Below are 461,373 nucleotides of genomic sequence, written 5' to 3'. Positions count from 1 at the left end.
CAGCAAGTCCAAACTTACCCTGCCGCTCGCCCTGATGCAATTCCGCGGGGAGTATGTGACAAATTATCCGATGATGCTGACAGGCGTTCTTGTGACGGCCATTCCAATGATTGTGCTGTTCCTGCTGCTTCAGCGTTATTTTGTTGCAGGTCTTACGGCAGGTTCCCTTAAAGGTTGAGGGCGAGAAGAAGGCTGAAAGATCCTTCACATAATCGAGTTCGTTTTATATTTGTTTGTAAATTGGCTTCACGTCGTATTTTGCATTGATTTCTCGTTCATTCTGCATAATAATGGTTTAGTGTCAGGATGACTACATAGAGATCAAGGGAGCTATTAATCTGATGAGCAAATTGGAAGTGTTGCGGAATCCCAAGCAGCGCAAGCTGCTGTTCAGTGCCGGCATGAGCTGGCTGTTCGATGCGATGGAGGTCGGCATGATTTCCTTTATCGTGGCTGCACTTGCGAAGGAATGGAGCCTCAGTCCCGGACAGGTGGGAGTGCTGACGAGTATCAACTCCATCGGTATGGCACTGGGTGCCCTGCTTGCGGGTGCACTCGCAGACCGTTTTGGGCGAAAAGCCATTCTGATGTGGACGCTGTTAATTTTCACGATTGCAAGCGGTCTATCTGCACTCGCTACCGGGTTTGCGGTATTGTGTGCATTGCGTCTCGTTGCAGGTATTGGTCTTGGCGGCGAGCTGCCGGTGGCATCTACGCTGGTATCGGAATCGATGCCTACAGCGGAGCGTGGACGTGCGGTTGTGTTATTGGAAAGCTTCTGGGCAGGGGGCTGGATTGTATCGGCGCTCATTGCCAATTTTGTTATCCCGGAGTATGGGTGGAGAATTGCGTTTGCGATTGGTGCACTTCCGGCGTTCTACGCGCTGTATCTGCGCCGTGCCATCCAAGATCCGCCGCGGTACAAGAATCATACAAAATTGCATAAAATCACGTTTCGCGAGAAGGTTGCGACGGTCTGGTCTGCACCGCACCGCCGGACCACGTTGATGTTGTGGATTTTGTGGTTTACCGTTATTTTCTCGTATTATGGCATGTTTTTATGGCTTCCTTCGGTTGTGATGGCGAAAGGTTTTACATTGGTCAAAAGTTTCCAATATGTGCTGATCATGACGATCGCACAGCTGCCAGGGTACTTCACCGCAGCGTATTTCATTGAACGTTATGGCCGTAAATTCGTGCTTGTCGTATATCTGACGCTGACTGCAGTTAGCGCGATTGCCTTTGGACTAGCCACGACGGAAGCGACGATTTTGGCCGCCGGAATCTGTTTGTCATTCTTCAACCTGGGCGCTTGGGGCGGACTCTACGCGTACAGCCCGGAATTGTATCCCACTTCGGTGCGTTCCACAGGCGTTGGACTGGCTACATCGGTAGGTCGGGTTGGAGGTGTGCTCGCACCGCTGATGGTTGGGATGCTGGTTCAGCGAGCAGTTCCAATCAGCCTAATTTTCACTATTTTCTTCGTAACAATCCTGATCGGGGCGGCTGCCGTGCTGTTCTGGGGCCGGGAAACGAAGGGACAAGAACTCACAGAGTAATTGTCAACATATTCAAACGCAACTTTTGTGCGGGTCCGTTTGCCTACGAAGATAGGGGCTGGACAAGTGTCAGAACGTTGATACATGAAGAGGTGTGACCCTGATATGACCATGGGCTCATACCTCTTTTTGTTCTGTACAGGACTCATTTTTTCATGCTCCATCGGTCCGATAGACGTACTATTTTCGATATCCTATAATGACACTCGGGATGTCCATCCGAGAGGATTCAGGGGGAAGCAGTACATCTGGATTCAGAAAAAATGGAGGGTTAATGAGATGACGAATAAGAATAGATTTGAGATGGATCAGACGTTTGATATGAATCTAGGATTGAATGAAAAGAATGAAATCGAAGCGAAGAACAGGATAGATCACAATATTGGAACGAATGAAGAGCATAACGTGCATGCATTTGTACAAATGATTGAGCATGCCGGGATGGAAGTGATATACAGCTGCGATGGCATGAATATGAAAAATGAGACACAGGGGAGTTTTGACGTAATTGACCTTACACCTATGAACTACAGGATCGAAACGAGGCTGGATCTACAGCATTTGCACACTGCTATAGATTCTATGGAACCTATCACTGTGAGTCGTAAAGTCACCCATCGCAGAAGAAGAAAGACTGGCAAGAGAGCAGGCAGAGTCAGTATGCTTCTTGGTGCATGTGCATTGACCTTAGGGTTGACCGCTGCTGCGCCTTCCGCAGGCGCACAGAAGCTGGAACAGGGCATTCGCAGTGAACATGTGGTGCAGCTGCAGGAGCAGCTGAGTGAGCTGGGATATTTTGACGCTGGAATCACAGGTTATTACGGTTCCATTACCAAGAGCGCGGTCCGCGATTTTCAGCAAGCGCAGGGACTGAGCGCCGATGGTGTGGCAGGACCGATTACTTTGGAGAAGCTGAACAAGAAGGTCAAAGCCGAAGGAGAAACGCTGCGGCAGCTGGCGAAGCTGATCCATGGGGAAGCACGCGGGGAATCTTTTGAAGGCCAGGTTGCTGTAGGAGCAGTTGTCTTAAACCGGGTGCAGTCGGGAGAGTTCCCGTCATCCATCTCCGAAGTTATTTTCCAGAAAGGTCAGTTCACCGCTGTGGACGATGGACAGTTTAATTTGAAGCCAACCGCGACTTCGTTTAAAGCTGCACGTCAAGCTCTCAATGGCGTTGATCCGACGAATGGTGCACTGTATTATTATAATCCGAAGATTGCCACGTCCGAGTGGAGCAAGAGCAGACCGACACTGCTGACCATTGGCCAGCATGATTTTACGAGATGATTTTGGAAAAGTAAAAAATCAATACCACTAATAACCTTGGCTGCACTCTATACCTGAGCTGTAAACCAAGGTTATTTGTTCATCGCTTTTTTCTAGAAAATTGTTGTTTTGAAGGATAAGGATTATATTGAACGAATACATTAACGAAGAATTTTTGAAAGGGAATGATTATGAAAATAATAACTTTATGCGGCTCTACAAAGTTCAAAGAACAATTCGAACAGGCTAATGCCTTCCTTACACTTCAAGGAAATATTGTAATCAGCCTTGCCTTCTTTGAGCAAAGTGAAGGGTTAGAAATAACTGAGAAACAAGCTGAACTGCTTGGAAATCTCCATTTTAGAAAGATCGATATTTCTGATGAAATATTTGTGATTGATGTGAATGGTTACATTGGAAGCAGCACAAAAAGAGAGATTGAATATGCCAAAGAGAAAGGAAAGGCAGTTCGTTACTACTCGAGTGGCGAAATTTCTTCAAATGTATCCAACTAAATGTGAAGCGTATCCCTTTCAACAAAATTAGCCCTTAAAGGAGTTTTGAATGGAACTACTTAATGAGTTGAATAAGATTAGAACTGAAAAACATTCGACCAATTCACAAAGAGCATATTCTTTGGTATGTGCGGCTGTACTTGGAGGGATTCTGGGTCTAGCAGCCAAACTTGTAGATACTCAGGGGATTAATCCCCTATTTGATGATATTGGTGGACGTTTAGGTATTTGGATTTTTACTGCAGTACTTGTATCCGTGTTTAGTTATTCTCCTAAATTAGCGGCAGTTAAGATATTCTTCTTTTTCTCTTCACTGCTCATTGTTTATTATGTGTACACCGTGTTTTTCTTACATTTCTTTTCAGTGAAGGAGACGGTGTTTTGGGGAATTTGCGCAGTCTTATCTCCCATATGTGCTTATGTGATGTGGTATGCACGTGGTAATGGATATGCAGCCAGTATAATTTTGTCCCTTCCCGCAGCCGTTTTAGTGTCCGAAGGTTATGAATTAAGGAACGCTTACCTGCCTGAACACGAGCATTATTATTTAGTTCCAATCCTTATGGGGATTTATTTCATTATGGTGTTGACTTTACTACTGGTTGTTCCTGAAAAAAAGATAAAATCTCTCATTGTATTTCCCATAGCCATACTATTGTCTTGTATCATGATCTACTTGAATATTCTAGGGAAGGTTTTTGGCGGATTAAACGGGGTACTGTAACTCGTAATCTATTATTATTCATTCATACATACCATGAAATCAATGTTTAAATGAATAAACCCTGGATCGCTGTGAGCTGCCAGGGTTTATAACGAATGCTTGCTTACGCAGAACTGCTTATTTACAAAAGACTTATACACGATTATGGCTACTTTTGCGCATTGAACGGAATAGTGAATGAAGTTGGCTCTACAATAGTTTCTCCAGTGTCATAGTCATAGATTTTATTGAAAACCAGTTCGAGGGATACCAGCTCATCGGGATCATCCGTGTATACAAATCCATTTTCAAAATTATCGATAACTACACCGTCATATTGATGATATACATAGCTATCCCTTAAGAAATTACGATCGGATGAGATCGCATTGCCCATGTTTGGATGGACAGAATTTAAACCGTAAAATCCGACATTTCGATCCGTTGTATTTTCAACGCTGTAGAGAACTCTAATAAACGTTATAGTCGAACCAATTTTCTCTTGATTCAAAGTGGAAATGTCCTTTTGGGTATCCTTTGGAATTTCACTCGCCTCTAGTAATTGAACATTATACAGATAAACTTCCAGTGGACCAAAAGAAATAGTCTGATCCAGAGGGAGTGTTCTTAACAGTTTCACTTGTCCGCCATAAGGAAATGGTCCAGTATCCCCGACTTTGGATGGGGTCGGTGATGAATTATTGTAACTGTTATACAGCTTTTCCCTAAGATTTTTTGCTGCTTGCTCGAATGGATCGAGATTTTTGAAATCCCGTTCAGCTCGGAATGGCTTTAAACCAGACTCCATTATAAGTTCTGAAGAAGCTGTTTGAGGCTGCAAAGACTTGATTTCCATTTGTGTAGATGTGGCATAACTGGAACTTCCTGAACCGCTTAACATTGCAAGAACAACAAGTAATTGAATAATAAACATAAGAAGCGGCACCCTTCCTCTCTAGACATCGATTATTTATGTATATGCTCCAATAATCATAACAAATTGGGTAAGCATGACCATGAGAATATCGACCTAAATTCTGATAATAACATATTGACGAGTGTATTATACCCAATAGTAGCAAAGACCCATGATATAAGATAGGCGCCCGCAAGTGTTGATTTCGAGATCCAAGTTAGTTTACTACAAATATTTTTAATATCCATTGCAGAAATTGAAACAGGTCAACAGCCCGATATGTGAAAATAATCCATTCTGGTAACATAGATTTAATGAAAAAAAGTTAGGGTGAGTAGAAATGAAGCCGCTAAAGACCTTATTGGCTGCAGTCGCATTACTAATTATTGCTTCTTTGGCCTGGTACGGCTCTTATCAGAGTGATATGAAGAAACTTGAGGATGAGCTGAGGACGTATCTAACGGTTGAAAAAGGAATCGAGGAGCATACGATTATAAGCATCACAGCTCGTCGCAGTAAAATGCCGATGTATCCTGTTGTTGTCCAATTTAAGGATAATCCAGAGGAATATATTTACTACTATAGAGAAGATGAATGGATTCAGCTGGCACCTGATCCGAATTCGTAATAATATGCCTCACGATTGGATTCATCTGCCTAATCCTGTACAATGAATAACGACATAACAACGGTAGAGTAAGGATGGATTAGAACGATGAGGATTATTATATCACCAGCCAAAAAGATGAAGGTCGACACCGATCTGATGGCGAGCGCGCAGATGCCGCAATTTATTAACGAGTCAGAACAACTTCTGAGTCTGCTTCAAACGTTATCGTATGACGACCTCAAAACGCTGTGGAAGTGCAATGATACAATCGCAGAGCTGAATATGGAGCGGATTCGGAGCATGAATCTGAAGGCAAATCTTACGCCTGCTATCTATGCCTATGAGGGCATTCAGTATCAATATATGGCACCGGGTGTTTTTCAGCATGAGGAACTGACATATCTGGAGCAGCACTTACGTATATTATCCGGATTTTATGGCATGTTACGCCCTTTGGACGGGGTTACCCCGTATCGGTTGGAGATGCAGGGCAAGCTGCAGGGTCCCGGGTTTAAATCTCTTTACCAGTTCTGGGACAGCAAGCTGGCTGATCAGCTTCAAGCGGAAAGCAGCTGCATTCTGAACTTGGCTTCCAAAGAATACAGCAAGAACATCACCCCTTTTCTGAACCAGGAAACCCGGTTTATTACGTGTGTCTTCGGGCAAATGGTGAATGGAAAGCTGGTTGAAAAGGCCACGCGCGCTAAGATGGCGAGAGGCGAAATGGTACGTTACATGGCAGAGCGGAAGATTACGGATGTACAGGAGATCAAAGGCTTTGATCGATTAGAGTTTGTTTTCTCGGAAGAACAATCGGATGAGCGTACTTATGTGTTTATTTATTCAGAGAAGAAGTAAGTCTGATATAAATACTGGATTAATTACTAATGTAATATCTAAAGTAAAATCAAATGATTCTAATGACCAAAAGTCGCCGCTGTGCGGCTTTTTTTTATCTCTTGAAATAATCGTGTATGAAAGGAAAATAGTCCCTATTGTAGAGGTCTAAAAGACTATTACCAAAATTAAGGGAAATGACGATACTTATACTTCCAGACATTTTGTCCCTTTTAGGAATGAACTTTAGCATACTAGCGCCGTATTTTCATTCTAAACTTCATGAACACTAGGAGGTATTGAAGTGGAAGGATTTGATTTTGAAAAATTAAATAAAAGAAATTCAAGGAAAGCCGCAGAGGTGTTACGCTCCTTTATCGAAATTGAGGTTAACGAATACAGTAAGAGTGATATTATTCAGTTTCTCAAACACTCTTCCGTAGGAGAGGAACTCGAATTGACGGATCACTTTATCATCCGAAAAAATGAAGATGAAGTGCTTGTATTTAACGAAACGACTGAAATGTTTGTCATAAATCCTGAAGATTACAGAGTATATGTCGAGGTCAGCTCTTTAATATACCTAATAAATAAACCATGGAGATTGAATAAATGGACATTACGAATATTAAGATGTTACCCGATCGAGTAGAAGCAGGAACGTTATTGTTATTGTTTAGAGGTGTTCTGGAAGAGTTTGAACATGGAAAGCTTAATAAAAAAGAATTTCTGATATGTTTATCCGACTTAACCGATCGACAGATTTGGACGTATGGGCTTTTGGAACAAGACACAAGGAACGATGTGGACAAGGTTGTAAGGGCATTATGGAACTTGGATTCGTATGACGATGTAGACATTATACTTTCTATTGTCGTTAACCTTGGTTTAAGTCAATCCTTTATGAAGATTAAAAAGTCTTTACATACCAAACAAGATATCGATCCAAGGATTCGAAAAGAAATTGAAGAAACAGTTGTCGAGGTGGGGGAGCATATTTCTAATCCTTATCATGACTTGGAAAGGTTTAAATAAGTTGAAGCTCATAAGTAGGCGAACCAGCAAAGGGCACAACAGAACTTAGATAGAATCATTTGAAGGTCCATCTTGCGGCGGCAAATTAAAAAAGGGAATGAGATAACCTATCGGTATCTTAACGAGGGAGGTTGTATCCAATACAGACGACTATCAAGGAATTATTAGCTGAAGAGAGGTTCGAAGAAGCGATGACTCTGATTGCTGAGCTGGGAGACAAAGGAGATCGTTCTTCAGTTGAGTTCCTCATTGGAATTTTGACCGGAACCCAGAATACTCTTGTCAGAAATGAAGTGGCGATTGCACTAAAAGATATTGGAGACAATAGAGCGGTTTATCCGCTAATTAAGGCTCTGTCCAACGCAGAGATGAGAAGGAGCAGGGGCACTTTGCTGTACGCGATGGAAGAAATGCATTATGAGCCTTATATTAAGATCATTGCAGCATTGATTGGTGACGCCAGTCTGGAAGTAAGGATGCAGTCTTTTCTATTATTTGAAAAGGTAGCGGGAAAATTAAGCACGCAGCAAAAGCAGATTTGCAAAGAGGCTTTATTGAAGTGCAAAGTTGAACGTACTAATGACATGTTGGATGAGGCATTAGCGTTGTTGAGAAACTAGTCAATCCGACTCTTTCAAATGATCAATCATCTACAAGATTGTAAGCTGTACTGAGTAGACTTTATACAGCCCGATGTCTCACAAGAGATATTGGGTTATTTTATTGCTTACAGATATATGCAGGAATAACGAGATGAAAAAAGTTTAACAGTATGTATTTTCTGTAATATGTTTGACCGATGGTAAATTAAGTTATATAATGTTATTAAATGGGATTTCGTGAAGGGGGTCAAGCATGTCTAGTAAATTATACGATCATGGCGAACTAGACTCTGCTGTCAAACTGCTCAGAATGGCATACGGATTCGAAAACTGGTTTGAGGTTTTAAGGTTATCTGAGGATTTATATGAAGATTCGCTGCAAGCTTATAATTTGCAAATGATATCCACAGATACTATCTTACATACAAAACGAACTATAATTTACTATGTAGGTTACGCACTGCTGATGCAGGGCATTGGGCATCAAAAACTTTCAGATTTTGATAAAGCAAAGGAGTGTGTTCTTAAATATGGTGATTTTGGCTGGGTGAACAATCCTGATGATGAAGCCAAATCAGAGATTGAATTTTATGCTAATACATCAAAACTCAATCTCATAGTATTGGAGCTATTGCAAGGAAATAGTGACAATATAAGGGGATACATCTCTTTTATACAAGAGAATCAGGAAGAAACCAATGCCGGTTTACTTACTCTTTTAGAAGCTAACCGCATCAACGGTTTACAAGTTAGCGACTACCAGCATTTGTTTGAAGAACATGCTAATACAAGAGAATCTATAAAACCTGCAGACATGCCATCATATTTAAAGTATCTTTACGAGTACTCACTTTACATGATTAGAACATCGGATCAAGAGACTGCAATTAATAATATACTTTATTGTTTGGCAATATCATCTAAAGTTAGTGCTGATAAGACATCAATTAAGTATGTTAATTTGTTTGAAAAACTAAGAGACCATGCTTCCAATAAACAAATAGATAAATATAAATCTATATTAGAGGGGATGCGCTGATTATGAAGGGAAGAGTGACGAATCTATTGATTTTATCTATTACTTTTTTAGAGCCAATTATACAATTGTTTAACCATGGTACAGGGCATTGATTTATAGAAAATGAATCAACTCTCGGAGGGCTGGACCTAATAGGCTGGGAGCAGACTGGTACGAGTGAAACATACTCAAAGAAATGTGAACCTACGGATACAGCCAACTTTAAAGTCAATGGTTACTTTTTGGTTGGAGCAGAAATAGGTGGAGTTCCAATTGGGACAAAACATAATGCTACATTCGAAGGATCATTAACACTTCAATCATCAGTATCGCGGTGTTTTTTTAAAATAAACACAATAAAAGGTGTCTACTTGAAAATAAGTAGACACCTTTTCATTATAAATTGGCTGTCAAACCTGCTGGTTCTGGGGTACGGGCTATCAGGAATCACTTGATATTAATCATCATTTAAATGAGGTACTGAATACGAGTTGAATGCAGCGTTTGATTTGAATTTATATATTTTCTAGATAATATTAACGATGGGGTGGAAGGCAGTTTGCTGAATTTGGAGGTGAGTGTGTGTCGAGTTGGATCAAATGGATTTGGAGTGCTGCGGTTCTCGTTAATCTAGCTGTGTTTATTTGGTTTTTAGTTGAGACTACATCTAATTTTCAAAGATCACTCGATTTGGTCGGTATGCCGATCATGCTTCTCTGCGGTATACCTTCGCTTATGATTCATATGATTTCAATAGTCGTTTTAATAAGGAAATGGAATTCTCAGTTAAGTATAAGTAACATGATCTACGGAGTCGTCTTCATCTTTATATTAATGTTCTGTACTCCAGCTTTTATAAACGCATTAGAACATACGGTGAAACCAGAGCGAGTAGAAAGTGATCCTGTCAGCCGCACATCGGATGAGAAGTACGAGTACAATCTGGAGATAATCAACATGTCCCAGCGAAATAATCAGGTGAATTTAATTGTGAAAGAGGTATCTAATCAAGCTGATCAATTAACGATCTCGCTAGCTCTGGATGCGAAAGAGATTGCAGCCATCACGACGGGGCCAGGATCTGATTGGCAGTGGACTGTCCTAGAACCTACGGAAAAACCTGGAATATACAAACTTATTACTACCGAAAGATTAGGCATGCATAAGGTCTATAGGATTGATATTGCAGAGGGCATATCCCAAGAAATGAAGTGAGTGTGAGACAGAAGTGTACGATCCGTATGAGATTTGATTGGAGAGTAAAGCAGCATGAATAACTATATAAATTCGTTTATAAAAAAGTTTGATTATTATTTTGAGCAAAAAGAAATCTCACATATTATTTATGTACATGATCAGGACGATCATGAGAGATTAGATCAAGTCCTGTTTCTAGAGAAAGATGATGGTCATGTCATAGGCTTGTATATAAGAGGCATGAATCCGTTAATCTCAGTGAATAGAATCGACGATTTGGATGATTTTAATTTATTTGCGAGTTATGAACGATTGGTTGAATCAAAGGAAAATATTAAACTCCGAATAGAGAATATACGTTTGTTTTTTAGCTCTAAATATAACGAATTATTAGGTTTTTATTTATCGAATAAAGATGAATCCAGTTCTCTATTTGTATTGTTTCTACAAGATGAGATGGATGTAAAGAAGAATGAGAGTAAGTCAGACGCCAGCAAGATACTGAAGAGTAGGTATTCAACTGAAGGATTGTTCACTTACGAGAAAAACAGTCAGGGTGACTGGGAAGAAATCGAAATGGAATATTAATCGGAAGAATAATATCAGAATCTCGAATGATGGGGTGAAGTAAACTGTACCCTGTAAAGTAGACGTTTTACAATGTCTCTTTACGTGGTACAGCTTTTTTCATTTGATGATGCTTTGTGCTGCGTAATCTGTGAGAGCTTCTTCAAAACTTATTTTAAAGATAATGTCCTAATTCAATTGTTAAAAGAAGAAACAGACGCAACATCACCGTGCTTAGGCGTAGTTACATAAAAAAGAATATCAAGCCTTTGTAGGTTGGGCTTTAGAACTTAACGAACATTAATCCAACCGGTCCACTGTGTTGGAATATTAATGGAGTAAACGGTTCCTACGAACTGCCCACCCGTACTAGGTGCCTCATATAGCCAAGAATAAGCAAAGGCATCTATAACACGATCACCGTCCAGATCTATAGGTTCAGACCAATTGTTTGTCATTTTATTTCCTGCGAGTGTGCCGAAGTGAGAGCTGTCATAACCGATCTGGAAAGTAACACACTGTATCCAGTCCCCCCCATGATCATGGGCAGTGGAGAACGGGTTGCTATTGAAGCCGTAAATTTCTTGACCACCATTAGGGGAAGCGACAGCGTATACATTAATGTGAGATACCTTTGGCGCAGGTGCATGCAGCACGGGGCCGCCATTGTCTTTTTGTGCTTTCAATTCCGCTCTGGCTGCCTCTACAGCTTCACGGAATGCTTTTGAATTCACCACTTCTTCTTTCGTTAAAGGTTTGGGTTGAGCCGTCTGAGCCTCGGCAAAAACAGCTGCATTAAACGAGAAGACTAAAACAAGAATAAGAGCCAAGCTAAACAACTTTTTCATAGAGATCAATTCCACCTTTCTTGTAATGGATGAGCCGCAGATAAAGATACACATACTTACTTAACAAAGATGAACTTGCAGATGGAAACCTACGTATCCTCCTTTCGTTGTGAGAATGATCCTTCCCATAATATCTGTTTCTGTTTCTATTGATAGCACGAAGAGGGAAGAAAGCTGCAGGCTGGAGCGCTCTGGCAGGTTCAGAATGATATAATAAGTAAAGCCTGATAATCGGTTTTAAATTACAAAATTATTGTTTAAATTGAAATATATTCCATATGTATAATCGTATAGTACTTCTTGTTGTTGAAGGAAGTCAAGCATATTCACAAATTACACAAAATGTTAGAAGGATTGTTTTCATACTAAAAAGAAAAATGTATAAGACTTGAGCACGATTGTAGTTAAATCTGGTACAGGATAATGTATCAAAATCAGGAAGTTAGCCGGATGAAATTGCCATCAAACTTCTGCTAACATAGTTTTATTCTACATAAAATAAGCGGTGAAAACGGATGAGTACAATCAAAGTAACACCTGAGCAGTTACATCACGTATCAAGTCAGGTGGATCAGGCGAGGCAGCAATTGGAGCATATCCAAGATAATCTCTCCAGGCAGATGATGTTCCTTCAAGCCATGTGGATGGGTGTGACACAGGAGCGCTTTTATGATGATTTTGCGCGGTCGCGTCCCGTACTACAGAAAGCACTTGAGAGTATGGTGTATACTTCGAAAGAGTTAAAGGATATCGCGATCCGGTTTGAGAATGCAGATGCGGAGAAAGGGAGTCTGGGCGGTGTTATTGGTGCTGTTGGTGCGGCAGCAATGATGAAGAGCACAGGGAGTGATACGGGTTCGGAGGACAAAGGCTACCGGATGGCACAAGTCGATGTCCTTGGTAGGCTGATGTGGATGCCTGTAAACGAAAAGGGTTTTCCCGATCAGGCATCTCTGCAAGCTTATGAGAAGGATCAGGGGCATTTGGATATCAATCGGATGCAAGCAGCAGGTTATGTGGAAGAGCCGGAGGAAGATATTCATGCGTTGCAGATTAAAGCTTTTGAAAATCGAATCCATCCCTTCACGGGCGAGCCTGTATCCGATAAGTATGCTCAGATCATGCTGACTTCTCTGAAGTTCAGCCAGATCGTTATGGCTTTTCAGATGGTTCGCGGAAGTATGCCTGGTCGCAAAGGTCCGTTTCGCTTGCCTGCTTCTGATCCGGCGGTGGCGAAGATTAAAAAGAATTTGGAAGCGGCTGAAGTGAGGAAAACTAGCAGTACTGAGCGTACTAGTAACGTTAGGACGTTTATTTCAACCGATAAATATGTAGGTGAAACTGCTAATGCTATTGAAGCAAGATATCCTGGTAAAGTGGTAGATGTAAACAAGAAAGTATATAGAGATGATGGAACACCATTGACAGATTATGATATTGAGCTTGATAACGCAATAATTCAAGTTAAACAAGGTGGTGGAAAAGGTGCGACGCGACAAGCAATAAATACTGCCTCAAGTACAAATAAAGAAGTTATTGTATATTTACCTAATCAAATTTCAAATTCTGCTGTTGTAAAAGGGCTTCAAAAAGAAGGGTTCCAAGTGTTTACAAGTGAAGCGGACTTAATTAATTATGTTGGTAGGTAATAAAAAGGGGAGAATGCTGCATGCAATGGATAATTCTTATTGGCAATGAAAGTTTTAATCTTAACCTTATTCGTAATCTGAAACATTACGGTGAAAATAAATCTACTAATCTTACTGAGAATAGATTTGTTGTAGATTACGGTTACGATCATGTTTTTTATGAAAGTGCAGCAGATATCATTAATGATTATGAAGAAAATGATATAAAACGAATTCCTTTTTCAAACCCTCAATTTATAATGATGACGTATACGAATGAAAAATTGATGAAACAAATATTGTCCCAAGAGAATTTTCCGCGTGACATTTATATTGATGATGATAATGGGAATATAGTTCCAATAGAAGATTTCATTGTGTCTTAATTATTATTTGGAGTTGACCTTGAAGGGGGGCATCCCTCAAGGTTTTTTTACTTTAGAAAAAGCATTAATAAACTAAAAGAAGAGTTTCCAGACTACAAATTTAGTGCTGCTTTTGGAGGCGAATAAATGCATGTCAATTAGTGCTGTAATATATGAACCACAAAATGATTTTGAACAGAGTTTCTTTGTCCCAATTGCTACGGAATCGTTTTTTAAAGAATGTTGGCAACCTGCGATTGAGGAACTAGGGTTACAATGGATGGACCTCTTTTCATCAGGTGTTGATGTAGAGGAGGAAGATGTACCGTCAATTATTGAGGAACTAATTCAAATCAAAGATTGGGCCGTAAAAAATTTAGCAGAGGAACAAAGGGATAAAATGATCGAAAGAATAACGAGTCTACAAAATAAATTGCCACTAGCATTTCAGCGCAAAGATGCTGTTTTTTTTATAGGATAGATCGAATATTAGTCATGTTAAAATTTGATGGATTTACCCTTTGCAGAGTGAATCCATCATTCAATCAATACATAAGATTCGTATAAAGATTTCTTCAATGGGGTGAAACAGGAGGAGATACGTTGACTGCTCAAATGAATAAAAATTTTTTCGACGAATTTATCTAAAGCCCTTGCTTCTGAGGATTTTAATAAACATTTTGATAAAGATATCGAATACGAATGAGGTGAAAGAAATGTATCTTGAGAATGCAAAATTAAAAATAAATAATATACATTGGGATAAGATAGGAACAACTGTGACTGATGAAGATTCTAAATTGGGTTATGAGTTTTTAAGAAGATTAGCTATTTTTTTTAAAGAGGAACAGCTAAAACCCCTACCACCAGCTTTTACGAATATAGCAAAATTGCTGGGTGACGTTGAGGATGAAATAGAGATTTCAATGTTTTGTAGTCCAGAAGCAGTAAAATTTTTAAACAAAAATTTGTATGTACAAAGAATATTTGAGTATTATTTACAGCTGGCTAAGTATGCAGATAAATCACCAGTTGCCCATAAATACTTGAATATTTATGAACTTTTAATAAGAGTTTTTGAAAGAGGAGGCTCATTTTCAATTAAACCGCTTGCATTAGATATAACAAATGTTGCTCATTTCCCTTTGAATGAATGGTATACTAGGTTTTTGGAAAAAGAACCGATTGACATTAAAGACCTGTAGTCTTGGATAACGAAAATTTCAAATAATATGCAATGAAGCAAATTTAAATTTACCACGTACTGGACAAGTTCCAATGAATGATTTAAATATTTCAACGCTCCAGCAAGACAGCGGCAAGTTGTGGGGAGTCTATAGCACACATATGGCTGACTAATCAACGCATTGATTATGAAAATTTATCAAACCAGGAGTTACAGTGATTGAAGCGTTGTCTGTGATTAAAGCAAACCGTCCTGATTGGTATAAGACGTATTCAGAATTGTATTATCAATCATAGGTTAAAGACAGCCCTAAAGACCATCCTTTAGGGTTTCTTTGTTGTGAAGCTAACCGATGGTGTCTCAGTTTTTTTTAAAATGTAGGAGTTCAACCTGGTAGTTTCAAAGATTAGGAAGGAGTACTTACTGTGTTGAATATAAAAAATGTAAAGCAGTCAGATGCAGGATTTTATACGGAATCTACTTATACCCCATCTGTACAAACATATAATATATTGACAGAACATATGTCAGGTGATTGTATTCCAATTCAAATTGAATGTGGTGGATGTATTTGGTTGGATACTGAAGGGGCTCTTGGGGAAATTGAATTTATTTATCCCAAGACAGTTCAGAGTCCTTTACTTCACAATGTGGGACGAAATATTATGGGAACTCCGCATTTTGAAGTAACAGACTCCATATATGAAAGTCCATTCGTTCAGGTTTTTGAAGGTGGTTTTGTAATTTGGCTAAAAGAAGTAACCCATATTGAATTGGGTATATCAGATGGAGAAATTATCTATTTTATTTCTAACGACGAACTATGTGGAATATTAGCAACGAAGACAGTAATAAATGAGTGAAATTTCAACCCTTACAGGCATAGATTGAGACGTCAAAAGTTTTCAAATCCAAGTGGGCCTGAGCATATTGAACAACTGAAGAAAATCAATGGATGAAGCGGCAATAGAAGTTGGAATACTGTGGTATCCGTATGGAGTGAGAAAATGGAAGAAATAAATGTTTTTAATATGTTTAATTTGCATAAAAAGTGGGTTGAGACAATTGGTGATGAAGGTGAGCAGTTAAAGTTAGATGAAGTTGATTTAAGAGTTTTTGACTTATCCGAAGTATTACTTGAACAATCCTATTTAATAGATTGCACTTTTGATGATCTCAAACTGGAAAATGTTGATTTTCATTCATCATTATTAGCCTCATCAACGTTTATCAATGCATCTTTAGATAAATGTGACTTTTATAAATCAGATCTCAGGTATACGGATTTTTCCAACTGCATCATTAAAAATAGTAGATTTAGTAAAGCTGATTGTTGGGAAGCAGCATTTAATAACGCATGTTTAGTCGATTGTAATCTGATTAATATATCTTTCCATTTAACAGATTTTAGAAATGAAAGACTAGAAAATGTAGATATAAGTGTATCAACATTTAAAGATGCGTTGTTAAATGAAGTAAAACTAAAGAGTATTAAAGGGATAGAAGAAGCTTTTTTTCAGAGTATAAATATTGGCACACCGGAAAAACCAGTGTTGTTAGAAAAAGAAGAAGCTAGGAAATGGTTTTTAGAAAAGTGTGAACCCTAATATTTTTTCACTACATCAGACAGGTTGATCTTAGTTGGGTACTACAATGATTGACCTGTTTGGGTTATCTTCGTTTTCTGCCTGCCAGGTTTGCAGATAACAAAGAAGGGGATGCTGCAATACAATATTACAGTGAGAACAATTTGCTAACTTCTCTGAGAATAAAATTGTCTGGCGTGTGAACCTAGAGGACTTGCAAAAAAATAGTTGAGGAAGATTTTATAATGAAAATGAATGATTCAGTTTTCGGAGAGCTTGAACATGATTATGTGTGGACTAAGGACATGACTATTCAATTTTTTGAAAATGAAAACAAAATATCACTCATAATTGAAGGAGATGAAGATGGTATATTTGATGAAGGACAGTACCTGGCATATCAGGCATTAATGAAAAATTGGAATGATTTGCAACAAATTTTCTTACAATCACTCCTAGAGTATTATCAACAAAGGCGATATGAACTGGGTTATGATATTGCTTTTAATGAGAACTATCCCTTAGTTGAAACAACCGACCAAATTCTAGAGATGATTGAGTTAGATGGAATTGTTGTTCCCTATGGAGATATAAGGGACGGCCGAGATATTGGAGTACTATTTAATTGCTCATGGGACAAGGAAAATGGAGTGGGACTTCGTTTATTGGATGAAGAAGTGATTGAGGTAGGATACCAGGATATCGTAATTTAATTTTGCTCAAGCTTGCAAACAACTACAAAAGATCAGGTCGTCCGTGGAACATAATCAGGAGGGGATTACAATCTCATGGGCACTTCAGCTGTTATTTTAACGCAAAAAGATAAATATTCTCCAGACCAGCTCCTGGCTGATACTATTGTTGCCGCTTTTCATTCAGATTCTGCTCTTTATTTCTATAACAACAAAACATATACAAATGAAGGAGAGTTTTTGTATACAACGCTTAACATTAAACGTAAGTCATTTACTGGAGACATTGAATCCTCATTTATTTTCCATATTCACAGCATAAGCAGCCCGAGTACTGAATTTTATTATCACGAAGATTTAGGTTTAGACACTAATGAATCGCTATGTCAGGTCGGTCATATTGAAGATATCTATGGTAATCAGGAGTTAATACTTCATTTTATTTATGAATATCTCAAACTGAATCCTGATGATTATTTCTGGATAACAGACAATGATTGGCTATACAACTGGGGGGACATTCAAAAAATGAAGTCCGTACCATATGATCCAGACTGGTGCTATCAGAATCCTAGAGACTAATGAGAAAAAGGATGAAGGCTTTGACTTTACAAAAAACAGTGGAAACACTGCATCAGTGGATTGACCAGAATTGGTCGACATTAGATCAGACAGAGTTAAAAACAACGAGAGAGACGGTAGACTCTTTATACCATCAATTGATATCTGAAATAGATCATACGGACAACTCGGATCATTTATTGAAAGCAATCAATTACGAACTTACTCATTTCTTTCTGCCGATTCCTTGTGTAATGAAGATGTATCAAAGATTGATTTGGTTAAATCCATCCAACCGTTCCTACTATGCAGGGTTTACAGATTACCTTTTACAATATGGTCCCGATTGGGAAGAAGAGGCAAATGTTTTAATCGAACTTTACATGAAAGAAGATTTTCGAAAGGCTTGCGATTTTTCACAAAAGATTGAGCAAGTTAAAGATTTTGAGAATAAGTAATCCATGTCCAGGTATCATCCCAAATGGTGATCCTATAAAAGACTTTATCAAGGTTCGAAGTTCGAATAGGAGGAGATATGTTGATTACTCAAATGAATAAAGAAATTTTTTCGACTAATTTATCTAAAGCAGTTGATACGATAAGAAAGACTACAAACATTTCGAGCGATATCGTTAAGTTTGTCATCGAGCCCGTTGAGGAAGAGGGGAAAATGTTAGATGTTAGCGATGAAATGATGAGACGCCTTGTGTTATCCACAGAGAATGTTGGCGGTAAGAAACTATGGTTAAAAGATGTTGTTGGGGTTTTAGGAGGGCTTTTCCCGAAAGCTCCGATATGGATTAATGTATCTTTTGTAGAAATGGACGGAGATAACGCGATCTTCAAGCTGGAAACCAGTTTGCGCTTTAGAAAATCGAGTTTATTAAGGAATACTGAAACAGGTCATGCTCCTTTTAAAGCCATGGTATAGACGGAGACTCTTTGAAATAAGAAGATGATGGGATTGGGAATATCCAGGACGAAATAATGAATTCATACTTATAGGAGATACGAACATGTTTAAATACAGGTATGCCATTGAATATAAAGCAGATTTCAACGAAGTTATCCTGGACTTAGGCATTGATTCATCATTAAAGAATGGTTATCTGATAACTAATTCTTTGGGATCAGATATTTTTGGAGATTCCGCCACGATCCAGGAAGAGGTTGGAAAACTAATTGAATTACTGAAAGGAAAAATAAAGCTATACGAAGGTGGAGGGAACGTCAATTTAATAAGATCAGACAAGTTTTTTACAAATTTTGAAGATATCTTTGCTGAAGATGATGAAGAAAACAGAACATGTGAAATTGAGAAGGTAGAATATGTAAAGATCTTATTGTTATGGGCAAAAGAGAATTTCAAATATAAAAGCCAGCGAGGTGTTATTATGAAAGAAGAAGCGGAAGGAGCATTAGACTGGATCAAAAAAATCCATATCGAGATATGTGAGATTGAGAGACAACAAGTTGAATGGTAGATCTAATTATGTAAAAAGAACATGAATCTTGAATGTGCAAAGACACTAAGGACATTAAATCAATGATAAAGCAGAATTTCACGGAACGAAATGGATATAACAGTCGTTCTATAGGAATGGAGTTTAATAAATGAATAATTCACTTTTAGATGCTGCGGAGCGATTAAAAATAGGTTTGCTTGCCAAAGCTACAGATGGAGAGTATCCCGATCCGGACTATAAAGAAGATTTAAGAATTCTATCAACTGATAATGAATTAAATATGATGTTACCAGCTTTTATTCGATTGAATCGCTCTAGCTCAGATTTTAGAAGAGCTATGCAAACTAAATTTAAAGGCTACGCGGAACGTAGAAACTTTATTGATCAAGAATTAGAACCAATCTTTAAATACTTAGAAAAATATCCTAGTGACAAATTTGAAATTAATATTGATGCTTATGAATTAGGTGAACAGCTTGGTAATGGAGGATTTGGAGTAGTATATAAATACCACCACAAATTGTTAGAAGTTGATTTTGCTGTTAAAATATTCGAACCCGTATTTGTTTCTAACGATGACCATATAGAAGGTGAAAGACGTTTTTTTAGAGAAGCAAAGATGTTATTTCAATTAAACAGTGATTATATTGTTCGAGTGTACGACATAGGTCGCATAGATGGAAAACCATTTATTCGAATGGAGCTAGTGGAAGGGGATACATTACTTGATTTCATATCGCAGAATGGTTCAGTTTCTTTTACACGATCTATAAAACCTATTACTGCAATATTAAAGGGGTTGAATTATGCTCACAAAATGGGCGTAATTCACCGAGACTTAAAGCCCAGCAATATTATGGTCACAAAGGATGGAAAGTTCAAAATTATAGATTTTGGTATCAGTGCCTTCTTGGAGAATGAAAATCATACAAAACTAACGAAAACTGGAGAACGTGTAGCCGGTGGAGCATATACCGATCCTGCGTTGATAAATGATCCTAGATTACGTGATATAAGAAGCGATTTATATTCTGTAGGTGCAATTTGGTATTATCTATTAGTGGGACGATCTCCTGTTGGAGGAGATGCCCGGAGAGTTTTATTACAGTCTGGTAACGCCACAGAACTTCAAAGTGATATCATCTTTAAATGTTTGACTAGTGATCCTGTTGATCGTTATCAATCATGTGAAGAGATATTAGCCATGTTATATCCGAAGGAAATCGTATCCAGTTTACCTTCTGCTATTACAATGCCTAACAGAATTACAGAGATAACAAGAGAAGCGGTTTTTGATTACTTAACTGAACGTTATTATGATGATTGCAATACTTACGTATTTTCACAATCAGGTGCATATCAGGAGCCAGAACGTGTTTTTCACTATTATGGTAAAAGAAATTGTGTTACATTTCTCAATCGGTTATATGACTTGGAGAATATGCCAAGTAGAGATTCTCGTTTAAAAACATTCAAAGAGGAAATACAACGACACACTGTGGCGAATGAAGACTATCAGTATGATTGGATTTTTCACGATGAGAGCTTGGGATTAGTAGCTGGTAACGATGAAGTATTGCTTAAGTTTCTATGTGAAATGTTTCATCCATTAGTACGTTCAGAGAAAAGTGATTGGCAAAGTGTCAAAGAGAGTATCAATGAGCTAATAAAAATAGATGGATACGAAATATACGAAAGCGAAAAAATATCTGGGCGCTCTGTTTTCTCTTATCAATATTGTATTTGAAGAGAATGTTTCTCTCGGAAATGGAGGTCAGGTCAAATATAATTCTGATGGAAATCTCACAATCTTCACCTCGGAGTTTAATGTTTTTTCCAGTATATTATCTACAAAACAAAAGCCGTGATTCGGTGCAGTATGGCCACCAAGCTGGTAAATTCTCAGTCAGTTCTTAGGCAGAAGTCAATTATATTTTCATTTTGAGAGTACCACCTAAAGTGATGCCCCATGATAACTAAAAAGTACCCAATAAATTAGCCAAGAAAAAGTCACCATACTTGTGCAGCACGCACGTAATTCAGTGAACTGATTCCCTAGGTCGAAAAAAGATTTTCACAAATTTAATATGATAATAAACTTATTTTCTATTTTAGCTAGTTGTTGATTCACAAGTGCCTCTAACCTAATGGGGGAGCGTGAAAATGAAATTCAAAGAAGCTTCTGTTGATTTTTTGACAGGAGTTTTTTTGTTATAAGTATAAGTCAACATAAGTCGTCATATTCTTCCATTTTATAGTATAATATGACTGTATTAAAAGACCTACTGCAAACAAATGAATTATAATACCAAATGGATTGGCAGGTGGACACGTGAACATTTTTGACACAATTCCTGAAAATTTTTTCTCTGTGCTGTCATCGGGGAACAAAGAAATATATGTTGATGCGCTCATGCTGCTACATCAGATGTTCAAGTATGAACTTAATATACGGGTAGACGATTATATCTCGTCTTTGATAGCCCAAATTGAGGATAAATCCTTTATGCTCGAAGAAGATGACGAAGTAACCGAAGTCAACTTGACATCTAATGTTAAGGCGCGTTTGATATTGAACCGCCTGGTTAAAACGGGATGGGTAGATAAGGAGTTTCTGGATGGATCATTTATTGAAATTATTACTCCACGTGATTACGCCATTAAAGTAATGAAGCTTTTGAGTGAACTAAGTGATCAGACCCTGCACGATTATAACTCCCTCGTATTCGCGACTTATTCTGGTCTCAAGCAAGCTAAAAATGAACATCAAGGGCAAATGTATGAGGCAGTCTTGTCCGCAAAGACAAACACCGAGCAACTTACTTACGAGCTAAAAAGGCTTTATCATGGAATTCGCAGTTATTTGCGGAGAATACAGGAGCAGAGCGAAGTGAATGTGCTGCTGAAAAACCATTTTGAAGAATACAAAAGGATGTCCGACAGTATTTATCATCCGATTAAAACAATGGATTCTATTCATCGTTACATGGCACCAATTCAGGAGATACTGTCAGATATTCTTGCGGATGAAGAACTCATGGATGGAATGCGATCAAGAGCCATGACGATCCGAAAATATGAGAATGATGATGAGGCGGGGCAGGAGATCATATCTTCAATTGATTATGTTTTGGATGTATACCAGTCAATTGGAGGAATTGTGAATGAAATTGATAGAAAGCACAACGCATACACAAAAAGCTCTATTGAAAAAATCCAATACCTGATGACTGCAGACCAAAGTATCAAGGGAAAACTGGTTGAGCTGTTGAAAGAATACTCAAAATCCTCAGATACCAAGCGCACGGTAATCGTTGAAATGCTTGAAAAGAATATAAGAGTCAATCGACAAGAATTTATTGATGGAAAATCTCTCTATCATAAAAATGTACGTAGTAGGCGTGTCAATTCTGAACCGCTGGAAATCACAGAGGATAATACGTTTTCTAATGCGGCTATGACTGGAATGCTGCAACAAATTAAAAATGGATACCCCGTGGAAAGAATTCGAAAATATGTAAACAGTCTTTTCAAAGAAAATGAATCGTCTATTAATAGTGAGACAATATCGATTAATAACGATGAGGACTTTGTACTTCTGATACTGGCTATGGTTCGTGCTAATGAACGAGGCATGAATTACAAGGTGCAAATGAACAATGGTAGACTTGATAGAAATGGTTACATAATTCCTAATATGACGTTCTGCAAAAGAGAGGTGGACCACCATGTGGAATGAGAAGTACATAGGACTTACTACTTATGAGAAAGGCGAGTTCAAACGTTTGGCGAATTACCTATTATCTCATACATATATGGTGCGATATGAATATCAGTCTTCACAGCAGATGACCTTGCCAAACTACGACTATCAGATCGCTTCACGTCTATTTGAAATTTTGCAAGATTATTTTGCGGTCACTGGCTGGAGGCTTGAAAAAGATGATAATTATGGAATCATGTCCTTAATAAATATATTTGACCATAATCGCCTGAGGATTGATCGATTCACTACATTGTTTTTATATACATGCCGTCTTATATACGAAGAAGAGCGAGAACAAGTAAATAGCTTCCATACGGTTAAAACAGATACTCAAGCAGTTGTTGAAAAAATGCGTATACTTGGTCTTCTTGATAAGGGGAAAACAACACAAAAAGAACGTATTGAGGCTCAAAGAACGCTTGCACATCATAATATTATTCAGAAAATGGAATCTTCTGCATGGAACAATGAAGGCAATCAAATTCTCATTCTTCCATCCATCTTATCTATTATTTCCAATCAAGGCATCAACGATATGATAACAGAATTAGATGAGCTTCGAGTAGATGACGACACTAGTACAACTGGAGAACAGGAGGAATAGAAATGAAACGGATGACAAAACTCTTACTGATTCATTGGCACTACTTTGTCCATGAAGTTATTGAGTTAGATAAAGTGAATTTTCTGACCGGAAAAAATGCCTCCGGGAAGTCGACGGTTATGGATGCTTTGCAGTTGTTACTTCTTGCCGATACTAGTGGTAGTTTCTTCAACAAGGCTGCCAGTGGCCGTGGTAATCGAAACTTAAGTGGATATTTACGCGGTGAATTAGGTGACGATGAGGATTCTGGTTTTAAATATCTACGTAATGGACGTTTTACAAGCTATATCGCTTTAGAGTTCTTTGATGAGGAAAAGAAAAAATATTTTACCGCAGGGTGTTGCTTTGATACTTATTCGGAAAACGATATGCAAAAACTATTTTTTCGATTTGACGGAGTTATGCCGTCAAATGAGTTTGTCATTAATAGGAAGCCGATGGATATTACAACTTTGAGGGCACATATCAAGGAACACTATTCGATAGGACGTAGTTATACTACCGATGTAAATCGGGATTTTAGGCAGGATTTATATGGGAAACTTGGAGGCTTGCGTGATCGCTTCGGCCAGTTGTTGAGGAAAGCTGTTTCGTTTAATCCCGATGTTGACATACAAAAATTTATCTCAGAATTCGTCTGCGATACGCAACAAACAGTTGATGTCAGCCGTATGCAGGAAAATATTAGAAGCTATAAAAGCCTGGAGCAAGAGGCTGAGGTGCTTAAGGATCGAATCACGTTGCTTGAACACATTGTTACGGATCATCAAACCTTTGAAACCCACAGACAAAATGAAATTCTATATTCCTATCTGATTGACCGCGCGCAAGTAGATATCAAATTGACTACTAGTGCAGGCGAGAAAGAAAAAGTAACCGCTTATTCTGCCCAGCTAACTGTATTGAAGGATACGTTAGCTAAGGAAACTGAGCGACAGAGCAAACTGCAGGGTGACCGTAATATCATGCAAGCCAACCTGCTCAGTAATAAGGAAGCGCAAGTTTTAGCGAATCTTCAATCTCAAATCTCAGAGAAAGAGCAACTAATATCTACGCTTCATGGGGATTTCGGTAGGACTTCTGCATTACTTTCAAAAAGCATTGCTTCATGGAGGATGAACATTAATGGGTTCATTAAGAAAATTCAAGGGACAGATACTAGCTCCCTCGATCCGATATTGACGACTCGTGTTCATGACCTTGTTGACGAAGGACAACAGTTTTATGCCAAGCTTGAAATACTCGGAAATAGTGATGCAGCAGCCATTTTAACAGTTGGGGAGAAAGGGCTCATTCACTATGCAGCCAGAGCGGATGCTATACGTATGCAGTGCAACGGCCTCGTTTCACGATTCTCCGAAGAAATACAGAAGGTTGCAGATAATCGTAAAGGATTACAGACGGAGCAGCAGTCCCTTGAAAAGGGTATCTACCGCTTTCCACAGGATGTACTTGATCTCAAGGAAGCTGTTATAGGGCGTTTGCATACCCAAACTGGTTCATCAGTTAAGGTAGTAGTAGTGGCGGAAGCAGCTGAACTTAGGAATAAACGCTGGCGTAATGTTATTGAAGGATATCTTAATACACAAAAATTCTATCTGATTGTTCCCCCGGAGCACTTTGACACTGCACTTCGTGTTTATGATGAAATTAAGAGACAACGAAACATCTATAACACTGGTATTGTGGATATTGAAAAGCTGCAGAGAATAAATCCCATAGCAGAACCTGGAAGCCTTGCTGAAGAACTTGAAACGGATGATCGCAATGTGCGCTTATTTTTAGATTTTACACTTGGTCGTGTGAAAAAATGTGACCGCGTCAGTGATTTACGCCGGCATCGAACAGCGATTACAGACGATGGAATGTTATACCAGAATTTTGTTGTAAGAGCGATGAATCCAGACAGATGGGCTAAACCTGCCATTGGCCAAGGTGCGATTCAGCAACGCTTGGAAGATGTGAAAAGAGAGATTAAAGAGTTAACTGATAAAATAGCTGTTTGTGCATCTGTAAAGATTGCCTTTCAATCGGGAAATGCTCTAATGATTTTAAGCGAATCGGACGCCAAACAAACTGTTACGGCAGCAGTAAATGTTGGACAGATTCCAGAGATAGAACAAGAAGTCATTTTGCTGAATAAAAGTATGGAGTCTATTGATAAAAGTGCTGTTGAAGCAATGCAGGAACGCATCGAGTCATTGGATCAACAACTGGGGGCTCTTTATAAACAGATTGACGTATATAAGCACGAATCCAGCACCATCGAAGAACGCTTGCGTGTATGCATAGAGGAAACAATTCCAAGACTTTCTAAAGAGTTGGAAACAATGCAGTTAGAACTTTCTAGAAAATACGAAGCAGAATGGCTCCAGAGCACAGGAAATACAAGATATCAACGAGAGCTCTTAAGTAGAGGTAATGCAGTTGATATTGAACGGGCATTTCCGAGAGAACTTAGTCGCTCCGTAAACGCTAAAAACGCTTTGTGGGACGGGTTGCGAACTTTGCGCCGCCAATATAATGATAAGTATAAAATGGGGTATGATATTGACGTCGTGAGTAATGACGCTTACGATAATGCGTGGATTGAGCTCAGCGATATTAAACTTCCGGAATATTTGACTCGTATCGCCGATGCCCGAAATAAAGCTTTTGAGCAGTTTCAGGAGGATTTTTTAAGCCGTCTACAATATAACATTAAGGATGCAAGGCGGCAGATTGATGGACTAAACAGTGCATTAAGCGGAAGTTCCTTTGGGGAGGATACATATCGTTTTCTGATTATTCCAAAACAGGAATATAAACGATATTATGATATGATTGTAGATCCAATGCTGCTGGAAGGCGGGTATAATCTTTTGTCTGATCAGTTTAATGCAAAATACAAGGATGAGATTGCAGAACTGTTTGCAATTATTACGAATGAAGGAACCGGATCGAAAGCGCAGGAACGCGATGATTATGAAAAACGAGTACAAGCTTTTACGGATTATCGTACTTACCTTTCTTTCGATTTAGAGGTCATTAACCGCGAGGGAGAATCACAAAGACTCTCTAAAACACTTGGGAAAAAATCTGGTGGAGAAACTCAGACGCCATTTTATATTGCAGTGTTAGCATCGTTTGCGCAATTGTATCGCATTGGCCGGGACAAGACAGCTAATACATCTCGTATCATTCTGTTTGATGAAGCATTTTCCAAGATGGATGGCGAGCGAATTGTGCGTAGTGTTGAATTGTTACGTGAGTTTAACTTTCAAGTGGTACTTTCAGCACCACCTGATAAAATTGGGGATATTGCCACTCTTGTAGATAGGAATTTATGCGTTTTACGTGTAGGAAAGCAGGCATGCGTGCGTAGTTTCGACCCTAGGAAGTTGGAGGAGCTTGAATATGAGTGAAGGATTTAAGCGCCAATTAGTTTCAGCTTTACTTGATAAATATGAGCGTAGTAGTTTTTTTTACGCGGAAAAACGTCCGACACGTCGAATTATGCTGAAATTATATGATGGAGGACAAACAGAGTTCCCACAGTATGATATAGAGCAATATGAAAAGCGCAGTATGATAAATTTTGCAGTACAGGCCTTGTATGAGGCGCAGCTCTTATCATATCGATGGATGAAGGGTGAAGAAAGTCATATCATAGCAGAGGTATGGCTGAATTTTGAGAATATCTCATCTGCGTACTCCTTGATTGGGCGGCAACCAAAGGGCGATGTGGTGGATGAGGTTTGTTTAGAACTGTTGAATTCAATAGATAAAGTTCGTAGCGGATGGGCAAAACAGTTTCTGAGCGATGCATATGACATCATTTCTAGAAAACGCTCTATTGGAAATAGATTACCAGTAGATAGAAGCGAGCGTAGTGATCTCCTTCGTGCAATATGTTTTATTGATCAAATGGGTGAGTTAGAAATGCTTGAACGTGTATTTTCGCTTCAATGTTTCGGGGATTCAAAGAGATTCGAGAAGGCGATAAGAGCACGGCTGCTTGGCATATTGTACAAATATCTAGATTATCAAGATGATAATACTGATGAGGAAATTCTTAGACAAGTAGGTATTACGAAGTATCCAGAACAATTGGAGTTTTGTGGGCAAGTAACCATGTCATTTGATAGCGGAACCATTGACTTTTCACATTTGATTTTTGGGGGCGTTGTGAACTCGAAAGATTTCCAACGAGGTCAGTTAAGATTATCTCCAACAATAGAACGTGTGATCTCAATAGAAAATAGGGCAAACTATATTGAGTATATCTATAAGCAAAAAAAGGACCATGAATTAGTTGTGTTCCACGGAGGGCAATTTAGCCCTGCTAAGCGGAAATTTTTAATGGCTGTTGCTGCATCCATACCTACGAATAGCCATTGGTATCATTGGGGGGATATCGACTTTGGTGGATTTTCTATGCTGGCAAGACTAAGACGGGAAATTAAGAACGATGTTATTCCGTACCGCATGGAAAAATCGGAATTGATAAGATATTCTTTGTTAACAGCATCACTACAGCCGAAATATATTGAAAAGCTATGTGGCTTGAAGCGGCATAGCGAGCTTGTCGATTGTTTACCCTGCATTGACCATATGATAGAAAATCGTGTCAAACTGGAACAGGAAGCTATGTTGACCGATCTTATTTAATAATTCAATTACCCGGTTTCGGAAGTTAATCTCTACTGGTCTGAATAATCAGCCAGCTTTATAAATAAAGCCGTTGGAATAATCAGAATTGCCACGTTCGTAGCTTCATAAACACGTTTACCACAGCAAGATGAGCGGACATTTGGTGTTTGAGGCATGGTTTAACTTTAATTTCGACTCAATTTCACCAAAAACGAAAAAATACTAGCGCATTTCCCGCTAAATCCTCATCCTACCTCATCCCTTGAGTTACAATCTTTCTGAGGTGACCTTATCATGAGGGATAATATGTCAAACTTGATCGAAGATTTGTTTCACGGAAACCTAAGATTGGACGAGTCGATTCATCCTGATCAAGCTGAGTATCGAGAGATTAATAGTCAAATATCGGACCTCATGCAAGGCTACAAAACAAAGCTTACCAAGAGCGAATACGATGATTTGGAACAACTGGTAGACCTGATCGAACAGTCCACGTCCATGTATGTGGAAGCAGCGTTTGAGCAAGGTTTTCGTACAGGCGGTAAACTCATCATTGAGGTTTTATGCAAACCGTAATTATCTATTCAATCTATCCATCCATAAGTTAGCAGGGTATGCCCAGCAACTCAAAAATCCCCTTCACCAACACCAGCATCCAGCTGGCATGGAGAAGGGATTTTACGTTTATCCGTTTCTTTTATTTCACATGTGCACTCAACACACATGTTTAACTCTAACTCCAAACTACGCTACATCCTACCGCGCTCCAATATTTTTCCCCGCTGGCGTACCTGACCCAATCAGATCACTGCCACCTGCAAGCTTTAGGAAATTACCCAGTACCGGCGTTCCATCTGCGGCGCGGGTTACCGAAGGTACGAGGGAGACAAAGTCGGCTGCGCTGGCGAGCAGGCCTTTGTCGTTGACGCTTTTTTTGTTTTTCCACCAGACGTTGGTGCTGCTGACATCGGTCCCGCTGGTTTTGTCGCTGGCGCCGCCTTGGAAGGACAGGTTGTTGGTGAAGATGTGGGTACCTTTGTCAAAAGCAAAGTTGCTTTGCCCATTGTTCCATGAGGTGTTGTTAGTCATCTGTATCGAACCCGGATTGCTGTTATAGGTAAAGCCATGTTTTTTGTTATTAAACGCAATGTTGTTCTCGACAATATGATTTACGGCAATTTTCTCGCCGCCCAGCTTAAAGCCGTTACCATCACTGTTCGAAGTGGATGTTCCGTCTGCGGTGGCGCCGTTACCGTATGCGATACTGTTGCGGATCGTCACTGCACCGATAGCGCCTGTGTCTGTTTTGCTATAGAGATCCCAGCCATCGTCTACGTTATAAGCGGCAATACAGCCGTCAAAGACGTTCCCCGGACCGACCGTCAGCTTGGCGGCAAAACCGTCCGCATCCTCGCCGTCATCCGGGTCGTAGTTGTTGTGGGAGTAAGAACGAATGACTTCGTTATACGAAGGCCATTCACTCTTGGCAGCCGTTGAAGCATAACGCCCGATCTGAATACCTGTATCCCGGTTATGATGGGCTTCGATCTGCTCCAGACGGTTGTAGCTGCCACCGATGAAGATGCCGTTATCGCCAGCACCTTTGACTTCGAGTCCTTTTACGAACCAGTAATCTCCGAACATTTGCAATCCCCGATTCGTGGAAGCAAAGGTTTGAGCCGAGAAATCGAAAACAGGTTTTTCCGATCCGTAGGCAACCAGATTTTTACGTTGTGAAGAGGTGCCGCTGTTGCCGCGTTCAATGGTAATCGTTTGCGAGAAGCTGTAGGTTCCGCCGCGTAGATAGATCGTTTTGCCAGGGGCGATCTGGGTCAGAGCGTTAGCGAGTGACGTTGGACTATTGATCGTTCCCGGATTGCTGGCAGAACCGTTAGGAGACACATACAAATCGCCCGCAGCCAGCGTAAGATTGGAACTGTTCACCACTGACTCTGATTCTGAGGTATTAGGCAATCCACCTTCCAAAAGTTCTGCGGCACCCACCGAACCACCGCTTAGCAGTAATAGAGGGAACGCAGCACTGAGACAGATGTTAGTCATTTTGGATTTCAGGGAACGCTGGGATCGTGCAGATGCATGAGTAGATGTGGAAGGGAATAATTTCATGATGCAAGCCTCCTTGGTTAATTGGGATAAAATATCGAGCTGGCGGGTAACCGGGTATGGACTGAACAGAGCAGAACAGAACAAGCAGAACAAAGCAGAACAGAACAGAGAGTACCTTCAATGAAATCACAATATGATACGTCACTTGCTTCGTCCTACCTGGCTCACTGCCTAAAAGGTATCCACCCGGACACAGCTTCATGGTAAATGTTGTAAACGCTCTCATCAATAATCATTTGATCAGGTCGCGTTCAAGACTGGCAGGACAGGCATAACTGCTCCGAATCCCATCCCATCCACAGGTAAAATGTAATCCGATCATTGGCTGATCGCCTTTTTTTAACGAACCATCGTCTGAAATGAACGTAAATATGCCTGTTTTTCCCGAGCTGATCACACGAGACTTATCCCGAATCTACCGCTTTGAACTTCATTTTTCTCCAATATCAACAGCTTTCTCCAAACAAAAAGCCCCATAAGCGGCTGCCAACACTGGCACCCAGACTCACGGGGCGATAATTCATCTGACTTTTTATGCAATAATACTCATCTAATTATGGACAATACTCGTCCAGCTCATCTAGCGCCAATTAATACCCATCCGTTTCCCGACTGCGCTTTTCGGTCTCTTCAACGCTCGGATCATGTTTCGGCTGCACTGTTTCACTATCGTCTGTGGATACAGCAGCCAGTCCTTCTGCCACACGTCGCCCGTAATCCGCATCCGCTTGGGTAAAATAAGAAATCATGCGCTCCCGGATATCCGGTTTGCATTGGGCCAATGCGCCGACCATGTTGATGATTAACTCATTCCGCTCCCAATCCTCGAACGCCCGGTACGTATCCCCGGCTTGTCCAAAATCATTCGTACGCTCAATTTTCTCCCGCACCAGATGGCCTTCCACCAGCGGTTCATGCTCCTTGCCGCGCGGCTGAGCTTCCGTTAATCCCCCGAGCGAAGAAGGCTCGTAATTCACATGTGGATTTTGACCTGGTGCCCGGTCCACTTTGTACTGCATTTGCCCGCCGCTTTGATTAGTAGCTACCCGGTTCTTCGGCGCATTCACGGGCAATTGCAGATAGTTTGCACCCACCCGGTGACGCTGGGTATCCGAATAGGAGAAGGTACGTCCCTGCAGCAGCTTGTCATCCGAGAAATCAAGCCCGTCCACCAGCACACCCGTCCCGAATGCAGCTTGTTCCACTTCATTAAAATAATCCTCGGGATTGCGATTCAGCGTCATTTTGCCTACAGGCAGAAACGGAAACTGATCCTGCGGCCACAGCTTGGTCGGGTCCAGCGGGTCAAAGTCCAGCTCCGGATGCTCACCGTCCTCCATCACCTGAACGCATAGCTCCCATTCCGGATAGTCACCCTGTTCAATGGCATGATAGAGATCGAGCGTGGCGTGGTTGAAGTTCTGACCCTGAATTTCACTGGCGTCCTTTTGCAGCAGGTTGCGAATGCCTTGTTTCAACGGTTCCCAGTGGTATTTGATGAGCACCCCTTTGCCGTCCTGGTTCACCCATTTGTATGTATTTACGCCCGACCCCTGCATCTGCCGATAATTCGCCGGAATGCCCCATGGAGAGAAGAGAAAGGTCACCATATGTGTCGCTTCGGGACTGAGGGAGACAAAATCGAAAAAACGCTCCATATCCTGTGCATTGGTCAGCGGGTCGGGTTTGAACGCATGCACCATATCCGGGAATTTCAGCGGGTCACGGATGAAGAAGATTTTCAGATTGTTGCCGACCAGATCCCAGTTGCCGTCTTCGGTATAAAATTTAACGGCAAATCCGCGCGGGTCCCGCAGCGTCTCCGGGGAATGCCCGCCATGAATGACGGTCGAGAAGCGCACGAACACGGGCGTTTGTTTGCCTTTTTCCTGAAAAAGACGTGCTCTGGTGTACTTCGATACGGGTTCATTCCCAGCCGTTCCATACGCTTCAAATACGCCATGAGCGCCAGCCCCGCGGGCATGCACGACCCGTTCCGGGATACGTTCGCGGTCGAAGTGTGTAATTTTTTCGAAAAAGTGATAGTTCTCCAGCGTAGTTGGTCCACGGCTGCCCACGGTTCGTACGTTCTGATTGTCGGTAATCGGATGGCCCTGCCGATCTGTCAGCGTTTCGTTGGATGGGTCTGAGGAATGCCCGGATGGTGAAGAATGTTTATCCATAGAGCGGTATACCACCTTTCCTGAAGTTGGATTCCTGTATATATTTTCCCTGTGCTCAACATCTATACATAGCCCTATCCAAGCTTCTCCGTTAACCAAGTAAAAAAAGCTTGTCTCCTGATCCATCACATGCGATAATTAACTTTTGCCCTGCGGCCTTTTTTGAACGGAAAATGAATGAAAGAGGACCGCATCTAAGAATGGAGGCTGACCCAGGATTGTCTACACAACGTTACCCTTTTGCATATGATCCGGCTGAACCTTTTGTATCCCGTCTGGGAGAGTGGGTTGCCGATGTGTTTTATGATATTTTGCCAGAGTCCGGCTTCGAGGTACGGGACGAACAGATTTTTATGGCGTACCAGCTCGAACGGGCCTATGGAGATAAAAAAACGATTATGGCCGAGGCCGGCGTAGGAACAGGTAAAACACTCGTTTATCTGCTCTACGCGGTTTGTTATGCACGTTATACGGGCAAACCGGCGGTAATCGCCTGTGCCGACGAGTCTTTGATTGAACAGCTGGTGAAGCCGGGCGGAGATATTGCGAAGCTCGCTGAACATCTGGATTTGCAAGTGGATGCACGTCTGGGCAAGTCGCCAGATCAATACGTCTGTCTGAACAAGCTGAGTGCCGTCCGATTCGCCGATGAGGATGCGCCAGTGATTGAAGAGGTATACGAAAGCCTGCCCGAATTCGTGAACACGCCGGGAACACTTCAGGCGTTTCATCCGTATGGTGACCGCAAACAGTATCCGCATCTGAATGACCGTCAGTGGAACAAGATTAACTGGGACCCGTTCCAGGATTGTTTTGTGTGTCCGAAAAGACAACGTTGCGGCCTGACGCTGTCGCGTGATCATTACCGTCGTTCCAAAGACATCATCATCTGTTCCCATGATTACTACATGGAGCATGTGTGGACCTATGAAGCGCGCAAACGTGAAGGACAACTGCCTTTATTACCAGATCACAGTTCGGTTGTATTTGATGAAGGCCATCTGCTGGAAGAAGCGGCATTGAACGCCCTGAGTTACAAGTTGAAACACCGCATCTTCGAAGAACTGGTTACACGTCTGCTCGAAGGCGAGATTCGTGAATCCCTTGCGGAGCGAGTAGATGAGGCGATTGAAAGCAGTGAGCGTTTGTTCCGTCTTCTGGATACGTATACGGTGGCCATTCCCGGATCGGAACGGAAAGAAGTCCGGGTGGAAGCACCGCTGCTGCGTGAGATTGAACGTTTGACGAATGTACTGGATGCCATCGGCGAAGAGTTGGTATTCGAAAGCGGATTGTTCTCGCTGGACGGGTATCAGATGCGTGTTGTAGAAGAACATTTAGACATGATTCAGACGGCCTTGGCCCTGTTCCGCAAGGAGGATGGTTACATCTGCTGGGCGGAAGAGAGCGAGGACGAGACGACATTGTCGATCATGCCGCGTACGGTAAAAGAAATCCTGAATGAGCGTGTGTTCAATACCGGCATTCCGATTGTCTTTTCATCGGCTACGCTGTCTGTGGACAACTCATTCCGCTACGTGGCGGATAGTCTGGGGATTGACGATTTTGTATCGTTCTCCGTCGCTTCTCCGTATGATTACGCAGATAAAATGCAGATGAAAATTGCCGAACAAGCTGTTCCAGGCCATGCAGCGAACGAGAACCGTCTGCGTGATGCGGCGGCTTTGCTCCAGGAGAGCGGCGGTCGGGCACTGATTCTGTTCCGTACGATGGAGGAACTGCGCGCGTTCAAGCAGGATATCGTTCATGTGCCGGAGGCGCAGGGATTGCGCTTTATGTATGAAGGGGATCGGGAGATCAGTGATCTGATCGCGGCGTTCCAGCAGGATGAGGAGAGTGTGCTCTGCTCCGTCAATCTGTGGGAAGGACTCGACGTGCCGGGGCCTTCGCTGTCCAACGTGATGATCTGGTCACTTCCGTACCCACCGCAGGACCCGGTATTCAATGCCAAACGGAATGCGTCGGCTTCGCCATATGAAGAGATCGATTTGCCGTATATGCTGCTGCGGGTGAAGCAGGGTCTTGGACGTTTGATTCGGACAAGCAGTGACTCCGGTTCGGCCGCGATTCTGGATGAGTCACTCTATACCCAGAAGGAAGCCAAAGACCGCATTGCGGCGCTGCTCCCGGAAGGTGTGGAATGGACAACCTTGGCCCATTAATCGGTAACCACCGTTTCTAAGCGTTAAACGAACATGTAGTCGCAGTATGGATGTAGCACGGGGCGAGGGATTTCATGTTTGTGACTGATGCTTGTCATTTATGTATGTAACTTATGCTTGTATTTCATGTTTCCGCTGCATGCCTCATGTCTGATACCTGCGCTCTGCGTGATTACTTTTGTGTTGCGAAAATAAAAATAAGCTCCTGTTCTCTTGGATACATGATCCGAGGTGAGCAGGGGCTTATTTGTTTTGATTATCTATTCGGTTAGGTTATTCATTTGGTTCTCGATTTTGTTATGCGATATGAACGTAGAGCTTGTTGTGTAGAGATTGTCGTGTTATGGACCGCTGCCTTTGGCTTTGTTAAAAAATACCCATGCTCAGATACCGTTCCCCGGTATCCGGCGCAATGCAGAGCACCCGGTGCCCCGGCCCCAGTTCCTTCGCAATGCGAAGGGCGGCCCACACCGAAGCGCCAGAGGAAGGGCCCAGCAGCAGCCCTTCCCGGGCAGCAAGCTGCCGCATCGTATCCAGTGCGTCCTCATCGGACACCTGGATGATGGCGTCCCATACGTCGGTATTCAAGATGTCCGGGATGAAGCCCGGACTTGTACCGACGAGCTTGTGCGGTCCGGGCTCGCCGCCGGACAGCACCGGGGAACCCTGCGGCTCCACCGCATAGATGCGGAGGGCGGGAAGCTGCTTGCGCAGCTCTTCGCCCGTTCCCGTGATCGTGCCGCCGGTTCCGGCTGTAGCGATGAAGGCGTCCAGCCTGCCATCCATCTGCTCCAAAATCTCGGGCGCTGTCGTGATCCGGTGAATATCCGGATTCGCCTGATTCTCAAACTGCTGCGGAATGAAGCTGCCCGGCAGATCAGCGTGGAGTTCCTTCGCCTTGCGAATCGCTCCAGGCATCCGCTCCGCAGCGGGCGTAAGTACAACCTCTGCGCCATAAGCCTTCAAAATGTTGATGCGTTCCTTGGACATGTTATCCGGCATGATCAGGATCGCTTTGTATCCTTTGGCCGCGGCATTCATCGCGAGGCCAATCCCGGTGTTGCCGCTGGTCGGTTCGATAATGGTTGCCCCAGGCTGCAGCAATCCGTCTCGTTCAGCCTGAGCGATCAGGTTGTAGGCGGCACGGTCCTTGACGCTGCCGCTTGGGTTGAAATACTCCAGCTTGACGAACACGTCAGCGGAGTCAATGGCTGTGAGCCTGCTGAGCCGAACCGCAGGGGTCTGGCCGATGAGTTCGGTCACATTCGCGGCGACGAGCGGATGTTGGTGTGTATTTTTTTGTGAATGGGAATTTGAATGTATATTCATTGAGTACAGCTCCTTGGTTGAACAGACGTTGAACGCATATCCGATTCCCGGATTGGAATGGTTGGATATGTCTGTCTCCATCTTAATGAACAAAGCCGATTATGGTCAAGCTGTGCAAAAATCACACCTCGAAATCCAATCGTACTCAGGTTTGCGCCAGATCCATCCGCAGATGGCAGCTCAGCTCTTTTTTGACCTCATTACGCGCAAAAGTCCAGAGCATATAGAACCGCTGCTTGTATCCCCTGCACAAATAAACGGTTTCAATGCCATCCTTTCCCCGTGTTTCCTCCAGAACTTTAACTCCGCGGGTTCTCATCTGTTTGCGCAGTCCCAGCATCTCTTTAAGTATGTCATTCTGGATGCGGGTGAGCGACAGGATGTAGACCTCGGGCATTTTCAGAAGCAGTGTATCCAGAGTACGAATATCCCGTTCCAATACATCCAGCAAAAGCGTGCGTACAACCAGGCCTTTAATCAGACGATGATCTTCATCCGTAGGCGATGGGGCGGAAGTAGAGGATGTCATACGTTCACTTCCTTAACCTATAATTGGAATTAAATGTTTACAGAACATGTGTTCCTATATTATAATCAATATATGCAAAAGAGATACATTGTACAACAGATAAATAATGGAAGGCGGCTTTAAAGGTTATTATGGCGGTCATCTTTCGTATCCTACTTCATAAGCATTTAGCAAAAACGGACAAGCCGGCTCCAAAATTAGGTATAATTTATGGGTTTTGCAGGAAACCTAAGGTCAGAATCAAGATAGCAGTGGTGATCCGACTTAGATCAAAAGGGGAGTTCTTCGGAAATCTGTGTATATGAATTTGGTATATTGAATTACAGCTGTTCTTAACCATCCGCAGTCTGCAGGTTTAGAATGAAATGAGGTATTTGAGTGCAGGTGCTGCAGCGGAACTGTGGCTGACGGGGTGGCTTATTCAAAAAGCATACAAAAAAAGCCCGGCCATAGGCGGCAGGGCCTGGTAACAAACTGCCGTTACAGCGGCAGCAGAATTGAAGGTTTGTGTGCTGAAAAATTTCATGCTGGAGTTCAGTAATAATCAAGTACAACAATCTCACTAAGTCATCATAACTCAATACAAATTGTGTCAGAGATTAAGCCAGATATTGAGGTTTCTCATAGTACGCCTCTTTTTCCAAAATGACCTTGTATGGCCGCTCCTTGCCTTTCAGTGAAGGGCCGATCGTAATGAGCGGTACAGCCGGTTTGTGGAAACGATCCTCTTCCTTGGGTTCCGGAACCGGTCGTGATGAATCAGGCGCAGAACTAAGGCGAACTTTCTTCTCGCTGCCCCAGCGCTTGCTTATTTTTTTCATTTCCGGTCTCATTCCGGTTCGCCTCCTAACAGATCGTTGATGGCGTTAAACAATTGACGGTTTTGCAAGTCAATGTTCTGAAATACCGCCTCATCCGCTTCAACATGACCAATAATGTGAACGGTAATTACGTACCTCTTGGCTACAGGATAGCATAGCAGATACTCTTTCTCAAGGTAATCGTCGTACAGATTTACTTTGATTTTGTTTTCTTGATACGAATCGACAACGAGAATACGCTTCGGATCATCGGGCGGTTTGTCATCATTCGCGGACAATTCGTATTTTCTGCCCGGTTCTCCCACATTACCACATAACTGCTCAATATAACCTTTACCATCTGTACGATAGATTGCAGTGCCGCGAACAGTAAACGGCGGGTGGGAGACAAAGGCACTTCGCAGTGCATCGCTCATGCGTTCGAGCATCTGGGGGTCTGCTTTGCGTGTACGCAGCAATTCACGGAAGAAACGAAGCAGTTTAAACAGCTGCAGGCGTGCTTGGTCTTCAGACCGTTTATGCATCTCAATGATACGCTCGGCTTCGGGATCACTCCATCGTCCTTGTTCTTCAATACTATCTGCGATTTTGGAACAGGCTACGGATACGGCTGGAGCCCACTTTCCGTCAGAACGAATCTCATATACCAGCGGATTTAAGCCCAGCAGATCGGTAGGCATCCGCAGTCCTTCGACTTTGGCAGCATCCTTGATGTCCGTAATATCCTCAGGAAGAATGAAAAAAATACGCTTTCGTCCCAGACGGCCCATGAATAGGCCCATTTCAAGCATTGTATTATCCCGAACCGATGCGTAGTACTTTCCGCGAATTTTGGATATGTCATCCGGATGGAAGATAAAAATGGCAAAGTCCGTTGTGCGTACCTCGGCTTCCAGATCGTCCATGGTATAACTGCTTGGATTAAATACCCCCGAATACCACGGGGTGACTTCGGCAGAAAAACGCAAGTTTTCGTGTACAGCGGCTGCAATCGGCTTCGCTTCCAGCGAGCAGCCAATAAAGACTCTCGGCTTTAACGTTTTCATCAATCCGCCTCGCTTAAACGGTAATGGGATTCAATTGTTATATTATACCATAAACAGCAGAGTAAGTCTGGAAACGTTCGAATCGATTTGCAGTTACCGTCTGCTATAGTGTATGTGCAGAAGGAAGAGGATTCCTTTACTAAAGGCCAGAAAATAAAAAAAGGCCCGTAATTGTCACAGTTGGGTGACCGCACTGTTATATTTACATGCTTCGGTCATAGAATAAAGGAGCAGGCAGCACCATTCGCAAGCTTTGCTTATCCTGGTGTGCCTGTATGACGACTGGAGCAGTCCAGAGCATGCTTTATGCGTGTTTTTGCTGGATTGCTTGTTTAGACCCGGTCACATCGGTGTTATATAATAGAAGTACAAGCAAGTTAGCTTTGGTGTTTAAATTGAATTACATTTAAATGCTGTAAGTTGGATCTCCATTTTACACGTTAACGAAGAGTGCAGAACCCATCTGTAGAAGCGAAGCGCTCGCGTTTATCACAGGATTTTTCTTTTGAAAAAAGGAATCAAAAAAATCCGGGGATAACAGCGATCGAAAGAGGGTACTGCAATCGAAGCGGTAAGTGTAAAGTGACCTGTTCAATCTTCTGCATCATTTATTTTTCAATTTAACCAAGCACAGCTAACCACAACACACAGAAAGGATCAGGATACCATGAGTCCCCGAAGGACAATCTCCCCAAGGACAATCTGGAAACGTTACGATCTCTCATACACATAGCGCCCCTTGTAGAGTAAACCAACCGTATTTCAAAAAACGGCTGACTCTGCGAAAGAGGGGATTGGAATGAATATTCGAAGGACGTACACGATGATTTCTTCCAGGCTTACCTTTAGCAGGGTACGGTCGGTCTAACAAACCAATCTACAAACTGCGAGGGAACCTGTATGAAGAGAACATCGTTAATCGTACAACACGTAAAGACAGAAGCAATCAAGTTTGCAATTATGCTGCTTGGTACATTTATTTTGGCATTTGCTTATTATCACATTAACTTTCAGAATCATTTATCGGAGGGCGGATTTGTTGGTCTGGCCCTGCTCGGAAAATATGCAACGGGTTTATCGCCAGCGATCGGCATGCTGCTGCTCGACATTCCTGTCATGATCCTGGCCTGGTTCCTTAAAGGCTGGAAATTCATGATTCAGGCACTGCTGGGTGTAGGTGCATTTTCACTGTTCTATGACGGCTTTGAACGATACTCGACACTAGTGATGAATTTCAACGGAAACCTGTGGATTCCTGCAGTACTGTCTGGTGTATTGACCGGAATCGGTGCGGGAATTGTGCTTCGTTTTGGTGGAGCCACAGGCGGAGACGATATTCTCGCTGTACTCGTCAGCCGCTGGAAAGGATGGAAGCTGGGGACCGTTTTCTTTGTTAGTGATGCATTCGTATTAGGATTGTCACTTTTCTTTCTTCCGGTAAAAGAAACTTTATATACAATTTTGGCTGTATGGATTGCCAGCAAAATGATTACGTATGTGGTCAGCATTCCGGCACGCGGCACGGTTGTTACGACTTCGGCTGTGAAACTGCCGATCCCGACGGCTGCTGCTAAAGCGGTCAATGCTGCTGCAGCACGGACTTCCGTGGCACAAGGCGTAACACATTGAGCATGCAGTTCAGAACGACCCATGGCTTATATGGCATTAAAAGTATTCGGGCTTTATTCAGCTTTTTGAAGTTTGAAGCAAGCTTTGATTTGGAGAGGAAATCCCTTTTGTCTGCAGACTGCGCAGCAAGAGGGATTTTTTTGGTTATACATCCTGAAAGCGAATGAAGAAGAGAACAGTCTTATTTATGAATGAGTGGAAATTAAGACTTAAGAGAACGAGCAATTTGTCCATCCTGATTATGAATAATGGCTCGAATATGCTGCTTGCTGCTCCATTCTTGGGCCGCATCCACAGCTTCTGCTTTGGTGTCATAGGTGGAATGATAGTCCGACGTACCTTCTTGTTTAATGGCCCAACCCGAATCCGTAGGCACGACATGGATGTTATGATGACTTTTGGAAGAAGAGACCGGTTCGGAGTGGCGGCGCTCCTTGGAGGAAGATCCCGAACGGGCTGACACTTTATCGTTTTCACTGGAAGCTGAATGAGAAGATGCATTTGAGCTTGCCGCCGCTTGGCCATCGGGATGATTTTCATCCCATTCCTCGGCTTTGGCCGTTGCAATGGCAATCGCGCGTCCTTCTTCATACCCTTCATCCAACAAAGCGTTGGCAATTTCGATGGCTTTGTGCCGGACGCGCGGCTTCAGGTTTTTCATGGATACCGGGTAATCCTGTTTATTCCATGGCATAGGTTTTCCCTCCTGTATAGGTATAGGTTAGTAGTATATTACCCTGAGGGGAGAGGGATAAACGAAACCATTCTCATGAGCTGACGAATGATATTTAACAAAGGCGCGCCATTAGCCCAACCATAATTCGCAAACAGCCGAAGTCATGCTCCTGAATGTGGCATTGGACTGCTTTTCTATACTTTCGAGCATGTAAGACGTATAATACGTTAATACAGAATTGGATAAAATCAATCATTAGAACTAATATAAAGGAGAACATACATATGTTTAGTTTGAGTCTTGCTCTTCCTATGCTGTTTACCATGCTGATTCACGCGGCGGACAGCTTATCGTATGCGCTCCGCCTTGGCGGCCTGCGTACGCGTAGAATTGCCCTGGCCATATCACTGGCAGGCATTCTGCTGCTCGTTTCCCGCACTTCCAATATGGCACAGGGCCCGATGATCGGGAGTTTGGTAAATGCGGCGACCCGAGGAAACAACCCGCACTTTGCAGCACAGCTCCATTGGTTAATGGGGGCGGCAGCTGCTGAATCGGAGCAAGATCCGCAATGCAGCGTATTACATTACCCCGCCATCCTGGAAAATGGCCAAACGTTTGGTACAGCACGGTATGCCAAGACGGCTAATGCTTCTCAATGCAGCAGTGACGGCAATTTATACCACAGGTGTGTTATCCAGTTTATACGCAGCGTATTTGTATCCGGGACAAGCTGTTGCTGCCTCTCAATCGACCGGAATGATTAATGGGATGGCAACGATTTTACTTACGATTCTGGTCGACCCGCGCATATCGCTGCTCAGTGATCGATCCTTACGCGGCGAGATTCGGTTGGACCGCATGAACCAGATTTATGGCTGCATGCTCGTATCTCGACTTTTTGGCACCCTTGTGGCCCAGCTGCTGCTCATTCCTCTCGCATATTGGATTGGCTGGATTGTAAATGTGATGTAACCATTCTAATCTCTTGAGTGCATGCATGCTCCGCTTAGGCAGACAAACACACTTCGGCATCCTTTACTCGTTCCGGCACGGGGGAGGGATGCCTGTTTTGTATGAATTGACAGGAAATATAGGCCGTGCTAATATTAGACCGAATAGTCGGTTTTTTAAAAAAGGGGGGAAAGGTTATCGAAGTCAAACGGAGAAAAGACACTGCCCAGATTAAGAAAGATATCGCGCGGAATACGAAGGAACTTTTTGCCCAGAAGGGGTACGGGGCTACTTCGATGGAAGACATATGTACCATTAACAATCGGAGCAAAGGCAGCATCTATTATCATTTCAAAAGCAAAGAAGAACTGTTTATGTATCTGATCAAGCTTAATAACGAGGATTGGATGAATGAATGGCTGGAGAAAGAGTCTCGCTACAAGACAGCTGTAGAGAAGCTGTACGGGCTGGCCGACCACTATGTAGATGACATGGCGAATCCGCTGAATCACGCCATTAACGAATTTGTATCTGGTCAGGTTGTCAGCAAGGAGATGATGGACGATATGCTTTCGCTGATCCGAATCCCCTATGCAACATATGAGTGCATTATCTCCGAGGGTATCCGGGACGGGGAATTGAAAGACGAAAGTCCGCAGGACCTGATGCATATTATTTACGGTCTTTTTAACGGACTTAGTACGCTGTATTTTGAGAAAGATCTGGATGAAATCCGACGGCTGTACCATATCGGAATCAGCAGTGTGCTGACGGGTATAAAGCAGCGTTAACCAAGAAAAAGCTGATGAAATATCAGTTTTTCTTTTTGAACATTAGTGGACCGGACAGTCGGTTTAAAAAAGGAGATGGAATATGAATACATTAATCAGAAACAGGGCTTTTCTTATCATCACCGGGTCCGACCTGCTGCAAAACCTCGCGATATGGATACGAAATATGGCCATCCTCTATTATATTATGGAGCAGACACAGGGGAATCCGGTTGCAATCTCCTTTATTACCGTACTCGAGTACGCTCCAATCTTTGTATTTTCCGTCATTGGCGGTGCGCTCGCAGATCGCTGGAATCCCAAACGGACGATGATTACGGGGGATATCCTTAGCGCTTTGTCGATTGTAATCATAATAGGTATTCTAAGTTCGGGCTATTGGCAGGTGCTCTACGCTGCAGCGCTGATTTCCTCCATTGTCAGTCAGTTCTCTCAGCCCTCGTCTGTCAAAATTGTCAGGCGTAACGTTAAAAGGGAACATGTGCAGACGGCGATCGCCGTAACGCAAAGTGCGAGCTCCCTTTTTCTTATTTTAGGGCCAGTCGTGGGTACCTTTATTTATACGACCATGGGTATTCAAACATCCATGATTGTACTTCTCATATTATTTATGGTGTCCGCAGTGCTTCTGACGTTCCTGCCCAAGGATGAAGTCAAGCGGGAGACGAGCGATTCTTTACTAGCTGATATCAAAGAGGGATGGCATTATGTCCAGCAGTCACGTTCTCTTAAAATGCTGAGTCTGGTGTTTGCCTGTGTTGGGCTTTCCGCCGGGCTCATCAATCCATTGACCATATTTCTGGTTACCGAACGGTTAGGACTGGAACAGACCGCGCTGCAGTTTCTGTCGGGGGCTTCCGGGCTCGGTCTGCTTATCGGCGGTGGAATCGCTGCAGCTCTCAGCAGCAAGTTGAATCAAACGAAGACATTAATCATCGGCCTGCTCTGCCTTGCAGTAACTATGCTGGGTGAAGTTTTGTCCAGCTGGCTCTGGCTGACGATGGGTCTGACCTTCCTCAGTTCAATAAGTCTCGCTTTTATTAACGTCATCATCTCTTCTTATATGGTCAGCCGGATTGATGAGCATCTGATCGGCAGGGTAAATGGAACAATTACCCCTCTGTTTATGGGAACTATGCTGCTTGGTTCCTCGCTCGCAGGTGTGATTATGAACCATACTTCACTGCTTATCGTATATGTGATCTCGGTGATTATCATGCTCATAAGTATGATTCCGGGGCTGAAAGTTCAGTTTAACGAAGCAGAGATTACAGCAGAAGAGATTAAACATGCAAATACAGAGGAGATAACGCGCCCGACAGAGACCACGATGTAGTTTGAATTTTGCGAAGAGGTGAGAAGGAACAGCGGTGAAGGGAACGACTGCGGCGTCATGGTGATAATCATAAAGTGCCTAAGCTAAGTGAATCTCAAATGAAGCAGACTTATGGAAATTGCGGCAGAGATACAAGAGGAAGGTTACAGTCATGGGTATGAACAGCTAGGTTTGGAAAATCGGCGGGACAAATCGATTAAAAGCATAACGACGATACAGTATGAAAATGCAGCACGCAAGTTTAACCCGGTCCAAAAACGTCAAAAGAGCAAGCGGGATCAACCCGATGCTCTTTTGCCATTTATCCTTGGGACGCTTTTTCTACAGCCGTTCACATCTGCAGGTTATTCGAACAGAACGCGATATTCGCCATAGCCTTCTTTTTCTAGATCCTCTTTCGGTACAAAACGAAGAGCAGCAGAATTGATGCAGTAACGCAAACCACCTGCTTCTGTAGGACCATCCGTAAATACATGTCCGAGGTGGGAATCGCCTTCACGGCTGCGGACTTCGGTACGAATCATAAAGTGGCTGAGATCCGTTTTTTCCTTCACATTGTAGTCCCGAAGCGGACGTGTGAAGCTTGGCCAGCCGCAGCCGGAATCGTATTTGTCGGTAGAACTGAACAGGGGTTCACCGGATACGATATCCACATAGATGCCGTCCCCGTGATGATCCCAGAATTCGTTATGAAATGCGGGTTCCGTAGCGCTGTTCTGAGTCACCTCATATTGAAGCGGGGTCAGGCGATCTTTCAGCCCGCTTTTGTCTACCTTACCCGACCAGCTGCGTTCAATGAAGTCCTGGCGGCCTGAGCCCTTGCTGTAACGTTTGTAGTGAGCCGGGTTTTTACGGTGATAATTCTGGTGATGCTCCTCAGCCTCATAGAACGTTTTTGCGGGCAGGACCGGTGTGAAGATGGGCTTGTCAAAACGTCCGCTGTTCTCCAGCGCGGCTTTGGAAGCTTCGGCAATTTTGCGCTGTTCCTCACTGTGATAAAAGATAGCCGTCTGATAAGATGATCCGCGGTCATGGAACTGACCGCCTGCATCTGTCGGATCAATCTGCTGCCAGAAGAGTTCGACCAGTTTCTCGTACGGGAATATGGAGGGATCAAACGTAATCTGAACGGCCTCAACATGCCCCGTCGTTTCCGAGCAGACCTCCTCATAGGTTGGGTTTTCGGTATGTCCGCCTGTATAGCCCGAAACGATTTTATGAATACCGGGCAGTTCCTCAAAAGGGGATACCATACACCAGAAGCATCCGCCTGCAAATGTTGCTTTCTCTAATGACTGTTGTTCCATTCTGAATTCACTCCATTTCTGATGAAGATCCAGCATTCCGTACCGGAGCATGAAGCCAATCGGCTCTGTTTTGATCTCTCGCTCCAGCAATCTGCTGTTTAATCTATTTGGTTACTCTACATATTGGGCTTACCCTACTATTATATCCCGAATGGTCAAGTCAACCAAGCGGCATCGCGTGAGCAAGCTTGAATGAGAGTTGAGGCTGCGTGGTATTACTTACGCTTTCTTGCGTGACCGGCGGCGGAACAATAAAAAGACGAACGTCATAAGGACCATATAACCAGCGAGTATCGCCAAACTCAGCCAGATTGATGAGCCTGCCTGGGCACCTGCGTATGCAAATACAAAGATGGCAGGCATTTTACCAATCGCCGTTGCTGCCATGAACACCCAGAAGGGTATATATGTGATGCCTGCATAGATGTTAACGGCCATCTGAGGCACAACAGGCAGCAGACGCATCGTCATCACACCCATGAATGGATGTGCCTCCATCCATGTGGTAAAACGGTTCAAGCCGCGAATACGTTCAAGATAGACCCGAGCCTGCTGCCTGAAAATAGTTCTTGCTCCAGCATAAACAAGTATCGCCGCAATCGTTGTGCCGAGCCAGCAAATCCATGCTGCCATGGTCATGCCGTAGCTGTAACCAAACGCAATAATAATAACTTTGTATGGGATGACAGGTACGAGAGCAAACAGCGTCGCCATGGAAAGTAAAAGCGGGATGGACTGATGGCCATCGGCCCATGCCAGCAGTTCATATCTGTAAATAAACGTGACTCCGGCAAGTAAAACATAAACGAGGAGCCATAACCATTTTCGCAAAAGTCAAAACGCTCCTTTCAGTTCAGAACCTTGTGTAATGCTCAGCATAAGCCGGTTCTGCTGTCTTATATAAGTTTACCACGGCAGACCATCTTGTGAACAATGCAGCCTCTGCTGCTGCGGTATACTGGCAAGTTGGAAGCTGAGAGGTTACACTATAGGACGTAGAAAGTCATAGGCCGGGTTATTCAGAAGGCTGACGAATGAATTCAAATGAAGGTGGAATGCTCATCATGGAAACAATCAAGCGTACCCGAATTGCCATCATCGGACTCGGAGGAATCGCACGTAAAGTATATTTGCCGCTTTTATCGGCTCATCCGCATGCCCAGATCGTTGGCATCATGAACCGTTCACCAGAACCGGTGAAGGAGATGCAGCATGCATATCGGATTGAGCGGGGCACAACGGATCTGAAAGAGCTGCTGACCTGGGAACTGGATGCGGTGTTTGTACATACAGCCACGGAAGCGCATTTTGAAATTGTGATGGCTTGTCTCGAGCGTGGATTGGCCGTTTATGTAGACAAGCCATTATCCTATACAATTCGCGAATCTGAAGAAATGACTGCATTCGCAGAAGCACAGGGTCTGCTGCTCGCAGTGGGATTCAACCGCAGATTTGCACCGATGTATCAAAAGGCAAAAGAGTGGATGCAGGCAGGAAGAGGTTATCAATCGCTCACCCTCACAAAGCACCGTACAGAAATTCAGGAGCGCCCGGCCGCCGAGACGATCTATGATGATCTCATTCATATGCTTGATCTGATGTTATGGTACGCAGATAACGATGTGCAGCTGCTGGACCAGTGGCTTCGTCAAGATGATCAGGGTCATTTGCTGCATGCGGCTGGAACAGCGGGGCAGGGAAAGACTGCACTCGCCCGATTTGAAATGATTCGTGCCGCAGGGGCTGACCTAGAGAAAGTGGAGCTGCACGGCGGAGGAAGATCGGTAGAAGTTGTGAATATGGATACCGCCCACTATGCAGAACAGGAGAAACTGGAGACGAAAGAGACCTTTGGAAGCTGGGATATGGTGCTGACACGCAGAGGTTTTGCCGGAGCTGTAGATCATTTCCTTGCTTGCTTGGACACCCCCGATGACTGTCAGATCAGTGCGAGTTATGTTATGGACAGCCATGAGCTTGCGGAGCTGCTGATCAAGAAGATGAATTGAATTAAGAATTACACATAAAGGGGTGCAGATCCATCATGGATGAATATCAAAGGGAACGCAGCAAACAGATTGAGGAAGCCGTTATTGAGTCCTATAAGCAGGAAGAAGAGATGATGATCCTGGTGTTTGCTCAGTGGTGTGTGAATAACGGGCTAGACCCGGAGGAGCTGTACCGCCAGGCATATCCGGAGCAGCAGAGTAATGAGCGTTTACAGCAGGTGCAGAAGCTGATTATATCCAAGGAGGAAGCCGGAGATATTCCCGACGACACCGTCCTTGGCGTCCTTTCCATGTTTGGCAACGAGGACCTCGCTATGGTGGTGTCCGAGGCCATCGCCGCGCGCAAATAAGTTTATTGGACGTATACTGCTCCATATCCCAAAATTCAACTGAACAGTGAATAACAAAAAAATACAGCATGATGTGAACGAAACGACGGCATCGTTACATCTGTTCCCGGTGAATCAGGCGAAATTCTTTCGGTGACATACCGAACCGGGAACGGAATACACGGTGGAAGTATGTATAGTTGTTAAAGCCCGAGGATTCAGCGACCTGCTCCAGCGTCATTGGACTAAATATGATTCGCTCTCTTGCCATGTTAAGCCGCACATCGAGTGTATACTGCATGATGCTTTTGCCAAACGTTTCTTTAAACAAATGCACGCCCCTGGATACGCTGATGCCCAGATGTGCTGCCACATCGTTCAGTTTGAACAGAGAGGAGGCATTCTCCTCGATGTAATTTTTAATTTCGTAAGCGACAAAATTGGTTTTGGTATTCGTCGGATGCTCCGAGAGCAGCCGGTCCACCTCTAGACACAGGATACGCATATAATAACTTGAAATTTCGGGATAAGGATTGGAGAGGCGGCGCTGCTCCAGAATCAGCTGTCTGAACAGGGTTAACAGGCTCTCCGACAATTCAACCTTGATTCGAGTCGGTCGTTTATGGCGTTTCCACCAATCGTCCACCCACGAACCGTTGAAGAAAATATGATAATCTCCGCTCTCCACAAGCCGCTCTCCCATAGGATTGTACTCATTATCAATTCGCAGCTCATAAGGCTCGTCCGGGTCAAAAAGAAGCAGATCCCCTGCGTCAACCATGGACATGGAGCCGTCAATGCGAGCACGACAGCGTCCATCGGTCTGCAGCCGCATCAAATAGTTTTTAACTCCGTCGAGCTGCACCATGGAATAGGGTTTGCGATGGAATGAAAAGCCTGCTGTAAGAACTTGGCAGGTATGATCTGTTGGCATATGTGCACTCCTTAAAATTCGAAAAATTATGACCAGATAGTTCATGTTTTAATCATATTATTCATTTTAATTGAAGCGCAAACAGAATACCATAGACTTAGAGTTGAGCAGTATAAACGATCTAAAGTGATAACAAGCATATTAAACAGAAGAACATAGCTCTTACAGGTACGTAAGGAGATGAACATCATCGTGGAGAAAATGAAAGCAGGCATCATCGGGTGCGGTAACATCAGTGCCATCTACCTGGAGAATCTCAAAACAAACCCTCATATCGAGGTTGTGGCGGTCGCTGACCTGATCCGTGAGCGTGCCCAGGAACGGGCAGATGAATTTAATATCGCAAACGTTTACAATGTAGATGAGTTGTTACAAAATGATGAGATTGAACTTGTGCTGAACCTTACGGTTCCTGGCAGTCATGCCATGACCGATGTGGCTGCTTTGGAAGCTGGCAAACATGTGTATGCGGAGAAACCGCTGGCCATTTCACTGGAAGATGGACGCAAAGTGGTCGAGCTTGCCGAGGAAAAAGGGCTGTATGTTGGCTCCGCACCGGATACATTCCTTGGCTCAGGCATCCAGACTGCGCGTAAAGCGATTGAAGAGGGCTTAATTGGCAAGCCGATCGCAGCAACGTCCTTTTTCATGGGTGGTGGACCGGAGGCATGGCACCCTGATCCCGAGTTTTTCTATGCTGCAGGGGGCGGGCCGATGTTTGACATGGGGCCTTACTATTTGACAGCTCTGATCACGCTGCTGGGTCCGATTCGCCGGATCAGTGCATCCGCAGGCATCCAAATCACGGATCGCAAAATTGGTTCAGGCCCGAAGGAAGGGACGGCACTTCGCATCCAGACGCCAACCCACTTGGCTGGGACGATTGATTTTGCTGAAGGTGCGATCGTAACGATGATTACAAGTTTTGATATCCGCGGAGCTTCAGATCTGCCCCGTATCGAAATCTATGGCACGGAAGGCACACTCAGTGTACCTGATCCCAACTTCTTTAATGGTGAAGTCAAGCTTCGCCGGTATGGTCAAGACACGTGGGAGACGGTTCAGCCCGCATTCGAAAGCGGCCATAACGAGAGAGGGATTGGTGTGGCCGAGATGGTGGAATCCATTCGGGCCGGACGCGAGCATAAGGCAAGCGGCAAACTTGCATATCATGTGTTAGAAGCCATGCATGCTTTTCAGCGTTCTTCTCTTGAAGGCAAGCACATTCATCTGGAGAGCACCTACGACAGCGTTGTAACAACGAATGAAGGTCAATCCGAGAACGAGACAGTTGAATCTCACTAATGGATGATAAAGTCTCCACGAATGTGTGATGAAGTCTCACGTTTGGAGATCCATGAGTGGATACGTTTAATTTTCGGGATAGAATCATGCTTGTTTTTCCACAATAACTAAACAAGCATGAGAACGGAACAGCAAAATACAGCAATCATACACTATTTAATCCAAGGAGGAATTGCACTTGAAACTCGGCGTATTTTTGGTACTATTCGGTGGACGTAAATTAGAGGATGCACTTGATTATGTAGCTTCCAAGGGACTCAAAGCAGTAGAAATCGGAACGGGTGGACACCCGGGGAACGCTCACTGTAAGCCAGATGAACTGTTGAGCAATCCTGCAGCACTCAAAAACTTCAAGAACGCAGTGGAATCACGCGGTCTGACGATCAGCGCTCTGAGCTGTCACGGCAACCCGCTGCATCCGCAAAAAGATATTGCGAAGGGATTTCACGATGATTTCGTAAAATCCGTAGAGCTGGCGGAAAAGCTGGAAGTGCCTGTTGTGAATACATTTTCCGGCTGTCCTGGAGATCACGAAGATGCGAAATATCCAAACTGGCCTGTTGCGCCTTGGCCGAATGATTTTCAGGAAATTTTGAAATGGCAGTGGGAAAACAAAGTGATTCCTTACTGGACCGAGTGGGGTAAATTTGCTGCAGATCGCAACGTAAAAGTAGGTCTGGAGCTGCACGGTGGATTCTCCGTTCATACGCCAGCAACCCTGCTCAGACTGCGTGAAGCAGCAGGCGAAGTGATTGGAGCCAACCTCGACCCGAGTCATATGTGGTGGCAGGGTATTGATCCGGTACAGGCGATCCACATTTTGGGTCGGGAAAACGCGATTCATCACTTCCATGCCAAAGATACAACGATCGATCCGGTAAACGTGAACAAACACGGGGTAACGGATATGCAGGATTATACAAACATGCTGGATCGGGCTTGGCAGTTCCGCTCCGTGGGTTACGGACATGATAACAAAACATGGGCGGACATTATGAGTGCCCTGCGTCTGGTTGGCTATGACTATGTTGTAAGTATCGAACACGAAGACGGTCTGATGTCGGTTGAAGAAGGATTCTCTAAAGCCGTACAAAATCTCCAGCAAGTATTGATCGAGGAACCGCTGGGCGATATGTGGTGGGTTTAGAGCTATACTAGGGGGAAATTAATTATGATTAACGTCACCATTTGGAATGAGTTTGTCCATGAGAGAATACATGATGAAGTAAAGGAAGTTTACCCTGACGGCCTGCACCGTGCGCTTGCTGACGGACTTGGCGGCGAGGGATTTGCGATTCGTACAGCTACACTCGATCAGCCTGAACATGGTTTGAGTGATGAAGTGCTGCACTCTACAGATGTGCTTATATGGTGGGGACATATGGCACATGATCGCGTTAGCGACGAGATTGTACAGAAGGTCACGCAGCGTGTATTGAACGGCATGGGCATGATTGTGCTGCATTCCGGTCATTTTTCAAAGCCTTTCAAGGCGCTGATGGGAACGAGCTGTGATCTCAAGTGGCGTGTAGCAGATGAGCAGGAGATCGTATGGTGTGTCAACCCTTCCCACCCGATTGCGGAAGGCATCGATGCTAAGATTGTACTGGAAAAAGAAGAGATGTACGGCGAATTCTTCGATATTCCAGTACCGGATGAGCTGGTGTTTGTGAGTAACTTCCAAGGCGGTGAAGTATTCCGGAGTGGGTGTACATTCCGCCGCGGAGAAGGTAAAATCTTTTATTTCCGGCCTGGACACGAGACGTATCCGACCTACTATAACCCGGAAATATTGAAAGTGATCAGCAATGCTGTAAAATGGGCGTACCCTGCACACAGCTCCAAGCCGCAATATGGCAAAAGCGAACCTGTAAGACCAATTGGTGGCGTGCTGGTCTGAGCCGCAGCAGCTTTATTCATGGATAAACATCATAATGTAATAAGGTCATACCGGGAACTCTTCTCCAAGTCATCTGACTGTGGTAGAAGGGTTCTTTTTGGGTAATATATGGATATGGGTTGTTACACGATATTTCCCATGGTGACCTGCCATAACGTGTTGTATACTGAAGGTATCTGATTTAGCTGCAAGTTCTGCTTCTCAAATTTGAAGTTTTTTGCGGCAGGCGTTTTCTTTACAGCTCAAATGTGTTATTATGAAATATACTAACAAAACGTAAGTTGAGTGATCTCTAAAGAGGTGATGAAAGTGGAAGACCAAGATCTGCGGATGTGTCCGCGTTTTGAAACGGCGTTTTCTTTTTTAGGCAAGCGCTGGAACGGGTTAATTATCCAAACATTGATGAGTGGGTCAAAACGATTTAAAGACATCTCTAATTTGATTCCGTCCATGAGTGACAAAATGTTATCTGAACGGATGAAAGACTTGGAGAGCGAAGGCATTCTGGTACGTCATGTCTACCCGGAAACACCGGTTCGAATCGAATATGAATTGACCGAGAAGGGCAAGGCACTGCAGCCTGTTATGAATCAGATCCAGGATTGGGCTGAACATTGGGTAGAATAAACCCGGCAGATGCGGTTACCAGGTATAACATAAACTCTTGATTTCCAGTGAAATCAAGAGTTTTTTGTCTTACGGGATCGTTTACGTGATGCTTTTTCCTGCTTCCTGTGCACATGTTGTCATGAGATGTAGTATAATCTATAGAAAATGGCCGCAAACGGCCGGAGCGAAGGAGGCCACTTGTCATGAGAGAAGAAAGCTTATCCCGTGAAATACGCTACGGCAAGCAAGATATTGCAGAACTTGAGAGCGCATCCATTCAGGTTCATCTGATTTATCAGAAAACAGCAGAACTGTTCAAACGCTCGGCAAATTCACATTCGGGTAGTGATAACCCTGCTCAAGCAGAGGATTATTTTGTGAACAGCGCTGGCTCAGAATCGTCTCCGGCGGTGCTGCAGAAGTGGATTCAAGCGCCCAGCGGCTGGAAATGTATCGGCTGTGAGCTGCGGCTGCCAGATCGTGTGTCTCATGTGAAAAAAGAGCTTCACAACGACCGACTGTGCCTTAAAGCCGGTAACGGGAAGCTGGTTCAGATTGAAATGCTGATTCAGGCTGTCGTCTGGTCACAATATGAAAAGATTCGTATGTTCGCACCGTGGCTTGGTGATGAGCCCTTCTATACAGCGGATGAACTGGACGTCATTGCACGATATATTGTGCCAACGTATTTCTCCGATCGCCCGCTGCATGAGCAGGGCAAGCTGTTCAAGGTCCATCAGCCATACGGGCATATTCCTTTGTATCAGGAATACGTGGATGCTCCGTCCTGCTGCGTGCAGGTTGACGGTGCCCTACTTGAAGGGCGTTTGCTTACTGGCGTTTTTGTATCAGACAACCAAACGTTCGGACTCAATCCATATCTGAAGGATGGTGACGGAGGCCGCACCTATATGCAGGCTTTCATTCAATAACGGCCTGGTTAACAGCACGGTTATGCAGCACAGGAGGGTCTGCTTGCAGACTCTCCTTTTTGAATAGGATAAGTTCAAGCTGCAGCAGTACAAAAGTAACGGCTTTGACACTGTTTTTTACTGCAGAATGTGCCATAATAAAGGGTATGGACAACAGGGTGAATGATTTTACGCAGGGTGGTGTTACCTACATGATGAAGAAAATTCCCGGTTACATAGGTCTATGCTTGCTTATTCTCGCCATTTTGACGGGGTGTACCAGAGAGACGCAGCCTTCCGAGCAGCCGGTTGTCTCAGAGAAAGATTCAGCCAATACAATTACTGTTGCCATTGATGGCAGTACTTTTTTACCTGATGCGACGAAGTCCATCAAACGTGATTTCAGTGAAGGGTTAACGCTCAAAAAAGCTTTGCTGAACAGTGGACTGGTTGATTTTACGGCTGATGGCAGCCGCATCCAATCCGTGGGTGAGGTTTCGCTAGACTCCTCTCTAACCTGGGCAGTCAAGCTGAATGGCAAGGATGTTGAACTAGAGAATTGGGATACGGAGCTTCATGCCAAAGATGAAGTGATTATATACGTCAAAGCCGCTGACGGCGGGGGCAGCGGTGCCGCTTATCAGACAACCCTGCTGAAAGTAAGTGGCGGCCCGGATAACCCGAATCTGAATCGGCAGTATGCCGGTATTTATGTACAGGAGTGCACGGTTCGTGACGTATTGAAGTCCAGTGGGGTTGTGCGGTTGTCGGAAAACAACAAATTTGTTGTAGCCGTGGAGAATATTACACCTAGGATGAACCAGCGCTGGGTGATTAAGGTGAATGAGAAGGAGTTAATGGAGAACGGATTGGATATGAAATTAAGTCCGCGTGATGCGGTAAAACTTGAACTTGTCAACACGTCCAATGCGTCCTGAAAAATAATAGGAAGCACGAAAAGCCCAATGATGGTTCATTTTATTGGGCTCTTTACGTATCATGAATTCTTTTACAAGTCATATCTTTAAGCGGCCTGAACAGCTCGGCTCGACTCAGCAAAAGGCAGACTGCAGATTTTAGATGCGGCAGATTTCATTCGGACACAGTTCGCAGTGACAGATGCCCTGCAGCATTTTCAGATCTTTGATAACAATCATGCCGTTGTCATATTCAATCGCGTCTTTCTTGCGAAGATCACTAAGCATGCGGTTCACACTTTCACGTGTAGCTCCAATCATATTGGACAGGTCAGTGTGTGTAATTTTTTTATGAATCATCACATGATCCCCATGGGGTTCGCCATAGGAATTAGACAGCCGAATCAAGGTAGAACAGAGCGCCCCTGGTTTGCCGTACAGCATCAAATCCCGAAACTTGGTTTGGGTGAGACGATGGTGAATGCCCATCCACTTCATGAAATCAATCGCAAAGTCACAATGCTGACAAATCAGCATCTCCAGATCCTTATGTTCAAGTACGCCAATCTCGCTGTCCTCCAGGACTTCCGCCGAAAAGCTGTGTCTGGAGCCGAAGAACGGATCAGCCTGACCAATCATGTCTCCCGTCTGGTACATATACATAATCAGTTCCTTGCCCTCGTCCGTTGATTTGGTAATTTGGGCACGTCCCCGTTTCATATAATAAAGTTTGTCAGAGACGTCACCTTCCCAGTACAGATGTGTTCCTTCCGGGTAAGTACGGTCTTTCATCGTGACGAGCAGATGGTTAAAATTTACTTCCGAGAAACAGTTGGTATTTCCGCGCTTTTCCAGTACATTTGTTAGTTCTCCCATACGTTGATCTCCCCTTTGTCTCCCCGGTCAGCTGATCATTACCTGCTTGATGCTTCCGAGGTTCGCCGCAAACTGTGCCATCCTGATCTGGGCATCTCGGCCGTGTGGAGGTACGGTACAAATTGCGGTGGTTCAATTTTTAAGTTCAGTATATACCTAATCTTACCGTTTGAGGGGCATGGAAAGCGTTTAAAAATGGCGAAATTTCAAACATTGTGATTAAATTCACTTTTGGAGGGGAAGCATGAGGCTAAAGGGCTGCTATTTTAAATAGAAAGGGAAATGTCCCTTTCGCGGGGCTCTTAAAAACTTAACTAAAATTTGTCATACTTTGTGAAAAAAATCACATAATATATCTTTTCCCCATGATACGATGTGGATGTAAAGAAGAGAGACAAACCAATACGAACCTTTAGGAGGATGAGGGAGATGGCTGTAAAGAATGAAGTCGCCCCAACAAAAGAACCGACAGCAGGTCAGTATATTCAAACGTTAATTGACAAAGCAAACAAAGCACATGCAGCATTCATGTCCATGGATCAGGAACAAATTGACCGGATTGTGCAGGCTATGGCGCTTGCGGGACTGGATAAACATATGATGCTCGCCAAGATGGCCGTAGAAGAAACAGGACGCGGTGTGTATGAAGATAAAATTATTAAAAATATATTCGCTACAGAGTATGTTTATAACAGCATTAAATACGAAAAAACAGTAGGCGTTATTGAAGACAATGAGTACGACAGCTTCCAGAAAATTGCGGAGCCGGTTGGTATTATCATGGGGATCACGCCTGTAACCAACCCGACATCCACCACGATGTTTAAAGCACTGATTGCGATTAAAACACGTAACCCGATTATCTTTGGTTTCCACCCTTCAGCACAGAAATGCAGCCGCGAGGCAGCCAGAATTCTGCTTGAAGCTGCTGTGAAAAACGGCGCTCCAGCCGACTGTATCCAATGGATTGATGATCCGTCCATGGATCGTACCAACGCACTGATGAATCACAATGACGTGGCTCTCATCCTTGCGACAGGCGGATCAGCCATGGTGCGTGCAGCATACAGCTGTGGTAAACCGGCGCTGGGCGTAGGACCGGGTAACGTACCTTGCTTTATTGAAAAAAGTGCAGATATCAACCAGGCGGTAACGGATTTGATTCTGTCGAAGTCTTTTGACAATGGTATGATCTGTGCTTCCGAACAAGCGGTTATTATTGAAGAACCGATCTTCGATCAAGTGAAAAAGAAAATGATTACGAATGGCTGTTACTTTGTAAACAAAGACGAAGCCGCCAAATTGACGGCAGGTGCGATCAACGCAGAGAAATGTGCAGTTAACCCGACCATTGTAGGTCAGTCCGCTGTGAACATTGCCAAAATGTGCGGCATTGAAGTACCGGCAGGCACTAAAATTCTGGTAGCCGAGATTGAAGGTGTGGGCACCAAATTCCCATTGTCCGCAGAGAAACTGAGTCCGGTGCTGGCATGTTACAAAGTAAAAACCGCAAAAGATGGTATTGAGCGTGCAGCAGAAGTGGTTGCTTTTGGCGGAATGGGTCACTCCTCCGTGATTCACTCGAACAATGAAGAAGTGATCAACCAGTTTGCGGATCGCCTGCAAACCGGACGGATTATCGTGAACTCACCTTCAACACATGGTGCAATCGGAGATATCTACAATACGAATATGCCATCACTGACTCTGGGTTGTGGATCGTACGGACGTAACTCAACATCTTCTAACGTAACGGCTGTAAACTTAATCAACGTGAAAAGGGTGGCTCGTCGTACCGTGAATATGCAGTGGTTCAAAGTGCCGAACAAAGTATACTTCGAAAAAGGGGCAACCCAATACCTTGCCAAAATGCCGGACATTACCCGTGTAGCGATTATTACAGATGCGATGATGGTCAAACTCGGATATGTGGAAAAAGTAGAGCATTATCTGCGTCAACGTCAGACACCGGTTGCGATTGAAGTTTTCTCTGAAGTTGAGCCTGACCCGTCAACAACAACAGTAGATCGCGGTAAAGCAATGATGGAACGCTTCCAGCCGGACTGCATTATCGCGCTCGGCGGCGGATCACCGATGGATGCTGCCAAAGCGATGTGGTTGTTCTATGAGTACCCAGATACCGACTTTAACAACCTGAAACAAAAATTCATGGATATTCGTAAACGGATCTACAAATATCCAAGACTCGGATCGAAAGCAAAATTTGTAGCTATTCCAACAACATCAGGTACAGGTTCTGAAGTTACATCGTTTGCGGTAATTACGGATAAAGAGCACGGCAATACCAAGTATCCGCTGGCTGACTATGAATTGACACCAGACGTAGCGATTGTTGACCCAGAATTCGTATACAGCTTGCCAAGAACCGCAGTAGCCGATACCGGCATGGACGTACTGACTCACGCGATTGAAGCATACGTATCCGTCATGGCGAATGACTATACAGATGGTCTGGCGATTAAAGCGATCCAGCTGGTGTTCCAATACCTGGAACAATCGTCGCTGCAGGGTGATAAACTGGCACGCGAGAAAATGCATAATGCTTCGACGATTGCCGGTATGGCCTTTGCCAACGCGTTCCTGGGCATTAACCACAGTTTGGCGCACAAATGGGGCGGTCAGTACCATACTGCACATGGACGCACCAATGCGATCTTATTGCCGCACGTTATTCGTTACAATGCGAAAAAACCAACGAAATTTGCATCGTTCCCGAAATATTCGCACTTTGTAGCTGATGAACGTTACGCCGAAATTGCACGTATTCTCGGATTGCCGGCACGTACAACCGAAGAAGGCGTAAACAGCTTGATCAAAGCGATTCGCGATCTGAACAAAAAACTGGGCATCGAAGAATCGTTCCAGGAAATCGGATTTGACGCCAAAGACTTCGAATCGCGTGTAGATTACTTGGCTGACCGTGCCTTCGAAGACCAATGTACAACAGCGAATCCAAAACTGCCGCTGGTCACTGAGCTGGCTGATGTATACCGCAACGCTTTCTACGGCAAATTTGAATAAGACGCATAGAGTTGAGGCAATTGATTCAGGGTTCCCCGTATTGGGGAGCCCCCATTGCCGTATCCATGTGGAAAGAGCTAATAAAGAAAAAGGAAAGGGGGTGAGAAAGGAGAGGTGGGCAAGCGGAAATGGCAGAAAAACGGAGGAGCAAAGCGTCCGTTTTTCAGGAACTTCATTCAAGCCCTTAGTTGCTCCAAGCATAGCGGAGCAATGGTTCCCCAAATGGTAGGAACGGAAGAGGGGGTGGCTGTTTGCACAATAGAGGTTCACACGATAACGGAGCGGGCAGAAGAAACGGAAGAAGCAGAGCGTTCGCTTGAAAGCTTTCTGAAAGAAAGCTGCATCGGAAGCATACGCTTATCACCGGATTTTCACTTTGGAAAAGTGAATGGAAAAAATCCGGGGATAACAGCGATCTGAAGTTGTTCTGCCCGCGGAGTGGTTAAGTGTGAACAGCCCTCGTGTCGTGCAATAAGACACCCCCAACTGGAGTGACATACATTGCTTGCTTTGTGACAAAAATCACAGATGATGAAACCAACAGGACGTATACTGAAAATGTAAGAAAAACATTCATTCCGCGGTTCCGGTTCCCCAGTAGAGAGAACGTGTTCCGGCTCATGTGAAACAATTCACATAAATCGCGGCTCTGGACTCACGATGATTTGTTTTTGCAATGATGTGAAGTGTCCAGAAATCCAAATTAGCGGAGGGATTACGATGTCGGTGATCGAAAAAGATGTTAAACAACAAACAGGCTGGAGAAACTTTACCAAAGGAACATGGACAAAAACTGTAGATGTGAATGATTTTCTGGGACATAACCTGTCTCCATACTACGGGGATGAATCTTTCCTCGCAGGTGCTACTCAAAACACAAAAGAACTGTGGGATATTGTATCGGATCTGACCAAAAAAGAACGCGATAATGGTGGCGTGCTTGATGTGGATGTGAATACACCTTCTACAATTACATCCCACCAGCCGGGTTACCTGGATCAGTCCAAAGAGCAGATCGTTGGTGTTCAGACAGACGCTCCATTCAAACGTTCCATTCAGCCATTCGGCGGAATTCGCATGATGATTGATGCATGTGAAGCATACGGCTTCGAAATGCCTCAAGGTGTCATTGATATATTTACAAACATTCGTAAAACGCATAACCAAGGTGTATTTGATGCTTACACTGCCGAGATGCGTGCAGCACGTAAAGCGGGTATTATCACAGGTTTGCCGGATGCTTACGGCCGTGGCCGGATTATCGGTGATTATCGCCGGGTTGCTTTGTACGGTGTAGATTTCCTCATTCGTAACAAAAAAGGCGAACTCAACGCGCTGGAAGTAGACGTCATTGATGAAGATGTCATTCGTCTGCGGGAAGAATTGTCCGAACAGATTCGTGCACTGCAGGAACTGAAACAACTGGGCGAGATGCATGGCTTCGATATTTCTTTGCCAGCAACAACGGCTAAAGAAGCGTTTCAGTGGCTGTACTTCGGTTACCTTGCAGCAATTAAAGAGCAAAACGGTGCAGCGATGTCTCTTGGACGCGTATCTTCTTTCTTGGATATCTACATTGAACGTGACTTGCAAGAAGGCATTCTGACTGAAGAACAGGCTCAAGAACTGGTTGACCACTTTGTGATGAAACTGCGGATTGTTAAATTCCTGCGCACGCCGGATTACAATGAATTGTTCAGCGGTGACCCAACTTGGGTGACCGAGTCCATCGGCGGGATGTCTATGAACGGTGAAACACGCGTAACCAAAAACAGCTTCCGCTTCCTGCACACGCTGCATAACCTGGGACCTGCTCCAGAGCCAAACTTGACTGTACTGTGGTCCACGAAGCTGCCTGAAGCCTTCAAAGATTACTGCAGTAAAGTATCTATTGAAACCAGCTCCATCCAGTATGAGAATGATGATCTGATGCGTCCAATCTATGGCGATGATTACGGTATTGCCTGCTGTGTATCCGCAATGAAAATCGGTAAACAAATGCAGTTCTTCGGAGCGCGTGCCAACTTGGCGAAAGCACTGCTGTATGCGATCAACGGTGGACGTGACGAAAAATCTGGAGCACAGGTTGGACCGGAGTATCCTGCCATCACAAGTGAAGTACTCGATTACAATGAAGTCATGAAACGTTTCAAACCGATGATGGAGTGGCTGGCAAAACTGTACATGAATACTCTTAACGTTATTCACTACATGCATGATAAATACAGCTACGAACGGATTGAAATGGCGCTTCATGATCGTGATATTCTGCGTACAATGGCCTGCGGTATCGCTGGACTCTCGGTCGCAGCTGACTCACTCAGTGCAATTAAATATGCCAAAGTTAAACCGATCCGCAACGAACAGGGCATTGCCGTTGATTTTGAAATCGAAGGTGAATTCCCTTGTTACGGCAACAACGATGACAGTGTTGACAGCATTGCTGTAGAATTGGTAGAAAGCTTCATGGGCATGATTCGCAAGCACAAAGCATACCGCAATGCGATGCCAACACAATCCGTACTGACGATTACTTCCAACGTAGTTTATGGTAAGAAAACAGGAACCACACCAGATGGACGTAAAGCAGGCGAGCCGTTTGCACCAGGGGCAAACCCAATGCATGGTCGGGACAAAAAAGGTGCACTGGCATCCCTCGGATCTGTAGCTAAACTGCCGTATGAACACAGCCTTGACGGTATTTCCAACACCTTCTCCATCGTGCCTAAAGCACTGGGTAAAGAAGATGCAGTTCGGAAATCCAATCTGACAGCGATGATGGATGGATATTTCGGTCAAAATGCGCATCACTTAAACGTAAACGTATTTGATCGTCAGCAGCTGATCGATGCGATGGACCACCCGGAACAATATCCGCAATTAACTATACGGGTGTCGGGTTACGCAGTTAACTTTATTAAACTGACACGTGAGCAGCAGCTGGATGTCATTAACCGTACATTCCACGGTTCAATGTAACTCACTTTTCTGTAATCCAGAGAGGGATTTCGAATCATCATAAAAAGCAGGCGCATAGCGGATGCGAATAGAAAGGAAGAGGCAGCATGGTTAACGGACATATTCATTCACTCGAAACTTTCGGGACGGTTGACGGCCCCGGCATCCGCTTCGTGCTTTTTATGCAAGGATGCCTGCTCAAATGTCAGTACTGTCACAACCCTGACACTTGGGCACTGGACGGCGGTAAAGAGATGACACTGGAGGAGGTACTGGCTGAAATCCAGCCGTACCTGTCTTACTACCGAAGCTCTGGTGGCGGACTCACTATCTCTGGCGGTGAGCCTACGCTGCAGGCCCATTTTGTCGCAGAAGTATTCAAGGAAGTAAAACGCCGCTGGGGACTTCACACTACGCTGGACAGCAACGGCTTCAATGAACCGGATCGCATTCATGACTTACTTGATCATACAGACTTAGTATTACTCGATCTAAAGCATATTGATGACGAGAAACACATCAAGCTGACGGGGAAATCCAATGAACGTACGTTAAAGACAGCAAGATGGTTATCTGACAATGGGCGAAAAATGTGGATCAGACATGTCTATGTACCTGGTATTCATGATCAGGAAGAAGATTTGTTGAATCTTGGCCGCTTTATCGGTACGCTGAACGGGGTGGAGAAATTTGAAATTCTTCCTTATCATCAAATGGGAATTTACAAATGGGAGGCGCTGGGTAAAGTTTATCCGCTGGATGGTGTTCCTTCACCAACCGAAGAAGAAGTTGAACGAGCATATCGCTTGATTGAGCAGGGGCGTACGGATACAGCAGACTTGACTTGTTCAGGAAAATAAATATATCTATTGTAACCAAGCAGCTTTTACGAACTTGTTTCGTGAGGGCTGCTTTTAACTTTTAACCTGCTGTACCTCTGTAAAACCATGCAGCATGTTCATATTAACAGATAACTATTTTCATAGTTTTTCACTTCTATTAAAAGTTTACAATTCTGTTTCATTTTTTTTAGCAACTTTTCCCGTTTCTTAGCGTCTAATCATATGACTTTTAGAGGGGATATTAATAATGGGAGCAGAAGGAGCCAAAGACTAAGAATGAATTTGAAGAAGAAATTATCCATACTTACCGCTTTTGCTGTGTTTCAAGCCTTTGCAGTAATTCCTGCAAACGCTCAAGCAGCCGAATCAAGCGAACAAACGCCAGTGAATACTGCAAAAGTAAAATCGGTTGAGGTTGTGAAGAAAGAACAGCCGATCGCCGAGTCGGAAGTAAAATCAGGAACGGCGAGCGAGTCAGCTAACACTTCATCCAGCAGCACACAACCCGTCAATAATGAAAACACGATAGAGACGAAGCCTGAAACAACAGCTCCTTCTGGAACAGAAGCTGTACCGGTTGACCCAGAGGCTGGTACAGACGAAGAACAGGGAACAGGTGAAGCGACAACACCACCGGTACCTGTTGAAGTGGAGCAGCCAGCAGCAGGCGCTGCATCCGCAGGAGGAAAATCGGGCGGAGACCTGACACTGTACATGAACAGCAATAAAATGGTTCAGGATGGAAAAACGTATTTGGCTGGACAGCCTATGGCAGTAAAAAATGGTGTGTCTAATGTAGCTATCCGTGCTCTGGTAGACCGGGTTGGCTACACTGTAAAATATGATAATACGACGAAAGAAACCATTATCATCAGCGGTTCGGATGAACTTCGCTTCAAAACCAACAGCAAGGTGTACACCGTCAATGGGGAATCAAGAACGATGAAAGGTCCTGCATACCAGGAAAAAAATACGTTCATGATTCCACTGACTTCCATCACACAAGCGTTGAACATCACGTATACTGTCAATCAGTCTGCCAAAACAGTTGTGCTGAAGCTCAATACGAAGCCGGTAGCCAGCTTCACCGTGCAAAAAGAAGTTTTTGCAGGGGACCCGGTAACCTACACAACAAAGAGCAGCTCACCTAGCGGCCTCCCGATTGTGGATGAGCGCTGGACAGGACGTGAGGATGCCTTTGAACAACCAGGCGTTTATACAGTAACCTATTCCGTTCAGGATTCGAGCGGTCAGTGGAGTGACCCATATACGCTCACCATCAAAGTAGAGCAGCCTAACCTTCCACCGGTAGCGATGTTTACAACGGACAAAGAAGAATACAAAATGGGTGAAAAAATCACTTATATTGATCAGAGTACAGATGATGAGAATGCGATTGAAAAAAGAGAGTGGGATAATAATGCCCTGGCATTCTTCGTACCAGGACCAAAGACTGTATCCCTTACTGTTACAGATAAACATGGTTTGAGTAATACGATCACCAAAACCATTATAATTACAAATGAGACGTTATACACGCAGTCCGATTTCAATCAATTGTTTACACCTGTAGGCGACAAGTTTGTGTTTAACGGCGGTGAAGTGCCTGCTATGGAGAAATTGGCATTTACGTATTCAGACGAGCCAAGCTTGCTCATCCGCAGCAACAGCCCTGAAACCGTTAACCAGGAAGGTATCGTTTATAAGGAATCATCCATTGGACAGACACGTTTCATGATTCACCATGTCAACAATACGGGAAAAAGAGTGAAAATGTATGTAATTGCAACAAATAACAATGAATATACAGCTGTATTCGAACAGCAAAATATGGGCTTTGCTGGACCAACGCCATTTGCTACCGTAGCAGGTAAATTGTCCATTGATAAATGGTTCAAATCCATGCAGATTGGAGCAGATCAGAAGAAAGTATACATCCAGCCTGGAGAAAGCAAACTGATTTTGACGGAACTGAACGCTACTCCGATGAAAGAAGGACAGGTTATCTCTCTGTACTCGGACGCTTTCAGTGACTACACCCTTGACTATAACATTGTCATGATTGAAGAAAACAAGGACCCGATGGCGGTATTGTCCACACTTCCTGTTCTGGATCGTGACGGAGTTCATAACCGTGGTACGTATCCTAATGCCACTCGTATCATCACGTACGATCAGGAAGTTGGTAAGAAGCCTGCACGTCTTCCATTAGGAGATAATGGAAGTGATCCGAATCTCGACGGTACTGATCCGATGGCCTTCACAATTGCTTCTAATGCGGGCAACTTCGGTGTACTATACAAAATTACCCTGAACAACGTTGCTCCGCGGACGCTGATTTCGTTTAATCCTCGTGGAGGTAAATATTATGGTTCAGCACTGGTGAATGGTCAACTGGTACAGCTCTCCAATGACAGCAGATCCCTGAGTGCACCGAATGAACAAGGTGTTCTATACCGTACAGGCACTTACGGTGAGAGTGTGACGATTGTTTTCTCTGCTGCACCAGGAAGCAACTTGCCGGTTAACCTTCTGTTTACACCGCTTCCGGCTGAGAAGTAATACTTTAACGAATCAAACATGTACGGTTTGGAGTGAAAGCTTATATTATATATACCCGTTCACCCCAAAAGTCACCTGAAAGACACCATCTTCTGAACCGTCAAGAGAGGACTCCATGAAAATGGGGTCCTTTCTCATTTAAATACAATGTGTAAACGCTTGGGCTGAGTAAGCCTGCGTTGACTCTGATCTTCATTTCATGCATTATTAGAGGTATACCAATAGCGCGGAAGCACCAGCTTTTGCCGAAAGATGGTCGCATGATGAACAATGCAAAAGGCTTGTATGACAGGAGGTGCTTTAAATCATGCTGTCAACGGAAGAAATTATAACTACCATGTCCTCACAGGGGCTTCGTATAACCGATCAGCGCAAAACACTTGCGCGGTTATTTGCCGAATCTCCAGGGTATCTTACACCTAAGGACGTCTACGAATATATGGGTAAGACTTACAGCGGATTAAGCTTTGATACGGTATACCGCAACTTGCGGGTAATGCAGGAATTGGGCGTACTGGAGCAGGTTATCTTTGAAGATGGTGTTAAATTCAAAGCTCACTGCAGCGAAGACCATCATCATCATCACATGATCTGCCTGAAGTGCCAGAAGACATACCCCATCGTTTTTTGTCCGATGCAGCTTGCTGATGCTCCTGAGCAGTTTCAGGTCGTGGATCACAAGTTTGAGGTGTTCGGATACTGTAAAGATTGTGCTGAACATGCTCCAGCCAAGAAGGCTGCTGCACATCATGCGCACAGTCACGGGAAGAACTGAAGATGAAGCTTTCGCGAAAAATCATGCAGGCTCCTATTCGGGTGTACCGCAATTACATTTCGCCGTTGAAGCCGCCAACATGCCGTTTTTATCCTACATGCTCGGCGTATGCGATGGAGGCTATTGAAGTCCATGGTGCACTTAAAGGCTCTTATCTGGCTGCCAAACGCATTGCGAAATGCCATCCGTTTCATCCAGGCGGTGTAGATCTGGTGCCGCCCAAGTCTGAAAATAATATGGTCGTTCCGGAACAGTAACGGAACGGGACGAGCTGGAAGTTATGCAGCTGCTCTATAAGGTACAGGTAACCCGGAGTAAAGAAGCGAGGCTCTGTTCGGCACTGTACTTGACAACAAGGGCAGTATTTCAGTATATTTTTGGTATATGATTTTCCAGTGAAGGGATAAGTACAGACACACCCCCAGTGCAGAGAGCCGGATTAGCTGAGAACCGGTCTGGGAGGAGGATGGAAGATGGTCCCGGAGGAACCTCTTTCGAGCGTGCATACAGCATCTAGTCGCTGTTGTCGTAAGACTGAGGCGTGATCCAGCGTTAATGGGCGGTCGAAGGACCGGAAGAGCCTGTGTTTTGCGAAAAATGCGGGGAATTTGGGTGGTAACACGTGAGAGATACTCTCGTCCCATAGGGGCGGGGGTTTTTTTGTGTTCATTTGCAGAAGAAGAACATGTACCCATTCGCACATTTTAAGCCATTTCACACCATTTGAAGGAGGAGAAGTCATTCATGACGGATCAAAAAACATTTTATTTGACGACACCGATTTATTATCCAAGCGACAAGCTGCATATCGGGCACGCGTATACAACGGTAGCGGGAGATGCCATGTCTCGTTACAAACGTCTGCGCGGATATGAGGTACGTTATCTGACAGGGACTGACGAACATGGTCAGAAGATTGAACGCAAAGCTCAGGAGAAAGGTTTGTCTCCACAAGCCTTTGTTGACGAGATTGTTGCAGGGATCAAAGACCTGTGGAACAAGCTGGACATCTCCAATGATGATTTCATTCGGACAACCGACGAGCGTCACAAAACAGTTGTACAGGAAATCTTTGATCGTTTGCTGAAGCAGGGGGATATTTACAAGGGCGAGTACGAAGGCTGGTACAGCATCCCGGATGAAACCTATTACACTGAAACACAGCTGGTGGATGTAGAAAAGAATGAACAAGGCGAGATTATCGCGGCTAAAAGCCCAGATAGCGGCCATCCGGTGGAACTGGTCAAAGAAGAATCATACTTCCTGCGCATGAGTAAATACGCTGACCGTCTGCTGCAGTACTATGAAGAGAATCCAGGTTTTATTCAGCCGGAATCTCGCAAAAACGAAATGATTAACAACTTTATCAAGCCAGGTCTTGAAGATTTGGCGGTATCGCGAACTACATTCGAATGGGGTGTCAAGGTTAAAGGCGACCCAAAACATGTCGTGTACGTGTGGATTGATGCACTGTCCAACTACATTACAGCACTTGGCTACGGTTCTTCCGATGCTTCACTGTACGACAAGTTCTGGCCGGCGGATGTTCATCTAGTAGGAAAAGAGATTGTTCGTTTCCATACGATCTACTGGCCAATCATGCTGATGGCACTCAATCTTCCGCTGCCGAAAAAAGTGTTCGCACACGGCTGGCTGCTCATGAAAGACGGCAAAATGTCCAAGTCCAAGGGAAACGTAGTGGACCCGGTAACTCTGATCGATCGTTATGGTCTGGATTCTCTCCGGTATTATTTACTGCGTGAAGTACCGTTTGGTTCGGACGGGACATTCACACCGGAAAGCTTTGTAGAGCGTGTAAATTCCGATCTGGCTAACGACCTGGGCAATCTGCTGAACCGTACTGTGGCAATGGTGGATAAATACTTCGAAGGTAAAGCTCCTGCTTTTGCTGCCAATGTGACGGAGTTTGATGCTTCGCTTGAAGAAGCGGGCCATGCAACGGTGGAAAAAGTGGAGCAGGCGATGGAAAACTTGCAGTTCTCTGTAGCGCTTACGGCCATTAGCCAATTTGTCAGCCGCAGCAACAAATATATCGACGAGACTCAACCATGGGCTCTGGCTCGCGATGAAGCCAAGCGTGATGAGCTGGCATCTGTGATGTCCCACTTGATCGAAAGTCTGCGCATTGCTTCTATTCTGCTGCAGCCGTTCTTGACTCGTGCGCCGCGCAAAATCTGGGAGCAGCTGGGTATTCAGGAAGGGGAACTTACGGCTTGGGATGCAGCGAAGCAGTGGGGAATGATTCCTGAGGGAAATGCGCTGCATAAAGGCGATCCGATCTTCCCGCGTCTCGATGTGGAGCAGGAAATCGCTTATATCTCTGAAGCGATGACAGGTGGGCAAAAGGCGGCACAGTCTGATGCGGGCCAGACAGAAGCAGTGTCCGCAGCTCCTGCAGCAGCTGAACCTGTAAGTGCACCTGAAGGCACAGAAGAGATCGGTATTGACGATTTTGCCAAAGTTGAACTGCGCGTTGCTCAAGTCATCGCTTGTGAGCCGGTGAAAAAGGCAGATAAGCTGCTCAAGCTGCAGCTGGATCTTGGTTATGAGCAGCGTCAGGTGGTATCAGGGATCGCGAAGTTTTATACGCCAGAAGAGATGGTTGGACGTAAAGTCATCTGTGTGACAAATCTCAAGCCCGTGAAGCTGCGCGGTGAACTGTCCCAAGGTATGATTTTGGCCGCCTCTCACGGAGATCAGCTTACACTTGCATCTGTACCGGACGCAATGCCGAACGGCGCACAGGTGAAATAAACAATGTAATGCACAAGAAGACAAATGAACAAAGGTGATCAATCGTACGGAGATTGTCACAAATTCGATACAAGGGTGGTCCGAAGTGATTCGGACTGCTTTTTTATGCTCCAAAACAGGATTACTGTCAAGAGAACAAGCATATACTGTTATGAACTCCAGTCATCAGGAAAGAATAGTAGAGTATGAGTCTTGACAAGTCAGAACATGTTACCTATAATTCTTTCAGTAATGATTACGATTAAGTGATGTGGAGTGAATTATATATGACATTCATTAAAAAGGAAAGACAGGTCCGATTGGATCGATCCGGCCAACCTGGCAAACGAAATACAATGAAGCTGCTTTGGAGCAGTCTGCTTATACTTAGTTTGCTGGTATTATCCGCATGTGGACAGAACAGCGACAATGCAGCCAAAATTGTGGAAGGCAAAGTTAATGTGGTAACGACATTTTACCCGGTATACGCATTCACTGCGGCGATTGGCGGAGAAGATGCCAATGTTATCAATCTACTGCCTACAGGAGTAGAACCGCATGACTGGACGCCGAAGAGTCAAGACATTGTGAATACATCCAAGGCACAGCTTTTCCTGTACAATGGGGCAGGTCTGGAAGGATGGGTACCGAACTTTCTGAAGTCGCTGAACAGTGATTCAAAGGTGAAATCAGTGGCAGTCAGTGAGGGCGTCAAGCTGCTCACAGCAGAAGGGGACGATGGCCATGGGCATGGAGAAGAGCATGCGGATGAACATGCCGACGATCATGCAGACGAGAGCGGCAGTGATGCGCAGGCAGCTGACCATCATATTGATCCTCATACATGGGTTAGCCCCAAATCAGCGATGATTATGGCGGAGAATATCAAGAAGAGCCTGGTGGAAGTCGATCCTGCACACAAAGCAGGTTATGAGCAGCGTTACGAAGAGCTTCGCACCAAGCTCGAGGCACTTGATCAGCGTTTCACGAGTGAATTGGCATCCGTACCCAACAAAGAAATTGTGGTGTCACACCAAGCGTTCGGGTACCTTGCACGTGACTATGGTTTGAAGCAGCATTCCATCATGGGGCTTTCCCCAGATGCAGAACCGACAGGGCAGGACATTGTTAAACTGTCTAAACTGGTAAAAGATGAAGGCATCAAGTACATTTTCTTCGAAGAGCTTGTGTCGGATAAATTAGCCAAGACCCTTGCCAGTGAAGCAGGAGTTGAAACGATGGTGTTAAACCCGGTGGAGGGTTTGACACAGGAACAGGTGAACAATAAAGATGATTATTTCACCCTGATGCAGAAAAATTTGCAAAATCTGCTGATCGCATTAAAATAAGAAGAATGAAGGTTAACCTCCAGAAGTCTTTGCTGTTCCGTCAGCGAAGACTTTTGGAATGTTAAGCAGGATGTTTACGTATTTTTATTTATTATGAAGGGCGGCTTTGCCATGCAGCAAATCATGCCATTATGTCATGATCCGATTATCGAGATCGAGAATTTGTCTTTTTCCTACGGGGACCAGCGGGTGATTGAAAATCTCAATTTTATGGTTCAGCAGCGGGATTTTGTAGGTATTATCGGTTCAAACGGAGCGGGAAAAACTACACTGCTTCGTATGCTGGTAGGACTGCTGCCTCCTGCACAGGGAGACATCAAGCTGTTTGGACAGTCGATTCGCAAATTCAAGGATTGGAACCGGATCGGGTACGTACCGCAAAAAAACGCATTTAACCCGCTGTTTCCAGCGACCGTTCGTGAAGTTGTCATGTCCGGATTATATAACAACAAAAATATGTTTCGCCGGATTTCACGTCAAGGGCAGCAGCAGTGCATCGATGCGATGCAGGTGATGCGGATTGAGGATATTGCGAACAAACGCATTGGACAACTGTCCGGTGGCCAGCAGCAGCGTGTTTTTTTGGCTCGTGCCCTGATTAATCACCCGGATCTATTGATTCTTGATGAACCCACCGTTGGAATTGACGCGGAGTCACAAGCCAGTTTTTTTGAACTGATCACCCACATGCATGAACATCATCGCATGACATTCCTGATGGTGTCTCATGATATGGATCGTATGGAGAGTTATTTGGGCGCTGAAGCTGCCCTCACGAATGGCAAGATTCATTTCCATGTGCGTCATTCACATGAGATAGAGGATTGTGCAGAGACTAACCTGCAGCATACTACCGCGCAGGTACGCTAGTTATGTTTGTGGGCCATTAGATTAACCAGGCCGAAGGAGTCGTGTTTGTTTTGGAAATATTATGGAGTGATTTTTTTCAGCGTGCACTTGCAGGTGGGCTGCTCATCGGCATTACCGCTCCGCTGATCGGACTTTTTCTTGTGCTGCGGAGATTGTCGATGATCGGAGATACCTTGTCCCATGTAACAATCGCAGGAGTAGCGCTTGGTTTTCTGATTGAAGTGTACCCGATCGGTGTAGGTTTGATTTTTGCGGTACTCGCGTCTTTTGCCATTGAAAAGCTTCGTAAGGCATATAAAAGCTATGCGGAATTGTCCATTGCTATTATTATGTCCGGTGGTGTAGCGCTAGCTTCCCTGTTTTTTACGTTGGGGAAAGGATATAACGCGGATGTTATGAGTTATTTGTTCGGCAGCATCTACACGCTGGACGCAGCGGATCTGAAACTGGTCGGAATCGTGACATTAATTGTTGTGATTGTAGTTGCCTTTTTACATAAGGAGTTTTTCCTGCTCAGTTTTGAGGAAGATGCAGCTGCGGTGACCGGACTGCCTGTAAAAATGCTGAACATGTTAATCACGGTGATGACAGCACTGGTAATCAGTACGGCAATCAAGATCGTGGGTGCTCTGCTCGTATCCGCATTACTAACCATTCCTGTAGCTGTCAGCCTGCTTATGGCTCGAAGCTTCAAATCGGCCATTATCCTGTCCGTCGTGATTGGAGAGATTGCCGTCGTGCTTGGATTGGTTACAGCAGGAATTTGGAATTTGGCGCCGGGAGCGACGATTGTACTGCTGCTGATCACGATGCTGATTCTAACGATGATTGCCAAAAAAGGGTTCCGAGCCTGATGTTCTAACGATTAACGAGCAAGTGAGCACAAGGAAGGGAGACATTGCTTCATGCCTGATGTTAATGTATGGCTGGCTTTCGCTGCCGGCCTCGCTTCTTTTATATCACCATGCTGTCTTCCGCTGTATCCTTCATACCTTTCATATATCACGGGAATGACCGTGCAGCAGTTGAAGGATGATCGTAATCAGCGCGAAGTACGCTTCAAGACGTTAACGCATACACTGGCGTTTATTCTCGGCTTCTCTGCTGTATTCTATTCGCTTGGTCTTGGTGCCGGGTTATTCGGACAGTTTTTCAATGATAATCGTGATTTGATACGTCAGTTATCGGCGATTTTGATTATGCTTATGGGCTTGTTTTTGCTTGGTATTTTCAAACCGCAGTTTTTGATGAGAGAGCGAAAGCTGGACATGAAATGGAAACCAGCCGGGTATCTAGGTTCTTTTATATTTGGAATTGGCTTCTCGGCAGGCTGGTCGCCTTGTATCGGACCTATTCTGACTGCCATTATTGCAATGGCGGCCAGCGAGCCCGCAGCATGGCTGACATTGATCACGGGTTACACGGTAGGATTTGCTTTGCCTTTCTTCGTGCTGGCCTTCTTCATTGGTTCCACACGCTGGATTTTGCGATATTCTAATATCATGATGAAGATTGGTGGAGCCTTAATGCTGCTAATGGGCATCCTGCTGTTCACCGATCAGATGACCAAAATCACCATTTGGCTGCAGCAAATTACACCGCAGTGGATGATCATCTAACGTATATCATGCCTTTATAACTATCAGTTTTCCACGATGAATGACCAATCAAATGAAAAGCAGGCTGCATAAACCAGAATAATTCTGGAATATGCGACCTGCTTTTTAATCTGGACGTGCAGCGAGTCAAGTATGGAGACAATCATAACTTTGGGTTACTTTTTAAACAATGGCTGAAGCGCTTATGGATTTTAAGTGAAATAATCAATATTGGCTAATGGGAAATGCTCAAAAATACGTTCTGTAATAAATTCGCGCAGGGCGTCCTGCTGATCGTCTTTGTATACATATTTGTATTGACCCCAACGGCCCCATTTCATCTTTCGTTTTTCAATATCCATCTCCAGCTTTGTTTTGGGATATCGCTTCTCAATGGTGGCTTTCGCCGTTTTGGTGAAACGGTGCTGGATCATTTCAAATGTCAGGTCTTTAACTGCTTCTTCAGGGAGTGTATCCGCGAGTTTTTGCAGCAGTTCTGCATAGCCTTCCTGCCAGCCATCGTACCAGATAATCGGGGCGATAATGAAACCAAGCGGGTAGCCAGCATGGGCGATTTTGCCTGCAGCCTCGATTCGCTCCTCAAAGCGGGAAGTCGCAGGTTCGAAGTTTTTGATAACATAATCCGCGTTTACACTAAATCTGATGCGGGTATGACCGTTATGCTTCAGCTTCAGCAGTGGGTCAACATGATGATATTTGGTCACGAAGCGAAGACGTCCATACTCTTCATCAGCCATGAATCGGATGAGGTCGCTGAGATTTTCAGTGATATGCTCCAGACCGACAGGATCAGACGTACAAGCTGCTTCAAAACGGGTGATTTCAGGTTTGCGTTCTTCAATGTATCCTTTCGCAGCCTCGATGATCTCTTCCGTATTTACGTATACCCTAACATAAGGCTTGGCGCCCAGTGTTGTTTGAAGATAGCAATAATGGCAGTGTCCCATACATCCGGTCGAGATTGGAATGGCGTATTCGGCGGAAGGTTTGGACTGGTCAAATTTAAGTGTTTTGCGCACGCCGACAACCAAGGTTCGCTTGGCCATTCGATATTTCTCCTGCTCCGTCTCCCCGGGCAGGTTCGTAATCCGATTGTGAGAAGTGGTCATCTGATAAGGAATGTTTTGAGAAGTCACCCATTCCATAATTCGTTTGCCTTTTTCATACTCCAATGCACCGGGTTCAAAATAGACCAAATCGGGAATAAAGGGTTTAGTACACTTTGCCTTTCGAACAGGGGGCTGGGCCACGCTTGTGCTCACAGAATCACTCCTTTCAATACGAAACTAAAGCTTAGTTTGCCTCGGCGGAAGCAAAGTCACGCCTGCCAATTACTTGCGGAATGACTCCGCCTGTGAGTGGGTAGGACTTGCCAATGCGTATTGATAACATGTATCATTAGAAGATAGGGACCAGGTGCGCAGCACCGGTCAGAGAGAAGAGAGGGAAGCAGATGCCAACGCCCAGTATGGAAGACTATTTGGAGCGTATATACAAATTGATTGATGAAAAGGGCTATGCTCGTGTGTCTGATATAGCTGAAGGACTGGAAGTACATCCTTCATCCGTGACGAAGATGATCCAAAAGCTGGACAAGGACGAGTACCTGATTTATGAAAAGTACCGCGGGCTGGTACTTACACCTAAAGGCAAAAAGATGGGTAAACGGTTGATGGAGCGCCATCATCTGCTCGAACAGTTTCTGACTACCATCGGTGTGCAGGAAGAAAATATTTACAATGATGTGGAAGGGATCGAACATCATTTAAGCTGGGATTCCATCACTTGCATTGAATCCTTGGTGGAATATTTCCGTCAGGATGAAAGTCGTCTGCAGGATCTCAAAAACATTCAGGAAATCATGAGTAACACGGACTCTTGAGCGTTGAATTTATAAGGTTTCATAAGGTTAACAATAGAGAGATGCTTCTTGCCGATGGATGGCGAGAGGCATTTTTGTTTTGAATTCACTCAACATTTTGGCCATTTTCGCAACTAAACGGGCTCAATGCGCGTCTATTAAACTAGTAGAATTTACCGCTAATTTTAAAGATGCTGGAGGGCTGTATTGATGAAGTTTCGTAAAGGATTATTGTTTCTACTCATTTTTGTACTTGCTTTTCAAGCAGCGGGTTTGACTGCACAGGCAGCCGCTAAGAAAGAAATTGCTATTTTTCTGGATGGTCAGCGTCTGGAATCCGATGTATCACCTTACATCCTGCCGAAGGTGAACGTAACGATGGTACCGCTGCGAGTTATCAGTGAAGGGCTGGGGGCTTCTGTGTTATGGTCTCAGGCAGACCGAACGGTGACGATTCAGAAATCAGACTCGGTTATTACAATGACGAGTGGACGCCAGCAAGCGTCGGTGGATAACAACTTGGTTAATCTGGACGCATCTGTACAATTAAAGCAGGGCCGTGTAATGGTCCCGATTCGTTTCGTAAGTGAAAACTTAGGGCTTCAAGTAAACTGGAACCAGGCCGCCCAGACCATTGATCTGTATACTGGGAATGAAACAACGCCAACACCAGAACCAGCACCAGCGACTCCTGCAGAACCAGGAGGGTCTGCAAAGCCTGCAGCGGATGAGATGCGCGGAGCATGGATATCAACCGTTAACGGTGACTGGCCATCTTCTGGAGCGAAAGGCAATGTCGAAAGACAGAAGCAGGAGTATACGAGCCAACTGGATCAATTAAAAGACATGGGCATCAATGCAGTTTTTGTGCAGGTCAGAGCAAATGCAGATGCAATCTATCCTTCAGGTCTCGTTCCGTGGAACAGTGTTCTGACAGGAACGCAGGGCAGAGACCCGGGATACGATCCGCTTGCTTTTATGATTGAGGAAGCACATAAGCGTGGGCTTGAATTTCATGCCTGGTTTAATCCGTTCCGCGGAACAAACTCGGCAGCAGCATCCAATCTGGCTGCAAACCATGTTTCCAAGCTTCATTCTGACTGGATGGTCAATGCATCGGGCAAATTATACATTAATCCGGGTATCCCGGAAGCCAGACAGCATATTATCGATACCATTATGGAAGTTGTGAATAATTACAAAGTGGATGGTGTACATTTGGACGACTACTTCTATCCATCCAACGTCACTTTCAATGATGATGCAGCATTTAAAACATACAACACGTTAAACACAACAGACCGTGCGGCATGGCGTCGTGATAATATCAATCAGTTTGTGCAGCAGCTTGGACAGAGCATTCACCAAGTAAAAGCAAATGTAGAGTATGGTATCAGTCCATTTGGTGTCTGGAGGAACAAAGCCAATGATCTGACCGGTTCGGATACCAAAGCAGGTGTCACAGCATACGACAGTATGAATGCTGACGTTAGGACTTGGATCAAACAGGGATGGATCGACTATGTTGCCCCTCAAGTATACTGGAGCATGACTTTGAACGCTGCGAGATACGACAAAGTTGTGGATTGGTGGGTCAATGAGGTAGCGAATACCAATGTAAAACTATACATCGGCCATGCTCCTTATAAACTGGGAACGCCGGAGATTGGATGGCAGACTTCTCAGGAAATTATTGACCAGCTAACCTATAACGAGAAATACCCATCAATCGGTGGAGACATCTATTTCAGTTCACAATATCTTACGAAAAATCCGCTGGGTATCGTTGAACGACTAAAAGCATATTACGGGCAGTAGGAGACAAAGCCGCCTTTTTCATTTTGCATGAACCTGCTGTTCCGCATTTATAGTTATATGACCAACCCCTGTTCTCATAAAGTGGCAGTAGAACGCAAGGCTGCCTGGAGAACGGGGGTTTTTTGTTGTGTTAATTAACGGAGTGTTTGAGGGTGGAGGCGTTAAAGGGATTTCACTTGCCGGTGCTGTTCAGGGAGCACAGAATTGCGGTGTTCAATTCAATCGGGTCGCAGGCACATCTTCTGGTTCAATTGTGGCAGCACTTCTTGCTGCGGGGTACCTTGCAGAAGAGATGAAAGAGATCATTGAAAGGACGCCTTTTGTTTCGCTGCTGCAGCGGTCACCTATATTTAACACACGCTGGATTGGTCCAGCGGCAAGACTTTTCTTGAAAAAGGGGCTTTATTCGGGAGAAGCTCTGGAGTCGTGGATCAGCAGCATGCTGGCACAAAAAGGGATTCGAACGTTTGCCGATTTACCGCCAGGCAAGCTGCTTATTACAGCGTCTGATATATCGAACGGAAATATTCTTGTACTGCCTGACGATATCCGGAGATTTGGTATCGAACCTACGAAACTGGAGGTTGCCAAGGCCGTACGTATGAGCTGCAGCATACCGTATTTTTTTGACCCGGTTATCATCCGTAAATCACCAGTCATGTCCAAAGGATTACCGTTTCAGGATCAGTTTGTCTACGTCGTGGACGGAGGGCTGCTGAGTAATTTCCCACTCTGGTTGTTTGATGGAGAGCGCTCGGAGTCAGGCAGAGAGAGTATACCCGTGGTCGGGTTCAAGATGGTCGGTAAAACAGAAGTGGAGCCTACGCGAATCAAAGGGCCGCTAACCATGCTGCAGGCACTTGTCGAGACGATGCTGACTGCTCATGATGAACGTTACATTGAGCAGATCAACCGGTTTCGTACGGTCAAAATTCCTACGCTTGGCATTAAACCGACACAATTTAATCTTTCCGTTCAGGACAGTACAAACTTATATCGATCGGGCGTCGTTTCAGGTATGGATTTTTTCAGTACGTGGAATACGAAGACGTATAATGAGCAGCTGGAGAAACAGCGAAAAGAACATCGCAAGAAACAGGCGGAAGCACCGCCGCTGGTTCACATGTAAGACTTAAAAAAGCAATCCTCCTTCGTTAAGGAGAATTGCTTTTTGGGTTTTACTTTTAGCATAAAATAGATACATCAACAACGAAAGGGCAAATTAATGATACTTGGGAATGTCCTCTTCGCTGTTTTTCCCTTTTTGGCCTTGAATGACCTGGAACGGATAATCTTTGCGTTTTTTGGATGAACTGCTTTTTCTGGCGGTGACATTATTCTGCGCATTCACTTTAGCCATCGTTTTCGCCGAAGGTTTGATCCTTGGTGTGTTGGCTTTTCGTGACCAGCGGGCAGGCGGGTATTTGTACAGCAGGAACACAACTCCGAACACAATCAGGGGGATGAGGATACTGGATAATGAGGCTCTACCCAATAAACCGATAACCCCAAGAGCAGCCAGTACAATGAATGCCCAAAATACAATTGCCTGCTTATTCATATCATTCACCCTTTCACAGGATCAAGTGTTACTGCAGGAACTTCGGTTGTGGCCGAAACGTTGGCAAGCTTGGCGTCCAGTTCACGCATGCGGTTAAATGATGCAATGGATACTTCAACCTGGGCATTGGTCGGTTCTTTGGTTGTGAGCAGCTGCAGCCAGAGACCCGGATATCCCAGATAACGCAGCACAGGAATATCGCGAAGCGAGTTCGTAATCTTAAGCAGCTCAAAAGAGATGCCCAGCACGACTGGCAGCAGGAGCAGACGCTGACCCATCCGTTCCCACAGGTTATCATAAGTGAAGACGGAATACAGGAAGATACCGATAATAACGGTCAGCATGATAAAGCTGCTTCCACAACGGTAGTGCAGTCTGCTGTATTTCTGTACATTTTCAGGCGTCAATTCTTCTCCAGCCTCGTATGCACTAATGACCTTATGCTCTGCTCCATGATATTGAAACAAACGTTTAATCATGGGTGTCTGCGAGATTAACCACAGATAAGCGAGTAACAGAATCAGTTTGATGCCGCCTTCCAATAAATTATGCAGAAATTGATTGTCGAATACATTTTTAAATAAGAAGTCTTCGATCACGACTGGAAGCAGTGTCAGCACAATTTTTCCAAAAAGAAAGGACAGAATCGCTACAGCCGTTACGCCAATGATCATGCTAAGGCTCCAGCCGGACCCTTGTTTCTCTTGTTGTTTAGCTTTTTCTTCCGGTTCCAATTCATCATCAGCATAAGCATCAGCAGAATAATTGAGATGTTTGCTGCCTTTGACACTCGAATCTATAATGCTGACAATTCCGCGCAGTAAAGGAATCCGCCGCAATTTCATGACCCAGGTCTTGTCTTGCTTGGGAACTTCCAGATACGTAATTTCGCCGTCTTTTCTACGAACAGCAGTAACGTTGACGTGTTTTCCGCCAAACATTACGCCTTCGATGACAGCTTGCCCCCCGTAGCTGACAGGCTTGGATTGTTGAGGCAAATTATTCACCTTCCTATTCTGTTCTAAGCCTTTACAGTGAAAGGCAGTTTAATATCCTTATTGTATCGAATTTTGAGAGCAATTTCTAGTTTATGAGCCAATCCGCGGGAGAAGCTGTTAAGATTGTCCTGTTTTGAACATACTACGCCCTAGAACTGTGAAAAAAATGTTTAATATTGTGTTTGCAATCTTGCGAAAAAGGAGACATCAATGATGGCAGATCATAATCAAGAAGAAACATTAACTAATCATCACCATGGAGAACATGAAGAAAAAATAGATCAGCGGGAGCAGCGGCAGCGTCCGCAAAAACGCGATAATAACCTGATGCAGCGTCGTTCCGTACCTAAACAGGGGGATGCACACTATTATACGAATCCTTTTTCATTTGCATTGGAGCTGGGATTCTTTGCTGGTTTGATCTGGGGAGGCATTCACTGGCTGTTCCATGTGCTGCATTTTACCGTGGTCCCGATTGGTTTTCTGGCGGAGCCGTTTTTCAAACATGCATATATTTATACTGCCGCAGGTCACTTGACAGGGTGGCTGTGTTTTATCGTATTTTCTATCTTTGCTTCGCTTTTATATACCTTTACGATTCGAAAGTTAAAAGGTCCGTTTCCTGGCATGGTCTATGGCCTGGTCTGGTGGTTAATCCTTTTTATTCTGCTTGGTCCTAAACTCGGAATGATGAAGCCGATAAATCGTTTAACTTGGGATTCGATCTTTACGGAAATCTGTTTCTTTTTGCTCTGGGGGTTGTTTATTGGTTACACCGTTGCGATGGAGTACACGGACGAACGGAAACGGGAGCCGGAGCACGCTGGAGCCTAGACGCAAAAAAGCTTCTCAATCTGGTAACGGCTGTGTTAAAATAGCAGATGGTTATTTGCAGAGAGGGTGGAGCAGCGATGAAACGAATTATTGTGATCAATGGCCCGAACCTGAACATGCTTGGTGTTCGTGAACCAGGCATTTATGGAACGCTTAGTCTGAAGGATATTGAAGACAAAATTCGCAGACAGGCTGAAGAACTGGGAGTCTCCATCGCTTTTTATCAATCCAACCATGAAGGGGACATTATTGACCGCATTCATGCCGCAATGGGTGAGGCAGATGGTATCATGCTGAATGCCGGGGCGTTTACCCATTACAGTTATGCGATAAGGGATGCAATCAATGCCGTGAAAGTTCCTACCGTGGAAGTTCATCTATCCAACATTCATGCACGCGAAGCGTTCAGACATCATTCAGTGCTTGCAGCAGAAACGATCGGGCAGATTGCCGGATTTGGCGAAGTGAGCTATGAACTGGGATTGCTGGCTCTTGTGCGTCATCTGGACAAACAAACCTGAGCCGGGAACCCGGGAATGTGAAGAAAGAAGGGTTACCGATGGAAAACAAACGAGTACACAAGTTACGTGAGGCAATGGCTGCGCGTGGACTAAAAGCAATGCTGATTACAAATCCGATTAACCGTCGTTATATGACGGGCTTTACCGGTTCTGCGGGATATGTGCTTATCACGGAGCAGGAAGCTTATCTGCTGACTGATTTCCGTTATATGACGCAGGCGCCTCAGCAGGCAAAAGGATTTAACGTTGTGGAACATGGCGCCAAACCGATGGATTCCGTACGCGAACTGCTCGTATCCGCGAGTATCAGCGAAGTGGGTTTTGAACAAGACTCAGTCACTTTTGGGACGCATGCTGCTTATGCAGAAGCGCTGCAATCCGTTAAACTAAAAGCTGTATCCGGCCTTGTCGAAGAGCTTCGTATGTTTAAGGATGCAGAAGAAATTGCTGTAATGCAGCGGGCTGCGGATTTGGCAGATGCCACATTCAGCCACGTTTTGCAATTTGCGAAACCGGGCATGACTGAACGTGAAGTCGATTTGGAAATGGAATTTTTCATGCGTAAACATGGGGCAGCCAGTTCTTCGTTTGACACGATTGTCGCATCAGGTGAACGTTCTGCGATGCCTCACGGCGTTGCAAGCAGCAAAGTGATCGGCCAGGACGAATTGATTACATTTGACTTTGGCGCGCTGCTCGATGGATACTGTTCAGATCTGACACGTACGATTGCAACGGGGAATCCAGTACCTGAACTGCGTAAGATCTACGATATCGTACTGGAAGCACAATTACATACGCTGGAGAACCTGAAACCAGGTATGACCGGACGGGAAGCGGATGCACTTGCTCGGGATATCATTGCAGGTTATGGATATGGAGAACAGTTTGGACACAGCACAGGCCACGGCCTGGGGATGGAAGTCCATGAATCTCCTCGTTTGTCCAAGCTTAGCGATGATGTATTGAAACCGGGAATGGTAGTTACCGTTGAGCCGGGAATTTACATCGATGGTCTTGGCGGCGTACGAATTGAAGATGACGTTGTGATTACCGAAACAGGTATCCATATTCTTACGAAATCGGACAAAAAGTTCACCGTTATTGGCTAACATACCCAAACACTTTTTACTTATATCAGGAGGGATTTTTTGTGATTTCAGTTAACGATTTTAAAACAGGCTTGACCGTACAAGTAGACAATGATATCTATACCGTACTTGACTTCCAACACGTAAAACCAGGTAAAGGCGCAGCTTTTGTACGTTCCAAGTTAAAAAACCTTCGTAATGGTAACACGGTTGAAAAAACGTTCCGTGCAGGTGAAACGATCGGTCGTGCGATCATTGAAAACCGCGGCGTATCGTATCTGTATGCAAGTGGTTCCGAGCACACGTTTATGGACAACGAAACATACGATCAATTCACGTTGACAAGCGATCAATTGGAATGGGAACTGAACTTCCTCAAAGAAAACATGAACGTGAAAATCATTAGTTACCAAGGTGAAATCCTGGGTATCGACCTGCCTACAAGCGTTGAGCTGAAAGTTATTGAAACAGAGCCAGGCGTTAAAGGTAACACAGCACAAGGCGCTACGAAAAACGCGAAAGTGGAAACAGGTCTGAATGTACAAGTTCCTTTGTTCATCAATGAAGGCGACGTGCTTCTGATTGATACACGCGAAGGGAAATACTCTTCCCGTGCGTAACTTTCACTTGCTGTAAGCTTGAATTCACGAATCAAAACCCTTTGCCATGCATATGGCAGAGGGTTTTTTTGAAAAAAGATTAGCCTATCAGGCGCTTTCGTAATATACTGGGTTAAAGTCATTTCTCGTAGAGAATAATGACGAAAGATATCAATTGATGCATACTGCACAAGGTAGGGAGTGGATTTGCGTTGTCATTGTACGTCATGAAATTTGGGGGCAGCTCGGTCGGAGATACAGAACGCATGAAGCGTGTAGCCGGACGTGTTGTAGAAAAAGCGGATGAAGGACACCAATGTGTCGTCGTGGTTTCGGCCATGGGGGATACTACAGATGATTTGATTGATCAGGCGAAGCTGCTGAATAGTGATTTGCCTGCTCGTGAAATGGATATGCTGCTGACGACAGGGGAACAAATTTCAATCTCCTTATTATCCATGGCCATTCAGGCACTTGGACGCAAGGCCGTATCTTTTACAGGATGGCAGGCAGGGTTCCGAACAGAACCGGTTCACGGTAAAGCTCGGATTCAGGATATCCGTCCTGAGCGTGTCAAAGCTGCACTCGCTGAAGGAAATATCGTTATTGTTGCCGGTTTCCAAGGCATGACGGAAGACGGCGAGATCACCACACTGGGCCGCGGGGGATCGGATACTACAGCTGTTGCACTTGCAGCGGCCATTCAAGCAGATGCTTGTGAGATCTATACGGATGTGGATGGTATCTATTCTACAGACCCGAGGATCGTCAAAGTGGCACGCAAACTGAAAGAAATTTCCTACGACGAAATGCTGGAGCTTGCAAATTTGGGAGCGGCGGTACTGCACCCGCGTGCGGTTGAGTACGCGAAGCATTCCGGTGTACCTTTAATTGTAAGATCAAGCTTTAATCATAATGAAGGAACGGTTGTGAAGGAGGAAGCGGCAATGGAACAAGGCGTGGTGGTAAGTGGAATTGCTTATGATAAGAATGTAGCTCGTATCAGCATTTTGGGAGTACCGGATGTTCCAGGTGTTCTCGCTGAAGTATTTGGCGAACTGGCATCTGCTCAGCTGGATGTGGACATTATCGTGCAGAGCGGAGTCCAGGATGGTAAAGCAGACTTTTCATTCTCGGTCGCACTGTCTGATCGTGAGAAGGCGCTGCATGTCATTGAAGGGCTGCACAGCCGGCTGCCTTACCGTGAAGTAACTTCCGAAGAGAATCTGGTGAAAATTTCAATTGTTGGCGCAGGTATGGTGAGTCATCCAGGCGTGGCAGCCAAAATGTTCAAAGTGATCTCCGGTGAAGGCGTGAGCATCAAAATGGTCAGCACGTCTGAGATCAAAGTATCCTGTGTTATTGACGGGGAAAAACTTCATGATGTGATTAAAGCGCTGCATACAGCGTATGATCTTGATACTGCAGAGCAAGCAGTTATCGGCGGACCGCAAGTTCGCAGATAATCGATAAGAACAGATATAATATGAAAAGGTGTACCGCTGCCAATCCGGCAGCAGTACACCTTTTTTTGTTGAATTACAGACGACTGCATATGCGGCCCCCACGTGATTTACGGTAAGGCATTAACTGATTTCCTTCTCTCATCTCCGGTACACAATCCAGCAGATTTAATTGGGAACAGTAAGCGACATCGTGCATCTCTCCCAGCTGATCCAGTTTTCGTGCACTGGATGATGTTCGAACCAAGTCGCTAATTCTATCCTGACATTGGGATACGGCTTGATGAAGTATGATACCAAGATCATTCAGCTGCAGTGGAGAACGGGTCTGACGATATAATTCTTCAATAATGCATCCAGCACATAAACCATCCTCTAATGCAAAATCATCCTGCTCTCCTGCGCATAATAAGAGAATGTCCCGCTGCAATTCGATAAGAGCAGCGGCAACAGCTTTTACATTTAAGAAGGAACCCGCGAGAACATGCCTTGCTTTGGTCGCTTTGATCAAAGCTCTCGTGCCGTCTGTTGTAGTCAGGATAATCATTTTATGTGCGATGTCGCTGCTCATATATTCATAGGGGGAATTACCCGCATCGAATCCGGTTATTTTTTTGTCAAAACGTTCACCACCCCGAATGCTGTTGCGAACCATCATCTGTTTCGCTTGCGGAACCGTCTCTGCAGCGATAACGCCTGCGGCCTGATGGGCAAGGGCGGTTACAATCGTACTTGTTGTCCGCAAAACATCAATAACTACCACACTTCGCCCCTCAATATCTATGGTACGCACTTCATTTACACTGCCTACAACGTCGACGCGCACAACCCACAACTCCTCTCAACTTCCAGGTCATGCTGCACCTGCTTCATAACCCGAACGGTAAAACATTCTGCAAGCACTATATGCATGCATGCCTAGACAGGTGCCTAGAACAAGGCTCTATGATTTCGGCTCTCATTCATAATCGTGAAGAAATGATAGATTTCAGCGTCATAAAATGAATGTACAGGCATAAACTTGAGATATGAACAAGCATCAGAAGTGAAATCCATATGAAATATAAAGTTGGAGGAGCCTACTCATGAAAGTGAAATGGAGGGATCTTTTTCCGGAACCCATCCGAACGATTCTTGGCAGAATGCCGCCCGCTCTATTGGAACAAGTGGAAGAAGTCCGCATTCGAGAAGGCAGGCCTTTGGAAATTAATGCGGGAAACAACTATCACTTCCTTACACCAGAAGGCGAACCGACGGGAAAACCCGAGGAGGCCTATGTTCCTCAAAAAGAAGTAACCCACAGACTGCTGGATCTGATAAGTAATCATTCTCTGTACACCTTGGAGGAAGAACTGCGAAAAGGATTCATCACGATCCCGGGAGGGCATCGAATCGGGCTTGCTGGCCGGACGGTGCTTAGCGGAGGGCGTGTAGAATATTTACGGGATATCAACGGGTTTAATGTCCGTGTTGCCCGGGAAGTGCAGGGCATTGCTGACCCCATCCTTCCATATCTGCTCGATATGAAAAGTGGACTGGTGATGCATACGCTGATTCTTTCGCCGCCGCAGCAGGGCAAAACCACATTACTGCGAGATTTGGCTAGACAGATCAGCAGCGGCACGAAGCTGACGGCAGGCAGTGAACTGAGACAGGGGATATACCCTCGTCTGAAAGTTGGCATTGTGGATGAACGTTCCGAAATTGCTGGTAGTTACAAAGGGGTTCCCGGTTTCGATGTAGGTCCACGTACAGATGTCATGGATGGGTGTCCAAAGGCGGAAGGAATGATGATGATGCTTCGCTCCATGTCACCCGATGTCTTGATTGTGGACGAAATTGGACGGGCAGAGGACGCCGAAGCGGTTATGGAAGCTCTGCATGCAGGAGTTTCCGTCATTGCAACTGCCCACGGGCGGGATCTCTCCGAGCTGTCTGCGAGACCTGCCTTGAGAACATTGATTGCAGAGCAGATGTTTCAGCGATATGTACAGCTGCAGCGGACGAGCAGAGGCACAAGCTTCCGACTGGCGGACGGCAAAATGCGTGGACTGCAGCAGGCCGGCGCAGGAGGTGAAGCCTATGGTTAATACCTTTGGCGCAGTGCTTATTCTATTGGCCAGCACACTCGCCGGATTTTACAAGGCCAGGCAGTATGCTTTGCGGCCAAGGCAGCTGCGTGAGCTGATCGCTGCGCTGCAGCGGCTGATGACAGAGATTAATTATGGCTTAACGCCGCTCCCTGACGCGATGACCAAGATGGGGGCTCAGACGAAAGAACCGATAAGAACCCTTTTTTTGCACGCAGCTGCACAGATGGAACCCCCTCATGGGCTCACAGCCCGGGAAAGTCTTCAGGCCGGTGTAGAACAAACATGGGGAAGATCTGCGATGAAGTCAGACGAACGGGAAGTCATGCTGCAGTTAAGTTTCAGCCTTGGCACCAGTGATCGTCAGGATCAGACCAAACATATTTCGTTAGCCATTCAGCAACTCATGCATGAGGAATCCCGCGCACAGGCCGATCAAGTAAAGTACGAACGAATGAGCCGCAGCCTGGGGATGCTTGTCGGAGCGTTAATCGTCATTCTGATCTTCTGAAATAGCCGGGATAGCGAGGTGCCAAGGTCATGAATTTAGAAGTGAACGCAATCTTTCAAATTGCGGGCATTGGGATCATTATAGCAATGATTCATACCGTACTGAAACAAATGGGAAAGGAAGATATGGCTCACTGGGTGACCGTAATCGGATTTGTCGTTGTACTGTTCATGGTTGTCCGAATGCTGGACAGCCTGCTGCAGGAGATTAAATCCATATTTCTTTTTCAATGAAAACGGTCATAAAGCCGGATGGTGGTGACCCGTGGAGATTATTCAAGTTGTCGGTCTGGCACTCATTGCAACCGTATTGATTCTGGTCATTAAAGAACAAAAGCCGATGTTTGCCTTTCTGATTGCAGCAGCGACGGGTGTTGTCATCTTTATGCTGCTGATTGGCAAGATCGGTGCAGTCATTGAGGTGCTGAAACGTCTTGCTGAAAACTCAGGTATGGAGAGCATTTATCTGAAAACTGTATTGAAGATTATAGGCATTGCCTACATTGCTGAATTCGGAGCGCAGATTGTCAGGGACGCGGGACAGGAAAGCATTGCATCCAAGATTGAACTGGCTGGCAAAGTGTTGATACTTGTTCTCGCGATTCCGATCATCAGCATTATTATCGAAACTGTCATGAAATTAATGCCGGTGTAGAAAGGGCGTGCGGACAACGGATGAAATGGCTGCATAACAAGCCGCACTGGCGCCTCATGATTGTGCTGATGGTCTGTCTGATGTTTGGTGCGATCGGACAGGTTGCGGCCAGCACACCCTCTAACGAGTGGATGCAGCAGCAGGCCGATCAGCTTCCGAAGGATCAGGTGGAGAAGTATTGGGACCAGTTGATGAAGCAGTATGGCGGATTTTTTCCCGAAGGGAAAACACCATCTTTTATGGATATGCTGATTCCAGGTAATGAAGGGTTCAGTCTGAAATCGGTATTTACGGCAGTAGGCACGTTTATGCTGCACGAGGTTTTGTATAACGGCAAACTTCTGGTCACCATCGTCATGTTAACGGTACTAAGCATGATCTTGGAGACGTTACAGACAGCGTTTGAGAAAAACAATATCAGCAAAATTGCCTATGCGATCTGTTATTTGGTCATTATTATCATTGCAATCAACAGCTTCAGCGTAGCCATTGGTTATGCAAAAGAAGCTATATCCAGCATGATCAACTTTATGATGGCGATGGTCCCGCTTTTATTCACACTGCTGGCTTCGATGGGGAATGTCGTCACCGTTTCGGTGACTCACCCACTGATCATATTCATGATCCATCTTGTAAGTACACTGATTCATCTGCTGGTGTTCCCGCTGCTCTTTTTCTCAGCTGTACTCCACCTGGTAAGTTCGCTCTCTGACAAATACAAGTTAACACAGATGGCTGATCTGCTGCGAAACATCAGTGTTGCCCTGCTCGGCATTCTGCTGACGATGTTCCTGGGTGTTATTTCAGTACAGGGAGCCTCGGGATCCGTTGCGGATGGTGTGAGTCTAAAGGCAGCGAAATACATTGCAGGAAACTTTGTACCTGTTGTCGGCAGGACATTTGCAGATGCCACAGACACGGTAATTACAGCATCTCTGCTGGTCAAAAACGCAATTGGATTGACCGGTGTCATTATTATTTTGTTTCTGTGTGCGTTTCCGGCCATCAAAATTCTGGTACTCGCCTTGATTTACAACGTAACCGGGGCAATTATGCAGCCGCTGGGAGACACACCGATTGTAGAGTGCCTGCAGGCGATTGGTAAAAGCATGATTTATGTATTTGCCGCGCTGGCCGCGGTGGGACTAATGTTTTTCCTCGCTATTACGATTTTGCTGACCGCAGGTAACTTGACTGTCATGATGCGCTGACCGGCTGCATGTGCAGAGAAAGGGGATAGAGAGGATGGGGTGGCTGAGCAGCTGGCTGCAGGATCTGATCATGATCGTTTTGCTGGCGACGTTTGTGGATATGCTGCTTCCGAATCGTTCCATGGAAAGGTACGTCAAGCTTGTGCTGAGCCTTCTCATCCTGCTGACCCTGTTATCACCTATAACCAAACTGCTGCGGAGTGATCCGGTAGGCGAGTTGAAACGAGCGATGACAGCAATGGATGCTCCGAAAGATGATCATACCTCTTTGGAGCAGATTCTGGCTCAGGGGAAGCGGATGCAGGCAAGTGAACAGCAGCAGTCACTAAAGTGGACGGCCAAGGAACTCGCTAACGTCATGAAAGAGCAGATCGAAGAAACTACTGGCGCCAAAGTTCAGTCTGTCGAGGTACGGCTGGCGATGAAAAAACAGGAATCCGATACAGAATCAGCTTCCTCAGTTGAACTGCCTGTTATTCAACATGTTGTGGTTGAGCTGGCTGGGGAGTTGGAAAATTCGGAGGTGGATTCGGGAAGGGCAGAGCCTGTGAATAGTTCTCCGATGTCAGAAACGAAAGATCGGGCAAAGCAGAATGAAATGCAGCCCGGCAATCCACCGATCCGGATTGATTCGATTGAAGTTGCGAAGGTGCAGATTGATACGGATGTAGAGGAATTAAACAGCCCTCAAGCATCTTCTGGTCCTAATCCCGCCTCACCTGTTACCCGCAGCTCTGGTGAAGGTTCCGACGCACAGCAAACAAGTACTGCAAGCTCTGAGCATGCTGTACAGATTATTTCACTGCTCAAAGAGAATTGGAAGATTGACGCCACTCAAGTCCAAGTGACCGAGACCAAAACTGCAGCGGTGCTCTGAGAAGGAGGGAATCCGATGAAACAATGGTTCAAAAAGCTGGAAACCTGGATGGGTGGTGGTGAGGGAGGGGCTAAGCGAAGCCAAACGTTGCGATGGCTGATCGTTCTGGGACTGATCGGTGTAGGCATTATGCTGTTTAATTCCTTTGTTAACGTCAAAAAAATTGATTCCGAGAACATCGGCAGAGAACCGCCTGAGCAGGTGACTTCAATGTCAGCCGTTCAGAATGATTTGCTGGAGGAGAATCCTTTTCAAGCGATTGAAATGGCATTTGAAGACAAGGTCAAAGGGGTACTGGAGAACATTGTCGGCGTAGGTACGGTTGATGTGATGGTTACGGTGGATTCCACGGAAGAATTGGTCGTGCAGCGGAACGTAAAAGATTCACAGCAGCTGACCGAAGAGACGGATGCTAACGGCGGCAAAAGGCATATGACGCAGTACACGCGTGACGGTGAAATTATTACGTATGAAATATCAGGGGATCAGACGCCGATTGTTACGAAAAAGTTGAAACCACAGATTCGTGGTGTGCTGGTCGTAGCGAAAGGTGCAGAGAACAAGGTTGTGAAAGACCTGATTACAGATGCTGTTGAAAAAGGTTTAAATGTCGCGGCGTACCGGATTTCGGTTGTTCCGCGCAAGCAGGATTAAACAATCCGTGTAACCCCATTTAGAGGAGGATATTCTAATGAATAACAAACGTCAAACGATATGGCTTGTCTCCATGCTGAGCCTGATGGTTATTTTATCCGCATACTATCTTTTTACGGAAGATTCAGGCCCTGTTAATCCCCCTGTCGCTGACAGTCAGCAGGTGGACGGTATGAAACAGGGTGAAGCCAAGGAAACAGCTGGCCTCCTGGACCCGACGGATGGCCTGGTGATCAATGAAGTCGTGGATAGCGGCAAGGTTACGGATGATGCAAGTGCAGCAGACCCCGCTGGAAATGCCGCGGGCACAGAGGGACAGGAAGCGGGTAATACGGAGAAAACACCGGCTGCTGAGCAGGGTGTTAAAGAAGGCGAAAGCGATAAAAAGACAGATGGAGCCGCTGAACAGGGCACAACAGCTGTACCTGAAACAGGAAATAAAACAGATGGCAAAACGGAGGGCGGCACAGCCAAATCAGACGAGGAAGTGCTCAAGGAGATGGAGCAGCAAAACACGGCTGTATCAGCCAGCAGTCAGTTCCAGAACTATCAGTGGCAGCGTGAGGAAAACAACAATCGCAAGTATGAGGAACTGATGACCGTGGCAGGTGACCTGAGCAAAACTCCGGAAGAAAATGCAAAAGCGACAGAGCAGCTGCGTGCACTGGAAGACAAGGAAGCTAAAATTACAGGTATCGAAGAAACGCTCTCCCAGCAGTATGCCAATGCAATCGTTCAGGAGGAAGCTGACAAGTATAAAGTGGTGGTCCTGAGTGATAAACTGGATGTTAAACAGGCGGTTTCCATTGTGGATCTCGTTATGAAAGAATTGTCCGTGTCTCAAAACAAAATTAGTGTGCAGTATGTCACAGAACAGTAATCTGAAATGTGATATGGAAGCCCGGGGAGCTTGTTCGACTCTCGGGCTCTTTCCATTTTTAACGATTATGATATAATACTAAAAGCCATATGACCGTCCTAGTGAGACTGGCATGATGCCGAAGGAGTGAATAATGGAAATGTTTAAATTGAGTGAAATTAAAGAACTGATTAAATTGGTTGATGAAAGTTCCGTTCAGGAATTGGAAATTGAAAATGAAGGATCGCGTTTGTCGATTCGCAAACCGGGTAAAACGGAGTATGTGCAGGCTGCTGCTGTACAACCGCAAGTCATTGCTGCACCTCAGGTACAGCCTACTGCTGCTGTTGTGAGCGAGGCTGCTCCGCAAGCCGATACAACAAGTCATTTACATAAAATTGTATCTCCGATGGTGGGTACATTTTACAGAGCTTCCTCACCGGAAGCGGGTCCTTTCGTGAGTGTGGGTGATAAAGTTGTTGAGAAAACAACGGTATGCATCATCGAAGCCATGAAGCTGATGAACGAGCTTGATGCCGACATCAAAGGAGAAATCGTTGAAGTACTGGTTGAAAATGGACAGCTTGTCGAATATGGACAACCACTGTTCCTGGTGAAACCGGAATAACGGTTATAACGGCTTTATATCAGCCGCATGAGCTTCGAAGGAGGACAATAACGAAATGAAATTTCATAAAATATTGATTGCCAATCGCGGCGAGATTGCAGTACGCATCATTCGTGCTTGCCGTGAGCTTGGCATATCGACAGTGGCTGTGTACTCGGAAGCGGACAAGGATTCGCTTCATGTCCGTCTTGCAGACGAAGCATACTGTATCGGACCAACACTGTCCAAAGACAGTTATCTTAACTTTACGAACCTGATGAGTGCAGCTACGCTGACGGAATGTGATGCCATTCACCCGGGATACGGCTTTTTGGCCGAAAATGCTGATTTTGCGGAAATCTGTGATTCCTGCAACATTACATTCATTGGTCCTTCACCGGAAGCGATCACTAAAATGGGTGACAAGGCCGTAGCCAAACAAACCATGAAAGATGCAGGCGTGCCTGTCATTCCTGGATCAGACGGCCTTGTAGAAACAACGGAAGAAGCGATTATGATTGGCCGTGATATCGGTTATCCTGTCATTATCAAAGCTACAGCTGGTGGCGGTGGTAAAGGGATTCGGATCGCTGAGGACGAGGAGCAGTTGGTAAAACAGATTACGGCTGCGCAGCAGGAGGCCCAGAAAGCATTCGGTAATGCTGGCGTTTATCTGGAAAAATTCCTGACAGGCATGAAACACGTTGAAATTCAAATTATGGCAGACAAGCATGGCAATGCCGTGCACCTTGGCGAGCGTGACTGCTCGGTTCAACGTCGTCGTCAGAAGCTCGTTGAGGAAGCACCTTGTCCCGTTCTGAACGAGGAAGTGCGTTCCCTCATGGGAGAAGCTGCCGTTCGTGCTGCACTTGCGGTAAATTACTCTGGAGCGGGTACTCTAGAATTTCTGCTCAGTCCCAATGGCGAGTTCTACTTTATGGAGATGAATACGCGTATTCAGGTCGAGCATCCGGTCACCGAAATGGTAACAGGTGTAGACCTGATTCGGGAAATGATCTCTGTTGCTGAAGGGAATCCGCTCTCTTTCCGTCAGGAAGACGTAGTCATTAACGGATGGTCAATTGAATGCCGGATTAACGCTGAAGATCCTGCCCGGAACTTCATGCCTGCACCTGGCAAGATCGGTTTTTACCTTGCACCAGGCGGTCCTGGAGTACGTGTGGACAGTGCGGCATATCCTGGTTACACGATCTCACCTTTTTACGATTCCATGATCGCGAAACTGATCGTTTGGGGTGCGACACGGGATGAGGCCATTGCCAAAATGAAGCGTGCCCTCGCAGAGTTTGCTATTGAAGGCATCTCGACAACCATTCCTTTTCATCAGAAGCTTCTGGAGCATCCTACGTTTATTCGCGGAGATTTCGATATTAAATTTCTTGAGGAAAACGAGATTTAACAGTCATATTGGGCTTGTTTGTCATAATGCAGCCCAAATGATATAGTATGTAATAATAAGAGCGCATGTCTCCTGCACAGGATAAGCCGCACATCAGTGGATGGCTGCAGGAGTTCCGGTAAAGCCGGACCGGAAGGGTTCTGAGCCTGATGTTAAGAACCAGCGCCCTGACGGATGGCCGCAAACTTATCTCGCGAAAGGTGTGTTAAACATTTATGAGTACACTACCGACAGAATTTGAACGTACGGATATCGGTGAAATCCAGATCGCACCTGAAGTTATCGAAGTGATTGCTGGACTTGCAACTGTAGAGGTTAAGGGAGTAGCAGGGATGAGCGGTGGATTTGCAGGTGGGTTCGCAGAGCTGCTGGGCCGCAAGAACCTTTCTAAAGGGGTTAAGGTTGAAGTAGGTCAACGCGAAGCTGCTGTGGATGTTTCCGTCATTATCGAATATGGATACCGTCTGCCGCAGGTTGCCACTGAAATTCAGCAAAACGTGAAACGCTCCATCGAGAACATGACAGGACTTAACGTGAACGAAGTGAATGTGCACATCCATGACGTGCAGTTCAAAAGTGCTGAAAAAGTGGAAGAGATCGACCTGAACACGCAGCGCGTAAAATAAAAAAGGCAGATTTCCCCCGGCACTTCTGTCGGGGGTTATCCCGTCTTGGACATGTCTCAGGTGGTCCTCCTGCATTGGACAAGGATAGATATGTTATGCTATTCAGCAGGTTAAGCAATGTGAGTGAGCAAGGGAGGCTGTGCAGTTCGTGGCTAAAATACTGGATCGGCTTCTGTTGTTTATATACAGCATAAGCGTAGGCGCAATATCGGCAGCGGTTATCTTACTGATTAGCGGCGTGCTGCCATACGAATTGAATTACCAGCAGGAACAAAACGTTATTGTGGCTTCCATTGTCGCAGCAGCGGTTTTGTTTGTCCTGAGTTTACGTTTTTTCTACATCTCGATTCGGCGTGAGCGCGGTTCGCTGCCGTCTGTGAATCAGCGTACCGAGTTTGGAGATGTACAGATATCAATGGAGACGATTGAAAATCTCTGTATGAAAGCCACTTCCCGCTTTCGCGGAGTACGTGATGTCAAAGCACGCATTCGCGTGGTTGAGTCAGGACTGGAGATCAAGATTCGTGCTGTTGTGGATGGGGAGACTCCTATTCCGGCGCTGACGACGGATCTTCAGAAGGCGATACATGATCATGTGCAGGAGATTACGGGAATTCCGGTTTCTTTTGTAACTGTGTATATCGCTAATGTGACCCAGGCGCCTAACTACAAGAGCCGCGTGGAATGAGGTGAGTTTCACTGATGTTGTGGAAAGAGATTTGGGATAACTATAAGGGACGGATTCTCGGCATTGCCTTTGGTATCCTATTAGGGTTTCTTTATGTATGGATCGGTTTTTGGGATATGTTGTTCTTTGCACTCTTGGTGTTCATCGGTTATACGTTTGGCAGACGAAGCGATGCGAAGCTGGGCTCGTTTATTCCCTGGGGGGAGTTGCGGCAGTGGCTTGGGGATCGCTGGCGTCCGTTCAAATAAACCTATCAGAACCCTGCAATATGTTTCTTCCGAAAATAGAACTGTAGTTTGAGCTGCCCGATTTTCGGAGGAAACGTTTTGCAGGTTTTTTTGTGAAAAGAGATCGCAATATCAGAGAGGTCCCATGGGTATCCTGAATAGGTAACGAAGTGGTTCCTCGAATTTAAAATAAGCATGATGACGCTCGAGAAATGAGCGCTGCAGGAGGCAGGACATGAAAAGACGTTTGGCAAGGGAAATTGCAGTACAAAGTCTGTATCAGATGGAAATGAACGAAGTAGGTGCAGCTGAAGCGGTTAATATGCTGATCAATGAAGCGGCTGAGGAAAATGAGACCGATGTGGTTATCCGCGACGCCGATGTGATGCGCAGCTACGTTACCGAATTGGTGCATGGAGCATGGAGCCACAAAGAAGCGATTGACGGATTGCTTGTAGATTATTTAAAAGGCTGGCAGCTGAGTCGTTTATCACGTGTAGATCGTCAAATTTTACGTTTGTCTACGTATGAAATGGTATTCCGTGATGACGTTCCGGCTAAAGTTTCTGTCAATGAAGCGATTGAACTGTCGAAGTATTTCGGTACAGATGAATCAGGCAAGTTCGTCAACGGTGTTCTTGGCCGCATGATTCAGGAAGTAGACAGCATCAAGCAAAAATTGTCCTAAGGAACAAGTTTGAATGACACGATAGGCAGCTTATCATGTGAGGTTACATCCAGATCGTTTTATCTAATATATGTTCATATAAGGGAGAGAGAGTCCAATGACAGCATCTATTATTAACGGTAAAGAAGTATCCCAAGAGCTCCGCGCAAGCATGACCGCAGAAGTAAAACAGCTTGGCGAACAGGGCGTAACACCTGGTCTGGCTGTTGTGCTCGTCGGCGAGGACCCGGCTTCTCAAGTTTATGTGCGTAATAAGGAAAAAGCATGTCATGACCTCGGTTTCTATTCCGAAGTGCATCGTTTGGATGCGGATACGTCTCAGGCTGATCTGCTTGCTTTGGTGGACAAGCTGAACAATCAAAAATCCATTCATGGTATTCTGGTGCAGCTTCCGCTCCCAAGTCACATTGAAGAGAAAGCGGTCATTGATGCGATTGCTGTTGAGAAAGATGTGGATGGATTTCATCCTGTTAATGTAGGAAACCTTGTAATTGGAGATGACAGCCTGCTGCCTTGTACTCCTGCGGGTGTCATTGAATTGATCAAACGCACGGGGCTGGAGATGTCCGGTAAACATGCGGTAGTTATCGGTCGCAGTAACATTGTGGGCAAACCGGTATCCCTGCTGCTTCAGCGTGAAAATGCAACGGTGACCATGTGCCATTCTCGTACAGCTAATATGAAAGAAATTACGCGTCAGGCAGATATTCTAGTTGTGGCAATCGGGCGTGCCAACTTTGTGGATGCTTCATACGTAAAACCGGGTGCGGTTGTCATTGATGTCGGGATGAATCGTCTGGATAACGGTAAACTCGCAGGTGATGTGGATTTTGAAAGTGTAAAAGAGGTCTCCGGACCAATTACACCTGTTCCCGGCGGCGTAGGCCCGATGACGATTACCATGCTGATGCAGAACACTCTGATCGCGGCTAAGCGCGCTCACGGATTGGCCTAGGGTTTTGTCTGTGGCAGATCAGAAAATATACTCTATTAAAGACCTGAATCGATATATCCGAATGAAGCTGGAATCGGATCAGGTTCTGTCGGACGTCTGGCTGCGCGGAGAGATTTCCAATTTCACGCATCACTCCAGCGGACACATGTATTTTACGTTAAAGGATAAAGACAGCCGAATCAAATCCATCATGTTTGCGTCCCATAATCAGCGTTTGCCCTTTGTACCGAAAGAGGGTGCGAGGGTTATCGCGCGTGGGAATGTGTCGGTGTATGAGCGGGACGGGCAGTATCAATTTTATGCGACACATATGCAGCCGGATGGGATAGGCAGTCTGTATCTCGCTTATGAACAGCTGAAAAAGAAACTGGAGGACGAAGGGTTGTTCTCCCCAGCGCGTAAGAGACCTATTCCGCGATATCCACATACGATCGGTGTTGTCACTTCTCCTACCGGAGCTGCCGTTCGTGACATTATGATTACGCTGCAGCGGAGGTATCCGTCGGCCAGAGTTGTGTTATATCCGGTACTTGTTCAGGGGAAAGGGGCAGCTCCCTCCATTGTGAAAGCGATAGGGAACCTGAACGCTATGGGTGAAGCAGATGTGATGATTGTAGGCCGGGGCGGCGGGTCATTGGAAGAGCTTTGGGCTTTTAATGAAGAGATCGTAGCCCGTGCCATTGCGGCTTCGACCATTCCGGTGATCTCTGCGGTCGGACATGAAACAGATTTTACCATTGCAGACTTTGCTGCGGATTTACGTGCTGCCACGCCGACGGCGGCTGCGGAACTTGCTGTACCGAATCGTGCTGAATTATTGGAACAGATCGGGCAAAGACAGCGTCAGCTGCAGAACAGCCTGCGGCAGCGTGCAGTCTATCATCGTGAACGGCTGGCTCGTCTGCAGCGCTCTCCAGTCCTTGTGCATCCACGCAGAACGCTGATGCAGCATACAGAGCGCCTGGATATGCTCCAGCAGCGCCTGCAGCGAAGTGTGGATACGCGGATGAAATGGACGGGGGAAAAGCAGGAAAGGCTCCGTGCCGCCCTGCAGCGCTTTAACCCTCGTGACCAGGTGAATACCGCTCACCGGGACAATGCAGCAGCTCGCAGACAGCTTGAACTCGCAATCCGTTCGATTACACGCAGCAAGCAGCAGCAGTGGAAGTCACTTGTGCGGCACCTTGATGCGCTTAGTCCGCTAAAGGTGATGTCTCGTGGTTATAGTCTTGTGTATGACGAGCAGGAGCAGCGTTTGATCAAATCGTTAAAAGATGTGCAGCCAGGAGATTCAGTCAAGATCAAATTAGCGGACGGACAGCTCGACTGTCAGGTCTGGGGAATGAAGGAGGATAACAACATCCATGGCGAATGAACCGGAACTGAATTTTGAAGAGGCAATGGCGGCATTGGAAGACATCGTAGGACAGCTTGAGCATGGAGATGTACCTCTGGAGCAGGCGATTGATTTGTTTCAGCGCGGCATGAAGCTCTCCCAGTTATGCGGCCTGAAGCTGGAACAAGTGGAACGCAAGATCGAGATGATCGTAGAAGAAGATGGAGAGCTTCGCAAGAAGCCTTTTGGCACGGCAGAGGAAGAGAGCGGTGAGATTCATGAGTAACCGTCCTTCGTTCGAAGCCTATCTTCAGGAGATTACAGGTGAAATTACTGAAGCGTTGAAGCACATTCTGCCAGAGCACTGGGATGTGCCTCGTTCACTGACGGAAGCGATGCAGTATTCTTTAATGGCCGGAGGCAAGCGCCTTCGTCCGCTTCTGGTCGTTGCTGCGGCGGAAGCCTTCGGTGCGGAGCGTAAAGCTGCGATGCCGGCAGCCTGCGCCGTGGAGATGGTTCATACATACTCCTTGATCCACGACGACCTGCCTGCTATGGATAATGATGATTATCGCAGGGGAAAATTAACGAATCACAAAGTTTATGGTGAAGCGACAGCCATCCTTGCGGGTGATGCGCTGCTGACCCATGCTTTTTACAGCATCGTGCAAGCGGGACGTCAAAACGGAATACGCGCTGAAGCGTTGTTAGCTATTGTTGAAGATTTGGCTGAGCTTGCGGGAGCAAGAGGCATGGTAGGTGGTCAGGTTGCCGATATGGAAGGCGAGCAGGGCATGACCGATTTATCTCAGCTCCAATACATTCATCTGCATAAAACAGGTGATTTGATTGTCTTCTCCCTGCTTGCAGGGGCACGTATCGGCGGAGCGTCAGAAGGACAGCTGGAGGCGCTTCGGGTATTTGGGCGTGATCTGGGACTGGCGTTCCAGATTCAGGATGATATCTTGGACCTGACGGGCGACGAGCAGAAGATGGGCAAAAAAACGCAAAGTGATGTGAATCAGCAGAAGGTAACTTACCCTTACTTTATCGGCATGGAAGCTTCGGCTGCCGAGGTGAAGACACTCACGCAATCCGCTAAAGATGCGCTTGAACGAGCACAACTGCCAGATGCTTCCCGGTTATTGGAGATTGCAGATTACCTGATGAGTCGTGATCATTAACATCTACCGGGTGATTCAAAGTGAAACTGACAGTGTAATGAATGTAATGGCCTTCTGATGCCCATTAACAAAGACTTATGCAATAATTCAGGAATACATAATACAGAGTCGTTGGAATATATACTTGAAGCGAATCATTCGTAATCAGGTTCGGCAGGCTGTAAATTATGATTCTTGTTGATTTATGGTATAATGGTTCAATGTTATTCCATCAATTACGCATACTAAATGATAAATGTTCAATAAACAAACATTCTAGGAAAGCGGGGAGATTCTCGTGCTGCTTCCACAAATTAAACAACCCAGTGATCTAAAGGTGATGTCCCAGGATGATCTTGTCCTTTTGTCGGCAGAAATCCGGCAGTTTCTCATTGAGAAGCTGTCCGTTACGGGCGGACATCTTGCACCAAACTTAGGAGTGGTTGAGCTCACGGTGGCCCTGCACTACTGCTACAATAGTCCAACAGATAAAATGATTTTTGATGTAGGGCATCAGGCATATGTGCATAAAGTTTTGACAGGGCGCATGGATCGTTTTGATACGCTGCGTCAACAGAACGGATTATGCGGATTTGTCAAACGGAACGAAAGTGAACATGACGTATGGGAAGCCGGACACAGCAGCACTTCATTGTCAGCTGCCATGGGAATGGCTCTGGCTCGTGACCTTAAAGGGGAAGAGAACCAAGTCATTGCCATTATTGGTGATGGAGCACTTACAGGTGGTATGGCATTTGAGGCACTTAACCATATCGGTCATGAGCAGCGCAAACTGATGGTTATTTTGAATGACAATGAAATGTCCATCGCTCCCAATGTGGGAGCCATGCACAAATATTTGAGTAAAATTCGTTCAGATCGTCATTATCTGAAAGCAAAAGATGATGTAGAAGGGATTCTCAAAAAAATTCCGGCTATTGGCGACCGTCTGGCGAAGTCGGCGAGCTGGATTAAGGACAGCGTCAAATATATGATGGTTCCAGGAGTGCTTTTTGAAGAACTGGGCTTCACGTACTTGGGTCCTATTGATGGGCATGATATACCACAGCTGATTGAAGCGTTCAAACAGGCTGACAATGTAGATGGACCTGTAATGGTTCACGTGCTTACAACGAAGGGCAAAGGTTACCAACCTGCTGAAGCCGATTCCCATAAGTGGCATGGCATTTCACCCTATAAAATTGAATCAGGTCAGGTGCTGAAAGCCGTCGGAAAACCGATGTACACGGAAGTGTTTGGTCAGACACTCATTGAACTCGCCAAAGAGGACCAGCGCATCGTTGCTGTAACACCTGCGATGCCTACGGGCTCGGGGCTTATTCCCTTCAGCAAGGAGTTTCCGGACCGTATGATTGATGTAGGTATTGCTGAACAGCATGCAGCCACCATGTGTGCCGCGCTGGCAATGGAGGGGCTGAAACCGGTCTACGCTGTATACTCCACGTTTATGCAGCGTGCATATGACCAAATCGTTCATGACATCTGTCGTCATAATGCAAATGTGATATTTGCAATCGATCGTGCAGGGTTCGTTGGCCCCGACGGAGAGACTCATCAAGGGGTATACGATGTCGCGTTTATGCGTCACATTCCGAATATTGTACTGATGATGCCAAAAGATGAGAATGAACTGCGTCATATGATGAAAACGGCGCTTGATTATAACGAAGGGCCTATTGCCTACCGTTACCCGCGTAACAATGTGGTTGGTGTGCCTTTGGATGATGTACTGGTCCCTATTCCGATCGGCTCTTGGGAACAACTGCGACCAGCAGAGGGTTATGCCATTATTGCCTCAGGGTCAATGGTGCAGTTGGCTGAGGAAGCTGCAGATACGGTGAAACGAGAAGGAATGAATGCTGGTGTAATCAATGCGCGTTTCCTCAAACCGCTGGATGAACAAATGCTGCGTGATCTGGCAGTTCGGGGCACGAAGCTGATTGTGCTGGAGGAGACATCCCAAGCAGGCAGTATGGGAAGTGCGGTATTGGAATTTTATGCTGAACAGGGAATGCATGATGTTCAAGTGCATCTGATGGGCATTCCGGATCGCTTTATCGAGCATGGCAGCATCAAGGAACAGCGTGAGGAAGTTGGACTTACGGTGGAGAATGTATGTGCTGAACTGCGCAAAATGGCCGTTCAATCTTCATACGGAATGTCCAAAACACGTTTCCCTTCCTAATAGAGGAATCAACGTAATGAATTATCAGCGGATAGGAGAAAGACATGTCACTCCCGAAAGAACGAATTGATGTGCTGCTGGTGGAACAGGGCTACTACGAGAGCCGTGAGAAGGCAAAGGCCGCAATCATGGCTGGACTGGTGTATGCCAACAATGAGCCTATTGAAAAAGCAGGCATGAAAATTCCCAGGGACGCCGAACTGAAAGTGAAAGGTTCGGTTCATCCTTATGTAGGCCGAGGCGGACTAAAGCTCGAAAAAGCGATTCGTCACTTCGGACTCGATATGAATAAACTTGTCATGCTGGATATAGGATCATCCACTGGCGGTTTTACAGACTGTGCTCTACAGCATGGTGCATCCCACGTGTACGCCATTGACGTCGGATATAACCAGTTGGACTGGTCATTGCGTAATGATGAGCGGGTCACCGTTATGGAACGCACAAATTTCCGATACGTCACACCTGAGGATCTGAGCGGTCCTGTGCCTAACTTTGCGAGTATTGACGTCTCCTTTATTTCGCTGCGAATTATTCTACCGCCGCTGTTAGCTCTGCTGCAGCAGCCTGCAGATATTGTGGCTTTAATCAAACCGCAATTCGAAGCTGGTCGGGATAAAGTGGGTAAATCAGGCGTCGTCCGTGATCCAAAGGTGCACAAGGATGTGCTGCAGATGATGCTTCACTTCGGGTGTCAGCTTGGTTTGAACCTGAAAGGTTTGACATTCTCACCGATTACAGGTGGAGAGGGTAACATTGAATTTCTTGCACACTGGCGTCTGGAAGCACCAGAGGCCGCACAACCAGAGCAGGACAAGTCTTCACTTGATGCACTTGCAGAGCAGGTGGCGAAGGAAGCTTCACATACGTTTACCGGAAACTCATCATAGGATGGGTTTCTTTTCGCTTGAAAGATGATGTTTTGGGATAAAGGAAAACGGTTGTTCGATCTCGAATATGTCATCGAGGTGAGCAGTGATGAATGGTCAATATGACACCATTGTAATTGGTGTATTTGCTGTCTGTTTGATCGTATGGTTGTTTATCGGACTGCGAAACTGGTTGAATCGCCCCATCCCCGTAAGTCTGGCAGAACTGCAGCTCAATGAGAATATACAAGATTCGCCTGCCTTGATTTTACTTGAAGCGAATGGATATGACGTGATCGGTGGTAAAATGAAAGTACCTCTTGCCTTTGAGGCGAATGAGTCCGTATTATACAGCAGGTTATTTATTGATTATGTTGCGGAGCGTGAGGAAGCCAGATATTTAGTCAAAACATCGCGTCGCAGACAGCCGCTCGAACTGAGTGGACCTGCCGTGAGAGATCGTCTGCTCCCTTACCTTTTATTGTATCCAGGATGTGAAGGGCTGCTGTATGTAGACATTGAACATTCCGATATTATTGTAATCAGACTCATGGATTATCAGGAAGAAGTGTATGATGGAGAGGATCTGGACTAATATATATTAAGCATGAGACAGGTGTGGGACAGCATTGCGGTGAAAATCCCGCTTAATTGCAATAACATTTTATTGGAGGCATGTATGAAAGGACAACGACATATTAAGATTCGTGAAATTATAAGCCAAAACGAAATTGAAACTCAGGATGATCTGGTGGAAGCGCTGCGTCAATCGGGTTTTCAGGTGACACAGGCCACGGTATCTCGTGATATTAAAGAGCTCCTGTTAATCAAGATTCCGATGGATGATGGGCGATATAAATATTCGCTGCCGACAGACCAGCGCTACAATCCGATTCAAAAACTCAAGCGTGCCTTGGTGGACAATTTTCTGCACATTGATCATACAAACAATCTCGTGGTTATGAAATGTTTGCCGGGAACAGCAAACTCCATTGCAGCACTGCTTGATAATATTGAATGGACCGAAGTGATGGGTACGATCTGTGGGGATGATACCATCCTTATTATCTGCCGCACAGAAGATAACAGCGTTACTGTCATCGAGCGGATCATGGGATACATTGCTTAAATCAGCCGGAGGTGTTTTTGCAGATGTTAGTTACATTATCGATTCGCAATCTGGCCGTGGTGGAGGAAGTGGATGTTGTCTTTCATCCGGGATTTCATGTTTTATCCGGGGAAACCGGTGCAGGTAAATCCATTATTATAGATGCTCTTGGTTTGATTGCGGGTGGCCGGAGTTCAGCCGATCTGATCAGATATGGATGCGACAAGGCAGAGATGGAAGCGCTGTTTGAGATGGAACCCAGTCATCCGGTATGGAGCACACTGGAACAGCTCGGTATTCATTGTGAGCCCGAGGAGCATCTTGTCATCCGGCGCGAATTGAACATACAGGGAAAAAGTACGTCCCGTATTAACGGGCAGCTTGTTAATTTGACGATGCTGCGTGAAGTTGGGGAGAAGCTGATCAATATTCATGGTCAGCATGAGCACCAGAGTCTGCTGCGTGCAGAAAGCCATCTCGGGCTGCTGGATACGTACGGCTCTGAATTTATCGGCCCGGTTAAAGCGAGATATCAAGAGCGTTACAGCAAATTTATCGCTGCCGAGAAAGAATTGCGAGCGCTCCAAGAGTCAAGCCAGCGGGCTTACCAGCTGCTGGATATGTATCGCTTTCAGCTTGAGGAAATCGCTGCGGCCAGTCTTGCCCGCGGTGAAGATGAATTACTCGGCGAAGAACGGGTCAAACTATCCCATAGTGAGAAAATGATGGACAGCGTTGCTGGTGCTTATGAACTGCTGAATGGACAGCGAGGATTGGAAGCGGTTAGCATAGCTCTATCCCGAATTGAAGATATTTCTGGTTATGACAGCAAAGGATTACAGCCGATTGTAGAGCAGCTGCAGTCTGCCTTTTATCAATTGGAGGATGCAGCGTTTCAGCTTCGAGACTACCGGGAACGGATCGAATTTAATCCGGGCCGGCTGGAGGAAGTGGAACAGCGATTGAACTTGATCTCTGGACTGAAACGCAAATACGGAGACAGTGTTGAACACATTTTAAATTACTACGAACAGATCAGTCACGAAACGGACCAGCTCGAAAACAAGGATGAACGTTTGGAAAAGCTTCGTTCGGAACGTGATAAACTGCTGCTGCTCGTGATGGAGTCAGCTGAGGAACTGAGCAGAGTGCGCAAGCAGTGCGCCGAAGAGCTGGCTGCTCAGGTGGAGAGTGAACTTAAGGATCTGCAGATGGAACGGACTTCACTCCGTGTTCAGATTGTACCTGCTGAAGATCCGAAGGGCATTGAATGGAATGGACGCCGCATTCGATTCAGCCGTCAGGGGGCTGACAATGCAGAATTCCTGATTTCACCGAATCCTGGAGAACCTCTTCGTCCACTGGGCAAAATCGCTTCCGGTGGTGAATTGTCTAGAATTATGCTGGCAATGAAGAGCATTTTTGCTCGTCATGACCGAATTCCGGTATTGATTTTTGACGAGGTGGATACAGGGGTCAGCGGCCGGGCAGCCCAATCCATTGCGGAGAAGCTTCATCGTTTGTCTTCAACATGCCAGGTTTTCTCCATAACACATCTTCCTCAAGTGGCCTGCATGGCAGATCATCAGTACCTGATTGAAAAGCATGTTTATGACGGGCGTACGATGACTCAAGTTGAATCGCTGTCTGAGCAAGGGCGAGTGAAAGAATTGGCACGTATGCTCGGTGGTGTGGAAATTACAGAAAAAACACTGCATCATGCGCAGGAAATGCTGAATCTGGCGGAAGCCAAAAAAGGGTGAAACGAACGACTGGCGTAATGTTTGACAGTAATAAAAGCCTGGGGGCAGGGTTATCTTATAGGTACGCAATTGGCGACCACCTTTCGTCAAGCGAAAGAAGCAAAGGGAGTGTGACAGCCATTGAATTCCCCCCTCAGGAAAAAAATGCTAGGTCTTTTATTTGCCTTCTTTCTATGTGTACTCAGTCAGGTCATTCAGCCGATGCAAAGTTATGCTTCCCTGCCTGATGAAGTTCAGGTGTTTGCGGGCAGGCAGGCAGACGTAAGGCTGGCAGTACCTGCAGCTTCAAGTGCAGTTGTTGATAGACCCGATATCGTTGGATTGGATCATCAATCCGCGTTGAAGGTTACTCGGCAGCAGCCTCTGCATCTTCATCCTCAGCAGACAGGACATGCCAAACTGACCTTGAAATTATGGGGTAAGATCCCTGTTAAAACGGTCAATGTGAACGTAATTCCTGATCTGCGTGTTGTTCCCGGGGGTCAAACGATTGGCGTCAAAGTTAAATCTGCAGGCATCCTCGTTGTCGGACATCATCTCGTGCGCTCCAATCCGGATGAGCGAAAATCACCAGGCGAAGCCGCGGGTATCAAACTAGGTGACTTGATTACTCATATGGATGGCAAACGTCTGGATGGTGTAGCTGGCGTGGCTGAAGCCGTTGAACTTGCTGGTAAACGTAATCAAAGTATTCATGTTGTGTTGAAGCGCGGCAGCGAAACGATCAAGACCAAGCTGACTCCAGCGTATGATGCGGAAGACAAAGCCTGGAGACTTGGTCTTTACATTCGTGATTCAGCAGCGGGTGTAGGCACTCTCACCTTCTATGCACCTGATCAAGGGGTATATGGGGCGTTAGGACATGTTATTACGGATATGAATACACAAACGTCTATCGTTGTGGGCAGCGGACAGATCGTGCAGTCTAACGTGACCTCCATTTCAAAAAGTGAAACGGGTGATCCCGGTGAAAAAAGAGCTCATTTTCTTAAAGAAAGCAAAATTCTAGGTAATATCGAACGTAATACAGCATTCGGCATCTTCGGTAAAATGTCTCAAAATCCCGAACACAGTCTGTATTCACAGGGCATCCCCGTCGCTTTTTCACACGAGGTGAAGGAAGGTCCCGCTGAAATTCTGACTGTGGTGGATGGGCAGCAGGTAGAACGTTTCTCCATTGATATTGTACATGTTGCCGATCAATCGGAGCCAGCAACGAAAGGACTCGTACTACGTATTACTGATCCCAAGCTGATCGATAAAACGGGCGGCATTGTCCAAGGCATGAGCGGCAGCCCTATCGTCCAAGATGGCAAGTTAATTGGAGCGGTAACACATGTGTTTGTAAATGATCCGAAATCCGGTTATGGATGCTTTATTGAGTGGATGCTTCAGGATGCCGGTGTTATGATGAGAAAAAACCAAGCGAAAAACCTTAAGGCTGGATAAACAGCTTTAAGGTTTTTTTGTCGAAAGTAAACATATTATATCGGTTGTTGAAATAAAATATTTATTATAAAGGATCAAGAAAAAAAAATAAAGAAAAATAATTTTCGACAGAAGGAATTTCACTTGGCGTGTCGAAAATTTAACGTGTAAGGAAATGTACGAAATTGTAAAAGACGAGGTTCAAATAAAAGGAGGATACCGTTTTGCAAAAAATTGAGGTACTGCTGGCCGATGATAACCGTGAATTTACGAATTTGCTTGCCGAATATATATCCGAGCAGGAAGATATGGAAGTAACCGGTATTGCATACAATGGTGAAGAAGTACTGCAGCTGCTGGAACAAACTCGGGATGTACCGGATGTGCTCATTCTGGACATTATCATGCCTCATCTGGATGGACTCGGTGTGCTGGAGCGCCTGCGCAGCCTGAATCTGTCTCCGCAGCCGAAAGTGATTATGCTCACCGCTTTCGGTCAGGAAAACATCACACAGCGTGCCGTGCAGCTCGGAGCTTCCTACTACATTTTGAAGCCGTTTGACATGGAAGTTCTGGCGAACCGCGTACGTCAGCTTGTGGGCACGCAAACGACAATGTCAACAAGCAGCGGCTCGTCCTCTTCCTCGATGTTTATGAACAAATCCAATGTCGTACCGATGGGTAAACACAAAAATCTGGATGCCAGCATCACGTCAATCATACATGAAATCGGAGTTCCTGCGCATATTAAAGGATATCAGTATTTGCGTGAAGCGATTACGATGGTCTACAACAATATCGAAATTTTGGGAGCGATCACCAAAACGCTGTATCCGGCCATTGCCGAAAAATTCAAAACGACGCCGTCCCGCGTCGAACGTGCCATCCGTCACGCGATTGAAGTGGCATGGACACGCGGCAACATCGACAGCATCAGCCACCTGTTTGGCTACACGATCAACATCAGCAAGTCCAAGCCGACAAATAGCGAATTCATCGCGATGGTCGCTGACAAGCTCAGAATTGAGCATAAGGTGAGCTGAAAGGATCAGGAATAAAGTATAAAAAGCGCACTTCTCCATTCATTCGTCTATAGACGATCAAGGAGGGGTGCGTTTTGATTTTAATTAGCAAAAATGCAATATATGTACACCGACCATAATCGGATAACATCAAAGTCGTTTTTAGATATCGTGACTATTTACATGGAATTGTGCAAGTTCGAGTGTGGTATTGGTATTCTTTTATAAAAATTTACCTAACGTTAACGCTTTTTTAGGTAGAAAGTGGTACGATGTGTCCACAGATAGATCAAAAGTGACAGGGTTGATGATGAGGCGAGGAGTTGATGGTTGTGTTTACTCAAATAGGTGAAATTGCTGAACCGATTCCAGTCGTACTGCCTGAAACCAAGTGTGATGCCTTATATCAGCTGTTTACATCAAATCCGAATCTGGAAGGTGCAGCGGTTACAGGAAAAAAAGGCATATCATTAATGATGCGAACCCGGTTCTTTCAACAGATCGGTACACAATACGGTTACAACCTGTATATGGGGCGCCCTGTAAAGCTGCTTATGAACGTGAATGCTCTGGTCGTGGATTACTCGGAACAGATTACAGATGTAAGTGTCGCAGCGATGAAGCGCGAGGAGGCTGACCTGTATGATCTGGTTCTGGTAACATCTGGGGAACGATTCCACGGAGCGGTAAGTATCCGGCGGCTGCTTCTGGCAGTTGCAGATGTTCGAGCTGAAATGGCCAGCTTTATGAATCCGCTAACTGGACTTCCCGGTAATCGAATTATTGATGATCGATTAGTTCAGGTACTTCAGCAGGACCAGTTCAGTGTTCTCTACATTGACCTGGATCAGTTCAAATCATATAACGATAGTTACGGATTCAAAATGGGAGACGACCTTATACAGGCCACAGCCGGTTTACTGCGTGAGCATTTTGGTGTATCGGAAGGTTTTCTAGGCCATATTGGTGGCGATGATTTTATCGTGATTTTGAACCATCACCAGTACAAACAGGTCTGTGAAGAGGTGATTTCCCGGTTTGAGAAGTTGAAGCAGAGCTTCTACAACGAACAGGACTGGAGCAACCAGTATGTGATAGGCGAAGGTCGATCTGGATTGAACAGACCTATTCCTTTGGTATCTGTATCAATTGCTGTAGTGACCAATCTCTATCAACGGTATGGTAACATCAATCAAATTGTACATGAAGCTGCAGGTGTGAAAAAAAGCTGTAAATCCATCAACGGCAGCATTATCTGTTCGAATGACATGAAAGTTCAAAAAGTTACCTAGTTATTATGAAACTTACGCTATAAACCGCTAAGCTAAGATTGGCGGAGAGGATATAAGTATACATACAAGACAGGATCATCTCTGTGTAGGTATATAAGATGATGTTTATCTGTTTCTTACTGTTGGAGCTTAAGTGTTTTTTAGTGTTCAAGGAACTAATATCCAATGAGACATCTCGAAATCACTCCCCCGTCACCTTATCCAATTACAAATCGATTTTGAGTACTCAATTACAACAACAGTTTCTATTGCACAAATTAACATATTAATTGATAATGATTATTAATGATTATCAAAAAAAGAAGGGAAGCAAAGATATAATCTATATAAAAGGAGTAGGGTTAGTATCATGTGGAATGAATATTATATACTCTGGAATTATGCCGCAGTGAATATAGCAGATATTCGTTATGTGGAATTTAGAGCGTATGAAGAGATGAAATATAAATTTCCATCACATACCTTTATTCTCACTTTTCAGGGTAATGCTGGAGTGATAATTGATAATGTGAATTATGAAGTGAATCGGATTTATGTTCTCCATGGGGGAAAGGGGAGTGAATTGGTTATTCAAGCAGGAGAAGCCGGCTTACGATTGTATTACTTGATGTATAGGGCCGAACTGCCTAGAGCGGGAAGAGATTATCTGCAAAAGATAATGGATCGTACCAATCCGTTTCAGATGAATTTTGGCCTTTCACCAGACAAGCCAACCATGTTATATGAGCAGTTGAAACAGATGCATATTTTGTGGAATTCAAAAAAAATGGATCAACATTTTCAGGCCAAAAGTTTGTTCTTTTCCTTTGTGGAGCAGATATTATCACAGATTTCTTCTGGATCAAAACACAATCGGAGTGCTAAGGAACAGGCCAACAAAATCATGAAAATTATAGAATCTTCTTACACACAGCCACTCACGCTTCATGCTTTGGCAGAAATGGTAAACACCAGTCCAAGAAGTTTGTCACGCAAGTTTAAGCAGTCGGTTGGTACCAGTCCCATCGATTACCTTATCCAGTTTCGTTTATTCAAAGCCAAAGAGATGCTGCTGGAAACCGACGCCACACTGGATGAAATTGCGGCAGGGATTGGTTATCCGGATGGTTATTATTTAGGACGTATGTTCAAGAAACATACAGGGCTTTCTCCTATGCAATTCAAGAAAAAATCCTCCATTCCTCTGCATTGGCCAGATTTGACATCAACCTTGTCTGGAAATGATATTTCCAAAGGTACAGGTAGGAAGTATGTTTATGGTGATGATGATAATCATTATCAATATAAACATGGAGGATTCATTCATATGAACAGACAAACAAGAACCGGAATGTTGCTTAGTATGCTTCTAATTCTTACTTTATTGGTCAGTGCCTGCTCAGCAAGTGGCGCCAATAGTATCGGGGGAGAACCATCAGGAAGCAATGGTTCCCAGACCAAAGTAACAGCGGAGAACCAAAGCAAGACATCTAAAGTACGCACGGTTTCAACGATGAAGGGGAGTATCACCATCCCAGATGAACCTAAACGGATTGTGGTTGATCTGTATTTGGGAAGCCTTATTGCTTTGGGAATCAAGCCAGTGGGTACACCCGAATTAAATCTCAAGAATCCTTATTTTATTGATTCGCTTGAAGGTGTTCAAAATATTGGGGAATATGAAACGATTTCTCTTGAAAAAGTGTTAGAACTTGAACCCGATTTGATTGTGACAGGCAATCCTGAATTATATGACTCGTTTAGCAAAATAGCACCTACCCTTGTTATTCCTTATGGAGAATTCAAAAACACTCACGAAGAAATCACCTATTTCGGTGAAGTGCTGAATAAAAAAGAAGAATCCAAAGCCTGGTTAGCTAATTATGATGCTAGAATTGCAGATGCCAAGAAGCGTGTCAGTGAAGCAATCGATGCATCTGCCGAAGTGTCGGTGATGCAGTTCAATGAAAAAGCTCCATTAGCCTTTGGTGATAATTTTGGTCGCGGAGGTCAGGCCGTTTATAGCGCACTTGGTTTGAATCCCCCTCCTGATAAAAAAGAGATTTTAATGAAGGAGCAACTGGTAGAAGTTTCAGCAGAAGCGATCCCGGAATTTGCTGGAGACTACATTATTCTAACGGCAGATGACCTAACGCTGGAAGATTTAAAAAACAAAGCAGTCTGGAGTTCTCTGGATGCAGTTAAGAACGATCGTGTATTTATATGGAGCCAGGATCGTTCATGGTATTTTGACCCGATTGCAACATTAGATCAAACAGAGGAGCTGGCTGCTTGGTTTACAGAGATTTCGGGAAAAGAATAAACGATATAAAATGCGGATAAGATTAAATATCCGATTGCTTATTTTTACAATAGAGTGTATACCCTGGGTAATCTCCCCGTTCATTTTGAGTGCGGCTGTTTCAGCATCGTTATCGAATACGATTCAATCAAATTTTGTCTTTCCCTCTAGGTAGAATCAATTCCACTCTAAATTTCAGTTGATAATGAAAATTATTATCACTTATAATTGGTATACTGTAGTGAACCGTTATTACTCACATTTTTTATCAATTTGGGAGAATGATGAGCTTGTAAACTCTATAGAGTGAGATAGGATTGGAGAGTATTTGATGCAATTAGACGAACAGATGAAATGCTGGAATCAAGCCGCAGTTAAGGTTCTGGATATCCGTCGAATCGTTATGGAGAGAGGAGCACAACTGAGTTCCTATTTACTTCCGGCAAATGGATTTATATATACGATTCGGGGATCCGCTCAACTTCAATTAGATGGACAAGCATACCAGGCGGAGCCATTTTACATGCTTCATGGAGCGAAAGGATCTTCACTGGATATCCAAGCGAATGCAGATTTTGAATATATTCTGCTTTATTACAGAGCATTCCTTGCCTTTCCTCGTTTTCGAAAAAAAATGTTATTGGCACAGCCCCAGGCTGCACCGTTCTCCTTGCAGTATGGATTTACACCGAGTAATCCACTGGGGCTGTTACGATATCTTAGTGAGATGGAGAAAGCATGGGCGCAGTCAAGCCATTTAAATCTGCTTCATACTAAAAGTTTGTTTTATCAGTTCATTCATGAGTTGATGGTTCAACTGTCTGCACAGGAGGTTCAAACAGAACTTGCGGACCCTGTAAAACAAACCATTCGTTACATCCAGAATCATTACAGAGAGCAGGTTACACTTGATTTGCTAGCAGAGCAATTTAATTACAGCTCTCGTCATTTATCCATGCGATTTAAAAGAAAGACGGGTTATAGTCCCATCGATTACTTAATTCAGACACGAATCGGAAGGGCTAGGGAATTACTCGTGCGCTCTGATGCAAAGCTCGCTTCTATCGCAGCAGAGGTTGGTTATTCGGACGTGTACTACTTCAGCCGTATTTTCAAGAAATATGTAGGCATGTCTCCAAGTCTATATCAAAAGAAGATGAGGGAAGAAGGACGAGCTGAAGATCGTCCATTGCATTTATCCGAATCGTCCATTGGCTGGAACTTGAAGTCGAGCTATATTGATTATGATAATCATTATCAATATAAAGACGGAGGGTTTACATCGATGAAAAGAAAAAAAACAAGTTCCAGCATGATCATGATTGCATTGTTAAGTTTAACGATGCTTCTTGCGGCCTGTTCTTCGGGGACGGCAGCTAATCAATCTGCCGGTGCAGGAACGAGTACGAATTCCAATAACAGTAATCAGGCAGTAACTTCAGAGACGGGAAGTCAAGTAAACAAAGATAATGAAACACGTACTATCTCAACAATAAAAGGTGATGTGATTGTTCCAGCTAATCCGGAACGGGTTGTTGTGCTGTATCTCCAGGGGGATGTGGTTGCACTCGGGGTTAAGCCAATCGCTACATCAGATGTATATGATGGGGCTGCTTACAAGGGTGAGCTTGAAGGTGTGGATTCACTCGGAACCTGGTTCGAACCAAACCCTGAAGCGATCATTGACCTTAATCCAGACCTGATTATTGTTCCGTCGGAAGAAACATATGACACTTTGAAAAATATCGCACCTACGGTGTATATTCCATATGAGAAAATGACAACAGAAGAACGGCTTCACAGCATAGCCAGCATCTTTGGCAAAGAAAAGGAAGCTGAAATCTTGATTAACAACCTGAACAGCAAGGTGGAAGATGGGAAGAAAAAACTTGCAGACGCAGGTATATTGGATAAAACCATTTCTATTATCGAAGGTGGTTTGAAGAGCATGGTCGTTGTGGAAAGTAAGCAGTTTGGCCGTGGTTCTCAGGTAGTATATGAGTATCTGGAAATGAAAGCTCCTGAGGTGGTACAAGATAAAATTGATGTAATTTCAGAAGCGGCAGGTTCTACGATTTCTATGGAAGTACTTCCTGAATATATAGGTGACTATGTGTTTCGCTCAGTTTATAAAGGGGCAGACAATCTGACGAACAACCCTATATGGCGCAGCATCCCGGCAGTAAAAGAAGGTCGGCTGATCGAGATTGATTTTGATTTTTTCTATTATTCAGATGTATATTCAATCAATAAACAACTCGATTTTGTTGTAGATAAACTGTTAGCTGCTCCAAAAGTCCACTAATTCATGAAAGAATGTCATTAAAAGAGTATTTATGAACGTTTATAAATATGCATTGTAATTTCAACAGATTTCCATTAAACTTAAACGATAATGAGAATCAATATCACAAAAATCAACATTTTGATTCGAATGGATGGAGGTCCTGTAGAGATGAAACCAGAATTGGAGCTTTATGATGTAACGATAATCGGAGGCGGCCCTGCGGGCATGTACTCTGCTTTTTATAGCGGTATGCGGGATATGAAAACCAAATTGATTGAGGCACGCGACAGACTAGGAGGACGAATGCTGTTTTATCCAGAGAAAATGATCTGGGATGTCGGTGGCGTGACTCCAATCCTCTGTGAAGATCTGATTAAGCAGCTTGAACAGCAGGCTCGCACGTTCGATCCCACGCTGGTGTTCGGGCAGCAAATCGAAGGGTTCGAGCGTCAAGCTGACGGAACGATTCTGTTAACAGCTGCTGGCGGTGAACAGCACTGGACTCGAACGGTTATTATGGCTATCGGATACGGTATTTATAAGATGGCCAAGCTGGAGCTTGATGGAGCAGATCGTTATGAAGTGTCGAATTTGCACTACACGGTGCAGGAGCTGGAGCCTTTCCGGGGCAAACGAGTTCTGATTTCTGGTGGAGGAGATTCAGCTGTAGACTGGGCAAACGAACTGGAGAGTCTGGCCCAGCAGGTAACGGTAGTGCATCGACGGGATCACTTCGGCGGGCTGGAGCGGAACGTGCTGCGTATGAAGGAATCTTCGGTCGACGTACGAACTCCTTATGCAATTGAGAAGCTGCACAGTTTGAGCGGTGATATGATCGAACAGGTAACCATCACACACATGGAGACTGGAGAGACCAAGATGCTTGAAGTCGACGCAGTTATCGTTAATCATGGCATGAAGAGTGATTTTGGTCCGATCCGTGATTGGGGACTAGATCTGGGTGAATGGCATGTCAGCACAACGGATAGGCTGCAGACCAATATTCCAGGTGTTTTTGCTGCAGGTGATTTTGTGGATTATGGAAGTAAGCTGTATCTGATCGCAGGTACGTTTACAGATGCTGCACTTGCTGTTAATAGTGCCAAGCTGTATATGGACCCGGAGGCCGAGAAAGTGGCATATGTATCTTCTCATAACAGCCGCTTCAAAGAGAAAAACAAAGCGCTTGGCGTTGTGGAGGAGTAATGATTATAGAGCAGGATAACTTCGGAATTTTTCCGAGGTTATTTTTTTGCATTTTACGGGTATGAAGATGGTAGAACTGCACAAGATAGAACAGGCTCTGAATTGAAGGGCAGCTGTAAACCGATTATAATCAAGATCTATAACAAGCATCCGTGATCTAAAACAGCTTTCACTGCTGAGCGGTATGGCAGTCAGACGACTCTCGAACCGGATTACAATAGGACAAGAGTGGAGTGCGGTATTATGAAAAAAAGTTCACCACCCCGGCCGCAAAAGGTTATGTTGGTGCAGCACTGGTTTAAAAAAGTAAATAAAAAACGTATTAAATGGTCCGCGGTGTATCTTGCCACTGCTGGAGCACTGCACCGTCTATTGGTGGAAGGGCGTCGCCAGCGGGCAGCAGTGAAAAGACAGCAGCAGGACATGCCTCTCAGCACATTAAAGTCAATGAAGCTTGAACCAGGGGACATTTTATATACACCAAGTTCGGAATCCACGTATTATGCCGGGCATATGGGCATTGTCGGTCTGGATGGCAAAGTGTATCATGTGCACCCTTACGGACCGGTTTTTGCCGATACGCTCGACTGGTATCTTACGCGTTTTTATGAGGGAGACCGCTTTATCGTATTTCGCACCAAACTCCGTCAGGTCGGAACTCGGGCAGCGGAGTGGGTTCAGGAGAATTACGAACAGGTGAGGTTTTATCGTTTGCAAACGAATCTTCTTAGTATAGAACAAAACTATTGTTCCAAATTTATTTATCAAGCGTATAAGTTTACATCCGGATTAGACCTTTGGGAGCGAAAGTTTGCCAAAATGAAGCAGGGATTCATTTACCCGTTTCGCATCGAACGTTCATCTAACTTGGACGTACTGGGTACATTTTATAAATAAGTTCCGTAGAAAAACCGACGCAGCAGCTGTTTCTCTTGTGAAGAGAAGGCGGGCACTGTCGGTTTTTTTTAATATGTACTGAGATTATAACAGGAAAAACACTCAAAACGTCGAATAAAAATATGAGATGCACACGCACAACTTGGAATCGTATACATAACAGGTGGCACAATGGTTCAAGCCAAGGATTAAAAAACGACGACAAGGCAGGCGAACAGGAAACAGTGAAGCTAACATGAAATGACAGGGCTTCTTACGACGATTTTGACAGCAGTAAAGCGTAGTGAAGCTATCGGACTACACTCCTAATGAGGAGAGGAGGTACTACTGACCCATTTACAATAAGATGTATGAAGCATATTGCACGAGGCGACTTCAGAGGGAAATGTTACAGATGTATGCAGTTCTTGTAAGTCTTCGACAGCCAATAGAGGCATGTTCCCCATTTAATAAGAAGAAATGCGCTCAGAAACAACATTATTTTGATTTATGCGCGTTTTTGTAGTACATTAGCAAATGTATTCGAAGGAGGATTCTAATGTACTCAGGAAGACAAGACGATACTTTATACATCATGACCTACACCTTAAATAGCGGTATCAAGGGTACGGTTCCACTGTCTAATAAGCAGATTGTTGAGTGGCTCGATTGTTATAGAAATGAGAAGCGCTTTGTAACTGAAATCGGCAAAGAGTTTTTTGGATTAAACGCAGGCCTGGTTGCCGACTTTAAGGTTCAAAATCATCTGTCTGATTATCAGCAGACGATTATGCCTACACAGCAGCAGGATAACCTGGAACGTTTGTCCAGTGCTTATAAATCCACCGAGCTATTGATGAAGATTGATTGTAAATGCGGCACAGCTTACGTCACGGAATCTCCTTATAAACGTACCAAATGGTACTGCACGAAATGTAAAGAGATCGTATTCCTGGATGCAAAAAAAGGAATGGTAGAAACGTCACGTGGCGACGCATATTACATGACCAACAAATATTTTGTTTCCCGTGACTAGCGGGAAGTGATTGGAGAGCATCGCATACAGCGGTGCTTTTTTGTGCCTGTTTTATCAAAACCACTCGGCAGCACGCATGACATGTTTATGCATGTGATGTATAAATTGTTGTAATAAAAAAGCCCAATTGGGCTTTTATGCTAAGTGCTGCATCAGGACGGGCATTCCACTTTGTGCGGAGGAATAAAGCAGCAGCGGCAGCGGGGCTCATAAGCCTCCGAATCGCCAATCATGACGACTGGACCTAGAGTAACGGGTTCCCCGTTGACAATCCGCTGTGTAAAAGCAGCATCCGGGCTGCCGCAGACTGCGCAGAACGCGGATAGTTTCTCAATATCATCGGCCATAGCGAGCAGCCCTCCAATATATCCGAATTCTTTGCCGCGATAATCCATGTTCAGTCCATCAACAATCACATGTTTGCCGCAGTAGGCCAGTTCGGAGACAAGTTCCATAATCGCACTGCTGAAAAATTGAACTTCATCAAAGGCAACAACATCGGCATCTATGGTCTGATTCAGAATGGTCTCTACGGATTCCGGCGTTAACTGCCGGGGAATGGAATGGGCAGGAAGTCTATAACCAATCCGGCTCACGATCTCATCCTGAGCGAAACGATCATCCTCGGCTGGTTTGTAGGCAACGACCTTTTTACGGCCAAATTGAATAAGCTTCTGACAACGGCGAATAAGTTCACCGGATTTTTCGCTGAACATGGGTCCAGTAATTACAGTAATACGTCCAGTTTGCACGGTGCTGCTACTCCTCTCGCATACGGAATTCAAAAAAAGCGACCTTTACAGATTACCACATCTTCTTTGGAAAGAGCCAGAACTAATATGAACCGGTTTGTGTTACTATATGGATTGTTACGATGTTGGTTCCGAAATCCGAAATCAACGTAGTTATTGGAAAAGAGGTGTAACGAATGAACGAAGCATTAACCTCACTGAAGCAGCGTTATGAAGAACTGAATAAACAGGGCAGACTGGATGAGGCCGCTCAGACTTTATTTACGGAGCTGATGTCGGAGGCTGAACGGCTGCAGGCGAGCAACCTGACGCTGCGCAGAACGATTCTAAAGTCCTCCTCCAAGGAGTCCCGTATGTCTACCAAACTGCGAGACGCTTTATATGAGTGAAAATGGAAAATGATGCGGAAATTACTCCGCGTCTTCTTCTGTTTTTAATCTGCGGGGGAACAGAATACCTGCGGTTATTCTTGCAATCATGGCAAAGGTAAGGCCAATGCCCGCGAACATGTAGATCACAGTAAAAGCTTTGCCGAATCCGGTCGAGGGTACAAAATCGGGATGTCCTACGGTCGTTAGAGTAACGGCACAGAAATACAGGGCATCAATCCAGTGAAGTCCTTCCACGCGTGTGTAAAATAGGGTGCCTGAGAGCAGGGTTGCAGCAGTTAATACGAATAAAGCCACAAATTTCGGGTCCTTGAACGCATGAAAAATGCCTTTGAGCAGACGTTTTAAGGTCAGTAAAAAGGAAACCATCGTAATCCATCCTGTCTTTGTTAAATGTGAAAATAAAAAAGCCCGGAATTATAAACTGCTTCCGGGTGTTTCAACCTGTTCGGGCTGTTTTTTCGAGCGAAAACGGGGGCCTACATAATTGCGTTTACGGTCACGAAACAGAATCCAGCCGCCCAGAAAACTCATGCCTGCAGCAAAAAGAAGAAGTCCTCCCAGGAACGATAGCCACTGGAAGCCGGGAGCAATCAGGTCGTTTCCATGCTCAGCGTAATACAGAAATAGGGCATCTTTCATCATAAGAAACCCCTTCATGGCCATTAAGCCAGGGATGACGAGTACAATAATCGCGAGAAACCGCGCAAAGACTATCTTTGTATTCATAGCATTATACCCTTTCTGTCAAATAGACATAAGTTAAAGGTTACGCTTACAGAGAATTCCTGCCTATATCATAGCTTGGAATGCACGGACTGTCCATGCGGGAATGGTCAAATTTTGAGTTGACTGCCCAAGGAGAGTACAATGTGATATAGGGAGCATGCAATGAATCAAGATATCAACATCATTTTATTGTTATTTATATAAGCTGAACTATTTTTCTACACGTCAGAGCTGCTGGAGTGGACTGTGTAAAATCACTTTAGGTCAAATGATATCTTTCAAAAAATTGAGTATATAGAGGAGAAATAGAGATGCCAATACCATGTGATGTTGCCATACTGGGCGGAGGAACGGGAGGATATGTTGCTGCCATTCGTGCCGCGCAGCTGGGGAAAAAGGTCGTTATTATCGAGAAGGACAAGCTGGGCGGAACCTGCCTTCACCGGGGCTGTATTCCAAGCAAGGCACTGCTGAAGAGTGCTGAAATGTACGCCGAAATCCTGGATAGCGAGAGCTACGGTATTGAGACCACTGGAGCAGCGCTGGTATTTCCAAAGGTGCAGGCACGCAAGGATGCCATTGTGGACCAGCTGCATAAGGGTGTCCAGTATTTGATGCAAAAAAATAAAATCGAGGTTGTACACGCCAAGGGACGTGTAATCGGGCCCTCTATCTTCTCCCCGCAAAGCGGTGCGGTGGCTGTGGAGTTTGAGGATGGCGAGATGGATACTGTCGTTCCAACGAACCTGATTATTGCTACTGGCTCACGTCCGCGCATGCTGCCAGGTCTTGAGCCGGATGGAAGATATATTATGAGCAGTGACGAAGCGCTGCGCATGGATGAGCTGCCTGGCTCGATCCTCATTGTAGGCGGCGGCGTGATCGGACTGGAATGGGCCTCGATGCTGAATGATTTTGGCGTGGTTGTGACGGTAATTGAGGCGGCAGACCATGTGCTGCCCGCAGAGGATGAGGACGTGGCCAAGGAAATGCAGCGTTTGCTGGGCAAACGGGGAGTGCGTTTCCTGACGGGTGCCAAACTGATCACGGACAGCTATCGCACCGAGGATCAGAGCGTTCACATCGATGTGCAGCTTGCAGGAGACAACCTGGAAACGCTGACTGCTGACAAGATGCTTGTGTCTATCGGACGTCAAGCTAACGTCGAAAATATCGGGCTTGAGAATACAGATATCAAAGTAGAGCGGGGCTATATTACGGTTAACAAATACTTGCAGACTGGAGAAGGACATATCTATGCGATTGGTGACTGCATCGGCGGGCTGCAGCTTGCACATGCCGCAAGTCACGAAGGCATACTTGCGGTGAATCATCTCGCTGGCGAGAGTGTGCATCCGGTAGAAACACATCGTATTCCGCGGTGCGTATATACACGTCCGGAAGCCGCAAGCATTGGTTTCACCGAGAAGGAAGCCAGAGAACGCGGATACGAAATCAAAACCGGCAAATTTCCGTTCCAAGCGATAGGTAAATCTCTAATTCACGGAAGCCGGGACGGGTTCGTGAAGGTGATTGCTGACAACAAAACGAATGATATATTGGGGGTACATATGATTGGCACCCATGTTACGGAACTGATTGCGGAAGCTTCATTGGCCCAGATGCTGGATGCCACGCCATGGGAGGTTGGACAAACCATTCATCCGCACCCTTCGTTGTCGGAAATTATGGGTGAAGCCATGCTGGCCGTGGACGGAAAAGCGATTGGAATGTAAGCCCGGACAAGATGGTGAGAAAGGTCCTTTCCTTTTTTGGGCAAAAAGGATTATAATAAGGTTAAGCCAAGTCTTAGTACCAGGTTATAAGATCGGGTAGTAATACTTGCAAAGGCTCTGATTAAAAGGAGGTACCTCATATGAGTTCACAAGGTACTGCAGATGCGGTTCATCGACATCAACAGCTGGGACTTAGCGATGGAGAAGTTTTAGATATGTATAAATACATGCTGCTTGCACGCAAGTTTGACGAGCGCTGCCTGCTTCTGCAGCGAGCTGGCAAAATCAACTTTCACGTATCCGGTGTAGGTCAGGAGGCTGCTCAAGTTGGTGCGGCTTTTGGTCTGGATCGAGAACACGATTATTATTTACCTTATTACCGCGATTACGGTTTCGTTATGGCCGTAGGCATGACCCCGCGTGAGCTGATGCTGTCTGCATTTGCGAAGGCGGAAGACCCGAACAGCGGCGGACGGCAGATGCCAGGACACTTTGGACACAAAAAGCTGCGCATCGTTACAGGCTCCAGTCCGGTTACCACACAGGTTCCTCATGCGGTAGGCTTTGCCCTTGCTGCCAAAATGCAGAAGAAAAAGTTTGTTTCTTTTGTTACATTCGGTGAAGGTTCGAGCAACCAGGGTGATTTCCATGAAGGAGCTAACTTTGCAGGTGTACACAAGCTGCCTGTCATTATCATGTGTGAGAACAACCAATATGCCATTTCCGTTCCTGTTCATAAGCAGCTGAGCGGCAAGATTTCTGATCGTGCACTGGGATATGGTTTTCCGGGACTGCGCGTAGATGGTAATGATGCACTTGAGGTATATGCGGCAGTGAAGGAAGCGCGTCAGCGTGCGATCGCAGGTGAAGGGCCAACATTGATCGAAGCGATGATGTACCGTTTGTCACCTCACTCCACTTCGGACAATGATCTGGCCTATCGGACCAAAGAAGAAGTTGAGGAGAACTGGAAGAAAGACGGCGTGCTTCGGATGAAAAATTATTTGATTGAATGCGGCATCTGGGATGAAGCCCGGGATGCGGATCTGGCTTCCCAGCTTGCGCTGGAAATGAAGGAAGCAACTGAATACGCAGACAATGCGCCATATCCGAAACCTGAGGATACGCTGACGCATGTCTATGCGGACAGCGAAGAAGGGGGACGGTAATCATGGCTATGATGGAATATATTGATGCTATCCGTCTCGCAATGAAAGAAGAGATGGAGCGCGATGAGAATGTATTTGTTCTAGGCGAGGACGTCGGTGTAAAAGGCGGCGTGTTCACCACAACCAAAGGGCTGCAGGATCAGTTTGGCGAGATGCGCGTCATGGATACGCCATTGTCTGAATCTGCAATTGCTGGTGTGGCCATCGGTGCAGCGATGTACGGCATGAAGCCGATTGCGGAAATGCAGTATTCGGATTTTATGCTGCCCGCCACGAATCAGATTATTAGTGAAGCAGCTAAAATTCGCTACCGCTCTAACAATGACTGGAGCTGTCCGATCGTAATCCGTGCGCCAATCGGCGGCGGCATTTTTGGCGGACTGTATCACTCCCAATGTCCGGAATCCATTTTCTTTGGTACACCAGGACTCAAAATTATTGCTCCTTACTCGGCGTATGACGCCAAAGGACTGCTCAAAGCGGCTGTGCGCGATCCTGACCCTGTCCTCTTTTTTGAAAATAAAAAGTGTTACAAGCTGATTAAGGAAGATGTGCCTGAGGATGACTATATCGTTCCCATCGGTAAGGCGAACGTGCTTCGTGAAGGAGCCGATATTACGGTGATCGGGTACAGTCAACCGCTGCATTTTGTCATGCAGGCCGCTGAGGAGTTGGAACGTGAAGAGGGCATCACAGCACATGTACTGGATCTGCGTACACTGCAGCCGCTCGATCGTGAAGCGATTATTGCTTCCGCCCGGTTAACAGGTAAGGTGCTGATTGTACACGAAGATAACAAAACGGGTGGTGTGGGCGCAGAGGTTGCCGCAATCATCAGCGAGGAATGTTTGTTTGATCTGGACGCGCCTATTCAGCGTCTGTGCGGCCCTGATGTACCAGCGATGCCAATCAGCCCGACGATGGAGAAATTTTACATGCTGAGCAAGGATAAAGCCAAAACAGCCATGCGCGAACTTGCCGAGTATTAATAGATGAAGAAAGATTAAAGTTTGGAGTGATAAATCAATGGCTGAACGTATGAAATGGATCGAGGTCATTATGCCGCAGCTCGCGGAATCCCTGGTCTCGGCTACCATAGGCAAATGGTTGAAAAAACCGGGTGACCGTGTGGAACAGTACGAGCCAATCTGTGAAGTCATCACGGATAAAGTGAACGCCGAAATTCCATCTACGGTAGATGGGATTATGGGTGACCTTTTGGTCGAAGAGGGTACCACAATTGCTGTAGGTGAAGCAATCTGCCGCATGCAGGTCGCTGCTTCGGATGAGGATACAGCTGAACAAATAACATCTGCTGCTGGTCAGGGGGAGCAAGTAGAGCAAACCCAGGTACGGCATAACGCAGGTCAATCTCCTGCTGCAGTTTCAAACAACGCTGCATATGATCCGAATCAGCCGATGCGCCATCGGTATTCCCCGGCAGTGCAGTCTTTGGCAGCAGAACATGGACTGAATCTGCAGCATATTCAGGGCACGGGTGCGGGCGGGCGAATTACGCGTAAAGACGTCCTCGCCTTTGCTGGACAGGGTGTTCAGGCGGCGAATGCATCAGCAGAGTCTGTACAGACCTCTCCGGTAAATCGTCAGGCAGCCCAGTCTGCATCATCTTCTCCGTTCAGTGGAATCAGTCGCGATTCAGGTGTTGCTTCGGGTTCTAATGGCACAGCGGGACAGACGGTTCCTGCATCCGATGTGGGAGTTCCCGTGCGTCATTCCGGAATCCACCTGACGGAAAGCCCGAAAATTCCGCAGATCGAAGTGGAAGGCGGCGGCCAGGGAAGATCAGAGTATTTTATCGATGTTACTCCTGTGCGTAATGCAATTGCACGAAATATGCGTCAAAGTGTATCCGAAATCCCTCACGCATGGACGATGATTGAAGTGGACGTCACCAATCTCGTTATGCTGCGCAACAAGTTGAAGGATGAGTTCAAACGGAAAGAAGGCATTAACCTGACCTATCTTTCATTTATGATGAAGGGTGTCGTCAATGCGATCAAAGATTACCCGATCATGAACTCCGTATGGGCGGTCGACAAAATTATCGTGAAGCGGGATATCAATCTGTCCATGGCTGTAGGTACGGAGGATTCCGTGCTTACACCGGTAATCAAGCACGCGGATCAGCGTAATATCGCAGGTCTCGCTCGTGAGATTGATGACCTGGCCCGCAAAACCCGTGAAGGCACGCTGAAGCTGGATCATATGCAGGGCGGTACGTTTACGGTAAACAACACGGGTTCATTTGGTTCCATCCTGTCTCAGCCGATTATCAACTACCCACAGGCGGCGATCCTTACATTTGAATCCATTGTGAAAAAACCGGTTGTCATTAACGATATGATCGCAGTGCGTTCTATGGCTAACCTGTGCTTGTCTCTCGATCACCGGATTCTGGATGGTGTGATCTGCGGACGGTTTTTACAGCGGGTTAAAGAGAATCTGGAAGGGTACAACATGGAAACGAAAGTGTATTAAGTTTATGATAGAATGACGGGAAAGTGTATGTGCCTTGGGCCGTGCACTTTTCTGGCTGTCTAGAGACTGACGTAACTTCATATATTAAACCATGGGCAGAAGGATGTGGGGAAACATGGGCAAACCGCTGAATGTGGCATACATACCGATGCTGGATTATGAGGCGGCATGGAATCTTCAGAAATCAATTGTGCAGCAGCTGGACGAAGGTGAAGGTCCCGAACGGATGCTCCTGCTGCAGCATCCCCCAACCTATACGATTGGATCACAGAATCATCCGGAGCATCTGCTTTGGAGTGAAGAAGAGCTGAAAGCACAGGGAATTTCTTTGTTTCAAATTGACCGAGGCGGTGATATTACTTATCATGGGCCGGGTCAACTGGTGGGTTATCCTTTATTGGTGCTTGGCCGGGATGAAGAACTCGATCTTCATGGATATCTGCGCAAGCTGGAACAGGTAATCATGGATTATCTTGCCGATCAGGGCGTGGAATCCGGCCGTAAAGAGGGATACACAGGTGTGTGGATTGGTGATCTGAAGATTGCTGCCATTGGCATCAAATTTAACCGGTGCAGGCATCGACGTGGTTTTGTGACGAGTCACGGGTTTGCGTTTAACATTACTTCTGGCATTCAGCTTGCGGGATTTCGAGGTATTGTTCCGTGCGGAATTGAACAGTATGGTGTGACATCTCTGGAAGATATCACGGGGAAGTCATACGCAGTTGAGCAGGTTGCCCGGGATATTGTGCCTTATTTTCAGCGTATATTCTCGTACGATCTGATATGGGTTGCTGAAAAAGAAGCCCTCCAGCGTCTGTAGACAGAGCGTCCGTAAGGCTTCAGGTTAGTGACTATCCAAACAGCAGCGGTTCCAGCGCGATGAAAATAGTGGAGCCAATCATAGCGGCCAGCATGAGATAGATCACAATTTTGAACCATTTCTTATTTTGCATGAAGAGAGAACTCCTTTCAGACCTTTTGAACAAGCCATAGTACCTGTATTGTACCGTATCTACGATAGGGAGGAAAGTCTAATGATTAATGAACAGCGTGTAATTCAGCAGTTTATGGAACTGGTACAGATTGATAGTGAGACGAAAAATGAACAGAATATATCCAAGGTATTAAAAGAACAATTCGAGGGTCTTGGTCTTCGCGTCTACGAGGACGATACGATGAACGAGACCGGGCATGGCGCGGGCAATCTGGTCGTTACGATGGATGCCGCAGGCGTGGAAGGGGCCGAGCCGATGTTCTTCACATGTCACATGGACACGGTAACCCCTGGACAGGGGATCAAACCGGAGCTGGGCGAGGATGGATGGATTCGCAGTGATGGTACAACGATTCTTGGAGCGGATGACAAGGCGGGGATTGCGGCATTGTTTGAAGCCATCCGTGTCATTCAGGAGAACAGCATTCCGCATGGCAAAATCCAGTTTGTGATTACAGTCGGTGAAGAATCCGGCCTTGTTGGTGCTCGCGCTATGAATCCGAAGGATATCGATGCTGCCTTTGGATATGCGCTGGATTCCAACGGAGCAGTGGGAACAATCTGCGTGGCTGCCCCGGCAAGAGCTGAGATTCAGATGAAAATTTATGGCAAGTCAGCCCATGCCGGTGTGAATCCGGAAGATGGAATCAGTGCAATCCAGGTTGCGGCCAAAGCGATTGCAGCGATGAAGCTTGGACGTATTGATCATGAAACGACAGCGAATATTGGAAAGTTCCAAGGCGGCTCTGCGCTGAACGTTGTATGTGACTTCGTCCAGATTGATGCAGAGGCTCGCAGTATTGTGCAGGAGAAGATTGAGGAGCAGATTGCTCAAATGCGTGAAGCGCTGGAGACAACATGCCGCAAATACGGTGCAACAGCAGAGTTCCGCAGTGAAATTAAGTATCCTGCATTTGGCTTCCATGACGACCATGAGGTTGTGCAGCTTGCACAGCGGGCGATCCGCGGCCTTGGTCTGGAAACAAACACGTTTGCTTCCGGCGGCGGCAGTGATGCCAACATTTTTAACGGTTTCGGCATTCCTACGGTGAATCTGGCTGTGGGGTATGAAAATATTCACACAACCAAAGAACGCATTCGCGCGGCCGACATAGTGAAACTGTCTCAAGTGGTGATCGCAATTGTACAGGAAACGGCAAAAGACAAATAAGCGATCGGAATAATTGACCGTATATTAGATGTTGTAACCGCAGCTTTGGCTGAAAAAGAACAGGAAGTCCGAATTCGGTGCAGACCGGGTTCGGACTTTTTGAACAACGGTGGGACTAGCTCTTGCGCCCAGCCAGCATGTCGACCAGTTTCGTTTCGGGACCCCATTCACGCATCCACTGTCTAAGAATAAGCTGTACTTGTCTGGCTTGTCCGACCACATGTGCCGATTCAGGTGTGAGATAACTTTTCAATCGGTGAGTCCCCCTTGTTTCTCGCAGTACGCGTAAGACTTGTACAAACGATAAAATTCTTATAGGCTCACCATATGCCTGAAATCACTACATTATACATTTCAGTTCGATTGAACCCATCACAAAGGAAACGGAGTTGAACTACACATGAAATCCCAAACATCTGCTTCATCCATTTACGCCCCGCAGCCGGCAAACCCCAAGCTGGATGAGGTGACTGTGTCCACCAAACCGATCTTTGAAGGAAAAGTGATCTCGCTCCAAGTTGACACCGTTAAGCTCCCGAACGGACAAACGGCGACCCGGGAGATCATCAAACATCCAGGAGCAGTAGCCGTACTGGCCTTGAAGGGAGATCGCATGCTGGTTGTGGATCAATACCGTCAGGCGATGGGACGTACGGAAGTGGAAATTCCTGCGGGCAAGCTTGACCCGGGCGAGCAGCCAGAGGTGGCAGCGGCACGTGAACTGAAAGAAGAAACGGGATATGCAGCTAAATCACTGCGCCATCTGCGGTCTTTTTACACTTCACCAGGTTTTGCTGATGAAATCATCCACCTTTACATTGCCGAAGAACTGGAAGCGGGAGATATGGCACTGGATGAAGACGAGTTTCTTGAAGTATCCGAAATTACGCTGGATGAAGCATACAAGCTGATGGACGAGAATCGGATTAGTGATGCCAAAACGATGATGGCTGTATATGCGTGGGATATTTACAGAACGACAGGACGGTTTTAATCATGCAAAATCAGGAGGGAACAGCGGCATTGTGGGAGCCCTGTTATACGGATCTGCATATCCATATCGGGCGCACCTCCCGTGGTGAGGCGGTTAAGATCAGCGGCAGTCGCGATCTGACTTTCGAGAATATTGCCCGCGAGGCATCTGCTCGTAAAGGGATTCATCTGCTGGGTGTTATCGACTGCCATTCCCCGGTGGTGCAGAGGGATATTGAAGAACTGCTGGAGAACGGTACGATGTCTGAAGTTGAAGGTGGAGGCATAGCGTATCAGGACACAACCATTCTGCTGGGCACAGAGATCGAGCTGCGTGAACCCGAAATGCGAGAATTTCACATGCTCGCCTACTTCCGGGATCTGAGTACAATGAAATCTTTTACAGCCTGGATGAAGAAGTATATGAAAAATGTAAACCTCAGTTCCCAGCGGGTATACGTACCGGCTCTTGAGATGCAGGCGGAGATCAAGGCGCGCGGCGGTCTGATTATACCCGCTCATGTATTTACGCCGCATAAAGGCATTTATGGCAGCACAGCGCCGCGTATGGCAGATGTTCTGGATACGAGCCTTATCGATGCCGCCGAGCTGGGGTTAAGCTCGGATTCCTCTATGGCGAGTTACATTCGCGAAATGGATCGGATGCCTTTTGTGACCAACTCGGATGCGCATTCTCTTGGGAAAATCGGAAGGGAATATAATGAACTGCAGATTGCAGCCCCTTCCTTTGACGAATTCCGGATGGCGCTGCGTAGAGAAGAAGGAAGATACATTGCGGCCAATTATGGCTTGAATCCAAGACTCGGCAAGTATCACCGGACATATTGTGCAGCCTGCGGCAGCGTTATGGATGAACAGGATTTATCTGCAGAGCGGTGTCCGCTTTGCGGCAGTCAGAAGCTGGTTCAAGGGGTGCTGGATCGTATTCTGGCGATTGCAGACCGGGAACAACCGGAGCTCCCTGCTGATAGGCCGCCTTATCATTATCAGGTTCCACTGGAATTCATTCCTGGGCTGGGCAGAGCCAAGCTGCGTCAGCTGCTGGATCGGTTTGGTACAGAGATGGCTGTGCTGCACCGTACAGATGAAGACCAGTTGGCCGAAGTGGTTGGACCGGTACTGGCTGAGCTGATTGTTGCCGCTCGGAATGGGCAGCTGGCGTTGTCCTCAGGTGGTGGAGGGACGTATGGCAAGGTTACAGCGAAAGAGTAATACAGGTTCTAACGAGTGGTTCGCATTGGGGAAATAACAATTAGGACAAGAGGTCATACGAGCGAGTCCCGGTTCATATGCTGAATTATAAGGATGTTCAAGTTTATAATAACTCCTTGCATCAGGATAACCGGAAAGGGGACTCGTACCTGTATGCGTTCTTCCTATTTTACGTTTAAAGGCCAAACCTCGTTATATGTATTCGTAGCTGTCTTGTTTCTGGTCGGTGTGATCTTCGGCGCATTGATGGTCAATGCCTTGTCTCTGGAACAGCGGCAGGATCTTGAAGGATATTTGGGTAACTTTTTTATGACGGTTCAGCATAGTTCCCAAGGCGTCGAAAGCACAGCCTATTGGGATATCGCTATGCTGCATCTGAAATGGGTCGGGCTGATCTTTATTCTCGGTTTGTCTGTTGTAGGTTTACCCGGCATACTTGTGCTGGATTTTCTGAAAGGTGTACTGATCGGCTTTACAGTGGGTTACCTTGTTGGGCAGTACTCGTGGAAAGGGCTGCTGTTTGCACTTGTATCCGTAGCTCCGCATAATTTGTTCGTCATTCCGATTCTGCTGATCTGCAGTGTGGCTGCAATGACGTTCTCGTTATATATCATTCGTAATCGCGTTTTGATGCACCGTGCACCAGGTAGGCAGAGACCCTTTGCTTCCTATATTATTTTAACAGTGGTTATGGCTGTACTGCTGCTCGGCGTAGCATCTTTTGAGACCTGGGTTACCCCCGCAATGATGCGTTGGGTCACACCCATGCTGCTTCCTGTCTAGCTTGCACTGGATGCCCTAAAATGTTGACTTTGATATTGAACTCCCCCTATAATGAAAAGAGTGGGTTAAGTTGCAGTGTGCAGTGATTTCCTAGGGGGAGGGAGAAAATGGAAGCACGGATCGATAAAATTAAGCAGCAACTACAGTCCCAAGGATATAAATTAACGCCCCAGCGGGAAGCCACCGTAAGAGTACTTTTAGAGAATGAAGAAGATCATCTGAGTGCAGAGGATGTTTTCATGCTCGTTAAAGAAAAGGCTCCCGAAATCGGTCTGGCAACCGTGTACCGTACCCTCGAACTGCTGAGTGAGCTGCATGTTGTAGAGAAAATCAACTTCGGCGACGGTGTAGCGCGTTATGATCTACGCGGAGATACATCCAAGCATCACCATCATCACTTAATCTGCGTACAGTGCGGAAGTATGGATGAAATTCGTGAGGACTGGCTTGGTCCGCTTGAAGAACGACTGGAGCGGGAATTTAACTTTTCGGTAGTAGATCACCGACTGGACTTTCATGGAATTTGTTATCGTTGTAAAGCTAAAAATGAACAAAAGCCCAAAGATGAAGAATAACATAGCCTATCTTCAAGCTCTCACCGGCGGTTTTGACGGGGGAGCTTTTTTGGTCCCGCACCCCGTGTGAGGTTCGAACGGGCATGGCATATTCCCGAGTTCACGGACATACCCTGTTTCAAGGACTATACTGGACTTGAATAGGGAAGGGGACATTCCAATGATTATATCTGTGCGGAGAGGGCTCCGTTTTATACGATTTATTGTATTCTTTGCCGGTTTGGTATATCTGTTCTATCACGTACTGGATCTGTTTAACGGCTGGATCTCACCCGTGGATCAGTATCAAATGCCAACCGGCAATGCGGTTAAAGTATTTCAGGAAACGGATTGGCCAGGCATTGGAGAAGCACGTCCTACGATGACGGAGCGTCTTCGTCTCTTCTATTGGTACGGAGAATAGCTGCCATTATGGCATTATGGAGATTAGCTCCGGCAGCGAAGGATGCAAATACGGAAGCAGCCTGCCGGTTGGCATTGCTGTCAGATGAGGAGTGTCGTACATGAATCAGACCATACACGCCTATGCTTTATACCTGGAAGAAGATAAGGGAATGTCGAGCAGCACCATGGAATCGTATCTTCGAGATGTGGACAAGTTCGTGGAATTTGTGAGAAAAGAATACGGAATCCGCGCAGCGGGAGAGGTTAGGCGAACCCATGTTGTGCTGTTTGTCGGACAGCTCAAGCAGGATGGCCGGGCGAATGCAACGATTGCCCGCAGCATCGTATCTCTAAGATCTTATTTTCATTTTCTGATGCGGCGCGGTGAGATTGTGCAGGACCCTACGTTTGATGTGGAAGCACCCAAGGCTGACAAGACGCCCCCTCAAGTACTTACCATTCAGGAAATCGAGCTGCTGCTTGCCGCCCCTGATGTCAGCTCACCACAAGGCGTTCGAGATCGGGCCATGCTGGAGCTTCTGTATGCCACCGGTATTCGGGTCTCGGAGCTGATCGCGCTTGATGTACGGGACGTACAGCCGGGGATGCGCTTTATCAGGTGCGGCGGGGCGGGTAAAGAACGTATTCTTCCGATTGGTGCTCCGGCTGCCCACTGGGCAAAAGTGTACATGGATGAGTTTCGTGATCAACTCCTCAAGACCGGAACGGACGAGCAGGCACTGTTTGTGAATGTATCTGGCAGACGGTTAACCCGGCAGGGATTCTGGAAATTGCTGAAGAAAGCCGCAGTGGACGCTGGCATTTCGGGCGAGATTACGCCGCACACGCTGCGCCATTCCTTTGCAGCTCACCTGATTGCAAACGGAGCAGACACCCGGGCTGTCCAGGACATGCTTGGTCATGTAGAACAGCCCGGCCAGCAGTACAGTCAGCATGGGCGTAAAACGATGAAAGAAATTTATGAAACCCATCATCCGCGGGCAAAATAATTTTGGCGCACAGTCTTCACAATTTGCCGCGGAATGATGTCTCTTTTTAAGCTAAAATATATTCGATACCAACTAAACGCCGTTATACATACGCAGGCTGCATCTTTAATTGCTTGACAACGCCATGACAGGCGCAGGGCATGTACCTGCTGCTCATAAACGGATCGTTTCAACTCAAGGGAGGAACAACATCTTATGACAGCTTTAAACCAACAGATGATTACAGAAGCAGCATCGTATATTCAAAGTAAAAGTTCTATCAAGCCTGAGGTTGGTTTGATTCTCGGTTCAGGCCTTGGCGTTCTTGCTGAACTGATCGAGGATGGCGTGAGCATCGCTTATCAGGACATCCCGCATTTCCCGGTGTCCACTGTAGAAGGACATGAAGGGGAACTGCTCATCGGAACCATTCAAGGCCGTCCGGTCGTGATGATGAAGGGGCGCTTTCATATGTACGAAGGTTACGGCCCGGAGCTGACTGCCTTCCCGGTACGTGTTATGAAAGAACTGGGCGTAAGCCGTATGCTGGTGACGAATGCAGCGGGTGGAGTTAACACATCTTATCAGGCAGGCGATTTGATGCTGATCTCGGATCATCTGAACCTGACTGGCAAAAATCCGTTAATCGGACCAAATGACGCTGCCCTTGGCGTTCGCTTCCCGGATTTATCCGAAGCTTACAGCCGCCGTCTGCGTGCTCTTGCCAAAGACACGGCGGCTGCTCAAGGATTCAATATACAAGAAGGCGTATATGCTGGCATGCTTGGTCCTAACTATGAAACTCCGGCTGAGATCAGAATGCTTCGTACCCTCGGTGCAGATGCTGTAGGCATGTCGACCGTTTCCGAAGTGATCGTAGCCCGTCATGCGGGCCTTGAAGTGCTCGGCATTTCCTGCATCAGCAACATGGCTGCGGGGATCCTAGACCAGCCTTTGTCACATGATGAAGTTATGGAAACGACGGAGCGTGTACGCGAAGCTTTCCTGGCCCTAGTGTTGGCGGTTATTCCTAAGATGTAATGAGGAATTGAATAATAAACTGAAGGAATCTTCAGTTCGAAGAATTGAACAGGGAACAAATCATGGAATGGAGTTTTTTCAATGATTTGTTCTCTTTTTTTATAATATGACCATAACACTAACTTATCTTTATAACAAAACAGGCTCCACATATTCCAGTCTGGGCAGGACGTTAATTACATGGAAAGCAGTGATCTAATGTTTGGTTCGATTACATGTGGTTCAGTTATTGTCTCAAATCTTCCCCGCACCTCTCCGTTCCGATCCATCAAAAACTTAGTGAAGTTCCACTTGACCCCATGATCCCCGTGAATATCAGGAAAGTTCTTTATAAGAAAATCATTCATCCACTTGCCGCTGTCTGTTTTGGTATCAAAACCTAGAAATGGCGCTTGTGCGGTTAAAAACTGAAAGATGGGATGGGCGTGTGCCCCTCGCACTTCTATTTTCTCAAACAATGGGAACGTTAGCTTAAATCGATTTTTACAATTTATTTGCACTTCAAAATTGTCCCCGGGTTCCTTCTCGTTAAACTGGTTACATGGAAACGCAAGAATTTCGAAACCATAACGATGATATTTTTCATACAGCTGTTGAAGAGCCTCAAATTGACGAGAGCAGCTGCATTTACTTGCGGTATTAACAACAAGGAGTACTTTACCTCGGTATATGGCTAGATCAGCAGGACTGCCATCTATGAAATGAATTTTTTTATCGTAAAAAGACACTCGGATCACTCTCCTAAAGTATTCAAATCGTGACATATACATCATAATGCAGGATCACTCATTGGAGAAATATATATAAATGATTATATACATAGGTAAATCCTATAAATGATGTTTTCAGGGAGTCGTCTCCGTTTCCGTTCAGGTGCATGTTCAGGTTTGGGAATATGGGAATGCTCTCTGGACAGGCAATCCTTCTCATTTTACTCGAATACAACAACTGCCTTTTCCTTCAGGTAAAAAAAGTTAGGGAAAACCTGATTATAATGGAATAATTTACTGTAAACCCGCCGACAATGGTTAGCAGTACATGCGAGGACTAACCACCGAGCTATTCATTTGAGGAGGGAACCTAGTGAAAAAAAGAATACTGGCATCGTTCATGACCGTTTGTATGCTGCTGCCCCTGCTGTCATCATCTGCTTTGGCGGAAGAATCACCAAAGGCTGCTGGCGGAACGGACCTGGCTCCATCGGCTCGTTCAGCCATTCTGATGGATGCGGATACGGGAACCGTAATATATGAGAAAAACAGTCATGATCAGCTGCCACCAGCGAGCATTACTAAAATTATGACGATGCTGCTTACCATGGAAGCGATTGGTTCGGGTAAGCTCAAGTTAACGGATAAGGTAAGAACCAGTGAGTATGCAGCTTCAATGGGCGGGTCACAGATCTTTCTGGAGCCTGGTGAAGAAATGACGGTGGATGATATGTTGAAAGGCATCGCGATGGCCTCCGGCAATGATGCATCGGTAGCTATGGCCGAGAAGCTTGGCGGCTCGGAAGAAGCCTTTGTACAGATGATGAATGAGCGTGCACAGGAGCTGGGCATGAAGGATACACGTTTTGCCAACGCGAACGGTCTGCCAGTAGATAATCATTATTCCTCTGCGCATGATATCGCGGTGATGAGCCGCGAACTATTGAAACATCAAGGCATTACGAAGTACACGGGCGCCTATCAGGACTACCTGCGTAAAGATTCCGACAAGCCATTTTGGCTCGTGAATACGAACAAGCTCGTGCGTTTTTACCAGGGAGCAGATGGGTTGAAAACGGGGTATACGTCCGAAGCAAAATTCTGTCTGTCGGCTACCGCGTCCAAGGATGGGCTGCGTGTCGTTGCGGTTGTCCTGGGTGAACCCAATACGAAAACTCGCAACAGCGAAGTATCCTCGATGTTTGATTATGCTTTTGGTCAATATACGATGAAGGCTCTTTATAAAGCAGGAGATCTGCTGGGCAGTCTGAAGATTGAAAAAGGCGACGTCGCTGAGCTGCCGCTGAATGCGGCCCAAAACTACAGTGTTTTGATGCGCAAAGGGGCCAAGTCCACAGATATTCGCCATGAATTAATTGTAGCCAAAGAACTGAAAGCTCCGGTCAAGGCTGGACAGAGCGTTGGCAAGCTCGTCGTTTATCAAGGTAACGAAGTGATTAAAGAATTCGACATTCAGGCTCCACAGGACGTGAATAAAGCAGGCTGGTGGAAGCTGTTCAAGCGGACAACCTCCAATTTGTTCGATTAAGCGGCAGGATGCGCCTTTCTCCTGGTGACTGGAACAATTTTTGTAGTTAAATAGGAGTTTTCTTCTAGTTTTGTCGGGGGGCAGGAAAAGCTTTTGGCAGCGTAGAAATCCTTGTTCAAGACAGGGAGGAGAGTGGGCAAACGTGAACTTGAATGTGGACATGGAGCATCACCGCGGGATTTTGATTGTGCGATTATCCGGGGAACTGGATCATCATACAGCTGACATGGTACGAATGCAGATGGATGAAGCGATTCAGCGCAGACAATGCGAGCATCTGGTGCTGAGTTTGAAAGACCTGCAGTTTATGGACAGTTCAGGACTAGGTGTTATTTTGGGAAGATACAAGTTGATCAAAAATAAAGGCGGCAAAATGGTCGTCTGCGATGTGAATCCGCCGGTTTACCGTTTGCTGGAAATGTCGGGATTGTTCAAGATCATGCCGATATACGAAAATGAGGGAACTGCTCTCTCAGGTCTGGAGGTCGTCTCATGAATGAAGGAACAGGGACAAATTTCATGAATCTGCAATTTGCGGCCAAGTCGGAGAATGAATCGTTTGCACGGGTGACTGTTGCGGCGTTTATCTCTCAGCTTGATCCAACGATGGACGAGCTCAGTGATCTGAAAACGGTCGTCTCCGAAGCGGTGACCAATAGTATCATCCACGGATACAATAACAATCCGGAAGGTGTCGTGACCATTCAGGCTGAGATTCGTGACGATATGATCACGATTATTGTAGAGGATCGCGGTGAAGGCATCGAGGATCTTGATCTGGCCAAACAGCCGCTGTATACGTCCAAACCCGAACTTGAGCGGTCGGGCATGGGCTTTACGATCATGGAAAATTTTATGGATGAATTCGAAGTCAGCAGTGAGCCCGGCAGAGGCACCTCCATCAAGATGAAAAAAAGGATTGAATCCAAGAAAGCATTGTATAATTAGGGGTTGGTGTTCTTATGGATGCTGAAGTGAAACCATCTTCACAGACCTATTTGGACGATGCCGAGGTCAAACGGCTGATTGCGCTCAGTCAGTCGGGTGACCATGAATCACGGGATACGCTGGTGAACTGCAACATCAGACTCGTCTGGTCCGTCGTGCAGCGTTTTATGAACAGGGGATATGAACCGGAGGATCTGTTCCAGATTGGTTGTATCGGCCTGCTCAAGTCAGTGGACAAGTTCGATCTCAGTTATGACGTAAAGTTCTCGACGTATGCGGTACCGATGATTATTGGTGAGATTCAGCGTTTTCTGCGGGATGACGGGACCTTGAAGGTCAGTCGTTCGCTGAAAGAAATGGCCAATAAAGTTCGCAAGAAGAGGGACGAACTGTCCAAACATCTGGATCGACTGCCCACAATTAAGGAAGTTGCTGCTGACCTTGGGGTTACCCCGGAGGAAGTGGTATTCGCCCAGGAGGCTAACAAACCGCCAACCTCCATTCATGAGACGGTATTCGAGAATGATGGTGATCCCATTACTCTGATGGATCAGATCGCGGATGAGTCTCAGGAGAAGTGGTTTGACAAGCTGGCGCTGAATGAAGCAATCGGCGGCCTGAGTGAACGGGAGCGGCTTATCGTGTACCTGAGGTATTACAGGGATCAGACTCAATCCGAAGTGGCAAGCAGGCTGGGGATATCCCAGGTGCAGGTCTCACGGTTGGAGAAAAAAATACTGCAATCGATTCGCGATCAAATCGCGCAGTGATTCAGGATTGGTTCAGGGCTGATTTTATCCACCGGTTTGGGTGTTGATTCATCTTATTACGACAACTAACAACCTCAATTCGCGTTTTTTAGCGATGAGGTTATTTGTCGTTTTAATATTTGTTTGGAGAATGTTACTTGAGTTTCTTGGTGAGTATGATTTCTAAAGGTTCGTCCTCAAGAATCAAACACCCTGAATCTCGATAGCCTAATTTCCTATAAAAATGCTGCGCCCCTTCATTTGCTAATGTAGACGTCATGACCAAAGGAAAACCCTGCTTCTTCATTTCATTTTCCCAAAAAAGAACTGCTTTCGTACCCATTCCTTCATTTCGATGTACATCTTCAATCCAGAGCATATTCATAAAAGGTGTGTTGTCCCAAAAAAAGCTGTACCGAATCCATCCAATATGGTTCTGCTCTTCATCCTGGATGATAAAGATCTCATCAGCCAAAATTTTCGGTAGGATCAGATTTTCTAAAATATGGTGGTCCTGCCCTTTAATATATTCGTAGTGTGATTGATCTGCCGTAATGATCTTCATGATGGTGGCTCCATCGTTCTTGAATTCTAAAATTCTGAAAAATATCTCAGTTGTTAAATGTTTATTTTCAAACTTTAAAGTATTGATAGATGAGGGTTAGATTGTCATCTTTCTCCTCTTGTTCGTAAAAATCGATATCGAATGATGTGTATACATTTTTCCAAAATTGAATTGCAGGGATGTTGTTTATAACTTGACCAACAGCATATCTCCCAGGTAAATGTTCGAACAACGCTTTACATGCAGTCCTGCCTAAACCCTGCCGGCGATATTTTTTCACGATGAAAAATGAATTCAAAACATAATCAGCAAATTCCTGATTAGAAAACGGGCCGCTTTGAATTAAAATGAAACCTATAATTTTTTGATCGTGCAGGCGTATAAAGTACGGTGTTAATCCTTCCTTTTCAAAGAACCAATCCAGTATATCAAATTCGAATAGACCATTTTGGGGATTCATCTCTATGTCTTGAATAAATTCGGACAAATCATGAAGGAACAACGTCATTAGATTTTTGAGAATATGTTGATCTGGTTGTTCAGCTTTTGTAATTAGAATCACAAGCCGCCCCTCCTATAAAGTGATTTCTTCAAGGTTAGCAAAGGCGCATCTTAAAAAATATATAAAAAATAATTAGAAAAGTTTGCTGCACACAAAAAATCACACCATAGAAATATGATGTGATTTTGATATACCTTACTTTTTTGAATAGATAATTTTTTTGATGCTGTCCCTGGAAAGACAATATTCATCAGAGAGTGCAGCAATCGTTAAACCATCGGAATATTGTTGACGTATTGTCTCATTTCTTTGGCTTAAATATGTGCGGCTTCCCGAATTTTCTCCCCACTTCTTTCTGCGGCCTTCAGGTATTGGAATGTAAACCATACTGCCTTGAATATATTTCTGTATTTCTATTAATAATTCTTCCGGTAAAATGACATCGGCGTTTACATATTTCATGATCGCTCTGCTCCTTAAAATATAAAATTTAAGGTTGCAAAGCCTATCCTATAAACCATTACCGAAGTTGATATTGAGACGGTTATTACCTCAGCTCCATGCAAACAACCGTCGTTGTTTATAGATCAAGACTTTGCATGGAGCATGCGGGACGTTTACTCATCATCCGGGACCTCACTTTCAAAAAAGCTTCATAAAAATAACTTTCGAGAATTGTTCCGCGGTTTCCTGCACGTACAGTAATTTTAGGGAGCAGCAGGGAAGCAGGCCAGCGGAGGGATGGAATCGGTAAAAGGAGCGAAGCGAGCGCGTTTATCCCGGGATTTCCTCCTTGAAAAGGAGAGAACGAGAAATCCGGGGATAACCAGCGTCCGGCACCGATCCATCCCGGGAGCGTCTGGCGCCCCCTCATCACTCTTTCCAACTTAAATGTAATAAATTTGCACATTCTTCAAATACTAATCTAAATTACGCAGTAAAGGAGTGCTTTGGATGTCCCAGACACCCACTCCAACGGTCTACGTTCGCATGCGCAGTCGCATCCGCATTCAGAGAGGGCGAGCGGTTAAACTGCGGAGTATTGCCCATGTACTGGCCTCATCCGAGGAAGAGGAGGACAGGCTGCTGGAGCTGGAACTGCTGCGCCCCGGACCGGAGGACGGCAACCTGATTCTCATTGACATTCTACAGATTATTCCCCAAATACGGCAGCTGCTGCCGGATGTGAACGTAGAGCTGATGGGATCGGGACATACATTAGTTGAAGTGATGGCAGGTAATGGCCGGCCTTCGAAATCGCTGTTTATTTTGGTATGGCTGCTGCTGTTTTTTGGCTCGGCTCTGACCATTATGAATTTTCATGCCGACGTAAACATGCAGGAGGTTCAGATTCGTATCGTGGAGATGCTGACGGGAGAACGGGATGAGCATCCGTACCTGTTTCAGCTCGCCTATTCTCTCGGCATTGGCTTTGGTATGGCCGTTTTTTTCAATCATCTGTTTAAGAAAAAATGGAATGAAGAACCTACACCGCTTGAGGTGGAGATGTTCCTGTATCAGCAAAATGTAGACCAGTTTGTCGTCATCGAAGAGACCGAACGTATGCATGAGCAGCATCGCAGGGAGCTGAACAACGATGAGCGTGCTTAACGGAGCGATCAGCATTGTGCTTGGCATTGCAGGTGGCATTGCAGTGGGGAGTGGTGTCATAGCGCTTATTCTGGTGCTGGACATGATTCCAAGGCTGGCCCAAGTGACGCAATCCTATGATAAAACTCATTGGTACGAGGGGGCGCTCATCGGAGGTTCGTTACTGGGAACGGTAGCGGATTTCTGGCATTGGAAGATGCATGGGGTCATGCTGTTAAGTCCCATTGTGGGACTGTTCTGCGGTGTATTTATCGGTCTGCTGGCTGCAGCGCTGACAGAAGTGTTAAATGTGCTGCCCGTACTGGCGAAAAGGCTGGGGATGAGGTCGTACTTGTTTGGACTGCTGCTCGCGATGATCCTGGGCAAAATGACAGGTTCGTTGTTCGACTTTTTAATATACCAGCGGTAAAGCGGCACGACAGGTTAAAGGAGGATGGACATGGACGAACATACGGAGCGCACGGGTCTTGACCATGAAGGCGGTATTACGGAAGACATGATGCATAAGTCGGCTTACGAGATCCAGAAGGAAGAAGAGAAGAGAGCATATCAGAAAAAAAAACAAAACGAGATGTCCGACAGCATTGAGGAATCTGTGCAGTATTGGCAGCAGAACGATGACATCTCCCCGCGCATGAGTGAAAACAAAAATACACTCAAGCAGGTGCTCGGTCTAGGTGAATCCTTTGATGTGGACATGAGGGAGATGGTACTGGGCGGCAAACATGTTGGATTGCTGCTGCTCACGGGTTTTGCCAAAGATGAGATTTTGCTTGAAGTGTTAAAAAGGTTAACCTACCTTTCGCCCGATCAGATATCGGAGCACGCACTGAAGTCCTATTTTGAATGTTATATCCCCCATATCCAGGTGGAACGGGTAGAAAGGATGAGCGCTGTCATCAACAAGGTACTAACCGGGATGAGCGCTATGTTTGTGGAAGGAGATCGCTCTGTTCTCATTATGGATACCCGGAGTTATCCGGTCCGATCGCCTGAGGAGCCGTCGCTTGAACGTGTGGTTCGCGGATCACGGGATGGCTTTACTGAAACGCTGCTGACCAATGTAACGCTGGTGCGCCGCAGAATACGTGACCCTGGACTGAAATTTGAAATCATGCAGGTAGGGCGGAGAACACAAACCGATGTATGTGTTGTATATATTGATGATATTGTTGATAAGGTGCAGGTTGATTCGGTACGCGAAAAAATACTGCGGATTGATATCGACGGCATACCGGCTGCCGACAAGCAGCTGGAAGAGGCGATTATCAACAAAGGATGGAATCCGTTCCCGCTGGTTCGGTATTCGGAACGTCCTGACGTTACGGCTTCCCACCTGCTGGAAGGTCGCGTCGTTATTTTTGTAGATACATCCCCCAGCGTGATGATCCTGCCCACAACCTTTTTTGATCTATGTGAGCATGCAGAGGAGAACAGACAAACCGCTCTTATGGGAACCTATCTGCGATGGGTACGTTTTGCAGGTATTCTGATCTCTCTGTTTCTACTCCCGCTGTGGATGCTTATGGTCATTGAACCTTCCCTTAAACCGATCGGACTTGATTTTATTGGTCCTCAGGAAAATGTGAAATTACCGATTATCGTGCAGTTTCTCCTCATCGAACTGGGTGTAGATCTATTACGGATGGCAGCCGTGCATACACCGACACCGCTCGCTTCGGCCATGGGTTTGATCGCGGCAATTCTGGTTGGAGATATTGCGGTAAAGACAGGTTATTTTGTCAATGAAGTTGTGCTCTATATGGCCATTGCGGCGATTGGAATGTTTGCCACACCGAGTTACGAGTTAGGGCTTGCGAATCGACTGGTCAGGCTGCTGCTGCTTATTGCGGTTGCAATATTTAAAGTGCCAGGCTTGGTGGTTGGAACAACACTTCTCATTATAGCGATGACGATTCATCGTTCATACAACTCGTCCTACCTGTGGCCATTTATACCGTTTAATGCAAAGGCATTTGGCAGCTTTTTGTTCAGAGTTCCATTGCTTGTTAGCAAGAAACGTCCATCGTTCAACAAAACGCGTGACAACACGAAGATGTCGGATGATCCGGATGGCGAATTGCAAAAAAGTAAAAAACACAAATGATGTGCCGAAAAATCCATTCATCTCCCGTCTTAATTTGATATACTGGTGTAAAATCAATGGAATAGTAACTGTTCCAGTATACAAAAAGTGAGGAATGCAGACGATGTATTTACACGGTACAAGTAGAATAAATGAGCAGGGTCATCTGGAAATTGGTGGAGTAGACGTTACGGATATGAAAGAACAATTCGGAACTCCGCTCTACGTTGTGGACGAGCAGCTGGTTCGTGAGCGCTGCAGGGAGTACATGGAAGCATTCCGCGCTTCAGGCTTGGGTTTCCAGGTTGCGTATGCGAGCAAAGCATTCTGTGTTATGGCGATGTGTGCACTTGCAGCAGAGGAAGGTCTTTCCCTGGATGTTGTATCCGATGGAGAACTGTTCACGGCACTGCAGGCGGGTTTCCCGGCTGAACGCATTCATTTCCACGGCAACAATAAAACGCTCGAAGAAATCGAAATGGCGCTTGACGCTGAAATTGGATGCTTCGTAGTAGACAACTTTAACGAGCTGCACCTGCTCCAAGCTGTCGCAGCGGACAAAAATCGTAAAGTAAACATCCTCCTGCGTGTAACGCCAGGGGTTGAGGCGCATACGCATGAATATATTTCGACAGGACAAACGGACTCCAAGTTCGGTTTTGATATCGGCAACGGTACAGCATTTGAAGCGATTGAACTTGCATCCAAACAATCCAACCTGGTATTGCTTGGTGTGCATTCTCACATTGGTTCCCAAATCTTTGAGGTTGAAGGGTTCCAGATGGCGGTACAGCGGGTCGCAGAGTTTGCAGCAAGTGTATATGAGCGTCTGAACGTGGCGTTCAAAGTGGTGAACCTTGGCGGAGGATTCGGAATCCGTTATATCGACGGAGATACACCGCTTGAGGTTGCACAGTACGTGAAGGCGATTACGGATGCGGTGAAAAACCATTTTGCCCAAATCGGTTATGCTGTACCTGAAATCTGGGTTGAGCCAGGCCGCAGTATCGTGGGTGAGGCCGGTACAACATTGTATACGGTTGGCACAAGCAAAGACATTCCAGGCGTGCGTAAATATGTAGCGGTAGATGGTGGTATGACGGATAATCCACGTCCAGCACTGTATGAGTCCAAGTATGAAGCTGTACTGGCCAACCGTGCAAATGAAGCGGCAGTAGAGACGGTCTCTGTCGCTGGAAAATGCTGCGAGAGCGGGGACATGTTGATCTGGGATCTGGACCTGCCTAAAGTGGAAAGTGGAGACCTGCTTGCTGTAGCCTGCACAGGCGCATATAACTACTCTATGGCGAGCAATTACAACCGGATTCGTCGTCCAGCGGTTGTATTTGTCAAAGATGGCCAAGGAGATGTTGTCGTACGCCGCGAGTCCTACCAGGACATTATTCAAAATGACCTCGTTCCAGCACGTATTGGCAAACAACCGGTTACTCGTTAATTCATCAAGCTGAGTCACGGAATAGCAAGACTCGATTTTACTGATTGTAGAGGACGGAGGGGCATATCCTTTCCGTCCTTTGCTGTGCCTATTGCGTATCTGTACGGCATGTAGGTATCCAACCAAAAAGAACAGAAAATCAAAAAAAGCTGTTCTTTCTTTTGCGATTCGGCTCTTTTCGGTGTAAACTAAGAAAAGTGCTGTAATGCTTGACCTCAAGTTAAGTGCTGCGTCACAATTAACCCTGCTCAAAATTGAAAGGAGTCATTTACATATGGCGAAACAAGCAAAAATTAAATTGGCAAACGGCGGAGAAGTATTGATTGACCTGTTCGATCAAGAAGCTCCGAACACAGTAGCAAATTTTGAAAAGCTGGCAAACTCCGGTTTCTACAACGGTCTGGTGTTCCACCGTGTTATCCCGGGCTTCGTAGCTCAAGGCGGATGCCCTAGCGGAACAGGTACCGGTGGTCCTGGTTACACAATTAACTGTGAGATTAACCCGAACAAACATGAGCGTGGAACGCTCGCAATGGCACACGCAGGCCGCAATACGGGCGGAAGCCAGTTCTACATCTGCTACCAACCGCAGCCGCATCTGGATGGACAGCATACCGTGTTTGGTAAAGTAAGCAAAGGTATGGAGTTTGTTGATGCATTTGAAGGCCGCGACAAAATGGAAACTGTTGAAGTAGTAGAAGTTTAATTTCAACTGAAACTGGTCAACCGCATCAAGTTAACCCCTGGTACATTCCTATTACGGAAGTACCAGGGGTTTTGTGCATTGTACGACTTTTTTGCATAATTGCCTTGCGATGTGTTATCAAAAATAAGCTTAAAGGAACTGGCGGGATGAGTTGAACGTAGGTTATTCTAGCTAGGAACATATTGTTGAAACCGAATACATGAGGTTTGACAGCCTACTGGATATACTGAGCTTACATGTTTTCAGAACTACTGTGAAAGGATGTTGTTACTTTGACTTTAGATGTTGTACAGCAGCTTAAATTACTTCAAAACATTTATAGTGAGAGCACGATTTGGGACAAGGAGCTGCGTGCTTCAAGACACAATGTGCCAGAGGACGTATCGACGGAACAATTACAGGCACTAGAGTCTGCTGGTCATGAGCCTAATCACTTTGTAAGACCGCAGCATGAGGAGACGATCCGAGAACTGAGAACATTGTCTGAGCGTTGGACACTTCAGGAGACTGCTCAGGCTTTTGTGGCTTCTCTATGGTCAGCGCCAATGATCTGGCGTTCACTTCTTACAGGAAAACTGATCGCAGCCAGCATACCTGATCATGAATATAGACCGTATCCTTCCAGTCATAAGTGCCAGATCTGTGGTTTGGATGTGAATGACGGAGTAGACACATCGCTTCAGTGGTACTGGCGGATGACAAACGGCACACCGCTGGATGGAGACATATTTGGACATGTACTTGCTCTAAGAGAGATGGCCGCTTCGGAAGAGCTTCCTGTACCGAATGAATATGATCGCTGGACGCTGCGCGCCGTGTTAACGGTGCTGCGCAATTTGCCGCCTAAGACCCGTTACAGCAAGGCTGCGGATGCGCTCAAAAAAGAACAACTTCTGCCTACCAAAAAGGTATATGTTTACCGCGACCTGCTTGAAACGCTGGCGCTGGTCGGCATTCTGGACACGCCAGAGCAGCCCGGCATGATTACGGCTTTCACTTCGTATGCCGAACGCGACAAGAGGCCCAATACCCGCGTTGAGGTTCAAGCTCCACTGGCATGGTGGGATTCATCTATCGGAATAAACGAGGATAATCTGTCCCGAATTTTCAGTGGCTTCGACTGCAGCGATGTATCACTTGAGGACAAACCCGAACCCAATCCTCCAGCGATTGACACCGTTGTTGGCGCGTTCGAGAGCAGACGAAGTGTGCGTGCCAAAGCGAAGGTGCCGAAAAAATCTCCCGATGCTGGTACAGGTGAAGTGCAGCCTGGAGACGTATATGCAGTAAAAGCACTTAGTGGCTCTTGGGTTACTGTATACTGTCACGAAGTGAAGGACAAACGTGCCATTGTCGAATATCTGGATGGCGTATTCACCGATATGCCGGGAAAAGAAGACCTTATTCTGACTGTTCGTCCAAGGCCGGATGAGCGCTGGCAGTGCTCGGCCATCGGCATGGACTCGACCAGTTGGGTTAGAAGAGTAGCCCGGGATATGCCAGCTCCTGCTGCTTCCCAGCCCAAACCTGAGAGTGTTCCGTTCCACGCTGCAAAGGATTTGAGGCACATGGCAAGCTGGTGTTTTCCAGACTTGTAAGTGTGCTTGTAGGGAATTATAGAAGTCCGGGTCTCGCTTGAGACGCGGATTTTGCTGTTTTATGCTTATTAAAAGTTAGTATGTGACAAAAAGAAACAAAAATAAATTGATTTTTTGGCACTAAAGTGCTAACATCCAATTAATAACGAAAGCGATCCTTCAGGGCAGGGTGTAATTCCCTACCGGCGGTGATGCATCATGTTATGGATTACAGTTCCATTACATGGCAAAGTCCGTGACCTGTCTGCCTCGGCAGATGGCTGATCTGGTGTAATTCCAGAACCGACAGTATAGTCTGGATGGGAGAAGGAGAGAGTGTATGCCTAGCAGGCTGCACTCCGCAGGAGTGATGCTGCACAGCCGTCAGCAATAGACGTGACGCTGCGCGGGGAAGGCTTGTCTCTAACAAGTTTTTCTGAACATACTATCGTCTTATAGAACTCTTTACCTGAATTTTGTATTCAACAAGGTATGTGTTTGTTTTCACTTGCCTGAAAATGCAGTTTGGGTCAAGCGGCGGTATGTTGTACACGTTTCCTCCTGTAGATGACAGTTGTCTCTCATCATCCCCACCCGGAACGGAATGTTCGGTGGGGATTTTTTAGTTCAAGATTATAACCGTGGGGTGAACAATATATGGAAATGATCAATGATGAATTTTATATGGCGTTAGCACTGGATATGGCAGAACGGTCACAAGGACAGACTGGAATTAATCCTGTCGTGGGATGTGTCGTAGTTAAGGATGGAAGAGTGGTTGGCCTGGGCAGCCATCTGAAGAGAGGCACAGGGCATGCGGAAGTGCATGCCCTTAATATGGCAGGAAGTGATGCAGAAGGCAGTACAGTATACGTAACACTTGAACCCTGCAGTCACTATGGCAAAACGCCACCCTGCAGCGAACGATTGATACACGAGAAGGTCAAACGGGTGGTGGTCTGTTGTGAAGATCCGAATCCACAGGTGTCTGGCACAGGCATCAGTATGCTTCGACAACAAGGTATCGAGGTTGAAGTGGGTGTCTTGCGCGAACGCGGCAGACGCATGAATGAAAAGTTTATCAAGTTTATTACAACAGGCCTGCCTTTTGTCACTCTCAAAACAGCATCTACGCTGGATGGCAAAATTGCTACACGCAGCGGGGACAGCAAATGGATCTCCAACGAGCCGGCACGTGAGATCGTACATGCGCTCCGCCACCGTCATCAAGGCATCATGGTGGGGGTAGATACGGTTATCGCGGATAATCCAGAGCTGACAACTCGTCTGCAGGTCGAGGGTATCAGCCCGGTAAGAATTGTTGTGGATTCCAAGCTGCGTCTGCCCGTAGGTTCCAAAATGGTCAAGGATGGACTTGCACCAACTTGGGTGCTTACGACAGATGAGGCCAGCCAGGAAGCCGCAGAGCGTCTTGAAGCTTACGGGGTAGAAGTTATTCGCTGCGGACCAGGGCCGCGTGTCGACTTGCTTCATGGACTGAGTAAGTTGGGAGAACGGGAGATTGGCTCCATTCTGCTGGAAGGCGGCGGTACATTAAACGGTGCAATGCTGGAGGCGCGGCTTGTGGATCGGCTGCTTATGTTTATCGCTCCGAAGATTGTGGGCGGATATGATACTCCTGGCAGCTTCCGTTTTGAAGGTGTAGAGCGTATGAGCCAGGCCATACAATTGCATCAGCTGGAAATCGAGCAAGTTGGAGATAATATCAGCATTGGCGGAATTCCTGTTTGGCCGGAATAATCGACTGGACGGGACAACTCGAGGATGCAGCATCATATTAATAAAGAAGACTTATTGTATACATCGTTTTGGATAGGGAGGCGGCAGTATGTTTACGGGTTTGGTGGAAGAAGTGGGTCAGATCCGGCGCATTGGCCGTAAAGGTGAAGCCCTGGTGCTGAACATCAGTGCTGCAGTCATTATGGACGATTTAAAGATTGGTGACAGTGTGGCGGTTAACGGAGTATGTCTAACGGCAACAACGCTGGAGGCTGGCGGGTTTACAGCAGATGTCATGCCCGAAACGTACCGTCATACGAATCTCAGTCAACTTCAATCCGGCAGTAAGGTGAATCTGGAACGAGCAATGCTGTCCGGGGGGCGATTCGGCGGTCATATTGTTCAGGGACATGTGGATGGGACTGGCGTAATAGGGAGCATCACACGAGATCAGAATGCGGTTGTATTTGAAATCAAACCGGATGACAGTGAGCTGTTCAAGTTTCTGATTCCGAAAGGATCTGTAACGCTGGACGGCATCAGCCTGACGGTTGTAGAGACAACGCAGCGTTCATTCACTGTTTCGATTATCCCTCATACCATTGGTGAGACCGTACTGAACATTAAAAAGACGGGAGATACCGTCAATATTGAATGTGACATTTTAGGGAAATACGTCGATCACCTGCTGCAGTATGGCAGAGGTCATGCGGAAACGAATACAAGCAAACCGCGAAGCATCAGTGAGGAATTTCTTTCGAATCACGGTTTTGCCTGACCAATGAGTGTACAAAAAACGAAAAACAGGAGGTGCGCCAATGTCAGAACAATCGGAACCATCCGTCTTGGATTCAATTGAAGAAGCCATCTACGATCTGATGAGAGGTAAACCAGTTATCGTAGTTGATGATGAGGACCGGGAGAACGAGGGCGATTTTATCGCTTTGGCGGAGAAGGCCTCACCTGAGGTGATCAATTTCATGATTACCGAAGGCCGAGGACTGGTGTGTGTACCGATTACGCAGCAGCGTGCAGACGAACTGAATCTGAAACCGATGGTGCAGCAAAATACAGATTTCCATGGGACTGCGTTCACCGTCTCGGTAGACCATATGGAGACAACGACGGGGATCTCGGCTCATGAGCGTTCAATTACGGTCAAAGGTTTGATTGATCCCAATGCCAAGAGCAGCGATTTCCGCAAGCCGGGTCACATGTTCCCGCTGATTGCCAAAGATGGAGGCGTGCTCCGCCGTGCCGGTCATACCGAAGCTGCCGTTGACCTTGCAATCATGTGCGGATCATATCCAGCAGGCGTGATCTGCGAAGTGATCAAGGAAGACGGTACGATGGCGAGACTTCCGGATCTGCAGGAGATTGCGCGTAAGCACGATCTGAAATTGATCAGCATACAGGACATGATTCGTTACCGGAATGAGAAGGAACAGCTGGTGCAGCGTGAAGTGTCCGTGCGTATGCCGACGGATTTCGGCGAATTTCAGGCGGTGGCATACACAAATGCAGTAGACAACAAAGAACATGTGGCGCTGGTGAAAGGCGAAATTGACGGTTCCAAACCCGTACTTGTACGTGTTCACTCGGAGTGTCTGACGGGAGATGTGTTCCATTCTCATCGCTGTGACTGCGGTCCACAATTTGATGCGGCTCTAAAACAGATTCATGAAGAAGGCAATGGTGTGCTGCTTTATATGAGACAGGAAGGCCGGGGAATCGGTCTGATCAACAAACTCAAAGCATACAAGCTCCAAGAGGAAGGTCTGGACACAGTGGATGCCAATCTGAAGCTTGGGTTTGCTGCCGATCTGCGGGATTACGGTATCGGCGCGCAGATTCTGAAGGATCTCGGCGTTCGGCAGATTCGTTTGTTAACGAATAATCCGCGTAAGATTAAAGGGTTGGAAGGATATGGGCTTGAAGTCGTGGAGCGTGTGTCGATTCAGATGAAGGAGAACGAGGACAACACGGCTTATCTTCATACGAAGCAGGCAAAATTGGGACACATGCTTAAGTTTGATGACATCGAGCAGAACGAACAGCAATAACGAATAAACGTAGTTTACCAATATGTAAATATTACAAAATGAACAGGGTAATTCAGTACCCATGAACCTATTATATCAACAGGGAGATGACGATAATGCCTAACTATTTTGAAGGACATTTGGTATCAGAAGGATTAAAATATGGCGTAGTTGTTGGACGTTTTAACGAATTTATTACCAGCAAACTGCTCAGCGGGGCACTGGATGCTTTCAAACGTCACGGCGTGCAGGACAATGAAGTCGATGTAGCCTGGGTGCCGGGTGCATTCGAAATTCCGCTCATCGCGCAGAAAATGGCCGAAAGCGGCAAATATGATGCGGTCATCACACTCGGAACGGTCATTCGCGGCTCCACGACGCATTATGATTATGTCTGCAACGAGATGGCGAAAGGGGTAGCAGCGATTAACCTGAAAACAGGCGTGCCTACCATCTTTGGACTCGTTACTACAGAGAACATTGAACAGGCGATTGAGCGTGCTGGAACGAAGGCAGGCAACAAAGGTTGGGATGCTGCATCAGCTGCTATCGAAATGGCGAACTTGACGAAACAGCTAAAATAGTGCTTATTTAATAGTAGTGCCCTGCTTTGCGCAGACGAAATCGGGAGACCGGGTTCGAACGGCTGGCAGGGTTTTTTATTTTTCTGGCGGGAGGATTCGTCTAGTGACGGTAGTTACATACAAACTGGAGACTTTTGAAGGGCCTTTGGATCTGCTGCTTCATCTGATTGACAAGGCTGAGATCGACATCCAGGATATTCCCATCAGCGATATTACCGATCAATATATGGCGTATCTGCATTCCATGCAGGAGCTGGAACTGGATATTACAAGTGAATTTCTGGTGATGGCAGCAACGCTGCTGTCCATCAAGAGCAAACTTTTACTGCCTAAACCACCGGTAATCGAGGACTTCGAGGATTATGGTTATATGGAAGAAGAAGATTATGATCCGCGTGCCGAACTGATAGCACGTCTTATCGAATATCGCAAATATAAAGGAATTGCGCGGCATCTCCATGAACGGGAATGGGAGAGAAGCCTTATTTTTTCCAAAGAACCCGAGGATTTGCGCCCTTATATGCCTGTAGAGGAGCAGTCGAACCCGGTGCAGGGTCTGCATACTTCTGATCTCATCGCGGCGTTTCAGAAAGCATTGCGCAAGGCTGAGAAGCGCACAACAGTTACCCGGATCAAAAGGGACGAAATCTCGGTCAAGGACCGTATACGTGAAGTTGTCGGTGCCTTGGAGCGGGTAGGACCTGGAGGGCGATTATTATTTTCCAAGCTTATGGATGATCAGATTTATCGGCATGAGATCGTAGTGACGTTTCTCGCGGTACTGGAGCTGATGAAGATGAAGCAAATTGTTTGTTATCAGGAGCGGTTGTTTGAGGATATCGTTATGGAGTGGAGAGGGGAAACAACGAATCATGGATTTTCCGAAATTGAAGTCGATTATTGAGGGCCTGCTGTTTTTGTCCGGAGAAGAAGGCCTGAGTGTCAAACAGATTGCCGAGATTGTCGACCAGCGGGTGGAACTGGTCACGGATGCCATCGAGGAGATGATCACTGATTTCTCCCGGCAGGGGCGTGGTGTACAGATTCTGAAGATAGCAGGTGTCGTGCAGCTTGGCACGCTGCCAGAACATGCATCGTATTTTGAGAAGCTTGCCTATTCTCCTGCACGCACGTCGTTATCTCAAGCGGCATTGGAGACTTTGGCGATTGTAGCTTACCGTCAGCCCATTACACGTGTGGAAATTGAGGAGATACGTGGTGTAAAATCTGAGCGCGCTATCCATACACTCGTGAACAAGGATCTCATTGTTGAAGTGGGTAGAGCGGAGGCGATCGGACGTCCAATCTTGTACGGAACGACAAAGTCATTCCTCGATTATTTCGGACTGGCCTCGATCAAGGACCTTCCGGAACCGGGGTTGTTTGAAGACTCCGAAAATTTGGAGGAAGAAACGCAGCTGTTATTCAACAAGCTGGATATACAGCAGACGAACTTTGGAGATCAAGGCGGGCAGCATGAGCTTGGATACGAAGATAATGCCGGGTCTCTAGAACAAGATCGTGCGGCAGATTCGCAGGATGATTCTTCGAATTCATCCTCCTAATTAACGTTGATTAGTAAGAACATAGAGGGACGAAGTGGATATAAATCTGCTTTGTCCCTTTATTTTTTGTATATTATTTGCAAAGTGGATTGATCAAGCATCATACCCGTCAAGTGATGTTCGGCAAAAAATGGTGAATTTCAATGCAAACGTGAATTTTTTCCAGTGAAAAATGCCATACTATGCATGAAAAGAATTGAGGGCTTGGAGGTAAGGCCTGTGTGGATCTGGCTTGGAGGAATCGGTTTGTTCATCGCACTGCTGATTGCCGCAGTCCTCATCTCAAATGTTCATGTGCATGTTCTGTTTCGCAAACATAAGAGCGATGACTATGCGAATATTCATGTTCGGCTGCTGTATGGTCTCGTGCGGATGAACTACGAGATTCCGAGCATTGTTTTCCGGAATATGAGAGAGGGCTTCCTGCTTAGAACAGAACAGTCCATGAATCATTCCAGAGGAGAAGTACTCGGGAGTCAGCAGGTGAACAAACGAAAAGTAAAAGGCTGGGCCAAGGATGTCAAAGTTATGCTTAAAGCGACGGAGGCCCTTAAAATTTGGGTCAGGCAGACACTCAAACGGGTGTATATTACGAATCTGTTCTGGTCTACGGCGGTTGGGGTGGGAGATGCTGCATATACGGCCATGCTGTCAGGCTGGTTGTGGAGCGTCAAATCAATGATTGTTGGTTTCTTGACTTATCAGATGCGCTTCAAAACAGTGCCTGATCTTGAAGTTCTTCCTGTATGGTCGGAAGAAATGGAATTCAGGACGGAACTGGATTTTAAACTTCGGATTCGCATGATGGCGATTCTGGCTGCAGGGATGAGACTTCTTACACGTGTGCTGCAGGTTGAGGGCGGGTGGCGCATGTGGTTTAAGCTTCTTCAACAGCAGCGCCGTAAACATAAGGAAAAAAAGAAACGGAAGCACATCGTGGATAAAGATTCTCATACATCCGAAACGTAGCTTGCAAATTGATTGAACAGGTTGTAAAAGAATCATTCTGTTATATCGGGTTCCCTGCATTACATAACTCCCGCAAGTTTGGGGATGATATGGTTAGATCAAAAAACCTATAAGTTGAACTAATTGTTTGCACCCATTTTTAGTTTAGCTTGTATAGTTTACATTGAAACTGGAGGGAATACAGATGTCAGATCATCCAATTCAAGGCTTAATGGAAACTGCTATGGAAAATATCAAGTCCATGGTGGATGTCAATACAATCGTTGGTGATGCTGTAGAGACACCGGATGGTACCGTTATTTTGCCAATTAGTAAAGTCGGATTCGGCTTTGCAGCAGGCGGCAGTGATTTCAACGTGAGTGATGGAAAAGGCAGCAGCACATCAAGTGCGACAGAGCATGCTCATTCCGCGAAGGTCGCTTCGCCATTTGGCGGCGGCAGCGGCGGTGGTGTATCCATTCGCCCGATCGCTTTCTTAGTCGTAGGCAAGCAGGGGGTACACATCGTGCCGCTGGATAATTCGACGCACTTGTTCGAGAAATTGATTGATTCTACGCCTTATGTACTAGATCGTATTCAGGAGATGTTCCGTCATCGTAATCATGGAACAACGGAACATGATGTTCGAGTGGAAACGGATCATACCACGTATAGTTGAGCCGCAATCTTAAATCCCTCCGGCACTGCGGTGCATGAGGGGTTTTTGCTGTTTTTACCTGTGCGGGACATACTCCAGGTTGTCCGAACATAGGATAGTACAAGATTCCAAGCGACCCGGAGGAATGTGGATGCGAAAAAAAATCATGAAGGTTATTGTAGGTGTGCTTATGCCAGTAATGCTGTTTTCTTCATTAATGGGCCCACCGTCGGTTCAAGCAGCGGTTACCGGACCATCTACTCATGCGCAAAGTGCGTCCCTCATCGATGTGACTTCAGGACGGATTTTGTACAGTAAGGATGGGGACAAGGAGCTGCGCATTGCAAGTTTGACCAAGATTATGACAGCCATCGTTGCGATTGAAGAAGGCAGGTTAGATGAGAAAGTCAAGGTGACGTCCTCCGCTTTTGCCAAAGAGGGATCTTCACTGTATCTCAAACTGGGTGAGGAAATGACGCTTGAGAATATGTTATATGGTCTTATGCTTCGTTCAGGGAACGATGCGGCTTCAGCGATCGCTGAGCATATCGGCGGATCGGAAGAAGGTTTTGTACTGCTTATGAACAGAAAGGCAGAGCAGATCGGTTTGACGCATTCCCATTTTATGAACCCTCACGGACTTGATGCAGAAGGTCATTACTCCACAGCGAATGATTTAGCGAAGTTAACAGCGTATGCACTCCATAACCCGGTGTTCAAACGCATCGTTGCAACAGAAAACAAATCAGCTCCAAATCCCAATGAAAGCTGGGAATATTCCTGGCATAACAAAAACAAAATGCTTCGTTTGTACGAGGGTGCTGACGGTGTGAAAACGGGTTACACCAAAAAAGCATTCAGATGTTTGGTTAGTTCGGCTACACGAGATGGACAGCAATTGGCGGCAGTGACGCTTAATGATGGGGATGACTGGAATGACCATGCAAGGATGCTGGATTTTGGCTTTGAACATTTTCCGCTGGTCGAGATTGCAGAGCAGGAACAGCCCGTGCAGAACATGGAACTTGTAACCGGGCGTGGTTTTAAATACCCGCTCGCCAAGGGGGAAGAGGAATCTTTAACCAAAAAGCTGATTCTGCTCGACAATCGTGCACAGGGGACTACAGCTGAGGAAGAACAGTCAACTGATCCTACATTTGGCTTGGCGGGTCGGGTCGATATGCATCTTAAAGGCGAATTTATTGGCTCCGTACCGGTGTATCGTAAAGGAAGTTACATTCCACCCGAGCCGAAAATTGAAGATGATGCACTGGGCGGCATCGGAGATTCTGTAACATGGATTTCGGCATGGAAAGCTGTGCTAAGCCGACTGTTATCACCTTGACCAAATGTAGTGCAGCTGGGGCTTGCTGTCTAAGAGGAGGGATGGTTCCAATGATTAATCTGATTTGGCTGATGATGATCTTGATCGGGTTTGCTTTTGCAGCAGTAAACGGGAAAATTGAAATCGTCACCCAAGCAGCATTCGATGGTGCGGCTACGGGTGTTACCGTATGTTTTGGTCTGATCAGTGTGCTGGTTTTCTGGATGGGCATGATGAAAATGGCCGAAGATGCTGGTCTCCTGGGACGCATTGCCAAGCTCCTTGGACCTGCTGTACGATTTCTGTTTCCCGATGTACCGAAAGACCACCCGGCTATGGGTTACATATTGTCTAACATGAGTGCCAATTTGCTGGGACTCGGGAATGCGGCTACCCCGATGGGGATTAAAGCCATGCAGCAGCTGCAGGAACTTAACCCGGACAAACAGACAGCTTCACCAGCAATGTGCACGCTGCTTGCCCTGAATACCGCCAGTATTACAATTATCCCCACCACCTTGATTGCCATCCGCTTGAATTATCAATCTGCCAACGCCACAGAAATTGTAGGCACAACATTAATGGCTACCATTATTGCTACACTTGCGGCCATTATGGCAGACCGCTGGTATCGAAACCGAGCATTACGCAGACCGCCACGGGTATCCCATAGCGGTAATCCTGGCATGAAAGGATGAGCAGTCTTGTTAACCTTCATTAACTGGATTTCCGTCTGGGCCATCCCTGTTATTATCGCGTTCGTTCCATTATATGCGTTTACCAAAAAGGTCCCGGTCTACGAATCCTTTGTTGATGGGGCCAAGGATGGCTTCTCGACGGCTGTTAGTATTATCCCCCATCTCGTAGGTATGATGGTTGCCATCAGCGTTTTTCGTGCCTCGGGAGCGCTGGATTTTGTTATCAGTCTGTTCACTCCGCTCGTTTCCTGGATGGGTGTGCCTGGAGAAGTGCTTCCTCTCGGCATATTACGTCCGCTAACCGGTACAGGCTCGCTTGCTTTTACTACCGACCTCATTAAAACGTATGGTCCTGACTCCATGATTGGCCGGATGGCATCCACCGTTCAAGGCAGCACGGATACGACTTTATATGTTTTGACTGTATATTTTGGGGCAGTAGGCATCCGTAACGGACGGTACGCGCTCAAAGTGGGATTGTTTTCGGACGTTGTTGGCTTTATTGCCGCACTTGCTATTTGCTTGATTGTTTTTGGTTAAATGAAAGCTCCTTTCCTTCCGATATACTAGATATGCTAGAATATAAACGGAGGAGAGTGAGACATGCAGAAGAGTTGGAAACGAACGCTCCGTTTTGGGTTGGCTGGTATGCTCGCCATGACGATGCTTGCAGGTTCAACAGGATTAGCAGGTGCTCAGGCCGAACAGACGATACAATTTACCGGTTATTTTGACAAACCACTGCGCGCTCAATTGGCATTGACTGCCGATTCTTTTCCGGTAGTAAATGTACGTTTGATCAAAGCCAATGAGCCGGATCTGGTTTATTATGATGTTGGAACATCTATTTTGATATCTAAAGACGAAGTACTGACCAACTATCATGTCGTTCAGGATATTGCAGAACTGCCAGACGGAGACAAAGGAACCCTGACGGTTGCGAGCCCGGGGGCCCTCCATAAATCTGTTAAAGCTAAAATCATCAAAACCGATCCGGTAACGGATATGGCCTTGCTGAAGCTGGACAAACCCATTGACGCTGAACCTGTGAAGTTCGCCGATGCGAGGGATAATCAGGTGGTCTACACGATTGGATTTCCCAAAAATACGTCCGGAGATCTTGTGATATTGGATGATGAATTCCCTTCAACTTACAACACCATAGCTAAAAGTCGGGTATTCAGCTCTCGTGATATGGATGTTCCTGGAAAATCAGACATGGGCAGCATTGTCAAAGCGATGGCGCAGGGGAATTCTGGCGGACCTGTGCTTGATCAAAATAATCGGGTAGTCGGCATGATGACCTTTGTATATGACGGACGAACGTATTTTATTACTTCAAAAACACTGCAGGCATTTATAAAAGAAGCTTCGTCACCCGCGAAAAAGCCGATTCAGGTCGCGGGCAGGGTTTCGAACTAAAAACAAATACAGCATAAGCTGGAATGAGGAAGGTTTACCTTTGCGAGGTCTGAATGAGTTCAGACATGGTGAGGGTAAACTTTTTTGTATACCCGACTGCTGAATATCAACGCTGGAGCACATAAAATCAGCGGTAAAGCCCGCCTGTTGACAAAAACATCGGATAATCCTTGTGATTTCCCGGTTGGATGGGTATCATTAGTGTGAGGTGACATGACAAACATGGAAAGATTACAAAAAATTATCGCACAGGCAGGCATTGCATCCCGCCGCAAGAGTGAGGAACTAATCCTGTCCGGCAAAGTGGAAGTTAACGGGGAGGTCGTAACTGAACTGGGTACGAAAGCGAACCCCGAAGAGGATATGATTACAGTTAATGGAAAACCGATTCGCAGTGAGAAAAAAGTGTACTTGATGCTGAACAAACCAAAAGGTGTAATTACAAGTGCATCAGACCCGGAAGGACGGAAAATTGTATCCGATTATCTGAAGGGTGTTAAAGAGCGTGTCTATCCGGTAGGGCGTTTGGATTACGACACAGAAGGGCTCCTCATTCTGACCAATGACGGTGAATTTGCACATTTGTTGACTCACCCGAAGCATCACGTACCCAAAACCTATTTGGCAACCGTTAAAGGGGTACCTCATGGTACAGAACTGGAAAAGCTGAAAAATGGAATTATGCTGGAGGACGGCATGACTGCACCAGCTGAAGTAGAGTATAAAGATGTGGATACAGCTGCCAATGAAGCTGTGATTTCCATTACGATCTATGAGGGACGAAATCGTCAGGTAAGACGTATGTTTGAGGCAATTAACCATCCGGTAACCCGGCTGAAACGCATTTCGTTTGGAGGCATTTTGCTGCAAAACCTGAAACGTGGGCTGACTCGTAACCTAAGTAAAGAGGAAGTTAACAATCTAATTACACTCGCAAAATCCGAACCCGCCAAAAAAATGAAAAAAAGGTAATGTGAGGACACATAATTTTCATAAAACCGCCGCAGTTTTGTGACGAAATTCGCTATAATTGTTCATAGGATGTTCACAGTTATCTATGACAAGAGTCTATATAGGTGGAACAATTCTTTTACACGTTAACGGAGAGGACAGAAAAAACCTGGAAAAGCGAAGCGCTCGCCTAAAAGCTTTCTGAAAGAAAGCTGCATCGAAAGCATACGCTTATCACCGGATTTTTCCCTTTGGAAAAGGGGATTCAAAAAATCTGGGGATAACAGCGATTGTAAGGTTATTCTGTCATTGGAGTGGGCTGTGTAAAATCTTTAGTTCAATTTATATAGCAAATGAAATCGTCACTTCAAAGGGGAGCAGCACATGGGAAAATCAAGAAGAACGGTGCAAATCGTTATTTTGTGCTTGATCCTGGTGTTGGGTGGATATGCGATTACAACATCGGTATCCGGCTCGAATGGCAAACCGAAAGAAGGGGGACAGGCCCCTTCTTTTGAACTGCTGGGCCTGGATGGTCAAGTTCATACGTCTGATGAGTATCAAGGGAAAGCGATGGTGATCAATTTCTGGGGCACATGGTGTGAGCCATGTGTAAAAGAGATGCCCGCACTTCAGGCGCAGGCTGACAAATGGAAGGACAAAGGTGTCCAATTTGTTGGAATTAACGTTGGAGAAGATCAAATGACTGTAGAGAATTTCATAAGGCAGGTAGGTGTAACCTTCCCAATTATGCTGGATCGAGAAAAGAACTCGGTCCGTGACTATGGAATCTCACCGATGCCAACAACGTTTTTCGTATCAGAAACGGGTAAAATCTCTACGATTCACGTCGGACAGTTGGATTTGGACACACTTGATGCTCAAATCTCGCAACTGGCGAAGCAGCCCTGACAGGAGGTCTATTCGTGTTCCAAAATACGAAATGTGAGTGCGGTCATCAGAATCCCGTAGGGACGGTATTATGTGAGGCTTGTGGTAAACCGCTGCTGGAAGCGGAAGCTCAATCCAATGAAGTGCTGGAGATGCGTTATGATGGCATGGCACGGCGTTCACAGCGCAGCAATCCAAATGTTATTGATCGCATATGGAACTTTTTTTCATCCGTAAAAATCGCTGTTTATATGATTGTTATCACGCTGGTTGGTTCCATGCTGGGCACGATTTACCCGCAGGAGAGTACATTTCTGAATATGGATCCTTCGGTTTATTACAAAGAGACTTATGGTCAGCTAGGCCATATATATTATCTCCTGGGCCTATCCCATACATATGAATCCTGGTGGTTTATTCTGCTGCTGGTGATGATTGGAGCTTCGCTTGTAATCTGCAGTCTGGATCGTGTACTGCCGCTGTACAAAGCTCTTAACAAACAGCGTATACGGAAACATCTGCAGTTTCTGACAAGGCAGCGTCTCGTATATCAAGGTTCGGTTGAAGAGGCACCGGAAGAATGGATTAAGAAAGCGGTTACGCCGTTGCGTAAAAAAGGATATCGTGTTCACACTCAGGGGGATGCACTGCTTGCCGAAAAACAGCGATTCAGCCGCTGGGGGCCATATGTGATTCATATCGGACTTATTATTTTCCTACTGGCTGTACTTGCACGAGGGCTTCCGGGTTTGAATCTGGATGAGCATGTTGCTTTTCCTGAAGGCGAAATTAAAAAGATTCCCAATACTTCGATGTATCTGAAAAATGAGAAGTTCAGTGTGGAATTCTATAGTGAAGACGAAGTGCCCGAGCAGTTCAAAAATGTAAACAAAACGGTTCCCAAATTATTTGAAACAAAGGTCGTTCTGTATGAATGTACGGCAGATTGCTCCGATCTCTCCAAAAAACCTCAGCTTACTGAGGTTGCAAGACATGATGTTCGGGTGAATCATCCCCTTAATTATCAAGGGCTGAAGGCATACCAGTTTGATTATGATCTTACGCCGACGATACGCTCTGTTACACCGGACCTAGTCAATGCGAAGACCGGGGAAGTATATGGGGCTTTGAAGATTGATATGATGGACACACAGCGCACCTTTGAAGCAGGCCCTTATAAACTGACTGTTAAAGAAAAATTCATGGACTTTGCGCTGGACGATAAAGGAGAGCCAAAATCGAAATCACCTTCGCCCAATGCACCTGCATTTCTCTTTCATATCGAAGGACCGGATCTGCCGGACAAGGGAATTCAATACTTGTATTTTGCCAAACAAATCGACAAGCAGCGTTTTCAGCAGGATGCAATTAATCGTCAGCTTGTAGGTGGAGATCTCCCTTTGCAGCTGGAAGTTGACAGTATGGACAAAGTAGACCTTATTCAATCCGTAAGCTACCTGAATATACGCGTGGACAAAGCGATGCCTTTTGTATGGATAGGCGCTGGTATTGTCATGCTGGGTCTTGTCATGGGCTTTTATTGGCATCATCGCCGCATTTGGATTCGATTTGACGATCAACGAATTACGCTCGGCGGGCATACCAACAAAAACTGGTTTGGTTTCAGACGGGAAGCTGCCGGTATTTTGAAACAGATGAATCTGGAAGTAGATGAGAAGTCGTTGGATAACGGGGGGAACCAAGCATGAATATACTTGATTTCAGCAGCGATGCATTTATCGTATCTTTTTTTCTGTATTGTGCTGCGTTTTTGCTGTATGCCGTTGCCGTCATGGGCAAGAAATGGAGCAATCGTGATCCGCTAGATCACATGAATCGTTGGGGTAAACGTGCATTTATCGCATCTACAGTTGCTTTAACTGCCCATCTGGTATTCTTTGGTACCCGATGGATAGGTGCAGGGCATATTCCGGTAAGTAATATGTACGAATTCATGTCCTTTTTATCCATGATGATTATGGTTGCATTTATCGTGGTGTATGCAATTTACCGCAAGTCTCTGCTGGGACTGTTTGCACTTCCGCTGACGATTATTATTATGGCTTATGCGGCTGTATTTCCTCAGGAAGTTCAACCATTGATTCCGGCACTGCAGTCCATCTGGCTGAAAATTCATGTTACGCTGGCTGCATTAGGCGAAGCGTTTTTCGCTGTAGGTTTTGCAGCGGGATTTATGTATCTGCTTCGAACGGTTGATTTTAGCGGCAAAGACAAGTCTTCTCGCCGTCAGCGCGGATGGGTGGAGTTCACGCTCATTACGATTGTTGTCGTTATTGCATTTATTGGAACAGTGTTTGCTTTCCGCGCAGCAGGATATGAGGCTGTATTTGCGCAGACAACAGTCACCATTGACACAAAGGGAGAGGAAAATAGTACAATAGAGAAAGTGATTTATCGCATGCCTCCTATTTTTGCTCCATATAATAGTGAAGTGGAGAGCATGAAACCGTTTCTAGGGATGAAAGAGCCTTTGCTTGAAACACCTTCCTGGATGAACGGAGTTAATGCAGGACGTAAGCTGAATACAGTGATTTGGTCTGTTATTGCGGGTCTGATTTTATACGGACTTATCCGTCTAATTGTACGCAGACCGCTTGGACAAGCGCTGCAGCCGATGATGAACGGAATAGATGCGGATGATCTCGATGAAATCAGTTATCGGGCCATTGCGATTGGTTTCCCGATTTTCACTCTGGGGGCCTTGATCTTTGCGATGATTTGGGCACAGATTGCCTGGAGCCGCTTCTGGGGATGGGACCCCAAAGAAGTGTGGGCACTGATAACATGGCTTTATTATAGTGTGTATCTGCACTTACGTTTATCCAAAGGATGGCAGGGGCAGAAATCTGCCTGGCTCGCTGTGCTTGGGTTCCTCGTAGTCATGTTTACTTTGGTTGGCGTAAATCTGATTATTGCAGGATTGCATTCCTATGCTGGAGCAGACTAGGAGAGTCCTTTAAACTTAGCGGACAAACTACGGTAAATTCATGAAGTACCCTTTTATCCAAAACAGGGTATTCAAATATTGTTCGCGAGATCGAACATAATAGAAGTGTTGAGCAGTTATTGTAAAGGGGCTGGAGTGGCATGTCAGAACATGAGAATCGTATACTGGTCGTGGATGATGAGGAAAGAATCCGCAGACTTTTGAAAATGTATCTTGAAAAAGAGGGTTATGAGATTGATGAAGCCGAAGACGGCGAAACCGCACTCCGTAAAGCAACAGCAGGAGATTACGGACTGATTTTACTGGATGTTATGCTGCCGGGTATGGATGGGGTTGAAGTGTGTACGCGGCTTCGCCAGGTGAAATCTACCCCTGTATTAATGCTGACTGCAAAAGGGGAAGAAATTAATCGCGTGCAGGGCTTCGAGGTAGGAGCGGATGATTACGTAGTGAAACCATTTAGTCCGCGTGAGGTGATTTACCGGGTGAAGGCTATTTTGCGACGTTCGTCGGCAACGGCATACCTTTCCAAGGAAAGCAACTCAAGCAACAACATTGTATTCCCGCATCTGGTCATTGAACATGATGCTCACCGGGTGACGGCAGGCGGCGAAGAGATCAGTCTGACGCCGAAAGAATACGAGCTGCTGCATTACCTTGCAACATCGCCTGACAAAGTTTTCTCCAGAGAAGAGCTGCTTAAGGATGTATGGAACTATGAATTTTTCGGTGATCTTCGTACCGTAGATACCCATGTGAAGCGTCTTCGTGAGAAGCTGAACAAAGTATCTCCTGAATCGGCAGCGATGATAACAACCGTGTGGGGTGTCGGTTATAAACTGGAAGTACCGAAATAATTTCGCGTTCTGGAGATCTCTGGTTGGAAAATTATGGATTACGATCATCTGCCTTGTAGGATGTGTACTTATAGCGCTGGGTCTTTTTCTGCTGCCCTATATTGACACCAACTTTGCTGAGTCTGAATCCAGAGATATCAAGCGGCTGTTCACATATATCTGTATAGTTGGATTCAGTCTAACAACGTTTTTTGCATTATTTTTGTTCACCAAAATTACGCAGCCTATGCAGCAATTAATTCAGGCGGCGAATGCTATTCGCAAGGGAAATTACGACACAAGGCTTTCTCTTCGTACAAATGACGAAATTGGTGAGCTCGCCAATACGTTTAATCACATGGCTGTGCAGCTCGAAGACACGATTCGAAATTTGAATCATGAAAAGGAACATCTGGCAAGTGTGCTGCGAAGCATGACGGATGCGGTGATTACGTTCGATGGTGAGGGCAAAGTAATTCTGACCAATCCGCCTGGTGAGAAAATAATGCAGGCCTGGTACGCCCTTGATTGGGCTCAGGAAGATGAAGGTCTGGATGGCTATCCTTCCGTGAATCCGTCCCGGGATGTCCCGGAGCCGCTTGTTCCCTTATTTAAACTCGTGATGGAGCAGGGAGGAGATCGGAACTCCAACGTTCATGTACAGCAAGGGGTGTGGTCTGTGCAGATGGCCCCTTTGTATGCGGATAGTGTGGTACGAGGCGCAGTTGCTGTGTTAAGAGATGTTACCGAAGAAGTGAAAATGGAAAAGATGCGCCGTGACTTTGTCGCTAATGTATCTCATGAGATTCGTACACCTTTATCAATGATGCAGGGATATAGTGAAGCCTTACTTGACGGGATGGCAGCATCACCGGAAGAGAGTGAAGAACTGATCCAAGTCATCCATGATGAATCGCTGCGGATGGGCAGGCTGGTGAAGGATTTACTTGATCTCGCTCGAATGGATGCGGGACATACCGATATGAACATGAAGGAAGTTGAACTCGGTGAGCTTCTGGAACGTATTTATCGGAAATTCATGGTGCGTTCGAAGGAGCAGGGACTTCAGCTTCACTTGGAATGCAAACAGCAGGTCATCTCCCTGCAGCAGGCAGACGAGGACAGGCTGGAGCAGGTATTTACGAATTTGCTGGATAATGCGTTCAGGCATACCCCTGCTGGTAAAAGTGTGAAGATTACGGCTGAACTTGTCACTCACCTGCGCGCGCCTTTTGCCAAAGTAAGTATAAAGGATGAAGGTGTGGGGATTCCCACATCGGACGTGCCTTTTATTTTTGAACGTTTCTATAAAGCGGACAAAGCTCGAGTGCGGGGAGAAAGCGTGGGAACAGGACTTGGCCTTGCTATCGTAAAAAACATCGTAGATGCGCATCAAGGAACGATTCATGTGAATAGTGTCCTTGGTGAAGGAACGGAGTTTATTTTGCAATTTCCCGTAGATTCTTCGAAATAGGTTGATTTTAAACAAAAAATGCGTAAAACACCCTTCTGATGGAGGGTGTTTTTTGTTGAAGTATTCCGTTTAATCTTGTTCAACGTGGAACAAGATTTTATCCTTTTTTATTGCGTAAAAAAATGTCCAAGATAATTTTTGTTCACCTCCTTCATAAGCTTGAAAATAAGATGTCAAAGGAGGATTGAGCTGAGCATGTCCGATGGACGAAAAAGAGTGAATATTAAAGCCTTTCTGGAAGGAAGAGCATTTCGAGCGGGATCGCCGTTTATTTCGATAACTGCCAGTGAGCTGGAACAGTATGAGTCTATTCTTCGTTCTCTAGCCGTGACCATTCCTGCTGCAATAAGTCAGCCTGCTGCAGCGAATATACTTGCGTTACAGAATGGTTTACGCCAGCTGCTTACGTTTGTGAATCAGTCAGAGTTACGTGCCGGAGTAAAGGCCGAGCTTCAAGCTGTATTGGAACTGACGATTGCTTCTTCTGAAGTCATACCCGTGGCTGTAATTAATCTTGCAGGGAACCTGCAAAATCTGTTGGATGATTTGTTAAGCGTTACACTTCTATTGGAAGTTCCGCCAGCAGTGAAGGATCGTCTGGTCGGATTAGTTCGTTCCATATCGATTTCGTTAAGCAGAGCTACGACAACCTTGGGAACTGGAGGTATTCCGGGGCCAGCGGGTCCTCCAGGTGTTCCTGGGGTCCCAGGTGTTCCAGGCGTTCCTGGCGAAAGAGGCGCAGCAGGCCCTACAGGTTCAGTGGGGCCTGTAGGACCTGTTGGACCGCAAGGAGCACAGGGGCCAGCAGGTTCTCCAGGCTCTCCGGGCGTAGGGTTAAACAATATTACAACCTTTGATCCTTCGACCGGACCTACTTACGCTCAGGGCCAGGTGGTCAGCTATGATGGCAGTCTCTATGTGGCCAATGTGAATGGTCCAGTGGGTGCACCAGGTATTTCACCAGACTATACGCTTTTACTTGCTGCAGGTCCTGCAGGGGCGACAGGTGCGACAGGCGTCGGATTATCCGGAGCTATCGCTTTTGATCCGACTCAAGCAACGGGATATCCTGCTGGTCAAGTCGTTTATTATAATGGCAGTACCTACATTACCAGTGCAGCGAGTCCCACGGGTATACCAGGCACATCTTCAGATTACACGCTGATCGCTGCAGGGGGGGCCACTGGCGCCACCGGAGTTGGGTTGACTGGTGCTGTAACATTCGATCCTGCTCAGGCACCAACTTACGCTGCCGGTCAAGTGGTAACATACAACGGCAGCACGTACATTACCAATGCGGCTTCACCTGCAGGTGTGCCGGGAAGTTCGCCAGACTATACGTTAATTGCTGGTGCTGGACCAACTGGGGCAGCAGGCGCGACGGGAGTAACCGGTGCGACCGGCGCAGGATTGACGGGAATTGCGGCCTTTGATCCAGCTGTGGCACCAACGTACCCGGTACGGCAGGTGGTCACGTTTGGCGGCAGCACGTATATCACGAATACAGGCTCGCCAACGGGAACGCCGGGGACGTCACCGGATTACACTCTATTGGCGAGTGCAGGGACGACAGGCGCCACCGGTGCGACGGGTGCAGGGGTCACTGGAGCAACCGGGGCAACGGGACTGGTTGGGGGAACCGGGGAAACAGGTGCAACGGGTGCGACAGGAACCGCAGGCATTACCGGAGCCACGGGCGAGGGGACCACGGGGGCAACAGGAGTAACCGGCGCGACCGGAGCAGGATTGACGGGGAGTGTTGCCTTTGATCCGGCTGTCGCGCCAACGTATCCGGTAGGTCAGGTGGTTACGTTTGAAGGCAGCACGTATATCACGAATACAGGCTCGCCAACGGGAACGCCGGGGACGTCACCGGATTACACTCTATTGGCGAGTGCAGGGACGACAGGCGCCACCGGTGCGACGGGTGCAGGGGTCACTGGAGCAACCGGGGCAACGGGACTGGTTGGGGGAACCGGGGAAACAGGTGCAACGGGTGCGACAGGAACCGCAGGCATTACCGGAGCCACGGGCGAGGGGACCACGGGGGCAACAGGAGTAACCGGCGCGACCGGAGCAGGATTGACGGGGAGTGTTGCCTTTGATCCGGCTGTCGCGCCAACGTATCCGGTAGGTCAGGTGGTTACGTTTGAAGGCAGCACGTATATCACGAACACGGCTCCACCAACGGGAACGCCGGGAACGTCTCCCGACTATATTCTATTGGCAAGTGCAGGGACGACAGGCGCCACCGGTGCGACGGGTGCAGGGGTCACTGGAGCAACCGGGGCAACGGGACTGATTGGGGGAACCGGGGAAACAGGTGCAACGGGTGCGACAGGAACCGCAGGAGTGACCGGAGCCACGGGCGAGGGGACCACAGGTGCTACCGGCGCTACCGGCGCAACGGGAGCAGGCTTGACGGGGAGCGTTGCCTTTGATCCGGCTGTCGCGCCAACGTATCCGGTAGGTCAGGTGGTTACGTTTGAAGGCAGCACGTATATCACGAACACGGCTCCACCAACGGGAACGCCGGGAACGTCTCCCGACTATATTCTATTGGCGAGTGCAGGGGCGACAGGCGCCACCGGTGCGACGGGTGCAGGAGTTACTGGAGCAACCGGGGCAACGGGACTGATTGGGGGAACTGGAGAAACAGGAGCAACGGGTGCCACCGGAGCAGGCTTGACGGGGAGCGTTGCCTTTGATCCGGCAGTCGCGCCAACGTATCCGGTAGGTCAGGTCGTCACGTTTGACGGCAGCACATATATCACGAACACAGCTCCACCAACGGGAACGCCGGGGACGTCACCGGATTACACTCTATTGGCGAGTGCAGGAACGACAGGTGCAACGGGTGCGACAGGAACCGCAGGGATTAACGGAGCCACGGGCGAGGGAACCACAGGAGCAACAGGAGTAACCGGCGCGACCGGAGCAGGCTTGACGGGGAGCGTTGCCTTTGATCCGGCAGTCGCGCCAACGTATCCGGTAGGTCAGGTCGTCACATTTGACGGCAGCACGTATATCACAAACACGGCTCCACCAACGGGAACGCCGGGGACGTCAGCGGATTACACTCTATTGGCGAGTGCAGGGACGACAGGTGCCACCGGTGCGACGGGTGCGACAGGAACCGCAGGGGTTACCGGAGCCACGGGCGAGGGAACCACGGGGGCAACAGGAGCAACAGGTGCGACCGGTGCAGGATTGACGGGCATCACGGCTTTTGATCCGGCTGTTGCACCGACGTACCCGGTAGGTCAGGTTGTCACGTTTGACGGCAGCACATATATTACGAACACGGCTCCACCAACGGGAACGCCGGGGACGTCAGCGGACTATACTCTTTTAGCGAGTGCAGGAGCAGTGGGAGAAACGGGTGCAACTGGAGCAACAGGTACGGCAGGGGTTACAGGAGTCACTGGCGAAGGCATAACGGGCCCAACAGGGGTGACTGGAGCCACGGGCATAACGGGAGTAACCGGTGCAAGCATCACAGGGGCAACCGGGGAGACGGGTGTAACGGGTGCAACCGGAACGGCAGGAATTACGGGGGCAACTGGCGAAGGCATAACGGGCCCAACAGGAGTAACTGGAGCCACGGGCGTAACAGGAGTAACCGGTGCGACCGGTGCAAGTATCACAGGGGCAACCGGGGAGACGGGTGTAACGGGTGCAACCGGAACGGCAGGAATTACGGGGGCAACTGGCGAAGGCATAACGGGCCCAACAGGAGTGGCTGGAGCTACGGGCGTAACAGGAGTAACTGGTGCGACCGGTGCAAGTATCACAGGAGCCACAGGAGCGACCGGTGTAACCGGGGATACCGGCGCAACCGGTGCGACAGGTACGTCCGTAACAGCTGCATCAGCGTTTGCAGAAAATACGAGCGGTACGATCCTGGTTCTTTTGGGCGGCACATTGATTACGCTGCCGAACAATCAAAACATCGGAACAGGTATTACAGTTAATGGAACTAGCGATACGTTTACCTTGGCGAATACAGGACGATACTTTATTTCGTACAAAATTAGTTTAACCGCTGCGGCTTTGATACAGTCCCGAGTACTGCTCAATGGTGCAGTGATTCCAGCAAGTGTTGTCTCGCCTGCGCTATCCTTGAGCCAGCTGCAGACCGAATTTATCATTCCGGTTACTGCTGGTTCGACCATTCAACTTCAACTTTTCGGCCTTGTGGCCACGGCTGTGCTTTCGCCACCAGGTGCAACGTTAACAATCATTCAATTGAGTTAATTGTTTCGATCTGCACGCAGCAAAAAGACGGGAACATCATCGTTCCCGTCTTTTTGTCTGAAATAAACTGATGCTTAGCCCAGTACAATCTCAACCGCTGTATTCAGTTCAGGCAGTGCTGTAAGCTGAACCAGTACATCTTTTGGTACTTCTTTATCGACGGTCAGAATCATGATTGCTGCACCGCCGATAATTTTACGCCCCACCTGCATGGATGCAATGTTTACATCATTTTGTCCAAGAAGCGTACCTACGCGCCCAATGATACCTGGCTTATCGTTGTGAGAGATCAAAATTTGGTGACTTTCCGGTGCGATATCTACCGGGAATTTGTCGAGGCGAACGATACGCTCGCCGTAACCTGCAAGAAGTGTACCCGCAACGCGGCGCTCTTCCCCTTCTTGGGTAGTTATCAACGTTACAGTAATCAGGTTAGTAAATCCTTTAGTAGCAGAGGTTTGGCTTACAACGACATTCAAGTCACGAATTTTGGCCAGATGCATGGAATTGACGATGTTGGCTTCGCCCCCCAGATGTCTCGCCAGAATGCCTTTCACAATGTAACGAGTCAGCGGAGAAGTATCTACCTCTGACAAATCCCCTGCGTAGTCAATACGGATCTCTTGTACAGCATTTTGAGTAATTTGTGCTGCGAAACTTCCCAGCGTCTCACCAAGCTTGAAGTAAGGCTGAAGTTTGTTCATAACGGTTGGTGCAACCGCGGGCATGTTTACGGCATTTTTGAACGGTTCATTGCGAAGAATATGAAGAACCTGTTCAGATACGTCAATGGCTACATTTTCTTGAGCTTCAACTGTCGATGCGCCTAAGTGAGGTGTAACAATAATGCTTGGGTGATTCAGGAATGGATGGTCTGCTGCAGGCGGCTCACTTTCGAATACATCGAATGCAGCGCCAGCAACGATACCTTCATCAATCGCTTCAACAAGTGCCATCTCGTCAATGACACCGCCGCGTGCACAGTTAATGATGCGCATACCTTTTTTCATCACTTCAAATTGCGGACGCGAAATCATATGGCGTGTTTCCGGAGTCAGCGGCGTATGCACTGTCATAAAATCGGCATTACGGATGATATCATCAACACTGGCCAGTTTTACCTGCAGTTTCTCAGCACGCTCCTCAGTGAGGAACGGATCGAAGGCTAGAATGTCCATCCCGAATGCTTTGGCACGTTTAGCAACTTCGCTTCCGATTCTCCCCATACCGAGTACGCCCAGTGTTTTATTTCTCAATTCCACACCCAGGAAGGTTTTTCGATCCCACGTACCTTGAACGGTTTTGGCGTAAGCCTGAGGAATGTGTCGTGCCAATGCCATCATCATGGCAAAGGTGTGCTCACATGTCGTAATTGTATTGCCGTCAGGTGCATTAATTACAATAATACCGCGTTGTGTAGCGGGTTCCAGTTCAATATTATCAACGCCAACACCTGCGCGTCCAATGACTTTAAGTTTGGTTCCAGCCGTCATAATGCGTTCAGTAACACGTGTCTGGCTGCGAACAAGAAGGGCATCATAATCACCGATAATGGCAGTAAGCTCATCTTCACTAAGTCCGGTTTTCTTCTCGACTACGACATCACTTGCATCCACCAGCTGCTGAATTCCCAAATCACTGATTGGGTCCGATACTAACACTTTGTACATGGTTTCTTCCTCCTTAGGTTTGTATATCTATATTTCGTCAAGGTTTCGTCTCCAGATGGAGACATTCCTTAAAACCGATGATTCTTCCCTCCAACAACGCGGTGTCGTGGCAGAGGAGGAGGGTAAACGAACAGGGTGATTCCACAGGATTCTTTTATCAAAAATAATCAAAAAAACTCTCAATCCACATACTGCTTGCGCAATAAGGGACGAGAGTTGTCGTGGTACCACCCTAATTCACCGCCGTTTCGCAACGACAGTCTTAGCGGTCAATGAAGACCGAAGAGGATAACGGGTCTAAACCGATTGCACCTACTCCTATTTCAATGCAATAACTCAGGAGCGCTCAAGATCATCTGCCTGCCGCCGATTCCCACCATCCATCGGCTCTCTGAAAGACTAAGCAACGTCTTTTCTCCATCATCGTGTTTAACGGGACTAATTTTTTCATAATGTATCATGGCTTACATGAGCATGTCAATAGGCTAAGATGTTTTAATTCTGTTCGCGGCAGACTGTGTTTTTCGCGCCTCTTAGAAGTCCGTTTTACCTCCACAACAAATTTTAAACCCGACAAAAACATCAGAAACGTGTTGTTTCGCGAGATGAATTTCACCGCATTAATGAAGTAACGTTTTTGGGTAATGATCCGGGACTTCGGACAGGTCTTGAACCGAATTGGTTTTTTGGCTATGATTTAGTATACTATCGGATTAGTCTATGTATGGATAACGATATCAAATAACTCAAGGGACAGACGCATGCAATGAAAAACAAGAAGTTTCCGAAATTTAAAATTAGGAAGGCCGAACCACAGCAGTTAACCGAGCGCCTGCTGCTGATTAATCTTTATTTCACTCAGGGGCTGACTTTAATTATCGGGGTCATATGGATTCTGCTGCAAAAAAGAAATTTATTTGAGGTTCTGGCTTGGCCTGAGCATCTTCAATTTTTATGGTGGGGTCTTGGTCTTGCTGGTATTATGCTTGTCATGGATTTGGTACTGTCCTATGTTATACCTCAAGAGAGCATGGATGACGGCGGGATTAATGAGCTGCTGTTTCAAGGACGTCCAATCTGGCATATTGTATGTATAGCGGCCATCGTGGCTGTATGCGAGGAATTGTTGTTCCGAGGTGCGATCCAACATGCCATTGGTCCATACTGGACAAGTATTTTATTTGCAGTTATACACATTCGTTATCTTCGCCACTGGATTCCAACAGGGTGGGTGTTTCTATCGAGTTACGGGCTTGGCTGGATTTATATACAGTCTGGCACGTTATGGGCACCAATTCTATGTCATTTTGTTATTGATTTGGTATCCGGTTTGGCGATACGTTTTCGGAGGGGATCATGAATCAGCCGCTAAGTAGAATGAAAACATATGGCAGTCAACGTCAGCGTCACTCGGATAAAAAAGAGAAAACTGAGCGCCGCACAACTTCTCAGACCACACTCGTGGCTGAAACGGCGGCTGCTGTCGAGACCGGTGGAGTGCCAACAATTACTTCGATCACGTTACCGCGGTCTCAGCGTCAATCCTATGCATCAGCTCTGGAAAGTCCCGTTTTACCGCAGCGAGCACCAAGCCGTTCCAAAAAAACGGGAAATCAGCAGGGAGAGACGATTTCAGAGGCACGTACATTGCCAACTCGTACCGAGCTGCATCCCTCGAGACGTTTGAGATTAAGCAAAAGGTTCGTTAACTCACTTATATTTATTTTTATTATGTTGACCGTTGGTCTAGTGTGGTGGGGCATTAAAGGTGCACCCCCACTAAATACCTTCCTCCCATTACCGTGGTAATGGTGGTCGTTGCAGCAGTGGTTTTGTCAGCTGCAGCTGTGCTTCTGTTAGTGCATATGTGGCTTGAGGCTCGATCACATGTACTGAGAGTAGATGAAGTAGAACTAACGCATCTTCCGTCAGCATTCGATGGAGCCGTCATTTTGTATTTGTCCGATACACATAAACGCTTGCTGAAAACAAAAGATATAGAAGAGTTAAAGGGTAGGGTTGATTGGGTACTAATCGGGGGAGATATGGCCGAAGAGGGAATTTCCTGGTCCATTGTCAGACAAAATATGAAGATTTTATCGAGTCTGGCCCCGGCCTATGCAGTCTATGGCAATCACGACAAAAAGGCGGCTGCAGCTCAATTGTCCAAGCTTCTGAATGACGCGAGTGTGCAGTTGTTACAAGACAAGGCCGTTTATTTACAAAAAGGGACACAGCACATCCGGTTAATTGGATTGGACTATCGCTCCAAAAAGGGAAAAATGCTCCTTCAAAAGACGGAAGGTGATTCGACCATTCTTTTGGTTCACGATCCCCTGCAAGCGCTGCGGTTAGACCTTCATGCGGACTTGATATTAAGCGGTCATACACATGGAGGGCAAATCGTTTTGCCATGGCTCGGACCGATATTCCTGAGCAGGGCTTATCGAGCTGTACCGAGCGGGTGGTTTTCGTTGAAACGAAGCAAAGATGATTCTCAGGGCGGGAAACTGCTTGTGAGCAGAGGGTTTGGCACGAATCACCTCCCCCTCAGGTTAAATTGTCCCGCTGAGATTCATCTCATAACATTACGTGTACCTGCTGCGAGCAGCCCGGATCAGTAGTTTCGGGCTTTTTGCTGTCCGTTGTATTCTTCCAGCGGGAGCACTGCTGCTGCCGTTGTTTATCGGGTCTGATGCTCGATTGCACGCGGATCAACAAACGAATATCCTTTCTGTTCAAGCTGAGTTAACAACTCATCAAGACCTTCAACCGTCCATGGCAATTCATGCATTAAAATATTACTTCCGGGGTGAAGCTGATCCAGGACGTTCTGAATAACTTTATCAGGCTTGTTTTTGGTGCTCTTATCCCAGTCAAGTGATCCGTTAGACCACGTCATATATAACATGCCTTGCTGCTGGACTGCACCTTTGAGAGCATCATTACCAGAGCCAAATGGGGGCCTGAAAAACTGAGGCTGCTCACCAATGATATCTTTCACAAGCTGCTGAACGTCAGTGACCTGTTTAATCGCCTCAGCTTGCGGCATCTTTTTCAAATCCTCGTGATCCCAGGCGTGGTTACCGATAATCTGTCCACGTTCATGAATGAGCTGCAGCAGTTCAGGTTGATGCTTGACGCGGTATCCGTTAACAAAAAAAATAGCTTTGGCATCATGTTTATCCAGTGTATCGATAAGTGAAGTAATCATTTTTTCTTCTTTTGGTCCATCGTCAAATGTTAATAATACAACTTTGGCGGAACTGGATTCATTATTGGGTTTAATAACATAATTCGAATTCATATGATACGTTTTATCTACGACTTCTTCCCTTGTAGTTTCATGTCCAGAGGTTGCGGAAGCCTTAGTTTCTTCTGTTTCGTTAAGGGTTTCATCTAAAGAATCATCTGCTGTATCTGTCGTGACATCTTTGGACTCAGCGGCTTTGCCTGAGGTTATTTTGTTTGTTTCATCCTTGCTGGCTGCAGTCGTTTTTTCTGAGGTTTGCTCCGCATCGGATACAGACTGGTTTTGATCACCGCAGGCAGTAAGCAGCATGCTCGCGATCAGAATCATGGAGACGACATTTCTTAACATTTCTTCAACTCACTTTCCTGTATTTATTCGGAATGAGATCGACTTCTGCAGCAAACACTACTCTTGAATTCAACACTTAAAGGAGGTTGGTGTAATGAAGGCGTCATCCTTTTTCTGGGGTATTGTTGTTGGTGCAGCCGCCAGTTCTTGGTTAGCTAAAGGCAGGCTTCCTATGATGTCATCAAGTTCATCACGAAACGTCGTCAACCAGGCCAAGCACAAAATGATGGAGATGACTTTCCCGGGCATGGATGGTTTCAGCAGTAAACCGGACCAACATGGGGAAACGCACAAAGCTGCAGCGAAAATTAGCAGACCAGTCACACCAAAAGAAAAAGAAGAAAACATGAACATGCTGAAAGACTTTATTCGTACCAACCCGGATGTTAAACATGAGGTGGAGCAGATTTTAAGTCAGACAAATACAACTGTACCGGGTTTATAACCCTCAGCATCCATTAAGAATCATCCACAGTCTTGATTTGATGTGGATTGATTCTTTTTTTGTTGATTTTACTTCGTGCATTTACAGGTATAAAATGATAACATAACTACATAGATTTATTTTCAGCACATATTGTTTTGTGCTTCATAATCTGTTATAAGACTTGCTTATAAAGGGGAGATCCTGTATGAAAATAGAACGACTAAGTCACGATAAGATACGGATTTTCCTGACCTTTGACGATCTGAGCGAGCGCGGAATACAAAAAGAAGATATGTGGCAGGAACTACCGAAGGTACATGAACTGTTCACTGAAATGATGGACCAGGCTTACTCTGAACTTGGTTTTGATGCTACAGGTCCGCTGGCTGTTGAAGTATTCGCACTTCCCGCTCAAGGGATGGTTGTCATTGTTACTCGTGGAAAATATGATCCGCAACAATATGGTTCAGGTCATGAAGATGATCTTCCTGAAGAGGTATACGAAATGGAAGTTACATTGGAGCAAAGTGATTCCATCGTATACGCTTTTAAGGATTTTGAAGTGCTGATTGAAGCTGCCCATATGTTACATCAACACGTTACGGATGCGGGCAAACTGTATTCTTATAAAAATAAATGGTTCTTGCATTTTGAACCGGATGATGTGGACACGACCAAACACGCTGCCCTGATCGCTTTGCTGGCTGAGTTTGGAGAAGGTTCCTCTGTTACTCCGGCTGTTATGGAAGAGTACGGCAAGTTGGTTATTCCTGAACAAGCGATTGAGGTCATCTGCACCCACTTCAAACGTCAGGATTAAAATCCGGTTCTAAACGCGTCAATAGTCAGAGGAGGGAATTTCGGTGCTATTGTTTTCGCTTCTAGCTGCAGCAGTTGCTCCGGGTCTCGCCTTGTTAACATACTTTTATCTGAAAGACCGGTATGATTATGAGCCGCTTCACATGATTCTGAGAGTGTTTGTGATGGGTATTTTAATCGTTCTGCCCGTCATGATTATTCAGCGAGGTATGATGATGTGGCTTGGTGATAACCCCCTGATCGAATCCATCCTGATCTCGGGCGGGGTTGAGGAGTTTGTCAAATTTTTTGTGATTTATCACATCATTTATAATCACACCGAATTTGACGAGCCTTATGACGGGATATTATATTCGGTTGCCGTTTCATTGGGTTTCGCTACTGTGGAGAATGTGCTGTATGCTTTCGCAGGCAATGCCTCGGTTTCAGGAATGTTCCTTCGGGCTCTTCTTCCCGTATCCGGACATGCGATGTTCGCGGTTATTATGGGATATTACATGGGTAAGGCTAAATTTATTGACGATACGAAGAAGAAACGATGGTATCTCTGCTTATCTCTAATGCTGCCATTTTTCTGGCATGCCTTATACGATGTCATTATGAATATGATGGTGAATCACTGGTTATGGTTCATTGCGCCTCTTATGGCGGGTCTGTGGTATGGAGCAATTGGCAAGATTACACGGGCTAATAACCGTTCTCCTTTTCGTTTTGTGAAACGTGAGGAAGAGATTAAATTATAAAAATACGGACACACTGGTGGACATAAAGCGTCTAAGAACGCATTGACCCGGTGTGTCTTTTTTATGTGTTTGATGCCCGGGAAACGACGAAATGAAACGGGGATAGAACATGACGAGAATTAAGATCAAAATTAGATGCAAACAGTGCGGTGAACGATTTACGTTAAGAGGCAGAAAAGAACGGGGGAGGATTGAAACGGGTTTTAAACAGTGTCTTTGCGATAACAAAGATCAATTTGATATTGAGGAAGATGGGATGGCCACGAGTTTTCAGCTGTATTAAACGAAAAACAGCATTACTGTCATATCGTGAAAAGACTTCTAAATTGAAGGCAAAAATCGTCCTGAATGGAAATCGCATGCATAAGAGGTCTTTCTTCGATCCACAATAAAGGCAGTGGTTTAGAAGAAAGGAGAATCTACCGTGTATAAACGATTAAGTTCAGTCATGTTTCCGATATTTGCAGTTCTCCTGATCGGTGCGCTTGTTTGGGGTTATCAGGAGAATCAGGAGAAAAATGCGATCCTGATCAAAGCAGAGAATCAATATCAGCGTGCTTTTCACGACCTCTCATTTCATATGGACAAATTGCATTCAGAGATAGGCAGCACACTCGCTGTCCATACAAGCTCACAAGGCATGCACCGCAAAGGGTTGATGAATGTGTGGAGGCTTACAAGCGAAGCGCAGAATGAAATCAATCAGCTTCCGCTCGGCATGCTTCCCTTCAATGAGACGGAGGAGTTCCTTTCACGCATTTCAAAATTTGCGTACCATGCTTCAATGCGTGACTTGACGAACGAACCGCTTAGTGAGAAAGAAATGGGCAACCTGAAAACACTGTATCAAAATTCTTCGGAAATTACGAAAAATCTGAAGGAAGTGCAGCAAAAAGTGCTGTCGGATCGTCTGCGCTGGATGGATGCTGAAACCGTCATGGCGACTCAGGATCAGACGAATGATAATTCCATTGTGGACGGCTTCCGTACAGTCAACAAAAAGGTGCAGGAGTACCCTGAACTTGATTGGGGTCCTTCAGTGTCTAACATGTTTGCCAAACGTTCCGTGAAAAAGCTCGGCGGACTACCTGTGTCCAAAGAGCAGATTCAGGAAAAGGCAGCTAAATTCTCAAATATGGAGAGCAGCAAGATTCAAGTTCAGGAGAATGGTAAAGGAACAGATTGGGAATCGTTCACAGCAACTGCTCACCATGCCAGAAACGGAAAACTGATGATGGATTTCACCCGCAACGGTGGAATGCTTATCTCTTACAGTGATACCCGGCCGGTAGGAGCTAAAAAGGTGTCCCGTCAAGAGGCGATGAACCAGGCAGATCATTTTCTTGAAAATAAGGGTTACAAGGATATGAAAGCCGTCAACTACGATGAATTTGGCAATCTGGCTAACCTTACGTATGTGCGTAAACAAGGGGATACATTAATATATCCCGAGAAAATGTCTGTGCGTGTTGGTTTGGATACAGGAGAAGTTATCGGTTTTCAGGCAAGTGACTTCGTCTATGAGCATAATGACAAACGTCAAATCCCGAAAGCTAAGCTTACAGCTGAGCAGGCGCGCAAAAGACTCAATTCCGACTTCAAAGAAAATTATGTGCGTAAATCGTTGATCGAGAACGAATACAGTAAAGAAGTGCTTTGTTACGAATTCGGGGGACGAATTAATGGTTCGCGTTACCGGATTTACATTAATGCCAATACTGGAACGGAAGAAGCTGTCGAAGAGATCAAACCTGTCAACGCTGCATCCTAGAAATAGGCAGCAGCGCGCGCATTTGCATAAGTCATCTTGTGAGAACAGACCATAGTCATGGTCTGTTTTTTCTTGTTCCAAGTGAGAAAGGTCATGGTATAATAGTCCTTGCAATACGAAGATAAATACATAAGTGGCGGTGAACCGATTGTTTCCTAAAGTAAATGAAGTATTATATATCCAGATCGCATCGGCTGACGAAAAAGAGGAACACAAAGAATACAAATCGCGTATCGCAGATACAGATGATAACAGTTTCCTGATTGAGGTTCCGATGCAGCAGGGAAACAGCCGCCTGAAAAGACTTTTTTTTGGCGAAGAACTGTCCATCTCCTATATAAACGAGAGTGGAGTCCGTCATTATTTTAACACCTATGTGACCGGTTTTGAGGAAGATGTCATTCGCCTGGTACGCATTCGAAAACCGCTTCCTGATGAGATTTCCAAAATTCAGCGCCGCAGTTTCCTTCGTGTTCATGCCAGCCTCGAACTGGCACTCCAGTGTGAAGATCTCACACGTGCAGTGGTTCTGACTGAAGACATTGGTGGCGGTGGAATGTCCATTTACATTGAGCCCGAATTGAAAATTCAGGAAGGACAAAAGCTAAAATGCTGGCTGCTCGTCCCTTATCGCAATGGCGCAATCGATCATGTGCAATTTGAGGCCGAGGTGGTGCGCATCAAAAAGCTGGAATCAGGGCGTGAGCTGGGAATGCTGAAATTTTCGCAGATTACGGATTCAGAGCGCCAAAAAGTGATTAAATTCTGTTTTGAGCGGCAGCTGGATTACCGTATGAAATAAAGAAATGAACTCGCATAAATTAATCCGGTGTTGGGCAACGTAAGGCAAAAACGGAGATCGCGGCCATGAGTAAACGTCTGAATTCACGCAGGTATGAACGTATTTATCATGTAGTCTCAAAACGAATAGAGCGGAGAGTAATGCTTATTATCGCAGTTCTCTTGATTCTTGTTATCCTCTGTCAGCTATTACTGCTTGTTCCTGATCTGAAGAAAATGATGACAACGATTGATCGGCTTGAAGGTACCCCGATTCGTATGCAGGGCACAAACAAAGACCCCACTGGCTGATTTGTCTGTTTTTGCATCCATGTGTAGAGTGTGGTATAATTTTCACGATGACAGGCAATGCCTGTTTTTTTATTGAGGTTTATCGTTTGAGGAGGAATGCCCCGTTGGCAAGCCAGAACACATCAGATAACGGGAAGATGAACGTTGCAATTGACGGACCTGCTGGTGCCGGAAAAAGCACGGTGGCCCGATTGGTTGCAGAGGAACTCGGATACATTTACGTTGATACCGGCGCAATGTACCGTGCAGTATCCTTACATATGATTCGGAAAGATATTTCTCCGGATGATATGAGTCAGGTACTTCTGGAAGCTCAGGATTTGGTTATTGATTTACAACCGGATCGGGGTGGACAGAAAGTGTTCTGTAATGGGGAGGATGTAACTTCTGAAATCCGCTCCCGTGAAGTGACGGGGATCGTGTCTCGATATGCGCAAATCGAGGGGCTGCGTACGCAATTAGTGGATATTCAGCGGCAAATGGCTTTGCGCAAGGGCGTCGTAATGGATGGGCGCGATATCGGAACAACAGTACTGCCCGATGCAGAAGTGAAAATTTTCATGACTGCCAGTGTACAGGAGCGTGCTCTTCGCCGCTTCAAAGAACTGGAACCATCCGAAGGTCTGACGTTGGAACAACTGGAGCGAGATATTGCCACCCGTGATAAACTGGATGAGAATCGGGAAGTTTCCCCGCTGCGCTGTGCAGAGGACGCGATCGTCCTGGATACAACAAAGATGAACATCCATGAAGTGGTTGACAAAATCGTATCTTATTGCACAATGGTCAGAGGAGAGAGCGGTCTATGATTTACACCTTTTGTAAGACAGTACTGCGGATCATGTATACCATTCTTTTTCGCCTGGAGGCAGTTGGACGGGAAAATATCCCGAAAGACGGCGGCGTACTTCTATGCTCCAATCATATCAGCAACTTTGATCCGCCAACCGTTGGCATTAAAATTCGCCGTCAAGTGAGATTTATGGCTAAAAGCGAATTGTTTAATGTTCCGGTATTAGGGCCAATCATCAAAGCAGTTGGTGCCTTCCCCGTGAAACGTGGAGGCGTCAGCAAAGAATCCATCAAAACCTCACTCAATATTTTGCGTGGTGGTGAAGTGCTTGGTATTTTCCCAACCGGAAGCCGTCACAATGATGGAGGAATTGGTAAAAAAGGAGCGGCAAGTTTTGCTCTCCGCAGCGGTGCCACTGTAATTCCTACTGCTATTATCGGCAACTACAAGTTGTTTCGTAAGATGAAAGTAGTATACGGCGCACCGGTCAATTTGGACGAGTTCAAGGATGACACCTCTGGAGATGCTCTGGAGAGAGCGACCGAGAAAATTATGTCCAAAATTAATGAAATGACGAAAACAGGCGTGCCCAGCAAATAAGGCAGTCTGCCAAGAGTGCATGTTTCCATATTTTTGAGGAAAGCTATATCAAGTGCATTCGCATGAAAGTGTTTTGAACTCTGCCAAGGCAGGTTTGAATATAATGGGGTTTTTGAATTGAGGAGGGTATTTGACATGTCGGAAGAAATGAAAAATCAAGAAGCAACCCAAGATGAGTTGGATCAATTCGTTTCCTTGAAAAAAGGAGATACTGTAAAAGGAACCATCGTCAAATTGGAAGATAACCAGGCTTATGTAAGCATTGGATATAAATATGACGGTGTTATTCCAATTCGTGAACTGTCTTCGCTCCACGTAGACAGCGCTTCTGATGCGGTAGAAGTAGGACAAGAAGTTGAAGCTAAAGTACTCAGCATCGATGACGAGAAAGAAAAACTCGTTCTGTCCAAACGTGCTATTGACAGCGAGAACGCTTGGGAGCAATTGCAAAAGCATTTTGAAGACCAAGACGTGTTCGAAGTTGTTGTAGGTGATGTTGTTAAAGGCGGTCTGGTAGCAGACGTGGGCGTGCGTGGATTTATCCCGGCTTCCATGGTTGAGCGCCATTTCGTTGAAGACTTCAGCGACTACAAAGGACGCACACTGCGTGTTAAAGTGAAAGAGATCGACCGTGAGAACAACAAAGTGATCCTTTCTCAAAAAGATGTACTGGAGCAGGAATTCGAAGCGAACAAAGCACAAGTTATGGCTGGTTTGCAAGAAGGTCAAGTCATCGAAGGTACAGTACAGCGTTTGACTCAATTTGGCGCATTCGTTGATGTGGGCGGAGTTGACGGTTTGGTCCACGTATCCGAGCTGGCTTGGACGCACGTTGACAAACCATCCGATGTATTGTCCGAAGGCGACAAAGTCAATGTTAAAGTGCTGAAAGTTGATCCTGACAAAGGCAAAATCAGCCTGAGCATGAAAGCAGTTCAACCAGGCCCTTGGGAAACAGCTGGTGACAAATTCAACACTAGCGATATCGTAACAGGTGTTGTAAAACGTCTGGTTGATTTCGGTGCATTCGTTGAAATCGCTCCTGGTGTAGAGGGACTTGTGCACATCTCACAAATCTCCCACAAACACATCGGCACTCCTCATGAAGTGTTGAAAGAAGGACAAGAAGTTCAAGTTAAAATCTTGGACATGAACCCGTCTGAGCAGCGTGTAAGCTTGAGCATCAAAGAAACGGAAGAAGCTCCTGCTCAACCACAAAAATCAGAGCGTCCAGCAAGAAACAATGCTCCACGTGAAGAGATCAACAATCCTAACGTGTCCTTGAACAATCAAGGTATGAGCACTACGCTCGGCGAACTGTTTGGCGATAAACTCAGCAAATTCAAATAAGTTATACATGCATGGTTCTAGGTTATATACTGCATATTTTGCTGAACAATAAAAGCAAGATCGGCGAGCCCCCGCGGGTTCGCCGATTGTTGTTATTGCGAGAATTCCGTTATGAAACGTTAGCCAAGACATAGCTTTTTTGCTATGATGATTAACGTAAGTATGGACAGGAGGAGTGGAATGTATGGCAAGACCAGTTGTGGCAATTGTCGGCCGACCGAACGTGGGTAAATCCACCATTTTCAATCGGATTATTGGCGACAGACTGGCCATTGTGGAAGACAAACCGGGCATAACCCGCGACCGGATCTACGGAATCGGTGAATGGAACGGTAAAGCATTCAGTATTATTGATACAGGTGGTATCGAAATTGACGGCGAGGACGTCATTATGAAATCCATCCGCATGCAGGCAGAACTTGCGATTGAAGAGGCAGATGTTATTGTATTTATGTGTGACGCCAAAGCAGGTATTACACAGTCTGACGAAGAAGTCGCAGAGATGCTGTACCGCTCAGGCAAACCAATCGTTGTGGCTGTCAATAAAGTGGATAACATTGGACGCAGTGAGCTGATTTATGAGTTTTACGGCTTCGGTTTTGGTGATCCAATCGGGGTATCTGGCAGTCATGGTACAGGGATTGGCGATCTGCTCGATGCCATTGTGGAGAAATTACCTGAACTTGAGGAAGAGACATACGATGAAGATGTGATTCGTGTAGCTCTGATCGGACGCCCTAATGTAGGTAAATCTTCACTTGTAAACGCAATTCTGGGCGAGGAACGTGTTATTGTCAGTGACGTAGCTGGAACAACCCGTGATGCAATTGACACTCCTTTCGAAAAAGACGGGCAGCGCTATGTGCTGATTGACACAGCCGGTATGCGAAAGCGCGGTAAAGTATATGAAACAACAGAAAAATACAGCGTGATGCGTGCAATGCGTGCAATTGAGCGTGCCGATGTAGTCCTGATTGTCATTAACGGCGAAGAAGGCATCATTGAGCAGGACAAGCACATTGCAGGTTATGCGTTTGAAGCAGGTAAAGCTTCATTGTTTGTAGTGAATAAATGGGATATCGTGGATAAAACGGATAAAACGATGAAGGAATTTGAGACGAAAATTCGAGACCACTTCCTCTTCATGACGTATGCTCCGGTTGTATTCTTGTCCGCGCTCACAAAACAACGCTTACAAAAATTGCTGCCTGTGGTACAGCGCGTAGCAGAACAGCACTCGCTGCGGGTGCAGACACATCTGCTTAACGATGTAGTATCCGATGCGGTAGCCATTAATCCGCCGCCAACCGATAAAGGGCGGAGAATGAGAATTAACTATGTGACTCAGGTAGCGGTCAAACCGCCAACCATGGTCATTTTTGTAAACGACCCTGAATTGATGCACTTCTCGTATGAGCGCTACCTGGAGAATAAAATCCGTGCGGCGTTTGATTTTGAAGGCACACCAATTCGCATATTTACTCGGAGGAAGTCCGACGAAGGTTAGGGGAGAAGTTTGTGATTTTATCAATCGCAGCGATCGTACTGAGCTATCTGCTTGGTTCGATCAGCTTTAGTGTTCTTCTTGCAAAAGCAATACGGGGGATTGATATACGTCAGCATGGGAGCGGAAATGCAGGAGCAACGAATACCCTGCGTATACTGGGTAAAGGGCCGGCTGCTGCCGTTCTGCTGCTTGATGTAATCAAAGGTGTTGCTGCAGTATGGATTGGCATATGGTTAAGTGACGGGTCTCCGTGGATTGCTGCATTCAGTGGTATCGCTGCCATAGCAGGTCATAACTGGCCGCTCTATTTCCATTTCCGGGGAGGAAAAGGTATTGCGACCGCGATTGGTGTAATGGCAAGCCTGGCTTTCCTACCTGCGCTGTGTGCCGGAGTTTTGGCGATACTGTCCATCGTTCTGACACGTTATGTTTCGCTTGGTTCTTTAATTTTTGTCGCTTTGACTCCTGTTTTCATTCTGACCCTGCCTGGATATTCGATGAGTATTTTCTGGGGCAGTCTGATTATTTGTCTGTTTGCATTCTGGAGACATCGCACGAACATTGTGAAGCTCGCCAAAGGACAGGAAAATAAATTGGGATCGAAGAACCCTGGAGGGGGGAAACGCGTTGTCTAAAAAAGTTGCTGTACTGGTTGCAGGCAGCTGGGGAACAGCACTCGCCAGTGTTCTCGCCGCAAACGAACTGGATGTAGTAATGTGGACACGTAGTGAAGAACAGGCCGCTGAGATTAATACACAGCATACCAATGCACGTTACCTTCCTGGTGCAGAGCTGTCTTCCCGTATTCGGGCAACGAGTGATATGGAAGCGGCAGTTGCAGGTGCAGCCGCTGTTTTAATTGTCGCGCCTTCGTCTGCGATGCGTGCGGTCACGCACCAGTTCAAACCTTTTTATACACCCGATATGCTGATTATTCATGCTACCAAAGGTTTCGAGACGGAAAGTCTGAAACGGATGTCTACGGTGATCGCTGAAGAGCTTGAATGCGAAGAAGGACGGATCGTGGTGCTGTCGGGTCCAAGTCATGCCGAAGAAGTAGTGAAGCGCTGTCCAACAACTGTAGTTGTGGCCTCACTGGATAAATCTACCGCCGAGGCCGTTCAGGGATTGTTTATGAATGCCTATTTTCGTGTGTATACCAATCGGGATATGCTTGGAGTTGAGTTGGCCGGAGCTTTCAAAAATATCATTGCGCTAGGGGCGGGGATGTCAGATGGTCTTCAATTTGGAGACAACGCCAAAGCAGCTCTGTTAACTCGTGGACTTGCCGAGATTACACGTATCGGTGTAGAAATGGGGGCCAATCCGTTAACATTTTCCGGACTGGCGGGGATCGGTGATCTGGTTGTAACAGCGACAAGTCAGCACAGCCGGAACTGGAGAGCAGGTTCCATGCTGGGACAGGGACAGAAGCTGGACGATGTGCTTCAATCCATGGGCATGGTTGTTGAAGGGATTCGCACCACACAGGCTGCCTATTTTATTTCTCAGAAAACCGGTGTTCAAATGCCGATCGCAGATCAACTGTATCATGTATTATTCCTGAACAGAGAGCCGCGAGCCGCGGTTGAAGCTTTAATGGGGCGCGACCCCAAAACCGAGATGGAAGTGATGAAGCTCGAAACATGGGAGCAGTGGCACTCCTGAACGGATTGTTCCGATGGCCTGTCTTAAAATGATGAAGCTTATTCACCTTTTCCGCAGCAGACTCATATGATACACATGAGCATTGCCGGAGGAGGGGAGACGAATGGGCAGCAACATTTCGAAAGATGCGCTGAAAGCAATTAACAAAAAAACGGGCAAAACGATCACTGAAGGTGCAGTCAAGAAACTGGCCAGCACCGTGAAACCAACAACGATGCAGAATGAGGCTCAGCTTCGCCAGTTGATCAAACAAGTATCCGCTATGGCAAAAATACCGGTATCTGAGGATACGGTTCAGGATATTGTGAGTGCAGTCAAGAAAAGCGGACTGAATCCAAGCAATATGGAGTCGTTAATGAAGATGATGATGAAAAAATAATAGAGATCCCACCTGTTTACACGAGGATCGAGCTTAAACAAAGAGCAAGCCAGCAGATGCTGGCTTGCTTTTTTGTCGTTTTACTGGAAAAATGCGCCCGATTTCATGTTATAATGATTGCAATTGTCACAAAGTCAGTGATGAATATCGGACCGAAAGGGAGACTGTTGGTTTATGAGCGCGATGGACAAGATGTGGCTGTCATTGGTGGCCATCCTCATTATGGGATTATCTGTATTTTTAATTACATTTGCCCGTGCCAAGACAAAGGGGTTGGTACGGGGCATTCTTTCCATTATTGCATTTTTAATTATGCTCATCGGCTTTTTCGGTGGAATTGCTTCTCTGACTTAGATTTCCAACCGAGAGAGAACATCCGCATAAGCGCATCATAAGAACGGACACAATGAAAAGACGGATGGGAGGAGTGTATGCCTATGGGATCGCATGAGACGGAGGGCTGGACGGCGCGTTATCCTGAATTAGAAGCGGCACTGCTGGAAACGGCCAGAGCGTGGAGCAATCAACCGTACACCTGGCTGTTGGGAGGAAGCTGCGGCCTTCTGCTTCAAGGTGTGGAATTGCAGCAAGCGCCGCGGGATATCGATGTGTATGCAGATATTGCAGCAGCCAAAGCGCTGCATCGCTGTGCTCCCGGAAGGAAGCTGGACGAGCCTGCGGTAGACAAAACAGGACCTTATGCTTCTCTGCTCAGTCATTACCAGGTAGGTGAATGTTCACTGGAACTGGTTGGCGGTTTTGAAGTATGGGCGCGGCAAAGCTGGTATCGTACACAGATTGAACAGGTGCTTGCTCCCTATGCATATGAAGCTCAAGTGGATTCATATCGACTGCGGTTGATGCCGCTTGGGCATGAATTGTTATTTAACCTACTGCGTGGACGCGAAGATCGATATGTACCCATATCGCTTCGAATACGTCAAGAGCCGGAACTTCACCAGCCTGTAATGGCTGCAATGAGCCAGCATAACATATGGACTTCCCGCTTCAGATCAGAAGTTGAAGAGCTGGTGGGTTTTACGTGGTCTGAGGAAATCAGGGAGGATCGATGATGCAGGAAGTAGTTACATTTTTACCCATGAACAAATCTGTCAAAGTGCAGTCAGGAACGACCATTCTGCAAGCTGCACGGCGGGCCGGGATTCGAATACCTACCCGATGTGATGGTAAGGCAGCATGTCTGATGTGCAAAGTGAACGTGGGGCAGGACGAGATGCATGCACTGCTCCCTCCTTCAGAACCTGAAAAGAGAAAGCTGGGACATCTGATTGAAGCGGGAACAAGACTATCGTGTCAGGCTAAAGTGCGTGGAGAGTTAAAGGTACATATTCCGGAAGATCCGCTTAAAGCGGCCATTCGGAAACAGCTTGAGCGTCAGCAGCAGGATGAAGACGACTGGTTTTCATAATGTCCGGGAGCTGACCGGGGCCTCTAATTCATGTTTGTTCATTTCAAGGAGGACGCGAATGATTAACAAGATTAGAAAAAAGGTTGAATTAAAACTCCGAACACGTTTGATGCACCGGGTGCAGTGCGTGATTATAATGCTGCTGTTGAGCATTACAACAAGCGGCTGTCTGTACCCCGATCAGGGCGGTACCAATCCCAAAACGGCCTATCGCGAAAGTGTGAACCGAATACAGAGTGCGATGGAAGCATTCCAAAAGGATGAAGGTATTCTGCCTATTCTGAATGCAGACGCAGATACGCCGAAGTATGAAAAGTTCAGAATTGATCTTCCTAAATTGAAGCAGCGGGGGTATCTCGATGAAATACCGGGAACCGCTTTTGAAAGTGGTGGGAGCGCTTACTTCCTCGTGCAAAATGAAGAAATTAAGCCAACCGTGAAAGTAATGGATCTCCCGACTGTACAGAAGGTAAATGACGTGCAGCGCATGGTTAATCAATACAAGTCCGCACATAATCAGAAGCTTCCTGCAGGCGAAGAGCTGTACCCTGGACTATATGCAGTGGATATGAATTTGGCTGCGCAGGCCGGTTCTCCACCGATTACCCTGAACAGTGTCTATTCAGGCCAGGAGCTGCCTTTTATGATGGATGCACAGGGAACCGTTTATGTAGATTATGCTTTTGATATTATGCAGGCACTGGAAAAAACCGATGGCTCATCGGATGCACAGACTGTACAAGATGAACAAGATCGCGGAGATTTACGCAGCCATTTGGCTGCACAGTCGTATTTTGTGCCTGTCAAATCGGTGCCTTATAGGTTGGAGAATAATACACCCACTGCCCAAGCTGTTCAGAACTAAATTATGCAGATGAGACATTCCGTGATCCGCGGGATGTCCTTTTTATGTTGAAGAAGAAAAAGGAGTAAGAGAATGAAGAGGATAAGGAAAGTAGAGAGTGTGTGTCATAAACAGAGGATCGTGCACATAAAGTAGAATGAAATAAAGACGCGCAGTCCGGGATCGGGGGATGCACCTAATGTCACCATCATGAGATAAAAAAACAAAAAAACACGTCATATTGCCGCATACGGATACATAAGATGATACTAGTCCAATTGCATGTACGAGTTAACGCCGCTCTCGCCGGTTTCATCAGAATGCAACGTTCGGCGGCGGACGACTTCCGGGCACTCACAAAGGCGGCTCTACCGTTGCAGGGATTTCAGTCTTCTGATTGAAAAAACGAAGCGGATGCTCTTTAGCATTTTTCCTTCGGAGTAATTTAAGGAGGGGATTTCATTGGAGAAAGTGGACATTTTTAAGGACATAGCTGAGCGGACCGGAGGGGATATCTATCTCGGGGTTGTCGGCGCAGTCCGGACGGGGAAATCAACATTTATTAAACGATTCATGGAAACGATCGTACTTCCGAACATCACCAGCGAAGCAGATCGTGCCCGTGCAGTGGATGAACTTCCACAGAGTGCAGCAGGTAAAACGATCATGACAACCGAGCCCAAATTCGTACCGAACAACGCAGTCCAGATCAAAGTGGCTGAAGGGCTGGATGTTAATGTTCGTTTGGTCGATTGTGTAGGTTACGCGGTGGAAGGTGCCAAGGGATACGAGGATGAAAATGGTCCGCGTATGATCTCCACACCTTGGTTCGAAGAGCCGATTCCTTTTCAGGAAGCGGCCGAGATTGGTACACGCAAAGTGATACAGGAGCATTCCACGCTTGGCGTTGTCGTTACAACAGACGGCACAATCGCCGAGATCGCCCGCAGTTCCTATGTAGAGTCCGAAGAGCGAGTAATTGCAGAGTTGAAAGAAGTGGGCAAACCGTTTGTCCTCGTAATCAACTCTACACGCCCTCGCAGTGAAGAAGCACTGCAGCTTCGGAGTGAACTCGCAGCCAAATACGACATCCCGGTAATGACTCTCAGTGCGGCCACGATGACCGAAGATGATGTCACAGGTGTACTTCGTGAGGTATTGTATGAGTTCCCTGTACATGAAGTGAATGTGAACCTGCCGAGCTGGGTTATGGTGCTGAATGATACGCACTGGCTTCGCAGCAACTATGAAAATTCGGTGCGGGACACGGTAAAAGATATTCGCAGACTGCGCGACGTGGATCGTGTCGTGTCACAATTCATGGAATATGAATTCATAGATCGCGCGGGTCTGAGCGGCATGAATATGGGCCAGGGTGTAGCGGAGATTGATCTCTATGCACCGGATGAGCTGTATGACCAGATTCTCGTGGAAGTTGTCGGCATCGAAATCAGGGGCAAGGATCATCTGCTGCAGCTTATGCAGGAGTTCTCACATGCGAAGAGAGAGTATGACCGCTTTGCCGAGGCGCTGGAGATGGTCAAAACGACGGGATACGGCATAGCTGCACCATCCCTTGCCGAGATGGCACTCGATGAACCGGAACTGATTCGTCAAGGCACGAAATTCGGTGTCCGCCTGAAAGCGACCGCACCGTCCATCCACATGATTCGTGTCGATGTGGAGTCGGAATTTGCGCCGATTATCGGTACGGAGAAGCAGAGCGAGGAACTGGTCAGATATCTGATGCAGGACTTCGAGAACGATCCAATCAAGGTATGGGATTCAGATATGTTTGGCCGCTCGTTACACTCCATTGTGCGTGAAGGTATTCAAGGTAAAATTGCCATGATGCCGGACAATGCCAGGTATAAACTGCAGGAGACGCTGGGACGAATTATCAACGAAGGATCAGGCGGTTTAATCGCCATCATACTTTAATCTTTCAAAAGACCGTGAGACATGATCTCATGGTCTTTTTCTTTGCCGTTATTGCTTGAATATGGATGAAATGGATGGAGAGATGAAATGTTTTTAAGAAATGTAGTGTGTTTCAGCTTTAAATCACTAAAACCTATTTACATACTTGGGATTAGCCGTTATATTAATATTCAACTATTGTGATTGAACTCACAGCGAGGGAAGCAGGGGGAGAATGAGATGAAGAAAACAAGTTCAAAATGGGTGTGGATGAGCGTATTACTGATACTTACACTGGCACTGTCAGCCTGCGGAATTAAAAAAGAACCCGCTCCATCAGCTGCTTCAGGATCTGCAGGTGAAACTCCGAAGACGGAGGCGGTCACAGGGCCTTTGAGTGGTAAACGGGTTGCACTGATTATGGAATTCAATACAGGAACCTTTTCCCAGCAGTATGTACAGGGGGTAAAAGAGGAGATTGCCAAATTCGGCGGTGAACTTACTACCTTTGTTGCGGATAATGATAAAGCGAAAATGGTCTCTCTGCTCGACAGTGCCATTAACCAGAAATTTGATGTGATTCTGACCGACCACGGTGACTCGCTTCTGGAGCCTGGAGTGAAAAAAGCGGTTGAGCAGAAGATTCCAGTGGTTGTATTTGATGCAGCCATCAGTGTGCCCGGAGCTACAGTGCTGTCGCAAGACGACCAGAAAATGGCCGAGCTGACGCTTGAACAAATGAAAAAAAATATTAATGGCAAAGGAAATATTGTGAAAGTGTGGGTCGCGGGATTTGCCCCGATGGAGCGTCGTCAGATTGCATATGGTGCATTCCTGAAAGCCAATCCGGATATTAAGGAAATTGCTTCATTCGGTTCTGCTCAGAATCCAGCGCTGGACACGCAGGCGAAAATGGAGGCGATTCTTAAACAATATCCGAAAGGTGAAATTACTGCGGTCTGGGCTGCATGGGACGAGTTTGCCAAAGGTGCAGCGCGTGCGATTCAGCAAGCCGGGCGTGATGAGATCAAGGTATATGGTATCGATATGAGTGACGAAGATCTGCAAATGATTCAGGACCCGAACAATCCTTGGACAGCTTCCGCGGCTGTTGATCCAACAGATATTGGTCGTGTTCAAGTACGATATGCATACCAGAAACTGAACGGAGATCAAACCGAAGACGCGGTTGTCCTTGAGCCTGTATATGTGCAGCGTGAGGCGCTGCCAGACAAACAAATCTCTACGTCAGAGCTGTCCGAGTATGTCCAGGGGTGGGGAGGCAGTACACAGGGGATTAAAGACTGGATGAGCGCATACGGAATTACGGCAAAGTAAGCAGCGCTGCAGGCACGCCGCAAGGCGTGCTTTTTTATAAGAAAGCAGGCAGTACAGCTGATTGGAGGCAACCCTATGAAGGACCCGATTACACTGGATATGGAGCATATTCATAAACAGTTCTCAGGCATAGCCGCTCTGAAGGACGTACATTTTTCAGTAAAAGGTGGAGAGATCCATGCGCTCCTTGGGGCTAACGGAGCTGGTAAAAGTACATTGATGAAAATCTTATCAGGCGCATATCAGCTGGATAAAGGTACCGTTCAACTCAATGGTTACAAGCTCAACCTTAGTTCTCCCAGAGAAGCAAAGGAAAGCGGTATCCATTGTGTATATCAGGAGGTGGATGCTGCACTTGTACCGCAGCTTACAGCTGCCGAGAATATTATGCTTGATCAGTTAGCATCATCTGACGGCGGGTGGTGGAAAAGTCCAAAAGCGCTGCAGCAGCGTGCGAAGGAAGCCTTAGCACAGCTGGGGGCGGACAGCATTTCAGTTCACCGTAAAGTCGCCGATCTGACACTGGCAGAGAAGCAGATGATTCTGCTTGCACGTATCCTGATTCAGGATGCCAAAGTGATTATATTTGATGAGCCGACGGCACCTTTGAGCCAGGAGGAGACAGACGCGTTCTTTCGAATCGTACATCTTCTTAAGGAGCGCGGAGCTGCCTGTATTTTCATTACCCATCGTCTTGCAGAAGTGACAAGTCACTGTGACAGGGTTACGGTCATGAGAGACGGCCGTCATGTGTTTACAGGTGAAACAAGTGGACTTTCACTGAATGATCTGGTTACACAGATGCTGGGCAAACCGTTTGAAGAAGAGTTTCCGAAGATTGAAGCCTCCGTGGGTGACCTGCTGCTGGAGGCACGAGGCCTTCGACGAGGAGTTAAGGTAAAGGGTATTGATCTTGAAGTTCACCGCGGTGAGGTGCTTGCAGTGGTAGGACTGGTAGGTGCTGGGAAAACGGAATGTTCCCGCCTTCTGATTGGTGCTGACCCTATGGAGGCAGGCGAAATTCGGCTGCACGGCCGTCATATCCGTCTAAACCAGCCTGCCGATGCAGCGGTTTTGGGTATCGTTTCTGTGCCAGAGGAGCGGCGTAAACAAGGGATTTTAATTCATGAAAATGTCGAACGTAATTTGAGTTTGCCCCTGCTCTCGCGTCTTAGTAGATTTGGATTTGTTAACCGTAAGCGTGAGCGGCAGCATGCAGATTCACTCGTAAAGCAGCTGGGCATCAAAACCTCGTCTGTGAAGCAGGAAGTGAAATATTTGAGCGGCGGAAACCAGCAGAAAGTTGCGATTGGCAAATGGCTGGACACTGGAGCGGATGTATTTATTTTTGACGAGCCTACGAAAGGTGTAGATATCGGGGCGAAAAGTGACATTTTCCGCATCATCAATGAGCTGGCACTGGCAGGTAAAGCGGTCATCTATTTCACTTGTGAGCTGGATGAAGGGATGGGGATCGGAGACCGGATTGCGGTCATGTGTGAAGGAGTTATTGCAAAAGAATTCAAGCGAGGCGAGACGAACCAAGAACAGCTGCTTTACTATGCAAGCGGTGGACGAGAGGTGGAAGCATGAAGGATAAATCACTGGATTTTGCGTTCCGCTACGGAGCCATTATTGTCATCATAGGTGTTATAGCTTTTTTCGGTATAAGACTGCCCTATTTTTTCACGTACAGCAATTTGACTGATATTTTAGGTTCAATCTCGATTGTAACATTCGTAGCGATCGGTGTTACGTTATCTCTCATAGTGGATGGGTTTGATCTTTCAGTAGGTGCAACCGTCTCCCTGACAACCGTGGTTACGGCATCGCTTATGATCTGGTATCAGCAGCCTTTGGCCGTCGTGATCATTGTGCCGTTAATTATCGGGGCTGTCATTGGTTTGCTGAATGCCCTTCTCATCGTTAAACTACGTATCCCTGATCTGCTGGCTACGCTTGCAACGATGTACATCATCGGAGGCATTCATAAAACCTATGCTCAGGGCTATACGATATACAACCATATGCAGTTTCCGGACGGGAGCAAGGCTGCTGGTGAGATGGACCCGACTTTTTTGCAGCTGGGACAGGGGAAGTGGCTTGGCATGCCGATCTCGGTAATTCTGCTGCTTGCTGCTGTCATTGGTGTTCATATCTTTTTGACATACACGAAATATGGACGGCAGATGTATATTACAGGGGGAAATGAAGAAGCTGCCCGGCTTTCCGGAATCAAGGTGAAAAAGGTACGTACGCTTGCTTATGTGGCAGCGGGAGTGTTCGCAGCGATCGGAGGAATCATCTATGCTTCCAAAGTTGGATCTGGACAGATCGATGCTGGATCTCCGTTGTTAATGGAGTCAGTAGCCGCAGTATTTGTGGGTTTCTCCGTCTTTGGTGCGGGAAAACCGAATGTCATCGGTACCTTTATTGGTTCTGTGCTGATCGGTGTACTGGTCAATGGTTTGACCATGATGAATGTCCAGTATTTTACACATGATATAGTCAAAGGTGGAGTGCTTGTGCTGGCTTTGGCGGTCACATTTTATGTTTTAAACCGCAACCGCACTTGAAATTGTGTGCTGTCTGTATTAGTATAAAATTTGTTCGGCGTCAGAAACACCCGTGGTTTCTGGCGGTATTTGCCGGAAATGACTGTTAACCGCGGATGGAGATGGATGTTCATCGCTCAAAATGTTCAACGTTTTTTTGTGTATGAACGTATATTTCCTTATAAAACGGAAACACAGTATAACATTCAGGACATTGATTCAGGAGGTGAAAACAAATGAACAAATCAGACTTGATTACTCACGTATCCGAAGCTACTGAATTGTCCAAAAAGGATGTAACGAAAGCGGTTGATGCCGTATTCGAAGCAATCTCTGAGGCTCTTCAAAACGGAGACAAAGTGCAATTGGTTGGTTTTGGGAACTTCGAAGTTCGCGAGCGCTCTGCACGTAAAGGACGCAACCCGCAAACAGGTGAAGAAATCGAAATTCCTGCGAGCAAAATTCCTGCGTTCAAACCAGGTAAAGCGCTCAAAGACGGAATTAAATAAGATTTCTACATATTCCATATGTCAACAAAAAGACCGTGACTTGTTCACGGCCTTTTCTTTTGCATACAAACAGGTAATGCTTCGCTTTAATGCTCAGATTCAGGCTCTCCATTTCTTCCCGATCGTTCCGACTGTTCACTGTAGGCAATCAAGATTAGTTCTTTGCCTGTAACGTCAGACAGATGCTGTTCAATCTTCTGCAACTGGTAAATATGCTCGTCTGTGAGTGCAGCGGGGAGGTATTTCATGCAGGTGCTCCTTTCCTTGGTCTGTCCTGTTCTAGTATGACCTGTGAATCCTCTTTTCTTGCGGTCTGCTGCCTGCTGGACGCTGGTTGACAAATAGGACAATCTTGATCATCATTAATGCTAAGCAATCTAGAAAAGGGGACGTGCGCGATGGATCAATCAACGGGCAGTGACTATATCGTAATTAAAGCAGAAGAAAATGGTGTTCAGGTGATCGGTTTAACCCGAGGACAGGACACTCGCTTTCACCATACCGAAAAGCTCGATAAAGGCGAGGTGATGATTGCCCAGTTTACAACACACACCTCTGCCATTAAAATTCGTGGGAAAGCAACACTGATCACGAAGCATGGAGAGATTGAATCGGACTAGTCCAAGATCGGTGAATCAAGTATTAATGCAGGTAAACGGTAAATGAAAGAGCTTGACTAGGTATAGTCAAGCCTGGGAACGGAGTAAATAAAAATTGCAGGCATAGCCTGCTTTTTTTCATTGTACAATGAGGTATGAGCCTTTACCGGACAGACTACACTAACAGGTAAAGGCAGGGAGGCGCATATGAAACCCGGAATGATTGTGACTGCATCGATGCTGACAACGATTGCGGCAGTGGTCCTGCTTGTGGTTTTTCAGAGCTTGCATACACGTACATGGGGCGGAGATCGTGCAGAGCCGGTCACGGCTTCCCATCAGCCAATTCAGTTGACAAACGATAATCTGGTTGATGTGCTGAGTTCTCTTCATATGTCAACGCCGATCGCCAGAGTAGAATGGAAACAGTCCATCTTGACGCTGGACCTCAAAGTAAAAGGAACGAATACCAGCTACACTGAAATATATGAAAATATGGCTGCTGTCGTTGATCTCAGTTTTCGGAGTGTAGACAATGTGGAGCAGGTGCTGCTTCGAGTCATGGCTGAAGATGAATGGATGCATAAGCGTCATCTGCTTCTTGCAGCAGATATTCGGCGAGGTGAGTGGCCCATGTATGCTGTCGACATGCTCCGCACCTGGAAAAGCACTGCTTTTTCAGAGGAATTAAAGGACTGGTTTCATCTGATGCAGACGGAACTGTGGAAGAAGCAGTTCGAAATGACAAGTTAGGGGTAATCAAATAGCAGGATTCAGTGCGTGTCCGGGAAACATATGCTATAATATATAAGATTGTAGTGCAGGAAATGGTTTAACAAAGCAAAGCCTCGGAGGATGAGAATGAATTCATATCGCGTACCCCAACTAGCAAAGAAATATACGGATTACGACATGATTCGACAACATACGGAAATCCCGTCATTTCCGGATAGCCGGGCGCGTCTGTTACAGGTATTTGTGGGCCGTACAGACGAAAAGGGGCATCAGGAGCTGTACGCTTTAGCGACCTCGCTCGTTCAGTTGGCTATGGATACGCATGATCGAATCGATACGATATCCGGTGATCGGGGAGAACAAGAGATGCGCTCACGCCAGTTGAATGTTCTCGCTGGAGATTATCTGAGCAGCCGCTTCTACCAATTGCTCGCTCACGCAGGCAAAATTGAGATGATCGGCAAGCTCAGCGGTGCTGTTTCAGAAGTGAACGCACGCAAGATGACGCTGTATGAACGGATGAAAAAGCTTCTCGTTTCGGCTGATGAATATTTGCGTGAAACGGTACAGCTGAGAATGCAGCTGTTTCTTTCATTTACAGACATGATCCCTGATAGGGATAAGCCGCTGTGGAACAGTTTGTTGACCGAATTCAGCACTTGCGAAACGATTGCAGCAGAGTTGAATCGAATGCGTGACGAGCAGCAGCTCCTTCACAGCTATGCGTTCTGGCATATTTATGAGTACGGCAATGATGAGGAACGCAGTCACCTGCGTCAAATGAAGATTGAATTGCGTGCGTGGAATGCTGTGGTGCTTAAGTACAGTGTGAACGAAGTGCTGCTGGACAAGCTGCGCGAGAGTATACACCGCATTCAGCTTATGCTGCATGAGGGAGGTCATCAAGACGTGCAGGAGATGGATGCAATTCTTGAGCCTTACCTGACCTATGTGCAGCCTTCACATGCGGTAGTAAGGGAAGATTGAGGGGGAGACAGACGAATGGGTAGCGGAGAGACCAAACCGAAAGAAGAATTTGTCCATTCGGTTTTTCAGAGTATAGCCGGCAAGTATGACGTCATGAATGATATTCTGAGTTTCCGCAGGCATAAGGCATGGCGCAAATTCACGATGAAAAAGATGAATATGTCCAAGGGTGATACGGGACTGGATTTGTGCTGCGGCACATGTGACTGGACACTCGCTATGGCCGAAGCAAGTGAAACGGGGCACATGCACGGACTGGATTTCAGCAGCAATATGCTGGAAGTAGGTCAGAACAAAATTGATGCGGTGAATCGTTCAAAGCAGATCACTCTTGTTCAAGGCAACGCGATGTCACTGCCTTTCGAAGACAATTCGTTTGATTATGTCACGATTGGATTCGGATTACGCAATGTACCGGACCTCAGACAGGTATTATCTGAAATGAAACGTGTTGTGAAACCCGGCGGTATGGTGGTCTGCCTGGAATTATCGAAACCGACCTGGCAGCCGTTTAAAGGGATTTATTATTTTTATTTTGAGCATATGCTGCCGAATATGGCCAAATTGTTTGCCAAACGTTATGAGCAGTACAAGTGGCTGCCGGACTCTCTGGCACTTTTCCCGGGGAGAAAGGAACTGGCGGACATTTTTGTTGAAACCGGATTGCAGCAGGTGCAGGCCTATCCTCTAACCGGAGGCATCGCGGCACTGCATATTGGAACCAAGGAGAATCAGAATGTTTAGGAAAATTCGCATCTTTTTAGAAATGATCAAGATTGAACATACGCTTTTCGCGTTACCTTTTGCATTTATGGGCGCTATTTTGGGGTCCATGGTGGTGAACAATACCTTCCCGAGCTGGATGCAGATTATGTGGGTGCTGCTTGCCATGGTTGGGGCACGAAGTGCAGCTTTTGGTCTGAACCGGATTATCGACCAAGCAATTGATGCTAAAAATCCGCGTACTGCCATGAGAGCTATTCCGGCAGGTTTGTTGAAGAATGGCGAGGTTATTATTTTCATCATCGTTTCGTTTATTTTACTATTCTGGGCATCATCCAATCTTAATGTATTATCGATGCAGCTGCTGCCGATTGCGGTCTTCATGCTGGTGCTTTATTCCTACACCAAACGTTTCACATGGCTCTGTCACGTCGTGCTGGGGATGACGATCGGTCTTGCTCCACTTGGAGGATGGGTAGCCGTAACCGGAACGATGGATTGGACAGCGATCGTGCTGTACGTTACGATTGTATTCTGGACAGCAGGTTTTGATATTATTTATGCTTGTCAGGATCTGGAGTTTGATCAGGGGGAGGGTCTGCACTCCATTCCATCCCGTTTCGGGCTTGTGAAGTCATTGCAGATCGCCAAGTTTTTCCACATCATCACCGCTGTTGGTTTTCTTGCATTGTTGTTAATGACGGATCTGAGCTGGTGGTACGGTGCCGGGATGCTCATTACGTACGGCATTTTGCTTTACGAACACTATATTGTATCTCCTAACGATATGAGCCGTGTACAGACGGCATTCTTTACGATGAACAGCGTTCTGAGTCTGGTCGTATTTACGTTTACACTTATTGATCTGGCGGTGAAATAAAGATGCAGCAGCCGGAAAATAAACGACTTGTTGTCGGAATTACCGGAGCGAGCGGCAGCATATACGGCATCCGATTGATTGAAACGCTGCTTGATCTGGAATACAGCGTTCATTTGGTTATCTCTAATGCAGGCTGGCGTGTGCTTAAAGAGGAAATGGACTGGGATGTGACAAATCGGGAGAGCATACTTCAAGAGAAATTTGGTCACCGCGCTGGCTCTTTAATTTATCATCCCGTTAGTGATATAGGTGCTTCAATTGCAAGCGGATCTTACTTGGCTGAAGGCATGATTATCATGCCGTGCTCCATGGGCACGCTTTCTTCCATTGCTAACGGATCTTCAGACAATCTGATGTCACGTGCGGCGGATGTCATGATGAAAGAGGGAAGGACGTTAATTCTCGTGCCGCGTGAGACGCCACTGCATGCGATTCATCTGGAAAACATGCTGAAGCTCTCGCGACTGGGTGTGCGAATGATTCCGGCCATGCCTGCTTTTTATTATAAACCTGAGAGTATGGAAGATTTAATTTTGTTTTTGGTGGGTAAAGTGCTGGATAGTTTGCGCATCCCACACCAATTGTTTACAAGATGGGGAGAACCGGATCAACGGGGATAACGCCAAGCGTTATTCCCTGCTTACCGGGGTGTCGGTGAGAACTGATGGCAGGGTAAGGGTGTCCACGGTCTTGACCCATGCTCCGGCAGCTTCTGTACTTTTTGATTCAGAACTGGTCGCAGCGTTTAAATCTCGAATGTCGGCGCTGGCATTCGGAAGGATAATATGATAGACGCTGGAGAAGAACACAAGCAGGAACGGCAGGCCGGGGGCGAGCGTTTTTGCCTGCAGGCTCGGGCTTGCTGGAGGGGAAGGTAAGCATGGAATTTTGGACTGACAATACGCTGACACGGGTGAACGAATGAAACTATTGGACATTTTCGGGTTGTTAAAAAAGGACATGGATTACATTGAAAAAGAACTGTATCGCAGTGTTCAAGGCGAACAAAAACTGCTGAGTGAAACTTCACTTCATCTGCTCAAGGCTGGGGGGAAACGACTGCGGCCTGTTTTTGTGCTTTTAGGCGGAAAATTTGGTACATACGATATTGAGCGGCTTAAACTTGTAGCCGTACCTCTGGAACTTATTCATTCTGCATCGCTCGTTCATGATGATGTTATTGATAATGCCGAGACTCGCCGGGGCAAACCTACCGTCAAGTCAAAATGGGACAATCGGATCGCGATGTATACAGGAGACTACATTTACGGCAAAGCCTTGGAGATGACTTCCGGGTTGTCTGAACCGGCGATTCACCGTATTCTTGCCAAAGCGATGGTGCAAATGTCCATCGGAGAGATGGAGCAGATTCGCGACTTTTTTAATACAGGACAGAGTGTGCGTAATTATCTGCTGCGCATCAGGCGTAAAACAGCACTTCTGATTGCGGTAAGCTGTCAGTTGGGAGCGCTGGCGACACGTGCGCCTGAGCATATCTCATCTCTGCTCTACACGTATGGATATAACGTTGGAATGGCTTTTCAGATTCAGGATGATGTGCTCGATTTGGTAGGTACCGAGAAACAGCTGGGCAAGCCTCCCGGCAGTGATATGAAACAGGGCAACATTACACTTCCTGTGCTGTACGCGCTTAGAGAAGAACATCTGCGTGAGCCGCTGCTCAAGGAAATTTCCCGTGTGCATCATGAAGAGGGACGGGCGAGTGCATCGGATGCGATTGGAATGATTCGCCAAAGTCAAGGAATTGCTAAAGCGGAAGCCCTGGCTGACCGATATATGAAGAAAGCGCTCGATGCTCTCGATCAGCTGCCAAACATCAAGACAACCAAAAATCTGCGAGACATTGCCCATTTTGTCGTTAAACGTACCCATTAGAGGCGCGGTTTGACGTTCACAACTTAGCTGAACAGTAAAATTTGCTGTCCGACTAAGCTCATGGCTCTATCTCTCTGATGTGAGATACGGATGTGAAAATCCTCATTGGGAGGATTTGGACTTGTATGTTACAATCAAAGGGATTGCGTTTACATAGTGACTAACTTTGAACCGTGAGTGAGGAGTGAACTGGTAATGGATCGTACATTTTTGATGGTGAAACCGGATGGTGTGCAGCGTGGTTTGATCGGCCGTATTATCAGCCGTCTGGAGGACAAAGGATTTAAGCTGGTGGCAGGGAAATTGGTGCAGATGTCACAAGAACAGGCCAAACGCCATTATGCCGAACATGAGGGCAAGCCTTTCTTTGATGAACTCGTTCGTTTTATCACATCTGGACCGGTATTTGCTATGGTGTGGGAAGGTGACGATATTGTAACGCTTGCACGTATGGTCATTGGCAAAACAAATGTGAAGGAAGCAGCTCCGGGAACCATTCGCGGAGACTTCGCCAGCCATACGCCGCATAATCTCATTCACGGGGCGGATTCGCCGGAAAGCGCGGCTCGTGAAGCAGCCAATTTCTTTAGTCCTGACGAACTGGTAAGTTACGAGAAGAGCATCGCAGCCTGGTTGTAATTATTAGCCAAAGGGTGATATACGATGCTGGAGCAAGAACAACTAGACCCGGACTATGCCGGATTCATTCGTAAAATTAAAGAGAGCACAGGCATTGATCTTGCTCAGTACAAGGAAGGCCAGATGAAAAGAAGGCTGACCACGCTTCGTAACAAAAACGGGTTTAATACGTTTTCCATTTTTTTCGATGCTATGCAGAAGGACAAGGCTTTATTTTACGAGTTTCTTGACCGCATGACGATTAACGTATCTGAATTTTGGCGTAATCCGAATCGCTGGGAAGTGCTGCGCGATCAGATTCTGCCTGAATTGGTGGGTTCCAAGCGCCGTGCGAAAGTGTGGAGTGCTGCCTGTTCGACAGGCGAGGAGCCATACACCATTGCGATGATTCTGGATACAATGGGCATTCTGAAAGAAAGTTCCATTACGGCAAGCGACCTGGATGAAGGCGCGCTCGCCAAAGCCAAGGAAGGCCGTTATATGGAACGATCTCTGAAGGATGTACCACCGGAAACGGCAAGCCGATACTTTAAGCAGGATGGCCTGATGTATCGTATCGATGACAAATTAAAAAGTGCAATAAGCTTTAAGAAACAGAACTTGCTGGTAGACCGTTTTGATGACGGGTATGATTTGATCGTCTGCCGCAATGTTATGATTTATTTTACCGAGGATGCGAAGAATCTGTTGTATCACAAATTCGCCGCCAGCCTGCGTCCTGGTGGGATGCTGTTTGTAGGCAGCACAGAGCAGATTTTCTCCCCTGGACAATACGGGCTGGAGACAGCAGAGACATTTTTCTATCGGAAAAAATAAATCAGTATAAGGTCAACCGCCTGAGGCGCATGAAGATGTGCTCAGGCGGTTGTTTGCATAAGAAAAAGCGGATTTCTTGTCAAAGCGGATCAGCTATACTATAATAAGCAAAGAAATTATGGGATTTTAGCAATGTGAAGTTTAACAGTTTAAAGGGGGAACGTATTATGAGTTTACGTTATTTAACTGCAGGGGAAACGCACGGACCCCAATTGACCGCAATTATCGAAGGACTGCCAAGTAATCTGAATATTGATTTTGAAGAATTGAATTTCCAGCTTCATCGCCGCCAGAAAGGATATGGCCGTGGTCGCCGGATGCAGATTGAGAAGGATCAAGCCAATTTTGTTGGCGGAATTCGTCACGGGTATACGACAGGTGCTCCAGTAGCACTGGTTGTTCAAAATAATGACTGGAAGCATTGGCAGAATATTATGAATATTGAGCCGATTGAAGGCAGTGACGAGGAGAAACGCCGGATGCATCGTCCGCGTCCTGGACATGCCGACCTGAACGGCGGTTTGAAATACAATCTCAAAGACCTGCGCAACGTTCTGGAACGGTCCAGTGCTCGTGAGACAACGGTACGTGTAGCTTGCGGTGCGATTGCTCGTCAATTCTTGGCTGAGTTTGGCATTAAGGTGGCTGGGCGTGTTATCCGGATCGGAGAGATTGAAGCCCCGTATCAGGAGCTTCCAATTGACGAACTGATTGCGGTAACCGAAGCTTCATCGGTTCGTGTGACCGATGCTGAAACGGAGAAAAAGATGGAAGCGTACATCGATCAGATCAAGCAGGAAGGTGACTCTATCGGTGGAATCGTGGAATGCATCGTTGAAGGGGTTCCTGTCGGTCTGGGAAGCCACGTTCAGTACGATCGTAAGCTGGATGCGCGCATTGCTCAAGGTGTAATGTCCATCAATGCATTCAAAGGCGTGGAGATCGGCATTGGGTTTGAAGCAGGAACGATTCGCGGCTCACAGGTTCACGATGAGATTCTGTATAACGAAGAGCTCGGTTATCACCGTGCATCGAACCGTCTGGGCGGATTCGAGGGTGGTATGACGAACGGTATGCCGGTTGTTGTACGCGGTGTAATGAAGCCTATTCCAACGCTGTACAAACCGCTGCAAAGCGTAGATATTGATACAAAGGAAGCCTTTACAGCACAGGTTGAACGTTCTGATGCATGTGCAGTTCCGGCAGCCAGCGTGGTGATGGAACATGTCGTTGCATGGGAAATAGCCAAGGCTTTCCTGGAGAAGTTCGGCGGGGATTCCATGGAGGAGATCCGGGCGAACTATGCAAGCTACCAGGCGCAGCTGGAGAACTACTAATATGCGGCAGTTGACAGTGCAGCTCGGGGAACGTTCTTATCCCATCTTGATCGGCAGCGGTCTGCTTGCTCAGGCTCCGCAGTATTTTGAACAGGCGGGTTTGACCAAAAAAAGCCCGCTTCTGATCATTACAGATGATCATGTGGCTCCGAAATACCTGCCAGGACTGGAGCAGACACTGCGTGCGGCTGGATATTCTGTCGTATCTGCAGTGGTGCCTTCAGGTGAGACTTCTAAATCCCTTGCCGTATATCAGGACATGATGACAGCAGCCATTGAAGGCAAATTGGACCGAAGCTCGGCAATCCTCGCTCTCGGGGGAGGAGTTGTCGGCGATCTGGCTGGATTCGTAGCTGCTACCTATATGCGGGGCATCAAGTTTGTACAGATACCGACAACTATTCTTGCTCATGACAGCAGCGTTGGTGGTAAAGTGGCGGTCAACCATCCGCTGGCGAAAAATATGATTGGTGCTTTTCATCAGCCAGAGCTTGTGCTCTATGATGTGGATACGCTGCAGTCCCTGCCGCCGAGAGATGTGTCAGCTGGTCTATCCGAAATGCTGAAGCATGGGCTGATCCGTGATGAAGCATTCGCCCGTTGGTGTGAAGAACATGCTGAGGCGCTGCTTGCTCTTGATCCCGATAAACTCGGACACGGTCTGGAACGCGGGTGCAGTATCAAAGCCGAGATTGTCTCTAACGATGAGCGTGAAAATGGAGAACGTGCACTCCTGAACCTGGGGCATACCATTGGACATGCCATTGAAGCTATTGCCGGATACGGCGAGTATCTGCATGGAGAAGCGATTTCAATCGGCATGGCGGGTTCAGCACTGCTCGGTGAGAAGCTTGGAGCGCCGGCAGGACTGTACGACGACACGGTGCGTATGCTTCGTTCGCTTCGACTTCCGGTAACGCTGCCTGCACATCTTAGTACGGATGCTTTAATAGAAGCGATGATGCACGACAAGAAATTCCGTGAAGGTCATATGGTCTTTATTGTTCCTGATCGGATTGGAGCTGCCAGAATCGTGAAGGATGTGCCGGTGTCGGCTGTTCGCGAAGTTATCGAGCTGCTCAGGAAGGGAGAATGACAGAAATGGTTACACGGGGAATCCGCGGGGCAACCACAGTCACGCAGAACAATGAAGAAGAGATTTTGAAAGAAACAGCGGTGCTGCTTCAAGAGATTGTTGACCGGAACAAGATTGTCCCGGAGGATATCTGCAGCGTGTGGATTACGATGACTGGGGATCTGGATGCAGCATTTCCTGCGAAGGTTATCCGCCAATTGGATGGCTGGGAGCTTGTGCCCCTGATGTGTGCACTGGAGGTGCCTGTAAAGGGAGCTTTGGCCAACTGCATACGTTTCATGGTGCATGTGAATACAACCAAAGCGCAAGATGAAATCCATCATGTGTACCTTAACGGCGCACAGGCATTACGTCCCGATCTGGCTGGACGTTAAGTTTCTTGAACTGTGATGGTTGTCAAATCAATGATTATCATGTATAGTGAGAAACAGTTGAGTAGAGCTTGAGATTGAGCTGAGAGCAGCTGAGTATAGTCTAGTATATAGCAGAGTCCAGTGTTAGGTAGCCGATGCGTCTGAAATCGGTCAACGCTTTCACGGTACGTCATGCTAAGGAACACTACAGGAAGAGAGAGTAGACATGTCAGAGGACATCGTTTATTCGCATATCACAGAAGGAGCATTTCACATTTTTAACTTGGGAGTTTATTGGATCACTGCCAAGTGACAAGATGCTGCAAACGAGATGTTTCCAAGTATATGATCTCTCTGAATACAACTGATACCATGAGTAATCATGGCACAGGAAGCTGTAATTTTCCGACAGCATATGTATAGGGACTTGTTATTTATGAAGCAGCATGCCTGAATACAGCTTATAACCAAACCTCTACCTGATGGTAGAGGTTTTTTTGTCGTCATAACCTTCTTCAACCTATATCTGAAAGGACGTGATCTGATGATAACGCCAAATGTTAACCAAGTACTGAAAATGTCAAGTGAGTATAATCTGATTCCGGTTGTCAAACGAATTCTAGCTGACATGGAGACGCCGATTCGTATCTTCCGTCGTTATGCGGATAATGACCGTGCATTCCTGCTCGAAAGTGTAGAGGGCGGCATTCAATGGGCGAGATACTCCTTCATTGGTACCGATCCGTTCTTGATGATTTCAGCGAAGAAAGGCCGCATTGTCGTGGAGGAAGCCGGGAAGACTCGTGAACTGCCCGGTAAACCGATTGAAGAACTTAAAGCACTGCTTCGCAAATACCGAAGCCCGAAGCTGGATGAACTTCCTCCGTTCACGGGTGGGGCGATCGGATTTTTCGGATATGACCTGCTGCAGTATTATGAGAAGCTTCCAGCTCATGCGCTGGATGATCTGAATATGGATGACATTCGGTTTATGTTCTGTGATCAGATCGTCGTGTTTGACCATGTAAAGCAGCATATGCTGCTTGTGGGTAATGTACATGTCAAGGAGGGTGCGACGGACGAAGAGATTCGACAGGCATATGCGGCCACATCCGAGAAGCTGGAACAAGCGGCTGAGCGTTTGCAGCAGCAGGGACCAGGCGAGAACCTGAACCCGCGTTCGATTCCGGGGGATGTGGATCTGGGAGATGTTCGTTCGAACCTGACGAAAGAACAATTCATTGGCAATGTGGAGCAGGCTAAAGAGTACATTCGCTCAGGAGATATTTTCCAGGTTGTGCTGTCCCAGCGTTTTCATATTGATACGGAAGTTTCACCCCTTCATGTGTACCGCGTACTGCGTACACTGAACCCGTCGCCATATATGTATTATCTGAAAATGGACGATGAAATCATCGTAGGAACCTCGCCTGAAGCGCTGGTTAAGGTTGACGGCAATCGTGTAGAAACGCGTCCGATCGCAGGCACTCGTCCTAGAGGAGCAACGGAAGCAGAAGACCGCGCACTTGCAGCGGATTTGCTTCAGGATGAAAAGGAGCGCGCTGAACATCTGATGCTGGTGGATCTGGGAAGAAATGATTTGGGCCGTGTATCCACTTTTGGCAGCGTGAAATGTGACATGTTTATGGAGATCGAACGATACTCCCACGTGATGCATATGGTGTCGAACGTTACGGGCGAGCTGAGAGAGGATAAAGATTTCTTCGATGCTTTCCTCTCATGTTTGCCCGCTGGAACGGTATCCGGTGCTCCGAAGCTGCGTGCGATGGAGATTATTGCAGAATTGGAAAAGGAAGCACGTGGTGCCTACGCCGGAGCGATCGGTTATCTCGGATTCTCGGGAAACATGGATGCGTGCATTACCATCCGCACGATTATTTTCAAAAAAGGAAAAGCGTACGTGCAGGCCGGAGCCGGCATTGTATGGGATTCGGTACCTGAGAAGGAATATGAAGAGACTGTGAACAAAGCGAAGGCATTGTTAAAGGCGATTCGAACGGCGGAAGCGATGTTTCCTGCAAAAACTGCAGATCGCAAATTAAATCTGGCTAACGCGGATTATTTTGTTACACCAACTTCGGCAGCGAACTGAGAGAGGAGAGACTGGTTATGAACTTAAACCCAATCATGGATGACAGCCGGATGTTTTCTGAAGCAGCCATTTCCCAAAAAGTAGGATTGAAGCAGGGACTCGCAAAAATTCTGGAAGGCCATCATCTGGAACAGCATGAGGCTCGTGAACTGATGAATTCCATCATGAAAGGTGAAGCCACTCCGGCTCAAATTGGCGGGCTGCTGATGGCGCTTCGCATGAAGGGGGAAACGGTGGATGAAATCACCGGTTTTGCCCAGGCCATGCGGGGACAGGGTGGACGCATTCTGACAGACGGTAGAGGACTGCTGGACACATGCGGCACAGGCGGATCAGGTATTCATAAATTCAACATCTCTACAGCATCGGCAATCATTGCTTCGGCAGTTTCGGTTCGCGTAGCCAAACATGGCAATCGTTCTGCCTCTGGCAAAGCAGGCAGCGCGGATGTGCTGGAAGCGCTTGGCGTTAATATTCACCTTAATGGAGAGCAGGCCAGACAGTGTCTGGATGAGATCGGAATCTGCTTCTGTTTTGCACAGGTGTACCATCCATCCATGCGCCATGCAGCGGCCCCGAGGAAAGAGCTGGGTGTGCGGACCATTTTCAACATGCTGGGGCCTTTAACGAATCCTGCTGGAGCTGATCGACAACTGCTCGGTCTGTATGATCGATCCCGAACGCCGATGATTGCTGAAGTTCTTAACCGCCTTGGTTTGAAAAGAGCGCTGGTTGTTGCCAGTCATGATGGACTGGATGAAATTAGTATCTCTGCGCCTACGCAGGTATCGGAACTGCGTAATGGGGAAGTGCACACCTATGACATCGATCCACGTGATATGGGGCTGTCCATGCACCCGCTTGACGCGGTGCTTGGAGGAGATGCGGCACAGAACGCCGAAATTATACATCGGATCTTCCAGGGTGAACGCAGTGCTTACCGGGATGTTGTGCTGCTGAACGCAGGAGCGTGTATTTATGTATCTGGCCTTGCGGACAGTATTGCAGACGGGGTTAAAATCGCTGCAGAGGCAGTGGATTCGGGTAAAGCGGCCAGTAAGCTGGGACAGTTAATTCATACAACGGAGGCGTACAATCATGTATCTTGATCGAATTGTTGCGACAAAACATAAAGAAGTGCAGGCACTTGCACAGACTTTTAACATGGATGAGGCGATGCAGAAGATTGAGCAGCTGCCTGCTGCACGCGGATTTGAACAGGCGCTTTCAAGCAAACGCAACCGCAAGCTGGGACTTATTGCCGAAGTGAAGAAGGCCTCGCCATCCAAAGGTTTGATCCGTCCGGATTTTCATCCGGTAGACATTGCTTCTGCCTATGAACGCGCGGGGGCTGATTGCATCTCTGTGCTGACGGACGTTTCCTATTTCCAAGGCAGTAACGAGTACCTGCAGGCAATCCACCGAGCAGTGAACATTCCGCTGTTACGCAAGGACTTTATTATTGACGAGAAACAGATTGCTGAAGCTAGACTTCTTGGAGCAGATGCCATTTTGCTAATTGCAAGCATCCTCACACCCCAGCAGATTCGTCAATATTTGACGTTTGCGAAAAGTCTCGGACTGGACGCTTTGATTGAAGTTCATGACCGGGCAGAGCTGGAGACGGTGTTAGAGATTCCTGAGGCAACACTTGTCGGCATAAATAACCGGAATCTGAAAACATTCGAAACCAGTTTAAACACTACGCTGGAGTTGATGGAATTAATTCCACCCGGTGTGACGCTGATTAGCGAAAGCGGGATCGACGGTGCGGAATCAACGAAACCCCTGATCGAAGCTGGCGTGCATGGTATACTGGTTGGAGAGCATCTCATGCGCAAAGAGAATGTTGAAGCCGCTGTTTACGATCTGATGGGACCAAAATGATGGATAACTCGACAGATAACCTTAGAGGCAGCAGTTCTCCCGAACAAGGACACTCGCTGTCAACGGCCGTAAAAATATGTGGACTTCAGGACGTTGAAGTGCTAAAATCGATGATAAACTTGCCTGTGGATTATATCGGCGTTGTGTTTGCCAAGTCCCGCCGCCAAATTACTCCTGAACAGGCAGCAGTGTTGAGAACGGTTTTGAATGAGTGGTCCGTAACTGAGCGTCCGCGGCTTGCAGGTGTTTTTGTGAATCCAACGCTTCAAGAACTGGAACATGTGATGCAGACCGTGTCTCTGGATGTGATCCAGCTGCATGGACAGGAAAGTGCTGCATTTTGCAAACAAGTGAAGGAGCACTGGAATGTGCAGGTGTTCAAGGCAATTTCTTTTTCCGAAGATGATACAGGACAGAACGCGGACCACACGGCGATGCAGAAGTTACATGCCTATGTGGAGTATATAGATGCAGTACTGCTTGATACCTTTGACCCTTTATATGGCGGGGGCTCCGGCAAAACATTTGCCTGGGAGCGTATACCTGCATATGCGGATTGGGCTGCTGAACATCGGATCGCCATGTTTGCTGCAGGTGGGCTTCATGCGGACAACGTGCAGCAATTAATTTTAATGTACAGACCTGATGGCGTAGACGTATCAAGCGGTGTGGAGACGGAAGGTCTTAAAGATATAACTAAAATCAAAGCATTTGTAGAAAGGGTGAAGCAGGCATGACGCATCAATTGCCGGATGAGCATGGGCGTTTCGGTCTCTTCGGAGGCCGTTTCGTACCCGAGACACTAATGAACGCACTAATTGAACTTGAGGAAGCATACAGCCGCTTCTCTGAAGATGAAGAGTTTAACAAAGAACTGAACTATCTGCTGAGTGAATACTCCGGGCGGGAGACACCGCTGTATCACGCGGAGCAGTTGTCCCGTCATCTGGGCGGACCAAAAATTTATCTTAAGCGTGAAGACTTGAATCATACAGGTGCACATAAAATCAACAATGCGATTGGACAAGGACTGCTTGCCAAACGTATGGGCAAAAAGAAAGTTATTGCCGAAACCGGCGCGGGCCAGCATGGCGTTGCAACAGCAACTGTCGCTGCACTGCTCGGACTGGAGTGTAAAGTATTCATGGGTGAGGAAGATACGCAGCGCCAGCAGCTTAACGTATTCCGCATGAAACTGCTCGGAGCAGAGGTGATCCCGGTGACATCGGGCACACGCACACTAAAGGATGCAGGGAACGAAGCGCTTCGTTATTGGGTCAGCAATGTGGAAGATACCTTCTATGTATTAGGTTCTGTTGTTGGGCCTCACCCGTATCCGATGATGGTTCGAAATTTCCAACGTGTAATCGGGGATGAGACACGTCGTCAGATTCAGGAGATTGAAGGACGCCTTCCGGACGTTATCGTAGCGGCTGTGGGCGGCGGGAGTAACGCGATTGGCATGTTCTATCCTTTTATCGGAGATCAGGATGTGAAATTGGTCGGTGTTGAAGCAGCAGGTAAAGGTGTGGATACCGAGTACCACGCGGCGACGATGAGTAAAGGTACACATGGTGTATTCCAAGGCTCGATGAGTTATCTGCTGCAGGATGAGTATGGACAGGTACAGCCTGCACACTCCATCTCAGCGGGTCTGGATTATCCGGGTGTTGGACCGGAGCACTCGTACTTAAAGGATATTGAACGGGCACAATATGTTCCGATTACGGATCAGGAAGCCCTGGATGCACTGCAGCTGTTAAGCCGTACAGAAGGTATTATTCCTGCGCTGGAGTCGGCCCACGCGGTTGCTCAGGTTGTAAAGCTGGCGCCTGAACGGACAGCTGATGATATCGTTGTTATCTGTTTGTCTGGTCGCGGAGATAAAGACGTAGAATCCATTATGAAGTATACGGGAGGTAACTTGTAATGAATCTGATGGATCAAACCTTCCAGCAATTAAAAGAACAAAATCGTACAGCACTTATCCCGTTTCTTACCGTTGGTGATCCTGATGTGAACACTACCATTGATATTATCAAAGAGCTGGAACACGCTGGAGCAGACATATTGGAACTTGGTGTGCCGTATTCCGACCCACTCGCAGACGGTCCTGTCATTCAGCGTGCTTCCGAGCGCGCATTGAAAAGCCAAATTACGATTCGTACGGTGATGGAAACTGCAGCCAAAGCTCGTGAAGCAGGCGTGAAGCTGCCATTCGTCCTGTTCACGTATTACAATCCAGTGCTGCAAACGGGGCTGGATGTATTTTTTGACGAGTTAATTAAACACGATATCAGCGGAATGATTATTCCGGACTTACCGATTGAGGAGGCAGAAGATATGCGCCGCCGTGCCGATCAGGCGGGTGTTCATCTGGTTCCACTTGTAGCTCCTACGTCGAATGCCCGAATTGAGCGAATTGTTACCGGGGCACGTGGGTTCATCTATTGTGTATCTTCCCTCGGCGTTACAGGTGAACGTGCATCCTTCTTCAATGGGGTAGAGAGTTTTATTGAAACAGTGAAGAGTTTAACGGACCTTCCTGTTGCCGTGGGCTTCGGAATCTCCAGTCATGAGCAGGTAGCTCACTTCTCTCGTATCTGTGACGGTGTCGTGGTTGGAAGTGCTATTGTGCGCCAGGTGGAAGAGGCGATTCCGCTGCTTGAAAAACCGGATACTCGTGAAGCAGGACTGTTGCAAATTCGCAGCTTTGTGGCACAATTAAAAGGATAACGATATGTGTTGAACGATTTATGTACACGTTACTCTAATTTTTTGAATAACAGGAGGCGGTCAAGTTGAAACCGAAATCCCAGATTGTCAATCTGCCTGTCTATAAGCCGGGCAAACCGATTGAAGAAGTCAAACGTGAGCTGGGGCTGGAGCAAGTCATTAAGCTGGCCTCCAATGAGAATCCGTATGGCAGCTCTCCCGCTGTACTGGATGCCATTACAAGAGAAATGGCTAACGTAAGCATCTATCCTGACGGCAGCTCTGCTGAACTGACCGAGGTGCTTGCCAAGCACCTCGGGGTGGAGCGAGATCATTTGATATTCGGATGTGGATCGGATGAAATCATTGCGCTGATCACGCGGGCGTTTTTTCTCCCTGGAGATGAAACGATTATGGCGGACCAGACCTTCTCCGTATATAAAAGCAATGCGGATATCGAAGGCGCCGTAACGATTGAAGTGCCTTTGAAGGATGGCACTCATGACCTGCCGGCAATGCTCGCCCGGATTAACGAGAAAACCAAAGCCGTGTGGGTGTGCAATCCAAATAATCCAACCGGCACGATTATTTCTGAACAAGAGCTCATCGGCTTTATGGATCAGGTACCGTCAAGTGTAATGGTTGTGCTGGATGAGGCTTATTATGAATTCGTAACCGATGAAGCTTATCCGCAAAGTATTCCGCTGATTGATCGTTATCCGAATCTGGTTGTCCTGCGGACCTTCTCCAAAATCTATGGCTTGGCATCGCTCCGTATAGGCTACGGGGTCGCACGTCCGGAGATCATCGATCTGATTAACCGTGTACGCGAACCGTTCAATACCTCCCGCTTTGGACAGGTCGCAGCAAAGGCTGCACTTCAGGATCAGAATTTTGTCCAAGAATGTGCGAAGCGCAATGCATCAGATCGGGCTTGGCTGCAAAATGAATTTTCTCGCCTTGGACTACCTTACTTCCCATCACAAGGGAATTTTATTTTGGTCGATGTGAACATGCCATCCGTTACAGCGTTTCAGTCTTTGTTAAAACAGGGCATTATCGTTCGTTCGGGCTTTCACGTCTATCCAACGTACATTCGTGTGTCTGTAGGAACAGCGGAGCAGAATCGTGCTTTTGTAACAGCGCTGGAGAACACACTGGCGGAGAACACGGCAGCACGCCCTTAATACTGGCGACGAAAAGAGTGAGGACCGATGACAATAAAAATTGCAATGATTGGTGTCGGGCTCATCGGTGGTTCACTAGCGCTTTGCTTCAAAGGCAAGCCGGGGATTACCGTGATGGGTTACGCACATTTAGAGGAATTAAAAGACAAGTACATAGCGAGCGGAGTAGTGGATGCTGCAACGCTCTCTCTGGAGGAAGCGGTGCAGGATGCCGACTTCATTTTTTTGTGTGTGCCTGTTGGCCTATTGGAAGCTTATTTTGAAGAACTATCCAGACTACCGCTGAAAAAGGGCTGCATCATTACAGATGTTGGCAGCACCAAAGCTTCCATCGCCGCTTGTGCAGAACATGTCCGATTGAAGGATGCGTACTTTATCGGGGGGCACCCGATGGCGGGTTCCGAACGAGCAGGCGTGGATGCGGCCTCAGCCGTATTATTCGAGAACGCCTATTATGTGCTGACTCCTTCCGTGCATGTGCCTGAGGAGGCGTACAGCCGTTTGTCCGAGCTGTTAGCGTATACCCGGGCCCAGATTGTTCGGGTAGAGCCGCTGCTGCATGATGATATTGTTGGGGCCATCAGTCATCTGCCTCATGTTATTGCTGTTGCCTTGGTCAATCAGGTGCGTGAGTACAATGAATCCAATCCATTGTATAAAATGCTGGCTGCAGGCGGTTTTAGGGATATTACACGGATTGCGTCCAGTGACGCCATTGTTTGGAGGGATATCCTGTTAAGCAATCGGGAGGTGCTGCTGGACCTGCTTAAGGATTGGAACAGTCAGATGACGGCTTTTACAACGATGCTGGAACAGCAGAACGGGGAAGGCATTGAAGATGCATTCCGTCAGGCACGTGAATTCCGCAGTGTACTGCCTGAGCGGCGCAAAGGCATGATCTCGCCTTTGTTTGATCTGTATACAGACGTACAGGATGCACCGGGGATGATCGGTAAAATTGCAACAGAGCTCGGGGCAAATGATATCAACTTGAGCAACCTTGAAATTATTGAAAACCGCGTGGATGTGCCGGGGATTATGCGGCTGTCTTTTCGCCAAGAAGAGGACATGGAAAAGGCGAAGGCATTGCTGGATTCTCTGGGATATCAGGTTTGGGTTTAGGCGGCAGAGGGAGGGCGAAAGCCCTCTTTTTTGTAATTGAAAGAGGATTTAGCATTTAAGGACAAAAAAAAGACCGCTTACATAAGCGGCCATTGCTCACGTGGAGCAATACAGTTATTGGATAGGAGTGGAGAGAAACCATACTGTACTTTTATTATATGTATACGTTTTCATTTTGTCAACACTTTGAACAAAAATATTTGTATAAAGTTAGATTTGGCGGAAATTTAGGGAAATGAATCTCTACTACAGCTGAATTCCGGAGATGAAGCAAGCAGCTGACGGCATAAACAATACAGTTAACAGCATCATAAAATTTTTTTGAAAAAAATATTTCATTTTTGTAACCTTTTTAGAACTTAACACGTCTATATTATGCAAGGCTTCCAAGAAGCCTTGAAACGAAGTCATGACGACGAATTAAGCGGCATATGAATGTCAAGTCGGGCTAAAGCGGAATCCAACGGATTTGCCAGGATGATGCAGACCGTTGTACAATGTTACTGTTATGTAGAAACGTTGGGGAAATTGCCATTACATAGGGGAATTTGGCGGAAGGGCCGTGAATGGCGCTTGACGCTTTTTTTATGCGGTTGAAACCGCAACTTTTTTACGCCTGTTCGGTAATACATGGATAGAGTCGAACGGGGAGAAGCACATGGATGGGCGAGGAGGGGTCGCACTCAAATGACGGATTCCCAGTTGATTCGAGAGATCAAGGAAGGTAACGTGGAGTTATATTCCGAGCTGATGAGTCGTTATCAGCGTAAAATACTGGCTTTCGTATATCATATGTTGAAAAGTTCCAATATGGAGCTGCTGGCGGAAGATCTCTGTTCTGAGACATTCTACAAGGCGTTCCGCAGTTTACACTCTTTCCGTGAGGTGGACGCTTCATTCTCCACCTGGCTGTATACCATTGCCAGAAATACGGTATTGAGTGAGCTTCGCAAACAGCGTAGTGGAAACGTTCCGCTCGAAGAGAGCGGTGTAGTTCCTGTTGCTCCGATGGAGAATGCTCCAGAGCATGCTGTGCTGCGCAGCGAGCGGGTTATGCTGGTTAGGGATGCGATTAACAATCTGCCAGAGAAGCAGCGCTCTGCGATTATACTTCGAGAGTATGATCAGCTGGACTACCAGGAAATTGCGGGTATTTTGGGACAGAGCGTCAGTTCTGTGAAATCGCTGCTGTTTAGGGCAAGATCAAGCGTAAAAACACAGTTGGAACCTTATTTCTTCGAGCCGATGTACGAGCCATATGAAGGGATGAAGAACCGATGAATTGCAATGAAGCCCAGGAACTGTTTGCACTGGTCTGGGACTTGCCGGAATCTCATCCACAGCGAATTGCATTTCAAGCACATCTCGCTGGTTGTGAAGAGTGTTCGGAGCAGTTTGAAGTCTGGGAGGAAGCCCAGATGCTCCTGCACAGTATTCCGGCACCCGTAACAGAGCAGCAGGCAGAGAGAGTTAACCGTAATGTTATGGACCGGATTTATGCGGAGTCTCCATGGCTGCTGCCGGAAGAGGCAAAGGTGAATCGTTTCTCTGCGGCGATCCGTAAACATATGTCTTTATGGATTGCAGCGTTCCTGGCTATTTTTTTATGCAGCTTCCTGTACATGGCGATGTTTAAGCCAGCAGTATCAGAGGCTGAGAAGTCCAATGTTATCACTACAGGTATTCTTGAGACAGGAGTTGCCGGAAGTGCATCTTCATCCTCGGAATTATACCAGTACAGCATTCCGCAAGCGGATAAGGGGAGCATTATTGAACCTTTTGTTGTGAGTATGGGCCCTGCCTATCCACAGTACTGGATGGCGTTATCCCTGCTGGCAATCGGGATGGCTTTGTTTTCACTTGGGCGTATGCATCGATCGACGACTAAACGCAAACAAGGTGTGGGTGTGTAGGTAACCAACCTGGATGTCACCGGGTGAAGAAATGAGGGATGAGTGTGCGGATCGGACTTGTTCGTCATGGTCTCACAGATTGGAATGCAGCTGGCCGTATACAAGGACAGACAGATATTCCGTTGAACGAGGAAGGACGCAGGCAGGCAGAACGTCTCGGTAGACGTCTGCAGTCTGAAAAGTATCACTGGGATTATATTGTAACCAGCGGCTTATCAAGGGCGCAGGAGACAGGCGAAATCCTTTCACAAATGCTTCAGGTACCGATGCTTGAACCGGATGCACGATTGAAGGAAAGAGGTTTTGGCCAAGTGGAGGGCCTTACTTCGGATGAGAGAGTTGCGAGATGGGGAGAATCCTGGGATACACTTGACCTAGGACAAGAGAACATCGCGGATATTCAGGTACGTGCGGTGTCATTTCTAGAGGATTTATGGTCTTCTCACTCGCAGGAAAATGTATTGATTGTAACGCATGGTGCTTTCCTTGCCAACCTGTTAACAGCGTTATTTCAAGATAAATACAAAGAGCGAATTGGTAACTTGTCCCTGACCATTCTTGAAAAAGAACGTGAGGACTGGATTCCGCTTTTATACAATTGCACACAACATCTGTCGATGGACACTGCCGAACAATCTGAGTGATACAGCTCAGGTTGTTTTTTTTTATCTATGTAATATTGATTTGAGAGAATGGATGGAAATACCGAGTGTACTCTATTGTTTTTCTTCTGATTGCACAATTTCAGGCATAAGATGGTGAAAAACAAAAAAAGTTTACAAAAAGAGGTTTAGATTATGGAGAATCCGTCAACCATGTTTACAAAACCACACTGTTTCAGGTCTTAATCAGCAGCCGAAAACAGTGAGCGGGCGAGGCGATGGACCCATGAATCTAGCAGATATGCTGACTTTTGCTGATATTGGCCAGCTTAATCGAATAGCAGATTACTATCAATGCGAATGCAAGCCCAATTCCAAACATGAACTCATCCAGAGCATCCTCTCGACATTGGGCAGCAAACCTTTCTTTGAGCAGCAGGTACGTCAATTGAATCAGGCTGACCAACGGTTTTTAAATAACCTGTTATTTGATCCCCGCCAGTATTATGGTATGGAAGAGCTCATCGCCATAGCCCGTCAATCGATGGACAAAAAGGAGAGTGAGGCAGGTTCGAGTCCCCGAGATCTTATCATTCGCTTTACCCAAAGCGGATGGCTCTTCAACGGGACTACGCAGCAGACCAGGTATCTCTATCAAGTGCCTCAAGATTTGAAACTCAGGTTCAGAGATGTGTTAGCTGCACATTTAAGAGCGGGTATCGTCAAGACATCCGAACCGTCTATGTATCGCGAGGAATACCATCTGATGGCAGAAGACCTGAAGCTTTTCCTAAAGTTTGTGAAGCAGCATGAGATCGCTGTTAATGCGGAAGGGATGATGTATCGCCGTTCACAGCAGCAGCTTATGGAGCATCTGCATATCTCTGAAGAACTGGTGGGCAGATCCGGATGGCGCTTCGGATACGGCCGTTCGTTCAAAGATTACCCTGACCGCTTCGCACTGGTGTATGATTACGCCTTTCATAACCGGTTGATCCGTGAAGAACATTGTGCTTTGAAACTGACAGTGGCTGGTGAAGAAAAGCTGGGGGCCGAGAACGCTGCGGAGATGATACAGCTGTTTCGGTTTTGGTTAAGACTTTATAAAGGTGCTGTTCCTAATCTGTCCTCAATTGTGTACTGGACAGGTGAATGTGCAGGTGATTGGTCTACGACGGAATCGCTTTTTAAGCAAATCGGACCCTTCATTCAGCCGTTCTATTACGATACTGCAGAAGACATATATGAAAAGAGAATCATCAGAATGATGCAGCACCTCGGGTTGATTCGCGCAGGTGTGCATGAACAGGGTAGAACAGTGCAGATGACTGCCTGGGGATCAAGACTTGCAGCCTCCTGCCGCTCAATCTCGGCTGATGTTAAGCAGATCGAGTTTGACAAGTGAAGGACAAGTTGCTACAATCACTCCCAAATTAAGGAGTGATACGAATGATAATTCCATACCAAGGTATACAACCACAGCTGCCCCCTTCGATATACATGGCTGAAGGTTCGAAATTGATAGGTGATCTGCATATGGGAGAAGAATCTTCTGTGTGGTTTAATGCGGTCCTGCGGGCTGACTTGGCGCCTATCAAGATTGGAAAGCGCTGCAATATTCAAGATAATGCTGTCGGACATGTGAACACCAATCAGCCCCTAATTCTGGGGGATGATGTCTCTGTAGGACATGCTGCAATCATACATGGTTGTACCATTGGAACAGGGACATTGATTGGCATGGGGGCCATTGTGCTTAATGGTGCTGATATCGGTGAGTATTCGTTGATTGGAGCCGGTTCTGTGGTGACTGAGAATAGTAAAATTCCGCCCTATACTCTCGCTTTGGGCACGCCGGCCAGAGTGATTCGTGAATTGACCGAAGCTGATCTGCAGCGGATGTCGAAAACTTCACTGGGTTATGTGATCAAAGGAAGAGAATATAGGAGCTCTTAAATCCGTTTTGGAGGTGCATCCTATTGGATAAAATGAAAGTTACGTATGAAGTCATGTTGGGGCTGGCAGCTGAGATGGTCTGGGACGAGGCGCTTCGCAAACAGCGGAGTGAGAAGCTTTATTTGGAAATCGACAAGGCGTTGGCTACCGGAGACGAAGTAGCTTTCCGGAATCTGACGGATGAACTGAGAACGATCAATTAACAGATCAACGACGGATCATATAGAATAAGAGTAAACTGACTACAGAGGAATGCGCAGCTGCGCATTCCTTTTTTTGATATATACATCTAAATGAAATGAATATCTGGCTTTATAACATATGCTCATATATAATATGGGAATAAAATGGATAGGAAGGGGATATAGGGAATTGAAATTCAGCGAGATGAATCAAGACAGCTGGGCTGAACTGCAGCTCTATTTGGACACATGCCTTGTTCCGTTCACAGCTATGAACGGTAAACAGTCTCCGGTTCAAGCAACTGAAGCGCTGGAACGGCTTAGAGATTTTATAGACATGGTTGAAATTCCATTTAAAGGTCGAATTATGACGTATCCGGCCTATCATTACACGAGTACGGAAATGTCAATGACATTAAATACCTTGTCCTCGGAACTAAAAGCTTCTGGTTTCAAATATGTGGTTATTATGTCAGCAGATGGATCTTTTTTGAATATGGAAATTCCGCATGCAGACTTGCTTTTAAGTCAAAGGGATCTCGTTCATGAAATGGGAAGTGAAGCAATAGCAGGGTATGTTGGGGAATGTATTCGAGATTTATGGAAAAAGTGACGTCTTGATGACAAATGTGACAAATTTCCAACAGTTTTTTAATAACGCTTACAAATGAAGCTTAAAAATGTGTGACAAATTCTTGACGGTGTTCTAGGGCTACTATATGATTATGTATGTTCTAGTAAGTCGTGGAATTTATGATAATGAAAACGGTTGAGAGAGTTGGCTGAAAAAGGGGGTTGGAGACAGTATGAGCAGTGAGCATGACCAGCACGAAGCCTCGATTAAACCGCCAAGCAGAATGGAAATGTCGCGCAGGCAGTTTTTGACGTACACGCTTGGTGGAGCTACAGCCTACATGGCCGCCGGTGCAATTCTTCCTATGGTCCGTTTTGCGGTGGACCCGATTTTGCAGCACAAGGGAGAAGGAACCTCTGTCAAAGTGGCTGAGATCAGCAAAATTACAAATGAACCTCAAGAATTTACGTTTGAACTGAAACAGCAGGATGGCTGGTATTTGAGTAATGCCTCGTTGGTGGCATGGATTCGCAAGGATGAACAAGGAAAAATTTACGCACTTTCACCTATCTGCAAACATCTGGGCTGTACAGTAGGCTGGAACAGTGACAAAAATTATCCGAATGAGTACCATTGCCCATGTCACGGTGCGCACTATGACAAGGAAGGGAAGAATCTTGCCGTTGCCCCGAAACCACTGGATGAATACGTGGTTAAGGAGGAACAAGGCTGGGTTTATCTGGGCGAGATTGTTCCGAACACCCGAGTGAAATAGGAGGCGTGAACGCAGATGTTTAAAAATGTCTATGACTGGATTGATGAGCGTCTTGACATCACGCCAATCTGGCGGGACGTTGCGGATCATGAAGTGCCAGAGCATGTAAACCCGGCGCATCACTTTTCCGCATTCGTATACTGTTTTGGCGGATTGACGTTTTTTATTACAGTTATTCAGATTCTGTCAGGCATGTTCCTGACAATGTACTACGTACCGGATATTATTAATGCATACGCAAGTGTAGAGTATTTGCAGACGAAAGTAGCTTTTGGCCAGATTGTACGCGGTATGCACCATTGGGGAGCCAGTTTGGTTATCGTCATGATGTTCTTACATACGATGCGTGTATTCTTCACAGGCTCTTACAAGGCTCCGCGTGAAATGAACTGGGTTGTAGGCATGTTGATATTCTTCGTCATGCTGGGTCTGGGTTTGACCGGATATTTGCTCCCTTGGGACAACAAAGCTTATTTCGCAACAAAAGTAACGCTGGAGATCGCGAACACTGTACCTTGGCTTGGACCGATCATCAAGGAGTTCCTGCAGGGAGGAACGATCGTTGGTGCACAGACACTGACACGGTTCTTCGCACTGCATGTCTTCTTCCTCCCTGCGGTGCTGCTGGTGCTGCTGGTCGGACACTTTATTATGATCCGAAGACAGGGCATTTCGGGACCACTATAAACGAGAGAAGGGAGGAAAGGTAATGGCTCACGGGCACAAGAACAAGGATGAAGAAAAGGTTATCTTTGTCGGTGATTCACGCGTCCGCAAAGGCTCGGGGTTTATTACTCCGCCGGATTACACCGCATACCCTGGCAAATCGGAAGCATTTATTCCTAACTTTTTGCTGAAGGAATGGATGGTAGGGGTTGTTGTCCTGGTTGGTATTCTGGTGCTGACCATCTCGGAACCAGCACCTCTCGGGTATCCGGCTAATCCAAGTGCATCGGTTATTCCGATGCCCGACTGGTACTTTCTTTTTCTGTATCAGTATCTGAAGTATCCTTACGCATCGGGAGACTACGTTCTGCTCGGCGTGCTGGGTGTCAGTGGTGTTGCTTTCGGAGCGCTGCTTCTGGCCCCCTTCCTGGATACAGGGAAAGAACGTCGTTTTTACAAACGTCCAATTGCATCGTCTTTAATGTTGCTGTCTGTTATTTCGGTGTTCTATCTCACGAATGTAGCGTGGACACATTACAAACATGAGCTTGAAGCGACAGGACAGAAACCGGAGCATATTCAGCGGGAGGAAGAGGCCCTGGAGAAACATGAACAGGGACTGCCTACTTCCAACGCGCCAGGTCAGCAGCAGGAAGAGATCGCGATTGTGGACAAAGACGATCCTGCGATGGAAACGTACAAAAAAGCCGGATGTATTGGCTGCCACGCAGCTGATATGAAAGGCCAAGGCAATGCGCCTTCTCTCCGGGGTGTTGGCGACAAACACAGCCAGGAAGAGATTGTAACGATTATTAAAGATGGCTACAATGGTATGCCTCAAATGTATGACAACGCTATAGCCCAAGGGGTTACCGATGAGGAAATCACTCACCTAGCCGAATGGCTTGCGAAACAGAAGGCAGAACAGTAAAATCGAATTAATGAAAAAACCTGATCGTTATTCGATCAGGTTTTTTTGAAGTCTTTTGGAGGAAACACGGTATTCAGCTGCCGGAATGGAGATCAATAAAAGAATAGAGAAAGAAGGTGCAGTGCACGTGGCTTTATCGTTTTTCTGGAGCAGGGAGTTTCTGACCCATCGGTATTTCCTGTGGCTTTTGTTCTGGTGTAATGCGCTCGGCACGGTTTATGGCTATATCTGGTATGGCGAGCAGATGAAGCTGACACTGGCACAGCAGCCGGTGTGGCAGATCGTATTTGTCCCGGACAGCCCGACAGCGAGCTTGTTTTTTACATTAGCCTTGTTGTGGATACTGTATCCGGTGAAGTCGGCAGTTCTGCGGCGCATCGGGCATGTTATTCAGGCTCTGGCAGTCGTCACCTCTGTAAAATATGGTGTGTGGGCTGTATCCATTATTTTCGCAGGTTGGGCTCAAGGAGGTGCACAGCATTGGCAGGATTGGATGCTGATTGCTTCCCACAGTGCGATGGCCATTGAGGCACTGATCTATGTACGTTTCTTTGGCTTCCGCTGGTTGTCGTTGATTGTGGCAGGTCTCTGGACGCTGCTGAACGATACGATGGATTATACATATGACATTTATCCTTGGCTTCCTGCGGCGCTGTATCAGCATGTACAAGCTGTTCGCAATTTTACGTTCACTTTGACCATTGTAAGTATTCTCGCCGCGTGGCTTGCCTTAAGGCAGGCCAAAAGAGCCTGAACGTACTTGCCAGGTTTGTTCTAACCGGACATTCCTCACCATACATTGATGATGGGAGGGATGTCCATGAAGAGAACATTCAGGAGTATGACGGGCTGGTTGTCGGTATCACTCATGGCTCTGCTGCTTTGGACACATGGTTCGTACCTGGTATCCGCGCAAAGTGATGAATCCAATCCAAATGGTAACCAGGAAGTATCCTCTAATTCCTCGATTGCACAATTAAACGAAGAAGCGGCTGTATTATACCGTCAAGCGCTCGAAAATAATATGGAGGAGGTACGCGCGAGTATTGTGCGTATCAGTAATAGTCTGGAGCATGTTTCGTTCGAGGGGAAAACTTCAGTTGAGGGCATTCATGCCTTGTCCGAGACGGTGGTAGAGGTTAAAGAGGCTGCGGCCAAATTCAAAGGCGATAAGCCTTTGCTGCAGCAGGCCTCGGCCAAACTCAGACTTGCAGCGGACAGTCTGGCCAATCCGGCCAAACCGCTCTGGCTTCAATATTACAAGATCGTGAAGAATGATCTGGATGCGCTGTCACTGGCAGCGAATCAGAACGAGACGGCAGCGGTTCTGGCTAATCGTTACAGCGTTCTTGAGGATCACTACGAAACGATCCGTCCCGCAGCGATGATTCGTCTTGAACCGTATCAGATTGCACAGATCGATGCGTGGTTATCCCATCTTAAAGGACTGACACAAGCCAAGCAGTCTGATACTTCGCAGATTCGGAGCATGGCCGCTCATGGAGAAGAATTGGTAAACGGATTGTTTGGACGTGAGAAGGACGAGAGTGCCTTTGTGCCTTTTGTACAGGGTGCCGACCGCCGGGCAGCCGGCCTGGTCATCAGTTCAGCTATCGCTGCGGCACTTTGTTATGCGGGATACCGCAAATATCGTGCACAGCAGCAGGATATCTTTACATATCGCCGTTAGTGAACCTGCTTCCTAATCATTTATCAGAAAATAAAAAAACCTCCTGCCGCAGCAGGCCAATCTCCTGGCTGTTAGAACGGAAGAGGTTTTTTGTATTCCCTAAAGGTTAATGAAGTTAGCTTTCTTTGAAGCCTTCTCCATGCACATCATGCACGTCACTGATAATGACAAAAGCTCTCGGGTCGATGGAACGAACAATCGTCTGCAGTCTGCGGAATTCCTGTCTGGAAATAACACAGTAGGCCATATGTTTGGCTTGTTTTGAGTATGCGCCAATGGCCGGAATAAGTGTTACTCCGCGATCCATGTCTTTGGTAATCTGTTCTGCAATCTGGGGAGCGTGGTCGCTGATAATCATAAACGCGCGAGCGGAATATGCCCCTTCCTGAATGAAGTCAATCACTTTTGAGGCGATAAACACGGCAACTAACGTATACAGAATTTTTTCCTTAGGAATGTAGATGAGTGACAGTCCAATGATGACAAAATCGATGCCCAGCAGCACACGACCCATACTCCATCCATATTTTCGGTTCAGAATCCGGGCGATAATGTCAGATCCGCCGGTTGTCCCGCCCCAGCGAAAAACAATGCCTAGGCCGGCTCCCAAGGTAACTCCTGCATATAAGGCAGCTAAGAGCAGATCGTTCTCGGTATGTAACGGTTCAATCCAGCCCCGATGAATCAACTTCTCGAACAGCCAGAGGAAAGCAGTCAGAACCCCGATTCCGATTCCGGTATACACCATTTGTCTGCTGCCAAGCACCTTAAGACCGATGAGAAACAGCGGAACGTTTAAAATCAGAGTGGTCAGTGATGGGGAAACACCGAAGGCGTAGTTAATCAGCACAGTAACTCCGGTAAGTCCGCCCTCCATCAGCTGATTGGGGATAATAAAATAAAGCAGCCCGAAAGCATACAAGGCTGTACCCAGCAAAATGGGCAGTACAAGCTTTAATTGAACCCACGTTTTGGCAGTACTCATAGGATCCCTCTCTATACTTGAATTAGAATGGGGAAGCAATCATTCCCATCTTAGTATACCTGTTTCTATATCCTTTAAAAACGGATTTGTGCCAGACATTAAAAATGATTTGTGCAGGATTCTGGTGGAAGTGAGCCTCAATAACTGATATTATTAGGAACAAACACGACATCAGAATAGAAGGAGAACCTGCTCTCATGGAGAAAAGTCTGGCAGAAATGCAGCGTGAGGTTGACCTCTATATTTCCCAGTTCAAAGAGGGATACTTCAGTCCTCTGGCCATGCTGGCCCGGATGTCTGAAGAGGTTGGAGAACTTGCCCGTGAAGTGAATCACGAGTTCGGAGAGAAACCGAAGAAAGCTTCCGAAGCTGCCAATTCTATTGAACTTGAACTTGGAGATATTTTATTTATCACCATATGTTTTGCAAACTCGCTTGGTATTGATTTGGCTGAGGCACATGACAAAGTCATGCATAAATTTAATACCCGAGACGCAAATCGGTGGACTCCAAAAAACACCGATTAGGCGTAGATTACATATGCTGTACCATCACCCGCACGGGGAGGGTCAGCTTGATGATGAAACCGGAAGATTATATGCAGCAGGCTTATCGCTGTATATTACAAAATGATTTTGAGCAGGCCATTCGCTGGTTCGAAGCGGCCATCCATGCTCACCCGGAACATGCCGAATTGTACTATCGCTGTTCCATTACACATGCACGAAGCAAACATCTGCTTCCTGCGCTGGAATATGCTCGCAAGGCGGTGGAATTGTCCGAGGGCGCCGAAGAATACGTGCTGCATATGCAGACACTTGAGGCGAAGCAGCTGACGATCAAAGCTAAGATGCTGCTTGAACAGACCGTTCAAACAAACACCAAGCCCGTTGTCGAAGCTTCTCTTCTTCTCAAAGAAGCTGTTAGGCTGGACCCGCTGTCTGTGGAAGCCCATGTCATGCTGGCGCTGGCATACAGTGATCTGAATGAATACGAAAGTGCTCTGCAGACACTACAGGATGCAATCCTGCTTGATCCGCAGAATGGGCAGCTGTATCAGATGTTACAGGAAACGAAGCAGCGTATGAAATCCATGCAGTAAGTAATCATTACAGTTAAACAGTGAACTGAATGAAAAAGCTGGGTTAATACGATTTAGATGATCTAACAAGTGAAGGAGATGCAGCCAAGATGAGTGAAGTGATAAGAGTTGCCGTGATCGGAGCGGCTGGCCGGATGGGCCGTGAAGTGGTGAAGCTGGTACTGCAGGATCCGGATTTGGAGCTTGCCGCCGCTGTCAACCGCTCCGGAGCAGGCACAGATGCTGGAACACTGGTAGGTTTACCTGAGTGTGGTGTGTTGGTAACAGACGATATCGAGATGGCTTTTGCCGAAACCAAGCCGCAGGTCATGGTTGATTTTACAGTGCCGCAGTTTGCCTTTGCTCATACAGAGATTGCAATCCGCCATGGCGTAAGACCTGTCATGGGTGTTACCGGCTTTACGCCGGAGCAGATCGAACAGTTGGACAAGCAGTGCCAGGAGAAAGGCATTGGCGGACTAATTGCACCTAACTTCTCCATAGGAGCAATCCTGATGATGCGTTTTGCAGCACAGGCTGCCAAACATATGCCTAACGTGGAAATTATTGAATATCACGGCGATCAGAAGCTGGATGCACCATCAGGAACGGCGATCAAAACAGCGGAACTGATTGCAGCTAATCGTGAGGAGATTCGTCAAGGCAATCCGAATGAAGAAGAGACAATTGAGGGAGCACGCGGTGGATACTACAATGGCTTCCGCATTCACTCCGTACGTTTGCCAGGTGTATTCGCACAGCAGGAAGTGGTATTCGGTGATTATGGACAATCGCTGAAGATTCGTCATGATTCCTACGAGCGTGCTGGTTATATGCCAGGAGTCAAGATTGGTGTACAAAAGGTAATGGAATATACAGGACTCGTATACGGCTTTGACCACTTTATCGACTAAAGGAGATTGAAGATTGTCATGTTGAAAATCGCATTTATTGCCCATGATCGTAAAAAAGAAGAAATGGTAAACTTTGTTACCGCTTATGAGCCTGTGTTTACAGATCATCAATTGTATTCGACAGGTACAACAGGTCTTCGTATTATGGAAGGCACATCCCTGCAGATTCATCGTTTCGAATCGGGGCCGCTTGGAGGCGACCAGCAGATCGGTGCTTTGGTAGCGCAAAACGAGATGGACCTGATCATTTTCCTGCGTGACCCGCTGATGGCACAGCCGCATGAGCCTGACATCAATGCGCTGCTTCGTCTATGTGACGTTCAGGGGATTCCGCTTGCGACTAATATTGCAACCGCCGAGATTTTAGTTAAAGCGCTGGATCGCGGTGACTTTGCTTGGAGAGAACTGGTACATAAGTACAAGCCGGAGGCAGGAATGAATACGGGTGACTCACAATGAGCCTGGATATTCTCATCTTCGGTGCACATGCAGATGACGCCGAGATTGGAATGGCTGGAACGATTGCAAAACATACAGCTGCCGGATTCAAGGTAGGCGTATGTGACCTGACTCGTGCGGAGATGTCTTCCAACGGCACCGTGGAGCGCAGAACCGAGGAAGCGGAGCAAGCCTCACGCGTCCTCGGTCTTTCGTGTCGGACCAATCTCGGGCTGCCTGACCGTGGACTCCATATTACACCGGAACAAGTACAAGCAGTTACAGCGGAAATACGCAGGCATGCACCGCACATCGTTTTTGCACCTTATTGGGAGGATCGGCATCCCGATCATATCATGTGCAGTAAACTTGTGCAGGAGGCTGTATTTAATGCGAAGCTTCGGAATTATATGCCGGACATGCCTGCTGTGCAGGTGAAGCAGATGTATTTTTATTTTATTAACGATATCGGTCCTACGGATTTGATTGTGGATATTACGGAACACTACGAACAGAAAGAAGCGTCGCTGCGCTGCTACCGATCCCAATTTGAACAGGGCGAAGGGATCGTTTCAACCCCGCTGAATCAGGGTTACATTGAGCGGGTGAGGGCACGTGATTCCCTGCTAGGACAGCGCAGTCTTATTCCATATGCGGAAGGCTTTGCGACGGTAACACCTTATGTGGTGAAGCAGTTTGGCGTCTAAACTAAATAAGTATCGGTATATATAGATGGAACAATGACTTTACACTTCAACGAATCATGCCAACTATCAATTTCCGCTGCATGATATCAACCTGCACATTGCGGGAGATCAAAGGAGCGTCCAACCGGATGGATCGTAAGCTAAAAATCGGAATTACCTGTTATCCGTCCCTCGGAGGATCTGGGGTTGTTGCAACGGAACTCGGCAAATTGCTGGCCGAACAGGGGCATCAGGTTCATTTTATTGCGAACAGTATTCCTTTCAGATTAGGAAAATTTCAGAAAAATATTTTTTATCATGAAGTCGAGGTTAATGATTACTACGTGTTCCGTTATCCTCCGTATGACTTGTCTTTGGCGACCAAGATGGCACAGGTGGCGAAAGCACAGCAGCTTGACCTGCTTCATGTACATTACGCGGTACCCCATGCAGTGTGTGCTTTTCTAGCCAAACAGATGGTCGGGGACAACCTTAAAGTGGTGACAACGCTCCACGGAACAGATATTACGGTACTGGCTCAGGATGAATCTTTGAAAGACTTGATTCGGCTCGCAATCAATGAAAGCGATGCGGTTACCGCTGTGTCCCAGGATTTGATTCGTGAAACGGTCGAACTGCTGGACATCCAGCGTCCGATCGATCTGACCTACAACTTTATAGATAAACGTGTGTATTATCCAAGAGATGCGGTAAGTCTGCGTCGGGATATAGCTGCTCCTCATGAAAAGATACTTATGCATATTTCCAACTTTCGACCGGTCAAACGGACGCAGGATGTAGTGGAAGTATTTCGTCAGGTTCAGGAAAAAGTGCCTGCGAAGCTGCTGTTTGTGGGTGAGGGCCCTGATCTGCCCAAGATTCAATGTAAAATCAAAGAGCTGGGCTTGGATGACAAGGTTCATTTCCTCGGCAGACAGGATGATATCGCGCAGGTAATATCGATGGCCGACATCCTGATGCTGCCGTCAGAGAAAGAAAGCTTTGGTCTTGTTGCACTTGAGGCGATGGCTTGTGGTGTACCGACGATCGGTTCTGAGGCTGGCGGAATTCCCGAGCTTGTTATACATGGGAAAACAGGGTTCCTCTCGCCAATCGGCGATACCGCGTCCATGGCTGAGAACGCGATTCGTCTGCTGACCGACGAAAAATTGACTGCGGATATTCGGGAAGCTTGTCTTCAGCGTGCACATCATGATTTCTGTAATGACTCCATCCGCCTGAAATACGAACAGATATATTATCGTGTCCTTGGAAGAGAAATCCCTAGTCTGAATCCGGTGTGCGGTTAAAGTTGGGGGACCACAACAGGCAGGAAAAGAGGTGAGATGTGGTGGTTCAATGGACTCAAGCAGATGCCGAAATGGCAAAACAAAGTGAGCGCGTACTCACTCAATTGAATACACACGGTTTCGAGGCTTATTGGGTTGGCGGCTGTGTCCGTGATGAATTACTGGGGCGGGCTGTCGATGATATGGATATTACAACCTCTGCTTCACCCGAGCAGGTCATGGCACTATTTGAAGATTGTATTCCTACGGGACTGCAGCATGGAACGGTAACAGTTCGTGCAGGCGGTTATTATTTTGAAGTGACTACCTTTCGGACGGAATCGGATTACCGGGATAATCGCAGGCCGGCAGCAGTGCAGTTTGTACAGGACATCAAAGAGGATCTGCAGCGGCGTGATTTCACAATGAATGCGCTGGCGATGGATGTTAACGGAACGTTGGTTGACCCATTCGGGGGGCAAACCGATATCAAGCAGGAGCTTGTACGTTGTGTGGGCCTCGCGGTTGAACGCTTTGGTGAAGATGCGCTGCGTATGCTGCGCTGTGTAAGGTTCGCTTCTGTGTTCAATTTCAGAATTGCATACAATACCTGGAAAGGGTTTGTTCATCAGCGTGAACTGCTTCAGCATATCGCTATGGAACGGGTTCGAACCGAGATGGTGAAAATGATGGCGGGCCCTCACCCACTGAAGGGCTTGGAATTGTTATTTCGCAGTCGTGCCCTGGAGTATGTCAAAGCCCCGGTGGATTCCTCCAGATTCAACAAAGACTTGTTAGCTGGTCTGGAGCATTTGTCCGGGGATCATGTGCTGCTGCGTTGGACATGCCTATTACTGGCAGGTGGTTATAACCGCGAAGAAGCCGACAAGCTGCTGCGGAACTGGACCTTTTCTAATGAACAGCGCAGTCGTATTACAGGTGTGCTTCAGGTGGAACAGCTGGTGACCGCTTTTGTTGAGCAGGATGAGGAGGACAACAAGCTTCGGGAGAGCTGGATTGAAAGTGAGCTTGCTTGTGGTGCTCAGGCCGCTGACGACTGGCTTATGCTGCAGGAGGAGCTTCCAAAACGGTGGCGTGACCTTTCCGAACAGGTAGAAGCACGGCTGGCAAAAGTTCAGGCTTTCGCTGCAGGCTGGAGTCGATCCATACCCGTTCACGAAATAAAGGAGCTTGAAATCACTGGTGAACAGGTACTGCAGCTGGTGGACCGCAAGGGCGGACCTTGGCTTGGACAGCTGATGAAACATCTGCTCAGGGAAACGGCAGTTGGCAATATAACGAATCAGCATGAGGCATTAAGAGCTGAAGTGAGACGGGTGGCTGCAGATGACCAAGCATGAGGATCTGTTACATATGCTGCTTCAAGCTGACGGACAATTTGTGTCGGGCGAGGAGATCAGCCGGCATCTGTCGATCAGCCGAACCGCGGTGTGGAAGCATGTGAATAAATTGCGAGATATGGGCTACGAATTCGAAGCTGTCTCACGCAAAGGGTACCGTCTAGTCACGAAACCTCAAACGATCGATGCGGCTGCGCTCCAGTTGGCACTCAAAACGGCTGTATTTGGCCGTAAAGCCGTTATGCTCCCCTCAACCTTGTCAACTCAAGGCGATGTCTTGAAGCTGGCTGAAGAGGGAGAGGGTGAAGGAGCGGTAGTCTTTTCCGAAGAACAGACCGGAGGCCGAGGGCGGTTCGGCAGAAAGTGGTTCTCTCCTCCTGGAAAAGGGATCTGGATGAGTGTGCTGCTGCGGCCGGAAGTTCCGCTGCACCATACACCCCAGCTTACACTTTTGACCGGAGTGGCTGTATGCCGGGCCGTTCGCGCCTGTACAGGCGCGGAGGCTGGGATCAAATGGCCAAATGACCTGCTGATTAATGGCCGCAAGATGTGCGGCATACTGCTGGAATCTGCGGTGGAGGATCATCAGGTCCGTTACTGTATTGCAGGCATTGGTGTTGATGCGAATTTTGGCCGCGAGGATTATCCTGAAGACTTGAAGCAGATTGCAACTTCTATCCAGATTGAAACAGGACAGAGGGTTGACCGGACAGAGCTGGCAGCCGCTATCTTGACGGAACTGGAGAGTCTCTATTTTTTATACCAAAAAGAAGGGTTCGGCGTAATCGCCTCATTATGGGAGGCGCTGTCTGTATCGTTGAACCGTAAGATTATAGTCACGAATCCCCACGGCGTAGTGGAAGGAAAGGCTGTTGGGCTGGATCCTTCTGGGGCGCTGATCGTGGAAACACCGAATGGAGAACGGGAACTTATCGTATCCGGTGAAGTGACTTGGAAAAGCTGATATTTGCCGAATATGTCGAATATGACTAGGGCGTGTCTTGAAACCGACTGAAGTGTATTTTTTACCCCTTTTCGCCCCCAGCTGCGTCAATTTCCCTTGACGTGCCCCGGCACGCCTGCGGTAAACTTCCTGGCTGGGAACGAAAATTTGGCAAAATCTACTTCCTTAAACAATTTCAGACACACCCTGACAAATTGAACATAAGACGTGAAGTTTGAGCAGAACTTTGGTATACTGATTTCGTGAGGCGGTATCGGGTATGTACAGACCGAGCTGCACTCCGGAGCAGTAAACCTTTGTTCTGCTTGATGCGTTCTTATGCAGGCGGCAAGGGCAAGAAACAATGGAATATTGGTACAAATGTGTTGTTGGATTCTGCTCTGAGCCGAAGAGGACCGAGACAGAAGGGACGATCGCAAGTGACTCTTTTTTGACTTTTCGGGACTTTTTAGTGGAAAAACTAAAAGGTTTTTTTGTGTTTATTTGAAAAGGGAGAGGGGCACAAACGAATGGCTAGGAAACAAGCTTTGAATATCGTGAAAATGAAAAAATACAAACAGGACGGCATTCCGATCAGCATGATTACGGCTTATGACTATCCAACGGCTCTGCTCGCTGAAGAAGCTGGCATTGACATTATTCTGGTAGGCGACTCTTTGGGTAATGTTGTCCTCGGTTACAATTCAACTCTGCCAGTTACGATTGACGATATGGTGTACCACACTCGTTCGGTTGTGAGAGGTGCGGAACATACGTTTATCGTTGCAGACATGCCTTTTATGACGTATCACGGCAGCATCGATGAAACATTGAAGGGTGTTCGTCGATTGATGCAGGAAGGTCATGCTCATGCGGTCAAAATGGAAGGCGGCGTTGAAATCGCGGAGACAGTCAAGGCTGTTGTGCAAGCAGGCGTGCCTGTGCTCGGTCACATTGGATTGACACCACAATCGGTGAATCAGATCGGTGGTTACCGGATTCAAGGCAAGGATGCAGCAGATGCCAAACGTCTGATGGATGAAGCCAAAGCACTTGAAGCCGCAGGGGCTTTTGGCATCGTGCTCGAACTCGTGACGGAAGAAGTGGCCGAAGCAATCTCAAAGGAATTGTCGATCCCGACCATTGGCATTGGAGCAGGGCGGGGATGTGACGGTCAAGTACTCGTTTTTCATGATGTGGTTCAATATGCTTCACCATACACGCCTAAACGATTTGTCAAAACTTATGGTGATGTAGGAAGTGTGATTCGCAGCAGTATTGAAACGTATGTAAAAGAGGTGAAGGATCGCTCCTTCCCGGCTGAAGAGCATGTCTTCAGTGCAGCAGATGGTGTGCTGGATGGATTGTACGGACAACGCAAAGAAAAGGTGGAAACGCGCTGATGAAAGTCATACGCACGATCGCAGAGTTAAGACAGGAACTGAGCTTGATGCGTAAAAATCAAGCCATCCGTTCTGGAGAAGCCGTGGTAGGATTTGTGCCGACCATGGGATATCTTCACCAAGGCCATGCCAGTCTGATGCAGGCGGCCAGACAGCAAAGCGATATCGTAGTATTGAGCATTTTTGTCAATCCGATTCAATTTGGACCGAATGAAGACTTCGACAGTTATCCGCGAGATGAGGAACGGGATGTTGAAACAGCTCGTACAGAAGGTGTGGATATCGTATTTATTCCCTCGGTGCAGGAGATGTATCCGCAGCCGACGCAAACTACGATTGCAGTATCCGGCATTACAGAACGCTTGTGCGGTGCATCCCGTCCGGGACATTTTAACGGAGTAACTACCGTGGTCTCCAAGCTGTTCAACATTGTACAGCCGCAGAAAGCCTTTTTTGGCATGAAGGATGCGCAGCAGGTGGCAGTCATTCAACAAATGGTACATGATTTGAACATGCCGATTGACATTGTGCCTTGTCCCATCGTTCGTGAAGAGGACGGTTTGGCACTCAGCTCACGTAATGTCTATCTGAGTACAGAACTGCGTGAGGAGGCATTAGTGCTGTCTCAGGCACTGCGTGCGGCACAAGAAGCTGTAGATTCCGGGACAGCTGTTACAGCGGATGACATTCGTCGTTTGCTCCGTGAACACATTGGTACCGCTGCGCATGCTGTCATCGATTATGCGGAGATTCAGGCATTTCCGAGTCTTGAACCTCTTGCGGGTGACGAACCGTTACAGGCATATGAAGATCTGCTGATTGCACTGGCTGTGAAATTCGGGAAAACAAGATTAATAGATAACATACGTATCCAAAAAATGGAGGTGCCGTCCCTTGTTTAGAACATTAATGAAATCGAAGATTCACCGTGCTACCGTAACGGAAGCCAATTTGAACTATGTGGGAAGCATTACCATTGATGAAGACCTGATGGAAACATCTGACTTGATGGAAAATGAAAAAGTGCAAATTGTAAACAATAACAACGGTGCACGGCTTGAAACTTATGTAATCCCGGGTCCGCGCGGCAGTGGCGTGATTTGTCTGAACGGAGCCGCAGCGCGTCTTGTGCAGCCTGGAGATACTGTCATTATCATTTCCTATGCGATGATGTCCCAGGAAGAAGCGAATGCGCATCAACCAACCGTGGTGTTTGTGGACGGTCAGAACAAGCCGGTGCAGACGATGAAAAAGGAAGTTCACGCCACGATTCTGTAATCCGCTGGGAAGGAGAATGAAATCGGCCCATCCAGCAGAAAATGAGTACAGGTCACACTGCACTAATCCATTTTTCCAAGGGTGGGGATGCATCGATGTTCCAGCATGTTTTCGCCGAAATGAACGACATGTTAGATGAAATTATCAAGGGCTATCCTTCCGCTGAAGGTCTGGACAAACAGGAGCTGCAGCACAAATGGAATCTGCTCAAACGCATGAGTGACGGGATGCTGGATGAATGGCTGATGTTTGAAGAGAAAATGAGCCAGCTTCGGGAGCAGGAGCTTGAAAAGCCGGCTTCACTTGAGCCGGAGCAGCAGGCCGTCACGTCGCTGCCTGAGCTTCATCTGGAATGTTTCAGCCGTGGACAGGGGTATTTCAAGCTGCAGATGTATCCGCAGGCGATCGACCAATTTTCACAGGTCGTGGATGATTATCCGGATAGTGCCCTAGCCCGGTTTTATCTCGCGCTCGCTTACTTAAGTCTGGAGCAGATGTCCGAATCTGAAGCTCATTTAGAGCAGATTATGCTGCTGAACGGATCAGCAAGGCTAAAGGGTCTTGTCTGTAATGTCCTCGGCTGTATTCAAGCCAAGCGGTACAATCTGGACGCAGCATGGTCGCTGTTTGCTCAAGCCCTTCAGTATGACCCGACGTTGACCGAACCTCTGTACAACATGGAAGTATGCAGGCTGAACAGAGGTAAACTGCAATATGCAAATCAGCTGACTGCCCTCAATTAAGAGTGTGGCATTTGGCGGCAAAAGAACGGTGTTTCCTCCTTTGGCATAGCGGCGGAAACACCGCTTTTTTGTCAGTTAATTTTCAAATGCCCTTTTTTTTGCTATGCTGTAACATAGACTGGAATGGAAGGGACCGTATATTGCAATGAAATTTGCCGTTTTGGATTTCGAAACAACCGGCACGCAGTCCGACGGTGAGATTATACAGGCCGGACTTGCCATCATAGATCATGACTACAGCATAACTCAAATATATAGTTCTTATGTAAATCCGGGTGTGCCTATTCCGCCGTTCATTACAGGGCTGACCGGAATTACAGAAGAAGATGTAGCGGATGCTCCATCCCTCGAAGAGATGATGATGGAGATGGTACCGCTTCTTGACGATGTGGTTTTGGTAGGCCATAACGTTGCATTTGATTTTCATTTTTTGCAGAATGCGCTGGACCGCTGCGGGTATTTACCGTTTACGGGTCGTATTCTGGATACCATTGATTTCTTGAAAATAACATTTCCTTCGCTGGGTTCCTATCAGCTCGGGTATGTATCAGCCGAATTCGGATTTGAGCATGACCGTCCTCATCAGGCGGATAGTGATGCCTTGGCAACCGCTCATGTGCTTCTCAAATGTCTGGATGAGCTGCGGGAGCTTCCGCTGATTACCATTCAGCGGCTTAGCGATCTGTTTGCGCCGGAAGACAGCGACCTTGGCTGGTTTTTTGACGGGCTTCGTGCCGAGAAGGAAGCAGACCCGATACAGGACCTCGATGGACATACGTATTATCGTCAACTCGCGCTTAATGTTAGCGACTGGACGGAGATCGGAGCGCCACGTGATGAGAGAGAAGCGAATCCGCTGGAAGGTGTCAGCTTTGATCAGTTTATGGATCAGGTAAGAGACAACCTCAAAGAGACGCTGGATCATTACGAAGAACGTGAAGCTCAGACACAGATGTTCAGCAGCGTACGACAGGCGCTGGACGAAGAGAAACATTTATTGCTGGAAGCCGGAACAGGAACCGGAAAATCACTGGGATACCTTTTGCCTGCCATTTATGAAAGTGTCAAACAGGAGCAGAAGGTGATGGTAAGCACCCACACCATTAACCTGCAGGAGCAGCTGCGCGAACGGGATATTCCGATGCTGACGCAGGTGGTTCCGTTTCCGTTTAAAGCATCGGTGTTCAAGGGCAGAGGTCATTACCTGTGTCTGCGTAAATTCGAGCACAAGATTAATAAACGGGAATTTGCCACGCCTAAAGAGGACTACTTCACCGCAGCCCAAATGATTGTATGGCTCACACAGACCGAGACGGGTGATGATGAAGAATTAAACCTCAGTGCACGCGGAGGCGATTTCTGGGAGACGGTACAGAGTGAATCCGAGTCCTGTCTCGGCAGATCCTGTCCGTGGTTCCGCAAGTGCTTCTATCATCGTGCCAAACATGAAGCAGGACTTTCTGACATCGTGATTACCAATCACTCGAAGCTGTTTACTGACGTGAAGGCTGCCCATCAGCTGCTGCCCGCGTATGAAAGTCTGGTTATTGATGAGGCGCATCATCTGGAAGATGTAGCAGGTAAACATCTGGGTCTTCATATGAAGTACTTCACCCTTGTTCACACGCTGACCCGCTTGTTCAAAGACAGCCGCAACGGTCAGCTGCCGATGCTGCGTTCTCAGCTGTCCGGACATGAAAATGCGGTGCAGTGGGGTTCTATGGTGGATCAAATGTTCCCGCTTGCCGTTGAGGTTAAGGAGATGTGGGACCGTCTGAGCGACGCTTTGTTTGGCCTGCTGCCGGAACGCAGTGATGCTTCACCAGGTGAAACCGGGCAGTTCTCCCTTCGTTTGAAGGCTTCGCAGAAACCTGCGAAATGGCAGGAGCTGCAGGAACTGGAGAACCAAATCTATGTGACCCTTGGTGACTTGGTGCGCAAAGGGGATAAGCTGCTGCTTGAAGTGAAAGAGGATCAGGACGATTATCAGTCTGACAGTTTAATTACGGATATCACCGGGCTGTTAAAGGATCTGACGACATTAAAGGAGAATTTAAGATTCTTCATGCGTATGGACGATGCCAAGACGGTGTATTGGATGGAGGCCAGCGGCCAGTTCCGCAGCAAATCACTGCAGCTGTATGCTGTTCCTGTAGATGTAAGTGCACAGCTGAAAGAGATGTTTTTTGATAAAAAGAAAAGCGTTGTGCTTACGTCGGCTACGCTGTCCGTGGATAAGTCATTCCAATTCATGATTGAACAGCTTGGCCTGCAGGAAGCTTCCGACAATAACCGCCTTCTTACATCCATGCTGCCTTCACCGTTCAATTATAGGGAACAGGCCTTGTTAGTCATTCCGCGTGATTTTCCAAGTCTGAAAGGCAGTGTAGGAGATGCTCACTTTGTACAGATGCTGGTACAGTCCCTTGCCGAGACGGCGATTGCGACACAGGGACGTATGATGGTGCTGTTCACCTCATACAAAATGCTGAGACAAGTGTATGAGCCGTTGAAGGAGGCTTTATCCGGGAATGATATCTCCCTATTGGGCCAAGGCGTTGACAGCGGTAACCGTTCCAAGCTCACACGAAGATTCCAGGATGCCAAAGCGGCAGTTCTGCTGGGTACGAGCAGCTTCTGGGAAGGGGTAGATATTCCAGGTGAAGCCCTCACTTGTCTCGCAATCGTAAGGCTGCCGTTTCAGCCGCCTAACCATCCGCTTCTGGAAGCAAAGAGTGAACTGCTGCAGGAGCAGAAAAAAAATCCGTTTATGAAACTGTCTGTCCCTCAGGCCGTCATCCGGTTCAAACAGGGATTTGGCCGGTTGGTTCGGACAGGCAAGGATCGGGGGATCGTTATCGTGTATGATACGCGAGTAATTGAAGCTTATTATGGCAAGTACTTCCTGTATTCCTTACCTGGACCCAAAATGGAGCATATGCTGACAGAACAGATGGTTCCGCGTATCGCCGAATGGCTGGATCGTCCCATCGTGAATGAAAATGATTCGATTTTGTAAGCTATAGCATTGCATTGTACTTCTGCATAGCGTTAAACTCGAAAGAGACTTCGAAAAGCAGCACATCATGAACTTATAATCCCAACAATACGGGCATTCTGTATGAGGAATGATGCATATTTTGCATGTATACAGAATGCTCCATTTTTCAATATTTATTATTTTATCGTGGCAATGGTAAGGGGGAGCAGGAATGAAATCGGATAAAATTTCGGAAGCGGTAGTACGGCGTCTGCCCGTATATTTGCGTTATCTTAACGAGTTGGTTCAGCGTGAGGTGACCACAGTTTCTTCACAGGAGCTTGGACAGCGATTGGATCTGAATCCGGCCCAGATTCGCAAGGACCTGGCTTATTTTGGTGATTTTGGCCGTAAAGGAATCGGGTATGACGTTTCTTATCTGATCGAGAAGATTCGTCACATTTTGAAGATTGACCAGCAGATTAATGTGGCTCTGGTTGGAGCGGGTAATCTAGGACAAGCGTTGTCCAACTACAATGCTTACTTGAAAGACAATATGAAGATTGTTGCTATTTTTGATGCGTTCGGACCGAAGATTGGCAGTAAGATTAACAGTCTGACTGTCCAGCCGATGGAAGAGCTTGCAGCAGCGGTACAAAAAGATAACATTCGCATCGGGATTATTACGGTTCCGGATACGGAAGCTCAGAACGTCGCGGATCAGCTGATTGAATCGGGAATCGAGGCAATTCTGAATTTTGCACCAACGATTCTAAAAACACCATCACATGTTCGTATCCATCACGCTGACTTTACAACAGATCTGCTCAGTTTGGCTTATTATTTAGAAAACGGGAAGGAAGAAGAGTCTGATGACAACAACGAATAGATGGGTAATTCAAAACGGTAAATTTGCCGTAAACGAAGGCGCAAACTGGACAATAGTTCAAGGGTATATGGTCATTCAGGATGACAAGATTGTGCATATTGGTGAGACGCTGCCGGATGGAGACGAGCAACTGGCGAAAGTGGATGGAAAAGGACTTCTCTTCCTGCCGGGTCTGATCAATACGCATGGTCATGCGGCCATGTCACTGCTTCGGGGTCATGGGGACGATCTGGCACTTCAGGTATGGCTCCAGGAAAAAATGTGGCCGATGGAAGCAAAAATGACTTCGGAAGACGTTTACTGGGGCGCATCGCTTTCGGTGCTTGAAATGCTAAAAGGCGGAACAACAGCGTTCCTGGACATGTATGATCATATGGATCAGGTGGCAAGAGTGGTTGAACAGTCCGGGGCAAGAGCTGCACTGGCTCGCGGTGTGATTGGACTTTGTTCCGAAGAAGAGCAGATGCGCAAGCTGGAAGAGTCCGCAGCATTTGCGCGTGAATGGAACGGACAGGCGGATGGACGGATCACAACGGTTATCTCCCCGCACGCACCTTACACATGCCCTCCAGATTACATAGAGAAGCTTGTACAGGCCGCGCATGACCTTAACCTGCCGCTGCACACGCATATGTCAGAGACATTACGTGAAGTAGAGCAGAACGTGACAGATTACGGCCTGCGCCCTGTAGCTCACCTAGAGAAGCATGGCTTTTTCTCACTTCCATCGCTTGTAGCCCATGCGGTTCATCTGAACGATGAAGAAATTGAGATTCTGGCCCGACATGATGTGGCAGTATCGCATAATCCGGGCAGCAATCTAAAGCTTGCTTCCGGAGTGGCCCGTGTGCCTGCTATGTTGAAAGCAGGGGTTACCGTGTCTCTGGGTACAGACGGACCCGCAAGCAACAACAACCTGGATATGTTTGAGGAAATGAGACTTGCCGCACTGATTCATAAAGGTGTATCTGGCGATCCAACTGCGGTTCCTGCGGGTGAAGCACTGCTGCTTGGAACAGGTTTCGGCGCGAAGTCTATTTTCCTGAACGACACGGGTGCGCTGCGAATGGGGATGAAGGCAGATTTTATTGCGCTGAATATTGAACAGGCTCATTTTTATCCGCATACGGATCTGATCTCTCATGCGATCTATTCTGCCTCGGCTAAAGATGTGGAACATGTATGGGTAGACGGAAAACAAGTGGTGAAACATGGCGAGTGTTTGACAATGGATGAGGAGCGCATTTTGCGGGAATCTCAATTGGCCTTTGATCAGCTTCTTGCCCGTTAAAAGACAAGCTGGCCATCAACGCGCAGTATTCAGAGAAAGGAAGTTCAGCTCTTGAAGAAGAAAAAGAAGTGGATCTGGATATCGCTGCTCATTCTGGTTCTGATCTTGTTTGGACTTCAAAGGTATTACGTCTATGTAACACAAGATCAGCGTAAAGAAGAGGCATTGGCTGTACAAGCCGCACAAGACCAGTTGGGGATTACATCGCCTGATGAGCTTCGAAAGTACGTCTGGGGCGAGAAGAATGGCTCTGACAACATCTATTGGACGATGACCGCCAAAAATAAAGATAATCAAAACGTAATGGTGTGGGTTAAATTTGATAACAACAACCAGCCAGTCCAGGGCGCTGCGGGAGTACACAGTGAATTGATCCAGAACGGGATGTCCGAAACGCAGATTCGCAGCCGATTTAGTTCCGAGGTGCCGGGTGGTGAGATCAAACGGATCATGCCAGGTGTCGTGAATAATATCTACGTATGGCAAGTGTACTACAAAGATGGTACGCATAATTATTATCGTTTTTATCGGTTTAGCAATGGAGAGCAGGTAGATTTGGTCTATACCGTACCGAACAGCTAGAGTCTAAAAAGAGCAGGAAACCGGCAGTCAGCACATCGACTGAACCGGTTTTTTGGCTTTTCTATCAAATGATTGTGAATTAAATAGTTAAAATTAATAATTTATTCATATTTTCACCTTCGATATTGTATATACGATGTGATATACTCATTTATGTACTGAAGTTACAATAAAACGCAAAAAAATCTGCAGTTAACGATGCAGACATCAAGTTCACTCTTTGATTAATGATTATAAATATAAGCCTGTAGATCGAGGATAGGCTCATTTTGGGAGGGGTAATTCATTTGAAGCTGAAAGTATTGCCTATTGTTCTTACTGCTGTTATATCTGCCGTCCTGTTATTTGGAGGTTGGTTCGCATATCGTCAAGTAGCCGTACAAAGCCCGATTGAAAAAATGGTTACTCAATACGAGGGAGTCAATAGTGTTCAATTATCTATTAACCGCAATGATGTACAAATGAAACTTGATTTGAAACCAAATGTGGATTTGGGAAAACTGGTCCAGTATATTCACAAAGAAGGACAGAACCTGATTGGCTCACGTGCGCTTAAACTGGACGTTGTAGATCATTCCAATGAGGCGCTGGAGAACTGGTGGGGCGATGCGATGTTTACTGTAGCCCAAGCGATGGAAAACAAACAATACGCCGAGATTACACCGACTTTGTCGAAGATGGCAGTAGGAGGAATTCAAGTCAATACAGCGATGGATGACAACAATGTTTATGTAAGTCTGAGAGACGGAGATGCCAGCAAGTTCATTATACTGCCGCGTATACCCGGTCAGATAGGAGTGTGGCCTAATGCCTAAATGGACAAAAGAAGCAGCCGTTGGATTTGTTCCTGTTTTGATTATTTTTCTAGCCTTTATCGGTGTTAATATCGTGCCGATCTTGATTGCTCTGCTGCTCGTTGGAGGTTTACTGTTCATGATGCAGATGCGGGGCGGAATTACTGTAGGTGCCGCACAAGAACGCAAACGCAAGAAAAAAGGACCTTCCAAATTGACCTTTGAAGAAATTGGAGGCCAAGACAGTGCCAAGCAGGAGTTAAGAGAAGCGCTTGACTTTCTCATCCGACATGAAGAGATACAGAAGTTCGGGATTCGCCCGCTCAAAGGTATATTACTAACGGGGCCTCCGGGAACGGGAAAAACATTGATGGCCAAAGCGGCAGCACACTATACAGATTCTGTGTTTGTAGCTGCGTCAGGCAGTGAATTTGTCGAAATGTATGTCGGTGTAGGGGCCAGCCGTATCCGCGATTTATTTAAGGATGCCAGAGCGCGGGCTGCGAAGGAAAACAAAGAAAATGCAATCATTTTTATTGATGAGATAGATGTTATTGGTGGTAAACGTGAAGGCGGGCAGCAGCGCGAGTATGATCAGACATTGAACCAGCTGCTGACGGAGATGGATGGGATATATACTTCTGAAACACCTAGGATACTGTTGATCGCGGCGACGAACCGCAAGGAAATGCTGGATAGTGCCCTTACTCGTCCAGGGCGCTTTGACCGTCATATTCAGGTCGATTTGCCTGATAAAAAGGGAAGAAAACATATTCTGGAGCTTCATGCTGTAAACAAACCTCTGACGCAGGATGTTAGTTTGGAGAAAACGGCTGAAGAGTCCTACGGATTCTCGGGTGCCCAGCTGGAAAGTGTGATGAACGAAGCTGCGATTTATGCGATGCGCGAGGGCTTGCTGCATATAGAACAGCGTCATCTGTCTCTTGCGATCGATAAAGTGATGATGGGTGAGAAGACGGATCGTGAATCAAGCGTGGAAGAGAAGAAAAGAGTTGCCATTCACGAATTGGGCCATGCCATTATGGCAGAGCTTGTGCGCCCGGGAAGTGTAAGCCAGGTTGCCCTTAGTCCGCGTGGACAGGCTCTCGGTTATGTACGGCATAATCCGCAGCAGGAGCAGTTTCTGTACACCAAACGATTCCTGGAGGAGCAGATCATGATTGCGCTGGGCGGTGCGGCCGCTGAAGAGATGTACTATGGCGGACGCTCGACAGGTTCGCGTAATGACTTTGAGCAGGCGACAAACGTAGTCCAGACGATGATGGCTTCGGGTCTGACCTCATTAGGAATTGTTAATATGGATATGGTGACTACTGAAGAGCTGATGCGGGAGAATAAAATGATTCTGCAGGAACTGATGGAGCAGACCAAACACCGGCTTGAGGAACAGCGGACAATATTCGACAATTCCCTCGACATTCTGATGCGTGAGGAAGTTTTGTCAGGGGAACAATTTCGTTGTCAATTTCGTGACAGTGCACGTTTACCAGCATAATTTCTTTATGCTGGTTATTTTTTTTTACATTTCACTCGTGCTAAGATATTATTAGTTGTTGGGTCGAAATTTGTAATTTTCGGCGAACAGGGTACAATAGAGAAATAGAGAACCGAAAGGATGGAGCAGAACCATGTTTTTCAAAAAAATAGGAGTTGTCGGCGGCGGCACGATGGGGCAAGGAATTTCCCAAATGCTCGCAGCCAAAGGACTTGATGTGCTTCTCGTGGAGCATACCACACAAAAGCTGGATCATGCGTATAACATGATTGAAACAAATCTCGATAAGCAGCTTGAGAAATGGGCAATTACCAAAGCGGAGAAAAAATTGATCCTTTCCCGGATTACCAAAGTAGGACACCTCGCTGAACTGGGCTCTTGTGATATGGTCATTGAGACAATCTCGGAGGATCTCGAAGCGAAAAAGGCGGTCTTTAACCAATTGGATCAAGTATGTCCAAGCAATGTTATTCTGGCAAGTAATACGTCCACGCTGAGTTTGACCGAGCTTGCAAGCTCGACCAAGTATCCAGAGCGTGTTATTGGTATGCACTTTATTCACCCGGTATCCCGGGTTGATCTTGTAGAGATTATTCGCGGATTGAAAACGTCGGATACTACATTCGAAGAAACTCGCCGCTTTGTTGAAGAAGTGGTAGACAAAAAAGGCGTTATGATCTATGAATCCCCTGGATTTGTGACTTCACGTCTGATCTGCCTGCTGATCAACGAGGCGCTTCACGTACTGCAAGAAGGTGTAGCTTCAGCTGAAGACATTGATGATGCAATGCGTATCGGATACAACTTCCAGCACGGGCCGCTTGAGATGGCTGATCGCTTCGGACTGGATTCCGTTGAAGCAGCTCTTGAAAGAATGTTCCGTGAATTCGGAGAATTGAAATATCGTCCTTCCATTGTCCTGAAGAAAATGGTGCGCGCAGGTCATCTGGGCGTGAAATCAGGAGAAGGATTCTTCAAGTACGACAAGGATGGTGACCGGCTGTGAAAGTACTCGTAATTAACGCGGGAAGTTCCTCGCTCAAATATCAATTGTATAATATGGAAGATGAATCTGTACTTGCAAAAGGTTTGGTTGAACGAATCGGGATGGATTCTTCCATTCTGACACATAAACCGACTGGCCGCGAAGAAGTCACGGAAGTTAGTGAAATTTTGGAGCATACGACTGCGATCCGCAAAGTCATCGATATTCTGACGCATAAAGAGAATGGTGTACTGGATTCCGTTAGCGAAATTCAAGCTGTCGGACACCGTGTGGTACATGGTGGTGAAGCATTTAAAGAGTCAGCGCTGGTGGATGACGCTGCCAAAGCTGAAATCCGTCGTTTGTTCGACCTGGCTCCGCTTCACAACCCCGCAGCGATGATGGGGATCCGTGCGGCCGAATTGAATATGCCGGGTGTGCCTCAGGTTATGGTATTTGATACTGCATTCCACCAAACGATGCCTGAGCATGCGTACCTGTATGCTATTCCACGCGTACTTTACAAAAAATATAAAGTCCGTCGTTATGGCGCGCATGGTACGTCCCATGACTACGTAAGCAAAACAGCTGCCGAGTACCTTGGTCGTCCGGTAGAAGACTTGAAAATCATCACTTGTCACGTCGGTAACGGCGGTAGTGTGACTGCAGTTAAAGGCGGCGTATCTGTGGATACATCGATGGGGATGACTCCGCTCGAAGGCCTGATGATGGGAACACGCAGCGGTGACCTTGATCCTGCTATCGTACCTTATGTGATGAACAAGGAAGAACTGAGCGTAAGCGAAGTGAATTCCATGCTGAACAAACACAGCGGGCTTCTGGCGATCTCCGGGATCAGCAGTGATATGCGAGAGATTACGGAAGGCATGGAAAAAGGCGAGCCGAACTCTACGCTTGCATTCGAAATGTATGAATACCGCCTTCGTAAATACATCGGTTCTTATGCTGCCGCAATGAACGGTGTAGACGTGATCGTATTCACAGCAGGTGTGGGTGAAAACTCCGTCGTTCTTCGCCAAAAAGTATGTGAGCAGCTGACATACCTTGGTGTAGAACTGGATGAGGCACTGAATGCCATTCGTTCCGGTGAACCGCGCCGCATTACAACTGAAAATTCAAAAGTGGACGTACTCGTAGTACCAACGAACGAAGAATTGGTCATTGCACGTGATACCCACCGAATCGTATTGAATTCTAAGTAATCTAACTGTAAAGTAAATACAGGATGACAAGGAAGTGCAGAGGACAGGGTCGAACCTGTCCGCTGCATTTTCAAATTTATGGAACCAAGGGGAGATATGGGCATGGATACGAATTGTGTAATTCGTAATGTGAATGAGCATGTGGGTGAAACCGTAACGATCGGCGCCTGGATTAACAACAAGCGTTCCAGCGGTAAAATTCAGTTTTTGCAGCTGCGGGATGGAACCGGATATATTCAGGGTGTTGTTGTAAAGAGTGAAGTTAGCGAAGACATCTGGAATGATGCCAAAAGCCTGACACAGGAAAGTTCTGTCTATGTGACAGGTATTATCCGTGAAGAGCCGCGCAGTGCTTCCGGATATGAGATGACGGTTACCGGCGTGCAAATCATTCACCTCACGGAAAACTATCCGATTACACCGAAAGAACACGGTGTTGATTTCTTGATGGATCATCGCCATCTGTGGCTTCGTTCTACCAAGCAGCGGGCCGTAATGGTGATACGTGCAGAGATTATCCGCGCGGTTCAGCAGTTTTTTGATGGTAACGGATTCACGCAGGTGGACCCGCCGATCTTGACACCTTCATCTGCTGAAGGAACGACCAACCTGTTCCATATTAAGTATTTTGATGAAGATGCGTATCTGACGCAAAGTGGACAGCTGTATATGGAAGCCGCAGCCATGGCTCTGGGTAAAGTCTACTCCTTCGGTCCAACATTCCGTGCAGAGAAATCCAAAACACGCCGTCACCTGATTGAGTTCTGGATGATCGAGCCGGAGATGGCATTTGTCGACCATGAAGAAAGTCTGCGCGTACAAGAGAAATTTATCGCACATGTCGTTCAATCTGTGGTGAAAAATTGCCGCGCCGAACTGGAATCCATCGGACGTGATGTTTCCAAACTGGAAGGCATCACGGCTCCGTTCCCGCGTATTACGTATGACGAAGCGATTGAGTTCCTGAATGGACAAGGTTTTGACATTCCTTGGGGAGAAGACTTTGGTGCGCCGCATGAAACAGCGATTGCCGAGAAATACAACACGCCTGTATTTATCACCCACTATCCGGCTGGAATCAAAGCATTTTATATGAAACCGGATCCGAATCGCCCTGAAGTTGTTCTGTGTGCCGACATGATTGCACCAGAAGGTTATGGTGAGATTATTGGTGGTTCACAGCGTATCGATGATCCGGAATTGATGCAGCAGCGTTTTGAAGAGCACAACCTTTCGGATGAAGCGTACCAGTGGTACTTGGATCTGCGTAAATACGGATCGGTTCCTCACTCCGGTTTCGGTCTGGGATTGGAGCGGACGGTAGCTTGGATCTGTGGACTTGACCATGTTCGTGAGACCATCGCATTCCCTCGTATGCTCTATCGCCTGTACCCTTAATGCTGAACGGCAAAGAGCATATGGAAGACATGTCCTCCAAAGCATGGTTAAGTGGTGCAGCCTATGGTATGGCCGCAGGCACAGCGTGGGTGCCGTATGCTTTATTACGTTTTTATCATCAGCTGGGTTTATCCGATACAGAGGTACTGCTTCTGATCCAGCTGCTGGGATTCCGTCAGGCAGAATTCAACGAATTTCCAACGCTTGAAGAGCTTGCGTTACGGATGGGACTTGCTCCCGAAGGCATTGCGAGAATGCTGCAGCGGCTGATGCGGGACGGTTATATTACCATCGATGAACATCGTGACGAAGAACGGGATATTCAGTATGAGCGGTATGACCTGAACGGTTTATATGCCAAGCTGGCTGTGTGTACTGCGGAAGAAGCAGCGCATATCCGGTCGGAGCAGCAGAAAAGGAATACTTCACGTCCAGATTCGAACAGTGTTCAAAAAGAAGAGGAAGAACGAAATATGTTCTCTATTTTTGAAAAAGAATTTGGCCGGCCTCTTTCGCCAATGGAATGTGAGACCATATCCAGCTGGCTGGATCAGGACCGTTATCAGGAAGAGCTGATTCTAATGGCTTTGAAGGAAGCTGTTTTTGCAGGAAAAGTGCACTTCCGGTATATTGATCGAATCCTGCTGGAGTGGAGCAGGAATCGGGTTAAAAATGTGCAGGATGCCAAAGCGTATACGCAGCGTTTCCGTAATGGGGGACGTTAATAAGAGAAACAGGCCAGAAATCATTCTGTGCCTGTTTTTTTTGATGTCATCATTATCCTAATACAACCGGGTCCTTTCATGATGTATAGGTATGTTATTATAAAAAAATTAAACATTCGTGCAGGGGTCAGCTGACCAGCTGTCGTCTATTTAAGTGGAGAGGAGGGGAGAGTTATTGATGAAGCGCTAATAATTGAACAAATCCGTCAAGGAGATACATCCAAGATGCGTGTTCTGATCGACAAATACAGTCAGCATGTTTATCATGTTGCGTATTCTGTACTGCGTAATGACCAGGATGCACAAGATGCTGCTCAGGAGGCGTTCATTCAGATCTACAAATCTCTCCCCGATTACCGGTCCGAAGGTTTCAAAACGTGGATAACCCGGATTGCCTTTCATAAGGCCATCGATGCCAAACGCAGGCTGGGCAGAAGAAGTGCTGAAGATTTGGGCGGAGAAGAAAAGATCGTGAACCTGCCTGGGCGGGATGAAGACGTTCTATCCCGTGTTATTCGCAAAGAACGGCAGGAGATTCTTCGCAAAAAAATCGACCAGCTGCCTCCCCAGCATCGGGATATCATCACCGCGTATTATCTGAGTGAGAAAAATTATGAACAAATTGCTCATGAGGCCCAGGTTGCTGTAAAAACGGTTGAGTCAAGGTTATACCGAGCCAGGCAGTGGATTCGAAATCATTGGAAGGAGGAGGAGTGGCGTGAGTACAAATGAGGTATACACTGTTCGGCAGTGGAGTGATTATATCGAGGGTCGACTCACTGAAAGAGAAGCCGTTCGGATGGAGCAGTTTCTTCTTCATGAACCCGATGCGATGCAGCACTATCTCGAAGCTTTGGGGTTGAAGCAGGACTACCCTGAATTAACGAATCCGGTTAACTTTACCGATACCGTGATGAACCGAATCGAGAATCTGCCTACTGCAGGCAAAGCACGTAAGTCCCGTGGTGGAAGAAACCGCCGATGGTTTGAGCACAGAACATTTCATTACGCCGTAGCAGCCTGTTTGACATTGATTTTTCTTTCTTCCGGACTGTTTGACAAGGTAGCTCCTTATCATAAATTCCAAGAAGGCGACGCAGCAGGCTCGTTTACTGAGAAATGGACCGAGGCAGCTGCCTCATGGCTCGATAACTTCAAGCCCAAACCTTGAATGGTTGTTTGTATAGGGCCTGATACAGAAAGGAATGACGACTGTGCATTCAGATCGTAATAAACTACTTGCATTTTTATTAAACCTGTTTCCCGGACTGGGATTTCTATATTGGCGGCGTACTGTCCGGGCTGTCGTTTACCCGTTGTTATTTTTCGGAACGGGCATTGGTTTTTTTATGCTGGCCTTTCTGACCCACGAGAAAGATTTATTAATTGTCGGCCTGTTAGGCGTCATCTTTTTCTGGTGTCTGAGTATGCTGGACATGATCATTGTGCTGCTTTCCGCCCAGCCAGTCCAAGAAACGTATTACAGCGCGCCGGGCATCTATTATGGTCCTCCCGATCCGCGGCAGGGACAGGTCAACCAGGGAGCTTATGATGTCAGGCAGTCACCGCTGGAATCGCGAACGGAGGAAGACATGCATCATCAGGATGGACAGGGTCAGCCTGGATATACCGGATATCCCCGCGATGCCTATACTCAGCCTCAGCCGATGTACCAAAAAGGCAGTGAAGGGGAACGATTCTTTACCATTTTGCTTTCTTTCGTACCCGGTCTTGGGCATATGCATCTTGGATTGCTTCACCGCGGTTTGTCCTTCCTGATCGCGTTTTTTGGATCATTTGCGATGATGGTTTTTGTATCCGCCATTACGAACGAATCTGTATTTTTAATGTTTCTTCTCATTCTGCCTGTGATCTGGGTATACTGCATGTTTGATGCGGTCCAGCATGTACATCGCAAGCAGGCAGGTGAAGTGCTGCAGGATCGAACGTTGTTCGAAGAGCTGGAAACAGGCAAAATCATGGGTCGGCGCAGCAAAGTGCTGGCGACACTGCTTTCCGCTTTTCCGGGAGCAGGACATATGTATCTCGGTCTGCAGAAGAGAGGCCTGCAGCTGATGTTTCTTTTCTTAGGGAGTATCTATATACTGGATCTGCTTCGCTTGTCTGTATTTCTGTTTATGATTCCGCTGATCTGGTTCTACAGCTTTTTCGATGGACTTCAGTGTTCCAGTCGTTATGGACGAGAACCGCTGAGTGATCAGCCTATATTCAAAGACTGGGTCCGTCACCAGCGTTTAATCGGATTCGGGATTGCAGCTCTCGGCCTGTACTATTTAACGATTCGCCTGATTATTCCGCAGCTGAATGAGCTGTTCCCGAACGTGTTCCTGACATATGAGATACGTTCCCATTTAAATACAGTGATTGTTTCACTGCTTCTGATCTTTGGTGGGGTGAAGCTGTTATTAGGGAATAAGCGTCAGACAGCAGCGGGTACCGGCTTGTCAAGTACCAGCGGCACGAAGGATGACGAATTGGAGAGTTTGTTCCTGTTCAAGGATCAGGATAAAAAATCGTAATGTTTATCATGGTTCCCAAAAATCATTTCCAAAGTTATTTCTAAATTAAAAACACACCGGGCTGACCAACAGCCATAGGTGTGTTTTTCTATATTTTTATTAAATTCACGCTGAATCATTGAAGTACGCAGTCTGATCCAACCGCAGCGTGTTACTTCGATGCACCTTTCAGCAGCAGCTGGCGGTACATCACCTCAAACAAAAATTCAAAGGCTTCCAGGTGACGTTTTGCTTCAAATGCATCCCTGCCCCATGCATAGATTCCATGGTTGCGGAGCAGAATTCCAGGAACACTTGCGTCCAGCGCACCTGGCACAAGTTCAGCGATGGAAGGAATATGTGCAAAGTTCGGCAGCACAGGTACACGAATGGCCGCATTTTCCTCCCAAATGTTAAAGGCCTTGATCAATTCGATTCCTTGAATCGGCACATGGCCCTGATCACCGAAAAATTCGCTGATCAGATTGTTATATACGGTATGCACATGAAACACTGCGCCGCAGCCGGTCAACCGATAAATTTCACAGTGAATCAGCGTTTCGGCGCTGGGTTTCAAGGTAGTGGCTTCAATCGCTTTGCCTTCTTTATCAACAAAAAGGAAATCTTCGGGCGTGCGAAGAGACTTGTCTTTGCCTGAGGCGGTAACTGCGAAATAAAACTGTTCCGGGTCAAACTCCCCCACCCGCATCGACAGATTGCCGCTTGTCCCCGGAAACCAGTTTCGGCTCGCGAACAATGCTTTGACATCAGCCAGTTCTTCAAGAACCTGGCGTTTATGTTCAAGTGTAATCTTTTCAAAACCCATGTCTACAGCACTCCTTGTGATTGCTTCTGCTTCATATCTTCGATGATGTCATAAAAGGTTGTGAAAGGTACATGATCCACACCGAGTTCCACGCACTTATCCGTCAGGATTGAGCGAGAATAGACCAGGTCCGCTATTTTAGCACCTTCAAAGTCTGTCAGACTGTCTCCGATGAGAATGCGGTTATATTCGTTTTCAGGGAATGTTCGAATTACGGTCGTCTTACACATCCCGCAGCCGTTCTCACAAGGTGGCTGACAGGGATGAGGCCATTCAATGCGAATGTATTCGCCTGAGAAGTCTGCGCCGTTGCAGTACACATGATCCTGGGGAATATCAAAAGGAGCGAGTAACGGCTCAATGAAAAAGTCCATGCCGCCGCTGGTTACATTAAATTCAATGCCTTCACTTCGAACATATTCCAAAAATGCAGCAAACCCTTCGCGAATACCCGCTTGTCCAAGTACAAATTCAACAATCTCGTCTTTTTGCGACGAGGGCAGCAGCGCAAACATCGCGCCGACACCTTCACGCAGAGAAACCTTTTGTTCAATAGTATCTTTCATAATGGCATCAATGCCTTCAGGTTTAAAGTGTTTCATGATCGCAACGATGTTGTCGGAGAGTGTAATCGTTCCGTCAAAGTCACAAAAGATCGCTGTTTTTTTATGACTTCTCATCGCTCGCCACCCCATAGATCCAGTGCGCTTTTCAGTTCTGGATGATCGGCTGCGTATTGGGCGAGTGGAATGGAGCGTCCTGCGGCTTCAATCGCCTGCAGAAAAGCACGTCCGCCTGCCTCGGTTCCCATTGGATGTCCATGAATCCCGCCCCCGGCATTGACGATCACATCTTTGCCAAAGTCTCTTAGAATCATCGGCACAAGCCCTGGATGAATGCCGGCAGATGGTACAGGCATGCTTGTTCTTACCGGCAGGTGCGGTGTAAGCAGCTGCTCTGTGATCGCCATGTTTTCTTCCTTCGGCATAGTGACAGAGCCATAAGGTGAAGGGAAGAGCACAAGATCAGCACCAGCGAGGCGCATCAGCTGTCCCAATACCACGGAGGCAGCAATACCGTAATGCGGCGAAGGGTACAATGCACCAGCGAGTGCCGGGTGAGCCATAATCGGCACGTTGATATCGGGATCACTGCTTAGTTCATGCAGTACATCATAACCGTAGGACAGTACATTAAAGAGCAGTGCGTTAGCTCCTGCACCAATTGCGCGTTCAGCCTGCTGCTTTAATCGGGAGGTAGGACCCGTCAGATTGGCTGCATACAGAAGCTTTTTGCCTGTTTCCTGGCGAGCCTGCTCGGCTGCCTTCATACAGACCTCAACTCTTTTTTCGATCGGAGTCAGTTTGTTCTCAAACAAAATTTCATCATCCTTGATGAGATCAACTCCGCCAAGGGCCTGACGAATAAATTGTTCACGCAGTTCATCAGCATTAAGTCCGATGACGGATTTAAAAATACTCATGAGCAGCGGCCGGTCATGCACGCCAAGCAGGTCACGAACACCGTTCAGGCCAAACTTAGGTCCAGGGAATGCGCGCAGGAAGCTATCCGAGAAACCAAGATGCTGCAGTTTGATTCGTCCATCCATCGAGATTTTGCCGAAGACGGTCACCAGCAGCGCAGGGATATCCCGGCTAAAGTTGATATCCGGATAACCAATGGTAATGTCTGCGTAACGCTCGCCAGAAGGCGAGTCGTTGGCTTCCTTAACCTCAACCTTGAGTACTTCGCCCAAGTGCTTCTGCATCGCATCACGCTGCGCCTGAGGAAGCTCGGTCCAGCTGCCTACAGTCATGCCGATGGCGATGGATTGGGCCTTTTTGTGAAAATCAGCATGATCATCATGCAGACGATATGTGGCGGTACACATATTATTCATGTTTTAAATCTCCTTCCAATGCAGCTCCCATCTCACGCGAGCGCTCTGCACAGCGGTTCACGGCTGCAATCACATTTTCAAAGAAGTCACCTTCATCCAGCGTTTTGAGAGCAGCCTGCGTTGCACCTCCTGGGGAGGTGACATCACTGCGAAGTTTCATCGGTTCAAGACCAGTCTGCTGCACCATGCGTGCAGCACCGAGTACGGTCTGCACGGTTAGATCACGAGACTGCTGGCTGGACAAACCGCCGCGAATTCCGGCTGCAATCATGGCTTCCATCAGATAGTACACATAAGCTGGGCCGCTGCCGGATATCCCGGTAAGCACTTCGAGTTTATCTTCCGGTACGATGGTTACGATTCCTACAGCTTCAAAAAGTGTCATGACTGTACTGCGCTGTTCATCCGTAATCTCTGCAGAGAAAGCAAGTCCGGTTGCTCCAAGTCCGATCGTACTGGACGTATTAGGCATCGTTCTTGCAATCGGCTGTTTGCGTCCGAGCAGACTCTGCATCGTACGAATGGACAGTCCGGCAATAACGGATACGATCAGCTGGTCCTTAGACAACAGCGGCCCCAGTTCACGCAGCGCGGCTGCGGCATCTTTTGGTTTCATACACAGTACAATAACCGGGGATGCGGCAAGAAGATCCAGCGATTGTGAAGCCGTTCCGGTATGAACAGCGTAGCGGGTGCCGAGCTCCTCCTGCCGTTTCAGATTGCTGCGATTCAGCATGGTAATATCCTGAGGACGAACGACAAGACGGGAAATGAGTCCACGCACGATGGCTTCAGCCATCGCGCCTGCCCCGTGGAAAGTAATCTTTTGCTGTAATAATGTCTGCTGCTCTTGGCTCATAATTATCGTTCCTCCTAAATAACTGGTGTTTCTAATATTATTGACGAATCTGGCCGTTACCCGTAATCCGGTATTTACTGGAGGTTAACGCAGGCAGTCCCATCGGACCGCGTGCATGAAGTTTTTGTGTACTGATTCCGATCTCCGCACCGTACCCGAACTCAAATCCGTCAGTGAAACGAGTCGAGGCATTGTGATAGACAGCTGCTGCATCGACTTCATGCATAAAGCGTTCAGCATGAGCTGTGTCCCGGGTTACGATACATTCGGAGTGTTTGGTTCCATAGTGTGCAATATGCTGCAGTGCTTCATCCAGATCGTTCACAATGCGAATGTTCAAAATATAATCGTTATACTCGGTTGCATAATCTTCCTCTGATGCTTCAAGCGCTGTCGGAACAAGGCGGCGAACGTTTTCACAGCCTTTAAGAACCACATTTGCTTCACGGAAACGCTCGGCCAGTGATGGGAGATGTTTTGCCGCATACGCTTCATGCAGCAGCAGGGTTTCCATGGAATTACATACCGATGGGCGCTGTGCCTTGGCATTGATCGCGATGTCTGCGGCCATCACATCATCCGCCGACTCATCGACATACGTATGACAGATGCCAGCACCCGTTTCGATGACGGGTACCGTTGCGTTGGCGACGACAGTACGGATAAGAGATGCACCGCCGCGCGGAATGATGACATCCAGCAGACCGTTCAGTTTGAGCATTTCGTCAACAGATGCACGGTCTGCGTCTTCCACAAGCTGCAGTGCATCCGCAGGCATAGCGGTTGCTGCAAGTGCCTGATGCAGCACCTCGACAATTTTCCGATTGGAGGACAGCGCAGAAGAACCGCCGCGCAGCAGCACTGCATTGCCTGTTTTAAGGCAAAGTCCTGCTGCATCAACCGTTACATTAGGACGAGCTTCATAGATAATGCCGATCAGGCCGATAGGCACTCTTAATTTTTCGATATGCAGACCATTGGGACGTGTAAAAGTTTCGAGCACTTCGCCGACTGGATCAGGAAGTTCTGCAATTTGCCGCAGGCCTTCGGCAATACCTGCTATACGTTCTTTGTTCAATGCAAGCCGGTCGAGCATCGATTCGGGCGTCCCTTGTTCTCTGCCGCGATCCAAATCTTCTGCATTGGCGGAAATGATGGCATCAGAGGCTGCAATCAAGGCGTCAGCCATAACGCGCAGTGCAGCGTTTTTCTGTTCGGTAGTCAGTCGGTTCAGTTCGTTCACGACAGATTTGGCTCTGCCGGCTTTTTCTCGCACTTCACTCATTTTGAATTCCTCCTCTAAAATTAAATATAAAAGTTGTTATTTTAAGGTAATCCATTCATCCCGATGAATCACTTCAAGCCTATGGATGCTGTTCAGCTGTTTCATAACCTCACCGCTCGGCAGGCCTGCGATCTGACGAAGCTGATCATCATCATAATTGACGATACCGCGACCCAGGAGCGTTTCATCTGGACCCTGTACTTCGACTACGTCTCCGGCATGGAAGGTTCCCAGTACACGCTTCACGCCTACAGGAAGCAGACTGTGACCGCCATGAACCAATGCTTCTTCGGCGCCCTGATCCACAACGACCGTACCGAGTGGAGTGGACATAAAGCCGAGCCACTGCTTTTTACGGGAGAGAGAAGCCAGTTTTGTTTCAAAATACGTGCCTTTGCCTGTTCCATCGACCGCCAGCTGCAGATCCCCAGGTTCTTTTACACTTCCGACAAATACGGGTACGCCTCCGCGTGTAGCCACTTTGGCTGCATCGACCTTGGAGCGCATCCCGCCTGTACCCACAGATGATCCCGAGCCCCCCGCATACGCGTATATCTCGGCTGTGATTTCAGGGATACGATCATAGCGTTTGGCCGCCGGATCTTTGCGTGGATCTGCTGTGTACAATCCATTGGTATCTGTGACAATAACAAGGTGCTGTGCCTTGACCAGGTTGGCGACCAATGCAGATAGCAGATCGTTATCGCCAAATTTCAATTCGTCAACAGACACGGTATCATTTTCGTTAAAAATCGGAATGACACGCTGTTTCAGCAGTTCTTCTACAGTCATGCCTGCATTTCCCATCCGCTTGCGGCTGTGAAAGTCAGTACGAGTTAATAGGATTTGTGCCGTAGTAACGCGGTGCGCTGCAAAAGCCTGTTGATATGCCTGCATCAGCAGAGCCTGACCGACAGCGGCAGCTGCTTGTTTCTCATGTAACGGTTTGGGACGCTGCGGGTATCCAATCTCCCGAAATCCGGCGGCAACTGCACCGGATGTAACGAGCAGCACTTCATGGCCCTGTGCTGACAGGGAGGCAATTTCATCTGCAAAAAATGAGATTGCCCGACGATCCAAACCGCCTTCTTCGGTTGTCAATGAGCTGCTCCCGATTTTAACGACAATACGTGAGGTCATGATTTCACTTCCTTAAACATAGTTAATCAGCGATGATGAAGCAGCCTATTCAGGTACAAAAAAAACTCTCATCCTTTGGTAAAAAAGGACGAAAGTTCGTTACTTCCGCGGTACCACCTTTATTGATGATCAGATCATCCGGCTTCATGCCCTGTAACAGAAGGCACTGTCCTGTTCACAACAGGCCGCTCAGGGGTAGGTTTCGGAGAGAAGCCGCGGTAAATTCTTGCAGCCAGATGGAATTTACTCTCTGTGCGCAGCTGGTTCTCTCTTACTGGTCCCGTCATCACGTTTCGTTCTCATTATTTCTTATAACATACCATGGAAACTTGGCATATGCAAAGGGATTGTATTCACGTGTTTGCCAGAAGAAACCTCGAGGCTTACTTGAACAGATGAAGCTTGCCTATTCGCTCTGCCGCTTCACGCAGCCGGTGCTCATCACTCAGAAGACCTACACGTACATAACCTTCCCCATGGGAGCCAAAACCGATCCCAGGCGCGACAGCAACCTTTGCTTCTCGCAGCAATATGTCCGTCAAACCAGCAGATGTATAACCGTCAGGCACAGGCAGCCAGCCAAAAAATGAACCTTCCGGCTTAGATGCTTTCCAACCGATGTCGGAAAGGGCATCATAGAACGCATTTCGGCGGGATTCATACCGCGCAACCAGCGAAGTCACGCAATCCTGCGGGCCGGTCAGAGCTTCTGCCGCGGCAGCCTGGATACCACCAAAAAGGCTGACATAAATATGATCCTGCAGCAGATTGATTTTAGAGATGATCTCAGCATTTCCCAGTGCGAATCCAACACGCCATCCGGCCATATTATATGTTTTGGATAATGTATAAAATTCGACGCCAACCTCTTTGGCTCCCGGGGCTTGTAAAAAGCTGACCGGACGATGCCCGTCATATCCGATGGCACCGTATGCAAAATCACTGGCAACGACAATCTTATGCTGCATTGCGAATTCTACAGTGTCCTCATAGAAGGATAGCGGAGCCGCAGCTGAAGTCGGATTATTTGGATAGTTCAGGAACATCAGCTTGGCCTTTTGCCGGTCATCGGCAGAGATCGCTTCGTAATCGGGCAGAAATGCGTTGCCTTGCAGTAGAGGCATAAAGCTCATACGCGCCTGTGCGAGAGCAACACCAGACCAATAATCGGGATACCCGGGATCGGGAACCAGACATACATCCCCGGGATTCAATAAGACTTGCGGTAATTGAACCAGACCGGTTTTACCACCAAAAAGAATCGCGATTTCGGTCTCGGGATCCAAGTCAACGTTGTAATCTTCTTTGTAGCGCTTGGCAGCAGCTTCCTTTAGAAAGGCATACCCGCGAAACGGAGAGTATTTATGATAAAGCGGATTCTCAGCTGACTGCTGTAAGGATTGAATAATATGCGGTGGTGTAGGAGTATCGGGATTACCCTGCCCCAGATTGATGACATCATGACCGCTTGCAATCTCACGGTTCACATTTTGAACAAGGGTTGCAAAAAATTGCGTTGGCAGCTGAGACATGACATGTGCAGACGGGATTGGAAAGGCTGAAGAAGCAGGTCTATGTTCTGAATTCGTCATCGTATTTATCACTCCGGATATTCATTTATGGCAAAACGTTCTCATTAATTTATCACGCCAATCCCGAGCTGTATAGAGGGAGATAGAAGTGAGACAGGACATTTTGTACAAAAGAGAATTGGATCATTCAAGTTTGTCCATTGAGATCGGAAAAACGATAGTTTAAGATATTTTACGATAATGATAATCAATATCATTGTTATTCAAAAATCAGAAGCACATCTAACAGGGGGAGAAATAGAGATGCAAAGCAAGTTCCAAAACAAATTCCAAGACAAATTCCGAAATACGGCAGTTGTATTGACGGCCACAGCTTTATCTGTTCTGCTGCTCGCATGTGGAAATCAGACAACAGCACCAGCAGGGCCGGAAAATCAAACTGCTTCAGCGATAAACCAGGCAGGAGGAGGCACCGACAATGGGAAGCAGCTTGCGGCCGATGAGGGGAAAACAGTGCAGACAAAGCAGTTCAAAGATTGGACAGGTCATAATGTGACCGTGCCTGTCAATCCTGAACGTGTAATCTATCATGGAGAAGTGACCGGGGATTTGGTCGCGCTTGGCGTTATTCCGGTAGGCATACTCCGGCAGGAGGGTATGGTATTTGATGATCAGGTCGCTGATGCGACAGATGTAGGATTTCCTATAAGTGTAGAGAAAGTGCTCGGGCTGAACCCGGATTTGATTATTTTCTCGAATAGCGATGAGGCTCAGTACGATCAGATTTCGAAGATTGCACCTACGGTAACCTTTAATTCATTTGCACCACTGGAGGATCGGTTGAGAACTCTGGGCGATTTGTTAAACAAGAAACAAGAGGCTGAAGAATGGATTATTGCGAACAAAAAAGCTGCAGAGGACATGTGGAAGCAGCTTCATCAGAATGGTTTGAAAGAAGGAGAGACGGCATCGGTATTTACGATGTATCCGGGAAATCGTCTTTTTGTAATGGCTGGAGCGGGACTGCCTCAGCTGTTATATGGCAAAGATGGCCTGAAGCCTACACCTGAAGTTCAGAAGTTACTGGACGATGAGATGGGATTCGCCGAGATTTCTATGGAGAAGATGACAGAAATTGCAGGGGATCGGATATTCGTCCTTGACCCTGTAACGGATGACGCGAGAAAGTCGACCAGTGAATTACTAAACAGTTCCGTATGGAAAAACCTGCCTGCAGTTAAAGCTGGCAGAGTGTATCGCTTGGATATTGTCAAAGCTTCAGGTGATGCAATGTCGAGAGAATGGCTGCTGAAAGAGCTGCCAAAACAGATGATTTACTAAGGAATGATCATACGCGGCGGATACCAGGATAACGAATCTTCAGACTCCAATTGTACTGGACGAGATTTCAAATGAATGAAATATACAGAGAGCGTTCAACTTTTGTTGAGCGCTTTTATACTCTGTGGTCCCAGCTAAGCATGCGTCTTCCGGTCAGGGAGTTAACACAAATGGATCTGGAACAGTAAACAGCACTCGACTATAATAAATTCATAGAAGACTTTAGTGATAATAATTCTCATTGAATACCAGGCACCAAGAGGTGGATTTATATGAAGACAATAGATATGAATGGTGATGAGTTATTCTTCTCGGCTTTCATGTTTCGGCTGAATCATATACAGCAGCGAATCGAAATATCGGATCAGATTATGCTTGAGGTACAGTGTGATAAACATACATTTTTAATCTGTGAAGAAGGGGAAGCGTGCTTATTCATTGGAAAGGAACACTGGCCATTTGCTGCAGGATGTATCTATCCGATTTCCCCCGATGAGGCATACCAGCTTGAACACAGAAATTCAAAAGAATTAGCATATACGATTGTGAAATATGATGTGTTCCAATGGTTATCAACTCATATGCTGAAGTATGCAGGGCCCTTGTTCCCAAAACGGAATCAATTAAACGGTCCTGGGTCTCCCTCTTTCAACGGGGAACTTAAAGAATTATATGAGGCACGGAGTTATAGAAACGACGCTGAGTACAGTCACTTGAACACTTTGTTCCAACACTGGATGGAACGGATTATTACACTTTACTCGTCAACGGATACAGAGCCGTCTCAGGAATCCGGATTAGCCAGTACCATTCAGTACATCGATGAGCATTACTCCGAAGAGATTTCCGTCCAGAAGCTTGCCGCTATGGCCGGCATTCGTTCTGCTGCATACACGACAATGTTCAGACGGCGAACAGGACATAAACCGCTTGATTATGTTAATCATGTGCGTATCCAGCATGCCAAAGAATGGCTGCGCACGACGGATGATCCTTTGCGTGATATTGCGGGTCGTGTCGGATTCAAAGATGAGTATTATTTCAGCAGACGTTTTCGTCAGATTACCGGATTATCCCCACGACAGTATGACCGATCGATTCAGCAGCAGACGCTGGTCCAGGATTGGCTCGGGCATGATGTACTTATTCCTTCAAATCCGGAACGAGTGATCTATTTGGGTCACACTTCGGGAGACTTGCAAGTATTGGGTATTCGTCTGCTTGAAGATCAGAGGGCTGAGGCAGTTACTACAATTAATGTCGAAAGAGCCGCTCGTCTGGAGCCGGATCTAATCATTGTGGATAGTGGAGATCAGCATCTGTATGAACAATTATCATGTATTGCACCTACACTGGCTTACAATTCTCATGCATCTCTTACGGAGCGTGTGACCAGAGCCGGAAGCTGGTTTGGCAGACAGTTACAGGTCAAACGATGGCTCAGCTTGTATGAGAAGCGTACAGTACGGATGTGGGAGAAGATTGGCCGGGTGATTCAACAGGGTGAAACAGCCTCTGTGCTCACATACCATCGCGGAGAACGATTGTTTGTGATGGGGAACATAGGACTTGCGCCTTTCCTATATCACCCGCTTGGCTTCAGACCGGTTCATAAAGTGCAGGAAGCACTCGAAGCGGGAAGAGCATATAAAGAAATTTCGGCCGAAACCGTTCAGGAGTATGCTGGAGACCATCTTTTCCTCATGCTGCCTCAGGAGCCAGCTGCGCGGCAGGCCACAGATACGTTGATACAAAGTCCAGCGTGGCGAACGCTTGCAGCTGTAAAAAGAGGTCGTGTGTACCATTTGGACGAATTGCTCTGGAATTCAGGGGATGCCCAGACGTGTGATCGGCTGTTGGACAGGCTGCCTGAATTGCTAGTTGGACATTTGCATTAATACAGGTTGCGAATTTTCAGGGGATCAAGCTATGATATCAAGTATTACGGTTCGGAGGAGTGTTGGGTCATGACTGGACAACAAGGAGAAATGCGGGTTGCCTTGATTCAAGGTGATATTAAGCTGGGAGATCCGGAAGCTAACCATAAACATATGCAGATGCTGCTGGAACGTGCAGTGCAGCAGTATCCGGATGTGAAGCTGGCTGTGCTTCCCGAGATGTGGAACACCGGATATGCATTGTCGCAAATTCATGAACTTGCTGACGTGGAAGGTGTCACATCTAGAAAGTGGCTGTCTGCTTTTGCCAAAAAACATCATATCTCGATCATTGGCGGCTCTATTGCCGAGAAGCGTGACGGACAGATTTACAATACAATGTATGTCTACAATGAGGAAGGTGAAGAGGTATCGCGTTACGATAAACTTCACTTGTTCCAACTGATGGATGAGGAGAAATATTTGGAGCCAGGTGTACAGCCTGAAATGTTTGAGCTAGGCAATGGTCTGACTGCCGGGGCATCAATCTGTTATGACATTCGTTTCCCGGAACTAGCGCGAACACTTGCTCTAAATGGTGCGCGTGCACTTATTGTGCCAGCTGAATGGCCAAATCCGCGTCTGCATCACTGGCGCACACTGCTGACCGCTCGGGCTATCGAAAACCAGATGTATGTCATTGCTTGTAACCGCGTTGGCACAGGGGGAGATACTGAATTTTTTGGTCACTCTCTGATTATCGACCCATGGGGTGAGATTGTGTCTGAAGGCGGCGAAGGAGAAGAAATCGTATCTGGAGTGATCCGTCCAGCGCTGGTGGATGAAGTCCGCGGCCGTATTCCCGTGTTTGAGGATCGCCGACCAAGTATTTATTTTAAATGAAATCTTTAAAAAGATAACAAAAAAGATAGAATTTTTGTATAAACTGTTTATCGCTCCAGGAGGCGGGTAATAATAACTATCCCGTCACCAAGGAGGATGATCAATCAATGGACAACCATGTGAAAGATACGCTCAGGAGACTGGAACAAGGTAACAGAAGGGTAGATCATTTGAGAGCATTCTTAGAGAATGGGACAGGAGGCTTATCACCCCCTGAAACGGTAGAGGATGAAGGCCGTACCATGGATCAACAGAACAGGCTGACAAGTGATCGGAATTTGCGAAGGTAAGGTTTAGAACGATATTTGTTCAAATCAGGATAGTGTAGGGAATACCACGAAGTGAAGCTGTAATCAAATTGAATGACAAAGTTTCTGTGCAGTATGCAGAGGTCGAATCAGACATTTTAAATAAGATGATGTTTTGCAAGTTGACGAAGTCAAAAGAATGATCCAAGCTAAAAATGGACAAGCAACAGTGTACTGGAACAAGAGACGCTGCACTGCTTCGAAAGATAAGTTTGACGTATGATCATGACTGGCGTGAACACTTTCAACGTAGAAGAAGTTCTATGAAGAGTGATGTTCCAGGCAAAGTTCTGGAATGCAGTCACGCGGTTAAGTATTTGTTGTTGCAATGCAGCATTCAGGTTAATCAAAGAGGCCAGTCGGAAACGACTGGCCTCTTTGATTGTTTATAGACTGACATCGATAAGCAGTTCTGAACCGCGAAAGGGGTGCGGACAGCTTTTTCGCATTGGTTGTGAAACTTCTATGACGCTGATTCATCGTTGAAGGGGTTATCCCGATACCATATCAGCCTTGGACAGTTCGGTCACGGTTTGTTGAAATGTTTTGATGAAGGCTTCTGCTGCTTTGGAAAGTACTCTCCCTTGACGGTAAGCAACAACGAGGGTACGGCTCGGAGCCGGATCGGCAAGGGGAACATAAACAGGAACGAATTCACTGCGCGGCGCACGGGCGATAAACCGGGGAACCAAGGTGATACCCATGCCTGTGGCTACCAGCGATTGCAGGGTTTCAATGTTGGTGCTCTCAAAAACAACCTGAGGGTCAAAGCCAGCCTGTTCGCAGAGATCAAATGTCAGCTTGCGGAAGCCCTGTCCTTTTTTTAGTACAACAAAGGGTTCATCGCGAAGTTCATCTATACGTACAGGTTCCAGATGACCTGGTGTTCCCCGCTGGGCCAAAGGGTGATTGGGCGGTACAGCCAAATCAATGCGCTCCTCGCCAATTTTAACGTAAGATAAACTGGGTTCCTGCAGAGGTAGAGAAAGCAGGCTGAGATCAGCTTTGCCGCTGGCGGTTAATTTTTCAAGTGTAATACCGGAGTCCTCAAGCAGTGTAACCTCAATATCAGGGTAGGCTTGCTGAAAGGCCGGGAGTACATGCGGCAGCAGATGAGAGCCGGTGATCGGCATACTGCCTACCACAACCTTGCCTTTTCGAAGCTGTGAAATATCCGACATCTCCTGGCGCAGCAGTTCCATGGCATCCACAATCTTCTGGGCCTGCTCCACAAAAGTAACGCCTGCGTGAGTCAGCTCAACCGTGCTCGTATTCCGTTGAAACAGCAGTACGCCCAGTTCCTTTTCCAACTTGGACAGCTGCTGACTGAGGGATGGCTGGGCAATGTGCAGTTTCTCCGCGGCCCGTGAAAAGTTCCGTTCGGCTGCAATCTGCAGCGTATATTGAAGTTGTCTGAATTCCATTTGTACATGTCATTCCTTTCATCGATAACATTATTATATCATTAAAGCGGAAAAAGTCGTGATTTAACCCGCAGAACCTACGTTTTCACTCCATATTTATAAAAGAATGGTTCAAAGCATTGACATGGCGGATGCATACATCTACTATAAGAATTATATGATAATGATAATTGTTATCAATCAAAACCTCTGTGTGCAGCAGTGGTTTATTGCTGTTTGTCTTATTATAGGTTTAACCTATTACATCTATAGATATTATATCTTGGAACAATGAAGGACGGGGTGATATATTAATGTCATTCAAGAGCTTCACTTTTTAGACGGATACACGAGGCTCTTCCAAGGACCGAACTTATGATGAGGTGAAAATGATGAGTAAAAAAACGATGTTTGAGAAAATTTGGGAAAACCATGTGATTCATCAGGAAGAAGGAAAACCAAGCATCCTGTATATTGATCTGCATCTGGTGCATGAAGTAACATCCCCGCAGGCGTTTGAAGGACTTCGTCTGAGCGGTCGTAAAGTACGCCGTCCAGAGCTGACATTTGCAACAATGGACCACAACGTGCCAACGAAGGATCGTTTCAACATTACAGATCCGATCTCCAAACAGCAAATTGACACCCTATCTCAGAACTGCCGTGATTTCGGTGTGAAACTGTATGATCTGGACACGATCGATCAAGGCGTTGTACACGTTATGGGACCTGAGCTGGGCCTGACTCATCCGGGTAAAACGATTGTATGCGGCGACAGCCACACATCCACGCACGGCGCGTTTGGTGCACTGGCATTTGGTATCGGAACAAGTGAAGTGGAACACGTAATGGCTACTCAATGTTTGCAGCAGGCGAAAGCCAAAACGATGGAAGTTCGCTTTGTCGGCAAACGCAATCCGGGGGTAACGGCAAAAGATATGATTCTTGCGGTTATTGCCAAGTATGGCACAGATTTTGCAACAGGTTATGTTATCGAGTACACAGGTGAGTCTATCCGTGAACTGAGCATGGAAGAGCGTATGACGGTATGCAACATGTCTATTGAAGGCGGAGCAAGAGCGGGTATGATCGCACCAGACGAAACGACGTTTGAATATTTGCGTGGACGCGAATACGTGCCAGCGGGTGCGAAGTTCGACGAAGCTGTTGCAGCTTGGAAAGAGCTTGTAACAGATGAAGGCGCGGAGTTTGATCGCGTCGTTGAGATTGATGTGGAGTCCTTGATTCCGCAAGTAACTTGGGGCACAAGCCCGGGGATGGGAACAGATATTTCTTCGAAAGTTCCTGTACCTGCAGAGCTGCCTACTGAAAATGAACGTAAAGCTGCTGAGAAGGCTCTAGAATATATGGGACTCACTCCAGGAACGCCAATCTCCGAAATTCCGGTGGATTATGTCTTTATCGGTTCCTGCACAAACGGGCGGATTGAGGATCTTCGTGCAGCAGCAAAAGTTGCTAAAGGGCACACGGTTTCAAGTAATGTCACTGCTATTGTCGTACCTGGCTCCGGGCGTGTTAAAATTCAGGCAGAAAAAGAAGGTCTGGACAAAATCTTCACGGAAGCCGGTTTTGAATGGCGTGACGCTGGATGCAGCATGTGTCTCGCGATGAATCCAGACGTACTGCAGCCAGGACAGCGCTGCGCATCGACTTCCAACCGTAACTTTGAAGGTCGTCAAGGCCGCGGTGGACGTACGCATCTGGTTTCGCCAGCAATGGCAGCGGCAGCAGCGGTTAAGGGACATTTTGTAGACGTACGTGACTGGAATTTCAAAACAGAAGCGGTTATCTAACTTGAGAACGGCCAGAAGGGAGAACAGATAATATGGAAGCATTTAAAACACTGCAGGGCATCGTTGCACCGGTAGACCGGGTCAATGTAGATACAGACGCAATTATCCCGAAACAATTTTTGAAACGGATTGAACGTACCGGATTTGGACAATTTTTGTTCTACGAATGGCGTTTTGATGAAGAGGGGAATAACAATCCTTCCTTCGAAATGAATAAACCTCGTTATCAAGGGGCTTCGGTTCTGATTTCTCGTGCTAACTTTGGCTGCGGTTCTTCACGTGAGCATGCGCCTTGGGCGATCATGGACTATGGATTCCGTTGTGTCATTGCACCATCATTTGCGGATATCTTCTATAACAACTGTTTCAAAAACGGTATTCTGCCAATCAAGCTGTCGGAAGAGCAGGTCGAAGATCTGTTCCAGCGCACAGCAAATCATGAGAAATACGAGCTGAATGTGAATCTGGAAAATAAAACGATCACAGATGCATACGGACTGCATATCGATTTTGATTTGGATGAACACCGCCGTCAATTCCTGCTGCAGGGACTGGATGATATCGGTCTGACACTTCAGCATGATGATGAGATTACCGCTTATGAACAGCGTCACGCAGCCAAACTTTTTGGCTGATGAGCAGTTTAAATAAGGCCTCCATACGGCCAAGGAACACTTTGTTTCCTTGGCTCCGATGTGGAGGCTTTTTTATGCGGCTTTACGACTAAATATGACAACGTTGTAACCGGATCAATGGATAATATCTGATAGACTGGATAGTAGATTATGGCAGGTACATAACGTAAAACAGGCGTCGAAGCAGGACACAGATCGAACTTTCATAACTTAATAAGAATGGTGGATGACGTATGAAAAAATGGTCGGCAGCAGTCGTTTTTTTTCTGTTCCTTTGTCTTTTTCCGGTGATGGCTCATGCAGACCGTGCACCTTCGATCATGCTGGATGGAGTCGCCATCGATCAGAAGGCGGGTGCACCGGCGGAGAATATCGGCAAAACGGTTATGGTCCCGATTCGAATTGTATCCGAAAATCTGGGTTATGACGTGAAGTGGGAAAAGACCACTCAAACCGTGCACGTTCAGCGAGGCGGCAGTTCGATTGAAATGACTGCTGGGAAGGATGCGGCAACGGTTAATGGCACCGTGGTCAATCTGGACGCGCCTCCGCTGATCAAGCAGGGAACAACTCTGGTGCCTTTGCGTTTTGTAGGTGAAGGTATGGGCCTGCGGGTCGGCTGGGACAATGGAACCAAAACGGTCAGTTTGTTCAGCATCCCGCCCGTTGTGGATACGGTGCCCGATAGTGATCCGGTAGTGACTCCAGCTCCGGCTGGTTTGACCGAATTGCAAAGTATCAGCTTCAGCGGCGATCGCTTGATTGTGGCGACAAATGGAAGTATCAGTCCGAAAGTGTCCAGCATCAGCGGACCGGACCGAATCATCATTGACCTGCCCGATACCACCTTTTCACAGACTTTCGTGGACGGACAAGCCGCTGTACCAGACGGGAGCGGACAGATTGAAGTGGCCGATTCTTCTTTGGTTTCAAAAGTGCGATTCGCCATGTTCAGTCAGTCCCCATCCACCGTGCGAGTCGTTCTCGATTTGACTCAAAGCGCAGCAGCGAACTGGTCGCTCGGAGAGAAAAATGTGCTGCTCGTTGATCTCACAGCTGCAAACGGAACTTCGGGCAGCCAACCTGCACTGCCGGAAAATGACGGTAAAACAGTCGTTGTCATTGATCCTGGACATGGCGGGCGTCAGTCCGGTGCGGTCAGCGTAACAGGTGCCTATGAGAAAGATTTTAATCTGGCAGTAGGGCTTAAAGTGAAGGCGCTGTTGGAACAAAATACGAACATACAGACAGTCATAACACGTCAGGATGATACGGAACTCTCACTGCAGCAGCGAGTGGACATCGCCAAGCTGAACCAGGCCGATCTGTTTGTGTCGATACATGGGAACAAATTTACAACTCCTGTCCCGAACGGAATTGAAACACTCTACACGCGTAAAGAAAGCAGGACTCTTGCCGAGACACTTCACAAACATGTACTGCCTGTTACAGGACTTAAGGACCGCGGAGTTAAAGTAGCGAGCCTGCATGTGACTCGGGAAACAGCGATGCCTGCCGTGCTGCTTGAATTAGGGTTTTTAAGTAATCCATCCGATGAGGCACTTATGCTTTCAGAGTCATATCAGGATCAATGTGCTCAGGCGATTGTTGACGGAATTGCAGATTATTTAAGTTTGTAGAAGTCTTTTTTCGTAAATATGCAGATAGGGAAGCCCGTTGTTTCAAGATGCTTATTTGATAAATCAGGAAAAAATAAGACATTAAAATGTAAAAAAAGCTTGATCTGACAACGTTTTTTTTCTGTTATGTTGGAATATATTCGCAACTTTTGAGATTGGGAGGCGTCTAATAGGTGTCTGGTAATGCCCAAGTGTTCAGTGGAAGTTGCAAACTTGCAGCATGCGGCAAAAAAATATGAGATTGGTAGGGGTGAAGGATGAAGAAGTTCGGTTTTTTGGTACTGTTATTTGTCTTTGGGTTCGTTTTCCCGGGCTATAGTCATGCAGCAGCAGACACGAAAATTATCCTAGACGGGAATGAGATCGTACAGCCTTCGGGTGCGAAAGCGGAAAACATCAAAAGCAAGGTGATGGTCCCGATTCGTGTAGTTTCCGAGAGTCTGGGGTACTCCGTAGATTGGAAACAACAGTCGCAAACGGTGACGATTAGCAAAGACAACACTGCCATGCAGATGATTGTTGGACAGAAGACGGCAACAGTGAACGGCAGTAACGTAGACCTGGATGCCCCGCCCCTCGTTAAAAATGGTACGACATTAGTGCCTCTCCGTTTCATTGGAGAGCAAATGGGTCTTAAGGTGGGTTGGAACAATACCACAAAGACGGTAACATTAGTTACCCAGAATTCAGGTTCCGGAAACGGGACAACCACTCCTCCGAACGCTGGCAGTGATGGTGGAGGATCAGATCAGGAAGGTCTTGTACTGGTGAACGGCATCAGCTTCAGTGACAACCGTTTTTTGATTGCTACAAGCGGAAGTACAAAGCCGAACGTCTTCACGATGACAGGACCGGATCGAATTGTAATTGACCTGCCTAATACCGCGTTTGCTGATTCATTCGGTCAAGGACATGCACTGGACAGTAATCAGAATGGTCAGCTGGTTGTAAATGGTTATCCAGATGTGTCCCAAGTTCGTTATTCGTTGTTCAGTAACAGCCCTTCTACCATTCGATTTGTCATTGATTTGGCCGGTGCCAAAGGATACAGTGTACAAAACGATTCCGGGCTGGTTATGATTGATTTGAACAAAGAAAACGGCACACCTGCTCCGCCTGTCGGTAACAATGGCAAGAAGGTTGTCGTTATTGATGCCGGGCATGGTAACCAGGACCCTGGAGCGATTGGAGTTACGGGCAAAAGAGAAAAAGATTTCAATCTTGCTATGGCCTTAAAAGTAGATGCTCTTTTGAAAAAAGAATCTAAAATCGACGTTGTATTAACCCGCAGCGATGATACATTTCTCGCATTGAAAGAACGTGTGAAGGTTGCACAAAACATAAATGCAGATATCTTTGTCTCGATTCATGCGAACAGCGGACCAGTGGCGGCTTCGGGGGTAGAAACTTATTATTCCCGTTCAGTCAGCAAGGAATTGGCTAACATTATGCATAAGTATCTTGTGCAGTCTTCCGGACTGAAAGATCGAGGTGTAAAGATGGCCAGCCTGCATGTAACTCGTGAAACAACCATGCCTGCAGTGCTGCTGGAAGGAGGATTCCTCAGCAACAAAAGTGATGAGGCCATACTGTTTACAGAAAATTTCCAGAACAATGTAGCCAAAGGTATTGTTGCTGGAATCAAAGAGTATCTGGGAATTCAATAAGGGACAACCCTTATGCTGAGGAGGCGGAGTTAGAATGAACAAAAAAATATGGATCGCAGCTTTACTGGTAACGGTAATGGCGGCAGCTGCCGGATGTGGAAGTAAACCAACGGCTGCTCCGACTCAGACACAAGGTGCGGGATCAGAGACACAGACAGGGAACGGCGTTACAGAAGTAGACGGTCAGGTCATTACTGATCCTGCAACTGCTGGTTCCGAAGAAAACACAACACCATCCAACTCGGCGAACGGAAGCACGGAGGGAACAACATCTTCTGGTGAGACATCGAAATCGCCATCGACGGATAAACCTGCAGCTTCTGACAGCAAAGAGAAGAAGTCCATTGAAGTTTTCTATACCGATCCGGAGGAACTCGAACTGCATAAAGCGTCAGCTGAAATTACATTTGCATCAGAAGATGAAAAGTATAAAGAAGCTTTCGCGTCCCTGCAGCAGAGCAAAGATGATAAGTTCGTTCCACTGTGGTCCAAAGATATTGAGCTGAAATCAGTTCAATTTAAAGATGGAGCGCTGACGCTGGATATCCATATGCCGGATACGGCACGTCTTGGTGCAGGCGGCGAAGTGTTTGCACTGGATGCCTTGAAACAAACGTTTTTCCAGTTTAGCGAAGTGAAATCTCTCGATCTGCTGGTAGACGGGAAATCATCTGAAAGTTTGATGGGACATGTGGATCTTGAGCATCCAATGACAAGATCCAATTAGGGTGTGTCTGAAAACGCTGAAGCAAGCAGCTTTTGCCGGATTTTTCGTTCCCAGCCAGTTCGTTTACTTCAGGCGTGTCGGGGCACGTCAAGCGAAAGCGACGCAGCAGGGGGCGAAAAGGTGGTAAAAGATGCACTTCGGTGGGTTTCAAGACAAGCCCTTGTCTGTGCATCAAATGTGTTACCGTGGACTCACGGAATAAGGTCGTTTTACATGAGAGAGGGGAATCATAGGTGACTTTTAAATATAACCATCCATCACACTCTAAAAAAGTAGTATCAGCCGTGCTTGCAGGTATGATGGCCCTGAGCGTAGGCGGGGGTGCCATGGCGGCAGGCGAAACAGAAACGGGATCGAGCCAGAACGCGGCAGTAAACAGCACAGCTGCACCAGCGGGATTATTCAGTGATATCAATACTGGATATTGGGCTGAGAAGCATGTGTACAAGCTGGCGTATCAAGGTATTCTTCTCGGTAATAACGGCTTGTTCCGTCCGGGGGACGCGGTAACACAGCAGGAAGCGGTAACGATGGCGATTCGTTTTATGAATATGGAATCCCAAGTGAACACCACCACGGCAGCGGCATTACCGACAAATATGGAAGTGGGAAATTATTTCAAGCCATATGTGGCGCTTGCACTTCAATTGGGACTCGTAGATAAAACGGAAGAAGCAGCTGTCGATGTTTCCAAAGCATCATGGGGGCAGAAGCCGGCAACACGCGAATGGATCACCAAATTGTTAATCCGCTCGCTGAACAAAGATGCCGAAGCGAAGGCCCAAAATAATCAGTCTACAAGCTTTGCAGATAATGCAAGTATTTCCGACAGTGCCAAAGGGTATATAAATCTGGCTGTTAGTCTGGATCTGGCCAAAGGACTGGAAAACAACAAGTTCAATCCGACGGGTTCCGTAACCCGTGCGCAGCTTGCGACGTTTTTTAGCCGCGGTGAATCGTTGACGGATACCAAATATCCAAACACGGCGACGGGTTACGTTACCGGATTGAAGGATGGGCAGATCACGCTGGTTGTTGACGGAAAAGCTGTCAACTATGCAGTGAACAGCAGTACTCCTTACTTTACCAAAGATAGCGAAACACGTGCATCCGCATCGGATGTGAAGCTGTACACTAAAGTTCTTATTGTAGGTTCGGCGGGCTCTGCCTCCTATGTGGAGGTTGTTGATGCCAAACCTCAAGTGGAGAGCGTTGAAGGTACGTTTGCACGTTCGCTTTCAGGCAATAAAATCGGACTGTTCGTAGGCGAAAATTATGAAACATATTCTTATGATGAGAACACCGCTTTTATAGATCAAAATGGGAAAGCGATCAAACTGTCAGACATTACAGCAGACAGCACCATCGAAGTACAGCGCGAGACATTCTCGGCTGACAAAAAAACAGTTCTAGTGCAGGTGAAATCTGGAATTGTTAATAAAAGCGACAGCGGTGTTATTTCGGAAGTGGCTGCTTCCAGCAAAACCATCAAGCTGGTCAATGCTGCAGGTGCAGCAGAGCAGTATACGTACAATGATAACCTGATTATTCGTTATCAAAACCGTATTCTGTCCGCTGCTGATCTGAAGGCAGGCAGTTCCGTGAAGTATACCGTAAAAGATAATGTACTTCAGACGATTGAGCTTGCGCAGGGAGTTGAACAATCTGTTCGCGGAACGCTGGTTGAGATTGGTGGCAATCAGTCCACAGTGATGTTTAAACGTGATGGAGGTTCTCTTGAAGCAAAACTGCTGATTGAGAAGCCGGAAGTTATTATTAGCGGTATTCAGGAAGCATCGCTAAACGACTTGATTACAGACACGAATAATGGCGACAAGGTTGAGCTTACGTTAAACAGTGACGATCAGGTAACACGGATTCAAGTCATCGGACGGCAGATGGAGCCGCTGAACGGGGCTACGGTCGTATCTTACAACAGCAAAACAAAATTACTGACCGTATTGGATGCGAATAAAAAGCCATATGTATTTACACTGGATGACAAGACGAAAATGGACTATAATGCCTCGAAACCGACATTGGCAGGGCTGGAGTCTTTGTTAAATGACGGACGCAAACTGGATCTGACTTATGTCGGAACTCGTGCATTGACAGTGAAGGTTATTTACAAATATGAAGGAACAATCAGCAGTATCGATACTTCAAACCGAAAAATCAGTTTGTTATCTGGAAGCCAGACCATTACTGTCCCTTACACAACGGCGCCTGCGGTTGAAATGTACAACAAATCTAATGGGGGCCTGTCTGATTTGAAGATTGGCGATAATGTTACCATTACCCTCGGATCAAATCAGGATGTGGTGCAGAAAATTGCCCTGAAAACGGCAGCTCAGTTTGAAATTGTTGGTGTAGAAACGAATGGCCGGGTCCGGGTGAAGTCGGATCTGCTTTCCAGCCAGTTCTACTTTGATCAGGCGGTGCTGACAAGCGAAAGTGGACAAACGATTACGACATCCCAGCTGATCGCAGGTCAATTGATTAACGTGACATTTGAAGGAATAACGCCAAAAGCGGTGCAGGTGGTAAAACGCACTTTGGCGGAAGTTACTGCAGTTGATGGTACTTCGGTTACACTGAAACAGTTTAACGGCTCGACAGAAAAAATGTCTGTGAGCGGTCCTGTAAAAGTGCTGAAAGCCGGCTCGACATTAACTTCTTTGACTAACTTGACGGTTGGTGATCGAGTTGAAATGACAAAGGATACGGATAACTCCACACGTTTCAGAGTGCTTACTGTGATGAGCAAGCAGTTCTGGTCTTATGATGGCGTGGGCAACCAGATCCTGGTTAAACGTGAAACAACCACAGACACAAACTATCGTTTTGCACTGGGTTCCAATGTATTTGTTCACCAGGGTGACAATACTTTAAGCGTGCAATCTCTCAGAGATAATGATAATATTGTATTGTATCTCTTGAACAATGTAGTATTCGAGATTTCAAAACAGTAATCGTTTCTTTTCGAGGATCAAAAGAATGACCGTCTTGATACGGGATCTTTCCCGCATCAAGACGTTTTTTTTGCAAGCTTTTTGGGAGGTAGCTCTTCATGAATGCAGCGACGGTAAGGCATATACTCGAAACAATGGAAGCCATGTTTCCTGATGCACATTGCGAATTAAATCACAGCAATGCATTTGAATTGACGGTAGCGGTTCTTTTATCTGCACAGTGCACTGATGAAACGGTGAACAAAGTTACTGCAGATTTGTTTCAAAAGTACAAAAGCCCGGCAGATTATTTGGCAGTTCCTCTCGAGGAACTGGAGCAGGATATTCGCCGAATCGGATTGTACCGAAACAAGGCCAAGCATATTCAGAACATGTGCCGAATTTTAATAGAGCAGTATGGCGGTGATGTACCGCAGGAACATGATCAGCTTGTCACTCTTCCAGGGGTTGGGCGAAAAACTGCGAATGTTGTCGTTTCAAATGCGTTTGGAGTACCGGCAATCGCTGTAGATACTCACGTAGAACGCGTGTCGAAGAGACTTGGACTCGCTGGCTGGGATGACTCCGTACTTGAAGTCGAGAAGAAACTGATGAAGCGCGTACCCCGGGATGAATGGACTTTGACTCATCACCGGTTTATATTTTTTGGACGCTACCATTGCAAGGCTCAAAACCCCCAATGTCATATTTGTCCGCTCCTGGACATATGTAGGGAAGGGAAAAAACGTATGAAAACGTCCCAGATCAGGAAAGATAAGGAACGTGTCACCACCCGAAAACCAAAATTAAATTCATAAGCAGAAAAGGATGAATAACCATGAAATGCATTTCCGTGTACACTGACAATTTTGAAGCCTTCTCCGATATTTTCGAGCAGATCGTTGAGCAGGAAATGGCTGAGAACGAAGAAAAAGAAGTTGAAGGCATTACGGTAAGCCATTCTGGTGACGTACCTGAGCATTACCTGGAGCGTATGTCCACAAAGCCAGAGGTTGTTGTGATGAGAGATAAAGGCAGAGGCATTACGATTCTGCAGCATGGTCAAGTTTTCGAAATTCTGCTGCCTACGATGGAGAACGCAGTATCTTAAGTTTTGAAAAACCTTAACCTATGATCAGGAACCTGGCTGCATCGACACTCCGACAAGATGACAGCATGGATAACATCTTTTGCATGTCATGCAGCCAGTTACTTGATGATAAACATTCTCGATTGTATATGGGAGTTATAAGAATGATCAGGATAAAACCGACAGGATCGGTTTTATTTTTTTATAGATACATATTGGATGAACCATTCACACGAATCATCTCGAATTGAACTTATATTGATCTGGAATCCATCTACATGCAGATTCGAGGGAAATCGTTCAAATTCAAACCTGATAATGTTAAACTGTATGTTAATTAAATGATATACATTAGAGATTGACGCCCGAAAACGGATGTCAAATTAGAGGAGCCAGGAGGAAGGCCAGTCATGTCCAGAACAGATTACCCAGCAGCAATGGCCGCACCTTTGTTACCACTGCGTGAAGCAATGAAGCAGACAGAGGACCATACAGCTGTAGAAGCGTTAACGGATTTGATAAGCAAGGCAGAAACGAAGCATCTGACGATTGCGTTTTGTGGACATTTCTCGGCAGGCAAGTCAAGTTTGATCAACAGCCTGTGCGGTAAACGGGTGCTTCCATCGAGTCCTGTGCCTACCAGTGCCAATGTTGTGGCCATACGCAATGGCGAGCCGAGAGCAGTTATTTATACATCACCTAACGTAAGCGCTGACAATAAAGCAGGCACGTTGGAGGTTTCCCCCGAGGAGCTGGAGGCGTATTGTAAAAACGGCGGGGCGTACAGCTCCATTGAAGTATGGGATTATATTCCGCTGCTGGGGGATGAAGCAGTGCTTCTGGATACGCCGGGAGTGGATTCTACCGATCGCGGGCACAGCCTCGCCACGCATTCAGCACTTCATCTTGCAGATGTAGTGTTCTATATAATGGATTATAATCATGTTCAGTCGGAGACGAATCTCTCTTTTGCTAAAAGTTTGTCCGACTGGGGGAAACCGCTGTTTCTGATTGTGAATCAGATTGACAAACATCGGGAACGTGAGCTTTCCTTTGATCAGTATGTGCAGGGAGTAGAAGCGATTTTTGCTGCATGGGAAGTGCGCTATGACGGCCTGATGTTTACGTCCTTACGGGACCAGCAGCATCGATATAATCAGTGGCCGCAGCTTCCGGATCTTATGACGCAGCTGATGAAGAACAAAGAAGAGCTGATCTCGCACAGTTTGGCAAGTTCGGCCAGTCATATTACGGAGCAGCATTTGATCCGTGAGGCAGGGAAAAGGGAAGATGAAGAAGCAGCGCTGCTGGAGGAAATTGGCGGGCAAGAGGGGATTGAACGATTGGAACGTGAGCTTGCGCTCCTGGACGAACAATCGGCAGAGCTTCAGAACAGACCTTCGCAAATCCGTGAGAAATTCAGAGCAGAGGTGGATTCGCTGCTTACCAACGCAAATCTTACCCCGGCAGATATTCGTACTTCGGCCGCTAATTACTTGGAGAGCCGCAAGCCTGGTTTTCGGGTGGGACTGCTGTTCTCAGGCGGTAAAACCGAACAGGAGAAGCAGCGCCGGGCTTCCGAACTGGTGAAACTGCTTCAGGACCAGACTTCCAGCCAAGTGGAGGTACATATCCGCACGATGCTCAGACAGCTGGGGGAGGCCTATCAAGTATGGGATGCAGCGTGGGAGCAGGCACTTAACACAGAGCTGCCTGCAATAGATGAAGAACTGCTTGAACTGAAACGAAGTGCGAGTGCAGAACTGTCGCCGGAGTATGTGCTGCAGTTCAGCAAAGATGTCCGGGGCGAGATTGAGGCCCGGTACCGCAGGTCGGCCATGCTGCTGGCCGACCGCATCCTGGAAGCACTGGCTGCGCAGGGCGAAGCCGCGCTCCAGGCGCTGGACGCCAGCCGCGCAGCGCTGCTGGCGCAATCCGCGGCGGCGGCGCGCTATACAGCGCTCCAGCGCGCCGCCGCCGAAGAGGCAGCACGGCTGCGCAGCCTGCTGCCTCCTGCGGGCCCCCTCCCCTCCGGGCTGCTGCCGGAGGTGAAGGGCCCGCATGTGCCCGCGCCTGAACCGGGCGAAGCTCCCGGTTCGCAGGCGGGCACATCCGCGTCTGTGGCGGCGCAGCCGCAGACGCAGACGCAGGCCCCTGTGCCGCCGCGCACAGCAGCGGCGCAGGGCGCATCTCCGGCGGCTGGCGCTGAACGCCGCCGGCGCCTGGACGCAGCAGCGGAACGGCTGGAAGCCGCTGCTGCGCTGGTGGAGCCGTACCCCGCCATGGGGTCGGCGGTACGGGATTTGCGTGCACGCGCGGCTTCGCTTGCGGGGGGCACGTTTACTCTCGCCCTGTTCGGTGCGTTCAGCGCGGGCAAATCCTCCTTCGCCAACGCATTGCTGGGCGAAGCCGTCTTACCGGTATCGCCGCATCCAACAACAGCGGCGATCAACCGCATTATGGCTCCAGCCGGCGGCGCGGAGCATGGCACTGCCCGGGTCCGGATGAAGACCCGGGAGGCCTTTCAGGAAGATCTTGCTTACTCCTTCCGTCTGCTTGGGCTTGGAGAGCCGGGCGCAGAGTGGCAGAAGCGGGTAAAATCGCTCACGCCGCAGGATGTGCACCCGGCAGGACGTCCGCATTACAGCTTTTTGCAGGCAGCAGCGGCTGGCTGGGAGGAAACAGCGGACCAGCTCGGGCAGGATGTGCAGGTAGACTTGAACGGGTATCGCCATTTTGTAGCCAACGAGAAGAAATCCTGCTTTGTCGATTCGATTGATTTGTATTACAGCTGTGATGTGACAGAACAGGGCATCGTGCTGGTGGATACACCGGGAGCCGATTCGGTCAATGCCCGGCATACAGGGGTAACGTTCAATTATATGAAAAATGCCGATGCACTGATTTTTGTGACGTATTATAATCACGCCTTCTCTCAGGGAGATCGGCAGTTCCTGAACCAACTCGGTCGCGTCAAAGACAGCTCCGCCATGGATCAGATGTTCTTTGTCGTGAATGCGAGTGACTTATCCTCTTCGGACGAAGAATTGGAGCAGGTGCTCGATCATGTAGGGACAGAATTGCGGAAAAACGGCATTCGCTCGCCGCGTCTTTTCCCGGTATCCAGCATGCTGGCTATGGAAGGTAAAATGGAAGGCAGCGCTGATCTGCTGCAGCAATCCGGATTTATTCGTTTTGAAGAAGAGTTTAATCGTTTTGCAGGCAGGGAACTGGCTGATTTGGCGGTGGGTGGGGCTTCTGACGAGATGGCTCGTGTCATTCAGCGGTTAACACAGCGTGCAGCGGATGCGGCACAGGGGGAAGAAACACTGCGTCGGCGGCGAGATGAGCTGGGCATGATCTCGGATCAGTCACGTCTGCGGATTGAGCGATTGGCACAGCGCTCGATGAAAGAAGAGCTGTCACAGGAAACGAATGAGCTGCTTTTCCATGTGAGACAGCGTCTCGCTTTTCGGTTCGGTCAGTTTATGGCAGAAGCTTTCCACCCCTCGGTACTGCGAGAGGATCAGGGTAATCTGAAGACCGCTTTCGCAGCCTGCGGCCGTGAACTGCTGCGCATGATCGGCATCGAGCTTGAGCAGGAATTGCTCGCAACAACACTTCGATTAGAGCAGACGGGACACGGCTGGGCAGCAAAGCAAGTTACGGAATGTATTAATGAAATAAAACAGCTGACAGGTGGTATTGACTTGTCCTTGACACTGGATGAGAAATGGAGCACACCTGTACTAGACGAAATCCGGCTTGAAGAACCGTCGGATTGGAAAAACTACTGGAGTTACTTCCGCAATCCGAAGCAGTTCTTTGAAGGAGATGGACGTCAGCGCCTTCAGGATGCACTTGAGCCCGTTCTCAAACAGATGATTATTGAAGTGCTTCCAGCATCAGAACAAAAGCTGGTGCAGTTTTATGATACACAGGTTCATCAATCTGTACAGCATTACTCCCGTCAGCTCACCGAAAGGCTGGAAGAAGCGGTTAACGGCATACAGGATACGCTTGAAAGTGGAATCCCGGCGGAGCAGTGGATAGCTTTGTCCGAACAGCTTGAACAATTGCAGGAATAGATGGTATGGAGTTTGCACCATCGTTTGAATCTTCTGGCAGGTGATGCGGTATTTTGCTTCAAAGCTGGTTGAGTATGCAAAAATTTTGGAAACGTTTGTAAAATAATTGAGTTATTCCGCAACTTTTTGAAAAGGTTGCGAAAAACCATCAAAAAAGGCTCCCGCCGTAAAGGTATATGGGGAGCCTTTTTTTGGTATGAACAACCTGAAATAAAGAGAATATTCAAACATTTGATTGAAAGTCGGGTATTGGCGTCCGTTAATGCGATAATAAGCTGAAAGCAGCCTGAATATGGTCTAATATTCGCTTTGCCGCGAATGGGGGACGGTGATAAACTTCATAAATGTTCACATCATTTAACGCAACCTTAGAGGAGGAGAAACATGGATGTTCTTAGGCAGCTGCAAACCTATTTTTGGGAGAAGAGAACGTATTTACTGGTATCGATCTTGTTCCTCGCCTTAGCGACCGCACTTGGATTGGTCTATCCGAACCTGCTGCGAATTCTGATCGATGACGTCATTATTCCCCGCAATTTTGAAGACGTTCCCATGCTTGCCCTGACGGTGTTAGGCGTCGTCATTTTGAAAGCGGGCATGCAGTTTTTACACGGTTTCTTTGGAGGGCGGCTTGGTAATTATTTAGCTTACCGTCTGCGCAACGCATGTTATGAAAAGCTTCAATTTTTATCCTTCCGTTATTATGATACGGCCAAAACAGGTGATCTGATGTCCCGCCTCACGGGAGACTTGGAGGCCATCCGTAACTTTATCGGATTTGGTTTCGCCCAGATTCTCAACATGGTTCTCATGGTCGTATTCGGCGCAATCATGATGATGACGATGAGCTGGCAGTTAACACTGCTGACACTCGTCTGTATTCCACTGCTCGCCTTTGTTGCGCTTCGATTCGAATCCAGAATTCATCCCGCATTTCAGGAAATGCGGCTGGCATTAAGCTCACTAACAACAGCAGTGCAGGAGAACATTACAGGTGTTCGGACGGTGAAATCGTTTGCACGCGAGCCTTATGAAGTGGAGAAGTTCTCTACAAGGAATGAACGTTACAAAACAAATCAGATCCATGCTGCCACGTTGTGGAGCCGCTATTTTCCGATTATGGAGATTCTGGCTTCAGTAAGTGTTGTACTGCTGCTTGTCATCGGTGGACGAATGGTCATCCAGCAAACGCTTACCCTGGGTCAACTCGTTGCTTTTTTCAGTTTGATCTGGTACATAATCGGGCCGATGTGGGGTCTGGGATTTCATATCAATAACTATACGCAGTCCAAAGCTTCAGGTGAACGTGTTCTTGAACTGCTGAATACCCCTGTTGACGTGCAAGAGACCGAAGACCCGGTTATTGTGGAAGCGGAACAGGTGAAAGGTCATGTGACCTTCGAATCGGTAACCTTTGCATACGGCAACAAAATGCCTGCCGTGACAGATATTAATTTTGATGCTCCGCCCGGTTCTGTAATCGGTTTCCTTGGTGGAACAGGCTCAGGTAAGTCGACCATTATTCAGCTTTTGATGCGGGCCTATAATGTTAATTCCGGCTCGATCAAACTCGATGGCAGAAACATCAAAGACATGGGCATTCGCAGTTTACGAAGTCAGATTGCCTCTGTGTTTCAGGAAACCTTCCTGTTCTCTTCCAGTATTCGCAACAACATCTCTTACGGACTGAAAAATGTCACGATGGATGAGATTATCCGTGCAGCCAAGCTGGCGAAAGCGCATGACTTCATTATGGAGTTTCCCGAAGGATATGATACCGTCGTCGGTGAACGCGGGATGGGGTTGTCGGGAGGACAGAAACAGCGGATTGCCATTGCAAGGGCACTGCTGAAAAATCCAAAAATCCTTGTGCTTGATGATGCTACCAGCGCTGTCGATATGGAAACCGAGCATGAGATTCAATCAGGCTTCCAGGAAGTAATGCGCGGCCGCACAACATTTATTATCGCACACCGTATTTCTTCATTGCGGCACGCAGATGAAATATTGGTGCTGGATGAAGGCCGTGTAGTACAGCGCGGTAAACATACCGAGCTGATCCAGGTGCCGGGACCTTATCAGGATGTTTATAAAATTCAATATGCAGACTACATTGCCCGCGACAAGCGGGAGGTTGGGGAGCAGGTGAACTCATGAGTGCCGAAACACTAACAGACAGGCGCGAGGTCAAGGAGACCTCTGACAAAAAACTGAATGAACGATTTGTTTATCAGGATGATGAAGTGATAGAGAAACCGTTTAACTGGCAGGAATTCGGACGACTGTTTGCGTACATGAAACCGTATGCCAGGCAGCTCCTGCCGCTCGTCATTCTGATGATGATTCTTGGAACCATAACGAAATTGTCTGTACCTTTCCTGATCAGTCTTGCGATAGACAGAGCCATTGCACCGCAAAACGGGGTACCCAGCTTAACACTGCTGTACCTGATTGCCGGTTCGATCCTGCTCTTGTATCTCATTCAGTGGGCAGCTAACACATATCGGATCAAACTGACCAATATTATAGGTCAGCGGGTGATTTACGATCTTCGTTCAGACTTGTTCAAACATATTCAGAAGCTGTCCTTTAACTTTTTTGACAAAAGACCTGCAGGCTCGGTGCTTGTACGTGTAACAAATGATATTAACTCGCTGCAGGATTTGTTCACGAATGGTGCAGTCAACGTCATGATCGACTGTGTGCAGCTGCTCGGAATTATAGTCATTCTCTTGTTAATCAATTGGAAACTCGGCCTCGCGGTCATTATTACAGTGCCGATTATGTTCATTATATCGACCAAACTGCGGGTGCTGATCCGCCGGGCATGGCAGGATGTGCGTATGAAGAACTCACGGATTAACTCTCACTTGAATGAATCCATTCAAGGAATCCGGGTAACGCAGGCATATACGCAGGAAAAAGAAAACATGAAATATTTCGACAACATGAACATGTCCAGCAAAAAGTCCTGGGACAGAGCTTCAGCGATGAACCAGGGATTCGGTCCTTTGATTGAAATCACAGGTGGGTTCGGAACGTTGATTCTGTTCTGGTATGGTGCACATCTTATTCAAAATGAAATGCTGACTGTGGGTCTGCTTGTTGCCTTCGCCAACTATGTCGGTAACTTCTGGGACCCGATCAACCGTCTCGGACAAATGTACAATCAGCTGCTGGTCGCGATGGCATCGTCTGAACGAATCTTTGAATTCATGGATGAGAAGCCAAATATCGCGGATAAACCGGGAGCTAAGCCGCTTCCTTCTATTAAAGGGGATATCGTATTTGATAATGTCGTCTTTGAGTACGAAAAAGGGAGACAGGCGCTGAAAGGAATCAGTTTTTCCGCGGCAGCCGGGCAGTCCATTGCCCTTGTCGGTCATACAGGTTCCGGTAAGAGTACGATTATCAATCTGATCAGCCGTTTCTATGACATCACGGAAGGACGACTGACCATCGATGGACATGATGTGCGTGATGTTACTGTAGAAAGCCTGCGCAGTCAGATCAGCATCGTGCTGCAGGATACATTTATTTTCTCGGGAACGATCCGGGATAATATCCGATTCGGACGACTGGATGCGACGAATGAAGAGGTTGAAGAAGCGGCGAAAGCCGTTAACGCTCACGAGTTTATTATGAAGCTGCCTGGCGGATATGACACCGAGGTAGAAGAGCGAGGGAACGTCCTGTCTATGGGGCAAAGACAGCTGTTATCCTTTGCCCGGGCGCTGCTCGCCGATCCGCGTATTCTGATTCTGGATGAAGCTACAGCCAGCATCGATACCGAGACCGAGCTGAAAATTCAGGAAGCCCTTAAGGTGCTGCTCAAGGGACGGACGTCCTTTATGGTTGCTCACCGGCTGTCTACGATCCGTAATGCGGATAATATTATCGTATTGGATCATGGAGAGATCAAGGAAGAAGGGAATCATGAACAGCTGATTGAGAAACAAGGGGTGTACAACGGTTTAATTGAAGCGCAGTATCGTTTCTTATAAAGCAAAGATATATCGTGTAAGCTGCATGGTGAATTCGTATCTTGATAAGCATATGTATCAGATTCAGAATGATAGTTTATCAATAACATGTATTATAGAGTAGACGAAGCTAATAGGCACTTCAGCTTATTTTGTTCTTTATGGCTTTTCAACAGGATATCCTGCTGAAATTATGAGAGCAGAAAGGCTGAAGTGTTTTTTTTGGAATGCTGCTTAAATGGATGAACGCTGAAGTTTAACTTGTGTCTCGGTTTATGTTATTACAGCTGCTCGGGATGGATATGTTCTTTTATCAGACTCCAAAACCGAGCACAAAATTATGTTATATTTGAAATAAAAAGTTCTATGGATTATGGGGGAGAACCATGCAGATCAAAGCGACAGAACAGGTTAATTCATATGCAGCTTTTGATATGTTTGACCAGCTTCATTTTAAGTTAATTGAGTTGAAGACTGCGGATCAAGGCCATTCGGAAGCAAGCTGGCGTCTCGGAACACAATTTCTCGATAGTTACATGCTGCTGTTTATAGTGAATGGTGAGGGCTGGCTCACCGTGGATGGTGAATTTGTTGAACTCAGGAGCGGCACGATCTATGCAGCAATGCCGGGACAGCTCGTTGAAGCGGAGGTTCGGGGGAAGGCTGAACGAAGCCTGTATCAGATGAGATTCAGTATTTCATATGAAAGAGAAATAGACGAGACATCTGCTCAGGCGATGATGAAGCGGATTTGCAATTTTACGACGAAGGGGGAGATGCGCTGCAGCTCGCCAGTTACCATGAGTTTGATATGCCGGGAGATCGAGGAGAATGCCAGGCATGCGAACGGTTTACAGCGGTATTATGGCCAAATTCGTTTCCAGGAGCTGCTGTACACGATGTTCAGTGACATGCTTCAGCTGGAATCTAATGATGCCATGCGGCCTATCGAACAGGCCAGACATTATATGGAACAGCATTATATGGATAAAATGACGATACAGGATATGGCTGACGCGGCACGAATGAGCGCACGCCATTTCATGCGCTTATTTAAGAAGAGATACGGATGCAGCGCAGTGGACTATTTGACGATCTATCGGATCAAGCAGGCTCAGATAATGATGAGGAATGATCAAAACTTCAGGCTGAAGGAGATTGCGGCTTGTGTGGGGTTTCAGGATGAAATGTATTTTCGCCGTAAATTCAAGCAAATCTCAGGACTTCCTCCCGCGGCTTTTATACGTAACAGCAAGCAGCGTATTGCTGCAGTGCACTCCCAAGGCATCGGAATATTACTTGCTCTTGATATTATTCCCTGCGCCTCCGAAGCCAATCACCCATGGACAAGTTATTACAGGCGTAAATACGAGACGGATAAGGTCACGCCCCTGGTTGATGGAGAAGAAGGCTGTTTGGAACAGTTGAATACAATCCGGCCCGATTATATTGTCGCTGTTCGTGAGGAAATGTCCGCCAGTATGATGCATCGTTTGAATTCGCTGGCACCTGTTTGTGTCATTTCGCAGTCGGAAGGCGATTGGCGTGATCATTTGAGAACTGCTGCTCAATTCTTGAACCGGCCTGCCGCAGCCGAAGTTTGGCTTCAAAGGTATGAGCAAAAAGCGGCTGTCGTGCGTTCACAGTTATCCGAGCAGGTTCGTACGGACAAACTGATTATACTCAGCGTGAAGGATTCTAAGATTCAAGTCATGGGTCCACGAACGATTGCTTCCGTTTTTTATACCGACCTGCAGCTTAACGCACCGGAAGGCATAGAGAACATTTGGCAGCAATCGCATGCAGGCATTCACGACCTAAGTGACCTGGCACATTTATCGATAGACAGAGCATTAATTATTGTGAATGCGGATGATGAATCCAGCCAGAAGTGGGCGGAGCTGCAGCAATCTGAGGTCTGGAAGGCATCAAAAGCAGTGCAGACTGGCGGTGTTGATATGCTGATCCCAAGTGTTTTGCTGGATTATACCGCGTTTACTCATGAACTAATGCTGGATGAAGTGTTAAAACTGTGGCAGCATCGTCCATAATATAAAGTCCTTATCGTCAATATCTTGTGGGACCATTATTTAATATACTACTCCTATATCTAATTGATAATGATAATTATTATTAATTGTGATCATCTATAAATATATAGGAGGTACATAAGCGTGAAGGTTAAGTTTTGGCTGTTGACAGGGGTTCTATTGATACTTGTGGTGCTCAGTGCATGCGGACAAGCATCCGAGCAACAATCAACTGGTTCGGGAGAGAATATCGCAAGTCAGCCCTCTGAAGCTTCAAATACAAGTGAATCAGAACAGCAGCAGGAAAACCAGTTCAAAGTTGTACAAACGGAGATGGGAGAGATTTCGATCCCTGCTTCACCAAAGCGTGTGGTGGGGTTATCCGTTGTATATCCAGAACTGCTGTACGCGCTGGGTGTGGTTCCGGTTGCTGTACAAAATTATCATGAGGAATTTCCGAAATATTTGCAGGAGCCTTTTGCCAATACGGTGAAAATGGGAATTGCGAAAACTCCGGATTTCGAAATGATACTCGCCGCTGATCCTGACTTGATTATTGCACCTGCATGGTGGTCGAAGAAGGATTATGATCAGCTCTCGCGCATCGCTCCTACCGTGCTGCTGCCTCAGCGCGAAGAATGGCCGGATGAGCTGCAGGATATCGCTGCGGTTCTTGGAAAGGAGCAGGAAGCGAAACAGGTTATGGCGGATTTGAAGCAGCACGAAAAAGAGGGATCTGACAAACTGTATAATCTGATTGGCGAGGAAACGGTGCTGTACGTAAGGATTATGGAAAAGGAAATTATTCTAAACGGTCCGAACCTCTCACGCGGAGCATTTATTCACAAGCGGCTCGGTCTAAAGCCTGTGAACAATTTCCCGGAAGGTGAGGCCTCGTTGTCCATTTCTATGGAGGTCCTGCCGGAATATGATGCGGATCATCTCATTATTCAGCTGGATGACGAAGAAAATTCGGAAATAAAGAAAAAATATGAGGAATTGCTGAGCACATCGATCTGGAAAAACCTAAAGGCTGTGAAACAGAATCACGTGTACCTCGTGGGTGGTAAGGAATGGTTTAATCTCGGTATGGCTCCGATGGCCGACAATTATGTAATCGATGATATCGTGGCTGCTTTTGAAGAGAAAAACGAACAAGACAGATGAGCCTTTCCATATGAAATGAAGCAGCCTGCGTTTCATTAAGAAATTAAAGATAGGATGTGTCTGCAGTGAATGATCTCGACATTTATGATGTAACGATTATTGGCGGAGGTCCCGCTGGAATGTATGCAGCATTTTACGCCGGTATGCGTGAGATGAAAGTGAAGGTGATTGAAGGCAAAGATCGGCTGGGTGGATTTCTTCAGACCTATGCGGATAAAACGATATGGGATGTTGGCGGACTGCCGCCGATGAAATGCGCCAAACTTATTGATTGGCTTGTTCAGCAAGCAGGTACATTTGAGCCCGTTGTGGTGTTTAATCAAACGATAGACACGTTTAGTCGTCTGGAGAATGGGGTCATTGTGCTGCAGGCGGAAACGGGCGAACTGCATTATACGCGAAGTGTAATTGCTGCTATTGGGCGAGGCATCGCCGAGGTGCAAAAGCTGGATATGAACACTGCACATGACTATGAACGAGGAAATCTGCATTATACGGTGCAGCATTTGGATTATTTTGCGGGGAAAAAAGTGTTGATCTCTGGCGGAGGCAACAGCGCCGTGGATTGGGCGCTTGAACTTGTGGAAAGGGCCTGCTCGGTAACGGTAGTGCACAGGCAGGATTCGTTTCGTGCAATGGAGCGCAGCGTAAGACAGATGAAAAGCAAGGCGGAGGTACGAACTCCCTATCAGATTGAACATTTATATGGGAACGGGGAACGTATTCATCAGGTCGGTATAATCAACATCACAACAAATGAAGTCATGCGTCTTGATGTGGATGATGTAATTATAAGCCATGGATATACAAGCCATGTCAGCAATCTCTCTCGATGCGGACTTGCCATGGAGGAAGGCATGATCGGCATGAACCAGCTGGCTGAAACGAATGTCCCTGGTATTTTTACTGCAGGAGATTGTGCTTCGAGGGAAGGTAAAGTGAGATTGATAGCAGGTGCTTTCAATGACGCGATCGTGGCAGTCAACAGTGCCAAGATGTATGTGGAGCCCGCTGCGGCCGGAATGGCCTATGTGTCGTCACATAATGAGTTGTTTCGAGAGAAAAATCGTGCTCTGGCACGAGATCAAACATGATTGTTAAAAAATAGAAGACAGATAAGCAAAAATTTAACGTTTCATTATTTTTACTTCCTTAAAATTGGGAGGAATGGAAAGAGTATCGAATCCGGAAATGTGATTTGTAAAAATTGATCGAAAAAACACAAAAAATCTTGTAAAATTCACAAGAAAAATAGGGAGTACTCTTGCAATCTTTAACCAAAACCCCGAAAATAGAGAGACAGATATAGAAGATTTCTCTATTGGGAGGATTGGAAAGAACTATGTGGGGTGCTCCTTTTTCGGCTCAAGCCAAAAAAATGCTGCTGCTAGGCAGCGGAGAATTGGGTAAAGAGGTCGTGATTGAGGCCGCACGTCTGGGCGTAGAAACGATCGCTGTTGATCGTTACGAGAATGCACCAGCCATGCAGGTCGCACATCGATCTTACTGCATCGACATGTTAGATGGCGAGGCATTGAAACAATTGATCCGTAAGGAACAACCGCATTACATCGTACCTGAGATTGAAGCCATTGCAACAGAGGCACTGCTCGAACTTGAGGAAGAAGGCTTTTGTGTCGTACCAACGGGTCGTGCTGCTCGCTTGACTATGGATCGTGAAGGTATCCGTCGATTGGCAGCCGAACAGCTGAATCTTCCTACTGCGGCTTACCTTTTTGCGGATAGTCTGGAGCAGCTTCAGGAAGCTGTCCGTGAACTGGGGACACCATGCGTTATTAAACCGCTGATGAGTTCATCCGGTAAAGGTCAGAGTGTCTGCCGTGTGCCGGAAGATGCAGCGAATTGCTGGGAAGCGGCACTTTCAGGAGCGCGCGGCAAATCCGTACGTGTTATCGTGGAAAGCTTTGTAAAGTTTGAGAGTGAGATTACACTGCTCACCGTCAGATCTGTGTCGGGTACTGTTTTTTGTCCTCCGATTGGTCACATCCAGAAGGATGGGGATTATGTCGAATCATGGCAGCCTCACGCGATGACCTCTGAGCAGTGGGAACAGGCTTGTCTAATTGCAAAGACGGTCACGGATGAGCTGGGAGGGTATGGGCTTTTTGGCGTCGAACTCTTCCTGACTGCCGATGGTGTGGTGTTCAGTGAAATATCTCCTCGACCGCATGATACAGGTATGGTTACGATGGTTACGCAGGATAGCTCTGAATTTGCGCTTCATGTGCGTGCCATTCTTGGTTTTCCCGTCACAGAAGTACATTTGCTGACACCGGGAGCTTCAGCTACGCTGAAGGCCGATGTTGAAACATCTGATTTCACGATTCGTGGAATGGAAGATGCGCTGGCCCTGCCTCGTACTCAGGTTCGTGTATTTGGTAAACCTGAAACGAAACAGGGACGCCGGATGGCTGCGGCGCTTAGTGCTGGAACAGATGTGGAAGAAGCTCGTAAAACAGCGGTTCAAGCCGCAAATATGCTGAAAGTGGAGGTAAATCATGTCCAATAATGTGGAGGCCCCTGTACTGATGATCCGAGAGTGTGAACTGCGAGATGCTGAAGCGGTAACGGGATTGATGCGAGAGGTCAGCTATCCGACAACAACCAATGTTATGAAAGAGCGCATTGAGAGTATGGAGAGCAATCCCAACGCGTGCATGCTTGTTGCCGAAGTGGATGAACAGATTATTGGTGTGGTTGGCTTGCAATGTGTTCAAAGTCATGCCTATCCGGAACCTGCTGCCCAGATTACTTCTTTAATCGTGGGTCAGGAATATCGCGGAAGCGGCATCGGCCGCCGCCTGATGGCTCGTGCTGAAGACTGGGGCAAAAAGAAGGGTGGTAAGCAGCTGTTCGTCACGGGTGCCAATCGTGAAGTGACTTCAACGACTTATTCCTTCTATGAGCATATTGGTTTTCAGAAGAAGGGATATCGCTTCAGTAAAGTTCTTTTATAATAGATGAGACGGCATTCAGCAGGTGGGAACCTGACTGAGTGCCTTTTTTTACGCTTGTATATGTGATATCGTGTGAGCATTTTCAAAATAATTGTGAAGAAGCTTCGTTATGTATATGTTCTGAACGTCCGGCTTCGGGCCAGTTTATATAAACGGATAAAGATATTTTGAAACATTTAATGATGACAAAAAAGTTACTTTTCCATTATTTACGGGTTCACAATCTCTTTACGAATTGATATACTGCTAGAGTAATGATTACAAACTTGTAACAATTAATTCTAAGGAGATGAATGAATTTGAAGAAGAACTGGATGAAAACCGTTGTGACAGGCAGTCTGACAGCTGTACTCGCTGTAGGAATTATGCTTCCCGCCTCCGCGTCTGCTGCAGATTCAACATATAACACGACTACAACGTATAAAGTTGTGAATGCAGATAGCCTGAAAGCTTATATCGAGTCATGGCTCAAGCAAAACGGATACAAGGTATCTGAAGGACAAGCCGTTGAGAAACCAGCAGCACAGCCTGAAACTAAACCTGAACAGCCAAGCACACCTGCAAAGCCAGTACAAGAAGAGAAACCGGCACCGACAACACCAGCCAAAGATCCTTCAAGCACAGGCAGTAACGGTACTCAAAGCTCACAATCCGATTTCGCTGCACAAGTGGTGAAACTGGTAAACGCTGAACGTGCCAAAGCAGGTCTCGGTGCACTGGCATCAGACTCGCTTCTGGACAAGGTCGCTATGGCCAAAGTTAAAGATATGAGCAGCAATAACTATTTTGACCACCAGTCTCCAACGTATGGTTCTCCGTTTGATATGATGAAACAATTCGGAGTAACTTACAGCTACGCTGGCGAAAACATCGCTAAAGGTCAAAAAACACCTCAGGAAGTTGTAACTGCCTGGATGAACAGTGCGGGTCACCGTGCGAACATCCTAAGCAAAAACTTTACGCATATCGGTGTAGGTTTCTATAACGGATATTGGGCTCAAGAGTTTATCGGTAAATAAGACCTGGACATGAATATCCAAAATTTCTTTATCATAAAAAGTCATATGTGCACACAGCCGAAATACTGTGTGTGCTATGGCTTTTTTCCATTTTTTGAGCTTAGTAAATGTCTGTATTGTGAATACGGCAGCAAAATTTGCAAATTAACGACAGAAGACTTATGTTATTTAGAATAAGCAGTATCTTGATGCAAAAGCCATTATAAATTATATGCACCTGACTGGAGATGTGATGGATGAAAAAGAACAAAAATCTTGATTCAGCGCCCTGGATCTGGAGAAGTGTAAGTACGATATCCATTGCAGCAACATTATTGCTGCTGTTCGGATTTGGTTACGCCATAAAAGATGTGATTTATCCTCAAGGAGACTCGAAGCTTAATGATGGACAGAAGGCTGTCGGGTCAGCCCAGGAAGCACCAAATGGCACTAATAAAGGGATTGTCGAAGATGGGAAGATTCGAATGGCTGTCATCGGAGATTCTCTTGCCAGAGGTACAGGGGATGATGAAGGACTAGGGTTTGTAAGGCGGGCGGGCAATCTGCTGAAAGATGAAGGTTATGACGTTCAGGTGCTAAATAATCTGGGTGTGAACGGCCTGCGAACCGATGCATTATTAAAAAAGCTGGATGAACAAGGCGTCAAGTATGTCTTGGAACAGTCCAACTTTATTCTGCTCTCGATCGGTGCAAATGACCTGTTTCAAGGCGGACAGGTTCTTCAGGGTGAAGACCCGCCTACTGCGGAAAAATTGGCTGCGGCACTGCCAGAAACGTCGAAAAGGCTGCAGGAGATTTTGAAGAAAGTGAAAGAAATCAACCCCAACGCGCAGATCATGTACATCGGATTATATAATCCGTTTGGTAATGTGAAAGACCTGGAAAAGCCGGGGAATGCTGTTGTCGCTGCCTGGAATGATGCGGCAATGTCGATTTTGAACAATGAAGATAAAATGAGCCTTGTGCCGACATTTGATCTGTTTGAGAATCATCTGGATGAGTATCTTTCATCGGACCATTTCCATCCCAATGGACAAGGTTATCAGCAGATGGCTGTTCGCATTGCACAGGAATATCAGGGGAACAAATCGGCAGAAGGGAGCGCAAAATAAATGGCAGAGAAGCAGTATGAATCCGTTTTGTCCGTACAGCATTTGAAGAAGAAGATCGGGCGAAAATGGATTATTAAAGATGTCACTTTTGATGTTAAGCCGGGTGAAATATTCGGATTTCTGGGACCAAATGGAGCGGGGAAAACAACAACCATCCGTATGCTTGTGGATCTGATCAAACCTACAGAAGGGAAGATTTCGGTCTGTGGTTACGATGTGAACCGGGATCCGGAACGGGCGCTAAAATATGTCGGATCGATTGTAGAAAATCCCGAGGTTTATACATATTTGACCGGGTGGGAGAACTTGGAGCATTTTGCCCGCATGCAGCCAGGAGTAGATCATGAGCGTATTCAGGAAGTGGTCAACATCGTCCGTCTGGATCAACGTATTCATGATAAAGTCAGAACGTATTCCCTAGGTATGCGCCAGCGGCTCGGGATTGCTCAGGCACTGCTTGGACGACCGCGTCTGCTCATTCTGGATGAGCCAACGAACGGACTGGATCCTAAAGGGATTAAAGAACTGCGAGAGTTCATCAAGCAGCTTGCCAGTGAAGGTATGGCTGTGTTTGTCAGCAGTCACTTGTTAAGTGAGATCCAGCTTCTCTGCGACAGGGTTGCAATTATCAGTGCCGGCCGTGTACTTGCGGTTGGCGGTGTAAATGAATTGATTGAAGACCACTCCAAGGTCGCGATCTGGCACCTTACTCCGTTTGACGCAGGCCGTCAGATATTAATTGATAGGGGAATTTCGCTGGTCAGCCGCCCTGGTGATGTCATGGATGATACCATTGTTGCAGGGCTGGGTGCCAACGCTGTTGTTGCCGAGATGCATGAAGAATTGATTCCGGAGCTGGTACAGCAGATGGTTGAGGCAGGGATTCAAATCGAAGGCGTGCAGCGGATTCAGCCAACACTTGAGCAGTTATTCTTAAAAATGACAGAAGGTGAATCCATTGAGTAATATTATGCCGCTGATTCGTAATGAAACCATCAAGATGGTTAAGAAGAAACGTCTTTATATCATTTTTATCGTTCTGGCTGTACTTGTTCCGATGTTTACGTATGCACAGATGAAATCAGCTCAGAATAACCGGGACAAGTTCGGTGGTGATTGGAGGCTTGAACTGCAGCAGGCGATTACCGATAATCAGAACTCACTCGGCAGTGACCGGGTTCCTGAAGAATTTAAAAAGTACAGAGCCGTTTATATCCAGCAGATGCAGTACTACCTGGAAAATAATATCAATCCCAAAGAGCCGGGCGGGGTGACGTTTACGCGGGAGTTTATGAACAATGCCGTCGGATTATTTATCCCTCTTTTAATTATGGCGATTGCGTCCGATTTGGTATCCGGTGAACGTACGACAGGTACGATCAAAATGCTGCTGACACGCCCCGTGAGGCGGTGGAAAGTGCTTCTCAGCAAGCTGATCACGCTGATCATGTTTGTCTCCATCATCGTCGTTTCTGCTTATGTGATCTGTTATGGGATATCCGGAGCTGTTTTTGGTTACAAAGGATTCGGTATACCTGTTTTCACAGGATTCAAAGTGGTGGGTACCGATGTGGATATGTCTGCTGTGCATGCAGTAAGTCAATGGCAGTACATGCTGATGCAGGCAGGTTTGATCTGGTTTGTGAGCATAATCGTGGCTATGCTGGCATTTATGGTGTCGGTTCTTGTTCGCAGTACGGCTGCAAGTATCGTAATTATGATGGCAGCATTGATTGCCGGAACGATTCTTACCAACATGGCGGCTTCGTGGGAAACGGCAAAATATTTGTTTATGGTCAATCTCGAACTCCCTAACTATCTATCAGGCGGACTGCCGCCAATTGAAGGAATGAATCTCGGTTTTTCCCTTATTGTGCTTAGCATTTGGGGTGCTGCATCACTCTTTGTCTCATTCCTTGTCTTTACGAAACGGGATATCTTGAATTAAAATGGACAAGGATAAGAAAACATCTGTTTGCATTTCAGGCAATTTTGTAGTTTCAAGTTAAGAAGGGGGAGCATGAATGGTCGAGCAAATCGATATGTCAGCAGGTTCGACAGGCGGAGGACAGGGCGCCTCGGGCTACGACGCGGACGACATTCAAGTACTTGAAGGACTGGTAGCGGTTCGGAAACGGCCGGGGATGTACATCGGAAGCACCAGTACTTCAGGTCTACATCATTTGGTATGGGAAATCGTGGACAACGCTGTCGATGAGCACCTTGCCAAATTCTGCTCCAAAATCGATATCACACTGCATAAGGACGGTTCTATTACGGTTCAGGATAACGGAAGGGGAATTCCGACAGGTATACATAAAACAGGGATTCCTACTCCCCAGGTCGTGTTTACGATTTTGCACGCAGGCGGTAAGTTCGGTGGATCAGGATATAAAAAATCAGGCGGTCTGCACGGCGTAGGTGCTTCGGTCACCAACGCGTTGTCAGAGTGGCTTGAGGTCGAAATCTTCCGGGATGGCAAGATTCATCGGCAGCGTTTTGAATACTGGCAGGACAAAAAAGGTGTAGAACATGTAGGGGAACCTGTGACAGGCCTTGAAGTGTTAGGAAACACCAATCGTACCGGAACCAAAGTTACATTTAAACCGGATATTCGTGTATTCCAACATGGTATTCAGTTGAATTATGACACCCTGGCAGAACGTCTTCAAGAAATCGCTTTTTTGAACTCAGGTCTGAAAATTGTGCTGAAGGATGAACGTTCAGGGAATCAGGATGAGTTTATGTATGAGGGCGGAGCAAGTCAGTTTGTCGAATTTTTGAATGAAAACAAAGATGTACTGCATGATGTCATTCACTTTTACGCAGATAAGGATGATATCGAGGTTGAAGTGGCTATTCAATACAATGCAGGATATACGGAGACACTGGCTTCGTTTGTGAACTCGATTCCAACCCGCGGCGGGGGTACGCATGAGACCGGATTCAGGGCGGCTTACACCCGTGTAATGAACGATTACGCTCGCCGCACCAGTATGATCAAGGAAAAGGATAAAAATCTGGAAGGCAATGATCTGCGTGAAGGCATGATGGCTGTAATCAGCGTCAAAATGTCAGAGGTGGAATTTGTCGGTCAGACGAAAGACCAGCTCGGAAGTGCTGCTGCCCGCAGTGCAGTGGATTCAGTGGTTTCCGAGAACATTCAACGTTTTCTGGAAGAGAATCCTCAGGTTGCACAGACTTTGATTCGCAAAGCAGTGCAGGCGTCCAAAGCGAGAGAAGCAGCCCGCAAAGCCCGTGACGAAATGCGTACAGGGAAAAAACGCAGTGAAAGTTCGAACCTAAACGGCAAGCTGACGCCAGCACAGTCGAAGGATTTTACACGCAATGAGCTGTTTATTGTGGAAGGAGACTCGGCAGGCGGTTCGGCGAAGCAGGGTCGGGACTCCAAAATACAGGCAATTCTGCCGTTGAAGGGAAAACCGCTTAACCCGGAAAAATCAAAGCTGGCTGATATTCTCAAAAACGAAGAGTATCGTGCAATTACAGCAGCGATCGGAGCAGGGATTGGAACTGAATTTGCGGTAGAGGACAGCAATTATTCCAAAATTATCATCATGACGGATGCCGACACGGACGGGGCGCATATTCAAGTGCTGCTGCTTACTTTCTTTTACCGTTACATGAAACCGTTAATTGATGCAGGTAAAGTATATATTGCGCAGCCGCCTTTATATAAGCTGACACGTAAATCGGGCAAAATGGCAGCCGTAAGATATGCTTGGACTGATGAGGAACTCGCCAATTACATGAAAGAATTTGGCAATAATGTTGAGCTGCAGCGTTATAAAGGTCTAGGTGAGATGAACCCGGATCAGCTGTGGGAAACGACAATGAACCCGGAAACACGAGCTATGCTGAAAGTGGAGATTGTGGATGCAGCCAAAGCGGAGCGTCGTGTGTCAACACTGATGGGGGACAAGGTGGACCCTCGTAAACGCTGGATTGTAGAGAATGTCGACTTTACAGAGTACGAAGAATAGAAGGTGCTTGGAATGAGTCTATCAGAACAATTTATGCCGGCCTTTCTTGAAGAGGTCGTGGGTGACCGTTTCGGTCGCTACTCCAAATACATTATTCAAGACCGGGCCATTCCCGATGTGCGGGATGGATTGAAGCCCGTACAGCGGCGTATTTTATACGCTATGTACGACTCAGGCAATACACCTGAGAAGCCATACCGTAAGTCTGCCAAAACGGTAGGGGACGTTATGGGTAACTATCACCCTCACGGTGATTCCTCCATCTATGAAGGCATGGTGCGGATGGCACAGCCGTGGAAAATGGGTCATATGCTGGTAGATGGTCACGGGAACTGGGGCTCTCAGGACGATGATCCAGCTGCGGCGATGCGGTATACTGAGGCTCGCTTGTCATCCATTGCGATGGAGATGCTTCGCGACATTGAGAAACGCACGGTGCTGTTTAAGGATAACTTTGATAATACAGCCAAGGAACCGGTTGTTCTGCCTTCCCGTTATCCCAATCTGCTCGTCAACGGTGTAAGCGGAATATCTTCCGGTTTCGCAACCGAGATTCCGCCTCACAATTTACGTGAAACCATCGATGCCTGTATTGCGGTGATGGAGAAACCATCCATCGAACTGGATGAAATCATGATGTTTATGAAAGGCCCGGATTTTCCGACAGGCGGATTAATTATGGGCGGCGACGGCATTCTGGATGCATATCGGACAGGTAAAGGACGAATCTACATACGTTCCAAAACCGAAATCGAAAACATGCGCGGCGGCAAGCAGCAGATTGTCATTACGGAGATTCCTTATCAGGTAGTGAAATCCCGTCTCGTGACCGCGATGGAGAACATCCGGCTGGAGAAAAAGGTTGAAGGCATAGCCGAAGTTCGTGATGAAAGCGGACGTGAGGGTCTGCGAATCGTTGTAGAGCTGAAAAAGGAAGCCGATGCACAAGGTATTTTGGCTTATCTGCTCAAGAAAACGGATCTTCAGGTCACCTATAACTTCAACATGGTTGCTATCGTAAACAAAGCTCCGCAGCAGCTCGGTCTGAAAGCTATTCTGGAGGCTTATATTGCCCACCAGCGTGAGGTCGTGACATTCCGAACCAAATATGAGCTGGAGAAAGCCGAAGATCGGGCCCACGTCCTTGAAGGACTGGTGAAAGCTCTTAACATTCTGGATGAAGTTATTGCGGCGATCAAAGCTTCGAAGAACCGTCAGGATGCTCAAAACAATCTGATCTGGATGTTCGGCTTTACAGAACGCCAGGCAGATTCGATTCTCACCCTGCAGCTGTACCGGTTGACAAATCTGGAGATTAACGCTCTTCAAAAAGAACTGAATGAGCTTATGAAGAAAATTTCACAACTCCGCTCCATTCTGGAAAGTGATCGCAAGCTGGTTGGCGTTATTCGCAAGGAACTGCTGGAGATCAAAGAGAAATACGGAATTGAGCGGCGCTCCGCGATTCAGGGCGAGGTAGAGGAGCTTAAGGTAAATCTCGAAGTTCTGGTTAACGCGGAAGATGTATTTGTGACATTATCCAAAGAGGGGTATGTGAAACGCTCCAGTATGCAGTCCTTTACACGTTCCGGCGGGGAGCGAAGTGCAAGTGGTGTAAAAGAAGGCGACTATATCTCTCAGGTGCTTGAAGTGAACACACTGGAGAACCTGCTTGTGTTCACGCAAAAAGGACAGTATTTCCTGCTGCCTGTGCATCAGGTGCCGGAGTTTAAGTGGAAAGACCCGGGTACGGCCATCGTTAACGTCATTCCCCTTGCGAAGGACGACCGGATCACCAGCGTGCTGGCCATCAAATCGTTTGAAGAACCTGATCACAGCCTTGTATTTGTGACTCGCAAGGGACAGGTCAAACGAACTGAACTGAAGGAGTATATTACGAAACGCTCCAGTGCTGTGGCAGCATGTAAGGTTGGGAAAGATGATGAAGTTCTGTCCGTGCATTTGAGTACGGGCGATAAAGATATCGTGCTGATAACCAAAGAAGCGATGGCTATACGTTTCCGCGAGGATGAGGTCAACCCGATGGGACGTGTCTCCGGTGGTGTTCGCGGTATTCAGTTGAAAGATACGGATGAAGTTGTCTCTGCTCTATGGGTCGAGGGTGATGAAGGCGAGGTAGCCGTACTAAGTGACATCGGGTACGGTAAACGTTCCCTTCTTCTCGATTACGCGCTGCAGAGCCGTGGTGGTAAAGGAGTGGTTACCTTTGAATTTAAAGAAGGTAAACGTGTCAAACCGAACGGCAGCCGCATTGCGGGGGCATTCTACTGCAGAGAGCAGCGCAAGTTAACGGTAATGACCAAAGAAGGACAGGCGCATGTGATTTCTTCAGAGAGCGTGCCGATTACGGAACGCAAACATATCGGTAAATTACTTGTTCCTGTGGACAAGCAGGACGAGATTACCGAGCTGATCCCGGACTTTAATGAGAATCAGCTGCAAAATTCCGTATAAAAAAGATAAAAAAGACTCTTCGCGCACATCGCTGATGGTGCCTTGCGAAGAGTCTTTTTTTGTTGTTCTTCGGCGAATGTGAAGCGCGCCTTCAAGCGAAGTTTAACAACCTTCGTCGATTGGGGTCGATCGCTGGGAAATTGAAAAAATGCAGCAGGAATGCGGCTTTGAAGGGCGAAAACTTAAGCAAATGAAATGATTATCCGCTGCCGGGAGGAGTGATTTTAGATGTATAATTCCGATTTCGCCAAGTGCTGGTCCAGATTAACCAAAGATTATAAACTGCATATGGATCAGGAACTGGCACCTTCATTAACCGAGGCGCAGCTTGCTGTACTGGAGGTGCTGGAGGACCACGACAAGATGAAACCGTCTGATCTGATTCCATTTCTGGCGACAACGCCTGCGGCCGTTACGATGCTGCTTGATCGAATGGAGAAAAACGGCCTCATATGCAGAGATCGCGATGATCAGGATCGGCGGATCGTATGGGTTTCGCTGTCGGACAAGGGGAGAATGGAGACCAAGCGGGGAGTTGCCATCCGCAATGAGTTCATGAATTCGGTTCTGAGCAACATTTCGATGCACAATCAACAGCTGCTCGTTTATTTACTTGGAAAAATAACCGCACCCAGAACAAACGTGCATGAGCCGGTCTTAAGCAGTTCTGGTTAACGTAAGGGCAAGGGAAACATATATGGTGAATACCGCTAAAACAAACGTATTACGAAGCATGCCCCTTGTTATTAGACTGGGGTGTGCTTTTATTTATGACTTCATAGGAGCACGTCAAAGGTGCAAATAAAATGATGTTATAGTTAAGGTGCATTTCTTTTGCAAAGATACATTTGACAATTAAATCACTATATCGTAATATTACAATATAACGTTTTAAGGAGGAGTTTTTTTGGAGTTACCTGCGTTTGATCGGAACCAACTAAAACAGTTTGATGAACCAGCTGAGTTTCTTAAGGCGCTGTCCCATCCCGTGCGTTTATGTATCGTTCGTGGTCTGATGCGCAAAAAGAAATGTAACGTTTCATATATGCAGGAATGTTTGGATCTGCCGCAATCAACAGTGTCGCAGCATCTGCAGAAGCTTCGCAGTGCAGGCATTGTTGCCACCGAGCGTAATGGTCTTGAAGTTAATTATGTACTGGCTGATCCACGTGTAGAGCAGCTTGTCCCGATTTTATTTGGAAAGGATGCATGTGAAGATGAATAATCGTAAAAAAGTTTTAATCGTAGGAGGTGTCGCAGGCGGTGCATCTGCTGCTGCCCGCCTCCGACGTCTAGATGAACACGCCGAGATTATCATGTTTGAGAAAGGTCCTTATATTTCATTTGCCAACTGCGGTCTGCCTTATTACATCGGGGGCACGATTGAAGAACGCGGGCGACTTCTCGTGCAAACCCCCCAAGGCATGGAGGATCGATTCAATATCGATGTACGTACCAAGAGTGAGGTTATCGCTGTTGATGCTGGCAAACGAATCGTGCAGGTACGCAGTGCCGAACGCGGCATATACGAGGAAAGTTATGATGAATTAATCTTGTCACCCGGTGCTCGTCCGATTATTCCTGATCTGCCGGGTAAAGAGAACGCGCTGATCTATACTGTGCGAAACATTCCGGATATCGACCGAATCAAAGAACAGATAAATTCTTCTAACAACCAAAGTTCAATCGTCATTGGCGGCGGGTTTATCGGTGTAGAGATGGCTGAGAATTTGAAAGAAGCAGGTCTTGATGTCACGCTGATTGAAGGCAATGACCAGCTGTTAACCCCGTATGATCCTGAGATGGCGGCTGCACTTGCGCAGGAGATGGAGCAGAATGGCGTTCGTCTGTTATTTTCGAAACGTGTTCAAGGCTTCCGTACTCAAGATCAAGGCATCGGCGTTGAACTGGCCGATGGTACTGTACTGTCCGCTGATCTGGTCATCCTGGCGATTGGCGTTACACCAGACACTTCATTTCTGCAGGACAGTGGTGTGGCACTCGGTTCGCGCGGGCATATCCTTGTCAACGAGAAGATGGAGAGCAGTATTCCCCATATCTATGCCGTGGGTGATGCTGTTGAAGTGAAGGATTATGTACATGGGACTCCCGCGGCGATACCTCTTGCAGGTCCAGCGAACAAACAGGGGAGAATTGCAGCAGATCAGATCGCGGGTCTTGCAACAACGTATAAAGGGACACAGGGCACATCCATCATCAAAGTATTCGGATTAACAGCAGCATCCACCGGCAGCAACGAAAGAACGCTTAAACGTATGCAAAAAGACTATCGGACGGTAATCGTACATCCTGCTTCACATGCTTCCTATTATCCAGGTTCCAGTGCTTTGGCATTAAAACTGCTGTTCACTCCGCAGGGCAAACTTCTGGGTGCTCAGGCGGTAGGTTACGAGGGTGTGGACAAACGAATTGATGATATTGCGGTTGCCATTCACTATGGTGGACATGTAAAAGATTTGACGGAACTTGAGCTGAGTTATGCACCGCCCTATTCTTCCGCGAAAGATCCTGTGAATATGGCCGGTTATGCTGCCGAGAATATGATTGACGGACGAGTCAGCTCATTCACATATGATCAGCTTTCAGAGCGTGATCCTGCTGAGTCTATTTTGCTCGATGTACGAAGTGGTCTGGAGCACGGCAATGGTCATATCCCAGGTTCGCTATCGATTCCAGTCGATGAACTTCGTCAGAGGTTAGGCGAGCTGGATGCTTCCAAGGAGATCTGGGTGTACTGTCAGGTTGGGCTTCGTGGATATACGGCATCACAAATCCTGCGTCAGCATGGATATCGGGTGAAAAATCTGAGCGGGGGATATAAGACGTATCGTCAGGCGCAGTTCAAACCTGCAGGAGTTCCAGAAGAAAACAGCCGTGGTGGTAATGGTAATATCGACAGCAACAGCAGTTATATCAAGCGTGTGAAGGAAGGTCAGAGCATTAGTTCTATGAATATTCCTACCAGCCATACAAAGACTGAACCGCAAACAGATACCTCAAACGAGATCCAGATTGATAATGAACTGAATGTATGTGGTCTGAGCTGCCCAGGACCTCTGATTGAAGTCAAACAAAAAATGGATCAGCTAGCAGATGGACAGACCTTACGGGTAAAAGCTTCCGATCCTGGATTCTATGAGGATGTTAAGGCGTGGGCAAACATGTCCGGGTCAGACGTGCTGAAGCTGGAGCGTGATAAAGGAGGCGTAATCGAGGCGATTTTGTCCAAAAATACGTTAACGGATACAAACAGTTCACAGCAGCTGGAAAAAGCCAGTACAATGGTTGTATTCAGCGGTGAACTTGATAAGGCGATTGCTTCATTCATTATTGCTAATGGAGCAGCAGCCAGCGGCCGTAAAGTAACGATGTTTTTCACCTTCTGGGGATTAAATATCATTCGCAAACCTGAACTGAAGCACGCCCCTGTGAAAACAGGTATGGCTCGCATGTTTGATCTGATGCTGCCGAGCAGCAGCCTGAAGCTGGGACTTTCCAAGATGAATATGTTTGGAGCGGGTCCCAAAATGATTCGAGGTCTGATGAAAAAGAATAATGTCGCATCGCTAGAACAGCTCATGCAGTCAGCGATCGCACAAGGGGTTGAGATTGTGGCCTGCCAGATGTCGATGGATCTGATGGGCATACAGCGCGAGGAGTTAATGGATCAGACTGTTATTGGCGGAGTCGGCTATTATCTCGGACAAGCGGATCAGGCGAACCATAATTTATTTATCTAGTGCTCATAGTTTGGAGATTGAACCAAACTTCGAACAAATCCGAACAACAAAAATAAACTTAAAAACTCATTAAATCTCTATTCCACTTTAAGTGGGATGGAGGTTTTTTGCTGTGCAGAGCAGAACTGCAGCGCAAGCGATCAACGAATCTGCATAATCTTATCCCTCAGGGAAAAGCTACATTCAGACTGATTAAATTTACGTAGGCCTGCTTATATATAACATATAATATGTGTAAATATTATTTTAAAATCTATATGTAAAGAGTTGACTATGTAAATATTTTTGTTATAATAAGTAATTGTTCCCCTGATATTTCGTGTACGAAATATTATATTCCATAAGTAAAAGGGTGAAACAATGACGGATACGTACGAAGTATTTTACATTATCAATTCATTTCGACAAGTGAATCAGATGCTTTTCCGGGCATTCTGGAATGAAAACAAGGAGATCGAGCTGACTTCGATCCAGTTTATGGTGTTATCGATTCTTAAAGAGCGACCTTCTCTTGGCATTAATGAGATTGCTGATCTGTGCCATATGGGCAGCAGCTCCATGAGCGCTGTTGTAGAACGTCTTGTAAAAGGCGAATACATCGTGCGGACACGTTCTGATGCGGATCGCCGCTCTGTTATGCTGCAGATCACAGCCAAAGGGGAAAAGGCACAACAGGAGACGCAGCAGCTCTGGATGGAGCGCGTATCACCGATATTGGAGATTTCGAAGGAAGACCTTGAGCACCTGCTTCGCATTCATAGTCTGATGATTGAAAAGTTACAAGGAAGAGAGATGAACAACCTATGAGCACAACAACTGCTGCAGCTCCGTCCTCCGCGATGGACAACATCAAGAAAGGCCCCATTGTAGCCGCCTTGTTGATCGGTGCCTTTGTGGCATTTTTGAACCAAACCCTGATGAACGTAGCTCTTCCTAAAATTATGGAGGATCTCGGCATCGGACCGAACAAAGCCCAGTGGCTTACCACGGGTTACATGCTTGTTAACGGTGTATTAATTCCCGTTACAGCATACTTGATCGCCAAATTTTCTACACGTCAAATATTCATAACAGCCATGACCTTGTTTACCATTGGTACCTTGGTCTGTGGACTTAGTCCGAACTTTTCCATACTTATGGTTGGTCGTGTCATTCAAGCAGCTGGTGCCGGCATTCTGATGCCGCTGATGACTGTAGTATTCCTGACGATTTTCCCGATTGAGAAACGCGGTCAGGCCATGGGTACGATGGGGATTGCGATGATCCTCGCACCAGCGATTGGCCCTACGTTATCGGGTTATATCGTGGAACACTATTCTTGGAGATTGTTGTTCTACATCATTTTGCCATTCTCCGTGATCGCAACAGCGATTGGGATTGCTTTTGTTAAAAATGTAACACGTCAATCCAAACCGAAACTGGATTCAATCGGTGTCATTTTATCAACACTCGGCTTCGGCAGCTTGCTGTATGGATTCAGTGATGCAGGTACAGACGGATGGGGAAGCGCTGTAGTTATCAGCTGTCTGGTTGTAGGTACCATTTCCCTGATTCTGTTCGTTATTCGTCAGCTGACGACAGATCATCCGCTCTTGGAGTTCCGAATCTTCAAATACAATATGTACACCCTGACAACGATTATTAATATGCTTGTCACAATGGCGATGTTTGCAGGGATGATCCTGCTTCCTATCTTCCTGCAAAATATTCGCGGATTCTCAGCGATTGAATCCGGTCTGCTCATGATGCCTGGTGCCATCTTGATGGGCATTATGTCTCCGATTACCGGCCGCATCTTCGATAAAGTCGGTGCACGCTGGCTCTCGGTTGCGGGTCTGGCGATTACAGCGATCACGACGTGGGGGCTCAGCCGTCTGGCGATTGATACCACATACGGATATATGATGTTTATCTACACAGCTCGTATGTTCGGGATGTCGATGCTGATGATGCCGATCCAGACTGCGGGTCTTAACCAGCTGCCTCAGCGTCTCAATGCACATGGTACAGCGATGTCTAACACACTGCGTACAGTCGCAGGCGCGATTGGTACAGCCATTCTTGTAACGATCATGAGCAGCAAGCTCAAGTCTCATCTGGCTGAAACGATGGCAGCGGGTACGATTGATCCAAACAGCAAAAATGCGGTAATGGCTGCCACAGCAGATGCAACGATATATGGGGTTAACTACGCTTTTACGGTGGCAACTTATATGACTATTGCAGCTCTGATTCTGGCCTTCTTTATTCGCAAAACCAAACCGGCTGCCGAGCCGGTAAACGCAGAGCAGGAAAAAGCGAAAAAAACGGCTACAGCTTAATTCGACTTCAAGAATTATTGAAAAAGATAAAAATAAGAGAAAGAGAACTCTTATCTGCAGGCAAAGTACTCATCATGCCGTAGAGAGAGTTCTCTTTTTGTTTTTTGCAAACGAAGCGCTGCATGGTAAAAAAATATGGAACCTTTACTCATCATCTGAAGCGATCGAATCCTGCAGCAGCAGCGCTGGATCAGGTTCATGTCCGAAGCGCTTGAGATCAATGGCACCGTGCAGCCCGAACTGAACTCCTTCACTAATCAGCTCGGTTTCCTGCATCATTCGTGATTCCTCATCCAGGATGGAAATTTGCCCTTTAGCATTAACGACCCTGTGCCAGGGCAGTCGTTCTTTGCGGCTCATGGAGTGCAGTATGCGGACAACCTGTCTTGCCGCCCTCGGGCTTCCGGCGTGCGCCGCAATCTGTCCGTAAGTCATCACTTTTCCCTCGGGGATCGCGGAAATAATAGCAATAACCTGTTTCGTGAATGGGGTCATGAATATCGGCTCCTGTCTTTGGATTAAAAGAACTAACTTTATAGAGTAGATCGTATATTATAAAAAAACGTGTCGTCTGGATGCAGCATCCGAACGACACGCTACAGGTGCAGACACGTACTGCTCCTGGATTGGATAACATTAATCGTATTACAGCCGATTGGCAGCAAAAGCTTCTTCGTAAATATGAGAGGGCCATTCCGCCCAGGGAAACTCTCGTGCAGGCAGGGACTGCAGCACGATATCCTCCTTGGTAACGGGATGGGGGAATGCAGCGATGACAGACCACAGTGCGATCTGCTGCCCCGGCTTGTTCAGGCTGGCGCCGTATTTCTGATCTCCGAATAGCGGACAGCCTGCTTCCTTCATCTGAACGCGGATCTGGTGAGAGCGGCCCGTGTGCAGCTCAATATGAACGAGGCTGTAACGATCATTCTGTCCAATGACCTCATAGTCCAGAACGGCATCTTTGCCGCCAGCTGTGCCTTTAGGAACAGCAGTAACGGTATTGGTTTTACTGTTTTTCAGCAGCGTGTGCTTCAGGGTACCTTGACGTGCAGGCAGTTTCCCGTGAACAACAGCTGCATAGATTTTGCGAAAGTGACGTCCACGGACCGTTTCGGACAACCGTGAAGCGGCTTTGGAGGTCTTGGCAAAGATCATGGCTCCTCCAACGGGACGATCCAGACGATGTACCAGACCCAGATACACATTACCAGGTTTGTTATAACGTTCCTTCAGGTCCTGTTTCAGGAGCGTCAACAGATCGGGATCACCAGATGCATCTTCCTGTGTCGGAACATTCACCGGCTTGGTAATACCTAACAGATGGTTATCTTCGAAAAGAATCTCGATGTCTCCGCCCTCATGAACGAAATCGGCCATAATCAGGACTCCCAGCGGCCCAAAATACCGCACGGCAGATCCAGACCGCTGCGGGTAATCGGCAATCCGATCTCTCCCGCTGTGATCTGTCCGCCATACTTGGCAGACATCGTCATGGTGAGCATATTGCGCAGCACGGTAGAGGAGATGCCGGTCGTATACGAATTCACAAGCATAAACAGCGGGTTGTCCGACAGGATTGTCATACACGACTTGATGAATGGATACAGATTCTCCTCCAGCTTCCATGTTTCACCGTTCGGACCGCGCCCATAGGATGGAGGGTCCATAATAATTGCATCGTATTTGTTGCCGCGGCGCTGTTCACGCTGCACGAATTTGAACACATCGTCCGTGATGAAACGAACAGGACGATCCGCCAGTCCAGACAGCTGCACATTTTCTTTGGCCCACTGTACCATGCCCTTGGCAGCATCGCAGTGTACTACGGAAGCGCCGGCGTATGCTGCTGCAACTGTTGCTCCACCGGTGTAGGCGAACAGGTTCAGCACAGAAATGGGGCGGCCTGCATTCGCTATTTTATCCATCATCCAGCTCCAGTTAGCCGCTTGTTCAGGGAACAATCCTGTATGTTTAAAGCTGGTCGGTTTAATGTGGAATTTCAAGTTTTCGTATCCGATCGTCCAGCGCTCAGGAATCGGTTTTTTCATATCCCAACTGCCGCCGCCGGAAGAGCTGCGGTGGTAATGACCATGAGCTTGACGCCACTCATGAGTTTCTTGTTCAAGCGGCCAGATAATCTGTGGGTCGGGTCTGCGTAAGATGACATCTCCCCAACGCTCCAGCTTCTCGCCGCCTCCAGTATCAATCACTTCATAGTCTTTCCAGTTCTTTGCTACGTACATAGTGGTTTATCCATCCTTCAAATTTCATTTGGATACTATTGTACAACAAAAAAGGGGCTGTACGCCAGCTGACCTACCGTCAATCAAGCCTATCCTGACGAATTTCGACAGAAAATAGAAGAGGGGGAATTAAAAATTAATTTGACAATGATAATCATTATCAATTATGATTTTGATAATCCGATATTGAATCAATTCCGGAGCGTATTCCGGGAACACATAAGAACATAACAAATATGAAGTGAGGGACAATAGATGGCTAAATGGTTAGTGGCTTATGCCAGCATGACAGGAAATACGGAAGAGATTGCTGAACTGATTGTAGAAGGCATTTCACAGGACGGTCATGAAGTTGACTTGAAGTCCGTAACTGACTGCAATGCTGCGGATGTATTAGATTATGATGGATTCATGATTGGTGTATATACCTGGGGAGACGGCGAGCTGCCGGATGAATTTCTGGATTTCTACGAAGAACTGGATGAGCTTGATCTGAACGGAAAAAGAGCGGCAGTCTTCGGAAGCGGAGATACATCCTATGAGCAGTTCTGTGCAGCTGTTGATCTCACAGCCGAGAAGCTGCGGGAACGTGGGGCGGAAGTATCACCTGAGACGCTGAAAATTGAATACAGTCCGCTGGAGCAGGAGAAAGAAACATGCCGGGATTTTGGCAGACGTTTTGCTGCTGCCGGTGTGCAGGTGTCCTGATCGAAATGCTGCAGCGTGATTTTCATGCATCCATGACTGCGGGGAGCAGTGAGCTTCACGGACGCTTGCTTGAAGACTACAAGCTCGAAGAGATGCTGCGAAGCCCGTACCGGTTCATCCGCCCTGAACCTTCGGCTGCGCAGCGCCCAGTGCTGGAGTGGCGACACCGTGTACAATATGCGGTGAGCCATGCCATTAATCATTTTTACAGTATGGACCTTGATGTGCGTAAAGAAATTCCAATTCAGTATGTGCTTGAGAAATGGTGGCCCAGAAAAACGGATGGATTTGATTCCGTTCTTCATTATTGGGATGTTAAACATAAAATGATCGATGAGCTGTCCCTTGCGATTGCGGCGAATGATGATCTGAAGCGGCCAGTGATTTTATTTGAACAATGGAAAACCGAAGTACCTTCCTTACAGATGGTTTTATCGATTATCTTTCAAACGGCCTGGCAGCCGGAAGGCTGGGACAAACTGCTTATTCAGAAATATATGGTGGTTCATGATGCCAATGTTGTGGAAGCCTTCCAGCATATGGTCAATGTGTTCTGCTGGGAAGCATTTGGCAGGCTGCCGGGAATGATTGAAATCTACTGCCTGATGGAAGGACGTAAGATCAGGTACATACCAGGCCGTCAATCGCTGCAGCGATCTATGGATTATATCCGTCTTATCCGGGACAGCATGCCTAAAGCCGAGAAGCAGGTATCTGAACACTTTACAGCGAAAGACAAAATCCGTGTGCACGAAGAAGTGGATCGTTGGAGATCAGAAGGAGCAAAGCATCAGAAAACCTGGTTAATGTAACATTTGAGAAACGGAGACGCAGCGCTAATTCGGAGGAGGGAACACGGGTGACGTTATTAAGACAAGATGTTAGCGATGGTAAAAGAAGAGCAGGAACATGGGAGTTCAGCTCCATGCCTGTACCCCAAACAGTGATCAGACAGCTGCTGGATGAAGCAGACCCGTCTTTGTATGTTACGAGTCCGTCACCCTGGCGTTTTATGCTGTTCTCCGGTGAGGGCAGGCAGCTCTACATGGAGGCGGTCAGACAGAGCTATCCGCCGCATCTTGCGGACTGTCACGGAAGCTGGGCTGCATATCAATATACGGAAGCTATTCCGGCTCACCTCGTTGTGGTCGCCCCTGCGAATACGCAGGAGGATCACGTACTGCCCGCCAAGGCATGGAGCAAACGATTCTGTATTTTGGCTGCAGAACAGGGATTACATGCGGTCTGGAAAACAAATGATTATCAGCAGCATCCGGTTTTTCTGAAACTGATGGGACTTACTTCCGATGAAAGAGTGCTGGGCGTATTTCATATCGGCTATGGAGACCATTCAGGTTTGCGTCACATCGGACCTGTCAGACCTGCATCTGAACTTATGACAGTATACGACCATCTGGTGTGAAGGGCAGCGAAAGATGTTAGACTTGCTGCCCTCACTACAAACTTACCGGATGGTGTAAATGCTACCGTACATGCTTCGCAAGAAAGTGGCGAACACGTTCCCGCTCGGATTGATCCTGCAGACTGGCTGTATATAAGCGATTTGAAACGGTGATGGTGTTGCCGAAGAAAAATCGTTCGAACTGAGTCTGTCTGCCTCCAAAAGATCCTGCACCAAGCTCCCAAATCAAGCGAAACAGTGCATTCCGTTCCTTAGATTCCATGTCTGAGCCTTTGAGATAGATGTTTAAAAAGTCAGCTGCACCCGATTGGAAATCCTCTTCTTGCGGAACCATGATCATGCCGCTGGAACTGAGCAGCTGCAGTATTTCAATCATCTCGGGATAAAGCTTCGGGTATAGAAGATTGGCGGCCATCAGCGGTTTGGGAGCCGGTAATAAAAATCCCCTGCCGTCGGATATGGCACCAGCTTCCGAAGCGAGAGCCAAAGCTTTTAATGATTCAAGACCCGCGAGAGCACGTGCTGTTTTCTCAACAACATGAGCTTCGCTTTTGAGATCAAGTGTATCCGTAAGCAGTTGAATGGCGCCGAGTACAAATTCAGTTTTGGCAATATAACGGCACAGCACCTGATGCCCGGCATGGATGTGGAAATTACTTTCGCTGAAGAGCGTTGAAGACATCTGTTCATCACCCGCAAAAAAAATACGGTCATGCGGTACAAGCACGTGGTCAAAGATGACGATATTGTCCATTTCTTCATACCTGGAGCTTAAGGGATAGTTGTAATTCGAGGCAGCGGCATAGGTGTCCCGACAGATTAAACTGATGCCGGGAAGATCATTCGGAACGGCAAAAGAGAAGGCAAACGGATTCTCATCATCAAAAGGTGCCGGAGAAGGGGAAGGATATACGAAAATTTCGTCCGAAGTAGCGGCCTGTGTCGCCATCATAAACGCACCGTTAATAATAAGCCCCTCATCTGTGCGATCCACGACTTTGGCGGCAATAGCATCTTCCGTGGCATCCATCTGTCCTGAAATTTTGCTCGCATGCGGCTGGATGAAAGCGTGGGACAGTGTAATGTCATGGTCGCGGCAGTAAGCATAGTAATTTTTCAGATTGTCAGCATATTGGGGAGAGAGTTCGTTCAACAGATCAGCAGCTGTGTAAAAAGACATAATTGCCGTGTTCATGTAATCGGGCGAACGTCCCAGGAAACCGTGATGGGTCTGAGCCCATATGGTCATGGCTTCACGTCTTCGGCTAAGATCGCTGACTTGGGTTGGAGGCAGGAAAGACATCCCTACAGGTTTCCCATCTGCCGGCGATGCGTACGTCATCCGTTCTGTCAGCTGCGGATCGGACTGGAGGTCGTACATGTCCATCTGGGTTTTCATCAAGCCGGAAAAGGCGATGTGCTCCGAGCGTTTACCGGTAAGCAGTTCTCCTTTGTACCAGCAGGGAACGGTCTGTGCATTGATTCGTTCACAATACTGCATGCCAGTTTTAGCGGGCATTGTTCTTCACCTCTTAATTCATGGTTCATGAGCACATTTATTTCTATCCTTATACTACGTGAAGCTGCTCTCTAATGTGCTGATGACCAGATGGTGAAAATTTTGCATCCAGGGCTTGATAATAATTATCATTCTTGCTACAATAAACAAAGAAAAAGGAACCCTTTAGGGCTCCTCAGGTGAAGCAGTTAGCCATAGTTACTTTAATTACTTCTCTTACTTCACTTCAAATGTTTTGCAGTCTGTTTCAGCAGACTCACTTGCTTCTTTGGAAGCGTGGCTCACGATATAAATGGAAGATGCATTACATTTGTTTTCTTGAGCCCAATGACGACAGGAATTCACTTCACACAATACGTCTTTTGCCATGATTGTCAACCTCACTTTTAGTTGGATTTACATTCGTTGGTACAAAGAGATCCGGATGCGCAAGTTGCCGCTTGCTGATCTGGAAATTTTTTACGCTCTCATGAATTTAGAGGGCTTTTTTGCGTTATACACAACGATGCATCTTCAGAATAGCAAATTTCACCGTCCCATGCAACTAAACAGAGGCCGCGGAGACTGATTTATGCGAACAGGAAGGCAGCGCTTTGCAAAGAGGATGCTCTATGTTATTATTTAATAGTAAAATTTACGATTAAAACCAAAGGGATCACTGCCAATACATTATTTCATTGGAACGGATACATATTTTTATTGAAGGAGCTGCACATCCACATGAGCAAAATGAATAACTCAAGCCGCATCCCGCGCGCCAAGGGAATAGACATGGCCGCTTTTTACACACCAAAAGAATGCAGACGAAAAGCACAGCATATTGTCTTCTCGGCTGAGAATGAACGAATGATTGAAGAGTTCATTACAATTCTGGGCATGAAGGAGAAGTTCAGAGAACATGATATATCCACCCCTAATAAAATGGTCATGTTTGGCCCTCCGGGTACGGGGAAAACATTAACTGCTTCTTATCTGGCTCAGAGACTGGAGCTGCCGCTTGTGCTGGTCAGAATAGACGCACTCATTCACAGCCATCTGGGGGAAACAGGCAGCAATGTACGCAAATTGTTTGAATATGCGCGTCTTCATCCCTGTGTGCTGTTTCTTGACGAGTTTGATGCGATTGGCCGGACACGAGAAAGTAACGACGAAGTCAAAGAGATGGCCAGAGTTGTCAATACGCTGCTGCAGTGTTTGGATGAATTCGAAGGAGACAGCATCCTGGTCGCTGCCACGAATCTGGAGATACAGCTGGATCATGCCATCTGGCGCCGCTTTGATACCAAGATGACGTACGCGATGCCGGATGAAGACAGCCGCAGACTATATATCAGTAAACTGGTTGGAACATTTGAGCGGGAGAACAGCCTGGAGGATTACATCTCTACACGTCTGGCTGGCTGCAGCTATGCAGATGTGGAGCAGGTTGTGTTAAAAGCAAAGCGGAAAGCGATCATCGGCAGCTGCGCTCTGCACAAGCAGTTGATTACTGATGCGTACGAAGAGTATAGACCTCGAGTACTGGAAGGTTCTAATCAAGAAAGCCCGGCTTCCTTCTGAAAGGAATACCGGGCTTTTTTTACTGCTATTCAGATCCAGCAATACGGATCAAGCTTTGACAGGTGAGCGATAGGTTTTTTCCGGGATAACCACTTCCTGCCGGGAAGTCCAGCGTGGCAGACTTAATCTGAAAATACTTCCTTCAGGACCGCTGGATACTAGTGTTAACTCCCCGTCCTGTTCCTGAGCCAGAAGCCGGCTGTACGTTAAACCGAGACCCAAGCCGCGATTGCGGCGTTTTTTCAGCTCACCCCGATAAAACCGTTCAAAAATGTTAGCCTGATCCTCTAAGGAAATACCCGTTCCGTTGTCCTGCACATCAACATGCAGCATGTCATCTTCTGCAACCAGATGCATATGGAATACAGCTTGCTGCCCAGGAGCTGTGGCCTGCAGCCCGTTATTCAGCAGGTTAACTACAATCTGCTGGATACGGAGAGCATCTCCCATCACGTAAAGTGACCCCGGCGGGGCATGCAGCTGAACCTCCGGCATGTGTTCCTCATACGCAATCTTCCATTGGTATATGATTTCACCGACGAGAAGCTTCAGATCGGTCCGTTCCTTCCGGACAGCGACACTTCCTGCGGTCATGGCATTGTAATCGAGCAAATCTGCAATCATACGCTCCATGCGTTCGGATTCTTTCAGAGCGATATCCAGAAACTCTTTGCCTTCCTGCGGACTGACGACATCGTCTCGCACGGCCATCACGAGTCCTTTAATTGAGGTAACAGGCGTTTTGAGTTCATGACTTACTCCCGCAAGGGAAAGCGCGCGCCATTCTTCGAGCTGCCGCAGACGGGCCGCCATATCCCCAAAGGAGCTTACAAGCTCGTTCATCTCCCGCTCGCGTGTTCTAATATCCAGGCTTACATCGTAATTGCCGCCGCGTATTTGCTCTGCTGCATAAGCAACCTGACGAATCGGCCTCGATAACTTCTTGGACAGCAGGTATATCGTAAACCAGCCGCACAGAATAAGACCTCCGAAAATCAGTGCGACAAGCCATATCGTCTCCGGACCAAATGTTATGGATTGTTTGGACTGCATGACCCATACTTTGCCCAGCGTTTGATCACCGTCAACAATGTTCACCGTCACACCCGCATACTTGCTGTTGCGGGGTTCAAGGAAATCGTCAGAGAGTCGATAATAGACGTCTTCCTGTTCCATTTTAGGCTGAGAGAAGACCAGTTTATTGTTATTGTCCAGCACGATGACACAAAAATAGTGATCGGTATTAAACAGCTTCTCACGGCTGCTTACAATCGTATTCAGGTCAGGCGGCACCTGTAATTGATGATTTTTCACGGTCACTCGATCGGCGATCTCCCAACCGAGCAGCTCAGCTGTTTTCAAACCTTTTTCTAAAGAAGTTGTCCGAATCCAGTACAGCGCACCTGCGGCAATCACCGAGAATCCGATACATAAAATCAGAAAGTAGCGCAGGGTCCAGTGTGACAAAATAGAAGTGGTTCGCTTCGGTTCGGTTGATGTCAGTTGGCGATCCAAAATTGATACCCCATTCCTCGCAGCGTTCGAATTTCTCCTGTGTCTGTTGTCCAGTGAGAGAGTGCCTGACGCAGTCGTTTGATGGATAGATCGACAGCACGATCGCTGCCCTCATAGTCCATTCCCCATACTTGTTCAATCAGATGATCTCTGGTGAATGTACGGTTGGGATGCTCGGACAGAAAAATAAGCAGAGACAGATCTCGTGGAGTCAGTGCAACTTCTGCGCCATTCAGCAGGACCTGCTTGGCAGCAAGATCAATGACCAGATTGCCAAAGGAGCGCCGATCCTGTCCTCCGGAAGTCCAGTGCGGGTTCCGCCGCAGTACAGCATTCACGCGTGCAACCACTTCCTCGGGGACAAACGGTTTGCTCATATAATCATCAGCACCGGCATTTAATCCGTTAAGCCGATCTGTTATATCATCCAGTGCAGTTAGCATAATGACGGGACAAGCACTCTTTTCCCGAAATATTCGCAATAGATCCCATCCGTCCATGCCAGGCAGCATAACGTCTAGAAGTATGATAGACGGATTGACCGAATCAAAAAGGGTTACAGCAGCCGGGCCATCCGCTGCATGATGAACTTCAAACTCGGCTTTTCTCAGATAAGCAGCCAAAACACGTGCGATTGCCTGCTCATCCTCAACGATAAGTACAGATTTCAAACAGGGTGTTCTCCTTTCACAGACAAGCTTGTGTACTGATTTTACATGAGGCAGCGCATAAAGCCAATCCCGTTTTCACGTTTTGAAAAAAAATGAAAAGAAATCTTATCTTGACTTCTTCCTGACACATTGGGCTGTTAAGATCCATATCAAGAGCAGTGATTAACCATACGATACTGGAGGAATTATAGAGATGAATAAAAAGGCGAAAACGTGGATTATTACAGGGGTAACCGCAGCAGTTATCATTGGTGCGGGCGGTTATTACTTTACGAATAGTTACTTGGGAAATAACGTTGAGATTGAACAGGTTCTTCCGGCGAGCACAGCAGCATCCACTACAGCCGCAGACACCGGCACAGCAAAAGCTGTGGAGAATAAAAAGGCAGGAGCAGACCAGCTGAATGGAGACTGGAATATTAGTCAGGGATCGAAAGTATACTTTTCTGTAACCACATCACAGGAAACCGTAAATTTTGTAGACGATCAGGTTAGCGGGAAATGGACGCTGAATGTGGATGACCCCGCTAAATCCCAGGCTGAAGGTAAAATTGAGATGAACGGTATCGATTCCGGTAACGGTCAGCGGGACGAGCATGTGAAAAGCGCGGATTTCTTCGATATGGCTCAGTATCCGCAGGCGACATTCAAAGCCACTTCATTTGAAGGCCTGCCTTCCGAGTGGACAGAGGGGCAGACCGTAGATTTGAAAATGAAAGGAACGCTGACCGTTAAAGGTGTTGAAAAAGAAGTCACATTTGACGCAAAAGCGGCTTATCAAAACAATCAGGTGCTGCTGTCGGGCACAACGATGGTTACGTTCGAAGACTTTGGTATGAAGAATCCACACTCGGTAGTACTCTCCACTGAAAATGATATCCAGGTCCGCCTTGAATTGAAACTGGCGAAATAACCGTTTACTTTCAATATAAAACTGGCGAAATAACTGTTTACTTTCAATATAGAGATTTCCAACTTACAAAGATTCATAAGCACCCCATTCGATGAACTTTATATCATCTGCTCTGTTCTGCTTTCAAGAGGACGAGCAGATTTTTTGCTTTTCGGTCCGATGGGAAATAGAGTGAAGCGATACATTTTAAGGTTGGAGGGAATCTACTTTGTTAAAATAACTGCTGTTTCCTTGCAAAAATACCGTGTTAGCGATGATCGTGAAGCGCTTACAATAAAGAGGGTTCATAACATTCATTGATCCAAGCATACACAAACACGAGAAGGGGAGATCAAGGGTGAATAAGAGGTACATAAGCGGTTGTCTGGTTTTACTGCTGTTATTCTGTGATCTGGGTCTGGCTGCAAGGCCTGCAGAAGCAGCAAGAAATAATGTGGCGCTGAACAAACCGGTAACGGTGAGTGCGGAAGATTCCGTGAATAACGGACAGAAGGAAAACGCAGTGGATGGTAACTCAGACACGCGTTGGAGTGCGCCCGGCCCAAGTAAAGCTGATGAGCCGCACTGGTTGATGGTAAACCTGGAAGGGCAGTACAAGCTGTCTGGTGCGGAAATCACATGGAAAGACGAAGATCAGAACAAGGACAAGTTCATTGAATATACTGTTGAAGTTTCACCAGACGGCAGCAGTTGGACTCCAGTCGCGGACAGCCCTAATAAAACGGGAGGGAAAACGACCAGTCTCGATTTCACAACGGATACGCCAGTTCAATACGTGAGAGTAACGATTCCATTCTATCTGGATGATGGATACTGGCCCGGCATATCTGAATTCAAAGTGTGGGGAGAAGTAGAAGGCACCGAGCCGGCGAACATCGAAAGTTACGATCCGGTAGAAGTCAGCACGCTTCGGGGTAATGCCCCAGTGCTGCCAACCGAGGTGAAAGCCCATTATGAGAATGAGAAATCGGGTATGGTCTCCGTAACCTGGGACAGTGTTGACGAGACACAGTATGAACAAGCGGGTGAATTCACTGTGACTGGAGCGGTCTACGGCACAGAGAAGAGACCTGCTGCTAAGGTTATCGTTCAAGGTTATCGTTCCGACTATGTGAGAGGTGTCGATATCTCCACACTGACAGCGATTGAAGAAAAAGGCGGCAAATATTTTGACAGCAATGGCACAGAGCGGGACCTGCTTGATATTCTGAAGGATCGCGGTGTGAATTATGTGCGTTTACGTTTGTGGAATGATCCGCAGAAATCAGGTGGATATAACGATAAAGCGGATGTCATCCGAATGGCTGTGCGTGCAAAACAAAAAGGGATGAAAGTACTGCTTGATTTCCATTACTCCGATGAATGGGCTCACCCTGGGCAGCAGCTTCGGCCGAAAGCATGGGAGGGTTACGACTTTAATCAATTGAAGCAGGCCGTATACGATTATACAGTTGAAGTCGTTGGAGAGATGAAGCAGGCAGGTGCCATGCCGGATATGGTGCAGATCGGTAACGAGATCAACAATGGCCTTCTGAACGGAGGAGCCAAAATCAATATGGAGGAAAACAAAGCCTTACTTCAGCAGGGGATTGCCGGGGTTCGCAAAGTTGAAGGGTCTAATGTCAATCGAGCCGATCGGGCGAAGATAATGATTCATCTGGCTGAAGGCGGGAATGCCGAGTTGTTTAAATGGTACTTTGGGGAACTGGAAAGCAAAGGAGAAGAGGAAGGACTGGATTATGACATTATCGGATTGTCTTATTATCCGTTCTGGCATGGAACCTTTGCTGATGTGCAGAAAACGATGGATGAAGTATCAGTCCTCTATAACAAGGATGTCATCATTGCAGAAACTTCCTATCCGTTCTCTTATAAGAACGGGGACGCACATGGAAATATTATCGGTTCGGACCAGGCGCTTCATACTGGAGGTGCAGTGTTCCCGGCAACAGAGCAGGGTCAGCATGATGCGATCGCAGGGATTATGGACTTGGTTGCTAAGGTGCCGAACAATCATGGTGCAGGTTTCTTCTACTGGGAGCCGGCGTGGATTCCGGCAGGTGTAGGCTGGATTGCCTCCGAGGGCGATGCTTGGGAAAATCAAGGCATGTTTGACTATGACGAATATCCGGCCAATGGTGGACATTCGTATGAAGGACGGGCGCTTTGGTCTCTCGATGTGTATAAAAGAGGGCTGGATCAGATGCCGACAGATCGGCAGCAGCTGGCTGCAGCACTGAACCGGGCAAATGCTCTTGTGAAAACGGACTTCACAGCTGAAACCTGGGGCAGTTTGGCTCCGGCGATCGTCACTGCACAAGAAGTATATAGTAAAGCATATACGCCGGGTGGTGTGAGTCAAGATGAAACAAATGCAGCGGCAGCCGAACTGGAGCGCGTCATGTCAGAGCTTGGAGTGATTCCGCCGAAACGTGAGGAGCTTAACGATGTAATTCAAAAAGCGGGAGGCTATCAAGAAACGGACTGGTCAGCAGCAACATGGAGCATATTCAGCAAAGCGCTGGAGCATGCGAAAACGGCTGCCGCCAACCCGAAAGCAACCCAAACGGATGTGAATCAAGCAGCCGAGCGTTTGAAATCAGCTATTTTAGGACTGTCCGATGTGGATAAAACAAAACTGCATGAGTACATTCAGCTGATGCAGCAGGAGAATGAATCCTCCTATACGCGCCGAAGCTGGTCTGTTCTGCAGCAAGCACTGCAGGATGCCATTCAGGTTAGAGACCAAACTGGCACGGTGCAGTCTGAGGTCAATACAGCACTGAATACTTTAAAACAAGCCTTTACTAATCTGGTCGAACTGGAGGCATTGACGACAGGCAAAACAGCATCGGCTTCATCCAGCGCAGGAACGGGCGGTAATCAGAACAACTCACCCAAAGGTGCAATCGATGATAATCCAAGCACCTCATGGGGAACGAATGAGGGTCCGGGTGAAAATACCTGGTGGACCGTGGATTTGGGGCAGGCTGCCAATCTGCGCAAGATAGAGATGTCCATGTGGAGCGGCGGAATCAAATATAAAATAGATGTATCCAATGACAATGAGCATTTCAAGACAGTGGTAGACACGACAAGTGATGTCGTGGTATCTACATCTCCGAGTCATGTTCTGCCCGAAGGAACAGAGGCACGTTATATTCGTGTGACTATTACAGCAGGTTCCGATTGGGTTGGTTTTATGGAGTTTGAGGCATATGGTACATTTCCGGCTGATAAAACGGCATTAAAATCAACTGTGGCATCTGCAGCAGCATTAAAGCAGGCTGATTATACTTCTTCAAGCTGGAGTGTTTTCAGTAAAGCACTGCTTGAAGCACAGCAGCTTGTTCAGGACGTTGAAGCTTCTGCAAAAGAGTTGAGCATGGCAGCACAGCGGCTAAATGATGCGGCTGCACAGCTGGCGAAGCCAAATACAGCACCGGGTACGGGACAGCCATCTCAGCCGGGCAGTGCATCCCAGCCATCCGTGCCTTCTGCAGGTTCGAATATCCCAGCAGTCACACCGAAGCCAGCACCGGGCAGCGAGCCGGTCACCGGTTCAGTTAAGGTGAAAGGTACACCAACGGTAGATGGCATATATGAATTTCGTCCAAGTACAGCCGAGTTTGCTAAAGCATTGAAGTCAATGGACTCCGCCAAGCGTATGCTCCAGCTGGCAGCTGATGTACCGGACAGCTTCAAAGCGGTAACGTTCCAAATCCCATCGAGTCAGCTGTCCTCTTGGATGAAGTCGGAGGAAGTACAGTCAATTGAGGTTGTGGCAGGTAAAACAATCGTCCGTATCCCGCTGCGTTCGCTGCCGCTGACGATTGCGGAAACAGCAGGCACGTTAGATGTCGTTGTTTCGGAAGGCTCAGACAATGTACTGTCAGCATCACAACGGGCAGCAATTGACAACTCATCGGCTGTTCGAGTCGATATGCTATTAAACAACAAGTCGTTCCCATGGGCCAACAGAGCAGTAGAAGTGGTTTTGTCCGATGTAGAGCCTGTAAAAACAAAAGATACAGTGATGGTTGTGAATGCAATCTCCACGGATGGTGAATTACAGCCTCTGACATACTTCAAGTATGATCAAGCTGCAGCAGCAATGGCATTCAAGCCGACACAGGCCGGCAGTTATGTGATTACGAACGCAGAGGTGCCTTTAAAGGACCTGCAGCATCATACCTGGGCTGTTCAGGAAATTCGGGCCCTCTATGGTAAAGGCATCATTGCAGGTGTAAGTGCATCACGTTTTGAACCGCAGGATGAACTGACCCGCGCACAATTTTTGCAGATGATCGTTAAAGTGATCGGGAAAGCAAATCAGACAAATTCCTCGATTACATTACCGACGGATGTAAAGGCTGATCATTGGTACGCGGACACGGTCCGTACGGGTATCGAAATGAACATCGTTCAGGGACGGGCAGATGGAACATTTGGGGCAAGCGATCGCATCTCCCGTGAAGATATGGCGGTGATGCTTTATCGGGCAGTGAAGGCGGCACAACGTGACAACAGCTCCGCTTCTGTAAATGGTCAGCTTGAGTTCAGAGATCAAGATGCCATAGCCGAGTATGCAAGAGAAGCGGCAGCAGCCATGCAGCAGCTCGGTGTACTGCATGGACTGCCTGACGGTACCTTTGCTCCAAAACAAACGGCAAATCGTGCACAGGGTGCAGTTGCGACGGCGAGATTGCTGGAACTGCTGTATTAGGGTGGAACTGCAGGTTTGCCAAACGATTTAAATAAACAAAAAGAGATCGAATACGGTATTCGGTCTTTTTTTGTTTATTTCGTTAATGTCGTATTGACAATATCAAATTCATTTGTTATCATTTCGATAATATCAAAACGACATTATTATGAAATGAGGTATAGGCCATGTTTGGATTCCGATTCGTCAAGTTTCAACCGAGTGAATACGTAATGAAGGTAAAGAACGGCAGGGTGCAGCGTGAAGGCGTGGGTTTGTCCTTTTATTATTATGAGCCAACGACCTCGGTGATTGTACTGCCTGTATCTTCAGTCGATGTTCCGTTTATGTTTGAGGAAATTACAGCAGATTATCAGACCGTTACCATACAGGGTCAGCTCAGCTATCGCATCATGGATTACAGCAAAATTACGAAGAGCCTGAATTACACGTACAATTTGCGCAAAAATCAATATATGTCCGACGATCCTGGCAAGCTGGATCAACGAGTCATTACGATTGCCAAAGTGCTCACGAAGAAATATCTGGAACAGCTGCCGCTGCGAGAAGCCATCCAATCTAGTGAACGGCTTGCCAGCAGCATGAAACGGGAAGTTGCGCAGCATGAAGAGCTGGATAAGCTGGGCGTAGAGCTGATGAACCTCTCCATTTTGGCGATTTTGCCAAATAAGGAAACGATGCGTGCGCTGGAAGCACAGGCGAGGGAGGAAATTCTGCGTCAAGCGGACGAAGCTTTATATGTGCGTCGCAATGCTTCCATTGAGCAGGAGCGCCGTGTGAAAGAGAACGAATTAAATACCGAGATTGCTGTAGAAACGAAGAAGCAGCAGATTCGGGAAACGCAGCTGCAGGCTGAACGCTCGGTAAAACAAAAGCAGAACGAGATGGAGCAGGAGCAGCTGCAGTTTAATACAGCGATGGAGGAACGTAAGCAGCAGCTGATCGAACTTACGATTGCCAATCAGAATGCTGAAGCGGATGCGAAGGCGTATGAAATTGCAGCTGTCATGAATTCGCTCCAGCATGTGCAGCCAAACGTACTGCAGGCGATGGCCAATATGGGGATGAATTCGGATAAACTGATTGCACTCGCATTTCAGGAATTGGCCGAGAACGCCGGCAAAATCGGACAGCTTAACATTTCACCAGATCTGCTGCAGGGCTTGATGGCTCCAGCGGAAGGTAGAAGTAAGGGAGGGACGGCACGATGATTGTTGGATGGGGGAAACAAACCAATCTATCTGCTTCCAGGACGCAGTCTGTACGATCAGGAGGAGTCCATCATAGACGGACAGTAAATCAAGATGATCAGATGAGCGGGGCAAGTCAGACGAGTCAGAAAATCAAAAAAATCAACCATGGTCGTCCTCAAGTCAAAGGGAAAGCGGGAGGTGGAAGCACAGATGGCTAAGATGAATGAGCCGATGAGTGAGCACAAATTGATTCTGGTCAAACGGAGAACTCGGCTGGAGGAGTTGATTGTCCGCTATAATACTGTGCAGCAGGCCCAGTTTTATATTGAACGTCTTGGTGCAGACTTCAGCGATTACATCCAAGAAGATCAGCGTTACCGACAGGCAGTACAGCTTGCGCAGCAGCAGCTGAGCCAACTGGGGCGTGTTCAGACCATTGAGCGGGAGCATGTACCGAATTTTATATTTGGAGAGCAGGATATTGTCGTTGTGGTCGGGCAGGATGGTCTGGTTGCCAACACGTTGAAATATGTGACAGCACAGCCGCTAATCGGTGTTAATCCAGACCCGATGCGGTGGGATGGAGTGCTTTTGCCTTTTACAGTGGAGGATTTGAGCTTTATTGTACCGGATGTGATCCGCAGGCAGCGCGCATTGAAAGAGGTAACACTTGCGAAGGTCGAGCTGAACGACGGGCAGTATCTGTATGGTGTGAATGATCTGTTTATTGGAAGGAAGACGCATGTATCAGCCCGATATGAAGTGCGTTTGGGAAGCTCCATTGAAAATCAATCGTCCAGCGGGATTATCGTGTCTACAGGCATGGGAGCGACAGGATGGTTCAAAAGTGTGCTGGCTGGGGCTTCGGGGATCGTCAGTTCGGCCGCGTGGCAGCAGCTTAGCAGTGAGGAGCATACAGCTGCTGCAGCTGGACCCCGGTCTACGGATACAGCGAACAGAAGTGAGTTTGCGTGGGATGCTCCTTACTTATATTTTACCGTACGTGAGCCGTTCCCGAGCCGCACGACAGCGACTAGTCTTGTCTTTGGGCAGATTCATGCCAAACAGCAGCTCCATATCGTTTCACAGATGCCCGAGGATGGTGTCATTTTTAGTGATGGCGTGGAACAGGACTTTCTGGAGTTTAACTCCGGTGTGCAGGCGACAATTGGTTTGGCGGAAAAGAGAGGGCAGTTGGTCGTATAATTTAGTTCCTTCCATTATAATATCGATCTATATTAAATTGATCCTTTTATCTACTGAGAGATTTAACGGGTGTTGTTTTAAAAGGTAAATCCGAAATCCAAACCTGTGTTTTCTTGATTTGAATCAAGGAGATGCAGGTGTTTTTGCATTAAGATAAATACATCACCAGAACGAATACAGGAGGATGATGATCATGAGTATCACATCATTGCAAGACGTCAAAGCATACAGTACGGAACGGTTCACCAAACGGGTACTTTTTCAACAAGGGGGCGGGTTAACCTTTGTGCTTCATTTCCTGCCTGGACAGCAGCTCCCCGTTCACAAACATCCCGGTGCAGACCTCTCGCTGCTCGTCGTTGAAGGAAAAGGCACACTGATTCTGGACGGAAAAGAGCAGGAGATTAAGGCAGAAGATGCGGTGTCCTGCGGAGGCGAGACTGAATTCGCTTTCCATAACACAAGTGATGCGGAGGTTCGGTTGTTTGTCGTACTGAGTAAAGTGCCGGAACCTTCCTACGCCAAGGATATCTAGTATAGAAGAGGAACGTGTAAATTGTAAGAATTGGAGACTCTGTCAGGGTCTCTTTTTCTGTCAGCTCGAAAGGGAACAAACGCAAAAACGTACCTTGCCTGATCGGATCAGAGCTTGAGTACGTTTTTTGGATATCGGGGTTGATCCATTTGTGCGCTTTGGACATATATCCTTTTGCTGCCAGCTTTGAATTTAAGCATTTGTTTAAAAATAACCGAGCATTTCTTTGGCTTCTCTGGACATCAGCTGCGGAGACCATTGGGGTTCCCACACCACCTGTACGTCGATATCGGTTTTGTCAGTATTTTGTTGTAAAACCCATTTCACCGCACCAACGATCGTATCATGGAGCGGACAGCCTGGCGTTGTGAGCGTCATGCGCACCTGAATGCGTTCAGGCTCTTCCTTCACTTCATACACCAGGCCGAGGTCAACGATGTTGACACCAAGCTCCGGGTCATATACTTCTTTTAAATGTTCGAGTAAATGCGAGGTTTGTTCCATCTTTTCCACTCCCCAGTCCTTCTTGTTAACGTCTGAATACCAAAGCGATATTGGAAATATACACTATTGAAATGATAGACAATAACGTTCCGCCAACCATCATGACTTCAGCCAGATTGACCAGAATACCGCTGACTAACAGCAGGCTGGATGCTGCCATCGCAAGTATTCCAAGGTTGATCCTTTTTTCACTTAACATACCAGCCATAAGCGGAGTGCCAGGACGTCCGGCAAGCTTACCGTATTTATGGGTCCACCATAGGAAGGGCACAATTTTGGAGGCATATCCGAGGATCGTCAGGGATACCCAGCCTCCAAGATAGACCCAGCCGCTTAGAAGCACGACACGTGAATCCAGCAGCAGCTCCATCCCCTGCGCGCTGTAGATTAACAGAGCGATGGAATAGACGACCAAGGCCCGGCTTACATAGACCGTCCAGCGGATTCCGGGTCCAGGATTGCTTTTATGCCGTTTCTCCTGTATTTGCTCCAGATGGTATACATAACAGATCAAGGCACCTGTCAGAAGCAAAAGCGCAATCCAGAGCAGGCCGCCCTTTATACCTGTCAGGAATGCGATCACACCCGTTATAACAGCGGCATTCCACAGCAGAAGCACGACTTTTTGCAATCGGATGGAGAAATCATGAGACAAGTAAAACATCGGCAGCATTTTGTAGCTGAATCCGGTAATTAACATACCGAACCATCCGAGCGTTCCCATCCAGATATGTGCCCCGAACAATCGTTGATGCATACCATTCCAGTCGCCAAAAGCAAAATTAAGTCCCATCAGCATGCCTGATAATCCGGTAAGTACAAGATATATACAGGCACAGGCTGCACTGATCGTCACCGGGTTCCACTGTGAAGCACGGAAGAGGGTTACAGCCATGTTGAAGCCAAATAACAAGATGCCGGATAGTGCAAGCACTGCTGAACCTGCAATCCAGATTACATCTGCGCGAATAAAGCCAACTAACATGCCGGTAACGCCGATGGTGAACAAGAAATAGTGACAGTAACCGAGCACTGTACTGTAGATATTCGTTTGCAAAATGACATGTATCAATTGATAGACAGCACCCATCGCCAGCATGGTGGCCCAACCCAGCACAAACAGATGGGCATGAAACCAACCTTCGGGCCCTCTTAATTCATCACCAAGCCAGCCTGTCAGTGTGAGCAGGGAGAATGTGTGATACATTACAAATCCAACGATGCCCGTGATGATAAAAAGAAACGGCAGCCTGGACATGGCTTTCGCCTCCTTACCCTTTTTCGATTCTGACTTTGGCTGTACCATCCGCCTGATCATCAACGGTGTAGAGACAACCGAGCTGATTCAATTCCTCGATCAAAAAAACGGGCACGCGGTCATTATGAATGAGTACAACTTCTCCCGGTTTGCAGCGTTCGAGAGCAGCTAATGTGCGCATCATCGGTTGAGGTGGCTCCAGTCCGCGATTGTCCAGAATGATGGTCGGTTCCTGCAGTATTGCCTCCTGAGGTGAACCTTCGAAATCCAAAGTTAAAGCCATCTCTTCAGGGTGTCCCTCGCAATAAGAGCTGACATTATCTGAAGCGGAATCTTCAACTGATAACGAAGCAGATTCACGTCGAACAGAAGTATTCAACTCTACCGCCGCAGCGATTTTCCCCCTAGCGGCCTTATTTTTTTTATGCACAAACGTAGTCACCCAATGATTGGATTCAAGACGCTCCGACGTACTGGAGTACCCTTTCATCTTTAGAATGCCAAGCAGCGGGGTTGGTTTGAATGGCGCATGCAGGACGAATACATCCTCGTGCTTTAATCCTTTTACCGTGTCCATAATGAGCTGAAAGGGCTCGAGTTTTTTGCTCAGATGAGGACGTACGTCCAGTTCCACAAGGTTAACGGCAGTCTCAGACATGCGCATTCACATCCGTTTCGTTAACGGCGGACGCAGCCGTACTCGTCTGCTGAATCAGCTTAATCGATGATTCGTATAAAGCGGACATACCTCCGTACAGGGCATAGAAGAATGAGTCGGGTGCATCAAGGGAGAAGGAGAGATAGGTTTTCGGGTCTATCTCAAGCACACGCTCAAACAGCCCTGCACTGTCATAGGCATAAAAGCAGAAATGAGTATATTCGAACACGGGCATTTTTTCGTAAATCGTGATGATTTCTTGTGCATAAGCTGCCTGCTCACGCTGAGCGATCTGAATCATGGATACAGCATCTTCGAGTCCCAGCGTCAGACGCAGTGTGGTATCGTCAATGATTTCAACATGCGCCATTTCCGTTCAACTCCAATCTATCGTTTCGTAATTTTCACCTGAAATGTAATAGGACCCTGTTCAATGTACTCCCAGTCAAAACTGTCGGGATGTGTCGATTGGAACTGGAAGCGAAGCGGTTTTGGATCATGATCGTTAACCAGCAGCATGGCTTCTCCCGGCTGAAGAGCCTCAAACGTTTCAAAGATAATTTTATGTTTCAAATGTGGCGGATACTCCGTGGCATTAATCGATGCAGCATATGTGTTCATAGGTCATTCCTCCAAATTGGGATTAGTGTGGTGGTGCAATTTGATTATAGAAAAGCAAACAAAGCAGCTGTGTGAGCCTGCTCACACCTTTATTTTTGTCATAATCTCGCCTTATTTGAATCATAATCCTGTTCGGAAAAGGATTGTGAAGCTTTCACAAATGTGAAGCTGTGCGTTATGTTTCAGTTCTTGTGATATTTTGCACAGTTAGCGAAGCCAGACATCATTATGCTTAGCCTCATGATTGACAATACATGTGAGGAAGCAGATGCTCTCCTTCAGCCAATGTCATGACAGCATCCCGGAGAAAGGAGGTACGTGTATGGAATCTAAGTTAATGGACCCGTTTGGACGTGTGCATGATTACCTGCGTATATCGGTCACGGACCGCTGCAATCTGCGCTGTGTGTACTGTATGCCGGAAGAAGGAATGCAGTTTGAACCAACAGAACGCATCCTGTCCTATGAAGAAATTACATCGATTGTCCAGGCACTGGCTCCGCTGGGCGTTCGGAAACTGCGTTTGACTGGCGGAGAACCTCTGGTTCGTAAGGAGCTGGATCGACTGGTTGCCATGTTATCCGCTATTCCTGGAATAGACGACATATCCTTAACAACCAATGGCATATATTTGGCGGCTCATGCTGAGATGCTGAAGGCTGCAGGTTTGACACGTGTGAACATTAGTCTTGATTCGCTCAGACCGGAGCGATTCGCGCGGATTACACGGGGCGGTAAGGTGCATCGTGTGCTGGAAGGTATTAAAGCCAGTCAGAAGGCTGGACTAAATCCCATCAAGCTTAACGTGGTACTTATGAAAGGCGTAAATGACGACGAGGTAGAAGATTTTCTGCGGATGACGCTGGAGGACCCGATTGATATTCGTTTTATTGAATATATGCCGATCGGTGACAGCGGAGAGGGGTGGAAGTCGAGTTATTTGCCGCTTGAGCATGTGCTGAAAACCTGCGCAGCCAATTGGAACTACGAGAGCTGCGGCGAGGTGTACGGCAATGGTCCGGCAGACAGTTACCGGATTGCTGGTGCCGCCGGAACCTTTGGCCTGATTCATCCGGTCAGCAGTCATTTCTGCGGCAGCTGCAATAGACTCCGTTTAACGGCTGACGGCAATATAAAGCCCTGCCTGTACTGGTCGGATGAGTACAATGTGCGTCCGCTCGTCGGCAATGACAAGGCGGTGCAGGAGTTGTTTTTCAAGGCGCTCGGCTCCAAACCCGAAACTCATGATATGGTGAATGCCTTAAAAGGGCAGCAGATTAACGGAACACCTACGCTGCGGCATATGTCGCAGATTGGAGGATAGGAAGCGCAGCAGCTGCTTCAAGTAGGGATTCAAATGCAGTTTGAGCTCGAACTCAATCTCAATCTCAAGTGCGAAACTCACCAAAGGTCACAATTGTAGGAGGACAACAATGAGCAGCAAAAGCATGCCCTGGATGGGCAAACTGAAGTATTTTGCCAAACGTGAAAAGAATGCGGAAGGCTGGAGTGAGATGTCTCCGGTCAACCGGGACTGGGAAGATGTGTACCGCCGCCGCTGGCAGCATGATAAAGTGGTGCGCTCTACGCACGGCGTGAACTGTACAGGTTCGTGCAGCTGGCAGATCTATGTGAAAGACGGCATTGTGACATGGGAAACACAGGCAACGGATTACCCTTCAACCGGACCGGATATGCCCGATTTTGAACCGCGTGGATGTCCGCGTGGAGCAAGCTTCTCATGGTATTTATACAGTCCACTGCGTGTGAAACATCCTTACGTACGTGGTGCGCTTCTGGAAATGTGGCGCGAAGCGCTGAAGACGCATGGTGATCCCGTTCAGGCATGGTCAAGCATTTCCAATGACCCGGTCAAAGTGAAGAGGTACAAGTCGGTACGCGGTAAAGGCGGACTCGTTCGTGCGTCATGGGACGAAGTGACGCAGATTATTGCAGCTTCCATGATCCATACCATTAAAGATTACGGACCTGACCGCATTATTGGTTTCTCGCCGATTCCGGCGATGTCCATGGTCAGCTATGCTGCCGGATCACGCTTCTTGTCCCTGGTAGGTTCACCACTGCTCAGTTTCTATGACTGGTATGCGGATCTGCCGCCGGCATCCCCGCAAATCTGGGGAGATCAGACAGACGTGCCGGAGAGCAGTGACTGGTATAACTCAGGATACATTTTGGTCTGGGGTTCCAACCTGCCGATGACACGTACGCCGGATGCTCACTTCCTCGCAGAAGCACGTTACAAGGGGACAAAAGTCGTATCCATCAGTCCGGATTATGCGGAATATGTTAAGTTTGCTGACACTTGGATGTCGGTAAAACAGGGTACGGACGGCGCGCTTGCCATGGCTATGGGCCACATTATTCTGAAAGAATTTTATCTGGATCATCCTACTGACTACTTCATGTCCTATGCAAAACAATATACAGACTTCCCGAATTTGCTGATTGTTGAAGAGAAGGATGGCGTTAATACCGCAGGCCGCTTCCTCCTTGGGGAGGACCTTGGCATTCAGGGCAACAACATGGCATGGAAAACTCTTGTATTTGATGAAAACACGGGAACTTATGCCATTCCAAAAGGCAGTATGGGTTTCCGCTGGGGTGAAGAAGGTACGTGGAATCTCAAAATGGAGCAGGTAGAGACCGGCGAGCCGATCGATCCAAGACTATCCATGCTGGGTGTGCATCATGATCTCGTTACTGTACACCTGCCTTATTTTGATGATGATGGCAGTCATGTGATGGAGCGTCAGATTCCGGTTCGCCGCATCTGGGTTGAAGATCGCTGGATCACGGTTACGTCCGTATATGATCTGGTGCTGGCGAAGTATGGTGTTGATCGTGAAATGACACGTTCGGCAGACTCCACAGACATCGTATCAGGAGCTGTTCTGGAAGCTGAAGAGGATAAACCATTTACTCCGGCTTGGCAGGAGAAGATCACACGCGTTGACCGGGATACCGTCGTTCAGATCGCACGTGAATTTGCACAAAATGCCGTCGATACACAGGGACGCTCCATGATTATTATGGGTGCGGGGATCAACCACTGGTACAACTCCGATGTCATCTATCGTGCCATTATCAACCTGCTTTTGATGACTGGCTGTCAAGGTGTCAATGGCGGCGGCTGGGCCCACTATGTAGGTCAGGAGAAATTGCGTCCGGCAGAAGGCTGGCAGACGATTGCGTTTGCCCGTGACTGGAGTGGACCTGCCCGTCTGCAGAACGGAACATCATTCTTCTATTTTGCAACAGATCAATGGAGATATGAAGAGACTCAGGTCGGAGAGCTGACCTCTGCACTTGAGGGTGATCCGCGCTTCCAGCACGTTGCTGACTATAATGTCATGGCTGCACGCATGGGCTGGCTTCCATCTTATCCGCAATTTAATCGCAACTCGATTGATTTGCATCAGGATGCACTGAATGCAGGAGCAGCGACAAAAGAAGAGATCGCAGCCTATGTCGCATCCGAACTGCAAAATAAAAATCTGAAATTTTCGATTGAGCAGCCGGATGATCCGGCGAACTTCCCGCGTGTGCTGTTTGTCTGGAGGGCCAACCTGATCTCAAGCTCAGGCAAAGGACATGAGTACTTCCTCAAGCATTTGCTTGGTGCAACGAACGGATTGCTGAATGATGATGATCACGGACTTCGGCCGGAGCACGTGGAGTGGGTGGATGATGCACCGGAAGGCAAGCTGGATCTCATGGTTAATATGGATTTCCGTATGGCAGGTACAGCGATGTATTCCGATATCGTGCTGCCAGCAGCAACTTGGTATGAGAAAAGTGATCTAAGCAGTACGGATATGCACCCGTTTGTGCATCCGTTCAACCCGGCAGTAGCGACACAGTGGGAATCCCGCTCGGACTGGGATACCTTCAAGGAGATTGCGCGGGTATTCTCCGAAATGGCTGCGCAGCAGTTCGACGGTCCGCAGAAGGAAATTTTGACTACACCGCTGCTGCATGATTCACCGGATGAACTCGCGCAGCCATATGGTGAGATTAAAGACTGGAGCGCAGGAGAATGCGAAGCCATTCCGGGTAAAACGATGCCGCATATTCAAGTGGTTGAACGTGACTACGCTGCGGTCTATAACAAAATGATCAGTCTCGGACCGAATGTGAAGGATAAACCGATCGGTACGAAGGGTATTGCCTGGTCAGCGAGCGAAGAATACGAAAAACTGAAAGGCATTCTCGGCGTGAATCGCAAAGATGGCATTGGACAAGGATGTCCGGATCTGAGTACAGATCGTAACGTTGCAGAGGCGATTCTGACGCTGTCCACTACAACGAATGGCAAGATGGCTGTACGAGCGTGGGAATCCCTTGAGAAGAAAACGGCACTTCATCTGAAAGATTTGGCAGAAGAGCGCTCGGAGGAATGTTTCACCTTCGACGAAATTACATCGAAACCGAAAACGGTCATTACATCTCCTGCATTCAGTGGATCGGAAAAAGGCGGACGGCGGTATTCACCGTTTACGACCAACGTGGAACGTCTCATTCCATGGCGCACGCTGACAGGCAGACAGCAGTTCTATATCGATCATGCGATGCTGCGTGAGTTCGGTGAGACGCTGGCGACTTTCAAACCGATTTTGAAACATACACCGTTCCATCCAAACAGCAAACGTCCGATCGAGGGCGGTAAAGAAATCGTACTGAACTACATGACACCGCATAACAAATGGTCTATCCACAGTATGTACTATGATGCGCAGCCGATGCTGACGTTGTTCCGGGGCGGCCCAACGATCTGGATGAATCATGAAGACGCGGAGGACGCGGGTCTGGTGGATAACGACTGGATTGAATGTTTCAACCGAAACGGGGTTGTTGTGGCGAGAGCCGTAGTCACGCACCGCATTCCTCGTGGAGTAGCCTTTATGTATCACGCTCAGGACCGTCATATTAACGTTCCGGGCACGAAAATTTCACAGACACGCGGGGGTACGCACAACAGTCCGACGCGTATTCATGTGAAGCCAACACATATGATCGGCGGATATGCCCAGTTAAGTTATGGTTTCAACTATTATGGCCCGACAGGCAACCAGCGTGACCTGAACGTCATCATTAGAAAACTGCAGGAGGTGGATTGGCTTGAAGATTAAAGCACAAGTCAGTATGGTCATGAACCTGGATAAATGTATCGGCTGCCATACATGCAGCGTCACATGCAAAAACACCTGGACGAATCGTCCAGGTGCAGAGTACATGTATTTTAACAATGTGGAGACCAAACCAGGTGTCGGTTACCCGAAACAATGGGAGGATCAGGACCGTTATCGCGGCGGTTGGGAGATGAAGAATGGCAAGCTGGAGCTGAAATCAGGTACACGTGCCAGACGTTTGCTTAACATTTTCCATAACCCCGATCAACCAACGATTGACGATTACTATGAGCCGTGGACCTATGACTATGAAAAATTGACCAACAGCCCGGAGAAAAAACATCAGCCGGTTGCCAGACCGAAATCCCAGATTACGGGAGAGTACATGAATCTCGAATGGGGTCCAAACTGGGAAGATGACCTTGCAGGTGCCCATGTAACAGGGCTGGAAGACCCGAACATGAAGGGTGTCGAGGAATCGATCAAAATGGACTTTGAACAGGTATTTATGATGTACCTGCCAAGAATCTGTGAACACTGTCTGAACCCGTCTTGTGTGTCTTCTTGTCCATCGGGAGCCATGTACAAACGGGAAGAGGACGGCATTGTACTGGTTGACCAGAATGCCTGCCGTGCTTGGCGCTTCTGTGTATCCAGCTGCCCGTACAAAAAAGTGTATTTCAACTGGCAGACGAACAAAGCCGAGAAATGTACACTCTGCTTCCCGCGGATTGAAGCGGGTCTGCCCACAATTTGTTCCGAAACCTGTGTTGGACGTATCCGTTATATCGGTCTGATGCTGTACGATGCTGATCGCATTGAAGCGGCAGCTTCCGTGGAAAATGAAAAGGACCTATATGAGTCTCAAATGGATGTTTTCCTTGATCCGAATGATCCTGAAGTCATCCGTGAAGCACGGGCGGCAGGTATACCGGAGGACTGGATTATTGCAGCACAGCAGTCTCCAATCTATAAAATGGTGATTGACTGGAAAATCGCACTGCCGCTTCACCCGGAATACCGAACCATGCCGATGGTATGGTATATTCCGCCGCTCAGCCCGATTACTAACCGGGTAGAAGGCCAAGGAAGTTCGCTCGAAGCAAACGATATTTTCCCGGCCATTGATAATATGCGCATTCCGGTTGAATATCTGGCGAACCTGCTTACGGCCGGAGATACAGAACGTATTCGTGAAGTGCTGCGCAAGATGGCTGTGATGCGGATTCACATGCGCAACCAACAGACTGGCAAAACCAGTGAGTCTGACCTGCTGAATCTGGCAGGCATGAGTGCACAGGAAGTGGAAGACATGTATCGTCTGCTTGCCATTGCGAAATATGATGATCGCTTTGTCATCCCGCCAGCTCACCGTGAGGAAGTGGCAGACCTCTTCAGTGAACAAGGCAGCTGCGGCCTTGACTTTGCAGGCGGTCCAGGTTCCTGCGGCGTATTCTCATAGGAGAGGAGATAACAACGATGACAATTGATATTGATCCAGAACCCATCGTGGAGCCGGTTTATGACACGGAAACAAGACGAATGGTCTGCAAACTGATCTCCTATCTGCTGCAGTATCCGGATACCGAGTGGAGAGAGGGATTGCAAGGTGTAGAGGAAGCCGTTCTTTCGATCTCTGAGGAAGAAGAGAAGCAGGTCGTGTTAACCTTTACCAGAGCTGCACAGGCTGTTGATGCGATTAAGTGGCAGGATGCATATGTACGAGCGTTTGACTTTGATAAAAAATCGAACCTCTATCTCACTTATGCGGCCCATGGTGATGAGCGGGATCGTGGCCCGGCACTGATTGATTTGAAGCGCAGATATGAAGCAGCTGGTTTCTATATGGAAGCCAGCGAGCTGCCGGATTATTTGCCGATGGTGCTTGAATTTATTGCCGAGGCACCTGAGAAAGATGCGATTGGTGTTCTTGGCAGCTGCTATAAGTCGCTGGTGACCATGACCGAGAGCATCGCAGGACAGAATAGTCCATATGGGCCGCTCCTTACGCTCATGCTGCAGGTGCTGCCCGAGCTGTCTGTTTCGGACGTCCCTGTACCAAGCCAAGAACAACAGAAACAACCGTTTGGCGGTCTGAACGAGATCGTCGAGCTGATGAGGAGGGGCAATCGGTGAGTACACTGGAGTTGATGTTATGGGGTGCTCTCCCGTATATGGTCATTGTGTTTTGCGTCACGGCGACCATCTGGAGATATGTAACCAATCCGTTTAGCTGGACATCGAAATCAAGCGAAATGCTGGAGAAACGTATGCTGCGGTGGGGAAGTTTACTCTTCCACATCGGCATTTTTGCCGTGATTTGCGGACATATTGCCGGACTGCTTGTACCGATTGAATTTTATCACTGGATTGGTCTAAGTGACGAAGCGTATCATATGGGGGCTGTATTCGGAGGATTACCCGCAGGTATTATCGCTTTTGCCGGTCTGGTTATTCTGCTGGTACGTCGTTACACGGCGCGCAGAGTACGGGCAGCAAGCAGCGTCGGAGATTGGTTGGCACTTGCGATGCTGATCATTGTTATTGTGACCGGCATACTGGCAACATCGGCCAATGCGGTAAACCACAGCGGCTTTGACTATCGTACAACGATTAATCCATGGCTGCGGGGGCTTTTGGTCTTCCAACCAGATCCGGCATTAATGCAGACGGTACCGATGAACTTCAAAATTCATATCCTGCTCACATTTGTGCTGTACTGTGTGTTCCCATTCACACGTCTCGTTCACATGCTGAGCATGCCGCTTGGATATCTGAGACGCAGCTATGTGCTGTATCGCAGAAGAGATGGAGCAGTGTATCCGAATCAGGAACAAAAAAAGGAAAGGGCGATGTAAATGCAGCAAAAAGGTAAAGTTCAACTGCCCTTGCAAACGGCAAGTCTGATTCTCGGTTTCATGGTATGGGTGATTCTGTCTTCACTCATGCCCTTCATTAAAGAAGATATCGTACTTACATCATCGCAGCTGGCTTGGGCGACGGCCATTCCAGTCTTGATCGGTTCGATTGCCCGTATTCCGATTGGGTATTGGACGAACCGATATGGAGCGCGTAACATTTTCATGATCAGCTTTGTACTGTTACTGGCTCCAGTATGGTGGGTAAGCCGCGCAGCATCCTTCAGTGATCTGGTCATTGGCGGATTTTTCCTCGGGATCGGAGGGGCTGTATTTTCAGTCGGTGTAACCTCACTGCCGAAGTATTATCCGAAAGAGCGCCACGGTTTCGTGAACGGGATCTATGGTATCGGTAACTTGGGGACGGCACTTTCCGCATTCGGGGCACCTCTGGTTGCTGCCCATGTGGGCTGGTCGAAAACGGTGCTGCTTTACAGCATTCTTTTAATTGGTATGGCAGTGCTGAATTTTGTTTTGGGAGACAAAAAAGAAACTCGTGTCACCCTTCCTCTGATGCAGCAGCTAAAAGACGTATCACGCAATAATAAGCTGTGGCTCTTGTGTCTCTTCTATTTCCTGACGTTTGGTTCATTCGTGGCGTTCACCGTCTACCTGCCGAACTTCCTCGTGACCAATTTCCAGATGGATAAGGTCGATGCAGGACTTCGCACCGCAGGATTCATTCTGGTGGCTACGATCATGCGTCCGGTGGGCGGATGGCTGGGAGACCGATTTAATCCATTTAAAATATTGATGTTTGTGTTCGGCGGGCTGACTGTGGCAGCAATTGTATTATCCTTCGCGCCATCCTTTTATATTTACACGGTGGGCTGTCTGACTGTTGCGCTCTGTGCAGGGACGGGAAACGGTACGATTTTCAAATTAGTACCGATGTATTTCGTTAAACAAGCAGGTATCGCGAACGGCATGATCTCGGCAATGGGTGGTTTGGGCGGTTTCTTCCCTCCATTGATGCTGACGCTGCTGTACAGCATGACAGGTCATTATGCGATTGGATTCATGGCTTTATCCCAGATCGCACTGGTAAGTCTCGTGCTTGTGATCTGGATGTTCTATCAGGAGAAGCTGCAGCTGTCTGCCAGCATTTTGGAGAACACGATTGAAGCCATTCTCGTGACGGATACGAACAGTGTCATTCGTTCTGTCAATCCGGCCTTTACCGCAGTTACAGGTTACACGGCTGAAGAAGCGGTAGGGCAGAAGCCAAGTATGCTGAAATCAGGCAGGCAGGATAAAAAGTTCTATGATCAGTTATGGCGGGAGCTGCGTGAAAAAGGATACTGGCAGGGCGAGATCTGGAACCGGAAGAAAAACGGTGAGGTCTATCAGGAGTGGCTCAGTATTACTGCGATCCGTAATGAGGCTGGAGAAATCAAATATTACGCGGGAATGTTCAGTGATATGAGCAAGCCTGACCTGACGCTTGCCTGAGCAGGTAATGGTAACGGAACAGTTGTTGAAAAGGTGATCCAACATACAGAAAGAGACCTTAACTTGATGTACAGTAGTTAAGGTCTCTTTTTCACAAGCGAAAGGCAATTTTTCGTAATGCTCAAGCGTCTCGCTGTTCTTTTAGAGCTGGCAGGTTATGAATAATGATGCGGCTGCGATCAACCTCCAGCAGCTCATCCTTCGCGAGCTGGTTCAGCAGGCGATTGGCAGTTTCTCGTGTTGTTCCGATCGAATTGGCAAACTCCTGGTGTGTCATAGGCAGATTAATAACGACCTTATCCGCCTGCTGCTGACCATGCTGCTCTGCGAGCATAAGGAGAAAGGAGAGCACACGATTACGAACATCCTGTCCGGAAAGCACCTGCAGCTTATCCTGCAATTCACGGATTTTATCGCCAAGCACACGCATGATTTTAATAGCAATCGAAGGTGTGCTGAGCATTAGCCGTTCAAATTGTCTGACGGGGATTGCCAGCAGACTTGTTGGTGTAATCGCCACAGCCGTAGCGGGATATGGATGCGCGTTGAAAAAACCGGTATGTGGAAACATATCGCCTGTTTTGAGAAAAGAGACAATCTGTTCATGTCCGTTCTCATCCGTTTTGTAGGCTTTGACGATACCTGTACGGATGAAGAACACGGCTTCTTTCTCACTGCCCTCACTAAAAATCACTGTTTTTTTGTTGATGCTTCGGGATATGGCGATTTCTTCAACCTGTTTCAACTCTTCTGAGCTCAGGTCCTGGAAAATAGGAAACTGCTGCAGAAATTCCGCTGCGTTTTCTTTATTAACCCTGGTCATACGAATCCATCCTCTCAATAACGTTTACATTTAAACTCTTTATTTGATGTTCATATCTTTGGTTCTCCAAAGATCAAAAGCCTAATTTCGTAATGATAAATCGGTTAGGAGGTCGTGATTGAATTGAAAAGCAGTGCGAGTACAAACTTAAAACCAATCGTTATCCCTCATGAGCATGGCGGATGGGCGATGGTGAGTGTGCCTTTTTTCGTCGGTGTGGCGGCGAGCAGTCCCCAGTGGCTTCATGTGCCGCTTTTTATGGCCTGGCTTGGCCTGTATTTGACGGCTTATCCCCTGCTGCAATCACTCAAACGAAATGCGAATCGGCCGCGTTTATATACATGGGCAGCCATATACGGCACGATTGCCCTAGTCTGTCTCATCCCGGCTGTTATTGGTCAATCATCACTGTTGTGGTTTGGACCTATGCTGGCTGGACTGCTGCTGGTGAACATTTGGCATGTGAAACACAAGGCAGAAAGATCCCTGACTAATGATCTGTGTGCGATGCTGGTGTTTTCGCTTGGCGGAGCGGCAGCTTATCTGATCGGCAGCGGTGAATGGGATTACGGAATGGTCATCGTTGTATTATTTTCCTTTTTACATTTTACAGGAAGTACGTTCTTTGTGAAATCCGTCTTTAGGGAACGCAGCAATCCACGCTGGATCAGGTTGTCACGTCTTGTCCATGTTGTACTCTTATTCATTCCGGCTATCGTTGGGTACCCATGGATGGGGCTGGCCTATGTTTATTCCGCTGCGCGGGCGTTTCGTTATGCAGGCCATACACTGCGTCCCATGAAGGTGGGGATGATCGAGATTATTGGTGCCGTGCAGTTCCTGCTCTGGTTCATTCTGCTGTAGATGGCATCATTTTATCATAACGTGATTTAAGTCCACATCAGGTGACATAGGTCACACCGTCATCGAATTGACATGGAATGATAAAGAAGTCCGCACATTTCCGGTAATTGTTTTTGATCTGCCCGCAGAGGTTAATGGGAGATAAATAAACTGGAACAAGGGAGGGGCCTACCCGAATGTGGACTGCGTTTATGTGGGGCGGCATCTCCGCCTCGGCGGTGGTTATCGGTGCGCTTGCTGCACTTTTTATGAAGATTCCGAAAAGGATTATCGGCTGGATAATGGCTTTCGGGACAGGAACGCTGATTGGTGCAGCAACGTTTGAGCTGCTTGGAGATGCACTGAACGATGGAGGCATGCTGCCAACAGCTATTGGTTTTACTGCAGGGGCAGTGGTATATACGCTGTTTGATCTGCTCATCTCAGCTAAAGGCGGGTCTAATCGGAAACGTTCCAGCAGGAAGGATTCAAGCCAGCAAAGCGGTCTCGGGATATTCGCAGGCACAGTGATGGATGCAATTCCCGAGTCGATCATGCTGGGGGCCAGTTTGCTGGCCGGTAACGGAGTAAGTGTGGTGCTCGTGGTCTCCATCTTTGTCAGCAACATTCCTGAAGGGTTATCCAGTACGGCAGGACTGAAGAACAGCAAGTACAGCAAAGGTAAAATTTTATTGATGTGGCTCGGTGTACTGCTGATCTCTTCACTTGCCGCACTCGGGGGATATCTGTTTCTGGAACAGCTTCCGAAGGAGATGGGCGCAGCGATCGGAGCCTTTGCCGGCGGAGGCATCATAGCCATGCTCTGCTCAACGATGATGCCAGAGGCTTTTGAGGAAGGAGGCCCTGTTGTAGGGTTGATCGCTTCTATGGGATTGCTTGTGTCACTGCTGCTGGACATCTAATTGGGAACATACGTCGAGACCTTCAAAACAAAACACGAGTAACGTCAAACGTTGATAACTTCAACTTGTAACAGGTAAAGACAAAGAGTATCCCCTCAGAGCCATTCTGAAGGGATACTCTTTATTTATAGGCGGATATCGTTTATAGGTTACAGAGAAATTAGTGACCAGAGCAGTTTCCGCCGCATCCGCAGGCTTCTTTTCCCAGCTCTTTAGCTTCGGGCAGACGGTTTAATTCGACTGATTTTGTGAAATAGGTGCTGATCTGCTGATGCAGTTGACTGAACTCGCGCTGCGCATAGATAAATCTGCGAATCAGCGGATGATCATAAAGCGCGCGTTCTTCCTCTTCGTAAACTTTAATCTCGGATTCGAGCAGTTCAATATTTTGACGTTCTTTCTCTTCGAGTGCCTGATGTTTCTCCATAAAGCGTTCATACTGTTCAGTCGCCTGCTCATCTGCGGCAAACTGGTCGATCATTGCACGCATCTCCTTGTAGCCTTCATCCTGTAACAGCAAGGAGCAGAGCTCCTGCATTTTATGCATAATCAATTGTTTGTCCATTTTAACGACGGTAGTCATAGGTTAGCCTCCTGAAAATTCTTTTCTTGTATTCACTTTATACCGTAAACCTGAGGTTCACTGTGACGATACTCACAACACTGGTTAAATCGTTTACATATCCTAGATGGTGATCAAAGCATCAAAAGATCATATCTTTCAATTCCTGCAGCTGCAGAATCCGGATTTCGTTCCCGTTCACTTGAAGCAGATTCTGGTGCTGCATGACATTTAATTTTCGACTTAACGTCTCGGGTGTGATTCCCAGAAGCAGCGCCATATCTTTTTTGAATACCGGCAGTCGGAGATCGTGGTTTTCATGATTCCGGGTATGGAAATCGAGGAGCAGTTTGGCAATTTTTTGCTTCGTGGTCATTGCGCTGAGAGAACTATTCCACTTGTCGGTTTCACTTAACAGACTTGTTATGGCAAGCAGGAAATGATAAGCGAGCTTAGGATCCTGCTCAAGCAGCTGGTCAAAGTCCTGTTTGTGAATAGAGCATATCGATGAGGGTTCAAGAACTTCTGCATTGGCGTGATGCGGTGTCTGGTTCAGCAGTGAACTTTGCCCGAAAAAATCGCCCGAAAACAAAAACCGGATAATATGCTCCTTGCCATTTTCGTTATATTTGGACAGCTTTACGCTGCCTTGATGTATCACAAAAAGAGTATCTGAACGCTCGCCATCCTGAACGACATATTCTCCTTTATGGTAGGTTCGGGTATGGAGAAGGGAGGTCAGCAGTGAAGCGTCCTCAGGCTCCAGATGTTGAAAAAGCGAAACTTTGGAGAAACAGGCATCATTTCGGTCATGTTCACAAATCATCTCTTCGTCACCTCTTCGTATTCCAATGGCAGATAGCCGCACATCAGAATGATGTTTGAATATGATTCTTGCAGATGCTTTCCGGTTTAATGAGACATGGTTGTACCACCGTGGTCTTTGCCATCTTTCGTGACGCGAAGCACGGCAGAAGCACCCTTGTCTACGTGTTTGAATTGATGGGTTACGATGGGATAATCGCCTTCCTCGGTGACGGTAAACTCGACAACAGCTCCTCCGCTGGCAGGAAGCATGACTGTCTGAATACCATATTGGATGTTCCTTGGATTTCCATCCGTGTATACCCTGTCCATCATCGTACCAACAACGTGGAAGGAAGAAACTTCATTCGGACCCGCGTTGCTGATGTATATGCGCACGGTGTCTCCTGCTTTGGCAAGCAGTGGATGTTCTTTGAGGGTATAGGTATTGCCATTAAAAACTACATATTCCGGTTCCTCATTCAAAAATGAATTATAATCATGCTCTTTGTACCATTCGCTCTGTACAAGGGTGTAGGAGCGATCAATGAGATGATCCGAAGGGTAACCCGCCTTGGGTTCCACAATGATCATGCCGTACATCCCGTTGGCGATATGGGCAAGGGTCGGCTTGCTTCCGCAGTGATACATAAATACCCCCGGAGAAGTGGCCGGATAGGTAAAGGTTCCTTCTTCTCCGGGCATGACATCAATGAATTTACGGCTTGGAGAAGCATGGACGGCATGCATATCCATCGAGTGGTTCATGCGGGTATCTTTATTTTTTAAAGTAAAGACGATGGTGTCGCCTTCTTTCACACGCAGGACGGGTCCGGGGGAAGTGCCGTTAAAGGTCCAGGCGTTGTAAATGACCCCTTTCGAAATTTCAATATCAGTCACTTGTGCGGTCATTTCAATATAAACGGTATGGCCCTCTCTGCGGATGATCGGATCAACGGGCGGCTGGCTTGGTGCAGAGCTGGAGAAAGCCTCTTCTTTATGCTGACTGTTCGGAGCGCTGCTTGGTGAACTGCAGTGAGAGAGCGCTGCGGTGAAGATCGTTAGGATAAGCGTGTATTTGTAGATGTTGGGGAATGAGAACATATAATCACAACCTTCCGGCATGCAAGTGATGATTTTCACAAAAAGTGAGTGAATAAATGAAGGAATAAATAATCTCTTAAGTTTAGATTACGATATCGAAGGATTGACGGGTGTGACGGAGCACACATTTGTGTAGGACTATGGATGTTATTTTGAGCCGGTGAGCCTGCATTTGTTGTGCTTGGGTAAAGAGTTTCATATAATTTTATTAACGGTTTATTTGGAACAATGTGGGATGGAATGGCTGACTCGGCAAAAGGTTCAATGAAAGGAGAGGTTGATTGTGAAACGTTTCGAAGACGAAGGGGCATACAAATACAGCTATTTCTTTGTGCTCAACCGCGGAGAGCGAATTGATGTCAAATGTCCCGAATGCGGCGGTTATGCTTATATCGAGCGCTCTAATGGAAAAGTGCAGTGGAGATGCAGCCAGTGTTACACTCATGCGGTCAAAGAAGAAGACTACGAGTATGCAGCCAAGGGGTACTGTGCTGTATGTGAGCGGTGGTTTAGTGTGCTGGTAACCGATGAGAAAATGACACCCCATCCGCTGGTACATATTACATGTCCACACTGCGGGGCAACCAATCAGGCTGCGCTGCATAAAAGCCAGGTCAATCGAGGTTATTATCGGGAGATTCAAAAGGGCAGAGACCCGCTTTTTGGTCTGGAACTGTATTTTCTGGATTATATTCGAGGCAAACAGATCTGGGCTGTCAATCGGAAACATCTGAATTATCTTCTGCAGTATGTATCTGCTGATTTGCGTGTGAAATATGGGGGCAGATCTCAGAAGACGGCATCACACAGTATCCCCGCATACATCAAGGAGGCCAAGAACAGGGAAGCTGTGACCCGCGTATTGACCAAAATGCAGCATAACGTCAGATAGAAAGATAACGATCAAGAACAGGGGAAGAAAAGATGAATAAGCGAATTACGTTTAGTGTCTTTCTGTTGATTTTTGCCATGCTGTGTATTCCTGCTTATTTTATTATGGAGACGTATGGCGTATTTCAAAAAGAAAAGGTGTTATCGGGTTATGCCGTTGCTGTGGATGTCGAAGGTAAATCTTATCAGACATGGCCGCTGATCAGCGGTTTTGCGGCGATGGACAAACGAGGGGAGGATCGTCAGCTCTATTATCGTATTGACATGAGCGGTCTGCAGTATTTGTTTCAACTGGCTTATAAGGAGTACGAGGTTGAAGCGGGGGGAAATAACCCGTTTTTAGCCGGCCAGATTGACTACTCGCAAAGCGATCATATGTATGTGCGAAGTGAAAACAAATACAGCAATGCTAATGACTTTGTTACGTTATTGACGCTTACTGACCGTGAGGGAAAGGTCATCTATACTTATGAACAAACAGGTAAGGGGGATGACGATCTGGTAAAATCGATCATTCATCAAGGCATGAGCCGGACGAGCAATCGAGGCACGGAAGCAGCTCGTGACCCATATCTGAATATTACAGCTCTGTTTCGTGAGAAGCTTAATATCGATGTAAAGCTGACAGTGGATGAAGAGCATAAAGTGGTTACTATTCACATGAACAAAAGGGAGGCGAAATGATGAATATGTATGGTGTACTGCATGGGCCGTTATACCTTGAAGGGCTGACCAAGCGTGATACAGAGGGCTTGGTTTATGAAGTGGAATGGCAGGGGAAATTGCAGACGCAGGATGGACATGATCAGTTTCATATTTTTTATTATGGTGACCTGGATGAAGATGATCTGATTTTGTGGCATGATATGACACCGCTGCTCGTTTATGCAGAACATACCGTTACAGGTGAACGATATTTGCTGATTGATGCGGCAAAACACGGTTATGATGCGATGTTGTGTGAGACGTATCCCGAAGAAGAAGTGAACAACAGGCAGCTGCGTCCTTATCTTGACGTTGAGGGGGAAGATACATTTGAAGTGCATTTGACGGCATTTTATAACGTGCCATGGGATGAAGAATTCGGTGAAGATGTTGAGGAAGACGGGATGTACGAACTGATTACAGGTGAGCGCGTGCATTTTAATGAAGTCAAACGTAATGGTTATGATGCTTTTGCCATTCGCATTCGCAATCGTAAAGGTGTTGAAACGGAGATCGTACAAGAAGAATTGGCCTGATGTACTGCTGTCGAATGATCCGATGAAACGCTTGGGCTTAACCCGTTACCCGAGGCCCGGAAAGAACTATGATTAGGAGCTGATTCCGAATGTACATCGTGTCTCGTATGTTAAAGCCTGTCCCGCAGCAGGAACTGCAGCAGGTGGAGCAAGAGCAATCCGCACGTCTGCCCTCGGCTTATCAACGCTGGTTACAGCAGTACGGAGAAGGAACTTATTCGGGCTGGATGAATATTCAGCGGCCTGACCCTGAAGTGTTAAAACCATTTGCGGACTACGATTTATGGGAGCATTCAGAGGAAACGGTCATCAGCCAGGACCAGCTGCAGGAATGTATCAGCATCGGCAGTTCAGTCGATGGAGATTTCCTGGCTGTACATGCAGATGTGGACGGACTGATCTGGCTTCCGCGGCATGATGAACAGATTACCGTGTGGCCCTCTAATGATCGTTCGCTCGCTGACACTCTTGACCGAATCTACTGCGGATATTACCGCAGAGACATGCCCTTCAGACCAGCATATTTCGAACCTTGGAACGAGGAACGGCGATCTGTGTTTTATAATTTCTCGGGAAAAGAGAACGGGATTTCGATGAAAGAACTGGCTGATCTGTGTCAATCCCGCTATTCGTGGGATCTGGTCATCGAAGACGAATATATGTGCAGGCTGTTTCGAACAGCTGTGGGAGGATATGTTCGTTTTAATTACGCATACGAGCGCGAAATTGTCCTGTTTTATGAGAATGAACGTATGACGGATGGGCAGGAAGTGCAGATGCAGGTACAGGAGATACAGCAGTTTTTAGAGGCGAATTACTGCACCCTGCATGAGTAAAGAACAGCAGAGGGAGAAGGAGTTATATGGATTGGTTGAACACGGAAATAGCAGAACAGTGGCGTAATAAAGGCAGGCGGTACGCCCGCGATGTCAATACATTCGTGCGCAAAATGCTGCAGGGCGAACACCCAGATGAATCCGAGCTGGCGGATGATGCCCGTCATTCGATCAGTTCTAAAGTGATGAAGATGGTGAAACAGGCTAATCTTCAAGGGGATCTGGAAAAGCTTCGAGAAGAACTGCCCGCGGCAACCTGGCCGCTGAGCAATCATTTTCAGGATTCTATGCAGGCTGTACAGACTGCAGGCTATCTGAATGAGGATACGGTTCTATGTAATACAGGAGTGCTGTCTAATCATGGACAGGTATACATAATGGATCAGCAGGGATGGTGGTGCAGTCCGGATTATACGTTTGCAGGCTGCTCAGCAGATGGTGTCTACGCTGCTCTGGCGGATAGCGAAGGTTTGCATGTCATTGATAAGCCTGATCGCAGGCTGGAAGGAGAGCGGATTGCATTCTACCGCTGGCAGAGCATTCGGGATCAAATCAAAGCTCTTATGCCAGAGATCGAATCTCTCGCCGACTGCGCACATCCTGAGTGGACGCTTGAAAAATTAATACCTATGGATCAGGGGCAGGCGCTGCTGCTTCAATCTCAGTACGGAGTCTATCTCATAGAGCAGGAGCGGGTGACACTGCTTCATCCCGATCACGCAGAGATTCAGGAATACGAATATGAAGATACGCAGCTATCCATGGGACATGCAGCTGTATCGTATGACGAGCGATGGATTGCCTGGGGAAGCCAGATGAGCAGCCATACGGTTCTGGATCGGGAGAAGAACAAAACGTATGAGGTGGAGCCGGAATCGAGTTATCCGCACTGCGCGGCATTCAGCCGTGACAGCCAAGTTGTCTGGTTTAATGCCTGCCACTTCTACAACGGGGTCACCATTCAGGTTCCGTTAGCCAGCATTTCGGATCGTGTACAGGAATCACAATGGCCGATCATGGATGAGAATGCGCGTGTATATACGATGGTTGAGATTCAAGCAGGTATGGTGATGGGGGATGCATATGGCTATCTGTACTGCATTAACCGAGAAGGGCAAGAGCTGTGGCGTCATTTTGTTGGCTCGACCATCTATTCTCTGACCGTGTCACCTGAACAATCTAAACTTGCTGTGGGTACATACGGCGGTATGCTGCACATTCTTGATCTGTGTTCGGAACGTATGAATGCATACGGAATTGGCACAGGTAGTTTACGTGAACTGGAGCGTTATGTGTTGTGGCGTGAACAAGAGCCGCTGCGCTGGTAACATTTTGATCCATGATTTTGCTAAAGGGTGATGAGATGGAACCTCAAGAAGCTGTCCTGCTGTTAAAATGTCATGCCTTTTCCCACGATGATGTGAATCATCCGAAAATGCAAAACGGCTTTCTCGGGAGTTTGCGTCCCTTTCGCGGTCACTTGATTGAAGCGAACTTCCACGAACTAATGCGTATACTGCGCATCCTTGCTCCGGAACTTTCGACTTCGGCATTGGACCGGGAAGTAATGGCCTGCCTGTGGAGTATCAATCATCTCGCAAGAGCTTGGGCGGTTGAACCGGAAGGAATGCTTCGCAGAAATCATCTGATCACGGATGAGCAGGCTGCGTTAATGGAGGAATGGCTTAATCTGTTCTCATATGCAGTCATGATTTTGATTGAAGACGGCGGAGCGCACGAAGCGTTTTGGGAATATGAGCAGTACATGCTGGATAGAAGCCCAGAGGAAGGTAAGGATGAGGGAGAAGGTGGAGGAATATGAGGTCTGAAGTGGATGCTGTTATCAACGAGCTGAGGGAACAATTGAACCCTTTGTTGGACCGTAAAATACAAGATGAAGAGATTCGGGCGCTGTATGAAACATATCTTCATCTGGCAGGGGCATCAGAAGCAGAGCTGAATCAGTTGGAGAAGCTGTACGGGGTTCGCCTGCCGGAAGATTTTCGTGCTTTTTATCGTAATACAGATGGCAGTGGGTATGGTCTGCATGTTTTGTATCCGGGGGATGCGGAGCAAGGGTCATGCCAGCCCTTCTATCTGATGTCACTCGAAGAGATTCGGGAGACCAAACAATATTTCTGTGAAGTGGATGAAAAGCTGGAGGAGTATTATGGAGAAGATGAAATGGGTCAGCTGGACCCGGAAATAAAACCGTATTTATTTCACACGTCTTGGATACCTTTTGCCACAATGGCTGGGGGCTCGCTCTATTTGATGTTAGATTTTGATCCAGCAGAGGCAGGTACATATGGTCAGATCATTATGTATGTGCATGATCCGGACTTTGTCTATTACGTAACCTCTTCGTTTACGGACCTGCTTCGGATGTCTATCCGCAATCTGGATCTGATGGATGAGATTGAATACTGAGTACTTAGTATTCGGTGTGGTTGGTAAGGGACGCAGCTTGAATCGAAAAAAACAGGAACTGTTTTAACAGCTCCTGCAGTGTTGAGACGTGAAACCTTGAGGTTTTATCCCTGGAAAAAACGATGACCGTGGAACCCGCCGGGACCACCTGGTCCACCCGGTCCTGCGTGACCCCCAGGGCCTCCCGGTCCACCGTGATGACCCCCAGGATATCCCGGATAATGCCCTGGATAACCGCTATGCCACCATGGTCCCGGACCCCCGATGGGATAAGGAAGAGGGAAAGGTAACACCGTTGGATATGGATAGGGGTACGGATAAGGGTACGGCGGTGGATAATAAGGGTAAGGATAGCCTATAGGCTGCTGGGCTGATGTTGGACCCGGAACGTATGACATATAACAAACCTCCAATGTCTGAATGGATGATATCAGCCTATGCGCATACGTCATCCGGCGACACAAAGGATTTAATTCCGTCTACATGGTCTCACCAATCTGGGCGCCGGGCATAAGCTGAGGTTATGGGTTATCACCTAAACCGAGAGCGAAGGGCAGGCGTTTTATTTTGGCAACCTCGTACATGGATTTTACCTTACCAACTACACAGTTTACGTATGATCTGAGCAAAAATCCGCTTTTTAAGAAAGATGAGTATAATTACATTCATGCACTTTCGGTAAAACAGCTTAACACGCTCGGAAACAGTTCTTTGCTGGATATTTTCCTCAGTGCAGGCAATGTGGTCGAACCCCACATTCATCAAAACGCGACAGAGCTTGTGTACTGCATCAGTGGTTCGGCGGTCGTTTCCCTCATTAACCCGTTCACTAGTGAACTGCTTCATTTCCCGATCACACCGGGACAAACGGCCAACGTACCTCAAGGCTGGTGGCACTATGAAGTGGCCACAGCAGATCATACACATCTGCTGGCAATCTTCGATGCGCCTGTGCCTGAGGCGATATTCGGCTCCGATATTTTGCGTTTAACACCTGCGAATGTGTTGGCTCACACGTATTGTCTGAATGAACATAAAGTGCAGGAAGCACTAGCTCCCATTCAAAAAGCGGTCATCATCGGCCCGCCGGCAGATTGTAAGACGCATGCAGACCCTGCATCAAACCATATGCCTAATATAGGGCCGAATGTACAGCCGAATATCGAACCTCTTAACATGCAGCCTAACATTCAACCGATTATCGAATCTAATATCCAACCAAACACCCAGCCAAATGTTCAACCAAACATCCAATCCAACATGCTGCCTAATGTTCAACCGAACATGCAGCAGCCTAATATGGCCCCTTACGTGAATCGTCATCCATATTGGGGAACTTGGGTGGATCCGCGAATTATTCACGAACCAGGTTGTCCATATTATACGGAACCTCCAGTACAGCTGAATTCGGATGATAATACTTCTGGAAGATGAAATACCAAAAAAAGCATCGGCTCCTGTTTGAAGGAGTTCGATGCTTTTTTGGTTGGAAACTAGTAGCCAGAACCGTGATTATAAGTTGTATTAGTTGCTGTAGTGCTTGTCCCTGTATAGGAGATGAGTACAAAACTAAACATGACAGCTAATATAAGCATAGTTTTTTTCATTGCTAAGAGCCCCTCTCAGTATATTTTTATATTGAGTAATTTGCTTCTCTGAAGCTTCTGATCTCAAAGATTCAAATAGTACGCAGCACTTACGAAATCCGGATTCCAAGTTTATTCTACAAGAAACTGCAATACCGTTAATTAATGCATCTATTGCATCGTTTTTACACAGACTTATTTTATACAAAGCAAGACAATACATATAATGAACGTAAAGACCAACATTCTCAGCTTCCTCCAGCATCGCAAATGGTTCATTGAGAGGCAGGATCTTCTTAAGATCTTCTTCTATTTTCCAGCCGTGCACTATTGCGGCTTCCAGTATTGTAATGCACTCTGGGATAATTTCTTCTGGATGGTCTAATAGAAACGCAATATATTCTTCCAGCACATCTTTATGCCCCATTAGAATCAGGACCGCATACCGATTCGCCTTAGCGAAATTTCGGAAATTCTCGACAACATTTACTCCTTCTGTATCCAGTCCAATAAACCATCCGAGCTCTTGGTATCTATCAATACATTTTAGAGATTCTTGATACCGTTCCAGTTTTTGCAGAGCCAGTCCTTTCATTAGATGTGATTTCCCAAAATAATAAACAAGAGGTCTGTTAATCGAAATTCGCTTTTTTTTGTTTTTAGCAGTAAGGGATTGGGTCTGGGTATATACGTCGTTTGTGCACGAATATAGGTGATCTGCAATATGTATGACTCGCTCCATTTGTTCGGTTCGATATGCCATTTCAAGCATTTGTACAAGATAATCTAAGCTGGTGATTTCTTGTATTTGTAATTCACTCACCAATTATACCTCCTTATTCCATTTTTTAGATTCATTATATTCCTTATTATTCCAGTGGTCAATAACATTGATATTTAATTCGTGATAAAATGAAAGTTTAATCAGAAGCGTAGTGCCTTAACTTCACTGGGTCGGTCTGGAATCAAATTTAACCGAAATCTTTTATTCGTCGCTTTTTAGCATAGTTATTATTTATTTTCAAAAGAGTTGTCACAAAACGTAGGTGCTGTTTGTCTTCAGTATGTAGACCAAATGATGGAGGCGAATGAACAATGGATTTAAGAATGAATTACAGAGCGGCAAACCCCGGTGCATTCAAAGCCATGATGGCGATGGAACAGTATGTATCCGAACAGTTCGAGGATAAGGTGTTATACGAGCTGTTAAAAATCCGCGTGTCACAGATCAACGGCTGTGCTTTTTGTTTGGACATGCATGCCAAGGATTTGATGAAGCTGGGCGATTATGGGGATCATATACTATTGTTGAGTGTATGGCATGAAGTTCCTTTATTTACGGACAAACAGCGTGTTATGCTTGAACTGGCAGAGACTGTCACGCGGATATCGGAACAAGGAGTTCCGCTTGAGCTGTACAATAAAGTTCGTGAGTACTTTAGTGAAACGGAAGTCGTTAACCTGATTATGGCCGTCAACTCCATCAACAGCTGGAACCGGATTGCTATAACGACAGGTATGTACCCTGGCTGCTTTAACTAAAATGACAAACGATAAATGAACCAACCTAGGGGAGGCGATCCCATGCAGTCCAATCTCGATCCTGGTTTAAATCAACATAAGTATACGCCGGAGACGTCTTCTCTTGATGTTGGTGCATTGTATAACCGATATAAAAATTATGCTTTCTCCATCGCTTACCGCATGCTGGGCACTGTGACAGAGGCGGAAGATATCGTTCAGGACTGCTTCACAGGGCTGCATAGTATGCCCAAGCCGGATATTCATAACCCCAAGTCTTACATCGCAAAACTCATTGTAAACCGCTGTTTGAATCTGCTGAACTCTGCGCGTAACCAGAGAGAGCATTACGTGGGGGAATGGCTTCCCGAACCGCTGGGTATGCATGACATGACTAATACACCAGAGGAAATGATGCAGCAGAAAGAAATGATTTCGTATGCTTACCTGGTGATGCTTGAACGTCTGTCTCCCATGGAACGGGCTGTTTTTGTACTGCGTGAAGCTTTTGAGCATGATTATTCGGAGATCGCAGGTTGGCTTGGGAAAACGGAGAGTAACTGTCGACAGATCTATAGTCGTGCCAGACGTAATCTGCCCGAAGTACTTCCTGTAATAGAACAGGTTTATGCGGATTGGAAGGCTAAAGAAGAGGTTCTCAGCCGTTTCACTATGGCGTTTCTTCAGCATGATGTTGCAGCCATGCTGGAGCTGCTTGCTGACACGCCTGTATTCACGGCGGATGGGGGCGGCGTAGTTCAAACGATTATGAGAACCATGCGAGTACACCGAGGAGTGCTTGCTATTCTGACCTCTCCACGAGTGCTTGTTTCGTTGAGAGAGAGGGAGTGGAAGCCGGTTTGCGTTAACGGTGAACTGCAGCTCGCCTTGATGAACGAAGGACAGCTGTCTGAAGTAATATGTCTGGAGATGGACGCTGCAGGGGAGCGAATTAATGGGGTGTATCTGGTTGTGAATCCTCAGAAACTGGTTTCCGTGTACCCCGCAGATGGTGTGACGTGAAGTCAAAGTTGCAAGTTGAAATAAGCGGCATGATCCTGGGAACAGGACAGTCGCTTTTTTGTTTTGAATAGATGGTGTATTTACGTTTGTTTGTTTCTACTAATCTATCCATAATTTGATTCTACTTTCGGACATGGTATGATGCTAGTAGGATGTAAAGCATTGAATTTATGTCATATTTTACTTAAACGATTAGAGACAAGTGAGGTTGTACGCTTTGAAAAAATTGAATTATATGCACATGTTTATTTTTCTTAGTGCAGTTACAGTCGTCACCCTGGGATTGTACTATGCAGCGGCCGAATGGCTCGATCAGCGGTACTTTCGTTTCCTGATCTGGAATCTGTTTTTGGGCTGGATTCCCTTTCTGTTCTCGTCGATAACCTATGGATTGCATCGATCGAAGTGGAAGGGAGCCTTATGGTTTGCACTGCCAAGTGCGATGGTGTGGCTGCTGTTTTTCCCGAACTCTTCATATATCGTGACGGATTTACTTCATCTGACGTCAAGGAGTTCCAGATATTTATCAGGAAACGGTGTGAATTTTAACTATTGGTATGATCTGGTTGTCGTACTGATGTTTGTATGGGCAGGGTTATTAGTGGGGTTCTTATCCATGTATCAGATTCAGGAAGTCATCTATGAACGATGGGGACGTGCAGCATCATGGGTCTTCGTACTCGGAGGAACAGCACTTGCGGGGTATGGCGTGCTGCTTGGGCGTGTGTACCGGTTAAACAGCTGGGATGCATTAACGAATCGTGAGATGTTAATCAGACTGATGCACGAAAGTGTAAGCCGGCCATCGTTGGCTTTTTGTATGTTCTTCGGGCTGTTTCTTCTCACCATCTATCTCACATTATATTATCTGATTCATGCGAGAGCGTCTGATGCGCCAAATGCATAATTTGATGATTGGAAAGCGGAGGTGAATTCTTCGAGATGCTGGATAAAGCAATCTTAACTGAAAAAGTCAGAGAGCTGATGGAAGAAAAGGATTTTTCGGGTGTGGTGCTCTGTAAACATAACGGTCAAACGCTTATACAGTTTGCGCGAGGTTATGCGAATCGCAGTGACGAACGTTTGAATGAAGTGAACACACGTTTTGGCATCGCTTCGGGATGCAAGCTGTTCACAGCTGTCAGTATACTTCAATTGGTTGAACAGGAGAAATTCTCGCTGAAGTCCAGATTAAAAGATGTTTTAAACATACCTTTCTCTGCATGGGACCCGGAAATCACGATTCATCAATTGCTGACGCACATTTCGGGTGTTCCGGACTATTTCGATGAGGAAGTGATGGACGATTTCTCAGAATTATGGAAAGACAGACCCGTATACAGAATGCGGCAGCTGCGTGACTTTCTGCCGATGTTTCAGCATTTGCCGATGAAGTCCGCTCCCGGGGAGCGATTCCATTATAATAATGCGGCATTCATTGTGCTGGGACTCGTTGTGGAACAGCATACAGGTATTTCATTTACGAAATATGTAGAGGAACATATTTTCAAACGGTGCGGTATGGTAGATTCGGGTTATTTCCTGACGGATCAGCTTCCGCGCAATACGGCTATTGGGTATATTGATGCCGAGGACGGGACATGGACAAGCAATATCTTCTCTATTCCCGTACAAGGGGGGTCAGATGGAGGGGCCTATGTTACTGCACCGGATATAATCCGTTTCTGGGATGCCTTGCTGGGACACAAGCTGCTGGGCGAGGAGATGACCCGTGACTTGTTAACACCACACGCGCATGATGAGGATGCGGAATATTATGGTCTGGGGATATGGCTGGAACTGCAGGAAGAGGAAATATTTAAATGCCATGTGATGGGTTTTGATCCAGGCGTTTCGTTTATGTCCGGAGTATATCCAAAGCATGGTGTGCAGTTGGTGGTCATATCCAATCAGGAGTCTGGGCCTTATCCCGTTACGCTGGCTGTAGAGGAAGCATTGAGATAGGCGATAAGGATCTGAGCTGTCCTCGAGACTGGATATAACGGCTCCTACTATGCAAAGAAAAGTAAAAAGCCCTTAGGCTTTCCCGCTTTTTGCTTAACAGCAGTGAAGAGGGAAGATAAGGGCTTATAAGTGGTCAGTATGTAGATTTATAGTTGGTTTATTCGAACAAGCGAGTAAGCTGCCACAGCTCGGGAGCGATCAATCGCGGGAATACATCGATTGGTGGCTTTTCCTTCTTGCGCTTGTCATTTGTCAGTACAGTCACCAGCTCCAGCTCCGGAACGACGTATACATATTGGCCTCCAAAGCCTCTGGCATAAAAATAGTGAAGTGGTTGACGACCTTCTGGAGCGGTTTGTCGGCATGCCGGGTTGTGGGTAAGGTCCAGATTCACGCTTCGGGTCTCGTCTTGAGGCACATATTGATCCACCCACCAGTGCCAGCCATAACAGCCATGATTCGGAGGAGAGACAGTGACGAAGGGATGTGTCGAACGTTTGACGAGTTGGCTGGAAATGAGCTGTTTACCTTCCCATTTTCCTTCCTGAAGGTAAAGCTGTCCGAATTTGAGCAGATCAGCAGGCAGCAGTCTCAGGCCGAATCCGCCAGTGTGCACACCTTGAGGATCATGTTCCCACTCATAATTGTCAATAGCCAGTGGACCAAAGAGATAACGCTCGGCATATGCTGCTGTGCTTATGCCTGTATGCTGCATCAAGATGGCAGACAGCATCTGAGACACACCAGAATTATATTCCATGTGGGTGCCTGGTTCATGGCGCAGCGGTTGTTCCAAAGCAAAGTTAACCCAATGATCTGTTCGTGTCATCCGTGGAAAAGAGTTCTGCCCGCCGAACTCATCCCAGTTAAAACCTGCTGTCATCGTAAGCAGCTGCTCCAGCGTAATGGCTGGTTTACGAGGGTCAGGGTCAGATGTGAGCTGCGGGAAAAAGGTGGAGATCGGTGTGTTTGCCGCTGGCAGCAGCTCCTGATCCATGGCAGTACAGATGAGCGCGGAGATAAAGCTCTTGGTACATGAATTGATTTTAGCGATATGTGTCTCGGCTTCTGAATTGCGATAATGTTTGTAAACGATCTCTCCACGCACACTGACCAGACAGCTTCGCAGATCGAGTGGCGGAATGAGGTGCTCCAGTGTATGGTGAAGGGTTGAAAGATTCATATTGTCCTTTCTGTGAAAGCTTGTGTATTTTGTATGGAACCATGAACAGCTGCCCACTATGTTAGCATACTCATGGAAGCGTCTCAAGAAACAAGCCGTTTATTAAACGTAAAGTAAACTATGAGAATATAATCAGTATTAGCTCGAACTTATTTTTATCCTTGCGACAGGAGGGACAAGTTTTGTATAAAATCGGTAATCAAGGAACGTTTAAAACACTGCCAGATGAAGCTCTAGCGATCTACCAAGGGAATACTGAAGGAGTTGAGGCATGTTTAGAGCATGGAATGGACTTGGAAGAAAAAATAGTGTTGAGCAGGCATACCGAACTTAGTCCGCTTCATCTGGCATTGATCTGTAATCAGCCCAAGGTTGTCAGACTGCTCGTGGAGCGAGGGGCTGCACTCAATGCTAAGGAGAATCCCGCCATCCTTTACGCTGTGCGTTATTGCGGAGCAGATGTAATTCGTTATCTGCATGAACAGGGAGCCCGGTTAGAGGGAGTAAATCACGTAAAATCAAATGCATATGACGAAGCATACAATGGAAATAAAAAGAATATCAAAGTGCTGCACGAACTCGGGCTGGATATTCGTAAATATGGCGGCGGAACGCTGCGCAAAGCAGTGTCGGATTATGATATGAAGACTGTTCAATACCTGCTGCAGGAGGGTGTGGATATCAACTACAACGAACCGGATATGGTTTATCCGTATAAGGCGACACCCCTTACCACAGCTGCACGTCAGAACAACATGCGAATGGTGCAATATTTGGTGGAACAAGGTGCAGATGTAACGATACAGGAGAAAGATGGAGAGCGGGCATATACAATTGCGGTTAGTCAGAAAAACACGGAGATGGCAGCATATTTGAAGGCACATGAGCCTGAACAATTCCATAATCGGAGTAATAAACTGCACGCATTAAAATCATACAAGCTTCCAGCATCGGTAATTCAATTTTTAACCGAAGGCCCGCATAGAATTGAACTGCCAGAGCACCCAGCAGGAGTAAGGCATATTGAATTCTTTTCGCTGACAGACACGGTCGAGATGAAGATGGGAAGGCAAAAGCTGCTCCGCTTATCCTCTGATCTGGATCAGTATTCTCACATACTGATTGTCTGGAACCCGAGCAGGAAAATGATAGGTTATGCCGACATAGAACATCAGGAACACGGTACATTGTGCACGTTTGAGCAATTTCTGGCTGCACCTGCAGTCTATGTGAAACAAATTCTGGAGTGATTCGAATCATTGGTTGATTACTCTCTCATCCAAAACCCTCTTTCATCACACATCGTTGTGGTAAAAGAGGGTTTTCGTATTTTCCGATCGTGCTGCTTAATTAGGAAAAATATCTCACGAAATATGAACTATACTAGTGCGAAAGAAGGTTAGAAATGGTAAAATAGCAATGCTTAAACATGAAAAAAAGAGATAAATAGCGAAAAATAGCACAGCATGGCATTTTACAGTGTTAAGAATGAATAGATTTGGAACGATAGAACGATTGATTTTAATCTGAAGTGGGGAATAGAACGATGGCTGTTATTGATGTAATCAAGTATGAAGGCTCTCCTGATGTGTTTGCCTGGAAACACCCCGAGAGTGAATTAGGAACATGGACGCAGTTAATTGTAAATCAATCTCAACAGGCCATCCTTTTTAAAGATGGAAGAGCCCTTGATTTGTTTGGGCCCGGAAGACATACGTTAAGCACCGCTAATATACCGATTCTAAATCGACTCGTTAACCTTCCATTCGGTGGAAAGTCTCCTTTTGCAGCAGAAGTATGGTATGTCAATCAGGTCAGCGCCTTGGACGTCAAATGGGGAACGGCGAATCCAATTCAAATTCAAGACCCCAAATATAATATTATCGTGCCAGTAAGAACCTTTGGGCAGATGGGGATAAAAATTGTAGACTCCAGAAAATTTTTGGTCAAACTGGTAGGCACACTGCCGGAGTTTAACCAACAAAATATGATCAACTACTTCCGTGGATTAATTATTATGAATATTAATTCGATGCTGTCTTCGTATCTGATCCATCAAAAAGTAAGTGTGTTAGAAATTAATGCGTATATTTCTGAAATATCACGGCATTTTGCAGACAGCGTCGCTTCCACGTTTGAAGAGTTTGGAATTGAACTGATCAATCTCTATATACATAATGTCAATTTGCCAGAAGAAGATCCTTCCGTCATCCGGTTACGAGAAGCGCTTGCCCGTAAAGCAGAAATGGATATCATTGGATATACCTATCAACAGGAACGTTCATTCGATACCCTTGAAGGTGCAGCCAAAAATGAAGGAAGCATGCAGTCCGATATCATGGGCGCGGGGCTTGGCATGGGGATGGGCGTTGGTCTCGGAGGTTCGTTCAGCAGCGAGATGTCACAGATGTCCAAAGTGATGTCTACAACGGAGACGCCTTCCGTACGTTTATGCGGCCATTGTCATCATCCGAATCAAAAGCAGAGTTCCTTTTGCAGTAATTGCGGCAAGTCTTTGGCTGATAAATCCATGACAACGGACTGTAATAACTGCCGACAACCGATGCAGAAGGGGACCCGGTTCTGCCCGAATTGTGGTGACAAGTATCATGCATGCCCCGCATGTGGGGCCGATAATGCAGAGGATGCGAAGGAATGTACTCAATGCCGTGAACCGATGCCAATCTCGTGTCCCCAATGTCATCATCTGAACAGACCTCAGACCAAATTCTGTGGTAACTGTGGCACAGGTCTATCTTTAAGGTGCAGTCAATGTCAGCATGAAGTAAAGCCCGGTCAGAAATTCTGTCTGGATTGTGGAAACAATCTGCAGGAAGGAGGGCAGGCCTAGTGATGGTAAAACGGAGCAATCTTCTCATTTTGGATGCGATTTATCTCGTATGTCTGGTCCTGATCTCTGTGATTTCTTTTACTATATTTATGGATGCGTTCCAAACCATATCTTTCAGGATCAATCTGGTGGCGACTTATGCTGCAGTCACGGCATTATGGATTTATGTGCGTTATGTGATGAAAAATATGGAGCGCTTTAAACGATTTGTTCCAGGTTATGCAGCTGTATTTATTGTATTGGTAATTTATTTGTGTTGTGTTATTTGTTATACCCTTTTTGTAGGTTTCGCGGATCAAGGGCTGCGCTGGTTTGTTCTCCTGCATGTAGTAACTGCTGCTCTTGCTTTCATTGGTTGCGCCGTATTGTTGATCTTCATTCGGTCAACAAGTCAGCATGAGGCGATTCAACAATCAAGTGCTGCAGACTTGTATTCCATTGACAAAGCTTTGAAGCAGCTGCTGTTTACGATGGAGAATCATTCTGAATCTCATCTGGACAAGGACAGAGATTCAGTGAAATCCATCATCGAGCTGGTAAAATACAGCGATCCGGTAACTCCGGCTTCCATGCAGTATACGGATCGTCAGATCCTTCTCGATATTGAGCTGTTGAACGACGAACTCGCATCTATGTACTCGGCTGGAGAATCAGTAAATAAGGAACGTTTAACCAAGCAAATAATCCGTTTGAAGTCCCATTTAGAAGAAAGAAATCAACAGATTCTTAACAGCAAATCATAATGAAGCATGTAGGAGGAAAAATAGTGAAACGATTTTTTGGGATCATATTGATTATCATCTCTTGTATAACCATTCTATTCTCTTTGCTGCTGTTGTCGGAAGGGACAGATGTAGCGATTATAAGCACAATTGCATTTTTTATCCCTGGTGTTGTTGTGCTCGTTACTGGAATTAAAATGTGTGCAAAGCCGAAAAATCATCGAGAAGAAGATCGCTACTACGAGCATTACGATCGTGACGAAGAGTATTACGAAGACGAGTATGAAGAGGACGAATATGATCAACCCGTATCCGTGAGCTGTTCAGGCTGTGGAGCCAAAGTGAAGGTCTATCCGAATTTGGCTGCGGATTGTGATTATTGCGGAACAACGATGAGAATCTCGTAGTTTCACTGACTTCCTAGAAGCTTAAGAGTGAAGGCATGTGTTAGATTATTTGAGTGCGTACAACGTGTTCTAAATTATAAGTGAACCTTTTATCTTCATTGAACTCTCCGTATTTGAATTTATTTTTATATTTTCAGCGATTAAATTACTCCAAAGAAAAAAGGCTGCTCAAAAACAATTTTATGGCGGGGACTATGAGAGTGATTCAGACCCGGCAGCAGAAAATGCTTATCGACCCCAAGAAATTGGAAATGGTTACTCAAGTTACAATAGTAATACGGTGCATTATACAAATAACCAGTCATATAGCTACACAGAGATAAATATAAACAGTGACAAGTATGACAAAGACGATGAAGAAAAGGTTGAAGAGAGGGCAGAAGAAGCGCCAAAGAAGGTTTCACTTACTTGTCCAGGGTGTGGGGCGAAGGTAAAGGTGTATCGGAAACAGTTTACGGATTGCGAGTACTGTGGAACAACGGTTGAGGCTTCGTAAATTAATAGAATAAATATAAGAAAAACCACAGCTTCCTCCCGTTGAATAAGGATAGGCTGTGGTCTTCTTTTTTCATAAGAATAACAAAAAGAAAGGCTATGAAGTTTTTTGCAAAATCCAACTTTTGCTCTAAAAATCTCTAATCCGATCAAAGACTTCGTATAACTGTTCGCAATTAATCTTGAAGGAACCTGACTGGTTTGTTTCCAACTGTTCCTCTAGTTGATCAATTAAGCCCGCAAGTGCAGCAGCAATTTCTTCACGCTCAATCGTCCCAATCCATTCCGATTTGGCATCCATTTGATTAAACGCCTGTGTATACTCTTGGGTGAAAGAAATGAGCTGCTCAGAGAGTATTTCTGCTTGAACGGTTCGCTGGCTCAATTCACGAATACGCTTCAGAGATTGTTTATACAACTGCGCGGCTTTTTTGGTATGTACTGCCTTGATCTGTTCCCTTCCGTCCCAATCCCGAAATGGATTGTTTAGATTCTCAGCGAGCCATTCCGGTTTACGAGGCTGACTTATATCCAGATCGATTCGAGTTTCAGCAGCTTTTTTATATCTGGTTTTGATCGACTTGGCTGCTTCTGCCGGGAGACTGCTCATCCAAAGCGTATGTAATTCAGGAAGCTGCTCGGGACTTGGAAATTGATCTCCATTAAAACCAAATAGGTCATTCGTGCTGAACATTTGCAATGATGTTAGATGCTGAATGGAATGAATACCGGATACCGTGCCGGGTTTACCCGACAAGCGTAATTCGGATAGTTCAGGATATGCATGAACGACAGATTCAATATCAAGCTCCTCGATCTTACGCAATTGAAGGGCACGAAGACGCGACAGACCGCTAATTTGAGGCAGAGTTTCAGCTATGCTTAAGGTCAGCCGCTGTCCATCTGCAGCAGTATCAATAAGAAAACCTGGACTGATTTCTCCGGTAAGACTTAGAAAATCCATCTTGTCATTTAGTATAATTTTCTCCATTCCGCTAGCATCCACAACAAGCCGGGTCAACTGCGTTTGACTGAAATTCAGTATACGCTGCCCGTGGTTCTGTACATGAAGTTCATAAATGAAGGGATTCTCTTCTAGAAAAGGAATGATCGCTTCGTGGTACCCATTCATCTCGATATGAGTCAGACACGGAAGTGCCTCAAGTTCAGCTACATCGTCAGCCGAAGTTGGAATGAAGTTACGAATCGTGCTGGTGTTACGCCGCATGTTAATCCCGCGGGCGGTGATGTCACTGTGGTCATTAGCTGCCTGCTTAAAAAGAGTTCTGCGGCTTTCATCGATGAGCTCCCATTGCCGCTGACGATACAGGCTTTCTCCAGTAGGCCAACCCGAACTGTAACTTCGTGATTCTTCGGTAATCAGGGGAGGTCGGCTGCCGACTAAAGTATAGGATACGGGAATCTCCGCTTTTACATAGTTATGTTCTAGGGTACCATTCCAAAAATAGAAATTGCAGATCAACGGTTTCATCACGTCAAGCTCGGATTCCGTTGGGAGTTGATCTCCAGACCAGTTCAATTGCAGAATCGCGGCTAGTTGACGTGGTTTTTTATCTTCTGTTTCTTTTAAAGCAGTGATCTGACAGGCCGTATATTGCTGCATTTGCTCATTAAAGCTGCAGTATATATCCCCGATAGATGGAAACATAATAAACTCCTCTCAACTTATAAAGAGTATCTGGAAAAAAATGAAGCCCAATTCGTTATCAGAATTATATCATCTAAGCCTCACAAACTTCCAATTCGACGCCAGCACAGACCACATTCTTCTCATCCTCAGCACGCACAGTTTGGCTCAGCTATATGCCAGAGCTTGAATGCAGTATTATCTCATGATTTCCCAGCATACAGTACAACAACGAGATGTTTGCCCAAGGAGGAGAATAGAACTGATGATTAATCCGATTCTGAAATCCCCGAACGTTCCGCTGGCCGCAGATTCTAACGCTGTGGTCAATTACCGGAGAGACCCAAACAACTATGTGACTCAGTTATTTGGAGAGCAATTGCCCACAATTGAAAATGGTTTCTTCAATGTATACTTGAGCAAAGGCATTATTGTGCAGCCGCATTGGCACCCTAATGTCACGGAGATGGTTGTCGTCATCAGCGGAGAGATTACCGCTTCAGTGTTCAATCCATTCACACGTGAACGAATTACGTATCGTCTGAAGCCTGGTCAGGTTGTTGTTTTTCCCAAAGGCTGGTTTCACTGGTTTGTGGCGGAGACGGATGGTGTATACGTGCTGACGATTTTTGATCAACCGACACCTGACATTGTATTCGGGGCAGATTTTCTTGCCGCGACACCACCGGAAGTGGCCCACCGCGCATACTGTCTGGATGAAGAAGCTTATGCTAAAGCGGCAGCTTCCATTCAAAATGATGCGATTCTGGGTCCGAATATCGGGTGTGGAGCAGGCGTTTCTGACATCTCCGGTGAAGCACTTCCACATCAACTCCTAAACCGAAATCCTAAGTCGTAGTCCTGAGTCGAATCATTTCATCTTGATGAAACGAAGTTTTACGACCTGCAGCTGGAATCTACCAGTCTGCAGGTTTTTGAGCGGCAGTCGTTGACTTCATTCACCCTCCCTCTGTTACTATAGGAGTATCAACAGTGAATATGGAGGATATCACCTATGACTGCAGCTGAAAATGAATGGCTGGAAACAGCGATGAGTTATGCACCGGTTATCATGTTTGATAAGAACGAACCTTTTTATCCTGATTTAGTTGGCGTGTCTGTGCTTGAGCATTCTGGACCGTCTCCTTCGTTTCGAAGAGAGATTCAATTTCCTCCCGAAGCGGTTCGATATGTTATTGAGTATGCCATTTGGTGGGACTACGAGATTGGCCATCTCTATGAGATGGAGCATGTATGGGTGTATGTAGGGCATGATGGAGAGGTTGTCGACTGTGAAGCGAGTTTTCACGGGAAGGTATTAAGAGGGCTGCTGAGGGATAGAGTTAATCTGGTAGATCGCTATGTGTGCCTGTATTCACAGCCAGGTAAACATGCTTTTTCACCGCTGCCCGTTGTGTTTGAACTGCTGCCAAATCTGTATAGTGCAGCCGGGGCTCAGGCGGGTTGTGACGGTCTGCTTGTGAATGAGATGTTCCAGCCCTATTTTCAAACGAGTGAACAGATTGATGCCCGTGTTATGAAATACCTGCAAACGAAAGCGTTTGTACCCTCGATGCAGTTTGAAGAGTACTTGCTCAGACCAGAGATGTTCATGACATGGGACAAGCTTTTTACACTTATTCCACAGCGAATAAAAGACTGCCTGAGAGAGCTGGAGCAGCTCGAAGAAACTTAATAATGATTAGATAGGTTAAACTGATGAGAACATGAAAAAATGAAGTTTTTTGGATTATTTCGCACAACAATCATAGCAATCAAGCTCACTAATCATGGGTTTGATTGCTTTTTTTGTAGGACAATTGAATCAAATATTAGAAGTTTTCTGCAGAAGCTAATCCAAATCCCATTCCTGTAACGGTTACAAATCCAGTAACCGAAAGCGAAGGATCTACAGGTGACAATGCAACCGAAGTGGAGAACAACATGAACTTCTCCGATATTTCCGCAAACTTTGCGGAAGAAGCCATCAAACATCTAACAGCTGTTGGTATTTTGAAAGTTTATGCGGACGGCATATTTGGTTCAAATAAAAAGATTACACGTGCAGAGTTTACCATTATGACGAAACGTGCATTGCGTTACAAAAATTCAAGCGCTTATGTACAAGCTCTCAAAGATTTCGCTGAAAATGCTTGGTATGCTGAAGAACTGTTGACCACTTTGGATTCCGGAATAACCAAAGGATTCACCAACAAAATGTACCGTCCCGATGTATTCATTTTAAGAGAGCAAGCAGCTGTGATGATTGCTAACGTTTTGAAGAAGAACAACTTCCATCCGACTTTGGGGGAGCAAATTTTCAAGGATGATAAAGATATTGCTTCTTGGGCTAATTCTTCTGTTTATTTGCTTAAATCTCATAAAATCGTGCAAGGTCAGAATAACTTCTTCTATCCTAAACGTGAAGTTACTCGTGCGGAAGCAGCTATGATGATCTACAGAATGCTTACTGTTTTGAACAAATAGTATCGATAATGCAAAAAGTTATCGTTATAAGACGTGAGTAATATGGTTATATTATATGTTACTTTAACATAAAACATACGTTATAATGAAAGTAAATAATGATAGGGTGAAGCGAATGGAATCAAAAAAAAAGCCTTCTAGGCTTACAGTGTACCTTCCGGAGAAAGCCAGAGAAGATTTACTACGCATTGCTCAAGATACTGGATTGTCTCAATCCCAACTGGTTGTGTTGGCTACCCATAGTTTAATAGCTAATTATAAGGCTGAAGGAAATAATATTTTCTCAGAGCTATTAGGCCTTGGTTCAAAGCACCTATGACAAATTCATTGAAGATTAAAAGATAAAATGTTGTGATACGTTACGGATCGCTATATAATAACCTTAGCTGAAAAGGAGGATAAATATGAAATATAGTATTAACTTGTTTGGATTGATGGTTGATTGTGATATAAAAATAAACGGTGAGCGTTTAAGCATTGAAATACCGGATGAAAACCAAAAAGCTGTAAAGAATTATTTAAAACGTGTGTTACCCAAATATGGGAGGGAAGTATCTACTGATTCAACATTAGAATCTTTAGTGAAGCTGGCTCTGGATGCAGAAAAGACATTAGATGGTCGTATGGTTGAACCCAAACTAAAATTACCTTATGAGTTCCAGCCTGAAATCAAAGAAAAACTAATCGAGGCAGCCGCATTACAGGAACTATCTGCAACGCAATTATTGATTCGTATTATTGAGAATAAATACCAAGAAATCATAGGAGAGGAGTGATCGAGTCATGGCATATGGAAATAAGGTTAAATTCCATTATGACGTACCGGTCTACATTAAGGCACAATTAGCTGCAGCCGCGAAAAAGTTGAATATGACTGCAACAGAACTGCTATCTAAAACCATTGAAGAAGAATATGAACGCGTAATAAATGAAAAGAAGACTAACTGAGATTAGCCTTCGAAATAAATTCGTGCATTCTATGTATTTGAGTAATAGGAAAACAGTAATAGGAATAGTCCTGACCAACATGGTCATACGAAAAAACATGGAAACTAGAGTAATTCTCCGATGAATTGTTCTCGATGAGATAAACATAAACATTGTGAAGTTCTGTTGTTACATGACAATTAAAGCATGAGGTTGGACTTGCATCAATGATTCCTTCAATATGTTGCTTTACATCTGAGGACGATATATGGAACATTTGTTTTTCTAAAACGATCATAAGGAACCTCCTTCTAAATGAATACCCTTAGTACACCTTGTTTATCTATTATACCAAACATACGTTCTTATGTTAAGGGTTAAACTTCCATTGAGTATATCTTTTACGTATAAAATTGGTGTTTTTTTTCAATTTCTTAGGTCTCATTTTTTGTTAAAAGTTTTTACACAAAATGTTAATGGCTTGATATCAAGATTTTTTTTAGATAATACTTTCTTATATTATATAAATTTCCTTCTCATACGTTGTATTTTATTGAGGTTATTAATGGCGTTTTTTTATGGAATAAAGATGAATAGAGAGCGGAAAATCGGAAGATTTTTGCAGTTTTTTGGAGGGGGAAGATATAATGAAACGTCATACGTTTGCTTTATACTGGTCACCACGATAAAGGTGATCTTATTCCGAGGTTATCCGGATTTTTCAGCGATCGAAACTATCTTTATGCGGTTCTAATCCCAAAATTTCTTTAGCGCAAATCTCGTATATCTTTCCCCAAAAGATATTTTTTTATTACTCTGTTCCAGAATGGACGTGAGATATAGTTAGTTTTGATACTTATAAAGGAAAAATGACTCTCAATACCTCAAATAACACATTATAATACCCCGAACATTTTTTTGGTTTGGGGTATTATATTTTTAAATATAGTAAAAAGAGATATGATGTAGTTAAACACATAGCGATAAAAGCTAATTCAAATAGCGAGCAATCACATCTCTGAAACCCCATACAGTCTCTTTCTTCTCCGCATCTGTATATGAAATGGAGTCTCCGTATAAAGCATCAATCTTTTTCTTTTTCTTCCTGGAGAATAGTTTTGGATACTTTAGTTTCAAATGTCCTTACCATCATATTAATCGTCTTATCAAGCTGAGCTAATCGTTTCTCTAATCCATCCATCTGCTTATTAAATTTAACCAGTATAGATTGAAGAAGGATTAAACAAAGCGCAATAGGAAATCCAACATTTCCGATTAGCTGAACGACTGCCTGCAGATCCATAATTAAACACCTCCTTTCTAATCTAATTATATTATATAACGTAACGTTACGCTATACTTAAAGTAGTTTTTTGCTCTAAAAAGAAGATTATATTGTGAGGGGTTACGAATCGCTATATAATATCCATAATAGAATGGGAGGGGACATATGAAATACAGTAGCAATTTATTTAGACTGAATGTTGATTGTGATATAAAAATAAACGGTGAGCGTTTAAGCATTGAAATACCGGATGAAAACCAAAAAGCTGTAAAGAATTATTTAAAACGTGTGTTACCCAAATATGGGAGGGAAGTATCTACTGATTCAACATTAGAATCTTTAGTGAAGCTGGCTCTGGATGCAGAAAAGACATTAGATGGTCGTATGGTTGAACCCAAACTAAAATTACCTTATGAGTTCCAGCCTGAAATCAAAGAAAAACTAATCGAGGCAGCCGCATTACAGGAACTATCTGCAACGCAATTATTGATTCGTATTATTGAGAATAAATACCAAGAAATCATAGGAGAGGAGTGATCGAGTCATGGCATATGGAAATAAGGTTAAATTCCATTATGACGTACCGGTCTACATTAAGGCACAATTAGCTGCAGCCGCGAAAAAGTTGAATATGACTGCAACAGAACTGCTATCTAAAACCATTGAAGAAGAATATGAACGCGTAATAAATGAAAAGAAGGCTAATAAAGATTAGCCTTCGAAATAAATTCGTGCATTCTATGGATTTGGTTAACTGGGAAACATAGATAGGAATAATCTTTACCAACATTGTCATACGAGAATACGTGAAAAATAAAATATCCTTCTGACAGGTTATTCTCGATTAGATAAACAAAAACATCGGGGAATTCTGTTATTACCTGACAATTGAATTGAGAGGTTGGACCTGCCTCGATGATTCCCTTAATATGTTGCTTTACATCTGAGGACGATACATTAAGCAGTTGTTCTTTTAAAACTAACATAATAGAAGGGACCCCCTTTAATAATTAAATACCACTTCTTTACTTTGTTCGTGTTATAGGATGTTAATTCCATAGAAGTATAATTTTTACGTTTGAAATGAGTGAAATGTTCCGATTTTTTCGGTTACAATATTGACGTTATTTGAAGTTTTTTGTAAATAAGTTGAATTATATGTTTTTTAAATTCATAAAATATATTTTATATTACTTATCGCTAGTATGTTGTATAACGTACAATGCAGACTATAAATATCTATTTGTTCCTTGCAGAATTGATATCAAACAAGCTCAGGATGAAGGGATTGCTGAAAACACAAAAAGAGAAGCACGAAGAACACTTTCTACAAAATAATTAGGAATACGAGGATATTTAAATAGGCAGGATTCAATTAACAAAGAGTCCTGCCTATTTAGAAGATATTAGCTGCCCATAAGTTCAATTTTTACACTATTAGCTCCGGACGGTTTACCAATACTTACCCATGCACGGTACGTCAATTCTACACCACGATTGGCAGGTGCAGTATCAGTCACCCTAACAACGATAGATTGGTTATTGGATCTATTTGTAACTTTAATATACTTATTACGGTATGTGCTGCTCCAGCTATTAGTTGATGTCATCGCACAAGTGAGGTCGACTGGGTGAAGGACTTCTCCATTGCCTACAGTAACGTTTGATATATTCTGATAAGCGCTTAGGTCACTGTAGCCCGAGCAGGATGATGAAGTTGTACCGGCTTGAGTGCCCTGGCACGGATGGCCGTAAAAGTCACAACGGGCACTGGAAGAAATAACGCTCTGCACGGAAGCACCTGTATTTGTTGGAGCAACAAGCGCTCTAAGTGGATTGTGACCGGCTGCGCTGGCGAAATTCGGATTAACAGCTGCGCGAATTTGGTTCGCGGTCACCAGGGCATTGTGCCACGGCATAGGGCCTGATATCGTCATAATTGCCGTTTGTGTTGTACTTGATCCTGTGTTACTCCAATGGGTCGGCTCATAGAGTTTTGAGGGATGTTGTTTATTACCCGCTGAGTCATATAGGTAAGTTACTTGACCTACATTACGACGTACACGAGGACAGCTAATGACATATTGACCGTTCTCATATGATGGAGTGATAAAGTCAAGATCCCGGTTAGGATCAGCAAAAATATAATTCAAACGTGTTTTAACCGCATCTACACGAGAAAACGTATCACCAACAATATATTTTCCGTTAATATACAAACCGTATACATCTCCAGTAATTAGATTAACAGTAGCAGTGTTAGCCATGAAAAATCTCTCATTTCATTTTAGTATGAAAGAGGTGGGACATTCAGAATAAAGAGGCGTCCCAAGCCTACCTATTCCAAACTCTCTTTCTGTTAATATAGTATCATATAGTATCATATAGCGTAACGTAACGCAATATTTGATTGTAAAAAAAGCCCATGGGCTTCTTAGGGTAGAGGTACTAGGAGAGTATCTTCGATCTTCCATTGTGACATTTCGCCTTTGGTGACTTCTGCTTTAAATGTGTTGGATTCCTGGTCATACGTCACTACATCCGCATTCATGACTTCATTAAGATTCACGCTTACCAGGGTATCTTTCTCCATTTTGTAGATGGATGTTTCCGCTGCTGTACCCACAGTGGCAACGATCTCTTTGATTCCGTCTTGGTCAACATCAGCGTCTACAGTATGTGCTTCTATATGCAGCACCTTAGGCGGAGAGGATTTCATCAACACATAATTTGAGATAGGAGCATTAGCACCAATTGAGCCGACCACCTTTAGATAAGATTCGCCCAGAACATCAACTGTAGCTGTGGAATAATCATTGTTTCCTTCTTCATACCCGATTTGTCCTATGTCATAGGTTCCTTCTTTGAGTTGAAGAGCAGCATAGATTTTGTCAACTTCATCACTCTTTTTATAAGTTAGAACATGGGCGTCATCAACGGTTTGGCTCGTTAATTGCTTAGATTGCACTACCGGAGTAATTTTGGTTAGTGGTGCAGCAGTTAAAGACGTTTTATACTTCAACTGGAACTGCTTTGTTTCAGGTGCTGCTGCTGTGCTGGCAGTTTTCCCTGTTTCACTGTTAGTTGTGGTTGTTGTAGGAGCATCTGAAGACGGACTGCCACATCCAGCAACTACCCCTAAGAAGATTAATGCTGCTATTGCCTTTTTCATTAAAAACCAACCCCTATCTCCGTATTTGCTTTGATCTCTGACAAAGATCTCAAGCAGTATAGTTTCTTCTATATAGACGAAACCATTCCTATATTTGTTGTGAGAATTTCCAATTTTTTTATTTTTATTTTTTCCACACGAAATCAAGTGCAGTACATATGGAGATCTCAACTATATCTGTGAAATAGCAGCTCAGTTTAGTTTGAAGAAGGAAATTTTTTTCAAAATAATAGGAGAATAGGAACAACAAGAATTAGGTAACGTATCAAAAATCAAAAAATAATCGGAAAAATGATGTTTTAACAACCCAGAACGGTTGCAATGACGGATTGTCAAGCCAAGTGCGACAGTTCCTCTGAAAAAGGATTCGTGAGCGGTTCTCCAACCCAAACATTTACGGGGTCTGTTATTGATTAAATCGAGTGAGCGGGCAAGGTCTTCATCATGCACTTCAGCAAGATCCTTACCTTTCGGAAAAAACTCTCGAAGTAGACCGTTTGCATTCTCATTGGAACCCCGTTGCCAAGAAGAATATGGATCGGCAAAATAAACATTCAAGTGATGAGTCGCTTCCACATGGGCATAGCAAACTCTTTGCCACGGTCTGCCGTAGCGGTTAGAAATGTCCCCTTTGAATACTGTGAGATGGCTACACCGAGGGCGATTTCCATGGACAAGACCGTTCGATCAGGCATGAGTATGGCGGTATTTAAACGCGTTTTGCGTTCAATGAACGTGGCGACACATCCTTTGCTTTTTCCACGACTCGAAACCATCGTGTCTAGCTCGTCTGCATACGGTTGAGGGGTGGACTTATCGAAAATTTTCATGATCTGACATTTTGTATTACACGGTTCAGTAGATACCGTTGTTGAACTTAAAATTTCCTTGTTCCTTGTACTGTTAGATTAGTGTATGGGTTGGAGATAGCACGCAAATTTGATTTAGCTGCTGTTCCAGCTCCAGCAGATATAGACATGGCCATCCTATAAGCAATTACGTACCCAATCTCGCGCTTTCCATTCTGAAAAGGCCATGGCCGTGAACGCAAATTTACAATGCCAGGACGGATGGGTGTCCCTACGAGACAAACTCGATAAATGCAGTACACGCTATTCCTCGTACTATGCCAATTTAATAAAACTTTAATCACCTTCATTTTATTCCAATATTATCTATACTTGACTTATATTATATTTTTTGATACATTAAAAAAAGGAATATATTCCCATTAATTTTATCGTAGTGTAATTTCAAGATTTCAGGAGGGACGGACATGTTTAAAAGATTATCAGTATCCATATTAGCCACTGTTATGTTACTAGGCTCAGTTTCAAATGTTTACGCAGCAACCCATACATCAACTGCCACAGTCTATGGAAATAGCACTGTTGCTGGTAAAGACGGAGCTGTAATTAACGGGGGAAATAAAAACGCTAAGTTTACTTGTACAGCAAGCGCACCTAGTGGGAAACAGGTTGAGGGTGATTGCCAAGTATTTGAGTTAATTGGAACTAATGAAATAGCAGAGGTCGCTTATTTTTTTGTAGATACAAAAAACAAAAAGGAATCTAAAGATGTTTATCTAGCCAGTGGTAAAAAATACTTCGTAAAGGCTTCATATGATTGGCTTTTTTCTGATAAATTGTCCACAGTAACGGTTAAAGCGACCTTAACTTACTCGAATTAATGATAAAAATCATTTTGTAAAACAGAAAAGAAGCAAATTCCTTACAAGTGTTTGCTTCTTCTCCAAACACATTGAGAGTTTATGTATGTACTGATGATATTAAGAGAATTTCACTATTTTCCCTTGTTCTTCTACCTAACAGAGAAAGAGAAAAGCTAGACTATTGTTTAGCTATACATAAAGTACGCATGTAGACAAAATGATAACGACTGCGGTCGAAAAGTTAAATAGATCAAAAGCAGCGTGTGGATTCCGTTGGAATAGTTCCTTGCGTAAACAGTACGAAAAAGATATTGAGGAAGCAAAAAGAACCCGAAGCCAAAATAAAAGTGAAGGCAATATCGTATCGATTCATAACACGCATACGGATCATGCAGTTACATCCAAAAGGAAAGTTTCAAAAGGAAAAGAGAAGGTAGCCATTGAAGCACCAACTCAATTGAATCACGATTTTATAATTACCTTTAATGAGGTTATGGATCAACTGGGTAACAATATAACCACGTTAAGACAGATGACTATCGAATTGGCCGAACGTCTTGAAGAGGCCAATGATCAGAATAAGAAGTTGAAAAGTGACTATGCTAGTCTACAAAACGAAATCATTAATGCTGTTGACATGAAGGTTCTAATTAGACTTGCCGATAAGGTGTCTAGTAAAAATATACAACAAATCACAGGTTAAATTAAACACACCTATAAGCTTCAGTTGAGTTTAATAATAATAGAGAGGCCTAGTTACCGAATAACTCGGCATTGGGCTTCTCTCTAATATTCAATTTCTGGGAGCCAACTGATAGATAAGTGCTTGTTCTACAATATTTCCTGTGAATCTGGGGAGTTAGAAGCATTTATTGAGTGGCTGAAGGAGCAACGCGGAGATTCAAATGTTGATGTGGTATGTGATCAACGTCATCGGTTGGTTTTTGATCGGCTGGCTTATAGTAGGGAGAATCTACTCAAACACCGAGCAGAATAATTTGCTCGGTGTTTTTTTCATAACTAATCGATTAACACTAATAAGAAATGTCTTAATCGTGATCTCTCTTGATGTATGTTCAGCGCTCAATACCTCCGGTAGCAGAGAAAAGGATGCATAGGGCAGTACTGAGGGTGAAAATTGAAGATCGTCAAGAAATCAATAAGATTATGGTTGATCTTGATATGCTAGACTTGAGCGACCATCCGCATAGCGGGTAGTTTTTTGTTGTGTGCGTTTTTTACACTCGAGTGGCTTAAGATACAATAAAATGGATTGATGTTTTATCATCAATCCATTTATAAGTGATGGACCTGTTTACAAGAGAAGGTGAATAGAAAACATTCGACTCCCATAATAAATAGGAAGTCACATTATTTTCAAATTGTAATATTGCGTAACGTAACGCTACTGAGATTATACGATCATACAATGAAAAGTTACAAATAAGAAACAGTCTAGAATGACAAAAAGGAGCGTTTTGTAAATGATAAATAGCCAGCAAGTAACATACGAACGCTATAGAAGAAAAGTGTTTCCAATTGGATGGAGGGTACAGTACAGATCAAACAAAATCAAAGGTACAGAAGTACCCATTGAAGATAATGAGATTAGAGAGGATTTTACAAGTACTCAAGATAATAAGATTTTTGTAGAGGAGCTTATAAACAAGCTCCCTAATGAAGAAAACTTGTTATTACGCAAAATATATATAGAAGGTTATAAAGAAGCCGAAATTTCTCAACAGTTAAAAATCTCTCAGCAGGCGGTGAACAAGTGGAAAAAGAAATTGTTAAATTACCTATTCAGAATTATTTGAAAACAGTTCTGGAGACTAAAGCACATATTGCATATAATCCCCATTAAATTTCATGGAGTTTATACAGAGAAGACGACTACGAATAGAAAAACTTCCTCTCTAGGTTAAAATCTTTAGGGGAAGTTCACAGAATGTATGTAAATTCATGAACGCTTCTAGGTGCTCTTGAATCCAGGAGCACCATTCTTCGTTTTAGCAGACGTTTTCTTTTAGGAGAAATATTACTACTATTTATTTGAGTTTATGAAATTGCTAAGGCCACACTGACATTTTGTTGGAATAGGATGATGGCCCTCCAGGGGATCCAATCCATAAAGCTCTTTGTAAAGTCCGCAGAGTTCCTTTAATTGTAAGGATAACTCCTCGCCAAACTTGAAGAAAATTTCCTTATCCGGTTCAGTTCTTCCTTCACATAAGCAATTTGCATACGACATAATTGCGTAGTGAACAGACTGTATACATTTCATCAACTTTTCTCGACAACGTTGATCATCCATAAAAAAACCTCCTTAATGTTCTCTAAGCACACAATATCATATTGCGTAACGTTACGCAATATGATATTGTGTGCTTAGAGCTTTACAGTGATCAGTTCATGTGAGATGTGTTGTTACAACCCTTATTAGAACTCTAAAGGATTTTGTAGTTGTGTTTGGGCTTACAAAAATAATAGGAATGGGTGATAAGGATTGCAAAACCAATGTATTAAAGCAATTCAAAATAAATTAGCCTATGAAGAAGGATTCCAAATGGCTGCTTCTTCGTCTAAGGAAGATTCTACTGTAAACAAAATCTTCACAAATACTGAAATAAATAATAGTGAACATGCAGCCTTTCTTGCACATTGTGAAAAGAATATTCATTTTAAAACAAACCAAGTTTTAATACGGTTTTTCGAAAACCCTCTTCATGTTTCTGCATTTATGGCTCATGTAAATGCTCCAATAGAGAGCAACTATCTTTTTCTATCTAATTTGTTTCGTGAACATTTTTTCAACATTCGATTTGTGAAATACTTAAGTTCCCTTATTTTGTATGCAAGTATCGACTATCATCGATCACAAGGAAAACATCTGCATCGGAACCAACTTATTTTTGACGTGCCGGCAGGAGATGAAGGTGATATGTCTCTAGGAGAATTCGTATCGCTACAACAACAACAACCAGAGACTATGCCATTTATTCTGACACCAAACCAGTTTTGTGAGTCGATTGAGCACAATGTGCTGTTCAAGGCATTCAGTAGTCTGTCAGATCGACAAAAAGAAGTAATCACACTCGTGTATGCAGTAGGTTTACTGGACAGCGAAATTGCACATGTTTTCGGAGTATCACAGCAAGCAATAACCAAGTCTCGCCTTAATGCACTGCGAAAAATGCGAACGCACTTTTCATAAAAAGGGAAGGTGTTAACCTAAATGATGACAGATAAAAATTTGTATCATCTTGTACAACATGCAAAGTCAGGTGACAAAGAAGCTATGGGCATAATTATTAAACAATTCGAACCGAGCATTAAAAAAGCCTGTCGAAAGGTATATATTAATGAACAGCATGATTTACAGCAGTATCTAAATGAAAAAATCATTCGAGCTGTATTTCACTATGATATGAGTTCGATACCAGATTTTAATCAATTTGTAGAATCAGTATCTAACGATTCGTATAGCCGTTGTCAATGAAAAGACCAGTTGCGATGAACTGGTCTTTTTTCGTTTCAGGCCTTTTAAATTCCATTTTATTTTTGAACCTGTTCCGTAGTTAAAATATCATCGATTTGTTCCTTGAAGTTCTGATCAAGTGGATTTGAGGTAATATAAATAATCAATACGTTGTTCGTATGATGTATGTAAGAAAGAGGGGGATTAATATCAGAAGGGGTATTAAATATCTCCTGCACATTTAATCCTTTTGAAGCTTCTACACGTTCATCTTCAGATTCAAAAACATAAATATATAGGATATCATCCAACAATTCATAAGCACTTGGTTTTACGTTCTTGATGGCTGGATAGCTATCCTCTGCTTGAGGTTTGAGGTGAAGATCTGCTTTTTCGAATAGTTGGGTAATATCCGCTAAACTATACACTTTAGAATTGCTGTTGCACGCAGTGAGTAGAAGGATAAACAAAACTAACAGGAACAATAGCGTTTTCTTTCTCATTATAATGACACTCCTATCTGATTGGATTGTATTTTCCACAAAAGAGAAAAGATTTTCAACAGAGGTTGTGCAATGAGGCCTGAACTCCACCTTCTATATTAGTTGGCGCTAACCACTATAAATGAAGAGGAGATGTTTTAAAATGAGTTTAAAAGGCAAAAAGGTTTTTATTGATCCAGGTCATGGTGGTTCACAATCCGCAGGTAACAGTCTTTGTGGCAGCGGCTATGCTGTGGGCACAAGCGGTAAATTATCTGGGAATGAAAAAGACTCGGTGCTTGTAATCGGTGAGGCACTTAAATCATATTTAGAGAGAGCTGGTGCTACCGTAAAAATGAGTCGTACTAAAGACGTTCCAGTTTGTCTCGGGGCACGTGCCAAAGCAGCTAATGATTGGAAAGCGGATATCTTTCTTTCCCTTCATCACAATGGAAGTACTAACACTTCTGCAAATGGGCTTTCCGCACACTGGTATAAGTCAAGTGATAAACATTTGGCAGCAAGTTTAGTTCCACGTATGGTTGAATATACAGGGCTAAATACGTGGGGGGCAACCGGTGTCCGGGAGGACAATTTCCAAGTCTTACGCGATACCAAAATGCCAGCAACCTTGATAGAATTTGGTTTTATGTCTAATGCTAGCGATGATGAATTTATTTCCTCCTATGAGTCTAAACTGGATTTTAGTGCTGGTGTTTTGAGAGGCGTACAAGACTATTTCGCCTAAGCAAAGATTGCATTTGATGAGAGGTTGAACAGATGGTTCCTGTCTGTTCAGCCTTTTACTTTTTTATACATATTGTACCATAAGTAAAGTGGGAGAAACCAAGTGAAACACGGTTATTGCATCTCCATGGGAACTTAAGCACTCATACAGTCATATTTGGGTGTTGAAAGTCAGAGTCAGCCTATTTCAAACTTTCTATCACTGGTGCACAGAATAATAAATACAACGAACGAATTTTTCGATATGTTTCCTATATATGGAAATTTACAATGAAACTACCCAGTGGAGAGGGCAGTTTCATTGGTACTCTCCTCGTAGCAGAGATACACTCGCTCGGCTACACAAGATCATGGAATGGTACGAGGCGGCAACGGGCTCAGCCCAGCTGGTTGGCGTGTCTCAGGGACGATCTAGCTAGTTGGTGAAATTGTATGGCATCAAACATAGAGAAAGAGATAGGCGCTCCTGGATTGACGGAGAGCGTCTTTTTCATACTGCCTGGTTTAACCCAGGCTGATTGATTACAATCAATGGGGGATTTAAGGGATCGGTTTGCTAAACGGTTATATTTCAGAATGAACAGCTTATGATGAAAATACATAGATAAGGCCCAATTTTGTCTTCTTCAGCATGAAATTAAAAAACCTGAAATCTTCTTCTGCCAATTTATACGAGAGTGAGCAGCCGAAGAGAGTGGGGAATGCATGGCGGCATCATGTCCGCTGCGCTCCCATCAAGTAGCCATGCAAGAGCAGGCACCATGACTACGCTGGCGCTCCGTCATCGTGCTAAAACCCTGGTTATCTGCGCACGAGTTCTTTCTTGCGTGTCTCTTGCTACTTTCTTTTGCCAAGGAACACATCCGTTCACCGTAGCCGTGATCGTCGCATGAGAGCATATCCAAACCTTGCTTAGCAAGGGTAGTAAAGAACCGGCTATGCTCAAAAATTTGCGACGCAGGTAATGAAAAATATTAAAAGGCTCGTTTGCTTTAGGAGAGCAACCGAGCCCGGGCGAAGAATAATGCGAACAGCCTTCGCCCCTCTATTTTACCATACGTGAGAGTGAGGCCAGTGAACATTAATGCTCGTATTGAACTTGCACGCTAGAATTTAATTGATATATAGGGCGGGTGGACTAAAATAAATATAAAAGTATTGCGTAACGCTACGCGATATAATATAATAAATTCAGGTCATAAATATATTAAATTAAACAAGTAAAGGGGATTTACTTGTTTGGGTTTAAATCCCCGATATTTATACCACAAATATCAAACTAACTGAGACAAGCAAAAAATTCAACTTTATTCAACTTGAAAATATCGATGCGAGTAAGGGGTGAAATTACTTTCGCCCTTACTAATTCACCTAATAAATCAGGAATTCAGCAGAATAAAAAATTAAAGCGAAAGAAGGTCATTTGAATGGATGCAAGAGTACTACAGACACAAATTTGGCTCAATAGTACGTATGGTAACCGAGTGGGATACAAACCAGTTGATGCAGATGGATTAACAGGATGGAATACAATTTACTCCTTGATCCGAGCTTTGCAGTTAGAACTTGGAATCCCAGGAACTGAAACTTCAGATAGCTTTGGACCTAAAACGGAAAGCCTGTTTAAACCTTTGCGCAAACAAACTACAGGTGCACCGGCTAATAACTTCAATTTTATTCTGCAGGGAGCTTTGTTCTGCAAAGGTTATAACCCAGGTGGTTTCACAGGAGGCTTTTTTGATGGCACAGAGAAAGTTGTAAAGGAACTTCAAAGCGATGTAGGTCTAGCAGTCCAGGATGGCGTAGTTACGGCAGCTCTAATGAAAGCTCTCCTTAACATGAGTTCTTATAAATTGGCTCCTCTTCGGGGAGGTAGATCTTCTATTCGTCAAGCTCAGCAAAATTTGAATCGTGACTATAATCGATATTTTGGTTTAATGCCCACAGATGGTGTCTATTCTAGAGAGACCAACAAAGCGCTAATTTATGCCTTGCAAGCAGAAGAAGGGCTCGCTGTAGGTGTGGCAAATGGTAATTTTGGTCCGAGCACCATTAACTTGTGTCCCACATTGAGTGAAAGCAATAGTCCACGAGGGTTTGTGCGTATCTTGCAGTATGCCTTGGTTTGTAATGGATCTCAGTATGATACAGGCGAATTTGATGGAGTCTATGACTGGGCGGTAGCCAATGCCGTTAAGAAGTTTCAAAGCTTTATGATGCTGCCAGTGACTGGTGTAGCCAATATGTCAACAATTAAACAGTTAATGACTAGCAATGGTGACACCAGTAGAAGTGCTACAGCATGCGATGCTTCGACTATCCTGACAAGTGCACATGTAAATACATTAGTGAGTAATGGTTATAAAGTGATAGGACGTTACTTAACTGGTAATGTATCTACTGGCAATGGTGGAGTACGATCTAAAGCAATGACTCCAGAAGAACTACAAATAATCTTCAACGGGGGAATGCGAGTTTTCCCTATCTATCAAGACGGAGGTCACCGAGCTACGCATTTTGTTACAGGCCAAGGTAAGGTTGACGCACACAAAGCTCATTTGGCAGCAAGAAACTTGGGATTCCCTTCAGGTACTGCCATTTACTTTGCTGTTGATTATGATGCATATGATTATGAGGTAACAGAAAAGCTGATTCCGTATTTCCGTGAAATTAGAGAGGTGTTTGACTCACTCGCTGATTTGAGTAAATTGCCACGGTATAAAGTGGGTATTTATGGTGCACGAAATACTTGCATTAGAACAGCATACGATCTTAAAGCCAAAACTGATTACAGTTTTGTATCTGATATGTCCACTGGATTTAGTGGCAACTTAGGTTTTCCAATGCCGGATAACTGGTCATTCGATCAATTCTTTGAGACATCAATAGGCTCAGGCGCTGGGAAACTTGCTATTGATAAGCTAGGATACTCTGGCAGAGATACTGGTGTTTCTTCTGTAGCACCGCCAACTGATTTGAATAGAGAAGCTGTTTTCACTGCATGGGTAAATATGATTACATCATTCCCCCTTTTAAAAGATACCCCTGCCTTGTACGCTACCAATTTTACATTTAATACAACACAAAGAATTTTCTCATCAATTATGTTAGATATTGATGTCACAACCCAGACAGAGTACGAGTTTACAGGGAACGATATGCACAAAATTAATATCGTGAATGGTAAATTAGGAGTTTCCGCTGAAACTATTTTAGGGGATACGACAACAAAATTATCTGTCGATGAAGTGAAAGAGTTCAAAGACTTTTTCAACAATGTGTCGTTGTCAGTAGAGAATGGTATTATTGGAATTAAAGTAACGCCCCAAGGTAATAAACTGATTATGGAAATTAAAGTGTATAAGAGTGAGATTCCGCTCACTGACGGCACAAAAACAAAACTTGAAGTGACAGTCACTTATACCTTTAAACATGTTCCAACCGAAACGGAGCCAAATTACGAGGTACTAAAGGATGTCTTAGGTGTTGGTGCATTTGTAGCTGCTTTCGCTGCAGCAATCATTTTTGCACCTGCTATTGGTACAGGTGGATTAGTTTACGGGACAGCCTCAGCGATCATTGCGTTCTTATCATTCCTATTCTCTGGAGATGATGATGGAGGAGCATAACTAGTTTTTTGAAGTAAACTAAAGAAAGAAAAGAAGTGGCTACATCCTGATAAGGGTGTCCACTTCTTTTCTTGATGCCTTTACTTATTTTGTATTTTGGGTAAAAGGAATGTATCGTAATAGTATTGAAATTGCTTTCTCATTTCTTCAGTAGATATTGCCCTTTTAGGAATGGTAATCCCTTGTATGTCGGTCATATATAAAAAATAATGCTCTGTATCTTCTCTTAGAATAGTGAAATCATCCCATTTAAAAGAGGAGATGTTTTTTCCGGTTCTTTGAGAAATGCCCTCTTCATTAAGATGCATTACAATATTTCCGAGTATCGAATTTAGATTTTGATTCTTCAAGTTTCTTTTCAACGAAAAAATGGTTAGTTTAGTATACACAATAGGAGAAATCACAACAAATAATATTATGATACCTAAACTTACAAGAGTAAAAGAAGCATCTAGGACAGTAACAAACAGAAGAAAAGCAAAAAGAATGGTGATGATCCATTTCATTTTTTGATGTTGCTTCGATTCTCGGACAACATTTTCTTGCATATCAGCCAAATCATTAAAATCTAAATTATATTTTAATTCCATTTTAGCCCTCCGATAATTCATTCCTATTACATACTTGAATATTGCAGATAATAGTATAGTCCTGAAGAAATAAAAAGGTAACCACCTGCTGCTGCCATGTCTGCTATATACGATTGCGATTTACTTCAGAAGATTCAGAATTGTCCAAGGGAATCTTCTGGTTGGCACGGTCTGAAAATTAAACCCCTGAAGTGGGGGAGAACTGGTTCTTCAAACGATCCGAAGAATGAAAGTCAATAAATAGGTTATTCCACGCATATGGTCAAATTTAGTGTCATCTCAAAAATATACACCTATTCGAATTATACTTTAAGTGCTACTCATTAACTGTGTTTGTGTTAGATAAAAACACACATAAAAACACACACTAACAAAAAAGCAGGGAACGAGCGGTATCTAATATAATCAGGCTCTTATTTAATGTTTTTCTCTCCTTCTTTCAAAAATTATTTCTTATTTCTATTCTTTAAATTATATCACATTATTTACTAAAACCAATTTACAATGTTGTTCCAAACTTTTGGACTTATCATCAATTATTCAGGTGGTAAACTCAATCTAATCATATTCATGGAAGTTGTCTGAAAGAGAAAAACTAGCCGCTTAGTGAGGTTTTCTCTTGAGCAGAAGCTCGATCAAAAGCTAGCTCTTCTAGCTTTGAACGTCATTTCTCCATTGGTAGAGCCGCCTTACAAAACAATTTTACAAATGTTGTTATTAGATTAAAACTCGGTCTTTTCTGAGGTTTAGTCCTAATGCTTTGGCCCTTTTTATATATTAGTATCAAATATGTAGACAGCTTTATATGGCAAAGAAGGGGAACATAACAGTTTTCACTGTCTATGTTCCCCTGTTTATAAATCTTTATTAAGCTATTTTGGAAGTAGTATATACCCATTGGATATTTTAATTTACCATACCAGACCCAATGTAGTATTCAGTACCATTAATAGTTCCCCATGCTTCAATAGTGACTGGGTTCCCGTCATCATTGAGCCAAGAAGTGCTATTGTCATCCAAAAAATAGGCATCCTTTCCAGATGAATAATAAGAAAAGTTTCGAACTGACCGGATAACCCCAAGAAAAGTAATCTGTGTTCTAAAACTGCTGTAATCCTTGGCCGGGTACTGTAGACCATCAATATGAATACCTACTCCACCATGGCGTTCAAAAATGCCGTAAACTTTAGCCATAAAAATCAATCCTCTCATCAAATAGTTTTTTTAAGAAAAGGAGACGTCTCTCACAATTCTTGAAGAAAGAGTATCTCTCTCTGATTTATATAATATCATATAGCGTAACGTTACGCTATATAAAATTAACTTATTTTTTGAATTGACTTATATTAAGGCACTCTTGAATTCGATAGGTCAAGAACAAGTGGTGTTGTATAGAACTAGAAAATAAAAGAATTACAAATTGATGCAAAGATATGTAATTGAAGGTGAACTTTGAATACTTTTAACTTACCAATACAATCTTAGATGATGATTTACTTATCGTATTGATACCTTATTGCATTGTGTTTTAAAACAAACTAAGATACAACATGTAATTTGAGATTATTAGATAATGATAATGTTTTTTTAGAAAAAAAATATTGCGTAACGATACGCTATATTATATAATAAGTATAAGATATTAAGTTTGCTTTTAACTCCATTGATGCCAGATACATCTATGAAGTTAAATATCTGAGCAAACAATATCTTCTAAAAATCTATCAACCTATTTATATAAGGAGTGAAAGTCAATGGCGCTACATTACATTGCAGTAAATAAATCAGGGGTTGCAGTACCTGTTTATACACAACAGAATAATAAAGGCACCCGTGTTGGTACAATTTATAATCGAGAGGTATTTTGTGTGACGGGTTACACAGAGGGAGGAGATACTCCCATCATGTTTCGTAACTCTAGTGGAAGTATAGTATACGGCATCTTTAACCTCGGTATGTTGGGGATTTCTGAGAGCGCAGAGTCGCCAATTGACCAGTACGCATATCATAACAATGCTTCGTTGTATATTCCGGGTCAGGGGAGTTCCCCGGCAGTAGAATACAAGACAAGACGGTCTCTCCGAGCTCTCAATCAAGCAGGTAATTTCTGGACTAACATACCTTCGGGTTCTTCAATCTTTGCTAAGAAATCTTACGGAGCGCAGAATGGTGAAATTAATGACCAGTACCTTCAATTTAATGCATACAAAGATCCGAATGGTAATTTGATCTACGCACCTTCTAACATTGGTTTCATCGATATTGGCATTAGTGGTGGATCTACACCGACAACGATTGGATTATACGGTACTTGGTAATTAGTATCCGCTTAGTATCTAACATTGATCACTCAGTAAGAGCTATATTTTAGCTCTTACTGAGTTTATTATTGTTTAAGTCAAGTGATTTGACCTTGTGTTTTGCGGAATGTCCAACAGTATGCCTAGCTGAAGAAACCTGTGGTTTTTCGGCAACATCAATCAAATATTTTAGAATATAAACAGGGAAAACTGTAAAAAAAACCTGGATTAGCGTACAATAAAGAGTAACAGTATCACTTGATTGTGATCATTTTAGCTATCCATGCCCTGTATCTAATGAGATCTGTGATACGTAGGGCAATGCGGCCAAGTTGAGGGCGGAAATACAGAGAAACCATTACGTCATATGGGGGAGAACAAAATGAATAAAAAGTGGATTGTTATTATTATTCTAGTTCTGATTGTTGGAGCGGGTACTATTGGGTATGTAACAACAACAAAAGATACATCGGTTGAAACAAAGGAGCCTCAATCTCTTTCTGAAGAATCAAATGATTCTGTGGACTATAATTCAATAGGGGACCTCCCCGAGACTCTTTCATATGAACGTCGGTTAGAAGCGGCAGATGAATGGTATGTTGCTCCACATGGTCCAATTAAACCAGATGGTGCTGGTAAGGTTGCAGAGGTCGAATTTCCTGAAACTCAACCTCATTCCTTGACCGAGTTATTAGCTGAGATGGCAGCAATGTATCGAGGGCAAGAACCGTTTACTCAGGCTCGCATCATTTCTTTTGAATATTTTTCTAAGCTTGAACCGATTTCGAAAGAGATTGAAGAATATGGGACATTGCCAATTCCAGATATAAGCGACTCAGATAACCAGGATATTCGTGCAGTTGATATAGAAAATGCATATAAGAATTTCAGAGCATATGTTAATAAAGTTAAGGGTGCAAATTAATAGGCCGTTCCTTCATTCTAAAGGAGCATCTTCTGTAATTCGTATGGTATATTGGCCATCCTCTGGTGTAATACATCCGACTCATTTTAAGTGCAAAAGGTATGTATGCATCACACTAAAACGATAGTATTAGCAAAAAAACGACTTACATTGAGGGGATGAGTCAGCTGTTAGCGCAGCTCTTTCATGCCACTACATCTGATCCATAAAGAGAAAACAGCCGACTCTCTAAGAGAGTCGGCTGTTTGTTCAGCCTCATGAAGAAAAGGATGAAGACAGCATTTGATGTGTATCATCAAGAGTATGGATTTCCCCTTGATGAAAATCTTCGTCTTAATGAGGCACTCGTTGATCTTTTTGGAGACCACCAAATGGGTACATGTCGAATGGGGGATGATCCACTTACTTCCGTCACGGATCGATATGGTAGAATGCACGATATAAAAAATATATTTATTGCAGACACGAGCGTTTTTCCAACAGGTCTCGGTGTTAACCCGATGATCACTACAGTTGCAAATGCCTTACGTATCGGTTCCTGGATTGTAGAACAATCACGGAGAGGTTCAGAAATATAAGCATACGGACAAGATTGTCCTGACAATTGTTTCAAATCGTTGGTGCACCGTTAAAAGAGTTGGTACGCATTAGTATGACGAAAGCATGGACGTAAGTCCTCCAACAACAATTAGCTTTTGGCTCATTGTTGTTGGAGGACAAGAGCTCAAACAGTTAGATAATTACCAACAAGCCAACTCTTAAGGTTTTCTGAGAAACTGCGATTGAAAAAAAACGCTTGCAATTTTTTTATTAAGAATAGCAGACACAACAATCGATTCGATTCTCTTCAGTTCTTTGCTGAGACTGACTGACTGATGATGGGAGGGTAAGGGGGATAGATGAAAAAATATTAGCCTAATTGTAATGGACGTTAGTCGGAAGAACTATGGACAACAATATAGGTCTACTTCAAAAAAAGCATATGTTACGCCCGGATAATCAATGTAAGAAAGGATCGTAATAATAAGGAAATGTATTTCGCGAAAATGAAATTTTTATCATGCATTTTTGAACTATTAGTGTATTTAACATTTTAAACAAGAGTCTATATAATTATAATTAAAATACATAAAAATGAAATTTTACAAAAATAAAAATTCTCTATTCAGTTTTATAATATTTATGTCGAAATACATCGTATGTTGTCTAGAGAGTGATCCATAGAATGGATTAGCACACTTTTTTTACATAACTGGACAAAGAACTTAGGGGGAGATCAAATGAAGTGGTTTGGCAACTTGAAAACAGCAACAAAGATTATCTCGGCTTTCATGGTTGTATCTATGATTCTTGCGATTCTTGGAGTGTACTCTATCACTACTCTTAGAAGTACCAATGAACGGAGTAAGGAAATGTACAACAACAATTTGATGTCAGTAAGAGAACTAGGCGCAGCGCAGTCGAATTACCAGAGAATGCGGGTTAATATACGTGATCTTAACTATGAAAAGGATGCTGCAGAGCAGACTCGAATTGTTCAAAATATTAATTCCCTTAGAGATACCATTGACAATCAAATCCAAGGCTATCGTCCTCTAGCTACCACCCCCGAAGAATCAGAAATTCTTAGCAAATTTGATAAGCAGTATTCAAATTATATGCAGGTGTTTGACGAAGGTATGAAACTGGCGCAAGGCAATAATGATCAAACATTTTTGACTTTTTTGAAAGCAACACTCAAACCTCCTGGTGATGAAGCGCTGGCAACGTTAGGGAGTCTGGTGGATTTGAACGTGAAACTGGCGGAACAGAACAACACGAAGTCTAAAGAAGCATACTCCAACGCATTCACTGTCACCATGATTTTAGTCATCGGGTCCGTTGTTTTCAGTATTATTATCGGATTCGTAATTTCTCGCTCCATTTCCAGACCTCTTATGGCTATGCTCAGTCTGGCTTCCGAAGTTTCTAACGGAAATCTCACGCTGAAATCTGATATTTCTTCCAAAGACGAAGTGGGTCAACTGGCCTTTGCAATGAACCGCATGGTGGATAATTTGCGAGAATTAATCAATACCATTGTGTTGAATTCACAGAGCGTCGCAGCATCGTCGGAACAGATCTCAGCAAGTACTCAGGAAATTGCAAGCACAAGTACAAGTCAATCGAGTGAGGCTTCCAACATCTCGGAGCTGTTCAAGGAATTGTCTCTGGCCATTAACTCTGTAGCTGCAAGTGCTGAGGAAGCCGCCGAGCTGTCGAATGATACCGTGAAGACTGCCCGAGAAGGAGGTCATGTTGTCCAGACCTCTCTTGAAGGCATGCAGGCTGTGAATACGAAAATGGCAAAGCTTGAAGAGGATTCCCGCAAAATTGGCGACATCATTGAGGTTATTGACGACATTGCTGAACAGACCAATCTGCTTGCACTGAATGCAGCGATTGAGGCAGCGCGTGCCGGAGAGCAGGGAAGAGGTTTTGCGGTTGTAGCTGACGAAGTTCGCAAACTCGCTGAGCGCAGCGGTGAAGCGACGAAAGAAATCACAACGATCATCAAAGTGATGCAGGAAAATACGCGACAAAGCGTACAAGCGGTTTCGGATAGTGTGGCGCAATCGTCCAAAACGGGGCAGGCCTTTGATCAGATCGTTGAGATGGTCAACAATTCTTCGCAGAAAGTGAATGAGATTGCAGCTGCGTGTGAGGAAGAGGCAGCTCAAGCGGCCGAGGTCATGAGTTCGGTTGAATCCATCTCGGCATCCAGTGAGGAGTCGGCAGCGGCATCAGAAGAAACGGCGGCAACCTGCCAATCGCTGGCTCATCTTGCTGAAGAGTTGTCTCGATCTGCCGCGGCTTTCAAAACCCAGTAATTATAACGAATTGAGGGTGAAACGATGTCTTCACTTCAGGTAGAACAATATATCGAACTGTCGGTCGGGGCAGAGACCTGTGCCATTCGTATCGAAGAAATTCATGAAATTATAAAAATGCAAAGCATTACAGATATTCCTTTCAGCAGGCCTGAAATTAAAGGGGTTATGAATCTGCGCGGTAAGGTCGTTTGTGTGATGAGCCTGCGCAGCCTGCTGGGTATGCCGGATGAACGGGACACTCGGGCGACCCGAATCATTGTAGTGCGCTATCAGGAAGAGTATATTGGTTTGATTGTAGATCGAGTCAGGAAAGTTACAACTTATTCGGATATACATCCGCCTGCTGGTGGTCACGGACGTCACATTGAATCGTTTTTTCACGGCATTGGTCAACAGGGAGACAATCTGGTTGGGATTTTGAAGCTGGATGAAATATTGGGCGGTTAGGAGGGAATACACCAATGATGGATTTGTCTGCCTATCGCGACATATTTATTGAAGAACTGAACGATCAATTGGAACGGATGGATCAGTCACTGCTTGCACTTGAACTTTCACCTTCGGTGGAACTGGTGCAGACCTTATTTCGGGCAGCTCATACCATTAAGGGCTCAGCCTCCACGATGGATTTTCGTGAATTAAGTGATCTTACACACGAGGTTGAATATGCCCTGGAGTGGGTACGGTCCAAGAAACCGGAAATAAATGCCCGATTGATTGATACGCTGTTCCGCTCGTTGGATGCGATGAAAGCTCTTAGAGACCAGTATGTGAAGGGAGAAGCATATTCCGATGTTCGTGCGGTAGTAAGAGAGATACAAGATTTGATTCATCAGCCTGTTTCCATTGGGCAGCTTAAACCGCCCGCACTGCAGCTTGCAGCACTCGAACAGATTAACAAAGAACTGGAATTGGGCCAACAGATTTTCGCTATTCGAATTGTATTAAGCTCAGACTGTTTGATGAAAGCGGCGAGATATCATATTCTGCGCAAACGGGTGGAAGATACCTGTGGAAGGGTAATAGCCTCCTCGATTCAGGAACAGGGGGAAGAAGAACGAGAAGAGGCGTATTACAGCCAGTTTGTGATGATTACAGCCTCTTCTCTGAATCAGCATCAGATGGAGATGGCGTTATCCGGGGATTCGGACATTCGAAGCATGGACATCAGCCCGTATATACCGGCAGCGGAGGAGATCGCTGTAACTGCTCAACGGGCAGAATCCGAATTGGGAGCTGCCGTAGAAAAACCCGAATCTCCCGCCCTGCCCCATGATGAAAAAATGAAGTCATCCCAGCCGACCGTACGTGTAAGTGTTGAACGTCTGGACCATCTGATGAATCTCGTTGGTGAACTGCTTATCGATCAAACTTCACTTGCGGATTTGAGCAGTACCGGCGTCCGCAAGGAAGCATCTCCTGTGCTGCAGCGTATTGGCAGCGTGTCCGATCATATGGGCAGCGTGATCAAGGAGCTGCAGGACGGAGTGATGAAAACACGGATGCTGCCTATTGAGCAGCTGCTGAACAGATTTCCGAGGCTGGTGCGGGATTTGTCGCAGAAGCTTGGCAAAGATATTGAACTCGTGATCAAAGGCGGCGAAACGGAGCTGGACCGCATGATTATCGAAGAACTCAGCGATCCCTTGATCCATCTGATTCGAAACAGCGCGGATCATGGCATTGAGAGTGCAGAAGTTCGAGCAGCTCATCATAAACCCGCCAAAGGACGGATCAAGCTGACTTCGTACCATGAAGAGAACCATGTTGTTATTCGTTTCTCGGATGATGGTAAGGGCATTGATGGAGAAAAGATTAAAGCTTCTGCATTGAAAAAAGGCATAATAACGGAAGAGCAGGCCGCGCGTTTGAATGCCCAGGAAGCGGTTCATCTGATCTTTGAGCCCGGGTTTTCGACAGCTTCGACAGTTAGTGATGTATCGGGCCGAGGTGTCGGTATGGACATTGTGCGCAGCCAGATCGGAAGGCTGAATGGCATTATCGATATTGATACGGAGGTAGGTGTCGGCACAACGTTTACGATTCGTTTACCGCTTACTCTGGCCATAATCAAGGGTCTTCTGGTGAACGTATCTGGAAGGGTGCTGATTCTGCCAATGTATAACGTGGCCGAGATTGTACGTATTAAACCGTCGGATATTCAGATGATCCAGGGACAGCAGTCCATTCTTAATCATGGGCGGATTGTACCTTTTTACCGGTTGTGCGACAAGCTGCAGTATCCACGTTCGGATCGTCATTCCAAAACGATTCCACTCGTCATTATTCGTTCCGTCGACAAAATTGCGGCCTACGCCGTGGATGAGATCATCGGGAACCAGGAAGTAGTGATCAAATCGCTGGGCGCGTATCTCGGCGCAATGAATCATCTCTCTGGTGCGACCATTCTGGGTAACGGTAAAGTCGCATTGATTCTGGATGCTTCGTATCTGGTCAGTCATTAAAGCCGGCATACCGTCCATCGTATTACGATAGATTTGGGTTGTCTTTCTTCAAAAGAATAAAGAACAAAGAATAACAGCCTCAAAGGTCCTGATTGGACCTTGGGGCTGTTTATGATGCATTTTTATAATTCCATCGATTAGATTATCCACTTACCCTTTGAAAATCAAGTCCATAAAACGATTGGCCGCAGAAGAGATCGGCATGTTTCGTTTCGTCATAATGCCTACATGAGAAGGAGGGAGCGGAACATCCAGCTGGATCTCGAAGAGAGAACCTTCCTCCAGCTCTTTGGAGATGAATTCACGTGTAACATACGAGATGCCCAGGCCGCGGCGGGCGAATTCGATCAGAAGGTCAACACTGCCGACCTCAATCTCTGGTTTTAATGTGTAATTATAGCTGTTAAACAGTTCGGTTATAGCCATCCGCACCCGGCTGTTCCGGGAGAACAGAATAAGTTCATGTTCGAGCAGCATTTCAAGGGTGAGCACTTTGCCTTTCAATTGAGCATATCGTTCGCCAGCAACAAAACAATCTTTTAGCTGAATGCTCTCTCTCACTTCCAATTGTGGATCCACAATGGGCATGCGGACAACCCCGAGATCGATCTTGCCTTCCTTCAGAAACGTAATGACTTCTGGCGTGGTTCCATGGCTCAGATGCAGCTTGATATTAGGATACTGAATATGAAACTCCTCTATATACGATAACATGTAGTGTTTGAACAGGGAGTCACTGCCGCCGATCCGGAGTTCTCCATTGTCCAAATTTTTCAGCGCGGCCATTTTTTCTTCCGCAAGGGAAATCAAAATTTGAGACTGTTCAATATAGGAATACAGGCTGGCACCCTCCTGAGTCAACGATACACCCTTGGAGTTCCGATAAAACAAGGTGAGTCCAAAGCTGTCTTCCAACTGTTTAATCGCATGACTGACACTTGGCTGCGTGATGTAGAGGGCTTTGGCGGCTTGGGTCAGACTGCCTGTTTTGGCGGCCCAGTAAAAGACTTTATATAGTTCGTAATTTGTTGTCATAGATATCGTCTATAGCTCCTGTGAAATATATTAATTACTTGTATAGCTATAAAACGTATTATAGTGTAACTACAGTAAAGAAACCAGAGTTACTTGGAAGGAGCACGGTAAGATGGAACCAACTACAATCGTTTTATTTGGAGCTACTGGCGATTTAGCCAAAAGAAAAATATATCCTGCCCTATATAATTTATATCTTGAGCAAAAGCTTCCTGAAACCTTCTCCCTAATCGGCATGGGCCGCAGAGAGTGGTCGGATGAATTTTTCCAGGCTCAAGTGGAAAAATCCTTGCATGAGTTTTCCAGACGCCAGGGAGATCATGATTCGGTCAAATCATTTGTGAAAGCTTTTCGATACAGTGTATTGAATATCAGTCATAAGGAAGATTATATAAAGTTACTGCATTTGGTTGAACAAAGAGAGGCTGAGCTTGGTATTCCGTCCAATCGCTTGTTCTATCTGTCGGTGGGTCCTGAATTTTTCGAACCGATCGCAGAAAATATTCAAGCAAGCGGGCTGGGTTCCACGCAAGGTTGGAAACGTCTCGTTATTGAGAAGCCGTTTGGTCATGACCTGCAGTCCGCTCGTGATCTCAACCGCAAGCTCAGTGAATCGTTCACCGAGGAAGAGATTTATCGGATCGACCACTATTTGGGCAAACCGATGGTGCAGAAACTGGAGACACTTCATCAAAGCAACCCAATTATGAAGGCCCTGTGGAACAATCGTTACATCTCCAATGTGCAGATTACAGCCAATGAGACTGTGGGCGTAGAAGAACGTGCATCCTATTATGATCATGTTGGCGCTGTGCGTGACATGTTCCAGAATCATATGCTGCAGATGCTGATGATGATGGCTATTCAGCTCCCGTATAACAGTACTTCCGAAAATGTGGGACAGAAGAAAAAACATATTATGGAGTCCATTCAGCCATTGGAGAAGCAAACCGTTGGCGCAAGCATCATTCGTGGACAGTATGCTGCAGGCAGCATCCAAGGTAAACCGGTACATGCTTATACAGAGGAACCTGGGGTAGCCGAGAACACCATGAATGACACATTTATCGCTGCCAAGCTGCAAATTGATGATTTCTTCTGGCGCGGTGTTCCGTTTTACATCCGTACGGGTAAAAGAATGAAGGAGAAATCAACACGAATTGTGATTGAGTTCAAAGAACCTTCGGGTCAAGGCCATCTGATCAAGAACAATGGTTCGAAGCCGAATCTGCTCGTGATCGAGATGAGTCCGGATCAAAGCATGACGCTGCAGCTGAATGCGAGTGATCCTGAGAACAAAGGTGAATTCAAGCCAGTTCATATTGATCTTGCTCCAAATCAGGGAGATCTGGCAGAAGCGTACGAGAACTTGATTCGCGATGCGCTCCACGGTGATCCCACATTCTTTGCACATTGGGGTGAAGTTGAGTTATCCTGGGCTTGGGTGCAGCCAATTCTGGATGCATTTAACGAAAATCTGCTTCCGCTTCACTTGTATGCTGCCGGAAGTTATGGTCCGGCGGAATCGGATGCCATGTTGGAGGCGGATGGCCACCACTGGTGGTTTGATGAGCCATCTGAGCTGATTTCTCAGGAAGACAGCGATGTTCCGATGGCAGTTAACGGCAGCATCTAATTCAAAAAAAGACAAAACCAAAATAATCGGAGGTAATTCAGTTATGAAATTTTTTATTGATACAGCTAACGTAGAAGACATTCAAAAAGCATATAAAATCGGTGTATTGTCCGGTGTAACGACTAACCCTTCATTGGTAGCCAAAGAAGGCGTGAAATTTGAAGACCGCATCGAAGAAATTCTGAAACTTGTTCCTGACGTGGAGTCCGTTTCCGCTGAAGTAACGCCAGATGCGCTGACGGCTGAAGAAATGATTGCACAAGCAAACGAATTGATCAAAATCAACAACAACGACAAAAACATCACGATTAAACTGCCAATGACGCTTGCAGGTCTGGAAGCTTGCCGTTATTTGACCAAAAAAGGTGTGAAAACAAACGTTACACTGATTTTCACTGTGAATCAGGCACTGCTTGCTGCTCGCGCAGGCGCAACATATGTATCTCCGTTCCTGGGACGTCTGGACGACATCTCCGAAGATGGCGTGCAGCTGGTATCCAAAGTGGCTGAATTGTTCCGTACACATCATCTGGATGCTCAGATCATTGCTGCATCCGTGAGACATCCGGATCACGTTACACGTGTAGCGATGGCTGGAGCACATATTGCTACGGTACCATTCTCTGTTATTGAACAAATTTCCAAACACCCGCTGACTGATCAAGGGATGGAGAAATTTGCAGCGGACTGGAAAAAAACAGTACAATAACAGCCATACGATTGAAAAAGCTTTAACGAAATAGATATATAAATTCATGGAGTATCGGGAGGACATAATGAGTAAACAACAGATCGGTGTTATTGGACTTGCAGTAATGGGGAAAAACCTGGCTTTTAATATTGAAAGCAAAGGTTTCTCGGTATCGGTATTCAACCGTTCACCGGAGAAAACGCATGATCTTCTGAAAGAAGCAGATGGTAAAAACCTGATTGGTACATTCTCTATTGAAGAATTTGTAGCTTCCTTGGAATCTCCGCGCAAAATTTTGATTATGGTGCAGGCGGGTAAAGCTACGGATGCAACCATTGAGCAGCTGCTCCCTCACCTGGATCAAGGAGATATCATTATCGATGGCGGTAATGCGTATTTCCCTGATACACAGCGCCGCAGCAAAGACCTGGAAGCCAAAGGTTTCCGCTTCATCGGTGCGGGTGTATCCGGCGGTGAAGAAGGTGCTCTGAAAGGTCCTGCGATTATGCCTGGCGGTCAGCAAAGTGCGTATGAGCTGGTAGAGCCGATTCTAACAGCAATCTCCGCTAAAGTAGGCGATGATGCGTGCAGCACGTATATCGGACCTGACGGTGCGGGACACTACGTGAAAATGGTGCATAACGGTATTGAGTATGGTGACATGCAGCTGATTGGCGAAGCATATCACCTGCTGAAATCGGTACTGAACGTATCGGTAGAGGAACTGCATGAAATCTTCACAGAGTGGAACCAGGGGGAACTTGACAGCTATCTGATCGAGATCACAGCGGACATCTTCTCCAAATACGATCCGGAAACAGGCAAACCGATGGTGGATGTCATTCTGGATGCAGCTGGACAAAAAGGAACAGGCAAATGGACAAGCCAAAGCGCGCTGGATCTCGGCGTACCTTTGTCCATGATTACCGAATCTGTATTCTCCCGTTTCTTGTCTGCCATGAAAGACGAGCGGATCGCAGCAAGTAAAATCCTGAACGGACCTAAGGCAGAATCATTCTCCGGTGACAAAAAAGAGTTCATCGAGAACGTGCGCAAAGCGCTGTTCGCAAGTAAGATCGTATCCTACGCGCAGGGTTTCGCACAGATGCGTGCCGCATCTGACGAATACGGCTGGGATCTCAAATACGGCAGCATCGCGATGATCTTCCGCGGTGGCTGTATCATCCGTTCGCAGTTCCTGCAGAACATCAAGGAAGCTTACGACAAAGACGCAGCTCTTAAAAACCTGCTGCTCGATCCATACTTCCAAAATATTGTGGAATCCTATCAGGATGCATGGCGTGAAGTGGTGGCCGCTGCGGTAAAACAAGGCATTCCGGTGCCTGGCTTCTCCAGCGCATTGTCCTACTACGACAGCTACCGCACAGAGCGTTTGCCAGCAAACCTGCTGCAGGCGCAGCGTGACTACTTCGGTGCACATACATTCCAACGTGTGGACAAAGAAGGTTCATTCCACTTCCAGTGGATGGACACCAACGAGTAATTTATAAATAAAACACCTCTGCTTCCATCCTATAGAGTTTACTCTGGGGAAGGCGGCAGAGGTGTTTTTTTTGCCAATTAATTTCTAAGAATAGCAGCAGCAATTCAGCATTATCAATTGCTTAAAATTAAATATCACCAAATTGTAATAAAATGTACCTATATTAGCATTGTAATAAGATGCTGGAGTCCCTTGGTTTGCGTTATACTAGTTCAGACGGACATGTGTCCGGTTAATGATGCAGTAAATCACATTAGAACGTGGGGGTCAGGCCAGGCATGTTTGTACTCGTAGGTATTATATTTTTGCTCGTATATGGATTATTAGTTTTCTACATAGGCTGGAGCGGCTGGAGTTGGATGAAACCGGTCGTGTCGGCCAGATTTCGCTGGTTGTATGTTACAGCACTGGTGTTTCTGGCGGTTTCTTTTATTTTGGCGCGGCTGTTCGGCAGCATATCATTTCTCGGTATAATTGGTTCCTACTGGCTGGCGATTTTTTCGCTCTTACTTCTCATTCTGCCGATTGTGCACCTGACGTTGTGGCTGCTGCGGTTAACACGTATCCCGAGGCATCACGCGCATAAATGGGCGGGAGTTGTTACACTTGTCCTGCTTATCTCTACAATGGGCTATGGCATTTTTAATGCGTACTCTCCAGTTGTCAGGCAGTATGCGATTCAGATCGATAAAAAGGTAGAGGGCATCGACAAGCTTAACATTGTTATGGCTGCCGATATGCATTTTGGTCTGCTGTCAGGGCCTGCTCATGCCAAGCGGATGGTACAGGAGATTAACGCTCTCAAACCGGACCTTGTATTGTATCCCGGTGATCTGATTGATGACAATCTGGCGATGTACGAAAAGAGTGGTATTGCCGATATCATCCGTGATATCAAGGCTCCTTATGGCGTATACGCTTCTCTAGGCAACCATGACAAGTTTGATGGACCCATTGAGGATCTGATTGCAGCGCTGGAGAAAAGCGATATGCAGGTGCTGTATGATGACAAAATTACGCTGGATAACAAAATCACGCTGATTGGACGTAAGGATCGGACCGAGCAGGATCGGGCAGACGTCGCCGCGCTCATGCAGAATACCGATTTGAGTCAGCCTGTGATCATGATGGATCATCAGCCCTACGATTTGGATATTGCAGAGCAGAACAAGGTGGATTTGGTTGTATCCGGTCATACCCACCGAGGCCAGATTGCTCCTGCGCAATTTATTACGCAGGCGATCTATGAGAATGATTGGGGTTATTTGCAAAAAGGCTCCATGCATTCCATCGTTACCTCGGGTTTTGGTTTCTGGGGACCGCCCATCCGTACAAGCAGCCGTTCCGAGATTGTACAGATTAACGTTACCTTTGGACAATAAAAACAGCCCCTTCGCGAGATAAGGGGCCTTGTATAGAACAAGCGATTTATACAGTGCTTGATGAGAAATGCTTTCCTCCAACCGGATGGTGCTTGAACCAGCCTTCCTGATTGGAAAGGAGAGCATTTTTTATTAGCCGAGAAAGTAAACGAAAAAGAAAGAAAGGTTGAGAAAATTGCGGTCTATATGCGGCTGTTAGTTCCGTACCCCGTTCACGGGAATTGCTTCAAACGAATAGAAGGTCCCTTTTTTATTGATCTTTCCGATAATAGATGTTTTACCTTTTTTCTTGAAGGTATATTCATTATCTTTAATATGCACGCTGTATCCTTTCAGCTGAAGGCCGAAGATGGATTTTACTTTTGGTGCCGCAGCCGACAATGCTTTACTTTTACTCAGCTTGGGTTTGGCAAATGATTTTTTGAAATCAGCATCATTGTTCCAGTCTTGACCAAGCTCATTTGCAGCCTTCCATACCTTCCCGGTTTCGCTACCGATATCCACATAGTTCAAGTTGCTGTCATCCCGATATTTCCATAGGGTGTCTTTGTTTTCTTTCGTAAGCTGCGCATAGTCAAACGGTTTTACAGGCGAAATGCCAAGGGTTTTGACGGAATTCCGGGCTTTGTTGGTCAATGAAGCATGTGCATCTTTAATATTATATTGAATGCTTGCAGATAATTGGTTGTTGTGATCTACATCCACGTACAGACTTTGTTTAGGACCCCAGATGACCCAATAGTTTTTGAGTCCGCCGTCGTTCACGGCTTGTTTCACACGCCAGAAGGCTTCGGTTTGGAATTTGTTATCTTTATCAAAAGACTTCAGAAATGCTTTTATTTGGGTTCGCAGCGCTTCATCCATAACGCTTTCAAGATCATCAGCCTTGTAAGTGATCAACGTGGAGGTGACTTTTCCCTTTTTGGAATCATACTCTTGTATGATATCTGCTTTAGCTTTTCCTGTCAGCTTGCTGTTAACAATCCAATTCTCAAAAGCGGTTTCTACGGATGTGAATTGAATCGGCTGTTTTCCTGCGATTGCCGTAATTGCATCCGTTAATTGTTTGGTTACCTTTTGATCCAGTTTCAGTGTACTCTGTGTCTCCTGCACTGTAGATACCGGAGCGGGTGCTGCCAATACAGAAGGTGCCGAAGATAACAATAGTGTCATAGAAGCGATCGCTGCGGTGATAGAAACATATTTTTTCATGAGTATTCCTCCTGGTCGATAAGTGTAAGTTTATTAGATATTGCTGCCCGGATATATTTATAAACGTGGATCAAAAGGAAAATGTTGCATGCTGCCTGTTTCTTTTAAAATGAACTTTATGTATCTTTTTATACAGCTCATATGTAAAAAGAATGACTGCATCCCGCCTGAGATGATATACTGTGTTCGTATTGGGGGAGGAATGACGATGACAAAACCGATTATAGCCGTAGATATGGATGACACGATCTGTCATCTGGTCAAGCGGGCGATTTACCATAACAACATAAGCTTCCCGACCCATCCGCTTCAATATGAAGATATGGTTCACTGGGACACAACTCACTTACGTCATCCTGAGAGCACACATGACGTATTTTACGGGCGACCCGGACTGTTCGAAGAGCTGGAGTTATATGATGAGTATGTAGTAGAAGAGATGCGAAAGTTAAACGATGCTTATGATCTGATTATTGTTACAGCGGCTGAACCGAGAACGGTAGGGGAGAAGTGGAACTGGCTGCAGCGGCACATGCCTTTTATTACACTGGAACAGTTTATGACATGCAAACGTAAAAACCTGTTGGCTTTTGATCTCTTGATTGATGACGGGCCGCATAATCTGGTTCCGGCTTTCGAAAGTGGACGAAAAGTCATCTGCATCCCGCATCCGTGGAATAAACAGCAGCGTGAACAGTATGCTTTTCCCCAGATGTCTTCCTGGAAAAATGCAAAATTATTCATAGATAGACTGATACATAAATAATTTGTCGAAAAATGATAGAAATTAAGATTGTAATCTCCTCGCCAGCTGATTAAAATAAGATTTGGAATCTGGATTGCAGCCGGAAACTATCTTTCATATCAGAGACAAGCGAGGTTATATGTATGAGTCAACCCGTTAATCGACCCCGGCGTATAGAGTATCTGGATCTATACCGTGCAATCGCCATTATGGCAGTTGTAGCTATTCATGCAACATCAACAGCCGTTGCGCATTATCCGAAAAACACGTTTGATCATGATTTGTTTTACTTTTGGAACACATTTTTGCAATTTGCAGTGCCGGCCTTCTTATTTTTGTCTTCCCTGGTTTTGTTCTATAACTATAGTGTCAAGATGGACGAGAAGGGCTGGGTAATGTCCTTCTATAAGAAGCGCATGTTTTACATATTTGTACCATACGTGGCATGGTCTCTAATCTATTTTGTGATTAAAAAATGGATTGCAGGCAGGGAGCCACTGGCAGAGAGCATGCAGTTGGCGAAGCAATTGGTGCTGGGGACTGCCCATACTCATTTGTACTTTTTTTTAATTATTCTTCAATTTTACATCGTATTTCCTTGGCTGCTTTCTTTGACAAAACAACCTTGGTTTAAGCGGTATATGCCTTTGTATTTTATAGCGGGTCAAGCACTTTTTTACGCATTACATTTGAAATTTCAGTTCGAACGAACAGGCAGTATGCTTCCGAGTTATTTCATCGTAATCGGATTCGGAGCCTGGATTGGACTGAACTTTGAATGGATGATGAAAAAGGTGGTTCATTTCCGTTATGTACTGCTGGCCGCACTTATATCCGGAGCGGCGATTTCCATGTATGCCGCGGACGACATTAAGACAGCATTGATGGAATGGCCGACGGTGGCCTATATCGTGCTGTTCCTTATACGAAATATATTCACCCTTTCTGCATGCTTAACGCTTCTGATTCTGAGCGAACGAGTGGGTACAAGAGAGCGAAGAAAGGAATATAGAGTGTCTCGATTTGCGGACTCATTGGGCACGGTGGCATTTGGTATCTTTTTAATCCATCCTTTAATTTTACTGTTTTGGAGACAGGGACTCACCGATGATTTTGCCCGCCATTTCGGCCTTGGTATTGTATTATCTTACATTGCAGCACTGCTTCTCTCCTGGTTGTGTGCCGTGGGTCTCCGTCGATTGAAATGGGGATGGGTCCTCATCGGACGGTAGTTAAGTCTAATTGGGCTAGAAAAATAGGTGAATAAGTATAAAGAGATTTCAAGCTCCTCTTGTGGGGAACTTGAAATCTCTTTTTTATTTGAGGCATAACAGGTATGATGAATTAATGTCCAATAAATATAATTTATGGATGAAAACGCAGTACTGCTGAGCATATAAAGACATCTGGCGAGGGGGAAACATGTTGAAACTGGTTATTATTTTTGGGCCGCAGGCCGTGGGGAAAATGACTGTTGGACAGGAATTGGAGAAAATCTCGGATCTCAAGTTGTTTCATAATCATATGACCATTGATTTGGTATCGCCTTTTTTTAGTTACGGCACTCCGGAAGGGAAGCGTCTGGTCGGATTATTCAGGGAGGAAATGTTTCAGGCTGCTGCCAAAAGCGAGCTGCCCGGCCTTATTTTCACTTATGTATGGGCCTTTGATCTTGAACAAGACGGTGCTTACATTCGGCATCTTACCGACATGTTTACGGCTCAGGGTGCTGAGGTGTGTTACGTAGAGCTCGAGGCAGAAGTATTTGAACGGTTGGAACGCAACAAAAGTGAGAATCGGCTGCAGCATAAACCGACGAAAAGAGATCTGGCATGGTCTGAACAGGATTTGTTGGATTCCATGAACGATTACCGATTAAATTCCGAACCGGGTGAGATTACACATGAACGTTATCTTCGGATAAATAATACAAATATAAGTCCAGATCAAACCGCACGATTAATCCAGAAGTATTTCAGTTTGTAGTATATGACAACTCACCAGATCACCCAAAAGGAGGAGACGAATGTACTTTTTAATGCTTTTATTGGTTGGTGCAGTTTTGTGTATATTGTTTCCATATGGGCCGATTATTGTAGGTGCGATCATCTTTGCAGTAGTCATTGACCAGTACAGACAGACCCAGTATATGCGTGAGGACATTCAGGCCATTAAAAATCATTTGAAATTAATGAAAAAGGAAGAGTCAGAAGAGTATGAGATGGAACAAGCTCTCAAGGAGGTAGATGGGATGTCGTCTGAGAGAATGGAAGTCATTAACCGCAAGATTGAGGCAGAGTTGGAGCGAGACCGCCGCAATAAAAAACGGTGATAACTCTTTGAAGAACAGCTCGAAACGGTTTATGTTGCATAAACCAGGGAAATGTAATACCATGAACGCACATATAAGTTTACATTGATGAGATAAGGGCATGTCCAGTAACCTCAAGACGCAGGTATGGTTTGCCTTTTTCTGTATATTGGAGTGATGAAGTGAAGATCGAGAAGGTGTTAAACAATAATGCGGTAGTTGCCATCAAGGATGAACAAGAGGTTATTGTTATTGGTCGGGGTATCGCTTTTCAGAAAAAGGCGGGTGATCTGATCTCGGACCAGCATGTTGACAAGATATTTACTTTACAAAATGAAGATATCCAGGAGAACTTTAAGGCATTAATCGCAAGTATCCCGCTTGAGTATATGAAAGTGTCTGAGGAAATTATTGCCTATGCAAAGCTGAAGCTTGGCAAGAAGTTAAACGATAGCATTTATTTGCATCTGACGGATCATATTCATTTTGCGATCGAGCGGTATCGCAACAATCTGCCGATTCGGAACGGTTTGTTATGGGAAACGAGGCAGCTGTACAAGGACGAGTATGAGGTCGGGCTTGAGGCGTTAAATATGATCTGTGATCAGTTTGGCGTACTTCTGCCGGAAGATGAGGCCGGATTTATGGCGCTGCATTTTGTGAATGCGGCACTGAACGAAGAGATGCCTAACATTCGCAGCATGACGCAGGTTATGCAGGAAATCCTGACTATAATCAAATATCACTTCAAAATGGACTTTGATGAGAATTCGCTGAACTATACTCGTTTTGTTACACACCTGAAGTTTTTTGCACAGCGGCTGGTTAAGGGAAAACACTACAGGAGTAACAATGACGAGGAATTGTTCCAAATGATTCAGAAGAAGTACCCGGATGCATATAAGTGCTCTGTTAAAATCAAGAAATTTATTGAAAATAACTACACCTATCAACTGACTGACGAAGAATTGATGTATTTGACAATTCATATTGAGCGTGTAGTTCATTCCACATCTGAGTAATCATACGGTCTGAATGCATATTTTTAAAAAAAGCTTGCAAATGTAGTTCAGATGTACTATGATGATCCCAAGAAGTAAGCGCATACATCATTAATCGGATTGTAACTGTTCAATCAGGCAACTCCGGCCGTGAGGTCCCAGGATTGAAGATGATGCTGCTAATCAATCCAATTATATACCAATGTGTACAGCCTTACAGGGTTGCAACCGTTAAGGGCAAAACCTGAATTGCTGAATAACATAACTGATTTCCGGATTTCCGGTACGTTATGCTTGTTCAGTGGTTCAGGTTTTCTTTGTTTCACAGGCATGGGGAGTCTACTCAGAGAGGAAGAATGACAATGAGCAGCTACGATCAATTAGCAAAAGATATTCTGTCACGTGTAGGTGGTCGCGAGAATGTAAACAGCGTATTCCATTGTGTGACAAGACTGCGCTTCAAACTGAAAGATGAGAGCGCTGCTAAAACGGAAGAACTGAAAAATCTGCCAGGTGTAATCACCGTTATGCAGAGCGGAGGACAATATCAGGTTGTAATCGGCAACGAAGTGCCGGATGTGTATAAAGCTGTGGTGAAAGCGGGCAATTTCCCGACGGAAGGACAGGTCGAGGAAGCTGCGGATGATTCAGGTAAGAAAGTAGGATTGTTCAGTCGATTTATCGACATGATCTCGGGTGTGTTCACACCGCTCCTCGGATTGCTGGCAGCAACGGGGATGATCAAAGGTTTCAACGAGATGTTTGTGGCCTTCGGCTGGATCACACAGGATTCCGGTACGTATCAGCTGCTGAAAGCAACCGGTGACTGTCTGTTCTACTTCTTCCCGATCTTCCTGGGTTATACGGCAATCAAAAAATTCGGTGGTTCGCCATTCCTGGGTATGGCCATCGGTGCTTCTCTCGTATATCCAACGCTGGCGGGGCTTAAAACAGGCGATCCGCTGTATACACTATTTACAGGCACATTGTTTGAATCGCCAATTCATATTACGTTCCTGGGTATGCCGGTTATTTTGATGGAGTACTCTTCATCCGTTATTCCGATCATTATCGCTACATTTGTAGCTGTAAGACTTGAAAGATTCTTTAAAAACGTAATTCCGAAAGTAGTAAGCACATTCCTTGTACCGTTCTTTACTTTACTGGTTATTGTTCCGGCAACTTTCCTGGTCATTGGTCCGATCTCTACATGGGCAGGACAGTTAATTGGTGCTGGAGCAACCAACATTTATGAATTAAGCCCGATCGTTACAGGATTGATTATCGGCGGGTTATGGCAGGTATTCGTATTGTTCGGACTTCACTGGGGACTGGTTCCGGTTGCGCTTCTCAATCTCAGCACGTCAGGCGCTGATCCAGTTGTCGCGATGTCCTTTGCCGCCTCATTTGCTCAAATTGGTGCAGTACTTGCGGTATTACTGAGAACTAAAAATACGAAAATCAAAACACTTAGTATTCCAGCTTTTATCTCGGGTATCTTTGGTGTAACTGAACCCGCTATCTACGGAGTTACACTGCCGTTGAAAAAACCATTTATTATGAGCTGTATTGCAGGTGGTATTGGAGGCGGAATTCTAGGATATGCCGGTTCAAAAATATATATGATTGGCGGACTTGGCGTATTCGGTTATCCAACTTTTATTAACAAAGAAAGCGGATTGGATTCTACATTCTACATGGCAATTGTTGCTACGCTGGTTGCGTTTGTACTTGGTTTTATTCTGACGTATATCGTTGGTTTCAAAGATCCGGTAGAAAAAACGACTGCTCCAGCACCAGCGCCTGTGCTTGATCCTAATCCTAACAACCGTTATGAAATTGTAAGCCCGATGGCGGGTGAAGTGGTTGAACTGAAAGAAATTAATGATGTTACGTTTGCTGGAGAGCACATGGGTAAAGGTATTGCCATTCGTCCTGTTAGCGGTAGAGTTGTATCGCCAATCACGGGTGTTGTGCAGACGGTATATCGGACCAAACATGCGATTGGCCTTGTCACAGATGATGGCGTAGAGATGCTCATTCACATTGGTCAAGATACAGTGCAGTTAAAAGGGCAGCATTTTACGGCCCACGTGAAAGACGGTGACCGTGTCAACGCAGGTGATCTGATTATGGAGTTTGACCTGCAGGCCATTAAAGATGCGGGATATGAGACCGTTACTCCGATTATTATCACCAATACGTCCGATTATCTGGACGTGGTCCCTACTAAAAGTGCAAGTGTGAACGAGAAGGATAAGCTGCTTACTGTGCTGAGCTAATTTCAGCTTGATCGAATCGAATTCTGAACGCTTGTTATGCATAGGAGGAATACTTCAATGTTTGAAAAAATGAAGGCCTTCCCGGAAAATTTCCTCTGGGGAGGCGCAACAGCTGCGAATCAGCTGGAGGGTGCTTATCTTGAAGGGGGAAAAGGGTTAACCACGGTTGACCTGATTCCCATTGGACCTAATCGTTATCCGATTGCACTCGGTAACCTGGATTCGTTTGAACCCAAAGAAGGAGAGTTCTATCCTTCACATGAAGCAATTGATTTTTATCATCGGTATAAGGAAGATATTGCGTTATTTGCAGAAATGGGATTCAAGTGTCTCAGGCTTTCGATAGCCTGGGCACGAATTTTCCCGAATGGCGATGATGCAGCGCCCAATGAAGCGGGACTTCAATTTTATGATGATGTCTTTGACGAGCTGCTGAAGCACAACATTGAACCCGTTGTAACGATCTGTCACTTTGATGTACCTGTGAATTTGGTGAAAAACTATGGTGGCTGGAAAAATCGCAAGATGGTCGGTTTTTTCGAAACCTACGCCAAAACTTTATTCAATCGATATAAGCACAAGGTGAAGTACTGGATGACCTTTAACGAGATTAACATGCTGCTTCATCTACCATATATCGGCGCAGGTATTGTGCTTCAGGAAGGTGAAGACAAGGAGCAGGTATTATATCAGGCGGCTCACCACGAATTGGTTGCAAGTGCGCTGGCCGTTAAAGCTTGTCACGAAATGGTTCCGGATGCTCAGATTGGATGTATGCTGGCTGCGGGTATGGTCTACCCTTACAGCTCACATCCGGAAGATGTATGGAAGGCCATGGATAAAGACCGCGAATCGTTTTTCTTCATTGATGTACAATCCAAGGGAGAATACCCCGGTTATACGAAACGTTTTTTCAGGGAGAATAACATTCGCATTGAGATGCAACCGGAAGATGCCGACATCTTGAAGCAGCATACCGTCGATTATATCGGGTTCAGCTACTATGCCAGCCGGTGTACAAGTGCTGACCCGGAAATCTTGAAGAATTCCACAGAAGGCAATGTGTTTGGTTCAGTGAAGAACCCGTATCTGCAAGCATCGGAATGGGGCTGGACGATTGATCCCAAAGGGCTTCGTATTACGTGCAACCAGCTGCATGACCGCTATGGCAAACCGCTGTTTATTGTCGAAAATGGACTGGGTGCATCTGATGTACTGCTGGACAATGATACCGTTGAAGATGACTATCGCATTGAGTATCTGAACAGCCATTTTGCCGAAATGGCCGAAGCGATCCAGGATGGTGTAGAGCTTATTGGATACACCAGCTGGGGGCCGATTGACCTGGTCAGTGCAGGTACGGGCGAGATGAAGAAGCGGTATGGCTATATTTATGTAGACAGAAATAACGATGGAAGCGGAACATTTCGCAGAGTAAGAAAGAAAAGCTTTCATTGGTACAAAGAAGTTATCTCGAGTAATGGAGCACAGTATTTCTAAATCAAGTTCTTCCTGTGTTCTTATGATCGTATGAGTTTGACCCATAAAATAGAATTTAATATAATTTAGTAATATAGAACATCTTGTCATTGGATATATTACGGCACTAGGTCTACCCGAGATTAAAATTGAGATTGAAATCTGGGCAGCAAAAGTATAACACGAAACGGCATTAACTGTATAAACCATGGAGCGCTCCGATACAGGAGGTCCATGGTTTTTTAACACATTTGATTTGGGAAGCAAAAAGCAGTTGTTCTCTGCATGGAGTGACTGGATGGAGCGTTTAAGGTACTTGAAGGCTTTGATAGGCATTCAGCCGCCCGTACGTCCAATAGATCCCGGAACCGGAAACAGGGTCTGAAGCAAAACATAGTGCATCCCGGATCTGGGCATTGGTTCTGCCTTGAGCTGCGAGCAAAGCAGCAGCGCCTGCAACTTGTGGAGCTGCCATGGAAGTTCCACTTAGATAGGCGTAGGAACCCCCGAGGTAAGTGGAGAGAATGGAATCACCTGGTGCAGCCATATCGACCCAGGATCCATAGTTGGAGAAGTTGGATTTCAGATCGGACGAGTTGGTGGACGCTACGGCAATGACGTTGGGGTAAGAGGCGGGCACAACGGGAAATGACGTATTATCATTACCTGCTGCCGCAATAATGACGGCTCCGCGGTCCCAAGCATACTGCACAGCAGCCTGGAGGAAAGCATCTCCTGCTGGACCGCCCAAGCTGAGATTAACGACCTGTATGCCATTATTGGCTGCAAAAACAAGTCCGTTACCCACATTGCCAATGGTACCTTGACCGTTGTTATCCAGCACACGAATGGGCACGATGGAAGCAAGAGGGGCTGTACCCGCAATGCCTACACCGTTATTCGTAATGGAAGCGGCAATGCCTGCGGTATGGGTTCCGTGACCGTTTCCGTCTTCAGGGATGCTGTCATAATCAACGTAATCGTAGCCCGGCAGGAGCTTGGCCGCAAGTTCGGGGTGGTTTAACTGAACACCTGTATCGATGATAGCAATTTTAATTGAGCTGTTACTTTGATTGAGGTCCCATGCAGCAGGGGCATTGATTTTAGTCAGATTATACTGGTAGGGGAAGAACGGATCATTCGGGATAAATGAAGCTTCTACAAGGTAGTTTGGATGAACATGTTCAACAACGTCATGACCCTTGTACTTTTTGAGCATGCGGTGCATTTTTTGACGTGATTCTATTCGATACCAACCGAGATCCTCATATGTTTCAGCGACTTTACATTTGTTTTTGCGATGAAGGGTGTGCATCTGATCTGGTGTTGTACCTTCCTTAAACCTAATCAGCAGCTGATGGGGCGCGTGAGGATCGAATTTGCTGGCTGCTCTTTGATCAGTATAACGAAGGGTGAACCAGATGAAGATCAACATCAAAACGGCTGCAGTACCAAGCCATACCCACATTGGTTTCCCCCCTTTCCCAGTTTAGATTGTGATACGCCTTATCGTATGCGGAGTCTATCAGAATGCGCGGGCCTTCTCTCAAAATGGTCGGGAGTATAGACGGATTGATAGTTTTATTTGATTCGTATGGATAGGAGGGGCTGAAGTTGTTAAGAAGAAAGCGGCATCTCCAAATGGAGAATGAAGGGAAGTGACTTTTTGACAGAAGTTAACACCAAAGTTGTAGTAAGGCCTGTCCAGTCCCACGAGATTGAGGAGGCGATTGAGTTTGCCATGCGTGTACGCGGTGAGGTATTTCCCATGATAGATCCGAGCGTATTGCCTAAAGACTTTCAACAGTTTACCGAACATTATCTGCACCGGGAGGATGCCGTTTTTCTGATTGCCCGATTAGGCGAAGCAGGCATTGTTGGCTCCATCGGTATTGTTCCTTATGATGGACGGATTGAGGTTATTAAAGGCAGGTACTCGGATAACGCTGCAGCGGAGATTGTCAAATGTTATGTCGATCCTGCTTATCGCAGGTACGGCATCGGTTCACTGCTGGTTCAGGAGCTGGGGCGGATCGTAACCAAAATGCGCTATACCACGTTATACCTGCATACCCATCGTTTTTTGCCTGGAGCCGTTGATTTCTGGGAGCGACAGGGATTTACGTTCATTGCGGAAGAGCAGAATGAATGGCAGATTGTGCATATGGACAAATTCACAAACATTTAGATCGGAGAGATGTAGGGATGTACACGAGTCTGATTGAAAAATTGAAACATACCAAGGCTGTAAAGTGGTTTCCAAATCATCAGGTGCAGGAGAGCTGGATTGTTGAAGTCGAGCAGGAGCTGGGTTTTTCATTACCGCCTTCCTACCGATGGTGGCTTCTAAATTATGGGCAAGCGATGTTAAGCGGGACAGGGATTCTAACCATTACTTCATCAGAGCACAGAGAGTACACGGATACGGACATTCTATATATCTACAGACTTGCAGATGAGCAGGCAAAGCAGGAAGGAAAGCTGGAACTGTTTATCCCGGACGAGGATGAATATTATTATTTTGATACACGAACAACGGATGAACTTGGAGAATTTAAGGTGATGCGTCTGGATTACTTTAATGGGGAACCTGAAGTGTATGCGGATTCATTTGCTGCATTTTTAGAAAAATTAATTGATCAGCGAACACCTCGAAATCCATAGTACTGTGTACTGCGGTCTTTGTGAAAGATACGAGAATACACTCGTGATATGGTGAAGCGGGCAGTTGTTAACAGAGAGTAGATCAAAAAGAATATTCAACAATATCATAAGATCATCGTAGAGATGCATACGGGGGTATAACGAGATGGACAGTATCAAACCCAAAATTGTATTTATTGATATAGACGGCACATTGGTAGATGATGACGGCAGCATTCCATTGTCAGCGCAGCAGGCATGTAAACAAGCGCGCAAGAACGGACATCTGCTTTATTTGTGCACGGGCCGCTCCAAGGCTGAAATCTATGATTCGATCTGGGAGATTGGCTTCGACGGTTTGATTGGTGCGGGCGGGGGATACGTAGAGTATGGCTCTGACGTGTTATATCATAAAAAAGTAACTGCCGAAGATGTTCGACATATGGTCGATTTCTTTAATGAACACGGCATTGACTTTTATCTTGAATCCAATTCGGCACTGTATGCAAGCACCCGTCTTCAAGCTCATCTGGAACGCCGCATTTATGGTGATGTGGATAACGATCCGGCTGCCCGGGAGAAAAAAGAGACCAAACCTCACCCGTTTATTGCCGGGCTCACGTATGGTGAATCGGATCTGTATAAGGAAGACGTCAACAAGGTATGTTTCCTGGAAAGCCCGATTGTTCCGTTTGAACGAATCAAACAGGAATTTGAAGGCAAGTTCGAAGTGATTCAGTGCACCGTACCTGTTTTTGGAGAAGGCAGCGGGGAGCTGATGATCCCGGGAATTCACAAAGCGATTGCCATTGCTGACCTGCTCGAACATCTGGGGATGTCACGTGAAGATACAATCGCGATCGGCGACGGGATGAATGATGCCGAGATGCTGGAATTCTGTGCTGTAGGTATTGCTATGGGCAATGCCAAGCCAGGGCTGAAAGAGATCGCTGATGACATCACGTACTCCGTAGAAGAAGACGGATTGTATCATAGTTTTGTGAAGCACGGGTTAATTGAAGCAATGGAATAAAGAGAACCATACAATTGGATTAGAGCAGGCAGAATAGGCATCTCCTTCACTGGAGGTGTCTATTTTTTTTCGATCTATAAGGGAGCAAAAATGGATATGTTTTGTCATGAGTATGTAAAATCCACTCGTTAAAAAAACTATTTTTTACCATATAGTAACAATAAATTTCTTGAAATAACATATATTTCTATGGTAAAATTTTGCAAGAAATATGTGTAACTAATTAGATAAGTCTCATAGAGATGATTCATTTGGAGGAGAGATATGTATACCAGTCAATTTCAAACACTCGTAGACGTCATTCGTGACAGAAGCAAAATGACAGATCGGGGAATTCGTTTTATTGATTCTGATAAAATGGAAACCCTGGTTTCCTACCGTCAACTATTGGACGAAGCTAAAGGTTATTTGGGTTATTTGCAAAGCGTCGGCATAAAACCCGGGCAGGAAATTATTTTTCAGATTCAAGAAAATAAATGTTTTTTAGTCGCATTTTGGGCTTGTTTATTGGGTGGAATGATCCCTGTACCTGTAAGTATTGGTGAAGATGAAGATCAAAATATGAAGGTATACCGTATCTGGGAATTGTTGAACGACCCCTTTATGATTGCATCTGAAAAGGTACTGGAGAAAATGAAAAAATTCGCTCTGGAACATGAACTGACGGATTTTTATCGTCACCTGCAGAAGAGAGCGGAAATCATACATGACAGGGTATACGAGTATGAGACTGTTAAATATAGTGAGCCCAGGTCAGAAGACCTGGCATTTATTCAATTTTCGTCCGGATCAACCGGTGATCCCAAAGGAGTTATGCTCACACACCGCAATTTGATATACAACGCATGTGGTGCAATCAACTGCGCAAAGATTAGTGCAAACGATAGTTTCCTCTCCTGGATGCCCCTCACCCATGATATGGGCTTGATCGGATTCCACCTCGTTCCACTTGTGGCAGGTATCAATCAGTATCTGATGCCAACGGAATTATTCATTCGAAAACCAATTCTATGGATGAAGAAAGTCAATCAGCATCAAGCCACTATCCTCTCCTCTCCTAATTTTGGTTATAAATATTTTTTGAATTTCTTTCGCGAAGACAAGGCCCAGGGATGGAATCTATCCTGTGTCAGAATCATCTATAACGGGGCCGAACCCATATTACCGGAAGTATGCGACGAGTTCCTGAATGTTTTATCAGCCTATCAGTTGAAGAAAACAGCTATGTTTACCGTATACGGATTGGCAGAAGCGTCAGTAGCCGTCTCCTTTCCTGAAACAGATAAAGAGTTCGAAGCGGTCTATGTTCACCGCGGCCATCTGAATTTTGGTGAGCATGTCATCGAAGTGGAGAAGGATGCAGCGCATGTGGCTTCGTTTGCTGTCGTTGGTCAGGCTGTTGACTACTGCCGTATTCGAATATGTGATGAGGAAATGAACCCTGTTCCGGATCGTATGATCGGCAAGATACAAATCCAGGGGGATAATGTCACTCAAGGGTACTACAATAATCCATCAGCAACCGAGAAGTTATTCACTCGCGATGGATGGGTGAATACAGGGGATCTGGGGTTTATGATGAACGGTAATCTTGTGGTGACAGGACGAGAGAAAGACATCATTTTCATTAACGGTAAAAATATATATCCCCATGACATCGAACGTGCAGCCACTCAACTGCATGAGATTGAACTCGGTAGAGTTGCCGCTTGTGGTGTATTTGATTCGAATAGTCAGAGTGAAGAAATTATTGTATTTGTCGTATATAAAAAAAAGGTCGAACACTTTCTGCCGTTAGTCAGAGATATAAAAAAACATCTCTATATTTACGGAGGATGGAGTGTCAAGGAAGTACTGCCCATTAAAAAGTTACCTAAAACAACAAGTGGGAAAATCCAGCGTTATCAGTTAGCGAAGCAGTATGAAGCAGGAAAGTTTGCATCCGAGTCTGCGAATATCGAAGCAGCACTTGTCAATGACAGGAATAGACAAAAGGCATCCGTTTCCGTTCAAGTGCTGGAACGTGAATTACTGTCTTTGTTTGCTGAAGTGATGGTCGGGAAAAAAATTGAACTTGAGGACAGTTATTTCGATATGGGTGCCACTTCACTGCAGCTGGCGCAGATTGCTGAACGAATCGAAGAAAAATACGGAGAAGAACTGGCCGTAACAGACCTCTTTACCTATCCCTCGATAACGGATTTGGCAGGATATTTGGCTGGTGACCGACGCAGTGAACATAAAAGAGCTAATCTCGCAAAGGAATCTCAGCCATCCTCTAATGACATAGCCATTATTGGCATGTCGATGAATCTTCCCGGAGCCTCAAATGCAGATGAGTTTTGGCGTGTATTGGCAGGGGGCAGACATTTCATAAGGGATTATCCTGAACCTCGGATCAAAGACGCAGTCGATTATATCCATTCTATTCACAACGAAATGAACGAAATGGAGTGGATCAAAGGTGGTTATTTAGATCAGATCGATCAATTTGATTATTCATTCTTTGGTTTAACCCCGAGATCCGCCCAATTTATGGACCCGAATCAACGAATGTTCCTGCAAACTGCGTGGCATACGCTTGAAGACGCGGGGTATGCAGGCGAGGAGACAAGCGGCAGCCAAGTAGGAGTGTATGTGGGATATTCCAAAGTTGGCTATGATTATGAACGCCTTATCACTGCAAATTATCCATCAGAGATCAAACATTATATTATTGGAAATCTACCATCTGTGCTGGCGAGCAGAATTGCATACTTCTTAAATTTGAAAGGCCCGGCCATAACGATAGATACAGCTTGTTCCTCTTCACTTGCTGCCGTTCACATGGCATGTAGAGGTTTGCTTGCAGGAGATTGTGAAATGGCTATTGCAGGAGGTATTCGAACCGCATTATTACCAATCAGTATCGGACTCGATATGGAGTCTCCAGATGCATTGACAAGAACGTTTAGCGAGGATGCGAACGGCACCGGATTTGCGGAAGGTGTTGGGGCAGTTATGCTGAAGCCCCTGCAGCAGGCTGTGAAGGACAAGGACCATATCTATGGCGTGATTAAAGGAAGTGCGATTAACCAGGATGGCAAAACGGTGGGAATCACAGCACCTAATCCCGAGTCACAAACGAGTGTCATTGAACACGCATGGCAGCAAGCCGGCATTACTCCGGACACACTCCACTTTATAGAAGCACATGGGACAGGAACCAAATTAGGTGATCCCGTTGAATTTAATGCTTTACGTAAGGCGTTTGAAAAATATACGGATCGAAAACAGTTCTGTGCGATCGGGTCAGCCAAGGCCAACATGGGGCATAGTTTTGAAGCGGCGGGGATCACCGGTTTAATTAAATCTGTTCTCATGTTACAGCATAGAACGATTCCGCCCTTGGTTCACTTTGACAGCCCCAATCCTGCATTGAAATTTGAATCCTCTCCTTTTTATGTGAATCAGGAATTGATGGACTTGGGTGAAGAGGAACGGCCTTTGCGAGGCGGGGTCAGTTCTTTTGGCTTCAGCGGCACTAACGCACATGTGGTTCTAGAAGAATACGTTTCATCCAAAACCGTACCCGAAGCTTCGGAGCAAGAGCCCCATCTGTTTGTGTTATCTGCTGCGAATGATCGGGCATTGAATGACCTGGTCAGAATGTATCTTCGGTACACCAGGGAGAACCGTGATGTTCGCATTCAACAGATCTGTTATACGGCAAGTAGGGGAAGAGCCAGTCTTGATTACCGGCTCGCGATCGTAATAACGAGTACGCAGGAATTGTATGAGAAATTGGAACACATTACACGCGGTGAAAATAAGCTTACAGATGTTTACTTTGGCTGTACCCCAAAAGACAGAACACTCGTTTTTGAGCATCTCTATGCACTGCCAAAGGCAGAATCCTTACGTTCATTCGGGGAACTGTTTACACGAGGCGCAGTGATTGATTGGGAGAGGTTTTATGATGGTGAAGTTATCTCCAAAATTCCTTTACCTTTATATCCATTTGAACAGAAAAGGTGTTGGATTGAAGTCAAGCAGCCGATACCTGTGACACATAGGGAAGAAAGGGACGTGCTTCCTATGGAGAAAAATATAGATGATGTGCAGTTGAAAATTAAGACAAGCATCAGTCGTGCATCCGGTCTGAAGCTGGCAGAGTTAGATGATCATGCACACTTTTTGCAGATGGGGCTGGACTCTATCATTCTTGTGCAGATCCAGAAAGAAATATCAGACGGATTTGGCCTGGACATTCCAATGGAAATGTTTTTTGAAACCCTCACGAATATCAATTCTTTAGTGCAATATGTGGCAGAAAATACGAAAGTAATGGATAGTTCCGCACACTTAGATGATGTACCAGAGCAGGAACATTCTGAGCAGCGATTTACTGCATCGGTCCCTCACACTAATCAGGTCCAATCTGCAGCGAATTCAGAGCAAGTTGTTTTGTCAGCGATTCAACTGATGGAATCCCAATTAAAAAGCCTGAATTTGCTGCTCGGCGAGCAGACGGCTGCTCGAGTAACTTCTTTGCCAATACAGCATCATGCACAGAACGAACCCCACGAAGTTAAACAACGCATAGAAGTACCGCTAAAAAGGGAAGACAATGCAATGGAAAAAGTCACATCGAATTCCGATTCCAAAGAAATCAAGCCATTTATACCGTATCAATCAATAAAAATTCAGGAAGAAAGTACATTCTCGGAGCTGCAGAACCAGTATATTGAACAATTTATAGCGAAATATACTGCTAAAACGATCGGCTCCAAGTTACAAACAGATCGCACTCGTTATGTGCACGCCAACAATCGCAATGCTGCTGGATTCCGTTCATATTGGAAGGAAATGGTGTATCCTATTATCGCAGCACGTGCTGATGGATCTAAACTATGGGATATCGATGGGAATGAATATTTGGATCTGACGATGGGATTTGGTGTAAATCTATTTGGCCATAATCCAACGTTTATCCGAAATATAATGGCCGAAAGCATTCAGGGACAGATGCCCCCGTTAGGCCCAATGTCAGACTTGGCAGGAGATGCTGCAGCCAAAATTTCGGAGTTGACGGGTGTAGAACGTGTCACATTTTATAATTCAGGAACAGAAGCCGTCATGGTTGCGCTGCGTTTGGCGAGAGCAGTAACGGGGCGTTCCAAAGTTGTATTATTTTCCGGATCCTATCATGGTACACACGACGGCGTATTAGGTGTGGCGAATCCCGCCCAGACCCTGTCTTCTGCACTGCCCATGGCTCCTGGTATTGTCAAAAGCGCTATCGATGATTTGATCATTCTGAATTATAACCATCCGCAGTCCCTTGAACTGATTCGTCAGATGGGTGATGAATTGGCTGCGGTTCTCGTTGAGCCCGTTCAGAGTCGGAGACCTGATCTGCAGCCAACCCAGTTCCTGCATGAGCTTCGAGAGATTACAGCACAATCGGGCACTGCGCTTATTTTTGATGAAGTCATCACCGGATTTAGAATCGGGTTAGGCGGAGCACAGGAATGGTTTGGCGTTCAGGCTGATTTGGTCACCTATGGAAAAGTGGTTGGCGGAGGGCTGCCTATTGGCATCGTCGCGGGCAAAGCTGCATTCATGAGTGCCGTAGATGGAGGAACCTGGAACTTTGGTGATCAGTCATACCCTTCAGATGCGGATAAAAAAACGTTTGTTGGTGGGACGTTCTGCACCCATCCGCTAACGATGCGAGTAACTTTAGCGGTACTGCAGCACCTTCAAGCCGAAGCAGGGACTTTATATAAAGAATTAAATGAGAGAACAGAGGATCTTGTAAACGAATTAAATGAATTTTTTAATACCTTCAATGTACCTATTCAGATGGTGAACTTCGGATCACTATTCAGATTTATTTCCTTTGGTGACATGGAGCTGTTTTTCTACCATTTGATCCATAAAGGTTTATATATTTGGGAAGGTCGCAATTGTTTTATTTCTACGGTGCATTCCAAGGACGACATGAATACAATCATCAAGATTGTGAAAGAGACGGTCTATGATCTGCAGCAGTTGGGCTTTATTCCCGGTACTTCGCCTGTTATGGAAGTTCCCCTGTCTTTGGAGCAGAAACAATTATTATTAACTACACTGCACGGTGAAGATGCAAATGCTGCATTAAATCAGCATGTTATTTTAAAAATGAAAGGCCATATGAACCCGTCCGCTCTGGAACAGGCTGTGAATCAGATCGTACAGCGTCATGAAGCGCTGCGAACGATCGTTCATGCAGACCGTGAAACACAGGAAATCCGAGCACTCATGGAATTTCAGTGCACATGGCTTGATTTCACCATGTATGCCGGAGAGAAGCAGGAACAGGAGATATCACGTTGGTTATCGAGCAATGCGAGTGAAGCGTTCAACCTGCAATCCGATGAACCTCTGTTTAGAATAACTTTGCTTAAACAGGCAGCGGATCAATATGTTATGGTGCTGACTTTTCATCACATTATTGCAGATGGCTGGTCGATCGCTCTGTTCATTCAGGAATTGGAGCAGATATATGCTGCTCTTGTTCGGGAGGTCCCGATTCGATTGGCTGAAGCCGCTCCATTCCGGGAATATTTGACCTGGCAGCGGCTTGAACATGCAAAGGGAGCGTTTGCCGAAGGAATTCAGTTCTGGAAAGATCGGTTCTCCTTGTCTTATCCACGCATCATGCTGCCAACGGAAAATTCCGAGGGCATGCAAAAGGGATACTCAGGTGAACGTTACTCGATCAAGCTGGACCATCAATTAACCACATCCTTGCGAACTCTAAGTATAACGAAGAAAAACAGTTTGTTTGTCACGATGTTTGCAGCATTCCATTTATATTTGCATCAACTTACCGGTCAATCCCAGCTTGTTATTGGGGTACCAGCAGCAGGGCAGTCCCATATGGGGAAAAACGAACTGATGGGTAACTGTGTCAATATACTCCCTGTTCATTATGCCGTACTCGCGGAGCGGTCTGTTTCAGAGCATATGGTTCAGCTTAAGGAGACGCTGGCTCTTGTCATGAAGCATCAGCGCGTTCCATTAACGATGGTAACCGAGCAGCTTGCACCTACGAAGGCACCGGAGACCCGCATTTTATTTAATATGGACAGAACGATTCATCATCTCCAATTCGAGAATATGGAGACGCAGTTTATTTCGTATCCGATCAAACATATTTCTTATGATTTATTTCTCAATATTACGGATGTGGATCGTGAATTGTATCTTGATTTTGATTACAATACCGAACTGGTTGGACATGAGATGATGAAGTTGTGGTGCGAAGGATTCAAAAGCCTGCTTCTAGGCATGGTGAGCCATCCGGAGTCGGAAATCTCATCTTTATCATTATTTTCAGATCAGCAGCAGGTGCAGCTGCATGATATGTACAGTCAGTTTAAAACTGAGCATGCTGCTGGCGTTAGGCGTACTGCCGAGTTTGTGTATCCGGCTAACAGTATTGAACAAAAGCTGGCGCAGATTTGGGAGGACGTATTGTCCGTGAATCAAGTGGGCAGGAATGATCACTTTTTTGATCTCGGAGGAAATTCGCTTCAGGCCACCTTGATGCTCTCCAAAGTCCATCAGCAGTTTCAGCAGCAGATTTCGATCGTTCAATTATTCAAGAATAAACGACTGAAGGAGCTTGCCAGTCTGATTACAGGGGAGAATGATAGTATACTCGTTCCGATTAAACCGGTTGACATCAAAGCGTTTTACGAGACTTCTCCCGCACAACAACGAATCTATTTTCTGGATCAATTTGAACCGAACAGTGTGTTTCAGAATATGTGCGGTCACCTCACGGTCAGAGGACATATCGATGAAGCCGGATTGATTGGTGCATTGGAGCAAATTGTGCAGCGTCACGAAGCTTTTCGTACAAGTTTTCATTTGATTGATGGAGAGCTCTATCAAACCATTGCACCTTCAATTGAGTTTCAAGTGAAACGATCAGAACTGAGTCAAGATTCATTGGACCAGCAGGTTCAGTCGTTTACGAGACCATTTGACTGCTCACAAGCTCCATTAATACGTGCCGAATTCATTCGTGCAGATGCGGAACATGCTGAGATTCTAATTGAGATGCATCATATTATATCGGATGGGTATTCCGTTAGTATTCTTGCTAATGAACTTATCGATATATATGAAGGAACAAGCATGCCGGAGATCAAGGTTGAATACAAGGACTTTACCGCCTGGCAGAAAGACTACATGGCAGGTGACTCCTACAAAGAGCAGGAGAAATACTGGCTGGATCAATTCAGCGGGGAGATCCCTTATTTGAATCTGCCTACCGATTTTGTTCGAACACCTCACTTGACTTCAGCGGGGTCAAGGCTGTCATTTGTTCTGGAACCGCATTTGAAAGAGTCTTTGGAGCGACTCGCCAAACAGACGGGCACCACGCTGTTTATGGTGTTGTTGGCAGCGTATAATGTGCTGCTTCATCGATATACGGCCCAAGAGGATATTATTGTAGGAACGCCAACATCCGGAAGAAATCATCCGGATGTCGAGCATATGATCGGCGTCTTTATTCAAACGGTGGCAGTTCGATCACAGCCTGCCGCGAATAAGTCATTTCGAAGCTATCTTGAAGAGATTAAAAATCAATCCCTGGATGCACTCGCTAACCAAGACTATCTTTTTGACCATCTAGTCGAGAAATTAAACACGCATCGTGAGACGACGGGAACGGCACTATTTAATACCATGTATCTTTTTCAAAATACAGCATTGAACCAAAGACAGGAAAAGGACTGTCATTTCAAGGTGAGAGAGATTAACGTCGGCGTATCCTTGTATGATCTGATGTTCGTTGTCGAAGATGATAATGAGGACCTGGAGATGCATTTGAATTACAAGACAGATCTGTTTGAACGAAGCACCATTGAACGCATGAAGACACATCTGCTTCATATCCTCAGAGACATCGTGATCAAACCGGATACGTTATTGTCCGATATTCAAATGCTGTCTGAACAAGAGCAGTACGTCCTTTTACATGAATTTAACGACAATGCCATGGACTATTCTCGAGAATATACCATTCAGGAAAGATTTGAGGCACAGGCGGAACGGACACCTGACCAATTGGCCGTTAGTTATGGTGATCAGCGATTAACGTATCGTGAATTGAATGAACGGGCGAATCAACTGGCGCATACGCTACGAGCTGAAGGTGTGGGTGCGGACCAACTCGTAGGTATCATGACAGTTCGCTCCATGGACATGATCGTTGGCATCTTTGGCATTTTAAAAGCAGGCGGGGCGTATGTACCGATTGATCCGGAATCTCCCGAAGACCGTGTGCAGCATATGCTGCGTGACTCAGGAGCAAAGTTGTTAGTTGTGCAGAAGCACCTCATACAAAGGGTGTCTTTTGATGGCAAAATAATCGATTTAAACGATGAAAAAACGTATGCATCTGAGCTCTCCAACTTGAAGGCGACAGGCGATTTCAGAAGCTTAGCTTACGTAATCTATACCTCAGGTACAACGGGTATGCCGAAAGGTGTGATGATCGAACACGCTCAAGTTGTTCATCTGGTTACTTCGCTGTACAGCCAAGTCATTGATGAGCCGAATAGGGGGCTGCACATTGCTGTGCTGGCACCTTATTATTTCGATGCATCGGTGAAGCAGATTTTTGGCGCGCTGCTGTCTGGACATGCCTTGTTTGTCGCGGACAGGGAAGTGGTAGGAGATGGGCAAGAACTAATAAATTATTACAAGCGGTATCGAATTGATCTGACCGATGGTACACCTGCGCACTTGAAATTGCTCAGCAGGGCAAAAGACGTGCAGGGAATCTCGTTAAAATATATGCTCATTGGCGGAGAGGCTCTTTCTCAGCAAAGTGCAGCTGAATTAAATACGTTGTTCACGCTTAACTATGTAACGCCACCAACGATTATAAACGTGTATGGTCCGACCGAATGTTGTGTCGATGCTGCGGCTTACCGTATCGGTCCGGAGGAGCTTCAGACAGAAAATAGACGAGATCATCTGCCGATTGGCCGAGCATTAGGAAACAACCGCTTGTATGTATTGAACAAACATGAACAAGTTCAGCCAATAGGTGTTGCAGGAGAACTATGTGTTTCCGGCGACGGCGTAGGCAGAGGGTATTTGAACCTGCCCGAGCTGACGGCAGAGAGATTCGTACGTGATCCTTTTGTACAAGGTGCGACCATGTATAAAACTGGAGATATGGTCAGATGGCTGCCGGACGGCATTATGGAGTATCTGGGACGAATCGATCATCAAATTAAGATCCGCGGTTACCGGATTGAAGTGGGCGAAGTGGAAGCAGCATTGTTACATGTACCCGGTGTGAAAGAAGCGATCGTTACGGCGCATGAGGATACAGACGGGGACAAATCTCTATGTGCTTACTTCACTGCGGATTTCGAACAAACCGCTGCAGCGTTGAAACAGACTCTCTCCACCATGCTGCCCAATTATATGGTTCCAGCTTACTTTATACAGCTGCAAAAGATGCCTCTGACATCTAACGGGAAGGTTAATCGCCGTTTACTTCCGCCTCCGCTGGAAAATATGCTGACGGGAAGTGACTATATTGAAGCCCGAACAAGCACAGAAAAAGCGCTACTGCCCATTTGGAAGGATGTACTTGGTGTAGATAAAATCAGTATAAAAGACAGTTTCTTTGATATAGGTGGCAATTCCTTACGCGCAACAAAGCTGGCTTACAAAATTCATCAAAACCTGAGTATTCGTATCTCGGTCAGAAACGTCTTTGAATGGCAGACGATGCAGCAAATGGCCCAGTCCATAGATCAGATGGAGCAGCAGGCTAACCGGTCCATTCCTCAAGCAGCAGAAAAAGAATATTATCCTATTTCTTCTGCACAGATGAGGATGTACATTATGAGCATTAAATCCGGTGAGGAACTCATATACAACATGTCAGGCATGTTCAGAATGGAAGGAAAGCTCGATCGGACAAGATTAGAAGAAGCTTTCCAGCAGTTAGTAGATCGTCATGAATCTCTTCGGACAGCTTTCAAAGTTATCCATGGAGAGCCCAAACAAATCATATATCCTGAGGTGAAATTTGTTATTGAGTCTATCCAGGCAGCGGAACACGACCTGGAAGATCAAGTGCAGCAGTTTATTCGCATATTTGATCTCGGACAAGCACCGCTTATGAGAGCTGGACTGATTGAACTTCAACAGGACTGCCATGTACTGCTGGTTGATCTGCATCATATTATTGCTGATGGATTATCTGTGCAGATTCTAATGACCGAACTCAGCAAGTTATATTGCGGAGAAGAGTTATCTCCTCTTCGAATCCAATATAAGGATTATGCGGAGTGGCAGCAGAGCGAGCTTCAAAGCGATTGGATGAAAAAGCAGGAGCAGTATTGGCTCGAGGTTTTCAATGAGGAGATTCCGCTGCTGGAACTGCCAACAGATTATGAAAGACCTGACACGCTTCGTTATGAGGGAGATCGTTTGGACATTGTGGTGAAAGATGACATCGCTGCAGGGTTGAGAGAATTAGAGGTTCAGACAGGAACAACATTATACATGATTCTGCTCGCGGCTTATACCATTCTGTTATCTAAATATAGTGGACAAGAAGATATCATCGTGGGTATGCCGATTGCGGGAAGAACACATGCGGAGCTGGAGCCGGTGATGGGCATGTTCGTAAATACACTGGCTGTTCGCAATCAGCCTGCGGGCGATAAAACTTTTGCAGCATATCTGCTGGAAGTCAAAGAAAATATGCTGAACGCTTATGAAAATCAGGATTATCCATTCGAGGAATTGATCAAAAAAATTGATCTGACCAAGGATGCACGGCGAAATCCGTTGTTCGACACGATGTTTGTACTGCAGAATACAGGCTCGTCAGAACTGCAAATGGATGGTATCACCTGTCAGCCTTACGCTCCCAATAATTATGTGTCCAAGTTCGATTTAACGCTGTATGTCACCCAGTCAGATCATCGATTGGAAGCCGTTTTTGAATACAGCACAGTTCTGTTTGAGAAAACAGCGATTGAAGCCATGTCACAAAATTTGCTGCTGATTCTGACAACGATATGCCTTGAACCTCATAAGGAAATCAAACACATTAAATTAAATGAAGAAGACATGGATGATCATTCGCTGACCGAGCTGATGGAGATGGATTTTTTCTGAATGAGCCTAAATTATAAATAGTGATCGGGGTGCCGTATGTCTATATTTAAGAAACAAGAATTGTATTGGGCAGGCCGATTTGAAGAAGAAGATGTTCTTGTTCATCTGCCGTATTGCCGGATAGATTCCAAACATACAGATGATCCACAACATGCAAATTTTATTGATAAGAAGATGTCCGTTGACGTTTCTAATCAAATCATGTCGATTTCCAGAAATATCCCCAAGGCTGTGTACACCCTATTGTTGGCTGGAGTTCAATGTCTGTTATACAAATACACGAATGAAAGCACCATCATTATGGGCATGAGAGCAGTGGAAGAGCGTGAGGGGGATTTATCCCCCTCGAATAAGGTTCTTCTCTTAAAAAATAATATCGATTCGGCGATGTCTTTCAAATCGGTATTGAATCAAATGAAGATCAGTTTTAGTGAAGCTGTTCAGCACCAACGCATTCCTTTCCGAAAAATGGTTGAACGTTTAAATATCCAATATGACTCCAACCATGTGCCTATGATCCATACGTTAGTTTCATATGGGGAAGCTCGGACGATTCCCGATGAGAATAACGTAAGAGCAGCGACCATGTTTCAGTTTGAACTGGAGAACGATGTTGTTCGTTTGAAATTAGTATATGATGCAGATCGTTATGACCGAGATTACATGCTGCAGGCTGCAGAGCATCTGGATCAGTTATTCGCTATTATGTTGAACCAGCCCGATCTGGAGCTGCGTCAAGTCGATATGTTATCGGCATCTCAACGGAACAAGCTGTTATTTAATTTTAACGATACAAGTATGAGATATTCGCGCAGCAAGACGATGCATCAACTATTTGAAGAACAGGTGGAGCAAACACCGGATTATCCTGCAGTGGTATTTGAAAACAAATCCCTAACGTACAGGGAATTAAATCAGCAATCCAACCGATTGGCCCGGACCCTTCAAGCGAAAGGGCTGCAGACAGGGCAGTTCGTTGGCATTATGGCAGAGCGCTCGCTGGAGATGATTGTAGGATTATTCGGTATTCTGAAAGCCGGAGGAGCTTACGTTCCCATCGATCCGGAATCTCCGGCATATCGTATTCAGTTCATCCTTGAGGATTCAGAAGCGGCTTGGCTGCTGTATCAAAATCATCTGCAGAAACCTGAACAATATGCAGGGTTATGTGTCACGCTGGATGCTGAAGCTCATGGTAATAACGATGATATGAATTTGGAGCAGACGGCCCGTGCAGATGATCTGGCATATGTAATCTATACGTCAGGGACGACAGGCAATCCCAAAGGGGTCATGATCGAACACGCCAGCATTGTAAATTCATTGCAGTGGAAATCGGATTTTTATCATTTTAGCGGGAATGATCGGGTATTAATGCTGAATCCCTTCGTATTTGATTCGTTCATCACTCATTTTTTTGGTCCGATCATCTCGGGGTCAACCGTGTACTTATTAAACGGGCAGGAATGCAAAGATGCAGTGGCCATTAATTCGATCATCAAAAAACAGGCAATTACGCACATTCAAAGCCCGCCGAGTTTCTTGATGACCCTCCTGGAACAAGCGAAAGCAGAGGAATGGGCTTCGATGAAAAATGTAGTGGCTGCGGGAGAGAGGATTGTGCCTTCGTTAATCCAACGATTGAACCGCATCAATCCTCGGATCGAGGTGTGCAACGAGTATGGACCGACTGAAAATAGTGTCGTATCCACCATTCTTTTGATTAATTCCCCGGAGCAGTATATTTCTATTGGGAAGCCGATTGCAAACAATAGAGTCTACATTTTAGGTGAACACCATGACCTGCAGCCTGTAGGAGTTCAGGGAGAATTATGTGTGGCGGGAGCAGGACTTGCCAGAGGATACCTGAACCGTCCTGACCTGACGGCGGAGAAGTTCGTTAATGATCCTTTTGTGCCAGGAGCCAAGATGTACAGGACGGGGGACTATGCAAGATGGCTGCCCGATGGAAATATCGAATATATCGGAAGAATGGACCATCAAGAGAAAATCCGTGGTTACCGGATTGAACTTGGTGAAGTAGAGGCAGCTCTTCTAAATATAAGCAGGATTCAAGAGGCGATCGTGCTGGCTATAGAGGATGAAGCGGGCGCGAAGCAGTTATGTGCGTATCTCGTGGGAGCGGGCGCGATGACCATTACAGAGCTGCGGGACGACCTGTCCCTGCAGCTGCCAAACTATATGATTCCGTCCTATTTTGTACAACTGGATCAGATGCCGCTTACGTCCAATGGAAAGGTGGATCGTAATGCACTGCCTTCTCCCAAAGATTATATGTTAAAGGGAATGCAGTATGAAGCGCCGCGGACCGTTCTGGAAAAACAGCTGGCATCCATCTGGGAAACTGTGCTGGGCGTGCAGCATATCGGGCTTCTGGATAATTTTTTCGAACTGGGCGGAGATTCAATCAAATCCATACAGGTCTCTTCGAGGCTGTACCAAGCTGGTTATCAGGTGCAGATGGATCATCTGTTTAAGAACCCGACCATTGCAAGCTTGATCCCATATGTTCAACCTGTAAGCTCGATGTCAGAGCAGGGAACAACCACAGGCCAAGTGCTGTTGACTCCTATCCAGCATTGGTTTTTCGAACAGTACAAGGTGGATCGTTATCATTATAATCAGTCCATTATGCTGTATCGGCAGGAAGGTTTTGAGGAGGCGCTGCTTGGCCGTGTATTCGATAAATTGATTGAGCATCATGATGCACTTCGCATGGTGTATCGTCAAACGGAACAAGGGTATGAGGCGTGGAATCAAGGACTGGAACAGCAAAAAACGTTATATACACTTGATGTGATGGATTACAGGTCGGCAGCAGATCCATCTCTGCAAATCACAGCGAAAGCAAATGAACTTCAGCGTATGCTCGGATTGGAACATGGCCCTTTAATAAAGCTGTGTGTGTTTCAGTGTGCTGACGGTGATCATCTATTCATTGTAATCCATCATCTGCTTATCGATGGGGTTTCATGGAGAGTTCTGATTGAAGATATATCGAAGAGCTATGAACAAGTAAGTCGTGAAAAACCGATGCAGCTGCCGCCCAAAACAACTTCGGTTCAGTTATGGTCGGAACAGCTGCAGTTGTACGCGGACAGCGAGGTCATGAAACAAGAACTGGACTACTGGAGTGAAGTCGAACAAACATCTTTTAAGCCACTGCCGACCGATTTCAGAACGAAAGATGCTTTGGAAAAGGACAGCGAGCAGCTTACCATAGAATGGACGACAGCGGAAACGGAGCAGCTGTTGAAACATGCCAATCGTGCATATAACACCGAGATGAACGATCTCCTGCTCAGCGCACTAGGCATGTCGATATATCAATGGACGGGTATGGATCAGGTTCTTGTGAATCTGGAGGGACATGGCAGAGAGTCTATCATTCCGGACCTGGATATTACACGAACAGTGGGATGGTTTACGAGCCAATACCCGGTTGTGCTTGATATGAGAGGCCTATCTAATGTATCTCAGCTTATCAAGACAACCAAAGAAAACCTCCGCAGCATCCCTAATAAAGGGATTGGGTATGGGATATTAAGATATTTGAGCACTTATGCCAAAGAATCTCCACTGACCCTGAATCCTGAAATTAGTTTTAACTATTTGGGACAATTTGACCAGGATCTGCAGCATAGCGGAATGCACATGTCTCCTTATTCGTCTGGGACTGATGCAAGTGAGAATCACAGAAGAAATGTTCTTATTGACATCAATGCTTTAATTGTGGAAGGAAAACTGTCGTTATCCTTAAAGTACAGCCATACACAATATCGAAAAGAAACGATGGAGCTGGTGGCAGCGTACTTTAAAAATCATTTGCAGGAAATAATGATGCACTGCGTCACAAAAGAGAAACCGGAACTAACTCCAAGTGATCTGTCGTTAAAAGGAATGACCATGGAAGAGTTGGAAGGTCTGGTTCGCGAATCTGAATCTATCGGTGAAATCGAAGACATATATGCGCTGTCTCCGATGCAGAACGGGATGTTTTTCCATAATATGCTTCATTCCAGTTCTGAAGCTTACGTGCTTCAAACGACGCTGAATCTTCATGGTTTATTAGACGTGACAGCATTTGAGAGAAGTTTGGATGAATTGATAGAGCGTCATTCGATTCTGAGAACGAACTTTCACAGCCGATGGAAAAACGGTCCCCTGCAGGTCGTTTACCGTCATAAATCAAACGGGATTTTATACGAAGATTTGCGTGAGATGAAGGAAAAAGATCGCGAAGCATACGCGGCAGCTTATACGAGGGAAGATAAAAGAAAAGGTTTTGATCTGGCTCAAGATGTGTTGATGCGGATTTCGATCCTGCAGATGCATGATCAAACCTATCGTTTCATCTGGAATTACCATCATATTCTAATGGATGGCTGGTGTCTATCTCTTGTGATCCAGGAGCTGTTCGATGGTTATTTTGCGATTCTGGAACAACGAAGACGGGAGGAGCAGGCAGCTGCACCTTACAGGCACTATATCGAATGGCTGGATAAACAGGATCATGAAGCATCTCTGAAATACTGGAGTGACTACCTGCAGGGTTATGAGGAACAAACGGCTTTGCCGAAAAAGCATACGGTTTCAAAGAGCAGTGCATATCATTCAGAAAATCTCATTTGCACACTGAGTCAGGAATTAACACGGCGTATTACACATGTCGCAAGTCAGAATCAGGTAACGCTGAATACGTTAATGCAGACGGCTTGGGGACTGATGCTCCAGAAATACAACAGCAGTCAAGATGTCGTATTCGGAAGTGTAGTATCAGGCAGACCTGCGGAGATCCCTGGAGTTGAACGCATAATTGGCCTGTTTATTAATACCATCCCTGTGCGGATTCAGGCGCAGGGAAACGAAACATTTGCAGCGATGTTGAAACGAAATCAGGAGCAGGCTGTCGCTTCACACCCACATGAAACGTTTCCGTTGTATGAGATTCAAGCGGAAACCACACAAAAACAAAATTTAATCGATCACATTCTCATATTTGAGAATTATCCTGTACAAGGCATTACCGAACGGTTTGGGGATCAGGAGCAGACAGCTCTTCAAATTACGAACGTAGAAGCAGATGAACAAACCAATTACGATTTCAACCTGATTATCAAACCAGGCCAATTGCTGAAATGTATGTTTTATTACAATGGCAGTGTCTATGATCGGGCAGGTATAGAACGGATTCAAGGTCACTTGATTCAACTGCTGGAGCAGGTGGTGAACAACCCGAATATTCCGATCGACGATATAGACCTGATGACAGCACAGGAAAAAGCCCAGATCTTAGAGTCTTTCAATGATACCAAGGCCGCATATCCAATGGATAAAACAATCCATGCACTGTTTGAGGACCAGGTGGAACGAACTCCTGAACACGTCGCGGTTGTATTCGAAGGTGAGCAGCTGACCTATCAGACACTGAACAGAAAAGCCAATCAATTGGCAAGAACACTGCATGCCAAAGGAATTCAACAGGATCAGTTAATTGGTATTATCGCTGAACGTTCCTTGGATATGGTGGTGGGAATTCTTGCGATTTTGAAAGCGGGGGGTGCATATGTACCGATTGATCCTGAATACCCAGCGGATCGTGTGAATTACATGCTTGCGGATTCAGGTATACGTGTACTGCTGCTGCAGAGCCATCTGCAGGAACGGATTTCTTTTGCAGGAGAAGTCATCTGTCTCGATGATCTGACCGCATATCATGAAGAGGATGCCAACCTGGGATGGAGTGTCAGCCCGACAGGACTCGCCTACGTGATCTATACTTCAGGAACGACGGGTAAGCCCAAAGGCACATGCATTGAACATAAAAACGTAGTTCGATTGCTGTTCAACAGCCAAAACAGGTTTGATTTTAAATCCTCGGATACTTGGACGCTGTTCCATTCCTTTTGCTTTGATTTCTCGGTATGGGAAATGTACGGTGCCCTGCTCTATGGTGGAAAGCTCGTTATAGTACCCCAAATGACCGCCAGAAGTCCACAGCATTTTTTACAATTGTTAAGAGACGAGCAGGTCACTATTTTGAATCAAACACCAACGTATTTCTACCATCTTCTGCAGGAGGAATTGGGAGGCCGCGGAGGAAGTCTGAATTTAAGAAAAGTGATTTTCGGCGGGGAAGCTCTTAATCCGGCTTTGTTAAAAAACTGGAGAGAGAAATATCCACTCATTCAGTTAATTAATATGTATGGTATAACGGAAACTACCGTTCATGTAACGTACAAGGAAATCACTGAAATGGAGATAGAAGCGGGAAAGAGCAACATTGGTCAACCGATCCCGACGCTGCAAACCTTTATTTTGAACACACGTCAGCAGCTGCAGCCGATTGGAGTTCAAGGAGAGTTATATGTCGCAGGAGAAGGGCTGGCCAGAGGCTATTTGAACCGACCCGAGTTGACTTCAGCGAAATTCGTAGAGCATCCATGGATTACTCAAGGCAGGATGTACCGAACCGGAGATGCCGCCAGATGGCTGCCGGATGGAAATATTGAATACTTGGGACGGATCGATCATCAGGTGAAAATTAGAGGTTATCGAATTGAACTGGGTGAAGTGGAAACGGCTGTGCTGAACATAGAAACGATCCAGGAAGCGGTCGTCATCGCCCATGACAATGAGGACGGATCGAAGCAATTATGCGCTTATTGGAAAGGCAGCAGCGAATTGACGGCCAAGGAAATCAGAGCAGCATTAGCTCATGAAATCCCTGACTACATGATCCCGTCATATTTTGTTCAATTAGAGCACATTCCGTTAACTTCTAACGGCAAGGTTGACCGGAAGGCACTGCCTTCACCACAGGAACGCATAGATCAGACTGCCGAATATGCGGCACCGCAAAACCCGGTGGAACAAGCGATCATTACTGCTTGGGAAGCTGTGCTCGGAACTCAGAGAATCAGCAGATCAGATCATTTCTTTGAACTGGGCGGAGATTCAATCAAGTGTATTCAAGTGGCATCAAGACTGCTTCAATCAGGATATAAAGTGGAAATGAAGCACTTTTTCGCCTATCCGACTGTGGCGGAATTAAGTGAACATGTTACATCTGTGAACTCTTCTTATGATCAAGGGGAAGTTACAGGGGAAGTTATGCTTACCCCTATTCAGCACTGGTTCTTTGACCAAAACATGACAGATGCACATCACTACAACCAGGAAATGATGTTTTTCCGTAAAGATGGGTTCGATACTGGCTTCGTCCACAGCATCATGAACAAAATCATGAGGCAGCATGATGCACTTCGTATCTTCTATCGGCAGATTCCCGAAGGTGGGTATGAGGGTTGGAACCGAGGGATAGAAGAAGACGGATTATATAGTCTGGATATCTTTGACCTGAAGAATGAAGCGGATCCGGCACCTTTGGTTGAAAATAAAGCAAAAGAAATCCAGAGCAGCTTGGATCTCTCTTACGGTCCATTGATCAGACTTGGCCTATTTCAATGTGCTGAAGGTGATCATCTGCTCATAGCCATTCATCATCTGGTGATTGACGGAGTATCCTGGCGTATTTTATATGAAGATATTCAAATGGGGTATGAACAGTTCGTTAGGGGAGAGGAAATTCAGCTTCCACAAAAAACGACATCTTATAAACAATGGGCGGAAGAGCTGTCTGCCTTCTCCGACCAGCCGATGATGAAGCAGGAGTATTCCTACTGGCGTGCTCTGGATCAGGTTGAAGTCAATCCGCTGCCTAAAGATATGAATTGTAATGACACGATTGGGAAAGACAGCGAAACGATTACGATCTATTGGACAGCGGAGGAAACGGAGCAGTTGTTAAAACAGACTCATCATGCGTACCATACGGAAATTAATGATATACTGCTGACGGCTCTGGGGATGGCTGTTCATGATTGGACAGGGATGGATAAAATTCTTGTAAACCTGGAGGGGCACGGCAGAGAAGATATCCTACCAGAGCTGGATATTACGCGTACAGTGGGATGGTTTACGAGCATGTACCCGGTGATCCTTCGGGTGGAATCCGAGGCAGATATATCAAGACGAATCAAGGTCGTCAAGGAAGGACTGCGTCAGATCCCCAATAAAGGGATGGGATACGGAATTTTGAGGTACTTGTCACAGGGAGATGCAGCAGAGAAATTTAAAGTCAATCCCGAAATCAGTTTTAATTATATGGGGCAGGTAAATCAGAATTCGAAGCAGGACGGTATTGGATTTTCAGCATATTCCAGCGGCCCGTCCGTCAGTGCGAACAACAAGAGACCGTTTGTGCTTAATCTCAATGCTATCGTTATAGAGGGGAGAATGTCGCTGTCCATCAGTTACAGTCAGAAACAGTATCAACCGGAAACGATGGAGCAGCTGGCCGGTTATTATAAGGATAATCTTCGTAAAGTAATGGAGCACTGCATAAGTAAAGAACAACCTGAACTTACCCCGAGTGATCTTTCACTGAAAAGATTAACAATAGACCAATGGGATCAAATGGTGGAATATACCCGGAGCATCGGTCTTATCGAGAATGTATATCCGCTGACTCCTCTGCAGAAGGAGATGCTGTTCGAAAGTGAACGGAATCCCCTTTCCGGTGCGTACTTTGTACAAATTTTGTTTGAGATGCGCGGCGATCTGCACACGGCCTCTTTTGCACAGAGCCTGGATCGCTTAATGCAGCGGCATGCGATATTAAGAACGAATTTTTATTCCGGTTTGCTGGATGTGCCTCTTCAAATTGTGTATCAGGAGAAGACATTCGAATTTAAATTTGAGGATGTAACAGGCAAGAGTGAACTGCAGTGCAAAGCGGTTATTGATCAATATATCGAGCAGGATCAGGCCAGAGGTTTTGACTTGCAAAATGATTCACTTATACGGATGGCTGTTATACAAACAGCTCCTGAGAAATATCAGGTCATCTGGGGTTTTCATCATATTTTGATGGATGGCTGGTGCATGTCACTTATAAGTAAAGAGATTTTTGAAAATTATTTTGCAATTCGGGAACATCGAAAACCTGAAATGACCCTGTTAACACCATATAGTAATTTCATTGAATGGTTGGAGCGGCAGGATAATGAGGGAGCGATAGCTTACTGGAGTCGTTATCTGGAAGGATATGAGGGTCAAACGGGATTACCGGGGGGGAAAACAAAGTCTCGACATGAAAGGCAGGATTCCAGAACGTTAAACTGCCATCTGGATGAGGAACTGGTTCAGCATATGAAACAACTTGCGGAGCAGCAGCAGGTGACCCTGCATACGTTTGTGCAGACCGCGTGGGGTATACTGCTGCAGCAGTATAATGAAAGTAAAGATGTTGTATTTGGCAGTGTTGTATCGGGCAGACCAGCTGCCATTCCTGGAATTGAGAGTATGATCGGACTATTTATTAACGCAATTCCCGTCCGTATCCGCGCAAAGGATGAAGACTCCTTTATAACGCTGCTGCAAAGGACACAGGCACAAGCTGTGGAATCACATGCATATGATACGTACTCGTTACATGATATTCAAAATCTTACCGAGCAGCCTGCTTTAATTAACCATGTTGTTGTATATCAAAATTTTCCGGTACAGGATCGGATGGAGGAGCTGGGCCAAAAAGGTGAAGTGCCGCTTGAAATTACGAATGTTGGAGGAACCGAGCATAATAGTTTCGATTTTACGTTAATTGTTAAACCTCATGAGCAAATGAAAATGATATTAATGTACAACGCCAAGGTATACGATCTCACGACAGTAGAACAGATTCAGAAACACTTTATTTCTATGGTTCAGCAGGTGGTAACGAACCCGGAAGTTCTCATTAGCGACCTTGACTTGATTACTTCGAAAAGTTATTAAAGCATCGATCAGCCCAAACAGCTCTGGTTCTAATGAATTACGCATCTGTTCGGGCTGACTGGGCTTTAACAATTGCTTCCTTCGGACCGATATATAATAAGTAAGCCTATAAGCGAAAATTAGGAAAGGAGGGGTTCCCATGGATATTGCAGCATTGTCAATGGCGATGAGTCAGGCTTCGGTGGCACAGGCGGCGAGTATACAGGTGATGTCGATGACCAAAGATATGGCGCAGCAGCAGGGCCAACAGATGGCGGAGATGTTAAAATCCGTGCCGGCTCCTCACCCTAACTTGGGTGGAAGTCTGGATATTTCGATCTAGCACAGCAGGTTACACCTCGTATGATGAGTTTTTGTAAAAAAATGCAGCAAGCAGTTTAGGGCTGTCCCATAGTTATAATAAGGCTTGTAACAGTCCCGTTCTCTATGTTTGTACAACAAAAAGAAACCGTTCCTTGGTAAAATGGAAGTGCGACCCCACCATTTAAAAGGAGACGGTTTCTTTGTACATTCAATTTACCACGAATCGACTTTTCTCGCCGATGAATTTGGAGACAGATTGAATCGGGACGATTGAAAGGGCGTTGGATCGAATAATTCTTCAGATGAACAAGAGTATGCCGTCCGCTTACGCGTTCGATTTGAATTGTTTTTCACATCTCACTATATTGATTCTATGACGGTGACATAAATGTGGATTTTTTGGAATTTTGAAGATATAATGGTAAATGTGAATTCGCAAATGCTGTTCACTGATTGAAACTTTTCGTGATTTGGAGAAGGTTCAATTCGGTGAAGTGGTACAAGCGATCGGTTATCACAACACAGGAAGGATATTTACGATAGGCTCTCTGCGTGAATGTCTAACGACCGTGAAGTATCCGTTCTTCTTGAATTTTATTATGAACTATTCAGGGTTTAGAAGGGAATAAAGCTGTTATGGTGCACATGTATTGGCTGCATATGGACTATGAAATGCATGAAGAAGAAATGTTGGATCTGCTAGAATTTGTGTCTTTGGAGAAGCGAGCGAAGGTGAAGAAATATCGCTTTATAAAAGATGCACAGCGAACGCTGCTGGGAGACGTGCTTGCACGCTATCTCATATGTCACAAGACGGGTGTGGTAAATACAGGGTTATGCTTTGAAAATAATGCTTATGGAAAACCTCAGCTGATTACTCCGCCGTTTGTTCACTTTAACATTTCCCATTCTGGTGAATGGGTGGTTGCTGCTGTGTCAAGTTACCCCGTTGGCATCGATGTGGAGGAAATTAAAGAAGCTCCGTTGGTCATTTCCAATCGTTTCTTTTCAAAAGATGAGCGCTTGACTTTATTTAAAGAGTCAAAGCATTGCCAAAACGAGGCATTCTATTATTTATGGACGTTAAAGGAAAGCTATATTAAGGCAGAGGGTAAAGGGTTGTTCATGAAACTAGATACGTTTACTGTGGGATTGGGAGTCACCCATATTAACGGAATGGAACTGCTGAATGAACGACTGGATGAACGGCATGTGTTAGGCTTGTGTTCGGCTCAAGGGCAGGTCAAACATATTGAGAAATCCGGACTTCGTATGTTTATCGAAAAAGCGAAAAAAAATTTGGGTTAGCATTTTTATGAAAACTCAATAAGGGATAATACTCGATTAGAAATAAGATGAAAACAATTAACCTTATTTCTGAAATCTCTTTTTATCCGCATATGGGAAAGGTAGTTCAATCGCTCACGAATTTGGACTGCAAGAGCTCTATGGCTTCGTACATATTATATTCTAAGCATCCTACAGTAAGGAAAGGGAGCGAACTGAGCTATGTCTAGATGCTGCTTTACTAATCCCGTATTACGCAGTTAGTGGTCCGTTAAATATTTTTTACAACTAAAATTCAAAAGGTATAATGAGTAATTATTTTTTTAGATATTTATTTAATTAAAATGAAAGTTTTCTGCTAATTTGAAGGTGTTAGTGTGTTTGTTAATGAACAGCAATTAAAATGAGTAATTCTAGGGGGAAAAAATATGTATAATGAGCTGCTTAAGCTCGGGCCAATAACGATTTATGGATACGGTTTAATGATCGCGCTTGGTGTTATATTGGCTTACCAACTCGTTGTTTACCGAGCAGAAAAACGTCAGTTCGATTTATCGCATGTTTTCGCTCTAACCATTTGGAGCTTGGTAGGTGGGTTTATTGGAGCAAAACTAGTGTATTGGATGACCCAAATCGAAAATATTATTAGTAATCCGAGAATTCTTCTGAATTTTTCCGATGGTTTTGTCGTTTATGGTGGAATCATCAGCGGAATTATTGTTGGTTTAATATATTGCAGAGTTAAGAAAATCAAGTTCCTTAAACACTTGGACCTATTTGTTCCTTCTGTTGCGTTAGCTCAGGGATGTGGAAGAATTGGCTGTTTGCTCGCAGGATGCTGTTATGGCGAAGAAACACATGGTTGGTTTGGGATAACCTTCCACCATTCTGATATCGCGCCGAATGATGTCGAACTGGTACCTACTCAAATTATGGAGAGCGTGTTTAACTTCGGTCTCTGCCTCTTTTTAATTCTTTTAGCTAAAAGAACAAATAAAGTAGGACTCGTTTCCGCCGCTTATTTGATTTTGTACAGTCTGGGCAGATTTGTCATTGAGTTTTATAGAGGGGATATTATTCGAGGACAGGTTGGAGTTTTTTCAACCTCACAATTCATTGCACTCATGGTTGTTCTAGTGACCAGTCTCATTGTATTCATTTCCCGATACCAGAGCCGATTGACCGGCAAAAATGTATAACTAAAAGAACAAGCCTCCTGTCCCTAGCGGATCGGAGGCTTTCTTACAACTACTTGGGGCAGCTTATCACGATATATTTAATCATTGTCATCGAAATGCTGTCGTACTTGCCTAAAGCGTAATTTCAAAATATCCAAGAAGTATTTGTTTTTGAGTGGTGATTTCCGCGCAGCAGCTTCGTCAAAGCAGCTCCATTTTCAACAAGTATTTACTCCTCTCGATTTAACAGATCATATATTTCTATATATGACATTCACCAAGAAACCCATGCTGACAAAAACGTAAGTTGTTATTCGCAACGCCGATCTCACGGAAGAGCACTGTGGGACGGAGGCAGTTATTGGATTGAAATCATTTTAAATTCATATATTTACAAATTTTTTATAAAGATATAGAATGAACTCAATATAGAGAATATTTGAATTAAAGTTACTTATTTTGGGACTGGGATTATTTATTTCAATATAAGTACACCTTTTCATCCTGGAAACGACAATCATCTACTTCTGATTAAGGAACTAGTCCTAGAAACTAACAAACGGCATTATATGGCTGGAATTCTAGTTAAGTTATGAGTTTAGGAATCTATTTATCTACGATTTGTCATGACAAAAAAATACATTGAACTTTGAAAGGAAATGGGTATGGAATTGAATTCGATGAGAAACAAAGGCATTAATATGGATGAGTATTTTAGATCTAACCAAAATATTGTTTCCGATTTTCTGGAGGAACAATTTAGAACGTTTGAACTACAACAGGCGGGTTCTGCGATAGAAGACTCAGGAAATCTTTTGATGTCTCTGATGGAATTGAACAAAGAAGTTGTTCTTAAGGCACTGGAAGCTCAGAAATATGGGGTGACCTTGATGTCTAAAGCTGAACCTTCTATAACCGTTCCAGTTACAGGTAGTTTCACAAAAGATCCAGCACTGGAACCCTTGCATCCTGTTCAACAATTGGAACAGGATGCGGAGGTGAGATATTACAACCAGAACATTGATTTAGAACAATGGATGAAGGATGAATTGGCTCAGATTACGGGCTTTTCGAGCCAACAAATAGTTGGAACTATGAAGTTTGAGGAGGATCTTGGACTTGTCTCCATTAATATGATAGAGCTATTCGCTCGTTTTGTAGATCAATTTCCGCATTTAAACCGGGATATTTCAGACATTATAGAAGCCAAGACGATCGAAGATTTTATACATATTATGACAAATGGTGAAAAAAAGCAGGAAGAGATTTCACATGAAGTATTATTAAAGTGGATGAAGAGAGAAATTTCAGGAATTACTGGATTTCCTGTTGAAAACATTACCGGATCAATGAAATTCGAGGAAGACCTGGGGCTTGTATCGATTAATATGATCGAAATATTCTCTCATCTGGTAGAAGAGTTTCCTGAACTGAACGGGGACATTGAGGAAGTGATCGGTGCGGCCAGCATTAGTGAACTGATCGAGATGATTTTAATCCATCAACAAAAAAAAAAAGAGCCTAATGAGGCTGGAGTTGTAGAAAGCCTTGTTACGGAAATCCAAGAGAGTCTGACACTTGATCCAGCAGCCCCTGTGGACGAATCACCACTCTTTGACCCGGAAGAAGCTATTGTTCCAGAGATTCATTCCGATTATAAGGTTGCTGAAGAAGCATACCCGGCGGATGAACAGGTTTGCGGCAGAGTTAAGGAAGAAAGTGAGGTGGAACCTAATATTGTGGCTGTAGTAAGGCTTTTCTCTGACCCTACAACATTGGAGGAAAACCGAATTCTCGGCATTTCCATCGATCGGGGAAGACACTCATTTTTGTCGATTCAAAACGTCTCGAGCCACCCTTTTCTAGTAGGTAAGCTGATTTTGGCGGCTGGTAAAACGATCTCGTTAGGAACACTTTCACATGGCAAAACGAAGGAATATGGTGGGTTATGGTATGGGTTGGAGGCCCGGAATATTGCGGTACGTCATATTTATGGACCAAGAGCCTCAATTCGTTGCGATATCACACAGCAAAATCTGGATGTTATTAATAGCCTGCTGCCCCAATTTTATAGTGGTTGGTCATATCTAAGGAATTGTGCTTTTTTTGCATCGACGATTTGGAATAGCATTTCGACAGTGAAAATCACTGGCAGGTCACCTCTAACAGCGAAAATCGTTTACGATGGAATTATTGACTCGAGGATGCAATCCTACGCCGTTCCTGTGCCTCATCATTATGCCGTTTATCACGCAAGTGGGAACGGATTACCCATCAAAAGCGTTTGCTGGAATTAAGGGTAGGGGAAAATGGATAGTTCAGTACATAGCAAAATCCGAGGGATGAGAGTAATGGGGACAACAACAGTATGTATAAGTGGGAGTAATGTAGGAGTTTTGCGTGAAAAGCTTCTGACATTAATCAATTATGGATTACCGAGTACCGAACTATATAATTCGGATGACTCCTGCATCGTCGCTATCGTGGCAAATCAGGGTGTTGATTTAAGGAAGAAGCTTGGGAGAGCCTTAGAGCTGTTGAAAACAGGTATAGATCCCATTGAAGAAAACGGGATTTACTATCAGCCATCACCATTTGGTTCCGAATCGGTTGCATTTGTATTTCCTGGCCAAGGTTCTCAATCGATTGGTATGCTGCATTCTTTGAGAGAGAGACTGCCTTTTTTTGAGGCGCATCTACAGGCCATAAATGCCAGGTATCAAGAAGGATATCGTTCTTCGATACTTGATGTCATTTATAGAGAGAAGACGGCAGCGAATGAAGAGAACTTAAGGGATACAAGACAAGCTCAGCTTGCTTTAGGCCTTGTTTCAATTAGCCTCGCTCAGGCGCTTCGCGATTTAGATGTCAAACCTTCCTATGCTGCCGGACATAGTTATGGAGAATTGCCAGCTCTTCATACAGCTGGAATCGTAAATACAGATTTTCTCCTCCAGATGAGTATGGTTCGCGGACAACTGATGGGGGCTGCGGGAGACAAATTTCGAGGAGCAATGCTTTCGGTTTTTGCCGAACAAGACATTGTCGAACGTTTGATCAGTGATCATGGAATTGAAGCGGTTATATCCATTGTTAATGCCGACGAGCAGATGATTGTTTCAGGTAGTTTGGCCGCCATTAATACTCTGGAACAAGTATGCGCAGGTAAAATAAAGACGATTCGTTTGAAAACATCCGCAGCCTTTCATTCACCACTCATGGCTGAAGCGGAGAAGAAGTGGCGGGACTTTATAACTGCTCAGAAAGATGAATTTCATGACAAATACGAAGTGAAGGTGTACAGCAATGTAACCGCTCAAGCCTATCAACTACATCAAGACATGATGCTGGAACTTTTGGCGAGCCAGTTAACTCATCGCGTGAGATGGCAGGAAACCTGCACCCAGCTTTACGCGGATGGCGCTCGCATCTTTGTTGAAGTGGGTCCGGCCAATGTATTAACCAACTTAATGACTGGAATATTGACGGGAAAACCCCACTTAACCCTCCATACGGATCCGCGACATAAAGATGGACTCGAACATATGTGCCATTTTATAGGGAAACTTGCCAGCCATCATGTGGAAGTGAATGTCTGGGAATTTTTTGACGAACGAATTTATCGTGATTTTATAAGTATGGGCACAGAAAGGAAAAGCGGGATGAACCATGGCAATGAAAGCAATCGGCAGCTCGTATTCAAACAATATCTAAAATCGAACCAGTGGATGGTTCGAACCTTTCTGGAAGAGCAGAATAAAATAATTGCGGAGCAGTTGCGATCTATGATTGAGCCAGACAAGCCAAAGCTGATGGAACTTATAAGGAAGCAGAGAAAATCAGTTTTGCTTGGGGCTTTGGAGGCTCAAAGGGTGGGATTATCTTCTTTCTTTTCGGAGGTCGGCCATGTGCAGCCTATTCTGGAATCACATGAAACAGCTGCTTTAGATACAGAACTTGCAGCAAAGCAGGTTGCCGCTGCTATGGAGACGGAGTATAAGGATGCCGAGCGCGAGACACCCCCTTTTACACCAGAAATGAAGGCTCAGGATTATATATTACGATTAACCGAGGAAATTGCGGTAATTGCTGCTAAGCCATTAAACGAAATTACTTTAATAACCGGTTTTGACAAGTTGAACATAGATATTTTTGCTTTGGCAAACATCTATGACTCGATGTTTTCCTCTCACGATCGTTACAAGCTCTTTAAAAGGGAATTATTACATGCTCCCAATTTGGGACAAGTAGAGAAACTTCTATGTTATATGGTTACCGCAGGTTCGGATTACACGAAGCGGGAGCTGATTAACAGTCATGTGGATTACTCCTCAGATACAGCTGATATAGAGCGCTATGGATTTACCTATGAGCCTGTAGTTTCCTCAGAGAAAAACAAGAGTGCACCTACTCGCCTGCTGCTTGTCGGAATGAAGAACGAGATGTTTGACTTCTTTAAAGAAAGTTTAGCTGCACAAGGCATACATATAGTGGAGATTCATATCACCGAGACAGGTTGGGACGGTTCCAATCCAAACTGGGGCATGATTGCTTACGATGATGTAAAAGGCTTACAAAATTACATGGAAAGATTTTTGGATGATAAAGGAAGCTTACCGTCCCTCCTGTTTCTCGTTCCCGATAGTGAAAGCGTCTTGGAACAGGCTCATTTTGAAGCATGGAATGCAAGGATAGAACAGACTGCTGTGGCGCTGTATATAATGTCGGATATTTATGGGAAAACGAAAGGGAATTCGGAGTCACCCTCCTGGTTTAGTGTAGTGGGGGAAAATGGGCTCTGCCCTGTTGGCGCCGCAGTCAGGGGGATTGTTCGAACTATGGCGCACGATTTCAAGGGGAAATATCAGATACGTTCGATATGGCTTGATATCAGTTACCGTCAAACAAATTTCCAGCATCTGTTGAAAGTAATGAACGAAGGCATCAGTACTCATGACATGTTCATTGCCGATGACATTTACGTCCGAAAGCTGAAAGCGCTGGAGGTTGGAGCTCAGAACATTGAGGCAGCACTGAATCCATCCTCCCTTGTTATCTTTTTCGGTGGCGGTGTAGGAATTACGGCGGAGATTGCGTGTGCGGTGGCGGAACGATTCGGCTGCAGGATTGTCATTGTGGGTCGTACAAGCTTCCCAACGAACATAGCTTATGAGCATATTCAGGAAGAATCCGTTCTGAAGAAGGAGATTTTCCGTGACTTATCGCTGAAATTAAAAGATGGTCAGAAAATCACTGGCAATATGCTGGAACATGAGGCGAAAAAAATATATCGTCAGCGCGCTTTGATACGGAGTAAACAAAGAATCGAGCGTACCGGCAGTGAGTTTCACTATTATTCCTGTGACATCTCTGATCACGAGGCTTTGAATGCTTTGTTATTGGATATCGAGAAACAGCATGGTAAAGTGACGGGAATTGTACATGGGGCGGGGGAAATGAATAGTCAACGGAATAAAACAGCAAAGGCGTTCGGAGACAATCTATCTATTAAAACAAGTTCCATGTTTGCACTATACCAGTTTTTTAGAAAATATCCGTTGAAATTTGCCATTTTGTTTAGTTCCATTTCAGCTTATACAGGTTTGCCAAGACAATCAGACTATTCTTCCTCAAACGAGTTTGTAAACAGCATTGCTTCTCATTGGAACAAGCAGGTTGATTATCCTGTGAGATCGATTATGTGGTCTCTTTGGACCGAGACTGGAATTATGAAGAATTCAACAAAAGATGTCGAGAAACTTGGGCTGAGAGGAATTACAAATAAACAAGGCATTCAGTTGTTCATGAGGGAGCTTGATCATCTAGAATCATCAGATGAATGCGTAATGTTAACGCATGATACGATGCTGAAATTCTCGATGCCTTAATTCAGAGTATGTGGAGGCTGGACTATGTTATATGCGATTACAGGTATGGAGGGCATTTTCCCCAACTCTAGAAACCTCGATGAATACTGGAACAATATTGTTCAAGCGAGAGTGTCTCCTGTCAGTTCATTAGAAAAAATATGGGGGATTAGCCGTGAGCAGTACATGGCTCCCAACAATGATGACAAAAGCTGGATTTACAATGATCGTGGATACTGCTTGCCGGAAGATGAATCATTGCCGAAAGATTCTGGGCGGCAGGTCATGGTAGCTAAAAAAATATTAAAAAAATTGGCTGAAAAGGTTAATTCCGAGACGCCGGACTTTAAATTTAGCAAAACTGGCCTTGTATTGGGAACATCATGGACGGATGTAGATTATTTTAATCAAGATGTTGAGCTGCTGCTGGGCAAGCAAGAGAATGAGACGAGGGGAAGTATCCTCACTTCCGATAAACAGGTAAATGATATTGCTGCTTCCATCGGCATCGGGGGTCCTTATTTTTCCGTTGATACGGCTTGCGCTTCTTCAATATATGCACTGGATAACGGAATCGGTCTGATAAACAAGGGTTTGGCTGAATCTGTAATCGTGATGGGACTTAATATTTCAATTCCTTACTATCTTTATGTCGGTTTTTCGAAGTTGAAGGCACTAGCATCCGATGATCGAATTCTCCCCTTTTCCAAGGATGCTTCGGGGATTATTTTAGGAGAAGGGGGAGGCGCGGTACTGATTGAACCGCTGGATAAGGCGGAAAAATCCGGGCGCCCAATCTTTGCAGTCATCAAGTCGCTGGGATTATCAGCGGATGGAGAAGAGCGTTCTCCTTTTGCACCGGGTTATCGAGGCCAATTATCCGCCTTAACGAGAGCTTATCAGCATTTGGAGGGGGAGACCATCCATTATGTAGAGGCCCATGGAACGGCAACAAAGATTGGCGATGAGACGGAATTGAAAGCGCTCCATGACTTTATGGATGGCTTTCAACAGGGAACTCGGCTTCCTATCGGATCGGTCAAATCTCTTATTGGTCATGGGTTGGCGGCTGCCGGGATTGCAGCCATCATCAAGGCGGTTTTAATGATCAATAAAAGAATCATTCCACCTCACGTCGAGGTTCAGCCTCATGAGCTTTTGTCCTCATCATGTCTATATCTTCCTAGTGAAACGGAGGAATTGCCTCAGGATGTTGAGATCAATATTGGTGTTAGCTCGTTCGGCTTCGGTGGCGCCAACTCCCATGTGGTTATAAGTTCTTACCATCCAACGGAGAGTTCAGCAGCCGTACACGTTTCTAATAATACCTCATCACGTGGAAATTTGCTGCAGGAGCCAATTGCTATCCTAGATTTCGGAAGCGACCGAGCGCAGCATTATTTATCTTCAAGCGGGAACGTCAAGCCGAATTCTTTTCCACTCGAAAGGTTCTATTTTACGGATGGTATAAACAATTGGAGTGATCAAAAAATTGAGGGCGATTTTTTTCCGGATCTTTATACTATTGATGCCCACGGACTTAAGACGGGGCCTAATTCATTAAAGAAAATCGATCCTTTTATGGCAGTGACGCTGCACACGCTCAACATTTTGCTCAGTCAGCAAAATCATATCAAAAATTCAGAGGATACAGCCGTCGTCCTTGGCAGCAACATGAGCGGCACCATGTCACTGAGGCAATACCGCAAATGTTACTTTTTGTTCCATCCTAATGAAAGAATGGGTATGAGTGATGAGGTAAACCGGTTTGCGGAACAGGACATCAGCTTCGAAGAAATTACATCAACGATACCCGCGATGCTGTCTGGCTATCCTGCCAGAAGTTTTAATATTCAAGGTCTGCACCAGACAATGTCGGGAGGTACAGCTACATTTCTGCATATGCTGTTTATGGCTCCTTATTGGTTGGATCAGCGTTGTAAAAACCTTGTGCTCGGAGCCGGGCACCTTATCAAAAGCCCTGCCGACTTGATAGCTTATAAGCAGAGGTACGGCAATTTGCCTTCACTGCGCGAAGGATTCTCGGCGTTTATTCTGCAGAAGTTGTCTGATGTTAGACGAAGTAACGGGAAAATATTGGGTTATATCTCGGCCATTGTTCCGGGCGCTTCTGCATCCACTTTTGAAGAGGCTTGTCAAGCCGCGGATGTAAATCCCGCGTCAGTAGGACATATGGAAATTTGCGAACTGAATTCTACTTCACTATATATGGGAGAGGCAGCGGGAACGGATGAGCTGCTTCGGCTTATATGTGCAGATAGCAAGCTGTCCTGCCTTCAGTTTGTCGAAAACGATAAACTTTTGGCATCGGTTTTTTATGTGAAAGAGAATAACTGCGTCGATAAAACTTATCAAGTCCAAATTCCAACCGAGATTAGTTTTAACAACCGAACAAAGCTAAAAGTAAATCGCTTCACGGCAGCTGCAGCGGAAACAGAAGAAGAAATTCAAGAGGATATCATCCCTTATAGTCAGGAATGGAATTTGAATTCTGCCGCTTCTGTCCACGATCAAATTGCATCAATGGCGCTGAATTATTTCGAGCATCAACGGAAGTTGGTCGGAATTTTCGCACAATCTCGTCACGGTTCCTTGCTGGAAGAAAGTCGTGGCAGTCTGACAAAGCAGATTGAACAAGCTTTTAAATCAAAGTACATTAATCCTCGGAACATTGTTATTAATAATGTCCATTATTCTGACGGCGAACAGATGTGTGAAGGAGAACTGATCGTAGACCAGTCACATTCTTACTTCTTCGACCATCCGTTAGATCACGTACCGGGATTTCTAATTTTGGAGGGAATGCTGCAGTTAGGCAAAATTCATGCCATGCATACCTTCTCAACTTTGAATATCGACGATTATTACGTAAACATGCTAAAAGTTGATTTTAAACAATATTGCGAATTGGATAAACCTACCACTATGCGGACAAAACTTGGAATCGGTGACTTGAACCAGACATTAAAGCTTACATGCGAGGTAATTCAGAATGGTTCCATCATTTGTACTGCAGCGATGGGGATGGAAAGGTTTAAGTCTTTGCTTGTTCTAGAACCAAGCTCTAGAAGTAATCAGATATTTGCTGAACAAAAGGATGTTCACAAAACCCATAAAAACAATATTGTCGTAGAGCGTTTGGAACATGATTCTGCAGCAGGAAGAGCAGTGTGCGCTTCGATCTTACCGACCGATGACCATGTTCTTATTGATGGGGGAGGACGAGCAGCATCTGTGCTGTACCTGCTGGAAGTAACGAGGCAGTTTCTATCACAAATTTCCCATACATTTGGGGTTCCGTTTGATCTGCATCGTATTCTGCTCTCAATAGATATCCGCGTCCTGCAAGCATTAGATAAACGAAGCCCGGTGTCTATTTCATACGAGAAGCAAAACACGATTCGATTAAACAATATTTATTTGTCCAATTTGAAGACAACCATCTCATGCAATTCCCAGATTGTTTCCAATACAATGTACAAGACACAGGCGGTGAATGAAGAAATTTACAAAAAACTACGCTGGAAAAATAATTAATAGCATTTCATTAAGGTATATATTTTGTAGAAATTATTATTTATAGGGAGTGCGATTATGAAGGAGGAAAGACTGTATTATGTTGATTGGCTAAGGGTCCTGGTTATTTTATCGCTCATTCCCTATCATGCAGCTTTGACCTATACCGAGATTGGCAGTACTTATGTTAAAACAACAATCTACGACAGCCGGGTACTGCCGTTTTTGGCTATTAAATCGCCGCTCGCCAGTTTTTTTATGGTTCTTTTGTTTTTTCTTTCAGGGGTAGCAGCGTATTATTCTTTTCGGCGCAGAGGTAGAACCGATTATTTAAAGGAACGTATAACCAAAATTGGAATCCCCTTTTTGCTGGGAACCGCCTTTTTGTGCCCTGTACAGGCTTATTTTAAAGCACGATATGAGGGATATTCAGGAACTATTATACAGTTTATTCCCGAGTTTTTCTCTTCGCAATTCGTTCATTATTTAGCATATGCCCATCTATGGTTTTTGCTGTATCTATTCATCTATACCCTGATCAGCGTGCGTCTGTTTGCAAAGTGGATGGGTGACGAAACGAAATTGCAAAAGATATCGTCTTATTTAAGCAGCAATAACAAAATATTCATTCCCATTTTGGGTTTGGTTGTGGCTGAAATCTTGCTGCGTCCCTTTTTCCTTGGTCAGCAAAATTTTGTCTTGGATTGGGCCAACAATATTGTGTATTTCAGTGTTTTTATATTTGGTTTTATTTTTGCCTCCGATGCCAGTCTGCAGCAGAGAATTTTCCGTCTGTCAGGGACATCCCAACTTGTTTTTTTTATACTGATGTTTTTGAATATCGCGATCGAGTACCTGCATATGACAGCAGCATCCAAGTATCTGCTGCCAATATGGATTCTAACGAAAGGCATTTATGAGTGCTCTGCAGTTATTTTTTTTATTACGCTAGGTAAGAAGTTCTTGAATCGAGCCAGCCCTATACTTAGTTATCTGAATCAAATTTCGTTTACGTGTTATATATTTCACTTTATTCCGATAAGTTTTTTGAGTTATTATTTGGCTTCTAAAGACATTCATATCTATGTCAAATATTTGATTGTGGTAGTGCTTTCGTATGCGTTTATCTGGCTGATATCTGAAGGGAATAGAAGATTAAAGCCTGTGCTTGCCAGCAGTTTCGGGAAGCAGAAGTCCATGAAATTATAAGGGGATTTACGATGAAAGTAATCTTATTCGAAATTGGCGGCTACAGCATTCATTCTTACGGAGTTATCGTTGCTTTGTCTGTCTTGCTAGCGTATGGTGCTGCCGTTTCTTTCACCAAGAATACGATCTATGAGGAACATATGGCAAATTCACTCTTTTATGCGCTTATCTCGGCTTTAATTGGGGCGCGCATTTGGCATGTGTTTTTCTTCCAATGGGATTACTACTCCAAGCATTGGCAGGAAATTCCGTTGATTTGGAACGGGGGTATCTCGATTATTGGAGCGATCATCGGCGGAGCAGTTGGGATCGCTCTCTATTCGAGTCGAAAGAAGCTTTCATTCTGGGGGTTTGCTGATCATCTTTCTCCAGCGTTGGTACTTGGACAAGCATTGGGGCGAATTGCCTGCTTTTTGAACGGGGATGCTTTTGGATCTCCAACGAATACTGGTTATGGAATTGTTTATCCAGAAGGTACGATGGCATACGACCAATACGGTTCGCAGCCGCTCTGGCCAGCGGAGGTTTGGGAGGGGCAATGGGATTTGATCATTTTCACAATGCTGCTCATTGTCCGGCATTGGAAACTGCCGACTGGCGTTCGGTTTCTTTCGTACTGCTTCCTGTATGCATTTGGTAGATTTATGTTGGAATACTTACGAGGGGATTCACCGAGGTACGCATTGCAATGGACAGCAGGGCAATGGACCAGCATGATCATGATGACAAGTTCGTTCTTATTAATCGGATATTTTTATTGCCTTTTCAGGTATAAACGAGTGGACTCAATCGGCACCGATTAGCCAGAGAGAATGAGACAATCGACAAGGAGTGAGGGTTGTAGATGATGTCCAAATTGCAGAGTGATTATAATTTCATTGAAAAGTTCAAGTTCATGGCTGAGTCTTATCCGGATTTTACGGCTTATGAGGAAGAGGGAACGGATATTAAATACACTTATCGTGAATGCCTTCGGCAAATAGAAGTGTGGAAGGGATACTTTGCAGCGCTGGATATCAAATCGGGCGACAAAATTTTAATTTTTTTGGCGGAAGAAATTGAATTTATCTTTAGTTTTTATGCATTAGCTTCAACAGGGGTTATTTCTGCGTTTTATGACACAAAAGCGACAGATTATGAACTGAACCAAATCATTGAGCAATTCGATCCGGATGGAATTGTTACGTCGAGTAAACATTTTGCCCGCAGGGACCAACTACTTTATAATCCGGGCTTGCGATTTGTTATGACGACAGATTCTTTTGACGATATCCGTACTGATTCTATCTTTGAAAAAATAATTTTTTCCGATTTGCCCCGTTCTCCGATACCATTGGAAGCCCCGGAAAGAGATACAATAATTAGCTGTCATTTTACATATAAAGGATTCGGATATCCGCTTCAGGTACGTCATACCTATCATGAGTATGCTTTGTTTTTGGAGCAGGCTTGCACGATTTACCCGCAAGAACCAGGGTCTGTCAACTTAATTGGCCTCCCTTTCTATCCAATATACGGGATTTCAACGTCTGTTGTTTTCCCGTTATCCAACGGTTCCAAAATGCTCGTTTGTAAGGATCTGCCCAAAAAAAACATATTGAGTCTTCTGGCAAACAATGATGTTACTTTGGTGTGTTTGGTTCCGCTGTTGTTGAAAAAGCTGGCTAATGAAGCTGCATTGGATAATGAAGGACATAAAGACAAGCTTGACCCCAGGTTGGAAATAATCTCAGGCGGAAGTTATCTCAATGAAGGGCTTCAAAAAGCGATATATAAAAGCCTCGGCCTAAAGGTTTATCAGGGCTATGGTCTAACAGAAACCTTCCCCATTACGTTCAATCATAAAAAGAAAGTGTGTTTTGGCACCATTGGTTCCCCGATTAGTGAGTATACGACGATTTCGATTGTTAATTATGACGGGATGCTGCTCCCAACGGGCGAAGTAGGGGAGATCATGATTAAAGGGAAAACGATTGCGGAGGGTTATTACGGTAAAAAAGCGGAGACAGAGAATTTTTTTCAACAGGGAGGTATTTACACGGGGGATTTAGGTTATTTGGACCAGGATGGTTTCCTTCATTTTGTCGGCAGAAAATATCCGTTTACAAAGGTTACGTCTAAGATGGTCGATTTATCGGAAATTGAACAGGCAGTCACAAATTATAGTGGGGTCATTGAAGCGAGAGCCATCGTTCGGGAGAATGACAAGTTTGGGGAGCTTGTCTATTTGTACGTCAAAGTGGAGCGGCAGAAACAAATCACAGAAAAAGACCTCAAAAGTCATTGCAGAACATTTTTGTCAAGGCATAAAGTGCCTAGCAAAATCTACGTGGTAAATTAAAAATCATTGTGCGGGGGGTGAATGTACAGATGAAGATCAAAAGCTTCTCATCTGTGGTTCCATTAATCTTTACAATTACGGGCTATTTATTGGGCGGTTCATTTGTGGTGTACCTTTTTTATAAGTTGAACACATTTGAGGAAAAAGTTATGTTTTTGGTAATGGTTTCCACGTATATTCTTTGGTCCGCCTGGGAGGTGAGAATTACGTTATCTGAGTTAAAGAAGGAGGATGAAAAGAAAGATAAAAGCACGCTGGAATTGGCGGGCATCATCAAAAATTTTATGCTTGTAGGTGCGTTAGCTGCCTCATCTTCTATTCATGCTGTCTCCTGGTGTGTGGGTTATGGCCTCATTTGCCTTGGTATTATTCTGAGAGCAGCTTCCATCAAGGCGATTGGCTCCGCCTATTCCCACAGGATTAGGGAGCTGGTAGGTAAACCAATAACAACAGGGCCTTATAAAATTATAAGGCATCCCTCTTATATGGGGACGCTGATCATTCATACTGGTCTAGTTGTCGTGTTGTTTAACACATTTTCACTGATTGGTCTCATTTTGTGGTATTTGAACGCAATATACCGAATCAGGGTCGAGGAAAAACAATTGTTCAAAAATAAATATTATGCAGCTTATGCCAAATCGACGGTCTATAGGTTAATCCCGGTAATTTGGTAAGCGATTTAGTCTAATTGGTTACTATTAAACGTTGTACGGGAGGTTTTTTGTATCGCAATATCATATGAAGAGTTTGCCGTCATCATGATCGGAGGAACCGGATTCGTAGGACGGAAAACGATAGAGCAGCTAAACCGATCAAGTGGCGGAAAGCTGGAAATCCGAGCGCTTGTTAGGGACAAGACGAATTTGCCTAAACTGCCCAATGTTACGCCGGTCATTGGCTCACTTCCAGATGTGCCGGACCAGTTGTTTACGAACAAGCCCAATATTGTAATCCACTTCGGTACAAAAAATAGGGATACGGACGGGAGCGGATTTGGGGAGATAAATGTCACTGGAACGCGTAATCTGATGTACGCTTTGCCTAAATCGACCGCAGGGGTTATTTACGGAAGTTCATTTTCCGTTTACGGACAAGGGAACTTATTAAATGCTAATGAGCTGACCATTACCAATCCTGAAACTCCGCTGGCTGTTTCGCGGGCCAAAGCGGAAACTATCATTTTAAATGAGATGGAGAAGCGTGGGAGAAGCGCCTTTGTTCTGCGTCCAAGATTTATCATCGGTAAAGATGATGCTTATACGCTGCCAACTCTGATTAAAGCCTACAATCATCACTTAAATGTGGGTAGTGGTAGTCAATTATCCACTTATATTGAAGTTCATGATTACGCCAAGATCATTACAAGGCTCACGGATGTTTTATTTCAGAAGGCTGCTGAGGGGATTTATTTGCAAAGTCCTTTAAATATCGGCTATCGAAATCCTTTGCCCTTGAAGCAGCTTCACTCCGTTTTTCAAAAGGTGTTTGGTTACAAGCGTCAATTCTATGTCCCGGTTCCCAAGGGCTTACCCAGTTTGTTGAAGAAGAGCGGCCTAAAGATGATAGATAAAGCTGCGACGATACTGGAACTTGGTGCATTCTCTCATTCGGCAGATGTATCGCTGCTCGAAAAAATGATCGGCTCAGACATTATTCAAAAAGATCCAGAGGAAGTTATTTTGCAGCTTCTCTCCGCATCGGATTCAAATAGCTTTGAAGCTAAGCAAAGCTGAAACGACCCGACTTACATAAGTTTGTCGACTAAATTTCTTGTAAAGGAATGAGTCTATGTTAAGCATGCTGGCTACTTCGGTGCCTATTATTGTTGCGACCATACTAAATATGTTTTTCTTAAAAACTTCTCTGTTTCAGACCTTAAACAAGCCCATTGATAATCAGATTACATTAAAAGATGGGAATCGATTATTTGGAGCGAATAAAACCTGGAGAGGTTTCTGGGGTATGGTGTTTTTTAGTTCCATCTGTTGTATTGCTTGGGGAGGGATTTCAAGCCAGATTCCCGCTTTGGAAAAGTACGTGCTGCTGTATTCGCACTACGAAAATAGTGTTTTTTATAATTTCATAGTAGGTGTGCTTCTCGGACTGGCTTACGGCATTTTCGAACTGCCGAATAGTTTTCTGAAAAGAAGAATCAATATACAGCCAGGCAAAAGCAAAAAGAGCTTGGGGGGAATTGGTTTTATTGTTTTGGATCAGGTTGATTCATTGTTCGGCTGTGTTCTAGTTGTTAGTTTAGTTCATCCAATGACATTGTTTTACTACATCTCTTTTGTTATTTTCGGAGGTTTTATTCATATTGTATTAAGTTCACTGCTTTATTTGATGAAATTACGCAGCAATTTCTGATGCTGTAGGTATTGGACAAATGTGGAGTAGAGGAGTTTTTATATATGACAACGCTTAAATCTTGGCTGCTTGGTGATTTGACTGCTTTCAGAGAAGACCGATTGAAATTTTTTACGAAATTTAGAGAACAGGGAGATATGGTTAAAGTACGCTTTGGCCCTGTTCAAAAAGGATATATTATGTATCATCCTAATTATATTCATGAGGTGTTGGTTACAAAACATGCAAGTTTTCATAAAGGAAGAGGGTTGGAGAAAGCGAAAATTCTGATCGGAGACGGCCTGCTTACCAGTGAGGGACAGATTCATCGGAAGCAGCGTAAGCTGATTCAACCCCATTTTACATCACAAAAACTAAAAGTTTATGCTGAGCAGATGGTTGAGGATACGACAGAACTTATTGAGGAGTGGAGGGATGGGGAAGAACGTTCGATAAGTGATGATATGATGAAACTGACTCTGAATGTCATTACGAAAACGATGTTCGGAACCCATATTCAGAATCGTCAAGAAAAAATCAGAGAGGCCTACGAACGTGTTATAGCAAGCACAAAGGCGCTCGTAAGGGTTCCTAAGATGCTGCCAACCTCCAAAAACAATGAGGTAAAGCAATCACTAAAACTACTGAATGATATTACTTTTTCCATAATAGATCAGAGAAAAAAGGAATCAGAGAACGACCGAAGCGACTTACTTTCTGTACTCCTCTCCGCGAAAGATGAAGAAGGACAAGGCATGTCCGATCAAGAGCTGCGCGATCAGGTGATGACCATCTTACTCGCTGGTCATGAAACCACGGCTCATACATTATCGTGGACTTGGTATCTGTTATCGCAGCATCCCGAGGTGGAGGAAAAGTTTTGGGCAGAGCTGGAAACCATCCTCGAAGGAAGAAAGCCAGTCTATGAGGATGTGCGAAAGCTTACCTATACAACGCAAATTATTCAGGAATCGATGCGGCTTTATCCTGTCGCATGGATTATCGTACGCAAAACAGTTGAGGAAGTCGAAATAGCCAATCAACGCCTGTTCCCAGGTGATATCGTTTTTATGAGCCAGTATGCGGTGCATCGGGACCCCAGATATTTTGAAAACCCTGAAGAATTTACTCCGGAGCGATTTAGCGGCGATTTTCTTAAACGAATTCCTCAGTATGCTTATTTTCCGTTTGGCGGAGGGCCACGGGTTTGTATCGGTAATCATTTTGCGATGATGGAAGCCGTTCTGATCCTTGCGACTATAGGACAGCGGTATCGTCTCCGAATGGTGGACGACACAATTCCCGTGCCTGAGCCGCTATTGACGATGCGTCCCAAGGATGGTATTAAAATGAAGGTCGAAAAGCGAAAATGATGATGCTTGTCCTAAAGGAGACTCCATATGCGTCCTACAGCGGTCCAAAATGATCAGCCGACCTTGCTGACGGAAGGTTCTATTTTTAAAAAGTTGTTCTTGTTCTCAATTCCAATCTTGTTAGGTAATGTTCTACAGTCTTTAAATGGTTCCATTAACTCGATTTTTATCGGTAAATTGCTTGGCGAACAAGCACTTGCAGCAGCATCGAATGGATTTATGATCATGTTTTTTCTCATTAGTGCTATTTTTGGGCTCGCAATGGCCTTTGTCATTCTGATGGGTCAGCATCTCGGTGCCCAGAGAGTTGATCAAGCCAAAAAAGTAGTCGGCACCAGTGTAACTTTCTTCTTAATCTTGTCACTTATAATTTCTCTATCTGGAATCTTCTTTACGCATTTAATTATGAACTGGATAGGCACCCCTACAGATATTTTAGAGATGGCCAATACGTATATGCGAATTATTTTCGCTGGTGTTCCATTCCTGTTCGGATTTAGTCTGGTTATGGCCATCTTACGCGGCTCCGGCAATTCTAAGACACCCGTCTACTACTTGTTAGTTTCCGTCGGAATGGATATTGTGATGAATCCGCTGCTGATTAAAGGAATAGGTCCATTCCCGGAGATGGGTATTGCTGGCTCGGCAACGGCAACCTTTCTAGCTCAAATGATTAGCTTTATCCTACTTCTAATCCATCTGTACGTTAAAAAAAATTTTTTGCGCATCACGAAAGACGATTTGCATTTGCTGCGTATGGACGTTAGCATTATCCGTTTTGCTTTATTAAAGGGGCTCCCCATGGGACTCAATATGGTCATTGTTTCGGCGAGCAATGTATTGCTAATCAAGCTGGTCAATACGTTTGGATCTGAGGCCGTTGCGGCATTTGCAGCGGCCAATCAGATTTCCAACTATGTACAATTGCCGGCTTTAGCTATCGGGGGAGCGGTGACCTTCATGGCTGCACAATGTATCGGAGCAGGAATGTGGGAGAGAATAACTCGTATCGCTTGGGCGGGGATTGTCTTCAATATCGTGATGACCGGTTTATTGGTTTTACTGCTGTATGGTTTTAATAGAGAAGCACTTGCCCTGTTTTTACCTTCTGAAGGGAAGGCTATTGAATTAGGAATGCAAATAAATGCTATAACTCTTTGGTCATTTATGATATATGGTATTTTTAGTGTTATAGTCGGCGTGGTTCGCTCTGCTGGAGCTACCCTGGTACCCATGATTATTTCCTTTATTTCGATGATCATCATCCGAAATCCACTTGCAGTCTATTTTGGCGAAAACTATGGGTTTGATTCGATATGGTTTTGTTTCCCGATCGGGTTTGCGGGCGCATCCGTCTTCATATTTATATATTATTGGAAGGGTAATTGGAAGGAATTAAATTTGAAGCCGGATTGAACAGAACTTAAAAATTGGAAGTGCCTATGGATGTGGGTGGAGGTATCTTGAAATCCACTGACAAAAGGCAATGACGGAAAAACGAAAACGGGACAAGGCAGGATAAACTGCTGCTTTGTCCCGTTTAGACGTTTCGTTATTATAATCTTGAATGATGTGTTTTTAAGGACAGTCTCGTTTGAACTGTGTTACTCAGAAGTTGTCTTGGAGAAACTCGGTAGAGCAGCACTTTCAAAGGGCAAATGATCTTTAAGCGTCCATAGCTCGTCATAACTGGAAATCTGCACATCGGCTTTGAACAGATTTTGATTGCCTGATCCGGGGTTGACGCAGCCGATACAGCGCATCCCTGCACTTTTGGCGGCCTGAACGCCGTTCCGCGAATCTTCGATAACCAGACAATTCACCGGCGATACACCAATGAGTTCAGCGACAGCAAGAAAAATATCCGGTGCAGGTTTGCCATGAGCTACCTCCTCGCCAGTTATTCGCATTTCGAGGTATCGCCCAAGCCCAGTTTTATTCATAATAAGATCGATTAATGCCCGGGGGGAAGAAGAGGCAACGGCAATAGGGATGCGCTGCTCATGAAGCCATTGAACCCAATGTTCTACACCGGGCATGGCTGTAAGTTCCGGGTGGGCATGCATTGTCTCCATCACATGGTGCTGATGATACGCGAGAATCTCGTCCAGCGGAGTATGGAGCTGGTATTTGTCGATGACCTGCTGCCACATGGATTCAAGGGTGACGCCGACAAAAGAATGATGATCTTCTATGGTCACGTCAGCGCCAAAATGTTCAAATGAACTCCGCTCGATCTCGAAATAGATCGGTTCACTATCAATCAGAACACCATCCATATCAAAAATGACCGCCTGAATGGGATTCTCCTGCAGTGTACCTAGTTCGATTGTTTTTTCATGTGCCTTCATACGCCGATCCTCCTACACCCGACTGCAGCACAACCTTGATAGCATGAGAAGAGGGTTGTAAAGTTCGTCCCTGGATATCACAACCGAGCGTGCGGAAAGCTTCTTCGTAATCTTCCAGCGGGAAGGCATGCGTAATGATCTTTTTGGCGGGAATGATCTGTTCTTCAATCATATAATGTGCTGTGGCAAAGGTCCCAAGAGAATCAATGGAACCGATAATTTTGAGACTTCGATCCACTACTTCCTTGGGGTTAAAGGAGGTATTTCCATCCCGCAAACCAACGAGCATCAGATAGCCGCCGCTTGCGAGTTGGGATAATACCTGAGTGCCTACAACTCCCGTCGTGTCTACAATCATATCTACTTGTCCGGTTACAGGAGCCATGTCTGCAATGGCTTGTTCAAAAGTAGAATGCACCTGCCAACGATCGGGCGCGATGGAGCCCGCAATCGCCAGACGTTCTGCGGAGATGTCGACAAGACTTCCGGTTACACCTTTGGAAGCAAGCGCACAGCTGTACAAAATGCCGATTGGCCCGGCCCCGATAATAATCGTTCTGAAATTCGGAAGCAGGTTAATCTGGTTAATGCCTGTCAGCATGCAGCTTAACGGCTCGGTTAACGTTGCTTCTTCATAACTTACATGATCTTTTAATTTGTATAAAAAACGATCTTCTGTCACGTAATAATCCGTGAACGTACCATCTGCACTTACCCCTGTTTCCGTAACGGATTTATGAGTGCAGTGATTTTGTCTGCCGGTTCTGCACATATCGCATTGGCCGCAGTAATACGTAGGATCAATTACAACACGGTCCCCTGGCTGCAGGGTGGTGACGGCTGTTCCAACAGCAATAACCTCGCCTGCTGACTCATGACCGAGAATGACAGAAGGGACAGCATGATATTTTCCGCTGACGATGCCCAGGTCCGTACCGCATACCCCGGTTGCTTTTATGCGAACGAGTACTTGGTTGTCTCTGGTAATTTCAGGCGCAGGTCGTTCCTCCAGTGCGACATCCCATGCCGATTTATATACTAATGCAAGCATGATAAAACCTCCTTATTGGTGTGTAGTTACTGCTCATTCTTTGTAGTCACTGCTCGTTTGCTTTGTAAACCCTGTTCGTATGCCTGATATATTTGCTCTCCATATTTAATGAACGCTGGCCAGCACGGAATCCAATCGGTACACAATCTCGACAAGTTCATCCTCCGTCGTAGTCAGGGAAGGACGGACTTTAACTACATTGCCAAAACCGTACCGGGAACTGCGCAGGATCAGATGCTGGTCTGTAAAAGCGCGGTCAATGATCGCATTGGTTTTCGGCGTATCCGGTTTATTCTGGTCACCTACAATTTCGAGTCCCCACATAAGTCCAACACCGCGAGCTTCACCAATGATTGGATACTTCAAAGCCAGCTCCTGCAGCAGTCCTCCAAGAAGCAGCCCCTTCCGTTTTACCGCATCCAGAAAACCAGGTTCAGATACAACCTCCAGCGTAGATTTGGCAGCGGTAACCGAGATCAGATTGCTCCCCGAGGTGAATGAATGCTCATGTTTTTCCAGCACATTCAACCTTGATTGCATCAGCACAGCAGCTGTGGGCACACCAATACCGCCAAGACCTTTGGCTAGCGTAATAATGTCAGGACGGATATCGAACAGTTCGCTGGCGAACATCATACCTGTTCGTCCAATACCCGTCTGGACTTCATCGGCGATAAGAAGCATGCTGTGCTCATCACATAGTTTTCGAATACGTTTGAAATATCCTGGTGGTGGGACGATGTTGCCACCATTTCCGAGAATGGGTTCAATAATCATACAGGCAATCGAACCGGAGCTGCTGTATTCAATCGCATCCGAGATTGCTTCAACGCATTGATATCCGCATTCGCTGCTTTCACTTTGAAATGGACAACGGTAACAATACGGAGCGGGTACATGGACCGCATTTGGAGCTGAAGAGTTAGGGAAACGCTTGCGTCTGAAGGCATTACCCGAAATGCCGGTTGCAAACTGGGTCTGTCCATGATGAGAAAGGTACAGGCTGATGATGTCTGATGCACCTGTATACTTTTGAGCTATCTTTACAGCACATTCATTGGCTGTGGATCCGGTAATATCCCGCATCCATCCGGCATCAATATCATTTGGAGCATATTCAATCAAGTGATCCAGCACTTCATTGACGTAAGGTTCGGTGAAGGAGGAGGACATATGCGTAAGATTGCCGACTTGTTCCTGAATTTTACGGACTACATGCGGGTGATTATAACCCAGTGACAGATTAAACGTGCCCGAGACGCCGTCGAGGTATTCCACACCTGAATCGTCAATCAACTTAATCCCTTTTCCGACTGTGAAGCGGCTATTGGTTAAAGTTTGCATGCGATTTCCTCCAATATAGTGGTGTATAAGCTGAGTGAACAATACGAATCCATTCCGGATGGTGCGGGACATCCCCCCTTTCAAGACATGAGGTCTATGAGCCGATCAGGTCAGACCTCTTTGGTATGCTGCGTGAAGGCAGCGCCCAAACTGTTATTTCGAATGTTCCATAGATGAGACAGCATTAACGTAAGCAGTAATAGCAGGCAGAAACCCGCCAAAATGATGATGGTGCCGGCGACTGGCCAAGCACTCATGCTCCATCCTGTAAGGTACTGCAGCACTGCACCACCGATCCCGCCTGCTGCAATGAGGATACTGGTTGTCTTTTCCGTCATGCCGGGAATCAGCACATTCGCATACACCAGGGCGATGCAGAATAGTCCAGACATAAAGAGTCCAGTGCCGAATATCAGCACATACGTTACCCATTGGCCGGATACAAATATCATAGAGACGGTAAACAGCAGTGTGCCGACGGTGCTCCAGATCAGGAAAGGCATGTAGTGAACTGCCTCTGCAATTTTGCCTGAGAACAGCCGTCCAACAATCATGGCAATCCACAGAATCGAGACACTCAGGGATGCGACAGATTCGTTTAGTTCCAGACGTTCCACCAGAATGGAGGGCAGGAAATTCATTAATCCAAGCTCTAGTCCCATATAAACAAAGAAGAAGACAATAAAAATGGTGAGCAGCCCCAGATGTTTTTTGGAATAGCTGGCTTTGTTTGTTCCTCGGGCAGTCGTATTTTCTCCGGCCTGCTCCAGGTATTGTGCAGCAGCTTGAGGCATGGTGACCCATAGAAGTATAAGGATCAGGGAGGAGACGGCCACCGCAAAAAACGTCAAGTGCCACTGGTCCAGCCAGATGAACAGAGCGGCCGCCGCGGGAATGAGAAGAGCACCCAGCGCGAAAAACACATCCAGCTTGGACATCGCAACTGCCTTCTGATTTTCGGTGAATTCAATGGTGAAGGCACCTACGGAAGGTTCAATTATACCTGAGCCGAACCCCACAATAATGGTCAACAGCAGCACAATGCTCCAGGAGGGCAACCATCCGAGCAGCAGATAAGCGGCAGTAATGCAGACCAATGCCAGTGCGAGCATCCACTTTCGACCCATTCTGACTGTCAAAGAAGGAGACACCACTACACCGACAAGAAACCCGAGAAACTGCAAAAACAGCAAAAATCCTCCGTCACTGTAGCCGCGTTCGTAATAAGGCAGTAAAACAGGCAGAAGCGCGCCCAATACAACACTAGTGATGCCGATTAACAGATAGAAACCGCAGCTCAAAGCGAATATTCGTCTCAATGGATCCGCCTCCTGAATGGATATAAATTTTATAAATTGAAATAAATGTTTATTTTATATATCACTTATACCATAATTCTGGAAATGTACAAGCTTTTTATTGTAAAATTATGTTAAAGTTTGGCGAAGGGAGCGTTTATGTTAACCATGCTTTCTTGATCCAGGTTTTGTGTTTGAAATGTACCTTATTACTTTATTGCGTCATCCTCTAATCCATGAGAAGATAAAGTCCAGTATTCAATATCGATAAGAAGCGAGCGATGCAAGATGTTAATCAATAAATACATAAGCGAGACAGGGTACTGCTCCCGAAGGGAAACGACTCGGCGGATCGCGGCGGGAAGAATTACAATTAACGGCAGGGTATGTGTAAAGGGAGATATGGTCGAACCGGGAGACGTTGTACTCATGGACGGCAAGAAGATTCCGCAGCGGCATCCGGACATGGTATACATCGTTCTGAACAAACCTGCTGGCATTACCTGCACTGCAGCTGCGCATGTTGAGGGAAACATTATTCAGTATGTGAATTATCCTGCTCGAATTTTTGCAGTCGGCCGTCTGGATAAAGCATCCGAGGGGTTAATTTTACTTACGAATAACGGAGACATCGTGAACAAAATGATGCGTTCGGAGCACCATCATGAGAAAGAATATGTCGTCACGGTGGACAAGCCGATTACCGATGCATTTGTACAATCCATGTCGCAAGGTGTGGGAATCCTTAACGTGGTGACTAAACCGTGTGAAGTATACAGGCAAAGCGAGAATGTCTTTCGAATTGTTTTGACGCAGGGGCTTAATTTGCAAATACGCCGAATGTGTAAAGCATTGGGGTACAGAGTATTGAAGCTCGAGCGCATTCGAATTATGAACATTACACTGGATGAGCGGTTGAAAAGGGGTGAATGGAGACATTTGGAGCAGCAGGAACTGGAGCTTCTTATGTCTCAATTGGATCATCCTGAAACAGGAACAGGTGATGCGTGAGAACCTGCATTTCAGGCTCTGTACAGGGAAAAACAAAAAATACAGAAAACAAACACGACTCCTTTCGGTGAAGATCGTGTTGTTTCTGTACATACGCTTAAACGTAAGTTTATTATGAAATTAGTTATGCTTTCCGACATCATTTTGCCAAAGGAATTTTATGTTCTTTCTGCATCACGGTTCTCTCCGAAATATATGATCCATACAGCGTAAGGGATGCGCCCAAAATACTAATCCATGTCATCTGTTCATGAAGAATAAGGGCAGATGATATAACGGTGATCACAGGTACGAGATAAATATAGACACTTGTGCGGATTGCTCCCAGCAGCTTTACCGCTTGATTCCAGGTTACAAAACATAGGGCAGACGCACCCACACCTAGAAAGAGAAGATTAGATATATTCGTGATTTGTGTGAACCTCGCTGCGTTTAATTCAAATTCAAACATAACGAGGGCTGGCAGCATGAAGAGCAGTCCATATAAAAATACTTTACGCGATGCTCCTATAACATGGTAGTTTCGTGTACCAATTTTACGCATAAGCACAGAATATACAGCCCACACTGCCGGAGCGATAAAGGCAAGCAGGTCGCCTAAAGGATTAAGCTGCAGCATATAACTTCCGTTAAGGGTAATCAGGATAATACCACACATCGCAATGCCAAACCCGATTAGAAAGCGGCGGGTTAGCTTTTCTCCATCAAGAAAAAAGTGGGCAAGTACAGCAGTGAAAAAGGGTGCAGCCGATACAATGATTCCTGCGTTGGAAGCTGTCGTATACACCAAGGCGAAATTTTCGATAAGAAAATATAAAGCCACCCCGCATAGACCCGCACCCATAAATAATACTTCATCTCGAAAGGATCTAACGCGCTGCGGACGTGGATAGATGATCCACAGGACCAGATAACCGATTAGGAAACGAAGCAGCAAAATTTCGACAGGGGTAAAGTGCTGCAGCAGCACTTTCGTTGAGACAAAAGTCGTTCCCCAGACCACAATGGTTAACAAGGCAAGCAGGTGTCCGGCTGCATTGCTCTGATGACGTATCGAAGTCATACATCGTTCTCCTGCAAGCGTATGGGTTCTGAAGCGTGATTAAAAATTCGTCGATATTGTTTGGGTGTGAGACCAATCAGCTTTTTGAAGAAGTTAGTAAAATGACTTTGGTCACTAAAGCCTGTATGTGCGGCCACCTCAATGGGCATTAACCCCTGTTCGAGCAGGCGTTTGGCGTGATTGATCCGGATTGTTTCGAGATAACGGTAAGGAGTTATCCCTTTTTGACGTGTAAACAGGCGAAGCAGATGATATTTGCTAATCCCTGAAAGTGCGGATAGTTCGTTCAAGCTGATGTTTTCCGTGTAATGAGTATCCATATATTCGCACAGCTGCCGAATTTCTAACGTGACATCCTGCCCAGCTTCAGGTAGCTCCACAGCAGCGTAATCTTTGAGTAATTGCTCCAGCAGCAGCAGAAGCATTTCTTCTTTGCAGAAATCAGACTGTTCTTCCAGAATGATCTGGTGCAGCTCGTGGAGCGAGGAAACAAGTTCACTTTGGCATACAACGTGGGTGGAGAACCTTGGCAAATAGGAATGTCCGGTAATCTCACGCACATACTCCTGCATAATTTCAGCTTCAATATTGATACAGCGGTAATCCAGTATACTTCCGTCTATCTGCTCACAGGCATGGGGGTCTTTGGGATTGAAAATGATGATGTCTCCGCTGTTTAATGTGTATTCCTCACTGCTGCAGACCAAATGGCGTTTCCCTTCTTCAATAAATCCAATCACGTAATAGTCGTGAAAATGATTGGGGAATTTCTGCATAATGCCTTCGAATTGGTATGCCTCCACCTGCAAATCAGAATCATAAACGACAGTTCGCACTTCGCGACTCATGATGCACCCTCTTTCTAGTTTGTTGAAGTGATTATAATGTCGTCGAAAGCTGATTTCTTGAACGATATTGCTTATTATATCGGAGCGGTGTATCTAGAACATCTATTTGAGTTCAGTTTAGGTTTAATTTAAAATAAGATAGGTGGAGCTAAAAATGAAAGATTTTCCTCCAATGCTTACTAATAAGGGAGCTGGGATGCTGTGTTTGAACATCTGGTTATTTTCAAGTTTAACGATAAAATCACACCTGCCAAGCAGCAGGAGTTTGTATCTCAGCTGCTCGCATTGCAGGGTCAAATTCCAGGGATTGTTGAGCTGACAGCTGGAGTGAATGTGACGGAGGAGACCGATCGCATTCAAGGATTTACGCTTGGGTTACGAGTGACTTTTGAAGACCGGGAGGCGCTTCGTGCGTATGGGCCGCATCCAGCACATCAAGCGTTTGTATCTTCTCTGGATGGTTGGATCGAGAATGTGATTGTAACGGATTATGAAGTCCCTGCTAAATGAAAAATCAAGTGAAAAACTCGCTTTAACATTCGGATGATCCCATCAAATATATTTTGCCTTGGAAATTCCATGCGACTACATAAATGAGCATGGGTTCACAAAAGCTACACGAAGATGAACAGAGGTTATCCTTTGTCAGGAGAAAGGAGCGTGACCCATGGAAGAGAGCAATTCCAGTGCAGGCTGGAACCTTGAACACAGCTATGCGGCACTGCCCGAAACATTTTATACAAGCCAAAATGCAGTACCTGTCCAGTCTCCGGACTGGAATATTTTTAATACAGCTCTGGCCGCCAGCCTCGGGTTGAATGCTGATGTACTGCATAGTCCCGAAGGCGCAGCTATTTTTGCCGGAAACAGCCTGCCGGATGGAGCGAGCCCCCTTGCTCAAGCTTATGCAGGTCATCAATTCGGCAATTTTAATATGCTTGGTGATGGACGTGCCCTGCTGCTGGGTGAACAAATTACGCCACAAGGACAGCGAGTGGATATTCAGTTAAAAGGCTCCGGTCGGACACCTTACTCGCGGGGAGGGGATGGTCGTGCTGCCGTTGGACCCATGCTGCGGGAGTATATCATTAGCGAAGCGATGCATGGTCTCGGTATTCCCACGACACGAAGTTTGGCTGTTGTTTCTACAGGGGAGAACATCTATCGCGAAACAGCACGCCCAGGGGCTGTTCTTACACGAGTGGCGTCCAGTCATATCCGAGTGGCTACTTTTCAATATGCGGCCCGCTGGGGGTCGATTGCGGATTTACGTGCGTTAGCAGACTATACACTGCATCGTCATTTTCCGCAGGTGGAGGATAACGAACAGCGTTATTTGACCCTGCTGCAGGAAGTGATCCAACGACAGGCAGCATTAGTTGCGAAATGGCAGCGGGTAGGTTTTATTCACGGGGTCATGAATACGGATAATATGGCGATTAGCGGGGAAACGATTGATTATGGACCGTGTGCCTTTATGGACACATATCATCCAGCCACCGTGTTTAGTTCAATTGACAGAGAGGGCCGTTATGCATACGGAAATCAACCGTATATTGCAGGTTGGAATCTGGCGCGTTTCGCCGAAACACTGCTGCCGCTTCTTCATGAGGATGAGGAGCAGGCTGTCCAAATAGCTCAAGATGCCATTGCGCAGTTCTCGGAGCTGTATCATTATCACTGGTTAACGGGAATGCGGGCGAAATTGGGACTATTTACGGAAGAATCCGAAGATGAAATGCTGATTAAGGATCTGTTAGACCTGATGGAAAAGCATCGTGCAGATTACACGAATACATTTGTAAGTCTGACACTGAACAAACTGGAAACGTCCACTCTTAACGACCAGTCCGATTTTAGGGAGTGGCACTCGCGTTGGCAGGCCAGATTAGGCAGACAGCCCGAATCCGGCGATGAAGTCATGCAGCAGATGAAACAAAATAATCCAGCGGTTATTCCGCGAAATGATAAGGTAGAAGAAGTGCTGAAACGGGCAGAAGCGGATGGAGACTACAGTCTGATTCAACCTTTATTGGCTGTTCTTCAATCCCCCTATGCGTATACACCTGAACAGGAAGCGTACGCGGCCCTACCCGTGTCATGTGATCCCTCGTATAAGACGTTCTGCGGGACTTGACTCCTGTGGATATGTATGGAAAGAGATAAACGAGCTGCCAGGTGGCAGCTTTTTTATTAAGCTGGCAATGAAAGTATGGGAGCTGCCATGAAACTGTAAGGAGCGCAAAAAAAGCATGGCAGGCAGGCGTAGAGGCGTGAACACAGATGAAGATGAAAGAAGGAAGTAGGAAAGAAAGAGTTCACTATTTATTATTTTACACAATATTTTCATAGAAAGAAGGCGGACCTCATCGTCCAAAAAATAAGTATGCAGGAATTAGTCAAGGAGCTTCTTGAACTCCTATCACGAACTTCTTTTTCCAAAGAACAGATGCAGCATTATGTAAACCGATTAGATGAGTCATTCAAATGGGAGGGCGTACCTTATGTTGAGATCGAAGAAGAGCATTACATCGTAACGATCTATGAACGCGGTGTACCTTTCCTGACTAAAAAACTGAATCAGAAGGAAGAGGTGCTGTACTGGCTGCTGGAAGATATGATTTTCACAGCGGTGCATGTCGAAATGCTTAACAAGTATGGTGTGGATAACATGCATACTCATCTTGATTATTCAAGTGAAGAAGTGAAACAGGAGATGAATGAGAACATACAGACAGCCTTTGTAATGATTGGAGATCCATATTTAACCTGGCATCAAAAGGGGAAGCGAAAGGAACTGGAGAGTTATCAACCCAAGAAAGGGAAACTGGAGCGATGAGAAAACGGGATATTCAAGATATATGGTATGATTACGCATTAACGTTTGTGGAGAAAAAGAACACCTCTGAACAAGGATGGGATGCACTTTCCCGAACTGAGCAAGAGATTGCCGCATTGTGGCTGTTCGAAGCGGATGTTTATAATGGCGGTTTTATACAATTTTTTTGCAACTGGGGAGAAAGGGTGTATACAACGGCCTGCGGCGCACTTCAAGCTATTGGCGCCAAGCAGGTGCTGGATAATATCAAGGAGCAGTATGCCTGTATTGCGCATCTCGCTGATGATGACAGGCTGACTGCACTTTGGGACATTCCGCGATATCTAGAGGCAGCTCAAGAAGAGCGTCTGGACGAGTTGGATCAGCAGCTCTGGAACAACGAGGATCAGGTTGCGGAGAAGGCTTACGCTTATTATCGCGAACAGCTTCCTATTGATCCCAAATGAACGAATCTCTGGTACAGAAACATTTTTACTGCAATACTTGCGCTTGCAATGCCTATAACGTTCCGCTATACTGGCTATAATTAAATACATGAAATACGTTGATAGAGCGCAGTAGCGGCTTTGTCCCTGTTACAGAAAGTCAGGGGTGGATGGAACCTGATACATACAAGGGCTGCGAATTACACTCTGGAGTACTTGGGTAATGCCAAGCGGAAGGGCAAACGATAACTTGCTGAGAGTGGTATGGAGCACTTGTACTGGACTGTATAAGCGTTCAGAAAGAGTTGTCCATACAAATTGGGTGGTACCACGGTTATTCTAATCGTCCCTTTGTCTGTTAAGACAAGGCGGCGATTTTTTTGTGTCCCAAAAACCAGCGGTATTGTAATTCAAAGCGAACGTAGGTCATGACTCAATTTTTATCATAGAAAAGGGGTTATTGTAATGAATGGAATGAACATTATTGAAGAACTGCAGTGGCGCGATGCCATTAATCAGCAAACAGATGCGGAAGGACTGCGTGAACTGACGGAGACAAAAGCCATTTCTCTGTACTGCGGCGTAGACCCTACAGGGGACAGTATGCATATCGGACACTTGATTCCGTTTATGATGCTGAAACGTTTCCAGCTGGCCGGTCACCGTCCGGTGATCCTTATTGGCGGTGCAACAGGTACGATCGGTGATCCGAGCGGTCGTCAGTCCGAGCGTTCTCTCCAGACACTGGAACAGGTACAGGCCAATGTGGATGCGCTGACTGCACAAATGAAAAAGCTGTTTGTAACCGAAGGGGACAATCAGGTTCGTATGGTGAATAACTACGACTGGACACATAAAATTAATGTGATCGAGTTCCTGCGTGATTACGGGAAAAACTTCAACCTGAATACGATGCTGGCCAAAGATGTTGTAGCAAGCCGTCTTGAAGGCGGAATTTCATTCACCGAATTTTCCTATCAGATTCTGCAATCTCTGGATTACCTGCACCTGTTCCAAAACGAGGATGTGCAGCTGCAGATTGGCGGTTCTGACCAGTGGGGCAACATTACAAGCGGTCTGGATCTGATTCGCAAAAAAGAAGGAGCCGAGGCGAAAGCTTACGGATTGACGATTCCGCTGATGCTGAAGTCTGACGGTACGAAGTTTGGTAAAACAGCTGGCGGTGCAATATGGCTTGATCCAAACAAAACGACACCATTTGAATTCTACCAGTTTTGGGCAAACACCGATGACCGGGATGTCATTAAATACTTGAAATACTTTACCTTCCTGAGCAAAGAGGAAATTGAAGCTTTGGCTGCGAAGGTGGAGACAGAGCCGCATAAACGTGAAGCGCAGAAAGCACTGGCCGAGGAAATGACCAAATTTGTTCATGGTGAAGAGATGCTGGAGCAGGCGAAGCGGATTACCGCAGCATTGTTCAGCGGAGACATCCGTTCACTTACGGCAGATGAGATTGAGCAGGGCTTCAAGGAAATGCCAACATTCGAAACAGACGGCGAAGCTAAAAATATTGTTGACTGGCTGGTGGATCTTGGCCTGGAGCCTTCCAAACGTCAAGCCCGTGAGGATGTTACCAAAGGAGCAATCTCTATGAATGGTGAAAAGATCACGGAGCTTGAATTTACGGTGTCGGCTGAGCACGCCATTGGCGGCAAATTCATCATTATCCGCAAAGGTAAAAAGAACTACAGCCTGGTTAAATTGAAATAAACCGCCAGGGTACAATATGCTGCTGCCGCAGACAACGGTGATGACGTAACAGTTTGCCATACATTACCATAGAGAACGGTAATATACGATTATACAATTACTGTTGACAGTGCTGCTGGCTTTGCTATACACAGTGTATATGCAAAGCCAGCAGCGATGTATATCATATAAAAATGGCCTCCTTTGCTGATTAACAAAGGAGGCCATTTTTATATGTTTTAATACTGTATTTTAATGCTGATTAACGATGGCTGTGATCTCTTCATCCAGATCCAAAGTTACATCTTCACGATATGCGCGGATATTGTATTCACTGTGCAGGTAGCGAAGAATCGCTTCGATCATATTGGATTCCACCAGGAACTGGCTGCGGCCCTGAATCCAGACTTCTGCGGAATAACCGGTATCTTCTTCCCAGCTCAGCTCTACATTAACATCTGTAGGACGTACACCTTTACGCTCTGCCATGTGAATGCAGATGGCATTCACAATTTCATCCATACTCAGAACCATAAATCTTAGTACCGTCCGTTTCTGTTACGATCATCGTCACGATCATCACGGCGGTCATAACGACCATCCGCTGCAGGTTTGCGGCGATTCGTGATTGCTCTGAACAATGCCATAGCCAGCATAACAATCAGCATAATTGCTGCCACGTTTACGAGCAAACCGAGAATGTTACCCAGTGCTCCCATACCGCCAAACAGTCCGCCGAACAGCATACCAGCCAGACCACCCAGCATCATACCTTTCATGAATCCACCACCGCCGCCGAAGAATCCGCCACGGTTATTGGCAGCTGCGCCAGTATTGGAATTGTTACGTGAATTGGACTGACTTACATTGCTGTCTGATTTCTTAGGAGTGTTGGTATAACTCTTCGTTCCAGATTTGAAACCGCCGCCGCCCCGTCTTGCATCAGCACTGTCCGGATTCGTAACGCCAACCGCTGCAAAGAGCAATGTGAATGCCATGAAAACCATCATCAGATGTTTAATTCCAAATTTTTTCTTCATTGTATAGATCGTAACCCCCTGATTAAATTTGTTTGATTCCCCAAAATGGGCCTTACTCAAGTAATACGGTCAACCTGCTGTGACGTTTCAAAATTTAAATTAAATTTCTGAAATACTTGGACTCGGATCCTGAATCGCCGCCTGACCATCCAACAGCTGGGTCACCCAATTACACCATTCCAGACCTGTTTGGGCGTTCATTAACCCTTTCTGCACTAGAATGTAGCTTCCGAATTCACGACTGCCGACACGAAGATTGTCCTGAGGTATACGTGATTTCAAGTCTTCGAAATAGCGTATACGTTCCATAAACCAACTTTTACGTTCGTTCAGAATACGTCTCATGCTGCCATCTTCAGCGATCCCTACACAGAGAATGCGAAGATTGAATTCATCACGCGTAACGGGTGCAGTGACAGGAGTAATCATCCACTCCAGCAACTTCTGAATACCTTTGTCCGTAACTGCATACATTTTTTTGTCCGGTTTGTCAGACTGTTGTACCCAGCGGGAGGCGAGTAACTCATCGTTTTCCATCTTGGACAGGAGCGGGTAGATCTGGCTGTGTTTGGCCTGCCAATGCGGCTGAATCTTCAGCATAAGATCATAACCGGAAGACTCCTCGCGGGTAAGCAGCCCGAGCAATCCGTAGGAAAGTATGTTCATGCACATGTCTCCTTAATATTAGGGCTGGGTCTACGAAAACAAGTATATTACTTTCGTTGACCGCTTTCATAAAAGTGTACACTGAAACTGTATGGTTTGACAACCTGACAGGATAACTGCCTTAATTTAGACAAAAAAAAGTGCGAACCATGAAGGTCCGCACTCCAAACCAATTAGAGAGATGCCTGTTGTCCATACCCGTCAGCGACGAGATCAAGTTCGCCTGTGGCAGAGTCGATCACCATGCCGTGAACAGGTACATTGGGAGGAAGTAATGGATGCTTCTTGATGACTTCCACAGTTCCTTTTACCCCTTCTTGTACACTGTCAAACCCGCGCAGCCATTTTTGCAAACGAATGCCGGAGTTCTCCAGTGTGGACATGACTTCTTCGGAAATTCCGCGTTCTACCATGTGACCAATCATCGTTTCAGCATGCAGCGAGGCCATACCGCACTCTGTATGACCGACAACCAGCACCTCGTCTGCGCCCAATTCATAGATAGCAACCAGCACAGAACGCATAACACTACCAAAAGGCTGGGAGATAATCGCGCCTGCGTTTTTGATGATTTTTACATCACCATTTTTCAGATTCATCGCTTTGGGCAGCATCTCCACGAGACGGGTATCCATACAAGTGATGATCACCATCTTTTTCGTTGGAAACTTGCTAGCCGTATACTTCTCGTATTCTTTAGTCTCGACAAATGATTTGTTGTAAGCCAAAATCTCTTGAATGTTGTTCATGTCCATTGCCTCCTGTTATCCAATACGACGAGCACGGCCACTTGCATGAGATGCAGCTTGTCCTACACGCCCTTGATTAGTTAGAATGCCGCGGTCAGCAGACCGCGTTATCCGTTTTTTAGAAGAATAATGCAGTATGCTTCTGTCAAAAGTTGATTATACGCAATGCAAAAAGTATCATCAATAGGGTGTAGAAAATTTTTTTGAAGAGGTGAACGGTAACCATGGACAAACAAACACAGCAGCAGCTGCAGTCTTTCCTTATTCTGGCCCGTAAAATCAAAAGTTATCACGAAGCGATCGGTTTGCTTCACTGGGACTTGCGTACAGGTGCACCGAAAAAAGGTGTTCCAACTCGTTCAGAAACCCTGGGAATGCTCTCTACAGAAGCTTTCAAACTGCAAACCTCCGCTGAGATGAAAAATTATCTGGATACATTGACCCAGCCGGATGTACTGGAGCAGCTTGAAGCTACCGACCGCCGTCTGGTAGACGAATGTAAAAAGGAGTACGATCGCAGTCAGTCGGTTCCACCGGAAAAAGTTCAGGCTTATACGGTACTTACTGCTAAATCGGAAACGGCGTGGGAAGATGCCAAACATAACAGTGATTACGATGGCTTTGCGCCGTATCTGACCGAGATCGTGAAGCTCAAACAGGAGTTTATCGATTATTGGGGTGTCAAGGATACAAGGTATGATACTCTGCTGGACATGTATGAACCCGGATTGACTGTGGACAACGTAGATGCTGTATTCGCCCGGCTTAAAGCACGCCTTGTCCCGCTGCAGGAGAAGATCAATGCGGCGTCGAACAAACCCAAAACGGATTTCCTTCATCAGATTTTTGATGCCGATCAGCAGAAGAAATTCAGTCTGTTCATCCTGGAACAGATGGGCTACGACTTCGAAGCCGGCCGTCTTGATGAAAGTGTGCACCCGTTCGCAACAGGACTTAATCCAGGTGATGTGCGTATTACGACTAATTATCTGCAGGATGATGTGACAAGTGCAATCTTCAGCTCGCTTCACGAAGGCGGACATGCTCTATATGAACAAAATATCGACGAAAGTCTGGCCGGCACACTGCTTGCCGAAGGCACATCGATGGGCATTCACGAGTCTCAGTCTCGTCTTTGGGAAAATATGATTGGACGCAGCCTGCCGTTCTGGACACGTTATTATCAAGACCTGCAGCAGCATTTCCCGCAGCTTAGCGAAGTGAGTCTGGAAGATTTCTACCGGGCAATTAACCGGGTGGAGAGCTCTCTGATTCGGATTGAAGCGGATGAACTGACCTACAACCTGCACATTATTATCCGTTATGAGATTGAGAAAATGCTGTTTAATGAAGGGCTTGAGGTGAAAGATCTGCCTGAAACATGGAATACCAAATACAAGGAATACCTGGGGATTATGCCGACGAATAATGGGGAGGGTGTGCTGCAGGATGTACACTGGTCCGGCGGGGATTTCGGTTATTTTGCTTCCTACTCTTTGGGCAACATGTATGCTGCACAGATCATGCATACCCTGCGTAAGGAAATGCCCGAGTTGGATCATCTGATTGCCCAAGGTAATCTGATTCCAATCAAGGAATGGCTTACAGACAAAATCTATCGTTACGGCAAGAGCCGCACTCCTTCGGAGTTAATCGCTGCGGTGACAGGTGAAGAACTGAATCCGGATTATCTGGCTGACTATTTGGAAGCCAAGTATGCTAAAATTTATAATTTATAATTGGGTCCGCATGGAGGTCAGCCAGAAACTTCTGGTTGGCCTTTTTTTGTGTGCAGGTTCTTAACCTTTTGCCGGGCCTCGGCATATTCATAGTAGAGAGAAGCTGCTAAACCAGTATAAGGAGGGAAAGCGAATGAAATATACGCCATGGTTTGTCCGGGGCATTGTGATTCTCTTGATTTTCATTGTGGCGCTGATGAGCTGCAATAAAGAAGAGAACGAAGCCAAGATTACAATTGGTGAAGTGACTCGATCTGTATTTTATGCACCGGAATATGCAGCCGCGGCTCTAGGTTTTTTTGAAGAAGAAGGGCTGGAAGTAGATATCCAAACAACGGCTGGCGGGGATAAAACGATGGCGGCTTTACTCGCGGGTTCGGTGGATATCGCGCTGGTTGGTGCTGAGACGTCGATCTATGTCTACCAACAGGGGGCTGAGGACCCGGTCATTAACTTTGCTCAGCTCACACAGACGGACGGAACGTTTTTGTTCTCGCGTGATGCCCAGAAGAGCTTTGATTGGGAGCAGCTGAGGGGAAGTATTTTCCTTGGACAGCGTAAGGGCGGGATGCCTCAAATGGCCGGGGAGTTTGTCCTGAATAAACATGGCATTAACCCGTCGAGTGATCTGGAACTGATTCAGAATGTGGATTTTGCGAATATTGCGTCTGCCTTCGCTTCTGGCACAGGGGATTATGTACAGCTGTTTGAACCTCAGGCTTCCATTTTTGAACAGGAAGGCCGGGGGAAAGTGGTGGCTTCGTTCGGAACGGAGAGCGGGCACCTGCCTTATACCGTTTTTATGATCAAACAAAGTTATCTGAACGAAAACAAAGAACTTGTACAAAAATTCACGAATGCACTGCACAAAGCTCAGCTTTGGGTGGATTCCCATACAGCGGAGGAAATTGCGCAGGTGATCACGCCATTTTTCAAAGATATTGACCCCGCTATTCTGACCAGCAGCGTAAGTCGCTATAAGGAACAGGGTACGTATGCAGCAGATCCGATCATTGATGAGCAGGAATGGAACAATCTGCTGGATGTCATGAGTGCTGCCGGAGAACTGAAAAAACGGGTGGAACGGAATACGATTGTGAATTCGTCGTTTGCTGAACAGGCGAAATCACTGGCTCCCTGAGGGATGGAAGTAAGAAGAGTTAATTTAAAGTGAGAGCGAAATAAGGATATCAGGGAAGGAAGTGAGCAGTAATGCCTGATTCCGGGAATGTGATCCGACTGGAGAATATCTCTCAAGTCTATGTCAGTGAACGTGAAGCATCACTCGTCATTGAGGATTTAAGTCTGGAGATTGGCCAGGGAGAATTCGTGAGTCTGGTGGGACCGAGCGGGTGCGGTAAAACAACACTATTATCTATCATTGCCGGCCTGCTGAAGCCCACGCGGGGAAATGTCGAAGTCGAAGGCAAGCGAGTTCGGGGGCCCTCTGCCCGGATTGGCTATATGCTGCAGCAGGACTATTTGTTCCCTTGGCGGACCATTCTGGATAATGCCCTTATCGGGCTTGAGCTGACAGGAAATCTGGATGCACAGAGCAGGGAACGTACGCGCGAACTTCTCGTCAGTATGGGTCTTGGCGGGACGGAAGAACAGTATCCGTCCGAACTGTCCGGGGGCATGCGGCAGCGGGTGGCTCTCGTTCGAACACTTGCGACAAATCCGACGATCCTTCTGCTGGATGAGCCATTCTCGGCGCTCGATTACCAAACCAAGCTGCAGCTGGAAGATCTCGTCTCGGATACGTTAAAAGAGTATCGTAAAACCTCCGTGCTTGTCACTCACGATCTGTCAGAAGCGATTGCAGTCAGTGATCGTGTCATCGTACTGGACCGAGGCCCCGGACGCATTCGGCGCGAGTTCGATATTCCTGAACACATCCGGCAAGCACAGCCTTTTCATGCAAGGGAACAGGCAGGCTTCAACGAGCTGTTTCAAGCGCTGTGGAACGAACTTGTTCAGTCCGGAGGAGGTGAGAAAGATACGTGAGTCAGAACCATTCAGAACATGAGAAGCAAACAGGGCGCGAAGGCTGGCTGGGGCAGCTGCACCGTGACCATATCCGCAAGATGGCAAAGTGGCGGCATCATATTCTTGCGGTACAGCTGTCCATCTTAGTTTGTATGTTTTTACTCTGGGAGCTGGCGGGCAGGTTGCGTTGGATTGATGTACTGCTTTTCAGTTATCCGAGCAAAATTTTCGGTCAAATTGGCAGAGATGTCGCCAGCGGTGAAATATGGTCGCATGTGGGGATAACCGTAGGTGAAACAGTAGTCGGATTTTTGCTGGGGACACTTGTCGGAACGCTGCTCGCTGTTCTGATCTGGTGGTCTCCTTTTTTGTCCAAAGTACTGGACCCTTATATGGTTGTATTCAACAGCATGCCCAAGGTAGCGCTGGGTCCGATCTTTATTGTCATGTTCGGGGCGGGATTTACAGCCATTGTCATGACAACTCTCTCGATTACAGTGATTATTACAACGCTTGTTGTATACAACAGCTTCAACGAAGTCGATCCCAATTATATTAAGGTCATTCGTACGTTTGGCGGAGACCGCTCCGAAATTTTTGCCAAGGTTGTGTTTCCCGCTTCATTCCCTACCATCGTATCTACGTTGAAAGTAAATGTAGGTATGGCTTGGGTAGGAGTTATCGTGGGTGAGTTTTTGGTGGCGAAAGAGGGACTGGGATATTTAATCATTTACGGATTCCAGGTATTTAACTTCACACTTGTATTATCGAGTCTGCTTATTATTGCCACCGTGGCTGCGGCGATGTACCAGCTGGTTGTATATATAGAGCGCAAACTGTTAGCTGGACGCAGATCATAACTCGGAATATACAATCATGAATGAAAAACCTGCCAGCGTATCGCGGTCAAGTAGGGTAAGAGGGCCATTAGGGCACATTCGTATATCGTTGAGAACCATATGTATACACTTTCACAAGAGGTGTAACGTTGCTCGCGATTGTAAAATCAAGTAGGATATTTGATGGAAGCAAGTACTCCGTGCCGGTCAGGAACAAGAGGACGAATGGACGATTCGTCTGTCAATTCGGATTCTGATTCTATATTGGGATTCCAATACTGTAAATGAAAAGCAGTGCTGCTTCTTCGAAGCATGTTTCTGTGACCGGCATGTTCGCACATGCCGGTTAATGTCGTCTAGTTTCAAGCAGGTTGAGTCATACTAATGTGGGCTGTTCTAACTGATCTAGACAGGGTAATACAGACTGGACAAGGAGTAACATACGGAAACGGGCGATATATAGGGCCGCGAACTTTTGTGCAGCTTAGAGGAGATGGAATGTTAAATGGGTTTTAGGGTCATTAAAACAGCGATTGCAGCGCTGATGGCTGTTCTGATTGCGGACTGGTGCCGCCTGCCAGGGCCAACGTCAGCTGGTTTGCTTGCAATTCTGGGTGTGGATGTAACAAGAAAAAGGAGTATTCGCACGATATCGGCACGTTTTTTTGCATCTGTGGTCGGTCTTTTGTTTGCAAGTGTACTTTTTCACTTTCTCGGCTTCCATTATTGGGTGTTGGGAGTATACATACTAACCGCTTTTCCGGTTATTGTTCGGGCAGGTTTCAAGGAAGGCATTGTTACAGGTTCAGTCGTGGTGTTTCGAGTATTCAGCGGTGGGGAGATGGATCTGCATGTTGTTCTTGTGCAGGTCGCGCTGCTTTTGATTGGCCTTGGTTCAGCCATGGTTGTGAATCTGGCCTATATGCCGGCCGCTGATCCACAGATGCTTCGAATCCGCAAACGGATTGATGAGCTGTTCTCCAAAATTTTTCAGGAATTCGCGACTACGCTGCGTAATCCTAACGAAGTTTGGGCGGGAAAAGAATTGATTGAAGCAGATAAAGCTGTGCTCGGCGGAATCGAGGCCGCCAAACGCTCATTAGAGAATCAGGTCATTCATCCGAACGAGGGCTGGAGCGTATACTTTTATATGCGCAAAACACAGCTTGATTCTATACAGCACATGATGCACCTTGTGTCCCAGGTCTATCAGAAGATGCCGCATGCCGAGATGGTATCAGAACTGTTTGACCAGCTCAGCCAAGATGTGTTGACCGAATCATACACCGGAAGAACGGAAAAACTTCTGGCAGATGTGCAGGAAGAATTCAGACGTATGGAGCTTCCTGATACAAGGGAAGAATTCGAGATGCGTTCCGCTATTCTCCAGCTGTGCCGCGAGCTCTCGATGTATCTGAAAATCGCGAAGAAGGACAAGGCGCCTTCTCCAATATCAGATCGCTCCCAATCTGTAAACGAATAATAGAAAA

General features: G+C 45.8%; 423 protein-coding genes, 4 pseudogenes, 1 riboswitch and 3 other annotated features (1 of these 431 only partly in view). Of the genes and pseudogenes, 346 read left to right on the top strand and 81 right to left on the bottom strand.

Annotated elements, in window-relative coordinates:
• From MKY97_RS19030 to MKY97_RS19010, 5 genes are all read left to right on the top strand, one after another.
• Positions 1 to 178 carry the 3' portion of a carbohydrate ABC transporter permease gene (locus tag MKY97_RS19030; protein WP_342551873.1) on the top strand. 638 nt of this gene lie to the left of the window's left edge, so the window shows 178 of its 816 coding nt (coding positions 639–816); its start codon lies off the left edge, out of view; it ends in the stop codon at positions 176 to 178.
• 163 nt (positions 179 to 341) lie between these two features.
• Positions 342 to 1,559: an MFS transporter gene (locus tag MKY97_RS19025; protein WP_342551872.1), complete on the top strand. Its 1,218-nt coding sequence runs from the start codon at positions 342 to 344 to the stop codon at positions 1,557 to 1,559.
• A gap of 660 nt (positions 1,560 to 2,219) precedes the next feature.
• Complete coding sequence (locus MKY97_RS19020) at positions 2,220 to 2,846, top strand: cell wall hydrolase (protein WP_342556388.1); 627 nt, start codon at positions 2,220 to 2,222, stop codon at positions 2,844 to 2,846.
• A 170-nt stretch (positions 2,847 to 3,016) separates the two neighbouring features.
• On the top strand, positions 3,017 to 3,340 hold the full coding sequence (locus MKY97_RS19015; RefSeq protein ID WP_342551871.1) for a hypothetical protein: 324 nt from the start codon (positions 3,017 to 3,019) through the stop codon (positions 3,338 to 3,340).
• A gap of 49 nt (positions 3,341 to 3,389) precedes the next feature.
• On the top strand, positions 3,390 to 4,064 hold the full coding sequence (locus tag MKY97_RS19010; protein WP_342551870.1) for a hypothetical protein: 675 nt from the start codon (positions 3,390 to 3,392) through the stop codon (positions 4,062 to 4,064).
• Between the two features lie 148 nt (positions 4,065 to 4,212).
• On the opposite strand, the gene MKY97_RS19005 is transcribed toward MKY97_RS19010, so the two are convergent.
• Complete coding sequence (locus tag MKY97_RS19005; RefSeq protein WP_342551869.1) at positions 4,213 to 4,977, bottom strand: hypothetical protein; 765 nt, start codon at positions 4,975 to 4,977, stop codon at positions 4,213 to 4,215.
• 322 nt (positions 4,978 to 5,299) lie between these two features.
• Here MKY97_RS19005 and MKY97_RS19000 point away from each other — a divergent pair, with 322 nt between their 5' ends.
• The 8 genes from MKY97_RS19000 to MKY97_RS18965 all read left to right on the top strand — a co-directional run bounded on the left by MKY97_RS19000 (position 5,300) and on the right by MKY97_RS18965 (position 10,846).
• Complete coding sequence (locus MKY97_RS19000) at positions 5,300 to 5,587, top strand: DUF3139 domain-containing protein (protein WP_342551868.1); 288 nt, start codon at positions 5,300 to 5,302, stop codon at positions 5,585 to 5,587.
• An 87-nt stretch (positions 5,588 to 5,674) separates the two neighbouring features.
• Positions 5,675 to 6,427, top strand: coding sequence for a peroxide stress protein YaaA (yaaA, locus tag MKY97_RS18995; protein WP_342551867.1), 753 nt, complete (start codon positions 5,675 to 5,677; stop codon positions 6,425 to 6,427).
• 283 nt (positions 6,428 to 6,710) lie between these two features.
• On the top strand, positions 6,711 to 7,058 hold the full coding sequence (locus MKY97_RS18990; RefSeq protein WP_342551866.1) for a hypothetical protein: 348 nt from the start codon (positions 6,711 to 6,713) through the stop codon (positions 7,056 to 7,058).
• Positions 7,019 to 7,441: a hypothetical protein gene (locus MKY97_RS18985; protein ID WP_342551865.1), complete on the top strand. Its 423-nt coding sequence runs from the start codon at positions 7,019 to 7,021 to the stop codon at positions 7,439 to 7,441. Before MKY97_RS18990 ends, MKY97_RS18985 begins: the two co-directional genes overlap by 40 nt.
• Before the next feature lie 131 nt (positions 7,442 to 7,572).
• Entirely contained in the window at positions 7,573 to 8,061 is a 489-nt protein-coding gene (locus MKY97_RS18980) for a HEAT repeat domain-containing protein (RefSeq protein ID WP_342551864.1), read from the top strand.
• Between the two features lie 235 nt (positions 8,062 to 8,296).
• Complete coding sequence (locus tag MKY97_RS18975) at positions 8,297 to 9,082, top strand: hypothetical protein (protein ID WP_342551863.1); 786 nt, start codon at positions 8,297 to 8,299, stop codon at positions 9,080 to 9,082.
• A 561-nt stretch (positions 9,083 to 9,643) separates the two neighbouring features.
• Positions 9,644 to 10,276, top strand: a complete 633-nt coding sequence (locus MKY97_RS18970) for a hypothetical protein (RefSeq protein WP_342551862.1) — start codon at positions 9,644 to 9,646, stop codon at positions 10,274 to 10,276.
• 54 nt (positions 10,277 to 10,330) lie between these two features.
• Positions 10,331 to 10,846, top strand: a complete 516-nt coding sequence (locus MKY97_RS18965; RefSeq protein ID WP_342551861.1) for a hypothetical protein — start codon at positions 10,331 to 10,333, stop codon at positions 10,844 to 10,846.
• A 269-nt stretch (positions 10,847 to 11,115) separates the two neighbouring features.
• Here MKY97_RS18965 and MKY97_RS18960 read toward each other — a convergent pair whose 3' ends face one another.
• Positions 11,116 to 11,673 carry a DUF4879 domain-containing protein gene (locus MKY97_RS18960; RefSeq protein WP_342551860.1) on the bottom strand — a complete coding sequence of 186 codons (558 nt, stop codon included), beginning with the start codon at positions 11,671 to 11,673 and terminating at the stop codon, positions 11,116 to 11,118.
• A gap of 515 nt (positions 11,674 to 12,188) precedes the next feature.
• On the opposite strand from MKY97_RS18960, the gene MKY97_RS18955 reads away from it, so the two are divergent.
• The 17 genes from MKY97_RS18955 to MKY97_RS18875 all read left to right on the top strand — a co-directional run bounded on the left by MKY97_RS18955 (position 12,189) and on the right by MKY97_RS18875 (position 28,735).
• Positions 12,189 to 13,322, top strand: coding sequence for a WXG100 family type VII secretion target (locus MKY97_RS18955; RefSeq protein WP_342551859.1), 1,134 nt, complete (start codon positions 12,189 to 12,191; stop codon positions 13,320 to 13,322).
• A gap of 20 nt (positions 13,323 to 13,342) precedes the next feature.
• Positions 13,343 to 13,687 (top strand): hypothetical protein, encoded by a 345-nt coding sequence (locus tag MKY97_RS18950; protein ID WP_342551858.1) that lies wholly within the window; start codon positions 13,343 to 13,345, stop codon positions 13,685 to 13,687.
• Between the two features lie 130 nt (positions 13,688 to 13,817).
• Positions 13,818 to 14,147 carry a hypothetical protein gene (locus tag MKY97_RS18945; protein WP_342551857.1) on the top strand — a complete coding sequence of 110 codons (330 nt, stop codon included), beginning with the start codon at positions 13,818 to 13,820 and terminating at the stop codon, positions 14,145 to 14,147.
• 235 nt (positions 14,148 to 14,382) lie between these two features.
• Complete coding sequence (locus MKY97_RS18940; protein WP_342551856.1) at positions 14,383 to 14,871, top strand: hypothetical protein; 489 nt, start codon at positions 14,383 to 14,385, stop codon at positions 14,869 to 14,871.
• A gap of 406 nt (positions 14,872 to 15,277) precedes the next feature.
• Positions 15,278 to 15,715 (top strand): hypothetical protein, encoded by a 438-nt coding sequence (locus MKY97_RS18935; protein ID WP_342551855.1) that lies wholly within the window; start codon positions 15,278 to 15,280, stop codon positions 15,713 to 15,715.
• A gap of 144 nt (positions 15,716 to 15,859) precedes the next feature.
• Entirely contained in the window at positions 15,860 to 16,459 is a 600-nt protein-coding gene (locus tag MKY97_RS18930) for a pentapeptide repeat-containing protein (protein ID WP_342551854.1), read from the top strand.
• Between the two features lie 224 nt (positions 16,460 to 16,683).
• On the top strand, positions 16,684 to 17,151 hold the full coding sequence (locus MKY97_RS18925) for a DUF2004 domain-containing protein (protein WP_342551853.1): 468 nt from the start codon (positions 16,684 to 16,686) through the stop codon (positions 17,149 to 17,151).
• Between the two features lie 75 nt (positions 17,152 to 17,226).
• The gene (locus tag MKY97_RS18920; RefSeq protein WP_342551852.1) at positions 17,227 to 17,712 is read left to right on the top strand and encodes a hypothetical protein; all 486 of its coding nucleotides are present in this window, start codon (positions 17,227 to 17,229) and stop codon (positions 17,710 to 17,712) included.
• 20 nt (positions 17,713 to 17,732) lie between these two features.
• Complete coding sequence (locus tag MKY97_RS18915) at positions 17,733 to 18,149, top strand: hypothetical protein (RefSeq protein WP_342551851.1); 417 nt, start codon at positions 17,733 to 17,735, stop codon at positions 18,147 to 18,149.
• A 77-nt stretch (positions 18,150 to 18,226) separates the two neighbouring features.
• The gene (locus MKY97_RS18910) at positions 18,227 to 18,622 is read left to right on the top strand and encodes a hypothetical protein (RefSeq protein WP_342551850.1); all 396 of its coding nucleotides are present in this window, start codon (positions 18,227 to 18,229) and stop codon (positions 18,620 to 18,622) included.
• An 85-nt stretch (positions 18,623 to 18,707) separates the two neighbouring features.
• Positions 18,708 to 19,175 carry a hypothetical protein gene (locus MKY97_RS18905; protein ID WP_342551849.1) on the top strand — a complete coding sequence of 156 codons (468 nt, stop codon included), beginning with the start codon at positions 18,708 to 18,710 and terminating at the stop codon, positions 19,173 to 19,175.
• A gap of 130 nt (positions 19,176 to 19,305) precedes the next feature.
• Positions 19,306 to 20,904: a protein kinase gene (locus MKY97_RS18900; protein ID WP_342551848.1), complete on the top strand. Its 1,599-nt coding sequence runs from the start codon at positions 19,306 to 19,308 to the stop codon at positions 20,902 to 20,904.
• Positions 20,905 to 21,489: 585 nt separating this feature from the next.
• Positions 21,490 to 22,896 (top strand): Wadjet anti-phage system protein JetA family protein, encoded by a 1,407-nt coding sequence (locus MKY97_RS18895; protein ID WP_342551847.1) that lies wholly within the window; start codon positions 21,490 to 21,492, stop codon positions 22,894 to 22,896.
• A complete protein-coding gene (locus MKY97_RS18890; protein ID WP_342551846.1) occupies positions 22,886 to 23,527 on the top strand; it encodes a DUF4194 domain-containing protein in 642 nt (213 codons plus the stop codon). Before MKY97_RS18895 ends, MKY97_RS18890 begins: the two co-directional genes overlap by 11 nt.
• A 2-nt stretch (positions 23,528 to 23,529) precedes the next feature.
• Complete coding sequence (locus tag MKY97_RS18885; protein WP_342551845.1) at positions 23,530 to 26,931, top strand: SbcC/MukB-like Walker B domain-containing protein; 3,402 nt, start codon at positions 23,530 to 23,532, stop codon at positions 26,929 to 26,931.
• Positions 26,924 to 28,177 carry a Wadjet anti-phage system protein JetD domain-containing protein gene (locus MKY97_RS18880; RefSeq protein ID WP_342551844.1) on the top strand — a complete coding sequence of 418 codons (1,254 nt, stop codon included), beginning with the start codon at positions 26,924 to 26,926 and terminating at the stop codon, positions 28,175 to 28,177. The genes MKY97_RS18885 and MKY97_RS18880 overlap by 8 nt, the downstream gene beginning before the upstream one ends.
• Before the next feature lie 276 nt (positions 28,178 to 28,453).
• A complete protein-coding gene (locus tag MKY97_RS18875; protein ID WP_342551843.1) occupies positions 28,454 to 28,735 on the top strand; it encodes a DUF6809 family protein in 282 nt (93 codons plus the stop codon).
• A gap of 180 nt (positions 28,736 to 28,915) precedes the next feature.
• On the opposite strand, the gene MKY97_RS18870 is transcribed toward MKY97_RS18875, so the two are convergent.
• A complete protein-coding gene (locus MKY97_RS18870) occupies positions 28,916 to 30,286 on the bottom strand; it encodes a right-handed parallel beta-helix repeat-containing protein (RefSeq protein ID WP_342551842.1) in 1,371 nt (456 codons plus the stop codon).
• Positions 30,287 to 30,876: 590 nt separating this feature from the next.
• Positions 30,877 to 32,469: a catalase gene (locus MKY97_RS18865; protein ID WP_342551841.1), complete on the bottom strand. Its 1,593-nt coding sequence runs from the start codon at positions 32,467 to 32,469 to the stop codon at positions 30,877 to 30,879.
• Between the two features lie 218 nt (positions 32,470 to 32,687).
• Here MKY97_RS18865 and MKY97_RS18860 point away from each other — a divergent pair, with 218 nt between their 5' ends.
• A complete protein-coding gene (locus MKY97_RS18860) occupies positions 32,688 to 34,652 on the top strand; it encodes an ATP-dependent DNA helicase (protein WP_342551840.1) in 1,965 nt (654 codons plus the stop codon).
• A 366-nt stretch (positions 34,653 to 35,018) separates the two neighbouring features.
• Here MKY97_RS18860 and cysK read toward each other — a convergent pair whose 3' ends face one another.
• From cysK to MKY97_RS18840, 4 genes are all read right to left on the bottom strand, one after another.
• Positions 35,019 to 35,981, bottom strand: coding sequence for a cysteine synthase A (gene cysK / locus MKY97_RS18855; RefSeq protein WP_342551839.1), 963 nt, complete (start codon positions 35,979 to 35,981; stop codon positions 35,019 to 35,021).
• Positions 35,982 to 36,126: 145 nt separating this feature from the next.
• A complete protein-coding gene (locus tag MKY97_RS18850; protein ID WP_342551838.1) occupies positions 36,127 to 36,510 on the bottom strand; it encodes a hypothetical protein in 384 nt (127 codons plus the stop codon).
• Between the two features lie 599 nt (positions 36,511 to 37,109).
• The gene (locus tag MKY97_RS18845) at positions 37,110 to 37,343 is read right to left on the bottom strand and encodes a hypothetical protein (RefSeq protein ID WP_342551837.1); all 234 of its coding nucleotides are present in this window, start codon (positions 37,341 to 37,343) and stop codon (positions 37,110 to 37,112) included.
• Complete coding sequence (locus MKY97_RS18840; protein ID WP_342551836.1) at positions 37,340 to 38,377, bottom strand: nucleotide-binding protein; 1,038 nt, start codon at positions 38,375 to 38,377, stop codon at positions 37,340 to 37,342. The genes MKY97_RS18845 and MKY97_RS18840 overlap by 4 nt, the downstream gene beginning before the upstream one ends.
• A 900-nt stretch (positions 38,378 to 39,277) precedes the next feature.
• Between MKY97_RS18840 and MKY97_RS18835 the strand changes: the two genes are divergently transcribed.
• A complete protein-coding gene (locus MKY97_RS18835) occupies positions 39,278 to 40,006 on the top strand; it encodes a YitT family protein (protein ID WP_342551835.1) in 729 nt (242 codons plus the stop codon).
• 202 nt (positions 40,007 to 40,208) lie between these two features.
• On the opposite strand, the gene MKY97_RS18830 is transcribed toward MKY97_RS18835, so the two are convergent.
• Positions 40,209 to 40,700, bottom strand: a complete 492-nt coding sequence (locus MKY97_RS18830; protein ID WP_342551834.1) for a DUF2188 domain-containing protein — start codon at positions 40,698 to 40,700, stop codon at positions 40,209 to 40,211.
• Between the two features lie 155 nt (positions 40,701 to 40,855).
• Between MKY97_RS18830 and MKY97_RS18825 the strand changes: the two are divergent.
• From MKY97_RS18825 to MKY97_RS18815, 3 genes and pseudogenes are all read left to right on the top strand, one after another.
• Positions 40,856 to 41,657: pseudogene (locus MKY97_RS18825) on the top strand (DUF2837 family protein).
• Between the two features lie 176 nt (positions 41,658 to 41,833).
• Positions 41,834 to 42,427, top strand: coding sequence for a TetR family transcriptional regulator C-terminal domain-containing protein (locus MKY97_RS18820; RefSeq protein ID WP_342556387.1), 594 nt, complete (start codon positions 41,834 to 41,836; stop codon positions 42,425 to 42,427).
• 82 nt (positions 42,428 to 42,509) lie between these two features.
• On the top strand, positions 42,510 to 43,763 hold the full coding sequence (locus MKY97_RS18815) for an MFS transporter (protein ID WP_342551833.1): 1,254 nt from the start codon (positions 42,510 to 42,512) through the stop codon (positions 43,761 to 43,763).
• A gap of 344 nt (positions 43,764 to 44,107) precedes the next feature.
• Here MKY97_RS18815 and msrA read toward each other — a convergent pair whose 3' ends face one another.
• A complete protein-coding gene (msrA, locus tag MKY97_RS18810) occupies positions 44,108 to 45,070 on the bottom strand; it encodes a peptide-methionine (S)-S-oxide reductase MsrA (protein ID WP_342551832.1) in 963 nt (320 codons plus the stop codon).
• 219 nt (positions 45,071 to 45,289) lie between these two features.
• Positions 45,290 to 45,901 (bottom strand): VTT domain-containing protein, encoded by a 612-nt coding sequence (locus MKY97_RS18805; protein ID WP_342551831.1) that lies wholly within the window; start codon positions 45,899 to 45,901, stop codon positions 45,290 to 45,292.
• Positions 45,902 to 46,134: 233 nt separating this feature from the next.
• Between MKY97_RS18805 and MKY97_RS18800 the strand changes: the two genes are divergently transcribed.
• Positions 46,135 to 47,079 (top strand): Gfo/Idh/MocA family oxidoreductase, encoded by a 945-nt coding sequence (locus tag MKY97_RS18800; RefSeq protein WP_342551830.1) that lies wholly within the window; start codon positions 46,135 to 46,137, stop codon positions 47,077 to 47,079.
• Positions 47,080 to 47,114: 35 nt separating this feature from the next.
• The gene (locus MKY97_RS18795; protein WP_342551829.1) at positions 47,115 to 47,429 is read left to right on the top strand and encodes a hypothetical protein; all 315 of its coding nucleotides are present in this window, start codon (positions 47,115 to 47,117) and stop codon (positions 47,427 to 47,429) included.
• Between the two features lie 94 nt (positions 47,430 to 47,523).
• On the opposite strand, the gene MKY97_RS18790 is transcribed toward MKY97_RS18795, so the two are convergent.
• Positions 47,524 to 48,342, bottom strand: a complete 819-nt coding sequence (locus tag MKY97_RS18790) for an AraC family transcriptional regulator (RefSeq protein WP_342551828.1) — start codon at positions 48,340 to 48,342, stop codon at positions 47,524 to 47,526.
• A 192-nt stretch (positions 48,343 to 48,534) separates the two neighbouring features.
• On the opposite strand from MKY97_RS18790, the gene MKY97_RS18785 reads away from it, so the two are divergent.
• The 6 genes from MKY97_RS18785 to MKY97_RS18760 all read left to right on the top strand — a co-directional run bounded on the left by MKY97_RS18785 (position 48,535) and on the right by MKY97_RS18760 (position 54,005).
• Positions 48,535 to 49,647, top strand: a complete 1,113-nt coding sequence (locus tag MKY97_RS18785; RefSeq protein WP_342551827.1) for a Gfo/Idh/MocA family oxidoreductase — start codon at positions 48,535 to 48,537, stop codon at positions 49,645 to 49,647.
• 178 nt (positions 49,648 to 49,825) lie between these two features.
• Positions 49,826 to 50,794 carry a sugar phosphate isomerase/epimerase gene (locus tag MKY97_RS18780; RefSeq protein WP_342551826.1) on the top strand — a complete coding sequence of 323 codons (969 nt, stop codon included), beginning with the start codon at positions 49,826 to 49,828 and terminating at the stop codon, positions 50,792 to 50,794.
• Between the two features lie 24 nt (positions 50,795 to 50,818).
• Positions 50,819 to 51,547: a ThuA domain-containing protein gene (locus tag MKY97_RS18775; RefSeq protein ID WP_342551825.1), complete on the top strand. Its 729-nt coding sequence runs from the start codon at positions 50,819 to 50,821 to the stop codon at positions 51,545 to 51,547.
• A gap of 303 nt (positions 51,548 to 51,850) precedes the next feature.
• Entirely contained in the window at positions 51,851 to 52,174 is a 324-nt protein-coding gene (locus MKY97_RS18770; RefSeq protein ID WP_110895346.1) for a helix-turn-helix domain-containing protein, read from the top strand.
• A gap of 185 nt (positions 52,175 to 52,359) precedes the next feature.
• Entirely contained in the window at positions 52,360 to 53,088 is a 729-nt protein-coding gene (locus MKY97_RS18765) for a hypothetical protein (protein ID WP_342551824.1), read from the top strand.
• A 191-nt stretch (positions 53,089 to 53,279) separates the two neighbouring features.
• Positions 53,280 to 54,005: a hypothetical protein gene (locus MKY97_RS18760; RefSeq protein WP_342551823.1), complete on the top strand. Its 726-nt coding sequence runs from the start codon at positions 53,280 to 53,282 to the stop codon at positions 54,003 to 54,005.
• Between the two features lie 138 nt (positions 54,006 to 54,143).
• Here the strand turns inward: MKY97_RS18760 and MKY97_RS18755 are convergent, their stop codons facing one another.
• Positions 54,144 to 54,860 (bottom strand): Crp/Fnr family transcriptional regulator, encoded by a 717-nt coding sequence (locus MKY97_RS18755; protein ID WP_342551822.1) that lies wholly within the window; start codon positions 54,858 to 54,860, stop codon positions 54,144 to 54,146.
• 429 nt (positions 54,861 to 55,289) lie between these two features.
• On the opposite strand from MKY97_RS18755, the gene adhE reads away from it, so the two are divergent.
• The 12 genes from adhE (at position 55,290) to MKY97_RS18695 (ending at position 71,631) form a co-directional block, all read left to right on the top strand.
• Entirely contained in the window at positions 55,290 to 57,902 is a 2,613-nt protein-coding gene (gene adhE / locus MKY97_RS18750; RefSeq protein ID WP_342551821.1) for a bifunctional acetaldehyde-CoA/alcohol dehydrogenase, read from the top strand.
• Between the two features lie 114 nt (positions 57,903 to 58,016).
• Positions 58,017 to 58,322, top strand: a complete 306-nt coding sequence (locus tag MKY97_RS18745) for a hypothetical protein (RefSeq protein ID WP_342551820.1) — start codon at positions 58,017 to 58,019, stop codon at positions 58,320 to 58,322.
• A gap of 300 nt (positions 58,323 to 58,622) precedes the next feature.
• Positions 58,623 to 60,881 (top strand): formate C-acetyltransferase, encoded by a 2,259-nt coding sequence (gene pflB / locus MKY97_RS18740; RefSeq protein ID WP_342551819.1) that lies wholly within the window; start codon positions 58,623 to 58,625, stop codon positions 60,879 to 60,881.
• Between the two features lie 86 nt (positions 60,882 to 60,967).
• Positions 60,968 to 61,720, top strand: coding sequence for a pyruvate formate-lyase-activating protein (pflA, locus tag MKY97_RS18735; RefSeq protein ID WP_342551818.1), 753 nt, complete (start codon positions 60,968 to 60,970; stop codon positions 61,718 to 61,720).
• 258 nt (positions 61,721 to 61,978) lie between these two features.
• Entirely contained in the window at positions 61,979 to 64,264 is a 2,286-nt protein-coding gene (locus MKY97_RS18730; RefSeq protein WP_342551817.1) for a stalk domain-containing protein, read from the top strand.
• 307 nt (positions 64,265 to 64,571) lie between these two features.
• Positions 64,572 to 65,039: a Fur family transcriptional regulator gene (locus MKY97_RS18725; RefSeq protein WP_342551816.1), complete on the top strand. Its 468-nt coding sequence runs from the start codon at positions 64,572 to 64,574 to the stop codon at positions 65,037 to 65,039.
• 2 nt (positions 65,040 to 65,041) lie between these two features.
• Positions 65,042 to 65,296, top strand: coding sequence for a membrane protein insertion efficiency factor YidD (gene yidD / locus MKY97_RS18720; protein WP_342551815.1), 255 nt, complete (start codon positions 65,042 to 65,044; stop codon positions 65,294 to 65,296).
• 466 nt (positions 65,297 to 65,762) lie between these two features.
• Positions 65,763 to 67,814: a methionine--tRNA ligase gene (gene metG / locus MKY97_RS18715; protein WP_342551814.1), complete on the top strand. Its 2,052-nt coding sequence runs from the start codon at positions 65,763 to 65,765 to the stop codon at positions 67,812 to 67,814.
• 335 nt (positions 67,815 to 68,149) lie between these two features.
• Complete coding sequence (locus MKY97_RS18710) at positions 68,150 to 69,142, top strand: metal ABC transporter substrate-binding protein (protein WP_342556386.1); 993 nt, start codon at positions 68,150 to 68,152, stop codon at positions 69,140 to 69,142.
• A gap of 111 nt (positions 69,143 to 69,253) precedes the next feature.
• Entirely contained in the window at positions 69,254 to 70,012 is a 759-nt protein-coding gene (locus tag MKY97_RS18705; protein WP_342551813.1) for a metal ABC transporter ATP-binding protein, read from the top strand.
• Between the two features lie 50 nt (positions 70,013 to 70,062).
• Positions 70,063 to 70,866, top strand: coding sequence for a metal ABC transporter permease (locus MKY97_RS18700; RefSeq protein ID WP_342551812.1), 804 nt, complete (start codon positions 70,063 to 70,065; stop codon positions 70,864 to 70,866).
• Between the two features lie 51 nt (positions 70,867 to 70,917).
• Complete coding sequence (locus tag MKY97_RS18695; protein ID WP_342551811.1) at positions 70,918 to 71,631, top strand: cytochrome c biogenesis protein CcdA; 714 nt, start codon at positions 70,918 to 70,920, stop codon at positions 71,629 to 71,631.
• A gap of 191 nt (positions 71,632 to 71,822) precedes the next feature.
• On the opposite strand, the gene splB is transcribed toward MKY97_RS18695, so the two are convergent.
• Positions 71,823 to 72,893, bottom strand: coding sequence for a spore photoproduct lyase (gene splB / locus MKY97_RS18690; RefSeq protein WP_342551810.1), 1,071 nt, complete (start codon positions 72,891 to 72,893; stop codon positions 71,823 to 71,825).
• A 191-nt stretch (positions 72,894 to 73,084) separates the two neighbouring features.
• On the opposite strand from splB, the gene mntR reads away from it, so the two are divergent.
• The 3 genes from mntR (at position 73,085) to MKY97_RS18675 (ending at position 76,439) form a co-directional block, all read left to right on the top strand.
• On the top strand, positions 73,085 to 73,513 hold the full coding sequence (gene mntR / locus MKY97_RS18685; protein ID WP_090922556.1) for a transcriptional regulator MntR: 429 nt from the start codon (positions 73,085 to 73,087) through the stop codon (positions 73,511 to 73,513).
• Positions 73,514 to 73,702: 189 nt separating this feature from the next.
• Entirely contained in the window at positions 73,703 to 75,310 is a 1,608-nt protein-coding gene (locus MKY97_RS18680) for a family 10 glycosylhydrolase (RefSeq protein ID WP_342551809.1), read from the top strand.
• A gap of 127 nt (positions 75,311 to 75,437) precedes the next feature.
• Positions 75,438 to 76,439 carry a patatin-like phospholipase family protein gene (locus MKY97_RS18675; protein WP_342551808.1) on the top strand — a complete coding sequence of 334 codons (1,002 nt, stop codon included), beginning with the start codon at positions 75,438 to 75,440 and terminating at the stop codon, positions 76,437 to 76,439.
• Positions 76,440 to 76,532: 93 nt separating this feature from the next.
• On the opposite strand, the gene MKY97_RS18670 is transcribed toward MKY97_RS18675, so the two are convergent.
• On the bottom strand, positions 76,533 to 76,871 hold the full coding sequence (locus tag MKY97_RS18670) for a hypothetical protein (protein WP_342551807.1): 339 nt from the start codon (positions 76,869 to 76,871) through the stop codon (positions 76,533 to 76,535).
• Between the two features lie 5 nt (positions 76,872 to 76,876).
• Complete coding sequence (locus MKY97_RS18665) at positions 76,877 to 77,869, bottom strand: DUF1385 domain-containing protein (protein WP_342551806.1); 993 nt, start codon at positions 77,867 to 77,869, stop codon at positions 76,877 to 76,879.
• A 327-nt stretch (positions 77,870 to 78,196) separates the two neighbouring features.
• Here MKY97_RS18665 and MKY97_RS18660 point away from each other — a divergent pair, with 327 nt between their 5' ends.
• The 5 genes from MKY97_RS18660 to MKY97_RS18640 all read left to right on the top strand — a co-directional run bounded on the left by MKY97_RS18660 (position 78,197) and on the right by MKY97_RS18640 (position 82,380).
• Positions 78,197 to 78,703, top strand: a complete 507-nt coding sequence (locus MKY97_RS18660; protein ID WP_342556385.1) for a YqhR family membrane protein — start codon at positions 78,197 to 78,199, stop codon at positions 78,701 to 78,703.
• 77 nt (positions 78,704 to 78,780) lie between these two features.
• Positions 78,781 to 79,224 (top strand): type II 3-dehydroquinate dehydratase, encoded by a 444-nt coding sequence (gene aroQ / locus MKY97_RS18655; protein WP_090922544.1) that lies wholly within the window; start codon positions 78,781 to 78,783, stop codon positions 79,222 to 79,224.
• 38 nt (positions 79,225 to 79,262) lie between these two features.
• A complete protein-coding gene (locus MKY97_RS18650; protein ID WP_342551805.1) occupies positions 79,263 to 80,336 on the top strand; it encodes a Xaa-Pro peptidase family protein in 1,074 nt (357 codons plus the stop codon).
• Between the two features lie 41 nt (positions 80,337 to 80,377).
• Entirely contained in the window at positions 80,378 to 80,935 is a 558-nt protein-coding gene (gene efp / locus MKY97_RS18645; RefSeq protein ID WP_342551804.1) for an elongation factor P, read from the top strand.
• A 191-nt stretch (positions 80,936 to 81,126) separates the two neighbouring features.
• Entirely contained in the window at positions 81,127 to 82,380 is a 1,254-nt protein-coding gene (locus MKY97_RS18640) for an aspartate kinase (RefSeq protein WP_342551803.1), read from the top strand.
• Between the two features lie 73 nt (positions 82,381 to 82,453).
• Here the strand turns inward: MKY97_RS18640 and MKY97_RS18635 are convergent, their stop codons facing one another.
• Positions 82,454 to 83,203 carry a 2-phosphosulfolactate phosphatase gene (locus MKY97_RS18635; protein WP_342551802.1) on the bottom strand — a complete coding sequence of 250 codons (750 nt, stop codon included), beginning with the start codon at positions 83,201 to 83,203 and terminating at the stop codon, positions 82,454 to 82,456.
• Positions 83,204 to 83,462: 259 nt separating this feature from the next.
• Between MKY97_RS18635 and spoIIIAA the strand changes: the two genes are divergently transcribed.
• The 31 genes from spoIIIAA (at position 83,463) to MKY97_RS18480 (ending at position 114,317) form a co-directional block, all read left to right on the top strand.
• Complete coding sequence (gene spoIIIAA, locus MKY97_RS18630) at positions 83,463 to 84,467, top strand: stage III sporulation protein AA (protein ID WP_342551801.1); 1,005 nt, start codon at positions 83,463 to 83,465, stop codon at positions 84,465 to 84,467.
• Positions 84,460 to 84,978, top strand: coding sequence for a stage III sporulation protein SpoIIIAB (spoIIIAB, locus tag MKY97_RS18625; RefSeq protein ID WP_342551800.1), 519 nt, complete (start codon positions 84,460 to 84,462; stop codon positions 84,976 to 84,978). Before spoIIIAA ends, spoIIIAB begins: the two co-directional genes overlap by 8 nt.
• Positions 84,979 to 85,007: 29 nt before the next feature.
• The gene (gene spoIIIAC / locus MKY97_RS18620) at positions 85,008 to 85,211 is read left to right on the top strand and encodes a stage III sporulation protein AC (RefSeq protein WP_017687585.1); all 204 of its coding nucleotides are present in this window, start codon (positions 85,008 to 85,010) and stop codon (positions 85,209 to 85,211) included.
• A 31-nt stretch (positions 85,212 to 85,242) separates the two neighbouring features.
• Positions 85,243 to 85,632, top strand: a complete 390-nt coding sequence (spoIIIAD, locus tag MKY97_RS18615; RefSeq protein WP_123062262.1) for a stage III sporulation protein AD — start codon at positions 85,243 to 85,245, stop codon at positions 85,630 to 85,632.
• Between the two features lie 20 nt (positions 85,633 to 85,652).
• Entirely contained in the window at positions 85,653 to 86,843 is a 1,191-nt protein-coding gene (spoIIIAE, locus tag MKY97_RS18610) for a stage III sporulation protein AE (RefSeq protein ID WP_342551799.1), read from the top strand.
• 34 nt (positions 86,844 to 86,877) lie between these two features.
• Positions 86,878 to 87,720 (top strand): stage III sporulation protein AF, encoded by an 843-nt coding sequence (spoIIIAF, locus tag MKY97_RS18605; RefSeq protein ID WP_342551798.1) that lies wholly within the window; start codon positions 86,878 to 86,880, stop codon positions 87,718 to 87,720.
• 15 nt (positions 87,721 to 87,735) lie between these two features.
• Entirely contained in the window at positions 87,736 to 88,374 is a 639-nt protein-coding gene (gene spoIIIAG / locus MKY97_RS18600; RefSeq protein ID WP_342551797.1) for a stage III sporulation protein AG, read from the top strand.
• A 37-nt stretch (positions 88,375 to 88,411) separates the two neighbouring features.
• On the top strand, positions 88,412 to 89,254 hold the full coding sequence (locus MKY97_RS18595; protein WP_342551796.1) for a SpoIIIAH-like family protein: 843 nt from the start codon (positions 88,412 to 88,414) through the stop codon (positions 89,252 to 89,254).
• Between the two features lie 139 nt (positions 89,255 to 89,393).
• Positions 89,394 to 89,861 (top strand): acetyl-CoA carboxylase biotin carboxyl carrier protein, encoded by a 468-nt coding sequence (gene accB / locus MKY97_RS18590; RefSeq protein ID WP_342556384.1) that lies wholly within the window; start codon positions 89,394 to 89,396, stop codon positions 89,859 to 89,861.
• Between the two features lie 55 nt (positions 89,862 to 89,916).
• Positions 89,917 to 91,260 (top strand): acetyl-CoA carboxylase biotin carboxylase subunit, encoded by a 1,344-nt coding sequence (gene accC, locus MKY97_RS18585; RefSeq protein ID WP_342551795.1) that lies wholly within the window; start codon positions 89,917 to 89,919, stop codon positions 91,258 to 91,260.
• 215 nt (positions 91,261 to 91,475) lie between these two features.
• Entirely contained in the window at positions 91,476 to 91,886 is a 411-nt protein-coding gene (locus MKY97_RS18580; protein ID WP_090922519.1) for an Asp23/Gls24 family envelope stress response protein, read from the top strand.
• A gap of 148 nt (positions 91,887 to 92,034) precedes the next feature.
• The gene (gene amaP, locus MKY97_RS18575) at positions 92,035 to 92,574 is read left to right on the top strand and encodes an alkaline shock response membrane anchor protein AmaP (protein WP_342551794.1); all 540 of its coding nucleotides are present in this window, start codon (positions 92,035 to 92,037) and stop codon (positions 92,572 to 92,574) included.
• 14 nt (positions 92,575 to 92,588) lie between these two features.
• A complete protein-coding gene (locus MKY97_RS18570; RefSeq protein ID WP_342551793.1) occupies positions 92,589 to 92,822 on the top strand; it encodes a DUF2273 domain-containing protein in 234 nt (77 codons plus the stop codon).
• A gap of 214 nt (positions 92,823 to 93,036) precedes the next feature.
• A complete protein-coding gene (gene nusB / locus MKY97_RS18565; RefSeq protein WP_342551792.1) occupies positions 93,037 to 93,489 on the top strand; it encodes a transcription antitermination factor NusB in 453 nt (150 codons plus the stop codon).
• Between the two features lie 97 nt (positions 93,490 to 93,586).
• A complete protein-coding gene (gene folD / locus MKY97_RS18560) occupies positions 93,587 to 94,444 on the top strand; it encodes a bifunctional methylenetetrahydrofolate dehydrogenase/methenyltetrahydrofolate cyclohydrolase FolD (RefSeq protein ID WP_342551791.1) in 858 nt (285 codons plus the stop codon).
• A 10-nt stretch (positions 94,445 to 94,454) separates the two neighbouring features.
• Positions 94,455 to 95,819 carry an exodeoxyribonuclease VII large subunit gene (gene xseA, locus MKY97_RS18555; RefSeq protein ID WP_342551790.1) on the top strand — a complete coding sequence of 455 codons (1,365 nt, stop codon included), beginning with the start codon at positions 94,455 to 94,457 and terminating at the stop codon, positions 95,817 to 95,819.
• Positions 95,809 to 96,066, top strand: coding sequence for an exodeoxyribonuclease VII small subunit (gene xseB / locus MKY97_RS18550; protein WP_342551789.1), 258 nt, complete (start codon positions 95,809 to 95,811; stop codon positions 96,064 to 96,066). Before xseA ends, xseB begins: the two co-directional genes overlap by 11 nt.
• Positions 96,059 to 96,964, top strand: coding sequence for a polyprenyl synthetase family protein (locus MKY97_RS18545; RefSeq protein ID WP_342556383.1), 906 nt, complete (start codon positions 96,059 to 96,061; stop codon positions 96,962 to 96,964). Before xseB ends, MKY97_RS18545 begins: the two co-directional genes overlap by 8 nt.
• Before the next feature lie 277 nt (positions 96,965 to 97,241).
• Positions 97,242 to 99,149 (top strand): 1-deoxy-D-xylulose-5-phosphate synthase, encoded by a 1,908-nt coding sequence (gene dxs / locus MKY97_RS18540; RefSeq protein WP_342551788.1) that lies wholly within the window; start codon positions 97,242 to 97,244, stop codon positions 99,147 to 99,149.
• Between the two features lie 44 nt (positions 99,150 to 99,193).
• Positions 99,194 to 100,039 (top strand): TlyA family RNA methyltransferase, encoded by an 846-nt coding sequence (locus tag MKY97_RS18535; protein ID WP_342551787.1) that lies wholly within the window; start codon positions 99,194 to 99,196, stop codon positions 100,037 to 100,039.
• Between the two features lie 88 nt (positions 100,040 to 100,127).
• Positions 100,128 to 100,613: a hypothetical protein gene (locus MKY97_RS18530; protein WP_342551786.1), complete on the top strand. Its 486-nt coding sequence runs from the start codon at positions 100,128 to 100,130 to the stop codon at positions 100,611 to 100,613.
• An 84-nt stretch (positions 100,614 to 100,697) separates the two neighbouring features.
• A complete protein-coding gene (gene argR / locus MKY97_RS18525) occupies positions 100,698 to 101,147 on the top strand; it encodes a transcriptional regulator ArgR (RefSeq protein ID WP_110895260.1) in 450 nt (149 codons plus the stop codon).
• Between the two features lie 23 nt (positions 101,148 to 101,170).
• Entirely contained in the window at positions 101,171 to 102,889 is a 1,719-nt protein-coding gene (recN, locus tag MKY97_RS18520) for a DNA repair protein RecN (protein WP_342551785.1), read from the top strand.
• A gap of 120 nt (positions 102,890 to 103,009) precedes the next feature.
• Positions 103,010 to 104,338, top strand: a complete 1,329-nt coding sequence (gene spoIVB, locus MKY97_RS18515) for a SpoIVB peptidase (protein ID WP_342551784.1) — start codon at positions 103,010 to 103,012, stop codon at positions 104,336 to 104,338.
• A 203-nt stretch (positions 104,339 to 104,541) separates the two neighbouring features.
• A complete protein-coding gene (gene spo0A / locus MKY97_RS18510; protein ID WP_342551783.1) occupies positions 104,542 to 105,360 on the top strand; it encodes a sporulation transcription factor Spo0A in 819 nt (272 codons plus the stop codon).
• A gap of 305 nt (positions 105,361 to 105,665) precedes the next feature.
• Positions 105,666 to 106,631 carry a GGDEF domain-containing protein gene (locus MKY97_RS18505; RefSeq protein ID WP_342556382.1) on the top strand — a complete coding sequence of 322 codons (966 nt, stop codon included), beginning with the start codon at positions 105,666 to 105,668 and terminating at the stop codon, positions 106,629 to 106,631.
• Positions 106,632 to 106,980: 349 nt separating this feature from the next.
• Positions 106,981 to 108,933, top strand: coding sequence for an AraC family transcriptional regulator (locus tag MKY97_RS18500; RefSeq protein WP_342551782.1), 1,953 nt, complete (start codon positions 106,981 to 106,983; stop codon positions 108,931 to 108,933).
• 310 nt (positions 108,934 to 109,243) lie between these two features.
• Positions 109,244 to 111,217: an AraC family transcriptional regulator gene (locus MKY97_RS18495; protein ID WP_342551781.1), complete on the top strand. Its 1,974-nt coding sequence runs from the start codon at positions 109,244 to 109,246 to the stop codon at positions 111,215 to 111,217.
• 150 nt (positions 111,218 to 111,367) lie between these two features.
• Entirely contained in the window at positions 111,368 to 112,405 is a 1,038-nt protein-coding gene (locus MKY97_RS18490; RefSeq protein WP_342551780.1) for an NAD(P)/FAD-dependent oxidoreductase, read from the top strand.
• A 243-nt stretch (positions 112,406 to 112,648) separates the two neighbouring features.
• Positions 112,649 to 113,302: a hypothetical protein gene (locus MKY97_RS18485; protein ID WP_342551779.1), complete on the top strand. Its 654-nt coding sequence runs from the start codon at positions 112,649 to 112,651 to the stop codon at positions 113,300 to 113,302.
• 538 nt (positions 113,303 to 113,840) lie between these two features.
• The gene (locus tag MKY97_RS18480) at positions 113,841 to 114,317 is read left to right on the top strand and encodes a hypothetical protein (protein WP_095290460.1); all 477 of its coding nucleotides are present in this window, start codon (positions 113,841 to 113,843) and stop codon (positions 114,315 to 114,317) included.
• 152 nt (positions 114,318 to 114,469) lie between these two features.
• Here the strand turns inward: MKY97_RS18480 and MKY97_RS18475 are convergent, their stop codons facing one another.
• Positions 114,470 to 115,069 (bottom strand): thymidine kinase, encoded by a 600-nt coding sequence (locus MKY97_RS18475; RefSeq protein WP_090922476.1) that lies wholly within the window; start codon positions 115,067 to 115,069, stop codon positions 114,470 to 114,472.
• Positions 115,070 to 115,245: 176 nt separating this feature from the next.
• Here MKY97_RS18475 and MKY97_RS18470 point away from each other — a divergent pair, with 176 nt between their 5' ends.
• Complete coding sequence (locus MKY97_RS18470; RefSeq protein ID WP_342551778.1) at positions 115,246 to 115,458, top strand: hypothetical protein; 213 nt, start codon at positions 115,246 to 115,248, stop codon at positions 115,456 to 115,458.
• 21 nt (positions 115,459 to 115,479) lie between these two features.
• On the opposite strand, the gene MKY97_RS18465 is transcribed toward MKY97_RS18470, so the two are convergent.
• Together MKY97_RS18465 and MKY97_RS18460 are read right to left on the bottom strand one after the other, a co-directional pair.
• Entirely contained in the window at positions 115,480 to 115,827 is a 348-nt protein-coding gene (locus MKY97_RS18465) for a potassium channel family protein (RefSeq protein ID WP_342551777.1), read from the bottom strand.
• 48 nt (positions 115,828 to 115,875) lie between these two features.
• Positions 115,876 to 116,187 carry a DUF2627 domain-containing protein gene (locus MKY97_RS18460; RefSeq protein WP_342551776.1) on the bottom strand — a complete coding sequence of 104 codons (312 nt, stop codon included), beginning with the start codon at positions 116,185 to 116,187 and terminating at the stop codon, positions 115,876 to 115,878.
• A 311-nt stretch (positions 116,188 to 116,498) separates the two neighbouring features.
• On the opposite strand from MKY97_RS18460, the gene lpdA reads away from it, so the two are divergent.
• From lpdA to lipB, 5 genes are all read left to right on the top strand, one after another.
• Complete coding sequence (gene lpdA, locus MKY97_RS18455) at positions 116,499 to 117,923, top strand: dihydrolipoyl dehydrogenase (protein ID WP_342551775.1); 1,425 nt, start codon at positions 116,499 to 116,501, stop codon at positions 117,921 to 117,923.
• Positions 117,924 to 118,063: 140 nt separating this feature from the next.
• A complete protein-coding gene (locus MKY97_RS18450) occupies positions 118,064 to 119,092 on the top strand; it encodes a thiamine pyrophosphate-dependent dehydrogenase E1 component subunit alpha (protein ID WP_342551774.1) in 1,029 nt (342 codons plus the stop codon).
• Positions 119,093 to 119,094: 2 nt separating this feature from the next.
• Positions 119,095 to 120,081, top strand: coding sequence for an alpha-ketoacid dehydrogenase subunit beta (locus MKY97_RS18445; RefSeq protein ID WP_342551773.1), 987 nt, complete (start codon positions 119,095 to 119,097; stop codon positions 120,079 to 120,081).
• 37 nt (positions 120,082 to 120,118) lie between these two features.
• The gene (locus MKY97_RS18440; protein ID WP_342551772.1) at positions 120,119 to 121,591 is read left to right on the top strand and encodes a dihydrolipoamide acetyltransferase family protein; all 1,473 of its coding nucleotides are present in this window, start codon (positions 120,119 to 120,121) and stop codon (positions 121,589 to 121,591) included.
• A gap of 115 nt (positions 121,592 to 121,706) precedes the next feature.
• A complete protein-coding gene (lipB, locus tag MKY97_RS18435; RefSeq protein WP_342551771.1) occupies positions 121,707 to 122,414 on the top strand; it encodes a lipoyl(octanoyl) transferase LipB in 708 nt (235 codons plus the stop codon).
• 31 nt (positions 122,415 to 122,445) lie between these two features.
• Here lipB and prli42 read toward each other — a convergent pair whose 3' ends face one another.
• Positions 122,446 to 122,547, bottom strand: a complete 102-nt coding sequence (gene prli42, locus MKY97_RS18430) for a stressosome-associated protein Prli42 (protein WP_342551770.1) — start codon at positions 122,545 to 122,547, stop codon at positions 122,446 to 122,448.
• Positions 122,548 to 122,628: 81 nt separating this feature from the next.
• Here prli42 and MKY97_RS18425 point away from each other — a divergent pair, with 81 nt between their 5' ends.
• Entirely contained in the window at positions 122,629 to 123,759 is a 1,131-nt protein-coding gene (locus MKY97_RS18425) for a tripeptidase T (RefSeq protein ID WP_342551769.1), read from the top strand.
• A 115-nt stretch (positions 123,760 to 123,874) separates the two neighbouring features.
• On the opposite strand, the gene mciZ is transcribed toward MKY97_RS18425, so the two are convergent.
• Positions 123,875 to 124,012 (bottom strand): Z-ring formation inhibitor MciZ, encoded by a 138-nt coding sequence (mciZ, locus tag MKY97_RS18420; protein WP_342551768.1) that lies wholly within the window; start codon positions 124,010 to 124,012, stop codon positions 123,875 to 123,877.
• A 147-nt stretch (positions 124,013 to 124,159) separates the two neighbouring features.
• Between mciZ and MKY97_RS18415 the strand changes: the two genes are divergently transcribed.
• The 7 genes from MKY97_RS18415 to MKY97_RS18385 all read left to right on the top strand — a co-directional run bounded on the left by MKY97_RS18415 (position 124,160) and on the right by MKY97_RS18385 (position 129,736).
• Positions 124,160 to 124,753: an NUDIX hydrolase gene (locus MKY97_RS18415; RefSeq protein WP_342551767.1), complete on the top strand. Its 594-nt coding sequence runs from the start codon at positions 124,160 to 124,162 to the stop codon at positions 124,751 to 124,753.
• A 2-nt stretch (positions 124,754 to 124,755) separates the two neighbouring features.
• Positions 124,756 to 125,964, top strand: a complete 1,209-nt coding sequence (locus MKY97_RS18410) for an endonuclease Q family protein (protein WP_342551766.1) — start codon at positions 124,756 to 124,758, stop codon at positions 125,962 to 125,964.
• Between the two features lie 153 nt (positions 125,965 to 126,117).
• The gene (gene spoIIM, locus MKY97_RS18405) at positions 126,118 to 126,747 is read left to right on the top strand and encodes a stage II sporulation protein M (RefSeq protein ID WP_342551765.1); all 630 of its coding nucleotides are present in this window, start codon (positions 126,118 to 126,120) and stop codon (positions 126,745 to 126,747) included.
• Positions 126,748 to 126,854: 107 nt separating this feature from the next.
• Entirely contained in the window at positions 126,855 to 127,322 is a 468-nt protein-coding gene (locus tag MKY97_RS18400; protein WP_090922447.1) for a Fur family transcriptional regulator, read from the top strand.
• Positions 127,323 to 127,482: 160 nt separating this feature from the next.
• On the top strand, positions 127,483 to 127,725 hold the full coding sequence (locus tag MKY97_RS18395) for a DUF4227 family protein (protein WP_342551764.1): 243 nt from the start codon (positions 127,483 to 127,485) through the stop codon (positions 127,723 to 127,725).
• A 100-nt stretch (positions 127,726 to 127,825) separates the two neighbouring features.
• Entirely contained in the window at positions 127,826 to 128,716 is an 891-nt protein-coding gene (locus MKY97_RS18390; protein ID WP_342551763.1) for a tyrosine recombinase, read from the top strand.
• 195 nt (positions 128,717 to 128,911) lie between these two features.
• Entirely contained in the window at positions 128,912 to 129,736 is an 825-nt protein-coding gene (locus tag MKY97_RS18385; protein WP_342551762.1) for a purine-nucleoside phosphorylase, read from the top strand.
• Positions 129,737 to 129,912: 176 nt separating this feature from the next.
• On the opposite strand, the gene MKY97_RS18380 is transcribed toward MKY97_RS18385, so the two are convergent.
• Positions 129,913 to 130,464 (bottom strand): glutathione peroxidase, encoded by a 552-nt coding sequence (locus MKY97_RS18380; RefSeq protein ID WP_342551761.1) that lies wholly within the window; start codon positions 130,462 to 130,464, stop codon positions 129,913 to 129,915.
• 355 nt (positions 130,465 to 130,819) lie between these two features.
• On the opposite strand from MKY97_RS18380, the gene MKY97_RS18375 reads away from it, so the two are divergent.
• The 4 genes from MKY97_RS18375 to sigF all read left to right on the top strand — a co-directional run bounded on the left by MKY97_RS18375 (position 130,820) and on the right by sigF (position 133,713).
• The gene (locus tag MKY97_RS18375) at positions 130,820 to 131,995 is read left to right on the top strand and encodes a D-alanyl-D-alanine carboxypeptidase family protein (protein WP_342551760.1); all 1,176 of its coding nucleotides are present in this window, start codon (positions 130,820 to 130,822) and stop codon (positions 131,993 to 131,995) included.
• Between the two features lie 142 nt (positions 131,996 to 132,137).
• Positions 132,138 to 132,491, top strand: coding sequence for an anti-sigma F factor antagonist (gene spoIIAA / locus MKY97_RS18370; RefSeq protein ID WP_342551759.1), 354 nt, complete (start codon positions 132,138 to 132,140; stop codon positions 132,489 to 132,491).
• Positions 132,488 to 132,943, top strand: coding sequence for an anti-sigma F factor (spoIIAB, locus tag MKY97_RS18365; protein WP_123062222.1), 456 nt, complete (start codon positions 132,488 to 132,490; stop codon positions 132,941 to 132,943). The genes spoIIAA and spoIIAB overlap by 4 nt, the downstream gene beginning before the upstream one ends.
• Positions 132,944 to 132,957: 14 nt before the next feature.
• Positions 132,958 to 133,713, top strand: a complete 756-nt coding sequence (gene sigF, locus MKY97_RS18360) for an RNA polymerase sporulation sigma factor SigF (protein ID WP_342551758.1) — start codon at positions 132,958 to 132,960, stop codon at positions 133,711 to 133,713.
• Between the two features lie 133 nt (positions 133,714 to 133,846).
• Here the strand turns inward: sigF and MKY97_RS18355 are convergent, their stop codons facing one another.
• From MKY97_RS18355 to MKY97_RS18340, 4 genes are all read right to left on the bottom strand, one after another.
• The gene (locus MKY97_RS18355) at positions 133,847 to 134,257 is read right to left on the bottom strand and encodes a GNAT family N-acetyltransferase (RefSeq protein ID WP_342551757.1); all 411 of its coding nucleotides are present in this window, start codon (positions 134,255 to 134,257) and stop codon (positions 133,847 to 133,849) included.
• Positions 134,258 to 134,324: 67 nt separating this feature from the next.
• On the bottom strand, positions 134,325 to 134,819 hold the full coding sequence (locus MKY97_RS18350; RefSeq protein WP_342551756.1) for a GNAT family N-acetyltransferase: 495 nt from the start codon (positions 134,817 to 134,819) through the stop codon (positions 134,325 to 134,327).
• A gap of 135 nt (positions 134,820 to 134,954) precedes the next feature.
• Positions 134,955 to 135,221, bottom strand: a complete 267-nt coding sequence (locus tag MKY97_RS18345) for a CD3324 family protein (RefSeq protein WP_342551755.1) — start codon at positions 135,219 to 135,221, stop codon at positions 134,955 to 134,957.
• A gap of 118 nt (positions 135,222 to 135,339) precedes the next feature.
• Positions 135,340 to 135,633 (bottom strand): hypothetical protein, encoded by a 294-nt coding sequence (locus MKY97_RS18340; RefSeq protein WP_342551754.1) that lies wholly within the window; start codon positions 135,631 to 135,633, stop codon positions 135,340 to 135,342.
• Positions 135,634 to 135,713: 80 nt separating this feature from the next.
• On the opposite strand from MKY97_RS18340, the gene MKY97_RS18335 reads away from it, so the two are divergent.
• The 25 genes from MKY97_RS18335 (at position 135,714) to MKY97_RS18215 (ending at position 164,553) form a co-directional block, all read left to right on the top strand.
• Positions 135,714 to 136,370 carry a stage V sporulation protein AA gene (locus tag MKY97_RS18335; protein WP_342551753.1) on the top strand — a complete coding sequence of 219 codons (657 nt, stop codon included), beginning with the start codon at positions 135,714 to 135,716 and terminating at the stop codon, positions 136,368 to 136,370.
• Positions 136,357 to 136,779, top strand: coding sequence for a stage V sporulation protein AB (locus MKY97_RS18330; RefSeq protein ID WP_342551752.1), 423 nt, complete (start codon positions 136,357 to 136,359; stop codon positions 136,777 to 136,779). Before MKY97_RS18335 ends, MKY97_RS18330 begins: the two co-directional genes overlap by 14 nt.
• 87 nt (positions 136,780 to 136,866) lie before the next feature.
• Positions 136,867 to 138,477: a spore germination protein gene (locus tag MKY97_RS18325; protein WP_342556381.1), complete on the top strand. Its 1,611-nt coding sequence runs from the start codon at positions 136,867 to 136,869 to the stop codon at positions 138,475 to 138,477.
• 103 nt (positions 138,478 to 138,580) lie between these two features.
• Positions 138,581 to 139,912, top strand: a complete 1,332-nt coding sequence (lysA, locus tag MKY97_RS18320; protein WP_342551751.1) for a diaminopimelate decarboxylase — start codon at positions 138,581 to 138,583, stop codon at positions 139,910 to 139,912.
• A gap of 274 nt (positions 139,913 to 140,186) precedes the next feature.
• Positions 140,187 to 140,618: a peptidylprolyl isomerase gene (locus MKY97_RS18315; protein WP_145331782.1), complete on the top strand. Its 432-nt coding sequence runs from the start codon at positions 140,187 to 140,189 to the stop codon at positions 140,616 to 140,618.
• A gap of 272 nt (positions 140,619 to 140,890) precedes the next feature.
• The gene (locus MKY97_RS18310) at positions 140,891 to 142,216 is read left to right on the top strand and encodes a hypothetical protein (protein WP_342551750.1); all 1,326 of its coding nucleotides are present in this window, start codon (positions 140,891 to 140,893) and stop codon (positions 142,214 to 142,216) included.
• A gap of 151 nt (positions 142,217 to 142,367) precedes the next feature.
• A riboswitch (FMN riboswitch) is annotated at positions 142,368 to 142,531 on the top strand.
• A 321-nt stretch (positions 142,532 to 142,852) separates the two neighbouring features.
• The gene (ribD, locus tag MKY97_RS18305) at positions 142,853 to 143,956 is read left to right on the top strand and encodes a bifunctional diaminohydroxyphosphoribosylaminopyrimidine deaminase/5-amino-6-(5-phosphoribosylamino)uracil reductase RibD (protein WP_342551749.1); all 1,104 of its coding nucleotides are present in this window, start codon (positions 142,853 to 142,855) and stop codon (positions 143,954 to 143,956) included.
• An 88-nt stretch (positions 143,957 to 144,044) separates the two neighbouring features.
• A complete protein-coding gene (gene ribE / locus MKY97_RS18300) occupies positions 144,045 to 144,713 on the top strand; it encodes a riboflavin synthase (protein ID WP_342551748.1) in 669 nt (222 codons plus the stop codon).
• A 40-nt stretch (positions 144,714 to 144,753) separates the two neighbouring features.
• The gene (locus MKY97_RS18295) at positions 144,754 to 145,998 is read left to right on the top strand and encodes a bifunctional 3,4-dihydroxy-2-butanone-4-phosphate synthase/GTP cyclohydrolase II (RefSeq protein ID WP_342551747.1); all 1,245 of its coding nucleotides are present in this window, start codon (positions 144,754 to 144,756) and stop codon (positions 145,996 to 145,998) included.
• 95 nt (positions 145,999 to 146,093) lie between these two features.
• A complete protein-coding gene (gene ribE / locus MKY97_RS18290) occupies positions 146,094 to 146,561 on the top strand; it encodes a 6,7-dimethyl-8-ribityllumazine synthase (protein WP_342551746.1) in 468 nt (155 codons plus the stop codon).
• Between the two features lie 103 nt (positions 146,562 to 146,664).
• Positions 146,665 to 147,465, top strand: a complete 801-nt coding sequence (locus MKY97_RS18285; protein ID WP_342551745.1) for a segregation/condensation protein A — start codon at positions 146,665 to 146,667, stop codon at positions 147,463 to 147,465.
• The gene (gene scpB / locus MKY97_RS18280; protein ID WP_342551744.1) at positions 147,434 to 148,126 is read left to right on the top strand and encodes an SMC-Scp complex subunit ScpB; all 693 of its coding nucleotides are present in this window, start codon (positions 147,434 to 147,436) and stop codon (positions 148,124 to 148,126) included. Before MKY97_RS18285 ends, scpB begins: the two co-directional genes overlap by 32 nt.
• A 219-nt stretch (positions 148,127 to 148,345) precedes the next feature.
• Positions 148,346 to 149,095: a DUF2953 domain-containing protein gene (locus MKY97_RS18275; RefSeq protein WP_342551743.1), complete on the top strand. Its 750-nt coding sequence runs from the start codon at positions 148,346 to 148,348 to the stop codon at positions 149,093 to 149,095.
• Positions 149,096 to 149,279: 184 nt separating this feature from the next.
• Positions 149,280 to 149,753, top strand: a complete 474-nt coding sequence (gene ytfJ, locus MKY97_RS18270) for a GerW family sporulation protein (protein WP_342551742.1) — start codon at positions 149,280 to 149,282, stop codon at positions 149,751 to 149,753.
• Positions 149,754 to 149,931: 178 nt separating this feature from the next.
• A complete protein-coding gene (locus tag MKY97_RS18265) occupies positions 149,932 to 151,077 on the top strand; it encodes a D-alanyl-D-alanine carboxypeptidase family protein (protein WP_342556380.1) in 1,146 nt (381 codons plus the stop codon).
• Between the two features lie 50 nt (positions 151,078 to 151,127).
• Positions 151,128 to 151,754 (top strand): nucleoside recognition domain-containing protein, encoded by a 627-nt coding sequence (locus MKY97_RS18260; protein WP_342551741.1) that lies wholly within the window; start codon positions 151,128 to 151,130, stop codon positions 151,752 to 151,754.
• Positions 151,755 to 151,760: 6 nt separating this feature from the next.
• On the top strand, positions 151,761 to 152,294 hold the full coding sequence (locus MKY97_RS18255; protein ID WP_342551740.1) for a spore maturation protein: 534 nt from the start codon (positions 151,761 to 151,763) through the stop codon (positions 152,292 to 152,294).
• Between the two features lie 63 nt (positions 152,295 to 152,357).
• Positions 152,358 to 153,176 carry a serine protease gene (locus tag MKY97_RS18250; RefSeq protein ID WP_342551739.1) on the top strand — a complete coding sequence of 273 codons (819 nt, stop codon included), beginning with the start codon at positions 152,358 to 152,360 and terminating at the stop codon, positions 153,174 to 153,176.
• Positions 153,177 to 153,398: 222 nt separating this feature from the next.
• Positions 153,399 to 154,148, top strand: a complete 750-nt coding sequence (locus tag MKY97_RS18245; RefSeq protein WP_342551738.1) for a pseudouridine synthase — start codon at positions 153,399 to 153,401, stop codon at positions 154,146 to 154,148.
• 363 nt (positions 154,149 to 154,511) lie between these two features.
• Positions 154,512 to 155,039 (top strand): redoxin family protein, encoded by a 528-nt coding sequence (locus tag MKY97_RS18240; RefSeq protein ID WP_342551737.1) that lies wholly within the window; start codon positions 154,512 to 154,514, stop codon positions 155,037 to 155,039.
• A 14-nt stretch (positions 155,040 to 155,053) separates the two neighbouring features.
• Positions 155,054 to 156,727, top strand: a complete 1,674-nt coding sequence (locus MKY97_RS18235) for a cytochrome c biogenesis protein ResB (RefSeq protein WP_342551736.1) — start codon at positions 155,054 to 155,056, stop codon at positions 156,725 to 156,727.
• A complete protein-coding gene (gene ccsA / locus MKY97_RS18230; RefSeq protein WP_342551735.1) occupies positions 156,724 to 157,986 on the top strand; it encodes a cytochrome c biogenesis protein CcsA in 1,263 nt (420 codons plus the stop codon). Before MKY97_RS18235 ends, ccsA begins: the two co-directional genes overlap by 4 nt.
• Positions 157,987 to 158,126: 140 nt before the next feature.
• The gene (locus tag MKY97_RS18225; RefSeq protein WP_110894386.1) at positions 158,127 to 158,843 is read left to right on the top strand and encodes a response regulator transcription factor; all 717 of its coding nucleotides are present in this window, start codon (positions 158,127 to 158,129) and stop codon (positions 158,841 to 158,843) included.
• The gene (locus MKY97_RS18220) at positions 158,812 to 160,296 is read left to right on the top strand and encodes an ATP-binding protein (protein WP_342551734.1); all 1,485 of its coding nucleotides are present in this window, start codon (positions 158,812 to 158,814) and stop codon (positions 160,294 to 160,296) included. Before MKY97_RS18225 ends, MKY97_RS18220 begins: the two co-directional genes overlap by 32 nt.
• 195 nt (positions 160,297 to 160,491) lie before the next feature.
• Positions 160,492 to 164,553 carry a collagen-like repeat preface domain-containing protein gene (locus MKY97_RS18215; protein ID WP_342551733.1) on the top strand — a complete coding sequence of 1,354 codons (4,062 nt, stop codon included), beginning with the start codon at positions 160,492 to 160,494 and terminating at the stop codon, positions 164,551 to 164,553.
• Between the two features lie 74 nt (positions 164,554 to 164,627).
• Here MKY97_RS18215 and serA read toward each other — a convergent pair whose 3' ends face one another.
• Positions 164,628 to 166,223 (bottom strand): phosphoglycerate dehydrogenase, encoded by a 1,596-nt coding sequence (gene serA / locus MKY97_RS18210; protein WP_342551732.1) that lies wholly within the window; start codon positions 166,221 to 166,223, stop codon positions 164,628 to 164,630.
• A 202-nt stretch (positions 166,224 to 166,425) separates the two neighbouring features.
• Positions 166,426 to 166,656 (bottom strand) — a binding site (T-box leader).
• A 333-nt stretch (positions 166,657 to 166,989) separates the two neighbouring features.
• On the opposite strand from serA, the gene MKY97_RS18205 reads away from it, so the two are divergent.
• Genes MKY97_RS18205 through MKY97_RS18195 form a run of 3 tightly spaced genes read left to right on the top strand, consistent with a single transcriptional unit; the run spans position 166,990 to position 168,847 of the window.
• A complete protein-coding gene (locus MKY97_RS18205) occupies positions 166,990 to 167,583 on the top strand; it encodes a type II CAAX endopeptidase family protein (protein ID WP_342551731.1) in 594 nt (197 codons plus the stop codon).
• Positions 167,580 to 168,032: a hypothetical protein gene (locus tag MKY97_RS18200; RefSeq protein WP_342551730.1), complete on the top strand. Its 453-nt coding sequence runs from the start codon at positions 167,580 to 167,582 to the stop codon at positions 168,030 to 168,032. Before MKY97_RS18205 ends, MKY97_RS18200 begins: the two co-directional genes overlap by 4 nt.
• Positions 168,033 to 168,049: 17 nt before the next feature.
• Entirely contained in the window at positions 168,050 to 168,847 is a 798-nt protein-coding gene (locus MKY97_RS18195; protein WP_342551729.1) for a metallophosphoesterase, read from the top strand.
• A 59-nt stretch (positions 168,848 to 168,906) separates the two neighbouring features.
• Here the strand turns inward: MKY97_RS18195 and MKY97_RS18190 are convergent, their stop codons facing one another.
• Complete coding sequence (locus MKY97_RS18190; RefSeq protein ID WP_342551728.1) at positions 168,907 to 169,824, bottom strand: polysaccharide deacetylase family protein; 918 nt, start codon at positions 169,822 to 169,824, stop codon at positions 168,907 to 168,909.
• Between the two features lie 94 nt (positions 169,825 to 169,918).
• Between MKY97_RS18190 and MKY97_RS18185 the strand changes: the two genes are divergently transcribed.
• The 22 genes from MKY97_RS18185 (at position 169,919) to MKY97_RS18080 (ending at position 189,568) form a co-directional block, all read left to right on the top strand.
• Positions 169,919 to 170,269 (top strand): hypothetical protein, encoded by a 351-nt coding sequence (locus MKY97_RS18185; RefSeq protein ID WP_342551727.1) that lies wholly within the window; start codon positions 169,919 to 169,921, stop codon positions 170,267 to 170,269.
• Positions 170,270 to 170,456: 187 nt separating this feature from the next.
• Complete coding sequence (locus MKY97_RS18180) at positions 170,457 to 171,071, top strand: genetic competence negative regulator (protein ID WP_342551726.1); 615 nt, start codon at positions 170,457 to 170,459, stop codon at positions 171,069 to 171,071.
• A gap of 43 nt (positions 171,072 to 171,114) precedes the next feature.
• Positions 171,115 to 171,813: a glutamic-type intramembrane protease PrsW gene (gene prsW, locus MKY97_RS18175; protein WP_342551725.1), complete on the top strand. Its 699-nt coding sequence runs from the start codon at positions 171,115 to 171,117 to the stop codon at positions 171,811 to 171,813.
• A 424-nt stretch (positions 171,814 to 172,237) separates the two neighbouring features.
• On the top strand, positions 172,238 to 173,584 hold the full coding sequence (gene ypeB, locus MKY97_RS18170; RefSeq protein WP_342551724.1) for a germination protein YpeB: 1,347 nt from the start codon (positions 172,238 to 172,240) through the stop codon (positions 173,582 to 173,584).
• Between the two features lie 148 nt (positions 173,585 to 173,732).
• Positions 173,733 to 174,386 (top strand): flagellar brake domain-containing protein, encoded by a 654-nt coding sequence (locus MKY97_RS18165; RefSeq protein ID WP_342551723.1) that lies wholly within the window; start codon positions 173,733 to 173,735, stop codon positions 174,384 to 174,386.
• A gap of 65 nt (positions 174,387 to 174,451) precedes the next feature.
• Positions 174,452 to 174,676, top strand: a complete 225-nt coding sequence (locus MKY97_RS18160) for a hypothetical protein (RefSeq protein ID WP_342551722.1) — start codon at positions 174,452 to 174,454, stop codon at positions 174,674 to 174,676.
• A gap of 104 nt (positions 174,677 to 174,780) precedes the next feature.
• Positions 174,781 to 175,485 carry a (d)CMP kinase gene (cmk, locus tag MKY97_RS18155; protein WP_342551721.1) on the top strand — a complete coding sequence of 235 codons (705 nt, stop codon included), beginning with the start codon at positions 174,781 to 174,783 and terminating at the stop codon, positions 175,483 to 175,485.
• Positions 175,482 to 176,069, top strand: a complete 588-nt coding sequence (locus tag MKY97_RS18150) for a lysophospholipid acyltransferase family protein (protein ID WP_342551720.1) — start codon at positions 175,482 to 175,484, stop codon at positions 176,067 to 176,069. Before cmk ends, MKY97_RS18150 begins: the two co-directional genes overlap by 4 nt.
• A 135-nt stretch (positions 176,070 to 176,204) precedes the next feature.
• The gene (gene rpsA, locus MKY97_RS18145) at positions 176,205 to 177,419 is read left to right on the top strand and encodes a 30S ribosomal protein S1 (protein ID WP_342551719.1); all 1,215 of its coding nucleotides are present in this window, start codon (positions 176,205 to 176,207) and stop codon (positions 177,417 to 177,419) included.
• 184 nt (positions 177,420 to 177,603) lie between these two features.
• Positions 177,604 to 178,926: a ribosome biogenesis GTPase Der gene (der, locus tag MKY97_RS18140; RefSeq protein ID WP_342551718.1), complete on the top strand. Its 1,323-nt coding sequence runs from the start codon at positions 177,604 to 177,606 to the stop codon at positions 178,924 to 178,926.
• Positions 178,927 to 178,937: 11 nt separating this feature from the next.
• A complete protein-coding gene (plsY, locus tag MKY97_RS18135; protein ID WP_342551717.1) occupies positions 178,938 to 179,561 on the top strand; it encodes a glycerol-3-phosphate 1-O-acyltransferase PlsY in 624 nt (207 codons plus the stop codon).
• Positions 179,554 to 180,594 (top strand): NAD(P)H-dependent glycerol-3-phosphate dehydrogenase, encoded by a 1,041-nt coding sequence (locus MKY97_RS18130; protein WP_342551716.1) that lies wholly within the window; start codon positions 179,554 to 179,556, stop codon positions 180,592 to 180,594. Before plsY ends, MKY97_RS18130 begins: the two co-directional genes overlap by 8 nt.
• A gap of 103 nt (positions 180,595 to 180,697) precedes the next feature.
• Positions 180,698 to 180,973, top strand: coding sequence for a stage VI sporulation protein F (locus MKY97_RS18125; protein WP_342551715.1), 276 nt, complete (start codon positions 180,698 to 180,700; stop codon positions 180,971 to 180,973).
• 174 nt (positions 180,974 to 181,147) lie between these two features.
• On the top strand, positions 181,148 to 181,327 hold the full coding sequence (locus MKY97_RS18120) for a DUF2768 family protein (protein WP_184187216.1): 180 nt from the start codon (positions 181,148 to 181,150) through the stop codon (positions 181,325 to 181,327).
• A gap of 83 nt (positions 181,328 to 181,410) precedes the next feature.
• Positions 181,411 to 182,046: a hypothetical protein gene (locus tag MKY97_RS18115; RefSeq protein ID WP_342551714.1), complete on the top strand. Its 636-nt coding sequence runs from the start codon at positions 181,411 to 181,413 to the stop codon at positions 182,044 to 182,046.
• On the top strand, positions 182,046 to 182,402 hold the full coding sequence (locus MKY97_RS18110) for a 2Fe-2S iron-sulfur cluster-binding protein (RefSeq protein WP_342556379.1): 357 nt from the start codon (positions 182,046 to 182,048) through the stop codon (positions 182,400 to 182,402). Before MKY97_RS18115 ends, MKY97_RS18110 begins: the two co-directional genes overlap by 1 nt.
• 58 nt (positions 182,403 to 182,460) lie before the next feature.
• Entirely contained in the window at positions 182,461 to 183,267 is an 807-nt protein-coding gene (locus MKY97_RS18105) for a hypothetical protein (protein ID WP_342551713.1), read from the top strand.
• A 441-nt stretch (positions 183,268 to 183,708) separates the two neighbouring features.
• Positions 183,709 to 185,187, top strand: coding sequence for a stage IV sporulation protein A (gene spoIVA, locus MKY97_RS18100; RefSeq protein ID WP_342551712.1), 1,479 nt, complete (start codon positions 183,709 to 183,711; stop codon positions 185,185 to 185,187).
• A 219-nt stretch (positions 185,188 to 185,406) separates the two neighbouring features.
• Positions 185,407 to 186,504 (top strand): sugar ABC transporter substrate-binding protein, encoded by a 1,098-nt coding sequence (locus tag MKY97_RS18095; RefSeq protein WP_342551711.1) that lies wholly within the window; start codon positions 185,407 to 185,409, stop codon positions 186,502 to 186,504.
• Positions 186,505 to 186,579: 75 nt separating this feature from the next.
• Positions 186,580 to 188,097: a sugar ABC transporter ATP-binding protein gene (locus MKY97_RS18090; RefSeq protein ID WP_342551710.1), complete on the top strand. Its 1,518-nt coding sequence runs from the start codon at positions 186,580 to 186,582 to the stop codon at positions 188,095 to 188,097.
• Positions 188,094 to 189,080, top strand: a complete 987-nt coding sequence (locus tag MKY97_RS18085; protein WP_342551709.1) for an ABC transporter permease — start codon at positions 188,094 to 188,096, stop codon at positions 189,078 to 189,080. The genes MKY97_RS18090 and MKY97_RS18085 overlap by 4 nt, the downstream gene beginning before the upstream one ends.
• Positions 189,081 to 189,295: 215 nt before the next feature.
• Positions 189,296 to 189,568, top strand: coding sequence for an HU family DNA-binding protein (locus tag MKY97_RS18080; RefSeq protein WP_090917341.1), 273 nt, complete (start codon positions 189,296 to 189,298; stop codon positions 189,566 to 189,568).
• A gap of 86 nt (positions 189,569 to 189,654) precedes the next feature.
• Here MKY97_RS18080 and MKY97_RS18075 read toward each other — a convergent pair whose 3' ends face one another.
• Positions 189,655 to 189,816: a hypothetical protein gene (locus tag MKY97_RS18075; protein ID WP_342551708.1), complete on the bottom strand. Its 162-nt coding sequence runs from the start codon at positions 189,814 to 189,816 to the stop codon at positions 189,655 to 189,657.
• A 150-nt stretch (positions 189,817 to 189,966) separates the two neighbouring features.
• Between MKY97_RS18075 and mtrB the strand changes: the two genes are divergently transcribed.
• From mtrB to MKY97_RS17915, 32 genes are all read left to right on the top strand, one after another.
• Entirely contained in the window at positions 189,967 to 190,188 is a 222-nt protein-coding gene (gene mtrB, locus MKY97_RS18070) for a trp RNA-binding attenuation protein MtrB (RefSeq protein WP_342551707.1), read from the top strand.
• A 186-nt stretch (positions 190,189 to 190,374) separates the two neighbouring features.
• Positions 190,375 to 190,920, top strand: a complete 546-nt coding sequence (locus MKY97_RS18065; RefSeq protein WP_342551706.1) for a hypothetical protein — start codon at positions 190,375 to 190,377, stop codon at positions 190,918 to 190,920.
• A gap of 108 nt (positions 190,921 to 191,028) precedes the next feature.
• The gene (locus MKY97_RS18060) at positions 191,029 to 191,889 is read left to right on the top strand and encodes a heptaprenyl diphosphate synthase component 1 (RefSeq protein WP_342551705.1); all 861 of its coding nucleotides are present in this window, start codon (positions 191,029 to 191,031) and stop codon (positions 191,887 to 191,889) included.
• 15 nt (positions 191,890 to 191,904) lie between these two features.
• Positions 191,905 to 192,633 carry a demethylmenaquinone methyltransferase gene (locus MKY97_RS18055; protein WP_342551704.1) on the top strand — a complete coding sequence of 243 codons (729 nt, stop codon included), beginning with the start codon at positions 191,905 to 191,907 and terminating at the stop codon, positions 192,631 to 192,633.
• Entirely contained in the window at positions 192,626 to 193,492 is an 867-nt protein-coding gene (locus MKY97_RS18050) for a UbiA-like polyprenyltransferase (RefSeq protein ID WP_342551703.1), read from the top strand. The genes MKY97_RS18055 and MKY97_RS18050 overlap by 8 nt, the downstream gene beginning before the upstream one ends.
• A 2-nt stretch (positions 193,493 to 193,494) precedes the next feature.
• Entirely contained in the window at positions 193,495 to 194,112 is a 618-nt protein-coding gene (locus MKY97_RS18045) for a flavin prenyltransferase UbiX (protein ID WP_342551702.1), read from the top strand.
• A 301-nt stretch (positions 194,113 to 194,413) separates the two neighbouring features.
• Positions 194,414 to 195,388, top strand: coding sequence for a polyprenyl synthetase family protein (locus MKY97_RS18040; RefSeq protein ID WP_342551701.1), 975 nt, complete (start codon positions 194,414 to 194,416; stop codon positions 195,386 to 195,388).
• A gap of 195 nt (positions 195,389 to 195,583) precedes the next feature.
• The gene (gene ndk / locus MKY97_RS18035) at positions 195,584 to 196,027 is read left to right on the top strand and encodes a nucleoside-diphosphate kinase (protein WP_342551700.1); all 444 of its coding nucleotides are present in this window, start codon (positions 195,584 to 195,586) and stop codon (positions 196,025 to 196,027) included.
• Positions 196,028 to 196,051: 24 nt separating this feature from the next.
• The gene (locus tag MKY97_RS18030; RefSeq protein WP_342551699.1) at positions 196,052 to 196,843 is read left to right on the top strand and encodes a protein-glutamate O-methyltransferase CheR; all 792 of its coding nucleotides are present in this window, start codon (positions 196,052 to 196,054) and stop codon (positions 196,841 to 196,843) included.
• A 167-nt stretch (positions 196,844 to 197,010) separates the two neighbouring features.
• Positions 197,011 to 198,180: a chorismate synthase gene (gene aroC, locus MKY97_RS18025; protein WP_342551698.1), complete on the top strand. Its 1,170-nt coding sequence runs from the start codon at positions 197,011 to 197,013 to the stop codon at positions 198,178 to 198,180.
• 1 nt (position 198,181) lies between these two features.
• Entirely contained in the window at positions 198,182 to 199,276 is a 1,095-nt protein-coding gene (gene aroB, locus MKY97_RS18020; RefSeq protein ID WP_342551697.1) for a 3-dehydroquinate synthase, read from the top strand.
• Between the two features lie 5 nt (positions 199,277 to 199,281).
• Positions 199,282 to 199,650, top strand: a complete 369-nt coding sequence (gene aroH / locus MKY97_RS18015) for a chorismate mutase (protein WP_342556378.1) — start codon at positions 199,282 to 199,284, stop codon at positions 199,648 to 199,650.
• 523 nt (positions 199,651 to 200,173) lie between these two features.
• Positions 200,174 to 201,742 (top strand): anthranilate synthase component I, encoded by a 1,569-nt coding sequence (gene trpE, locus MKY97_RS18010; RefSeq protein WP_342551696.1) that lies wholly within the window; start codon positions 200,174 to 200,176, stop codon positions 201,740 to 201,742.
• A gap of 50 nt (positions 201,743 to 201,792) precedes the next feature.
• Positions 201,793 to 202,851, top strand: coding sequence for an anthranilate phosphoribosyltransferase (gene trpD / locus MKY97_RS18005; protein WP_342556377.1), 1,059 nt, complete (start codon positions 201,793 to 201,795; stop codon positions 202,849 to 202,851).
• Positions 202,841 to 203,629, top strand: a complete 789-nt coding sequence (trpC, locus tag MKY97_RS18000; protein ID WP_342551695.1) for an indole-3-glycerol phosphate synthase TrpC — start codon at positions 202,841 to 202,843, stop codon at positions 203,627 to 203,629. The genes trpD and trpC overlap by 11 nt, the downstream gene beginning before the upstream one ends.
• Positions 203,626 to 204,366, top strand: coding sequence for a phosphoribosylanthranilate isomerase (locus MKY97_RS17995; RefSeq protein WP_342551694.1), 741 nt, complete (start codon positions 203,626 to 203,628; stop codon positions 204,364 to 204,366). The genes trpC and MKY97_RS17995 overlap by 4 nt, the downstream gene beginning before the upstream one ends.
• Complete coding sequence (trpB, locus tag MKY97_RS17990; RefSeq protein WP_342551693.1) at positions 204,363 to 205,559, top strand: tryptophan synthase subunit beta; 1,197 nt, start codon at positions 204,363 to 204,365, stop codon at positions 205,557 to 205,559. Before MKY97_RS17995 ends, trpB begins: the two co-directional genes overlap by 4 nt.
• Positions 205,559 to 206,365 (top strand): tryptophan synthase subunit alpha, encoded by an 807-nt coding sequence (gene trpA / locus MKY97_RS17985; protein ID WP_342551692.1) that lies wholly within the window; start codon positions 205,559 to 205,561, stop codon positions 206,363 to 206,365. The genes trpB and trpA overlap by 1 nt, the downstream gene beginning before the upstream one ends.
• A 65-nt stretch (positions 206,366 to 206,430) precedes the next feature.
• Positions 206,431 to 207,531: a histidinol-phosphate transaminase gene (hisC, locus tag MKY97_RS17980; protein WP_342551691.1), complete on the top strand. Its 1,101-nt coding sequence runs from the start codon at positions 206,431 to 206,433 to the stop codon at positions 207,529 to 207,531.
• Between the two features lie 27 nt (positions 207,532 to 207,558).
• Positions 207,559 to 208,653 (top strand): prephenate dehydrogenase, encoded by a 1,095-nt coding sequence (locus MKY97_RS17975; RefSeq protein WP_342551690.1) that lies wholly within the window; start codon positions 207,559 to 207,561, stop codon positions 208,651 to 208,653.
• Between the two features lie 687 nt (positions 208,654 to 209,340).
• Positions 209,341 to 209,934, top strand: a complete 594-nt coding sequence (locus MKY97_RS17970) for a sigma-70 family RNA polymerase sigma factor (protein WP_090917194.1) — start codon at positions 209,341 to 209,343, stop codon at positions 209,932 to 209,934.
• The gene (locus MKY97_RS17965; RefSeq protein ID WP_342551689.1) at positions 209,931 to 210,566 is read left to right on the top strand and encodes a zf-HC2 domain-containing protein; all 636 of its coding nucleotides are present in this window, start codon (positions 209,931 to 209,933) and stop codon (positions 210,564 to 210,566) included. Before MKY97_RS17970 ends, MKY97_RS17965 begins: the two co-directional genes overlap by 4 nt.
• Before the next feature lie 44 nt (positions 210,567 to 210,610).
• The gene (locus MKY97_RS17960) at positions 210,611 to 211,210 is read left to right on the top strand and encodes a histidine phosphatase family protein (RefSeq protein ID WP_342556376.1); all 600 of its coding nucleotides are present in this window, start codon (positions 210,611 to 210,613) and stop codon (positions 211,208 to 211,210) included.
• 244 nt (positions 211,211 to 211,454) lie between these two features.
• Positions 211,455 to 212,573: a hypothetical protein gene (locus MKY97_RS17955; protein ID WP_342551688.1), complete on the top strand. Its 1,119-nt coding sequence runs from the start codon at positions 211,455 to 211,457 to the stop codon at positions 212,571 to 212,573.
• A 44-nt stretch (positions 212,574 to 212,617) separates the two neighbouring features.
• Positions 212,618 to 213,124 carry a gamma carbonic anhydrase family protein gene (locus MKY97_RS17950; RefSeq protein WP_342551687.1) on the top strand — a complete coding sequence of 169 codons (507 nt, stop codon included), beginning with the start codon at positions 212,618 to 212,620 and terminating at the stop codon, positions 213,122 to 213,124.
• Positions 213,125 to 213,147: 23 nt separating this feature from the next.
• Complete coding sequence (locus MKY97_RS17945) at positions 213,148 to 213,327, top strand: IDEAL domain-containing protein (protein ID WP_342551686.1); 180 nt, start codon at positions 213,148 to 213,150, stop codon at positions 213,325 to 213,327.
• Positions 213,328 to 213,496: 169 nt separating this feature from the next.
• Positions 213,497 to 213,919, top strand: coding sequence for a DUF2487 family protein (locus MKY97_RS17940; RefSeq protein WP_342551685.1), 423 nt, complete (start codon positions 213,497 to 213,499; stop codon positions 213,917 to 213,919).
• A gap of 193 nt (positions 213,920 to 214,112) precedes the next feature.
• Positions 214,113 to 214,655: a ubiquinol-cytochrome c reductase iron-sulfur subunit gene (locus MKY97_RS17935; protein WP_342551684.1), complete on the top strand. Its 543-nt coding sequence runs from the start codon at positions 214,113 to 214,115 to the stop codon at positions 214,653 to 214,655.
• Positions 214,656 to 214,670: 15 nt separating this feature from the next.
• Positions 214,671 to 215,342 (top strand): cytochrome b6, encoded by a 672-nt coding sequence (locus tag MKY97_RS17930; RefSeq protein ID WP_017687726.1) that lies wholly within the window; start codon positions 214,671 to 214,673, stop codon positions 215,340 to 215,342.
• Positions 215,343 to 215,364: 22 nt separating this feature from the next.
• Positions 215,365 to 216,252, top strand: a complete 888-nt coding sequence (locus tag MKY97_RS17925) for a c-type cytochrome (RefSeq protein ID WP_342551683.1) — start codon at positions 215,365 to 215,367, stop codon at positions 216,250 to 216,252.
• 127 nt (positions 216,253 to 216,379) lie between these two features.
• Positions 216,380 to 217,006 carry a DUF1405 domain-containing protein gene (locus MKY97_RS17920; RefSeq protein WP_342551682.1) on the top strand — a complete coding sequence of 209 codons (627 nt, stop codon included), beginning with the start codon at positions 216,380 to 216,382 and terminating at the stop codon, positions 217,004 to 217,006.
• 66 nt (positions 217,007 to 217,072) lie between these two features.
• Positions 217,073 to 217,942 carry a sporulation protein YpjB gene (locus MKY97_RS17915; protein ID WP_342551681.1) on the top strand — a complete coding sequence of 290 codons (870 nt, stop codon included), beginning with the start codon at positions 217,073 to 217,075 and terminating at the stop codon, positions 217,940 to 217,942.
• Between the two features lie 115 nt (positions 217,943 to 218,057).
• On the opposite strand, the gene MKY97_RS17910 is transcribed toward MKY97_RS17915, so the two are convergent.
• Positions 218,058 to 218,927, bottom strand: coding sequence for a YitT family protein (locus MKY97_RS17910; RefSeq protein WP_342551680.1), 870 nt, complete (start codon positions 218,925 to 218,927; stop codon positions 218,058 to 218,060).
• Between the two features lie 197 nt (positions 218,928 to 219,124).
• On the opposite strand from MKY97_RS17910, the gene MKY97_RS17905 reads away from it, so the two are divergent.
• The 25 genes from MKY97_RS17905 (at position 219,125) to MKY97_RS17785 (ending at position 243,986) form a co-directional block, all read left to right on the top strand.
• A complete protein-coding gene (locus MKY97_RS17905; RefSeq protein ID WP_111271388.1) occupies positions 219,125 to 219,454 on the top strand; it encodes a nucleotide pyrophosphohydrolase in 330 nt (109 codons plus the stop codon).
• 50 nt (positions 219,455 to 219,504) lie between these two features.
• Positions 219,505 to 220,029 (top strand): tetratricopeptide repeat protein, encoded by a 525-nt coding sequence (locus MKY97_RS17900; RefSeq protein WP_342551679.1) that lies wholly within the window; start codon positions 219,505 to 219,507, stop codon positions 220,027 to 220,029.
• An 89-nt stretch (positions 220,030 to 220,118) separates the two neighbouring features.
• On the top strand, positions 220,119 to 220,922 hold the full coding sequence (gene dapB, locus MKY97_RS17895) for a 4-hydroxy-tetrahydrodipicolinate reductase (protein ID WP_090917170.1): 804 nt from the start codon (positions 220,119 to 220,121) through the stop codon (positions 220,920 to 220,922).
• An 18-nt stretch (positions 220,923 to 220,940) separates the two neighbouring features.
• On the top strand, positions 220,941 to 221,381 hold the full coding sequence (mgsA, locus tag MKY97_RS17890; RefSeq protein ID WP_342551678.1) for a methylglyoxal synthase: 441 nt from the start codon (positions 220,941 to 220,943) through the stop codon (positions 221,379 to 221,381).
• Positions 221,378 to 222,067 (top strand): bacillithiol biosynthesis deacetylase BshB1, encoded by a 690-nt coding sequence (gene bshB1 / locus MKY97_RS17885; protein WP_342551677.1) that lies wholly within the window; start codon positions 221,378 to 221,380, stop codon positions 222,065 to 222,067. Before mgsA ends, bshB1 begins: the two co-directional genes overlap by 4 nt.
• A 128-nt stretch (positions 222,068 to 222,195) precedes the next feature.
• Entirely contained in the window at positions 222,196 to 223,356 is a 1,161-nt protein-coding gene (bshA, locus tag MKY97_RS17880; RefSeq protein ID WP_342551676.1) for an N-acetyl-alpha-D-glucosaminyl L-malate synthase BshA, read from the top strand.
• A gap of 38 nt (positions 223,357 to 223,394) precedes the next feature.
• The gene (locus MKY97_RS17875; protein WP_342551675.1) at positions 223,395 to 224,696 is read left to right on the top strand and encodes a CCA tRNA nucleotidyltransferase; all 1,302 of its coding nucleotides are present in this window, start codon (positions 223,395 to 223,397) and stop codon (positions 224,694 to 224,696) included.
• Complete coding sequence (locus tag MKY97_RS17870; protein WP_342551674.1) at positions 224,683 to 225,660, top strand: biotin--[acetyl-CoA-carboxylase] ligase; 978 nt, start codon at positions 224,683 to 224,685, stop codon at positions 225,658 to 225,660. The genes MKY97_RS17875 and MKY97_RS17870 overlap by 14 nt, the downstream gene beginning before the upstream one ends.
• Positions 225,661 to 226,169: 509 nt before the next feature.
• Positions 226,170 to 227,042, top strand: coding sequence for a 3-methyl-2-oxobutanoate hydroxymethyltransferase (gene panB, locus MKY97_RS17865; RefSeq protein ID WP_342551673.1), 873 nt, complete (start codon positions 226,170 to 226,172; stop codon positions 227,040 to 227,042).
• On the top strand, positions 227,042 to 227,944 hold the full coding sequence (gene panC, locus MKY97_RS17860) for a pantoate--beta-alanine ligase (protein WP_342551672.1): 903 nt from the start codon (positions 227,042 to 227,044) through the stop codon (positions 227,942 to 227,944). The genes panB and panC overlap by 1 nt, the downstream gene beginning before the upstream one ends.
• Positions 227,937 to 228,320, top strand: a complete 384-nt coding sequence (gene panD / locus MKY97_RS17855) for an aspartate 1-decarboxylase (RefSeq protein WP_111271379.1) — start codon at positions 227,937 to 227,939, stop codon at positions 228,318 to 228,320. The genes panC and panD overlap by 8 nt, the downstream gene beginning before the upstream one ends.
• 95 nt (positions 228,321 to 228,415) lie before the next feature.
• Positions 228,416 to 229,063 carry a tetratricopeptide repeat protein gene (locus MKY97_RS17850; RefSeq protein ID WP_342551671.1) on the top strand — a complete coding sequence of 216 codons (648 nt, stop codon included), beginning with the start codon at positions 228,416 to 228,418 and terminating at the stop codon, positions 229,061 to 229,063.
• A 145-nt stretch (positions 229,064 to 229,208) separates the two neighbouring features.
• On the top strand, positions 229,209 to 232,082 hold the full coding sequence (gene dinG, locus MKY97_RS17845; protein ID WP_342551670.1) for an ATP-dependent DNA helicase DinG: 2,874 nt from the start codon (positions 229,209 to 229,211) through the stop codon (positions 232,080 to 232,082).
• Positions 232,083 to 232,275: 193 nt separating this feature from the next.
• The gene (locus tag MKY97_RS17840) at positions 232,276 to 232,932 is read left to right on the top strand and encodes a redox-sensing transcriptional repressor Rex (RefSeq protein WP_342551669.1); all 657 of its coding nucleotides are present in this window, start codon (positions 232,276 to 232,278) and stop codon (positions 232,930 to 232,932) included.
• Positions 232,916 to 234,223 (top strand): amidohydrolase, encoded by a 1,308-nt coding sequence (locus MKY97_RS17835; RefSeq protein WP_342551668.1) that lies wholly within the window; start codon positions 232,916 to 232,918, stop codon positions 234,221 to 234,223. The genes MKY97_RS17840 and MKY97_RS17835 overlap by 17 nt, the downstream gene beginning before the upstream one ends.
• Positions 234,224 to 234,274: 51 nt before the next feature.
• Positions 234,275 to 234,805 (top strand): DUF5590 domain-containing protein, encoded by a 531-nt coding sequence (locus tag MKY97_RS17830; RefSeq protein WP_342551667.1) that lies wholly within the window; start codon positions 234,275 to 234,277, stop codon positions 234,803 to 234,805.
• A 287-nt stretch (positions 234,806 to 235,092) separates the two neighbouring features.
• On the top strand, positions 235,093 to 235,620 hold the full coding sequence (locus tag MKY97_RS17825; protein ID WP_342551666.1) for a hypothetical protein: 528 nt from the start codon (positions 235,093 to 235,095) through the stop codon (positions 235,618 to 235,620).
• On the top strand, positions 235,613 to 237,115 hold the full coding sequence (locus MKY97_RS17820; RefSeq protein WP_342551665.1) for an AAA family ATPase: 1,503 nt from the start codon (positions 235,613 to 235,615) through the stop codon (positions 237,113 to 237,115). The genes MKY97_RS17825 and MKY97_RS17820 overlap by 8 nt, the downstream gene beginning before the upstream one ends.
• A gap of 133 nt (positions 237,116 to 237,248) precedes the next feature.
• The gene (locus tag MKY97_RS17815) at positions 237,249 to 238,121 is read left to right on the top strand and encodes a 3-hydroxyacyl-CoA dehydrogenase NAD-binding domain-containing protein (RefSeq protein ID WP_342551664.1); all 873 of its coding nucleotides are present in this window, start codon (positions 237,249 to 237,251) and stop codon (positions 238,119 to 238,121) included.
• Positions 238,118 to 239,323 (top strand): acetate kinase, encoded by a 1,206-nt coding sequence (locus MKY97_RS17810; RefSeq protein ID WP_342551663.1) that lies wholly within the window; start codon positions 238,118 to 238,120, stop codon positions 239,321 to 239,323. Before MKY97_RS17815 ends, MKY97_RS17810 begins: the two co-directional genes overlap by 4 nt.
• A 102-nt stretch (positions 239,324 to 239,425) precedes the next feature.
• Positions 239,426 to 240,721, top strand: a complete 1,296-nt coding sequence (gene asnS / locus MKY97_RS17805; protein WP_145331706.1) for an asparagine--tRNA ligase — start codon at positions 239,426 to 239,428, stop codon at positions 240,719 to 240,721.
• Positions 240,722 to 240,741: 20 nt separating this feature from the next.
• Complete coding sequence (locus tag MKY97_RS17800; protein WP_342551662.1) at positions 240,742 to 241,446, top strand: DnaD domain-containing protein; 705 nt, start codon at positions 240,742 to 240,744, stop codon at positions 241,444 to 241,446.
• 225 nt (positions 241,447 to 241,671) lie between these two features.
• Entirely contained in the window at positions 241,672 to 242,178 is a 507-nt protein-coding gene (locus tag MKY97_RS17795) for a sigma-70 family RNA polymerase sigma factor (protein WP_342551661.1), read from the top strand.
• Positions 242,165 to 242,617: a hypothetical protein gene (locus MKY97_RS17790; RefSeq protein ID WP_342551660.1), complete on the top strand. Its 453-nt coding sequence runs from the start codon at positions 242,165 to 242,167 to the stop codon at positions 242,615 to 242,617. The genes MKY97_RS17795 and MKY97_RS17790 overlap by 14 nt, the downstream gene beginning before the upstream one ends.
• Before the next feature lie 34 nt (positions 242,618 to 242,651).
• Entirely contained in the window at positions 242,652 to 243,986 is a 1,335-nt protein-coding gene (locus MKY97_RS17785; RefSeq protein ID WP_342551659.1) for a multi-tm2 domain protein, read from the top strand.
• Between the two features lie 151 nt (positions 243,987 to 244,137).
• Here the strand turns inward: MKY97_RS17785 and MKY97_RS17780 are convergent, their stop codons facing one another.
• The 7 genes from MKY97_RS17780 to MKY97_RS17750 form a co-directional block, all read right to left on the bottom strand.
• Positions 244,138 to 244,791: a methylthioribulose 1-phosphate dehydratase gene (locus MKY97_RS17780; RefSeq protein WP_342551658.1), complete on the bottom strand. Its 654-nt coding sequence runs from the start codon at positions 244,789 to 244,791 to the stop codon at positions 244,138 to 244,140.
• A 2-nt stretch (positions 244,792 to 244,793) separates the two neighbouring features.
• Positions 244,794 to 245,471: a 2-hydroxy-3-keto-5-methylthiopentenyl-1-phosphate phosphatase gene (locus MKY97_RS17775; protein ID WP_342551657.1), complete on the bottom strand. Its 678-nt coding sequence runs from the start codon at positions 245,469 to 245,471 to the stop codon at positions 244,794 to 244,796.
• Entirely contained in the window at positions 245,468 to 246,691 is a 1,224-nt protein-coding gene (locus MKY97_RS17770) for a 2,3-diketo-5-methylthiopentyl-1-phosphate enolase (protein WP_342551656.1), read from the bottom strand. Before MKY97_RS17770 ends, MKY97_RS17775 begins: the two co-directional genes overlap by 4 nt.
• Positions 246,684 to 247,550 carry a pyrroline-5-carboxylate reductase gene (gene proC / locus MKY97_RS17765; protein ID WP_342551655.1) on the bottom strand — a complete coding sequence of 289 codons (867 nt, stop codon included), beginning with the start codon at positions 247,548 to 247,550 and terminating at the stop codon, positions 246,684 to 246,686. The genes MKY97_RS17770 and proC overlap by 8 nt, the downstream gene beginning before the upstream one ends.
• Positions 247,551 to 247,587: 37 nt before the next feature.
• Positions 247,588 to 248,835, bottom strand: coding sequence for a glutamate-5-semialdehyde dehydrogenase (locus tag MKY97_RS17760; RefSeq protein ID WP_342551654.1), 1,248 nt, complete (start codon positions 248,833 to 248,835; stop codon positions 247,588 to 247,590).
• A gap of 36 nt (positions 248,836 to 248,871) precedes the next feature.
• Complete coding sequence (proB, locus tag MKY97_RS17755) at positions 248,872 to 249,975, bottom strand: glutamate 5-kinase (protein WP_342551653.1); 1,104 nt, start codon at positions 249,973 to 249,975, stop codon at positions 248,872 to 248,874.
• Positions 249,976 to 250,056: 81 nt separating this feature from the next.
• Positions 250,057 to 250,271, bottom strand: a binding site (T-box leader).
• Positions 250,272 to 250,358: 87 nt separating this feature from the next.
• Positions 250,359 to 251,567: a pyridoxal phosphate-dependent aminotransferase gene (locus MKY97_RS17750; RefSeq protein WP_342551652.1), complete on the bottom strand. Its 1,209-nt coding sequence runs from the start codon at positions 251,565 to 251,567 to the stop codon at positions 250,359 to 250,361.
• 243 nt (positions 251,568 to 251,810) lie between these two features.
• Between MKY97_RS17750 and MKY97_RS17745 the strand changes: the two genes are divergently transcribed.
• From MKY97_RS17745 to MKY97_RS17735, 3 genes are all read left to right on the top strand, one after another.
• Entirely contained in the window at positions 251,811 to 252,848 is a 1,038-nt protein-coding gene (locus MKY97_RS17745) for an ABC transporter substrate-binding protein (RefSeq protein ID WP_342551651.1), read from the top strand.
• 272 nt (positions 252,849 to 253,120) lie between these two features.
• Entirely contained in the window at positions 253,121 to 254,746 is a 1,626-nt protein-coding gene (locus tag MKY97_RS17740; protein ID WP_342551650.1) for an AraC family transcriptional regulator, read from the top strand.
• Positions 254,747 to 254,815: 69 nt separating this feature from the next.
• The gene (locus MKY97_RS17735) at positions 254,816 to 255,628 is read left to right on the top strand and encodes a carbon-nitrogen family hydrolase (RefSeq protein WP_342551649.1); all 813 of its coding nucleotides are present in this window, start codon (positions 254,816 to 254,818) and stop codon (positions 255,626 to 255,628) included.
• A 799-nt stretch (positions 255,629 to 256,427) separates the two neighbouring features.
• Here the strand turns inward: MKY97_RS17735 and MKY97_RS17730 are convergent.
• The gene (locus tag MKY97_RS17730; protein ID WP_342551648.1) at positions 256,428 to 257,360 is read right to left on the bottom strand and encodes a LysR family transcriptional regulator; all 933 of its coding nucleotides are present in this window, start codon (positions 257,358 to 257,360) and stop codon (positions 256,428 to 256,430) included.
• A gap of 371 nt (positions 257,361 to 257,731) precedes the next feature.
• Here MKY97_RS17730 and leuC point away from each other — a divergent pair, with 371 nt between their 5' ends.
• The 27 genes from leuC to MKY97_RS17595 all read left to right on the top strand — a co-directional run bounded on the left by leuC (position 257,732) and on the right by MKY97_RS17595 (position 296,801).
• Positions 257,732 to 259,153 (top strand): 3-isopropylmalate dehydratase large subunit, encoded by a 1,422-nt coding sequence (gene leuC, locus MKY97_RS17725; RefSeq protein ID WP_342556375.1) that lies wholly within the window; start codon positions 257,732 to 257,734, stop codon positions 259,151 to 259,153.
• Positions 259,154 to 259,185: 32 nt separating this feature from the next.
• Entirely contained in the window at positions 259,186 to 259,788 is a 603-nt protein-coding gene (gene leuD / locus MKY97_RS17720; RefSeq protein ID WP_342551647.1) for a 3-isopropylmalate dehydratase small subunit, read from the top strand.
• A gap of 233 nt (positions 259,789 to 260,021) precedes the next feature.
• Complete coding sequence (locus MKY97_RS17715) at positions 260,022 to 261,428, top strand: N-acetylmuramoyl-L-alanine amidase family protein (RefSeq protein ID WP_342551646.1); 1,407 nt, start codon at positions 260,022 to 260,024, stop codon at positions 261,426 to 261,428.
• A gap of 257 nt (positions 261,429 to 261,685) precedes the next feature.
• The gene (locus tag MKY97_RS17710) at positions 261,686 to 263,095 is read left to right on the top strand and encodes an N-acetylmuramoyl-L-alanine amidase family protein (RefSeq protein ID WP_342551645.1); all 1,410 of its coding nucleotides are present in this window, start codon (positions 261,686 to 261,688) and stop codon (positions 263,093 to 263,095) included.
• A 34-nt stretch (positions 263,096 to 263,129) separates the two neighbouring features.
• Positions 263,130 to 263,822, top strand: a complete 693-nt coding sequence (locus MKY97_RS17705) for a GerMN domain-containing protein (protein WP_342551644.1) — start codon at positions 263,130 to 263,132, stop codon at positions 263,820 to 263,822.
• 233 nt (positions 263,823 to 264,055) lie between these two features.
• The gene (locus tag MKY97_RS17700) at positions 264,056 to 266,794 is read left to right on the top strand and encodes an S-layer homology domain-containing protein (RefSeq protein ID WP_342551643.1); all 2,739 of its coding nucleotides are present in this window, start codon (positions 264,056 to 264,058) and stop codon (positions 266,792 to 266,794) included.
• Between the two features lie 98 nt (positions 266,795 to 266,892).
• Positions 266,893 to 267,591 carry an endonuclease III gene (nth, locus tag MKY97_RS17695; RefSeq protein ID WP_342551642.1) on the top strand — a complete coding sequence of 233 codons (699 nt, stop codon included), beginning with the start codon at positions 266,893 to 266,895 and terminating at the stop codon, positions 267,589 to 267,591.
• 20 nt (positions 267,592 to 267,611) lie between these two features.
• On the top strand, positions 267,612 to 267,884 hold the full coding sequence (locus tag MKY97_RS17690; protein ID WP_090917088.1) for an NAD/NADP transhydrogenase alpha subunit: 273 nt from the start codon (positions 267,612 to 267,614) through the stop codon (positions 267,882 to 267,884).
• Positions 267,885 to 268,273: 389 nt separating this feature from the next.
• Positions 268,274 to 271,951, top strand: a complete 3,678-nt coding sequence (locus tag MKY97_RS17685) for a dynamin family protein (RefSeq protein ID WP_342551641.1) — start codon at positions 268,274 to 268,276, stop codon at positions 271,949 to 271,951.
• A gap of 384 nt (positions 271,952 to 272,335) precedes the next feature.
• A complete protein-coding gene (locus MKY97_RS17680) occupies positions 272,336 to 274,108 on the top strand; it encodes an ABC transporter ATP-binding protein (RefSeq protein WP_342551640.1) in 1,773 nt (590 codons plus the stop codon).
• Positions 274,105 to 275,955 (top strand): ABC transporter ATP-binding protein, encoded by a 1,851-nt coding sequence (locus MKY97_RS17675; RefSeq protein ID WP_342551639.1) that lies wholly within the window; start codon positions 274,105 to 274,107, stop codon positions 275,953 to 275,955. The genes MKY97_RS17680 and MKY97_RS17675 overlap by 4 nt, the downstream gene beginning before the upstream one ends.
• Before the next feature lie 365 nt (positions 275,956 to 276,320).
• The gene (locus MKY97_RS17670) at positions 276,321 to 277,985 is read left to right on the top strand and encodes an AraC family transcriptional regulator (protein ID WP_342551638.1); all 1,665 of its coding nucleotides are present in this window, start codon (positions 276,321 to 276,323) and stop codon (positions 277,983 to 277,985) included.
• Between the two features lie 123 nt (positions 277,986 to 278,108).
• Positions 278,109 to 279,131, top strand: a complete 1,023-nt coding sequence (locus tag MKY97_RS17665) for an ABC transporter substrate-binding protein (RefSeq protein ID WP_342551637.1) — start codon at positions 278,109 to 278,111, stop codon at positions 279,129 to 279,131.
• Positions 279,132 to 279,196: 65 nt separating this feature from the next.
• Positions 279,197 to 280,225, top strand: coding sequence for an NAD(P)/FAD-dependent oxidoreductase (locus MKY97_RS17660; RefSeq protein WP_342551636.1), 1,029 nt, complete (start codon positions 279,197 to 279,199; stop codon positions 280,223 to 280,225).
• A 248-nt stretch (positions 280,226 to 280,473) separates the two neighbouring features.
• Positions 280,474 to 281,661 (top strand): formate-dependent phosphoribosylglycinamide formyltransferase, encoded by a 1,188-nt coding sequence (gene purT / locus MKY97_RS17655; RefSeq protein WP_342556374.1) that lies wholly within the window; start codon positions 280,474 to 280,476, stop codon positions 281,659 to 281,661.
• Positions 281,651 to 282,109: a GNAT family N-acetyltransferase gene (locus MKY97_RS17650; RefSeq protein WP_342551635.1), complete on the top strand. Its 459-nt coding sequence runs from the start codon at positions 281,651 to 281,653 to the stop codon at positions 282,107 to 282,109. The genes purT and MKY97_RS17650 overlap by 11 nt, the downstream gene beginning before the upstream one ends.
• A 293-nt stretch (positions 282,110 to 282,402) precedes the next feature.
• Positions 282,403 to 283,128 carry a CAP domain-containing protein gene (locus tag MKY97_RS17645; RefSeq protein ID WP_342551634.1) on the top strand — a complete coding sequence of 242 codons (726 nt, stop codon included), beginning with the start codon at positions 282,403 to 282,405 and terminating at the stop codon, positions 283,126 to 283,128.
• Between the two features lie 236 nt (positions 283,129 to 283,364).
• Positions 283,365 to 284,240 (top strand): GDSL-type esterase/lipase family protein, encoded by an 876-nt coding sequence (locus MKY97_RS17640; RefSeq protein ID WP_342551633.1) that lies wholly within the window; start codon positions 283,365 to 283,367, stop codon positions 284,238 to 284,240.
• Positions 284,241 to 285,206, top strand: a complete 966-nt coding sequence (locus MKY97_RS17635) for an ABC transporter ATP-binding protein (protein WP_342551632.1) — start codon at positions 284,241 to 284,243, stop codon at positions 285,204 to 285,206.
• Entirely contained in the window at positions 285,199 to 286,188 is a 990-nt protein-coding gene (locus MKY97_RS17630; RefSeq protein WP_342551631.1) for an ABC transporter permease, read from the top strand. The genes MKY97_RS17635 and MKY97_RS17630 overlap by 8 nt, the downstream gene beginning before the upstream one ends.
• A gap of 76 nt (positions 286,189 to 286,264) precedes the next feature.
• Positions 286,265 to 288,244 carry a DNA topoisomerase IV subunit B gene (gene parE, locus MKY97_RS17625; RefSeq protein WP_342551630.1) on the top strand — a complete coding sequence of 660 codons (1,980 nt, stop codon included), beginning with the start codon at positions 286,265 to 286,267 and terminating at the stop codon, positions 288,242 to 288,244.
• Between the two features lie 12 nt (positions 288,245 to 288,256).
• On the top strand, positions 288,257 to 290,719 hold the full coding sequence (gene gyrA / locus MKY97_RS17620) for a DNA gyrase subunit A (protein WP_342551629.1): 2,463 nt from the start codon (positions 288,257 to 288,259) through the stop codon (positions 290,717 to 290,719).
• Between the two features lie 228 nt (positions 290,720 to 290,947).
• Positions 290,948 to 291,394 carry a MarR family winged helix-turn-helix transcriptional regulator gene (locus MKY97_RS17615; RefSeq protein WP_342551628.1) on the top strand — a complete coding sequence of 149 codons (447 nt, stop codon included), beginning with the start codon at positions 290,948 to 290,950 and terminating at the stop codon, positions 291,392 to 291,394.
• Between the two features lie 232 nt (positions 291,395 to 291,626).
• The gene (locus MKY97_RS17610; protein WP_342551627.1) at positions 291,627 to 291,944 is read left to right on the top strand and encodes a metalloregulator ArsR/SmtB family transcription factor; all 318 of its coding nucleotides are present in this window, start codon (positions 291,627 to 291,629) and stop codon (positions 291,942 to 291,944) included.
• Complete coding sequence (locus MKY97_RS17605; protein ID WP_342551626.1) at positions 291,937 to 294,480, top strand: FAD-dependent oxidoreductase; 2,544 nt, start codon at positions 291,937 to 291,939, stop codon at positions 294,478 to 294,480. Before MKY97_RS17610 ends, MKY97_RS17605 begins: the two co-directional genes overlap by 8 nt.
• A gap of 360 nt (positions 294,481 to 294,840) precedes the next feature.
• On the top strand, positions 294,841 to 295,287 hold the full coding sequence (locus tag MKY97_RS17600; protein ID WP_342551625.1) for a MarR family transcriptional regulator: 447 nt from the start codon (positions 294,841 to 294,843) through the stop codon (positions 295,285 to 295,287).
• A complete protein-coding gene (locus MKY97_RS17595) occupies positions 295,284 to 296,801 on the top strand; it encodes a DHA2 family efflux MFS transporter permease subunit (RefSeq protein WP_342551624.1) in 1,518 nt (505 codons plus the stop codon). Before MKY97_RS17600 ends, MKY97_RS17595 begins: the two co-directional genes overlap by 4 nt.
• Before the next feature lie 144 nt (positions 296,802 to 296,945).
• Here MKY97_RS17595 and MKY97_RS17590 read toward each other — a convergent pair whose 3' ends face one another.
• From MKY97_RS17590 to MKY97_RS17580, 3 genes are all read right to left on the bottom strand, one after another.
• A complete protein-coding gene (locus tag MKY97_RS17590; RefSeq protein ID WP_342551623.1) occupies positions 296,946 to 297,296 on the bottom strand; it encodes an MGMT family protein in 351 nt (116 codons plus the stop codon).
• A gap of 150 nt (positions 297,297 to 297,446) precedes the next feature.
• Positions 297,447 to 298,181, bottom strand: a complete 735-nt coding sequence (locus MKY97_RS17585; protein WP_342551622.1) for an RluA family pseudouridine synthase — start codon at positions 298,179 to 298,181, stop codon at positions 297,447 to 297,449.
• Between the two features lie 2 nt (positions 298,182 to 298,183).
• Positions 298,184 to 299,047, bottom strand: a complete 864-nt coding sequence (locus tag MKY97_RS17580; RefSeq protein WP_342551621.1) for a class I SAM-dependent methyltransferase — start codon at positions 299,045 to 299,047, stop codon at positions 298,184 to 298,186.
• A 255-nt stretch (positions 299,048 to 299,302) separates the two neighbouring features.
• Between MKY97_RS17580 and MKY97_RS17575 the strand changes: the two genes are divergently transcribed.
• From MKY97_RS17575 to MKY97_RS17565, 3 genes are read left to right on the top strand one after another with little or no spacing between them, the layout of a single operon-like run.
• Positions 299,303 to 299,755 (top strand): flavodoxin, encoded by a 453-nt coding sequence (locus MKY97_RS17575; protein ID WP_342551620.1) that lies wholly within the window; start codon positions 299,303 to 299,305, stop codon positions 299,753 to 299,755.
• The gene (locus MKY97_RS17570) at positions 299,704 to 300,567 is read left to right on the top strand and encodes a hypothetical protein (RefSeq protein ID WP_342551619.1); all 864 of its coding nucleotides are present in this window, start codon (positions 299,704 to 299,706) and stop codon (positions 300,565 to 300,567) included. The genes MKY97_RS17575 and MKY97_RS17570 overlap by 52 nt, the downstream gene beginning before the upstream one ends.
• Positions 300,568 to 300,614: 47 nt before the next feature.
• Positions 300,615 to 301,178 carry a nitroreductase family protein gene (locus MKY97_RS17565; RefSeq protein ID WP_342551618.1) on the top strand — a complete coding sequence of 188 codons (564 nt, stop codon included), beginning with the start codon at positions 300,615 to 300,617 and terminating at the stop codon, positions 301,176 to 301,178.
• Positions 301,179 to 301,239: 61 nt separating this feature from the next.
• Here MKY97_RS17565 and MKY97_RS17560 read toward each other — a convergent pair whose 3' ends face one another.
• Positions 301,240 to 302,697, bottom strand: a complete 1,458-nt coding sequence (locus MKY97_RS17560) for a 4-hydroxyphenylacetate 3-hydroxylase N-terminal domain-containing protein (protein WP_342551617.1) — start codon at positions 302,695 to 302,697, stop codon at positions 301,240 to 301,242.
• Positions 302,698 to 302,913: 216 nt separating this feature from the next.
• Positions 302,914 to 303,066, bottom strand: coding sequence for a DUF1540 domain-containing protein (locus MKY97_RS17555; RefSeq protein WP_090917035.1), 153 nt, complete (start codon positions 303,064 to 303,066; stop codon positions 302,914 to 302,916).
• A 351-nt stretch (positions 303,067 to 303,417) separates the two neighbouring features.
• Here MKY97_RS17555 and MKY97_RS17550 point away from each other — a divergent pair, with 351 nt between their 5' ends.
• Positions 303,418 to 304,257, top strand: a complete 840-nt coding sequence (locus MKY97_RS17550; RefSeq protein WP_342551616.1) for an ATP-binding protein — start codon at positions 303,418 to 303,420, stop codon at positions 304,255 to 304,257.
• Between the two features lie 48 nt (positions 304,258 to 304,305).
• Here MKY97_RS17550 and MKY97_RS17545 read toward each other — a convergent pair whose 3' ends face one another.
• Positions 304,306 to 305,772, bottom strand: coding sequence for a HAMP domain-containing sensor histidine kinase (locus MKY97_RS17545; RefSeq protein ID WP_342551615.1), 1,467 nt, complete (start codon positions 305,770 to 305,772; stop codon positions 304,306 to 304,308).
• The gene (locus MKY97_RS17540) at positions 305,757 to 306,443 is read right to left on the bottom strand and encodes a response regulator transcription factor (protein ID WP_342551614.1); all 687 of its coding nucleotides are present in this window, start codon (positions 306,441 to 306,443) and stop codon (positions 305,757 to 305,759) included. Before MKY97_RS17540 ends, MKY97_RS17545 begins: the two co-directional genes overlap by 16 nt.
• Positions 306,444 to 306,636: 193 nt before the next feature.
• Between MKY97_RS17540 and MKY97_RS17535 the strand changes: the two genes are divergently transcribed.
• The 6 genes from MKY97_RS17535 to MKY97_RS17510 all read left to right on the top strand — a co-directional run bounded on the left by MKY97_RS17535 (position 306,637) and on the right by MKY97_RS17510 (position 315,016).
• Positions 306,637 to 307,356 carry a YceI family protein gene (locus MKY97_RS17535; RefSeq protein ID WP_342551613.1) on the top strand — a complete coding sequence of 240 codons (720 nt, stop codon included), beginning with the start codon at positions 306,637 to 306,639 and terminating at the stop codon, positions 307,354 to 307,356.
• Positions 307,357 to 307,693: 337 nt separating this feature from the next.
• Positions 307,694 to 312,082, top strand: coding sequence for a glycosyl hydrolase 53 family protein (locus MKY97_RS17530; protein WP_342551612.1), 4,389 nt, complete (start codon positions 307,694 to 307,696; stop codon positions 312,080 to 312,082).
• 167 nt (positions 312,083 to 312,249) lie between these two features.
• Positions 312,250 to 313,293: an SPFH domain-containing protein gene (locus tag MKY97_RS17525; protein ID WP_342551611.1), complete on the top strand. Its 1,044-nt coding sequence runs from the start codon at positions 312,250 to 312,252 to the stop codon at positions 313,291 to 313,293.
• Positions 313,290 to 313,493, top strand: coding sequence for a hypothetical protein (locus MKY97_RS17520; RefSeq protein WP_342551610.1), 204 nt, complete (start codon positions 313,290 to 313,292; stop codon positions 313,491 to 313,493). Before MKY97_RS17525 ends, MKY97_RS17520 begins: the two co-directional genes overlap by 4 nt.
• Position 313,494: 1 nt before the next feature.
• The gene (locus tag MKY97_RS17515; protein WP_342556373.1) at positions 313,495 to 314,481 is read left to right on the top strand and encodes a sugar kinase; all 987 of its coding nucleotides are present in this window, start codon (positions 313,495 to 313,497) and stop codon (positions 314,479 to 314,481) included.
• Between the two features lie 193 nt (positions 314,482 to 314,674).
• The gene (locus tag MKY97_RS17510) at positions 314,675 to 315,016 is read left to right on the top strand and encodes a cupin domain-containing protein (RefSeq protein ID WP_342551609.1); all 342 of its coding nucleotides are present in this window, start codon (positions 314,675 to 314,677) and stop codon (positions 315,014 to 315,016) included.
• Between the two features lie 204 nt (positions 315,017 to 315,220).
• Here MKY97_RS17510 and MKY97_RS17505 read toward each other — a convergent pair whose 3' ends face one another.
• Genes MKY97_RS17505 through MKY97_RS17485 form a run of 5 tightly spaced genes read right to left on the bottom strand, consistent with a single transcriptional unit; the run spans position 315,221 to position 318,057 of the window.
• Entirely contained in the window at positions 315,221 to 315,520 is a 300-nt protein-coding gene (locus tag MKY97_RS17505; protein ID WP_342551608.1) for a metal-sulfur cluster assembly factor, read from the bottom strand.
• A gap of 25 nt (positions 315,521 to 315,545) precedes the next feature.
• Complete coding sequence (locus MKY97_RS17500) at positions 315,546 to 316,778, bottom strand: hypothetical protein (RefSeq protein WP_342551607.1); 1,233 nt, start codon at positions 316,776 to 316,778, stop codon at positions 315,546 to 315,548.
• A gap of 13 nt (positions 316,779 to 316,791) precedes the next feature.
• Positions 316,792 to 317,436: a DUF2249 domain-containing protein gene (locus MKY97_RS17495; RefSeq protein WP_342551606.1), complete on the bottom strand. Its 645-nt coding sequence runs from the start codon at positions 317,434 to 317,436 to the stop codon at positions 316,792 to 316,794.
• Positions 317,429 to 317,806: a hypothetical protein gene (locus MKY97_RS17490; RefSeq protein ID WP_342551605.1), complete on the bottom strand. Its 378-nt coding sequence runs from the start codon at positions 317,804 to 317,806 to the stop codon at positions 317,429 to 317,431. The genes MKY97_RS17495 and MKY97_RS17490 overlap by 8 nt, the downstream gene beginning before the upstream one ends.
• Positions 317,807 to 317,823: 17 nt before the next feature.
• Positions 317,824 to 318,057, bottom strand: coding sequence for a DUF2249 domain-containing protein (locus MKY97_RS17485; RefSeq protein ID WP_342551604.1), 234 nt, complete (start codon positions 318,055 to 318,057; stop codon positions 317,824 to 317,826).
• A gap of 322 nt (positions 318,058 to 318,379) precedes the next feature.
• Between MKY97_RS17485 and moaA the strand changes: the two genes are divergently transcribed.
• The 6 genes from moaA to MKY97_RS17455 all read left to right on the top strand — a co-directional run bounded on the left by moaA (position 318,380) and on the right by MKY97_RS17455 (position 327,577).
• Positions 318,380 to 319,381 (top strand): GTP 3',8-cyclase MoaA, encoded by a 1,002-nt coding sequence (gene moaA / locus MKY97_RS17480; RefSeq protein ID WP_342551603.1) that lies wholly within the window; start codon positions 318,380 to 318,382, stop codon positions 319,379 to 319,381.
• A gap of 109 nt (positions 319,382 to 319,490) precedes the next feature.
• Positions 319,491 to 323,207: a nitrate reductase subunit alpha gene (locus MKY97_RS17475; RefSeq protein WP_342551602.1), complete on the top strand. Its 3,717-nt coding sequence runs from the start codon at positions 319,491 to 319,493 to the stop codon at positions 323,205 to 323,207.
• Positions 323,197 to 324,669 carry a nitrate reductase subunit beta gene (gene narH / locus MKY97_RS17470; RefSeq protein ID WP_342551601.1) on the top strand — a complete coding sequence of 491 codons (1,473 nt, stop codon included), beginning with the start codon at positions 323,197 to 323,199 and terminating at the stop codon, positions 324,667 to 324,669. Before MKY97_RS17475 ends, narH begins: the two co-directional genes overlap by 11 nt.
• 17 nt (positions 324,670 to 324,686) lie before the next feature.
• Positions 324,687 to 325,343: a nitrate reductase molybdenum cofactor assembly chaperone gene (gene narJ, locus MKY97_RS17465; RefSeq protein ID WP_342551600.1), complete on the top strand. Its 657-nt coding sequence runs from the start codon at positions 324,687 to 324,689 to the stop codon at positions 325,341 to 325,343.
• Positions 325,344 to 325,357: 14 nt separating this feature from the next.
• The gene (gene narI / locus MKY97_RS17460; protein WP_342556372.1) at positions 325,358 to 326,065 is read left to right on the top strand and encodes a respiratory nitrate reductase subunit gamma; all 708 of its coding nucleotides are present in this window, start codon (positions 325,358 to 325,360) and stop codon (positions 326,063 to 326,065) included.
• Positions 326,066 to 327,577 carry an MFS transporter gene (locus tag MKY97_RS17455; RefSeq protein WP_342551599.1) on the top strand — a complete coding sequence of 504 codons (1,512 nt, stop codon included), beginning with the start codon at positions 326,066 to 326,068 and terminating at the stop codon, positions 327,575 to 327,577.
• Between the two features lie 121 nt (positions 327,578 to 327,698).
• Here MKY97_RS17455 and MKY97_RS17450 read toward each other — a convergent pair whose 3' ends face one another.
• Positions 327,699 to 328,400: a Crp/Fnr family transcriptional regulator gene (locus tag MKY97_RS17450; protein ID WP_342551598.1), complete on the bottom strand. Its 702-nt coding sequence runs from the start codon at positions 328,398 to 328,400 to the stop codon at positions 327,699 to 327,701.
• Positions 328,401 to 328,514: 114 nt separating this feature from the next.
• Between MKY97_RS17450 and MKY97_RS17445 the strand changes: the two genes are divergently transcribed.
• Together MKY97_RS17445 and MKY97_RS17440 are read left to right on the top strand one after the other, a co-directional pair.
• Positions 328,515 to 329,264, top strand: a complete 750-nt coding sequence (locus MKY97_RS17445) for a YwiC-like family protein (protein WP_342551597.1) — start codon at positions 328,515 to 328,517, stop codon at positions 329,262 to 329,264.
• 176 nt (positions 329,265 to 329,440) lie between these two features.
• On the top strand, positions 329,441 to 330,166 hold the full coding sequence (locus tag MKY97_RS17440; RefSeq protein WP_342551596.1) for a ZIP family metal transporter: 726 nt from the start codon (positions 329,441 to 329,443) through the stop codon (positions 330,164 to 330,166).
• A gap of 160 nt (positions 330,167 to 330,326) precedes the next feature.
• Here the strand turns inward: MKY97_RS17440 and MKY97_RS17435 are convergent, their stop codons facing one another.
• The 3 genes from MKY97_RS17435 to MKY97_RS17425 all read right to left on the bottom strand — a co-directional run bounded on the left by MKY97_RS17435 (position 330,327) and on the right by MKY97_RS17425 (position 332,636).
• Positions 330,327 to 330,749, bottom strand: coding sequence for a YlbF family regulator (locus tag MKY97_RS17435; RefSeq protein ID WP_342551595.1), 423 nt, complete (start codon positions 330,747 to 330,749; stop codon positions 330,327 to 330,329).
• Positions 330,750 to 330,870: 121 nt separating this feature from the next.
• Positions 330,871 to 331,554 (bottom strand): Crp/Fnr family transcriptional regulator, encoded by a 684-nt coding sequence (locus MKY97_RS17430; protein ID WP_342551594.1) that lies wholly within the window; start codon positions 331,552 to 331,554, stop codon positions 330,871 to 330,873.
• Between the two features lie 86 nt (positions 331,555 to 331,640).
• On the bottom strand, positions 331,641 to 332,636 hold the full coding sequence (locus tag MKY97_RS17425) for a multicopper oxidase domain-containing protein (RefSeq protein WP_342551593.1): 996 nt from the start codon (positions 332,634 to 332,636) through the stop codon (positions 331,641 to 331,643).
• 283 nt (positions 332,637 to 332,919) lie between these two features.
• Between MKY97_RS17425 and MKY97_RS17420 the strand changes: the two genes are divergently transcribed.
• The 7 genes from MKY97_RS17420 to MKY97_RS17390 all read left to right on the top strand — a co-directional run bounded on the left by MKY97_RS17420 (position 332,920) and on the right by MKY97_RS17390 (position 338,034).
• A complete protein-coding gene (locus MKY97_RS17420) occupies positions 332,920 to 333,528 on the top strand; it encodes a hypothetical protein (RefSeq protein ID WP_342551592.1) in 609 nt (202 codons plus the stop codon).
• Positions 333,529 to 333,560: 32 nt separating this feature from the next.
• On the top strand, positions 333,561 to 334,211 hold the full coding sequence (locus MKY97_RS17415; RefSeq protein ID WP_342551591.1) for a hypothetical protein: 651 nt from the start codon (positions 333,561 to 333,563) through the stop codon (positions 334,209 to 334,211).
• Positions 334,208 to 334,768 carry a hypothetical protein gene (locus tag MKY97_RS17410; protein ID WP_342551590.1) on the top strand — a complete coding sequence of 187 codons (561 nt, stop codon included), beginning with the start codon at positions 334,208 to 334,210 and terminating at the stop codon, positions 334,766 to 334,768. The genes MKY97_RS17415 and MKY97_RS17410 overlap by 4 nt, the downstream gene beginning before the upstream one ends.
• An 89-nt stretch (positions 334,769 to 334,857) precedes the next feature.
• The gene (locus MKY97_RS17405) at positions 334,858 to 335,604 is read left to right on the top strand and encodes an SMI1/KNR4 family protein (RefSeq protein WP_342551589.1); all 747 of its coding nucleotides are present in this window, start codon (positions 334,858 to 334,860) and stop codon (positions 335,602 to 335,604) included.
• A gap of 26 nt (positions 335,605 to 335,630) precedes the next feature.
• Complete coding sequence (locus MKY97_RS17400) at positions 335,631 to 336,932, top strand: hypothetical protein (RefSeq protein ID WP_342551588.1); 1,302 nt, start codon at positions 335,631 to 335,633, stop codon at positions 336,930 to 336,932.
• Between the two features lie 35 nt (positions 336,933 to 336,967).
• Complete coding sequence (locus tag MKY97_RS17395; RefSeq protein ID WP_342551587.1) at positions 336,968 to 337,426, top strand: hypothetical protein; 459 nt, start codon at positions 336,968 to 336,970, stop codon at positions 337,424 to 337,426.
• Positions 337,423 to 338,034, top strand: a complete 612-nt coding sequence (locus tag MKY97_RS17390; protein WP_342551586.1) for an SMI1/KNR4 family protein — start codon at positions 337,423 to 337,425, stop codon at positions 338,032 to 338,034. The genes MKY97_RS17395 and MKY97_RS17390 overlap by 4 nt, the downstream gene beginning before the upstream one ends.
• A 104-nt stretch (positions 338,035 to 338,138) precedes the next feature.
• Here MKY97_RS17390 and MKY97_RS17385 read toward each other — a convergent pair whose 3' ends face one another.
• Complete coding sequence (locus MKY97_RS17385) at positions 338,139 to 338,432, bottom strand: hypothetical protein (protein WP_342551585.1); 294 nt, start codon at positions 338,430 to 338,432, stop codon at positions 338,139 to 338,141.
• A 184-nt stretch (positions 338,433 to 338,616) separates the two neighbouring features.
• Here MKY97_RS17385 and MKY97_RS17380 point away from each other — a divergent pair.
• A pseudogene (locus tag MKY97_RS17380) lies at positions 338,617 to 339,132 on the top strand (cupin domain-containing protein); the annotation flags it as partial.
• 471 nt (positions 339,133 to 339,603) lie between these two features.
• On the opposite strand, the gene MKY97_RS17375 reads toward MKY97_RS17380, so the two are convergent.
• Positions 339,604 to 340,443, bottom strand: coding sequence for a DNA-binding protein (locus MKY97_RS17375; protein WP_342551584.1), 840 nt, complete (start codon positions 340,441 to 340,443; stop codon positions 339,604 to 339,606).
• Positions 340,444 to 340,715: 272 nt separating this feature from the next.
• Here MKY97_RS17375 and MKY97_RS17370 point away from each other — a divergent pair, with 272 nt between their 5' ends.
• From MKY97_RS17370 to MKY97_RS17355, 4 genes are all read left to right on the top strand, one after another.
• Positions 340,716 to 341,162: a carboxymuconolactone decarboxylase family protein gene (locus tag MKY97_RS17370; RefSeq protein WP_342551583.1), complete on the top strand. Its 447-nt coding sequence runs from the start codon at positions 340,716 to 340,718 to the stop codon at positions 341,160 to 341,162.
• A gap of 42 nt (positions 341,163 to 341,204) precedes the next feature.
• Positions 341,205 to 342,164 carry a sigma-70 family RNA polymerase sigma factor gene (locus tag MKY97_RS17365; protein WP_342551582.1) on the top strand — a complete coding sequence of 320 codons (960 nt, stop codon included), beginning with the start codon at positions 341,205 to 341,207 and terminating at the stop codon, positions 342,162 to 342,164.
• A 217-nt stretch (positions 342,165 to 342,381) separates the two neighbouring features.
• Positions 342,382 to 343,071 (top strand): DUF1361 domain-containing protein, encoded by a 690-nt coding sequence (locus tag MKY97_RS17360; protein WP_342551581.1) that lies wholly within the window; start codon positions 342,382 to 342,384, stop codon positions 343,069 to 343,071.
• Between the two features lie 35 nt (positions 343,072 to 343,106).
• Positions 343,107 to 344,129 (top strand): serine hydrolase, encoded by a 1,023-nt coding sequence (locus MKY97_RS17355; RefSeq protein ID WP_342551580.1) that lies wholly within the window; start codon positions 343,107 to 343,109, stop codon positions 344,127 to 344,129.
• Positions 344,130 to 344,286: 157 nt separating this feature from the next.
• Here the strand turns inward: MKY97_RS17355 and MKY97_RS17350 are convergent, their stop codons facing one another.
• Positions 344,287 to 345,312: a serine hydrolase gene (locus MKY97_RS17350; RefSeq protein ID WP_342551579.1), complete on the bottom strand. Its 1,026-nt coding sequence runs from the start codon at positions 345,310 to 345,312 to the stop codon at positions 344,287 to 344,289.
• A gap of 182 nt (positions 345,313 to 345,494) precedes the next feature.
• Here MKY97_RS17350 and MKY97_RS17345 point away from each other — a divergent pair, with 182 nt between their 5' ends.
• From MKY97_RS17345 to MKY97_RS17330, 4 genes are all read left to right on the top strand, one after another.
• The gene (locus MKY97_RS17345; protein ID WP_342551578.1) at positions 345,495 to 346,562 is read left to right on the top strand and encodes an ankyrin repeat domain-containing protein; all 1,068 of its coding nucleotides are present in this window, start codon (positions 345,495 to 345,497) and stop codon (positions 346,560 to 346,562) included.
• A gap of 296 nt (positions 346,563 to 346,858) precedes the next feature.
• A complete protein-coding gene (locus MKY97_RS17340) occupies positions 346,859 to 348,163 on the top strand; it encodes an SPFH domain-containing protein (RefSeq protein WP_342551577.1) in 1,305 nt (434 codons plus the stop codon).
• Positions 348,163 to 348,906 (top strand): hypothetical protein, encoded by a 744-nt coding sequence (locus tag MKY97_RS17335; protein WP_342551576.1) that lies wholly within the window; start codon positions 348,163 to 348,165, stop codon positions 348,904 to 348,906. The genes MKY97_RS17340 and MKY97_RS17335 overlap by 1 nt, the downstream gene beginning before the upstream one ends.
• Positions 348,907 to 348,929: 23 nt before the next feature.
• Complete coding sequence (locus tag MKY97_RS17330; protein WP_342551575.1) at positions 348,930 to 349,292, top strand: hypothetical protein; 363 nt, start codon at positions 348,930 to 348,932, stop codon at positions 349,290 to 349,292.
• Between the two features lie 625 nt (positions 349,293 to 349,917).
• Here the strand turns inward: MKY97_RS17330 and MKY97_RS17325 are convergent.
• Positions 349,918 to 351,456 carry a hypothetical protein gene (locus tag MKY97_RS17325; RefSeq protein WP_342551574.1) on the bottom strand — a complete coding sequence of 513 codons (1,539 nt, stop codon included), beginning with the start codon at positions 351,454 to 351,456 and terminating at the stop codon, positions 349,918 to 349,920.
• Between the two features lie 244 nt (positions 351,457 to 351,700).
• Between MKY97_RS17325 and MKY97_RS17320 the strand changes: the two genes are divergently transcribed.
• The 6 genes from MKY97_RS17320 to MKY97_RS17295 all read left to right on the top strand — a co-directional run bounded on the left by MKY97_RS17320 (position 351,701) and on the right by MKY97_RS17295 (position 354,870).
• Entirely contained in the window at positions 351,701 to 352,294 is a 594-nt protein-coding gene (locus MKY97_RS17320) for a cupin domain-containing protein (RefSeq protein WP_342551573.1), read from the top strand.
• Between the two features lie 156 nt (positions 352,295 to 352,450).
• Positions 352,451 to 353,131 carry a hypothetical protein gene (locus MKY97_RS17315; protein ID WP_342551572.1) on the top strand — a complete coding sequence of 227 codons (681 nt, stop codon included), beginning with the start codon at positions 352,451 to 352,453 and terminating at the stop codon, positions 353,129 to 353,131.
• Positions 353,132 to 353,379: 248 nt separating this feature from the next.
• A complete protein-coding gene (locus tag MKY97_RS17310) occupies positions 353,380 to 353,922 on the top strand; it encodes an S-layer homology domain-containing protein (RefSeq protein ID WP_342551571.1) in 543 nt (180 codons plus the stop codon).
• Positions 353,923 to 354,037: 115 nt separating this feature from the next.
• On the top strand, positions 354,038 to 354,241 hold the full coding sequence (locus tag MKY97_RS17305) for a hypothetical protein (RefSeq protein WP_342551570.1): 204 nt from the start codon (positions 354,038 to 354,040) through the stop codon (positions 354,239 to 354,241).
• Between the two features lie 85 nt (positions 354,242 to 354,326).
• Positions 354,327 to 354,698 carry a hypothetical protein gene (locus MKY97_RS17300; RefSeq protein WP_342551569.1) on the top strand — a complete coding sequence of 124 codons (372 nt, stop codon included), beginning with the start codon at positions 354,327 to 354,329 and terminating at the stop codon, positions 354,696 to 354,698.
• A 7-nt stretch (positions 354,699 to 354,705) separates the two neighbouring features.
• On the top strand, positions 354,706 to 354,870 hold the full coding sequence (locus MKY97_RS17295) for a hypothetical protein (RefSeq protein WP_342551568.1): 165 nt from the start codon (positions 354,706 to 354,708) through the stop codon (positions 354,868 to 354,870).
• 1,063 nt (positions 354,871 to 355,933) lie between these two features.
• Here MKY97_RS17295 and MKY97_RS17290 read toward each other — a convergent pair.
• Positions 355,934 to 356,152 (bottom strand): hypothetical protein, encoded by a 219-nt coding sequence (locus MKY97_RS17290; protein ID WP_342551567.1) that lies wholly within the window; start codon positions 356,150 to 356,152, stop codon positions 355,934 to 355,936.
• A 147-nt stretch (positions 356,153 to 356,299) separates the two neighbouring features.
• Here MKY97_RS17290 and MKY97_RS17285 point away from each other — a divergent pair, with 147 nt between their 5' ends.
• Both MKY97_RS17285 and MKY97_RS17280 read left to right on the top strand, forming a co-directional pair.
• Positions 356,300 to 356,671 carry a hypothetical protein gene (locus MKY97_RS17285; RefSeq protein WP_342551566.1) on the top strand — a complete coding sequence of 124 codons (372 nt, stop codon included), beginning with the start codon at positions 356,300 to 356,302 and terminating at the stop codon, positions 356,669 to 356,671.
• 7 nt (positions 356,672 to 356,678) lie between these two features.
• Positions 356,679 to 356,849, top strand: coding sequence for a hypothetical protein (locus MKY97_RS17280; RefSeq protein ID WP_342551565.1), 171 nt, complete (start codon positions 356,679 to 356,681; stop codon positions 356,847 to 356,849).
• Positions 356,850 to 357,540: 691 nt separating this feature from the next.
• Here the strand turns inward: MKY97_RS17280 and MKY97_RS17275 are convergent.
• The 4 genes and pseudogenes from MKY97_RS17275 to MKY97_RS17260 form a co-directional block, all read right to left on the bottom strand.
• Positions 357,541 to 358,401: a hypothetical protein gene (locus tag MKY97_RS17275; RefSeq protein ID WP_342551564.1), complete on the bottom strand. Its 861-nt coding sequence runs from the start codon at positions 358,399 to 358,401 to the stop codon at positions 357,541 to 357,543.
• A 167-nt stretch (positions 358,402 to 358,568) separates the two neighbouring features.
• Positions 358,569 to 359,306, bottom strand: a complete 738-nt coding sequence (locus MKY97_RS17270; protein ID WP_342551563.1) for a hypothetical protein — start codon at positions 359,304 to 359,306, stop codon at positions 358,569 to 358,571.
• 332 nt (positions 359,307 to 359,638) lie between these two features.
• Positions 359,639 to 359,858 (bottom strand): annotated as a pseudogene (locus tag MKY97_RS17265) (IS30 family transposase); the annotation flags it as partial.
• Positions 359,859 to 359,860: 2 nt separating this feature from the next.
• The gene (locus tag MKY97_RS17260; protein WP_342551562.1) at positions 359,861 to 360,082 is read right to left on the bottom strand and encodes a hypothetical protein; all 222 of its coding nucleotides are present in this window, start codon (positions 360,080 to 360,082) and stop codon (positions 359,861 to 359,863) included.
• A gap of 500 nt (positions 360,083 to 360,582) precedes the next feature.
• Here MKY97_RS17260 and MKY97_RS17255 point away from each other — a divergent pair, with 500 nt between their 5' ends.
• From MKY97_RS17255 to MKY97_RS17245, 3 genes are all read left to right on the top strand, one after another.
• Complete coding sequence (locus MKY97_RS17255; protein WP_342551561.1) at positions 360,583 to 360,996, top strand: hypothetical protein; 414 nt, start codon at positions 360,583 to 360,585, stop codon at positions 360,994 to 360,996.
• 268 nt (positions 360,997 to 361,264) lie between these two features.
• The gene (locus MKY97_RS17250) at positions 361,265 to 361,681 is read left to right on the top strand and encodes a hypothetical protein (protein WP_342551560.1); all 417 of its coding nucleotides are present in this window, start codon (positions 361,265 to 361,267) and stop codon (positions 361,679 to 361,681) included.
• Between the two features lie 781 nt (positions 361,682 to 362,462).
• Entirely contained in the window at positions 362,463 to 362,795 is a 333-nt protein-coding gene (locus MKY97_RS17245) for a sigma factor-like helix-turn-helix DNA-binding protein (protein WP_342551559.1), read from the top strand.
• 227 nt (positions 362,796 to 363,022) lie between these two features.
• Here the strand turns inward: MKY97_RS17245 and MKY97_RS17240 are convergent, their stop codons facing one another.
• A complete protein-coding gene (locus MKY97_RS17240; protein ID WP_342551558.1) occupies positions 363,023 to 363,292 on the bottom strand; it encodes a hypothetical protein in 270 nt (89 codons plus the stop codon).
• Between the two features lie 192 nt (positions 363,293 to 363,484).
• Here MKY97_RS17240 and MKY97_RS17235 point away from each other — a divergent pair, with 192 nt between their 5' ends.
• Entirely contained in the window at positions 363,485 to 364,192 is a 708-nt protein-coding gene (locus MKY97_RS17235; RefSeq protein ID WP_342551557.1) for a sigma-70 family RNA polymerase sigma factor, read from the top strand.
• Between the two features lie 21 nt (positions 364,193 to 364,213).
• A complete protein-coding gene (locus tag MKY97_RS17230; protein ID WP_342551556.1) occupies positions 364,214 to 364,477 on the top strand; it encodes a helix-turn-helix domain-containing protein in 264 nt (87 codons plus the stop codon).
• A 56-nt stretch (positions 364,478 to 364,533) separates the two neighbouring features.
• On the opposite strand, the gene MKY97_RS17225 is transcribed toward MKY97_RS17230, so the two are convergent.
• Positions 364,534 to 364,959, bottom strand: coding sequence for a hypothetical protein (locus MKY97_RS17225; RefSeq protein ID WP_342551555.1), 426 nt, complete (start codon positions 364,957 to 364,959; stop codon positions 364,534 to 364,536).
• Between the two features lie 142 nt (positions 364,960 to 365,101).
• Here MKY97_RS17225 and MKY97_RS17220 point away from each other — a divergent pair, with 142 nt between their 5' ends.
• Both MKY97_RS17220 and MKY97_RS17215 read left to right on the top strand, forming a co-directional pair.
• The gene (locus MKY97_RS17220) at positions 365,102 to 365,686 is read left to right on the top strand and encodes an N-acetylmuramoyl-L-alanine amidase (protein ID WP_342551554.1); all 585 of its coding nucleotides are present in this window, start codon (positions 365,102 to 365,104) and stop codon (positions 365,684 to 365,686) included.
• A 1,426-nt stretch (positions 365,687 to 367,112) separates the two neighbouring features.
• Positions 367,113 to 369,314 carry a glycoside hydrolase domain-containing protein gene (locus MKY97_RS17215; protein ID WP_342551553.1) on the top strand — a complete coding sequence of 734 codons (2,202 nt, stop codon included), beginning with the start codon at positions 367,113 to 367,115 and terminating at the stop codon, positions 369,312 to 369,314.
• Between the two features lie 80 nt (positions 369,315 to 369,394).
• On the opposite strand, the gene MKY97_RS17210 is transcribed toward MKY97_RS17215, so the two are convergent.
• Together MKY97_RS17210 and MKY97_RS17205 are read right to left on the bottom strand one after the other, a co-directional pair.
• Positions 369,395 to 369,904 carry a YcxB family protein gene (locus MKY97_RS17210; protein WP_342551552.1) on the bottom strand — a complete coding sequence of 170 codons (510 nt, stop codon included), beginning with the start codon at positions 369,902 to 369,904 and terminating at the stop codon, positions 369,395 to 369,397.
• A 906-nt stretch (positions 369,905 to 370,810) separates the two neighbouring features.
• Positions 370,811 to 371,098, bottom strand: a complete 288-nt coding sequence (locus MKY97_RS17205) for a hypothetical protein (protein WP_342551551.1) — start codon at positions 371,096 to 371,098, stop codon at positions 370,811 to 370,813.
• A gap of 710 nt (positions 371,099 to 371,808) precedes the next feature.
• On the opposite strand from MKY97_RS17205, the gene MKY97_RS17200 reads away from it, so the two are divergent.
• The 6 genes from MKY97_RS17200 to MKY97_RS17175 all read left to right on the top strand — a co-directional run bounded on the left by MKY97_RS17200 (position 371,809) and on the right by MKY97_RS17175 (position 378,467).
• Positions 371,809 to 372,222 (top strand): hypothetical protein, encoded by a 414-nt coding sequence (locus tag MKY97_RS17200; protein ID WP_342551550.1) that lies wholly within the window; start codon positions 371,809 to 371,811, stop codon positions 372,220 to 372,222.
• 364 nt (positions 372,223 to 372,586) lie between these two features.
• Positions 372,587 to 373,129, top strand: coding sequence for a hypothetical protein (locus tag MKY97_RS17195; protein ID WP_342551549.1), 543 nt, complete (start codon positions 372,587 to 372,589; stop codon positions 373,127 to 373,129).
• A 269-nt stretch (positions 373,130 to 373,398) separates the two neighbouring features.
• Complete coding sequence (locus MKY97_RS17190) at positions 373,399 to 373,707, top strand: GMC family oxidoreductase (RefSeq protein WP_342551548.1); 309 nt, start codon at positions 373,399 to 373,401, stop codon at positions 373,705 to 373,707.
• Positions 373,708 to 374,409: 702 nt separating this feature from the next.
• Positions 374,410 to 375,999 carry a methyl-accepting chemotaxis protein gene (locus MKY97_RS17185; protein WP_342551547.1) on the top strand — a complete coding sequence of 530 codons (1,590 nt, stop codon included), beginning with the start codon at positions 374,410 to 374,412 and terminating at the stop codon, positions 375,997 to 375,999.
• Between the two features lie 24 nt (positions 376,000 to 376,023).
• Positions 376,024 to 376,449 carry a chemotaxis protein CheW gene (locus MKY97_RS17180; RefSeq protein ID WP_342551546.1) on the top strand — a complete coding sequence of 142 codons (426 nt, stop codon included), beginning with the start codon at positions 376,024 to 376,026 and terminating at the stop codon, positions 376,447 to 376,449.
• Between the two features lie 14 nt (positions 376,450 to 376,463).
• Complete coding sequence (locus tag MKY97_RS17175; protein WP_342551545.1) at positions 376,464 to 378,467, top strand: chemotaxis protein CheA; 2,004 nt, start codon at positions 376,464 to 376,466, stop codon at positions 378,465 to 378,467.
• 150 nt (positions 378,468 to 378,617) lie between these two features.
• Here the strand turns inward: MKY97_RS17175 and MKY97_RS17170 are convergent, their stop codons facing one another.
• Positions 378,618 to 379,502 (bottom strand): LysR family transcriptional regulator, encoded by an 885-nt coding sequence (locus tag MKY97_RS17170; protein WP_342551544.1) that lies wholly within the window; start codon positions 379,500 to 379,502, stop codon positions 378,618 to 378,620.
• Positions 379,503 to 379,614: 112 nt separating this feature from the next.
• On the opposite strand from MKY97_RS17170, the gene zwf reads away from it, so the two are divergent.
• The 4 genes from zwf to MKY97_RS17150 all read left to right on the top strand — a co-directional run bounded on the left by zwf (position 379,615) and on the right by MKY97_RS17150 (position 384,715).
• The gene (zwf, locus tag MKY97_RS17165) at positions 379,615 to 381,138 is read left to right on the top strand and encodes a glucose-6-phosphate dehydrogenase (RefSeq protein ID WP_342551543.1); all 1,524 of its coding nucleotides are present in this window, start codon (positions 379,615 to 379,617) and stop codon (positions 381,136 to 381,138) included.
• A 43-nt stretch (positions 381,139 to 381,181) separates the two neighbouring features.
• A complete protein-coding gene (gene fsa, locus MKY97_RS17160; protein WP_342551542.1) occupies positions 381,182 to 381,847 on the top strand; it encodes a fructose-6-phosphate aldolase in 666 nt (221 codons plus the stop codon).
• 67 nt (positions 381,848 to 381,914) lie between these two features.
• Positions 381,915 to 383,333: an NADP-dependent phosphogluconate dehydrogenase gene (gndA, locus tag MKY97_RS17155; RefSeq protein WP_342551541.1), complete on the top strand. Its 1,419-nt coding sequence runs from the start codon at positions 381,915 to 381,917 to the stop codon at positions 383,331 to 383,333.
• 278 nt (positions 383,334 to 383,611) lie between these two features.
• Positions 383,612 to 384,715 (top strand): metallophosphoesterase, encoded by a 1,104-nt coding sequence (locus MKY97_RS17150; RefSeq protein WP_342551540.1) that lies wholly within the window; start codon positions 383,612 to 383,614, stop codon positions 384,713 to 384,715.
• 195 nt (positions 384,716 to 384,910) lie between these two features.
• Here MKY97_RS17150 and MKY97_RS17145 read toward each other — a convergent pair whose 3' ends face one another.
• A complete protein-coding gene (locus tag MKY97_RS17145; protein WP_342551539.1) occupies positions 384,911 to 385,927 on the bottom strand; it encodes a hypothetical protein in 1,017 nt (338 codons plus the stop codon).
• A gap of 208 nt (positions 385,928 to 386,135) precedes the next feature.
• Between MKY97_RS17145 and MKY97_RS17140 the strand changes: the two genes are divergently transcribed.
• From MKY97_RS17140 to MKY97_RS17105, 8 genes and pseudogenes are all read left to right on the top strand, one after another.
• Positions 386,136 to 386,693 carry a hypothetical protein gene (locus tag MKY97_RS17140; RefSeq protein WP_342551538.1) on the top strand — a complete coding sequence of 186 codons (558 nt, stop codon included), beginning with the start codon at positions 386,136 to 386,138 and terminating at the stop codon, positions 386,691 to 386,693.
• Between the two features lie 122 nt (positions 386,694 to 386,815).
• Positions 386,816 to 387,904, top strand: coding sequence for an acyltransferase (locus MKY97_RS17135; RefSeq protein ID WP_342551537.1), 1,089 nt, complete (start codon positions 386,816 to 386,818; stop codon positions 387,902 to 387,904).
• A 193-nt stretch (positions 387,905 to 388,097) separates the two neighbouring features.
• Positions 388,098 to 388,658: an AAA family ATPase gene (locus MKY97_RS17130; protein WP_342556371.1), complete on the top strand. Its 561-nt coding sequence runs from the start codon at positions 388,098 to 388,100 to the stop codon at positions 388,656 to 388,658.
• A 40-nt stretch (positions 388,659 to 388,698) separates the two neighbouring features.
• Positions 388,699 to 389,004 carry a hypothetical protein gene (locus tag MKY97_RS17125; RefSeq protein WP_342551536.1) on the top strand — a complete coding sequence of 102 codons (306 nt, stop codon included), beginning with the start codon at positions 388,699 to 388,701 and terminating at the stop codon, positions 389,002 to 389,004.
• A 161-nt stretch (positions 389,005 to 389,165) separates the two neighbouring features.
• Positions 389,166 to 390,005, top strand: a complete 840-nt coding sequence (locus tag MKY97_RS17120) for a PRD domain-containing protein (RefSeq protein ID WP_342551535.1) — start codon at positions 389,166 to 389,168, stop codon at positions 390,003 to 390,005.
• Positions 390,006 to 390,346: 341 nt separating this feature from the next.
• Positions 390,347 to 392,266: a beta-glucoside-specific PTS transporter subunit IIABC gene (locus MKY97_RS17115; protein ID WP_342551534.1), complete on the top strand. Its 1,920-nt coding sequence runs from the start codon at positions 390,347 to 390,349 to the stop codon at positions 392,264 to 392,266.
• A gap of 57 nt (positions 392,267 to 392,323) precedes the next feature.
• Positions 392,324 to 393,766: a 6-phospho-beta-glucosidase gene (locus MKY97_RS17110; protein ID WP_342551533.1), complete on the top strand. Its 1,443-nt coding sequence runs from the start codon at positions 392,324 to 392,326 to the stop codon at positions 393,764 to 393,766.
• An 82-nt stretch (positions 393,767 to 393,848) separates the two neighbouring features.
• Positions 393,849 to 393,926, top strand: a pseudogene (locus MKY97_RS17105) (RidA family protein); the annotation flags it as partial.
• A 126-nt stretch (positions 393,927 to 394,052) separates the two neighbouring features.
• On the opposite strand, the gene MKY97_RS17100 reads toward MKY97_RS17105, so the two are convergent.
• A complete protein-coding gene (locus tag MKY97_RS17100) occupies positions 394,053 to 395,213 on the bottom strand; it encodes a S8 family peptidase (protein ID WP_342551532.1) in 1,161 nt (386 codons plus the stop codon).
• Positions 395,214 to 395,411: 198 nt separating this feature from the next.
• Here MKY97_RS17100 and MKY97_RS17095 point away from each other — a divergent pair, with 198 nt between their 5' ends.
• The 19 genes from MKY97_RS17095 (at position 395,412) to MKY97_RS17005 (ending at position 440,334) form a co-directional block, all read left to right on the top strand.
• Positions 395,412 to 395,933, top strand: coding sequence for a GNAT family N-acetyltransferase (locus tag MKY97_RS17095; RefSeq protein WP_342551531.1), 522 nt, complete (start codon positions 395,412 to 395,414; stop codon positions 395,931 to 395,933).
• Between the two features lie 17 nt (positions 395,934 to 395,950).
• Positions 395,951 to 396,409 (top strand): SMI1/KNR4 family protein, encoded by a 459-nt coding sequence (locus MKY97_RS17090; protein WP_342551530.1) that lies wholly within the window; start codon positions 395,951 to 395,953, stop codon positions 396,407 to 396,409.
• 145 nt (positions 396,410 to 396,554) lie between these two features.
• On the top strand, positions 396,555 to 397,421 hold the full coding sequence (locus MKY97_RS17085; protein ID WP_342551529.1) for a Cof-type HAD-IIB family hydrolase: 867 nt from the start codon (positions 396,555 to 396,557) through the stop codon (positions 397,419 to 397,421).
• A gap of 264 nt (positions 397,422 to 397,685) precedes the next feature.
• Positions 397,686 to 409,616, top strand: a complete 11,931-nt coding sequence (locus MKY97_RS17080) for an amino acid adenylation domain-containing protein (RefSeq protein WP_342551528.1) — start codon at positions 397,686 to 397,688, stop codon at positions 409,614 to 409,616.
• A gap of 36 nt (positions 409,617 to 409,652) precedes the next feature.
• Entirely contained in the window at positions 409,653 to 419,474 is a 9,822-nt protein-coding gene (locus MKY97_RS17075) for an amino acid adenylation domain-containing protein (RefSeq protein ID WP_342551527.1), read from the top strand.
• Positions 419,475 to 419,613: 139 nt separating this feature from the next.
• Complete coding sequence (locus MKY97_RS17070) at positions 419,614 to 419,796, top strand: YjfB family protein (RefSeq protein WP_342551526.1); 183 nt, start codon at positions 419,614 to 419,616, stop codon at positions 419,794 to 419,796.
• A gap of 641 nt (positions 419,797 to 420,437) precedes the next feature.
• On the top strand, positions 420,438 to 421,085 hold the full coding sequence (locus MKY97_RS17065) for a 4'-phosphopantetheinyl transferase superfamily protein (protein WP_342551525.1): 648 nt from the start codon (positions 420,438 to 420,440) through the stop codon (positions 421,083 to 421,085).
• A 407-nt stretch (positions 421,086 to 421,492) separates the two neighbouring features.
• Positions 421,493 to 422,263, top strand: a complete 771-nt coding sequence (locus tag MKY97_RS17060) for a prolipoprotein diacylglyceryl transferase (RefSeq protein WP_342551524.1) — start codon at positions 421,493 to 421,495, stop codon at positions 422,261 to 422,263.
• Positions 422,264 to 422,907: 644 nt separating this feature from the next.
• On the top strand, positions 422,908 to 424,539 hold the full coding sequence (locus MKY97_RS17055; RefSeq protein ID WP_342551523.1) for a hypothetical protein: 1,632 nt from the start codon (positions 422,908 to 422,910) through the stop codon (positions 424,537 to 424,539).
• Positions 424,540 to 424,551: 12 nt separating this feature from the next.
• Positions 424,552 to 428,130: an SDR family NAD(P)-dependent oxidoreductase gene (locus MKY97_RS17050; RefSeq protein ID WP_342551522.1), complete on the top strand. Its 3,579-nt coding sequence runs from the start codon at positions 424,552 to 424,554 to the stop codon at positions 428,128 to 428,130.
• Positions 428,131 to 428,154: 24 nt separating this feature from the next.
• Positions 428,155 to 431,667, top strand: coding sequence for a beta-ketoacyl synthase N-terminal-like domain-containing protein (locus MKY97_RS17045; RefSeq protein ID WP_342551521.1), 3,513 nt, complete (start codon positions 428,155 to 428,157; stop codon positions 431,665 to 431,667).
• Between the two features lie 57 nt (positions 431,668 to 431,724).
• Positions 431,725 to 432,855, top strand: coding sequence for an acyltransferase family protein (locus tag MKY97_RS17040; RefSeq protein ID WP_342551520.1), 1,131 nt, complete (start codon positions 431,725 to 431,727; stop codon positions 432,853 to 432,855).
• A gap of 11 nt (positions 432,856 to 432,866) precedes the next feature.
• Complete coding sequence (gene lgt / locus MKY97_RS17035) at positions 432,867 to 433,658, top strand: prolipoprotein diacylglyceryl transferase (protein WP_342551519.1); 792 nt, start codon at positions 432,867 to 432,869, stop codon at positions 433,656 to 433,658.
• Between the two features lie 41 nt (positions 433,659 to 433,699).
• Positions 433,700 to 435,196 (top strand): class I adenylate-forming enzyme family protein, encoded by a 1,497-nt coding sequence (locus MKY97_RS17030; RefSeq protein ID WP_342551518.1) that lies wholly within the window; start codon positions 433,700 to 433,702, stop codon positions 435,194 to 435,196.
• A 29-nt stretch (positions 435,197 to 435,225) separates the two neighbouring features.
• Positions 435,226 to 435,873: an isoprenylcysteine carboxylmethyltransferase family protein gene (locus MKY97_RS17025; RefSeq protein WP_342551517.1), complete on the top strand. Its 648-nt coding sequence runs from the start codon at positions 435,226 to 435,228 to the stop codon at positions 435,871 to 435,873.
• An 84-nt stretch (positions 435,874 to 435,957) separates the two neighbouring features.
• Positions 435,958 to 436,932 (top strand): NAD(P)-dependent oxidoreductase, encoded by a 975-nt coding sequence (locus tag MKY97_RS17020; protein WP_342551516.1) that lies wholly within the window; start codon positions 435,958 to 435,960, stop codon positions 436,930 to 436,932.
• Positions 436,933 to 436,987: 55 nt separating this feature from the next.
• Positions 436,988 to 437,566, top strand: a complete 579-nt coding sequence (locus MKY97_RS17015) for a CDP-archaeol synthase (RefSeq protein ID WP_342551515.1) — start codon at positions 436,988 to 436,990, stop codon at positions 437,564 to 437,566.
• A gap of 44 nt (positions 437,567 to 437,610) precedes the next feature.
• Positions 437,611 to 438,918, top strand: a complete 1,308-nt coding sequence (locus MKY97_RS17010; RefSeq protein WP_342551514.1) for a cytochrome P450 — start codon at positions 437,611 to 437,613, stop codon at positions 438,916 to 438,918.
• Positions 438,919 to 438,945: 27 nt separating this feature from the next.
• A complete protein-coding gene (locus MKY97_RS17005) occupies positions 438,946 to 440,334 on the top strand; it encodes an MATE family efflux transporter (RefSeq protein ID WP_342551513.1) in 1,389 nt (462 codons plus the stop codon).
• Positions 440,335 to 440,522: 188 nt separating this feature from the next.
• Here the strand turns inward: MKY97_RS17005 and MKY97_RS17000 are convergent, their stop codons facing one another.
• The 4 genes from MKY97_RS17000 to MKY97_RS16985 form a co-directional block, all read right to left on the bottom strand.
• The gene (locus tag MKY97_RS17000; protein ID WP_342551512.1) at positions 440,523 to 441,269 is read right to left on the bottom strand and encodes an HAD family phosphatase; all 747 of its coding nucleotides are present in this window, start codon (positions 441,267 to 441,269) and stop codon (positions 440,523 to 440,525) included.
• Positions 441,256 to 442,320 carry an alcohol dehydrogenase catalytic domain-containing protein gene (locus MKY97_RS16995; protein WP_342551511.1) on the bottom strand — a complete coding sequence of 355 codons (1,065 nt, stop codon included), beginning with the start codon at positions 442,318 to 442,320 and terminating at the stop codon, positions 441,256 to 441,258. Before MKY97_RS16995 ends, MKY97_RS17000 begins: the two co-directional genes overlap by 14 nt.
• 105 nt (positions 442,321 to 442,425) lie before the next feature.
• Positions 442,426 to 443,664 (bottom strand): aminotransferase class III-fold pyridoxal phosphate-dependent enzyme, encoded by a 1,239-nt coding sequence (locus MKY97_RS16990; RefSeq protein WP_342551510.1) that lies wholly within the window; start codon positions 443,662 to 443,664, stop codon positions 442,426 to 442,428.
• Positions 443,665 to 443,774: 110 nt separating this feature from the next.
• Positions 443,775 to 444,983 carry an MFS transporter gene (locus tag MKY97_RS16985; protein WP_342551509.1) on the bottom strand — a complete coding sequence of 403 codons (1,209 nt, stop codon included), beginning with the start codon at positions 444,981 to 444,983 and terminating at the stop codon, positions 443,775 to 443,777.
• A 267-nt stretch (positions 444,984 to 445,250) separates the two neighbouring features.
• Between MKY97_RS16985 and MKY97_RS16980 the strand changes: the two genes are divergently transcribed.
• Entirely contained in the window at positions 445,251 to 445,973 is a 723-nt protein-coding gene (locus MKY97_RS16980) for a pseudouridine synthase (RefSeq protein ID WP_342551508.1), read from the top strand.
• 139 nt (positions 445,974 to 446,112) lie between these two features.
• Here MKY97_RS16980 and MKY97_RS16975 read toward each other — a convergent pair whose 3' ends face one another.
• Positions 446,113 to 447,036, bottom strand: coding sequence for a DMT family transporter (locus MKY97_RS16975; RefSeq protein WP_342551507.1), 924 nt, complete (start codon positions 447,034 to 447,036; stop codon positions 446,113 to 446,115).
• Positions 447,033 to 447,884, bottom strand: coding sequence for an AraC family transcriptional regulator (locus MKY97_RS16970; protein ID WP_342551506.1), 852 nt, complete (start codon positions 447,882 to 447,884; stop codon positions 447,033 to 447,035). Before MKY97_RS16970 ends, MKY97_RS16975 begins: the two co-directional genes overlap by 4 nt.
• A gap of 201 nt (positions 447,885 to 448,085) precedes the next feature.
• Here MKY97_RS16970 and MKY97_RS16965 point away from each other — a divergent pair, with 201 nt between their 5' ends.
• The 5 genes from MKY97_RS16965 to tyrS all read left to right on the top strand — a co-directional run bounded on the left by MKY97_RS16965 (position 448,086) and on the right by tyrS (position 452,882).
• The gene (locus MKY97_RS16965) at positions 448,086 to 448,394 is read left to right on the top strand and encodes a Dabb family protein (protein ID WP_342551505.1); all 309 of its coding nucleotides are present in this window, start codon (positions 448,086 to 448,088) and stop codon (positions 448,392 to 448,394) included.
• 157 nt (positions 448,395 to 448,551) lie between these two features.
• Positions 448,552 to 450,021 carry a YdiU family protein gene (locus MKY97_RS16960; RefSeq protein ID WP_342551504.1) on the top strand — a complete coding sequence of 490 codons (1,470 nt, stop codon included), beginning with the start codon at positions 448,552 to 448,554 and terminating at the stop codon, positions 450,019 to 450,021.
• Positions 450,022 to 450,270: 249 nt separating this feature from the next.
• Positions 450,271 to 450,723, top strand: coding sequence for an Imm63 family immunity protein (locus MKY97_RS16955; RefSeq protein ID WP_342551503.1), 453 nt, complete (start codon positions 450,271 to 450,273; stop codon positions 450,721 to 450,723).
• Positions 450,720 to 451,169 carry a DUF4375 domain-containing protein gene (locus MKY97_RS16950; protein WP_342551502.1) on the top strand — a complete coding sequence of 150 codons (450 nt, stop codon included), beginning with the start codon at positions 450,720 to 450,722 and terminating at the stop codon, positions 451,167 to 451,169. Before MKY97_RS16955 ends, MKY97_RS16950 begins: the two co-directional genes overlap by 4 nt.
• An 89-nt stretch (positions 451,170 to 451,258) precedes the next feature.
• Positions 451,259 to 451,502, top strand: a binding site (T-box leader).
• Between the two features lie 120 nt (positions 451,503 to 451,622).
• A complete protein-coding gene (tyrS, locus tag MKY97_RS16945; RefSeq protein WP_342556370.1) occupies positions 451,623 to 452,882 on the top strand; it encodes a tyrosine--tRNA ligase in 1,260 nt (419 codons plus the stop codon).
• A gap of 231 nt (positions 452,883 to 453,113) precedes the next feature.
• On the opposite strand, the gene MKY97_RS16940 is transcribed toward tyrS, so the two are convergent.
• From MKY97_RS16940 to MKY97_RS16925, 4 genes are all read right to left on the bottom strand, one after another.
• Entirely contained in the window at positions 453,114 to 453,395 is a 282-nt protein-coding gene (locus MKY97_RS16940) for a YxcD family protein (protein ID WP_090916857.1), read from the bottom strand.
• A 5-nt stretch (positions 453,396 to 453,400) separates the two neighbouring features.
• Entirely contained in the window at positions 453,401 to 453,901 is a 501-nt protein-coding gene (locus MKY97_RS16935; RefSeq protein WP_342551501.1) for a hypothetical protein, read from the bottom strand.
• Between the two features lie 99 nt (positions 453,902 to 454,000).
• Positions 454,001 to 454,567 carry a PadR family transcriptional regulator gene (locus MKY97_RS16930; protein ID WP_342551500.1) on the bottom strand — a complete coding sequence of 189 codons (567 nt, stop codon included), beginning with the start codon at positions 454,565 to 454,567 and terminating at the stop codon, positions 454,001 to 454,003.
• 173 nt (positions 454,568 to 454,740) lie between these two features.
• Complete coding sequence (locus MKY97_RS16925) at positions 454,741 to 455,316, bottom strand: carbonic anhydrase (RefSeq protein WP_342551499.1); 576 nt, start codon at positions 455,314 to 455,316, stop codon at positions 454,741 to 454,743.
• Positions 455,317 to 455,540: 224 nt separating this feature from the next.
• Between MKY97_RS16925 and MKY97_RS16920 the strand changes: the two genes are divergently transcribed.
• The 5 genes from MKY97_RS16920 (at position 455,541) to MKY97_RS16900 (ending at position 461,366) form a co-directional block, all read left to right on the top strand.
• Positions 455,541 to 457,055 (top strand): carboxypeptidase M32, encoded by a 1,515-nt coding sequence (locus MKY97_RS16920; RefSeq protein ID WP_342551498.1) that lies wholly within the window; start codon positions 455,541 to 455,543, stop codon positions 457,053 to 457,055.
• Positions 457,056 to 457,188: 133 nt separating this feature from the next.
• Positions 457,189 to 458,196: an ABC transporter substrate-binding protein gene (locus MKY97_RS16915; RefSeq protein ID WP_342551497.1), complete on the top strand. Its 1,008-nt coding sequence runs from the start codon at positions 457,189 to 457,191 to the stop codon at positions 458,194 to 458,196.
• A gap of 71 nt (positions 458,197 to 458,267) precedes the next feature.
• Positions 458,268 to 459,062, top strand: a complete 795-nt coding sequence (locus MKY97_RS16910; protein ID WP_342551496.1) for an ABC transporter ATP-binding protein — start codon at positions 458,268 to 458,270, stop codon at positions 459,060 to 459,062.
• 80 nt (positions 459,063 to 459,142) lie between these two features.
• Positions 459,143 to 459,904, top strand: coding sequence for an ABC transporter permease (locus MKY97_RS16905; protein WP_342556369.1), 762 nt, complete (start codon positions 459,143 to 459,145; stop codon positions 459,902 to 459,904).
• Positions 459,905 to 460,388: 484 nt separating this feature from the next.
• Positions 460,389 to 461,366: an aromatic acid exporter family protein gene (locus tag MKY97_RS16900; protein WP_342551495.1), complete on the top strand. Its 978-nt coding sequence runs from the start codon at positions 460,389 to 460,391 to the stop codon at positions 461,364 to 461,366.
• Positions 461,367 to 461,373 lie beyond the last annotated feature (7 nt).

Source organism: Paenibacillus sp. FSL R7-0652 (assembly GCF_038595045.1).
Classification (GTDB): Bacteria; Bacillota; Bacilli; order Paenibacillales; family Paenibacillaceae; genus Paenibacillus.
This window is presented reverse-complemented; position numbering and strand designations above follow the sequence as displayed.

Coding starts and splice junctions, on each gene's coding strand:
- MKY97_RS19025 (WP_342551872.1), top strand. CDS start 342: ATGAGCAAATTGGAAGTGTTGCGGAATCCCAAGCAGCGCAAGCTGCTG.
- MKY97_RS19020 (WP_342556388.1), top strand. CDS start 2,220: ATGCTTCTTGGTGCATGTGCATTGACCTTAGGGTTGACCGCTGCTGCG.
- MKY97_RS19015 (WP_342551871.1), top strand. CDS start 3,017: ATGAAAATAATAACTTTATGCGGCTCTACAAAGTTCAAAGAACAATTC.
- MKY97_RS19010 (WP_342551870.1), top strand. CDS start 3,390: ATGGAACTACTTAATGAGTTGAATAAGATTAGAACTGAAAAACATTCG.
- MKY97_RS19005 (WP_342551869.1), bottom strand. CDS start 4,977: ATGTTTATTATTCAATTACTTGTTGTTCTTGCAATGTTAAGCGGTTCA.
- MKY97_RS19000 (WP_342551868.1), top strand. CDS start 5,300: ATGAAGCCGCTAAAGACCTTATTGGCTGCAGTCGCATTACTAATTATT.
- yaaA (WP_342551867.1), top strand. CDS start 5,675: ATGAGGATTATTATATCACCAGCCAAAAAGATGAAGGTCGACACCGAT.
- MKY97_RS18985 (WP_342551865.1), top strand. CDS start 7,019: ATGGACATTACGAATATTAAGATGTTACCCGATCGAGTAGAAGCAGGA.
- MKY97_RS18975 (WP_342551863.1), top strand. CDS start 8,297: ATGTCTAGTAAATTATACGATCATGGCGAACTAGACTCTGCTGTCAAA.
- MKY97_RS18965 (WP_342551861.1), top strand. CDS start 10,331: ATGAATAACTATATAAATTCGTTTATAAAAAAGTTTGATTATTATTTT.
- MKY97_RS18960 (WP_342551860.1), bottom strand. CDS start 11,673: ATGAAAAAGTTGTTTAGCTTGGCTCTTATTCTTGTTTTAGTCTTCTCG.
- MKY97_RS18955 (WP_342551859.1), top strand. CDS start 12,189: ATGAGTACAATCAAAGTAACACCTGAGCAGTTACATCACGTATCAAGT.
- MKY97_RS18950 (WP_342551858.1), top strand. CDS start 13,343: ATGCAATGGATAATTCTTATTGGCAATGAAAGTTTTAATCTTAACCTT.
- MKY97_RS18945 (WP_342551857.1), top strand. CDS start 13,818: ATGTCAATTAGTGCTGTAATATATGAACCACAAAATGATTTTGAACAG.
- MKY97_RS18940 (WP_342551856.1), top strand. CDS start 14,383: ATGTATCTTGAGAATGCAAAATTAAAAATAAATAATATACATTGGGAT.
- MKY97_RS18930 (WP_342551854.1), top strand. CDS start 15,860: ATGGAAGAAATAAATGTTTTTAATATGTTTAATTTGCATAAAAAGTGG.
- MKY97_RS18925 (WP_342551853.1), top strand. CDS start 16,684: ATGAAAATGAATGATTCAGTTTTCGGAGAGCTTGAACATGATTATGTG.
- MKY97_RS18920 (WP_342551852.1), top strand. CDS start 17,227: ATGGGCACTTCAGCTGTTATTTTAACGCAAAAAGATAAATATTCTCCA.
- MKY97_RS18910 (WP_342551850.1), top strand. CDS start 18,227: ATGTTGATTACTCAAATGAATAAAGAAATTTTTTCGACTAATTTATCT.
- MKY97_RS18905 (WP_342551849.1), top strand. CDS start 18,708: ATGTTTAAATACAGGTATGCCATTGAATATAAAGCAGATTTCAACGAA.
- MKY97_RS18900 (WP_342551848.1), top strand. CDS start 19,306: ATGAATAATTCACTTTTAGATGCTGCGGAGCGATTAAAAATAGGTTTG.
- MKY97_RS18890 (WP_342551846.1), top strand. CDS start 22,886: ATGTGGAATGAGAAGTACATAGGACTTACTACTTATGAGAAAGGCGAG.
- MKY97_RS18885 (WP_342551845.1), top strand. CDS start 23,530: ATGAAACGGATGACAAAACTCTTACTGATTCATTGGCACTACTTTGTC.
- MKY97_RS18880 (WP_342551844.1), top strand. CDS start 26,924: ATGAGTGAAGGATTTAAGCGCCAATTAGTTTCAGCTTTACTTGATAAA.
- MKY97_RS18875 (WP_342551843.1), top strand. CDS start 28,454: ATGAGGGATAATATGTCAAACTTGATCGAAGATTTGTTTCACGGAAAC.
- MKY97_RS18870 (WP_342551842.1), bottom strand. CDS start 30,286: ATGAAATTATTCCCTTCCACATCTACTCATGCATCTGCACGATCCCAG.
- MKY97_RS18865 (WP_342551841.1), bottom strand. CDS start 32,469: ATGGATAAACATTCTTCACCATCCGGGCATTCCTCAGACCCATCCAAC.
- cysK (WP_342551839.1), bottom strand. CDS start 35,981: ATGAATATACATTCAAATTCCCATTCACAAAAAAATACACACCAACAT.
- MKY97_RS18850 (WP_342551838.1), bottom strand. CDS start 36,510: ATGACATCCTCTACTTCCGCCCCATCGCCTACGGATGAAGATCATCGT.
- MKY97_RS18845 (WP_342551837.1), bottom strand. CDS start 37,343: ATGAGACCGGAAATGAAAAAAATAAGCAAGCGCTGGGGCAGCGAGAAG.
- MKY97_RS18840 (WP_342551836.1), bottom strand. CDS start 38,377: ATGAAAACGTTAAAGCCGAGAGTCTTTATTGGCTGCTCGCTGGAAGCG.
- MKY97_RS18835 (WP_342551835.1), top strand. CDS start 39,278: ATGAAGAGAACATCGTTAATCGTACAACACGTAAAGACAGAAGCAATC.
- MKY97_RS18830 (WP_342551834.1), bottom strand. CDS start 40,700: ATGCCATGGAATAAACAGGATTACCCGGTATCCATGAAAAACCTGAAG.
- MKY97_RS18815 (WP_342551833.1), top strand. CDS start 42,510: ATGAATACATTAATCAGAAACAGGGCTTTTCTTATCATCACCGGGTCC.
- msrA (WP_342551832.1), bottom strand. CDS start 45,070: ATGGAACAACAGTCATTAGAGAAAGCAACATTTGCAGGCGGATGCTTC.
- MKY97_RS18800 (WP_342551830.1), top strand. CDS start 46,135: ATGGAAACAATCAAGCGTACCCGAATTGCCATCATCGGACTCGGAGGA.
- MKY97_RS18795 (WP_342551829.1), top strand. CDS start 47,115: ATGGATGAATATCAAAGGGAACGCAGCAAACAGATTGAGGAAGCCGTT.
- MKY97_RS18790 (WP_342551828.1), bottom strand. CDS start 48,342: ATGCCAACAGATCATACCTGCCAAGTTCTTACAGCAGGCTTTTCATTC.
- MKY97_RS18775 (WP_342551825.1), top strand. CDS start 50,819: ATGATTAACGTCACCATTTGGAATGAGTTTGTCCATGAGAGAATACAT.
- MKY97_RS18770 (WP_110895346.1), top strand. CDS start 51,851: ATGAAAGTGGAAGACCAAGATCTGCGGATGTGTCCGCGTTTTGAAACG.
- MKY97_RS18765 (WP_342551824.1), top strand. CDS start 52,360: ATGAGAGAAGAAAGCTTATCCCGTGAAATACGCTACGGCAAGCAAGAT.
- MKY97_RS18760 (WP_342551823.1), top strand. CDS start 53,280: ATGATGAAGAAAATTCCCGGTTACATAGGTCTATGCTTGCTTATTCTC.
- MKY97_RS18755 (WP_342551822.1), bottom strand. CDS start 54,860: ATGGGAGAACTAACAAATGTACTGGAAAAGCGCGGAAATACCAACTGT.
- adhE (WP_342551821.1), top strand. CDS start 55,290: ATGGCTGTAAAGAATGAAGTCGCCCCAACAAAAGAACCGACAGCAGGT.
- pflB (WP_342551819.1), top strand. CDS start 58,623: ATGTCGGTGATCGAAAAAGATGTTAAACAACAAACAGGCTGGAGAAAC.
- pflA (WP_342551818.1), top strand. CDS start 60,968: ATGGTTAACGGACATATTCATTCACTCGAAACTTTCGGGACGGTTGAC.
- MKY97_RS18730 (WP_342551817.1), top strand. CDS start 61,979: ATGAATTTGAAGAAGAAATTATCCATACTTACCGCTTTTGCTGTGTTT.
- MKY97_RS18725 (WP_342551816.1), top strand. CDS start 64,572: ATGCTGTCAACGGAAGAAATTATAACTACCATGTCCTCACAGGGGCTT.
- yidD (WP_342551815.1), top strand. CDS start 65,042: ATGAAGCTTTCGCGAAAAATCATGCAGGCTCCTATTCGGGTGTACCGC.
- MKY97_RS18710 (WP_342556386.1), top strand. CDS start 68,150: ATGAAGCTGCTTTGGAGCAGTCTGCTTATACTTAGTTTGCTGGTATTA.
- MKY97_RS18705 (WP_342551813.1), top strand. CDS start 69,254: ATGCAGCAAATCATGCCATTATGTCATGATCCGATTATCGAGATCGAG.
- MKY97_RS18695 (WP_342551811.1), top strand. CDS start 70,918: ATGCCTGATGTTAATGTATGGCTGGCTTTCGCTGCCGGCCTCGCTTCT.
- mntR (WP_090922556.1), top strand. CDS start 73,085: ATGCCAACGCCCAGTATGGAAGACTATTTGGAGCGTATATACAAATTG.
- MKY97_RS18680 (WP_342551809.1), top strand. CDS start 73,703: ATGAAGTTTCGTAAAGGATTATTGTTTCTACTCATTTTTGTACTTGCT.
- MKY97_RS18670 (WP_342551807.1), bottom strand. CDS start 76,871: ATGAATAAGCAGGCAATTGTATTTTGGGCATTCATTGTACTGGCTGCT.
- MKY97_RS18660 (WP_342556385.1), top strand. CDS start 78,197: ATGCAGCGTCGTTCCGTACCTAAACAGGGGGATGCACACTATTATACG.
- aroQ (WP_090922544.1), top strand. CDS start 78,781: ATGAAACGAATTATTGTGATCAATGGCCCGAACCTGAACATGCTTGGT.
- MKY97_RS18650 (WP_342551805.1), top strand. CDS start 79,263: ATGGAAAACAAACGAGTACACAAGTTACGTGAGGCAATGGCTGCGCGT.
- spoIIIAA (WP_342551801.1), top strand. CDS start 83,463: ATGAAAGTGAAATGGAGGGATCTTTTTCCGGAACCCATCCGAACGATT.
- spoIIIAB (WP_342551800.1), top strand. CDS start 84,460: ATGGTTAATACCTTTGGCGCAGTGCTTATTCTATTGGCCAGCACACTC.
- spoIIIAC (WP_017687585.1), top strand. CDS start 85,008: ATGAATTTAGAAGTGAACGCAATCTTTCAAATTGCGGGCATTGGGATC.
- spoIIIAE (WP_342551799.1), top strand. CDS start 85,653: ATGAAATGGCTGCATAACAAGCCGCACTGGCGCCTCATGATTGTGCTG.
- spoIIIAF (WP_342551798.1), top strand. CDS start 86,878: ATGGGGTGGCTGAGCAGCTGGCTGCAGGATCTGATCATGATCGTTTTG.
- spoIIIAG (WP_342551797.1), top strand. CDS start 87,736: ATGAAACAATGGTTCAAAAAGCTGGAAACCTGGATGGGTGGTGGTGAG.
- MKY97_RS18595 (WP_342551796.1), top strand. CDS start 88,412: ATGAATAACAAACGTCAAACGATATGGCTTGTCTCCATGCTGAGCCTG.
- accB (WP_342556384.1), top strand. CDS start 89,394: ATGTTTAAATTGAGTGAAATTAAAGAACTGATTAAATTGGTTGATGAA.
- accC (WP_342551795.1), top strand. CDS start 89,917: ATGAAATTTCATAAAATATTGATTGCCAATCGCGGCGAGATTGCAGTA.
- MKY97_RS18580 (WP_090922519.1), top strand. CDS start 91,476: ATGAGTACACTACCGACAGAATTTGAACGTACGGATATCGGTGAAATC.
- MKY97_RS18570 (WP_342551793.1), top strand. CDS start 92,589: ATGTTGTGGAAAGAGATTTGGGATAACTATAAGGGACGGATTCTCGGC.
- nusB (WP_342551792.1), top strand. CDS start 93,037: ATGAAAAGACGTTTGGCAAGGGAAATTGCAGTACAAAGTCTGTATCAG.
- folD (WP_342551791.1), top strand. CDS start 93,587: ATGACAGCATCTATTATTAACGGTAAAGAAGTATCCCAAGAGCTCCGC.
- xseB (WP_342551789.1), top strand. CDS start 95,809: ATGGCGAATGAACCGGAACTGAATTTTGAAGAGGCAATGGCGGCATTG.
- MKY97_RS18545 (WP_342556383.1), top strand. CDS start 96,059: ATGAGTAACCGTCCTTCGTTCGAAGCCTATCTTCAGGAGATTACAGGT.
- MKY97_RS18535 (WP_342551787.1), top strand. CDS start 99,194: ATGTCACTCCCGAAAGAACGAATTGATGTGCTGCTGGTGGAACAGGGC.
- MKY97_RS18530 (WP_342551786.1), top strand. CDS start 100,128: ATGAATGGTCAATATGACACCATTGTAATTGGTGTATTTGCTGTCTGT.
- argR (WP_110895260.1), top strand. CDS start 100,698: ATGAAAGGACAACGACATATTAAGATTCGTGAAATTATAAGCCAAAAC.
- recN (WP_342551785.1), top strand. CDS start 101,171: ATGTTAGTTACATTATCGATTCGCAATCTGGCCGTGGTGGAGGAAGTG.
- MKY97_RS18505 (WP_342556382.1), top strand. CDS start 105,666: ATGGTTGTGTTTACTCAAATAGGTGAAATTGCTGAACCGATTCCAGTC.
- MKY97_RS18500 (WP_342551782.1), top strand. CDS start 106,981: ATGTGGAATGAATATTATATACTCTGGAATTATGCCGCAGTGAATATA.
- MKY97_RS18495 (WP_342551781.1), top strand. CDS start 109,244: ATGCAATTAGACGAACAGATGAAATGCTGGAATCAAGCCGCAGTTAAG.
- MKY97_RS18490 (WP_342551780.1), top strand. CDS start 111,368: ATGAAACCAGAATTGGAGCTTTATGATGTAACGATAATCGGAGGCGGC.
- MKY97_RS18485 (WP_342551779.1), top strand. CDS start 112,649: ATGAAAAAAAGTTCACCACCCCGGCCGCAAAAGGTTATGTTGGTGCAG.
- MKY97_RS18480 (WP_095290460.1), top strand. CDS start 113,841: ATGTACTCAGGAAGACAAGACGATACTTTATACATCATGACCTACACC.
- MKY97_RS18470 (WP_342551778.1), top strand. CDS start 115,246: ATGAACGAAGCATTAACCTCACTGAAGCAGCGTTATGAAGAACTGAAT.
- MKY97_RS18465 (WP_342551777.1), bottom strand. CDS start 115,827: ATGGTTTCCTTTTTACTGACCTTAAAACGTCTGCTCAAAGGCATTTTT.
- MKY97_RS18460 (WP_342551776.1), bottom strand. CDS start 116,187: ATGAATACAAAGATAGTCTTTGCGCGGTTTCTCGCGATTATTGTACTC.
- lpdA (WP_342551775.1), top strand. CDS start 116,499: ATGCCAATACCATGTGATGTTGCCATACTGGGCGGAGGAACGGGAGGA.
- MKY97_RS18450 (WP_342551774.1), top strand. CDS start 118,064: ATGAGTTCACAAGGTACTGCAGATGCGGTTCATCGACATCAACAGCTG.
- MKY97_RS18445 (WP_342551773.1), top strand. CDS start 119,095: ATGGCTATGATGGAATATATTGATGCTATCCGTCTCGCAATGAAAGAA.
- MKY97_RS18440 (WP_342551772.1), top strand. CDS start 120,119: ATGGCTGAACGTATGAAATGGATCGAGGTCATTATGCCGCAGCTCGCG.
- lipB (WP_342551771.1), top strand. CDS start 121,707: ATGGGCAAACCGCTGAATGTGGCATACATACCGATGCTGGATTATGAG.
- prli42 (WP_342551770.1), bottom strand. CDS start 122,547: ATGCAAAATAAGAAATGGTTCAAAATTGTGATCTATCTCATGCTGGCC.
- MKY97_RS18425 (WP_342551769.1), top strand. CDS start 122,629: ATGATTAATGAACAGCGTGTAATTCAGCAGTTTATGGAACTGGTACAG.
- MKY97_RS18415 (WP_342551767.1), top strand. CDS start 124,160: ATGAAATCCCAAACATCTGCTTCATCCATTTACGCCCCGCAGCCGGCA.
- MKY97_RS18410 (WP_342551766.1), top strand. CDS start 124,756: ATGCAAAATCAGGAGGGAACAGCGGCATTGTGGGAGCCCTGTTATACG.
- spoIIM (WP_342551765.1), top strand. CDS start 126,118: ATGCGTTCTTCCTATTTTACGTTTAAAGGCCAAACCTCGTTATATGTA.
- MKY97_RS18400 (WP_090922447.1), top strand. CDS start 126,855: ATGGAAGCACGGATCGATAAAATTAAGCAGCAACTACAGTCCCAAGGA.
- MKY97_RS18395 (WP_342551764.1), top strand. CDS start 127,483: ATGATTATATCTGTGCGGAGAGGGCTCCGTTTTATACGATTTATTGTA.
- MKY97_RS18390 (WP_342551763.1), top strand. CDS start 127,826: ATGAATCAGACCATACACGCCTATGCTTTATACCTGGAAGAAGATAAG.
- MKY97_RS18385 (WP_342551762.1), top strand. CDS start 128,912: ATGACAGCTTTAAACCAACAGATGATTACAGAAGCAGCATCGTATATT.
- spoIIAB (WP_123062222.1), top strand. CDS start 132,488: ATGAATGAAGGAACAGGGACAAATTTCATGAATCTGCAATTTGCGGCC.
- sigF (WP_342551758.1), top strand. CDS start 132,958: ATGGATGCTGAAGTGAAACCATCTTCACAGACCTATTTGGACGATGCC.
- MKY97_RS18355 (WP_342551757.1), bottom strand. CDS start 134,257: ATGAAGATCATTACGGCAGATCAATCACACTACGAATATATTAAAGGG.
- MKY97_RS18345 (WP_342551755.1), bottom strand. CDS start 135,221: ATGAAATATGTAAACGCCGATGTCATTTTACCGGAAGAATTATTAATA.
- MKY97_RS18340 (WP_342551754.1), bottom strand. CDS start 135,633: ATGAGGGGGCGCCAGACGCTCCCGGGATGGATCGGTGCCGGACGCTGG.
- MKY97_RS18335 (WP_342551753.1), top strand. CDS start 135,714: ATGTCCCAGACACCCACTCCAACGGTCTACGTTCGCATGCGCAGTCGC.
- MKY97_RS18330 (WP_342551752.1), top strand. CDS start 136,357: ATGAGCGTGCTTAACGGAGCGATCAGCATTGTGCTTGGCATTGCAGGT.
- MKY97_RS18325 (WP_342556381.1), top strand. CDS start 136,867: ATGATGCATAAGTCGGCTTACGAGATCCAGAAGGAAGAAGAGAAGAGA.
- lysA (WP_342551751.1), top strand. CDS start 138,581: ATGTATTTACACGGTACAAGTAGAATAAATGAGCAGGGTCATCTGGAA.
- MKY97_RS18315 (WP_145331782.1), top strand. CDS start 140,187: ATGGCGAAACAAGCAAAAATTAAATTGGCAAACGGCGGAGAAGTATTG.
- ribD (WP_342551749.1), top strand. CDS start 142,853: ATGGAAATGATCAATGATGAATTTTATATGGCGTTAGCACTGGATATG.
- ribE (WP_342551748.1), top strand. CDS start 144,045: ATGTTTACGGGTTTGGTGGAAGAAGTGGGTCAGATCCGGCGCATTGGC.
- MKY97_RS18295 (WP_342551747.1), top strand. CDS start 144,754: ATGTCAGAACAATCGGAACCATCCGTCTTGGATTCAATTGAAGAAGCC.
- ribE (WP_342551746.1), top strand. CDS start 146,094: ATGCCTAACTATTTTGAAGGACATTTGGTATCAGAAGGATTAAAATAT.
- scpB (WP_342551744.1), top strand. CDS start 147,434: ATGGATTTTCCGAAATTGAAGTCGATTATTGAGGGCCTGCTGTTTTTG.
- ytfJ (WP_342551742.1), top strand. CDS start 149,280: ATGTCAGATCATCCAATTCAAGGCTTAATGGAAACTGCTATGGAAAAT.
- MKY97_RS18265 (WP_342556380.1), top strand. CDS start 149,932: ATGCTGTTTTCTTCATTAATGGGCCCACCGTCGGTTCAAGCAGCGGTT.
- MKY97_RS18260 (WP_342551741.1), top strand. CDS start 151,128: ATGATTAATCTGATTTGGCTGATGATGATCTTGATCGGGTTTGCTTTT.
- MKY97_RS18250 (WP_342551739.1), top strand. CDS start 152,358: ATGCAGAAGAGTTGGAAACGAACGCTCCGTTTTGGGTTGGCTGGTATG.
- MKY97_RS18245 (WP_342551738.1), top strand. CDS start 153,399: ATGGAAAGATTACAAAAAATTATCGCACAGGCAGGCATTGCATCCCGC.
- MKY97_RS18240 (WP_342551737.1), top strand. CDS start 154,512: ATGGGAAAATCAAGAAGAACGGTGCAAATCGTTATTTTGTGCTTGATC.
- ccsA (WP_342551735.1), top strand. CDS start 156,724: ATGAATATACTTGATTTCAGCAGCGATGCATTTATCGTATCTTTTTTT.
- MKY97_RS18225 (WP_110894386.1), top strand. CDS start 158,127: ATGTCAGAACATGAGAATCGTATACTGGTCGTGGATGATGAGGAAAGA.
- MKY97_RS18215 (WP_342551733.1), top strand. CDS start 160,492: ATGTCCGATGGACGAAAAAGAGTGAATATTAAAGCCTTTCTGGAAGGA.
- serA (WP_342551732.1), bottom strand. CDS start 166,223: ATGTACAAAGTGTTAGTATCGGACCCAATCAGTGATTTGGGAATTCAG.
- MKY97_RS18205 (WP_342551731.1), top strand. CDS start 166,990: ATGAAAAACAAGAAGTTTCCGAAATTTAAAATTAGGAAGGCCGAACCA.
- MKY97_RS18200 (WP_342551730.1), top strand. CDS start 167,580: ATGAATCAGCCGCTAAGTAGAATGAAAACATATGGCAGTCAACGTCAG.
- MKY97_RS18190 (WP_342551728.1), bottom strand. CDS start 169,824: ATGTTAAGAAATGTCGTCTCCATGATTCTGATCGCGAGCATGCTGCTT.
- MKY97_RS18185 (WP_342551727.1), top strand. CDS start 169,919: ATGAAGGCGTCATCCTTTTTCTGGGGTATTGTTGTTGGTGCAGCCGCC.
- MKY97_RS18180 (WP_342551726.1), top strand. CDS start 170,457: ATGAAAATAGAACGACTAAGTCACGATAAGATACGGATTTTCCTGACC.
- MKY97_RS18160 (WP_342551722.1), top strand. CDS start 174,452: ATGAGTAAACGTCTGAATTCACGCAGGTATGAACGTATTTATCATGTA.
- MKY97_RS18150 (WP_342551720.1), top strand. CDS start 175,482: ATGATTTACACCTTTTGTAAGACAGTACTGCGGATCATGTATACCATT.
- rpsA (WP_342551719.1), top strand. CDS start 176,205: ATGTCGGAAGAAATGAAAAATCAAGAAGCAACCCAAGATGAGTTGGAT.
- der (WP_342551718.1), top strand. CDS start 177,604: ATGGCAAGACCAGTTGTGGCAATTGTCGGCCGACCGAACGTGGGTAAA.
- MKY97_RS18125 (WP_342551715.1), top strand. CDS start 180,698: ATGGGCAGCAACATTTCGAAAGATGCGCTGAAAGCAATTAACAAAAAA.
- MKY97_RS18120 (WP_184187216.1), top strand. CDS start 181,148: ATGAGCGCGATGGACAAGATGTGGCTGTCATTGGTGGCCATCCTCATT.
- MKY97_RS18115 (WP_342551714.1), top strand. CDS start 181,411: ATGGGATCGCATGAGACGGAGGGCTGGACGGCGCGTTATCCTGAATTA.
- MKY97_RS18110 (WP_342556379.1), top strand. CDS start 182,046: ATGCAGGAAGTAGTTACATTTTTACCCATGAACAAATCTGTCAAAGTG.
- MKY97_RS18105 (WP_342551713.1), top strand. CDS start 182,461: ATGATTAACAAGATTAGAAAAAAGGTTGAATTAAAACTCCGAACACGT.
- MKY97_RS18095 (WP_342551711.1), top strand. CDS start 185,407: ATGAAGAAAACAAGTTCAAAATGGGTGTGGATGAGCGTATTACTGATA.
- MKY97_RS18090 (WP_342551710.1), top strand. CDS start 186,580: ATGAAGGACCCGATTACACTGGATATGGAGCATATTCATAAACAGTTC.
- MKY97_RS18085 (WP_342551709.1), top strand. CDS start 188,094: ATGAAGGATAAATCACTGGATTTTGCGTTCCGCTACGGAGCCATTATT.
- MKY97_RS18080 (WP_090917341.1), top strand. CDS start 189,296: ATGAACAAATCAGACTTGATTACTCACGTATCCGAAGCTACTGAATTG.
- MKY97_RS18075 (WP_342551708.1), bottom strand. CDS start 189,816: ATGAAATACCTCCCCGCTGCACTCACAGACGAGCATATTTACCAGTTG.
- mtrB (WP_342551707.1), top strand. CDS start 189,967: ATGGATCAATCAACGGGCAGTGACTATATCGTAATTAAAGCAGAAGAA.
- MKY97_RS18065 (WP_342551706.1), top strand. CDS start 190,375: ATGAAACCCGGAATGATTGTGACTGCATCGATGCTGACAACGATTGCG.
- MKY97_RS18060 (WP_342551705.1), top strand. CDS start 191,029: ATGAATTCATATCGCGTACCCCAACTAGCAAAGAAATATACGGATTAC.
- MKY97_RS18055 (WP_342551704.1), top strand. CDS start 191,905: ATGGGTAGCGGAGAGACCAAACCGAAAGAAGAATTTGTCCATTCGGTT.
- MKY97_RS18050 (WP_342551703.1), top strand. CDS start 192,626: ATGTTTAGGAAAATTCGCATCTTTTTAGAAATGATCAAGATTGAACAT.
- MKY97_RS18045 (WP_342551702.1), top strand. CDS start 193,495: ATGCAGCAGCCGGAAAATAAACGACTTGTTGTCGGAATTACCGGAGCG.
- MKY97_RS18040 (WP_342551701.1), top strand. CDS start 194,414: ATGAAACTATTGGACATTTTCGGGTTGTTAAAAAAGGACATGGATTAC.
- ndk (WP_342551700.1), top strand. CDS start 195,584: ATGGATCGTACATTTTTGATGGTGAAACCGGATGGTGTGCAGCGTGGT.
- MKY97_RS18030 (WP_342551699.1), top strand. CDS start 196,052: ATGCTGGAGCAAGAACAACTAGACCCGGACTATGCCGGATTCATTCGT.
- aroC (WP_342551698.1), top strand. CDS start 197,011: ATGAGTTTACGTTATTTAACTGCAGGGGAAACGCACGGACCCCAATTG.
- aroB (WP_342551697.1), top strand. CDS start 198,182: ATGCGGCAGTTGACAGTGCAGCTCGGGGAACGTTCTTATCCCATCTTG.
- aroH (WP_342556378.1), top strand. CDS start 199,282: ATGGTTACACGGGGAATCCGCGGGGCAACCACAGTCACGCAGAACAAT.
- trpE (WP_342551696.1), top strand. CDS start 200,174: ATGATAACGCCAAATGTTAACCAAGTACTGAAAATGTCAAGTGAGTAT.
- trpD (WP_342556377.1), top strand. CDS start 201,793: ATGTTTTCTGAAGCAGCCATTTCCCAAAAAGTAGGATTGAAGCAGGGA.
- trpC (WP_342551695.1), top strand. CDS start 202,841: ATGTATCTTGATCGAATTGTTGCGACAAAACATAAAGAAGTGCAGGCA.
- MKY97_RS17995 (WP_342551694.1), top strand. CDS start 203,626: ATGATGGATAACTCGACAGATAACCTTAGAGGCAGCAGTTCTCCCGAA.
- trpB (WP_342551693.1), top strand. CDS start 204,363: ATGACGCATCAATTGCCGGATGAGCATGGGCGTTTCGGTCTCTTCGGA.
- trpA (WP_342551692.1), top strand. CDS start 205,559: ATGAATCTGATGGATCAAACCTTCCAGCAATTAAAAGAACAAAATCGT.
- MKY97_RS17975 (WP_342551690.1), top strand. CDS start 207,559: ATGACAATAAAAATTGCAATGATTGGTGTCGGGCTCATCGGTGGTTCA.
- MKY97_RS17970 (WP_090917194.1), top strand. CDS start 209,341: ATGACGGATTCCCAGTTGATTCGAGAGATCAAGGAAGGTAACGTGGAG.
- MKY97_RS17965 (WP_342551689.1), top strand. CDS start 209,931: ATGAATTGCAATGAAGCCCAGGAACTGTTTGCACTGGTCTGGGACTTG.
- MKY97_RS17955 (WP_342551688.1), top strand. CDS start 211,455: ATGAATCTAGCAGATATGCTGACTTTTGCTGATATTGGCCAGCTTAAT.
- MKY97_RS17950 (WP_342551687.1), top strand. CDS start 212,618: ATGATAATTCCATACCAAGGTATACAACCACAGCTGCCCCCTTCGATA.
- MKY97_RS17935 (WP_342551684.1), top strand. CDS start 214,113: ATGAGCAGTGAGCATGACCAGCACGAAGCCTCGATTAAACCGCCAAGC.
- MKY97_RS17930 (WP_017687726.1), top strand. CDS start 214,671: ATGTTTAAAAATGTCTATGACTGGATTGATGAGCGTCTTGACATCACG.
- MKY97_RS17925 (WP_342551683.1), top strand. CDS start 215,365: ATGGCTCACGGGCACAAGAACAAGGATGAAGAAAAGGTTATCTTTGTC.
- MKY97_RS17915 (WP_342551681.1), top strand. CDS start 217,073: ATGAAGAGAACATTCAGGAGTATGACGGGCTGGTTGTCGGTATCACTC.
- MKY97_RS17910 (WP_342551680.1), bottom strand. CDS start 218,927: ATGAGTACTGCCAAAACGTGGGTTCAATTAAAGCTTGTACTGCCCATT.
- MKY97_RS17905 (WP_111271388.1), top strand. CDS start 219,125: ATGGAGAAAAGTCTGGCAGAAATGCAGCGTGAGGTTGACCTCTATATT.
- MKY97_RS17900 (WP_342551679.1), top strand. CDS start 219,505: ATGATGAAACCGGAAGATTATATGCAGCAGGCTTATCGCTGTATATTA.
- dapB (WP_090917170.1), top strand. CDS start 220,119: ATGAGTGAAGTGATAAGAGTTGCCGTGATCGGAGCGGCTGGCCGGATG.
- mgsA (WP_342551678.1), top strand. CDS start 220,941: ATGTTGAAAATCGCATTTATTGCCCATGATCGTAAAAAAGAAGAAATG.
- bshB1 (WP_342551677.1), top strand. CDS start 221,378: ATGAGCCTGGATATTCTCATCTTCGGTGCACATGCAGATGACGCCGAG.
- bshA (WP_342551676.1), top strand. CDS start 222,196: ATGGATCGTAAGCTAAAAATCGGAATTACCTGTTATCCGTCCCTCGGA.
- MKY97_RS17870 (WP_342551674.1), top strand. CDS start 224,683: ATGACCAAGCATGAGGATCTGTTACATATGCTGCTTCAAGCTGACGGA.
- panB (WP_342551673.1), top strand. CDS start 226,170: ATGGCTAGGAAACAAGCTTTGAATATCGTGAAAATGAAAAAATACAAA.
- panC (WP_342551672.1), top strand. CDS start 227,042: ATGAAAGTCATACGCACGATCGCAGAGTTAAGACAGGAACTGAGCTTG.
- MKY97_RS17850 (WP_342551671.1), top strand. CDS start 228,416: ATGTTCCAGCATGTTTTCGCCGAAATGAACGACATGTTAGATGAAATT.
- dinG (WP_342551670.1), top strand. CDS start 229,209: ATGAAATTTGCCGTTTTGGATTTCGAAACAACCGGCACGCAGTCCGAC.
- MKY97_RS17840 (WP_342551669.1), top strand. CDS start 232,276: ATGAAATCGGATAAAATTTCGGAAGCGGTAGTACGGCGTCTGCCCGTA.
- MKY97_RS17835 (WP_342551668.1), top strand. CDS start 232,916: ATGACAACAACGAATAGATGGGTAATTCAAAACGGTAAATTTGCCGTA.
- MKY97_RS17820 (WP_342551665.1), top strand. CDS start 235,613: ATGCCTAAATGGACAAAAGAAGCAGCCGTTGGATTTGTTCCTGTTTTG.
- MKY97_RS17815 (WP_342551664.1), top strand. CDS start 237,249: ATGTTTTTCAAAAAAATAGGAGTTGTCGGCGGCGGCACGATGGGGCAA.
- asnS (WP_145331706.1), top strand. CDS start 239,426: ATGGATACGAATTGTGTAATTCGTAATGTGAATGAGCATGTGGGTGAA.
- MKY97_RS17800 (WP_342551662.1), top strand. CDS start 240,742: ATGGAAGACATGTCCTCCAAAGCATGGTTAAGTGGTGCAGCCTATGGT.
- MKY97_RS17795 (WP_342551661.1), top strand. CDS start 241,672: ATGCGTGTTCTGATCGACAAATACAGTCAGCATGTTTATCATGTTGCG.
- MKY97_RS17785 (WP_342551659.1), top strand. CDS start 242,652: ATGACGACTGTGCATTCAGATCGTAATAAACTACTTGCATTTTTATTA.
- MKY97_RS17780 (WP_342551658.1), bottom strand. CDS start 244,791: ATGGGTTTTGAAAAGATTACACTTGAACATAAACGCCAGGTTCTTGAA.
- MKY97_RS17775 (WP_342551657.1), bottom strand. CDS start 245,471: ATGAGAAGTCATAAAAAAACAGCGATCTTTTGTGACTTTGACGGAACG.
- MKY97_RS17770 (WP_342551656.1), bottom strand. CDS start 246,691: ATGAATAATATGTGTACCGCCACATATCGTCTGCATGATGATCATGCT.
- proC (WP_342551655.1), bottom strand. CDS start 247,550: ATGAGCCAAGAGCAGCAGACATTATTACAGCAAAAGATTACTTTCCAC.
- MKY97_RS17760 (WP_342551654.1), bottom strand. CDS start 248,835: ATGAGTGAAGTGCGAGAAAAAGCCGGCAGAGCCAAATCTGTCGTGAAC.
- proB (WP_342551653.1), bottom strand. CDS start 249,975: ATGACCTCACGTATTGTCGTTAAAATCGGGAGCAGCTCATTGACAACC.
- MKY97_RS17750 (WP_342551652.1), bottom strand. CDS start 251,567: ATGACGAATTCAGAACATAGACCTGCTTCTTCAGCCTTTCCAATCCCG.
- MKY97_RS17745 (WP_342551651.1), top strand. CDS start 251,811: ATGCAAAGCAAGTTCCAAAACAAATTCCAAGACAAATTCCGAAATACG.
- MKY97_RS17740 (WP_342551650.1), top strand. CDS start 253,121: ATGAAGACAATAGATATGAATGGTGATGAGTTATTCTTCTCGGCTTTC.
- MKY97_RS17735 (WP_342551649.1), top strand. CDS start 254,816: ATGACTGGACAACAAGGAGAAATGCGGGTTGCCTTGATTCAAGGTGAT.
- MKY97_RS17730 (WP_342551648.1), bottom strand. CDS start 257,360: ATGGAATTCAGACAACTTCAATATACGCTGCAGATTGCAGCCGAACGG.
- leuC (WP_342556375.1), top strand. CDS start 257,732: ATGAGTAAAAAAACGATGTTTGAGAAAATTTGGGAAAACCATGTGATT.
- leuD (WP_342551647.1), top strand. CDS start 259,186: ATGGAAGCATTTAAAACACTGCAGGGCATCGTTGCACCGGTAGACCGG.
- MKY97_RS17715 (WP_342551646.1), top strand. CDS start 260,022: ATGAAAAAATGGTCGGCAGCAGTCGTTTTTTTTCTGTTCCTTTGTCTT.
- MKY97_RS17710 (WP_342551645.1), top strand. CDS start 261,686: ATGAAGAAGTTCGGTTTTTTGGTACTGTTATTTGTCTTTGGGTTCGTT.
- MKY97_RS17705 (WP_342551644.1), top strand. CDS start 263,130: ATGAACAAAAAAATATGGATCGCAGCTTTACTGGTAACGGTAATGGCG.
- nth (WP_342551642.1), top strand. CDS start 266,893: ATGAATGCAGCGACGGTAAGGCATATACTCGAAACAATGGAAGCCATG.
- MKY97_RS17690 (WP_090917088.1), top strand. CDS start 267,612: ATGAAATGCATTTCCGTGTACACTGACAATTTTGAAGCCTTCTCCGAT.
- MKY97_RS17685 (WP_342551641.1), top strand. CDS start 268,274: ATGTCCAGAACAGATTACCCAGCAGCAATGGCCGCACCTTTGTTACCA.
- MKY97_RS17680 (WP_342551640.1), top strand. CDS start 272,336: ATGGATGTTCTTAGGCAGCTGCAAACCTATTTTTGGGAGAAGAGAACG.
- MKY97_RS17675 (WP_342551639.1), top strand. CDS start 274,105: ATGAGTGCCGAAACACTAACAGACAGGCGCGAGGTCAAGGAGACCTCT.
- MKY97_RS17670 (WP_342551638.1), top strand. CDS start 276,321: ATGCAGATCAAAGCGACAGAACAGGTTAATTCATATGCAGCTTTTGAT.
- purT (WP_342556374.1), top strand. CDS start 280,474: ATGTGGGGTGCTCCTTTTTCGGCTCAAGCCAAAAAAATGCTGCTGCTA.
- MKY97_RS17650 (WP_342551635.1), top strand. CDS start 281,651: ATGTCCAATAATGTGGAGGCCCCTGTACTGATGATCCGAGAGTGTGAA.
- MKY97_RS17645 (WP_342551634.1), top strand. CDS start 282,403: ATGAATTTGAAGAAGAACTGGATGAAAACCGTTGTGACAGGCAGTCTG.
- MKY97_RS17640 (WP_342551633.1), top strand. CDS start 283,365: ATGAAAAAGAACAAAAATCTTGATTCAGCGCCCTGGATCTGGAGAAGT.
- MKY97_RS17635 (WP_342551632.1), top strand. CDS start 284,241: ATGGCAGAGAAGCAGTATGAATCCGTTTTGTCCGTACAGCATTTGAAG.
- parE (WP_342551630.1), top strand. CDS start 286,265: ATGGTCGAGCAAATCGATATGTCAGCAGGTTCGACAGGCGGAGGACAG.
- gyrA (WP_342551629.1), top strand. CDS start 288,257: ATGAGTCTATCAGAACAATTTATGCCGGCCTTTCTTGAAGAGGTCGTG.
- MKY97_RS17615 (WP_342551628.1), top strand. CDS start 290,948: ATGTATAATTCCGATTTCGCCAAGTGCTGGTCCAGATTAACCAAAGAT.
- MKY97_RS17605 (WP_342551626.1), top strand. CDS start 291,937: ATGAATAATCGTAAAAAAGTTTTAATCGTAGGAGGTGTCGCAGGCGGT.
- MKY97_RS17600 (WP_342551625.1), top strand. CDS start 294,841: ATGACGGATACGTACGAAGTATTTTACATTATCAATTCATTTCGACAA.
- MKY97_RS17595 (WP_342551624.1), top strand. CDS start 295,284: ATGAGCACAACAACTGCTGCAGCTCCGTCCTCCGCGATGGACAACATC.
- MKY97_RS17590 (WP_342551623.1), bottom strand. CDS start 297,296: ATGACCCCATTCACGAAACAGGTTATTGCTATTATTTCCGCGATCCCC.
- MKY97_RS17585 (WP_342551622.1), bottom strand. CDS start 298,181: ATGGCCGATTTCGTTCATGAGGGCGGAGACATCGAGATTCTTTTCGAA.
- MKY97_RS17580 (WP_342551621.1), bottom strand. CDS start 299,047: ATGTACGTAGCAAAGAACTGGAAAGACTATGAAGTGATTGATACTGGA.
- MKY97_RS17575 (WP_342551620.1), top strand. CDS start 299,303: ATGGCTAAATGGTTAGTGGCTTATGCCAGCATGACAGGAAATACGGAA.
- MKY97_RS17570 (WP_342551619.1), top strand. CDS start 299,704: ATGCCGGGATTTTGGCAGACGTTTTGCTGCTGCCGGTGTGCAGGTGTC.
- MKY97_RS17560 (WP_342551617.1), bottom strand. CDS start 302,697: ATGCCCGCTAAAACTGGCATGCAGTATTGTGAACGAATCAATGCACAG.
- MKY97_RS17555 (WP_090917035.1), bottom strand. CDS start 303,066: ATGGCAAAAGACGTATTGTGTGAAGTGAATTCCTGTCGTCATTGGGCT.
- MKY97_RS17550 (WP_342551616.1), top strand. CDS start 303,418: ATGAGCAAAATGAATAACTCAAGCCGCATCCCGCGCGCCAAGGGAATA.
- MKY97_RS17535 (WP_342551613.1), top strand. CDS start 306,637: ATGAATAAAAAGGCGAAAACGTGGATTATTACAGGGGTAACCGCAGCA.
- MKY97_RS17525 (WP_342551611.1), top strand. CDS start 312,250: ATGTTTGGATTCCGATTCGTCAAGTTTCAACCGAGTGAATACGTAATG.
- MKY97_RS17520 (WP_342551610.1), top strand. CDS start 313,290: ATGATTGTTGGATGGGGGAAACAAACCAATCTATCTGCTTCCAGGACG.
- MKY97_RS17515 (WP_342556373.1), top strand. CDS start 313,495: ATGAATGAGCCGATGAGTGAGCACAAATTGATTCTGGTCAAACGGAGA.
- MKY97_RS17510 (WP_342551609.1), top strand. CDS start 314,675: ATGAGTATCACATCATTGCAAGACGTCAAAGCATACAGTACGGAACGG.
- MKY97_RS17505 (WP_342551608.1), bottom strand. CDS start 315,520: ATGGAACAAACCTCGCATTTACTCGAACATTTAAAAGAAGTATATGAC.
- MKY97_RS17500 (WP_342551607.1), bottom strand. CDS start 316,778: ATGTCCAGGCTGCCGTTTCTTTTTATCATCACGGGCATCGTTGGATTT.
- MKY97_RS17495 (WP_342551606.1), bottom strand. CDS start 317,436: ATGTCTGAGACTGCCGTTAACCTTGTGGAACTGGACGTACGTCCTCAT.
- MKY97_RS17490 (WP_342551605.1), bottom strand. CDS start 317,806: ATGGCGCATGTTGAAATCATTGACGATACCACACTGCGTCTGACGCTG.
- MKY97_RS17485 (WP_342551604.1), bottom strand. CDS start 318,057: ATGAACACATATGCTGCATCGATTAATGCCACGGAGTATCCGCCACAT.
- moaA (WP_342551603.1), top strand. CDS start 318,380: ATGGAATCTAAGTTAATGGACCCGTTTGGACGTGTGCATGATTACCTG.
- MKY97_RS17475 (WP_342551602.1), top strand. CDS start 319,491: ATGAGCAGCAAAAGCATGCCCTGGATGGGCAAACTGAAGTATTTTGCC.
- narJ (WP_342551600.1), top strand. CDS start 324,687: ATGACAATTGATATTGATCCAGAACCCATCGTGGAGCCGGTTTATGAC.
- narI (WP_342556372.1), top strand. CDS start 325,358: ATGTTATGGGGTGCTCTCCCGTATATGGTCATTGTGTTTTGCGTCACG.
- MKY97_RS17455 (WP_342551599.1), top strand. CDS start 326,066: ATGCAGCAAAAAGGTAAAGTTCAACTGCCCTTGCAAACGGCAAGTCTG.
- MKY97_RS17450 (WP_342551598.1), bottom strand. CDS start 328,400: ATGACCAGGGTTAATAAAGAAAACGCAGCGGAATTTCTGCAGCAGTTT.
- MKY97_RS17440 (WP_342551596.1), top strand. CDS start 329,441: ATGTGGACTGCGTTTATGTGGGGCGGCATCTCCGCCTCGGCGGTGGTT.
- MKY97_RS17435 (WP_342551595.1), bottom strand. CDS start 330,749: ATGACTACCGTCGTTAAAATGGACAAACAATTGATTATGCATAAAATG.
- MKY97_RS17430 (WP_342551594.1), bottom strand. CDS start 331,554: ATGATTTGTGAACATGACCGAAATGATGCCTGTTTCTCCAAAGTTTCG.
- MKY97_RS17425 (WP_342551593.1), bottom strand. CDS start 332,636: ATGTTCTCATTCCCCAACATCTACAAATACACGCTTATCCTAACGATC.
- MKY97_RS17415 (WP_342551591.1), top strand. CDS start 333,561: ATGAATAAGCGAATTACGTTTAGTGTCTTTCTGTTGATTTTTGCCATG.
- MKY97_RS17410 (WP_342551590.1), top strand. CDS start 334,208: ATGATGAATATGTATGGTGTACTGCATGGGCCGTTATACCTTGAAGGG.
- MKY97_RS17405 (WP_342551589.1), top strand. CDS start 334,858: ATGTACATCGTGTCTCGTATGTTAAAGCCTGTCCCGCAGCAGGAACTG.
- MKY97_RS17400 (WP_342551588.1), top strand. CDS start 335,631: ATGGATTGGTTGAACACGGAAATAGCAGAACAGTGGCGTAATAAAGGC.
- MKY97_RS17395 (WP_342551587.1), top strand. CDS start 336,968: ATGGAACCTCAAGAAGCTGTCCTGCTGTTAAAATGTCATGCCTTTTCC.
- MKY97_RS17390 (WP_342551586.1), top strand. CDS start 337,423: ATGAGGTCTGAAGTGGATGCTGTTATCAACGAGCTGAGGGAACAATTG.
- MKY97_RS17385 (WP_342551585.1), bottom strand. CDS start 338,432: ATGTCATACGTTCCGGGTCCAACATCAGCCCAGCAGCCTATAGGCTAT.
- MKY97_RS17370 (WP_342551583.1), top strand. CDS start 340,716: ATGGATTTAAGAATGAATTACAGAGCGGCAAACCCCGGTGCATTCAAA.
- MKY97_RS17365 (WP_342551582.1), top strand. CDS start 341,205: ATGCAGTCCAATCTCGATCCTGGTTTAAATCAACATAAGTATACGCCG.
- MKY97_RS17355 (WP_342551580.1), top strand. CDS start 343,107: ATGCTGGATAAAGCAATCTTAACTGAAAAAGTCAGAGAGCTGATGGAA.
- MKY97_RS17350 (WP_342551579.1), bottom strand. CDS start 345,312: ATGAATCTTTCAACCCTTCACCATACACTGGAGCACCTCATTCCGCCA.
- MKY97_RS17340 (WP_342551577.1), top strand. CDS start 346,859: ATGGCTGTTATTGATGTAATCAAGTATGAAGGCTCTCCTGATGTGTTT.
- MKY97_RS17325 (WP_342551574.1), bottom strand. CDS start 351,456: ATGTTTCCATCTATCGGGGATATATACTGCAGCTTTAATGAGCAAATG.
- MKY97_RS17320 (WP_342551573.1), top strand. CDS start 351,701: ATGATTAATCCGATTCTGAAATCCCCGAACGTTCCGCTGGCCGCAGAT.
- MKY97_RS17315 (WP_342551572.1), top strand. CDS start 352,451: ATGACTGCAGCTGAAAATGAATGGCTGGAAACAGCGATGAGTTATGCA.
- MKY97_RS17310 (WP_342551571.1), top strand. CDS start 353,380: ATGAACTTCTCCGATATTTCCGCAAACTTTGCGGAAGAAGCCATCAAA.
- MKY97_RS17305 (WP_342551570.1), top strand. CDS start 354,038: ATGGAATCAAAAAAAAAGCCTTCTAGGCTTACAGTGTACCTTCCGGAG.
- MKY97_RS17300 (WP_342551569.1), top strand. CDS start 354,327: ATGAAATATAGTATTAACTTGTTTGGATTGATGGTTGATTGTGATATA.
- MKY97_RS17295 (WP_342551568.1), top strand. CDS start 354,706: ATGGCATATGGAAATAAGGTTAAATTCCATTATGACGTACCGGTCTAC.
- MKY97_RS17290 (WP_342551567.1), bottom strand. CDS start 356,152: ATGGATCTGCAGGCAGTCGTTCAGCTAATCGGAAATGTTGGATTTCCT.
- MKY97_RS17285 (WP_342551566.1), top strand. CDS start 356,300: ATGAAATACAGTAGCAATTTATTTAGACTGAATGTTGATTGTGATATA.
- MKY97_RS17280 (WP_342551565.1), top strand. CDS start 356,679: ATGGCATATGGAAATAAGGTTAAATTCCATTATGACGTACCGGTCTAC.
- MKY97_RS17275 (WP_342551564.1), bottom strand. CDS start 358,401: ATGGCTAACACTGCTACTGTTAATCTAATTACTGGAGATGTATACGGT.
- MKY97_RS17270 (WP_342551563.1), bottom strand. CDS start 359,306: ATGAAAAAGGCAATAGCAGCATTAATCTTCTTAGGGGTAGTTGCTGGA.
- MKY97_RS17260 (WP_342551562.1), bottom strand. CDS start 360,082: ATGGTTTCGAGTCGTGGAAAAAGCAAAGGATGTGTCGCCACGTTCATT.
- MKY97_RS17255 (WP_342551561.1), top strand. CDS start 360,583: ATGTTTAAAAGATTATCAGTATCCATATTAGCCACTGTTATGTTACTA.
- MKY97_RS17245 (WP_342551559.1), top strand. CDS start 362,463: ATGATAAATAGCCAGCAAGTAACATACGAACGCTATAGAAGAAAAGTG.
- MKY97_RS17240 (WP_342551558.1), bottom strand. CDS start 363,292: ATGGATGATCAACGTTGTCGAGAAAAGTTGATGAAATGTATACAGTCT.
- MKY97_RS17230 (WP_342551556.1), top strand. CDS start 364,214: ATGATGACAGATAAAAATTTGTATCATCTTGTACAACATGCAAAGTCA.
- MKY97_RS17225 (WP_342551555.1), bottom strand. CDS start 364,959: ATGAGAAAGAAAACGCTATTGTTCCTGTTAGTTTTGTTTATCCTTCTA.
- MKY97_RS17220 (WP_342551554.1), top strand. CDS start 365,102: ATGAGTTTAAAAGGCAAAAAGGTTTTTATTGATCCAGGTCATGGTGGT.
- MKY97_RS17215 (WP_342551553.1), top strand. CDS start 367,113: ATGGATGCAAGAGTACTACAGACACAAATTTGGCTCAATAGTACGTAT.
- MKY97_RS17210 (WP_342551552.1), bottom strand. CDS start 369,904: ATGGAATTAAAATATAATTTAGATTTTAATGATTTGGCTGATATGCAA.
- MKY97_RS17205 (WP_342551551.1), bottom strand. CDS start 371,098: ATGGCTAAAGTTTACGGCATTTTTGAACGCCATGGTGGAGTAGGTATT.
- MKY97_RS17200 (WP_342551550.1), top strand. CDS start 371,809: ATGTTTCGTAACTCTAGTGGAAGTATAGTATACGGCATCTTTAACCTC.
- MKY97_RS17195 (WP_342551549.1), top strand. CDS start 372,587: ATGAATAAAAAGTGGATTGTTATTATTATTCTAGTTCTGATTGTTGGA.
- MKY97_RS17190 (WP_342551548.1), top strand. CDS start 373,399: ATGAAGACAGCATTTGATGTGTATCATCAAGAGTATGGATTTCCCCTT.
- MKY97_RS17185 (WP_342551547.1), top strand. CDS start 374,410: ATGAAGTGGTTTGGCAACTTGAAAACAGCAACAAAGATTATCTCGGCT.
- MKY97_RS17180 (WP_342551546.1), top strand. CDS start 376,024: ATGTCTTCACTTCAGGTAGAACAATATATCGAACTGTCGGTCGGGGCA.
- MKY97_RS17175 (WP_342551545.1), top strand. CDS start 376,464: ATGATGGATTTGTCTGCCTATCGCGACATATTTATTGAAGAACTGAAC.
- MKY97_RS17170 (WP_342551544.1), bottom strand. CDS start 379,502: ATGACAACAAATTACGAACTATATAAAGTCTTTTACTGGGCCGCCAAA.
- zwf (WP_342551543.1), top strand. CDS start 379,615: ATGGAACCAACTACAATCGTTTTATTTGGAGCTACTGGCGATTTAGCC.
- fsa (WP_342551542.1), top strand. CDS start 381,182: ATGAAATTTTTTATTGATACAGCTAACGTAGAAGACATTCAAAAAGCA.
- gndA (WP_342551541.1), top strand. CDS start 381,915: ATGAGTAAACAACAGATCGGTGTTATTGGACTTGCAGTAATGGGGAAA.
- MKY97_RS17150 (WP_342551540.1), top strand. CDS start 383,612: ATGTTTGTACTCGTAGGTATTATATTTTTGCTCGTATATGGATTATTA.
- MKY97_RS17145 (WP_342551539.1), bottom strand. CDS start 385,927: ATGAAAAAATATGTTTCTATCACCGCAGCGATCGCTTCTATGACACTA.
- MKY97_RS17140 (WP_342551538.1), top strand. CDS start 386,136: ATGACAAAACCGATTATAGCCGTAGATATGGATGACACGATCTGTCAT.
- MKY97_RS17135 (WP_342551537.1), top strand. CDS start 386,816: ATGAGTCAACCCGTTAATCGACCCCGGCGTATAGAGTATCTGGATCTA.
- MKY97_RS17125 (WP_342551536.1), top strand. CDS start 388,699: ATGTACTTTTTAATGCTTTTATTGGTTGGTGCAGTTTTGTGTATATTG.
- MKY97_RS17115 (WP_342551534.1), top strand. CDS start 390,347: ATGAGCAGCTACGATCAATTAGCAAAAGATATTCTGTCACGTGTAGGT.
- MKY97_RS17110 (WP_342551533.1), top strand. CDS start 392,324: ATGTTTGAAAAAATGAAGGCCTTCCCGGAAAATTTCCTCTGGGGAGGC.
- MKY97_RS17100 (WP_342551532.1), bottom strand. CDS start 395,213: ATGTGGGTATGGCTTGGTACTGCAGCCGTTTTGATGTTGATCTTCATC.
- MKY97_RS17090 (WP_342551530.1), top strand. CDS start 395,951: ATGTACACGAGTCTGATTGAAAAATTGAAACATACCAAGGCTGTAAAG.
- MKY97_RS17085 (WP_342551529.1), top strand. CDS start 396,555: ATGGACAGTATCAAACCCAAAATTGTATTTATTGATATAGACGGCACA.
- MKY97_RS17080 (WP_342551528.1), top strand. CDS start 397,686: ATGTATACCAGTCAATTTCAAACACTCGTAGACGTCATTCGTGACAGA.
- MKY97_RS17075 (WP_342551527.1), top strand. CDS start 409,653: ATGTCTATATTTAAGAAACAAGAATTGTATTGGGCAGGCCGATTTGAA.
- MKY97_RS17070 (WP_342551526.1), top strand. CDS start 419,614: ATGGATATTGCAGCATTGTCAATGGCGATGAGTCAGGCTTCGGTGGCA.
- MKY97_RS17065 (WP_342551525.1), top strand. CDS start 420,438: ATGGACTATGAAATGCATGAAGAAGAAATGTTGGATCTGCTAGAATTT.
- MKY97_RS17060 (WP_342551524.1), top strand. CDS start 421,493: ATGTATAATGAGCTGCTTAAGCTCGGGCCAATAACGATTTATGGATAC.
- MKY97_RS17055 (WP_342551523.1), top strand. CDS start 422,908: ATGGAATTGAATTCGATGAGAAACAAAGGCATTAATATGGATGAGTAT.
- MKY97_RS17050 (WP_342551522.1), top strand. CDS start 424,552: ATGGATAGTTCAGTACATAGCAAAATCCGAGGGATGAGAGTAATGGGG.
- MKY97_RS17045 (WP_342551521.1), top strand. CDS start 428,155: ATGTTATATGCGATTACAGGTATGGAGGGCATTTTCCCCAACTCTAGA.
- MKY97_RS17040 (WP_342551520.1), top strand. CDS start 431,725: ATGAAGGAGGAAAGACTGTATTATGTTGATTGGCTAAGGGTCCTGGTT.
- lgt (WP_342551519.1), top strand. CDS start 432,867: ATGAAAGTAATCTTATTCGAAATTGGCGGCTACAGCATTCATTCTTAC.
- MKY97_RS17030 (WP_342551518.1), top strand. CDS start 433,700: ATGATGTCCAAATTGCAGAGTGATTATAATTTCATTGAAAAGTTCAAG.
- MKY97_RS17025 (WP_342551517.1), top strand. CDS start 435,226: ATGAAGATCAAAAGCTTCTCATCTGTGGTTCCATTAATCTTTACAATT.
- MKY97_RS17020 (WP_342551516.1), top strand. CDS start 435,958: ATGATCGGAGGAACCGGATTCGTAGGACGGAAAACGATAGAGCAGCTA.
- MKY97_RS17015 (WP_342551515.1), top strand. CDS start 436,988: ATGTTAAGCATGCTGGCTACTTCGGTGCCTATTATTGTTGCGACCATA.
- MKY97_RS17010 (WP_342551514.1), top strand. CDS start 437,611: ATGACAACGCTTAAATCTTGGCTGCTTGGTGATTTGACTGCTTTCAGA.
- MKY97_RS17005 (WP_342551513.1), top strand. CDS start 438,946: ATGCGTCCTACAGCGGTCCAAAATGATCAGCCGACCTTGCTGACGGAA.
- MKY97_RS17000 (WP_342551512.1), bottom strand. CDS start 441,269: ATGAAGGCACATGAAAAAACAATCGAACTAGGTACACTGCAGGAGAAT.
- MKY97_RS16995 (WP_342551511.1), bottom strand. CDS start 442,320: ATGCTTGCATTAGTATATAAATCGGCATGGGATGTCGCACTGGAGGAA.
- MKY97_RS16990 (WP_342551510.1), bottom strand. CDS start 443,664: ATGCAAACTTTAACCAATAGCCGCTTCACAGTCGGAAAAGGGATTAAG.
- MKY97_RS16980 (WP_342551508.1), top strand. CDS start 445,251: ATGTTAATCAATAAATACATAAGCGAGACAGGGTACTGCTCCCGAAGG.
- MKY97_RS16975 (WP_342551507.1), bottom strand. CDS start 447,036: ATGACTTCGATACGTCATCAGAGCAATGCAGCCGGACACCTGCTTGCC.
- MKY97_RS16970 (WP_342551506.1), bottom strand. CDS start 447,884: ATGAGTCGCGAAGTGCGAACTGTCGTTTATGATTCTGATTTGCAGGTG.
- MKY97_RS16960 (WP_342551504.1), top strand. CDS start 448,552: ATGGAAGAGAGCAATTCCAGTGCAGGCTGGAACCTTGAACACAGCTAT.
- MKY97_RS16955 (WP_342551503.1), top strand. CDS start 450,271: ATGCAGGAATTAGTCAAGGAGCTTCTTGAACTCCTATCACGAACTTCT.
- MKY97_RS16950 (WP_342551502.1), top strand. CDS start 450,720: ATGAGAAAACGGGATATTCAAGATATATGGTATGATTACGCATTAACG.
- tyrS (WP_342556370.1), top strand. CDS start 451,623: ATGAACATTATTGAAGAACTGCAGTGGCGCGATGCCATTAATCAGCAA.
- MKY97_RS16940 (WP_090916857.1), bottom strand. CDS start 453,395: ATGGTTCTGAGTATGGATGAAATTGTGAATGCCATCTGCATTCACATG.
- MKY97_RS16935 (WP_342551501.1), bottom strand. CDS start 453,901: ATGAAGAAAAAATTTGGAATTAAACATCTGATGATGGTTTTCATGGCA.
- MKY97_RS16930 (WP_342551500.1), bottom strand. CDS start 454,567: ATGAACATACTTTCCTACGGATTGCTCGGGCTGCTTACCCGCGAGGAG.
- MKY97_RS16925 (WP_342551499.1), bottom strand. CDS start 455,316: ATGAACAACATTCAAGAGATTTTGGCTTACAACAAATCATTTGTCGAG.
- MKY97_RS16920 (WP_342551498.1), top strand. CDS start 455,541: ATGGACAAACAAACACAGCAGCAGCTGCAGTCTTTCCTTATTCTGGCC.
- MKY97_RS16915 (WP_342551497.1), top strand. CDS start 457,189: ATGAAATATACGCCATGGTTTGTCCGGGGCATTGTGATTCTCTTGATT.
- MKY97_RS16910 (WP_342551496.1), top strand. CDS start 458,268: ATGCCTGATTCCGGGAATGTGATCCGACTGGAGAATATCTCTCAAGTC.
- MKY97_RS16905 (WP_342556369.1), top strand. CDS start 459,143: ATGGCAAAGTGGCGGCATCATATTCTTGCGGTACAGCTGTCCATCTTA.
- MKY97_RS16900 (WP_342551495.1), top strand. CDS start 460,389: ATGGGTTTTAGGGTCATTAAAACAGCGATTGCAGCGCTGATGGCTGTT.